We start from the raw sequence: 449,593 nt of genomic DNA on the forward strand, positions 1-449,593 counted from the left end.
GACACCAGGGGGCCGGCCGTTGCACCTTGCGGTTGTCGTCAGTCGCCGTTGGACACGTAGACCGAGTAGCTGGTGGTGTCGGTGTCCGTACCGTCCGCCTTGTGGCCGGTCACGGACAAGGTGTGCGTCTCGAAATCCTGCGCCGGGGTGTAGGTGATCGACGCCTTCCCGTTGCTGTCGGCCGGCACGTCCGTCGACGGGCCATCGTCGATCTGCCAGGAGAAGGACACGATTCCCGCAGTGCCGCCGCTGAACTCGAAGGTGCCGGGGACACCGCCGCCGCCCGACCAGGTGCCGTCCGGATATTGAGCGCTCACGACGTAGGGAGCGTTGCCGACCGTGAAGTCGTACTCCGTCACGGGAGACAGTTCGCCGCCCGCCGTCAGGCTCTGTACGTGCAGGGTATTCGTGCCGTTGCGTTCGAACGGCACCGCGACCAGCGTCGACGTGCCCTCAGTGCTGGCCGGCAGCACCTGCTCTGGGCCGTCGTTGACCCGGTAGTGGTACTCGGTCACCTCGCCGAACAGTTGGGTGTGGAAGTGGAAGTACCCGGTCCAGCCGATCCCCCTGCGGGACCAGTCGTAGGTGCTGTACACGTCGACCTTGTTGTCCCGGACATCGAAGGGCTGCGTCCGCAGGTCCGATTCGGTGCCGTCCGCACCAACGCTCGTGACCCGTACCTCGTTGTAGCCCCACGAGGCCGGCGTGTACGTGACCGTAGCCGTGCCGTCCGGACCGGCCGCGATCGTCTCCTCATCGGCGCCGCCCAACGAGTAGCGGTAGGAGGCGACCCCCGGTAGCCCCGGGTGGAAGGTGAACGTCGCGGGCCGGCCGACGGTGCCGCTGCCCTCCGGCGTGTGCGTGACCACGGGACCGGACCAGATACCGAAGGTGTAGGTGGTCACGGGCGACCGAGTCCCGTCCGACAACAGCGCCTGAAGGGTCAGGGCATTGTCGCCAGCGTGCTTCGGCGTGACCGTGACGAGAGCGTACGTGTTGCCCTCGTTGGACACGGTCTGCTCGGCACCGCCGTCGAACCGGTAGACGAACCCGGTCAGGTTGGGCAGCTGACTTTCCAGCTCGATGCCCAGCGGTACGCCGACCCCGTCCCGACGCGGCCAGCTGTTCAGCTCGTGGGCGTACGCGGTCGGACGCGTGTCGATGATGTTGAACTGGTGGGACGCCTCCATCGACGTGGAACCATCCGACCTCACCGACCGTACGGTCATCGAGTGCCAGCCCGGCGTCGCCGTCCACGGCAGTACGGCGGTGTCGTCGTCCCCCGCCGGGATGGTCTTCCACTCGTTGTCGAGGTTGTACTCGTAGGCAACGACATCGTTGCTGTGCGGGGTGAACCGGAACGAGCCGGTTTTGCCCGCCACCTGGTCGGTGTCCAGGTTGAACTCCGCCGACTCCACGCCGGGCGCGTCGGTGACCCAGACCTGGAGGGTGTCCTGCCCGATCAGCCTGTTCCTGGCGTAGCTCCGGACGGCCACCTCGACCGAGCCGGTGGCGGTGAACGTGATAGGACCGGTCGCCTTGCCGTCGACAGCCGGGAGGCGGACCTCCGCGCCGTCCTTGAGCTCATACCCGAACGCGGTGGTCTCGGGCTTTGACGCGATCAACGTGATCGTGCTCGGCAAGCCGACGCCGCTCACTGTGACATCGGCGTACGGCGCCGTCTCGGCGACCCGGAAGCGGTACTCCTTCTCGGGCCCGCGGTTGCCCGCCGCGTCGACCGACGAGACATAGAGCTCCGTGGAGAACCGCAGCTTCGGGGTGTACTTCAGGATTCCCTTGCCGCCCGGGCGCCTGGCCGGAATCTGCCCGGAATACCCCATCGAGTCACGCCAGGCGAACGCGACCACGTCACGGTCGCCAGCCCCGTCGAAGCGGAACGTCCCCTCGATGCCGCTGCCACCACCCGGGGTGTCGCCCTCGGGATAGGTCCGCGACGACACCTTCGGCGGATTCGCCGGGGCGGTCCGATCCATGACGAGATAGCAGGTCCTGCTCCACGGCCCCGGGTCGTAGTAGTCGCTGGCCTGTGCCTGCCAGGCGAGGACTGTGCCGTCGGCGTACTGACTCAGGTCGGTGCCGTAGTAGTCATGGAACTCGCGCCGCTGATCGGGGTGGTCCACCGGCCAGATCGCGTACAGCACCGTCGGGCGGTCGCCCTCATCCGCATCGCTGGCGGTGGCCGCGAACACCGTGTTCCGCGCCGCCGGCGACGGCTTGGCCAGCGTGCCGCACGGCCGGTCCGGGTACGCCAGATGGAGGTTCGTGACCGTGGGCGGATGGTTCACTGTGGCACTGAGCACCGGCTTGTCAAAGGTGCGCCCGGTCCGCGCGTCGGCTTCCTGATTGGCGGTCACCCGATACTCCAGGGTGATGCTCTTCTCCTGCCGGCTCAGCGCCGCGTTGAGCGTGCCCACCATGTCGAAACCCAGGTAGCCCGGGCAGTAGACCGCACCGGCGCCCCGGTTGGCGGTAACCAGCTTCTCGAGCTCGGCCGGCGGGCGCAGCCAGGTCGTGGTGCCCTTGACCGGGCTGGTTCGCCACACCTCGATGGTTGCCGGGGCGGAGCAGTCGTTGACCGTCTTCTCGTTCGTCCACAGGTACGAACTGTGGGCGACCGTACCCTTCAACTTGGTCAGGTCGTACGTGAAGTACGAGCGGTAGGTGTGCGTCCGGCCGGCGTCGTCGCGGGACGTGCCGACCGGCGGCGCCACCGGCGCATCGACGACCTTCGCGCGAGGATTCTGCGAGTCGAGATAGGCCCAGCTTGTCAGAGGCAATTCGGACGAGCTGGCCGCCGACGCCGGAGAGCTGGTAGTGGTCAGTACAGCGGCCGTGACGGCGACGACCGTCAACGGGACAGCCCATCTGAGACGTTTCATGTGGACGTGGTTCTCCCCCTGTGGCGGCACCCCGATCGACGCCGGCGGGCGTCATCGTAGCGACGCATCACCATCCGTTGGGGGCGACGAGGGAGTCGTGGCGCAGAACCTGTCGGCTCACCCCCGCAGCTGGAAACCCTCGATCGGGTGTCTATCCCCGCGTGGGCACCGGGCGGGAGAGCGAGGAACTGCTCGATGTCGGCGATGGCGTCCTCCACCGTGCCGCCGACCTCCGGGTCGCGCAGCCGGGCGTGCAGGGCGGGCAGGACTCTGTCGGTGTCGTCGCCGACGTGGTACGCCCGCGAACCCGGGGGGTCCTGGCGAGTTGCGTGACCGGCTTGACCAACGCCGACTTCACCTCGGGCGGCTGCCCGCGCCCGGACGACCACCCAGGAGCAGAGAGTCAGGGAAGGCTCTCTTCCTGTCCGGCCTCCAATCGGTCTGCCCGGCTGTGAAGCTCCACAGCTATGGCATCCCAGTCGGGACCGAAGGCATGTAGGTCGCTGGCCGCCACACGCAACAGTTCGACATCCTCCGGCCGCTGGAGGCAGGCTAGCCGGAACGCGAGGTTTCGCGCCCAGACCGGAAGACCTATCCAGTCCTCCTCCAGCAGCACCTCCAGCATCGCCACGATCTCGTCAGCCGATGCGAAGGTCACCACCTCAACATATGCACTGGCAACGCGCTCGCTGTACCGTCGACCAGCGAGCAGCCGGGCCAACTCGAGCAGCGACATGCACTCCGGTGCGTAGGGCTCGGCGTCAGAGGACTCCTCGGGACGACCCCTGGTACCCCTATCCAGCAACGCCCGCAGCCAACCCGTCCTATTCACGACTCAGAAGCTAACCGCTCCCCACCAGGCGAACCCAGCACGGCACAGACGCCCGGCGGCGGTTCGACGCAGGTGAGTTGAAGCGGCACTCAGAGCCGCGCCGCCGCTACCGGCGGCGCCACCGTCCGGCACCTGCTCACCCGGCGTTTCGGGCTCTCATGGTTGTTCGCTGGTTGACGACGTTTCACGATGTCTTGTGCCTGCGTGCCCCACAGACCCTCCGCGCTACGACTTCCGCCGCCATTCGACGCGCCCTCGATGCGCCACCGCCGGGACATCCCCTCGCTGGACGTACAGCACCTCGTCCTCAACCCACCAGACATCGCCGACACGAATGAGGACTGGATCCTCCAACGTCAGGGCGAGAAGACAGCCGCCGGAACTGCCGGGCAGCCCTTCCAGGTCATCCACCAACTCCATCCGACCTGCGGTGACGGGCTCGGTCATCACGCCACCATTCTGCCGGTCTGTGCGGCCCGACGACTCCTTGACCCCAGGCAACCAACACGCCCTTGCCACCTGCGGCTTCGCCCATTCCTAGCTGCCAGCACCGTCCCCTGCCGTGCAGGATTGTCCACCGGCCTCCGTCGTGATCGTCACTCAGTTAGTTACCCATCTCCTCGGCGCTCGGCCCATTCCGGTCTCCGACCAGGCGGCCGAGGAGATATCGCGCTCCACCATCTCCGGACCGTCCCCGCTGTCGTAGCTCCTCACTTCGGCCTTCCTCGTACAGCAGCCGGTTTAGTCGCCTGCGAGCGTGCACATCGCGTTGGCCGAGTGCCGCCAGCTCGATGTGACGCCCGGCGCGGGCGAGCAGATCCACGGACATCATCGTAGGCGGCCCGTACCCTCTGCTTGGGAATCGGATTGATCACGGTGGTAAGTGGTCGTCCCACCTGGTTGCCAAGCGCGGCAGGGGCCGACCGCCACTCCTTGTTGTCGGCTTGTTCAATGCTGTGATGACGGCGACATCGACCGGTCATGCGAGTGCTGGCTGTGCGACGGAGTTGGCGGCCCTGCGAGCCGATGTTGCTCGTCTGCTTCCGCCGCCTGGCGGGGTGGCAGCGCAGCGTCCGACCGCTGCCAGCCGATCGGCCGGTGCCCGACTAGCGAGGATGCTGCCAGCGCAGTTGCGTTTTTAGCGTTTGTGACGCAAGCTCTAACTATGGCAGCGCTGAGTGGTGACCTTCTGACCACGGGTCAGGTTGCCGAACTGCTGGGGTCGTCGCGCCAGCAGGTGGTCAACCTGTGCGAGCGTGGAGATCTGCCGTTCGTAAAAGTCGGTAAGCATCGGAGGATAGAGCGGGCTGCGGTTGAGGCGTTTCTACGTCCCAAGCCGGTGTTGACTCGTGAACAGCTCAAGTCGCTGTGGCTACATCAGGCGGTGGCTGGCAGCTTGGTGACTGACCCAGACGAAATACTGAGCAAGGCCAGAGAGAATCTCGATCGGCTCCTCCGGCAGCATCAGGGGACCATGACCGAGATCTGGCTGAAGCGCTGGCAGGAGAAGATCAACGAAGGAGTGGGGGCCGTCCTCAAGGTGCTGGCCTCGGAGGACCCGGAAGCTGTGGAGCTACGACAGAACTCACCCTTCGCGGGGGTCCTTTCAGAGTCGCAGCGTAAGAAGGTTCTTGAGTCCTTCACGCGCAGCGGTTGGAGGCGAGCAGCGTGAGGCGCGAGCAACTGGAGCATGTCCTGCGGTCGGCGTGCCAAATCGTCGGAGACCCGGACGTGCTCATCATTGGCAGTCAGTCGGTGCTGGGTCGATCCCGGAGAGCAGGCTTCCGCTAGAGGCCACTGCCTCGATGGAGGTCGACGTGGCCTTCTTCAACGACCCGGACGATAAGAAGGCTGATCAAGTCGATGGCGCTATTGGCGAGCTTTCGCCGTTTCATGAGATGAACGGTTACTACGCGCAAGGCGTGAGCATGTCGACCGCCGTGCTGCCCGATGGGTGGCGGGACCGGTTGGTTTTGGTGGAGTCTCAGAGCACCCAACCGGGGCGCGGCTACACGCTCGAACCGCACGACTGTGTGGTATCCAAGCTGGTAGCCGGCAGAGAGAAGGACCACGCCTTCGCCAACGCGCTGATCCGGGCCGGGCTCATCGATCCAGCAGTGGTTGCCGAGCGGATCGAGTTGGTCGACGTCCACACCGTGGTGCTGGCCCGACTCAAGGGCTGGATCGCCACGTACCTGCCGGCGACCTGATTCGCGGCTCCAGCCGAAGCAAGGCGCCTTCACTCTCTGCGCCACTTCTTCGCCACGGCCCTGATGGGCAACGGCGTCGATCCTCAGGAGTGCAAAGGCCCTGAGGCACGCCAACCAGTGGATGACGTTCAGGGGACCATCATCCACTGGTTGCCGAAGAAGAACCGCCCGCGCGGTCTGGTCGACGACCTTCTGCGCAAGGTAGACGGCAAGCGGTGGGCATCTGCCACTGGCGAGATCCGACCTGAGTTTCCGGAGCTCAGAGGGGGTCTGTGGTGGGCCGCCAGGGACTCGAACCCTGAACCTATGGATTAAAAGTCCACAGCTCTGCCATTGAGCTAGCGGCCCGCGCGCTCAGGTTACCCGACGGTGAGCGCCGGCGACTCTCGGCTTCCGGCCGGCCGTCGATGCCTGCCGTCAGCCGGCGCTCGCCGTGCCTGATCATCGCCGGGTCATCGACAGACCCGGCGCGGTGAGGTTGATCAGGCGATGGTGGGGAACCGGATGGGCATGAGGGCGAGCAGCATCCCGGCCGTGGCGGCGTCGGGCGAGGAGATCGGGCCGGACGGCGTACGCCAGCCGGGTGGCGAGGTGCATGCCTGGCGGCCCGGTCAGAACCAGACCTTGTGCGGCCTCGCTCTGAGCCGGACCCGGCTGCGTCGTTTCCCGCATGTGCGCTTCGACTACTCGGGCACCGACGTGCTCACGGAGGCTGACGCGGTGGGCTGGATCTGCCCGCGATGCCTGGCCGCTACCACTGGCCGGCGGGGGACGGAGAAGCACGGCTGGGTCCGGGACTCTCCTCGCCCTTGATCGACTCGGGTTTCCGGAAGTCGGGCTGTCGTGCCCGCCGGGATACCGCGACTTTCAGGAAGCCGAGTGGATCAAGCGCGCCGAGCGCGGGTGGGTGGTTGAGCTGCTGCTGGGCGGGTACCGGGTCGGGCATGCGGATCGTGGTGGTGGGGGCGAGCGGCAACGTGGGTACGGGGCTGCTGCGGCGGCTGCGCCGGGAGCGGGGCGTGGAGCTGGCCGGGGTTGCCCGGCGGTTGCCCGGCCCGGATGCCGGCGAGCCGTACGACCAGGTGGAGTGGCACTCCTGCGACATCGGCGCGCCGGGCGCGGCGGGGCAGCTCGCCGAGGTGTTCGCCGGTGCGGACGCGGTGGTGCACCTGGCCTGGCAGATCCAGCCCAGCCACGACCAGCGGGTGTTGCGGAGGACCAACGTCGACGGCAGTCGGGCGGTGATCGACGCGGTGGTCCGGGCCGGTGTGCCGGCTCTGGTGTACGCGTCGTCGGTCGGCGTCTACGCGTCCGGCCCGAAGGACCACCCGATCAGCGAGCGGTGGCCGGCCACCGGTGTGCCCGGCTCGTCGTACAGCGAGCACAAGGCCGAGGTGGAGGCGCTGCTGGACGGGGTGGAGCGCGAACACCCGGCGTTGCGGGTGGTGCGGATGCGACCCGGGTTGATCTTCCAGCGGGCCGCGGGCACGGAGATCACCCGCTACTTTCTCGGCCCGTTGGCGCCGGTGCGGCTGCTGCGCTTCGGCCGGATCCCGTTGGTGCCGACGAACCGCCGGTTGCGGATGCAGGCGGTGCACGCCGATGACGTGGCCGATGCGTACGCCCGGGCGGTGTTGGGTGATGCGCGCGGCGCCTTCAACCTCGCCGCGGACCCGGTGCTGACCCCGGAGCTGGTGGCCCGGCACTTCCACGGTTGGACGGTGCCGGTCGCCGCGCCGGTGCTCCGGGTGGCGGCGGCGCTGACCTGGCGAGCGCGGCTGCAGCCGGTCGACGCGGGCTGGGTGGAGCTGGGTCTGAACGCCCCGCTCATGTCCAGCGAGCGGGCGGAGACCGAGCTGGGCTGGCAGCCCACGATCAGCGCGCTCACGGCGCTCAAGGAACTCTTCGCCGGCATGGCCGACGGTGCCCACACGGGAAGCCCGCCGATGTCCGGCGCACGGGACCTGCCGGGCCGCCCCACAGCCCTGCTCGAAGCCCGCCCTCCAGGCCAGGGAAACCCCTACTGACCCCAACCCGCCGCTAGGCCCGGGTGATCAAGAGGTATCGGTCAGGAAACGCGCCTCCGGTGACCGAAACCTCTTGATCACCGGGGCAGGCGCACATGCGCCGGGCCCGCGCGGACGCGCAGGCGCCGGGCCGCGCCGGACCGCAGGCTGGGTCAGCTCAGTTTGGATGCGGTTACCGTCGGGTTCTGGGCACCCAGGAAGAAGATGCCGGGGAAGCCGCGGGTCTCGAACTTGCCGCTCGGGTTGCGGCGCAGGGTCGAGTTTTCGATCTTCATAGTGCCGGTGCGGTTGTTGCTCACGAAGAAGACCGCACCGCCGCCCTCGTTGGCCTTGTTGTTCTCGATGATCGTGCCGGCGATCCGTACGGTGAACTCGTTGCCGTCGCAGTAGATCGCGCCACCGCTGCCGCCGCCCGGCGTGCCGGACTTGGCCGGGTTGGCGCCGCTGCCGATCGCCTCGTTGTGGCTGAGCACGCTGTTGAGCACCACCCAGGAAACGCCGATGCTGCTCAGCGCGCCCCCGTTGGAGCAGGAGCCGCCGTCGAAGGTGCTGCCCACCACGTACACCGGCTTGTTCTCATGCTGGCTGAGCGCCCGGATGGCCGCGCCGCCCAGGTCGGGGCCGGTGCGGTCGCAGCGGTTGCGGACGAAGCGCGAGTTGACCACCTTGAACCGCCCACCGCGGACGAAGATCGCCCCACCGCCGCCGCCCTCGGCCTTGTCGCCGGTGGAGTTGCCGTCGGCGAACGTCAGGTTCTGCACGGTGAGCTGCGGGTGGTCCTGGTTCTGGCAGTGCGAGGTGGTGAAGCCCTGGGCCTCGTCGCAGGTGTTCATGTAGAGGATGCGGCGCTGGCCCTGGCCGCTCAGCGTGACAGTGCCGCCGCCGTCCAGCACGACCTTCGGCCCGTTGGCGTTGCGGACCTTCGCGGTGGCGGTCATCTTGATCGTCACCGGGGCCGGCCCGCAGTTGAACGTGATGACACCGCCGGCCGCGACGGCCTTCACGACCGCGGCGGAGGTGCAGCTCGCCGGGGTGCCGGTGCCGACGGTCCGGGTCGGCTTCGAGGTGTCCACCGCCCGGGCCTCCGCCGGCACGCTGGCCCTGCCGTTCGGGTTGCCGGCCGCGAGGACCTTCTCGGCGGGCTTCGGGCTCGCGCTGGCCCCTGGGCCACCGAGGCCGTCGCGGGCGACCGGCGCTTCGCCCGGGCCGCCGGTCGGCAGGGCTGTCGGCGAAGCGGACGAGCCGGCCTCGAAGGTGGGGGCCGGCTCGTTGGGTGCGCAGGCGGGCAGGGTCGCGGTGGCGACACCGAGGACGACCAGAGCGACAAGCGACGTCATGCGCACCCCGTGATGCTAGGAGCCGCGACGGCATCGCGACGAATCCGCCGGGCCGGTTTAATGCACCGCTAAGCCACGCCCGCCACCGTCGCCGCCCGCCACCGTCGCCGCCCGCCACCGTCGCCGCCCGCCTGCAGACCACCGCGCCGCCCGCCGCCGCGCCGCTCGTGGCGGTGTGTCCGGTGGTCAGCTGTGGGACAGGGCGAACGCGGTCAGGAAGCCGGCGACCGTGACCAGACCGACGAGCAGGTGCGCGTCCTCGAACGCCTCGGGGACCATGGTGTCGGTGATCATCGCGAGGATCGCGCCGGCGGCCAGTGCGGTGATCCCGGCCAGCACCTCCGGCGGGGCGCCACCCAGCAACGTGTTGCCGAGCAGCGCCGCGACCCCGCTGATCAGGGCGATCCCGGTCCAGAGCAGGAAGACGTACCGCCGGGTCCGGCCGGCCTGACGCATGCCGGCCGCGCTGGACAGGCCCTCCGGCACGTTGCTGAGGAAGACCGCGGCGACCGTGACCAGGCTGACCGTGCCACCACTGAGCAGGCTCGCGCCGATCACCACCGATTCCGGTATGCCGTCGAGCAGCGCGCCCACGGCTATCGCCGACCCGGAGCCGGGCTGCTCGTTCTCGGAGGGTTGCTGGTCGCCGGACCGCTTCCGGTGCCGGGCGCCCTGCCGGGCGAGAGCAACGTTGGCCAGTGTGTAGACGACCGCTCCGCCGGCAGCGCCGAGCGCGGTGGGCAGCAGGCCGCCCTGCTCGTGTGCCTCGGCGATCAACTCGAACGACACGGCGGAGAGCAGCACCCCCGCCCCGAACGCCATGATCGACGCGGTGACGCGCTGCGGCACCCGGGCGAACCAGCCGACCGCCGCCCCGACCAGCAGAGCCGACCCGGCCAGCAGCCCCCACCCACCCGCCTGTAACCACTCCGGCATTCGCGGGACCCTACCCACGCCCGCCGGGGCGACAAACCCGGTCGTGAGGAAGGCTCAGAAGTCGGCGAACAAATATGGCACCCGGCGGGGGAAGATGCCGCGCAGCTCCGCGGCGGCGTCCACCGGCACTTCACCCAGACCGCGCAACGGCAGCTCGGCCGGGTCCAGCACCCCGTACGCGAGGGCGGAGAGCCCGGCCGCGGTGAGGGTGGCGGTCGGCGTGCGGTCGGAGGTGTCGCCGACCAGCTCCAGCGCGCCGGTCGTGCCGTCCAGCAGGTGCGTGCCGGCGAGCCATCGGTCCCCGGTCAGCTCGACGCGTACCCGGCCGGGGCCGGCGGGCAGCCCACGCAACGCGTCCAGCGACAGCAGGCGGGCCATCGGAGCCGACGCACCCGGCACTGCCGTCCGCGCCTCGACGTGCACGTCCAGGTCGGTCAGCCACAGCTCCGGCAACTCGTCGGGCGGGACCTGGACGGTGATCCGGTCGATCTGGTCGACGTGCCGGGCGAAGAACTGCAACAGCAGCGCCCGTGCGAGCGGGTCGGTGAACAGCAGCTCGTTGCCGTGCAGCGTGCCGCCGTGTTCGTCGATCCGGTACGTCAACGCGCCGGTGACCTCGCCGGCCACCCGGGCGGTGACCAGCCAGTATTCGTCCCGGTCGCGCATCCCGACCGCCCGGTAGTCCGGGAAGATCGAGAAGCCGTGTCGTTCCTGGAGGTTGCGCTCGGTGAAGGCCCGCCACGCCGGATAGCCGGCGGCGATGCGTTCCCAACTCACCTCGCCGGGCAGGTCCACCCGGAGCAGTGACCCCAGGTTGGCCGGTGTGAAGGTGACCCGGCGCGGCTTGGGCAGCCCCGTGTAGCCGAACCGGGCGTAGAAGCTGGGACGGAACGGATAGAGCGCACTGAGCGAGTGCCCCTCGTCGCGCATCTCGTCGAGGAGTTGGTGCAGCAGCGTCCGGACGTGCCCCTGCCGGCGGGCCAGCGGGTGGGTCGCCACCCCGGCGACACCGGCCATCGGCAGCACGACCCCGCGCAGGTTCTGCCGCATCGGAATGGCCGACACGGCGGCCAGCGTTGCGCCGCTCTCCTCGGCGATCAGCGTCCGGTTGCCCTCCTGGTAGGGCAGGTAGTCGCGGAACTCGTCGATCCGGGCCGCACTGAGCGGCGAGGACTCGAAGGCGTACGCGGCCAGCGGGAAGCTGGTGGTGAGACGGTCGTCGGCGGTCACCCGGCGGATGGTCATTCGCCCATCTCAGCCTGCCGTACAGGTCGCAGCAACCCGATTGGCGGGATCCGTGCCACCGGCACGGCGCTCGACGCCGGCCGGCACACCGGTCATCCGACCGGCAGGTGCCGCAGGTGCCGGCGGCGGCGCAGGCGGACGCTGACCACGGCGGCCACACCGACGACCAGCAGGACGGTCACGGCGAGCCCGTGCAGCACGCCACGCGAGAGGTAGCCCTGGTCGGTGTGGTCCACCGCCCAGGTGGCGATCTCCCGGGTCGACCAGAACGGCGTCAACTTCGCCCCGGACCCGGCCGGGTCGATCAACATCTGCACCGTGACCACGGTGAGCAGCAGCAGCGTCCCCTCCATCTCGCGGGGCAGCAGCGCGCCGATCAGCATCCCGAACGGCGCCGCCACCGCGACGGAGCAGAGCAGCGCGGCGGCCAGGCCGCCGTACCGCAGGTCCGCGCCGTCGATCATGGGGAGCAGGAAGAACGGTACGGAGATGACCAGCCCCACCGTCCACAGGCCCAGCACCCGACCGAGGTAGAGGTGATGTGGACGGTAACCGGCCAGCCGCAGCCTCGGCTCCAACTCCCGAGCCGCTGTGGTGGCGAACAGCGCGGCGGTGCTCACCGCCCAACCCACGCCGAGGAGCAGCGACCGGACCGACTGCCCGAGGTAGGCGTCCCGCCGGATCAGGTAGAAGGTCAACGGCATCAACAACAACAGCAGGAGTACGCCCCGACGCCGCAGCAGCTCACGCAGTGTCATCTCGGCGACGGTCAGGAGCCGGTTCACGGGTGGCCTCCCTGGACGCCGGGCGCGTGCCACCCGGCGTCCTGTGCAGGTGTCAGGTCGAGCACGATGTCCACCCGGTCGAGCTGGTTGAGCAGGTGGGTCACCACGACGATCGCCGCGCCGCCGTCGCGCAGTCGGCTGAGCTGGTCCCAGAAGTTGACATACGTGCCCTGGTCGAAGCCCTGGTACGGCTCGTCGAGCAGCAGCACGTCCGGGGAGCTGAGCGTGGACATGGTCAGGTTGAGCTTCTGCCGGGTGCCGCCGGACAGGTGGCGGGCCTGCACGTCCCCGCCCGCCTCCCAACCGAGCTGGCGTGCTGCCGCCCGACCGGCCCGGCGGGCGGGACCCCGGGCCACGCCCTGACCGGCGCCGACCAGCACGAAGTGCTCGTCGGGGAGCAGGAAGTCGGCGGTGCCGCCGGACTGTGGGCAGTAGCCGAGCCGCCCGGAGACGGTCACCTCACCGGCGTCGGGTGAGATCAGTCCGGCGCAGATCCGCAGGAAGGTGCTCTTGCCACAGCCGTTCGCGCCGATGACGGCGGCGATCTGTCCGGCCCGGACGGTCAGCGTGGCGTCGTGCAGCACCGTTCGCCGCCCGTACCGCTTGGTGATGCCCGCCGCGTGCAGCCGCACCGGCCCGGGGCGCGGCCCGGGCGCGGTGCCGATGCTCTCCACGACGGCGCCCGCGTATTGCTGGGGTGGACCGAAGACGACCCAGGGGTCGCCACCACCCTCGCGCAGGTGCGTGGCCGCCTCGGCGACCACGTGCCGGGCGGCGTCCGCCGCGACCCGGCGCTGGTGCAGCTCGGCCGTGAGCGTTCGCAGCCAATCGTCGGCGTTCACCGGGTGACCCCCTTCGTGACGATGTCGTTCACCGGCTGGACGAAGGTGAGCCAGGCGCTGCCGCCCGCGCGGAGTGCCGCGTACCCGTCGTCGGTGAGCCGGTAGTACTTACGGGCCGGCCCGGCGCTGCCCTCCCGCCACTGGGCGGTCACCAGGCCGGTCTTCTGCAGGCGCAGCAGCACGGGATAGAGCGTGCCGCCCTGGATGGGCCCGACGCCCGCGGCGTCGAGCGCCTGGGCGAGCTGGTAGCCGTAGGACTCGCGGTCGGACAGCAGGGCCAGCACGCAGATGTCGAGCACCCCCCGCAGCCATTGCCCGCGCCGGTCGGAGTCCACGCGTCGGACAGTAGCGGCGCAACCTAGATGGCACAACTACCTACTGGGTCGACCGGATCCGGTCCGGCCGGTTCCGCGAAACCGTCGAACAGGTCCGGCGAGGTCAGCGGGCGACGACGTCGGAGACGACGACTGTCACGTTGTCCGGTGCGCCGGCGTGGTGCGCGAGCTTCACCAACTGCTCACCGCACTGCTGGCGGTCGGCGTACATGCCCAGCGCCGCCGCGATGGCCTCGTCCTCGACGTAGTCGGAGAGCCCGTCGCTGCACAGCAGCAGTCGGTCGCCGGGGACCACTGTGAGCACCCCGATCGCCGGTGGGGTGTCGGCACCCTGCACGGCCCGGGTCACCAGGGACCGCTGCGGGTGGTGGCGGGCCTGGTCGGGGGAGAGCGTGCCCTGGTCGACCAGCGCCTGCACGAACGTGTCGTCCCGGGTGAGCTGGGTCAGCTCCGCGTCGCGCAGCAGGTAGCAGCGGGAGTCGCCGACCTGGGCCAGCACCAGCGTCTCCCCGGCCAGCAGCGCCGCGGTGAGCGTCGTGCCCATCCCGTCACGGGTCGGGTCGACGGTGATGGCGGCGTGGATGCGCTGGTTGGCGGTGCTGACCACGGCACGCAGGGCGTCGGCGGCGGCGTCGGGCTCGGTGGGCGGTGCCAGCTCGTCCAGGATCCGGATCACGATCTCGCTCGCCACCTCGCCCGCGGGCAGCCCGCCCATGCCGTCGGCGACGGCGATCAGGCGGTCACCGGCGAGGGCGGAGTCCTCGTTGTTGGTGCGCACCAAGCCGATGTCGTTGAGGATGACCGAGCGGAGGATCAGCGTCATGGGGTCAAGCTTGCCAAGAAGACCCTGCCTTCGTCTCTACGCACTACTGCGTAGGGTTGAGAAATGATGCCGGTGTCCATGGTCGGACGCGCCGGCGAGCTTGCCGAGCTCGACCGCGCGTGGTCCGTCGTGTCGGCGGCCGGCCGCTCGGCGCCGACCGTCGCGGTGATCACCGGCGCGGCGGGAGTGGGCAAGAGTCTGCTGGTCGCCGCCGCTGTGGACGCCCTCACGCCTCGTCCCGCGATGATCCTCTCCGGGGCCGCCCGGGTGCACGGCCCGGCCCCGTACGACTGGTTGGCCGCCGTGCTCACCGGGCGCGACACCGGTCGACTCGCCCTGCCGTCGGACGCGCTGGCGTGGCTGGCACAGCAGCCCACCGCACCCCGGGAGCGGTACGCGCCCGGCACCCTGCTGCGACTCGCCGTGCGGACCGTCCAGTTGTTGGTCGGCGCCGGCCCGGCCGTTCTCGTGGTGGAGGACCTGCACGCGCTCGACCCGGCCAGCGTCAACCTGATCGGCGAGCTGGCCACAGTGGCCGAACTGCCCGCCCTGCTGGTGGTGGCCAGCCGGCCGGCCGCCGACGCGGTGGCGCCGGAGCTGACGCGTCGTGCGCTCGCCCGGCTCAGTGGGGTCCGGGGAGCCGTCCGCCAGCACCTCGGCCCGCTGCGCCAGGCCGAGGTCGCCGAGGTCCTCACCCAGGTGTACGAGGGCTGCGACCCGTCCGACCGGCTGGTCGCCTCGCTGTGGCGGTGCACCGGCGGCAATCCGTACGCGCTGACCGAGTTGCTGGCCGCGCACGCCGGAGACGGGCCGGAGGCGTTGCTCCGGCGACTGCCCGAGCCGCGCCCACCGGTCGACCCGATGGCGACGGTCGAACCGATGGCGGCGGTCGACCCGGAGTTGACCGCCCGGGAGGTCGAGGTGCTGGGCTGCCTGGTCGACGGGATGTCGAACAAGCAGGTCGCGAAGGCGCTCGGCATCTCGGTGCGCACGGTCACCGTGCACGTGTCGAACCTGCTGCGCAAGACCGGCTCGGCGTCGCGGACCGAGGTGGCGCTCTGGGCGGTACGCCGCCGGCCGCCGGTGCCTGCCCCGGTGGACTGAGGCGGTCAGCGGCGCGGATAGCGCAGCAGCAGGCTGGCGGCGACCTCCTCGTCACCCACCGCCGCGTACGTGTGTGGGACGTCCGACACCCAGCGGAGGTGACCGCCGGCCGAGGCGGTCAGCGGCGCGTCGGCCGGGCCTGCGCGCAGCACCCCGGCGAAGACGGTGACGTGTTCGGTGACGCCCGCCTGGTGGGCGGGGGAGAGCTGCCCGGGCCCGGGTGCGACCCGCATCCGGTACAGCTCGTAGGTCGCGTCGGTGTCGGTGAAGACCTCCAGCAGCGTGGCGCTGACCGCGGTGCCGTGCACTGTGGGCTCTTCGGATGGCTCGGCCAGCACACCGGTCAGCGGTACGCCGAGTTGCACGGTGACCGCCCAGAGCGTCTCCAGGGTCGGGTTGCGGGTGCCGTGCTCCAGGCCGGAGAGGGTGGCCTTCCCGACGCCGGCGAGTCGGGCGAGTGCGGACAGCGAGATCCCCCGCTCCTCGCGCAGCGCGCGGACCCGGCGACCGACGACGGCGGGGTCGACATCGAGGTTCGGGCGGCGGGCTGGTGGTGGGTGCGGCACCCGGCTATCGTCCTACACGCTGTCGTTCCGTAAACGGAACGGCCGGGGGAGGGTGGGGATGGCCGGACGTGTGCAACCGGTGCTGGCCGGCGTGGTCACCGCGCTGGTCGGCTTCGCCAGCTCGTTCACCGTCGTGCTGGCCGGGCTCCGTGCGGCTGGCGCGTCGGACGCGCAGGCCGCCTCCGGTCTGCTGGCCCTCTGCGTGGCGTGCGGGCTCGCCGCCGCCTGGCTGGGCTGGCGACACCGGATACCGATGAGCGTGGCCTGGTCCACGCCGGGTGCGGCGCTGCTGGTCGCGACCGGGCCGCCCCTGGGCGGATGGCCGGTCGCGGTGGGCGCCTTCCTCGTCTCCGGTGCGCTGATCGTCGCGGCCGGGCTGTTCCCACCACTCGGCCGCGCGGTGGCCGCCATTCCCAAGCCGGTGGCCGGCGCGATGCTCGCCGGGGTGCTGTTGCCGCTGTGCACCGCCCCGGTCCGCGCGCTGGTCGAGTTGCCCCTGGTGGCCGGGCCGGTGGTGGTCGGCTGGCTGCTCCTGCACCGGTTCGCCCGCCGCTGGGCGGTGCCCGGCGCGCTGGTCGTGGCGGTGGCGGCGATCGCGCTGACCACCCCGCCGGCCGGTCTGACCGGTGCCGCGCTGGTCCCGTCGGTCACGCTGACCGCGCCGGCCTGGAACGTGTCCGCGCTGGTCGGGCTGGCCCTCCCGCTGTTCCTGGTCACCATGGCCGCGCAGAACGTACCCGGCATGGCCGTGCTGGTCGGCTACGGCTACCGGCCGCCGTTCGGCGCCGCGCTGCGGGCCACCGGCCTGGCCAGCCTGCTCGCCGCCCCGGCCGGTGGGCACGCCGTGAACCTCGCGGCGATCACCGCCGCGCTCGCCGCCGGCCCCGACGCGCACCCCGACCCGGAGCGCCGGTGGGTCGCCTCGGTCACCGCCGGCGTCGGGTTGGCCCTGCTCGGGTTGGGTGCCGGCGCGGCCACCGCACTGGTCGCGGTCGCCCCACCGATCCTCATCGAGGCGGTCGCCGGGCTGGCCCTGCTGGGCGCCCTCGCGACCGCGCTCGCCTCGGCGGTGACCGACCCGGAGACCAGGGAGGCCGCAGTGGTCACCTTCGTGGTGACCGCCTCCGGGATGACGCTGATCGGTGTGGGCGGCGCGTTCTGGGGCCTGGTCGTGGGCTGCCTGATGCTGCTGCTCTTCCGCCGCCGCCGACCCGCCGAGGGGCCGGACGAGCCCGGCCCCGCTGCGCCGGGGCAACCCGCCTCCGCTGCGCCGGACCAGCCCGCGCTCGCAGCGCCGGAAAGATCCACTCGGGGTTCATGAAATCGGGGTGTCCTAAGGCTCCGGACGCCCCGATTTCCTTGAACCCGAGTCGATCACGCTGGTGGGGCTACTCCTCTGGCGGCAGGTCGGCCACACCCACGGCGAGGAGGACCCGGCCGTCGGCCACCGACCCGATCCGGTCGGCTGGCACGTACACCGCGCCCGTGCGGGTCAACTCGGTCGAGACCTTCAGATAGCCGCTGTGCAGCAGCCGCGCCGCCAGGTCGGCCGGGACGTCCGGCTCCTCGACGGCGGTCGCCTCGATCAGCTCGTCCAGGCTGCTGCCCGGGTCGGCGGTCGACGTCTGGACGGTCACCGCGTTGGGGTCGCCCCGCTGGACGAGGTCCACAGTCCCGACCTCGGTGCCGGCTGAGTCGATCACCGGCATCCCGGTGGTGATCCGCGAGATGGTCGCCTGCTGCTCGTCCTGCTGGTCCATCCCACCGCGGTTCCCAGGGCGATACGCCGCTAAACGCCGTCACCGCCCGACCCGCCGCCCGGGCAGCGGAGGTCGCGGGCGGCTGGGGCAGCCCACGAGTGGCAGTCGCGGGCGGCGCATGAGGGTGATGGGCATGATCGCCACCGAACTGCGGGTGCCGGGGTGGCGGGGGACGACGGACCGCGGCCGGTTGCTCAGCTGTTCGGGAGGGTCCAACTGCCCGGCGGGCGTGGAGACAGCTCCCGCCAGGTGTCCGGGCCGTCGAGAAGCGCCCGGACGGTGTCCTCGGCCTCGTCCGCACTGCCGTACTCGTAGAACCGGGAGATGCCCTCCGCGCCGCCGGCCCGCTGCTCGACGTGCCACCGGTCGGCGTCCACCCGCAGGAAGACGTCCCGCCGGGCCAGCCGCCCCCACTTCCCGTTCCACCAGTGCTTTCGCTGCTCCATGGCGGGACTCTATCGAACACACGTACGAGAAGATGCGGCCCCTGCGGGAATCCCGCAGGGGCCGATGTGCATCTCGTTCAGGTCAGCGCGGCGCCGGGGGTTCGGTCCGGCGGCCCAGCACGTCGTCGAGTGCCCCACGCTGCTGGCCCGGGGTGCTGTGACCGGCGGAGACCAGCGCGTCCCGGATCTCGGTGAGCAGCTTGACCTCCTCGCTCGGCGCCGCCGGCGGCGGCTCCTCGCCCCGCTGCCGACGCTCGGCCAGCTTGTTCATGGGGAACACCACGAAGAAGTAGAGCACCGCGGCGGTGAGCAGGAAGGTGATCAGGGCGTTGATGAACCCCGCCCAGTCCATGTAGTTGCCCTTGGTGATCTCCCACCTCCCGGCCGACAGGCCAGTGCCCCCGCCGAGTGCCTTGATCAGTGGTTCGAGGAACGACTTGGTGAGCTGGGTGACCACGCCCGTGAACGCGGCACCGATCACGATGCCGACCGCCAGGTCGACGACGTTGCCGCGCATGATGAAGTCTTTGAAGCCCTTGAGCATTCGTACTCCTGAAGTGTCCGCTTTTCTGTCCGGCACAACCTATGCCCGTTCGGCGGGTTCCAGAAAAGCGCCGGCTTCGAGCGCGGCCCGGCTGGGATCGCCGGCCCGGATCGCCTCGACCAGTCGGGTGTGGTCGACGTAGCGCTCGGGGGTGAGCGCGCCTCCCATCGCCTCGGCGACCGTGCTGCGCAGGGCGGTGCCGACCGAGGCGTACAGCTCGGCGAGCATGGCGTTGTGCGCGGCGGCGACCACCGCCGTGTGCAGCGCCGCGTCGGCCTCGACGAACGCGTCGACCCGGCCGCCGTGCCAGGCGGCCTCGCGCTCGGCGAGCGCGCCGTCGAGCGCCGCCAGGTCCTCCGGTGTACGCCTCAGCGCGGCGAGCCGGGCGGCCTCCACCTCGAAGGCCCGGCGCACCTCGATGACCTCGGTCATCCGGTCGTCGCCGAGGCGGCGGGCCACCACTGGTGCCAGCTCGTCGGTGGACACCACGTACGTGCCGGAGCCCTGCCGGCACTCCAGCACCCCGGCGTGCACCAGGGCTCGGACCGCCTCGCGGACCGTGTTGCGCCCCACGCCCAGCGCGGCGACGAGCTGTGGCTCGGTGGGGATGCGCCCGCCGACCGGCCACTCACCGCCCAGGATCCGGGCGCGGAGCTGCTCGGTCGTCTGCCGGACGCGGTGGCCGCGAGGTGGCACGGCGGGCTGGCCGTGGGGCGGCACCGGCGGGGCGGAGGGGAAATCAACCGACGGTGGCACTGGTTACATCACCGGTCCCAAATTCATCCCATGATTGTAGGTTAGAGGCCATGACCCCGCCACCAACCGCCGCTCCGGCGCCGCCCGCTCCCGTCACCGCCCGCCCGACGCGGGACCCCGACACGGGTCGACGGACGCACCCGGCGACCGGTGGCGCGCTCGTGCTGGTCGGGATGCTGCTGGTCGCGCTCAACCTGCGGGCCGTGGTGACGAGCCTCGGCGCGCTGCTCGATGAGGTCCGCGACGGGCTGGGCCTCTCCGGCGCCACCGCCGGTCTGGTCACCACCCTGCCGACCATCGCGTTCGCCGGCCTCGGCGCGCTCACCCCGTGGCTGGTCCGCCGGGTGGCGCCGGCCCGGGTGCTGGTGGTCGCCATGCTCGCCCTCGCCGTCGGTCAGGTGCTCCGGGTCATCACCGACTCGACCTTGGTGTTCGTGCTCACCAGCGCCCTCGCGCTGTCCGGCATCGCGGTCGCCAACATCCTGCTGCCGATGCTCGTCAAGCAGCACTTCCCGCACCGCACCGGCCTGGTCACCGGCGCGTACACGATGGCGTTGACAGTGGGCACGACGGTGGCCGCCGCCTCCGCGGTGCCGATCGCGCACGCCTTCGGATCGTGGCGGGCCGGGCTTGGCGTCTGGGCCGCGATGGCCGCGGTGGCCGTACTCCCGTGGGTGCCGCTGGCGCTGCGGACCCGGGCGGGCGCGCGGCGGGCGACCCCGACGGCGGTCGCCGCAGCGCCGGTACGGGTTCGGCCGGCGCGCACCCGGCTCGGCTGGGCGATGGCCGTCTACTTCGGGGCGCAGTCGCTCAGCGGGTACGCGATCATGGGCTGGCTGGCCCAGTTGTTCCGCGACGCGGGCTACCAGCCGGAGTCGGCCGGGCTGCTGCTCGCCGGGGTGACAGCGCTCGGCGTGCCGATCGCGCTGGTGATGCCCACCCTGGCCGGCCGACTGGGGAGCCTGCGCCCGCTGGTGCTCGGGCTGACCACCGCGTCGACGCTGGCCTACCTGGGTCTGGCCCTCGCGCCGAACCGCGCCGCGCTGCTCTGGGTCGCCCTCCTGGCGATCGGGCAGGGCGCGTTCCCGATGATCCTGACCGCCATCGGTCTACGTGCCCGCACCGCAGAGGGCACCGTCGCGCTCTCCGCGTTCGCGCAGAGCACCGGGTACGTGATCGCCGCTCTCGGCCCGCTGATGGTCGGCATCCTCTACGAGGTGACCGGGGGCTGGACCGCGCCGATCGGGTTCCTGCTGGGCGCACTCGCCGTGCAGACCATGGCGGGCCTGGCGATCGCTCGTCCCCGCTATGTCGAGGACGAGTGAAACCGCAACGCTCAGGAGGAAGCCGGCGTCGGTTCGCCGGCGACTGCCTCATCCACGGTGGGGTAGGTGTGCAGCACCTCGACCAGCCCGCTCACCTCGAGGATGCGCAGCACCCCGCGCTGTGGTGCGGCCAGCCGGACCACGCCGCCAGCCTCGTCGCAGCTGTTCTTGGCGCGGACGAAGACCGACAACCCGGTCGAGTCGCAGAACGAGACGTCCGCCAGGTCGAACACCAGCCGGCTACGGCCCTTGTCGAGCAGGTCGGTGATCTGGTCCTGAAGCTGCGGTGCGGTGGCCATGTCAAGCTCGCCCGCCACCGACACGACGACCACGTCGCCGCGCTGTTCCGTGTGCACCGTCAAGGACATTCGCCAGACCTCCTGTTATCGGGGGAACGGTATCCCACGACCGGGGTCGTACGCAGAACGGGAGGCAGGATCCGGTGGCCGTCGTCATTCCGTTGCTACGGGGCAACTAGTTGATCAGGCCCCGGTGATAGAGTCCGCCCGGTCCAGGTCAAGGGGGTTCGAAATGGCGTTGAGCACCGAAGAAAGTGGTCGGCTCGCTGCGCTACTCAGCGGGCAGGGCGAACGGGTCACGACTCGGTGGACCGAGATCGTCACCAGTTCGTTGCGGGGCCGGCTGAGCCAGGCCGAGTTGCGCCGTCAGGTCGAGGACCTGCACCGTGCCGTCGTCGCCACCGGTCAGCAGGGTGGAATCGATCTGGCCAGCGAAAACGCGGCCGAGTTGCGGGCCGCGCTCTCCGAGTTGTCCCGTGGTCGGGCCCGGCAGGGCTTCTCGGCCACCGAGACCACGATCAGCATCTTCGCGCTCAAGGACGTGCTGGCCGAGCTGGTGCAGGAGGCCGGCGGACCAACCGCGTTGCACGACTTCGTCGCCTTCTCCAAGCTGGTCGACGAGATGGGCCTGTTCACCTTCGAGAGCTTCGTCCGCACCCGGGAGAGCCTGATCGCCGACCAGGCCGAGCAGCTGCTCGAGCTCTCCACGCCGGTGGTCAAGCTCTGGGAAGGCGTGGTCGCCGTCCCGCTGGTCGGCACCCTGGACTCGGCCCGGGCCCAGGTGGTGATGGAGCGGCTGCTCCAGACCCTGGTCGACACCGGCTCCCCGTACGCGATCATCGACATCACCGGCGTCCCGGCGGTGGACACCCAGGTCGCCCAGCACATCCTGAAGACCGTGGTGGCCGCCCGGCTGATGGGTGCCGACTGCATCATCTCCGGCATCCGTCCGCAGATCGCGCAGACCATCGTCGCGCTCGGCATCGAGTTCGGCGACATCGCCACCAAGGCGAGCCTCGCCGATGCGCTGCGTCACGTGCTGCGGCTCAGCGGGGTGGAAACCGCCCGTCGCCAGCCGCGTCGGGGCGTCTGATGGAGCGCGTTCCGATCCTCAAGATCGGCGACATCCTGCTCGTCTCGATCCAACTGGACATGTCCGACCAGACGGCCGTACAGCTCCAGGAGGATCTCGCCGAGCGGATCGTGGACACCGGCTGCCACGGCGTCATCATCGACATCACCGCGCTGGACATCGTCGACTCCTTCGTCGGGCGCATGCTCTCCACCATCGCCTCGATCTCCAAGGTGCTCGACGCGGAGACGGTGGTGGTCGGGATGCGCCCAGCCGTCGCCATCACCCTTGTCGAACTGGGGTTGTCGCTGAACGGCATCCGTACCGCGCTGAACGTCGAGCGCGGCATGGAACTGATCGCGGCTGCCCACGCCGACGAGCTCGATGACCAGCTCGACGACGATCCGGACGCCGAGACGGCTACGACGTGACCGCGGACATCGACCTGGGCCACCCGCAGGCGCAGGTGATCCAGAGCGATGAGGACGTGGTGCGCGTCCGGCAGTTGGTTCGCGCCGTTGCGGTGGCCGTCAAGCTGTCCCTCGTCGACCAGACCAAGGTGGTCACCGCGGCGAGCGAGTTGGCCCGCAACACCCTTGTGTACGGCGGTGGCGGCTCGGTCGAGGTGACGACCGTGGACAACGGCCGACGCAAGGGCGTCCGGATCGTCTTCGCCGACTCCGGGCCGGGCATCGCCGACCTGAATCTGGCCATGACCGACGGCTACACCAGCGGCGGAGGGCTCGGCCTCGGGCTGAGCGGGTCCCGCCGGCTGGTCGACGAGTTCGAGATCGAGACGTCTCCGGAAACCGGCACGCGGATCACGGTCACCAAGTGGTCCCGGTGAACGCCGAGGCGGTTACCGACAGTGGCATCTGGTTCCGGGTGGAGGCCAGCAGTGCGGCGAGCGCCGTCCGGCGCGCCGCCGAACGCCTCGGTGCGCAGGTCGAAATGGGTGCGGCGCGCATCGCCGACCTGGCCATCGTCGCCGCCGAGCTGACCAGCAACCTGGTCAAGCACGCCGACGAGGGAGTGCTGCTGCTCCGGCCGGTGCGCCGTGCCGGGCAGGCCGGCGTGGAACTGATCGCCATCGACTCCGGGCCCGGCATGGCCGACCTGACCGTCTCGTCCCAGGACGGGCACTCCACCACCGGCACCCTCGGCATCGGTCTGGGCGCCATCGTGCGGCAGGCCAGCTGGTTCGACGGATATTCGCTGCCCGGCAAGGGCACCGTCCTCGCCGTGCAGGTCTGGCCGGCGGAGCCGGCCCGGCCGTCCTGGGCCGGCGCCCTCACCCGACCGCTGACCGGTGAGACGGTAAGCGGCGACGGGTACGCCGTCCGGATCGTCGACGGACGGCACCAGGTGCTGGTCAGCGACGGGTTGGGGCACGGCCCGCTCGCCGCTGCCGCCACCGAGGCGGCACTGGCCGCCTTCCGGGACGCCCCGGCCGGCCCACCGGCGGTGGTGGTCGGTCACCTGCACCGGAGCATGTCGCACACCCGTGGCGCGGCGCTCGCGGTCGCCGAGCTGGCACCGGCTGCCGGTGTGCTGCACTACGCAGGCCTCGGCAACATCGCCGGCGCCGTCGTCGAGGGCAACGGTCACCGGCGAGGGCTGGTGTCGCTGCCCGGCATCGCCGGTCACCAGCGGCCGACGATCCGGGAGTACGACTACCCACTCGCTCCGGGCGCCCGGCTGGTGATGCACAGCGACGGGGTGGTCGACCGTTGGCGGTTGGCCGACTACCCGGGCCTGGCGCAGCGGTCCCCGCTGGTCATGGCGGCGACTCTCCTGCGCGACGCGGGTGTGCGACGTGACGACGCCTGCGTACTGGTCGCGAGGTCCTGGACATGACCGGCGAGCCGGCTGCGCTGCCGCTGTTGCAGATGGCGCTGCGGGTCGAGCAGGACATCTTCGTGATCCGCCAGCGGGGCCGCGAGGTGGCGGCGGTGGTCGGTCTGGAACACCAGGACCAGGTTCGGATCGCCACCGCGCTCAGCGAGGTCGCCCGGGACCTGTTGCGGACGACCGGCGGTGCGGACATCTCCTTCCACATCGACGCGGGCATCGACGGCCGGTTCCACCTGCGGGCCGACCTGGCCCCGGTGGCTCCGCTCCCGGACGGCCGCTACCAGCCGCAGTCCGGCGCGGTGTCCCGACTGGTCGACACGTTGAGCGTGTCGACCGTCGGTGGGGTTACGGTCGTGAGGATGTCCCGACGAGTTCCGGCCAGCGCGCCGACGCCGACACCGGAGCGGCTCGCCGAGTTCCGCGCCGAACTCGGTCGTACCGCGCCGGGCAGCGCGCTGGACGAGTTGACAGTGCAGAACGGGCAGCTGATCGCCGCCCTCGACGAGGTGCGCAGCCAGCGCGACGAGCTGGCCGTGCTCAACGAGGAGCTGGCCGAGACCAACCGGGGTGTGCTGGCGCTCTACAACCAGCTCACCGAGGAGTTGGAGGAGACCAACCGCGGTGTCGTCGCCCTCTACGCCGAGCTGGACGAGAAGTCGGCCCAGCTCCGTGCGGCGAGCGAGTCGAAGAGCCGGTTCCTCGCCAACGTGAGCCACGAACTGCGCGCCCCGGTCACCGCGATCATCGGGTTGGGGCGGCTGCTCACCGACTCCGCCTCCGACCCGCTCACCGACGAGCAGGGCCGCCAGATCGACCTGATCCGCTCGTCGGCGGCGGATCTGCTCAATCTGGTCAACGAGCTGCTGGACCTGGCCAAGGCGGAGTCCGGCCGGATCGAACCGGACCTGACGGACGTCGACCTGCGGTCGGTTCTCGGTCAACTGCGCGGCACGATGCGCGCGCTGGCCACCCGCCCGGAGGTCGCGCTGGTGGTGGAGGAGCCGACCGCGCCGACTCTGCTGCGCACCGACGAGGTGCTGCTCGGCCAGGTGCTGCGCAACCTGCTGCACAACGGGTTGAAGTTCACCCAGCGCGGTGAGGTGCGGCTGCGGGCCCGCCAGCACGGCGACCGGTGGACCTTCGAGGTCACCGACACCGGGCCCGGCATCGCCGCCGAGCTGCACGACCGGATCTTCGAGGAGTTCTACCAGGTGCCGGGCGCCACCCGGGTCGGCGGCACCGGCCTCGGCCTGCCGTACGCCCGGCGGTTGGTGACACTGCTCGGCGGGTCGCTGGAGCTGACCAGCGAGCCGGGGCGAGGCAGCACATTCACCGTGTCCCTGCCCACCGGCGGGGCGTGACAGCATGGACGGCATGCCGGCAACCATCCTGGTCGTCGACGACAGTCGTACCAAGCGTTACCTGCTGGTCAGCTGGCTGACCCGGGCCGGGTTCACAGTGCTGGAGGCGGAGAACGGCGCCGAGGCGCTGGCTCGGGTCGAGGTGGACCGGATCGACCTGGTCGTCCTCGACGTCCGATTGCCGGACCTGAGCGGGTTCGAGGTCTGCGAACAGATCAAGATCCGGCATCCGGCGATGCCGGTGATCCACGTGTCGGCGCACGCCGTGGACGTGGCCGACCGTGCCCAGGGGCTGACCCGGGGTGCCGACGCGTACCTGACCGAGCCGATCGAGCCGGAAGAGCTGATCGCCACCACGCGGGCGGTCCTGCGCTACTACCAGGCCCGGCAGCGCGCCGAGCTGCTCGCCGAGCGGCTGCTCGGGCTCGCCGACACGACAGTTGCGGTGCACGCCGCACCAACCTTCGCGCGTCTGCTGGAGGCCGCCGCCGAGGGCGCCGCGCAGATCTTCAAGAGCCCGGCGGCGGTGATCGCCGAGACCTTCGACGGTGACTGCATCGCGGGAATCTGCGCCGGCCCCGGCGCGGTGGCCACTGTGGTGCCGTGGGTCGTCGACGACACCGGGGTGCCGACCGGCGCCACGGTCCGGGTGCAGACCCCGCAGAGCTGGGCGCTGGTCGAGTGGCCGACGGACGACACGGTGACAGTCGCCGCCGCCCGGCTGCGCGAGGACCGGGCCCCGCTGTACGTGGTGGTCCCGACCGCCACCCAGACCGCTCGGACCCCGGTGCTCAAGCAGCTCGCTCAGGCGGTGGCGGCGGCCGTGGAGGGGCAGCGCTCGTTCGACGAGGAGCACCGGATCGCGGTCACCCTCCAACGCAGCCTGCTCCCGCGCGGGCTGCCCACCGTCGCCGGACTGGACCTCGCGGTGCGCTATGAGCCGGCCAGCGCACGGACCGAGGTGGGCGGCGACTTCTACGAACTGGTGATGCTCGACGGGCACCTGCTGCTGGCGATCGGAGACGTGGCCGGCCACTCTTTGCACGCGGCGACCGTGATGGCCGAGCTGCGGCACGCGGTGCGGGCGTACGCGGTCGAGGGGCACCAGCCCGGAGAGATCCTGCACCGGGTCAACGAGCTGATGCGGACCCTGCTGCCCAACGAGATCGCCACACTCTGCGTGCTGCTGCTGCACCCACCGACCGGGCGGGTTCGGCTGGCCAGCGCCGGGCATCTTCCGCCGGTGCTCAGCATGGACGGCAAGGTCGAGTTCGTGCAGCACTCCGCGCCGCTGCTCGGCGTCCGCGCACCTCGCCCGGACGACCTGGAGTTCGTGGTGCCGGCCGGGGCCACGCTGGTGTTCTACACCGACGGGCTGATCGAGCGGCGGGACGCGACCATCGACGAGGGGCTGGCAGCGCTCGCCGGGGTCTGCGCCACCGTCGACGACGACCTGGACCGCTTCTGCGCCCGGCTGCTGGTGGAGTTGGCCCCACCGGAGATCCAGGACGACGTCGCCGTGGTCGTCCTGCGCCGCCGCTGAGCCGGCGCGGCCTCAGTGCACCGAGCGGGCGTACGCGGCGGGTGACACCCCGGCCACTGCGGTGAAGTCGCGAACCAGGTGGGCCTGGTCGCTGTAACCGAGGTCGGCGGCGAGGGCCGCCCATTTCAGTGGGCCACCGGCGGCCTGCTCGACGGCCTCCTGGAGCCGGTAGCGGCGGATCACCCACTTCGGGCCGACCCCCACGTACTCCAGGAAGAGTCGCTGCAACCGGCGGACCGGAAGGTCGTGCCGCGCCGCGAAGTCGTCGACCCGCAACACCGTCCGGTCGGTGCGGATCGCCTCGGCCAGCCGGACGGCCTCGTCCGCAGTCGGGTCCGGCGCTGGGTCCCAGGCGGTGAGCAGGGCGTCGATGGCGCGGCAACGCTCGTCGTCGGCGACCGCGCACACCGGGAAGTCGGGGCGTGCCAGCCGGCCCGTGGGCAGTGGCACCCGGCGGCCGGTCAGCTCGCTGATCGGCTGGCGCCAGAACGCGTGGAAGCCACCGGGGCGGAACTGCACCCCGCCCACCCGTCCGGTGCCGCTGAGCGTGATCCGGAACAGGTCGCGGCCCACCCCGGCCACCTCGCCGGACTCGGGCCCGTCGCCGTCCCGCCGGAACACCACGTTCACCGCCGGGTGCGGCACCACCCGCTGCTCGAACGGTGTGCTCAACTCCCAGTCGATCAACCAGTAGTGCTCGACCCACCGGCGTAGCGGCTCCGCCGGCAGGTGCCGACGGAAGCGCACCTCGCGCAGCATCCGCCCGGGGTCGAGAATCCCCCGGCTGTCGCCACGCGGTCGCTGTCGCATTTGTTCAAGACCACCCTCATACGCTGGCCCTATGACCACTCAGACTAGCGACCTGCTGGCGGCTGCCGCGCCGCGAACCGTCGACGTGGTGCGTGGCATCGCCGACGACCAGTTCGATCTGCCCACCCCGTGCCGCGACTACGTGGTCCGTGATCTGCTCAACCACCTCTTCGAGGTGGTGGTCAACTTTCAGGAGTTGGCAGTGAAGCGGCCGGTGGAGTGGGCCGAGAAGCCCGACCACCTGGGCGACGGCTGGCGGGACCGGTTCGAGGCGGAGACGGGTCGCCTGGTCGCCGCCTGGTCGGAACCGTCCACCCTGGAGGGTGTGTCACCGGGCATGGGCATGCCGCAGACCGTCATCGGCGGCATGGCCCTGCTGGACCTGACCGTGCACGGCTGGGACCTCGCCGTCGCCACCGGCCAGCCCTACCAGCCGGCCCCGGAGGCAGTCGCCGAGCTGCACGGGTTGGTCGAGCAGTTGGGCCCCACCGCCCGCAAGATGGGCGTGTTCGCCGACCCACTGCCCACCCCAACTCGCACCCCCGACCTGGCCCCGACGCCCGACCTGGCCCACCTCCTGACCCAGACCGGCCGCACCCCCACCTGGCCCCAAACCCCCTAACCAACCGCCCACCCCACCCCACCCCACCCACCCGCCCCGCCGCACCCCACCCCATCCCGCACCGCGTGCCCGCACCCTCCGCTCTCGGTGATCAAGAGGTTCGCGTCAGATTTCGAGGCTCTGGTGACGCAAACCTCTTGATCAACGAGGTGGGGTGGGGTGGGCCGGGTGGGAGGTGGGGGTCGGTGGGTGGGGGTGGGTTGTTGACTTGGGTATTCGCTCGGTGAATAGTTGCGGGCGTGTCCACGTCGCATGTTCTGCTCGGGTTGTTGGCTGCTGGCAGCCGGCACGGCTATGAGCTGAAGCGTGCGCACGACGAGCGGCTGCCCAGGGCTCGACCGCTGGCCTTCGGGCAGGTCTACGCCACCCTCGGCCGCCTGGAACGGGACGGCCTGGTGGTCACCGCCGGGCAGGACCGCGCGGCCGGGCCGGATCGCACGGCGTACGCGCTGACCGACCAGGGGCGGGCCGCGCTCGACCAGTGGCTGACCACTGTGGAACCACCCATGCCGTACGTGGCCAGCACACTCTTCGCCAAGGTCGTGGTGGCGCTCCTGGTCGCCGACGTCGACCGGGCCCAGTCCTACCTGATCGCCCAGCGCGCCGCGCACACCGCACGGCTGCGTGAGCTGACCGCGGTCAAGGCCGACCCGGCCGCCACCCTCAGCGACGTGGTCGCGGCCGACTTCGCGATCGCCCACCTCGACGCGGACCTGCGGTGGCTGCACGCCACTCTGGGCCGGGTCGCCGACTGGCACCGGGAGGTGCATCCGTGACGCAACTCCAGGCTCGCGGCGTGGTTCGGGCGTACGGCCCGACACCCGCGCTGCGCGGCGTGACACTCGACGTGGCCGAGGGTGAGATCGTCGCCGTCACCGGCCCGAGCGGCTGCGGCAAGTCGACCCTGCTGCACTGTCTGGCCGGGATCCTCCGGCCGGACGCCGGCGAGGTCACCTGGCGGGGGCAGCGCATCGACACCTGGTCGGAGGCGGCCCGATCCCGGTTGCGACGCACCGAGTTCGGGGTGCTGTTCCAGTTCGGCCAACTGGTCGCCGAGTTGACCGCGGCGGAGAACGTCGCACTGCCCCTGCTCCTCGCCGGCACGGGGCGGCGAGAGGCACGGACGGCGGCGCTCACCTGGCTGGACCGGTTCGGTGTGGGGGAGCTGGCCGACCTCCGACCGGGTGAGATGTCCGGTGGTCAGCAGCAGCGGTGCGCCACCGCGCGGGCGTTGGTGACCGAGCCGCGGGTGCTCTTCGCCGACGAGCCGACCGGTTCGCTGGACACGCTCGCGGGCGAGCAGGTGCTGACCCATCTGGTCCGGCTCGCCCGTGAGCAGCGCACCGCCGTCGTGCTGATCACCCACGAGCCGCGGATCGCCGCGTACGCCGATCGGGAGATCGTGTTGCGCGACGGCCTGGTGGACCACACGGGCCTGGGGCTCGACGTGCCGCTGGCCGGTGGCGCCCGGTGAGACCGGCGACGCTGGTCCGGCTCGCGCTCGCCGGCAGCCGCACCGACACCGCCCGGGTGGTGCTCACCGCGCTCAGTGCCCTGCTGGCGACCCTGGCGGGGCTCGCGGCGCTGACGGTGTTGGCCATCGAGAAACCCGCTGGCGACGCCTGGGTGGAGTCCGAGCAGTACCGGAACGCGTTGCTGCGTGAGCCCGGGTTGCGCGGCGGGACGGCGTTCGCGCTGCTCATGTTGATGATTCCGGTGCTGGCGCTGGCCGGTCAGTGCGCGCGGCTCGGCGCGCCCGCACGGGATCGCCGGCTGGCGGCGATCCGGCTCGCTGGCGCCACACCCGGCCAGGTCACCCGGTTGGCCGTGCTGGAGACCGGCATGGCCGCACTGCTCGGCACGTTGGTCGGGCTGGGTGCCTACCTGGTCGGCCGCGAGGTGCTGCACCGTCCGGACGCGCAAGGTCGACTGGCCCTGCCGACCGATGTGCTGCCGTCGCCCGCAGCGGTGGCCGCGGTGGTGCTCGGCCTGCCGGTCGTCGCGGCACTGGCCACCGCCCTGATGTTGCGTACGGCCACCATGAGCCCGCTCGGGGTGAGCCGCAAGGCCGCCCGCGAGCGCGGTCCGGGCCCGTGGGCCGGGCTCCTGATCGGGCTGGGTCTGGCCTCGTTCCTCGCGGTCCGTCCGGTCGCCTACCAGCTCAGGGGCAGGGATGAGCTGCTCGGCTGGCTGGTGCCGCTGCTGTTCGCGGTGGGTGCGCTCGCGGCGATGATCGGGGTGGTGATCGGCACCGGCTGGATCTCGTACCACTGTGGGCGGTTGTTGCGTCGGCACGCCCGCCGGCCCGCGGCGCTGCTCGCGGCGGGCCGGCTGATGGCGGACCCGTGGGCGGGCAGCCGCACGTTCGCGGCGCTGCTCGCCGCCCTGATCTTCGGCGGGGGTGCGGCCGCCCAGCGCGCCTACTTCGCCACCGAGGACCAACTCGACCGGGAGCAGAACCGGCTCGTCGGGGTGGACGCCGGCGCTGACCCCTTTTATCTGTCCACCATGGATCTGGTCGATGCCGCGGTCGCGGTGGCCGTCCTGATCGCGACGGGTGGCCTGATCGTCGCGCTGGTCGAGGGGATCGTCGCCCGCCGACGCGCCTACGCGGCGTTGGTCGCCACCGGGGTGCCCCGAGCGACACTGAGTCGTTCGGTGGCCTGGCAGGCGCTGGCCCCGGCGGTGCCGGCGATCCTGCTCGCGCTCACAGTGGGCACGTTGCTCAGCCGGGGGCTCTTCGGGGAGGTGTCGACGGGCGTCTCGTCGACGGAGATCTGCGAGGCCACGGCGGCGCTGTGTGACGACCCGGCCACCCGCGAGCAGTACACCCGGATCGTGTACACCCCCGAGATCCAGCGAGCCGTTGCCGTACCCCTGGAGCACCTGGCCTGGCTCGGTGCCGGGGCTCTGGCGGCGGTGCTGGTGACGGTCGGTGTCGGCCTGCTCTTCCTGCGCGCCAGCACGGCCCTGGACGAGCTGCGCATGACCTGAGCCACCGCGCGTGCAGCCCGGTCAGGCGGTGAGCAGCCCGGAGGAGAGTGCCACCAGCGTGCCGACCACCGCCGAGCAGCAGCAGACCAGGAGGCCGGCGACCACCGCGAGGATCAACCAGACCCGGCGATCCCGCGCCACCGCCGCGACGCTCGGCCGGCGCACGTCCTCGGCGGCCCCGCCGTCACCATCCGTGGTCCCGGTCACCCCGGAAGTCTAGGCCCCGACATCGGTCCGGGGCCGGGAACGCCGGACCGCGCGGCCCACTCATGATCGCGCCCGATCGTGGAAGTGGCGGCCTCCCCGAGCCGCCGAGGGGACCACTCCCACCATCGAGCGCGATCATGCCGACCCGACGGGTCAGGCGCGGCCGATCCGATCCAGGATCCAGGCGTTGATGAACGCCTCCTCGCGCCACGCGTCGTAGCGACCGCTCGGACCGCCGTGCCCGGCACCCATCTCGGTCTTGAGCAGGTAGTCGCCGCCGGGGGCGACCGCCCGCAGCCGGGCGATCCACTTCGCCGGTTCCGAGTAGAGCACCCGGGTGTCGTTGAGGCTGGTCACCGCGAGGATCGCCGGGTAGTCCACAGCGGTCACGTTCTCGTACGGCGTGTAGGACTTCATGTACGCGTACACCTCGGGGTCCTCCAGTGGGTTGCCCCACTCCTCCCACTCGGTGACGGTCAGCGGCAGCGACGGGTCGAGGATCGAGGTGAGCGCGTCCACGAACGGCACCTGCGCGACGATCCCGGTGAAGGCGTCCGGCGCGAGGTTGGCGACCGCGCCCATCAGCAGGCCACCGGCCGAGGCGCCCCGCGCGACCAGCCGGTCGCTGGCGGTCCAGCCGGCCTTGACCAGATGCCGGGCGCAGGCGACGAAGTCGGTGAAGGTGTTCTTCTTGGCCAGCATCTTGCCCTGGTCGTACCAGCGCCGACCCAGCTCACCGCCGCCCCGGGTGTGCGCAACGGCGAAGACCACGCCCCGGTCCAGCAGGGACAGTCGGGCCACCGAGAACCACGGGTCCATGCTGGCCTCGTACGAGCCGTAGCCGTACAGCTCGCACGGTGCCGAGCCGTCCCGGGGTGTGCCCACGCGGCAGACCAGCGAGATCGGCACCCGGGTGCCGTCGTCGGCGAGTGCCCAGTCACGGTGCTGTTCGTACTCGGCCGGGTCGTACGGCCGCCCGTCCGGCCCGGGCAGCACCGGCTTCTGCTTGCGCAGCACCATCTGCCGCGTGACCAGGTCGTAGTCGTACACCGAGTCGGGGGTGACCAGCGACGAGTACCGCAGGCGGACCTGCCCGGTGCGGTATTCCGGGTTGGCGTCCAGACCGACGCTGTACAGCGGCTCGGGGAAGTCGATGTCGTACGAGTCGTCGCTGCCCACCGGCAACACCCGTAGCCCGGTGAGCCCGTCGGTGCGCAGCGACACGACCAGGTGGTTGGCGAAGGCGTCCACGGCCTCCAGCCGGGTGCCGGGGGTGTGCTCGATGACCGGCACCCAGTCGCCCGGCGCGTCCGCGGAGGTGAACGCGAGCGCGAAGTCCTCCGCACCGTCGTTGTGCAGGATCAGGAAACGGTGGCCGTGGTGCTCCACCGCGTATTCGACGCCCTGGCGGCGGGGTGCGATCACGGCCGGGGCGCCGGTCGGGTTGCCGGCGGGGATGACCAGGACCTCGCTGGTCACCTTGCTGTGGATGTCGATCAGGATGAACTTTTCCGACCGGGTCAGCTCCACGCCGACCCAGAACCGCTCGTCGTCCTCCTGGTGGACCACCACGTCGTCGGCAGCGGCCGAGCCGACGGTGTGCCGCCAGACCCGGTTCGGCCGCCAGGCGTCGTCCACCGTCACGTAGAACAGCACCGAGGCGTCGGTCGACCAGGCGGTGCCGTAGAAGGTGTCGGGCACCTCGTCGGGCAGTAACTCGCCGGTGGTCAGGTCCTTCACGCGCAGGGTGAACCGCTCGTCGCCGGAGAAGTCGGTGGAGTAGGCCAGCCAGCGACCGTCCGGGCTGACGTCGAACGCGCCCAGCGAGAAGAAGTCGTGCCCCTCGGCCAGGAGGTTGCCGTCGAGCAGCACCTCCTCGCCGTCGAGCGGGGCGCCGTCGGCGCTGACCGGCGGCTCGACCTCCCCGTCGCGGACCGCGCGGCGGCAGTGCACCCCGTACTGCTGGCCCTCGACCGTCCGGGTGTAGTACCAGTGCGCGCCCTTGCGGGTCGGCACGGACAGGTCGGTCTCCCTGGTGCGCTGGCGGGTCTCCTCGAACAGCGTCGTGCGCAGCTCGGCCAGGTGCGCCGTACGCGTGTCGGTGTACGCGTTCTCGGCGGTCAGGTAGGCGATCGTCTCCGGGTCGTCCTTGGCGGCGAGCCAGGCGTACTCGTCGACGACGGTGTCGCCGTGGTGGGTGCGCTCGCTGGGCACCCGCTTCGCCGCGGGCGGGGCAGTCTCGGTGGTCACGGCGGCCACGTTACCGGCCGGCACCCGTTGTACGCCGGACCAGCGGCATCCCGATAGCCCCTACCACGGCTTTCGAACACATGTACGATGAGCGCCATGGCGGCAGCAGCGAGTTCCCTCGGCCGGTCCGGAGCCCTCGAAATCACCCGGCGGTTGGCGGCGATCTGTGGTCCACCGTTCTCCCGGCCGGGTGGGCCCGCCGACGAGGTGGCGGGGCGGCCGGCGCGGTGGGTGGCGGTGCCGGGCGGCCCGCACGCGGCTGCCGAGGTGCTGCGGCTGGCTGCCGCGCACGACCTGGCGGTGGTGCCCAGAGGCGCCGGCACGAAGATCGACTGGGGTGCCACGCCGGTGCAGGTCGACATCATGCTCGACACGGGCCGGCTGGCCGGCATCGGCCACGAGCCGGTCGGCGCGATGGTGGCCGAGGTGGGCGCCGGCACCCCGCTGCGGGCGGTGCAGGCCACGCTGGAGCGCACCGGGCAGCGACTGGCGATGGATGCCCCTTCACCCGGCGCGACTCTCGGTGGGGTGCTCGCCGCGGGCGAGGCTGGTCCGCTGCGCCACCGTCACGGCAGCCCGTGCGACCAACTGCTCGGTGTCCGCTACCTCGCCGCCGACGGTGAGCTGGTGAGCGCCGGGGGTGGTGCGCCCGGGCTCGACCTGGCCCGGCTGCTCTGTGGCTCCCAGGGCGCGCTCGGTGTGCTGGTCTCGGCGACCCTGCGGGTGCAGCCGTTGCCGGCCAGCCGACTCTGGGTGTCCCGCCCGGTGTGGACACCGCTGGAGGTGCACGACCTGGTCCGGACGATCCTCGCCGCCCGGCTGGAGCCGTCGGCCATCGAGCTGGACCTGCCCGGAGGCACGCCACGGCCGCGCAACCCGTACCCGCCCGGACACCCGGCGGCCACCGCCCGGGAGCGCCACCCGTCGATGTCCGGCCGGGCCGGTGCGCCGTCCCGGGCGGGCAGCCTGGTGGTGCTGTTGGAGGGCGGCCCCGCCGACGTCACCGAACGCGCCGAGCGCCTGGTCGGCCTGCTGCACGGGGAGGCGACGATCGCCCACTCCGCGCCGACGTGGTGGCGTCGCTACCCGTTCGCGCCCGGCGACACGGCGCTGCGCCTGGAGGTGCCGATCGGCGACCTGCACGCCGCCGTCTACGCGCTGCGTGACGCGGCCGGCGCACCGGTGCCGGTGCGTGGGTCCGCCGGGCTGGGCGTGGTGCACGCGGCACTGCCCGGCGCGATGGCCCCCGATCGGGTGGCGTCCATCCTGGCCGCCGTCCGAGGGGTGTTGTTGGCCCGGCAGGGTCGTTGCGTGGTGGTCTCCGCGCCGACGGCTGTCCGGAGGTCCGTCGATCTGTGGGGCGAGCTGGCCGGCCTGGCCCAACTGCGGGCTGCCAAGGAGCACCTCGATCCGGAACACCGCCTCGCCCCCGGGCGCCTCCCCGGCGGTCTGTGACACCGACGCAGACGGCGGTCAGGTCGCGTCGTTGCGGAGCACCAGGATGGCGATGTCGTCCCGGGGTGGCTCGACCGAGAAGTTGATCGCGGCGGAGCGCAGTCGGGCGGCCACCACGTCGGCTGAATATCCGGCCAGGGGCGCGGCCGCGTCCCGCAGTCGGTCGGTGCCGAACAGCTCCCGGCCCCGCCGGCGCTCGGTGACGCCATCGGTGTAGAAGATCAGCGAGTCGCCCGGCGCGAGCGCGATCTTCGCGGTCGGCGAGGTGATCGTGTCGAGCAGGCCGAGTGCGGTGCCGCCGGTGCCGACGAACCCCGCGCCACCCGTGCCGGCCAGCAGCACCGGCCGGTCATGTCCGGCCAGGTGCAGCGACACGTCCAGCTGGTCGCCCTCGCCCGGGCCGACCGCCGCCAGCGCCAACGTGCAGTACCGGCCGCCACCCCGCTCGACCAGGGTCTCGTTGAGCCGCGCCAACGCCTCCGGCAACGGTTTGCCGTCGCCGACGAGGACCCGGATCACGTCCCGGACCAGCCCGGTCACCGCAGCGGCCTGGACACCCTTGCCCGAGACGTCGCCGATCACCACCAGCCAACGCCCGTCGGGCAGCGGCACCACGTCGTAGAAGTCGCCGCCCACCTCGGCGTCGTCGCCGGTCGGGACGTACTCGGCCGCGAAGCCGATCCCGTCCACGAGCGGCAGCACCGGTGGCAGCAGGGACTGCTGGAGCGTCTGCGCCACGCGGCGGCGTTCGGCGTGGATCCGGGCGTTCTCGATCGCCAGCGCGGCCCGGCGGGCCACGTCCTCCAACACGGCGACCTCGTCCGGGTCGTGCCGGTGTCGCTGGTGCCGCCCCACCGCCAGGGTGCCGAGCCGCTGCCCACGGGCGATCAGCGGCACCGCGAAACCCTCCATCGGGCCGCCCAGGGGGATCTGCGCCGCGCTGCGGGACGCCTCGCGCAGGCGAGCCTGGATCGAGTCCGGCCCGGTCTCCGCCAGCACCTTGTGCAGTTGCGGAAGCATCGACTCGTCGGCGTGGCTGGCCGCTGCCAGCCGCAGCCGGCCCCACTCGTCGGTGGTGTGCACCGCGCACCACTGGCCGAGTCGCGGCACCACCAACTGCGGCACCAGCGCCATGGTCAGGTCGACGTCCAGCGACTGGGCGAGCAGCTCACTGGCCTCGGCCAGGAACGTCAGCCACACCTGCCGGCGGATGTCGGTCCTGCGCAGCCGGTCGTTCTCCAGGTGCAGCGACAGCCGCTCGGCGGTCAGCACCGCCAACGGCCGGGCGTACGCCGACGGCGCCGCGTCCAGCTCCAGCTCCCCGGCGTACGGGCGGTGCACCGTCAACGGCACCCGGAGCAGGTCGCTGCCGGGGCGGGGCGGCCGACCGAAGCGGGCCAACACCTGACGGCCCTGCCCGTCGCCCCGGTCGAGGCGGATCGAGCCCCCGGCCGCGCCCACCATCTCGGCGACGCGGCTGAGCAGGTTGGTGGCGAAGTCGGGCAGCGGGTCGTCCGCGTACAGGTCGGGGGCGGTCTGCATGAGCTCGCTCATCGCGCTGGCGCTCGGCGTGGACCCGTCCGCGCTGGTGGCAGGCCCCGCGCTGGCCGGGGTCGACCCGCCGGCCGCGGTGCCCTCGGCCAGCGGCTCGGTGCCGGGACGGTCCAGCCGGAACCAGACGCCCTTCCCGGTGGGTAGGTACGTCGTGCCCCAGCGGCTGGCGAAGTGGTCGACCAGCAGCAGGCCCCGGCCCCGCTCGGAGACCTCGTTGATCTCGGTGGAGTCGTTGCGGGCACCGACGGTCAGCTCGTCACCGGAGCCGGGCGCGAAGTCGGAGACGGTGACGGTCAGCCCGATCTCGTCGGCGACGACCTCGATGTCCAACTCGGTGCGCGCGTGCTCCACGGCGTTGGTGGTCAGCTCGGTGGTGAGCAGCAGGGCCTCGTTGGCCAGCTCGTCGAGGTGTGACTCGGTCAACACCGAGCGGACCACGGCGCGGGCGGCGGCTGGCGTACGACGGTCTGCGGGCAGGCGGACACGCCGGACCGCCCCGTCCCGGGCCCCGGCCGTCGCGGGCCCCGCCTCGGCTGACACCCCCGTATCCTCCACCGTCCCCCTGCCGGGTGCCAAGCTGATCACCTTGTCGCGCCTCCCCCCTGGCGGAGGAAGCGCACGCACCGTATCAACGCTTCCAGTAGAGCAGGGGCCCCTTCCGGCCAGCGCACCCTTCGCCGGTATGCGTCGGTCGGGCGGGTTCGGCATCGCTGCGAGGTCTGCGGCGGGCTGTGCCGGATCGGCCTCCGTCGAGCCGGTCCGGATGGCGATCCGGGCCACCTGGCGGGTCGCGCACCCTGGCACTACGGCTCGCGCGGGCACAATATGGGGTGCCGGTGTGTCCGCACGGACCGGCGCCCCCCGAGTTGAGCGAGGAATGATGACCACGGCGAAGCAGTCGGTGGCGGATCCGTCCGCGCCCGACCACGAGGCGCTCCTCGGTGAGTTGACCGAGGCACTGCGACGGATCGGTCGCGGCGACCTGAAGGTCCGGCTTCCCCGCCGCGCCGGCAAGGCGGGTGAGGTGGCGGACGCCTTCAACGAGGTGGTCTCGCTCCAGGAGCGTCATCACCTGGACCTGCGGCGGATCAGCCGGATCGTCGGTCGCGACGGCCGGCTCACCGAGCGGCTGGACGACGAGGGGCTGGACGGCTCCTGGGCGGAGGGGCAGCGGGCGATCAACTCGCTGATCGACGACCTGGGCCGACCGACCACCGAGATCGCCCGGGTCATCGTGGCGGTCGCGGACGGCGACCTGTCCCAGCACATGGCGTTGGAGATCGACGGCCGGCCGCTGCGCGGTGAGTACCTGCGCATCGGACGCACCGTGAACACGATGGTCGACCAGTTGTCCTCGTTCTCGAACGAGGTGACCCGGGTGGCCCGCGAGGTCGGCACCGAGGGCAAGTTGGGGGGCCAGGCCGACGTTCGGGGCGTCGCCGGCACCTGGAAGGACCTCACCGACTCGGTGAACACCATGGCGTCGAACCTCACCGGCCAGGTGCGGTCGATCTCGCAGGTGGCGACCGCGGTGGCCAAGGGCGACCTGTCGCAGAAGATCACGGTGGGCGCGCGCGGTGAGGTCGCCGAGTTGGCGGCCACGATGAACTACCTCACCGACACGCTGCGGCTCTTCGCCGAGCAGGTGACCCGGGTGGCCCGCGAGGTGGGCACCGAGGGCAAGCTGGGCGGCCAGGCCGAGGTGCCGAACGTGGCCGGCACGTGGAAGGACCTGACCGACAGCGTCAACTCGATGGCGTCGAACCTGACCGCCCAGGTCCGCAACATCGCCCAGGTGTCGACGGCGGTGGCGCGCGGTGACCTGTCGCAGAAGATCACGGTGGCGGCGCAGGGCGAGATCCTGGAGCTGAAGGACACCGTCAACACGATGGTGGACCAGCTGTCGTCGTTCGCCGACGAGGTGACCCGGGTGGCCCGTGAGGTGGGCATCGAGGGCAAGTTGGGCGGTCAGGCCCAGGTGCGGGGCGTCTCCGGCACCTGGCGGGACCTCACCGAGAACGTCAACCAGCTCGCCGGCAACCTGACCAGCCAGGTCCGCAACATCTCCCAGGTCTCCACCGCCGTGGCGAAGGGCGACCTGTCGCAGAAGATCACTGTCGACGCCCAGGGCGAGATCCTGGAGCTGAAGAACACCGTCAACACGATGGTCGACCAGTTGTCGTCGTTCGCCGACGAGGTGACCCGGGTTGCCCGCGAGGTGGGCACCGAGGGCAACCTGGGTGGTCAGGCGCAGGTGAAGGGCGTCAGTGGCACGTGGCGCGACCTCACGGACAACGTGAACTCGATGGCGTCGAACCTGACCAGCCAGGTCCGCAACATCGCCTCGGTGACCACCGCCGTGGCGAAGGGTGACCTGTCGCAGAAGATCACGGTGGACGCGCGGGGCGAGATCCTGGAGCTGAAGTCGACTGTCAACACGATGGTCGACCAGTTGTCGTCGTTCGCTGACGAGGTGACCCGGGTGGCCCGTGAGGTGGGCACCGAGGGCAAGCTCGGCGGTCAGGCCCAGGTGCGTGGCGTCGCCGGCACCTGGCGGGACCTGACCGACAACGTGAACTCGATGGCGTCGAACCTGACCGCCCAGGTCCGCAACATCGCCCAGGTCTCCACGGCGGTGGCGAAGGGTGACCTGTCGCAGAAGATCACGGTGGACGCGCGGGGCGAGATCCTGGAGCTGAAGTCGACCGTCAACACGATGGTCGACCAGTTGTCGTCGTTCGCTGACGAGGTGACCCGGGTCGCCCGTGAGGTGGGCACCGAGGGCAAGCTCGGCGGTCAGGCGCAGGTCAAGGGTGTCAGTGGCACCTGGCGGGACCTGACCGACAACGTGAACTCGATGGCGTCGAACCTGACCAGCCAGGTCCGCAACATCGCCTCGGTGACCACCGCCGTGGCAAAGGGCGACCTGTCGCAGAAGATCACCGTGGACGCCCAGGGCGAGATCCTGGAACTCAAGTCGACTGTCAACACGATGGTCGACCAGCTGTCGTCGTTCGCCGACGAGGTGACCCGGGTCGCCCGTGAGGTCGGCATCGAGGGCAAGCTGGGCGGTCAGGCGCAGGTAAAGGGTGTTTCCGGCACCTGGCGGGACCTCACCGAGAACGTCAACCAGCTCGCCTCGACGCTGACCACGCAGTTGCGGGCCATCGCCCAGGTGTCCACGTCGGTGACGCGGGGCGACCTGACCCAGCGGATCGCCGTGAAGGCGCAGGGCGAGGTCGCCGAGCTGAAGGACAACATCAACCAGATGATCGTCACCCTCCGGGAGACGACCAAGAAGAACGCCGAGCAGGGCTGGTTGGACTCCAACCTGGCCCGTATCGGCGGCCTGTTGCAGGGCCAGCGCGACCTCGGCGAGGTCTGCCGCATGATCATGACGGAGGTGACCCCGCTGGTCGAAGCCCAGCTCGGAGCCTTCTTCCTGGCCGACGACACCGACGGCAGCATGCGACTGCGGCTCACCTCCTCGTACGGGTACGTGGCGCGGGGCAACGACGTCACCTTCGGGCCGGGCGAGGGGCTGGTCGGGCAGACCGCGCTGTCCCGCCGCACGATCCGGGTCAGCGCCTCCCCGAACAGCCGGCTCACCCTGCGTTCGGGTCTGGCCGAGACGCCCCCGTCCGACCTGGTGGTGCTCCCCGTGCTCTTCGAGGGCGAGCTGCTCGGCGTGATCGAGTTCGCCAGCGTGTCGGCCTTCTCCGACCTGCACCTCGCGTTCCTGGAGCGGCTGGTGCTCACCATCGGCATCGCGGTGAACACCATCCAGGCCAACCGGCGTACGGAGGAGTTGCTGGCCCAGTCGCAGCGGCTGGCGCACGAGATGCAGGAACAGTCGGCGGAGTTGCAGCGCACCAACGCCGAGCTGGAGGAGAAGGCCACTCTGCTCTCCGAGCAGAAGGGCAACATCGAGACGAAGAACCGGGAGATCGAGCTGGCCCGGCTGGGCCTGGAGGAGAAGGCGCAGCAGTTGACCCGCGCCTCGGCCTACAAGTCCGAGTTCCTGGCCAACATGAGCCACGAGCTGCGTACGCCGCTGAACTCGTTGCTGCTGTTGGCTCGCCTGCTGGCGGAGAACTCGGAGCAGAACCTCAGCCCGAAGCAGATCGAGTTCGCCCGGACCATCCACGGGTCCGGCTCGGACCTGCTGCGCCTGATCGACGACATCCTCGACCTGTCCAAGATCGAGGCGGGCCGGATGGACGTCGAGCCGACCGAGATCCGCTTCGCCGAGCTGCGCGGCTACGTCGAGCAGGCGTTCGCGCCGCAGGCCGAGGAGAAGAACCTGGACTTCCAGGTACGCGTCAGCAAGGATCTGCCGCCGGCGTTGGTGACCGACGCGCAGCGGTTGCAGCAGATCCTGCGCAACCTGCTCTCCAACGCGGTGAAGTTCACCGACAACGGTGCGGTGACGCTGCGGATCGCCCCGGCGGCGGAGAACGCGGTCTTCGACGTGCCGGCGCTGACCAACGCCCAGCAGGTCATCGCGTTCACCGTGATCGACACCGGGATCGGCATCTCCGACGACAAGTTGTCGATCATCTTCGAGGCGTTCCAGCAGGCGGACGGCACGACCAGCCGCCGCTACGGCGGCACCGGCCTGGGCCTGTCGATCAGTCGCGACCTGGCCCGGTTGATCGGCGGCACCATCACCGTGTCGTCCGCGCCTGGTCAGGGTTCGACGTTCACCCTGTTCGTGCCGCAGGTGCTGGCTCCGGACGCGGTGGTCGCGCCCCAGGCTCCGTCTCCGCAGCGCGCCGGTCTGCCGTCGTCGCTGCTGATGCCGCCGCTGGAGCTGTTGTCGGAGCGGCCGGAGGCACCGGCCACCCGCCAACTGGACGGCGCCACTGTGCTGATCGTGGATGACGACGTCCGCAACGTCTTCGCCTTGACCAGCGCGTTGGAACTGCACGGGATGACCGTGCTGTACTCGGACAACGGAGCGGACGGTGTCCGTCTGCTGGCCGAGCATCCGGAGGTGGACATCGTGCTGATGGACGCCATGATGCCCGACCAGGACGGTTACGAGACGACCCGCCAGATCCGCCGCAACCATCGCTTCGCCGACCTGCCGGTGGTGTTCCTGACCGCTAAGGCGATGCCGGGTGACCGGGAGTCGGCGCTCGCTGCCGGGGGCAGCGACTACATCACCAAGCCGGTCGACCTGGACGACCTGATCGAGTTGATGTCGTCCTGGATCAACGGCAGCCGGACCGAGGAGACTTCGTGACCCAGATGGCCAAGGCGCTGCTCGTGGACGACCGGCGGCAGAATCTGACGGCCCTGGAGGCGATCCTCCAGGGCCTGCCGGTCCAGTCCGTGGCGGTGGAGAGCGGTGAGGCGGCCCTCAAGCAGCTGTTGGTGGACGACTTCGCGGTTATCCTGCTGGACGCGCAGATGCCGGACATGGACGGCTTCGAGACGGCGAGCCACATCAAGCGCCGTGAGCGGACGAGGCACGTGCCGATCATCTTCCTGACGGCCGCCGACCGGGACGCCCAGCTCGCTCTCCGGGGCTACCAGGTGGGCGCGGTGGACTACCTGACGAAGCCGTTCGACCCGTGGGTGCTGCGCGCCAAGGTGTCGGTCTTCGTCGAGCTGTGGGTGAAGACCCGGCAGTTGGCCGCCCAGTCCGACCTGGTCCGGGAGCGCGACACGCAGTGGCGCAGGCTCACCGACGCTGTCGACGAGGCGACCACCCTGCTGCGGTCCGACGACGGGGAGGCCCGTGACCGGGCGGTGAGCATGTTGGAGCAGGCCCGCTGGGGCAACACCGCCTGACGCGGCGGGGCGGGTCAGCCGGTGGGCTGGTCGTTGCGGATCATCAGGGCGCTGCGGAGGCCCGTGATGTCCAGGACGCGGATGAGGAAGTCACCCACGTGGGTCAGCATCAGCAGGCTCTGCGCGTGGCTGGCCTTGCGGCTGAGCACGACCAGGGTGCCCAGGCCCTGCGAGTCGCAGAAGGTGACGCCGCCGAGGTCGAGGACGATCTTCGGCGGCGGGTCGGCCAGCACCTCGTTGACCACTGTCGAGAGCTGCGCGGCCGTGAGCATGTCGATCTCACCGGCCAGGCGAAGCACAGCTTCGTCACCCGTCCGGTGTAGCGTGATGGACAGCTCGGCACGATCCACCCGGTCAGCCTAGCGCGATCCGACCGGTCCGGCCTGTTGAGGCCGCGAGCCGTCGCCGTCCAGGCCGAGCCCCCCGCATGTCGACGCTGCTGGCGGGTGCCGGCCACAGGTGAGCCTGGTAACCCCACCGCGGGGTGGCTGCTGGTGGGCCGTTCGTCGCTGACACAATGGCGGCATCGTGACCGACATATTTCCAGCCGGATCCGGCCGCTACCCGGCCGACGCGCCGGCCTCCGAGGCCCTGTTCGACCGCGCCCGCGCCATCGTGCCGGGCGGGGTGAACTCCCCCGTGCGCGCCTTCCAGGCGGTCGGCGGCACGCCGCGTTTCATGGTCCGTGGCGAGGGCCCGTGGCTGTACGACGCCGACGGCCGCCGCTACGTCGACCTGGTCTGCTCCTGGGGTCCGCTGATCCTCGGGCACGCCCACCCGGCGGTGGTGGAGGCCGTGCAGGCTGCCGCTGCCCGGGGCACCAGCTTCGGCACTCCCACCCCGGGTGAGGTGGAGCTGGCCGCCGAGCTGGTCGACCGCACCCCGATGGAGCAGGTTCGCCTGGTCAACTCGGGCACCGAGGCCACCATGTCGGCGATCCGGCTGGCTCGTGGCTTCACCGGTCGCTCCAAGATCATCAAGTTCGCTGGTTGCTACCACGGGCATGTCGACGCCCTGCTCGCCGCCGCCGGATCCGGCGTGGCCACCCTGGGCCTGCCCGACTCGCCCGGCGTGACCGGTGCGGCGGCCAGCGAGACCATCGTGCTGCCCTACAACGACATCCGGGCCGTCGAGGAGGCGTTCGCCGCCGAGGGCCCGCACATCGCAGCGGTGATCACCGAGGCGGCAGCCGGCAACATGGGTGTGGTGGCCCCCCGCGACGGCTTCAACCAGCAGCTCGCCCGGATCGCGCACGCGCACGGCGCCCTGCTCGTGGTGGACGAGGTGATGACCGGGTTCCGGGTGTCCCGCGCCGGGTGGCACGGCCTCGACGCCTCCGACGCCGACCTGTGGACGTACGGCAAGGTCATGGGTGGCGGCCTGCCCGCCGCTGCCTTCGGCGGGCGTGCGGACATCATGGCGCGACTCGCCCCGGCCGGCCCGGTCTACCAGGCCGGCACGCTCTCCGGTAACCCTCTCGCGTGCGCCGCCGGCCTGGCCACGCTGCGACTCGCCGACGAGTCGCTCTACCGCAAGCTCGACGACACGGCCGCCGTCGTGGGCAAGCTGGCGTCCGACGCGCTGGGCGCCGCCGGGGTTCCACACCGACTGTCGTACGCGGGCAGCATGTTCTCGATCTTCTTCACCGACGCCGACGTGGTCGACTACGACAGCGCGCGCACCCAGCAGGTGCCGGCGTTCAAGGCGTTCTTCCACGCGATGCTCGCCGCCGGCGTCTACCTGCCGCCGAGCGCGTTCGAGTCATGGTTCGTGTCGGCGGCGATCGACGACGTCGCTCTGGAGCACATCGCCGACGCGCTGCCTACGGCGGCGAACGCGGCGGCAGCGGCTGGCCACGGGGGTTGACGTGCGCGCGAGGAGTGAGCCGGGTTTGCGAGCCCCGCAGTCGCAAACAAAGGGGGCACAGCGGTGAGCAAGACGGTGGTCCACGTGCTCCGGCACGGCGAGGTATACAACCCCGACCAGATTCTCTACGGTCGGCTGCCCGGTTTCCGCCTCTCTGAGCTGGGCGTGCAGATGGCCAAGGCCGCCGCTGAGGGCCTGGCCGAGCGAGAGATCGTGCACGTGGTGGCCAGTCCGCTGGAACGCGCGCAGCAGACCGCCGAGCCGATCGCGGCCCAGTTCGGGCTCCCGGTCGGGGTGGACGAGCGGCTGATCGAGAGCGCCAACTGGTTCGAGGGCAAGAAGGTGTCGCCGGGCGACGGATCCTTCCGTGACCCGCGCAACTGGTGGGTGCTGCGCGACCCGATGACCCCGTCCTGGGGCGAGGCGTACCGGGTGATCGCCGAGCGGATGTTCGCCGCCGTGCAGGCCGCCCGGGTCGCCGCCGAGGGGCGCGAGGCGGTGCTGGTGTCGCACCAGCTCCCCATCTGGACGCTGCGCCGCTACGTCGAGCGCAAGCGGCTCTGGCACGACCCGCGCAAGCGGCAGTGCGGGCTGGCGAGCCTCACCTCGTTCCACTTCGACGACGCGAAGGTGGTGGGCATCGGCTACAGCGAGCCGGCCGCGCACCTGATCGCTCTCTCCGCGACCGCCCGGACGGCCAAGGGGGCCTGATGAACGCCCGGAGGTGGACCGCCGGTCTGCTCGCCGCCGTCGCCGCGGTGGCGCTGGTCGGCTGCACGTCGAAGGGGCAGGAGAAGACCTGCACGACCACCACCGACGGGATCTTCGAGTGCGCACCGGACCAGCGCTCCGCACCCCCGAAGGTCGCCGGTGAGCTGCTGCTCGGTGGCACCTACGACGTCAGCCAGGCTCGCGGGCAGGTGGTCGTGGTCAACTTCTGGGGTTCCTGGTGCGCGCCGTGCCGTGCCGAGGCGGACGACCTGGAAGCCGTCTACCAGGCCACCAAGGGTTCCGGGGTGAGCTTCCTCGGCATCAACGTCCAGGATTCGCGGGACAAGGCCAAGGCGTTCGAAAAGGGCCGGGTCACCTATCCGAGCCTGTTCGACCCGTCGAGCAAGACGGCACTCGCGCTGGACATCCCGCCGAACAGCGTGCCCGCGACGGTGGTGCTCGACCGGGACGGTCGGATCGCCGCGGTGATCCGGGCCGCCGTCAAGCAGGAGGGCCTGCAACCGATCGTCGAGCGGATCGCGGCTGAGAAACCGGCGCCCAACTGATGGGCGAGACCTTCCGGGAGCTGGCCCTGAGCGGGCCGCTGCTGCTCGCCATCGGCGCGGCGGCGCTCGCCGGCCTGGTCAGCTTCCTCTCCCCGTGCGTGCTCCCACTCGTTCCCGGCTACCTCTCGTACGTCACCGGCCTGGCCGGTTCCGACCTCGAAGGCCGTGCACGGCAGGGCACCTCGTCGACCCCTGCGGCAGCGGAAGCCGCCGAGGCCAGCGACCGCGGAGGCGTCGCGGTCCGGGAGCGGATCGCGCGGGCCGGTGCCGTCAAGGGCCGGGTGCTCGCGGGCACGCTGCTCTTCATCGCCGGCTTCACCGCCGTCTTCGTCGCCACGGCGATCCTGTTCGCCGGCATCGGCCAGGTCTTCTTCGAGTACGAGCGGCAGCTCGAAATCGTCGTCGGCGCGTTGATCATCGTGCTCGGGTTCGGCTACCTCGGGATGATCCCGGCCCTGCAACGGGAGTTCCGGATCTCCCGGCTGCCGTCGGCCGGGCTGCTCGGCGCACCGGTCTTCGGCGCGGTCTTCGCACTCAGCTGGGTGCCCTGCACGGGCCCCACCCTCGGTGCGGTGATGGGCATGGCCACCGCCTCCGGGCAGAGCGACCGTGCCGTGGTGCTCGCCGTGGCGTACTGCCTCGGGTTGGGGATACCGTTCATCGTCTTCGGGCTGGGCTTCCAACGCCTGCTCGGGGTCTTCCGCGCCGTTCGGCGCAACAGCCGCTGGGTCACCCGGGTCGGCGGCGCCCTGCTCATCCTGATCGGCCTCGCGCTGGTCACCGGCGGATGGCAGAGCTTCGTGATCTGGTTGCAGACCACCGTCGGGGTGGGCGAGGTGAGCATCTGATGACGGTCGTCGACGACCGGCCGGAAACCGTGGCGCCGGCGCCACGCCGTCGGCCGAACCGCCTCCTGGCGCTGCTGCGCAACTCGTGGCGGCAGTTGACCAGCATGCGTACGGCGCTGATCCTGCTCTTCCTGCTCGCGATCGCGGCCATCCCCGGCTCGGTGCTGCCGCAGCGCGGGATCAGCCCGGAGAAGGTCAACGAGTACTTCGTCGACCACCCGGAATGGGCCCCCCGACTGGACCGGATCGGCGCGTTCGAGGTCTTCGGCTCGGTCTGGTTCTCCGCGATCTACCTGCTGCTGTTCACGTCCCTGATCGGCTGCATCACGCCCCGACTGCGGGACCACATCCGGGCGTTGCGGTCCCGCCCGCCGGCCGCGCCGAAGCGGATGGCGCGGCTGCCGCAGCACACCGTGCTGCCCGCCCCGCCCGGCGGCGCGGCGGCGATCGCCGAGGTGCTGCGCAAGCGTCGCTGGCGGGTGGAGGTCCGTGGCGACGAGGTCTCCGCCGAGAAGGGCTACCTCAAGGAGACCGGCAACCTGCTGTTCCACACGTCGTTGATCGCGGTGCTGATCAGCGTCGCCCTCGGCTCGTGGTACGGCTGGAGCGGCAACCGACTGCTGGTGGCGGGAGCGGACAACTCGTTCTGCAACACCCGGCAGCAGTACGCCGAGGCGAAGCTCGGCCCCCAGGTGGACAGCGCCGACCTGCCCCGCTTCTGCCTGCGGCTGGACGACTTCGAGGCCCGCTTCCTGCCGTCCGGTCAGCCGGAGTTCTTCAATGCCACGGTCACCGTCGACGGCCCGGACGAGCCGACCCGCAGCGCCGACTTCTCGGTGAACTCGCCGCTGCGCCTCGCCGACGCGAGCGTCTACCTGCTCGGCCACGGGTACGCCCCGGTGATCCGCTACACCGACCGGTTCGGCAACAGCCAGGTCAGCGACGAACCGTTCCTGACCACCGGCGACATGGGGCTGACGAGTGAGGGCCTGGCCGCCTTCCCGGACGCCAACGTCGACCCGGCCACCGGCCAGCGCGCACCGGACGAGCAGATGGCGTTCACTGGCATCTACCTGCCCACCGCACCCCAGCAGGCGCCGTTCGTCCGCTCGGAATACCCGACCGAGCGCAACCCGGCGCTGAACCTCGTCGCCTACCGGGGCAACCTCGGCCTGGACGCCGGCATCCCCAGCTCGGTCTACCAACTCGACCAGCGGCAGGTGCGGACCGGCAAGGTCCAGGAGGTCGGCACCAAGCTGCTCCGCAAGGGCGAGACCTGGAAGCTGGACGACGGCACCACTGTCGAGTTCCTGGGCACCGAGCGGTACGTCACCCTCTCCATCCGACACGACCCCGGCGCGACGCCACTGCTGATCAGCTGCGGCTTCCTGCTGGCCGGCCTGATGGGCTCGCTGTTCGGGCGACGCCGCCGGGTGTTCTTCCGGGTGGTGCCGGCCGACCCGGCGGAAGGATCTCCGACGGGCGGTAGTAGCTTGATGGAGGCCGGTGGGTTGCCGCGCACCGACTATCCAGGGTTCGCCGACGAGTTCGCCCAGCTCATCGCCGAGGTCAACGGCGACGAACGGGCGGCTGAGCGGGCCAGCACGGGCGCTGACTCCAGTGACCGGGCCGGCGTGCGAGAAGGAGCCGAGTGATGTCCGCACTCTCCGACAATCTGGTGACCTTCGCGATCCTGGCGTACCTGGTCGCGATGATCGGTCACGCCGTGGAGTACGCGTTGGGCAACGCGCGTACCCGGGTCGCCGCTGCGGCTCCGGTGCGCGAGCTGGTGAGTGCCGGCGGCGGCATCGTGCCGACGCCGCCCGCGCCCGTACCGGCGCAGCCCGGGGCCGACCGCTCCGCGCGACGGGCCCGCCTCGCCGGCCTGATCGGGGTGGGCGCCACCGCGGTCGCCGCCGTGCTGCACCTGGCGGCGCTGGTCACCCGTGGCCTCGCGGCCGACCGGATGCCGTGGGGCAACATGTACGAGTTCGTGCTCACTGTGACGTTCATCGGGGTCGCGGCCTGGCTGGTGGTGCTCTGGAAGCGGCCGTCGCTGCGCAAGCTCGGGCTGTTCCTCACGCTGGTGATGGTGCTGCTGGTCGCTACCGCCGAGCTGGTGCTGTACGTGCCGATCGTGCCGCTGGTGCCGGCACTGAACTCGTACTGGTTCGTCATCCACGTCTCGACCATCGTGTTCGCGTCCGGCATCTTCCTGCTCGGTGCGGTGCCGGCGGTCGGCTTCCTGATGCGCAACGGGTACGAGAACGGCAAGCGGAGCTTCCCGTACACCCTGGCCAAGCGGCTGCCCGCCGCGGCCGGGCTGGAGCGGTTGACCTTCACGCTGCACGCCTTCGCCTTCCCGATCTTCACCTTCGCGGTGATCGCCGGTGCCATCTGGGCCGAGGCGGCCTGGGGTCGGCCGTGGGGCTGGGACCCGAAGGAGACCTGGGCGTTCATCTCCTGGGTGGTGTACGCCGGTTACCTGCACGCCCGGGCCACGCCCAGCGTCAAGCGCAACGTGGCCACCTGGCTCGCGGTGCTCGGCTTCCTCACCATGCTGATGAACCTGTTCGGCGTGAACATCTTCTTCACCGGCCTGCACTCGTACGGTGGGCTGGACTGACCCTGGCGACACGATGCGGGCCGGCCACTGATTCGTCAGTGACCGGCCCGCGTCGTTCAAACGGCTTCGGTCAGCTCACCGTGACCAGGGCGATGTCGTTGCCCGGGTTGTCGTCCACCCGCGGGTAGCGGCCGTGTGGCTCGACCTGTCCGGCAACGCCGGTGATGCGCTCGATCCGAAGGTCGAACGTGACCGTATGGCTGGTCCCGGCGAGGAACACGGCCTCCCGCCCGTTGCAGTACCAGGTTGCCGGGGCGTCCGCCGTGCCCTCGTCACCGCCAAACGGCCAGCAGTCTGACGGATGGTCCACGACGGTGACTCCGACGGGTGGGGTGAAGTAGAACGCGCCGACGGTGTCGCCGGAGTTGGTGCCGTCCGGCACGCCCGGGCCCTCGTTGTGGAGGCCCACGGTGACCTGGACGGTGTCGCCGACGGCTCCGGTGACGGCGGCGCCCTGGGCGACGATGTCGAAGGCTCCCTGGACCTCCAGGTAGGTCCCACCGCCGGCGCCGGTCACCGTGATGGGGACTACGTCGAGCGGTGGACCGGTCGGCCGTAGGCGCAGTGCCTGGTCGGCGTCGCGGTGCATGAACCTGACGCCGCTGGGGAGCGGCCCAGCGCTGGTCAGCGGCTCAACCATCTGGCCGATTCGCTTGCCGCCGAGGGTGGCTGGACCGACTGTGGTGAGAAATCCGCCCCGCAGCTCGTGCCGCTGGCCGGGCGCGAACGTGCCCCGCACGGTGCAGACGACAACGGTGGCGAGCACCTGGTCGGTGCCGTACCGGCAGTTGCGGTAGCTGACCGGCACGAGGCCCACCGGGAAGCGCATGGTGAGCCGCAGATCCACGGCCGGCTGGTCACCGGCATTGACCACGGCCACCGGGACCGGGCGTGTGTCGCCCACCTCGACGCCGGAGACGTACTCGTCGACCATGTCGAGCAGGTCGGGCCCGGACCGCACGGTGATCACGGCCTGTTGCGAATACGCCTCGGTCTGCTCGCCGAACGCCGTGTAGTCGAGGGTGCCCGTCGCGCCGTCCGCCGCGCCGGGATCGGCCCGGAACACCACCGGCACGGTGCCGGTGAGCGTGCCGAACTCGTCGACGGCCGTCGGCGGCATCGGGCAGGTCACCGAAGTGCCCTGGTTGACGCAGAAGTCGGGGAAGCTGGCGGTTGCCACGCCAGCGAGGCCGGTCAGGTCGATGGTCACCCGAGGCTGGGTGGCTCCGGTGCTGGTCAGGGTCAACGGCACCGTGCGGCCGGGAGCGCCGGCCGCGCCGAGCGTCACGTCGCCCAGCCAGCCATTGACCCAACCCGGGTCGTCCTCGGCCGAGGCGGGCGTTGCCGCCGCGCCGATCATCGCCGTCGCGAGGACCAGCGTGGTCAGCCCGTGCACAAGCCTGCCACGCGTAACGCGCACAGATCTCATCGATCTCCTTGGTGGGGGATGAGCCGACCGGAAGAAGCCAGGTTTGCGGCACCCCGACCCGATCGGCATCCATGATCTTAGAGATCACCTGTGACAGTTCTCGATCGGTCGACCAGGTCGCGATCTTCGTCGAAACCGGATTCGGTCGGTGCCCGCCACGCCGGTCGCCAGGCCCGCAACGTCCGCTCGACCTGGACGGTGACCTGGTAGGACACCTCCGGTAGGTCGGCCAGCTCGATCCGTTCACCACGCAGCGCCAGTTGGGCGTGCAGCTCCCGGGCGATGGTGTCGCGAAGCGCGACCAGCAGGGGCGACAACCCGTCCGGGTCGCCGACGACATAGGCGTCCGACATGCCCACCACCCTGCACCCGGCTCCCGCCGTTCCGCCACCACGCCACTCCGCCACTCCGTCACGGTGCTCCGCCACGTTGATCCACTCGGTTTCCGTGAAATCGGTCTATCCCCTGCCGCAGGAAACCCCGACTTCATGAAAGTCGAGTGGATCTAGGCCGCACGCGACGCATGGTGTGCCCTGGGACCGCCGTGAGCCTCACCGGTGCTCGCGTTACCCCGATATCCGCGTCGTGTGCTGACGCAGCGTCGCGATTTCGCTACCTTGCGGCAGACGGGTCGGCGCGGCTCTTCACCGACGGCGGAAGGCGGACGTGATGACCACAGTGGTGTCCACTGCGGCACTGATCCGGGATCAGCTCCGGCGGTCGCGGCTCGCGGCCGGGCTGACCCAGGAGGAGTACGGCAAAAGGGCGCACTACTCGCCGTCCATGGTGTCGGCGGTCGAGCTGGGGCAGGCGGCGCCCAACCTCGCCTACCTGACCCGGGCCGACGAGGTGCTCGACACCGGCGGCCTGCTGGTCTCGCTGCGCGAGCTGGGCCGGCGTGACGGCGAGCCGGTCTGGTTCCGCCCCTGGCTGGAGGTCGAGCGGGTCGCCACCCAGTTGCGCTGCTTCGGCGCGACGATGATTCCGGGGCTGTTGCAGACCGCCGACTACGCCCGTGCGGTGTTCCGGCTCGACCTGGGGTTGACCGCCGGCCGGGTCGAGGAGTTGGTGGCCGCCCGGCTGGAACGGCAGGCGATCCTCGACCGGGAGCACCCGCCGCAGCTCACCGCCGTGATCGACGAGGCCGCGCTACAGCGCTTCGCGGAGGGCTGCGCCGGTGTGCTGGCCGAGCAGCTCCGGCACCTGGTGGCGTGCGCCCGCCGTCCGCACATCAGGGTGCACGTGCTGCCGCAGAGGGTGGGGTTGCACGCCGGCCTCTTCGGGCCGTTCATCCTCGGCCGCACCGCCGACGGCAGTTGGCTCGGCTTCCTCGACAGCCAGACCGGTGGCACCGCTGTGGACGACATCAACGAGGTGGCGACCCTGCTCGGAAGGTGGGAGAGTCTGCGCAGTGACGCGCTGCCCCGGCAGCAGTCCATCGACCTGCTCGAGGAGATCGTGAAGCCATGGATCTGACCGGAGCCCGCTGGCGCAAGTCCACCCGAAGCGGCAATGACGCTGGCGCCTGTGTCGAGGTCGCCGACAATCTGCCCGGCCGGGTGCACGTCCGCGATTCCAAGGACCGCGACGGTGGCCTGCTGACCTTCACCCCGGCCGCGTGGAAGGCCTTCGTCGAGCTGGCCCGCACCCCCTGATCCTCCGCTGGCCCCTCGTCGCAGACGTCCATCAAGGTGACGGTCCGGCGTGCGTCACCTGGCGCGGTCAGCCGCCGAACCAGCCCGGCATGTCGAGGCGGAACCAGTTTGCCGAGGCCATCGTGCCGAGGTCGTCTTCCATCGCGGTGACCCGGTCCGGGCCGAGCGTGTCCGCCCACCGTGCACGCAGCCGGTCGAAGATCTCGGCCGAGCGGCGTAGCCCGTCGGCGCCATGCGGTGTCACCCGGACCAGTCGGCGTCGGGCGTCGGAGGGATCGTCGGCCCGCTCCAGGTAGCCGACGGCCACCAGCCGGTCGATCGTCTTGCCGGCGGCCTGTTTGGAGATGCCCAGTCGCTGGCCCAACTCCGTGGCGGTGGTGCCGTCCGCGCCGACGGCCTGGAGCACGAACCCGTGCAGCGGCCGCAGCTCCGGATGCCCCTCCCGGGCCAGTTCGGCGTGCAGGTCGTCGATCAGCGTCCGGAAGCCCGCCAGCAGCAGCAGTGGCAGGTGGAACCCGGGGCGCGCGGGATCAGCGGTTGCCATGTTCGACAACCACGTTTACTATTTCGTCAACCACGTTGACTATCTTACGGGATGCGGCACCGACCCTCCCGACCGACGCTGCCGAAAGCAGGTAACCATGCCCGTCTTCACCGCTCACACAGCCGAGACCGCACCCGCTGCCGCCCGCCGAGCCATCGAGGGCGTACGCGGCCGGTTCGGCTGGCTGCCCACCCCGGTGGCGCTGATGGCCGACTCGCCACAGTTGCTCACCGGCTTCCTCGCCACCAGCGCGGGCTTCGAGCAGACCGACCTCGCCCCGCTGGAGCGGGAGGTGGTCATCCTGGCGGTCTCCACCACCAACGAGTGCCACTTCTGCGTCGCCCTGCACACCGGCAAGCTCACCCAGCTCGGAGCGACCACCGAGCTGATCACCGCACTGCGTGCCGGCTCGGCGCTGCCCGAGCCGCGACTGGAGGCGCTGCGCCGGTTCACTCTGGCCGTGCTCGACCACCGGGGCGCGGTGCCCGACAACGAGTTGCACGAGTTCCTGACCGCTGGCTACCAGCCCCGGCACGCGCTGGACGTGGTGCTCGGCGTCGGCGCGTACACGATGTCCACCTTCGCCAACCGGCTCACCCAGGCACCGCTCGACCCACCGCTGGCCGCCCACGCCTGGACGCCCGCCGCCTGACCGGGGGCGCCTGCCAACCGCTGCTCAGGCCGCCCCGAGGAAGTCCCGCAGCAGGGCGAGCATCTCGTCCGGGCGCTCCTCGTAGAGCCAGTGCCCGCAGTCCTCGATCACCTCGCCGCGGACCGTGTCGGCGTACCGGCGAACCTGCTCGGCGACCTGCCCGCCCAGGCTGGCCGCCGCCCCGACGGCCAGCACCGGCATCGTCAGCTTCGTGTCCCGGTACGCCGTGTTGTCGGCGATGTCCTGATCGAACGCCCGGAAGTAGGCGAAGCTGGCCCGCAGATGCGCCGGGTCGCGCAGGTGGCTCGCGAACTCCTCGATGTCGGGGGCGGCGATGCTGCCCTTGCGCACCATCAGGGCGTCGGTGAACCGGTCCACCCAGAGCGACTCCCGCCCGCGGACCAGCTCCTCCGGAAGCCCGTTGCCGATCGAGAAGTAGCCGAAGTTCCACACTCCCGGGCCGGCCGAGGTGAGCGCGGGGAACGTGTAGATGCTCTCGTCGGGGATCGGTGCCTCGGTGAGCACCAGTCGGCTCACCCGCTGCGGATGGGCGGCGGCGTACGCGTACGCCACCATGGTCCCCAGGTCGTGCCCGACCAACCGGAGGTCACTGACCAGGCCGAGCTGGTCGAGCAGCCCGTGCAGGTCGGCGGCGACGGTCTTCTTGTCGTACCCGCCGGCCGGGGCGTCGCTGCTCCCGAAGCCGCGCAGGTCGGGTGCGACCACGTCGAAGGATCGGCTCAACTCGGGCAGCAGGTTCCGCCACATGTGCCAACACTGCGGATACCCGTGCAGCAGAACCAGCGGCGGGCCACTGCCGCCACGGACGTAGTTCATGGAGATCTGGCCGACCCGCGCCCGTTGCTCGGTGAACCCCGCCGGAACCCGCTCCGCGCCCATCGCCGCCTCCGTCCGCCAGCCGTCCGCCGCCGGCTGCCCGGCTACCCGCTCGACCGCCCACCATGCCTGCGAGTTCTGCGCCCTGACCGTTGATCCACTCGCGTTTCAGGAAGTCGGGCCCTCCCAGGCCAGTGGACACCCCGACTTCCGGAAATCCGAGTGGATCAAGGTGTGGGCCGAGCCTCCTGACCGGCAGCCGACCGGGTCATCGCGAGTGTCACAGCACCCGGCCTGGGCCGTTCGGCACCCCGTGCGGGAGACTGGCGACATGGCGGCTCGTGGCTTCCCGTACACCGATCTCAAGGACTTCCTCGCGGCGCTGGAGCGCGCGGGGGAGCTGCGCCGGGTCGACGTCCCGGTCGACCCCACCCTGGAGATCAGCGAGGTGGTCACCCGCACGGTGCGGGCCGGCGGCCCCGCGCTGCTCTTCGAGCGCCCGACCCGGGGCGACATGCCGGTGGCGATCAACCTGTTCGGCACCGAGAAGCGCATGGCGATGGCCCTCGGGGTGGAGAACCTCGACGAGATCGGCGCGCGCATCGGCGAGCTGCTCAAGCCGGAGCTGCCGCAGGGCTTCTCGGGCATGATGGGCGGGCTCGGCAAGGTCATGCAGCTCAAGTCGATGCCGCCGAAGAAGGTCAAGACGGCCCCCTGCCAGCAGGTGGTCTACCGCGGCGACGACGTCGACCTCAACCGGTTGCCGGGGCTGCAGATCTGGCCGGGTGACGGCGGGATCTTCCACAACTTCGGGCTGACCCACACCAAGCACCCGGAGACCGGTAAGCGCAACCTCGGGCTCTACCGGCTGCAACAGCACTCGCGCAACACCATCGGCATGCACTGGCAGATCCACAAGAACTCCACTGCACACCACGCGGTCGCTGAGCGGCTCGGGCAGCGCCTGCCGGTGGCGATCGCCATCGGCGCCGACCCCGCCGTCGCATACTCGGCCAGCGCGCCACTGCCGGCCGACATCGACGAATACCTGTTCGCCGGGTTCCTGAGCGGCGAGCGCGTCGAGATGGTCGACTGCCTGACCGTGCCGCTGCAGGTGCCGGCGCACGCACAGATCGTCCTCGAGGGCTACATCGAGCCGGGCGAGCGGCTGCCCGAGGGCCCGTTCGGCGACCACACCGGCTTCTACACCCCGGTGGAGCCGTTCCCGGTGATGCACATCGAGTGCATGACCATGCAGCGCGACCCGGTCTACCACTCGATCGTCACGTCGCAGCCGCCCCAGGAGGACCACGGTCTCGGCAAGGCCACCGAGCGGATCTTCGCGCCGCTGCTGCGCTTCCTGATCCCGGACATCGTCGACTACGACCTGCCCGCCGCCGGGGTGTTCCACAACTGCGCGATCGTGTCGATCCGCAAGCGGTACCCGAAGCACGCCCAGAAGGTGATGAACGCGATCTGGGGCGCGCACATGATGTCGCTGACCAAGCTCATCGTGATCGTCGACGAGGACTGCGACGTGCACGACTACAACGAGGTCGCGTTCCGGGCCTTCGGCAACGTCGACTACGCGCGCGACCTGCTGCTCACCGAAGGGCCCGTCGACCACCTCGACCACGCTTCGTACCAGCAGTTCTGGGGTGGCAAGGCCGGCGTCGACGCCACCCGCAAGCTGCCCACCGAGGGCTACACCCGCGGTTGGCCGGAGGAGATGCGCATGAGCCCGGAGGTCACCGCCCTGGTCGACAAGCGCTGGAAGGAGTACGGGCTCTGATGGCCGTCCTCGACGCACCGGCGGAGAAGCCGGGCCGGGTCAAGTCCTTCCTCAAGCTCGTCGCGATCGAGCACTCGGTGTTCGCCCTGCCCTTCGCGTATCTGTCGGCGTTGAGCGCCATGCAGGTCAACGGCGGACGGGTGCGCTGGTGGGACCTGCTGCTGATCACCGTGGCGATGGTCGGAGCGCGGACGTTCGCCATGGCCGCCAACCGGATCCTCGACCGGCGGATCGACGCGCGGAACCCGCGTACCGCCGGCCGGGAACTGGTCACCGGGGCCGTGAGCGTGCGGACGGCCTGGACCGGCGCGGCCGTCGCGCTGGTGGTCTTCCTCGCCGCCGCCGCCCTGCTCAACCCGCTCTGCCTGGTGCTCGCGCCGCTGGCCGTGGTGCCGCTGGTGGTCTATCCCTACGCCAAGCGGTTCACCAACTGGCCGCACGCCATCCTCGGGATCGCCCAGGCGGTCGGCCCGGTCGGCGCCTGGCTGGCCGTCACCGGCACCCTGGACGGCTCCTGGCCGGCCTGGCTGCTCGGCGTGGGTGTCGGGCTGTGGATCGGCGGCTTCGACCTGATCTACGCCTGCCAGGACTCCGAGATCGACCAGGAGATCGGCGTGCACAGCGTGCCGGCCCGTTACGGTCGGCGCTTCGCCCTGCACGCCTCCACTGTCGCGCACGTGGTGACCTTCGGGCTGTTCGTCTGGTTCGGGGTGCTGATCGGCTTCGGCTGGCTCTGGTGGATCGGGCTGGTGCTGACCGCTGTGGCGTTCGGCTACCAGCACCTGGTGGTCACGCCCACCGACCTGAGCAAGGTCAATCGGGCGTTCTTCACCGCCAACGGGTTCGTCGGCATCGCGCTGTTCGTGTTCGCCCTGCTCGATCTTGTGGTGCGGCTCGGCCTGCGCGCCTAGGGCCTGTGTCGTCATCGGCGGACCCGCTGACCCGGTAGCCCCCCGGGGTCAGCTCCGGGCTGCCGAATACCTAGCGCTCTCCATCGACCAGTCGATCGTCCCCCGCACCGAGCGGGCGACTCCCTCGACGTGCGCGGCCACCGCCCGGTCCAGCTCCGGGCCGAAGGACGGGATCGTGGCCCGCAGCTCCATGAATCGGCCCATCGTCGTGCGCCAGCGGGCCACCGCCGCCTCTACGGCCCGCTCGTCCGGCAGGCGCTGCTCCCGTGCGATGGCCAGCACCAGGTTGTGCCCGCCCGAGGTGACCCTGTCCTTCTCCAAAGACACCAGGTCGTTGAACCAGGAGAGCAGGTCGTTGCCGGTTGCCGCGAGCGCCCATAGCGCCGGGTGGTGGTAGACGGGGTCTGGCAGCGCGTGACCGGTGACGAACTCGATCATGGTGTACGACACGTACGCCGCCGAGGTCGCCCGGCGCAGCGCAACGTATTCGGAGACGGCGGGGACGTGGCCCCTGGTCTTGTTCTCCGCCTCCGTCCGGTCGCCTGCCAGGTGGTGGGCGACCGCGTCGGCGAAGCGCTGCTGCCAGGGCGGGGGCATCCGGGCACGCGGCGCTTGCCACGCGTCCGCGAGCATCTGGCGCAGCGGTCCCCGGAACCCTGCCGTGCGGGCGCCGGGGCCGTGGCGCAGCACGTGGAGCACGCCGTCCCGCAAGGCAGCGACGTCCGCGCCGCTCGCACCGTGCGGTCCGTCGCAGGCGTCGTCGAGCAGGAAGAACCAGGTCCAGAGGGCGGCGACCGTACGCAGGTCGGCGGCGCTGGCGTCAGGGTAGAGCCGACCCGCGTACCAGGCGATGTGACCGGCATCCAGCCGGCGCAGCTCGTCGTCGTCCAGCGGCAGATCGAAGCGGCGCACCCAGCCCGCCAGCCACTCCTGGGTCGCCTCGGCATGCGGCGAGCACCGCGAGAGAAGGGGACACTCGGCACGTAGTGCGCGGGCTGCCGCCACCGTCATCGCTCGTACCGTCCCTCCGGTTGCCGCACAGAGGTTTTCCCCCCATCCGAGCATGTCAGAAATCGGCTGTCGATGATGTCCGTCGCAGGCCGAGAGGACGGCGGACGGGCGAGGGCGGGGGGCCACGGCACGGTGCACGGCCGGACCAGGCAGGCTGGGGGCATGCGCGAACCATGGGTGGTCGGAGTCTCCGGCGCTTCCGGTACGCCGTACGCGGCGGCCGTCATCGGCGGACTGCTCGACGCGGGCGAGCCCGTGGACCTGATCGTGTCCCGCGCGGCACGACTCACCGTGCTCGACGAGACCGGCCGATCGTTCCGCGACGGGCACTGGGCCGAGGACCTCTCCGCCTGGCTCGACCGGGACCTGACCGGGGCGGATGTGCGGCACTGGCCGGCCGGCGACCTGGCCGCCGGGCCGAGCAGCGGCTCATACCGGGTACGCGGGATGGCCGTGGTCCCGGCCAGCACGGCAGCCTGCGCCGGGATCGCGATCGGGCTCTCCAAGGACCTGTTGCAGCGTGCCGCCGAGGTCAACCTCAAGGAACGCCGCCCGGTGGTGGTGGTCCCCAGGGAGACACCGGTGACCCGCAGCCATCTGGAGCACCTGATCGCGCTGCACGATGCGGGCGCGGTGGTGCTGCCGGCCAGCCCTGGCTTCTACGGGGCTGGCGCGGCCGCCACCGCCCAGCAGTTGGTCGACTTCGTGGCCGGCAAGGTGCTCGACGCGCTCGGCGTCCCACACACCCTGTTCCGTCGGTGGTCCGGGCAGCTCGGCGCGACCCGGACCTGAGCCGGCCTGATCCTCAGTCCGCCCCGCCGTGCCGCCCGGCGGTCGTAGGTCGTAGCGGGACGCGGACCGGACTGGTGTCCGGTCCGCGTAGCGTTGTCCGCACCAGTTCAGTACATGCCAGCGTTGGCCGGACCCGGCCCCGTGGATGCGGCCGGCCCCACATTGCGTGGCTTTCCGACCTCATCCACCTCGTCCAGCATGCCCTCCCCCTCAAGCAGGGCTCGCACCTCGGATTCCCGAAACCGGCGATGCCCGCCTGGAGTCCGGATGCTTCCTATCCGGCCGGCCGCCGCCCATCTAGTCACAGTTTTCGGGTCTACCCGAAACAGCGCGGCGACCTCACCCGGTGTCAGCAGGCGATCTCCAGTGTCCACAGCCCCCTCCTCGCGTCGACGAAGCCCCCGGCTGAACACACTGCCCCCGGCTGGTGCGTAGCCCAGAGCCGTCATGAGGGACGTATGGCAATTACAGCACCAGGGACATGGCCTGTCCGCCCAAACGCGAAAAATGCACTGAGTGGGGAGTTAGTAATGGTACTGGTGCTACCTCTGCCTTGACCGGCGGTTTGCGAACAGTGACTCACCGCTCAGTCCAACGGATGCCGAACGCCTCGCGTTATGCCTCAGCGGTTAGGGTCACTCTCTGTGGACGCCATCGACCTGAACCTCGTCGACCTGCTTCGCGGCAACGCTCGCCTCTCGTACGCCGAGTTGGCCCGACAGGTGGGCCTCTCGGCCCCGGCCGTGCACGAACGGGTCGGCAAGCTGGAGAGCAGCGGCGTGGTCCGGGGCTACCGGGCGGACGTGGCCCCGGAGTCGATCGGGCTGGGCGTCACCGCGCTGATCGGCATCGTCGAGGACTCCGGCGCCGACAGCGACGACATGCTCGAGTCTCTGCGGGTGCTGCCCGAGATCGAGTCCTGCTACTTCATGGCCGGCGTGGAGTCCTTCCTGCTCAAGGCGCGGGTCGGCACGATCGCCGAGTTGGAGCAGTTGATCGTGCGGCTGAACCGCACCCCCGGGGTCGCCTCCACCCGCACCGCCATCGCCCTCTCCACGAAGTGGGAGAACCGCCCGCAGCCGGTTGGCCCGCCCACGGCCTGACCGCCGCGTACCCCTGGTGTCGCCCGGCCTGCCGGCGGTAGCGTGCGCCGATGACCCCGCCGGTACGTCCTGTGGCCGTGGTGACCGGCGCTGCCGGGGGCCTCGGCCGGGCCATCGCCACCGCGCTGCACGCCGACGGCTGGTCGGTGCTGCTCACCGACCTGGACCCGGCGGCGGTCGCCGCCGCCGCGGCACCCCTCGGCGGCTGGTCGGCGGCCCTGGACGTCCGGGACGAGGACGCCTGCGCCGCCGTCGCCGCGACCGCGGCGGGCCGGGGCGAGTTCGCCCTCTGGGTCAACAACGCCGGAATCCTGGTCACCGGGCCGTCGTGGGAGCACGACGGCCCGACCCGTCAGCGGGTGTTCGACGTCAACGCCCTCGGTGCCATGAACGGCACCCTCGCCGCACTGGCCGTGATGCGCGGGCAAGGTCACGGCCACGTGCTCAACGTCGTCTCGCTGGCCGGGCTGATCGCCGCGCCCGGCGAGACGGTGTACGCGGCCAGCAAGCACGCCCTGCTGGCGTTCAGCCTCGGCACCCTGTCCGACCTGCGGATGGCCGGATACCGGCGGGTGCACGTCTCCTGCCTCTGCCCGGACGGCATCTGGACCCCGATGCTGCACGACCGGCTGGACGACCCGGGGGCGGTGGCCTCGTTCACCGGCTCGATGCTGACCGCGCAACAGGTGGCCGCCCGGGCGGTCCGGTTGGCCCGCCGACCCCGCCCGGTGGTCAGCCTGCCCCGCTGGCGGGGAGCGCAGGTGCGCCTGCTGGACGTCCTACCGGGGCTGGCCGTCGCACTGACCCCGATCGTCCAGGCCGCCGGCCGCGCAGGTCAGCGCCGCCAACACCGTCGGAGCACGCCGCCGGACCGGCGCTGACCACCGCTGGCCTGCTTGCTACGTTTCCGAGCGTGACTCATCTCGACCGCTGCGACGATGCCAGCCGGACCTGGGTGACGGAGGCGATCGCCGCCGTCGAGGCGGACGCGAACCGCTCGGCCGACACCCACCTGTTGCCGTTCCCGCTGCCCCGCGCCTGGGGGGTCGATCTCTACCTCAAGGACGAGTCGTCCCACCCCACCGGCTCGCTGAAGCACAGGTTGGCCCGCTCACTGTTCCTCTACGGCCTCTGCAACGGCTGGATCGGGCCGCAGACCACGATCGTCGAAGCGTCCTCGGGCTCCACGGCGGTCTCCGAGGCGTACTTCGCCCGGATGCTCGAGCTGCCGTTCATCGCGGTGATGCCGGCGTCCACCTCGCCCGAGAAGATCGCGCAGATCGAGTTCCAGGGCGGCCTGTGCCATCTGGTGGACGACCCCGCGAGCGTGGTGGTCGAGGCCCGGTGGCTGGCCGAGGACTCCGGCGGGCACTTCATGGACCAGTTCACCTACGCCGAGCGGGCGACCGACTGGCGGGGAAACAACAACATCGCCGAGTCGATCTACGCCCAGTTGGAGTTGGAGCGGCACCCGATCCCCACCTGGGTCGTGGTGGGCGCCGGCACCGGGGGCACCAGCGCGACCATCGGCCGGTACGCCCGGTACCGCCGGCTCGCCACCAAGCTCTGCGTGGTCGATCCGGAGAACTCTGCGTTCTACCCGGCCTGGCTGGCCGCCGACTGGTCGGTGCGCACCGGGAAGGGCTCCCGGATCGAGGGGATCGGCCGTCCCGCCGTGGAGGCGTCGTTCCTGCCCTCGGTGGTGGACCGGATGGTCCAGGTGCCGGACGCGGCGTCACTGGCAGCCATGCGTGCCGGCTCGGCGGTGCTCGGCCGCCGGGTTGGCGGCTCCACCGGCACCAACCTGTGGGGTGCCTTCGGCCTGATCGCCGCGATGCTCGCCGAGGGCCGGACCGGCTCGGTGGTCACCCTGATCTGCGACCCGGGCGACCGCTACGCCGACACGTACTACGCCGACGACTGGGTGGCCGCCCAGGGCCTCGACCTGACGCCGTACCTGGCCACGATCGAACGCTTCCTGACCAGCGGCACCTGGCCCGCCTGAGTCACGCGGGCGCGGTCAGCGCGGGTCGATCCGCTCGGCGAGCCCGGGGTAGCGCACCACGAAGCCGCTGTCGTCCAGATCGATGTCGGCGGTGAAGGTGCCGCTGGCGAAGCGCACCCGGCCCGGCCCGAGCCCGCTGTAGATCTGCTCCGCCGCCACCACCTCCAGACCGGGCAGCAGCACCCAGGCGACGGTGATCCGGTGTGCCAGGTCGGCCGGCTCGGCGGCCAACCCCAGCCGGTGGACCGGCAGGGAGTTGAACAGCGGTGAGCCGCTCAGGTCGACGTCGAGCGCGTCGGCCAGCCGGTCCGGGTCGTCGGTGCCCGGCAGGCCGGCCCGGGGGTGACCGGCCGCGACCAGTGCCGCGTCCAGGTCGCCCTGCTCGGCGGTGGTCACCCGCCACCGGTCCGCGGCTCGCTCCAGCTTCACCCTGCGCAGCCAGCCCAGCCCTTCGGCCTCGACCTCGACCCGGGTGGTGGTCCAGTCCGGCGCGGTCGTCAGCTGGTAACGGGCGGTCCAGGGGATCGGGTCCACGGCGAGCAGGGTGCCCCGAGCCGTCAACCCGCGACCGTCGTCGAGCAGCACCTGCTCGCTGCCGGCGGTGTCCGTCCGGGACCAGAAGATCGTCTTCGGCATGGTCGGCATGAGCCGGACGTTACGCGACCAGGAGGACATCGGCAGGGCATGCGCGAACGCCGCCGCGAAGCCTGGGCTCCGCGACGGCGTTTGGTGGATCAGTGAATCAGTGGGTACGCGCTGGCGGTCGCCCGCCGAACCCGCGCCGGTCGTCACGCGGACGGTCCTCACGGGGCCGGTCGTCGCGGGGACGGTCGTCCCGAACACGGCTCTCCGGGCGGAAACCGCCCCGAGTGTCGCGGTCGCCGAAGCGCCGGTCACCGGTCGGCCGGTCGCCCCGGCCGTCCCGGTCGCCGAACTGCGGCCGGTCCCCGAAGCGACGCTCACCGGTCGGGCGGTCGCCCTGGGGCCGGTCGCCGTAGCGACGCTCGCCGGTGGGCCGATCGCCGTAGCGGCGCTCGCCGCCCGTGCGGTCACCGAACCGACGCGGACCGCCGGAACGGTCGTCGAACCGACGCGAGCCGCCGGAGCGATCGCCGTAGCCCCGGGGCTCCGCCTCGAGGCGAACCGGGACGCCGCTGGGCTCCCGGGCGCCGACCAGCTCGGCCAACGCCTGGTCGCCGACCCGGACCCGGGTCTCGGCCGGCGCGACGCCGGCCTTCTCCATCATCGCCAGGGTGGTGCGGCGCTGCTTGGGCAGCACCAACGTGGCGACCGCGCCGGACTCGCCAGCCCGCGCGGTGCGCCCTGCGCGGTGCAGGTAGTCCTTGGGGTCCTTCGGCGGGTCGACGTGCAGCACCAGGGTGACACCGTCGACGTGGATGCCCCGAGCCGCCACGTCCGTGGCGACCAGCACGTTCATCCGGCCCTCACGGAACTCGGCCAGCGTCTTGGTGCGCATCCGCTGGGTCTTGCCGCCGTGCAGCCCACCGGCGCGTACGCCGACCGCCGCGAGCTGCTCGACCAGCCGGTCCACGCCGAGCTGGGTGCGGGCGAAGACCATGGTCCGACCGTCCCGAGCGGCGATCGAGGCCGCCACCGGGAACTTCTCGTGCGGCGGGATCAACAGCATGTGGTGGTCCATGGTGGACACCGAGGCGGTCGACGGCGCGGTGGAGTGGGTCACCGGGTCGGTCATGAACCGCCGGACCAACGCGTCGACGTCGCCGTCCAGGGTCGCCGAGAAGAGCAGCCGTTGACCGTTCGCGGGCGTCTTCGCCAGCAGCTGGGTCACCTCGGGCAGGAAGCCCATGTCGGCCATCTGGTCGGCCTCGTCGAGCACCGTGACCTCGACGTCGTCGAGCTGGCAGATGCCCCGCTCGATCAGGTCGCCGAGCCGGCCGGGGGTGGCCACGATGATCTCCACGCCGCGCCGCAGCGCGTCGATCTGACGGTCGTACGGAACACCGCCGACAGCGGTCTTGAGGAAGATGCCGACGGCCTTGCCCAGCGGCAACAGGGCGTCGTTGACCTGCATGGCCAACTCCCGGGTCGGAACCAGGATGAGCGCGCGGGGGCGCATCGGACGGGCCCGGTTGCGGGTGGCCAGCCGGGCGATCAGCGGCAGACCGAAGGCGAGCGTCTTGCCCGAACCGGTCTGCCCACGGCCCAGCACGTCACGGCCGGCGAGCGCGTCCGGCACGGTGGCCCGCTGGATCTCGAACGGGCTGGTGATGCCCTGCTGTGCCAGCGCGCGGACCAGCGGCTCGGGCAGGCCGAGGGAGGCGAAGTCGACCGGTGCGGCGGCCTCGGCCGGCGCGGACTCGGCCGGCTGGGCGGCGGTCGCCGCCGCGGTGCCGGCCTCGCTCAGAGCGGCGTCGAGCGGCTCCGAGGCGGTGTCGGTCGCCGGGGTTGAGTGGAAAACGGACGTAACGGTGCTGGGGTCAGCAGAGGTGGTCAACAAATGCCTTTCGAGCGGGGCGCATCTTCGCGATGGCCTGCCGCGGCTGTGCCGCCGGATCGCCCGCAAGACCGCCCATGGGCGCACACCACGCGCGCCGGGTCAGTGATCTATGCCAGTGTACGGCGGTCCGGCGAACCCGCCAGTCGGTTGTCCGGCGGTAGTGGGCGGACTCACCATCACGCCCGCCCGATGACTCACCCGTTGAGCGCGCCGCCGACCAGACCGTCCAGGGCGTCGCCGGCAAGCAGAACGATCATGACACTGATCGCGACCAACAGCCCCAGAGCGGCGGCCAGGACGATCATGACCTTGGCGTTGCTGCGCCGCTCGGACGGCGTGTCGGCCCAGCCCTGGGCCAGGATGTGCCCGGTCAGCGAGCCGGAATTCTCCACCGCGTTGGCGGGCATCGCGATCGTGGCGAAACCCGGCCCGTCGCCGCTGCCGTAGACGGTTCCGGCCAGGTCGGTGTCGCCGCTGTGTCGCCCACCACGAGCACCGGTCGTGCCCTGTCTGGAGCTGAACGAAGGGCCGGCGGTCCCTCCGGTGAACCGGGAGTTTCCGCTGGCGCTGCCCGTCGACGGGGGAGTGCCGACGCTGGACGGCGGCCAGCTCGGCAGCGCTGGCGCGGGCACCACCGGCGGTGCGGAGACGGGTGCCTCGGCCCAACCGCCGCCCGCTGCGGGGCGGGCCGCCTGGGCGGTGGACTGCCATCCGGCCGGCGGTGCGGAAACCGATGCGCTCGCTCGTACGCCGGGCGTGTCGGTCATCGCCGGCGGAGGCGGAAACGGCGGCGCCGGCATCGGGCCCGGCGGACCCGGCGGCGCGGGCACCGGCGGACCGGGCGGCGGCACGGGCGGGCCCGGGATGGGCGGCGAGGGCGGGCCCGGCATGGGCGGCACCGGCGAGGGCGGCGGTACGGGTGGACCCGGGACGGGCGGAACCGGACCGGGCGGCGGCGTGGGTCGGGGCCCTGGCGTCGGCATCGGGCCGGGCGGGTACGGCCCCGGATCCGGCGCGGGCTCCGGCTCGGGCGGTGACGGTTGGGTCGGCCCGGGGCCGGGTGGAGTGGGTGACGGCTCCGGTTCCGGAGTCGACGGCTCCGGTGGCTGGGCCGGCTCCGGTGGCTGCGCCGGCTCGGGCGGCTCGGGGTTCACCGGCCCGGCTCCGTAGACGGTGGGCGTGCTCCCCCGGGAGGCCGGGGTGCGGATGGCACCGGCCGTCACCCGGCTGCTGCCGGGAACCGTGGCACTGGCCCGGGCCGGTGCGGTCGAGTCGTTCCGCTGCCCGGGCAACGACACGTCAGCCGGACTGGCCGAGCCGGTCGCACGGTACGTCGTGGCGGTGACCGGGGCCCTGACCGGCAGGTCACTGCGGAGAGCCCCGGCGGTGGCGACGCTGGCTCTGGCCCGTACCGGCGCGGCGGGTTGGTCCGGGCGGGCGTCGGCGGTCGCCGCCTGCCCGGGGCCGACGGCGGGATCGTCCGTGTCGACGCCGCGGCCGACGGAAGCGGCGTCGGCCGCGTCGGCGTCGGCGGGCGCGGCATCGGCGTCGGCTGAGTCGTCACGGGGGGACGGGGTGTCGTCAGTGGCGGCCGAAGCTGTGCCGGTGGCGGCCGGGGCCGTGTCGCTGGCAGCCGGGTCAGCGGGAGGGCTGACCGGGGCGGCCTCGGTGGGAGACACCGGGTCGCCGGTGCCGAGCCCTGGCGGGTCGGCTTGGTCGACCACAGGGTCGACAGTCTCCGCCGGATCTTTCTGCTCGGCCATCTCCGCCCTCCGCGCCATGCTCGCACCCGGACTCGTGACGTCGAGTCGGATGTGCCTGGTTGTCACGGTGCCACAGATCGCCCCGACCGGACAGCCGGAGCCGGTCGTGGCGGATCAACCAACGGTGCTGGGGCTGCCCGACGGGCTGTCGCCGCCCGACGCGCTCGTGGTGGCCTTCGGGGTGGTCGCCGGTGATGAGCTGCTCGGGGCGTTGGTCGGTGGCGGGGGCAGGGTCGTCGGCGTGTTGCTCGGGGTGGCTGGCGAGCTCGGCGAGGTGGTCTCGGTGGGCGTCGGCTTCGGCGTGGGCGTCGCGCTGCCGGTCGGCTTCGGCGTGGCCGAACCCGTCGGCGTCGGGGTGGCCGACTTCGTCGGGGTGGGCGTCGGCTTCACGGTGGGCGTCGGCTTCACGGGCGGCTTGCTGGGCGTCGTGACCGGCGGGGTCGGGATCGACACGATCGGTCCCGGCACCGCGCCGATGACCCGGGTCGCCGCGTACAGGCGGGACCAGCTGACGACCGAGATCTTGACGACGTCGCCGGTGGTGGGCGCCTGCACCATCTTGCCGTTGCCGATGTACATGCCGACGTGGTGGATCGTCGTCCAACTGCTGCCGGAGGCGAAGAAGAGCAGGTCGCCGGGGAGCAGCGCGCTCTGCGGCACCGTCCGGGCCCGGGTGGCGGCGTACTGGTCGCGGGAGACCCGGGGCAGGTCGAAGTAGTCGGCTCCGGGAGACCGGTACGCCGCCCACATCAGACCCGAGCAGTCGAACTGGTTCGGCCCCTCCTCGGACCACTTGTACGGGTCGCCGAGCTGGGCGAGCGCGTACCGGACCGCGGCAAGTGCCCGCGGGTGGGCGGCCATGCCGCTGATGTTCTGGTTGGAGACGTAGCCGGCGCCGATCTGCTGCTCGGCGGCCTCCTGCTGACGCTCGATCTCGATCAGCTGGGTCGCGTTGTCGCGGCGCAACTTGAGCAGGCTCGCCTCGGCCGTGCGGAGCGACGCCTCGCCGGCGGTGAACTCCGCCTCGACGGAGTCGACGCGGATCTTGGCGGCGGCGTGCGCCTGGTAGGCGAGCTGCTCGTTGCTGCGGGCCCGGGACAGTTCCCCGGCCACGCCGGTGGTGCCGCCGTCGACCTTCTGGCCCCGGGTGATCTGCTGGAGGCGGTTCAGCTCGCGGATGTCCTGGGCGAGGTCGCTGTCCGGCAGCGCGGCAGCTGCCTTTACGGCGTCGGCGGCGGCCGCGTCGGCCGCCTGCTGGGCCCGGAGCAGGGCGTCCTGCGCGGTTGCCAGTGTCTTGCCGGCCGCGTCGAGCTGCGCCTTGGCGTCGACGCGTTTCTGCTTGGTCAGCAACAGCGTCTCGCCGAGCGCGCCGACCTGGGCCTCGCCGGCGGAGATGGCGGCGGCCAGCGGACCCGTGCCCACGTTGACCACCGGCGGGACCGGGACCCCGGCGACGGGAGCGCCACCGGGCAGTTGAAGCGCACCGGTCACCGCGGGGCGGGAACCGGTGTCCGGCACGGTGGTCGGCAATCCGGGCTCGGCGTACGCGGGGGTGGACAGCACGGCCGCGGCGATCGCGCCGAGCAGGGCGGCCCAAAGCTTCGGACGCAGCACCGGCGAGATCACCGGGTTCCGTCGTCGCTGCCGTCGCCCGCGCCCGCTGTCGACCATTCCGCTCCCCGTCCCGCAGTCCGTCACCGCGCTTGGTGGGCGCGGCGGTCGGGACGGTACCAGTGTGTGGCTCCGCCCCGTTCTGTCTTACCGCACGACGGCAGTGATGTCGATGCATCTCCGGGTTACAGGAGGCTGAGAGTCTGGTGAAGTGGATCGCTGCCGGCGACCGTGCCGCCGTGGCTGTCGGCGTCCCGACGTACGCTCGACGAGGACCGCAGGTGGAAGGGACGTGCCATGGACGCCGGACTCAAGCGTGAGCTCGAAGCGAAGGTGTACGCCGGTGAGCGGCTGACCCGGGAGGACGGGGTCGCCCTCTACGACAGCGACGACCTGACGTGGCTGGGCCGGTTGGCGCACCACAAGCGCACCGAGCTCAACGGTGACCGGGTGATGTTCAACGTCAACCGGCACCTCAACCTGACCAACGTCTGCTCGGCGTCCTGTGCGTACTGCTCGTTCCAGCGCAAGCCGGGCGAGAAGGACGCATACACGATGCGCATCGACGAGGCGGTCCGCAAGGCCAAGGAGATGGAGGATGAGCAGCTCACCGAGCTGCACATCGTCAACGGCCTGCACCCGACCCTGCCCTGGCGCTACTACCCCAAGGTGCTGCGCGAGCTGAAGGCGGCGCTGCCGAACGTCAAGCTCAAGTGCTTCACGGCGACCGAGGTGCAGTGGTTCGAGAAGATCAGCGGTCTGAGCGCCGACGAGATCCTCGACGAGCTGATGGACGCCGGTCTGGAGTCGCTGACCGGCGGTGGCGCGGAGATCTTCGACTGGGAGGTCCGGCAGCACATCGTCGACCACGCCTGCCACTGGGAAGACTGGTCGCGCATCCACGCCCTGGCGCACCGCAAGGGCATGAAGACCCCGGCGACGATGTTGTACGGCCACATCGAGGAGCCCCGGCACCGGGTCGACCACGTGCTGCGGCTGCGTGAGCTCCAGGACGAGACCGGGGGCTTCGCGGTCTTCATTCCGCTGCGCTACCAGCACGACTTCGTGGACTCGGCGGACGGCAAGATCCGTAACCGGATCCAGGCGCGCACCACGATGGCCTCGCCGGCCGAGTCGCTGAAGACGTTCGCCGTCTCCCGGCTGCTCTTCGACAACGTGCCGCACGTCAAGAACTTCTGGGTGATGCACGGGCTGTCGGTGGCCCAGCTCTCGCTGAACTTCGGCGTGGACGACCTGGACGGCTCCGTCGTCGAATACAAGATCACGCACGATGCCGACTCGTACGGCACCCCGAACACGATGCATCGCGAGGACCTGCTGCACCTGATCTGGGACGCCGGGTTCCAGCCGGTCGAGCGGGACACCCGCTACAACGTGGTCCGGGAGTACGACAAGGCCCCGTCGCTGGCCGAGCGGCGCGCCGAGCCGCAGCAGGTCTGGGCCTGAGCCACCACGTACCCTCGCAGTCGATGACCGAGCAACGCGAACCTGAGCAGCAGAGTGGGTTTCCCCGCCGGGACGCCGAGGGCCGCATCCGTACCCTCGGCGATCTGCTCGGGGTGTGCCTGGCCGGCCTGGTCATCGGTGTGCTGGCGTTGGTGTTGTTCGACTGGGCGTTCGCCTCGATCGGCGCCGGTGATTTCGGGCACACCAACGGCTGGCTGGCGGTGATCCTGCCGGCGTGGCTGTTCTGGGACGACTTCCGGGCCTGGGGGTTCGGCGCGGCCCGGGTGGTGGCTGCGCTGGTCGCCGCCGCAGTCGGGGTGTTCGTCGGGCTGCTGATCGCCGGTCTGGGCTCCGGGTTGCCACCGTTGCTCTCCGGCGCGTTGGCGGCGGCGGCGTTCACTGTGGCGTACGCGGCCCTCTGGTTCCCGGGCGTCCGCTGGCTGGCCCGCCGAACCGGCTGACCGCGACCGCCCGCCGGGCGGATCGACCCTCCCGCCGACATCGGCGGGCGACGGAGAGAACGGAGTGGTACGGGTGAGCGCCGCGCTCAAGTACACGCTGGGCCGGATCGGGCTGTTCGTCGCCGTGCTGGCGGGCCTCTGGCTGATCGACATGAACGTGTTCCTGAAGCTGATGTTGGCGCTGGCCTTCTCCGCCGCGCTCTCCTTCTTCCTGCTGCGCGGTTGGCGGGACGAGATGGCCGAGGAGATGGGCACCGCCGCCGAGCGCAGGCGCACCGAGAAGGAGCGCCTCCGCAGCGCCCTGGCCGGCGAAGACAACCCGAACCCCAACCCCACCCGCCCGGCCGAAGGCCCGGACGCTCCGCGTTGACCATGAAGTTATTGCCCGATCGCTCGGCGTGTCGGAGCAATAACTTCATGATCAACGGCGCGCCCCTGGCCCTGGCCCTGGGTGGGGTGGGTTGGTGGGTTACCAGTTGGTGGAGCCGGGGACCTTGGGCCAGGGCTTCGAGGTGGGCTTGATCAGGTACGCGATGCCGCCGGAGCCGCCGGAGACGCCGCCGCTGGCGTTGGTGCGCTTGGTCCGCAGCCAGATCTGCTCGAACTGCGCGCGCTTGTAGACGTTGCGCACCACGTCGTTGCTGGACGAGGCGGGGTCGTTGACGATCACGTCGCCGTCGGCGGTGAAGCCGACCACCACGAACAGGTGCCCGGAGGTGCCGTAGTTCGCCCCGTCCAGCTCACTGGCGAGGAAGGACTGGCTGGTCACGACGGGGATGCCGGCGGCGATGAAACGCTCCAGCTCGTCCAGCGAGTGCAGTCGGGTCACCCGGCCCTCCAGCCCCGGGAAGCTGGCCGCGTACGCGGTGTTGAACGGCCAGTTGCCGGCGCCGTCGTACGCGTAGTCGTAGGTCATCCGGGCCGCGTGGTTGACCGTCGGGTCGGGGTAGGTCGGGTCCACCCAGGAGGTGTCGGCCGCCGAGGGCTTACGACCCCAGTACTCGACCACCATCTCGGTGGAGGTGGGTGAGCACCAGGCCTCGCCTCCGCCGTCGTACTCGGGGTAGTGCCCGGAGTGCACGTTCTGCGAGTAGCGCGGCACCGGCAGCTCGACGCCCCAGGCGATGTGCCCGGCGCTCGGGGTCACGGTGAACCGGTCCGGCACTGTGGAACTCATCGCGCCGAGCATCCGCACCACAGGTGCGGCGGTCTGACCGGGTGCCCGGTAGAGGGTCAGCCGCAGCTGGTACGACCGCAGCAGCACCCCGGCGGTGGCGTCGTCGATGCTGAAGGTGTCGGTCCAGATCGTCGACCAGGGGTCACCCTGCCGGTTGACGCTGGTCCGCTTGATGTCGGTGTCGCCGGACGCCCAGCGACCCATGACGTACCACGGGGTCTGGTCGCCGCTGGTGTAGCTGCCCTGCATCTCCACCTGGATCCAGGTGCCGGCGGGGGTTTCCGCGTTCCAGGAGGCGATCAGCTCGCTGGCGTCGAACCCGACGCGGGTCACCGGTGAGGTCCAGGTGCCGTACTCCCAGGTGCGGGTGGTGCCGGTGTGCGGGTCGGCGTACTCGGTGGTGCCGGCCGGACGGGCCAGGGTGAGGCCCGCTCGGGCGCCGGGCACCACGCGGGTGCCGGACCGGCTGCCCCGGTGCCAGTCGGCGGGCCCGGACCAGTCCTGGAAGGTGATCTGCTCGTCGTGGGTGGCGGCGGGCGGGCGGGCCGCCGTCGCTGGCGCGCTGGTGGCGAGCAGGGTGAGCGCGGTGACGCCGGCGAGGGCGGCCGCGTGCAGGCGGGATCTGGCCATGGGTGCTCCGCGGTGTCGAGAGGGGCATCGTCGCTGGTCAGTTTCCCGCTTGGAGGGAAGTTTCGCCAGATGTTCCTGAGTGGAAAATCATTGCCGCCGGGATGATCGGCTCGGGATGGACAAGGCAGCGAAGGATATTGATATGACCATGTGACAGGTGGTGAAGTGTGCTTCACCGAGCGGGATCTCCCGCCCATCAAGGAGGTAGTTGATGGCCCTCCGCACGCCCATCCCTCTCCGCCGCGTCCTGGTGCTCGCCGTCGTCACCGGTCTGGGCATCGTCACCGTCGCCGCCGGTCCGGTCGCCGCCCGACCCGCACCGGACCGGTCCACCGAGCCGGCCGCCGCCAGCTACCGGGTGCTCGGCCCCCGGACCCTCGCCGACCGCAACGCGGTGGCCCGCACCGGAGCCGCCATCGACTACTCCGAACACGGAGTCCTGCACATCTCGGCGACGGCGGGTGAGGCCGCCGAGATCGGCAAGCTCGGCTTCCGGCTGGAACCGCTGGCCCCGCCGCCCAACGCCGAGCGCGGCGCCGGCGAGATCGGCACGATGGCCTTCCCGCCCGCCGACTCCAACTACCACGACTACGCGGAACTGACCGCCGTCGTGAACCAGGTCGTCGCCGACCATCCGGCGATCGCCCGCAAGATCAGCATCGGTTCGTCGTACGAGGGCCGCGACCTGATGGCGGTGAAGATCTCCGACAACGTCGGCACCGACGAGAACGAACCCGAGATCCTGTTCAACTCCCAACAGCACGCCCGTGAGCACCTGACCGTCGAGATGGCGATCTACCTGCTCAACCTCTTCACCGACAGCTACGGCTCCGACTCCCGGATCACCAACATCGTCAACGGCCGGGAGATCTGGATCGTGCCGACGGTCAACCCGGACGGCAGCGAGTACGACATCGCCACCGGGTCGTACCGGTCCTGGCGCAAGAACCGGCAGCCCAACAGTGGTTCGTCCAACGTCGGCACCGACCTGAACCGCAACTGGTCCTACAACTGGGGTTGCTGCGGCGGCTCGTCCGGCACCACCTCCTCGGAGACCTACCGGGGGCCGTCGGCGTTCTCCGCACCCGAGACGCAGGCGCTGCGCAACTTCGTCAACGGTCGGGTGGTCGGTGGCGTGCAGCAGATCAAGGCCAACATCGACTTCCACACGTACTCGCAGCTGGTGCTCTGGCCCTACGGCTACACGACGGCGAACACCGCGACGGGCATGAACGCGGACCAGTACAACACCTTCGCCACCATCGGCCAGCAGATGGCGGCCACCAACAACTACACCCCGGAACAGTCCAGCGACCTCTACATCACCGACGGGGACAGCCTCGACTGGATGTGGGCCACCCACAACATCTGGGCGTACACCTTCGAGATGTACCCGGGCTCCTCCGGCGGCGGCGGCTTCTACCCGCCCGACGAGGTCATCGGAGCGCAGACCTCGCGCAACCGGGAGGCGGTGCTGCTGCTCAGCGAGTACGCCGACTGCCCGTACCGGGCCATCGGCAAGCAGGCGCAGTACTGCGGCAGCGGCGGTGGCGGCACCACGGTCTGGTCGGACACGTTCGAAACGGCCACCGGCTGGACCATCAACCCGTCCGGCACCGACACCGCCACCCTCGGCGCGTTCGAGCGGGGCGCCGCCCAGGCGACCACGTCCTCCGGTGCCAAGCAGCTCACCCCGTACGCCGGATCCAACGACCTGGTCACCGGCCGGCTCGCCGGATCGGCGGCCGGTGACTACGACGTCGACGGCGGCGTGACCAGTGCCAGGTCCCCGGCGGTGACCCTGCCGTCGTCCGGCACGCTGAATCTCTCGCTGGCCTGGTATCTGGCGCACGGCTCGAACGCCTCGTCGGCGGACTACCTGCGGGTGAGCGTGGTGCACAACGGCGGCACCACCGCGCTGCTCACCCAGGCCGGCGCGGCGACCAACCGCAACGGGAGCTGGGCTGTGGCCAACCTCAACCTCACCCCGTACGCCGGGCAGTCGGTCCGCATCCTCGTTGAGGCGGCGGACGCCTCCGGCGCCAGCCTGGTAGAGGCGGCTGTGGACAACGTCACCATCACGTCCTCCTGATCGGGTGGGGCCCCGCTCCGCCCCGCGGGGCCCCACCACCCGTCTCCGAACACCACCAACTCGGACATACGCCCTCCGACGGTCACCGTGTGACGGTTCCGGGGGATCGACTCGCGGCGATCGGCGCGTGATCGATCCGGCACGTCCCGGCGGTGCGCTACCGTCTTACCGACCAGTCCGCAGCGAAGCCGGTGCGAAACCCGGCGCTGTCCCGCAACTGTGATGCCCCACCCGACGGTGGGGACGAGCCAGGTCGCCTGCGGATCGGTCGCGAAACGCGCTCTCGAGGAAGGGCGCCTCGTGGGCGGGCGTACGAAAGTCCTGTCGGCGAAGCACCACACTCCTCGACCGACAGGAGGCCCCATGTTCAGACGTACCCCTCGGCTCTTCGCCGCGACCCTCGCGGTCGCCGCGCTGGCCCTCGGCGCCTGCGCCGAGAAGGCCGACGACAAGCCGACCACCGGCACTGCGGCCGCCGCGTACCCGGTCACGGTCGGCGCGCTCACCCTCGACAAGCGCCCCGAGAAGATCGTCGCGCTGTCGCCGACCGCCACCGAGATGCTCTTCGCGATCGGTGCCGGCCCGCAGGTGACCGCCGTCGACGACCAGTCCAACTATCCGGCCGACGTGCCCAAGAGCGACATCTCCGCCTTCCAGCCGAACGCCGAGGCGATCGCCGGTAAGAACCCCGACCTGGTGGTGCTCTCCGACGACCGCAACAAGATCGTCGAGCAGCTCGGCAAGCTGAAGATCCCGGTGTACCAGACCCCGGCGGCCACCACCCTCGACGACACGTACCGGCAGATCACCGAGCTGGGCACGCTGACCGGGCACGCCGACCAGGCCACCGACGTCGCCAGCCGGATGAGGGACGACATCGCCAAGCTGGTCAAGGACGTGCCGCAGCGCGCAGAGAAGCTCACCTACTACCACGAGCTGGGCCCCGAGCTGTACAGCGCGACCAGCAAGACCTTCATCGGCACGCTCTACAGCCAGATCGGTCTGACCAACATCGCCGACCCCGCCGACGCGGACGGCAAGAGCGCCGGCTACCCGCAGCTGTCCCAGGAGTTCATCGTCAAGGCCAACCCGGACTTCGTCTTCCTGGCCGACTCCAAGTGCTGCCAGCAGAACGCCGACTCGGTCAAGGCGCGCAGCGGCTGGTCCGGGCTCACCGCGGTGAAGAACAACCAGGTGATCGCACTGGACGACGACGTCGCCTCCCGCTGGGGGCCGCGGGTCGTGGACCTGCTCCGGGTCATCATCGACGCGGTCGCCAAGGTGCCCGCGTGACCGTCGTCCGTCGGTGACCACAACTCCGCCTCCGTCCCGGCGGGCCGGGCTGCGATTCGGCAGCCGGCCCGCCGGGTCGGCGTCCGGGCCGTCGTCGTCCGCGCCCTCCGCCGCCCGGCTGCCGTCAAGGGCCCGGCCCGCCGGGCTGCGCAAGCGGTGGCTGGTCGCCGGGGTGTTCGCGGTGCTCGTCGCGCTCGTCGCCGGGGTGTCGCTCGGCCCGGTCAGCCTGCCCGCGGGCAGCGTCGCGGCCGAGCTGCTCAACCTGATCCCGGGGGTGCACCTCGACAGCGGTCTCTCCGAGCGGGAGATCGCGATCGTCACCGAGCTGCGGTTGCCCCGGGTGGTGCTGGGCCTGCTGGTCGGCGGGTTGCTCGCCCTCGCCGGCGGCTGCTACCAGGGCGTGTTCCGCAACCCCCTCGCCGACCCGTACCTCCTGGGCGTGGCCGCTGGCGCCGGCCTCGCGGTCACCGCGGCGATCGCCCTCGGCGGCGCCGGCCGGCAGGGCGCGATCTCCGGGCTGCCGATGACCATCCCGTTGGCAGCCTTCGCCGGGTCACTGCTCGCCGTCACGATGACCTACGTGCTCGGCGCGGCCGGCGGGCGCGGCGGTTCACCGGCGATGCTGATCCTGGCCGGAGTGGCGGTCTCCGCGTTCCTCTCCGCCGGGCAGACGTACCTGCTGCAGCGCCACTCCGACAGCATCCAACCGGTCTACTCCTGGCTGCTCGGCCGGCTGGCCACCGCGGGCTGGCACGACGTGCTGCTGGTGCTGCCGTACGCCGCTCTGACCACTGTGGTGGTGCTGCTGCACCGCCGCGAGCTGGACGTCCTCGCGGTCGGTGACGACGAGGCGAGGAGTCTGGGCCTGCACCCGCAGCGCACCCGCTACCTGTTGATCGCCGCAGCCTCCCTGGGCACGGCTGCGGCGGTCTCGGCGACCGGCCTGATCGGCTTCGTCGGCATCATCGTGCCGCACACCGTCCGGCTGCTCGCCGGGTCGAGCTACCGGGCGATCCTGCCGCTGTCGCTGCTGTTCGGCGGTGCGTTCCTGGCACTGACCGACGTGGTGGCCCGCACCGTCGCCGCTCCGTCCGAGGTGCCGATCGGAGTGGTGACCGCTCTGCTGGGTGGCCCGTTCTTCGTGATCGTGCTGCGGACAGCCCGACGGGTGCTCACGTGAGCCGCGAACCCACCGCCGGCCCGCCCGGCGGTCGCCCGCCTGGCGGTCTTCCGTCCGGCGGTCTTCCGTCCGGGGGTGGCGACGACGGTGTGCCGGCCGTCGAGGTGCGTGGGCTGCACGTCGACCTCGGCGGGACACCGATCCTGACCGGCGTCGACCTCACCGTCGCCGTCGGCGAGTGGGTCACGGTGATCGGCCCGAACGGCGCCGGCAAGTCCACCCTGTTGCGCGCCGTCGGCGGCCTGCTGCCCGCGCCGGGGGCGATCACCCTGTTCGGTACGGCGAGCACCGCGCTGCGCCGCCGGGACCGCGCCCGGGTGGTGGCCACCGTGGCACAGTCGCCGGTGGTGCCGCCCGGCATGTCGGTGCTGGACTACGTGCTGCTCGGCCGCACCCCGTACATCCCCACGCTGGGCCGGGAGTCGACCGCCGACCTCGACGCCGTGCACGAGGTGCTCGGCCGGTTGGACCTCACCGGCTTCCACCGCCGTGAGCTGGCCACCCTCTCCGGAGGCGAACGGCAGCGGGTGTTCCTCGCCCGGGCGCTCGCCCAGGGCGCGACGCTGCTGCTGCTCGACGAGCCGACCAGCGCACTCGACATCGGGCACCAGCAGGAGGTGCTGGAACTGGTCGACCAGTTGCGCCGCGAACACGGCCTGACCGTCCTCGCCACGATGCACGACCTCTCCCTGGCCGGCGAGTACGCCGACCGGATGGTGATGCTCGCCAGCGGTCAGGTGGTGGCCGCCGGAACCCCGTCCGAGGTGCTGACCGAGCACCTGCTGGCGACCCACTACCGGGCCAGCGTCCGGGTCGTCCCCGGCACCCACGGCCCACTGGTGGTCCCGGTCCGCCCCCGCGCCAGATCGTCCGGGTCAGGGGCCGAGGTCGATGACGGAGAAGAGGGCGCCCTGGGGGTCGCGTAGGGCTGCGAACCGGCCCGCCGGGATGTCCCGGGGCGGCACCAGGATCGTTCCGCCCAACTCGGCGGCGCGGGCCGCAGCGGCGTCCGCGTCGGTCACCGCGAAGTACACCGTCCAGTACGCGGGCAGGTCGGCCGGGAAGTCGTCGGCCAGCGGCGGCATCATCCCGGCGACGATCTGCGTCCCGAGCCGCCAGCCGGTGTACGTCATGGGGCCCACCGCCTGGTCGTCCGGCTGCCAGCCGAACACCAGCTCGTAGAAGACCTTCGCGCCCTCGGGGTCGGGGGTGACCAGTTCGTTCCAGCTCATCGCGCCCGGCACGTTGAACACTTCGGCCCCGGCCATGGCCAAGGGCTGCCAGACGCTGAACGTGGCGCCGGCCGGGTCGGCGAAGACCGCCATCCAGCCCCGGTCGAAGACCTCGAACGGCGGCACGACGACCTGCCCGCCGGCCCGCTCGACCCGGCCGGCGACCAGTTCCGCGTCGTCGGTGGCCAGGTACGTCGACCAGATCGGCACCTGGTCCGGGATCGCCGGTGGCCCGGCCCCGGCCACCGGCCTGCCGTCGAGCAGGAAGACCGTGTAGCCGCCCGCCTCGGGCTCCGGTGTCACCCGGCCGGTCCAGCCGAACAGCTCCGGGTAGAAGCGTCGCGCCTCGGTCAGGTCCGGGGTGGCCAGGTCGGCCCAGCAGGGCGTACCCGGCGGGACGGTGCTCACGTCAAGACCCCTCTCGGCCCGGGCGGTCACGGCGACCCCCTGCCGGAATCCTGGCACCGTCCCGCCGCGGCCCGGGGCGGAAACGGACGAATCGTCAGCTGAACCGGCGACCCTCGTCCCGTCGGTACGCCCAACCGGCGAGCGCCGCGAGCAGCACCACCCAGACGCCGAGCATGATCATTGCCAGCGGCTCGACGCGGTAGTCGCCGACCGCCGACCACATCAGCTCGGCCGCGCCCCGGGTGGGCAGGTACGGCGCGATCGTCTCGATGAACCCGGGTGCGTCACCCGGCGCGGAGAGCAGGCCGCCGCCGAACGCGAGTGGCAGGAAGACGACCTGCGCCACGACGATCGCCGCCTTGCTGGGCAGCGAGTAGCCGATCGCGAGGCCCATCAGAGTGAACGGCACCGAGATGACGGCCACGGTGCCGATGGTCAGCAGTAGGGCCGCGGGGGTGATCTGGGCCGCGGTCAGCGTCGCGCCGATCACCACGACCGGGATCAGCGAGAGGTACGTGAGCGCCAGGCCGGCCAGCACCCGGCCCGCGAACCTGGGCGCGGGCCCGGCCGGCAGGGTCCGGGTGTACGGGTTCCAGGGCTGGTCGCGGTCCTCGGCGACGCCGACGCCGTACTGGAAGATGTTGGCGCTCATCACCGAGAAGGTGACCATCGACGCGGTGGCGAAGGTGGCGCCGGCCGCGTCGTCACCAGCGAACGGCACCACGAAGAAGATCATGGCGGCGGCCGGAAAGAAGGCGCTGCCGACGACGGCCACCGGAATCCGGATGATCTCCAGGAGTTGGTAGCGGGCGTGAACCAGGGCGAGCTGCACGGCGGCCTCCTCAGACTGTTGTGGTTTGGCCGCCGGCAGCGGCGGTGGTGGCTCGGCCTTCGGTGGCCGGCTGGTCCCCGGCGGGCGCGTCCCCGCTGGTGATGGCGAGGAACGCCTCCTCCAGCGAGGTCGGTCGTACCTCCAGGTCGGTGAAGGCCGTTCCGGCCGTGACCAGCGCTCGGACCAGTTCGTCGGCGTCGGTGGTGAGCAGGTGCAGCCGGCCGTCGACCCGTTCGGTGCGGACGACGCCGGGCAGGTCGGGCAGTTGGTCGGCGACCAGGCTGACCCGGCGTACGCCGACGATGCCGCGCACGGCGTCCACCGTGTCGTCGGCGAGCACCCGGCCCTGCCCGATCACCACCACCCGGTGCGCCAGCGCCTCCACCTCCTCCAGGTAGTGGCTGCTCAACAGCACGGTGCCGCCGTCGGCGTGGAACGCGCGGATCGCCTCCCACAGGGTGTGCCGGGCGGCGACGTCCAGGCCGGTGGTCGGCTCGTCGAGCAGCACCAGCCGGGGTCGGCCGACGAATGCCAACGCCACCGCCAACCGGCGACGCTGCCCACCGGAGAGGCCTCCGGTCTGCCGTCGGGCGAGGTCGCCCAGGCCGAACTGGTCGAGCAACTCACCGCGGGGCACCGGGTCCGGGTAGTGCGCGGAGACGAAGTCGACGACCTCACCGACGCGCAGTGTGCCCGGCAGGCCGGTCTCCTGCGGGGTGACCCCGATCTGCCGCCGGTTCGCCGGGTCGCGGGGGTCGCCGCCGAACAGCTCGACCCGTCCGGAGCTGGGCCGGCGCAGGCCGACCAGCAGGTTCATCAGTGTGCTCTTGCCGGCGCCGTTCGGGCCGAGCAGGCCGACCAGCTCACCGGCCCGGACTTCCAGGTCGACACGGTCGAGGGCGAGGACGTCACCGTACCGGCGACTGGCCTGGTCGGCGCGGGCGAGGGTCATGACTGCTCCTTCGACGGGCTGGGGTCGAGCAGGGTGCGGATCGCTTCGGTGTACTCCTCGAACGCCAGCCGGCCCCGCCGGCTGAGCCGGACCAGGGTTGCCGGGGTGCGTCCACGGTGGGTCTTGCTGATCTCCACGTAGCCGGCCTCCTCGAGCTTGCGCAGGTGCACGGAGAGGTTGCCGGCGGTCATCGCGAGCAGTTCCTGCAACCGGGGGAAGGCGATCAGGTCGCCATCGCCGAGAGCGGAGAGGCTGGCGACCACCCGGAGCCGGGCCTGCGCGTGGATGACCGGGTCCAGTTCGCTCATCGGCGGTGTCACTGTCGCCGTCGGGCGATCGCGCCAGCGACCAGGATCCCGCCGCCGCCGGCCACCGCAATGACCAGCGCGTGCCAACCGGGCCCGGCGATCACACCGGCCAGGTTGATCAGGCTGATCCAGACGCCCAGCCGGAAAAGGTCCCGATCCAGCCAGATCGCTCCACCGGCCATGTGCAGCGCGCCGGTCAGCCCGACGGCGGTCGCCGACCAGACCAGGCCCGCCAGATCGTCCGGTAGGTGCTCGGAGATCCGGCCGAGCCCCGCGTAGATGCTCACGGAGCCGAGGGCCCACGTGCACCCATACCAACGCCCACGCTGGGCGGAGTCACCGATCACCTGGCCATAGGCCCGTGTGCTGACCACTGCCTGGATCACTCCGGCCGACACGAGCAGCGCGAAGAGAACGGTCAGCGGCAGCCAGCTCGGCAGCCGAAGCAGCTCCCGGTCGTCGGGGGAGAACCGCAGGAAGAACAGCCCGAAGCCGACCAGCCAGGCGACTCCCCAGGGCCAGTAGACCAGGCGGGCGTCGGGGTCGAGGCGTCGTGCCGTCGCGGACCGCTGGTCCTGGATCAGCCGGAGGGCCGCTGCCGGGTCGGCGGGTGGAAGGTCATCGTCTAGGTCCACGCAAACTACTTTACGGGACAAAGTCGAGGCCTGGTGACCCCGACGTCGCGGGCGGGCCACCGATTGCGGCGGGCAGTGCCTATGGTGGTGAGTCGTAGCGGCTGATCCGTCGCACAGGACACAGGGGAGGGTCCGTGTCGAGCCCGAGCAGTGAGCTGGAGGTCCAGCCGGAGGCGCTGACGGCATTCGCCAATGCGTCCACCGACCGGGCGGGGCGCTTTCGCGAGCTGCACCGCTCCTTCGGCGACGGGCACGTGCCCCGGCACGCGTTCGGGGTCATGCCGGCGTCGTTCGGTCTCGCCGCGGCGTACGCCGAGCAGTTCGAGGCATGCCTCCAGGGGCTGGCCGAAGGCGCCGAGGTGATGGCGGACATCGCCGAAGGGCTGGACGACACGGCCGCCGCCTACACCGGCACCGACGTGGCCAACACCGACATGTTCGTGCCCGGCCGCCCGCCCGCTCCCGACGTCATCGCACCCGGCCCCTGGTCTCCGGGCACCTCGTCCCCCGGTGGCCCGACCGGGCAGGTGCCGGCGTGAGCACCGAGGCGTTGCAGCGCAACAAGACCTACTTCGAGCAGATCGTCTCGGGCACCCCCGACCCGTTCAAGCCGCTGTCCAACGCGGTGCTCTGGCCGTTCGAGCAGCTTCTCGAACTGGTCGCGGGCGAGCCGGACGACCTGATGCGCGCCGCGCAACTCTGCCTGGACACCGGCGCCGCGGTGCGCGAGATCGCCGGGGAGCAGATCCAGGACCGGGCCCGGTTGCGGGGTGCCTGGTCGGGTGACGCCGCCGAGAGCTTCCACGCCTCCATGGAGTCGGTGGAGGAGGCGATCGAGGAGCTGGCCAAGGGGTTGGACGGCACCAAGGAGGTGCTTGTCGACGCGGCCAACGCGGCGGTCGACGCGTTCAACCTGCTGGTCGAGTTGATCCTTGAGTTCCTGCTCTGGTTCCTCACCGAGGTGATCATCGCGGCGGTGGCGGCGGCGCTCAGCGCCGGCATCTCGCTCGCGGCAACGGTCGTGCGGGTGTTGGCGCGGCTCGCCACCACCGTCGGGCGGATGGTCAAGATCGTCGCCCGGTTCGCCGAGATCCTGACGAAGCTCGCCGCCAAGATGCAGAAGGTCGCCGAGCTGCTGATGAAGTACCGTCGCGCGGTCCTCGAGATCCGCAAGGCGAAGAAGGCGTACAAGGTGTGGAACAAGTCCGGGTGGACCGCCGAGGGCAGAGCGTTCCAGATCGAGAAGTTCAAGACGCTCTTCCCCGGCAAGTTCCTGATCAACCAGACGTCCCCGGTCAACATCCCCGGCATCGGTGGGGCCCTGGTGGACACCGGCGTCGGGTTGCACGACGTCTCCGACGGCACGAAGGACCGCAACTATCTTGTGGACGGCACGTACCGCGAGGATCTGGGCCCGTACACCAAGGGCGTGCAGAATGTCTTCGACTCCATCCTGACCTGATAGGGACCGACATGACCTTTCCCGGTCTGGACCGCATCGAGGCGCTGGCCCGCAACCTGGACAGCTGGCAGCGCGAGCTGGCCGGCAAGATGACCGAGCTGGAAGACAGCAGCGCCGAGGGTGTCAGCGACTCCGGCCTGGTCCGGGTCACCGCCGCGGCGGACGGCACCATCGTCTCCACCGACGTCAACGCCCGGGCGATGCGCCTCGACTCGTACACGCTGGCCGAGGAGTTCACCACCGCGGCCAAACGCGCCCAGGAGGCAGCCGCCGCCCGGGTCCGCGAACTGGTCGGCGAGGTGATCGCCGACGCGCCGGGCGGCAGCCGACCGGCCGACGGCGGTCGAGTGGCTGACAGCAGTCGTGTGGCTGACGGCAGTCGCGCCGCTGACGACCGCCCGGACTGGTACTGAGCCCATGACGGACAACGGCTACCAGGAACGAGTCGGCCAGCTCGTCGAGCCAGGCGAACGGGTGCTTGCCGTCGCGAAGACGGAGGTCGCCCATGGCGCCCTGCCGGCAGATCCTCCGGCTGCCGACAACGCGGAGCCGTCCGGCAGCGGTCGCGGCGGCGGTGTCTCCGGGGTGTTGCTCAACCTGATCTCACCGGTGATCTCCTTCCCGGCGGGCGACCGGTTCGTCGACCGCATCACCCATGGGATCGCCGGTCGAGGAGCTCCGGGTTCGGCGGCGTCCACCCTGCAACACTCCCGGCGGCCGGTTCCCCCGGCGACCACGCTTGAGGACACCATCCTCGTCGTCACCGATCAGCGGTTCCTCGTCTGCGCCTCCGGCCCCGTCAAGCTCTGGTCGAACAAGGCCGACGACGAACGGGCGGCAGCCGGGACCCGCATCGTCTGGTCGGCACCCCGGGCCGCAGTGGCGGACGCTCGGGTGGGCTGGCACCGGCTCAACCCGAAGCGGCTCCGCATCGAGTTCACCGACGGCTCCTGGTTGGCCTTCACGGTGCCGATCGCCGAGCCCGGCAAGCCACTACGCGAGATCGCCGCAGCCCTCACCGGCCGCTAGCCTGCGCCGGCGGTTGGCGCACTGCGGTTGGCCTGCGGCGGCGGCCCGGTCTGTGCTGGCGGTCAGTCCACTGTGACAGCTGATCCGGCCAGCGCTGGCGCGGTGGACAGCGGCGCGGGCAGCGGCTCGTGGTGCAGCACCGCCAGCCGGGACACCGCTCGGGTGAGCACCACGTACAACCGGTGCAGCCCGCGCGGTTCGGCCGCGACGATCGCTGCCGGCTCGACCACCACCACATGGTCGTACTCCAGGCCTTTGACCAGCGTCGCGGGCACCAGGGTGACCCGCTCCGCGGCCGCCACGTCGTCGGCGGTCGCGGTCGCGACACCGGCGTCGGCCAGTGCGGCGCGCAACCCGTCGACCGCGTCGTCCGCGGCGATCACACCGACCGAGCCGTCGTGCGCGAGCGCCGAGCGCACCTCCGCCACCGTCGCCGACGTCAGGTCGGTCACCGTACGCACGTCCAGGCCGCCGTCGTGCCGCAGCGACTCGGCCGGCGGTACGTCCACCGCGAGCGCCGGAAGGAGCAGGTTCGCGAACGCGACCACCGCGGCTGGCACCCGGAAACCGATCGTCAGCGGGACCACCACGGCGTCCGGCTTGCCCAGGTGGGCGAGGGACTCCTTCCAGTCCGTGGCCGCCCATGGCGAGGTGCCCTGGGCCAGGTCACCGAGGAGGGTGATCGAGCCGTGCTCGCTGCGCCGGGCGATGGCCCGACACTGCATCGGGGAGAGGTCCTGCGCCTCGTCCACCACCACGTGCCCGAACCCGGAGGGTCGTTCCAGCAGCCCGGTCGCCTCGTCGATCAGCACCGCGTCGGCGGCGGTCCAGCGGGTCGCCTTGGGGGTGCGAGCCGGCTTCGCCCAGACGAGCAACGCCTGCTCCGCGTCGCTGAGCAGACCGTCCGCCGCCGCGGCCAGCCGATCCGGGTCGGAGAGCAGGCTGTGCACCAGCCCTTCCGGGGTGAGTGCCGGCCAGACCGCGTCCAGGAAGTCGACCACCGGGCGGCACCGGCTCATCCGACGCAGCCAGGCATCACCGGGCGACTCGGCCCGGCGGGCCTCGGCCTGCCGTTGCAGCAGGCTCACCACCCGCGCCCGGACGCGCTCCCGGCCGGTGCCGTATGGCAGACCTTCCCGACGGGTCTCCTCGACGATCCGGTGCAACGGCTCCAGCCCGATCCGCCACCGGAACGAACCGTCCGACACGGTGATCGACTCGGTGGGCGTGCCGATCTGTGCCTGCACCGCGCGTTGCAGCACACTCGCCATGCGTACGTCGTGCTTGAGCGTGGCGACCGTCGGCGCCTCGACCGCCCGAACCGGCACCCGGGAGATCAACTCCTCCACCGTGGCCTGCTCGACCTCGACCTCGCCGAGCGCCGGAAGCACCGCCGCGATGTACGACAGGAACGCCCGGTTGGGTCCGACGATCAGCACACCGGCCCGTCGCAGACGCTCCCGATGCAGATACAGCAGGTACGCGGCCCGGTGCAGGCCGACAGCCGTCTTGCCGGTCCCCGGTGCTCCCTGCACACAGATCGAGTCGGCCAGGTCGGCCCGGACCAGCTCGTCCTGCTCCGGCTGAATGGTCGCGACGATGTCCCGCATCGGCCCGACGCGCGGTCGTTCGATCTCGGAGGTGAGGATCCGGCTGGTCGTGCCGAGTTCCTCGCCCCGATCCAACCGTTCATCCTCGAAGCTGGTCAGCACGCCGTTGCTGAACCCGAACCGCCGCCGGACGGCCACCCCCTGCGGATCCCGCGCGCTGGCCCGGTAGAACGACCGGGAGACCGGTGCCCGCCAGTCCAGCACCAACGGCTCGCCAAGCTCGTCACTGACGTGCCGCCGCCCCACGTGGTACCGCCGGCCTTCATGATCACCGCTGCCGCTGCCGCTGCCGCTGCCGCTGCCGCTGCCGCTGCCGCTGCCGCTCTGCGTCGGGCGGCCGTCGGTAGATCCGCTGCTGGTGGCCTCGCTGTCCGCGGTCGCGTTGTCGATGGTTTCGCGGTCCGTGGTGCCGGTGAAGTCGAGGCGACCGAAGAAGAGCGGCGTGGTCGGGTCGTCCGCCAGCTCGGCCACCCGGCGAGCCAGGGTGCGACCCAGCGTCTCGGCCGCGTAGGCGTCGCCGGCAACCTGGTCACCTGTCGAGAAGAGGGCTTCGGCCCGATCCCGCATCCGGCGTAGCGCTGCCCGCGAGTTTGCGAGGTGCGTGCGGTCGGCGGCCAGATCCGTGTCGAGGTGGGTGTCGAGGTCAAGTGCGGGCATGCTGACGTCCCATCGTTCACATCTGCTGCGCGCTCGCGTGTCCGGGGGCGGATGGCCGGCCGCCCGGCGCGAAGACGTCCGTTCCGGTGCAGCTCACCTCGGCCGTCAAGCGGGCTGCAACCCTACGCTCCCCAGCCCGTCCGTTCCACCGAATTACCCACGCAACCATCCGTACGAGAGGGCGTGTCGCCGGGCGCGGCGCACGAAAGTGGGCGTGTCGTCGGGTGGCAACACGCTGCCCGACCTCAGCGGTCGGCCGGGGTGGTTGATCCCGTTCTCGGGTGGCGACGGCACGTCTGCCGGGTGTCAGCAGCGCCGGTGGTAGAGGTTGCTCGCGGAAGTCGGCTGCTGCGCAGTGCGGGGGTGATGGCGGGTCGGGGAACCGCCCGGGATCATGGGCTCATGACCGAGGCCAGCCCCGATTCGCGTCGGATGACGATCAGTGACCCGCAGGTGATGCGGGCGATGGCTCATCCGGCCCGGATCACGATCATGGAATACCTGAGTAGCCGCGAGAGCGGTGGGACCGCCACCGAGTGCGCGGAGATCGTCGGGCTGTCGCCGAGCGCGACCAGTTACCACCTGCGCGCGCTGGCGAAGTTCGGCCTGGTCGAGCAGGCGCCGAGTCGCGGGGACGCGCGCGAGCGGCTGTGGCGAGTGCCGGGTGTGAGTGTGTGGGTCGAGGCGGGTCGCGATGCCGGGCCCGAGGCGCGCGCGGCCGAGCAGGCGCTGGTGGAGGCGCATGCCGTTCGGGCGATGGAGCGGACGCGGGACTGGCTGCGGCGCGCCGGGGACGAGCCCGCCGAGTGGTACGACGCCGCGCTCTTCAACGACACGTTGTTGCTGCTCACCGCCGAGGAGTTGGCCGAGGTGAACCAGGCGGTCCTGACCATGCTGCAGCCGTACCGGGCTCGCCTGCGCCAGGCCGATCCTCCGGCGGGGGCCCGCACGGTCGCCGTGCAGTACCGGGCCGTGCCGCTGGCCTGACTGGATGGTCGCGGTGCGCCGAGCCGCACGCGGGTTGATCGTCGACCGGCCATTCGCCGTCGTGGCGGCGGCAGGGGGTTGTGCTGATCAGTTGTGAAGGATTATTTTCGAAGTATGTCCTTCACAACTGAGCCGTCGCGCTGGCCGGACGTCTGGCTCGCCGCCACCGCCCGTGGCACCACGATCTGCGGCGACTTCCTGGCCGCCACCGCGCTCGCGCTGGCGCTCCAGGGCTCCGGCGCCGGAGGGCTTGCCGTGTCGGGGTTGCTGCTCGCGGCCACCCTGCCCCTGGTGGTGTTCGCCCCGCTCACCGGACGGCTCGCCGACCGGGTGGACAGCCGCACCCTGCTGGTCACCGTCGGGCTGGCGCAGGCTGTCATCTGTACGCTGCTCGCCGTCGCCGAGCACCCGGTCCTGGTCGTGGGCCTCGTCGCCCTGCTCGCCTGCGGGCTCGCGGTGACCCAGCCCTGCCTGGCGGCGCTGCTGCCGGCGATGGTCCGCCCGGCCGACCTGCCCCGGGCCAGCGCGATCAGTCAGAACGCCGTCTCCCTCGGCGCGCTCGGCGGGCCGGTGCTGGCCGGCCTGCTGGTGGGGCAGTTCGGCACTCGCGTACCCCTGCTTCTCGATGCCGTGACCTACCTGGCGCTGGTGGTCGCGGGCCTGCTCCTACGGACCCGGCGGGGCGGCCGGCGGCCCGCCACCGCCGCGGCCGGGCCGGCGGGCGGGCGAAGCCCCGCGAACCAGGGCGACCCGAGCGGTACGGGGACGGGCTGGCGGCTGCGCCGTGACCCGCTGATGCTGGTCATGGTGGCCAGCACCGCGGTGGTGATCGCGGCGATCGGCGGCATCAACGTGATCGAGGTCTTCTTCATCCGGGAGACGCTGCACGGTTCGGCGACCACGTACGGCCTGGTGGGAGCGGCATGGATGGCAGGCATGCTGCCCGGCAGCTGGATTGCCGCCCGACTCGCCCGCCGATTCGACCACGACGGGGCGCTCATCCGTGGGGTGCTGGTCACGCTGGCCATGTGCAGCCTGCTGGTGCTGCTCGCCGCGACGGTGCCGACGGCCGGCCTGCTCGTGCCGCTCTGGCTGCTGGCCGGAGCGGCGAACGGCGGCGAGAACGTCTTCGCCAACCTGCTCACCAGCCGCCGGGTGCCGGAGGCGATGCGCGGCCGGGCGTACGCCAGCTACGGCGCTGCGGTGCAGGGTGGCTCGATGGCCGGCTATCTGATCGGCGGGGCGCTGCTCACTGTCGTCCCGCCCCGACCACTGATCGCCGCAGCGGGCGTGGCCGGGCTCGTGGTGGTGTTGGCGTTCGTGCCGGTCGTCGCCCGGGCGGTACGACGGCCGGTGCCGGACGAGGCCCACGGACATCCCCAGGCCGCTGGCACGGATGCGGGGTTGGCCACTTTGGGCCGGCCCGCCGAGCCGGAGCCGGAGGCCGGGGATACGGTCGGGTCATGGCTGAGCGCATCGCACGCCCGCGGGTCGGGCACATCCAGTTCCTGAACTGCCTGCCGATCTACTGGGGTCTGATGCGCTCCGGCGCCCTGCTCGACGTCGACCTGCACAAGGATTCACCGGACCGGTTGAGCGCTGCGCTGGTCGCCGGCGACCTCGACATCGGCCCGATCACCCTGTTGGAGTACCTGAAGCACGCCGACGAGCTTCTGCTCCTGCCGGACCTGGCGGTGGGCAGCGACGGGCCGGTGCTCTCGGTCAACATGGTCTCCACCCGACCCCTCGCCGAGCTGGACGGCGCCCGGGTGGCGCTCGGCTCGACGTCGCGGACCGGGGTCATGCTGGCTCAACTGCTGCTCACCGAGCAGTACAACGTGCGGCCCGACTACTTCCGTTGCCCGCCGGACCTGACCCAGATGCTGCTCGAGGCCGACGCCGCGGTGCTGATCGGTGACGTGGCGCTGCGGGCGTACTACGAGGCGCCCCAGAGGGGCCTGACCGTCACCGATCTCGGGCAGGCGTGGCGGGAGTGGACCGGCCTGCCGATGGTCTTCGCCGTCTGGGCGGTCCGCCGTGACTTCGCCGCCGCCCATCCGGGCATGGTCAAGGAGGTGCACGAGGCGTTCCTGCGCTCGCGGGACCTCTGCCTGGCCGAGTTGGACCAGGTCGCCGAGGCGGCGGCCCGGTGGGAGACGTTCGACGCGGAGACGCTGGCCACGTACTTCCGGACTCTGGACTTCTCCCTCGGCGACCGTCAGGTCGCCGGGCTGCGCGAGTGGGCCCGGCGGGCCACCGCCATCGGCGAGGCCCCGGCGCTGCCGGACGGCGGCCCGGAGTTCTTCGCGGGCTGAGCGGCGGGCGCGGCCCCTGCCAGCCAGCCTGTGCGGGCCAGCTGAGCAGCCGGCCGGGGCCGGCGCGGCTCAGGCACCGGGGCGGAGCAGCGCCTCGGTGATCTTCTCGCAGTTCTTCATGCCGTAGTCGTAGCCCATGTCGATCGGGTACTTCACCATCACGCCCATCGTCCAGGTGTCGCCGATGGCCAGGCAGTTGATGTGCATCTCCTGCTCCCTGGTCCGGTCGATCCACCCGTTCTTGATGGCGATCTGCTTCTGCTCGGCGGCCGGGAATGCCTTGCGGATGCCGAAGTCACCGGCGCCGCGCACGAGCTTCATCTCGTTGAGCAGCCACTTGGTCCACTTCGGCCCGGCAGCGGTGCCTGTGGCGATGCAGTTGCCCAGACGGGCGGTGTCCCGGGGGGAGAGAGCCGTGCGGCTCCAACCGCGGTCGGGAGCGACGCTGCTGTCGGTCAACTTGCACATGGAGATCAGCCGCTTGATCGAGGCGTCCCGGCCGACCTGGTTGTAGAACTGTTCGGCCCGGGTGTTGTCGCTGTCCCGGATGATCCGCGTCGCGTCGGCGAGCTTCGCGTCGCTCGGCGTCTGCCCGGCGTCGGCTGCGCGACGCAGGTAGTCGGCGACGATCCACGACTTGATCATCGAGGCGGTGGTGCTGGTCTCGCCCATGTTCCTGGAGCCGATGATCTGCCCGGTCCGACGGTCCAGCACGCTCCAGGAATACCAGCCCTCGATGTCCAGGTCGAGGTCCTTGGCCGCGAACGGCAGCGGTGCCAGCGAGGGGCTGGGGCTCGGCGACGGCGGGGCCGGCTGGCGGGCGCTGCGGTCGGTGGGTTTGCCGGTGGACCGGTCGCTGGTCGTCGTGCCGGCGTTGCCCCACTTGGCGGCGGCGGACGACTCGAACGGCGACCCGGGCAGCAGCCGCAGCGACACCAGCACCAGGCCGATCAGGATGACCGCGATCGCGACCAGCCGAAGGGGGGACGCGTCAGCGCCCTCGCGCCGGGCGGCCCGACGGTTGCCGGCCATCAGAGTTTCCCGACCGGTTGCTGCGGCACCTTGAGCGCGGCACCCGGCTGCGGGGTGACCAGCTGGGTGGCCACGCTGGCACAGACCTTCGCGCCGTAGTCCAGACCGCTCTTCTGCGGGTAGCGCAGCATCACCGCGAGACTCCACTTGTCGTTGACGGCGAGGCAGTTGACGTGCCAGTTGCCGTCGTAGTTGAGCGGGGTCCACCCGTTCTTGATGCTGACCGGACCCTGACTGGTGATCGACTTGGGTAGGCCGTCGATGATCCCCCAGCGGCCGCCGCCGGACTCGGCCTTCTGGTCCTTCAAGGCGGTGGTGCCCTGAACCTGGCTCATCTCGCTGAGCACCCACTTGGTCCATTTCTCGCCGGCGGCCTTGCCGTCGGCGATGCAGTCGCCGAGCCGGACCGCGTCCCGGGGGGACATCCGGGTGAAGCTCCACCAGCCCTCGAACTTCGGCACGTTGCCGCGCTTGGTGTCGGTCAGCCCGCAGATCTTGATCGCCCGCTGGATGACCGGCCCGGGCTGCCCGTTCGGCGGAACTCGATAGGAGCCACCCGCGGCGGCATAGACCTTGTTGGCCGCGACGTCGTTGCTGTCCCGGATGGCGAGGCTGGCGGCCTTCTTCAGCGCTGCTGGCGGCTCCTTGTCACCGAGCTGCCGCAGATAGTCGGAGACGATCCACGCCTTGATCATCGACTCGGTGGAGCTGGTCGCGGTCATGTTCGGCGATCCGGAGATCGTGCCCGTCTGCCGATCCAGCAGCGCCCACGAGAAGAACTCACCCTGGAAGCTCACCGACACCGGTCCGGCCGCCAGCGTGGGCGGCGGCGGCGGGGTGGGCGCGGGCGCGGCGACGGTCGAGGCGGCACCGCCGCCTCCGCCTCCGCTGCTGTCGCCGTCGGAGAGGCGGGCGTACGCGGCGGGGACCAGTAGGACGCCGCCGAGCAGGACCGCCGTGATGGCGAGCACCATGGTCACGCGAGATCGCATGAGTGGGTGAGCTCCAGGTGTCAGGGCCGGGGGGACCGGCTTGTTGTCCGGACAAACCGGCTGATCGCCAAGGCCGGGGGAGGTGGCCTCTGTCGTACGGCGATCGTTTGAAGCCGATCGGTGTGACGGCGGAAAGTCTACGTCCGGTTGCCGGACCCGCCAGAGTCCGACACCAGGCACGCCGCCATAAAGACGCGATATGGCACCGGTATGCGGTTCTTGTGGGGATTCACCTTTGTTTCGTGGCCCAAGTCACTGCGACGTCCGGCGATCCATGTGACGCAAAGCGCTCATTCCGTTACGGATGGGATCCTCGGATTCCTGTTACACCCCCTGGTGCAACGTGGCGCAAGCTGTAACACTTAGCGTCATGTATGGCAACGACTTCTCCGCCCCGAACGGCGCCCCGGACGACGCCCCCGGCAGCGGTCTGCTGGGTGAGGTCGAGGCCGCCGAGGCCGAGCTTCGCGCGGCGGCAGCGCGCGGACGGCGTGGCGGCCCCGCGCCGGACGAGGACCTGGCGGCATACTTCGCCGAGGTCGTCGACGCCGAGCAGAAGATCGAGCCACGCGACTGGATGCCCGACGCGTACCGCCGGACGTTGATCCGGCAGATCGCCCAGCACGCCCACTCCGAGATCATCGGTATGCAGCCGGAGGGCAACTGGATCAGCCGGGCGCCGTCACTCAAGCGCAAGGCGATCCTGCTGGCCAAGGTGCAGGACGAGGCGGGCCACGGCCTCTACCTCTACGCGGCCGCCGAGACCCTCGGCATCAGCCGCGACGAGCTGGTCCGGCTGCTGCTCGACGGGCGACAGAAATACAGCTCGATCTTCAACTACCCCACCCTGAGCTGGGCCGACGTGGGCGCGATCGGTTGGCTGGTGGACGGCGCGGCGATCGTCAACCAGGTGCCGCTGTGCCGCTGCTCCTACGGCCCGTACGCCCGGGCGATGATCCGGGTCTGCAAGGAGGAGTCGTTCCACCAGCGGCAGGGCTACGAGATCCTGCACACCCTGGCGCACGGCACGCCGGGGCAGCAGGCGATGGCTCAGGACGCGGTGGACCGCTGGTGGTACCCGTCGCTGGCCATGTTCGGCCCGCCGGACGGCGACTCCACGCACTCCGGTCAGTCGATGGCCTGGAAGATCAAGCGCTTCTCGAACGACGACCTGCGGCAGCGTTTCGTCGACATGTGCGTCCAGCAGGCCGAGATCCTCGGGCTGCGCATCCCCGATCCGGACCTGCGCTGGAACGAGGAACGGCAGGCTCACGACTACACCCAGCCGGACTACGACGAGCTGATGCGGGTCATCTCCGGCGACGGGCCGTGCAACCGGGAACGGATCGCCCACCGCCGGGCCGCGCACGCCGACGGCGCATGGGTGCGGGAGGCCGCCACGGCGTACGCCGCGAAGCGGGCAGAACAGCGGGAGAAGGTAGCGGCATGACGGATCACTCGCCTCTGTGGGAGGTCTTCGTGCGGGCGCGGCGCGGGCTGTCGCACACCCACGTCGGCAGCCTGCACGCCCCCGACGCCGAGCTGGCCCTGCGCAACGCCCGGGACCTCTACACCCGCCGCCAGGAGGGCGTGTCGATCTGGGTGGTGCCGGCCGGCGCGATCACCGCGTCCAGCCCGGACGAGAAGGACGCCTTCTTCGACCCGGCCGCCGACAAGGTCTACCGCCACCCCACCTTCTACGAGGTGCCGGACGGGGTGGCCCACCTGTGAGCGAGCGAACCAGCCAGCTCAGCAACACGGCGGCGCGCAGCGAGGTGGCGGCGTGAACGGGCCCTTCGACTTCACCCTCGGCCTCGGCGACGACGCGTTGATCGCCGCGCAGCGTCTGGCCGAGTGGACCACCCGCGCGCCGGAGATGGAAGAGGACGTGGCGCTGGCCAACATCGCCCTCGACCAGCTCGGCGCGGCCCGCCTGCTGCTGTCGTACGCGGGCGAGCTGGAGAGCGCGGGCCGGGACGAGGACGCGTTGGCGTACCTGCGCGACGACCGCGAGTTCCGTAACGCGCTCCTGGTCGAGCTGCCCAACGGCGACTTCGCGGTGACGATGGCGAAGCTGTTCTTCCTGGCGGCGTACCAGTTGCCGCTGTACACGGCACTGGCCGGCTGCGCGGACGAGCGGTTGGCCGCGATCGGCGCGAAGACGCGCAAGGAGTCGGCGTACCACCTCGACCACGGCGCGCTGTGGGTGAAGCGGCTCGGCGACGGCACCGAGGAGTCGCACCGTCGCATGCAGGCCGCCGTCGACCAGGTGTGGCCGTACACCCATGAGCTGTTCGCCGCGGACCCGGCGGCGCCGGTCGACCCGGCCACCCTGCGACCGGCGTTCGACGAGACCGTCGGCTCGGTACTGGCGGAGGCGACGCTCACCCTGCCGGGAAGCGGCTGGGCGCCGGCCGGTGGACGAACCGGCGTGCACACCGAGCACCTGGCCTACCTGCTCGCCGAAATGCAGGTGCTGCACCGCGCCCACCCCGGAGCGCAGTGGTGAACCCCAGGGAGGCGGCCGCGTCGGTGGTGGACCCGGAGATCCGGGTGATCACCATCGACGAGCTGGGCATCCTGCGGGCGGTCGAGGAGGATCCGGCCAGTGGCCGGGTCACCGTCACCATCACCCCGACCTACACCGGCTGCCCGGCGATGGACGTGATCCGGGCCGACATCCGCCGCGCGCTCGCGGTCGCGGGCCACGCCGACGCCGAGGTGCGCACGGTCTTCAGCCCACCGTGGAGCACCGACTGGATCTCCGACGGTGGGCGGGCCAAGCTCGCCGCCGCCGGGATCGCCCCGCCGGCCCCGGTGCCGGCCGCCGGCGTGGTGTCGTTGACCCTCGCGGTCCGCTGCCCGCAGTGCGGTTCGCCGGAGACCGAGCAGGTCAGCCGGTTCGGCTCCACCGCGTGCAAGGCGCTGTGGCGTTGCCGTTCCTGCTCCGAACCCTTCGACCACCTGAAGGCGCTGTGACTGTCACCATCACCCGCCCGGTCCGTCGCCGGCCGGCCTTCCACCCGTTGTCGGTCGCGGCCGTCGACCGGCTCACCGACGACTCCGTGGCGGTCACGTTCGCCGTACCGGAGGAGTTGCGGGACACGTTCGCGTTCCGGGCGGGCCAGCACCTCACGGTGCGGCGGGTGGCTGAGGACGGCTCGGACGTGCGCCGGTCGTATTCGATCTGCTCCACCCCCGACGACCTGACCCGGCACGGCCGGTTGCGGATCGGGGTGCGGGAGATCCCCGGCGGCGCGTTCTCGGCGTTCGCCTGCGGGGCGCTGCGCGGCGGCGACACGGTCGAGGTGCTGCCGCCGCTGGGCACCTTCACGACGGCCTTCGCGCCGGACCGGGTGCGCCACTACGGCGCGGTCGTCGCCGGCTCCGGCATCACACCGGTGCTCGGGCTGGTCGCGACCGCCCTGGCCGTCGAGCCCGCCAGCACGTTCACCCTGGTGTACGGCAACCGCACGGCGAACACTGTGATGTTCGCCGAGGAGTTGGCCGACCTGAAGGACCGCTATCCCACCCGGCTGCACCTGGTGCACGTCCTCTCCCGGGAGCAGGGCGAGTCACCACTGCTCTCCGGGCGCATCGACGCCGAGAGGCTGGGCCGGTTGCTGGGCAGCATCGTGCCGGGCGACCTGGTCGAGGAATGGTTCCTCTGCGGCCCGTACGGCATGGTGGTCGACGTCCGCGATGTGCTGACCGCGCGCGGGCTTCCCGAGTCGGCGGTGCGTACCGAGCTGTTCCACGTCGACGCGCCGCCGGAGCCGGTCCGCCGACCCACTGACCGGGTGGGCGCCGGGGCCGAGGTGACCATCGTGCTGGACGGCCGCTCGTCGAGCTTCACGATGGGTCGCGAGGAGCGGGTGCTGGACGCCGCGCTGAAGGTGCGCGGCGAGCTGCCGTACGCCTGCAAGGGTGGTGTCTGCTCCACCTGCAAGGCGAAGGTCGTGGACGGTGCCGTCACGATGGCCCGCAACTACGCCCTGGAGCCCGACGAGCTGGCCGCCGGCTACGTCCTTACCTGCCAGTCGAGCCCGACGACCGACAGGCTCACTGTCGACTACGACGCCTGAGTCTCGTCGCTTCGGCTGATACGCGGCTCTCGGCCGTGGCGAGGGTTGGCGACCGCCTGGTCGTCAACGCCGCCGTGTCGGTGTCCGGCGCGCTCTTTCGCCGGGCCCTGTGCCGTCCGCCGGATGGTATCCGGTTTCGAATCGGTTTTCATGGTCCGAGCGGGACAGTTCCGTGATCTCCGAGGATCTATATTCCCTCTGTCGCCGCAAGGTGAATGCGCCGTCCATAGGCCCACGACGCACATGCCATGGTCCTACATGGACGGTGTCGGGGCGCCGGGACACCGGGCCCCGTGATGGAGGAGACGGGAGTCCTGATGAGACAGCTGGCACGACGACGGCGAAGAGCCCTCGTCATCGGTTTCGCCGCCGCGTTGGCGGCGGGCGCGGTCGGGTCCGCGCCGACCCGGGCCGCAAGCGGGGGTGGCCCGGTCACCGACAGCGCGTACGCCTTCACCGCGAAGGTCGCCTACGGCGACGCCCTTGCCTGTTCCGGGGCGCTGGTCGCGCCGCAGTGGGTGTTGACGGCCCGTTCCTGCGTCCCCGTGGCGGAACCGCGCTCGACCGGGGGAGCCCTCTCGCTGCCGACCACCGTGACGGTGGGCCGGTTGGATCTGACCACGAACAACGGCCGGGTGCAGCGTGCCAACCGCATCGTGCCGCACCCGGACCGGGACCTCGCGCTGATCCGGCTCACGCTGCCGGTGTTCGACGTCGCTCCGGTGGCGATCGCCACGGCGGCGCCGGTGTCGGGTGAGACGTTGCAGGCGCTCGGCTTCGGCCGCACCGCCACGGAGTGGGTGCCTGACAAGCTGCACGGCGTGCCGGTCATGGTCGGGGCCGTCTCGGCCGCCTCGATGGCGATCAGCAACGAGCCGGGTGCCGTCACCACCTGCCGGGGTGACGCCGGTGGGCCGGCGGTGCGGGTGGTGAACGGCCGTCCCGAGCTGGTGGCCGTACACGCCACCTCCTGGCAGGGCGGCTGTCTCGCCGAGACGGAGACCCGGCGGGACGCCACCGAGACCCGCGTCGACGACCTGGCCGACTGGATCCGCCAGAACACGCCCCTGAACTGTAATGCCGGTGGAGCGAGCCACGATTCGGCAGGCCAGGCCGGGGTGGTGATTCTGGGCGACTTCACCGGCGACTGCCGCAGTGACGTGCTCGCCCAGCTGGCGGACGGTCGGCTGCGGGCGTACCCGTCGAGTGGGGACATCTCGGGGACCGCTCCGCTGTTCCCAGGGCCCTATCGCGATGTCGGCACGAACTGGGGCAAGAGCAACCGGCCTCGGGTGCTCACCGGGGACTTCACCGGCGACGGCCGGACGGACATCATCGCGCAGAGCAGCAACGGCACTCTGACCGCGTTTGAGTCGACCGGCGACCTGTCCGCCGACTTCCGGCTCTTCGGCGGAAGGTCCGCGATCGTCGGCACCGCCTTCACCAGCGGCTCGATCCCCCGGCTCATCCCGGGCGACTTCGACGGCGACGGCCGAACCGACCTGATCGGTCAACTGCTCGACGGCACCTTGCGAGTCTGGATCTCCACGGGTGACCTCTCCGCCGACGCCCGCCTGTTCGGCGGAGTCACGCTGGACGTCGGCACCGGCTTCACCACCACAGCCGTGCCGCGGATCCTGACCGGTGACTTCAACGGCGACGGGCGGACCGACCTGATCGCGCAGTACGCCGACGGTTCCATGAAGGGATACCCGTCCAACGGGAACATCTCCCTGGGCTCGCGGCTCTTCCCGACGACTCTCAACGCGAAGGTGGTCGGGACCGCGTGGACGGGTTCCTCGATGCCCCGGGTCCTGCCGACAGACATCGACGGTGACGGCACCACCGACCTGGTGGCCCAGCTCGCGGACGGCCGGCTGCGGGCGTACCGGTCGTCGGGTGCGATGACCGGGGACGGGCTGCTGTTCCCGGGCCCGTACCCGTACGTGGGCACCAACTGGGGTACGACGAACCAGCCCCGCATCCTCGTGGGGGATCTCACCGGGGACGGGCGCGCCGACCTGATCGGCCAGGGCGCCAGTGGGGCCCTGCGCGGCTTCCGGTCGACTGGAGACCTCAGCGCCGACTTCAAGCTCTACGTCACCAGCACCAGTGACGTCGGCGTCGGCTGGACGACCAGCAGTATTCCGCGCATCTTCTGACCGTGGCGTGCGGCGTCGTCCGAGGGGCGACGCCGCACCGCCGGGGCTCGGCCGGCAGCGTGAACGGTGTCACAGGCGATGGCTGCCGAGGACTCAGCTCGGCAGCCATCGGCCGACCGGCCGAGCGGGCGACGTAAGCTCGGGGCGTGACGGTGAGCCGGGAGATCGACGACATCCTGCAGCGTGGCGCGGACGGCGGGCGGATCACGCCCGAGGAGGCGCTGCTGCTCTACACCGAGGCGCCCTTCCACGCGTTGGGCGAGGCGGCGGACGCGGTGCGTCGGCGGCGCTACCCCGACAACGTCGTCACGTACCTGATCGACCGCAACATCAACTACACGAACGTCTGCGTGACGGCGTGCAAGTTCTGCGCGTTCTACCGCGCTCCCAAGCACAAGGAAGGGTGGACCCACCCGACCGAGGAGATCCTGCGCCGGTGCGGCGAGGCGGTCGAGCTGGGCGCGACCCAGGTGATGCTCCAGGGCGGGCATCACCCGGACTACGGCGTGGAGTACTACGAGGAGCTGTTCTCCTCGGTCAAGCAGGCGTACCCGCAGCTGGTCATCCACTCGATCGGCCCCAGCGAGATCCTGCACATGGCGAAGGTCTCCGGTGTGAGCCTGGACGAGGCGATCGCCCGGATCAAGACCGCCGGTCTGGACTCGATCGCCGGCGCCGGCGCCGAGATGCTGCCTGAGCGACCGCGGAAGGCCATCGCGCCGCTCAAGGAGTCGGGCGAGCGCTGGCTGGAGGTCATGGAGCTGGCCCACCGGCAGGGCATCGAGTCGACCGCCACCATGATGATGGGCACCGGTGAGACGCACGCCGAGCGGATCGAGCACCTGCGCATGATCCGTGACGTGCAGGACCGCACCGGCGGTTTCCGGTCCTTCATCCCGTGGACGTACCAGCCGGAGAACAACCACCTCAAGGGCCGCACCCAGGCGACCACGCTGGAATACCTGCGGCTGGTCGCGGTGGCCCGGCTCTTCTTCGAGACCGTGCCGCACCTCCAGGCGTCCTGGCTGACCACGGGCAAGGACGTCGGGCAGCTCTCGCTGCACATGGGCGTGGACGACCTCGGCTCGATCATGCTGGAGGAGAACGTCATCTCCTCCGCCGGTGCCCGGCACCGCTCCAACCTGCACGAGCTGATCGGCATGATCCGCTCGGCGGACCGGATCCCCGCGCAGCGGGACACCCTCTACAACCGGCTCGCCGTGCACCACACGCCGGCCGACGACCCGACCGACGAGCGGGTGGTCTCACACTTCTCCTCGATCGCGCTGCCCGGTGGCGGGGCGGGCAAATCCCTGCCGCTGGTCGAGGTCAACTGACGCGGGTCGGCGTCCGGCCGTTCGGCTGACCGAGGCTCATGCTCCTGCCGGGTCGTGCCGGCGGTACGGGTGGTCCCCGTCGCCGCAGCGTCAGGCTGCCCGGTCAAGGGCTGGTGGAGATGATCGTCGACGGCTAGCGTCGCGCCTCGTATCCGTTGCCACCGTCGGCCGCCGAGAACGGCGCGACCGTGCTGGTGGCGGATGGTCTGATGGCCGTGGGCTGTCCTCCATCGGCCCGCTTGAGGGTCGTTCATATAACGCAAGGCGGTACGGGCGGGATGGGTGACCATCCCGCCCGTACCGTCTGGCCAGCTCGGGCCGGAGGGATGAAAACGCCCTCCCCAGCTGGCGTAAGAGATCGACCTTCGATAGCGTCCGCTCCGTTCCGCAACCATTCTTCTTCCCTACCCCCGGGGGACTGATGACAGCGTTCCACCGCTCGACCCTGGCGCGCGCTGGCGTTGTGGCTCTGCTCGCGACCGGTGGCCTGGCCACCGTGGCCGCCCCGGCGCAGGCCGCCGACCAGGCCGACCTTGCACTGGTGCCGCTCAGCTACGAGCTGGCCAAGGGCGTCACGCAGGCCAAGGCCAAGCCCTTCAAGTTCCTGGTCGACAACACCCGGAGCACGGTCGCCGCCAAGGGCGTCAGCTACACCGTGGACACCAGCAACCTGCGCAAGGGCCGGGTCGGGGTCTTGGTGCCCGACGGTTGCCAGGTGAAGGGAAGGACCTTCACCTGCCAGCTCGGCGACGTGCCCGCCGGCACCAGCGAAGACTTCGGCATCCCGATCTTCTCCACCGGTGGCCGCGGTGAGGCCGGCACCTTGGTGGTCACCATCAAATCGGCCACCGCCGACCCCCACCGCGAGGACAACACGGTCGAGCACGACATCACCGTCGCGAAGCCCGGCTACGACCTGACCAGCTGGGTGCAGGACGTCAACGCGAACGTGGTGGTGAACGGCGTCCAGGGCGACGACCCCAACCTCAGGCCGGTCCGGCGCGGCGAGACGGTGCCACTTGACTGGGCGGTCTACAACGACGGCAGTCAAACCGCCACCGGCCTGTCCTACCTGCTCACGCTCCCGGCCGGAGTCACCTTCGCCACCCTGCCGGACACCTGCGTCGTGCAGACCTTCGGCGGCGTCGCCCAGGCGCTCTGCCAGGACGACGGCGCGGTGATCCTGCCCGGTGAGTACTACACGGCGGACATCAAGGTGACGGTCGGCACGAACGTCACCCAGCCGGTGCTGCGTGTTGGTGAGCTGGTCGCGCATGGTCTGGACGCGGCGACGGGTCAGCCCGAGGAGGAGCCCGAGCGGGCGACCAGCGCCCAGCGGAAGGCCTTCACCGAGGTCGACGAGGGTGACAACCAGGCGATCTTCGACGTCTTCGTCGACCTGACCACCGAGCCGTCCCCGACCCCCACCGCCACCCCGACGCCCACGGCCACCCCGACCCCGACGCCCACCGCCACGCCGACGCCGGACGGCACGCCGAGCCCGAGCGGCACGACGACCCCCGGCACGACCACCTCGCCGGCCGCCGGTGGCGGTGGCGGTGGCTCCGACGACGGTGGGTTGCCGGTGACCGGTGTGCAGGTCGGCCTGATCGGCGGCATCGGCGCGATCATCCTGCTCGTGGGCGGGGCGCTGCTGGTGCTCTCCCGTCGGCGCAAGGTCGTCCTGGTCGCTCCGGGCGACGAGAAGTCGACCGACTGATGACACCGCGCCGCTGACCCGAGGCGCTTCGACACGAGGCGCAACGGCGGCGGACCTGGCACGACGCGAGGGCGGGGTGGCGACCACCCCGCCCTTTCGCGTACCCGTGCGACGGCACCGTACCCAGCTGGCGGCGCTCGTCGGCCGGCTGGCAGAGTGGAGGGGTGAGCCGTACCCCGCAGGGCCAGCGAGCCAGTCTGGACAAGCAGCCGCACGAGGTCGCCGCGATGTTCGACGGCGTGGCGGAGCGTTACGACCTGACCAACACGGTGATCTCGCTGGGTCAGGATCGTTCGTGGCGTCGCTCCACCCGGGCGGCACTGGGGCTGCGGCCGGGTGAGCGGGTGCTGGACGTGGGCGCGGGCACCGGCGTCTCGACGCGGGAGCTGGCGCAGTCCGGGGCGTACGCGGTGGGCGCCGACCTGTCGTTGGGCATGCTGTACGCCGGCAAGCGGGCCCGCCCCGAGGTGCCGCTGCTGGCCGGCGACGCGCTGCGGTTGCCGTTCGCCGATGCCAGCTTCGACGCGGTGACCATCTCCTTCGCGCTGCGCAACGTCAACGACACCGATGCGGCCCTGCGTGAGCTGGCCCGGGTCACCCGACCGGGCGGGCGACTGGTGGTCTGCGAGTTCAGCACCCCGGTCAACCCGGCCTTCCGGACGGTCTACCTGTCGTACCTGATGCGGTCGCTGCCGGTGGTCGCCCGAGCGGTGTCGAGCAACCCCGAGGCGTACGTCTATCTCGCCGAGTCGGTCCGGGCCTGGCCGGCGCAGGCCGCGCTTGCCGGGCGGATCGCCGCGGCCGGGTGGGGACGAGTGGCGTGGCGCAACCTGACCGGTGGTGTGGTTGCCCTGCATCGGGGCATCCGCGAGTAGTCTGCGATCGACACGGGACGGCACGGACATTATTCAGGTTTCGTGAATATCGGTCTTTAGTCCACTTTGCCCCGTACGCTCGATCGCATGACCGGAGCAGACCCGGCGGACCCGGTGGCCGCCACCGACGACGACGCGGCCGAACTCATCGCGCAGTTGCGCGCGTTGGCCGGAGCCGACCCGGTGGAGGTCCGGCTGGTGGTCGCCGAGGTGTTGGCGGCACTGGACCGGGCGGCGGGTGGCGCGCTCCGTGAGCATCTGCCGGAGACAATCCGGGTCGATGCGGGGCTGGACGCCTCCAGCTCGGCCTGACACCTGACTGCTGTGGACGGTCGGGGACTGTCACATCGGCGAGTTAGGTACCCCTGATCCTGCGCTGGTATGACGCCGGTCATACACTCGTCCCGTCTGGCTTGTGAAGCATTTCACGAGCGTGCGGGAGGAGGCGCGAATGACCCCGGTGGAACACGACGCCGACGTCATTGTCGTGGGCGCCGGTCCCGGTGGATCAGCTACTGCGTACCACCTGGCCCGGCACGGCGTACGGGTGCTGTTGTTGGAGAAGACCGAGTTCCCGCGGGAGAAGGTCTGCGGCGACGGGTTGACCCCGCGCGCCGTCCGTCAGCTCATCCGGATGGGTGTGGACACCTCGCCCGAGGCGGGCTGGCTGCACAACCGCGGTCTGCGCGTCATCGGTGGCGGGGTGCGCCTGGAACTGGACTGGCCGGAGCTCGCGAGCTTCCCCAACTACGGCCTGGTGCGTACGAGACTGGACTTCGACGACCTGCTCGCACGGCAGGCGGTGGCCGCCGGTGCCAAGCTGCGGACCAACGTCAACGTGCTGGGCCCGGTGCTCGACGGCGACGGCCGGGTCACCGGCGTCGAGGCGGAGGTCGGGCCGGGTAAGGAGCCGACCACCTTCCACGCCCCGCTGGTCGTCGCGGCGGACGGGGTCTCCGGCCGCTTCCCGCTCGCGCTCGGGCTGGCCAAGCGGGAGGACCGGCCGATCGGCGTGGCCGTCCGCCGCTACTACCGCTCGCCGGCCAAGCACGACGACAACTACCTGGAGTCCTGGCTGGAGTTGCGCAGCAAGGACAGCGGCGACAACCTGCTGCCCGGGTACGGCTGGATCTTCGGCCTGGGTGACGGTCGGGTCAACGTCGGTCTCGGCGTGCTCAACTCGTCCTCGGCGTTCGGCAAGACCAACTACCGCCGGCTGCTCACCGACTGGCTCGCCAACACCCCCGAGGACTGGGGGATGACCGACGAGACCAACGCCGACGGCCCGATCCTCGGCGCCGCGCTGCCGATGGGCTTCAACCGGGTGCCGCACTACACCCGTGGCGTGCTGCTGGTCGGTGACTCGGGCGGCATGGTCAACCCGTTCAACGGCGAAGGCATCGCGTACGCGATGGAGTCCGGCGAACTGGCCGCGGAGGCCATCGTCCAGGCCCTCGCCCGGCCGGCCGGCCCGGAGCGGGAGCGGGCGCTGATGGCGTACCCGAACGAGCTGAAGGCCCGACTCGGCGGTTACTACCGGTTGGGCGGCATCTTCGTGAAACTGATCGGCCGCCCGGAGATCATGCGGATCGCCACCAAACACGGCATGCCGCACCCGACGCTGATGCGTTTCGTCCTCAAGCTGTTGGCCAACCTGACCGACCCGCGTGGCGGGGACGCGATGGACCGGGTCATCAACGCGATGACGAAGGCAGCTCCAGCCGTATAAGTAGGACGGCATCGGTGCTGGTCACAGCCCCGACGCCGACAAAGATCGACCCCCGCCGACTGCCACTGCGAGGGACGTGAATAGTGTGATTTTCGTCAAGCACCGAGGGCAGGGAAGGACGAGCAGGAGAAAACGATGTCGCTCTCGCCTTACGCACCGATCATCGGGCTGTTCGCCCTCGCCGCGGCGTTCTCGCTGTTTTCCGTCGGCGCCGCCCGCTTCGCGGGTCCCCGTCGCTACAACAAGGCCAAACTCGAGGCTTACGAGTGCGGCATCGAGCCCAGCCCGCAGCCGGTCGGCGGCGGCCGGTTCCCGATCAAGTTCTACCTGACGGCGATGCTCTTCATCGTCTTCGACATCGAGATCATCTTCCTCTACCCCTGGGCGGTCTCGTTCGACGCTCTGCCGATCTTCGGCTTCGTGGAGATGGTCCTGTTCATCGTCGCGGTCTTCGTTGCGTACGCCTACGTGTGGCGGCGCGGCGGCCTGGACTGGGACTGAGGAAGGAACGTCAGATGGGCATCGAGGAGAAGCTTCCCGCCGGCGTCCTGCTCACCTCGGTGGAGAAGCTGGTCAACTGGTCCCGGAAGTCGTCCGTGTGGGGCGCTACCTTCGGCCTGGCCTGCTGCGCCATCGAGATGATGGCAGCCGGTGGTCCGCACTACGACATGGGCCGCTGGGGCATGGAGGTCTTCCGGGCGTCGCCCCGGCAGGCCGACCTGATGATCGTGGCCGGCCGGGTGAGTCAGAAGATGGCCCCGGTTCTGCGCCAGATCTACGACCAGATGGCCGAGCCCCGCTGGGTGCTCTCGATGGGCGTCTGCGCCAGCAGCGGCGGCATGTTCAACAACTATGCGATCGTGCAGGGCGTCGACCACGTGGTGCCGGTCGACATGTACCTGCCGGGCTGCCCGCCCCGGCCGGAGATGCTCATCGACGCGATCCTCAAGCTCCGCGAGAAGATCATGTATGAGCCGCTGGGCCCGAACGGCCGCAAGATGCTGGCTGCCCGCCAGGAGCGCGGCGACGTTCCGGTCGTGCCCTACGGCTCGATGCCCTCCTCGTACCGCAGCGACAAGGCCCGGCGTGCCGAGTGGACCCGGGCGGTCCGCGAGGGCCGCGAGGAGCAGTTGCGGATCGAGAACTGGATGAACGCTCAGAACCACCTCCACCCGCAGGCAGGCCCCAAATGACGTCACCCACGGACAAGCCCAACGACGGCGGCGTACCGCTGCCGGTGGTGCCGGCCGGCGCCACCAGTGGTGCCCCCGCCGAGTTCCCGCCGGCCAGCCCGGCCGGGCGTGGGATGTTCGGCAACCAGGGCACCGGCGACGTGTCCGGCTACGGCGGCCTGGTCCGCCAGCGCCAGCCCATCGAGGAGGCGTCCCGTCCGTACGGGAGCTACTTCGACGAGGTCCGCGACGCGTTGGAGGAGGCGTACCCGGCCTTCGGCGACGCGATCGAGAAGGTCGTGGTCGACCGGGGTGAGCTGACGCTGCACATCCGCCCGGAACGGATCGCCGAGGTCTGCCAGGTGATGCGCGACGACCTGGCGCTGCGGTTCGAGCTGTGCTCGTCGGTGTCCGGCGCGGACTACCTGGGCGCCGACGAGCGGCGGCTGCACGTGGTCTACCTGCTCACCTCGATGACGTACCGCCGGCGGGTCCGGCTGGAGGCCGCGGTCTCCGTCGAGGCACCGCACCTGCCCAGCGTGACCGCCATCTACCCGACGGCGGACTGGCAGGAGCGCGAGGCGTACGACATGTTCGGCATCGTCTTCGACGGCCACCCCAACCTGACCAGGATCCTCATGCCGGACGACTGGGAGGGCCACCCGCAGCGCAAGGACTACCCGCTCGGCGGTGTGCCCGTCGAGTACAAGGGCGCGGAGATCCAGCCGCCGAACGAGCGGAGGTCGTACCAGTGACGACGTCGAACTACGCCAGCGAGCGCGAGACCGACGAGGGCCGGGTCTTCACCGTCACCGGTGGGGACTGGGACACCATCGTCTCGGGCACCGACCCGATCAACGACGAGCGGATCATCGTCAACATGGGTCCGCAGCACCCGTCCACGCACGGGGTGCTGCGGCTGATCCTGGAGCTGGAGGGCGAGACGGTCCGCGAGGCCCGTTCCGTCGTCGGCTACCTGCACACCGGCATCGAGAAGAACCTCGAATACCGCAACTGGGTTCAGGGCTCGACGTTCGTGACCCGGATGGACTACCTCGCCCCGATCTTCAACGAGACGGCCTACGCCCTCGCCGTCGAGAAGCTGCTCGGCATCACCGACGACATCACCGAGCGGGCCACCACCATCCGCGTGCTGATGATGGAGCTCAACCGGATCTCGTCGCACCTGGTCTGGCTGGCCACCACCGGCATGGAGCTGGGCGCGATCTCGATCATGCTGTACGGCTTCCGCGAGCGGGAGTACATCCTCGACATCTTCGAGACCATCACCGGTCTGCGGATGAACCACGCGTACGTCCGGCCGGGCGGTGTGGCGCAGGACGTGCCGGACGAGGCGATCGTCAAGATCCGCGAGTTCCTCAAGATGATGCCGAAGAAGCTCAAGGAGTACGAGGATCTGCTCTCCGGCCAGCCGATCTGGACCGAGCGGACGAAGAACGTCGCGGTGCTGGACGTGACCGGCTGCGTGGCCCTCGGCATCACCGGGCCGGTGCTGCGCTCCGCCGGTCTCGCCTGGGACCTGCGCAAGACCATGCCGTACTGCGGTTACGAGAACTACGAGTTCGACGTGCCGACCCACCCCGACGGTGACGTGTGGGGCCGCTACCAGGTCCGGCTCGCCGAGATCCGGGAGTCGATGAAGCTGGTCGAGCAGGCCCTGGACCGGCTCCGCCCGGGTCCGGTGATGGTCGCCGACCGCAAGATCGCCTGGCCGGCGCAGCTGGCCATCGGTGTGGACGGCATGGGCAACTCGCTGGAGCACGTCGCGAAGATCATGGGTCAGTCGATGGAGTCGCTGATCCACCACTTCAAGCTGGTGACCGAGGGCTTCCGGGTTCCGCCGGGCCAGGTGTACGTCGCGATCGAGGCTCCCCGGGGCGAGTTGGGCGTGCACGCGGTCTCCGACGGTGGCACCCGGCCGTACCGGGTGCACTACCGCGAGCCCAGCTTCGTCAACCTCCAGGCCCTCCCGGCGATGGCCGAGGGCGGTCTGATCGCCGACGTGATCGCCGGCGGCGCCTCGTTGGACCCGGTGATGGGTGGTTGTGACCGATGAGTGTTTTCACTGACGAGACCCGGGAGCGGGCGCGCGAGATCATCGCCCGCTACCCGGCGGACCGGTCCCGCTCGGCGTTGCTGCCGCTGCTGCACCTGGTGCAGGCCGAGGAGGGGTACGTCTCCCCGGCCGGGGTCACGTTCTGCGCCGAGGTCCTGGGGCTGAACAAGGCCCAGGTCGGCGCGGTGGCGACCTTCTACACGATGTACAAGCGCAAGCCGACCGGTGACTTCCTGGTCAGCGTCTGCACCAACACCATGTGCAACGTGCTCGGTGGCCAGGAGGTCTACGACACCCTGTCCGAGCACCTGGGCGTCGGGCACGACGAGACGACCGCCGACGGCACCATCACGCTGGAGCACGCCGAGTGCCTGGCGGCGTGCGACTACGGCCCGGTGATGACTGTCAACTACGACTTCTTCGACGGCGTGGACGCGTCCACAGCGGTCGGTGTCGTCGACGAGCTGCGGGCGGGCGGGCGGCCGATGCCGACCCGCGGTGCCCGGCTCTGCACCCTCAAGGAAATGGCGGTGCAGCTCGCCGGTTTCGCCGACGAGCGCGAGGGCGCGGTCGCCGACGGTGGGCCGGGTGAGCCCACCCTGCGCGGGCTGCGGTTGGCGCAGGAGCACGGCGTCTCGGTGCCGGGCTTCGACCCGAACACCCCGATCCGCAGCAAGGCCGAGGCCGACAAGGCCGCCGCTGAGGCGAAGGCGAAGGCGGAGGCCGCCAAGCCGGCGCCCGTCGAGGCCAGCGCGGCACCGGTCAAGGGCGGCGACGGGGCGTCCGCCCCGACGGGGGCGGCCGGGGTCGGCGAGCCGGCGAAGCCGGCAGAGGCCACCGGGCCGGCGAAGCCGGCAGACGCCAGTGGCAGCACCACGCGGGACGTGAAAGCACCGGACGACAAGTCGCCGCAGGTGCGTACCGCCGAGACCCGGCAGCCGGACGCGGGCACGGCGGTGCCGGACGCCCCTGGCACCAAGGTCCCGACGGACGGCACCGGCACCGCGCCCGAGGCTGGCGACGCACGGTCGGCCGAGGCCGCCGGTGTGGCGGCCAACGCGCCGGCCGGTGACGGCAAGCCCGCCGGCGACGAGGCCGGGGCGCAGGAGCGCAACCTCACCGAAGCGAAGGCTGGCACGGACGCCGACGGCGCCGGGCCGGCGGACGCGAACGAAACGGGGGCCCAGAAGTGACCACTCCCCGCCCGGAGACCGTGGCCAAGCTGACGCCGGTGCTGACCAAGCGCTGGCTGTCGCCGGACGCCTGGCGTATCGGCACGTACGAGCAACTGGACGGCTACGCCGCACTGCGCAAGGCGCTCAAGGCCCACCCGGACGACCTGATCCAGCTGATCAAGGACTCGGGGCTGCGCGGCCGGGGTGGTGCCGGCTTCCCCACCGGTCTCAAGTGGGGCTTCATCCCGCAGGGCGACGGCAAGCCGCACTACCTGGTGGTCAACGCCGACGAGGGCGAGCCGGGCACCTGCAAGGACCTGCCGCTGATGACCCACGACCCGCACGCGCTGGTCGAGGGCGTGATCATCGCGTCTTACGCGATCCGGGCCAACCGCGCCTACATCTACATCCGGGGCGAGGCGGTGCACGCCGCGCGTCGGCTGCGCAACGCGGTCCAGGAGGCGTACGACAAGGGCTACCTCGGCCGGAACATCCTGCGCAGCGGCTACGACCTGGAGCTGGTGGTGCACTCCGGCGCCGGGCGTACATCTGCGGCGAGGAGACGGCGCTGCTGGACTCGCTGGAAGGCTTCCGGGGGCAGCCCCGGCTGCGCCCGCCGTTCCCGGCCACCCACGGCCTGTACGCGAGCCCGACGGTGGTGAACAACGTCGGCACCATCGCCAGCGTGCCGCCGATCGTGCTCGGCGGGGCCGACTGGTGGAAGAGCATGGGCACCGAGAAGTCCTCCGGGCCGATGATCTATTCGCTGTCCGGTCGGATCGTCAACCCGGGCCAGTACGAGTGCTCGATGGGTGTCACGCTGCGCGAGCTGCTGGAGCTGGCCGGTGGCATGCAGCCTGGGCACAACCTGCGGTTCTGGACCCCGGGTGGCTCGTCCACCCCGCTGCTCGCCGCCGAGCACCTGGACGTGCCACTGGACTTCGAGGGGGTGGCGGCGGCCGGCTCGATCCTGGGCACCACGGCCACCCAGATCTTCTCCGACCAGGACTGCCCGGTCTACGCGACGTACCGGTGGCTGGAGTTCTACCACCACGAGTCGTGCGGCAAGTGCACCCCGTGCCGCGAGGGCAACTACTGGATGGTTCGGGTCTACCGGCGGATCCTCGCAGGTCAGGGCACTCACGAAGACCTGGACACCCTGCTGGACACCTGCGACAACATCCTCGGCCGCTCGTTCTGCGGCCTGGGTGACGGCGCGACCAGCTCGGTGACCTCGTCACTGAAGTACTTCAAGCAGGACTACCTCGACTACATCGAGGGACGTACCGCGCCGAAGCTGTCGGACAAGCAGCTAGTTGGAGCTCACTGATGCGAGCGCGAGGAGTGAGCGGAGCGAGCCCCGCAGTCGCGAGCGAAAGGCAAGCACTGTGACCGACGTAGCAAAGCAGACCGAGACCGTCACGCTCACCATCGACGGCGTCGAGGTCACCGCCCCCAAGGGGACGTTGCTGATCCGGGTCGCCGAGCAGATGGGCACCGAGATCCCCCGGTTCTGCGACCACCCGCTGCTGGCCCCGGCCGGCGCGTGCCGGCAGTGCCTGGTCGAGGTGGAGGGCCAGCGCAAGCCGGTGGCCTCCTGCACCCAGACCGTCGCCGACGGCATGGTCGTGCGTACGCAGATCACCTCCCCGGTGGCCAAGAAGGCGCAGGAGGGGGTGATGGAGCTGCTGCTGCTCAACCACCCGCTGGACTGCCCGATGTGTGACAAGGGCGGTGAGTGCCCGCTCCAGAACCAGGCGATGTCCACCGGCCGCACCGACTCGCGCTTCCACGAGCACAAGCGGGAGTACGAGAAGCCGATGGCGATCAGCAGCCAGGTGCTGCTGGACCGCGAGCGGTGCGTGCTCTGTCAGCGGTGCACCCGGTTCTCCGAGGAGATCGCCGGCGACAAGTTCATCGACCTGATGGGCCGGTCGTCCGCCGAGGAGATCAACATCTACCGGGACGACGCGTACGGCGAAGAGGGCGACGCCGGTGACGTCCCGTTCAACTCCTACTTCTCCGGCAACACCGTGCAGATCTGCCCGGTGGGGGCGCTGACCGGTGCGCAGTACCGCTTCCGGGCCCGCCCGTTCGACCTGGTGTCCAGCCCGAGCGTCTGCGAGCACTGCTCGGCCGGCTGCGGGCAGCGCACCGACTGGCGCCGCGGCAAGGTGCTGCGCCGGCTGGCCGGCGACGAGCCGCAGGTCAACGAGGAGTGGAACTGCGACAAGGGCCGGTGGGGTTTCCAGTACACCCGGGCCGCCGACCGGTTGACCACCCCGCTGGTCCGCGACGAGCACACCGGTGAGCTGCGCGAGGCGTCCTGGAGCGAGGCGCTCACCGTGGCCGCCGAGGGCCTGCACACTGCTCGGGAGAGCGGGCAGGGCACGGCGGTGCTCACCGGCGGCCGGCTGACCGTCGAGGACGCGTACGCGTACGCGAAGTTCGCCCGGGTCGCCCTTACCACCAACGACATCGACTTCCGGGCCCGGCCGGTCTCCCGCGAGGAGGCCGACTTCCTGGCCAGCTCCGTTGCCGGGGTCACCGATGTCACCTACACCGACGTGGAGAACGCGCCGGCGGTGGTGCTGGTCGGCCTGGAGCCGGAGGAGGAGTGCCCGATCCTCTTCCTGCGGCTGCGCAAGGCGTACCTGAAGAAGACCCTGACGGTGTACGCGTTGGCGCCGTTCGCCACCCGCGGCCTGGAGAAGCTCGGCGCCAAGCTGGCCCGGGTCGTGCCGGGCGAGGAGGCCAGCGTGCTCGCCGAGCACGCCACGGTCGCCGAGGCGCTGAGCGCACCGGGCGCGATCCTGATCGTCGGCGAGCGACTGGCCACTGTGCCGGGCGGGCTCTCCGCAGCGGCGGACGTGGCGCGGCGTACCGGCGCGAAGCTGGTGTGGGTGCCGCGGCGCGCGGGTGACCGCGGCGCTGTCGACGCGGGCTGCCTGCCCAACCTGCTCCCCGGTGGACGGCTGGTCACCGAGCCGGCCGCCCGCGCCGAGCTGGGTGAGGCGTGGGACATCCCGGCCGGGGTGATCCCGAGCCAGGCCGGGCGGGACACCGACGGCATCCTCACCGCGGCGGCCAACGGGCAACTCGGCGCGCTGGTCGTCGGCGGCGTCGACCCGGCCGACCTGGCCGACCCGCGACTGGCCGAGGCCGCCCTGGACGCGGTGCCGTTCCTGGTCAGCCTGGAGCTGCGCGCCAGCGCGGTGACCCGGCGGGCGAACGTGGTGCTGCCGGTCGCCCCGGTGGTCGAGAAGGCCGGCAGCTTCCTGGACTGGGAGGGTCGGCTGCGCCCGTTCGAGGCCGTGCTGAACACCGCCGCGATGACCGACGGTCGGGTGCTCGACGCGCTGGCCGCACTGCTCGACGTGCGGCTCGGCACGGCGGATGTGCCGAGCGTGCGTCGTGAGCTGGGCACGCTGCCGGCGACGCGTACGTCCCGGCCGTCCGCACCGTCGGTGGCGCCGGGCCGGGTGCCGCACCCGGCTGCCGGGGAGGCCGTGCTGGCCACCTGGCACCAACTGGTGGACCTCGGCAGCCTGACCGAAGGCGACGAGAACCTCGCGGGCACCGCCCGCCCGCCGGTGGTCCGGCTGGGTAAGGGCACCGCCGAGGCGCTCGGTGTAGCCGACGGCGACGCGGTCACGGTCGGCACCGACCGGGGGGCACTGACCCTGCCGGCGGAGCTCACCGAAATGCCGGACGGCGTGGTCTGGTTGCCGACCAACTCACCCGGCTCGACCGTGCGACGCAGCCTCGGGGCGACGTCCGGCACTGTCGTCCGGATCTCCGTTCCCGCACCGAGCACGGCCATCCCGGCCGGGCGGGTGGCGGCCGACGAGACCGGGCTCCCGGGTCCGCTCCTCAACTCCGGGGGTAACCAGTGACTTCGTCAATCCTGGCCCAGGATCCGACGCTTGCCGACTTCGGCCGGGATCCGTGGTGGCTGGTTCTCGGCAAGATCGTCTTCGCGTTCGCCTTCGGTCTGCTGGCCACCCTGCTCGGTGTCTGGTTCGAGCGGCGCGTGGTCGGTTACATGCAGGTGCGGCCCGGCCCCAACCAGGTCGGCCCGTTCGGCCTGCTGCAGACCCTCGCCGACGGCCTGAAGATGGCCTTCAAGGAGGACATCCTGCCGAAGGCGGCCGACAAGGTCGTCTACTTCTTCGCCCCGACCATCTCGGTGATCTGTGCGGTCACCGCGCTGTCGGTGGTGCCCTTCGGCCCGATGGTGAGCATCTTCGGTCACCACACGCCGTTGCAGGTCACCGACGTGCCGGTGGCGGTGCTGCTGCTGCTCGCCTGCTCGTCGATGGGCGTCTACGGCATCGTGCTGGGTGGTTGGGCCTCCGGCTCGACGTACCCGCTGCTCGGTGGTCTGCGGTCGAGCGCCCAGATGATCTCCTACGAGGTCGCCATGGGCCTGAGCATCGTGGCGGTCTTCATGACCGCCGGCACGATGAGCACCAGCGGGATCGTCGCCGCTCAGGGCGACGCCACGCGGCTGACCATCATGGGCACCGAGATCCCAGCGCCGGGCTGGTACGCGATCCTGCTGCTGCCCAGCTTCATCATCTTCTTCATCGCCACGGTGGGTGAGACCAACCGGGCGCCGTTCGACCTGCCCGAGGCCGAGTCCGAGCTGGTCGCCGGCTTCATGACGGAATACAGCTCGCTGAAGTTCGCGCTCTTCATGCTCAGCGAGTACGTCGCGATGGTGACCATGTCCGCGGTCACCACCACGCTGTTCCTGGGCGGTTGGCGGGCACCCTGGCCGATCACCATCTGGGAGGGCGCCAACTCCGGTTGGTGGCCGATGCTCTGGTTCTTCGGCAAGGTGATCGCGCTGGTCTTCGTCTTCGTCTGGCTGCGCGGCACGCTGCCCCGGCTGCGCTACGACCAGTTCATGCGCCTCGGTTGGAAGGTGCTGCTGCCGATCAACCTGGTCTGGATCCTGGTCCTGTCGGGCCTGCGTTCCATCGAGGACTGGGACACCCGCGGCAAGGTCATCGCGGTCGGCATCCCCGCCGGCCTGCTGCTGATCGCCACGCTGTTCTGGCCCAGCCGCCGGCCGCAGCCGAAGCCGACAACTCAGGAACAGGTCGACAACCGGCCGTACGGGAGCTTCCCGCTGCCACCGATGGATCTTCAGGTACCACCGAGCCCGCGCATCACGCGCGTGGTCGCCGAGCGGGAGCCGGCCAACATCGTTGCCGGCTCGGACTCCAGGGAGGTGTGACGTGGGCGCGATCACCGGAACGTTCAAGGGATTCGGTGTCACCTTCTCGCACATGTTCAGGAAGGTCGTCACGACCGACTACCCGTTCAAGCCGCCGGTGTCGGCGCCGCGCTACCACGGGCGGCACATCCTCAACCGGCACCCGGACGGCCTGGAGAAGTGCATCGGCTGCGAGCTGTGCGCCTGGGCCTGCCCGGCGGACGCGATCTACGTGGAGGGTGGCGACAACACCGACGAGCAGCGCTTCTCGCCGGGTGAGCGGTACGCCAGCATCTACCAGATCAACTACGCCCGCTGCATCTTCTGTGGGCTGTGCATCGAGGCCTGCCCGACCCGTTCGCTCACCATGAGCAACGAGTACGAGCTGGCCCGGGACAACCGGCAGGACCTCATCTTCACCAAGGAGCAGTTGCTCGCGCCGTTGCTGGAGGGCATGGAGCAGCCTCCGCACCCGATGCGGCTGGGTGACAGCGAGAAGGACTACTACGTCGGCGCGCTGGACAACCCGGGCACCTCCGCCGGTGCGGAGAGGTCCCCGATGGGTCCCGGCCGCTACCAGGTCGAGGAGCACCCGGGCGTGACGTTCCCGGGCGCCGAGCAGGCCGCCCAGCGCGCGGCTGCCGGCAAGGGAGAGGAAGCATGACCACGTCTACGGTGCTCGCCGCGGCGGGTTCGGTCTCCACCGGCGAGGCGGTCACCTTCTGGATCCTCGCCCCGCTCGCGCTGCTCGGCGGAATCGGGATGGTGGCCGCGCGCAACGCCGTGCACTCGGCGCTGTGGCTGGTGCTGACCATGCTCTGCCTGGGCGTGTTCTACGTCCTCCAGGCCGGTCCGTTCATCGGCATGGTGCAGATCATCGTCTACACCGGCGCGATCATGATGCTGTTCCTCTTCGTGCTGATGCTGGTCGGTCGGGACTCCACGGACTCCCTGATCGAGACGCTGCGCGGCCAGCGCGTCGCCGCGATCGTGCTCGGCCTGGGCTTCGCCGGCCTGGTCGGCACCGGCCTTTACCAGGCGCTGGACCGGACCAACCCGGTCGGCCTGGAGCAGGTCAACGCCGAGGGGAACGTGCAAGGCATCGCCCGGCTGTTGTTCACCAAGTACGTCTTCGCGTTCGAGCTGACCTCGGCGCTGCTGATCACTGCGGCGGTCGGTGCCATGGTGCTGGCCCACGTGGAGCGGCGTAAGCAGGACAAGGTCGACCAGGTGTCGACCATGAAGGCACGCTTCGCCCCGGGCAACTACCCCGGGCCGAAGCCGGGCCCCGGCGTCTTCGCGACCTCGTCCTCGGTGGCCACCCCGGCCCGGCTGCCCGACGGCCGCCTGACCGACCGCAGCACCCCGGCGATCCTTCCGCAGCGCGAGCTGACCGCCGAGGAGACCTCGCTGAAGGGGACGGACCGGTGAGCGCGAGGAGTGCAGCGGAGCGGAGCCCCGCAGTCGCGAACGGAAGGCAAACCAAGTAATGGGAACGTTCTTCTCGGTCGAGCCGACCTACTACCTCGTCCTCGCCGCGGTGCTCTTCACCATCGGCGCAGCCGGGGTGCTGATCCGGCGCAACGCGATCGTGCTGTTCATGTGCGTGGAGCTGATGCTCAACGCCGCCAACCTGACGCTGGTCACCTTCAGCCGGATCAACGGTGACCTCAACGGCCAGATCATGGCGTTCTTCGTGATGGTGGTGGCGGCGGCCGAGGTCGTGGTCGGGCTCGCGATCATCATGTCCATCTTCCGGACGCGACGCTCGGCGAGTGTCGACGACGCCAACCTGCTCAAGTACTAGAGGGGTCCACCGGTGGAAGAGACTGTGGAATACGCCCAGGCCACGGGGCTGCTCGGGGGCGTCTGGCTGCTGGTGGCGATCCCGCTGCTCAGCGCGGCCATCCTGCTGCTGCTCGGCCGGCGGGCCGACCGCTGGGGGCACTGGTTGGGTGTTGCCGCCATCGGCGCCGCCTTCGTGCTCGGCCTGTCCTTCTTCTTCCAGCTGCGTGGCCTGGAGAACAAGTCGGTCGAGCTGAGCCTCTGGGACTTCATCGCGGTCGGTGACCTGCGCGTCGACTTCGGCCTGCTGTTCGACCCGCTGGCCGCGGTCTTCGTGCTGCTGATCACCGGGGTGGGCTTCCTGATCCACCTGTACGCGGTCGAGTACATGGCGCACGACGCGGGTCGTCGGCGGTTCTTCGCGTACTTCAACCTGTTCGTCGCGGCGATGCTGCTGTTGGTGCTCGGCAACAACTACGTGATGCTCTACTTCGGCTGGGAGGGCGTCGGTCTGGCGTCGTACCTGCTGATCTCCTTCTGGACCGAGCGGCCGAGCGCGGCCACCGCCGGCAAGAAGGCGTTCCTGATGAACCGGGTCGGCGACGCCGGCCTGGCCATCGGCATCTTCATCATGTTCGCCACCCTGGGCACCACCCAGTACGACGAGGTGTTCAACGGCGTCGGCGCGCTGACCGGCACCACCGTGCTGGTCCTCGGCCTGTTGCTGTTGCTCGGTGCGGCCGGCAAGTCCGGTCAGTTCCCGCTGCAGGCGTGGTTGCCGGACGCGATGGAGGGCCCGACCCCGGTGTCGGCGCTCATCCACGCGGCCACCATGGTCACCGCGGGCGTCTACCTGATCGCCCGGTCCAACCCGATCTTCTCCGCCAACTCGACGCTCCAGCTCGTGGTGGTCAGCGTCGGCGCGCTCACGCTGCTGATCGGCTGCATCATCGGCGCGGCCAAGGACGACATCAAGCGGGTGCTCGCCTGGTCGACGGTGAGTCAGATCGGCTACATGTTCCTCGGCGTCGGCCTGGGCGGTGGGGCGTACGCGCTGGCCATCGTGCACCTGCTGGCGCACGGCTTCTTCAAGGCCAACATGTTCCTGGGCGCCGGCTCGGTGATGCACGGCATGAAGGACCAGGTCGACATCCGCCGCTTCGGTGGCCTCTCGAAGCACATGAAGATCACCTGGCTGACCTTCATGATGGGCTGGCTGGCGATCATCGGCATGTTCCCGTTCTCTGGCTTCTTCTCCAAGGAGCCGATCATCGTGGCCGCCTTCGAGCGGGAGGACTGGACCGCCTGGCTCTTCGGCGGTGCGGCGCTGCTCGGTGCCGGACTGACCGCGTTCTACATGACCCGACTGTTCGTGCTCACGTTCCATGGGCCGCAGCGGTGGACCGAGGACATCGAGCACCCGCACGAGTCGCCGAAGCTGATGACCATCCCGCTGATCCTGCTGGCGGTCGGCTCTGTTGGTGCCGGCTTCCTGCTCTCCACGTCCGTTCCGGACTGGCTGACGGCCACCGCCGGCCTGGGCGGCGAGCACGGGGAGCACGAGGCGGTCCTCTCGCACGCCGTCATCACCACCCTGTCGCTGCTGGTCACCGTGCTCGGTGCCGGGCTCGCCTGGTTCCTGTTCCGGGCCGGGACGGCCACCGCGCCGCAGCCGGCCGGGGTGCTGGTCACCGCCGCCCGGCGCAACCTCTACACCGACGCGGTCAACGAGGCCGTCTTCGAGAAGCCGGGCATCTTCCTCACCCGAGCGCTGGTGTACCTCGACAACCGGGGCATCGACGGGCTGGTCAACGGGCTTGCCGCCGCGGTCGGCGGTGGCTCGGGTCGGCTCCGGCGGATGCAGACCGGCTTCGTCCGCTCGTACGCCACCTCGATCCTGGCCGGTGCGCTGCTGGTGATGGCGGCGTTCCTGGCGGTGCAGGCCGGGTGGTTGGCGTGATCGACCTGTTCCCGGCCGCCCCCGCCGGCGGACCACGCAGTGACGACGGAGGTAAGGCCGCATAATGTCCAACTTCCCGTTCCTCTCGGTGCTCACCGTGGCGCCGCTGGTGGGCGCCCTGGTGGTGGCCTTCCTGCCGCGCCACCGGCCGGAGCTGGCCAAGCAGGTGGCGTTCGCCTGGTCGCTGCTCGTGCTGGTGCTCTCGGTGGTGATGTGGGTCAGCTTCAACGCAGGCGGTGACCGGTTCCAGTTCCGCGAGTCGTACTCGTGGATCCCGAACTGGGGCGTCAGCTTCACCTTCGCCGCCGACGGCATCGCGCTGGTGATGCTGATGCTGATCGCGGTGCTGGTGCCGTTGGTGATCCTGGCCTCCTGGCACGACGCGGAGTCGTCGAAGCGGTCGGTGCCCGTCTACTTCGCGCTGCTGCTGGTCCTCGAGTGCACGATGATCGGTGTCTTCGCGGCCGCCGACGTCTTCCTGTTCTACGTGTTCTTCGAGGTCATGCTGGTCCCGATGTACTTCCTGATCGGCAGCTACGGCGGCCACCAGCGGCAGTACGCGGCGGTGAAGTTCTTCCTCTACTCGCTGGTCGGCGGTCTGTTCATGCTGGCCGCCGTGATCGGCCTGTGGGTGGTCGGCGGCAAGACCTTCGACTGGCAGGCGCTGTCCCAGGTCGACATCAGCACCGGCACCGAGCGGTGGCTGTTCCTCGGCTTCTTCCTCGCGTTCGCCATCAAGGCGCCGTTCTTCCCGTTCCACACCTGGCTGCCCGACGCCGGTGGTGCGGCCCCGGCGGGAGCGGCGGCACTGCTGGTCGGTGTGCTGGACAAGGTCGGCACGTTCGGCATCCTGCGCTACTGCCTGCCGCTGTTCCCGGAGGCGTCGAAGTGGTTCGCGCCGTGGGCGCTGGCGCTGGGTGTGATCGGCATCGTCTACGCAGCGCTGCTGGCGGTCGGGCAGAACGACCTCAAGCGGCTGGTGTCGTACACCTCGATCGCGCACTTCGGCTTCATCGGGGTGGGCATCTTCGCCTTCACCACCCAGGCCGGCACCGGCGCGGTGCTCTACATGCTCAACCACGGGCTCGCCACCGGTCTGCTCTTCCTGGTGGTGGGCATGCTGATCAGCCGGCGCGGCTCGTCGTTGATCAGCGACTTCGGCGGCGCCGGCAAGTTGGTTCCGGTGCTCGCCGGTGTGCTCTTCTTCGCCGGTCTCGCCTCGCTCGCACTGCCCGGCACGGCGCCGTTCATCTCCGAGTTCCTGGTGCTGATCGGCACCTTCACGGTGAACAAGCCGGTCGCGATCATCGCCACGCTCGGCATCATCCTGGCCGCCGCGTACGTGCTGTGGATGGTGCAGCGCACCACCCAGGGCACGCTCAACCCGGCTCTCACCGAGGTCGACGGGATGCGCAAGGACCTCAACCTGCGCGAGAAGGTCGTGGTCGCCCCACTGATCGCGCTGATCGTGCTGCTCGGCTTCTTCCCCAAGCCGGTCACTGACGTGATCAACCCGGCCGTCCAGGCGACCATGGACGACATCGGCAGAACCGACCCGGCGCCGTCCGTGGGCGGCACCGTCCAGGAGGCGGCAAAGTGACCGAGCTGAAACTGCCGTCGATCGACTACGCGGCGATCTCCCCGATCCTGATCATGCTGGGCACGGCGTTGCTCGGCGTGCTCGTCGAGGCGCTGGTGCCTCGTCGTTGGCGGCACGTGGTGCAGCTGACGCTTGCGCTGCTCGCGGTGCTCGCCGCGCTGACCATGGTGGTCCTCAACTCCGATGAGCGGATCATCACCGCCGGCCAGGCGCTCGCGATCGACGGGCCGACGCTGTTCCTCCAGGGCGCGATCCTGGTGCTGGCCGCGATGGCGCTGCTGCTGATCGGCGACCGCTCGGTCGAGCGGGGCGGGGCGTTCGTCGCCCAGGCCGCGGTGACCGCCGAGTCGGCCGACGACCGGCGGCAGGCCGAGGGGCGCAACGGCCTCACCGAGGTCTACCCGCTCACCACGTTCGCGATCGGCGGCATGCTGATCTTCGTGGCGGCGAACGACCTGCTGACCATGTTCATCGCGCTGGAGGTCTTCTCCCTTCCGCTCTACCTGCTCTGCGCGCTGGCCCGTCGCCGGCGTCTGCTGAGCCAGGAGGCGGCGATGAAGTACTTCCTGCTCGGCGCGTACGCCTCCGCGTTCTTCCTGTTCGGCGTGGCCCTGATCTACGGCTTCACCTCGGGCATCCCGGGCCGGACGGCCGGCGTCGACTTCGCCACCATCCACGCTGCGGTGAGCGAGTCCCCGGCCAGCAAGGTGCTGCTCTTCGCCGGCATGGCACTGCTCTCGATCGGTCTGCTCTTCAAGGCCGCGGCGGCGCCGTTCCACGTCTGGACCCCGGACGTGTACCAGGGCGCGCCGACCCCGGTCACCGGCTTCATGGCGGCCTGCACCAAGGTCGCCGCGTTCGGTGCCCTGCTGCGCGTCTTCCACGTCGCGTTCACCGACGCCTCCTGGGACTTCACCCCGGTCCTCGGCGCGGTGGCGGTGCTGACCATGCTGATCGGTGCAGTGCTCGCGGTCACCCAGACCGACATCAAGCGGCTGCTCGCGTACTCCTCGATCGCCAACGCCGGCTACCTGCTGGTCGGCGTGCTGGCACCGAGCCGCGACGGGCTCTCCGGCACGATGTTCTACCTGGTCGCGTACGGCTTCTCGGTGCTGGCCGCGTTCGCGGTGGTGACCCTGGTGCGGGACGCCGACGGGGAGGCCACCCACCTGTCCCGCTGGGCCGGGCTGGGTCGGCGGTCGCCGTTCTTCGCCGGGCTGTTCACCTTCATCCTGCTGGCCTTCGCCGGTATTCCGCTGACCAGCGGCTTCACCAGCAAGTTCGCCATCTTCGGGCCGGCCCTGGAGGGTGGTCAGGCCTGGCTGGTGATCGCCGGTGTGCTGACCAGCATGGTGCTGGCGTTCCCGTACCTGCGGGTCGTGGTGATGATGTGGCTCTCCGAGCCGGGCGAGTCCACCCCGACCGTCATGGTGCCCGGCGGGCTCACCTCCGCCGCCCTGATGATCGGCGTGCTGGCCACTCTGGTGCTGGGCATCGCCCCGGCGCCGCTGCTCGATCTGGCCACCGGAGCTGCCGAATTCGTGCGATGACCGAAGGATCGACCACCGGGGGCCGGCTCGTGTTCACGTGCCGGCCCCCGGTGCGTATCCCCGACCCGGAGCAGGTCGAACGGGTGTGGCATGGTTGATGGTGTGGTGAATCCGGCGGGCGAGCGTTCAGGTGCCTCCGGCTCCGGCGGTCGGCGGGGTCGGGCGAGCACGAGTCAGTTCGGCGCGCTCGGCCTCAATCTCGCCGATCCCCGCGTCGAGGCGTCCGTGTTGGGTCTGCTGGAGACGGTCGAGGTCGAGCTGCGGGCCAGTGTCTCCAGCGCCGACCCGTTCGTCACCGAGGCCGCCCGGCACCTCCTGGAGGCCGGCGGCAAGCGTTTCCGGCCGCTGCTGGTGGCGCTCGGTGCCCAGTTCGGTGATCCCACCGGTGCGCAGGTCGTTCCGGCCGCCGTGGTGATGGAGCTCACTCACCTCGCCACCCTCTACCACGACGACGTGATGGACGAGGCCGCCGTCCGCCGGGGCGCGCCCAGCGCGAACTCCCGCTGGACTAACTCGGTCGCGATCCTGGTCGGCGACTATCTCTTCGCCCGTGCGGCGGACATCGCCGCCGACCTGGGCCCCGAGGCGGTCCGGTTGCAGGCGCGCACCTTCGCCCGGCTGGTGCACGGCCAGATCGCGGAGACGGTCGGGCCGCGCGCCGATGACGACCCGGTGACCCACTATCTCAACGTGATCGCCGACAAGACCGGCTCGCTGATCGCCACGTCGGCACGCTTCGGCGGCATGTTCGGTGGCGCACCGGCCGAGCACGTGGAGGCCCTCGCCGGATACGGCGAGACGATCGGCGTCGCCTTCCAACTCTCCGACGACCTGCTCGACATCGCCTCCGAGTCGGTGCAGTCGGGCAAGACGCCCGGCACGGACCTGCGCGAGGGCGTCCCGACCCTGCCGGTGCTCTACGCCCGCGCGGCGGACGACTCCGACGCGTCCTCGGTGCGACTGCGGGAGATCCTGGCGACCGGCCCGCTGACCGACGACGCGCTGCACGCCGAGGCATTGGGTCTGCTGCGCGAGAGCCCCGCGCTCAAGCGCGCCCGGGAGACCGTGCGCAGTTACGCCGAGGACGCCCGTGCGCGCCTCGCCCCGCTGCCCGAGGGCCCGTCCCGGCACGCCCTCGAATCGCTCTGCGACTACATCGCCGACCGCACCAGCTGATCGTCACCCCGGCTCGCCGCACTGGTGACGCGGGTCAACAGGCGGCCACCGCAGAGCATGAGGACGGCCGCGAGCAGCATGGACACCGCCGAGGCGGTCCACATGGCCGGATAGCCGAGGTGGGCGGCCAGTGGGCCGAGGGTCAACGGGCCGAGGCAGCCGCCCGCGTACACCCCGGTCTGGGTGATCGAGGTGGCGGCGGCCGGTGACTGCGGGTGGAGTCGGACCACCGCGAACGTCATCAGGCCGGGCCAGGCCCAACCCAGGCCGAAGCCGAGCACCACGCCGGCCACCAGCGGCACCGGGCCGGTCAACGCGAGCAGGCCCAGTCCGGCCGCACCGACGACCAGCATCGCGGCGATGACGGCGACGTGACCGGTGACGCGGCGGTCGGCGAGCCAGCCGGCACCCACCCGCGCGGTCATGCAGATCGCACTGCCCAGCGTCAGGGTGAGGCCGGCGAGGCCCGGCGACATGCCCCGGGCCGCCGCGGAGTCCACCAGGAAGGTGCCCAGCGCGTTCGCTGCGGCAGCGGCCAACGTCGCCGCCGCGCCGACCACCACCAACGCCGCAGTGGCCCGGCCAGCGCGCGTCGCGCCGGCCCGCCGCGCCCGCAGGGGCACCTGCCGGGGTACGGCGGCCAGCGTCATCGTCGCGACCACGGCCGCCGCCACGAACGCCCAGCGCCAGCCGACGGTCAGCGCGATGGTGGGCACCGCCGCCCCGGCCAGCAGTGTGGAGACCGGGATGGCGGCCTGCTTGACGCCGAACGACAGCCCCTGCCGTCGGGCCGGCACGTGCTGGGCCAGCGCGGCGTTGCTGGCCAACTGGCCGAGCGCGTTCGCGGCGGCGCTGAGCGCCAGCAACCCGACCAGCACCGGGTACGAGCGGGCGAAGGCCGCCACGGCCAGCATCGACCCGGCGGCCAGCACGATGCCGCAGCGGGCCACCGGGGCCGCTCCGTACCGCTCGACGAGGCGGCCGGAGGGCACCGAGGCCAGCGCGCTGACCCCGAAGTAGACGGACACGGCCAGGCCGAGGCCGGCCGGGGAGAAGTCGAGGTCCCTGCCCATCTGCACGGCGAGACCACCGAGCAGGAAGACGGGGAGTACGCAGGCCACGGTGGTGGCCACTGCGCCGGCGCTCGCCCTGATCGGGTGGGAGGGGGCGACGGTCGGGTCGGAGGTGATGGCGTTGTTGGTCATCGTCCGGCAAACCTACGTGAGACTCGCTCAGGCCACTCCTGGTGACGGTCGGGGCACAACGAGTGGATGGTGATCTGGCATCCTCGACCCGAACAGGCATTTCGCACCGGGCCTGTTTTTCATATGGTGTAAGTCCCCGGCGGCGGAGGTGGTTGTGCGCGACCCCTTGGCAGAACCTTCGGACCTGATCCGCAGCGTGTCCCGAGCGCTGCGGGTGCTGGAGTCGGTCGGTCGCGCCCCGAAAGGCCTGACCGTCAAGCAGATCGCTCGACGGTGCGAGCTGACCGTGGCCACGACCTACCACCTGGTCCGCACCCTGGCCTACGAGGGCTACGTGATCCGTCGCGAGGACGGCACGTACATCGTGGGGTTGGAGGTGGCCGACCGGTACCGGGAGCTGGTGACCGCGTTCCGGGGCCCGCCAGCGGTCGGTGAGACGCTGCGGCGGGCCGCACTGGACACCGGCTACAGCCACTACCTGGGTCGCTTCGTCGGCGGTCAGGTGGCCCTCACGGCGGTCGCCGAGGGGCACCGGTCGCCCTACCTGGAGGACCTGGTCCCTGGCTTCGACGAGGGGGCGCACGCGACGGCCCTGGGCAAGTCGCTGCTCGCCACCCTCACTGTCGACCAGCGCAACCGCTACCTGCGCGAATACGGCATGCGCCCGTTCACCACGGCCACGTTGACCACCACCGAGACGTTCGAGGCCGACCTGGCCGCCGGCGACCGGCGTGGCATGCAGTTGGAGATGGGCCAGTTCCGTCAGGGGGTGGCCTGCGCGGCGGTGCTCGTCGCGCCGGACAAGGACATGGAACGCCGCGTCGTGCTGGCCTGCGCGTTGCCGGCCAGCGAAATGATGACCTCCGCCCGGGTGGTGCGCGCCAAACTGCTCACCGTGGCCCGCAGCGTCGCCGACGGCATCGCCTCCGACAACTGACCCACCCACGCATGAGAGGCCCTCTCCCAGGCTGGGAGAGGGCCTCTCGCGGCGGCCCAGCGCCGGACCGCCTGAGCAACGTCAGCTGCCCACCGGGCCGCCGCCGAGACGCGGGTGCCATGGCGGGTGCCGGTTAACAGGGGGAGCATCCGGGGGCGGTCGCTCATGGGAGAAGCCTCCATGAACACCTTCGCGGGCGGCAACCGGCACGCAACCGGTCTGACCTCGGGCTGAACCGATCGGCGTGACGGCACGTATTCCCGAGCGAACGCACCGCCGGACGCGCGCCGGAAGCGAGGAGACCGCCATCAGCGACCACGACGCCCAACTGCTGCGCGCGCTGCACGACGAGCACGCGGAGGCGCTGTACGCCCATGCCCTCCGGCTGGTCAACGGGGACCGGCAGCGCGCCGAGGACCTGGTGCAGGAGACGCTGCTGCGAGCCTGGCGACATCCGGAATCCCTCGACCCGCAGCGCGGTTCGGTGCGGTCCTGGTTGTTCACCACCGCCCGCAACCTGGCCATCGACGCCTGGCGGCGGCGGTCCACCCGGGTCGGCGAGGTGTTCACCGACGATCTGCCCGAACCGCCGGACGTGATCGACGAGGCCGAACGGGCGGTGGAGGCGTGGACCGTCGCCGAGGCGCTGAACCGGCTCAGCCCGACCCACCGCGAGGTGCTGGTCGAGTGCTTCTACCAGGGGCGGTCGGTGGCCGAGGCGGCATCCCGGCTGGGCGTACCGCCGGGGACCGTGAAGTCCCGCACCCACTACGCGCTGCGGTCTCTACGGTTGGTGCTGGCCGAGATGGGGGTGACGGGATGACGCAGTGCGAGTTCGCGTACGACGATGGCGCGTACGTGCTGGGCGCCTTGGCCCCCGCCGAGCGGGCGGCCTACGAGCGGCACCTCTCCGGCTGCGCCTCCTGCCGGGAGGCGGTCGCCGAGATCGCCGTCCTGCCCGGGTTGCTGGGGCGTCTCGACCCGGCGGGGTTGGAGCAGATCCTGCCGCCGCCAGCCCCGCCCCGGGTGCCCGCGCTGATCGAGGAGGCCAGGCGTCGCCGCAGGAGGGACCGCTCCGCGGACCGCCGACGGTACGCGCTGACCACACTGGCCGCTGCCGGGCTGGCCCTGATGGTCGGTGTGGGCACTGCCGTGGTGCTGCCCCGACCCACCGGCCCGTCCGGACCTCCCGTGGCGCAGACCAGCGCCCCGGCCACGCAGGTGTCGATGGTCGCCATGCGACCGGTGGCCACCGCCGGGCCGGTGCACGCCGACATCGGGTTGTCCGGCACCAAGTGGGGCACGGCGGTGACCATGCGGTGCGGGTACGACGCGCGGACGAGCTATGGCAAGGCGTACCCGTTCCGGCTGGTGGCGCACGGCCCGAACGGCGCCAGTGAGCAGATCGGCTCCTGGCTGGCGGCCCCCGGCGACGCCCTCCAGTTCACCGGCGCCACCAGGTTCACCGACGCCGAGCTGGTCAGCGTGGAGCTGCAACGAGCCGACGGCACACCGCTGCTCACCTACGCGGTGCCCTGACCGGCCGTCTGGGCATGGGCGGTCAGGGGGTGGGAACGGGTTCCAGGATCCGGGCCTGGGCCCGGGTGCGGCGGGAGTTGCGGACCGCGTCGGCGGTGAAGACGATCAGGGCGAGCCAGACCAGCGCGAAGCCGGCGAGGCGGGCCGGTGGCATCGGTTCGTGGAAGATCAGCACGCCGCAGCCGAGCTGGAGGATCGGTGCCAGGTACTGGATCATGCCGAGGCTGCTCAGCGGCAGCCGGTTGGCCGCCCCGGCGAACATCAGCAGCGGGATCGCCGTGGCCGCACCGGCCAGCACCAGCAGCGCGGTGTGTCCGGCCGAGACGTGCCCGAACGTCGAGTCGGCTCTCGCCATCAGCCAGCCGAGATAACCCAGCGCCGGCAGCGCCAGCACCGCCGACTCGACGAAGAGCCCCTCCGCGGGCGGCAGCCCCAGCCGCTTCTTGACCAGGCCGTAGCCGGCGAAGCTGAACGCCAGGGTCAACGCCAGCCACGGCAACCGGCCGTAGTCCACGGCGAGCACCGCGACCGCCGACGCGCCGATCGCCAGCGCCACCCACTGCGCCGGGCGTAGCCGCTCCCGCAGCACCGTCACGCCGAGCAGCACCACGACCAGCGGGTTGATGAAGTAGCCGAGCGCCGTCTCCACCACCCGGTCGGAATTGACACCGTAGATGTAGGTGCCCCAGTTGACAGCGATCAGCGCGGCGGCGGCGACCATCCCGGCCATCGCCCAGGGTCGACGCAGCAGCGCCCGCAGGAAGCCGACGTTGCGCAGAGCGGCCAGCAGCAGGGCCACGAACACCACCGACCAGACGATCCGGTGGGCCAGGATCTCCAGCGGGCCGGCCGGCCGCAGCAGCTTGAGGTAGAGCGGGAAGAAACCCCAGAGCAGGTACGCGCCGAGGCCGTAGAGGTATCCCAGGCGGAGAGGCGTCACGCCTCCACCGTAAGGGGCGTACCGTCGCTTTGTTCCTTTCCGGTGACCGGGGTCACCGGGATCCGCCGGTCGAGGTTCATCCACCGCTCCGGCACGTCGAGCGGCGTGAAGCCCACCTGCGCGTACACCTGGTGTGCGTCGTTCGTGGCCAGCAGGATCCGGCGTACGCCCAGCTCGTCCAGGTGGTCGCGGGCCGCGCTGGCCAACCACCCGCCCAAACCGCGACCACGGGCGGCGCGGTCGACGTACACGTCGCAGAGCCAGGCGAAGGTGGCCCGGTCGGTGACCACCCGGGCCACCGCGACCTGGCGGCCGTCCTCAGGCCGGTAGACGCCGAACGGCAAGGAGCCGGCGAACGCCCGGTCGACGGTGGCCCGGTCACGTCCGAGTGCCCAGTACGCGTCGGTGGACAACCAGTGGTGCACCAGGCCCAGGTCGAGCAGAGCCGGGTCGGTGCTGAGCAGATAGCCGTCGGTGCGGGTCAGCGTGAACACGATGCGACGCTAACCGCCCAGGTGGGGACCCGTGCCGGCCAATTCCCGAACTCTGGTCACCGGCCTGCCCGGGCCCCGGCCGGAGCCCGGGGCGGGCCGGTGCGGTCGGCGGTCAGTCCCGGTCGAGGACGGCGCCCAGGATCCAGGTCACGATGCTCACGAAGAGGGCACCGAGCACGGCGGCCGGCCAGAAACCGTCCACGGTGAACGGCAGCCCGGCCTGGTCGGCGATCCAGCTGGTGAGCAGGAACAGCAGCCCGTTCACCACCAGCGCGATGAGACCGAGGGTCAGCAGATAGAAGCCGCAGCCGACCGTCTTGATGAGCGGCTGGAGAACCGCGTTGACCACGCCGAAGATCACCGCCACCAGGAGCAGCGTGGTCACCGTCTCGCCAGCGGAGTTCGACTCCAGGGAGATGCCCGGAATGAGGAGTGTGGCCAGCCAGAAAGCCAGCGCTGTGCTGGCCAGCCGAATCAGCAGACCTTTCAGAAAACCCATGGCGGGGATCGTGCCACGGACCACGCACCGACGTAACCCGCCAGTTGACCACCACGGTGGATCAGCCGCGAGCCGGACGCCCGATCAGTTGCGACTCGATCGGCGTGGGGGAGAGCAGTGCCCAGCGCAGCGCCCGCCGGTTGACCACGGCCACCATGTCGTCCCGGATCCGGGTCAACCACTCGGCCGACCCACCCAGCCCCAGCGCGGTGCCGGCCAGCGCCGCCTCGGTGACGCTCAGTGGTTGCAGCAGCGCCAGGTCGGCCCGGCTCAACGCGTCCACGTCCGCCGGGGTCAGCTCGTCGCGTACCACCAGAGTGGCGCGCCACGGCGGGCCCGGCTCGGCGTCGGCCGGCACCGGCCCGGCGTCGACGACCAGCAGCAACGGGCGCAGCGCGCTGCCCACCCCGTCGGCCACCGGTCGACCGGGTGGGATCAACGGGATCGTCCCGCCCGGTGCGCCCACTCCCCGGACGAACGGCTCCCAGACGCGCGGTCGGGAGGTCTGCACGACCACCAGCGCGCCGAGCGCCAGGGCGCGCAGGGCCACCAGCTGGGCGGCGCGCACCCCGCCGACCAGCAGCACCCGGGTGCTCTCCGGCCGGAACAGTCGGACGGTGACCGCCCCGCCGTGCCGATTCGTGCCGACCATCATTCCGGCATCGCCCAGAGTGAGATCCCAGTCGTCCAGTGCGGGGCGGGGCTGAGCTTCCCGGGTGGTCAGCGCCAACGGCAGCGTGGCGGCAAGCCCGCCCAGGTGTGCGCCGTCGAGCCGCCGCAGCTCCCCACCCAGGTCGCTCACCAGGCGCTCCAGGGCCTCGGTCGCCGCGGTCAGCTCGGTCGCCGTCTGAGCGGCCAGGCGCACGGTCAGCTCGGTCGGCACCCCGGCGGCGGCGGTGACCGGTGCCGGCCCTGCGGAGATCGACACCGTCGTCGCGGTTGCCGGGAGCGCGAGCAGCCGGGGCACCAGCCGCCGTGCACCCGTTCCGTCCGGCCACCGGATCAGCCGGAAGGTGGCCTGGACCAGGGTGCCGGACCGGAGCGCCGGCCAGGACTCCCGGACCCGGTCGCCGTCGTGATGGGCCAGCTCGCCCAGGACACGCAGCGCCGCCGGCACGCCGAGCGGCCGCGCGGTCAGCGACCCGAGCCGGCGGACGATCCGGCGTACGGTGCCGGCGAGCACCCGGCGAAGGTCCTCCTCGGACCAACCGTCGACGCGCAGCACTCGCACCGCCAGCACCGCTCGTTCCCGCCCGGCGAGCCGCCCGTCGGTGAGCTGCCGGTACGACGTCCCGACGGTGCCACCCGCGGCCGGCACCGGTGCCGGTGCTCCACTGAACAGCAGTTGCACCCGCAGCGGGGGCGCGTCCGGCCCGGTCTGGGGCAGCAACGCGGAGGGCGCCGGGATGGCCCGGGACGCGTCGCCGAGCAGATCGCCGGGGTCCCCGAGTTCCAGGAGCACCACCATGCCCTCGGTGTCCTCCAGCACTGCCGCAGGCCCGCCGGTCAGCTCGGTCGAGTGGACGACGGTGCCCGGAGCGACGAGGTCGAGCAGGTCGGCCGCTCCGGCCGGCGCGGTCAGCTCCCGACGACGGGTCAGATGCCCGGCGGCGGTGCCCAGCCACTCGAAGAGCCACCGGCCCCGGACCCGGAGCACGGCGACGGCCACCAGCAGCACGGCGACCAGTGCGGCGGCCGCGGTGACCGGTGCGGGTCGGCCCAGGGCGGTGAGGACGAGCGCCCCCGCGACCTGCGCGGCGACCAGTTGACCGGCCCGCACCCCTGTGCCGGTGCCCGGATTGGGCGACGCCCAGCGGCCGAACGGCGAGCGGCGACGCGGTGCGCGCTGATCGGCCGGGCCCGGGCTGCGGTCGGCGGGTTGGCCCGGCCCGATCGCCCGGGGAGCGGCGCCCGGCCCCGGCCCGACCGGTGTCGCCGGGTGCGGCCCTCCGGTGGTGATCGCCGGCACCGCGCCTCCTCGACCAGTCGGGACCGCGTCGGGCGGTCGGCCGCCCTCGGACGGCCCGTCACGCGCCGCGACGTGGCTGCAGCACATCGTAAGTGACCGATGGCTGCCGTGGTTGTCCACAGGGGAGAGGCGGGGGGTAGCAGAACTGCTACGGGATCGCTACCGTCAGCCACGAAGTTCGTCGCTGACCCGTGTCTCAGTGCTCGACGACCGGGCCAAGCGAACGACGCGCCCCCAGGGCGGGCGCGTTCGAGGGCCACGCGCGATCAGAGAGACGAGGTGACATCGGGGTGTCCCAGACGCAGGCAGAAGCCGCGGTGATGCAACAGACCGCCGCGAAGTTCGAGCAGGTGGACCAGTCGTTGCAGTCCATGCTGACCGGCCTGCTGGCCGAGCTGGAGGTGTTGCAGCAGGCCTGGCGTGGCGCAGGCGGCCGATCGTTCGAGCAGGTCAAGCAGCAGTGGTCACAGGACCAGGCGGCATTGCACCGGGCGCTGCGGGAGACCGCCGGCGCGATCCGTACCGCCGGCCGGCAGTACGACGCCTCCGACGACGAGGTGGCCAGCCGGGTAGCCGGCACCAACCGCGGCGGCATCCAGCTGCCGCTCTGATCCCGCCCGGGAAGGAAATCCGATGGACCATGGTGTGCTGGTCGTCAACTTCGCCGCGCTTCAGCAGGCCGGCGCCGACATCCACAAGGCCCTGAACAGGCTCGACTCGCAACTCGGTCAGCTTGAGCGGGATGCCGCTCCGCTGGTGGCGAGCTGGACGGGCGAGGCCCGCGAGGCCTACGAGCAGCGGCAGGCGCGGTGGCGCTCCGCCTCTCAGGACCTCCAGGCGATGCTGCGTGACATCAAGCTGGCGGTGGGCGACTCCGCCAACGACTATCTGGACACCGAGAAGAAGAACACCGGGCTGTTCCAGTGAGCGCGGTGGGCCGGGAGCGCTGACCATGTCCAGGTCGGTGCCCCGGCCGCCGCCGCGCTGCGGCCAGGGCGGTGGGCTGACCGGGTCAGGCCTGGCCGGCCGGGCGCCAGCGTCGACGGGCACCACGGGGCAGCACCAGGGCGAGCAGCACCACGGTGGCTGCCGTCGTGCCGACCACCGCGCCGACCAGCAGTGCTCGGTCCCGTGCCGTCGCCCGTCGGGCCCGGTGGGCCAGCATCGCCGGGTCGGGCCGGTCGTCGGCGAGCGCGGTGACCGGTCGAGGGTCGCCCGCACGGCTGCCGCTGGTCTCGGTGACCGCCCGGTACGGGTTCAGCACGCCGGCGCCGTACCCGCCGCCGTGGCCAGCGCCGGGAGCCGGATCGGCGGTGGCGATGATCCGCTCCGCCACCTGGGCCGCGGTCAGCTCCGGTCGATACTGGCGCAGCAACGCGGCGGTGGCGGCCACGAAGGGTGCCGCGTAGCTGGTGCCCTCGACCTGATGGTGGCCAGCGCCGGGGGCGGCGGTCAGCACCTCGCTGCCCGGTGCGACCAGGTCGACGTACGCGCCGGTCTGCGAGAACGTCGCCCGTCCACCGTCCGCCCCGATCGCCCCCACGCCGAGCACCCCGTCATAGCCAGCGGGAAACGGTTGGGGGTCACCGCTGTCGTGCAGGTTGCCGGCTGCGGCCACCAGCACCACGTCCCGGTCGACCGCGTACCGCACGGCCGAGCGGACCTCCGGGTCGTCCGCGTACAGCACCACGGACAGGTTCACCACGTCGGCGTCGTGGTCGACGGCCCAGCGGATGGCCTGCGCGAACTCGCCAGCGCTGACCGTTCGCCCCGATTCCCGCCCCTGCACCACCTGCTGCTCACTCACCCGCACCGGCAGGATCCGGGCATCCGGTGCGAGACCCTGGAAGGCGACCCCTGCGCGGGGTGTCGCCGCGATGATGCTCGCCACGCCGGTGCCGTGCCCGGCGCAGTCCCGACTGCCGTCCCCGCCGGGGTCGAGCAGGTCGGTGCCGGCCAGCACGCGGTCGGCCAGTTGGGGGTGCGCCCGGTCCACCCCGGAGTCGACCACCGCGACGGTCACCCCGGCGCCGGTGGCCAGGGGCGCGAGCCGGGCGGGGTCGTACCGTTGCTGTGGCCAGGGCGCGGCCGTGACCGGCCGGGCCGGGGCGAGCGGGGTCGCACAGGCCGGTGCCGCACGGAGCCCGGCGGCGGCGGCGACGGTCGGGAGGGCCGGTACGGTCAACAGGCTGGCGGCCAGACCTGCGAGGACCGGGCGCGCGATCGATCGGGACATCGACAGCCTCCGTATCGTGTCGGCTCCGGTACGGGATGTTATCGCCTCATCCGCGCCCCGGCAGGCCGCCGACGGCCAGCAATTGTGATCTTGATACCACCTTGTAGGTTGTACGCGATACCTGTGGCCTGTTCTCGGAAGGGGAGGTGGCCGTGACCGCATGGGAGCCGGCCACGGAGGCCGAGGTGGCGATGCGCGACGCGCTGCGCGCCAATGACCAGGAGCTTTACTTCCGACTCCTGTCCCGCACCGATCTGCTGTTGCCGGTCGCCGCCCCGACGCAACCCGGCCAGCCAGCCGCAGGCTGGGGCACCTGGACCACCGGCGGCCGGACCCACGTCCTGGCCTTCACCTCCGCGGCCGCACTGCGGGCCTGCCTCGGCGATCACCCCGGCAGCAACCGTCGTGTCCCCTTCACCGATCTCGCGGTCGGATGGCCAAACCACGAGTGGTGGCTCGCCGTCAACCCCGGTCTGCCGGTCGAGGGCTACCTGCCGGCCTGGTTCGTGGCTCAACTCTCCCGGGGCGACGTGCGACTGCCCGGCCGCGCCATGGGTGCCCGCGCCCGCCTGGAGCGGGTCGAAACCCTCGCCCGCACCCGGACGGGCCCGCCCGGCCGGGACACCGCGCCAGCCGCTGGTCGACCCTCCGGGGTGGGTACCTCGTCGCCCGGGTCCGAGCCGGTCCCGCCGGCTCCGGCTGCCCCAGGCCGGCCTGCCCCGGTTCAGCCTGCCCCGAGTCCGCTCGCCCCGAGTCCGCTCGCCGCCGTGCCGCCTGCTGCGGTCCCGTCTGCTCCGGTCTCCCCTCGGAGGCCCTCGCAGGGTGTGTCGCCTCGGGTCGCTGCCCCGGCGTCCGGGACGCCCGGCACCGCTGATCCGTCCCGCCGACCCGGCGAGGAGGACCTGCCGGCCGCCGGTCAGCGCCACCCGACCGAGCCGCCGCGACCCGGCCTGCCGGGCACCGGTGCCCTTCCCCGCTCCGCTCGGCCGTCCCGGTTCGCACCGTTGACGCCCGTCGAACGTCCCACCACCGACCAGTCGAGGTTCGGCGCGGGCTGGCCGGCGGCGGACCGGCCGGGCGACGACGGCCTGACCGGGGGCAACGGCAACGGCGGTCCCCAGGCCGCTCGACGTTCCTTCTTCGAACCGACCCCCGTCCGGGACCGGGCAGCCGACCCGAACGCGAGTGGGGGCCGCCCCGGGGACCGGGCGGCACCACCGACGCGCTTCGGGCCCGGCAGCCAGCCGTTCCCACGCCGCCGTCCGGCCGACGGGCCCGCCGACGAGACCGCGACCCGCGCCTTCCCGATGGCGGATCCGGACGCCACCCGGCCACTTCGGCAGCCGGTGGGCGACCTCGGCACGTCCCGAGGGGTACGCGCACCGGCGTCCGGTGAGGAAGTCACCCAGCCGCTGCCTCCCCGCCGGCCCGACCCGGCGGCGGAGGAGGTCACCCGCGCCTTCCGGACGACCGGTGAGTCCCCGCCGACCCGGTCGTCGGCGCGGCCGAGCCCGCCGGCGGACGAGACCCAGGCGATCCCACGCGACCTGCCGAACCGGTTCGCCCCGGTGGAGGAGGTGTCGGCCGCGGAACCGGTCTCCAGTCCGCCCGCACCACGCCGCGGCTTCACGCCCATCGTCATCGAGGGCACCATCATCGAGTCCCGCGACCTCACCGACCCGGTCGAGACCAGCGGCCCGGCCGGCCCTCCCCGAGGGCCCCGCCCCGCCGAGACCGCCCCGCCACCCTTCGGCACGACGCACTCCGGGCCGGGTCTGTTCGAGCCGTCGTCAGCCGGTCCCCGCCCGTCCGGTCCGGCGTCGTTCGTCCCCGCGCAGCCCGCCACGAGCCCGTCCACCCCGCGCCCCGCAGGTCCGGCGGAGGCCGGCGACGTGAGCGGTGTCCACGCCGACGCCCGCGCCGGCGATCCGGCCGGTGCCGAGCGCGCCGACACCGACAGCCCGTCGGTTGGCGTGGCCAGCGCGGACCCGACCAGCGAGAGCGCCACCACCGGCGATGGGCAGCGCCCGCCGGCCGACGAACCGGCGGTGGTCGAGTTCGACCCGGCCAACACGGTCGAGGAGGACCTGCTCGGCGCCGCCGGCTCCGGCAGCACCGACACGTTCCTTTCCACCCTGCTGCTGGCCCGGGTCCTGCTGCCGGCGGCACCCGAATCGCTGCGGGGAAGCCGCCCCGGCGATGCGGGCTTCGTCTGGCGTACGGCACAACTCGACGGCGAGACGTACGTGGTGGTCTACACGTCGCCGGAGCGCCTCGCCGACCACTTCGAGGGTGACGTCGACACGGTCCGGGTGAAGTTCGCCCAACTGATCCGGCGCTGGCCGGACGAAGACTGGTCGTTCGCCGTCAACCCGGGCACCCCGGTCGGTGCCAAGTTGCCCGGGGAGCAGATCATCGCGTTGGCCAACTGGGCTGCCGAGGTCGGGCTCGGTGACGACCTGGAGGTGGACCAGGAGGAAGCGCCGGCCGTGGCGGAGCCCGCCGCCCGCCCCCGGTACGCTCCAGCGGCCGTCGACCCGACCCGACCGACGGTCATGCAGAAGGCGATCGCGCCCAGCCAGCTCGCCTACTACCTGGATCGGGGCTACGACCGGGTCTCCGGCTTCGTGCACCGGGCAGGTGAGCTGGCGCACCTGACCACGCCGGCTCAGGTGCACGACGCGCTCGGCCTCAGCTACGCCGGATCCCCGTTCTCCCGCGACGCCAAGGAGATCTACGTGCTGCGCTGGCCGGCGCACCGGCCGAGCCTCTATCGGATCCCGTACGGCGGTCAGAACGAGGCGGCGATGCGGGCCATGGAGGGCTGGGTCATCGAGCGCCCGCCGTTCCGGGGCAACGGCTTCGCCCCGGGTGAGAGCAGCGACGTGGTGGCCGAGTTCAAGGTGGACAGCGCGCGCCTCCCGCACGGCGCGCAGCTGTGGCGGGTCGGTGCGGACGGCACCGAGCGGGTCATCGCGGAGCTCGACACCGACGCGGTGGTCTGGCGACGGGTCGGGGAGGCGTGATGCGCGACGGTTACGTGGCCCGTTGGCAGGGTCGGGAATACCAGGCCAGCCCGGACGGCGACAACATCCGCCTCTACCAGCCCGAGCCGGGCGAGGGCTTCGAGGAGGTCCGCGCGGGCCGGTACGTCCGGGTGCTGCCGGCGAGCGAGATCGAGGATCTGGCGTACGTGCGCACCACCTGCACGTGGCAGGGGCAGCCGTTCATCGTGCTCGGCGAGCACGACGCCTGGCTGCGGGTCGAATACACCGGTGGCCGCTGGCCGGTGGCGGAGGCCATGCGGCTGGAGGTCTTCGACTTCGGCGTCTACCAGGGCTGGGCGCCGGCCGCCGAGGTCACCGACCTGCGGGAGCAGCGGGTCTGACCGGTCAGGTCTTGGCCCAGCGCAGGATTTCGCCGAGCACCAGCTCCGGTGCCTCCAGGTGCGGGAAGTGCCCCACCCCGTCGAGCAGCCGCCACTCGTACGGGGCGACGACGTAGCGGCCGGAGCCCAGGGCGGTGCGCGGCAGGGAGGCGACGTCCAGCGCGCCGTGCAATTGCAGGGTCGGAGTGGACAGCGGCTTCTGCATGAGGCGGACGAACCGGTAGCCGTGCAACCGCAGCAGCGAGCGGAACGCCCAGCGGTACCCCTCCAGGGCACAGAACGCGGCCTGCGGGATGCACATCGCCTCCCGACACCGCTCGGCGTACGCCTCGAACTCCGACCCGGCCACCCAGCGCGGCCCGCCCCAGCGGTGCAGGATCTCCCCGATGGCCGCCGCGCCGTCCCGGGTCAGCACGTGCTCGTAGCGCGGTAGCTGGAACTTCAGCGCCAGCGTGGAGGCGGCGAACTGCCCGCGCGGGTCGGCGAAGGTGGCGGTGCGCAGCCGCAGCGGATGCGGCGCCCCCAGCACCACGAGCCGGCGGACCAGGGACGGGTGGAACGAGGCCACCGTCCAGGCCACCATGCCGCCGAGGCCGCTGCCGACGATCGTCGTCGACCGTTCACCGAGCGCGCGGATCAACCCGGCGATGTCGGCGGCGAGGGTGTATCCGTCGTACCCCCGGGGTGGTTTGTCGCTGGCGCCGTAACCGCGCAGGTCGACGGCGACCGCCCGGAAGCCGGCGTCGGCGATCGCCGGGAGCATCTGGTGCCACGCCCACCAGTGCTCCGGAAAGCCGTGCAGGAAGAGCACCATCGGGCCGGTGCCGGCCTCGACCACATGGAACCGGCTGCCGTTGGCGCCGACGAAGCGGTGCGTCCACGGCCCCTCGGTGAGGACACAGGACTCGTCGACGGCTCCGCCGCGCTGGTCGGTCATGGCAGACAGCCTAGGACCCGGTTGCCGCTGACGACCCCGGTGGTCGTATTGAACAGGGAGAAGCCCGGGTTGTCCCCTACCGACACGAGGGTCCGGGTCGACGGTCCGTGGACCGTCGACCCGGACGCCGCCGATCGGATCTAGCGCAGGTAGGTGTTGAAGACCCGGTTGGCCACCGCGTCACCGGTGCTCAGGCCCGCGTCTGCGTCCCACTGGTAGTGCACGCCCAGGTAGATGCGGCTGCGGGCGTTCTCGGTCGCTGCGGCGCTGAAACTGGTGAACGAACGGGTGACGCCCACCGCGTTCGGGTCCTCGGTGGTCGCGACGAATCCGATCGCATCGGTGCCGTAGTACCGCTTCATGACACCCGCCCAAGCGCCGGCGAAGCTGGCGTGGCCCGAGATGTACGCCGGGAACGGCGGGGAGAACCGGGTGCCGTTGCGGTCGACGGAGAGCGGGCGCCAGGCGGCGTTGGGAACGGTGGCCGCGTTGCCGTCGCTCTGCGGCTCGGCGATCGCCGTCTCCGGTCGCCACAGGTCGATGCTGGTGTTGTATTTGGCGTCCCAGGAGGCGATGGCGACGTCGGCCATGGCCATCGCGACGAGGGCGAAGAGTCGCGGGGTGTCGGTGGTCCGCTGGCTGGCGACGATCTGGGTGTGCTCGAAGAGTTGACCCGGCGGCTTGTAGGTGCCACTCACGTCGTTGGCCCAGAAGAAGGCCTGCTGCGTCTGGTCGGCGTTTCGGTCGGTCAGTGGCGCGGTGGCCGAGCCCAGCCTCTTCACCTCGTTGACCTGGGCGGCGTAGGCGCTGCTGGTCAGCATCGCGGACACCGTGCCGAAGCCCCCGGGCAGCGGTGGGCGGAACTGGGAGCCGGACGTCAGGGCGAAGGGTTTCACCAAACCCCAGTTGGGGCCGACGGCCGCGCCGGAACCGGTTGGCCGCCACTGCCCGGCGGTGTTGCTGGCGGTGTACCCGGCGTTGTTGGTCGAGCCGTCGTTCGCACGGGCGTTGATGATGTTGTGTGCGGCCGTCTCGCCGATGCTGCTGCTCCACCCCTCGGGTCCCGGCTCGCCGATCGGCGGGTCGGCCTGCCGGGCGTCGTTGAACCTGGCGGTGAAGTAGCTGGCCTGGGCGGGGAACAGCGTCCGGAGTACGTCGTACGCGGCGACGTCGAGGTTGGTGTCGCGGTCGTAACTGAAGTTGGGGATCGGGGACACCTTCGCGATGTAGGGCGCCCGGTTCCGCCCATGGAGATCGAGGTGTCGTACATGGCCAGGTGCATCATCGCGCCGGCGCGGGACAACGTGGTGGGTGGGCCGTTGCTGGTGCGGAAGGCGTCCAGTAGGACGTCGTTCCAGTAGACGACATGGTCGAAGTTGGGAGGAATGGCGCTGGCGGACGTGGGTGTGATGACGCCGCCCCCGACGACGACCGCGGCGAATACCGCGACCAGCCGTCCCAGCTTCACTCTTGTGTTCAAGGTGGTCCCTTCCCGGACGTGAGCCGTAGGGTCTCTATCGGCTTACGTCGATGATCTGGGACGGCTTGATCACGGAGAAGGGCGAAGCGGTCGCGTTCCGCAAGTTGCAAGGTCAGATCCAGCCGCGGCGGGCGGCGGCAATGCCGACGGTGAGCCTGTTGGACGCGCCGAGTCGCTCGGCCAGCAACTCGAAGTGCCGCCGGACCCATCGCGGGCTGCGCCCCAGGCTGCGGGCGATGGCCTCGTCCTTGGCGCCGTGCGCGGCGAGCCGGAGAATCTGCAGCTGCACCTCCGACGGCGCGTCCCTGCCTGCGGCCCTCGGGGTGGACAGGGGCTGTGACTGCCGCCAGAGGCTGTCGAAGTAGTGGCCCGCCAGATCGACCAGCGCCGGCGCGCGCAGCACCCAGCCGACGGACCGGTGGGTGCCGATTGGTGCGACCACGGCCATCTTCGCGGAGACCACCATCGAGATGGGGACCTCCCCGACTATCCGGACCTGACCTTCCGGTCGGGCGGCTCGGTCGGCGCGGTTGAGGCCACCGGGACGTTCGAGGAGTCGTCGGTCGAGGATCGTGCGGTGCCGCGGCTCCGGAGCCAGGTCGGGCTCCCCGGCGGCGGGGTCCGGAGGCATGCCGAGCAGGATTCGGCAGTCCTCCGGCGCGTCGGTGGCCAATCGACCGGAGAGCCGGGTGAACGCCGCCCAGTCGCGTACGACATCGTCCGGGCCGAGCGCGACCGAACTTCGGTGCTCCTCCAGTTGTTCCAACTGGGCGTACTCGGCGATCAGACGATGCTGGGCGCGGACCAGCTCCCGCTGTCGGGCGGCGAGCAGCAGTCGCAACTCCACCGCCGACACCATGGCGGCGTCGAGTGGCGTGGAATTCACCCTCCAGAGCGGATCTGCGCCGCTGCCGTCTGTGTCCGACCAGATTCCACCTGACAAGCCTGACCACCCCCGTGGACGATGCCGAGGTGGTGGTCGGCTGCGACGTGAGCGCAGGTGCCGGTCCACCATCGACATCGATGATCGTGCTTGGATGGCGACTCTGCGTCAAGTGCCGGACGACGTGAGGGGTCGTGGTGACTGTGTTCGATTCGTCACGCCGGTCAGGGTCTACCCGACGGGGTCAACGCATGACGATGCTCACGGGGACACCCACACCGCAGTCCACTCCGGCTGGCCTGGGGACGATCCGCAGGGTGACGAAACTGCCCTCGGTCAGGTTGCCGTAGCCCGGGCCGTGCAGGGCGTACGCGCGGCCGTCCTCGGCGACGAGCCCGTAGCAGGGGCCGGCGCCGCCCCGGGTGATGTGGCCCGTGATCAGGCCGTTGTCCCGTAGATCGGTCGGCGGTGTCGGCTTTGGTGGCTTTGGCGGAATGCCGATGGGCGGCCGGAGTGTGCGCGACGGCGGCGGTGTGAAGGCCGGTGAGGGCGTTGCTGCGGGCTGGGCGGGCCTGAATGCGCGCGAGGTGGGTGCGTCCGGCGTCGGGGTCTCGGAGGCCGAGGGAGCAGCCAGGGGGCCCGCACCCTTCGGGTCGGCGCACGCGGTCAGGGGCAGCAGGAGGAGCGCGGCGATGAGGGTGACGCGTGAGGCGAGGTGCACGGTGATGGGACGTTCCAGCAGGTCGCCGGGTTCCACCTGTCGGTGGGACAAAGGGCGGTGGGACAAAGGGCGGCGCCCGGGCAGATGATCCGCCCGGGCGCCGCTGGGTGTTGCTGAATCAGTGGTCAGCTGATCCGGATCTTCATCGAGGTGCCGTTCTGCTCCTTGACCTCGATCTTGACACCGGCTGCGGGGAGCTTGACGCCGTGGTTCGGCAGCTCCTCGTAGAAGTACTTCTTGGTGTCGTTGAACACGGGCTCAGCGGCCTGACCGCGGATGTACTGCGGCTGGCTGTTGAGGTGCAGCGTGAACGAGTCAGCCTTCTTGAGGCTGAACGGTGCGTCGTACACCTGGACGCGGGCGCGCCACGGAGCACCGGTCAGGTTGTAGATCGGGCGCGGGTGCGCGTCGATGTACAGGTTGCGACCCTCGCCCGGGTGACCACCCGGGTTGGTGGGCGAAACCGGAGCGGTGTTGTTGTCGGAGAACCGCGTGTTCCAGTACGAGATGAGCAGACCCTCCTGGTACGCGTAGTGGTCCACCCAGTCCGGGCGGGTGTTCGCGTAGCCGAAGAAGTACGGGCCCGTCTTCAGGTACTTGTCGTACGAGACGTACGACCGGTTGCCGGCGATGTAGTAGTTGTCGAACAGCCGGGTGTAGGTCGCCCCGACCACCTCGAACTTCTCCAGCGCCCAACCCGCGTCGGTCTCGGCACCGTCGCTGAGCACGGTCTGACCGTCGGCGGTCACGGTGATCGCGTCACCGAAGAAGCCGCCCTCGGAGACACCACCGTCGGTGACGTAGTGCAGGCGAACCTGAGCGACCTTCCCGGCGACCGAGGTCAGCGGGATGTTGATGTCAGCCCAGGCACCGTTGCTGCTGCCGGCGAGGGCCGGGCGACCCGCACCGTCGACGCCGATCGGCTTGCCGCCGACAGTGCCGTCCAGGTCGGTCCAGGTCTGACCGCCGTCGGTCGACGCCTCGAAGTAGAGGTAGTCGTAGCCGGCCTCGATGCTGTACTTGCCCTTGAGCGACATCGCCGCCGCGGACTTGCCGGTGAGGTCGAACGTCCTCGTCATCTTGCTGTCGAGGTCGTCCTCGTTACCGGAGAAGTACTGCTTGGCGCCCTCGAACGGCGCGCCGTAGTTGAACGTGTATTCCCGCTGAGGAAGCACCACGACGGCGGCCTGTGCCTTGTCCGAGTTGTACTCCTGCGGGCCGAGGTCCAGCGTGCGCTTCTGCCCCGCCACGACCACCTCGTAGTCGAGCCAGCCGAGCTGGAGCTTGTTCCACGCGCCGAGGTCGCCGCCACGGTCACCGATGGCCGGGTCGTTCTTCGCACCGAGCCGGCTCTGGGCCATCAGGGTCCAGTGCTCGTTGCTGTTGTCCGCCGGGCCGTAGTCGTCCGGCAGGCCCAGGTCGTGGCCGTACTCGTGGTAGAAGACGCTACGGCCGCCGTTTTCCGGCTGGATCGTGTAGTCGCGGATCCAGACGCCGGTGTTGCCGATCTGGGTGCCACCGATCGGGAAGTTCGGCGGGCCCACGGGCGAGCTGTTGAACGCCGACCAACGGTGGCTCCAGATGGCGTCCTCACCCTGCTGCGGGTCACCGTCGGCCTGGTCGCCGCCGGAGTGGACGATCTGGAAGTGGTCGATGTAGCCGTCCGACTCGTTGAAGTCGCCGTCACCGTCGAAGTCGAAGCGGTCCCACTGGTCGAAGGACTTCATCTCCTCGGCGATCTGCGCGTCCGTCCGGCCCTTGGCCTTCTGGTCGGCGACCCACTGGTTCGCGGCGTCGCGGATCAGGGCCCAGGTGTTCGAGCAGACGTTGTCGCCGCAGACGGCGGGGTCGCCGGTCGGGTCGTCGTCGGCCTTCGGGTCGTCGGAACGACCGTAGCGGGCCTCGTTGTACCGGACCTTGACCCAGTCGGTCACCTCACCCTCGACGGTGTAGCGACCCGAGGACTGAGCCTCGTAGTACTGCTTGAGCGACTCGTCGCCCGGGTTGGTGCCGAAGTAGACCTGGCGGAAGTGCTCCGGGCTGAAGTCCGGCTGCCAGATGGTGGAGTTGTCGACCGCCCGGTTCGGCTCCGGGATCTTGTTGTGCAGCGGACCCTCGAACGTCGCCGGTCCGGCGATGTTGGGGTCCATGTCCTTGTCCGGGTAGGACGGGTGCCGCTCGTCACCGAACTCGGCCAGGATCACGAAGATCTTGTCGGTCCGCTCCCGCTGGAGCTCGACGTACTGATCCTGGGTCGGCTGGGCGCCGGCTGCGGAGCGGGCGTTGGCGTTGGTGCCCGTCTTGCCGACCTGACCGACCTTGACGACAGTGCTTCCGTTGCGCTGAATCGGCTTGCTGCGACCGCTCAGCACATCGCTGAGACCCTGCTGACGCAATGCGCGGCGCTTGTCCTCGAGCTTGTCGGGGAGTTCGTCCTGCAACGCCTGCGGTTCGGCAGCGGCTGGTGCTGCTACCGGCAGTTTGGGCTGAGGCGCCGCCGAGGCGGACGGGCCGAAAGCCAGGCCTGTCGCCGTCAGTGAGAGCCCGAGCAGACCCACTGCGACTTTGCGCACGTGGTACCTCCGGTGTGAGGGAACCGGCCATACGGGGGTACGGGCCGGTGGGAGATCGATCCCACTAGTGGGACCAATGGTGAACATAGACACTGCTGCGACGGGTGGGAAGATGCACGCGTCGATTTGTTGCAAGATTTTGTTGGGAATGCTTTTCACCGTCACATACCCGGGCTTCATCAGCCACGCTGACCAGCGAGGACGGCGCGACCCCAAATATAGCGACTCATTTCGATCAACATGATCGATGTACGGCAGTGGGGCCGACGGCGTCTCCGCCACCGGCCCCACTGTCAGTTGTTGATCCGCGAAACCGTTACTTCCTCGCCGGGGTGACGAAGATCGTGGCGGACGAGTTGTCCCGTGCCGCCTTCTTGATGGTGAGCGAGACGCCGTAGTTCACGCCCTGGTCTCCGGGGTTACCGGTGCCCAGCACGATCGCGCCACCGCCGAGGGTCGTGCCGTAGAACTCCGGTGCCGGGCTGCCGTCCGGGTGGGTGACCCGGGTGGTGTACGGCGCGTTGTTCCGCGACGGCACCACCACCGAGGCGTCGTTGTCCCGCGCGTACGCAGCCCCGTCGCGCATCTCGATGCCCGGGTACCAGGTCTTGGCGTCCGTGAAGCCCTTCACCGGCGCCTGCGCCCTGAACTTCGTGCAGTACGCGCTGTACGGCTCGTCCGCCGCCTCCAGGCACTCCGTGAAGGGGTACGTCTTGTTCAGCGAGAAGGCCGCGTTGGCCGACTGCGGACGGCTGGGCAGGTTGTCCGTCACCGACGGGTCCTTCACCGCCGCCTCACCGGTACGCCGGTACGGGTCGAAGTGCGAGTCGACGATGAGCAACCCACCCTTCGCGCCGTAGCTGGGCAGCGCGGTCATCTGCCCGGTGACGTGGTTGACGTCGCCGAGAGCGCTGTCCCGGTACCAGACCAGCATGCCCGGCGCGTTGTAGGAGATCCGGTCGACCTTCCACGCGTCGTGCGAGTAGATGGTGTCGTAGGCGTACTTCAGGCCCTTGTCGAAGCCGTCGAAGTTGCGCCACTCCGCCAGGTAGAACTGGGCGTGGACCTCGGTGCCGCTGGAGACCTTCCAGCCCCCGCCGGTGGTGTCCACGAAGGTGCCGCCAGTGGCCGTCCAGCCGTTGGCGCCGCCCTCGACGTCGTCACTCCACGTCGTGGCGCCGCCGCCGGTGACCGAGAAGTCGTCGGCGAACCAGTTGCGCTCCTCGAACGCCTCGTCGGTGGCCTGACGCAACCGCAGCTGCACCGTCGTGCCCGCGTACGCCGACAGGTCGACGTAGTCGTGGCGCCAGCCGTTCGTGCTGCCGGTCAGGCCGTACTTCTTGCCGCCGAAGTCGTTCATCCGGCCGTTCGGGTCCGAGTAGCCGTCCGGCGTGGTGACCACCGTGCCGCCCTCGTCGTACACCTTCTGCTCGGTCCAGGTCGTACCGCCGTCGGTCGAGAGCTCGACGAAGCCGTAGTCCCAGTCCTCCTCGATGATGTAGTTGTTCCACATCCAGAACTTCGAGTCCGCTGCCGCCGGCACGTCGACCGAGCGGCTGAGCTTGACGTCGGCCCATTCCTGGTCGTTGTTGCTGTGCCACATCTTGGTGCCGCTGTGTGGCGTGGCCAGCGTCGTCACCTTGTCCGGCAGGTCGACCTTGATGCCGTCCTCGGAGTCGATCGGGGTACGCGACGTCTGGCCGAGCTTCACCTCACGCGGGTTCGACCCGGGGCGGATGGTCAGCGGGTCGGCCCAGCCGAGCACCCACTTGTCCCAGATGCCCATGTGGGTGGGCAGCGCCTGGAAGATCTCACCGGAGTGCGACCCCGACGCCATCAGGTCCCAGAAGTCCACGTCGGAGTCGGCGTTGCCGGACGTGTCGTAGAGGTCCGGCAGGCCCAGGTCGTGGCCGAACTCGTGGGCGAAGACGCCAACGCCGGCGTCCTCGGGCTGCACGATGTAGTTCGACGCCTTGAGGTTGGTGCCCGGGATGGTGTAACCACCGGCGACCGTGGAGGAGTGCGCCCACACGGCGTACACGCCCTCGGCGCCGCCGCCGCGCGACTTGCCCTGACCGGCGTGCACCAGCACGAGGTGGTCGATCACGCCGTCCGGCTCGTAGACGTTGCCGTCACCGTCGCGGTCGGCCTGGTCCTCGATGTCGTAGTCGGCCCACGGGAAGCTCGGGTCCTTCGCGACGAGCGCGTCGATCGCGTCGACCGCCAGGCGGTCCGCGCCGTCCGGGTTGTCCGGGTGACCGTTCATCGACTGCTCACGGCCGGGGACCCAGGCGCCGGTCTCGTCCTGTTCGCAGCGGTTGGCGGCGTACCAGCCCTCCGAGTGCGGCACGGTGATCCACGGGCTGGCCTGCCCGTCCACCGTGTACGCGTTCTTGGACATCTCCAGGTACATGTTGTGCATGGTGCGGCCGGACAGGTCGACACCCTTCCTGCCGTCCGGGCCGCGCAGGTCGGTGCGGACCCGCTCGGTGATGCCCTTCTTGCTGTAGAGCATCTTGTCGTAGTGCGACGGCGAGAAGTCCGGCACCCACATCGAGTTGTTGTCCTCGTGGGGCAGGGTCGCCGGGTTCGGGATGTTGTTGTGCTTCGGGCCGTTCTGCACCGTGCCGAGGACACAGGTCCGGTCCTCGAAAACCGTCTTCGGGACCATCACGTCGGTGAAGTCGTCGTTGGCCTTGTCGTTGAACTCCACCAGCAGCGTGAGCAGCTTCGCCGTCTGGGTGGTCGGCGACTTCTTGAACTGCCGGGGGTTCTTGCCCGTCTTGAGCGACCGGGCTTCGTCCTTGGCGAGCTGCCGCGCGGTCACCGGGTTGCCCCGGGCGTGCTTCTGGTCGAACTCGCGCGCGGACTCCACGGCCGGGGTGTAGACGCCACCCTTGCCCTTGACCTCACGGCCGGTGGTGTCCGGCTGCACCTCGGGCTCGGCGTAGTTGATGTAGTGCTCGTCGGCCCCGATCACCGCCCGGGGGGTGGGGGAGGACGACTGGGCCGCCGCACTGCCGGTCACGGTCAGTGACGTGGCCGCGAGGGCGATGGCGGGTAGCGCGACGAGTAGTCGTCGGCGCGCCCCGGACTGCGGTTTGTGGTTCATGCCGCTCCATTTCTCGGGCATGGGGAGGAGGACGCTGGCGTGGCCGACCATCGATGCGATGAGCGTCGAACTCTGCCAACCTGCGTGAACCTAAATCACAACCGGCCGAAAGGACAGGGGTGGTCCGCCTCGTGTGTCCGTTCAGCTTCCCCGGCTCCACCGACCGACCGATGTGACACTGGTCAGGCCGTGCGTGCCGTACCCGTAAGAAAATGACGGAGGGTGGCGGTCCGCACGGACCACCACCCTCCGGCGTGTACGCCTGCCGTCAGTCCTCGTCGGACTTGGTGCCGCTCATCCCCGAGGAGATCAGGTCCATCACCGACGAGTCCTGCAAGGTGGTGACGTCGCCCAGCGACCGGTTCTCCGCCACGTCCCGCAGCAACCGGCGCATGATCTTGCCAGAGCGGGTCTTCGGCAGCTCCGCCACCAGCATGATCTGCCGGGGCTTGGCGATCGGGCCGAGCGTCTTCGACACGTGGTTGCGCAGGTCGGCGATGAGCTGCTCACCCGCCTCGCCGGCGATGTCCGTGCTGCCGCGCGGGATGGCGAAGGCGACGATCGCCTGACCGGTCGTCGGGTCGGTCGCACCGACCACCGCCGCCTCGGCCACCGACGGGTGCGACACCAACGCCGACTCCACCTCGGTGGTCGAGATGTTGTGCCCGGACACCAGCATCACGTCGTCCACCCGGCCGAGCAGCCAGATGTGCCCGTCGTCGTCCTTCTTCGCCCCGTCACCGGCGAAGTACATGCCCTGGAACCGCGACCAGTACGTGTCGATGAACCGGTCGTCGTCACCCCAGATGGTGCGCAGCATCGACGGCCACGGCTCACGCAGCACCAGGTAGCCGCCACCACCGTTCGGCACCGACTGGCCCTGGTCGTCCACCACGTCGGCCACGATGCCCGGCAGCGGGGTCATCGCCGAACCCGGCTTGGCAGCTGTCACACCCGGCAGCGGGGAGATCATCATGGCGCCGGTCTCGGTCTGCCACCAGGTGTCCACCACGGGCAGCTCGCCCCGGCCGACGAACTGCCTGTACCACATCCAGGCCTCGGGGTTGATCGGCTCACCGACGCTGCCCAGCAGGCGTAGCGAGGACAGGTCGAAGCCGGCGGGGATGTCCTCGCCCCACTTCATCATCGTGCGGATCAGGGTGGGCGCGGTGTACAGGATGCTCACCCGGTACTTGTCGACGATCTCCCAGAACCGGCCCTTGTGCGGGGTGTCCGGGGTGCCCTCGTACATGACCTGGGTGGCGCCGTTGGAGAGCGGCCCGTACACGATGTAGGAGTGCCCGGTGACCCAGCCGATGTCCGCCGTGCACCAGTAGACGTCCGTCTCCGGCTTCAGGTCGAAGACCGCGTGCGTCGTGTACGACGCCTGGGTGAGGTAACCGCCGGTGGTGTGCAGGATGCCCTTCGGCCGGGCCGTGGTGCCGCTGGTGTAGAGGATGAACAGCGGGTGCTCGGAGTCGAACGGCTGAGCGGTGTGCTCGGGCGACGCGGTCTCCACCGTCTCGTGCCACCAGTGGTCCTTCTCCGTCCACGCGACGTCCTCGCCGGTGCGGCGGACCACCAGCACGTGCTCCACCGACGGGCTGTTGGCTACCGCCTCGTCCACTGTGGGCTTCAGCGCCGACGGCTTGCCCCGCCGGTAACCACCATCCGCGGTGATCACCACCTTGGCGCTGGCGTCCTGGATGCGGTTGCTCAGCGAGTCGGCCGAGAAGCCGCCGAAGACCACGCTGTGCGCCGCGCCGACCCGGGCGCACGCCAACATGGCCACCGCCGCCTCCGGGATCATCGGCAGGTAGATCGCCACCCGGTCGCCGGCGGTCACCCCCAGGTCGGTGAGCGCGTTCGCCGCCCGGCAGGTCAGCTCGTGCAGATCGGCGTACGTGAGGGTGCGGGTGTCGCCCGGCTCGCCCTCCCAGTGGATCGCGACCTTGTCGCCGAGCCCCGCCTCGACGTGCCGGTCGAGGCAGTTGTACGCCACGTTGAGCTGCCCGCCCACGAACCACTTCGCGAACGGCGGGTTCGACCAGTCGAGCACCTCGTCCCACTTCTTCGACCAGGCCAGACGGTCGGCCTGCTTCGCCCAGAAGGCGAGCCGGTCGGTCTCGGCCTCGGCGTACGCGTCGACGGTGACGTTGGCGTGCGCGGCGAGTTCGGCCGGCGGGGGGAACTGGCGCGTCTCGTTCAGCAGATTTGCCAATGCCTCGCTCATGCCGTGACTCCTCGTCCTCGGGGTGACCTGGTCCTCGGGGTGACCTGCGTTGGTCCTCGGGGTGACCTGCGTTGGCACGAGGGTAGTCGCGGGACCCTCGACGGGCGACCGCTGCCCGGCACGTCGCGCCGAGCGGCCGTCACCACGCGCCCGACGGCCCGCCCTGGTGTGCGGGCTCGGTGTGCGGGCTCGGTCGGCGCGGAGTCGGTAGGTCGGCCTTGATCAACACGGGTTCACTGGAATCGCGGTGTCGGGGCCGATGGGATGCCCCGAGTTCACCAAACCCGTGTTGATCAAGGCGAGGCATCGGCTCGGGTGGGGTGCTGGCTGAGTGTCGCGGCTGGGCGCCGGGTCGGGTGGGCGCCCGGGGTGGGTGGTCCGGGTCGCGTTGCGGCCGGGTGCGGCCCGACCGGCCGGGCCGGGTCGCTAGCGTGACGGGGGTGACCACCGATCCGCTCGCCCCGCTGCTCGCGCTCGCCGACATCGCCACTGCCGTCGAGCAGGCCCGCGAACGGTTCGACCAGGCGCTCGGGCACCGCGCGCTGCGCCGGCACGGTGGCCAGGTCGCGGCCGAGGTCAGCCTGCGCTCCGCGGTGGCCAGCGCCGCCCTCGAAGGGGCCGTGCACGAACGCGAGGCGGTCCGCGCCGGCACGGTCACCGATCCGCTGCTCCAGGGGGCGCTGCGGGTTGCCGGGGCGCTGCCCGGCCTGAGTGAACTCTGGCCGAAGGCCCCCCGGCAGGCTCTCGCGAAGCTGCACGTCCTCGCCGCCCGGGAGTTGGTGCCGGAATCCGAGCTGGGCCGCCCGGTGGCCGATCCCGTGGTCGCCACGCGGCTGGACGGGCTGGCCGGGCTGGTCGCCGGTGGCACGAAGGTGTCGCCGCTGGTGCTGGCTGCCGTCGTACACGGGGAGTTGTTGAACCTGCGTCCGTTCGCCGGGCCGTCCGGCGTGGTGGCCCGGGGGGCCGCCCGGCTGGTGCTGCTCGCCAGCGGCCTCGACCCGCGCGGCCTGCTCGCCGTCGACGTCGGGCACCGCGAGCGGGAGCCGGAGTACGTCGGCTCGGCCGGCGCCTTCGCCACCGGCACCCCGGATGGTCTGCGCTCCTGGTTGCGCCACTACATGGCGGCCGTCGAGGTCGGGGCCGACCAGCTCACCGTCATCGGCGACGAGATCCTCGCCGCCGCCTGAGCCGCGATCAGTCCCGTCGGGTCGCCCGGTTGACCTTGGCCTGGAGCGCCCGGCGGGCGATCGGCCCGAGGTCGTCGACGATCTCGATGAGGAGCGCGAGCTGGTCGAGCGCGGCCATCGCCTGGTCGGCGCCCGCCGGGTCCACCCCGTCGTAGAGTTCCAGCCCGATGAACGCGGCCGAGACCGCGCGGGCCAGGCCGGGCACGTCGGCGACCTCGGCGAACGGGGACCCGGCGAGCAGCCTCCGCAGCACCGCCTCGATCTCGTCCACCCACAGTTGCAGCGCCCCCGCGGTGGGGGCCGCCATCCGTTGGTCCGCCTGCGCCCCCGCCAACATCTGCGCCAGGAAGGTGACGTTGCCGAGCTGGCGTTCCTCCTCGTGCAACGCCCGCCCCACGGCGAGCAGTTCGCGCAGCGAACCGGCCGAGGCCAGCCGCGTCGACCAGTGCTCGACCCGCTCGGCCGTGCTGACGCGGCAGGCCGCCGAGAGCAGGTCGTCGACAGTGCCGAAGTGGTAGAAGACGAGCGCCTGGTTCACCCCGGCGGCGGCACCGATGGTGCGGGCCGAGACGCCGGCGATGCCGTGCTCGCGGATGGCGGCGATGGCGCCGTCGAGGAGACGCTGCTTGGTGTCGGACATGGCTCTCCTTCCGGACGGGCCGGGTGCGGCGCTGCGATCATCGCATCGGTGACCAGTTGGGCGAGCCAGGTGGCCCCGGGCAGTCGCAGGGTCCAGCCGACCAACGCCCAGCCGAGGTGGACATGTTCGAGCCCGCGGGCGACGGCGGCCACCCCCCGTTCCGTGTGACCGTCGCCGCCCACGTACTTCGCCCGCCACAGCACGTGCTCGTGTTGGCGGGCCGGTCGGATCCGCAGTCCCACCGGATGCCGCCGGGCCAACATCCGCCAGGTGGCCGCGCAGGGCCCGCAGTCGTCGTCCAGCCAGAGCACCGCTGTTGGCCCGGAGGAGTACGGCCGCCATCGAGGCCACCAGTCGCGCACCTGCCGCCGGTAGGACCGCCAGGAGACGCCGTAGCGCACCCGTAGGTCGTGCTGCTCGTGCGGCCCGGCCACGGCTGCTCCGAACGCACACGCCGACACCGCGGCGAGGACCAGGGCGACGCTGCGGGTGGCCGCCGCGGTGAACAGCAGCAACACCACGGCGGAGACCTGCATCGGGTTGGCCAGATAGGCGTACGGGCCGGTGGTGACCAGACGACGCGGCGGGTCCCACGGGTACGGGGTGCCGCCGCCCCGGACGGCGAACTCCACGACGGCAGCCAGCGCAGGCGTGGCCACCAGCAGGGCGAGCTGCGCGACGACCAGCATCCCGGTGCGGTCCAACTCGGTCAGTGCCGCCCACGACCCGTCGCCGAACTCGAAGGCCAGCGTGGGGATGAACCAGAGCAGCAGCGCGCTGAAGACGCCCACCTGCAGGAACGTACGCACGCCCAGGTGCCGACCGTCGGCGCAGAACCGACCGAGCAGTTGGGCGGGCAGGGCCACCGCGAGCAGCCCGACCACCTCCCCGACGAGCCAGTGTGGGCCGAGGCTGACCAGCGGGTGCAGCGCCGGCATGGCCACCGCGTCGACCCAGAGCAGCAGACCCAGCGCGACCGGCAGCGGCAGCACCCGGCGCAGCAGCACCGGCAGCGGACCCCAGAGGGCGGCCCAGCCGATCCACAGGTCCACCGGCATCCCCCGGTACGACCCGTCGACGGGCGCGAAGGCGTACCAGTCGGCCAGGCCGGCGACCTCGTGCAGCGCCGCGATGCCGATCCCGGCGGTCAGGAACGCCAGGAGCGCCGCAGCGCGGACGGCCCGGTCCCGCTCGCGGGCCCCGACGGCGAGCACGGCGAGAAGCGGCAGTGCCAGGCTCAACCAGCGGGCGACCGTCACCGCAGCGCCAACATGTCGAGCAGGTGCCGCATGCCGGCGCCGAGCAGCACCTGCTGCACCGGGCCGAAGTACCAGGAGGGGTCCAGACCGCGCGTGTAGTCGACCCGGACCTGGACCTCGGTGTGCGCTGGGTCGAGCGCCCGCCAGGTCAGCTCCGCGTGCTGCCAGGTGAACCAGCGTGCGGTGATGGAGCTGTCCTCGACGAAGCGGAAGCCCACCCGCCCCGGCGCGACGGTCTCCACCTCGGCGAGCAGATGGCCGCCCGGGCCGTGCGCGCTGCCGTGGTAGCCGAACATCCACCGGTCGCCGACCTCAAGCCCGTCGCCACTGACCTGCCCGGGCGTGGGCACTCCCAGGAGTCGCAGCGGCGCGGACCGGACGGCGGTCGGGCGGGGGCCGGTGGAGAGCCGCTCGGCGACCCGCTCGACGGGGAGCCCGACGACCCGGACCACCTCGACCGTCTGCTCCGGGTCGACCCGGGGAGCGATGCCGCTGCCCTCCAGGCCGGGCAGGAGCAGCAGCGGAACGGCGATGATCGCGTACGGCCGGTTGGCCTCCCGCAGGGCGCGGATCAGCGCTGTGGTGCCGTGTGCCACCCCGTAGACCAGTGGGGCGGCGAGGATGACGCAGACCGCGCCCTCGTGCAGTGCCACCGCCGCCAACAGCAGGGTCACCGTGGTGGCCGCGAAGACCTGGCCGTGGGCCGTCCGGCGGGGGGTGAGCGCGAGCCCGGCCGCCAGGAGCACCGGCAACGCCACGAAGAGCACAGCGCTGTCGGCGCGTCCCTGGCGCACCACCCCGACGAAGAGGACCAGCCCGAAGAGCGCGATCAGGCCGGCCAGGATCCAGTGCGCACTCGTCCGCTGCGGTGTCGACTCATCGTCGTTCTCCATCCGAAACCCCCCGTGTTGAGCAGTCGCTTAAACGGAGGGTACGGCTATTTGAGCGACCGCTCAATCCCGTACTCAGGCGGTAGCGAGGACGCTGGTGGCGATGTGGTTCTGGGCGGCCCTCACCGGCGCCCGGGCTTCGGGTGCTGGCTGGTGCGCCCTGCCGGCCTGGTCGGACTCAGGCGGTGGTGGCGGCGGCGCGGGTCCGACGGTGCCGGCCGTACCAGGCGATGCCGATGGCCACACCGACCCCGACGCCGAGCGCGGCCGCGGCCACCGGGACGGCGGGTCGCTCCCGCAGACGACGTCCCAGCGGGATCGGGTGCCGGAACTCCAGCACCGGCCACGCGTTCTCCGAGGCCAGCTTGCGCAGCTGCCGGTCCGGGTTGACCACGCTCGGGTGGCCGACGCACTCCAGCAGCGGGCGATCGCTGTACGAGTCGGAGTAGGCGTACGAGTCGGCCAGGTCGTAGTCGCGGGCGGCGGCCAACTCGTTGACCGCCTCGACCTTGCTCGGGCCAGCCGCGTAGAACTCGACCTCGCCGCTGTACCTACCGTCGCGCACCGTCATCCGGGTGGCGATCACATCGGTCACCCCGAGCAGCTCGCCGATCGGCCGGACCATCTCCTCGCCCGACGCCGACACCAGGACCACGTCCCGCCCCGCCGCCTGGTGCTCCGCGATCAGGACGGCGGCTTCGGCGTACACATAGGGGTTGATCAGCTCGTGCAGCGTCTCCGCGACGATCTGGCGGACCTGCTCCACCTGCCAGCCCTTGCAGAGCGCGGCCAGGTAGTCCCGTGTTCGGGCCATGGTCTGCTCGTCGGTGCCGCCCAGCCGGAACATCAGCTGCGCGTACGCCGACTTGACCACGTCACGTCGAGTGATCAGCCCGTCCCGGTAGAACGGCCGACCGAACGCCAGGGCGCTCGACTTGGCGATGACGGTCTTGTCCAGATCGAAGAAAGCGGCACTTCGGCCCACGGCGCGAAAGTCTAGCCGGATGGTCTATCGTCGGCGGGTGCCCGGGGTCAGGCCACCCCTCAGACCTGCGGGCAGGCACCACCACCTCCGCTCCGCGTGACCGTGCTCACACTCTGCGAGGAGATTTTCGCACTGAGTGGAGGCGGCACCACTCGACGTGACGGGCCCGCTCAGGCAGACTTGTCCGTACGACGAGTTTTCACATCTCCGAAAACAGACAAGACCCTCAGCGGTTGCACCCCCCGTGACCGCTGAGTGGTTCGGCTCGACCCCCCCGGAGCCGAACCTTTCGACGACCCCCGTCTCCCCCGACGGGGGTCGTCCCTTTCTGCTGGAAACGCTCCACCGCTGGTCGCAGGCCGTCCCCCGGCCGGTTCGGGCGTTTGCGGACGGCGTTTCTGCGGTTGGAAAGCAGCAGAGCCAGCGGGTGCCTACGGGGCGCGGCGGGGGTCGTCCAGGTGTCGCTCACCTGAGCACCGAGACGGTCGATGAGCAGACCCGAGACTGGATCTGCTCATCGACCGGTGCACCTGACCCGACTTCACCACGGATGCGCCCGGCTCCTGGACCGTTGTGACCACCGGTCCGCCAAGGGCCGGGTCCCGGCGCGGAATGGATCAGGGCCGCTGAAGCTGCAAGGTCGACCGGGACATGCGTGTCGGACAGCCGGTGTGACTACGCGCCACCTACGCCCGCGACCCGGGAGTGCGGCACGGGATCGCCGTTCTGGACCTGGCCGCCGGCAAGCTGCACCACCGCATTCGCGACCGTGGACGGCGGCGCGGTTTCCTCATTGCGAAGCGCTAGCAGGAACCGTGCCAGTTTACCTTGGTCACGATTACCTGAAGGTAGAAGATGTTGCCGCGCGGGGTGGCGCAGTGTGTGATAACCGTCGAGTCGTCCTGCCACGTGTGGTGGTATTCCAATTCGACGTTCGCGGTCGTGTAGTTGTAGAAGGTTTTCGTCGGGGCGCTGCCGGTCCACGGACCGGTGGTCACCAGGGACGGGGTCTCCGTGGGGCCGGAATTCACGGGAGCCCAGTTCGGCCAGGCGCAGAAAGTGCCCTGCTGACAGTTGCCGGGCGGCCACGGCTCCTCGTTCGGCCACGGGCCGTCGGCTGATGCCGGCGCGGCGGGGATGGCGGCCAGCAGGCCTGCGGTGGACAGGGCGATGGCGAGGGATTTCAGTCGCACGTTTCTCTCTTTCCCAGAGGAATCGGTCGATGAAAGTTACCACCGGGAAAGTTGAGAGCGCAAGTATCTGATTTATTGTCGTCAAAGCTTGGAAATTTCTGTGATCTCCCTGAAATTGCTGGCCAGTGGCGGTTTCCGTGATTGCCTTTCCGGCGTTGTGGCTGGTCAGGCAGTTCTGATGAGAGAGCCTGTTGGGTGCCTCAGTGGTCACCGAAGAAGCGGGACGAGGACTGGTTCACCAGCCTGTGAGCCGCCGAGTACGCGCACACTTGCGGGGTCGCTTCTTCCGGGAGCGGCCCCGCTGTTTCCCGGGCAGCGGCAGGAGCTGCGGAGTTGCCCGCGCCCGTAGCAGATCAACTGTCTCGACGGGCGTTGTCCACAGCCCACGAAGTTGTCCACAGGCGACGCGGTCAGGGCGGCTCGCGGAGCGGTTTCCGAGCAGGGTCGGCGGCATACCAGAGCCCGACCGCTGGAGGCCGCGATGCCACCCCGTACCTCCGTTCCGCCGATCCGTCGGCTTCCGCTGGTCGTCACCGGCGACGACGATCTGCTCGATGATGTGCTCCGGCTCGCCGCAGCAGGCGGGACGGAGGTGGACCTCGCCCGCGATCCGGCGGCCGCCCGTACCCGGTGGCTTCCTGCGCCGCTGGTGTTGCTCGGCGCCGATCAGGCGCAGTCGTGTCTGCGCGCCCGGTTGCCGCAGCGCTCCCGGCTGGTGCTGGTCGGCCGGGCCGGTCAGCTCGATCCGGGCTGGCAGATCGCCGAGCTGATCGGGGCCGAACACGTCGCCATGCTGCCCGACGCGGAGCCGTGGCTGGTGGACCGGTTCGCCGAGCAGGGACCCGGCCGTCCGGACGGCGTCGGGGCTCGAATCGTCGCGGTCTTCGGCGGTCGGGGCGGTGCTGGCGCGAGTGTGCTGGCCGGTGGTCTCGCCGTGACCGCAGCCCGGGCCCGGCTGCGCACTCTGCTGGTCGACGCTGATCCGCTCGGTGGTGGCCTCGACCTCGTGCTGGGCTGGGAGCAGTTGGAAGGGCTGCGGTGGCCGTCCCTCACCGGTGCCGACGGGCGGGTGGATGCCCCGGCGCTCGTGCAGGCTCTGCCCAGCCGAGGTGACCTGGTGGTGCTCTCCTGGGACCGCGGCGAAATGCTGCCGCTGCCGGTGGCAGCGATGGCGGCAACCGTGGATGCCGCCCGTCGGGGGCGGGACTTCGTGGTGGTCGACCTGCCCCGACAGTTGGACGACGCGGCCGTGGTGGCGTTGCAGGCGGCCGACCAGGCGTTCGTTGTCGTCCCGGCCGAGCTGCGCGCCACCGCCGCGGCCGCTCGGGTCGTTGCCGCCGCCGCCCCGCACTGCGCCGCGCTCTCGGTGGTGGTGCGCGGTCCCGCCCCGGGCCGGCTGCGCGCGACCGAGGTGGCACGGGCTCTTGGGCTCCCACTGGCTGGCACGCTGCGCCCCGAGCCGGGGCTCTGCCGCGGGCTGGAACGGGGCGAAGCACCAGCCGCCGCAGGCAAGGGCCCGTTGGCCGTGCTCTGCCAACGGATCGTCGCCGACCTCACCGGTGCGCCGGCGACGGGTGCGGCATGACCGGCCGGCCGGAGGACAGCGGCATCGCCGCCCGGGTGCGCCAGCGCATCGCCTCCGCCACCACCCCGGTCACACCGGCGGCGATCGTCTCGGCGGTACGGGCCGAACCGGCCGCTGCGGTGCTCGGCGACACCGCCGTGCTGCGGATCGCCGACCGGGTGCATGACGACCTCGTCGGCGCGGGGCCGCTGGCCCCGCTGCTCGCCGACCCCGAGGTGACCGACGTCCTGGTCAACGGGACCCGAGTGTGGGTCGACCGTGGGTCGGGGCTGCAACAGGTCGCGGTCCCGGTGGGCTCGGTGGAGGATGTCCGCCGGTTGGCGCAGCGAATGATCTCCAGCGCCGGCCGGCGGCTCGACGACGGGTCCCCGTACGCGGATGCCCGGCTCCCCGACGGCACTCGACTGCACGCCGTGCTGCCACCGGTGGCGACCGAGGGTCCCTACCTGTCCCTGCGGACCTTCCGGCACCGGCCGTTCACGCTCGACGAGCTGGTGCGCCAGGGCACCGTGCCGCGACCGGTGGCACCGCTGCTCGCCGCCGTCGTCGCGGCCAGGCTGGCGTACCTGGTGACCGGTGGAACCGGGTCAGGCAAGACCACCCTGCTCAACACGTTGCTGGGGATGGTGCCGGCCACCGAGCGGATCGTGCTCGTGGAGGACGCCGCCGAGTTGCGTCCGGGGCATCCGCACGTGGTGGGGCTTCAGGCGCGTACCGCCAATGTGGAGGGATCGGGGGTCGTCAGCCTCGGAGACCTGGTCCGACAGGCGCTGCGGATGCGCCCGGACCGGCTGGTGGTCGGGGAGTGCCGGGGCGGTGAGGTGGTCGACCTGCTGGCCGCGCTCAACACCGGCCACGACGGGGGCGCTGGCACGCTGCACGCCAACACCCCGTCCGATGTGCCGGCCCGGCTGGAGGCGCTGGGCATGCTGGGAGGGCTACCCCGCGCCGCGCTGCACGCCCAGGTCGCCGCCGCGTTGCAGGTGCTGTTCCAGGTGCGACGAGGCGGCCAGGGGCGCGTCCTGGAGTCGGTCTGCCTGCTGCTGCCCGAGGGGCCCGATCGGTTGGTGACAGTGGTGCCCGCCTGGGTGCGCGGCGGCGGGCTCGGGCTGGCCGCCCGTGCACTCGGAGCGCTGCTGCGAGCGCGCGGGGTGGCGGTGCCGCCGATTCTGAGCGAGCCGTGGCCCGGATCGGCAGGCCCGGCATGACCGGCGGGGCGCTGCTGGTGGCAGCGCTGCTCCTGGTCGCCGCCGCCCTGGTGGCGTGGCCCGTGCAGACCATCCGGTCCCGCCGGCGTCGCGTGTTGACGCCCGGACAGGGGAGCGCCGGTCCCGATCCGGACGACGCACTGGTGGAGTGGATCCGGGAACTCGGTCGTACGTTGGACGGGCCGGTCGACGAGACCGGCGAGTCGCTGGCCTCGGGTCGTCCGGTCGGCATGGCGTACCAGCCGCAACCCGGCGCGGATTCCGGCGCGAGACGAACGGCGCTCGGCTGGCCTGCCCGGGACATCACCGGGAGACCGAGCTGGCCCGGGGCGCCGGGCGGGTCGGTGGGGTCGAAAGGTCCGGCGGGGCCGACGCGTCCGCCGATCCGTCGGGATCCTCGGCGTCCGGCCGGCACCGCAGTGCCGGAGGTCACGACCACCGACGCGGGACGTGGGGGCGGCACGTCGGTGGCCGCGATCGCGATCGACGGCGTAGGAGTGGCAGCGGACCGGTGGGTCGACGCCCCAGGCGCGGCGCCGATCGGTGATCGCACCAACGGCGAGGCGGACAGTCGAGGCGACGTGTTCGGCGCCGAGGGGCGCGGCGACGTCGATCGCCGTGACCATGGCGACCCGGCGGAGGTGACGGCCGCCGACCTGGCCGACATGACGGCCGTTGGCCCGAGTGCCGTCGCGGCGGTGCCTGCCGTGCGATCGAGGGCACGGGTGTTACCGCTGGTCAGCCTCCTGGGAGGCGGCGTCGGTGCGGTGGTCGGCGGTCCGGTGGCCGCGGTCGCGTTGGCCAGCTACGGCACGCTGGCCGTACGGGGTGTGTTGCGCTGGCGGGCGAATCGGCGCACCGAGCGCATCCGACGACGTGGGCTGGACCAACTCTGTGGTCTCGCGGCGGATCTCCGGGCCGGCCTGCCCGTCCCGCACACGCTTGAGGCCGCCGCCGGTGGTCCCGGGCAGTCGGACCGGCTGCGCCAGCTGACCTCAGCGGCGGTGCGACTGGCGGACCGGACCGGCGCGCCGCTCGCCGAACTCGTCGAGCGGATCGAGGCGGACGCCCGGGCGACCGACCGAGGTCTGGCCGCCGCAGCGGCACAGGCGGCCGGTGCCCGGGCCACGGCCTGGTTGCTGGCGGCGCTGCCGATCGGCGGGATCGCCCTCGGGTACGGGATAGGTGTCGACCCGGTGGCAGTGCTCCTGCACAGCAGGGTCGGCGGAGCCTGTGCCGTTCTCGCGGTCGCCCTGCAGGTCGTGGGCCTCCTCTGGGCGGAACGGCTCGGCTCGGCACCGGGACGGGCCGGATGACCTCCCGGGCCCCGGCGACTCGACGCGGCCCGGCCAGCGGCCGACGGCCGGACGCCATCCGGCTCGCCGCGGCGCTGTCCGGGCTCGCCGTAGCCGTGGTCGTCGGGGGGTGGCTGGGGCTGCTCGGTGCAGTCCCGACCGCATTCCTGCTGGACGTCCTCCTACGCCGGATCGAGCCGCCGGCTGTGCGCAAGCGGCGGGTCCAGGAGGCCGCCGACCTGCCGCTCGCCGCTGATCTGCTGGCTGCGGCGATGCGGGCGGGGGCCCCTGTTGATCGCTCGGTGCTGGCCGTCGCCGAGGCCCTCGATGGCCCGCTCGCCGGCCGGTTGGCCCGGGTCGGCCGCACGCTGCTGCTCGGCGGTGGCCCGCCGGAGGCGTGGTCGGTGTTGGACGGGATCCCTGGCGCGGAGCGGCTGACCGCGGCGGCCCTGCGCTCAGCCAACAGTGGTGCCGCCCTGGCCGGTGCGCTGACCCGGCTCGCCGACGACCTGCGCGCCGACCGTGCCACCGCTGCCGAGGCGTCCGCACGCCGGGCCGGCGTGCTCATCGTCCTGCCGCTGGGGCTCTGCTTCCTGCCGGCGTTCATTCTCGCCGGCCTGGTGCCGGTGATCGTCGCCGTTCTCGGCGACGTGCTCTGACCACATCGAGAAAGGGAACAGTCATGCGCAAACTGATCGCCCGCCTGCGCGGCGACGCCGGGATGAACACGGCCGAGTACGCGGTCGGCACGCTTGCGGCGGTCGCCTTCGCCGGAATCCTGTTGAAGGTGCTGACCTCCGGCAACGTCCAGTCGGCGTTGACCGCCGTCATCGACCGGGCGCTGAAGTGACCGGGCGCCGGCAGGCCGGTCGCGGTCCAAGGTCGGGCATCCCTGGGCGGGCAGGTGACGGCGAGCAGAGCGCCCGCTTCGTCGAACGCGCCGCTGGTGGGGACCGTGGGTCGTTCACCGCCGAACTGGCGGCCGGCCTGCCGGCGCTGCTCCTGCTCCTGCTGGCCGGCCTGACCGCGGTCAACGCCGTCACCGCGCAGGCTGGCTGCCTGCACGCGGCCCGGGAGGCGGCGCTGGCCGCCGCCCGTGGCGGGGACGGCAGCGCGGCGGCCGGGCGTGCGGCACCGCCGGGGGCGTCGGTGACGGTGTCCGTCGACGGCAACCGGGTGCAGGCGACGGTACGCGCGCCCGTCCGCACGCTGGGCGGCCGGCTACCACGGGTCACCGTGGTCGCGACCGCCGTCGCAGCCGTGGAGCCGGGCGCCGCCGAGGGAGTTTGGTGATGGGTTGTCGAACCCGCCTCGGCCACGGACCGGACGCTGAGCGACTCGATAATGGGCTGCCGGACGCGCAGCGTGGTGGTGCAACAGTCCTGCTGCTGGCGATCGGGCTGGTCTTCGTGCTGTTCGGGATGTTCGGCGCTGCCATCGCCGCCGCTGGCATGGCCGGTCAACGGGCGGCGGTGGCGGCCGATCTGGGCGCGCTGGCCGGAGCTGCCCAGGCGCTCGACGGCGACGCGGTGGCCTGCGCATCCACCGCCGACATCGTCGGCCGCAACGCTGGTCGCCTGGTCGGCTGTCGCCTCGACGGACTCGACGTGCTGGTGACCGTCGAGGTGGCCTTCACGCCACTTCCCGGGCTGACCCGCGCCGTCACCTCGACGGCCCGCGCCGGCCCGGCGCGCGGCTGACGGGATGAGGCTGGGCGGTGCGTCGACAAGCGCGTGGAGCTGACCGTTTACGACATCTGCCGACGACCTGCTGGCCGGGATCGGGGCTGAGAGCCGCGTCCCGGCCAGCGGCCGAGGAACGGGTGGCCGGGCGGGCCGGGTGGGTCAGCGGGCCTGGAGCGCGTCGAGGGCGACGGCCATCGCGATGACCAGGCGACGGTCGATCTGCGGGTGCTGCACCTCGACGATGTACTTGTCGCGCAGGCCCCACTTCTTGACCACGGTGAAGACCGGCTGGCCGCCCGCGGTGAAGTCGAAGTGGTACGGCAACCAGGACAGCGAGTCGACGAACCGGCGCAGCAGCGCCACCGGCATGCTGCGCTCCTGGCCCGTCACCTGCGGCAGGCCGTTCTGCTCGACGTGCCAGGTGGAGCGCAGCAGCGACTGGGCGAAGTCCTTGCGGAACAGGCCGATCGGGTTCCCGGCCGCGTCGGTGACGTCGTACGTGGCGCCGAGGTCGATGCGCTGGCGGGCCTTGAAGCCGAGCAGGGGCTGCTGCTTCGAGTCGTCCGTGTAGATCGTCACCTGCTCCTTGAAGGCGAGCCGCTTCTGCTGCGCGAACGCCAGCAGTTCGCCTTCGGTGCCGTCCGGGGAGACTGCCCGGACCTCGTACTGGTTGACCATCATGCGCAGTCGCTGGCGGATGTGGAACTGGTGCTGACCTTGCAAGTTGTCAAGCTGCATCTGATCTCCTCAGGGGGTTCGTGCGCCGGAGTCTCGCACAGCCCGACAACCGTCGCGTTCCCCGCCATCGATGATCACAGGATGCGGGGCGGTCAGGCGACCGCCCCGCATCCCGGTGCCCGTGCCGACCGGGAATGGAGGATCAGCGGCCGTCGGCGGTGGTCGCGGCGCGCAGCGCCCACGTGTTGAGCACCTGGTGGATCACGCGCAGCCGTTCGTTGATCTGCTCCAGCCGTTCCGCCTGAGCCAGGGCGGCCAGCGCGGTTCCGAGCGCGATCTGCTGGTCGAGAGTGAGTTTGTCCTGGTCGATGGTGTAGAGCAGGTCGACGGTCTCAGCGATGGTGTCGGCCACGGCTTCTCCTCGGGCACGGGGGGCGATCAGCAACAAAGGCATCGATGGAAGCGCTCCCACACATTGTGCCCCGCGCCGAGTCGATTCATGCAACCTGCTCACCCGGGCAGGTTCGCCAACACCACGTCGAGCACCCGGATGGCGTCCGGCTTGGAGAGCGGGTTGTTGCCGTTGCCGCACTTCGGCGACTGCACGCAGGACGGGCAGCCGCTCTCGCAGCCGCACTCCGCGATCGCGTCCCGGGTGGCCCGCAGCCACGCCGACGCCGTCCCGTACGCCCGCTCGGCGAACCCGGCGCCACCCGGGTGCCCGTCGTAGACGAAGACGGTCGGCGCCTCGGTGTCCTGGTGCACGGCGGTGGAGAGCCCGCCGATGTCCCACCTGTCGCAGGTGGCCATCAGCGGCAGCAGGCCGATCGCGGCGTGTTCGGCGGCGTGCAGCGCACCGGGCACGTCGGCCGGCTGGACCCCGGCGAGAGTCAACGACTGCGGCGACAGGGTGAACCACACCGCCACCGTGCGCAGCTCCCGGGCGGGCAGGTCCAGTGGCCGGGTGTCGATCACCTCGCCGGTGGCGATCCGCCGCCGCTGGTACGACACGACCTGACTGGTCACGTCCACCTCGCCGAGGAACATGCCGACCGGCCCGGCGTCCACGTAGGAGCGCACCGACACCACGGACAGGTCGGTGACGTCGCGGGCGTGGGTGGACCAGTCCGGCTCCTCGGCGTGCACCAGCGCACAACCGTCGACGAGGTCGAGGTCGTCGACCACGTACGAGACGCCCTGGTGCAGATAGACCGCGCCGGAGTGCAGCAGGAAGTGCGAGGAACCACCGTCGACCGTGCCGAGCAGCCGGCCGGTCGACGACTCCACCACGCAGACCGGGGCGCCGCCCTCCCCGCGCAGGTCCACCTCGGGCCGCTCCCGATGCCGCCAGTACCAGCCGGTGGGCCGCTGCCGCAGCGCCCCGGCGGCCACCAGTTGGTCGACGGCCTCCTTCGCCCCGTCACCGAATAGCGCCAGGTCAGCCGGGGTGAGCGGGGCCTCGAACGCGGCGCAGGCTAGCTGCGGTGCCAGCACGTACGGGTTGGCCGGGTCGAGCACCGTCGCCTCCACCGGCGCGCCGAAGATCGCCTCCGGGTGGTGCACCAGGTAGGTGTCCAGTGGGTCGTCCCGGGCCACCAGCACGGCGAGGGCCTCCTGGCCGGAACGCCCGGCGCGGCCCGCCTGCTGCCACAGCGACGCCCGGGTGCCCGGGTAGCCGCAGATCAGCACCGCGTCGAGCCCGACCAGGTCCACGCCCAGCTCCAGCGCGTTGGTCGAGGCCAGGCCGAGCAGGTCGCCGTGCAGCAGCGCCCGTTCCAGCTCGCGCCGCTCCTCGCGCAGGTAACCGCCCCGGTAGGCGGCGACCCGGTCGCCGAGCCCCGGGACCGCGTCGTCCAGCGCCCGGCGCGCGTTGGCCGCCACCACCTCGGCGCCCTTGCGGGAACGGACGAACGCGAGCGTGCGTACCCCCTCGGCGACCGTGTCGGCGAGCAGGTCTGCGGTTTCGCGCAGCGCCGAGCGGCGGATCTGTTGAAGGTCGTCGTGGTCGCCGGTCGACTGCGGTGGCACCGGGGTGGAGGGGCCCGAGTCGGGTGGCAGCAGCGGCGGCTCCCAGAGCGCGAAGGTCACCCCGCCGCGTGGCGACGCGTCCTCGGTGACCGCCGTCACCGGCAGGCCGGTCAGCCGTCCGGCCGCGGTCGACGGGTCACCGGAGGTCGCCGAGGCGAGGACGAAGACCGGGGTGGACCCGAACCGGGCGCACTGCCGCCGCAGCCGACGCAGCACGTGCGCCACGTGCGAGCCGAACACCCCCCGGTAGGTGTGGCACTCGTCGATCACCACGTACGCGAGCCGGCGCAGGAATCCAGACCACTGGGCGTGCCCGGGCAGGACGCCGTGGTGCAGCATGTCGGGGTTGGTCAGCACGAACCGGGAGTGCCGGCGGATCCACTCCCGCTCGGCGCGCGGAGTGTCCCCGTCGTAGCAGGCGGGGCGTACCCCCTCCAGTTCCAGCGCGGCGACGGCCCGCAGCTGGTCGGCGGCGAGCGCCTTGGTCGGCGCGAGGTAGAGCACTGTGGCCCGGGGGTCGGCGAGCAGGGTGGCCAGCGCCGGGAGCTGGTACGCCAGTGACTTGCCGGACGCGGTGCCGGTGGCGACCACGACGTGTTCACCCTCGTACGCCAGTGTGGCCGCCTGGGCCTGGTGCTGCCAGGGCGCGACCACGCCGCGCCGGGCGAACGCGGCGCGCAGCTCCGGTGGGGCCCACGACGGCCACGGCGCGGGCACCCCGGGGCGGGCCGGCACCCGTTCGACGTGGGTGACCGGGTCGGCGGCACCCCGGGCCCGGAGCCGGCGCAGCAGGTCGGCCGGCGTTGGCCCCGGGCTGGGAACAGCGGATACGGTGGCCGCGGACGACGACTCCAGCTCAGGGCGCGACGCGGGATGCGCCGTGCTGAAGTCGTTGGAGGTCACGCCCTGCACTCTCGCACTGGTGTTCGGAGATGAAAAGTCGGACACCGGGGTAAGGGGAAGCCTCCACTGGCGTCCGCAGGCCGCGCAGGCGGTAGTGGTTAGATGCCCACGAGAGTTTACGGCTCTGGCGAGGAGGACCGATGGAGCTGTCGCTGGCGACGCACACCGTGGGCGAGCACACGGTGCTTGAGGTCGGTGGTGAGGTGGACGTCTACACCGCGCCCCGGCTCCGCGAACGACTCCTCGAACTGATCGACGGTGGCGCCCGTCACGTGGTGGTCGACCTCGGTCGGGTGGACTTCCTCGACTCCACCGGGTTGGGCGTGCTGGTCGGCGCGCTCAAGCGGCTGCGCTCGGCCGGCGGTTCGTTCGCCCTGGTCTGCGACAAGGAGCCACTGCTCAAGATCTTCCGCATCACCGCGCTGGACCAGGTCTTCCCGCTGCACCCGACGGTCGACGCGGCGATCAGCGCCGACTCGGCGGGCGCCGGCGCGTGATGGCGACAGTCAAGCTCTCGTTCTCGCCCGCCCCGGTGCACGTGCGCACCGCTCGCCTGGTCGGCGTCGCCGTCGCCCGCCGTGCCGGGGTCCGGGAGGACCTGCTCGACGAGGTGCGCCTGGCCATCGGCGAGGCGTGCACCCGGGCGGTGGCCCTGCACCGGCAGTACGGCCTGGCCGACCCGGTGCTGGTGGAGATGTCCGACGGCGGCTCGTACGCGGTGCGGGTGGTGGACCGGGCGCCGATCGAGGCTGGCATCGGTCTGACCGCGCTGCCGCCGGACGAGCTGGCCAACGAGTCGCTCACCGACGAGGCGCTGACCACCGGCGTGGGCTTCGCGCTGCTCGCCGGCTTCGTGGAGGACCTGCAGGTGCGCCCGGTCGACGAGGGCATCGGCACCGAGGTGCGGATGGTGTGGCCGGTCGGCCACTGACCCGTTCCCGTTCGTAGGCCGCATCCCCAGCAGGGGGTGCGGCCTTCTTGCATGGACCGGGCCCTATATCAGATTTCGTTTCATAACACAGCGACGAAGATCATCGCGACACGGTGGCACCTGCGTGTGACCTCCGACACTGTGGAGGGCTACAGTACCCGGGTTGTCAGCAAGTGACCTATCCCGCAGCCAGCGGGTATGGGTGTTCATCGCTGATCCGCTGGTGGGTTGGCGCGCGCTTGCGAGTCCGCAATCAGGCGTCGGTCAGTGCGTCTCCACTCACCGGCGCGAGTGTTCGGTAACAGGAGGACACAGATGTCCGAGACCTTGGCCGCCGACGGCGGCGGGCTTTCCCTTACCGGAAGCAATGTCACCTACGTCGTCATCGCCGCGGTAGTCGCGCTGGTGGCGCTCGGTTTCGCTGCCGCCCTGACAAAAACGGTGCTGGCCGCTGGTAAGGGCACCGAGAAAATGCAGGAGATCTCGGGGGCGGTCCAGGAGGGCGCCTCGGCCTACCTGCTCCGGCAATTCCGCACCCTGGCGATCTTCGTCGTCGTCGCCGTCGTGCTGCTCTTCCTGCTGCCGGTGCACGACACCGATGGCAGTGAGCTGGCGGTGAAGATCGGCCGTTCACTCTTCTTCGTGGTGGGCGCCCTGTTCAGCGCGTTCATCGGTGGCGCCGGCATGTGGCTGGCCACCCGCGCCAACCTGCGCGTGGCCGCCGCCGCGAGGGAGCGAGTAGGTGGCCGCGAGGCGGCCATGAAGATCGCTTTCCGGACCGGCGGCGTCGTCGGCTTCTTCACCGTCGGCCTCGGCCTCTTCGGTGCCGCGCTGGTCGTCCTCGTCTACCGGGGTGACGCGCCGACCGTGCTGGAGGGCTTCGGCTTCGGTGCCGCGCTGCTCGCGATGTTCATGCGGGTCGGCGGCGGCATCTTCACCAAGGCCGCCGACGTCGGCGCCGACCTGGTCGGCAAGGTAGAGCAGGGCATCCCCGAGGATGACCCACGCAACGCCGCCACCATCGCCGACAACGTGGGCGACAACGTCGGTGACTGCGCCGGCATGGCCGCCGACCTGTTCGAGTCGTACGCGGTGACGCTGGTCGCCGCACTGATCCTCGGCCGCGCCGCGTTCGGCGAGGAGGGCCTCGTCTTCCCGCTGATCATCTCCACCATCGGCGTGCTGATCGCGATCGTCGGCGTCTTCATCACCCGGCTGCGCGCGACCGACCGCAACGCCCTGACCGCGATCAACCGGGCCTTCTACCTGTCGGCGGTGCTCTCCGCGGTGCTGGTGGCGATCGCCGCCTTCGCGTACCTCCCGGCGACTTTCGGCGAGTTCGACAGCGGGCTCACCGACGCGCCCGGCAACCCCCGGTTGGTGGCCATCGGCGCGGTGGTGATCGGCATCGTGCTGGCTGCCGCGATCCAGGCGCTGACCGGCTACTTCACCGAGACCAACCGGCGACCGGTGCAGGACATCGGCAAGAGCTCGCAGACCGGTGCGGCCACCGTCATCCTGGCCGGCATCAGCATCGGCCTGGAGTCGGCCGTCTACTCGGCGCTGCTGATCGGCGCCGGCGTCTTCGGCGCCTTCCTGCTCGGCGGCAGCTCCATCACGCTGTCGCTGTTCGCGGTGGCACTGGCCGGCACCGGCCTGCTCACCACTGTCGGTGTGATCGTCGCGATGGACACCTTCGGGCCGATCTCCGACAACGCCCAGGGCATCGCCGAGATGTCCGGCGACATCGACGAGCACGGCGCCAAGACGCTCACCGAGTTGGACGCGGTCGGCAACACCACCAAGGCGATCACCAAGGGCATCGCGATCGCCACGGCGGTGCTCGCCGCGACCGCGCTGTTCGGCTCTTACACCGACTCGCTCACCAGCGCGTACGCGACGGCTGGCGTGAACGATGTCGGCAACGAGATCCTCAACGCGCTGAACGTGGCGAACCCGCGCAACCTGGTCGGCCTGATCATCGGGGCGGCGGTGGTCTTCCTCTTCTCCGGGCTGGCCATCAACGCGGTGTCCCGCTCGGCCGGCGCCGTGGTCATGGAGGTTCGCCGGCAGTTCCGTGAACTGCCCGGCATCATGGACGGCACCCAGCGCCCGGAGTACGGCAAGGTCGTCGACATCTGCACCCGGGACGCGCAGCGTGAGCTGCTCACCCCCGGCCTGCTCGCCATCCTGGCGCCGATCGCGGTCGGCTTCGGCCTCGGGCCCGGCGCGCTCGCGGCGTACCTGGCCGGTGCGATCGGTGCCGGCACCCTGATGGCGGTGTTCCTGTCCAACTCCGGTGGGGCCTGGGACAACGCCAAGAAGCTGGTCGAGGACGGCGCGTACGGCGGCAAGGGCTCTGAGTCGCACGCCGCGACGGTCATCGGCGACACCGTCGGTGACCCGTTCAAGGACACCGCCGGTCCGGCGATCAACCCGCTGATCAAGGTGATGAACCTGGTCTCGCTGCTGATCGCTCCCGCCGTGGTGGCGTGGAGCGTCGGCGATGAGCGCAACGTCGGCCTGCGGGTCGGCATCGCCCTGGTCGCGACGCTGATCATCGTGGCGTCGGTGGTGTTCAGCAAGCGCAAGGGCATCGCGATGTCCGACTCCGACGCCGACGGCAACACCGGCGCCGGCAGCACCGACCACCGCCCGGAGACGGTCAACGCCTGACCAGTCAACGGCCCAGGGTCCCCGGTCGACGTCCGCGTCGGCCGGGGACCCCGGCCGTCCGGACCGGTGCCACACCTGGCCAAAGGCCGTACGCTGCAACGCATGCGTACGTGCCGGGCGTCTGCCGCCGGAAAGCTCACGGTGGTCCTGGCCACGATCGTCGTCGTGCTCGCCGGTTGCGGCGGGGGTCCCAGCCCGCGGGCCTGGGCGGCCTCGGTCTGCGGCGCGCTCACCCCGTGGCGTTCCGAGATCAGCAAGTTGACCAGCAGCACCGACGAGCAGATGACCGCGCAGACCACGCCGGCGCAGGCCAAGGAGAACCTGGTGCGGCTCTTCGGTGGGGCCGAGAAGGCCAGCGAGACCGCCCGCCGCAAGGTGGAGCAGGCGGGCGTCCCGGAGACCGACAACGGCGAGGCGATCTCCGCCGGTTTCCGCAGCTCACTGGGGAAGATGCGGGACGCCTACGGCCGCGCCCGGGACACCATCGACGGGTTGGGCACCGGCGAGCCGACCGCCTTCTACGACGGAGTGCGGGCCGCGGTGGAGACCCTCAACAAGGAGTACGACGCCAGCGCGCTGGACACCAGCAAGCTCAACTCCGAGGAGTTGAAACAAGCCTTCGACGAGGTGCCGGAGTGTCGCTGAGCGGGCTTGGTGACACCGGGAAGGCAGAGCCGCCCCCGGCGCTGTTTCCCGCGCCCGAGTCGGACGCGCCCGCACCCGCGCGGCGGCGCGGCGGCCAGCCCCAGAATGATCCACCCCGCAACGGCTCAGCTCAGGGTGACGACGCGGGGCGGCAACTTGTCTTCTTCGGCGCGGAGGCGGCCGAGCCGACGGTCGCCGACCTGGCCGGGTTGCTCGCCGGGCCGGGCGAGGTGGTCCGGATGGGGGGCACCGCCCGTCTCTCGGTGCAGGTGGACGCCGCGTGGCGGGTGCACGTGCTCGTCGCCGAACTGGCGGCGCGCGGGCTCGCGGCGAGTTGGGAGCCGACCGAGGGCGAGCGACACGCCGTCCGTACGTCGTACACCCGGGTGTTGAAACCGCTCGCGGCTGCGTGGCTGCACAGTTCGGCGAAACGCCCGCCGGCCACCTTCCATCTGACCGGCCGGCGGCTGCGGCTGTGGCTCGCCGCCGCCGGGACGCCGGAGCCGCCGGATGCTTATCTGCTGCGGCTCGGCGCGAACGACCAGGAGTGCTGGGAGCCGATCGGGGTGGCGCTCGCCGCCGCTGGGCTCGCCGGCACGCTCCTGAGCCCGAACGAGGGTGGCCCCGCCTACCGGATCACCGGCCGCCGCCGGCTCGCCCGGCTGGCCGAGCTGGTCGGCGAGCCCCCCAAAGCGGCACCGCCAGAAGCCTGGCCGTCCTAACCCCGCCCTGCCTCGATCTTGATCCGCCCCGCACCGCCTCGTCGATCTTGGAGTTGTGGTGGTGGACGTACTTCTCGTCGGGGGTTAAAACGCCCACCATAAGTCCATGATCGACGGGGGCGGGGCGTGGCGGGGCGTGCGCTTCCGGTGTCCGGTCCCGGACAGCTGGCGGGTTGATCCAGGCGGAAAACGGGCGGGTCGGACCTCCGCCGTCAGTCCGCCATCGTCACAGTGACCCGCTTCGAGCCCTACCCACGGTGTACGGTGGCGCCGTCCGGCAGTGCCGAACGCGGCGAGGCGGCGTCCACCGCCGCGTTGAAGCGGATTGCGGCCCGCGAAACCCGAAACGCGGGCGGCGCGTTACGTTGGACATCCGGACCGCCGGTGCGACGGCGGGGGTCGAAAGCGGTCGCTGTCCGGGCGCCGGAAGGCCACGAGCAGGAGTGAGGTCGGGGAGAGACGTGCCAAGCGAAGCTGGAACCACCCGTCTGGTCATCGTCGAGTCACCGGCGAAGGCCAAGACGATCTCGGGCTACCTTGGCCCGGGGTACGTCGTGGAGGCCAGCTTCGGTCACGTCCGCGACCTGCCGCGCAACGCCGCCGATGTGCCGGCCAAATACAAGAAGGAGCCCTGGGCCCGTCTCGGGGTGGACGTGGACAACGGCTTCCAGGCGCTCTACGTCGTCTCCGCCGACCGCAGGCAGCAGATCAGCAAGCTGGTGAAGCTGGCCAAGGAAGTCGACGAGATCTTCCTGGCGACGGATGAGGACCGCGAGGGCGAGGCGATCGCCTGGCACCTGGTCGAGACGCTCAAGCCCAAGGTCCCGGTCAAGCGGATGGTCTTCCACGAGATCACCAAGCCGGCGATCCAGGCGGCCGTGGCCAACCCCCGGGAGATCGACCGCGACCTGGTCGACGCCCAGGAGGCCCGGCGGATCCTCGACCGGCTCTACGGCTACGAGGTCTCCCCGGTGCTGTGGAAGAAGGTCATGCCGAGGCTCTCGGCCGGCCGGGTGCAGTCCGTGGCGACCCGCATCGTGGTCGAGCGGGAGCGGCAGCGGATGGCTTTCCGCACCGCCGAGTACTGGGACATCCTGGCCACCCTCGCCGTGGCTAACGCCGGCGAGGGCCCGCGCGCCTTCAACGCCACGCTGATCGCGTTGAACGGCGACCGGATCGCCACCGGTAAGGACTTCGAGCCGACGACCGGTCGGGTCCGGCCCGGCGCCGGGGTGGTCCACCTCGACGAGAGTGGTGCCCGGGGTCTCGCGGCCCGACTCGACGGACGGCCGTTCACCGTCACCCGGGTCGAGGAGAAGCCCTACCGTCGCCGCCCGTACGCGCCGTTCATCACCTCGACCCTCCAGCAGGAGGCGGCCCGCAAGCTGCGCCTGTCCTCGCAGCAGACGATGCGCACCGCGCAGCGGCTGTACGAGAACGGCTACATCACCTATATGCGTACCGACTCGGTGAACCTGTCGGAGACCGCCATCTCGGCGGCCCGCCGGCAGATCGTCGAGCTGTACGGCGAGCGCAGTGTGCCGCCGGAGCCGCGTCGCTACACCGGCAAGGTGAAGAACGCGCAGGAGGCACACGAGGCGATCCGCCCGGCGGGGGACAACTTCCGCACCCCGGGTGAGGTGGCCAAGGAGCTGTCGACCGAGGAGTTCAAGCTCTACGAGCTGATCTGGCGGCGGACCATCGCCTCGCAGATGACCGACGCGGTCGGCTCCAGCGTCTCGGTGCGGATCCGGGCGGTCTCCACCTCCCAGGAGGAAGCCGACTTCGGCGCGACCGGCAAGACGATCACGGACCCGGGCTTTCTGCGCGCGTACGTCGAGTCCAGCGACGACGAGAACGCCGAGGCCGAGGACGCCGAGCGCCGGCTGCCGACCCTGGTCAAGGACCAGCCGCTGACCGCCGACGAGCTGGCCGCGCAGGGCCACCACACCCAGCCGCCGTCGCGCTACACCGAAGCGTCGCTGGTCAAGGCCCTGGAAGAGCTGGGCATCGGTCGCCCGTCGACCTACGCGTCGATCATGCAGACGATCCAGGACCGGGGGTACGTCACCAAGCGCGGCCAGGCGATGATCCCGACCTTCCTGGCCTTCGCGGTGATCGGGCTGATGGAGCGGCACTACCCCCGGCTCATCGACTACGACTTCACCGCCACTATGGAAAACGAGCTGGACGAGATCGCCGGCGGCGACCACGCCGCTGTCGACTTCCTCACCGCGTTCTACTTCGGCAGCTCCAACGGTGCCGGCGACCAGGACATCGCCCGCTCCGGTGGGCTCAAGAAGCTGGTCACCGAGAACCTCAGCGACATCGACGCCCGCAGCGTCAACTCCATCCCGCTCTTCACCGACGACGACGGCCGCGAGGTCGTGGTGCGCGTCGGCCGGTACGGGCCGTACCTGCAACGGGAACTGCCCGGCGGTGAGCAGCCGGCACCGGCTGCCGAGGGCGAGGAGGGCGGCTCCCAGGGTGACCGGGCGCCGATCCCCGAGGGCCTGGCCCCGGACGAGCTGACGCCGGAGAAGGTGCACGAGCTGTTCCTCGGCGGCAGCGGGGAGCGCAAGCTCGGCGACGACCCCGCGACCGGCGAGCCGATCGTGCTCAAGTCCGGCCGGTTCGGCCCGTACGTGTCCAGCGGTGAGCGGAAGTCGTCGCTCCTGCGGACGCAGACGCCGGACTCGCTGACCCTGGAGGAGGCGCTCAAGCTGCTCAGCCTTCCCCGGCTGATCGGTGTCGCGCCGGACGGCGTCGAGGTCTTCGCCAACAACGGCCGCTACGGCCCGTACGTCAAGCAGGGTGAGGAGTTCCGTTCGCTGGACTCCGAGGACAAGATGTTCACCGTCACGCTGGACGAGGCGCTGGCTCTGCTGGCCGCCCCGAAGGCGCGTGGACGGCGGGCGGCGGCGCCGCCGCTGCGCGAGATGGGCGTGGACCCGGCGACCGAGAAGCCGATGGTGATCAAGGACGGTCGGTTCGGCCCGTACGTCACCGACGGGGAGTTCAACGCGTCGCTGCGGCGCGGGCAGACTCCCGAGGCGCTGACCATCGAGGAAGCATCGGAGATGCTCGCCGAGAAGCGGGCGAAGGGCCCGGCGCCGAAGAAGAAGGCGGCGGCGAAGAAGGCCCCTGCCAAGAAGGCCACGGCGACGAAGAAGACGGCTGCTGCCAGCAAGTCCACGGCCGCGAAGAAGACCACGACGGCCAAGGCGACGACCACCAAGGCTGCGGCCAAGAAGGCCCCGGCGAAGAAGGCCGCCCCGCGCAAGGCGGCCACCAGCACGGAGTGACCCCGCGCCAAGTCCGCTCACACCCGACCGAAGATCCACTCGCTTCCCGGGAAATCGGGGTATCCGAAGCATGCTGATACCCCGACTTCCGGGAAGCCGAGTCGATCAAACGCACCCGGCTGGCCGTCAGACTCCGAGGACGTGGGTCAGGTGCGGGTTGGTGAAGACCCGGTGCGGGTCCAGCCGGTCGCGGACGGCCTGGAAGTCCGCGAAGCGGGGGTACGCGTCGGCCAGCGAGGCGGCGTCACGGTAGTGCAGCTTGCCCCAGTGTGGACGACCGCCCAGCTCGGCGGCCACCTTCTCGAAGGCCTGGAAGTACGGCTCGTAGGGCATGCCGACGTACTGGTGCACGGCGATGTAGGCGTTGTCCCGCCCGTAGCCGTGGGAGAGCCAGATGTCGTCGGCGGCGGTGAATCGCACCTCCACCGGGAAGAGCACCTTGAACGGCAGCCCCTCCACGATCCGCCGGAGGGCGGCGAGCGCCTCGGGCAGCGCCTCGCGGGGCAGGCCGTACTCCATCTCCACGAAGCGGACCCGGCGCGGGGTGCAGAACACCCGGTCGGAGCGGCCGGTGTAGTGGCGTTCGGTCAGGGCGCGGGCGGAGACCGCGCTGATCCCCGGTGCCAGCGCGGGCACGGCCCGGCCGAGTCGGCACGCACCCGCGAAGACGGTGTTGGACAGGAAGTCGTCGTCCAACCAGCCGCGCCAGCGGGGCAGTGGCCGGTCGTTGGCGGGGACCCGGTCGTTGGTCTTGACCTGCACCCGGGAGGTGTAGGGGAACCAGTAGAACTCGACGTGGTCGTGCCCGCCGATCAGGGTGGGCAGGTCGCCGAGCACGTCGGCCATCTCGGCCGGGCGTTCGTGGGCGTGCAGGACGAAGGCGTCCACGCAGCGCAGGGTGACCTCGACCAGGACGCCGAGCGCGCCGAGTGACACCCGTGCGGCGGCGAGGACGTCGGGGTTCTCGTCGGCGGAGCAGCGCAGCACCTCGCCGGTGCCGGTGACCAGGGTGATCGCCTCGACGAAGGTGGACAGGCACCCGTAGCCGACGCCGGTGCCGTGGGTGCCCGTGGAGATCGCCCCGGCGACTGTCTGGGCGTCGATGTCCCCGAGGTTGGGCAGCGCGAGGCCGTGTCGGGCGAGCAGGCCGTTGAGCGCGTGCAGAGTCATTCCGGCCGGTACGGTGACCAGTCGGTGGGCGACATCGACGCTGACGGTGCTGTCCAGCTCGGACAGTTCCATCCGGCGGTCGTCGGCGAGCGCGACCGCGGTGAAGGAGTGGCCGCTGCCGGTGACCCGGATCCGACCGCCGTCGGCCGCGACCGATCGGACAGCTTCCGCGACCTCGGTCGGCGAGCCGGGGCGCAGGATGGCGGTGGCGCTGCCACGCTGGTTGCCGGCCCAGTTGGACCATTTGGCGGTGAGCGATGCGGTGCCGGCCATGCGCGCTCCTCATTCATGAATATGAACTGACTTCATATCAGGAACGTTGTACCTGGTAAATACCGCAATTGCGATCCGCTCGTTGTACCGGTAGTCACGGACTCGTGACGTGGAGATATGTTCATCCGTCGAAGGGGGGTGGCGCCGAGTGTCCACACCAGCCGCCACGACCGGGCCGCTGCGCCGCGTACCGGTGCAGGGTCGAAGTGTCGCGCGGGTACAGCGCATGTTGGATGCCTGCGCCGAACTCGTCGACGAGGTGGGGTACGAGGGGCTGACCACGACCCTGCTCGCCGAACGAGCCGAAGTGGCGATCGGGTCGGTTTATCAGTTCTTTCCGGACAAACGGGCGATCGTGCAGGCGTTGACCCTGCGCACCATGGAGTCCTACCTCCAGCGCCTCGACGAGCGGTTCGCCTCGGACGAGATGACCCACTGGTGGGATGGCGTCGACGCGGGGATCGACGAGTACATCTCGATGCACCGCACCGTGCCCGGCTTCCGTACCCTGCACTTCGGCGACGTGGTCGACCTGCACCTGCTCGACGAGCAGCGGGACAACAACGGCGTGATCGCCGACCAGTTGGCCCGGGTGCTCACCGAACGTTTCGGGCTCACCGACGTACCGAAGCTGCGCTTCGTCCTGGAGATCGCGGTCGAGGCCGCGGACGCGCTGATCAAGCTCGCGTTCCGGCGCAGGTCCGACGGCGACGAGCGGGTGCTGCTCGAGGCGAAGGCCCTGATCCGGGAGTACCTGCATCGCCAGGTCGACGGCCCGGACAGCGGTCGGGTCGCCGCCGAGCAATCGGTCGAGGTGGCCCAGCCCGCCTGACCCGTGTCGGCCGGCCCGGGGCGGGCGGCAGGTCAGAGGAACGCCTGCCCCTCACCCCGGTAGGTCGGGACGGTCGCCACCACCGCGTCCCCCTCGACCAGGTGCAGCTCGTTGACCCGTTCACACAGCTCACCAGCCTTGGCGTGCCGGAACCACACCCGGTCGCCGACCTGGAGGGTGGCCGCGGCCGCGCCGGACAACGGGGTCTGCACCTCGCCGGCGCCCTCGCTGCCGACCAGCTTGAGCCCGGCCGGCAGCCACGGTCGGGGCAACCGGCTGTCGGCCGCCGGGCCGGAGGCGATCCAGCCGCCGCCGAGCACCGTCGCCAACTCCGGCGTCGGCCGGCGGACCACCGCGCAGGCGAAGAACGCCGCCGGGGTGGGCCGCCAGGCGCGGTACGCGTCGAACAGCGTCGGCCCGTACAGGCCCGATCCCGCGGTGACCTCGGTGACCGCGGGATCGGCGCTGGTCGCCGCCACGCTGCCGGTGCCGCCGCCGTTGACGAACTCCAGGTCGGCGTGCTCGCGTACCGCGGCCACCGCCGCACCCCGGCGGGCCAGCAACTCGCGGTACGACCCGCGCTGGGCCAGCCTGATCGCGCCCGCCAGCAGCGTCTGCCCCGGCGGCGCGTCACCCAGGCCGGCGATCTGCGCCTCGTACGACATGAGCCCGACCAGCCGGAAGCCCGGCCGCCCGGCGACGGTGGCGGCGAGCGCGGCGGCAGCCCGCGCACTGTGCACCGGTGAGCGGCGGACGCCGACGTGCACCCGCCCGCGCATCGGCCGCCAGGAGGCGTCCAGATCCAGGCAGAGCCGCAGCTCGGCGCGCTGCCCGGGGGCGCGCACGTCGTCGATCAGGTCGAGCTGCCCGGTGCCGTCGATCATCAGGGTGATCGAGGCGGCCAGAGCCGGGTCGGCGGCCAGCTCGGCGAGTGCCGCCCGGTCCACGCTCGGGTACGCGACCAGCACGTCGTCGCTGACACCGGCACGGACCAGCCAGATGGCCTCGGGCAGGGTGAACGCCATCACTCCCCGCCAGCCGGGCCGGGCGAGCGCCCGGTTGATCAGCTCCCGGGAGCGGACCGACTTGCTCGCCAGCCGGACCGGTTTGCCGGCGGCGCGGTCGGCCAGGGCGGCCGAGTTGGCGTCGAAGGCAGTGAGATCGACCACCGCGTACGGCGGGTCGAGGTGTGCGGTCGCCCGATCCAGGCGCTCGCGAAGTTTGTCGCTTTCGATGGCCACGTATGCACGCTAACTGTCCGACGGAGAATGCGAAATACCCTCGCGTACGTCCGGGCTGCGGCCGGTACCTCCGGCGGCCTAGGCTCAGCGAGCAGGAGAATGTCGCCCGTGGGGTGGCCCCCCACCGGGTCTAGAGTGTTCCACCGGAGGTGCCCAGCGATGGGCCGGCACGTGGAGGTACGGCCATCGAAAGCCAGAACAGCGGCGAGTCGCCCGGCGTGTCGCGCTCGGGTGAGCAGTCGGGCAACGCCGCCAAGCAGCCCAACGGCGGTCAGGTTGATCCGTCCGGTTATGCCGCGATCCGCTCGGTGCTGCGCATCCGGCCGTTCCGGCGGCTCTGGATCGTGCTCGGCGCGGCCTCCTTCGGTGACTGGCTCGGCCTGCTCGCCACCGCCCTCTTCGCCGCCTCGCAGGTGCAGGGCAGCACCGCCCAGGGCGCCGCGTTCGGCGGGGTCACCGCGATCCGGCTGCTGCCCGCGCTGGTGCTCGGCCCGGTGGCAGGCGTCTTCGCCGACCGGTTCGACCGACGCTGGACGATGGTCATCTGTGACCTGCTGCGCTTCGTGCTCTTCGCCTCCATTCCGCTCTACGCCCTCTCCGGCGCCCCGGGCGGCCTGGTGGTCGGCTGGGCGCTGATCGCCACCTTCCTGATCGAGTCGCTCACCCTGCTCTGGATTCCGGCCAAGGAGGCCGCGGTCCCCAACCTGATCCCGCGGTCCCGGCTGGAGGCGGCCAACCAGCTCACCCTGATCACCACGTACGGCCTTACCCCGATCGCCGCCGCCATCGGCCTGGCCGTGCTCGACCGTGGCGTCCGTGGTGCCGTCGGCGGCGACCTGCCCTCCTGGGCCGAGCCGGCCCAGCTCGCGCTCTGGATCAACTCCTTCTCCCGGCTCGCCACCGCACTGGTGGTGGCATTCGGGATCAAGGAGATCAGCGAGGCGCAGCGCGGTGAGGCCGAGCGTTCCGAGCAGAGCATGTTCCGGCAGTTCTCCGAGGGCTGGAAGTACATCGGCGAGACCCCGCTCGTCCGTGGCCTGGTGCTGGGCATCTTCGGCGCGTTCGCCGGTGGCGGCATCGTGGTTGGCACTGCCAAGTTCTTCGCCAACTCGCTGGGCGCCGGCGACGCCGCGTTCTCGCTGCTCTTCGGCGCTATCTTCTTCGGTTTGGCGCTCGGCATCGGGCTCGGCCCGATGGTCGTCAAGGAGATGTCCCGGCGCCGCTGGTTCGGCATGAGCATCGTGCTGGCCAGCGCCGCGGTGATGACCCTCGCCTTCGCCATCCACCTGTCCATGGCGATCGTCGGCGCGGTGCTGGTCGGCGCCGGCGCCGGCATGGCCTTCCTGGCCGGCACCACGCTGCTGGGCGGCGAGGTGGCCGACGAGGTGCGCGGCCGGGTCTTCGCGGTGGTGCAGATCGGCACCCGGCTGGTGCTGATCCTGGCCATCGGGCTGAGCAGCGTGCTGGTCGGCGTCGGAGGCTCCCGCAAGCTGACCATCGCCGACCTCGGCATCTCCGTGTCCTCCACCCGACTGCTGCTGCTCGCCGCCGGTGCCGCCGGCATCTTCGCCGGGATCAGCGCCTTCGGCCAGATGGACGACAAGAAGGGCGTGCCGGTCCTCGCCGACCTCTGGGGATCCATCCGGGGCCGTCCGCTGATGCCGGCCGAGCCGTTCGTCTCCGCCGGGCTCTTCGTGGTCTTCGAGGGTGGCGAGGGCGCGGGCAAGTCCACCCAGCTCACCGCGCTCGCCGAGCGGCTGCGCGGCCACGGACGCGAGGTCGTGGTCACCCGCGAGCCGGGTGCGACCGGCGTCGGCCGACGGATCCGGTCTCTCGTGCTGGACACCTCGGGCGACGACGCGCCGTCACCGCGCGCCGAGGCGCTGCTCTACGCCGCCGACCGGGCACACCACGTGGCCACCGTCGTCCGGCCCGCCCTGGTCCGGGGTGGCGTGGTGATCAGCGACCGGTACGTCGACTCGTCCCTGGCGTACCAGGGCGCGGGGCGGACACTCCCGGTCGACGAGGTGTCCTGGCTGTCCTCGTGGGCCACCGGCGGGCTCAAGCCCGACCTGGTGGTGCTGCTGGACGTCGAGCCGAAGACCGGCCTGTCCCGGGTGGCCTCACGCAACACCGGCACCGACCGGCTGGAGGCCGAGTCGGTCGCCTTCCACGAGCGGGTCCGGTACGCGTTCCTGGACCTCGCCGCCGCCGACCCGAAGCGCTACCTGGTGCTCGACGCGTCCCGGTCGGTCGAGGAGATCAACCGGCAGGTGGTCCGCCGGGTCGAGGAGATGCTCGGCAAGCCGGGCGGCATCGTGCACCCCCGGCCGGCGCAGGGCCCGGACACGTCGGTGCAGCCTGAGTTATCCGACGCGGAGCTGGTGACGATGGAGCACAAGACCTGATGCCGGACGTCTTCGCCGACCTGGTTGGTCAGGACGAGGCGGTCACCGAGCTGCGCCGGGCCGCCGCCGCGGCGGCCGCCGTGCTGCGCGCGGGTGCGGTCGACCGGGCACCGGCGCTGGTCGCCGCAGGCCCGGCCAGCGCTGCCGAGCCCGCGAGCGCGCCCGCCGAGGTGGACCCGTCCACCGGGATGACGCATGCCTGGATCTTCACCGGCCCGCCCGGCTCCGGTCGCTCGGTCGCCGCCCGGGCGTTCGCCGCCGCACTCCAGTGCGTGCACGGCACCGGCTGCGGCGAGTGCCCCGGCTGCCGCACCACGATGGGCGGCACGCACGCCGACGTCCGACTGGTGGTGCCGGAGGGGCTCTCCATCGGCGTCGGTGAGATGCGCGCGCTGGTGCTCCGCGCGGCCAGCACCCCGTCCGGCGGGCGCTGGCAGGTGGTGGTCATCGAGGACGCCGACCGGCTCACCGAGGCCGCCGGCAACGCGCTGCTCAAGGCGATCGAGGAGCCTCCGCCGCGTACGGTCTTCCTGCTCTGCGCCCCGTCCACCCACCCGGACGACATCTCGGTGACCATCCGGTCGCGCTGTCGGGTCGTACCCCTGCGGCAGCCGCCGGCCACCGCGGTGGCCGAGGTGCTGGTCCGTCGGGACGGCATCGCGCCCGACGTGGCGCAGTGGGCGGCGGCGGCAGCGCAGGGGCACGTGGGCCGGGCCCGCCGCCTGGCCCGCGACCCGGAGGCCCGCAAGCGGCGCGAGGCGGTGCTCGCGGTGCCGCGCCGGCTGACCGGTGTCGGCGCGGCGTTCGACGCGGCGTCCGCGCTGATCGAGGCGGCCGAGGCGGAGGCCGAGGCGTCGGTCACCGAATCCGACACGACCGAGCGGGCGGCGCTGGAGACCGCGCTCGGCGCGGGCGGCACCGGGCGGGGCGCGTCCGGTGCGATCCGGGGTGCCACCGGCCAGCTCAAGGAGCTGGAGAAGCGGCAGAAGTCGCGGGCCACCCGGGCCCAGCGGGACGCCCTGGACCGGGCGCTGGTCGACCTGGCGGGCTTCTATCGGGACGCGCTCACCATGGCGCTGCGCGCGCCCGTCGCCCCGGTGCACACCGACACCGCCGCGCTGGCCGGCGCTGGCGCGCAGAAGTGGGACGCCGAGGGGTCGCTGCGGCGGTTGGAGGCCGTGCTCGCCTGCCGAGCGGCGATCGAGGCGAACGTCAAACCGCGGATCGCGGTCGAGGCGATGATGCTCGCCCTCTGGAAGGGCTGACCCGCACCCTCGGAGGCCCTGGTCCCGCTCGCCGGACTGGTCATCCACAGGCATCGACACACGCAATTGCTGTGCGGTACGGTCCGGTGTGCCGTGGTGACGGTGGCAGCACGCTGAGTGAGGGATCACCGGGAGGAGTCGGCCGATGCCGCGGGGGGAGATCGACGAAGCCTGGATCGAGGAGGCGGTGCGGCGCTACCGCCGGATCGAGTCGCTCCAGGCCGAGTTCGACCAGGCGGTGTCCACCGTCGAGGTGACCGTCCGGTCGCCGGACGGTCTGGTCGAGGTGGTGGTCACCGCTGGTGGGCGGATCACCGACGTCCGCTTCCTCGGGCCGCTGCACACCCGCAGCCCTCGGGATGTGGCCGGCTCCGTGCAGGCCGCGGTCACCGCGGCGGCCGATGCCGCCGAGTGGGCCCGGGAAAAGCTGCACAACGAGACGTTCGCCGCCTACCGACCGCTCGCGGGAGCCTGAGATGGACACACTGCGCGCGCTCTCCGCCCGGCTGGACGAGGCGAGCGCCACGCTCACCGCTGTTTCGCACACCGTCACCGCCACCGACCCGGCCCAGGCCGCGTTCGGCACCGACGCCCCCGGTCGCCCCGGCGAGATCGGTCGCGCGCTGCACCGGCAGTGGACCACCGCCACCGACGACCGGGCCCGCGAGGCCCGCGCCGCCGCCGGTCGACTGTCCGCCGCCGCGGCGGCGGTCCGGGAGGCCGCCGACCGCTATGCCGAAGTCGACCGGGCGGCCCGCCGCCGGCTCGTCGGGGAGCCCTGATGGACGCGCTGGACCGGCTCGCCGAGCCCGGCCTCGACCTGCTGCGCCGGGTGGACGCGCTGATCGCCGCGGGTGTCCCCGAGGGGCACCGGGTCTGGCCGCTGCTGCGCCGGATGCAGGTGCTGCCGGGCGACGCCGCCCGCGGCTTCCTCGACCTTCATTCCGCGCCGCTCGCCGGCGCCGGGCACGCGGTGCGCCGGCTGGTCCGGGGGTACGACGACGTCTCCGCCGCGCTCACCGACGGGCTGCTCTGGTCCGGTCCGGCCGCCACCGCGTACGGGCAGCAGCGGGCGGCACTGTTGCGTCACCTCGACGAGGGGCCGGACAGCCTGGTCGGGCGACTCGAGTCCACGGCCGGCTACGCCGACGCGCTAGCCGACTGGGTGGAGGGGAGCCGTCTCGCGCTGGCCCGGACGCTGGCCGACGTGCTCCGCTCGGCCGAGGCGGTCGCCGTGGTCGCCGCCACCGCCGCCGGTGTGTCAACGCGCCCCGGGCCGATCGGGCCCGGTGTGGCCGACGCTGCCGAGATCGGCGCGCGGGTGCTGGCGGTGCTGTGCGTCGCGTACGACGGGGCGGAGACGCTGCTGCGTCAGTGGGCGCCGAGTCTCGCCGAGGCGGCGTGGCGACCGCCGGTGGACGGGCGACCCCGTTACGACCAGCCCACCCGGGTCGGCTGGTAGCCAGATCCCCCGGACGGGGCCACCGGGTCCCGGACAGGCCACGGCGTCGCTCGCGGGCGCCTGACCTCAGCCGGCCCCACGGCGACGCCGTGGTCTTCCCCCTGCACCCCCCGCAGGTATGCCTCCACTCAACGCCTCCGGAGTGCGTCTTGTCTCGTGCCGCGGCCCGGAATCAACCGTCCGGTCGAGGAGCAACGGCACGACGGGCCGCCCGGCAATAGGTCAAGTCGACGGACGTGAATGGCAGCGGGGCGTAGTCGTCCGGCGACGGCCGACGTGCCCCTCGGCCCGGGACCGTCGTAGGGTGGGGGGATGGGCATGCTCTGCGCGGTCAGCTTCAACCGGTACGGGCGCCTCTACTACCTCGACCCGGGCGAGTTGCGCCCACAGGTGGGCGACAAGGTGCTGGTGCCCACCGACGACGGGCCCGAGGTGGCGGAGTGCGTGTGGGCCGCCCAGTGGGTCACCGAGGAGACCGACGGCTTCCCCCGCCTGGTGGGCCTGGCCGTCGACGACGACCTGCGCCGGGACGAGGCGCTGCGTCGCCGCAAGGCCGAGGCCAAGGTCGCCGCGAAACGGCTGATCCGCTCGCACGGCCTGCCGATGAAGGTGGTGGCCGTCGACCACGTGCTCGGCTCCGCCGAGGGTGGCGGCGAGCGCAGCACCGTCTACTTCACCGCGCCGCACCGGGTGGACTTCCGCTCCCTGGTCCGTGACCTCGGCGCCACCCTGCACTGTCGGGTCGAGCTGCGTCAGCTCTCCGCCCGCGACTCGGCGCGGGTGCAGGGCGGCATCGGCTCCTGCGGTCGGGACCTGTGCTGCGCCACGTTCCTCACCGACTTCGAGCCGGTGACCATCCGGATGGCGAAGGACCAGGACCTGCCGCTGAACCCGCTGCGCATCTCCGGCGCGTGCGGCCGGTTGATGTGCTGCCTGAAGTACGAACATCCGCTGTACCAGCGCTTCCAGGAGACCGCCCCGGCGGTCGGCAGCCGGGTCTCCACACCCGAGGGCGACGGTCGGGTGGTCGGCCACAGCGTCCCCCGCGACGCGGTGACGGTGCGGCTCGACGCCGACGGCTCCCGCTCCATGTGCTCCCGCGCCTCCGTCTGCGGCTCTCGCCAGGCCCACGACCAGCACTACACCCCCTGACCCTGTCCCCACCCCCACCCCTGTCCCCGTTGATCATGAAGTTATTGCCAACCAGACCGGCGTGTCGGGGCAACAACTTCATGGTCAACGAACGGAGAGGGGTGGGGTGGGGTGGGGTTAGTGCAGGACTGTGGGGGGTTCGGGTAGGCGGGGGATCAGGCGGGTTTTCGGGGTCAGCCAGCTCTGGGTGGGGGACTGGTCGGGGTTCACCTGCCAGTCGCGGGAGACCCGGTCCACCGCGATCGGGTAGATCGTCAGCGTGCCGTCCGGGTCGATGCGCATCCGCAGGAACACCTTGGAGTCCTCGATGCCCTGCCCGGCGAAGAGTTCGTTGACGTTCACCCCGAACGACCCCGCCACCAACAGGTACGCCGCCACCAGCTGACTGGCCACCAGGCCGATCACCGGGCCGTAGAGAACTGCCGCGGCGACCGCCGGCAGCGGCCACGGCCAGTCGTAGAACGGCAGCGCCAACCACGCCCAGGTGCCGGCCGCCGCCAGGGCCACATGCGCCACGCCATGACTGACGCCGAGGATGCCGTGCCGTGCGTGGCGTTTGCCGCTCGCGCTGGGCGGCTTGGCGAACAGAATCGCCGCCAGCACCGTCACGAGCACCATCAACACCAGCGGAACGCTGAACAGCCGCTGATTGGTGCTGTCCGCCCAGTTCGCGGTGGCACCCGCCATGGCCAGCATGAGCAGGGTGTGCAGGGTCCCGAGCAGAGTCGTGAAGCCGGGATTGCGGAACGGCAGCCGGGTGAAGATGCCCCAGCCGTAGCGCCGGGAGCGGGCCGCGTCCGGGTAGCGGGCCACCAGGTCGTACGGCTGGGCAGAGCTGGCCCGGCGGGCCAGCGTGTCCCGCGGTGGGACCTCGATGCGCTCGGGCAGCTTGTGTGTGGGGTAGAGATACGCCCCGCCACCGCCGCACGTGATCAGTTGCCGGTCCGGCCCGGAATAGCGGGCGTAGTGGTGCAGGTCGCCGGAGAGCAGCAGCCGCACCCGTGCCCCGGTCGGGTCGATGATCGTCCGGATGAAGTAGTCGATCGAGTCGTACGCCGTGGGGTTGTCGGCCGCCTTGACCCAGGTCGGCGCCGGCGCCGCGATGATCACCTTCGACTCCGGGCCGAGCTGCCGGGCGACCTCGTCGAAGTAGGCCAACTGCGGGTCGTCGAGGTACGAGCCGGACTGGTCGTCCACGCCGAGAAGCCACCAGCCGGCGGGCAACTCCACCGCGAAGTACGACCGTGACTGCCCGGTGCGCCACCCGGCGAAGTTCCGGTCGCGGGAGCGGACGAACAGGCGCAGGAACGCGGTCAGTCCGTCGTACCAGTCGTGGTTGCCCGGCACCGCGAAGAGCGTGGGCTTCTCGGGCGGTGCCACCGGAAGCGCGGCCTGGTACGGGCCCTTGCACCGGTCCTCGTACGAGGCGTAGGCCGCCGACGGGTACACCTGGTCGCCACCCATCACCAGGGTCTGCGCCCGGGCGAGCCGGTGCCCGTCCACCGTCAGCTCCGGCTGCGCCAGCAGGTACGCCACCGAGTACGTGGCGTTGAAACCGTCGCCCAGGTCGGCCACGTAGTCCAGCCACAGCCCGCCGTCCGGCCCGACCTGGCGGAAGACGTCGTCGCCGAACGCGTTCTGCAACTCGCGTTTGTCCAGGTACGCCCCGAAGAGCACGGCCAGCAGCGTACGGATGCCGGTGCTGATCAGCAGGAACGGCGCCAGCCACGGCACCGGTTTGCGCGGTGTGAAGCCCAGCTCCAGCGGGTCGGTGCTACGCGGACGGTGGGCGGCGCGTTCGCCACCCGGGGGGCGGGCAGGACGCTCCTGGTGGGGGGAATCGTCGCGTTCGTCGCTCACCCGCCGCAGCGTAGTCCCGCATTCGATCACCCGCTGTCCGGTAAACGGCTAGATGGCGGCCGATGTCCGGTTGGCGACGACAGGGCTGCCAGGGGTATCCCGTTCGAGCGGAGGGCGGGTGGTGCCGTACACTTGCTGATCGTTGCCGCCTTAGCTCAGTCGGCTAGAGCGACGCACTCGTAATGCGTAGGTCGACGGTTCGATTCCGTCAGGCGGCTCGGTACAGAAGCCCAGGTCATTGGCCTGGGCTTCGCCGTTTTTTAAGGTCGGCTCCTCTGACGGTCAGCGGTCCTGATGAGGTCGTGAAGCTCATCCGCCGGTGATCGTTTGCCGTGGAATGAGGGCGTCAGCGTCACCGGCAGTGCCGTAGCGGCCGCCCCGGTTGGCGGTAATCCGCTCAGCCAGGGCGAGCGCCGCTACGACCTGACCTTGCGCGCCAGCTACACCGTCTACCGTCGAGATCCGTGCATGGAGCGCTTCGTCGCCGCGGACTATCCCGATAGAGCTGCCGTCACCGGAAATCGTGCCCGCCAAGACGGTCGGACCGATCATGGCGATCTGTGCGACCATGGTCACGATCGCGGCGTTCCGCTCGGCTGAGTTTCGCTCCACGTACGGTGCCGCGGTCACCAGGACCGCCCCATCTGAGGGGCCATCGAGCTGCTTGGGTGCGGCGAGGTATCCGGCGTTCGCGAAGGCAGGCATCACCGTTGGATGGTGGGCGCTGGCCGGTCCGAGCAGAGTCGTGGCCAGGAGGGCGCTGGCGGTTTCGACTCCGTTGCTGTTGCCCGGCAGAGTGATCGGCGGAGGGCTGCTACGGCGGGTCAGCCCAAGCAGGTCCAGACTGTTCTTCGGGTCGAAGAATGCTTCCTGGATGTGAATGGGCCCGGATACGGCGGCGCCGGCCAGTTCAAGCTTTTCGATCACGCCCTCGGCGCGGTCGCGTCCGGATGGTGTCGTCAGCACCACGATCCGACGGTTGGCCAGCGTCCCGCGCAGTACTGCGGGCGCCGTGTCGTTGATGTAGTCGTCCTTACGGCTCGCCTCCTCTTGGAGGTCATCGGTCGTCTGACGAAGCTGATCGTTAGTCTTGTGCGCTGCATCGATGGAGCCCCGGAGCACGTCGGTGGCGTAACCGTTCGCTGCGGCGGTACCGAATACCGCACCGACCGCCAGGGCGACAAACACCGCAGCAAGCGAGATGACGTGGTAGCGAAAATTGATCATCGGCACACCTTAATGACGAGGTCCGTACGAGTCACTGGGACAACCCGCGCGGTGCGAGCCCGCCCGCCGCCAGCAGGAGAGCGGCGGTTAACTGGGTGATCATTCGGCGGCTGACGACAGGCGATTGACTCTAAACGGCAAATTCACCGTGGTCAGCGGCATCCAGCGCCCATCATCCGCCACTGCGAGGCAGTCCCGGCGAGGCGGCAACGGTGGCTGTTGACAGCAACGATGACAGCAACCGCGCCGGACGCTGCCGGCCGCTGGTGGACAATGTGCACAGAGCTTGTAAGCGAGGCGTCAGCTCAGCCGGCGGGTCGGTCGGGGATCCTGATGGGGTGGATAACCAGGATCTTGATGAGCTGATTCGGGCAGGACGGAACATACAAGCTCTTGTCCTCATCCGTGAACAGCGCGGGTGCAGCTTGCGAGAAGCGGTTGACCTGCTCGATGGCCATCACAAGCGACTGAAAGCCGAGCAGCCAAACCAGCGGTCATCGGCGGACGATGACGGACCGGGATACCAGGTTGGTTAGGAGTGGCAGGCGGCGGACCAGCGCCGTGCAGCCGACTCGTGATGCGTAGGTCGACGGTTCGATTCCGTCAGGCAGCTCGGTACAGAAGCCCAGGTCAATTGCCGTTTCTCCAAGTCGACCACGCCGCCGCTAATGGTGCCGGTCCGCATCCCGCGCAGCGACCGCTTCGTCCAGCCGGTTGGCGACCGCGTCCAGGTCGTCACCGAACAGACCCGCGTTGGACGTGCGAACCAGCTTGGTGACGCAGGTCAAGCCAGGTCATTGCCGAGCAGCTTCCACCCGTGTCCACCCTTCCTGAGCCGTGTGGCACCGTGACGGACGGGCCACTGAACGGGGGACACATCAGCAAGAAGAACCGATACATCGGTCCCGGCGTGAGCAGGCCGTACAGGGGGGTGCCTGAGCAGGCGGACCGCTTGACGCTGATTACCGAGTGGCATCGTTTCGTGCCCGAGCGCCCTGTCCTGGTCCAAGCCGGAGAGACGGTCTGGATTGAGGACCACCGACTAGCTGAGCACCGCAGGCCGCAGTATCACCTCATGGTGAAGCGGAACAGCGGCCAGCTGGACTCATACCCCGGCAAGCTGTACCGCTGAGGTGCTGTGACCAGCGCCGAAGCCCACGATGCGGACGCCAATGGCTGTATAGCCAGCGGCGCAGCCAAGCCACCCGATCCGGCCGGCATCCCCAGACGGCAGCAGACCCTCGGAACAGGGGTAATGGCCTCCCAGCAGGCCGCCGCGATCTTCTTCTAATCCCCGGCTTAGGACCTTCCCTGTCGTAACCGCCTGTTACGGTGCGCCGCAGTTGGCCGGTCAGAGCAACCCCACGTGGGACAGCGCGGCTACGGGGGGCGGGCACTGGTAGGTCCCCGGAGTGATCCCGGGACTGAATATTGGACACCGCAACCCGCCCCCCGCACGCGCACCACGAGCCCGAGGTAAACGGTCCGCCTCCAGTCCACAAGAGGTCGACGGACGGCGGGGGAGTGGTGCGAGATGTCGAGAAGTATTTCCGCTGCTGGACACCCCATGTGCCCAGGTCGCCGGCTTGATCGCCGAACATGATCTGGGCCTTTCGCTTGCCTTCCCTGGGCCGAGCAGCCAACCTACTCACCGGACCACAGCGCCCCTTCCAGCCGTGCCGCAGCTTCCCGCGTGGCCTCGGGGGCCACGTGTGCGTAGATGTTGAGAGTGACGCTGATCTGAGAGTGACCGAGGATCTCCATCACCACACGGTCGCGTACGCCCTGGGTGAGAAGGACGCTGGCCGCCGTGTGCCGCAGGTCGTGAAGACGAACCTGCCGTAGGCCGGCACCACTGAGTGACGATCGGTACGCGCGCAGACGGACGGACTCGCGGCCGACCCGAGCATGATCACCTCGATCATCAGGACGTCATCGCGGTGCGACGCCGGGACGTGACCATTGCGCGGTGGGGCGGCCGTTGAGACGCCACGGGTGCCCGGTGACCCGCGGCCAGCCTTCAGGCGAGTTTTCCCAGTTTTCCTGCCGGCCGTACACCGTGAGGTCCAGGGCTTGGTAGGTGGTCATCAACGCCTCCACGCCCCGCCCGGTGGTCCAGTAGGTCTCGTAGACCTTGTCGCCGTCGCGCAGGTAGCACGCGATGAACCCGAAGTCACGACCGTCGGCCAGAGCTGGGTCGGAGTCTTTCGCCGAATACCAGGGGAACCTGTAGCCCATGAACTCCGCGAACGGGGCACTTTCGTCGTAGGGACCCTCGCAGAACACGGCGTAGGTGACGTCCCGAGCGTGCAGGTAATCCAGCATCTGCATGTGACAGGTCGAGAAGGTGCACCCCTCACACTGATGCTCGTACGGTTTGCCGTCGTGCCACATGTGGAAGTAGGCGATGAGCATCCGGCGGCCCTCGAACACCTCCACCAGCGGGGTGTCCCCGCCTGGGCCCCGCACCGTCACCGTCGGCATCAAGGTCATCGGCAGCTGACGACGAGCGGCTGCGATCGCGTCTCCTTCGCGGGTATGGGCCTTCTCCCGGACCAGCAGTTCGTCGCGCTCGCGCAGCCAGGTCTCCCGGTCGACGACCGGGGGCGCGGCGGCGCTGGACGCGGGGGTTGCCGTCATGGCTATCTCCTTCGCGGAGTGGGGATCGGTCACAGGTACAGACGACCGAGTCGGCGATCGTCATCGGTGACCGATGACGGATGGGTCCGCGGTCGTCAGTACGGTTGTGAGGACCAGTCAGCCCCGGGGAGATCACATGTCCGACCCGCCTGATGAGCAGGCGGTCTGGCTGCAGCGCGCCTTCGACGAGCACCGGCGTGAGCTACACGTCCACTGCTACCGCCTAGCCGGGAACGTCACCGACGCGGAGGACCTGGTGCAGGAGACCTTCCTGCGTGCCTGGCGGGCTCGCGACCGCTTCGAGGGTCGGGCGTCGACGCGCACCTGGTTCTACCGGATCGCCACGAACGTCTTCCTCGACAGCCGCAAGGCGGCCGGTCACCGGACGGTACCGTACGGTGATCCGCTGGAGTGGTCCACCGAGCTCGGTCCCTATCCCGACGCCCTGCTGGCCGACGATCCGCAGACCGGTCTCGCCGCCCGGGAGACCGTCGAGCTGGCCGTGATCGCAGCGCTCATGTACCTGCCGCCGCGGCAACGGGCGGCCTTCGTGCTGCGCGACGTCTACGGCTGGACGCCGCAGGAGATCGCCGCCGCTCTCGACACCGCCGTAGCGGCCGTCAACAGCCTCCTCCAGCGGGCCCGCCACACCCTCCGGCGGCACGCTCCGTCGGACCCGACGGACTGGCGCCGCCCGCAGCTCACCAGTGAGGACGAAGAGATCCTGCGCCGCTACGCCAACGCGAAGGACCCGGAGACTTTCCGGGCACTGCTCGCCGAGGACGTACGGATCACGATGCCGCCCGAGCCGCCGGTCGTCGGGATCGACGCGGCCGCGGAGTTCCTCGGCCGACCGCTCGACTGGCGTACGTTCCCCACCTCGGCTAACGGGCGTCCGGCACTGATCAACTATCTCCGCCGGCCCGGCAGCCCGCACTACGAGGCGTTGGTCGTCGACGTACTCCGGATCGAGAACGGGAAGATCGTAGAGAGCAACGCCTTCATCGGTGCCCGTCACGTCGCCGCCTTCAGCATGCCCGCCACGCTCGGCACCGGACGAGTAGAAGGCCAGTTCGCCGGTGGTGCGGTAGCGGCGGATGAGCAGCCACCGATGCTCACCGGGTCGGGTAGCGGTGGTGATCCAGGCCCACAGATACTCGCGGGTGGCGCGAAGACCCGCGTTCGGAATGTTGCGGAGCGGGCCGCCATTCGGGGCGGTGAACTTCAGCGCGTCCCGGCGCTACCCGGCGACGTGCGTGGCCAGCTCGTCGACGAGGAACCGGGGCAGCGCGGTTGTCAAGCGTTGCCACCAGACCCGAGTAGCAAGCTGACCTGAGCCAACGTGCCTGGCGACATAGCCGCAGGGCGGCGGAACGCGTGCCTGGTCTCGCTGATCCGCCCGTCCGGGGTCAGAGTCCAGTGCTGCGGACCCCAGCAGCCCTGCTCCTCAAGGAGTATGCGGGCCAGCGCCCCGGTCTCTCCAGTGGCGCCGCAGGCGGTCAACATCGCAGCGAGGACGTCGTTCGCGTCTGAGGGGAGTTCCGCGTCGCTCATGATCGGCAGCAACAGAAGGAAGATATGGGGGTCAAGGCGCGGAGCCGATCCGGCTTCGGCCACCGTATGCGCGACAGCGAGCAACTCCGGCCAGCACAGCCCAGGTCCCCTGAAGCAACCTTCGACAGTTGCCAAGGGCACCGTCGCCTTCCATACAGGATGGTGCAGCAGGTAGTCGAACCCGTGTTCTCCGGGAAGGTTGCGGTAGACGACATGGAGCAGGTGCCCTGCCGAGAGTGGGACTGTCAGCACTGGCCACTGGCGCTCATCGCTGACCCGTTCAAAAATTTGCAACAGGTCGGCCTCGCTGACCCCGAATCCCGCACACAACGGCTCTTCGACGCCGTTGGTGCATTGCAACAGGTGGCTCGCCCAGAACAGTGGCTCGTCTACCAGGTACGCCCCATTGACCAGGGGGTCGTCTTCATAGCCTGGGATCTTGGGCATCGGCGATTCTGACACAGATCTCTGACCCCAGCACGACACCAAAAAGCCGCCATCAGATGAGCGCCCGCCACGAGCTGGCAGGGAGGCGAGCCGGGTGTCGGCGGATGCGGGGCCCTCCTACGCCTTCGGGTCGGACGAACCTCGCCGGAACAGCGCGATCGCGCCCGGCCCGATGGAAGCATCGAGCCGGGCGCGATCGGGTGGTTATGCCACGAAGCTGGAACGGCGACGGCGTCCGATCAGGTAGCCCACGCCGCCGAGGAGCAGAAGCGCACCGCCAATGCCGGCCACGGTCGCGGTGTTGGCACCGGTCACGGGCAGCCCACCGCCCTCACCGTTCCCGCCGCCGGGAGCGCCCAGGCTGGCGGAGGAGGTGGGGGTCGGTGCAACGGTCGTCGTGGCGCTGGGCGTGGCGCTCGGCGTCGGCTGAGACGTCGGCGTCGGCGTGGGCTGAGACGCGCAGTCAAGCGCACGCGCGGCGTGCTGGCCGTCGTTCAGGTAAGCCAGGTAGGCGTCGACGGCTTCCTCGTCGAGCACCTTCTGCGCGGCCGCCTTCACGTTGGGGCCGGCGTCCGTCATCGTCCGGCCCACCGAGATCCGCAGGTCCGTCAACCAGGCCCTTTGCAGGTCGGTCTTGAGGTAGGCGCGGAGATCATCCGCGGTGCCTTCCAGTCGCTCCCGTAGGGCAGGAGCCAGGACGGGATATTTGTGGGCGTCTGCCTCGTTCAGGATCCGGTAGGCCAGCAACCGCAGTTCCGCGGTGGCGGCGGTATCCAGGTCGATGGTGACAAGCTTGCGGATGTCCTGGTACATCTTGCGCTCGACCGTCTGGCAGGCCGCGTTCGGCACGGGCAATTCGGTCTGAGCCATCGCCGGTGCCGCCGGAATCAAAAGGGCCAGCGCTATCAGGGCGCCGGCTGGATACTTCCATCGCATGTGGATCTTCCTCCCCCGTTGTAGATCAGAACACGGGGATATTACCGTCAGTCAGCGAGAAAGCAAGATCGGATAGACGTCCTGAACTCCGTAATGAGCAGGACCACAGCGGCTGCCCCTCGCGTTCATTTCGTCGAGCGACCCGGTAGAAAAGGTCCAGAGGCGATTTTTCACCCTTTGCGATCTACGGTGTTGATCTGGGTGTACTAAGCCGAAGGGCCGTCATCCTCAGCGGCATCGCGGCCTTCGTCGCCCATCAACAGCAGGCCCATCCGGTCCGTGGCCTCGCGAGAGCTGTGCAGTGCGCCGACGGCCGTTAGCCCCGTCCCGGCGAGCGGGATCATCGTCTCCACGGCCGACGACACCTGAAGGGAGTCTTCCGTCGCCGTGCTCACCGCCATTCCCAATTCCAGGAAGGCGTCCTGGTCAGGATTGGCCATCTCCCACCAGCCCGACCACATCGCGGCGAGATCCGAGTACGCGTTGGCTGCTCCGAGTGACAGTAGGAACAGCCCCACGGGCAGCAGCCAACGCCGGTCGGCCCGCCACCCGGAGAGCGCGAGTGCCCCCATGGCCACCAGGGCAGCGAGCAGCGTTGGCCACACCGTCCCGAGCAGGTCCGACAGCGGATAGCGGACGAATTCCCGGGTGGAGTCCAGCCCGAACCAGGCGAGCAGCAGCAGCGCGAGGGCTGTCGTCGCCGCACCCCGCCGCCTGCCGCGGGACGGTAGTGACAACACGCCCGCCACGAGACAGGCAACGCCGAGCGCCAGACCCAGCGCGGCGAGCCGTTGCCGGTCGATCGAGTCCCGCCATGGCCCCAATATGGACGCCTCCGCTGCTGGTCCGTACGACACCCAGCCCACTTCGAGGACCTGCTCCTGATACCAGAGCAGTCTCATTACCTCCACCACGGCGAGGAGCCCGATACCGCCGGCGACGGCCCACCGTACGCGGCGCGCACTGCGATCCAGCAGGACGTAGGCGAGCAGTGCGAGCAGCATGACCAGGCCGAACTGCATCGACGCGCCTGGCATGGCGAGCACCGCCGCCGCAGCCGAGAGTAGACCGCCCGCGACGGACGCGACGAGGAGGCCGATCGGAAGACGCATGGCGGAGATCGTGACACGTGAGTCGGAAGTGCGTAGCCCTAGCATCGGCACTTGACCCCGGGCCGGCCTACGAGGGGCTGGTCGTGGCAAGTGCGGCAGCCACCCGTGACGCCTCGCGCCGACCCTGCTCTCGGGCGGCGGCGACAAGCGCGGGCACGACGGACCTGTCCATCACGTTCGTTCCCTGCGCTCGTCTGGACGCTGGATCCCGCAGGAGCAGCTCCACCCGGCGGGTTTCGCCCAGTGCGGCCCGCTGCTTGGCGATGCGCGCCCACGGGCCGATGGCGGCGGTGCTGGGCGCGAGGGCGACCACCGGGCCGACCCCGGGAGCGAGGTCGAGGTTGAGAGTCGAGCGCATGCCCCCGTCCATGTACCGGCGGCCGTCGATCGATACCGGCGCGCTGGAGAGCGGCATGGCGCAGCTCGCGGCGACGGCGTCCACGAGGGAGACACCGTTGTGCCGGGTGATGGTGCGGCTGTTGCCCGACTCCGCGTCGACGACGACGATGCGCAGGTCCGCGGCCTTCCAGGTGTGATCCGGCAGGCGGGCTTCGGCTGTCCGGCGTTGTCGTGACGGGTCGGGGGTGGGCGTGGCGAGGGCGAGGCGACCGAGGCGGCGAGCGGCCTGCTCGGGGGTCCGGGCGAACAGTTGTGCTCGGGCGAGGCGCAGGAGGTCGAGGAGGCCCAGTGCGGGAGAGGTCTCGTGGGCCACGCCCTGGCGTTGACGTTCGTAGAGCTCGCCGAGCGGCGTTCCGCTGGCGATCTGTGCTCCCACGACGGCACCGGAACTCGTGCCGATGAGCACTGCCTCCGGGGTGACGGTCACCCCCTCGTCCGCGAGTCCAGCGAGGACGCCCACCTCCCAGGCGATGCCGGTCACTCCGCCGCCACCGAGCACCCAGACGGGCCGCGTGTCGTCCGTCATCAGTTCCTCATTCAGGTTGGGCAAACCGCTAACAGTGTTCGCAGTTTCAGGCTAACAGGGGTTCCGGGGGGCTGGCAACGATGATCAGGGCTCTCGTCGTCCGAAGATGATGCCGCCGAGCCTGCTCTCCGGTGAGGTGAGAGTCGTCTGCGACTCGACCCGGAATCCGCTGTCGTGCAGCCAGGCCGCCACCTGGGCCGGCTGGCGACGATGGACGTGCACCTTCATCGGGTGGCCGCCGTAGCCCTCCGTCTTGAGGGTTGTCTCGTCGCCCACGTGAAAGCCGAGCAGCAGCGGACCACCGGGACGCACCACCCGCCGGAAGTGCGCGAACACCGCGCCGAGCTGGTCGTCGGGGATGTGGATGAGTGAGTACCAGGCGATCAGGCCGGCGACCGACCCGTCGGCCAGGTTGAGATCCGTCATCGAGCCCACCTCGAACCTCAGGCCGGGATGATCGCGGCGGGCCACGGCGATCATCCCGGGTGAGAGGTCTATCCCGAAGGCGTCGACGCCGAGCGTGCGCAGGTGGGCGGTGATGCGCCCCGTCCCGCAGCCCACATCCGCGACCGGCCCGCCACCGACGCCGTCCACGAGCTCGGCGAACAGCCTCAGCGCCGCCCGTTCGTGCGGTGCCTCCGACAGCAGACCGTTCACCAGCTGTGCGTAGCTGACCGCAACGGTGTCGTAGGAGGTGCGGGTGTCTGCCAACCAGCCGTCAACGTCCACCCCGGAGACGCTAGATCAGAGGGGAAAGTCGCGACGCTTGAGCTTCGCCATCCGGCCGTCCGGGTGATGCCAGACCACACCCTCCCAGTCCGGGTGAGCCAGGAGCCATGCGCGCAGCCCGTCGTGGTCCAGCGGTGCCTTCTCCAACTCGTCGTCGTCGCCAGACGTGCAGAAGCCGTGGCGGATGAGCTGGTGGCCCGCGACCTGCTCCGGATTGCCGTTCACCTTTGGCCCGACCAGCTCGTAGGTCGCGCCGAGCTGTGGGCCGGCGAACTGATCCGCGTCGACGATCGCGTCCAGAGCCTCGGCGTGGAACGTGGCGAAGGACGACTGCTCGACCGGCTCCCAGCCGACGGTCTTGCCGGTCACCTCATCGGTCATGACCGGCTGGTACCCCGCTGGTGTGGCCCTGCCCGGCTTCACCTCGCGCCGGGCCCACCAGCGCTCGCCGTCGTACATCACGCAGGTGCCGTCGTACTTTCGGGTGGCGGTCCCCTCGCCGTCGAGCACCCACTGGCAGTCCGGGTGGACATCCGACATCACCCGGCGCATGTCGTCCGGGTCGCGGAGGAACAGGGTCGGGATCTTGCGCACGCTCGGCGTCCTCTCCTGTCCGGCAGTCGTTGCTCGCCGGCTCCGCACAGCATGAAGGAGCGGCGATATCGGCCGCCACGTCTTATCGTGGCTTCGCGAACCGGGTCCGGAGCGGTCATGCTGCGACGGTGCCCGTCCGACGATCTGGAGGCGTCCGCCCATGACCTTCGTACCGATGACCGTCAGCCTGCCCATCGCCGACCGCGCCACCTCGTACCACTTCTATCGCGACGGTCTCGGCCTCGACCCCGTCGGCGAGCTGGCCGACGACGGCCTCCCGGAGCCGTTGCAGTTCGTGGTCAACGACGGTCTGCGGCTGATGCTGGTCCCGACCGGAGGCTTCGGTTGGGTGATCGGCCGGCACGAGGTCGCCGCGCGGGGGCAGAGCGAGTGCGTGCTCAGCCTCGGCGTCGCCACGTCCGCCGACGCGGACGCGATCGTCGAGCGGGCGCGCTCCGCCGGCGGCGAGGTGGTCACCGAGCCGCAAGCCCAACCCTGGGGGTACGCGGCTGTGTTCGCCGATCCCGACGGTCACCTGTGGATGGTGTCGACCGCCTCGGAGTGAGCATGCCGCCAGGCGACCGGAAGTGTCGGTGGTGGTCGATACGGTCCGGCGGTGACCGTGACCACCGATGCCCCGCCGACCATGCCCACCTCCGCCGACGAGGCCCGACTGTGGGCGCTCATCGAGTCGGCGTGGGCCGAGCTGGGCCCCGAGCCCCTGGCGCTGCGGCGGGCCCTCGTCGAGCGCGACCCCGCCGACGATGACGACGACGGCCCGTCCTACGCGATCGGCGACTGGCTGGACCGTTTCCTGGACCGGCTCGGTCATCTGAGTGCCGAGCTGACCGGGCAGGAGTTGACGGACCTCGACCGGGTGGTGGAGCGCAAGCTGCACGACATCGATCGGGAGGACGTCCACGAGGTGACCGACGGGTCAGACGATGGCTTCCTCTACTGCCGAGGCTTCATCGTCGCGCTCGGCCGGGGGTTCTACGAGGCGGTTCGCGCCGATCCCGCCATGGCCCTGCCGGACGCCGAGTGCGAGAGCTTGTGTTACTTCTTCGCCCATCTGCACAACGACCGGTTCGGTTCATGGCCGGAGACCGGCTCCGGCATCTCCCGGGAGTCGTTCGGCAACCCCGCCGGTTGGTCGGCCTGACCGAGCGGCGTGTCGACCATCATCCGGCACGACCCGGGCCGAGGTTGATCAGCCGACGGTAGGGATTTCCCCACCACAAGATCATGGGTCGCCGTGTGTTTCGGAAAGGCCATCTCCATCAGGCTTTCCACCATGCGAAACAGTGGTACGACCTCCGCGGGCCGTAGGCCGGTCGTCGAGGTGATCGACGTGACGAAGACCTATCCCGGCGGCGGTGGTGTCCGGGCGTTGGATGGCGTGTCGGTCGCCTTCGAGGCCGGTTCGTTCTGCGCGGTGATGGGCCCGTCGGGCTCGGGCAAATCCACACTCCTGCACTGCGCGGCGGGCCTCGATCGGCCGGACAGCGGCCGGGTGCTCCTCGCCGGCCAGGACATCGGCGGTCTGCGTGAGCCACAGCTCACTCAGGCGCGGCGGCGGCGGGTCGGGTTCGTCTTCCAGTCGTACAACCTGATGGACTCGCTGTCGGTCTGGCACAACATCCTGCTGCCGCAGCGACTGGCCGGGGTACGACCGGACCGAGACTGGGCGCGGGAGGTGATGCGCCGCGTCGGGCTCACCGGACGGGAGAACGACCGGCCGGGTCAACTGTCCGGTGGTCAGCGGCAGCGGGTCGCGCTCGCCCGCGCCCTGGCCAGCCGGCCGGAGGTCATCTTCGCCGACGAGCCGACCGGTGCACTGGACCTGTCGACCGGCCGTGAGGTGCTCGGGCTGCTGCGCGAGGCGGTGGACACCACCGGCACGACGATCATCATGGTGACGCACGACCCGGCCGCCGCGGCGTGGTCCGACCGTGCGGTGTTCCTCGCCGACGGTCGGGTCGTCACGGAACTCGCCGACCCGACCGCCGAGAAGGTTGCGGCGCAGATGATGGCGGTGACCGTCCGATGATCCGGCTCGCTCTCGGCACCCTTCGTCAACACCGCGGCGCGTACGCTGGCACGTTCTTCGCCGCGCTGCTGGCCGTGGCCCTGCTCGCTGGCGGCGGTCTGCTGCTCGCCTCCGTGCTCACCGCAAAGCCGCCGGCAGATCGGTTCGCGGCGGCGGCGGTCGTCGTGTCAGGCGACCGCGACGTCACCCTTGAGAAGGTCACCACGAAGGAGAAGAAGGACAAGGTCAAGGTCAAGCGCAAGGTCAAGTCGGAGCGGCTCACCGGCGCCGGCTCGCTGCCAGCGGACCTCGCCGGCCGGTTGGACAGCCTTCCGGGCGTCGCGACCGCGATCGCGGACGTCGCCTTCCCGGCGCAGGTGCGTACGCCGGACGGCCGTCCGCTGCGCGGCGCCGACAACGCTCCGGTGATCGGACACGGGTGGGCCTCGGCACCGCTGACGCCGTATGCGCTGCGTACCGGTGAGGCACCCGGCCCGGGCCAGGTCGTCATCGACGCCGACCTCGCCAAGCGCTCGGGTGCCGCGGTGGGCGGACGTCTCGTCGTCACCACGAAGACCGGCGTCCACAGCATGACCGTGTCCGGCGTTGCCGCACCGGCTGGCCGGGACGGACTGCCCGCCCAGGGTGCGCTGTTCGTCGCCGACAGCGAGGTGGCGTCGGTGTCGGGGCTGCCCGGTCCGACCGCGGTGGCCGTCCTGGCCAGCCCCGGCACCGACCCGGTCGCACTGCGCAGCGCCGTCGAGGAGGTCGCCGGGAAGGCTCCCGTGCTGACCGGCGCGGATCGGGTCCAGGCCGACCTGCCCGGTGCCCTGCCGGACTACATCGGTCCGATCTCGATGTTCGGCTTCGTCATCGGCATCACGGCGTTCTCGGCCATCTTCGTCCTCACCGGCACGGTCACGCTCGGCGTACGTCAGCGTCTGCGCGAATTGGCCCTGCTGCGCACCTCCGGCGCGACCCCCGGTCAGCTGCGCCGCCTCCTCGGCGTGGAAAGCGTCCTGCTCGCCGGTGTCGCCGCGCTGCCGGGCGCGCCGTTGGGTGTGGTGTTCGCCCACCTGGTGGCCGCCCGGTTCCGGGACCTGGGCGCGGTGCCGGCCCAGTTCGTCGTACGGACCAACGTGATCGTGCTCATCGCCGCCGCGGCGGCCGGAATACTTGTGACCTTTCTCGGTGCCCGGATCGCCGGCCGCCGAGCGGTGCGGATCGCGCCGACGCAGGCACTCGCCGAGACCGCGAATAGCCCGACCGGCGGCTTCGTCCTGCGGACCGCCATCGCGGTGGTGACCACCGCCGGCGCGATCGCCCTGCTCGTCTTCGTCCCGCTCGACGGGCCGCTCGGCATGGGCATGAGCTTCGTGTCGTCCGCATTGTTGCTCTGCACTGTCGCGGCTCCCGGCCCGCTGCTGATCCGGGTGTTGACGGCGCCGCTGTCCCGCCTCGTCGGTGCCGGCGGCGCGACCGGCTGGCTGGCCGGCCTGGTCACCCGAGCCGAGCCGCGGCGGGTCGCGGCGGTCGCCGTCCCGCTCGTGCTCATGTTCGCGATCAACGCCACCATGCTGCTCAACAGCGCCCTGATCGACGAACTGACGGCGCAGGAGCAGGTGGACCGGACGGCGTCCGCGACGGCGCAGGTGACCGCGCCGGGCGGGCTCCCGCTCGGCACCGTCGAAAGGCTCGCCGCCCTCCAAGGTGTGACAGGCGCGGCGGCCACGCTGCCGACCCGGGCCATCGTCGAGCAGGGCGGCAAGCCCGAGGACTACGTCACGCAGGGTCTGCTGGTGGCCGGCACCGAGACGGCCCTCGATCTCGACCTGCGCGCCGGGACGCTGCCGGGCACGGGCACGTTCGCCGCCAGCGAGTACATCACCGGCCAGTACGGCTGGCGGGTGGGCGACGAGGTGCGGATCTGGCTCGCCGACGGTCACCAGGTCAACCTGCGCCTCGCCGGGGTGTACGCCCGAGCCCGTGGCTTCGGAGACCTGGCGCTGCCCGCGGCCCTGGTGGCGGCGCACGACCCGCGTGGACTGGTCAGCACGGTCGGGCTGCGCTACAGCGGTGACGTACCGGACCGGATCGCCGCCTCGTGGCCTGGTCTGCGGCTGACCCCCACGCTCGGTGCGGCACCCGCCGGGGACGCGCAGAACCAGCAGGGTGCCTGGGAACTCATGGTGGTCATCTCCCTCGGCTTCACGGCGATCGCCGTCGTCAACACCTTCGCCATCGCCACCGCGGCGCGCCGACGCGAGTTCGCTGGCCTGCGGTTGGCCGGGGCGACGACCGGGCAGTTGCACCGGCTCGTCGGACGCGAGGCGATGATCACGGTAAGCGCCGGGCTGGTGCTGGGCATCGCGGTCACCGCGATCGTGGTCGGCGCGTTCAGCACCGCGCAGGACGGCACGTTACGGGTGTTCGTCGACGCCGGCACGTACGCGGGAATGCTCGGTGCTGTCGCGGCACTCGGACTGGTCGCGGGTGCCGTACCGGCCCGGGTCCTGCTGCGGCGGCGCAGCCTGCCGGCCCTGAGCGATGGACGCTGACCGTCGTCCCGACCGGATCGCCGCTCGGACCCGCCTCCCGGATCGTCGGGGGTCGGGGCCGGTCGGCGGTCGTCGGCCCGGTCCGTGCCGGCACATCGCGGGTACGATCGCCGCGATGATCCGCACAACGGTGTCGGCGCTGGCGTACCTGGCCAGCAGCCTCGTCGCCGGTGTCGTCGGCCTCAGTTGGGCCGTGGTGTCCACCCTCGGCGTCAGTCTGCTGGCGATCACGCAGCTCGGTGGGCCGGCGTTCCTTGGTGCCGCCTGGGTGACACGGCACCTCGCGGACCTGGAGCGGCAGCGGGCTCGTTGGATACTCGGCGCCGCAATCGCCGTGCCGTACCTGTCGATCGAGGGTGGCACCGTCCGGCAGCGGGTCAGTCGGGTCGCGGTGCAGCCGGCCACCTGGCGTGACCTGGCGTGGCTGGTCGCATTGTTCCCGCTGGGCCTGGCCGGCGGAATCGCCGCCATCGTGGTCACCGTCGTCGACCTCGCCGCCGTCGTGGCGCCGCTGTGGGCGTGGGCGGTGCCGAACCCGCACGCGCCGTTCCCGATGCGTCCGCTCATGACGACAGTGCCGGGTCGGTTCGGCCTGACCGTCCTCGGCGTGCTGCTGCTCCCGGTCACCGCATGGTGCCTGCGAACCGCCGGACTGGCCCAGGCCCGGGTGGCCCGGGCTCTCCTGGCTCCCGGTGCGCACCGGCACCTGGTCGACGAAGCCGCCCGCCTCGCGCAGACGCGCCGCCGGGTCGTCGATGCGCAGGCCGCGGAGCTGCGCCGGATCGAGCGGGACCTGCACGACGGCGCCCAGGCCCGGATCGTGGCCGCCGGCATGACGCTGGCGCTGGCCGCCCGCAAGCTGCGGATCGGTGCGGCCGCCGAGTCCGATGTCGACCTGGCCCGCCGGCAGCTCGACGATGCCCTCACCGAGCTCCGCCGGCTGGTACGCGGCATCCACCCGCCGATCCTCACCGATCGAGGGCTGCACGCTGCTGTCGCCGCCCTGGCCGGCGACAGTCCGCTGGCCGTCGAGATCCGGGGCGATCCGAACGACCGTTACCCGGCGGCGGTCGAGTCGGCGGCCTACTTCGTCATCGCCGAGGGTCTTGCCAACGCGGGCAAGCACGCCGACGCCCGCACCTGCGTCGTCACCCTCTCCCGGACCACCGGCACGGTCACCGTCACGCTCACCGACGACGGGCAGGGCGGCGCCGACCCGTCCGGTTCCGGGCTCGACGGTCTGCGCCGTCGTGTCGAGGCGCTCGACGGCCAGCTCTTCATCACCAGTCCACCCGGCGGTCCCACCGTCCTGTCCGCGGAGCTGCCCCACTGATGCGCATCGTGATCGCCGAGGACCTGTTGCTGCTCCGGGACGGCATGGTGCGGCTGCTGACCGACACCGGCCACACCGTCGTCGCCGCCGTCGACACCGCACCCGCCCTGCTGGCGGCCGTTGCCGAGCACCGACCCGACCTGTCCATCATCGACGTTCGCCTGCCACCCGGCTTCCGCGATGAGGGACTCCGCGCCGCGCTGACGCTTCGGGCCACCGACCCCGACACCAAGGTGCTCATCGTCTCCCAGTACGTCGAGCGGGCCTACGCCGTGGAACTGCTCGCCGACGGTCGGGGTGGTGTCGGTTACCTCCTCAAGGACCGCGTGATCGCCCTCGATGATTTCCTCGACGCCGTGGAGCGGGTCGCCAAGGGTGGGACCGCCCTGGACCCGGAGGTGGTTCGGCAGCTCTTCACCCGCAACAGCCACAACCACGGGGTCGACGGGCTCACCGCCCGGGAAGGGGAGGTGCTCGGCCTCATGGCGCAGGGCCTGTCAAACGCGGCCATCTGCGCGGCGCTCGTCCTTGCGCCGGTGTCGGTGGAGAAGCACATCACCAACATCTTCGCCAAGCTCGACCTGCCACCCGCCGAGGACGCCAACCGGCGGGTGCGTGCGGTCCTCGCCTACCTCAACCACTGATCACAGCCTGCGGGAACGCCGGATCGATCCTCCGGCGTTAAGGTCACCTCGTGACGGTACGAGGGCTGCGGCGGATCATCGTGTCGGTGGCGGATCGGGAGCGCGCGCTGGCGCTCTACCGGGATGCGTTGGGGCTGACCGAGAAATACAGTGCCGGCGAGATGGTGGCCCTGGCCGTTCCGGATTCCGGGGTCGAGCTTCTGCTGCACGAACGCCCACCCACGCCCGGGTTGGCCGGCGTCGCGGTGAGCTTCCTCGTGTCGGATGTCGACGCGGCGACCGCTGCGGCGGTGAAGGCCGGTGCCCAGGTCGTCGACGCGCCAGCTGATCAGCCCTGGGGTGAACGACAGTCGGTGCTCACCGATCCGGACGGCCATGTCATCTGCTTGGTGACGCCAGCGGCCTGACCGCCCGCCGGCTGGGGTCAGGCGTAGATCTTCCTGGCGTACTCCGGGCCGTAGTGCCGTTCCAGGTCTTCGAGGCTCTCCACCGGCGCCTCGACCTCCTTGATCAGGCGCGCTCGGGACGGCAGCGCGTCGGGCTGCCAGGTCTCCGGCTGCCACAGCGCGGACCGCAGGAACGCCTTCGCGCAGTGGTAGAAGATCTGCTCGATCTCCACCACCACGGCGAGCACCGGCCGGTGCCCCTTGACCACCATGTCGTCGAACCAGGGAGCGTCGCTCACCAGGCGGGCGCGCCCGTTGATCCGCAGGGTGTCGGTCCGCCCCGGGATGAGGAAGAGCAACCCGACGTGCGGGTTGTCGAGTATGTTGCGGTAGCCGTCGGCCCGCTTGTTGCCCGGCCGCTCGGGCAGCGCGACGGTCGTGTCGTCCAGCACCAGGGCGAACCCGGCCGGGTCGCCCTTGGGGGAGACGTCGCAACTGCCGTCCGCGCCGGCCGTGGCCACCAGGCAGAACGGCGAGGCGGCAAGCCATTCGCGGTCCCGCTCGTGCAGGCGGTTGCGTTCCTTGTTGGCGGCCCGCGCGGTCGGCACACCGAGCAGCTCGCGTAACTCCTCGTGCGAAGTGATCTCCACCGTCACGTTGATCCTCCCTCAGGCGTTGACCCGTTGGCGGGCACCACCATTTGTCAGCCTAGGCCGCCGTGACCAGCGCGAGGTTTGTGCCCGGTTGCCGGGGGTACGGCCTCATCCGACGCGCCGCCGCAACGAGACCGTTCGCAGGACGCCGACCAGTGGAGGCCGGGAGATGGAGAGCCGACTCAAGGTGCTGGGGCACCCAGTCCACCCGATGCTGGTCATGTTCCCGGTCGCGCTGCTGGCCACGGCGGTGCTGTTCGACGTGGTGGATACCGTCGGCGGGCCGGACCTGCTCGGCGAGGTCGCGTACTGGAACATCACTGTCGGCCTGATCGGCGGCCTCTTGGCCGCGGTGGCCGGCTCGTTCGACCTGCTGGCGATCCCGACGGGCACCCGCGCCAAGCGGGTGGGCCTGCTGCACGCCGGGGCCAACCTCGCGGTGATCCTGCTCTTCGCCGCGATCTGGGTGGTCCGGCTCAACGCCGACTCCCGCGCCGCTGGCGGCGCGTTGCTCGTCGTCGAGATTGTCGCGTTGGCGATCCTCGGCATCAGCGCCTGGCTCGGCGGTGAGTTGGTCGACCGGCTCGGTGTGGGCGTCGATCGCGATGCCGGCCTCGACGCGCCCAGCTCCCTACGGCCGCCGGCGGCCGTTCAGCGGATCGGAGATGTGTGATGAGCGAGCAGCAGTCCGGGGGCTTCGGCCGGGGTTGGCGGGGTGGCCGGCAGCAGGGCTGGGACCCGATGGGTGAGCTTCAGTCGCTGCGCGCCGAGCTGAGTCGCCTGGTCGGCGGCCGGGCCGGCGCGTCCGACGTCGAGTTGACCGAGACCGCCGACGGCTGGGAGGTCGTCGTCCGGCTGCCCGGGGTGGCACCGGAGGAGGTGGCGGTCGAGTTGGACGACCTCGAGTTGTGCGTGCGCGCCCGTTCCGAGGCGGAGGTCAACGCCGACCAGGGCATCCCTGGCGGGTTCGAGACCCGGGGCTTCGAATACCGCATCAACCTGCCGTCGCGGGTCGACCCGGATGCCATCGACGCGGTCATGGACCATGGCCTGCTCCGGGTCCGCCTGCCCCGGGCGACCCGGCCCGCGCCGCGCACCATCACCGTCGGTCGCACCGGGCCGCGCTCCGGCGACTTTTCCACTGGTACGCCGATGCCGGCCGATCCCGCAGCGGACCGGGAGTTGCACCGCCCGGACACCGAGATCGACCGGCCGTAGCGGCCTGCGTGGTCACCCCGGCTCTGCTCGGCCCGACCGCCGAGCGCCTTCCCGACGTGCGGCGGATCGCCGTGCTGCGCGCCAACGCACTCGGCGACTTCGTGTTCGCGTTGCCGGCGCTGGAGGCGTTGCGTGCCGCGTACCCGTCGGCGGAGATCGTGCTGCTCGGCGCGCCGTGGCACGCGAAGCTCTGGCGCGACCGGCCCGGCCCGGTGGACCGGGTGCTGGTGGTCCCGCCGGCCCCCGGCATCCGTGCGCCCGACGCGGGCGAGGCGGAGTCGTCGATGGACGACTTCCTGGCCGCTGCGACGGGTGAGGGTTTCGACCTGGCGGTGCAGATCCACGGTGGTGGCGCGAACTCCAACCCGATGATGGGTCGCCTCGGCGCCCGGCTGACGGTCGGCCTGCGGGCGGACGACGCGCCGCCGCTGGACCGGTGGCTGCGTTACGTCTACTACCAGCACGAGGTGATCCGCTACCTGGAGGTGGTGGCGCTGGTGGGAGCACCGGCGACCACCATCGTGCCGACACTGGCGGTGACCGACGCCGACCGGGCCGAGGCGGCCCAGGTGCTCGGCCCGAAGAGCCGACCCCGGGTGGCGCTGCACCCGGGGGCCAGCGACACCCGCCGTCGCTGGCCCGCCGAACGCTTCGCCGAGGTGGCCCGTGAGCTGCACGGCGACGGCTACGAGGTGCTGGTCACCGGCACACCCTCCGAGCAGGAGGTGGTGGACCGCGTCGTCGCGGCGGCCGGGGTGCCGGTGCGGCCGCAGGTGGGCACGCTCAGCCTCGGCGGGCTGCTGGGTTGCTACGCCGACTGCGCGCTGGTCGTCTCCAACGACACCGGCCCGCTGCACGTGGCCGCCGCGGTGGGCGCGCCCACTGTGGGCATCTTCTGGGTCGGCAACCTGATCAACACGGCGAATCCGTTGCGCGGCCGGCACCGCCCGATCTGCTCCTGGATGGTGCACTGCCCGGTCTGCGGGGTGGACTGCACACCGGGCATCTACCCGCACCGGCCCGGCGACGGCGAGTGCCCACACCAGGATTCCTTCGTGGCGGACGTCCCGACGATCGAGGTGCTGGAAGCCGCCCGGGAGCTGCTCGACCCGTAGTTCAGGCCGGCTGCGGGCTGTCCTCGTCGGCCAGGACGACCTCCCACGCCTCCACGTCCCGGTCGGTGACAGTGGTGGGAGACTCCAGGTGGTACGCGCCGCTGGGCAGGATGCCCGCCCCGCCGTACCGGGCCAGCACCGAGAGCTGCGCGGCCACGTCCTCACCCTGGTGCTTCTCCTGCACCCGACGCCAGAAGTCGAAGCCACCGGCGTCGACGAGCTTGGCCCGGTCGTAGAGCACGCACCCGCCGATCCAGGAGACCTTGTACGCCCGCCACGCCCCCGGCGGCAGCGCCAGGTGCTGGGTGATGTGCAGCAGGTTGGCCGCCGAGTGGATCCGGGCGCGGTTCCACTCCGGGGTGTCCGGGCGGATCCGCTCCGGCCTCGGGGGGCCGATCCACTCCTCGTAGTGCCCGTGCGACTCGGGCCGCACGTCGTCGGCGTACGAGAGCCCGTGCACGCCGTTGCCCACGAACCCGCAGCCCAGCTCGCCGATCGCCGTCACCAGCCGGTGCACCGCCCCCGGTTCCAACCAGATGTCGTCGTCGAGGCTGAGGACGTAACGGGCGGCCGAAGCGGCGAGCAGGTACGCCCGGTGTTCGGCCAACCCCCGTCGGGGCAGCCGACGGGTCAGCAGCACCGGGTGACCCCGGTGACGCAGCGCCCGGACCATGGTGGCGGCGGCGGGATGCGCGTACGCCGGATCTCCGTCGGACTGGTCGCTGACCACCACCCCGAAACCGGGTACGCCGTCCTGGGCTGCGAGGCCGCCCAGGGTGACCGCCAGCTCGGCGGGCCGGTTCCGGGTCGGAATCAGCACGTCGAGCAGCCGGTCGGCGCGGAACTCCTCCGGCGTGCCGAGGACCAGGGGGCGGTTCACGACGCCTGGGTGCGGGTGCTCAGCGACGGGTCCGGTTCCCGGTCGACGGGGTGCGCCGACGCGTCCTGGCTGTGTGACCGGATCCGCTCGATGATCGCGGAGGTGGACCGGTCCGGCACGTACCCGAGGGTGCGCACCTGGCCGCCCAGCCGGCGCACCAGCGGCGCCTCCGGGACCAGCTCCGGTGGGTAGTCCCCGCCCTTGACGTACACGTCCGGCCGGACCGCCTCGATCAGCGTGGCGGGCGAGTCCTCCTCGAAGACCACGACGTGGTCCACGCAGGCGAGCGCGGCGAGCAGGGCAGCCCGGTCCTCGACCGGGTTGACCGGACGGTCGGCGCCCTTCAGCCGGCGTACGCTGCCGTCCGAGTTGACCGCCACGATGAGCAGGTCGCCCAGCGCGCGGGCCTGCTCCAGGTAGCGCACGTGCCCTCGGTGCAGCACGTCGAAGCAGCCGTTGGTGAACACCACCGACCGTCCCGCCTCGCGGTACTCGGCGACGATCGCGTCCAACTCGTCGGTGTCGACGAGCGCGGCATGGCCCGTGGTCTCGGTCGGCTGGTCGAGCGCGGTGAGCAGGTCCTCCCGCCGGCACACGCAGGTGCCGGTGTCGGAGACGGTGATGGTGGCCGCCAACTGGGCGAGCTGGGCGGCGGTGGGCAGCGGCGCGTCGGCGGCCAGGGCCAACGTCATCGCCGCCAGGTACGCGTCGCCGGCGCCCACGGCGTGGCTCGCCGGGACCGGCGTGCTGTGGCTGCGTCGTGGCGCCCGTCGGCGCCACCGACCACCGCGCCCTCGGTGTCCAGGGTCACCGCGACCACGTCGGCACCGGTGTGCGCGCGCAACTCGGCCAGCCGCGACTCGGCCAGGACGGCCCGGTCTACACCCTCCCCGGCCTGGGTGTTCACGGTGACGCCGGTGCCGGTGACGCTGAGCCCGTCGCCGGTGAGGGCCACCCGACCCTCACCCCGGACGGGTTCACCGACCGGCCCGGGGCGATCGGCCGGCGACGGCTCCGGGGTCGGGTCGGCGGTGCTGTCGTCGGCGCGTACCCCACCAGGTGCGGCGCCGACGCTCAGTTCGGACGGTCCGTCGGCCGGGTCGCCGTCGGGGTGTTCCAGGTGCAGTTCGGTCCCCGTGGTCGTCCGGCTGGTGCCGCCGGCCCGGGCCAGCAGCCGGGTCGCCTCGGCGAAGCTGGGGGTGACGACGGTCGGCGCGAGCCCTCGCCAGTCGGCGAGGTCGTGGGCGTCCAGCGCGACAGTGGCGTACCGCTCGCGTTGCTCGACCAGCCACGCGCGGACCTGCGCGGGCAGCGCACCCAGACCGTAGTCGCAGACCACCAGGGTCGGCGCCTCCCCACCGGCGGCGGCGCGCAGCTCCTCGGTGGCGCAGCTCAGGGCGGTGAGCAGCCGGGTCACGCCCTCCGGGTCGAGTGCGTCGTCCGGGTCGCCGGAGTCCTCGCGCAGCAGGATCTGGTTGCCGGCGAGCATTCGCCGCTTCACCGGGGTGGGCCGTCCCGGCTGGTTGACCGTCCGGTCCCAGACGCCCGCGCGGTCCAGACAGTCGTGCAGTTCGTCGCCGGCCACGTCGGCGCCGACCGGTGCCACCAGCACCGCCCGGCCACCCAGGGCGGCGACGTTGACCGCGGTGTTCGCGGCGCCACCGGCGGCGGAGATCCGCCTGCGCAGGGTGAGGACCGGAGCTGGTGCCTCTCGGCAGAGCCGGTCGGAGTCGGCGAAGCGCCACTCGTCCAACATGGCGTCACCGACGATCAGGACTGGGCGCCCGAGCCAGCTCTCCACGACGGTGGCGAGCCGGCGCTGTTCCGCTGCTGCTCCTGCCATGCCTCCCCGGGTCCCCACCGCCCTCCGGGCCAAACCTGACCCGCGCCTGACCTGCGGTCATGTCACCACCGCGCCGTTACCGCCCGGCTGGGCCGTTTCGGACATCCGGAGGCGGGAAGGGAATTGAGGTAACCCCGGAAAGGAGATGTACCGAGATGGCAGCGCAACTGCAGGGCAAGCGGATCGCCTTCCTGGCCGCCGACGGCGTCGAGGAGGTCGAGTACGTCCAGCCGCGCGAGGCGGTCGAGAACGCCGGTGCGACGGTCGAGCTGGTCTCGCTCAAGCCCGGCTCCATCCAGTCCTTCAACCATCTGGACCAGTCGAAGACGTACGACGTGGACGTGACCGCGGACAAGGCGGACGCCGCCGGCTACGACGCTCTGGTGCTGCCCGGTGGGGTGGCGAACCCGGACTTCCTGCGTGGCGATCCGGACGCGGTGCGGTTCGTGAAGGCGTTCTTCGACGCGGGCAAGCCCGTCGGGGTGATCTGCCACGGCCCGTGGACGCTGATCGAGGCGGACGTGGTGCGGGGCCGACGGATCACCTCCTGGCCCACCCTGCGTACCGACCTGACCAACGCGGGCGCGAACTGGGTCGACGAGGAGTGCGTAACCGACGGCAACCTGACCAGCAGCCGAAAGCCCGACGACCTCCCGGCCTTCTGCCAGAAGATCACCGAAGTCTTCGCCGCCTGACGACCCCACCCACCCACCCCAACCCCTGCCCAATCCCCGTTGATCATGAAGTCATTGCCCTCCGGCTCGGCGTGTCGTGGCGACAACTTCATGATCAACGCTCCGGATCGGCCCGGGTGGGGTGGGTTTTTTGTGGTTTGGCGCATGTTCCGCGCTGTCCGGGATAGAAGGCCACATGACCACCGAAGCCTCCGGCGCGCCGGTGCTGAATCGTCAGCAGATTCGGCTGCTCATGTTCGGTCTGATGACCGGCATGCTGTTGGCCGCGCTCGACCAGACCATCGTGGGTACGGCGCTGCCGACCATCGTCGGTGAGCTGGGCGGGATCAACCACTACTCGTGGGTGGTCACCGCGTACCTGCTCGCCTCGACCGCGTCCACACCGCTGTACGGCAAGATGGCCGACCTGTACGGGCGCAGACCGGTCTTCCTCTTCTCGATCGGCACGTTCCTGGTCGGGTCGCTGCTGGCCGGGCTGTCCCAGAACATGACCCAGCTGATCGTCACCCGGGGCATCCAGGGCCTCGGAGCCGGTGGTCTGCTGACCCTCGCGTTCACCATCATCTCGGACGTGGTGTCACCCCGGGAGCGTGGTCGCTACCAGGGTCTGTTCGGCGCCGTCTTCGGGATCTCGTCGGTGGCGGGGCCGCTGGTCGGTGGTTACTTCGCGGAGACCGACTGGCGGTGGATCTTCTACATCAACGTGCCGCTGGCGATCCTGGCCATCGTGGTCTGTTACCACGTGATGCGGTTGATCCCCTTCGAGCGCCGGGACCACTCGATCGACTGGCTCGGCGCCGGTCTGCTGGTCGCCGGGGTGAGTTCGCTGCTGCTCGCGCTGAGTTGGGGCGGCAACGAGTACGCCTGGGGCTCCGGCGTGATCATCGGGCTCTTCGTCGTCGGTGCGGTGCTGGGGGTGCTCTTCGTCCTCCAGGAGGCCCGGGTCGCCGAGCCGATCCTGCCGCTGCGGCTGTTCCGGAGCGCCACCTTCGCGCTGGCCAACTCGGCACTGCTCATCATCGGTCTGGTGATGTTCGGTTCGATCATCTTCATCCCGCTGTACCTGCAGATCGTCAAGGGCGCCTCGCCGACCCGCAGCGGTCTGCTGATGCTGCCGATGATGGCCGGCATCATCATCACCTCGATCCTGACCGGCCGGGCGATGACCCGGATCGGCCGGTACAAGTGGTTCCCGGTGGCCGGCTCGGTGACCCTGCTGGTCGGCATGTTCCTGTTCACCCAACTGGAGGTGGCCACCTCCCTCTGGGTCGCCTTCGGGTTCATGGTGGTGATCGGCGTCGGGCTGGGTCTGTGTATGCAGTCGCTGATCCTGGCGGTGCAGAACGCTGTCTCCGTGCGCGACCTGGGGGCCGGCACCTCCTCGGCGACCTTCTTCCGGTCACTGGGCGGTTCGTTCGGGGTGGCGATCCTCGGCACGGTGCTGTCGTCCCGGCTGGCCAGCGGGCTGTCCGACCGGCTGCCCGGTGCCATCGCACAGCTCCCGCCGCAGGAGCAGGCCGCAGTGGCGGCTAGTGGTGGCACCAACATCTCGATCAACGACCCGGCGACCATCCTGGCCCTGCCGGGGCCGGTCCGCGCGGCCATCCAGGGCGCCTTCGTCGACGCGCTGGACATGGTCTTCCTGACCGCCGGCCTGATCGCCATCGTGGCGGTGGTGGTCACCCTGACGCTGCCCAACACGCAACTGCGGGGCGCCGGCCCGCAGGGCGCGACCGGCGGCGCGGACCCGCTCGGCGGTGAGGCCCCGGCACCGGGCGGCAAGCCGCTGACCCGCGAGTCCAAGGAAGAGGCCGCCGCCGACATGGAGGCCAAGTCCCAGACGATGATCTGAGCGAGGCCGGTGTCGGTCCGGGTCGTCAGGCGGGGCGACGGTAGACGCCGTACCACCAGGTCGCGGCCAACTCTCTCGCTGCCGACGCGTCGGTGTCGGGGTCGGCCGAGGTGGCGCTGACGTGATCGGCGAGGAAGCGGTCGCCGCCGATCACGATGAGCCGGCTCGCGGTCACCGGGTCGATGCCCGCGGGGGTGCGCCCGGCCTCCTGTTCGGCGCGGAGCACCTGCACGGTGCGCGCCACGAACTGTTCCAGGCCTGCGGCCCAGTACTCCCGGACCACCTCGTCGTACGCGGCGACCTCACTGACCGCCGCCAGCACCGGGGCGTGCGTCCGGTATATCCGGATCACGTCGGCGAAGATCTCGGTCAGCGACGCGAGCGGATCGCCCGGCCGGGCGGGGTTCCACTCGCCGGTGCGGCCGAAGGAGCTCTCCCGCATGCTGCCGGCGAGACGCATGAGCAGTTCGCTCTTGTCCCGGAAGTGGGTGTAGAAGGTCGACCGCGCCACCCCGGCCTCGGCGGCGATGCGCTGCACGCCGAGGTCGGTGAAGCGGATCCCCTCCTGGAGGAGTCGCTCGGTGGCCGCCAGCACCCGCGCTTCGACGGCGGCCCGCCCATCGGGGTTGCGTGGGCGACGGCGGGTGATCGAAGGCATAGCCGGAATCCTAGGTGGGCGGGTGCGGGGTGGGCGACGTACGCTCGTTGCCGGACACACTGTCCGACACTCTGACCAGGGAGCGCCCGACCGTGGCCTCCGACCCCCGCACCGCGAGGAGCGACACGTGAAGTACCGACTGTTGGGCACCACCGGGGTGTACGTCTCGGAGATCTCGCTGGGCGCGATGACCTTCGGTGGCAGCGGGCACCCCCTCTGGGGCACCCTCGGCGGGCTGGCGCTGCCCGACGTCCAGCGGATGGTGGACACCGCGCTGGACGCCGGGGTCAACTTCATCGACACCGCAGACGGCTACAGCGACGGCGAGAGCGAGGAGCTGCTCGGCCAGGCGCTCGGCAAGCGGCGCCGCGACGTGGTGCTGGCCACCAAGGTGCACTCCCGGACCGGCCCCGGCCCGAACGACGTCGGCACCTCCCGGCTACACATCATGCAGAACCTGGAGGACAGCCTGCGCCGGCTGGGCACCGATCACATCGACCTGTACCAGATCCACAACTTCGACCAGGTCACCCCGATGGAGGAGATGCTGCGGGCGCTGGACGACGCGGTCCGGCAGGGCAAGGTCCGCTACATCGGCGCCGCCAACTTCGCCGCCTGGCAGATGTCCAAGGCGCTGGGCATCTCCGCCCGGGAGAAGCTGGCCGGGTTCGTCTCGGTGCAGGAGTACTACTCCCTGCTGGGCCGCGACGTGGAGCGCGACGTGGTGCCGATGGCGCTCGACGCGGGCGTCGGGCTGACCGTGTGGAGCCCGCTCGCCGGTGGTTTCCTCTCCGGCAAGGTCAGCCGGGACGGCGCCGTCGCCGACAGCGGCGCGCGCAGCGCCCAGCCCGGTTACGCCAGCTTCACCCCGTTCGACCCGGAGCACGCCTTCGCCGTGGTCGACGTGCTCAAGGGTGTCGCCGAGCGGCACGAGGTGAGCCCGGCCCGGGTGGCGGTCGCCTGGCTGTTGTCCCGACCGGCCGTGACCAGCGTGATCGTCGGTGCGCGCAAGCAGGAGCAGTTGGTGGACAACATCGCCGCCTCGGATCTCACTCTGACCGAGCAGGACCTCACCGAGTTGGACGAGGCCACCAAGCTGCCGGTCGCGTACCCGAACTGGATCCAGGAGGGGTTCTTCGCGGGGCTCCGCCACCCGCAGTGAGGCCACGGCCCCGGAGTCGGTGGCTCCGGGGCCGCCCTACTTGAGGATGAGCCGGTTGGTCTGCTCGAAGACGTCCAGATCTGCCAGCGTCTCGGTGACCGAGGCGGAGAGCGGGGCGGGGAACCGGTCCCGGGGGAAGAAGCCGGCGTCGGTGGTCTCGTCGGTGACCCGGGCGAGCTGCCCGTCCCACTCCTCCACCTTGAACGCCGTCGTGAAGACCTGGTACGTGTGCCCGTACATGTTGGTGCTCGTCCGGTCCGGGCCGGTGTAGAGGGCGAACGCGCAGACCCGCAGCGCGCGCAACCCGGTCTCCTCGCGGACCTCGCGGACCGCGCAGTCGGCGATCGACTCGCCCAATTCCATCGCACCGGCCGGCATGGCCCACTGCCGGTTGTCCGAGCGCTGGATCAGCAGGATCCGCCCGGCGTTGTCGCTGACCACGGCACGAGCGCCGACGAACATCAGCGTCCGGTCTCCGGCGATCGCGCGTAACTGCCCTACGTATGAGTCGGCCCAGGAGATGCTCACCTGCGACAACTTACGGGGGTTCCCAACGTGTGACCGCCGACACTAGCTTGTTACCCATGCGTAGCACGATGATGGACGCCCCCCTTCAGGTCTCCCGGATCCTCGACCACGGCGCAGGCGTACACGGCACGGCCGAGGTGGTGACCTGGACCGGCGCCGAGCCCCGCCGAATGACGTACGCCGAGGTGGGTCGCACCGCCGCCCGGCTGGCACACGCGCTGCGCGACGAGTGCGGGGTGACCGGCGACGAGCGGGTCGCCACCTTCATGTGGAACAACAACGAGCATCTGGTGGCGTACTTCGCGGTGCCGAGCATGGGTGCGGTGCTGCACACGCTCAACATCCGGCTCTTTCCCGACCAGGTCGTCTACATCGCCAACCACGCCGAGGACCGGGTGGTGCTGGTCGACAGCACGCTCATCCCGCTGCTGGCCCGGGTGATCGGCGAGCTGAGCACCGTGCGGCACGTGGTGGTGGTCGGCGGTGGCGACCCGTCGCCCCTGGTGGCGGCGGCCGGCGACCGGATCACCGTGCACCACTGGGACGCGCTGCTCGCCGACCGGCCCGAGGCGTACGACTGGCCCGAGGTGGACGAGCGTGACGCCGCGGCCCTCTGCTACACCTCGGGCACCACCGGCAACCCGAAGGGCGTGGCCTACTCGCACCGGTCCATCTACCTGCACTCGTTGCAGGTCTGCATGCCGGAAGGCTTCGGTCTCGCGCCGACCGACCGGGAGCTGGCCATCGTGCCGATGTTCCACGCGATGTCCTGGGGTCTGCCGTACGCGGCCTTCCTCTCCGGCGCGTCGCTGATCATGCCGGACCGGTTCCTCCAGGCCGCGCCGATCGCCGAGATGATCGCGGCCGAGCGGCCCACCCTGGCCGGGGCGGTGCCGACCATCTGGACCGATCTGCTCGCCTACCTGGACAGCCACGACGTCGACACGTCCTCGCTCACCGAGGTGATCGTCGGTGGCTCAGCCTGCCCGCCGGCGCTGATGCACGCCTTCGACGAGCGCTTCGGAATCGACGTGATCCACGCCTGGGGGATGACCGAGATGTCCCCGCTGGGGTCGGTCTCACGCCCGCCCGCCGGTGCGACCGGGGAGCAGGCGTGGCGTTACCGCTACACCCAGGGGCGGGTGCCGGCGGGTGTGCAGGCGCGGATCGTCGGCCCGTCGGCCGAGCCGTTGCCCGCCGACGGCAGGGCCGTGGGCGAGCTGGAGGTCCGTGGGCCGTGGGTGACCGCCCGGTACGTCGGTGACGACGCCCCGGACGAGGAGAAGTTCCGCGACGGCTGGCTGCGCACCGGCGACGTGGGCACCCTCTCGCCGGACGGCTACATCACGCTGACCGACCGCGCCAAGGACGTGATCAAGTCCGGCGGTGAGTGGATTTCCTCGGTCGAGCTGGAAAACGCGCTGATGGGCCACCCGGCGGTGCTGGAGGCATGCGTGGTGGGTGTGCCGGACGAGCGGTGGGACGAACGACCGCTGGCCACCGTGGTGGTCCGGGAGGGCGCCTCGGTGACCGCCGAGGAGCTGCGGGACTTCCTGGCCGGCTCGGTGGCGCGCTGGCAGCTGCCCGAGCGCTGGGCGTTCATCGACGCAGTGCCGAAGACCAGCGTGGGCAAGTTCGACAAGAAGGTCGTCCGTTCGCAGTACGCCGAGGGCGAGCTGACCGTCCGGGAGCTGACAGCCCCGTAACGTTTTCCCAGGCACTGTCGCCTGTTGGGGCAGGGGTAACTCCTGGAAGATCCCTCCCCAGGGGGCGGCCCCGGCGTTCGCACCGCGCCGGGGCCGCCCGTTCCACGCGGGGTTACCCCCGCACCGTCATTGTTGCGAAACTTGTTCGCCTCTGTCCTGATGACGGGGAAATCGGGTGCTCAGCGACCCGATCAGGCGTCGCTGGTGGTGATGAGCACCTTGCCCACCGCCGAGTCCTCCACCGCCTGGTGCGCCGCAGCCGCCTCGGCCAGGGCGTAGGAGTGCAGAGGTAGACCGGCGTCCGCACCGACCCGGATTCCACCCTGGCTGGCCGCCGCCGCCACGTCCTTCACGCCCTGCGCCTTGGCCGCCTTCGGCTCCGTGTAGACCAGCACGAACTGCCACCGGGCGTTCGGCACCATCATCGCCCGGATCGGGATGCTCACCTCGTCGCCGCCGTTGTCGGCGTACATGCAGACAGCGCCGCCGTGCCGCAGCACCTGCACGTCGACCGAGGCGTTGCGGGCGGGGGAGACCTCCACGATCGTGTGGACCCCGTCGGGGGCGATCTTGTGGACCTCCTCGACCACGTCCTGTTCCCGGTAGTTGATGACGTAGGAGGCGCCGGCCGCCGCCGCGAGCTGCGCCTTCTCCGCGCTGCTCACCGTGGCGATCACCGTGGCGTCGGCCCAACGGGCCAGCTGGATCGCGGCGTTGCCCACCGCGCCGGCCCCGCCCTGCACCAGCACGGTGTGGTCCGCCAGCGCACCGGCGCGCAGCGTGTCCGGCATGAACTCGCCGGCCGTCAGACAGCGGTGCGCGGTGAGGAACGGAATGCCCAGGGCAGCTCCCAGCTCGAACGGGGCGTCACCGAGGCGTACCGCCTGCCGGACCGGCACCAGCGTGTACTCCGCCGACGTGCCCCACGGCCGCTGCCAGGCGGCCTCCCAGATCCAGACGCGCTCACCGATCAGGTCCGGGTCGACCCCCTCGCCGACCGCCTCCACCACTCCCGCGCCGTCCTGCCCGGGAATCTGCCACCCGTTCGGCGGGGAGCTGCGGCGAGACTTCCAGTCCGTCGGGTTCACCCCCGCTACCGCCATCCGCACCAGAACCTCGCCCGCAGTCGGCTCCGGCACCGGCCGGTCGACCAGCTCCAGCACCGAAGGGTCGCCGGTGCGCTCGTACACGATGGCTTTCATCCGTGATCTCCTCACCATGCGCGGCATCCGCGCCGAGCACCGCCGGCTGCGGTACCCCGCTCAGCCTCGATCAACCCAGGTCGTCCACCAGCTCCGGGGTCAGCTCACCGATCGCTCCCAGTGTCACCACGGCCAGCCGGGCGGCGTCCGGGTCGAGCGGGTACGAACCGTGCGGCACCGCCACCACCCGCATACCCGCCGCGGCCGCTGAGCGCACCCCGTTGGACGAGTCCTCCACCGCGACGCAGCGGGATGGGTCGACGCCGAGGCGCTGCGCGACGCTCAGATACACGTCCGGTGCGGGCTTGCCCCGCTCGGTCTGCTCGGTGGAGAGGGTCGCGCCGAACGCGTCGGTCAGACCGGTGGCGGCCAGCGCCGCCTCGATCAGCCGGGTCGGCGACGAGCTGGCCAGCCCCAGCGGCCAGCGCGCGGCGAGCCGACGCACGACCTGATCGGCGCCGTCGATGAGGGGTACGTGGTCCCGGTAGCGCCGGGTCATCTCCTCGACGACCTCGCTGGCGACCTGCTCGGCCGTGCGGTCGACGCCCAACTCGCCGCTGAGGTAGTGGGCCCACTCCCCGGTGCTCATCCCCATCAGGCGACGTTGCGTGTCCGGTTGCCACGTCCCGCCGTGCGCCGCCACGTACGCCCGGCGGACCTCCTCCCACACCGGCTCGGAATCCACGATCACGCCGTCCAGGTCGAAGACCACCGCATCAGCCACGGCCCCATCCTGCCCGACGGGCGGGCGCCCGGTCAGCCGGGCAGTGCGGGCAGGCCGATCGGGCTGCCGGCCGGGATCAACGCATGGCAGGACCGTGCCGTCGGCTCCAGCAGCTCCCGGAGCCGATCCGTGTCGTCTCGGCCCAGCGCCTGCCACGGGTGCGCGGCGGCCCGGTCGGTGGCGTCCTCGACCGCCTGGAACTCGGCCCGGCCGTGGTCGGTGGCCGTGCCGTCCCCGGTCAGCCAGCCCCGCTGCGCCAACCGCTCGCGGGCGGCGTGCCACTGCTCCTCGGACCAGCCCCGGCCCAGGAGATTCAGTGGCGACGAGCCATCCATCGCGATCCGCCACGCCAGCGTCTCCACCGGGTCCAGCCCGGCGGCCACCAGCGCCGCCACGTGCCCGTCGCCGCGGTGCTCCCGCAGCGTGGTGGCGGCCTGCCAGAGCCGGGCCAGCGGGTACTCCCCGACGGGCAGCGCGGCGTTGACCGCGCCGAGCACCCGGCCGGCGGTCTGCGTCGCCGAGGCGGCCCGCTCCAGCAGGTCGGCGGCCTCCGCCAGGTGTGTCTCCGGCAGCTCGTACGTCAGCTCGGCGAGGGCCTGCACCGCACCGGTCAGGCGGGCACGCAGCGCCTCCTGCGGGGTGGCCAACCGCCACACCGCCGGCAGCGCCCGGGCAACCATCGGTGGTGCGAAGCTGAAGAACGCGGCGATCACCGGGGCCGCCTCGGTGGCGCCCAGCGGCGCGGCCCGGCCGGCGAAGTAACCCCGCCAGTAGCCGCGTAGCCCGACCGCCTCGTACGCGGCACGAGCCCGGGGGTGGAAGTAGGTGACCGCGTGCACCGGCTCGAAGTGCGTCCACATCAACCGAGCGGTCCGTCCAGGATCGTCCAGCGCTGTCACGTGCACCTCCGCGTCCCGGTCCCCGATGCTCACCCCGGGCGGCGAACCGCCCGGGGTGACGCCGAACCTACTGCCGTTGGGTAACGGGTCGGAAGCCCCATGTGAACAACTGCATCGCGACCGGGGGACAACCGGGGCGATTCAGGCAGGTCACTGGGCGGCGAGCACGTCCACCACGAAGCGCAGCGGGCCGGTCGGGCGTCCACCTGCGGCAGCCTCGTCGTTGCCGTACGCCAGCTCGCCCGGAATGTCGAGCTGCACCCGGCTGCCCACTGTCACGCCGACCAGGCCCTGGTCCCACCCGGGGATGACCTGGCCGACGCCGATCGGGAAGGTGGCCGGCTGCCCGGCCTTCCAGGAGGAGTCGAACTCCTTGCCGTCCTTGAAGAACACCCCCACGTAGTTGGTGGTGATCGTCTGACCCTTTTGCACGGCAGCGCCCTTGCCCTTGATCAGCGGGGTGACGGCGAGCTTCTTGAGGTCGCCAGTGCCCTTTGCCACCGTCGGCTTGCTGCCCAGCGCCGGGTCGGAGCCCTCGGGCAACTGCGGGGCGGGAGGTGCGGCGGCATCGGGGGCCGGGGCGGAGGCGGACGGGGTCGCGCCGGCCTGGTTGGCGGGCTTGTCGTCGCTCCGGTTCCGGTCGATCCACACGAACCCGCCGATCAGCAGCGCCATCACCGCGACGCCGGCGAGCCCGCCCGCCCACGCCTGGCGGCGGCGCTTCGCGTCGGCAGCCTTCTTCGCCGCCAGCTGGGCCGCCAGCCGGCGGCCCGACTTGGTCGCCGGGCTCTGGTCGCCCGCCGACCGGTTCTGCTGCGTCCGCTCGCTCACGTCGTCGACTCCCTGCTGCGAAGGTGTGGCCGGCACCCAGTGCCGGGGGGAAAGCCGACGCACACGGTACCCGCATCGCGGCCCACCGTGCCCGCCGCGGACGCCTCGGATCGCCCAGCGAGGCAGTTGCGGGGCCTTCGCGGGCGGTTATTCCGGGACGACCATGAAGTCGGTCACGAACGATGTCACGCGACCATCGGCGGCGCGACCGATCCAGGTGCCGTAGCAACCGTCTCCCCAACCGGTGGCCACGGTGACGACGTTGGCGCCGGTGGCCTCGTCCAGAACGGCGGTGATCAGCCCCGGGACCGGCGACGCGGGCAGCTCGGTCGGGATGAAGACCTCCTCGACCCGGTCCTCGTCCCACTCCTCCAGAACGGCCAGCGCCGTCGGGTCGGCGAGGGTGCCGGCGCCGGCGTCGACCCCGTACCCGAAGTAGTCGTCCGCGCCGAGCGTCGCGACGTCCTGGTCGCCCGCGACGGCCAGTTCCCAACGGGTGGTCGGCTCGTCCGAGACGACCAGCTCCAGGGCGGCCACCCGCCGGTCCACCTCGGCGTCCTCCCGCAGCACCACCGCCACCCAGGCGCGGGCGGGATGCCGACCGGGCGGCACGGTCACCGTGAACGGCTCGGCCTCCGGGCAGACCAGCGGGTCACACCCGACCACCTGACCCGTCGGCAACACGACGTCGCCCACCGGGTGGACCTCGATCAGGTATCCGCCGTGCTGGTCGGTGAAGCGGGCACCGGGCGTCAGCAACCGGTCCAGATCAGGGGTGTACGGCATGGGGGCTCCTCCGGTGGCCAGCGGCCGGCGGAGCGTACCCGGCCCGGCGGACACCGCCGTCGCTGCCGTACGGTCAGGCGCTCTTGCGGGGTGCGGCCTTCTTCGCGGTGGTCTTCTTCGCCGGCTCCGCCTTCTTCGCGGCTGTCTTCTTCGCCGGCTCGGCCGCCTTCTTCTCGGCGGTCTTCTTCGCGGTGGTCTTCTTCGCCGGTGCCTTGGCCGCCTTCTTCTCGGCCGCCTTCTGCGCCGACCGGGCCGACGAGATGGGCGTCGGCTCGCCGCCGCCACCACCGCCACGCGCGGGTTGCTCGCCGCGAGCGGCCTTGGCCCGTTCCACGGACGCCTTCAGTGCGGCCATCAGGTCCACAGCGGCGGCCGGCGCCTCCTCGACCTCCTCCGGCTGCACGACCTCCCGACCCTCCACCTTGGCGTCGATGACCTCCTGCAACGCCGCCCGGTAGTCGTCGGTGAAGACGTCCGGCTCGAACTCACCGGTCATCGAGTCGATCAGGGAACTGGCCATCGCCAGCTCCGGCGGGCGCACCTTGAGGTCCTCGTCGAGGAAACCGAAATCGGGGGTACGGATCTCGTCCGGCCAGAGCATGGTGTTGAGCAGCAGCACACCCTCACGGACCCGCAGCGTGGCGAGCTGCTCCCGCTGACGCAGCGCCACCTTGACGATGGCCACCCGTTCCGAGTCGATCAGCGCGTCGCGCAGCAGCACGTACGGCTTGGTCGCCGCGCCTTCCGGCTCCAGAAAGTACGCCTTGTTGTAGAGGATCGGGTCGACCTGCTCCGCCGGCACGAACTCCAGCACGTCGATGGCCCGTGAGCTGGTCAGCGGCAGGTCGGCGAAGTCCTCGTCGGTGAGGATCACCATCTCGCCACCGCCGATGTCGTAGCCCTTGGCGATGTCGTCGTAGGTGACTTCCTCGCCGCAGACCGAGCAGGTGCGCTTGTAGCGGATCCGACCGCCATCCTCGCGGTGCACCTGGTGGAACCGAATGTCCTTCTCCTCGGTCGCGGAGTAGAGCCTCACCCCGATCGAGACGAGCCCGAACGACACGGCTCCCTTCCAGATGGCACGCATCCTGCGCTCCCTTCCCCGGTATCGACCATGCTCGCATCCGAAAGAACCGGACGCGAGCTGTTCGGCCTGCTACTACAGTCGGGTCGTGCCTGGCGCGCCGCTCAAGCCGATGCTCGCGATGACCGGGCCGCTCCCGGCCGGTGACGGCTGGGCGTACGAGTTCAAGTGGGACGGGGTCCGCGCGCTCGCCGACATCTCCGGTGGTGGTCAGCACCTGTATGCCCGCTCCGGCGTGGAGATCACCGCCGCGTACCCGGAATTGGCCACCCTGCCCGAGCAGGTCGACGACGCGCTGCTCGACGGCGAGGTGGTGCTGCTCGGCGAGAGCGGACAACCGTCGTTCACCGCGCTGGCCGAGCGGATGCACGTGCGGGACCGGAACAAGGCGGCCCGGTTGGCGGCGGTCATGCCGGTGACGTACATGATCTTCGACCTGCTCCGGTGGAACGGCGACGACCTGACCGGCTGGCCGTACGAGCGCCGCCGGGAGGCCCTGGAGGCCCTCGCGCTCGGCGGTGCCCGGTGGGCGGTGCCCCCGACCTTCGCCGACGGGCCGGCCACCTATGAGGCGGCCGGTGAGCACGGCCTGGAGGGGGTGATGGCCAAGCGGATCGGTGCCGTCTACCGCCCGGGGGTGCGCTCACCGGACTGGGTGAAGGTCAAGCTTGAGGTGACCGGCGACTTCGTCATCGGTGGCTGGCGGCCGGGCGCGCGCCGGATCGGCGGACTGCTGGTCGGGGTGCCCGGCCCGGACGGTCGGCTGATCTACCGGGGTCGGGTCGGCGGTGGGATCGGCGCCGCCATCGAACGGCAGCTCCTCGCCGAGTTGGAGCCGCTGCGGTCCGGCGCGTCACCGTTCGCGCCAGGTGTGCCGCGCGAGGATGCCCGAGGGGCCATCTGGGTAGAACCCCGGGTGGTGGTGGAGGTGAAGTACGGCCAGCGCACCCCGGACGGTCGACTGCGCTTCCCCCGGGTGCTGCGGTTGCGCCCGGACAAACCCGCGGAGGAGGTCGACGATGCCGGCTGATCGGCTACGGGTGGACGTCGAGGGCCGCGCGCTGGAGTTGTCCAACCTGGACAAGGTGCTCTACCCGGCGGCCGGGTTCACCAAGGGCGAGGTGATCGACTACTACACCCGGATCTCCCCTGTGCTGCTGCCGCACCTGCGGGACCGGCCGGTCACCCGGATCCGCTATCCCAACGGCGTGGACGACAAGTCGTTCTTCGAGAAGAACACACCGGCCGCGACCCCGGACTGGGTGCGCGTGGAGAACCTGCCCGCGCCCGGGTCGACGAAGGGCCGGGAGACCATCGACTACGTGGTCGCCGACGACCTGCCCACCCTCGTGTGGCTGGCCAACCTGGCCGCATTGGAGCTGCACACGCCGCAGTGGAAGGTCGGCGAGCACCCGGACATGATGGTCGTCGACCTGGACCCGGGGCCGCCGGCCGGGCTCGCCGAGTGTTGTCCGGTGGCGGTGCTGATGCGCGACCGGCTCGCCGAGGACGGGATCGAGTCCTACCCGAAGACCTCCGGCAAGAAGGGCATGCAGCTCTGCTGCCCGATCGCGGGCACCCAGTCGTCGGATCTCGTCTCCGACTACGCCCGACGGATCGCCCAGGAGTTGGAGAAGGCCCACCCGAAGCTGATCGTGTCGAAGATGGCGAAGAACCTCCGCCCGGGCAAGGTCTTCATCGACTGGAGTCAGAACAACGCGGCGAAGACCACAGTCGCGCCGTACTCGCTGCGGGCCCAGTCGGTGCCGTCGGTGTCGACGCCGCTGACCTGGGACGAGGTCGAGGCCGGCGCCCGCGGCCGCAAGCCGGCCGTTCGCCAGTTCACCGCCGCCGAGGTCCTGGCCCGGGTCGAGGAGTACGACGACCTGCTCGCCCCCCTGCTCGACGGTGGCCCGGAGTTGCCGGGCTGACGCTGAGTGACGACGGATGCCCAGATGGCCAGGGGCGGCACCAGCAACAGAGTGTGACGAGCCGCAGTGTCCCCGCGCGGGTCACTCACCACCTTTGCTCTGCATACCTATAGGCGACACCGCGTTGAGCTGGGACTTCATGACGGCCGCGCGGTCGAGGGGTGGAAGCCCTCCTCGCGGAGCGTGCGCGTCGCATATGGGTATGCAGAGCAAAGGGCCTGGGGTGGGGGCGGTGGCTCGTGCCGGCGGGGTCACCTGATGTGATCGGCCGGCGCCCACCGAGGGTGGACGCCGGCCGCAGGGGAGCTGGCGATGGGTCAGTTGCGGCCGAAGACCTTCCGGCTGGACCCGAACCGCAGCAGCATCGTCAGGTCGTACCCGCACGGAGGCTGACACCTTTGCAGGAGCGTCAGCTCGCGCCGACACGAACACTGGGCGAAGCACGGCGCAGTCGCCACCAGGCGCCGCCGACCAGGGCGACCGTGATGACGGTGACCGCGACGTCGCCGGCCAGGGCCGCGGCCGGGCTCGCCGGCGAGTACGGCGGGACCAGGTACGCGAACGCGGCGGCGCTGACCAGGCCCGCCGTGCCGGCGACGAGCACGTGCCGCTGCCCCCAACCGTCGTGCGACGACCAGTGGGCGATCAGCGCTCCGACGGCTGTGGCGAGCGCCAGCGCTATGGCCACCCCCGCCCAGCCGGGCGTCAGGTCGGTGCCGAAGCGGACCAGGACGACCAGCAGGCCCACCCAGAGTGGGTGCGGCACCCGACGGACCCGACGTGGGCGAGGGCGGCGCCAGCGGGGCAGCAGTGCCGTTGCGACGAGTGCGAGGACCAGCATCGTGGCGAAGGTCAGCTGGAGCGGACTGGCCAGGAAGTCCTTGCGGCCGCTGCTGTCCGAGAAGATCAGCAGACTGCCGAGCAGGTAGATCACGCCGACCACGGCGAGACCGGGCCGGCCCAGCCACGGCCGCAGCCGGCGATCCGCCCGGAGGAACGACTCGATGAGCACGATCGGCGCGCAGATGGTCAGCACGATGTGGTTGCCCACGTAGTCGAAGGCTTGCCGGAGGCTGAACTCCAGCCCGGGCACCAGCGTCGCCTCGGCGGCGGCACGGGTGTCGGCGTACTGGGTGTCGTCCAGGTAAGCGGGGTTGAACAGCGACTGGTCGACCAGGCCCGCCTGGAGTACGCCGAACGCGGCGGCGAGCAGCACGATAGTCGGCCAACCCGCACCGAGACGCCGGGCGGTCTCCCGGACCAGGAGCGCCCCCCCGCCATACATCGGGCCCAGGAAGATCAGCACCGGAAGGAAGTCGTCGATGGCGAAGCCACCCCACGAGCACTCGGCCGCCCAGGGCGCGAGCAGCAGCAACGCGAGCACCGGCAGGAGCCGCCGGCGCAGCGGAAGCCGGGCAGTGGCGACAGGGCGCTCGGTGTTGGCGGGGCCGTCGGTGAGGTCGGGTCCGGGGGGCACGGGCGCTCCTCAGTGTTCCGGGGGTCATAGCACCGTGCGCCTGCCACCCGGGCACCCGATACGGCCGTCGGTAGACGACGGGCGCGACGAAAGTCGTTGAGTAGGGTGGTGCCGACGTCGACCCGGGGAGCGTGGAGATGCAGCCAACCGTCACGGCCGACCTGACGGCCCGACCCGCCGACGCCGAACACCCGCTGCTCAGCTACCGCGACGAGGCGACCGGCGAGCGCGTCGACCTGACCGCCCAGCAGGTCGGTGCCTGGGCGGCGCGCAGCGCGAGCCTCCTGCGCGACGGCTGCGGGCTCGGCCCCGGCAGCCGCGTAGCGGTCCTGCTGCCGCCGCACTGGCGTACCGCCGCGGTGTTGCTGGGCGCCTGGGCCTCCGGCCTGGCGGTGTCGTTCCGACCGCGCGCCACGGCGGGCCTGCCGGTCCTTGAGCCCGGCGGTGACCGGCCGTTCGACGCGGTCTTCGTGACGCCGGAGCGGCAGGACGACTGGCTGGAGGAGGTGCCGGACGCGCCGCACCGCTATCTCGTCGGCACCGGGCCGGGGCGGCTGGACGGCGTGCCGTTGGGCTGGTTGGACTGGTCCGCAGAGGTGCTTCGGTACGGCGACGGCGCGCCCGACCACACCGCCATCCACCCGTCGGATCCGGCCACAGCGGACGGCACCACCTACGGCCAGTGGGGTGCGCTCGCCCAGGAGTTCGCCACGATGCTGGACCTGCGCGCCGGCGACCGACTGCTGGTCGACGCCGCCGAGACCGAGCAGCCGCTGAAGTGGTTGCTCGCGCCGCTCTCGGCCGGCGCATCAGTGGTGATCAGCGCCAACCTCGACCCGGCGCGGCGGGACGCGATCGTCGCCGCCGAGCGGGTGACCCGGGTCCTCTGACCGGGCCGGACCGGCCCAAACAGCGCCGGCCGGCCCTGTTCCGTTACATCGGCATCTGCCCTGCTCAGAGGGTCTTTTGTCGATGCCGTCGGCATGTTCTTATACCGGAACAACGACGTCATCGACCACGCACCGCTCCCTCACTGAAAGGTGCACCGATGCACAGGAGATCGACCTTCCGACTGGCGGTCCTCACCGCGACCGCCGCCACGTTCCTTGCCTCCGGCGGCGCCTCCGGGGCGCTGGCCACGGCCGCCCCCGCGACCGCCTCCCCAGGTATCGTGGCTTGCGACCCGGGCACCGAGGCGCACAGCGCAGCCCGGGTCGCCAAGGGCGCCACCGCCCAGGAGCCGGAGCTGTACTCCAAGAACGAGGCGAACGCCTACGGCGTGATCAAGGACGCGCCGCGCCTGCCGAACGGCAGCGTCACCGTGCCAACGGTCTTCCACATGGTCTCCGACCATCCGCTCACCGCCGCCGAGACGACCAGGTGGAACACCCTGATCGCCGCGCAGATGACGGTGCTCAACGACTCGTTCGCGGGCCGTACGGCGGGAGACGCCTCCAACACCCCGTTCCGGTTCTCGCTCGTCGACACGACGTGGACGGTGAACAGCGCCTGGCACACGGTCGTGCCCGGCAAGAACGAGCGGGACATGAAGAAGGCGCTGCACACCGGCGACTCGGAGACCCTGAACGTGTACGCGGCCAACATCGGCGGCGGCCTGCTCGGCTGGGCGTACTTCCCGAAGGGCTACAACAACGGGCGCGACTACATCGACGGCGTGGTGATGCTCGACGAGTCGATGCCGGGCGGCACGGCCGGCAAGTACGCCCTGGGTGACACGCTGACGCACGAGGTCGGGCACTGGCTGATGCTGGAGCACACCTTCGCGCACGGCTGCTCCGCGTCCGGCGACTTCGTCGCGGACACCCCGCGCGAGGCGGCCCCGCAGTTCGACTGCCCGGTGGGCGCGGACACCTGCACCGCACCCGGGCTGGACCCGATCCACAACTTCATGGACTACACGCAGGACTCCTGCATGAACATGTTCACGCCGGGTCAGGCCGACCGGATGAGCGACGCCTGGGTGGCGTTCCGCGCCGGCGGCGCCGGGTAACCACGCGCTGGCAGGGGTTGGCGGGCCGCGCTGAGTGGCCCGCCAACCCCTCTCGACATCAGCTTCACAGGGAGCGAGACAGACACTCCGGTCCCGCACGTGCCAGGCCCAAAGCACTGATCGACTCGCCGTTCGGGAAACCGGGGTCGCAACCTGCACCGGACACCGCGACTTCCTGACAGCCGAGTCGATCAAGGCGCGCAAAGTCTGTCACATCGATGGACGGCAGAGGCTCCGATCCGGCAGAGGCTCGCACCGTTCAGCGGTCCTCGCGTGCGCCTCCGCCGGGGTACGCTGCCGCAGCCATCATTGTTGATCATCACGGGGCATTCATGAAGAGAGCTGTTCGTTCCCTGTTTGCACTGGTGCCACTGATCGGAGCAGCAGGCCTCGTCGGGCCGGGAAGTCCCGCTGCCGGCGCGGCGCCCGCGTCCTCTCCTGCCGCGGCGACGTCCACCGGTTCGGAGCTTTTCGTCAGCGAGACGAACTGCGTACCCACCGGCAACGGCAGCGCCCAGTCGCCGTTCTGCACGATCTCGGCGGCAGCGGCCGTCGCGCAGCCCGGTCAGACCGTGCTGGTGCAGCCGGGGCTCTACCCGGAGAGCGTCGTGTTGACCCGGTCGGGCACCGAGTCGGCTCCGATCACGTTCCGGGCGGTCAACACCGGAAACGGCGTGGTCCGGGTGGGACGGTACGGCGTGGACACCGCCACCGGATCGGTCTTCACCCTGCGCCAGGTGCACGACATCGTCGTCGAGGGCTTCGCCATCTACGGCCGAAGCGAGGTGCCGGTCGTGGTCGACAACTCGTCTCGGGTCACCATCGACGACACCTCCATCACCCAGGGCTCCATGCCCCTCATCAAGGTCACCGGTGGTTCGCAGGACGTGACCATCAGCCGGAACTTCCTGCACTCTCCCGGCACGACAGGGCTGGTCGTCGAGGCGGGCTCGACGGGCACCAGGGTGGTCGCCAACCAGATCCCGAACGGCGGCATGGAACTGACGGATGCCCCGGGCTCGATCGTCACCAACAACACCGTTCAGGCCGGGTGTGTACCGGGCATCTGGGTCGCCACCTCGTCGAATGCCTCCATCACCAACAACATCGTCAAGCCCTTGCCCGACCAGTCGCTCTGCGCCGGTAAACCGACGCTCAAGATCGCAATCGCTGGTGTCTCCGGCGCCGGACCCGGCGACGGTCGCCCACCACAACCTGATCGACCCCACCACCGGCTGGGCGCCCTACCGGTGGGGTGCGACCACGTACCCGACGGTGGGTGACTTTCAAGCGGCCACGGGGCAGGGCGCATCCGATATCGCCGCCAACCCTCTGCTCGACGTCAGGTTCGAGGACCGTGGCTACATCGCGCTGAAGCAGAGTTCCCCGGCCATCGACTCCGCGGACGCGTACGCGCGCGGGGTACCCGCCACCGACCTGATGGGCAACGCGCACTCCGACGATCCGACGTGGGCCAACACGGGCACGGGCAACGGCTACCACGACCGGGGGGCGGTCGAGCGGGTCGGGCCGACCAGCACGCGTCTCGAGCCCCTCCACCGAACGATCGGCGCGGGCCCGTTGGACACCACGCTCCGTGGCAGCATCTCGAGTCAGTGGACGACCGACGGACCGATCGGTGCCTACGTCTACAAGTTCGATGACTCACCGCTCTGGCGTGGCGTGTCGTCGCTCAATGTGAACCACCGGTTCCGTCGGGCCGGCACCGCCTGTGCGCAGTTGAACGCGAGCCTGACCGGCTTCCGGTCCAGCGCCGGCACCAGCTACCCGACCTGCGTGGTACTCGGGGCGCACTACACGGCGATGGCACCGACTCGCGTGCTGGACACCCGATCTGCCGTCGGCGTGACCACCAGCACGCCGGTGCCGCCGAAGTCCGAAGTGGTGGTGCCGGTCCAGAGCATCGGCGGGGTGCCGGCGGCGGACATCAGCGCGGTGGTACTGAACGTGACAGCGACCCAGCCGACGACTGCCGGGTTCCTCTCCGTCTACCCGGACGACACGAGCGCGCCCACCGCCTCGAGCGTCAACTTCGTGGCGAAGGAGACGGTGCCGAACCTGGTCACCGTGCCGATGAGCAACGGAAAAATCAGGATTCGGAACGGCAGCGGCGGCACCGTGCACGTGATCGCCGATCTCCAGGGCTGGTACGGGGAGGCCGGCGACGGCTTCGCCACCGAGACGTTGAAGCGGGTCCTGGACACCCGGACCGAGGATGGCGCGCTCGCCCCGAACGGCACGCGCACGCTCAACCTGGACCGGAAGGTCTCGCCGGGCGCGACGGCCGTCGTCCTCAACGTCACTGTCACCGCGCCGCAGACCAACGGCGTGTTGAAGGTCTTCCCGTACGGCTCGCCGGTGCCGAACGCGTCGAACCTGAACTTCGTACCGGGCCAGACCATCCCGAACCTGGTGATCGTCCCGGTCAAGGACCTCAAGGCGAACATCCACAACCAGAGCTCGGGCAGCGTCCATGTGATCGCTGACCTGGCCGGATACTTCGGGACGGACGGCCAGCTGAGCTACGTCCCGAACGGGCCGTTGCGGATCGCCGACACCCGGGACGCCACGGGCCTGCCCAACCGGGGAGGCGCGAAGCCGCTTCAGGCGTGGGAGACGGTCAACGTCAGCCCGGACGTCGACGACCTGGCCTGCTGCGTGACCGCGGCCGCCGTGGTGGCGAACCTCACCGTCACCGAGCCGACCACCTCCGGTTTCCTCATCGGGCATCCGGGCGCCGAGGCGCGTCCGCCGGTGTCCAACCTCAATTTCGTCGCGGGCGAGACGTCGTCGAATCTCGCCATCGTGGGGACCCGGGGCGGGTTGAGCCTCTACAACAGCAGCTCCGGCACCGCCCACGCGATCGTCGATCAGGCGGGCATCTTCATCAACCCGCAGTACTGAACCCCGCAGTACTGACCGTCCCGGCAGCGGCCGCGCCCCTCCACAAGGGCGCGGCCGCTGCTCGTCAGTCGACGGTCGGGAGTTTTGGGCCGAGGACGTCGTCGGCGTCGACGATCGTGTACGCGTACCCCTGTTCGGCGAGGAAGCGTTGCCGGTGTGCGGCGTATTCGGTGTCGATCGTGTCCCGGGACACGACTGTGTAGAAGTGGGCCTGCCGGCCGTCGGCCTTCGGCCGGAGTACCCGGCCCAGCCGCTGTGCTTCCTCCTGGCGCGATCCGAATGTGCCTGACACCTGGATCGCCACCGCTGCCTCGGGCAGGTCGATCGAGAAGTTGCCGACCTTGGAGATGACCAGCGTGCGGATCTCGCCGGTGCGGAACGCGTCGAACAGCCGCTCCCGCTCCTTGTTCGTGGTCGAACCCTGGATGATCGGCGCGTCGAGATATTCGCCGAGCTGGTGCAGTTGGTCGATGTACGCGCCGATGACCAGCACCTGGTCGTCCGGGTGCCGGTCCACCAGTGCCTTGACCACCGGCAGCTTCGTGCGAGCGGTCGCCGCCATCCGGTAGCGCTCCTCGGCTTCCGCTGTCGCGTATGACATGCGCTCGGCGTCGGTCAGGGTCACCCGGACCTCGGTGCACTCGGCCGGGGCGATCCAGCCCTGCGACTCGATGTCCTTCCACGGCGCGTCGTACCGCTTCGGGCCGATCAGGCTGAACACGTCACCCTCGCGGCCGTCCTCGCGTACCAGAGTCGCGGTGAGGCCCAGCCGACGGCGGGCCTGGAGGTCCGCGGTGAACCGGAAGATCGGCGCGGGCAGCAGGTGCACCTCGTCGTAGACGACCAGGCCCCAGTCGCGGGCCCCGAACAGGTCCAGGTGGGTGAACGCGCCGCCGCGCCGCGAGGTGAGCACCTGGTACGTGGCGATGGTGACCGGGCGGATCTCCTTGCGCTCGCCCGAGTATTCGCCGATCTCCTCCTCGGTCAGCGACGTGCGGGCGATCAGCTCCCGCTTCCACTGCCGACCGGCGACCGTGTTGGTGACCAGGATCAGCGTGGTCGCCTTCGCCTCGGCCATCGCCGCCGCGCCGACCAGGGTCTTGCCGGCGCCGCAGGGCAGCACCACCACACCCGACCCGCCGGCCCAGAACGCCTCGACGGCCTCCCGCTGGTACGACCGCAGCGTCCACGGCTTGCGCCCGTCCTTGCCGGCCTCGGCCAGCTCGATGGGGTGCGCCTCACCGTCGACGTACCCGGCCAGGTCCTCCGCGGGCCAGCCCAGCTTGAGCAGCGCCTGCTTGAGCCGGCCACGCTCGGACGGGTGCACCCGGATGGTGTCGTCGTCGATCTTGTCGCCGAGCATCCCGGCGAGCTTCTTGCTCTTGGCCACCTCGATCAGCACCAGGCGGTCCAGCGCGCGCAGCACCAGCCCGTACGCCGGGTCGTTGGCGAGCTGGAGTCGGCCGTAGCGGTCCATCGTGTCGGCCACGTCGACCAGCAGCGCGTGCGGCACCGGGTAGCGGGAGTACTTGAGCAGCGAGTCGACCACACCCTCGGCGTCGTGCCCGGCGGCCCGGGCGTTCCACAGGCCCAGCGGGGTCAGCCGGTAGGTGTGCACGTGCTCCGGCGAGCGCTCCAACTCGGCGAACGGTGCGATCGCCATCCGGCACGCCTGCGCGTCGGGGTGGTCGATCTCCAGCAGCAGGGTCTTGTCCGACTGCACGATCAGTGGTCCACCGCTCACGCGAGCGTCCTCTCCTCGGTTGGCCGTCCGGCCCGGGCGGGTCGCATACCCGCTGCTGGCCGACCATCCAGTGTTGCACGGTGCCGGCTGTCGGAAGAAAGATGCTCACCAGGTGCAACCGGGACGGCACTGACGAACGTCTAGGAAGGGGACGACTGTCAGGGGGAGCTGCCATGAAGCATGTTCGGAGCACCTCCCGGCTGGTCGCCCTGCTGATGGTCGTGCTGGTCGGTGCTGGTGCGTGCACGTTCGATCCGCAGTCCGGTGGGAGTGGCGGCGGGGGAGCCGCCCCAGCCGGTGCGGCGGACCAGGCAACGGGGGCGAGCGACACGCCCGGCCCGGACCAGCGCGGCCGGCCCACGCCGGCCGCGCCCAGCCCCACGCCGAAGGCAACCCGGTCCCCGACGCCGAAACCCACACGCAGCGCAACGCCGAAGCCGAAACCCAGCACCGGCGCGCCGACCGTCGCCGGCTGCCCGCAGGGCCAGCACCAGCGCGAGGTGGAGACCTACCTGGCCCGGTTGGGCGGGTTCGGGGCGGTGACCGTGGACGGTCGGCAGTCCGCCGCCGACTGCGCGGCGATCAAGAAGTTCCAGAAGAGGTACGGCATTCGCCCCGTCGAGGGTCGCGCCGGACCGACCACGTACGACGTGGCCCAACGCCTCGCCACCACCGACCCGGCCGCCTGCAAAGCCGGCACGGGCACCACGTTCTGCGTGGACCTGACCCGGCAGACCGTATGGGCGATGCGCGGCGGCAAGGTGATCATGGAGCCGACGGTGACCCGGACCGGCATGTCCGGCTACCGCACCCCGGCCGGCACGTTCACCGTCAACTTCCGCAATCCCAGGGAGTGGTCCGACCCGTACGAGGTGTGGCTGCCCTACTGGCAGCACTTCACCCAGGGCATGGGCTTCCACGAGACCACCACCTACCTGCACGACAAGCCGATCGGCTCGCACGGCTGCGTCAACCTCCTGCACGCCGACGCGGTGCGAATGTGGGAGCTGGGCAAGGTCGGCACCCGGGTGGTGCTGATCGGCCGCCGCCCCGGCACCTGAGCTACACGCGGCGAAACGCGGGGGATAACCCCCTGTCCGACCGGTCCAACGAGTGTCACGCTGGGAGTCCAGGGCCGGACCGGGCGGGGAGGCTTGGCATGACGGTCGACCGTGACGTGATCGTGGAGCATGAGCAGGCGGCACCGCCCGACGAGGTGTCGCGCGCGACCGTGATCGCGTACGCCGTCGCGGCGACGCTCCTCGTCGGGTGGTTCCTCTTCGGCTGGCTGGTGCTGCGACAGGGCTTCATCGACTCGGTCGGAGAGTCCGCTGGCGCCGGTTTCGCGCTGCTCCTGATCATCTCGGTGATCGGCACGGTTCGCCGCAGCCGCCGCTGACCTACAGCGCCGCGTCGGCGCCGTCGGCTGACCCGACCCGACCCGGTCAGTCCGCCAGCACCGCCGCGGTGACCCGGTGCAGCGCGAACGTGTGCAGCATCTCGGTCCGTTCGTCCTCGGCGCGCAGATAGCCAGCACCGATCGAGACCGGCTTGACCAGGCGGGACGCGGTCGCCCCGTGCGCGTCGACGTAACCGACCCAGACCAGCGCCTTGTCCCGTACCGCCTGCTGGAGCACCGCCAGGGCTTCGCTGTGCGTGTGCGCCGGCACCGGGCCACCGCCCAGCCCTGCCGCACCGCCACGCACCACCGCCGGTGCCCGTCGGGCCGCCCGCGCCGCCGCGTCACCGCGCCGGATGTGCTCCACCACCCCGAGCAGCCGGGGCATGGGCAGCTTCGGGGCGGCCAACGGGTCGAGTGTCCGGGTGGTCACCGAGACCCGAGGCGGGGCCCGTCGGATTCGTGGCCGGGTCAGCACGGTGCTGCCGGTGCCGTCCTCCTGCACCGGGGCGTACCCGGCGTCGCGCAGCGCACCCAGCAGGCGACCGACCTGGTACTGCGTGCACAGCACCGTCGGCGCGAGCCGGCGCAGCGCCAACGACTCCAGCCGCCGGTCCGCCAGCACCTCGCTGATCAGCGTCTCGTCGTCGCTGCGCAGGTACGCCCCGGCCAGGCCGACCCGCAGCCCACCGTGCTTACGGGCCACGTCGTCCACCAGGTAGGTGAGGCCCTGCGGAATCGGAGTACGCGATCGTCGCCGGAACACGTCGTGCAGGTCGTCGGCCGTGTAGCCGGAGTCGAGCGCTCGCCGGACGCTGGCCGTGGTGACCCGGTGGACGCTGGCCCCACCGGCCGACTCCAGCTCGGTCATCGCCTCCAACTCGACGCCGAGCGCCGGCTCGGGCGGGCCGGGCACCACCACGGTCAGGTCGGCCTGCACCAGGAAGTGGTCGACCGGGGCGGGCAGCAGTGCGTCCAACGCCCGGGCGGCAGCGGACGGGTCACCACTCTCGACGTCCGCGTGCACGCCCAGCGGGTCGCCTCCCCGCTCGTCGGTCGACGTCAGGTCACCCAGCAGCAGCCGACCGTACGAGGTGAGCGCCCCGAGCCCGGTGACGCCCAACTGCGCGGCCTCGGCCAGCACCTCCCGGTGGGCGGCGTCCCGGCCCCGGCTGCGGCGCGGAGCCCGCCAGTCCAGCAGGTCCTGCACCTCCTCGGGCGTGGGCGCGGTCGCCGGTTCCAGATCGGCGAGCACGCCGAGCACCGCCCGCCGGGTGGCCGGCACACCCGCCCGTTCGGCCTCCGCGGAGAGGGCGGTGATCGGGCGGTCCCGGTCGTCCCGGCGGCCGACCAACCCCACCTGCCGGGTCATGCTCAGCCAGGCTCGGGCCAACTGCTCCCACCGTTGGGCCAGCGAGGCGGCCCGCCACACCTCGTACCCGCCGGTCGGCAGCACCTGCTGATCCGCCCCGTACCGGCTGGTGGTCGCACCCGGCATCTCCAGCTCGCCGGCGAGCCCCGCCGCGTACGCCACCTCCAGCAGCAGCGCGGTCGTCGGCTCGTCCAGCCCGGCGGTACGCGCCAGCCGCCGCAGGTCCCGTACGCCGATGCCACCGGAGCGCAGCACCGGCGCGGGCTCGTCGGCGAGTTGCTCCAGCAGCCCTTCGGTGTGCCGGACCACTTCCATCGTCTGCCCGGCGCCGGCCGAGTCGACCGCCTTCGGCTCGCGGGGGGCGGCGGCCACCGGCGGTGGGCTGGTGCGTAGTGGCCCGAGGGGGCCGCTGTCCCGGCGCAGCAGCAGACCGACCTCGCGGGGCAGCTCCACAGTGCCGGCGGTCGTCGACGACCCGGTCGTCACGGGGACCAGCAGCCGGTTGTCGACGAGCCACCGCACGGGGGAGCCGGCCGGGGCACCACCGTTGGTCGGGTCGGAGAGCACCGGGTCCTCCGCGCCCAGCGGCGGTGCCTGCAACGCGCCCGGGGGCACGCTGCCCACCGGCGGGCCGGCCGCCAACCGGTCCAGGATCGCCCGGGCCGAGGGCGGGGCGGCGAGCAGCGTCCGCCGCAGCTTCGCCGGGTCCGCGCAGAGCGCGGCCGTGCGCGGGTCCAGCTCCGCGGCCGGTCGACCGAGCCCGGCAGGGTACGGGGCGACTTCGTCGACGGCTGGCAGCACCTGCAGTGCGTGCTCCGGGCCGTACAGCAGGAACAGCGCGCGTAGCCGGCCCACGGCGGCCCGGACAGCGGTCGGGGCCGGCGGTTGCGGCCCTGCGGTCGCCATGGCGAGCACGGTGTCGGTGGCCGTGGTGCCGTCGTCCGGGTTCCGGGTGAGGCGGGCGGCGTCGAGGATCTGGAGGGTGAACTGGTCCAGCCCGTCCAGCGCACGAGCCACCGAGACCCGGGACTGGGCCCGGATGGCCAGGGCGGAGACGTCGGCTGGCACGGGCACGACGAGGTCCGGCCGCAGCTGGAGGAGCGCGGCCAGTGACTCGTCGGGCAGCGACCGCAGGTGGTCGGCGAGTGAGGTGGTCATCGTCTTTCCACGCTAGCCCGGCACCGGGCTTCCGCGCCCCTCGGACGTTCGGCTGGGCAGGTGTCGACGGGTACGTTTCTCGGCATGCCCGCACTGACCGTCGGTTTCGATCTCGACATGACTCTGGTCGACTCCCGCCCCGGCATCGCCGCGACCTTCGAGGCGCTGACCGCGCGGACGGGCGTGCCGGTGGACGCCGACCTGGCGGTGTCCCGGCTCGGGCCGCCGCTGCGCACCGAGCTGGCGTATTGGTTCCCGCCGGGAGAGGTCGAGTCGGCCGTTCGCGCGTACCGCGAGCTGTACCCGGCGTATGCGATCACCCCGACGGTCCCGCTGCCGGGCGCGCGGGAGGCCATCGACGCCATCCGGGCCCGGGGCGGCCGTGTGCTGGTCGTCACAGCGAAGATGGGCCGGCTGGCCCGACTGCACCTGGACCACCTCGGTCTCACCGTCGACGAGTTGGCCGGTGACCTGTTCGCCGAACAGAAGGCGACAGCCCTGCGGGAGCACGACGCGACCCACTACGTCGGCGACCATGTGGCGGACATGGTGGCGGCGGGGGCGGCCGGGGTGCCGGGGATCGGCGTGGCGACCGGCCCGTGCTCCGCGGACGAGCTGCGCGCGGCAGGCGCGGAAGTCGTGTTGAACGACCTCACCCAATTCCCGGCGGCGCTCGACGACATGATCCAGCTAGCCTTGGAGCAGTAGCGGCTCAAGTGAAGCAGGGGTTTTCAGGTGCCTACGGGTCGAGTGAAGTGGTACGACACGGCCAAGGGATACGGCTTCGTCACGAGTGACGAGGGCGGCGACGTGTTCCTGTCCAAGGCGGCGCTGCCGGCGGGTGTCACCGACCTCAAGGGTGGCCAGCGGGTCGACTTCAGCGTGGTGGACAGCCGCCGGGGCGCACAGGCCATGGGCGTCAAACTGCTGGACGCGCCGCCGTCGATGGCCGAGTTGCGCCGTCGACCGGCCGAGGAACTGCACGGTCTCGTCGAGGACATGATCAAGCTGCTGGAGGCGAAGGTCCAGCCGGACCTGCGTCGGGGCCGGTACCCGGACAAGAAGACCGCGCAGAAGATCGCTCAGCTGGTCCACGCGGTGGCGAACGAGCTGGAGGTCTGAGGCACCAGCCCGGCGGTGGCGGCCCGGTCGAGCAGTGCCGCCACCGCGGCGAAACCGGCCTCGCCCAGGTCTGCGGTGAACTCGTTGACGTAGAGGCCGATGTGCCGGTCCACCACGTCGAGTTCCATCTCCTGGGCGTGCGCCAGCACGTACTCCCGGCTGGCCGCCGGGTCCGCCCAGGCCTGCCGGACGGACTCGCGGACCCAGCCGGCCGCGGCCTCCGGGTCCACCGCGCCGCGGCGGGCCAGAATCGCGCCGAGCGGAATGGGCAGGCCGGTGTCGGCCTCCCACCACTCACCGAGGTCGACCAGCGCGCTGAGGCCGTGCCGGTGGTAGGTGAACCGGGCCTCGTGGATGACCAGCCCAGCGTCGTAGCGGCCGGCCGCGACGCCCGGCATGATCTCGTGGAACGGAACCACCTCGATCCGGGCCGGGGGTCGTCCGGCCGACCAGAGCCGGAACAGCAGGTACGCGGTGGTCCGGTCACCCGGCACCGCCACCGTGGCGCCGGTCAGGTCGGTGCGGTCCGGCCCGCCGTCGCGGTCGCCCCGGGTGAGCACCAGCGGGCCGCAGCCACGACCGAGCGCGCCACCGCAGGGCAGCAGGTGGTAGTCGTCGAGCAGCCAGGGCAGCGCCGCGAAGCTCACCTTCACCAGGTCGAAGGCGCCCTGCTCGGCCGCCGTGTTGGTGACGTCCACGTCGGCGTACGTCACCTCGACCGGCGGCGCGCCGGGCACCCGCCCGTGCACGAGCGCGTGGAAGACGAACGTGTCGTTGGGGCAGGGCGAGATCGTCAGAGAGAGCGCCACGCCCTTCACGTTATCCCCGCCCCTGCCACACCGTCCGCGCCCACCCCGCCCACTGTGATCCGCACCGTCAGCGAGCAGCATTGAACTGCGGCGGGCGCTCGCAGGCACATGGGCGGTGGCGTGGGTGATGGCCATGTCTGGCGGACCGGACATCTACTTGTCACTCCCTTTGGAGCCGATGTCGCAAACGAGTCAGGCTCAGCCCCGGGCCGTGCTTTCGGAGGGCTGGGCTGGTTCAGACCGGAACGATGTCGCAAACGATTCAGCTCCAAAGGGCCTGCGGAGTGGGTCATCCACCGGCCGGAGTGGTTGTCCACAGGGCTATCCACAGCTTCGTGTGGGGGTGTTGATAGCTCGCTGACCGGCGGGGAGCATCGGCCTGTGACCGAGGCGACTGACCGCACCGACGCCACTGGTGCCGCTGCCGCCGCTGATCTTGGCGGCGTGCTCCGCGCTCTGCGTCGTCAGGCCGACCTGAGCCAGCGAGAGTTGGCCGAGAGAGCCGGAGTGCCGCAGTCCACGCTGGCCCGGATCGAGTCCGGGCGAGCGGCCGATCCCCGGTTCCGGACGGTGGAGCGGCTCGTCCGGGCTGCGGGCGGGGAGGTTGGCATCGGCGTGCCCGAGGCGGCTCCCACCAGCCCCACACCGGCGCCGGTTCCGCACGACGACATGCGGGACGAGGCAGGGCGGCGGTACCCGGCTCACCTGGACGTCTGGCCGGTCCATGAGCCTCGGGACTGGCCGGGCGCCTGGTGGGCGGAGTGGTACCGGTTGCCGCCCGAGCGTTATCCGCTTCCACTGCCACCAGCGGCGTACGAGCTGAATCGGCGGTACCGGGACAACCGGCGCTGGGCCGCGGAGGTGCGCCGGACGGCCCGGGTGCGACGGTTCACCGGGGGCGGCCTGCCGGACACCTGCTGGCGGTTCGTCGCCGAGCTCCCGGACGGTGAGCTGGTCGGTGAGCTGCGCGCGCATGAGCGGAGTCCGCACCTGGAGTATGGGGGGTGGTACGCGGGCATGCCGGAGCGGGAGATGGTGCTCGACGGAGTGCTCGTCGCTGCCCCGTATCGACGACTGGGGCTTGGTCGTCGGCTCGTGACCGCGTTGATCACCGAGATGCGGGCGGCGGGAATCGACGGCGCGGCTGCGCTCGCCGAAGGTTTCGGGATCGAGCTGCTGCTCGCCTGCGGCTTCGACATCGAGGCCAGCCGGCCCGCTGCGCTACGGCTGAATCCCCCGCGACGGCGCTACGGCTGAGCCACAGGGCTTGCGGCTGAGGCGGGGCCATGGTCAGCGCAGCGCTGGGGCCGCAGCGGTCAGGGCGGTGAGGGCCTCGCGCAGCCGCCAGGCGTCCCGGTCGCGGGGGCCGATCGGGTTCGAGATGGTGCGCAGCTCGGCGAAGGGCACCCCGGCCTGGGCGGCGGCGACCGCCACCCCGTACCCCTCCATGGCCTCGGCGACCGCCTCCGGATGCCTCCGGCGCAGCTCCTCGGTGCTGGCGGTGGTGCCGGTGACCGTGCTGACGGTGAGCACCGGCCCGGTCGTGGCCGCTGGGAGGGCGGCCCGCAGTGCCGCCAGCAGACCCGGGTCGGTCGGCACCACGCCGCCGACACCCAGCATCGCGGGCGGCATGCCCAACTCGTCGACGGGGATGAAACCGTCCGGTGATTCGGCACCCAGGTCGGCGGCGATGCTGGCGGTGCCGAGCACGGTGTCGCCGACCTCGACCCGCCCGATGAAGCCGCCAGCCACGCCGGCGCTGACCACGGCACGGTACGGGCGGCCGGCGGCCTCGGCCAGCGCCAGCAGCCGGGCGGTGGCGGCACCGGCGACGGCCGGGCCCACGCCAACCGGGGTGACGGTCACGGTGGGATCGGTCAGACCGGCGCGGACGGCTTCCGCCTCGGCTGGTACCGCGGTCACCACCAGCAGACCGCTCACGAGACTGAGCCGGGGGACTCCCGGCGGGTCTCGTCGTCCGCCCCGCCACCCGGGCCGCCAACCGCTGAGGACGGGCGGTAGATGTGGTAGCCGGGAGGGGCCAGGCTGGGATCGTCGTACTGCGGGGAGCTGGCCTGGGCCGGTGCCGGCGAGGTGGGCGCGGCGTCCCCGGGCTCGTCGGCCGGCTCGTCCTCGGTCAGCTCGTCGTCGCCGAGCGGCCGGCCGGCCAGCTTCTCGCCGCGCAGCCGGGCGGCGACCAGCACACCCCGGATCGCGGCCAGGACGCCCACCCCGGCGGCCACGGCGATGCCCATCCGACCGTCGAACGGGACCAGCCCCAACCCTCCACCGGCGACGAAGGCGAGCATCAGCACCGTCTCCGAATGGGCGAAGGAACTCGCGCGCAGCCGCTCCGGGATGCGCTCCTGGATCGAGGCGTCCACGGCCAGCTTCGATATCCCGCTGACCAGCGCGGCGACCAGGCAGAGCAGGGCGACCATCACCAGCGAGAACTGGATGACGGCGAGCACCGCCACCCCGGCCACGATGATCATGCTGCTGGACTGGATGGCGGTCGGCCGATGGATGCGCAGCCGGGTGCCGATGGCGGTGGCCAGGAAGGTGCCGACCGCGAGCGCCCCGCCGACCAGACCCAACGCCCACTCGGCGCCCAGATCCCGGCCGAACGCGACAGTGGTCAGGTCGCCCTTCTTGATCGCGAAGGCGAGGAAGAGCAGCAGGAAGCCGTACACCGCGCGGAGCGTCGCGGCGCCGATCAGCGACGCGATCACCAGGCGGCCGGCGGGTCGGCCTCGGCCCAGCGGCCGATCGCCACGGCGGCGGCCCAACGCGCGCAGCGGCCGGGGGACCCGCTCCGGTGGCTCCGAATCGGCCTTCGGTGGCAGACGCAGGGAGATCACCATGCCGACCAGGAAGATCACCGACGCGACGCGCAGCGGCCACTGCGGCCCGAACCAGAACGCGGCCAACCCGATCGGCGCGACCAGCGCACCCGCGACCGTGCCGTAGACGCTGGCCCGGGCGCCCACCTGGGACAGGCCGAGCCCTTCCGGCAACAACCGGGGCACGGCCGCGGACCGGGCCACGCCGTACGCCCGGGACAGCGCGAGCACCCCGAACGCGGCCGGATAGAGCCCGAAGCCGTGGATGTAGTCGGAGATCAACCAGGCCAGGAAGGCGCGGCCCAGCATCGTCGCGGCCAGCGCGTACCGCCGGCCGTGCCGGAAGTGGTCCAGCAGCGGACCCACCACGGGGGCGAGCATGGCGAACGGCACCATGGTCACCAGCAGGTAGAGGGCGACCTTGCTGCGGGCCTCGCCCAGCGGCACGTTGAAGAAGATCGTGCCGGCCAGGCCGATGGCGATCAGGGTGTCACCGGCGCAGGAGAGCGCGTGCAGGTCGAACAGGCGGACCATGCCGACCTCGCCACCAGCGCCCCGGGCCCGGGCGCTGCCGGCCCGACGGGTCACCCAGCGGCCGCTGCCCAGCGAACCACGCAGCAGCAGACGAACGGCGCGAATGCCGGTGCCGACGGTCCGCCCGAGGACGGATCGCCCGGAGCGGGAGTACGACGGCATGTCCACCATCCTCGCCCATCTGATCCGGGTACGCCGCACCACTGCGGGGAAAGGTTCCCCGGGAGTCCCTGTCACCCCTGCGAGGCGCATAGGGAACAATGGTTAGGTGACCAGGCCTGTCTCCACCCGTGCCGCCCGTCTCGACCAGGTCTGCGCCGCCGCCGTCGAGGTGGCCCGCGCTGGCATCACCGAGGTCGACGCCGACGATGTCGGCGATCATCTGCAGGTTGTGGCCGAGGGTGAACGGCTGGTCACCCACTACTTCGAATGCCTCCTCGCCGGCTACCGCGGTTGGCGGTGGGCGGTCACCGTCACCCGGGTGTCGCGCAGCAAGACCGTGACCATCTGCGAGACGGTGCTGCTGCCCGGGTCCGACGCGCTGCTCGCGCCCGGCTGGCTGCCCTGGCAGGAGCGGCTCAAGCCGGGCGACCTGGGTCCGGGCGATCTGCTGCCGACCTCACCGGATGACGACCGGCTGGTCCCCGGCTACCTGCTCTCCGACGACCCGGCGGTCGAGGAGACGGCATGGGAGCTGGGCCTCGGTCGGGCGCGCGTGCTCTCCCTCGAGGGCCGCATGGAGGCGGCGCAGCGCTGGTATGACGGCGACCACGGCCCCGCCGCGCCTATCTCCGCTGCCGCGCCGGCCGCCGCCCGCTGTGGCACCTGCGGTTTCTACCTGCCGCTGGCCGGTGCGATGCGGCAGGCGTTCGGGGCGTGCGGCAACTTCTACGCCCCCGACGACGGCCGGGTGGTGAGCGCCGACCACGGTTGCGGTGCCCACTCCGAGACGCTGATCGAGGCGGCCGAGACCGCGGTCGAAGAGCTACCCACGGTGTACGACGACAGCGCGGTGGAGGCCATGTCGGTCAGCCGTGCCCCGGGCTCGGTGGAAGCCGCCGAGCCGGCGGAGCCGTACGGGCACTCCTGATCGTTCGCACCGGGGGTGGCCCCGGTGCGTGGCCGGGTCAGCGCGCGCGGCGACGTCGTCGGTTGGCGTCGTGCCGCATCATCACGGCGAGGCCCGGGAAGCCCCACAGGAATCCGGCGAGGCAGGTCCAGAGCCAGTTCTGGTGACCGTGGTCGGTCAGCCAACCCCGAAAGAAGATCAGCAGGACCAGCCCGGCAATCGCCCAGGCGGCCAGCCCGGCGAGGGCGAACGGCACCATCGGCGGGTCCAGTGGTGCGGGCCGCGGTGGCTGCTCGTTCGGCATTCGGCAAGCGTACGCGACCTACTTCCCCTGCCCGTCGGTGATCTGGGACGATGCGCGCGACAACCGGAAGATCACCTGCGAGGACCTGATGGCAGTAGCGCCGCCCGAGAACGGCACCCCTCCCAACCCCGCTCACCCGCGTAACGGATTCGACCGGTTCTTCGAGATTTCCGCCCGGGGCTCGACGATGAGCCGCGAGGTACGCGGTGGCCTGGCGACCTTCTTCACGATGGCGTACATCGTGGTGCTCAACCCGCTGATCCTGGGTGGTGCCGTCGACGGTGACGGCAAGACTCTCCCCATTCCCGCGCTGGCTGCCGGGACCGCGCTGGTCGCCGGCCTGATGACCATCCTGATGGGCGTGGTGGGCCGGTTCCCGCTGGCGCTCGCCGCCGGTCTGGGCGTCAACGCGCTGGTGGCGTACGAGATTGCCCCCGAGATGACCTGGGCCGACGCGATGGGCCTGGTGGTGATCGAGGGTGTGATCATCGCTGTGCTGGTGTTGACCGGTCTGCGGACCGCTGTGTTCCGCGCGGTGCCGACCCAGATGAAGACCGCGATCGGGGTCGGGATCGGTCTGTTCCTGACCATCATCGGTCTGGTGGACGCCGGTTTCGTCCGACGGATCCCGGACGACGCCAACACCACAGTCCCGGTCGGTCTGGGCATCGGCGGCAAGCTGGTGAGCTGGCCGATGCTGGTCTTCGTGGTGGGCCTCCTGATCACCCTCGTGCTGGTGGTCCGCCGGGTACGGGGTGCGATCCTGATCGGCATCCTCGCCTCGACCGTGCTGGCGGTGATCGTGGAGGCGATCGGCAACATCGGCCCGTCGTTCGTCAACGGTCAGCCCAACCCCAAGGGTTGGTCGCTGAACGTGCCGGAGCTGCCGAAGACGGTGGTGGACCTGCCGGACCTGTCGTTGCTCGGCAAGTTCAACGTGCTCGACTCGTGGGGTCGGGCCGGTTGGCTGGTCGTGCTGATGTTCGTCTTCACGCTGCTGATCACGGACTTCTTCGACACCATGGGCACGATGGTGGCGGTCGGCCAGGAGGGCGGCCTGCTCGACGAGCAGGGCACCCCGCCACGGGCCAAGGAGATCCTGCTGGTCGACTCGATCGCCGCGGCGGCCGGTGGTGCGGCCAGCACCTCCAGCAACACGTCGTACATCGAGAGTGCCGCCGGTGTCGGGGAGGGTGCCCGGACCGGCGTGGCCAGCCTGGTCACCGGCGTGCTCTTCCTGCTGGCGATGTTCCTGGCGCCGCTGGTGGTGATCGTGCCGTTCGAGGCGGCCTCGACGGCCCTGGTGGTGGTCGGTTTCCTGATGATGACAGCGGTGCGGACGATCGACTGGTCCGACTACGAGATCGCCATCCCGGCGTTCCTCACCATCGTGCTGATGCCGTTCACCTATTCGATCTCGAACGGGATCGGCGCTGGCCTGATCACCTTCGTGGTGGTGAAGCTGGCCCGGGGTAAGGCCCGGGAGGTCCACCCGTTGCTGTACGGGGTGGCCGTGCTGTTCGTGCTGTACTTCCTGCGCGGGCCGATCGAGTCCCTGGTGCTCTGACGTACGTTCCGGGCGGAGAATCGAACGGGATTCCCCGCCCGGAACAGCACCAACGTCCTCGTGAGCCTGGTCATAACGGATGTCGTTAGCCAGGCTCATTAGTTAAGCTAACTAACGTGATGGAGCGGACGGTGACGGCGGAACGCGTGCCACCGGCGCAACTGGCTCCCCAGTTGCGTGATGCGATCACCCGACTCAACCGGCGGGTCCGCCAGGCCCGACCGGTCGGCGACCTCACGGTCACCCAGGTTTCCGCGCTCACCAGCCTGCGGCTGGCCGGCGCACTGACGCCCAGGGAACTGGCCGACGTGGAGCGGGTGCAGCCGCCGACGATGACCAAGATCGTCGGGAAGTTGGAGGACCGCGGCCTCGTGCGGCGGACACCCCACCCGACCGACGGCCGGCAGGTCATCCTCGCGGCGACCGAAGGAGGGCAGGCCGTGCTCGACCAGTTCGAGCGGGCCCGCGACGAGTGGCTGGCCCACCGGCTGGCCGCACTCGACGAGGACGAACGGGAGACCCTGCAGAGGGCTGCCCAGATTCTTCAGCAGCTCGCTCGCGCCTGAGCCGCGCCCGCGCCACCGGGTCCGTGCCGTCACCTGTCGATGACGCGTACGTTCTTAAGGAGGCGCACGAAGAGTGCAGGCCAAGTTGAGCACGATGTTCCAGTCCCTGCAGGTCCGTAACTACCGCCTCTTCGCATCCGGGCAGCTGATCAAGTTGATCGGCGTCTGGATGATGTTCATCGCCCAGGACTGGCTCGTCCTTGAGCTCTCCAACAACTCGGCCACCGCGCTCGGCGTGGTCACCGCCTGTCAGTTCACCCCGGTGCTCCTGCTCACCCTGCTCTCCGGCCGACTTGCCGACCGGTACGACAAGCGGGTGCTGCTCTTCGTCGCCAACGCCTTCTGGACCGTGCTGGCGCTCGGCATGTCCGTGCTGGTCCTCACCGACCTGGTGCAGCTCTGGCACGTCTTCGCCTTCGCCGCGCTGCTCGGCACGGCCAACGCAGTGGAGACCCCGGTCCGTCAGGCGTTCGTTTCCGAACTCGTCGGCACTCCGCTGCTGCCCAACGCCTTGTCGCTGAACGCCGCCGTGTTCAACTCGGCGCGGATCGTCGGCCCGGCCGTCGCCGGCCTGGCGATCGCCGCCTTCGACGTGGGCCCGGTCTTCCTCTTCACCGCCCTCAGCTCCGTCGCGCCCCTGGTCAACGTGGTCCGGATGCGTACGGCCGACCTGCACCGCGACGCCCTGCTGCCGCGTGACGAGCGGGCGTCCGCACGGGTCATCGACGGGCTGCGGTACGTGTCGCGCCGCCCCGACCTGCTGCTGCCGATGGCGGTCATGTCGGTGATCGGCATGTCGCTGTTCAACTTCCAGCTGACCCTGGCCGCGCTGGCGAAGACGGTCTTCCACACCGGTGCCGCCTCCTTCGGCCTGTTCAGCACGGCGCTGGCCGTGGGCGCGCTCGGCGGCGCTCTCAGCGGCACCGGTCGGCGGAGTCGGCCGTCGGTCTGGCTGGTGCTCGGCGCGGCGATCGCCTGCGCCAGCTTCGGCACCCTGGTCGGTCTCGCTTCGACGTACTGGCTGGTCGTGGCACTGCTGGTGCCGACCGGCTTCTTCATGGTCTTCTTCGCCCAGGCTGCCAACCAGCGGGTCCAGTTGGGCGTGGACGCGGCCTTCCGGGGCCGGGTGATGGCGCTGTGGGTGCTGGTCTTCCTGGGCACCAACCCGGTCGGCGCGCCGCTGATCGGCTGGGTCGCGGAGCGCTTCGGTGCCGGTGCCAGCATCTGGATGGGCGGGCTGATCTCGCTGGCCGCCGCGTTGATCGCCCTCACCTGGCAGCTGCGCCGCTCCGGTGCCCGACTGCGCTTCCGGGTGCTGCCGATGCCCCGCTTCTACGTCACGTCCGCCGACTGCTGAGCTCTCTGAAAGGGCCCCTCGTCATCGGACTTCGCATGACAAGGGGCCCTTCCGGGAACCGCCGGGACGGGGGTCCGAGCCGCACGCGCCGTCTTGAGCGGATGACGCGGATGCGGGGAAACCGCTGGCGGGGCAGCACGATGGGGCTTAGCGTCGATACGTGGGAGTCGGACGCGCGCTGATGCTGGCCCTGGCGTTCCTCGCCGTGGCCAGTCTTCCGGCGGCACTCGCCCTGCTCTTCTGCTATGACGAGATCCTCGACCGGGTGGTCTGCGGCTGGTCCGAGTGGCGTGATCGCCGACGGGAGAAACGGACGATCGCGCGTCTCGACCGCGCCATCGAGGCCGACGCGCTGACCCGGGACATCGACCTCAGCGAGTTCGACCGCACCGACCGTCGGCCCCTGGAGCAACTCGCCGCCGACCTGCGCCGCCTCGGCGGTCAGCGGCTCGGAGGCACCGGCCGCTCGATGGTCTGGCACGGCGCGCTGCTCCAGGCGTACGACGACCGGCTTCGCCTCGCCTGCCGCGCCCTCGGCATCACCGAGCACCTTGGTGAGTTGGAGGGTGTCGACCAGGAGATCGAGCGGGTCCGGGTGGAGGGTGTGCTGCACGCCGCCGGGCTGACCCTGCCAGCGGCTCGGGCCGGCCACCGGCAACGGCACCGCTGAGCGACGGTTGCGGCTCTTCGTCGCGGTCTACCCGCCCCCCGAGTCGGTCGGCCACCTCGGCGCGCAGGTCGCGCGACTACGGGTTGGCGCGGCGGCTGCCGCCGGCACCAACGTCCGGCTCGCCGATCCGGCTCATCTGCACGTCACCCTGGCCTTCCTCGGCGATGTCGAGGTGGCCCGGCTGGTGGAGGTGGAGAGCGCGCTCGGGCTGGCCGCCGAGGGGTTCCGCGACGGCCGGAACGCCCTGCCCCGGTTCAGCCTCGGCGGCGGTGGTCGGTTCGGTCAGGGCCGGTCCACTGTGCTCTGGGTGGGCCTGCGAGGCGAGGTCGAGGCACTGCACGTGCTCGCCGGGCTGGTCCGGTCCCGGTTGCGGCAGGCCCGGCTGCCGTGCGACGACGCCAGGCCGTTCCGCCCGCACCTGACCGTGGCCCGGCCGGGCGAACGGATGGACCTGGTTGACATCGAGGCGGACCAGGCCGACCTGGACGACTACCAGGGACCGGAGTGGCAGGCGACCGAGCTGCTGCTGATCCGCAGCCACCTTGACCCGCGACCATCGCGCTACGACCGGCTCGCTGCCTGGCCGCTCTGACCGACACTCTCGTCACGGCGACCCCCGACTGATCCTGGTCCGGATTCGGCTGGGCAGTGACCGCCTCCGGTCTGCTGTGGAGGACCTCGCGGGCCTGTTCGGCGAAGACCGTCGATGAGGCTCACGTGTTTCGCGTTGACGGGTGGCGAACCACCACCCGTCAACGCGAAGCGTCAGGAGGACTCGCGTGCGGCCGGGCCACTGCCGAAGAGGACGTCGTCCCAGCTCGGCAGCCGCTTACGCGGCTTGCCGTTCGCATCGGTGGACTCGCCGCCAGCGGCCGCCGCAGCGCCCGTCCGGCGGGGCCGGAGCACCGCCAGCGAGGGCACGGCCGGCACCTCCTTGGGCGCGTCCGAGTCGTCGTCGAAGGCCGACCCCTGGCCGCCGCCGAGCAACGCGGCGGCACCCCCGCCGACCGGCCGCTGCCGGGGCGCGTCCGAGCCGGTGAGAGCAGCCGGGGTACGCGGTTCCAGACCACGGCCCGACGAGGCGCCGAGTGGGCGGTCCAGTGAGGCGAGCAACGCATCGCGGCCAGCGCGGATCGGATCCCGACCGGGACGCGGGTGCTCGGACGCCGCCGGCAACCCGTGCCCACCTCGGCTCGGCTCACCGCGCGACGGACCGGGCAGGGCATGCCCGCCCCGCTCCGGTGCGGGCTCCTGACCGAGGATCGGCGTGGGCCGCTCGGCGCACAGATACTGCGCCATGTCGTCGTGCGGGGCGACCGACTGCCGGGTCTTGTCGAGATCCCAGATGGCCTGCGCGGTGGCCTTGCCGGACGGCCAGGTGGCGATGATCCGCCAGGTGCCGTCATCACGCCGGTATGCGTCCCAGGAGATCTTCTCGGTGTCGATGCCGTGCTGGCTCAGCCGACCGTTGACCACCTCGGCGAGCGGGGTGGGCTTCTCCGCTCCCTTGAGGCGGGTGCGGCGGGCATGCTGCGCGAGCATCGCCCGCTCCTGGAGGACCGGGCCGGCATAGCGCAGCACCCGGTCGACCGGCACACCGGCGATCCGGGCGACATCCTCGGCGGACTCACCGGAGCGGATGCGGGCCTGGATGTCCCGCGGGGACAGTGAGGGAATCGGATCGGCTGCGGTCGGCGCCGCCGCGAGCGGCGGCGAACCGGGCTCCGCGTGCAGCGCACCGGAGATCCGTTCGTCGATCGGCAGGGCGAGCAACCGCCCGACCTCGTCGGCGAGAACCAGAGCATGGCCGTCCTCGGAGAGGGCGACGAAGCGTACTGGGCGCATAGCGTTGCCTCCGTCCCGCTTCGCTGGCCGCACGCCACGAGTCGGCCACCCAGGCGTCTCGGACCACCGTACGCGCATCTGTCTCGGGGTGGGGGAAGCGACACCCCGCATGTCGTGACTGAGCTGCGGCAATGATCACGGTCGGTGTCGGTGGAGGCCTCCACCGACACCGACCGTGACGAACGTCAGAGTCGCTCGACCACGTAGTCGATGGACGCGGTCAGCGCCTCGACATCGGCCGGCTCGATGGCCGGGAACAGCGCCATCCGGAGCTGGTTGCGGCCGAGCTTGCGGTACGGCTCGGTGTCCACGATGCCGTTGGCGCGCAGCGCCTTCGCGATCGCGGTGGCGTCCACCTCGTCGGCAAAGTCGATCGTGGCGACCACGTTGGAGCGCAGTGCCGGGTCGCCGACGAACGGGGAGGCCACGCTGGAACGCTCCGCCCAGCCGTACACCGTGGCGGCGCTCTCGGCGGTGCGCTTGGCCGCCCAGGCCAGGCCACCCTGCGCGTTCATCCAGTCGGTCTGCTCGGCGGCCAGGAAGATGGTGGCCAGCGCGGGAGTGTTGTAGGTCTGCTCCAGCCGCGAGTTGTCGATCGCGGTGACCAGGTCGAGGAACGCGGGGATGTAGCGCCCGGACGCCTTGATCTCGGCGGCCCGGTCCAGCGCGGCCGGTGACATCAGGGCCAGCCAGAGGCCGCCGTCGGAGCCGAAGCACTTCTGCGGGGCGAAGTAGTAGACGTCGGTCTCGCCGACGTTGACCTCCAGGCCACCCGCGCCGGAGGTCGCGTCGACCAGCAGCAACGCCCCCTCGTCCGCGCCGGCCACCCGGCTGATCGGGACCGCCACACCGGTCGAGGTCTCGTTCTGCGGCGTCGCGTACGCGTCCACGCCGGACTCGGCGACCAGCGTCGGCGCGCTGCCCGCGTCGGCCTTGCGGACGGTCGGCTCGCCCAGGAACGGCGCGTCCTTGACCGAATTGGCGAACTTGGCGCCGAACTCGCCGAAGCTGGCGAACTGGGCGCGGTCGCGGATCAGGCCGAAGGTGGCGACCTCCCAGAACGCGGTGGTGCCACCGTTGCCGATCACGACCTCGTAGCCCTCGGGCAGCGAGAAGAACTCGGCGATGCCGGAGCGCAGCCGCGCCACCTGGTCGCGGACCGTCTTCTGCCGGTGCGAGGTGCCCAGGTAGCTCGTCGCGACCTCGGCAAGGGCGGACACCGCCGCTGGCCGGACCTTGGACGGGCCGCAGCCGAAACGTCCGTCGGCGGGCTTGATGTCATCGGGAATCCGGATGGTCGGTGCGTCAGCCACGGTCTTGAAGATCCTTCCGCAAGGGCGAGGGCGGGCCCGGCGACACTGCCGGCCCTCATCCTCGCACCCGGAACCATCGGTGGAAGCCGGGCCCCCGAGGGCAGGTCTGAGGCCTTCGCCACACCCGGCGTCCTCAGCGCGCCCAGAGGTACGAAAGAGGGCCCCTCCTCGACGGCAGGCGTCGAGAAGGGGCCCCTCGTGTCAAATCAGACGCCGTGCGGGATGGCGGCCCAGCCCTCGACGTCGGACGGCTTGCGGGTCTCCGGGCCGACGTAGCGGGCGGACGGGCGCACCAGCCGCTGAAGGCGCTTCTGCTCCAGGATGTGCGCGCTCCAGCCACCCATCCGTGCGCAGGTGAACATCGAGGTGAACATGTGCGCCGGCACCTCGGCGAAGTCCAGCACCACGGCCGACCAGAACTCGACGTTGGTGGCCAGCACCCGGTCCGGGCGGCGGGCCTGCAACTCGGCGAGGGCGGCCTTCTCCAGTGCCTCGGCGATCTCGAAGCGCGGCGCGCCCAGCTCCTTGGCCGTGCGCCGCAGCACGCGGGCGCGCGGGTCCTCGGCCCGGTAGACGCGGTGGCCGAAGCCCATCAACCGCTCACCGCGATCGAGGACGCCCTTGACGTAACCCTCGGCGTCGCCGCTGCGCTCGACCGCCTCCAGCATGCTGAGCACGCGGGACGGCGCGCCGCCGTGCAGCGGGCCGGAGAGGGCGCCGATGCCCGACGAGATGCAGGCCGCCGCGTCCGCCCCGGTGGAGGCGACGATGCGGGCGGTGAAGGTGGACGCGTTCAGGCCGTGCTCGGCGGCCGAGATGAAGTACGCGTCGACGGCCTTGACGTGCCGCGGGTCGGGTTCGCCGCGCCAACGCTTCATGAACCGCTCGACGATGGTCTGCGCCTTGTCGATCTCCTTCTGCGGCACCGCCGGGAGGCCGAGGCCCCTGGCGGACTGGGCGACGAAGGAGAGCGCGGTCACCGACACCCGGGCGAGATCTTCGCGGGCCTGCTCGTCGGAGATGTCCAGCAGTTGGTCGAGCCCCCAGTACGGGGCCAGCATGGCGACCGCGGACTGCACGTCGACGCGGATGTCGCCGGAGTGCACCGGCACCGGGAACGGCTCCGCCGGCGGCAGACCCGGCCCGAAGCGGCCGTCCACCAGCAGCGCCCAGACGTTTCCGAACGACACCTGCCCGATCAGATCCTCGATGTCGACCCCGCGATAGCGCAGCGCGCCGCCCTCACGGTCAGGTTCGGCGATCTCGGTCTCGAAGGCGACGACGCCCTCCAGCCCGGGTTTGAAATCAGCCATGTCGCTCTCCTGGATCTGGTCGGTGCGCCCGAACAGCTCATCCGGCCCGGTCGGCCGGGCGCCTTAGGCGACCCTCAGGGATGTGTTCGCAACATCTTGCCTGCTGAGTAAGGGATACGCGACCCGCTGCGACTGTGCTGCACGCGACATCCCCGGGCGCGCAATCTCCGCTGGACTCGGTGAGACTGGGCAGTGCGTGCTGGCCAGCGCGGGAGGGCGTTGGCGGGGCCGCCGAGAAGGAGTGGGCACGTGACGGGTGACACACCCGCCCCGGCTGCGATGCGTAACGAGTACGCCGCGGACCTGGGCCTGACCGAGGCTGACCTGGCCGCCGACTGGCACACCCAGTTCGCCAGCTGGTTCGCCGACGCGGTGGCCTTCGGGCTACCCGAACCGAACGCGATGGTGGTGGGCACCGCGGACCCGGCCGGTCGGCCGAGCGGTCGGACGGTGCTGCTGAAGGGGTACGACCCCGAGGGGTTCGTCTTCTTCACCAACCACCTGTCGCGCAAGGGCGTCGAGGTGACCGCCAACCCGTACGCCAGCCTGGTCTTTCCGTGGTTTCCCATGCAGCGTCAGGTGGTGGTCGCCGGGCGGGTCGCGCCGGTCGACCGCGCGACGAGCGAGGCGTACTTCACCAGCCGGCCGCGCGGCTCCCAGTTGGGCGCCTGGGCCAGCCCGCAGTCGCAGGTGGTGTCGGGCCGGGCCGAGCTGGAGGAGAGCTACCGGGAGGTGGCCGAGCGGTTCGCCGACGCGGACGTGATCCCGACGCCGTCGCACTGGGGCGGGTTGCGGGTCCACCCCGACTCGGTGGAGTTCTGGCATGGCCGGGCCAGCCGGTTGCACGATCGGCTCCGCTTCCGTCGCCTCGACGAGGGCGGTTGGATCGTCGAGCGGTTGGCGCCGTGACAAATGTGCAGGAGGCTCGGCCGCGCGGAGCGCGCCGCTGGGCCCTCGACGTACGCCCGCTGCGCGTGCCCGCGTACCGGCGGCTCTGGCTCGGCAACACCGTGGCGATGTTCGGCTTCCAGTTCACGGCCGTCGCGGTGCCGGTGGAGATGTACGCCCTGACCAGGGACTCCCTCTGGGTCGGCTTGCTGGGCGTGGCGGCCTTCGTACCGTTGCTGGTCTTCGGGCTCTGGGGCGGCGCGGTCGCCGACGCCCGCGACCGCCGCGCGGTGCTGCTCGGCGGCTCATTGTTGCTCTGGGCATCCACCCTCGGGCTGCTGGTCCAGGCACTGCTGAACGTGGGCAGCCCGGTGCTCCTGTTGGCGCTGATGGCGTTGCAGTCGGTGGCGTTCGCGATCAGCTCGCCGGCCCGCAGTGCCATGCTGCCCCGACTGGTCCCGGACGACCTCGTCCCAGCCGCCGCCACCCTGAACTACACGACCTTCACCGCCGCCTCGGTGGCCGGCCCGCTGGCCGCAGGCCTGATCCTCGCCGCGTCGCCGGACACCGCTGTGGTCCTGCCGATCGCGTACGGGGTGGACGCGCTGCTCTTCACAGCGATGCTCTGGGCGGCGCTGCGCCTGCCCTCGCTGCCGCCCGAGCCGAGCGCCGACGGTCAGGTCCGACGAGCCGGCCTGGCCAGTGTGATCGACGGATTCCGCTACCTGGCCACCACACCCGTACTCCTGCTGTCCTTCGGGGTGGATCTGATCGCGATGATCCTCGCCATGCCGCGGGCGCTCTTCCCGGAGATCGCCCACGAACGGTTCGGCGGTGGTGGGTCGGTCGGCCTGCTCTACAGCGCCATCGCGATCGGCTCGATGATCGGTGGGCTGACCTCCGGCTGGATCGGCCGGCTCCGCCGGCAGGGGCTCGGTCTGGTGCTCGCGGTGGTGGGCTGGGGCCTGGCGATCGCCGCGGCCGGGCTGGCCCAGCAGCTCTGGCTGATGGTCGCGCTGCTCGCCGTTGCCGGGGCCGCCGACCTGATCAGCGCGGTGCTGCGCCAGTCGATGCTGCTGGTCTACGCACCGGACCGGATGCGCGGCCGGCTCCAGGGCGTCAACACGGTCGTGGTGGCGGGTGGCCCACGCCTGGGCGACCTCCGGGCCGGCACCATGGCCGCCGGGTTCGGTGGCGGGGTGGCCTGGGTGGCCGGCGGGCTCGCCTCGGCGGTGCTCGTCGTCGTGCTCGCGGTGGCGTTCCCGGCACTGCTGCGCTACCGGGCCACTACCGCGTCGAGCAACGACCGGGCCTGACCGGTTAGGGTCGCCGGCATGGAAAGCCCCGATCAGCGCCCCTTCTCCGGCGCCCAGTGGACCATCTCCGCCGCCGGTCACGAGGCCGTCATCGTGGAGGTGGGCGGTGGGCTCCGGACGTACCGGCACGACGGTGTCGACCTGGTCGACGGGTACCAGACCGACGAGGTGTGCCCCGGCTGCGCCGGGCAGGTGCTGGCACCCTGGCCGAACCGGATCCGCGATGGCCGCTACGCGTTCGGGGAGCGGGCGCTCCAGCTCCCGCTGACCGAGCCGGAGCGGCACGTGGCCATCCACGGTCTGGTCAACTGGGTGCCGTGGCGTCTGCTGGAGCAGTCGGAGGCCGCGGTGACCCTCGGCTACGACCTGCCGCCGCAGCCCGGCTACCCGTGGCCGTTGCGGCTGCTCAGCCGGTGGAGCGTCGGCGCGGACGGGCTGCGCGCCGAGCACGAGGTGACCAACATCGGCGGGGAGGCCGCGCCGTTCGGCTTCTCCGTGCACCCGTACCTGCAGTTGCCGGGCGTCGCGGTCGACGACCTGGTCATGCGGCTTCCGACCCGTACCCGGTTGTTGGTGGACGGTCGGCTGCTGCCGGTCGGCGCGACCCCGGTGGCCGGGACCGAGTACGACTGGACCAGCCCGCGCCGGATCGGCGCCGCCGAGCTGGACCTCTGCTTCGGCGAGGTGATCCGAGACGCTGACGGCGGCTCGTCGGTGAGCCTGTCCGCACCGGACGGTTCGGCGGGGGTGAGCATCTGGGCGGACGCGGAGTTCGGCTGGTGGCAGGTGTTCACCGGGGACGCGCTCACCGGTGACCGGCACCGCCGCTCGGTGGCGATCGAGCCGATGACCTGCCCGCCGGACGCTTTCCGCTCGGGCCGGGACGTGCTCACGCTCAAGCCTGCTACAACCTGGCGGGGTGCCTGGGGCATCCGGCCCGGGGCCTGATGGAGTTCGCCGAGGTCGTCCGGCGTCGTCGGATGGTGCGCAACTACGACCCGGACCGCCCCGTCCCGCCCGACGTGGTGGACCGGCTGCTCGACCACGCGGTCCGCGCACCGTCGGCCGGGTTCGCTCAGGGCTGGGGTTTCCTGGTCCTGGAGGAGCCGGCCGACCGGGAGCGGTTCTGGGCGGCCACCACACCGGACGGCGGTGGGCGGGAGCGCTGGCTGGCCGGGATGCGCCGGGCACCACTGATCGTGGTGCCGCACGCCAACGAGTCGGCCTACCTGCGGCGGTACGCGGAGCCGGACAAGGGGTGGACGGACCGGTCCACCGACCGCTGGCCGGTGCCGTACTGGCACGTGGACACCGGCTTCGCGGCCCTGCTGATGTTGCTCACCGCCGTGGACGAAGGACTGGGGGCCTGTTTCTTCGGCATTCAGCCGCAGCAACTCGCCCCCTACCGCGACGCGTTCGGCGTGCCGGAGGAATACCAGCCCGTCGGTGCCGTCACAATCGGTTACCGGGCAGCGGACCATCGGTCACCGTCGCTGCGCCGGGGGCGTCGTCCGATGGACGAGGTGGTGCGGCGCGGCCGGTGGAGTTGAGCACCCTGTCCCGTTTGTCCGCTTGAGGATCGGACGACCGGTAGCGAAACTGACATCAGGGAGCGAAACGCGTCGTGCGCTGGGCGGCTAGGCTGGCACGGTCATCGGTGCCGCGCCGCGCGGTGCCCGCCGCGGCCCGGCTCGGCGCCGTCGGTCGGCCCGGCCACGGGGAGGGGAGCGTGCCGTCGTGATCTTCAGAGCGGTCCGGGACGGGCGTCCCTATCCGGAACACAATCTGACGCTCAAGCAGTGGGCGGAGATTCCGCCCCGGCCACTGCGCCTGGACCAGATGATCACCACCAAGCGTGAGCTGGCGCTCGACAAGCTGCTCGCCGAGGACTCCACCTTCTACGGTGACCTCTTCCCGCACGTCGTGCAGTGGAACGGTGGGCTCTATCTTGAGGACGGGCTGCACCGCGCGTTGCGGGCCGCCCTGCAGCAGCGCAACCAGATCCACGCCCGGGTGCTGGTGCTCTCCGAGCCGATCGAGTGACGAGCCCTTCTGTCGCTCGCTGAACCTTCGTTAGGGTGGCGTCCATGACCGCTGCGCTGGACCTGCTCGATCTGGACCCGTCGCTCACCGACGAAGAGCGACAGATCCGCGACGTCGTCCGCCAACTCGTCGACGACCGGGTGCGCCCGCACGTCGCCGACTGGTACGAACAGGGCCAGGTGCCCGCCCGCGAGCTGGCCCGGGAGTTCGGCAAGCTCGGCCTGCTCGGCATGCACCTCACCGGCTACGGCTGCGCTGGCGCCTCCGCCGTCGCGTACGGCCTGGCCTGCCAGGAGCTGGAGGCAGGCGACTCCGGCCTCCGATCCCTGGTCTCGGTGCAGGGCTCGCTCGCCATGTACGCCATCTGGCGCTACGGCAGCGAGGAGCAGAAGCAACGCTGGCTGCCGTCGATGGCCACCGGCGAGGCGATCGGCTGCTTCGGCCTGACCGAGCCGGACCACGGCTCCGACCCCGCCTCGATGACCACCCGCGCCCGCCGCGACGGCGACGACTGGGTGCTCACCGGCGCCAAGATGTGGATCACCAACGCGCCGATCGCCGACGCCGCGGTGATCTGGGCGCGCACCGACGAGGGCGTGCGGGGTTTCCTCGTACCCATGGACACGCCCGGTGTCACGGCCCGGGAGATCCGCCGCAAGATGTCGCTGCGCGCGTCGGTGACCGGCGAGATCGCGCTCGACGACGTCCGGCTCCCGGCGGACGCCCAACTGCCCGAGGCGATCGGGCTCAAGGCGCCGCTGAGCTGTCTCACCGAAGCCCGGTACGGCATCGTCTGGGGCGCGGTCGGCGCCGCCCGTGACTGCCTGGAAACCACCCTGGCGTACGCCACCACCCGCACCCAGTTCGGTCGCCCGCTGGCCGGCTTCCAGCTCACCCAGGCGAAACTCGCCGACATGGCCGTCGAGCTGGTGAAGGGGCAACTGCTCGCGCTGCACCTGGGCCGGCTCGCCGACGCCCACCGGCTGCGACCCGAGCAGGTCAGCGTGGGCAAGCTGAACAACGTGCGGGAGGCCCTGGCCATCGCCCGGCAGTGCCGCACCATCCTCGGCGCCAACGGGGTCTCCGGCGAATACCCGATCATGCGGCACGCCAACAACCTGGAGAGCGTGCTGACGTACGAGGGCACCTCCGAAATCCACCAGCTGGTCGTCGGGCAGCGACTCACCGGGATCTCCGCGTTCGCGTGACCTACGCGCGCGTGACCTGCCCGCGTGCTGACCTGCCCGCGTGCTGACCTGCCCGTTTGTGCTTTTCGGCCGCTCGACGCGCGGCTGTCGTACGGGGGCCGTACCGTCATTGACAGACGACGTGTCTGACGAGGACGGTGAGCGTGATGGCCCGCGATGCTGGCATCAACGAGCCCACGAGGGAGTTTCCCGGTTACCCGACCGGTGACGATCTCAAGGAGCGGTCGGCCGCGACACCCGAGCCGACCATGGACACACCGGGCGGCCGCGGTGGCCCGACGGGTGGCCCGATGGGCGGCAGCGGTGGCCCGACGGGTGGTGGTGGCGGGGCCCGTGGCCTGCTCCTGCTGCTCGGCGCCGCCGCGCTGGCCGTGGTCGTGCTGCTCGGCATCCAGGCGACCGGCATCCTGCCGGATTTCCGCAACCCGTTCGCCAAGGAGCAGACCGACCGCAGCCAGCCACCACTGCTGAAGTCGATCCAGGACCTCAGCCGCTACGTGGCGGCCGAAGGCAACTTCCAGGTCGTGGTCGACACCCAGAACGACCGGCGCAACGTTCCCGACTTCCTGCTCAACGAGCGCACCCTGTTCGTCGGGGCCGGCAGCGTCGAGGCGTACGTCGACTTCACCAAGATCGGTGAGGGTGCCGTCGTCCAGTCCGCCGACGGCAAGTCCGTCGAGATCAAACTGCCCGCCCCGCAGCTCGGCGAGACCAACCTCGACATGGAGAAGAGCTACGTCTTCGCTGAGCAGCGCGGTCTGCTCAACCGGCTCGGTGACCTGGTCGGCAACGATCCCAACCGGCAGCAGCAGGTCTACCAGCTCGCCGAGGAGCGGATCACCGCCGCCGCCCGCGACAGCGGTCTCTCCGCCCGAGCCGAGGAAAACACCCGCAAGATGCTGGAGGGGCTGCTGCGCTCCCTCGGCTACCAACAGATCACGGTCACCTACACGGCTCCCTGACCGGCGACAACCCGTACGCGGATGCGCCCGCCCCGACGTCCGTCGGAGCGGGCGCTTCTCCATCGGGACGTCGGCGGTCGCCGCTGGCATTCGTGGCTGGTAGCCCTCGCTGGCATTCGCAGCTGGCATTCGCCGTCGACGGTCGCAGCTGGCGGTCGCCGTTGGCAGCCCCTGCTGTCAGCCCGCTGTGTGAGTCGCTGTCGGCAGCCGCTGTTGGTCGCCGCTGGGCATTCGCTGTCGGTGGTCGCCGTCGGGCATTCGCTGCCAGTAGTCGCTGTCGTGCATTCGGCGTCGGCATTCGCTGTCGGTGGTCGCGTCGTTCACGCGGTCGGCATTCGCCTGCCGTTTTGCCGGCGGTCTGCAGCGCGTCTGAGTGCTGAATCCTGTGGACGCCGCGGAATCAGCAAACCCGAGTGGATCAACGGCGAGGTGGGCAGCAACTTCGGGGAAATTGGTGCCTCGGGCGCTCCTGAGGCAGCAACTTCCCCGAAGTTGCTGCCCGGGCTGAGGCGGGGAGGGGGCGGGCGGGGTGGGGTGGGGCAGGGCGGGGCGGGGGGTGGATGGGGGGCTTGGTTGGAGCGGCGGTTCCGGATGGAGTTGGCGAGCGCTTCTGCCCGCAAGTTCCTGGAAATGAGGGCCCTGGACGTGCGGGAGGCCACTACAACAGGGTTGTAGTGGCCTCCCGGAAGCGCGGCGCGCTTGAGGGGTGGGGGTCAGTGCTGGGTGGAGGCCAGGTAGCGATCCTCGTTCGGCATGAGAACCCAGAGGACCAGGTAGACGATCACCTGGGTGCCGGGCAGCAGCAGGGACAGCAGGAACAGCAGCCGGACCATCCCGGCGGACATGCCGAACCGCCGACCGAGGCCGGCGCAGACACCGGCGAGCATGCGCCCCTCGCGGGGCCGGACCAGTTTGCGACTCATCGTCGTACTCCCACTCTGCGGCAGTGCGCCGCGTCTGCAATCCACGGTAGAAGGGGCTGGCCACCTCGCCCTCGGTCCCGAGGATGAGCGGTGACCCGTGGACCCGTAGGTGCTTTACCCGGGCAGCCCCTCGCTGACGCCTCCCTGCGACCCGCCCGCGCCGCGCCCGAGCGCCGCGCACGGCGGGATCGGTGAAGATCGCGCTCGTTCACGGGGTGGCCTCGGGGAAGGGCCCAGACCACTGCACCATGGATCGAGCGTGATCTTGCAATGGCCGCGAGACGGCGGTCAGGTGCTCGCCTCCCGGTGGCCGGGTGGGCGTTGAGCTGGGCGGGTAGGCTGGCAGATCGGCCACCCACACCCCGGGTGACCGGCACCCATACCCCGGGCGGTCACGAGCGGGGCCGTCAGACCGGCGGTCACGACCCGGCCGGGTCCCGTACGCCGGGACGACGGCGAGGAAGCGCGGCCATGATCAGTGTTTTCGACCTCTTCAGCGTTGGTATCGGGCCGTCCAGCTCGCACACGGTGGGGCCGATGCGGGCCGCGCGTACGTTCGTTGGCGGGCTGAAGGCCGACGGGCTGCTCAGCGAGGTCGCGCGGGTGCAGGCCGAGCTGTTCGGCTCGCTGGGTGCCACGGGGCACGGGCACGGCAGTGGCCCGGCGGTGCTGCTGGGGTTGTCCGGTGAGTCGCCGGAGACTGTCGACACGGACACCGTCGGTCCTCGGGTGGAGCGGATCCGGGCCGAGCGGCGGATCAACATCCTGTCCGCGCACGAGATCGACTTCGACCCGGACCGGGATCTGACGCTGCACCGTCGCCGGTCGCTTCCGTACCACCCGAACGGGATGACCTTCGCGGCGTACGACGGGGCCGGTGCCGAGCTGCGCAGTCGCACCTACTACTCCGTCGGTGGCGGGTTCGTGGTGGACGAGGCCGCGGCCGGCGCGGACCGGATCAAGCCGGACAGCACAGTGGTGCGGTACCCCTTCCTGACCGGGGCGCAACTGTTGGAGGTCACCACCCGCACCGGTCTGTCGATCAGCGAGGTGATGCTGGCCAACGAGCGTTCCTGGCGCAGCGAGGCGGACATCCGGGCGGGCCTGCTGGAGATCTGGCGGGTGATGCGGGAGTGCGTGGAGCGCGGCTGTGAGCGCGACGGCGTACTCCCTGGGGGGTTGAAGGTCCGGCGGCGCGCGGCGGAGCTGCGGCGCGGCCTGGAGGCGGACGCCGGGACGCCCGACCCGCTGCACGCGATGGACTGGGTGACGCTGTTCGCCCTGGCGGTCAACGAGGAGAACGCCGCCGGTGGCCGGGTGGTCACCGCGCCGACCAACGGGGCGGCCGGGATCATTCCGGCGGTGCTGCACTACTACGCCCGGTTCGTGCCGGGGGCGTCCGACGACGGTGTGGTGCGGTTCCTGCTGACGGCCGGCGCGATCGGGGTGTTGTTCAAGGAAAATGCCTCGATCTCCGGTGCGGAGGTGGGCTGCCAGGGTGAGGTCGGTTCGGCGTGCTCGATGGCGGCGGCGGGGCTGGCCGAGGTGCTCGGTGGCACCCCGGAGCAGGTGGAGAACGCGGCCGAGATCGGGATGGAGCACAACCTCGGGTTGACCTGCGACCCGGTGGGTGGCCTGGTGCAGATCCCCTGCATCGAGCGGAACGCGGTGGCTAGCATCAAAGCGATCACGGCCGCCCGGCTTGCGCTGCGCGGCGACGGTGTGCACAAGGTGTCGCTGGACAAGGTCATCAAGACCATGCGGGAGACGGGCGCCGACATGAAGGTCAAGTACAAGGAGACGGCGCGTGGCGGTCTGGCCGTCAATGTGATCGAGTGCTGAGTCCGGTCGATTCGGGGCATTCGTTCACCGACTGCTAACCTGTCGTCCGTTTCAGGAGGCGGGAGGCTCGCGGTGACCTCTGGCGTCGCGGCGTTGTGGTCGCACCGCAACTCGCTGCGCATCCTGGTCAGGCGGGACCTGGCGGTCAAGTACCAGCAGTCGGTGCTGGGCTACTTCTGGTCGTTGATCGAGCCGCTCGGCATGGGCGCCATCTACTGGTTCGTGTTCGGGGTGCTCTACTCCCGCGACACCGGCCGGCATCTCGGCGAGGCGGCGGGGTCGTACCCGTTGTTCCTGATCACCGGCATCTTCGCCTGGATGTGGACCAGCTCGGCCCTGAGCGAGGCCACGAACGCGCTGACCGGCCAGTCCCGGTTGATCACCACGATGAACGTGCCGCGTCAGGTCTTCCCGATCGGCCGGGTCACCGGCCGGTTCGCCGAGTACGCGGCCGGCCTGCCGATCCTGATCGCCATCGCGGTGATCTACGCGGTGCACGGTCGGATCCACCCTGGCTGGTCGCTGCTCTCGCTGCCGCTCGCGGTGGCCGTCCAGGCCGTCCTGTTGACCGGGCTCGCCCTGCTGCTGTCCGCCTGGAACGTGCTGATGCGCGACGTGGAACGGTTGATGCGGCTGATCATCCGGGTGCTCTTCTACGCCACGCCGATCATCTATCCGCTCAGCCTGGTCCGGGAGTCCGGCCTGCCCGGCTGGCTGAAGGTGGTGTACGAGCTGAACCCCCTGGTCGGGATCTTCCAGTTGCATCACGCGATCTGGTACCCGGACGAGTTCCCGGACGCCCGGCTGCTCGCCACCACCGTCGTCGGCAGCCTGCTGGTGCTGGCCGCCGGCTGGTGGTCGTTCCGCCGGTTGGAACCTGCAGTGCTCAAGGAACTCTGACGTGGCCACCCCGATCATCGAGGCCGACGGCCTGGGCATCCGGTTCGTCCGGAACCGTCGCCGTCAACTGCGCCTGCGGGAGCTGTTCATCCACCGGGGTGCACGCGGTGCCCTGCCCGGCCAGTTCTGGCCGTTGCGGGACGTGTCGTTCACCATCGAACCCGGCGAGACGGTCGGCGTGATCGGCCGCAACGGCACCGGCAAGAGCACCCTGCTGCGGCTGATCGCCGGGGTGCTCATCCCCGACGAGGGCGACATCCGGGTGCACGGCGCGGTGGCACCGCTGCTGGAGTTGTCCGCCGGTTTCTCCAACGACCTGACCGGGCGGGAGAACCTGCACCTGGTCGGTGGCCTGCACGGGCTGTCGACGGGCTACCTGAAGCGGCACTTCGACGAGATCGTCGAGTTCGCCGGTGAGCAGGTGGAGCGGGCCATCGACACGTCGGTCCGGCACTACTCGTCGGGCATGAAGGTGCGACTCGGCTTCGCGATCATCTCGCACCTGCCGCACCCGATCCTGCTGATGGACGAGGTGACCGCGGTCGGGGACGCGGAGTTCCGCAAGAAGTGTTACGCGACGATTGATCGTCTGCTCGGGGAGGGGCGCACGCTGGTGTTGGTGTCACACAACGAAAAGGACCTGACCCGGTTCTGCCGTCGGGGGTTGTACCTCGACGCGGGCCGGTTGACGCTCGACGGCACCATCGCCGAGGCGCTCGACGCGTACCACGCCGCGGTCCCGCGGTGACGCTCGCGATCGTGCTCGCCGCCGGGTCGCCGGCAGCGGGCCTGACCACCGCGACCGGTGAGCCGCTGGCCGACCGCCTGGCCGCCCAGTTGCGCCGGGCCGGTGCCGACGAGGTGCGCTTCGCCGCCACCCTCGACGAGTTGACCGCGCTGGTCGCCACCGCCACCGCCCCCGTGCTGGTCACCGGCACCGACCTGGTGGCGCACACCGCCGTGCTGCGGCACCTGGCCACCAGCCCGGTGGGGCCCACGGTGGCGCTGGTGCTGGGCGACCCGCCGGTGCCCGGGCGCACTGCCGTGCGGGAGGAACGCGGCCAGGTGGTCGACGCCGGCGCCCTGGACGCCCTCGACGGGGCCGCCACCGGCGTGTTCGGCGGCGCGCTGCGGGTCGGCGTGGACGACCTGCCGACCCTCGCCGCAGCCGCCCGCGCCGCGGCGGGTGGCCCCGGGTCCGCCGTGGACCGGCTCTTCGCGGGTCTCGCGGCGCTCGGCACGCTGATCTTCGCCCAGCGGGTACGCCTGCTCGTCGCCCGCCGGGTCGAGGACGAGGACGAGCTGACCGCTGCCGAGGCGGCGGTGACCGCTGTCGACGAGGACCGGGCCGAATTGCGGCTGTCGGTGAAGGAGAAGGACGACTTCTTCTCCACCTACTTCGTCAGCACCTGGTCCCCGTACGTGGTCCGGTGGGCGGCCCGGCTGCGGCTCACCCCGACCGGGGTGACGGCGATCTCGGTGCTGTTCGCGCTGGCCGCGGCGGTGCTGTTCGGGGTCGGTGGGCGACCCGCGCTGGTCGGCGGCGCGGTGCTGCTCTACCTCGGCTTCGTGCTGGACTGCGTGGACGGCCAGTTGGCCCGCTACACCCGGCACTTCAGCGCCTGGGGTGGCTGGCTGGACACGATGGCGGACCGGGCCAAGGAATACCTGGTCTACGCCGGGCTGGGCTTCGGGGTGAGCCACGCCGGGCTGGGCAACGGCTGGGCGCTCGCGATCGCCGCGATGACGTTGCAGACCGTCCGGCACATGACCGACACCTGGTACGGGGTGCTGCACGACGAGGCGGCCCGTCGACCGAAGGCTGCGGCGGGTGCCAGCGGCGGGATCGGTGACCGGCTCAACGCGGCGTCGACCCGTGTGCAGGCGGACACCGGGTCGCTGTCGTACTGGCTGAAGCGGACCGTCGTCTTTCCCATCGGCGAGCGGTGGGCGCTGATCGCGCTGACCGTTGCGCTGTTCAACCCGCTGGTCAGCCTCATCGCCGTCCTGGTCTGGGGTGTGCTGGCGTTCGCGTACACCGGGGCGCTGCGGACGTTGCGGGCCCGCTGGATGTGGGTGCCGGTGCTGGACACGGTCGACGCCACCCTGCACCGCGACGACGGCCCGTTGGCCCGCTGGCTGCCGGTGGTCCGCCCGATGGGGCCGTTGACCCTGGCGGTGGTCGCCGCGCTCGGCCCGGCGGTGCTGCTGGTCGCGGCGCTGTGGGGCGACTCGCCGGACGGGCTGCGCTGGGCGGTGCCGGTGGCGCTGCTGGTGCTGCTGGTCGGCGGCCTGGGCGCGGGGGCCGCGCACAACGGTCCGCTGGACTGGCTGGTGCCTGCGGCGTTGCGCGCCGCCGAGTACCTGTTCGCCATCGCGGTCGGGGTGGTCGGTGAGGCACCGGGTTGGCTGATCTTCGGGTACGTCTTCGTGCTCACCGTGCACCACTACGACCTGACGGCCCGGCTGGAGAAGCGGCAGGCGGCACCGCCGCTGCACGCGTTCACGCTGGGCTGGGAGGTGCGCTCGGCGCTGCTGGCCCTCGCGGCGATTGCCGGCATGGTGGGTATCGGGCTGGCTACACTCGGTGCGTACCTTCTCGTGGTTTTCGTGGTGAGCGTCGTCCTGGCCTGGTTCGTGCGACCGGCCCGTAGCGCGCGGGCGTCGGTGGCGCCGGTGGGCGCTGGAGGTGCCGCGCCGCACTGACGGAGGGACGGCCGGATGACCCTGATCAGCTTCGTGGTGCCGGCCTTCCGTGTGCAGGGATACCTGCGTGAATGTCTGGACTCCGTCCTCGGTCAGCCGGAGACCGATATCGAGGTGATCGCCGTCGACGACTGCTCGCCTGACGCCAGCGGCGAGATCATCGACGAGTACGCGGCCCGCGACCAGCGGGTCCGCTCGGTTCGGCTGTCGGAGAACGTCGGCCTCGGTCCAGCCCGCAACATCGGGTTGGACCGGGCCGTCGGCGAGTACGTGTGGTTCCTCGACGGCGACGACTGGCTGGCGCCGGAGTGCCTGACCGAGGTCGCCGAGCGGTTGCGGGCGACCCGCCCCGACGTGCTGCTGGTCGACCACGTCCGCACCCACTGGAACGACACAGCGACCCGCAGCGCGATGGCCGAGGTGTTCCCGGAGTCGCCCGGCGCGGACACCTTCCGGTTGCGGGACCGGCCGGAGGCGATGCACCTGCTGCACACCGCGTGGAACCGGCTGGTCCGGCGGGAGTTCCTGGCCGACCTGGGGCTGCGCTTCGCGCCGGGCTGGTACGAGGACGTCTCGTTCAGCTATCCGGTGCTGATGGCGGCGCAGCGGATCGGCGTACTCGATCGGGTGTGCGTCAACTACCGGCAACGCCGCGCCGGCGCGATCACCCGGACCCGGGGTGACCGGCACTTCGAGGTCTTCCCACAGTGGCACCGGGTCTTCCACCTGATGGACGCGTGGGGCTCGGCGACGGACGCCCTGCGGCCGGCGGTCTTCGAGCGGATGATCTGGCACTACCTGACGGTGCTGGGCAACGGCCAGCGGATCGCCCCGGAGCTGCGACCGGCGTTCTTCGCGCAGATCACCGCCGACTACGAGCGCTGGCTGCCGGCCGGCGGTTATCCGGTGCCGGACGGGGTGGAGGGGATCAAACACCGGCTCGTCGCGTCCGGACGCTGGCGCACCTTCAGCGCGTTGCGGGCCGCCAGCCGGGCCCGCGACGCCGCCCGTCGGCAGACCCGCACCGCCCGGCGTCGGGTCGGCCCGGTTGCGCGCCGCGGTGCCCGGCTGACCCGCGACGGGTTGCTGCGCGAGTACTACCGGGCCGAGTTGCGTCGGCCTGTCGACCCGACGCTCGCGGTGTACGCCGCCTACTGGTTCCGGGGTTACTCCTGCAACCCGGCGGCGATCTACGAGGCTGCCCGGACGTTGGCGCCGGGGGTGCGCGGCGTGTGGATCGTGCGCCGGGACCGGGTGGACAGCGTGCCGGCCGGGGTGGAGTACGTGGTCGCCGGCACGCCGGCGTACTACCGGGTCCTCGCCCGCGCTCGGTGGCTGGTCAACAACGTCAACTTTCCGGACTTCGTCCGCAAGCGGCCGGAGCAGGTGCACCTGCAGACCCACCACGGCACTCCGGTCAAGGTGATGGGGCTGGACCAGCAGCGCTACCCGATCGGCGCGGGTCGGATGGACTTCGCCGGGCTGCTGCGCCGGGTGGACCGTTGGGACTACAGCGTCAGCGCGAACAGCTTCTCCACCCAGATGTGGGACCGGGCGTACCCGGCCACGTACACGACTCTGGAGGTGGGTTACCCGCGCAACGACCGCCTGGTGACGGCCGGTCCGGACGAGGTGCGTCGGCTGCGCGCGGAGTTCGGCGTCGGCCCCGACGAGCAGGTCGTGCTGTACGCCCCGACACACCGGGAGCACCTTCCCGGCTACCGGCCGCCGTTCGACCCGGACCGGTTCGTGCGGACGCTGGGTGACTCGGGCCGGCTGCTGATGCGCAGCCATTATTTCCACGACCGTGACCGTCGCCCCGGTCGGCCGGTGGACTGGGAACGGGTTCGCGATGTGAGCGGCCACCAACGGGTGGAGGATCTCTACCTGATAGCCGACGTGTTGATCACCGACTATTCGTCGGCGATGTTCGACTATGCGGTGCTGGACCGGCCGATCGTGCTCTATACCCCGGACTGGGAGGCGTACCGGCTGGCCCGAGGGGTCTACTTCGACGTGACGGCCGAACCGCCGGGCGCGGTGGCCACCACCTTCGCCGACCTGGTCGACCTGTTCCGCACCGACGCGGTGCGCTCCGACGCGGCGACCAAGGCCCGTGAGCATTTCCGGGGCCGGTTCTGCACATTGGACGACGGGCACGCGGCGGAACGGGTGGTGCGCGAGGTTTTCCTGGGGGAGCCCAGCGGGCGATCTTCGCGCTGCTGACCGCGCTGTCCGTCTCCTTTGTCGTGTAATTGCGGCGTCATCCGTCGAACATGAGACGTTTACCCGATGTGCGGATCCAATGATCCTGGTCACAGTCTTGTGGGGTTCGGCAGACGAGCTGGGGGGGACGACGGTGAGCACCGTCACGCTCAAGGACGTGAGCAAGGTCTTCAGGGACGGCACGCTGGCAGTCGACAGCATCAATCTTGATGTGAACGACGGCGAGTTCATGGTGCTTCTGGGGCCGTCCGGCTGCGGCAAGTCGACGGTGCTGCGGATGATCGCCGGGTTGGAGGATCCGACCCAGGGCGCGGTGCTGCTCGACGGGGAGTTGGCGAACGACCTGCCTCCGCGCGACCGGAAGATCGCAATGGTCTTCCAGGACTTCGCGCTCTACCCGCACATGAGCGTCGGCGACAACATCGCCTTTCCACTGCGCCTCGCGGGAATCGAGCAGGAGCCGCGGGACGAGCGGGTCAGCGACGTGGCCAGCGCGCTGGGCATCGGCGACGTGCTGGCCCGTAAGCCGGGCCAGCTCTCCGGCGGCCAGCGGCAGCGGGTGGCGATGGGTCGGGCGATCGTCCGGCGGCCCGGCCTGTTCCTGATGGACGAGCCGCTCTCGAATCTGGACAGCGGCCTGCGCGCCGAGCTGCGCGCGGAGATCTCCGGCCTGACCCGGGAGCTGGGGGTCACCACCGTCTACGTCACCCACGACCAGGCCGAGGCGCTCACCATGGCCGACCGGGTCGCCATCATGCGCCGCGGCGTGCTCCAGGACGTCGGCACACCCACCCAGGTGTACGGCCGGCCGGCGACGCTCTATGTGGCCGCCTTCCTGGGCAGCCCACGGATGAACCTGCTGGAGGCGTCGGTCTACGTCCACCTCGACCGGTACGTCACGCTGAACCTCGGTGACCAGTCGCTCTACCTGCCCTGGAACGACATTCGCAGTCGGGCGGTGGCGCACTACCACGGTGAGCGGATCGTGGTCGGTATGCGGGCCGAGGCACTCACCCCGGTCGCCCCGGACAGCCCCGGCGACGTGCTGCGGGGGCGGATCCGCTACCTGGAGCACCACGGGCACGAGTCGCTGGCGTTCCTCGACATCGGTGCGACAGCGGTCGTGGTCGACGAGATGGGTGCGCCGGTCGAATCGCCGCCGGTCGGTCAGCGCGGCCTGCGTCGGTTCGGCTCGGTGATGCAGCGCCTCACCGGCAAGCCGGTGGAGCCGCAGGAGGCCTCGAATGGCGGCGGCACCCAGACCAGCGTGCTTCCCGACCCGGGCCGGCACCACCGCCGCCCGGCGGAGCTGGCGGTGCGGCTGGCGCCGTACCCGGCGGTCAGCGCCGGTCATCCGCTCGCCGTCTCGGTCCGGATGGACGCGCTGCACTTCTTCGACGAGCGTGGCGCCCGGATCGACGTGGGTTGGCGCTGACGACTCGCCGGAGCGGGGTGGCGGGCCCACCGTCCGGTGTCCTACCGTCTGCGCACCCAGTCCACAGTGATAGACCTCCGAGAGGGGTGCACCCGTGTCGGGTGACCGTCCCAGCCCGCTCGTCATCGAGCGCATCCTGCGCGATCGCGGGAGCATCTGGCAGCAGATCGTGGCCGAGCGTGACCTCAACGCGCTGACCGTTCGCATGCTCAGCAGTTCCGCCATCGCGTTGGCCTGTTACGGAGCGGTGCTGGGCGCCTTCCACAGCCCGCTGATGGCGCTGACCTCCGCGCTGAAGCTGCCGCTGCTGTTCCTGGTCACGCTGGCCATCTGCCTGCCCACGCTCTACCTGTTCAACCTGGTCTTCGGCGCCCGGCTGTCGGTGCGTCAGTCGTTGGCGCTGGTGATGGTGGCCATCACGGTCACCTCGATGCTCGCCGTGGCGTTCGCGCCGATCAGCCTCTTCTTTCTGATCACCGCGCCCGACTACGGGTTCTTCAAGCTGCTCAACGTGGCGATCCTGACCCTGTCGGCAGTGGTCGGGTTGCGCTTCCTGACCGGCGGGATGCAGGTGCTCAACGACCACGGCCTGCTCGCGCCGGAGGCCGCCAACGCCCAGGCGAACGCGCCGGTCGCGGTCCAGGCCGCCCCGGCCCCGGTCCAGGCTGTGCCGGCCGCCGTGCCCGCCGGAGCGACCCCGGCCGCCGGTCAGGGTGCCGAGCCGGTGGCCGTGCCGGTCGGGGCCGCGGCTGCCGAGTCGACGCCGAACGGCGCCGCGACCGCCGCGCCGGTTCCGGCGCACGTGCCGGCTCAGTGGGCCGGCCAGCCGGCGGGCGCCTCGTTCCCTCCGGGCGCCCCGGTGGCGCAACGCCCGTGGGGCAGCCCACCCGTTCGGCGCGGCGACCCGTCGCAGCGGCCGGCCAGCATGACCCTGCTCTACATCTGGATCCTGCTCTTCGGTTTCGTCGGCACCCAGTTGGCGTGGACGCTGCGCCCGTTCTTCGGTGACCCGGGCCAGGATTTCGCCTTCTTCCGCAGCATCGACGGCAACTTCTACGCGGAGATCCTGCGGACGATCGCCAACCTCTGAGCACCGGTCGAGCGGGGAAAGACCCTGGTTGCCGGCCTGGTTACCGGCGAGTAACGTCAGGACATGACCATCGACTCCCGCCAGGTGGCGGCCGGCATCCTGGAAGCGGTGCCCTTCGCTCGTACGCTCGGCATCGAATTCGTCGAGGTGGCACCCGAGGCAAAGGGCGGGGTGCGGGCGGTCGTCCGGCTGCCCGACTCGCCGGCCACCCACAACCACATCGGCGGCCCGCACGCCGGTGCCATGTTCACCCTCGGCGAGACGGCCTCCGGCGCGGTCGTGCTGGCCGCCTTCGGGCAGCTGTTCGACCGGGCCGTGCCGCTCGCCGTCCGGGCCGACATCGCCTACCGCAAGCTCGCCATGGGCCCGGTGCTGGCCACCGCGCGGCTCGGGCGGCCGGCGCTCGAGGTGATCGAGGAGCTGGAGTCCGGTCAGCGGCCGGAGTTCCCGGTCGAGGTGGAGATCGCGACCGAGGAGGGCAAGCCGACCTCGGCGATGACCGTGATCTGGACGCTGCGGCCGAACTGAGGCGCGCCGGGGCGGCGGAAACGGGTTTGCGGGCCCAGTGGGGTGGATAGATTCGTACCGTGCTGGGCCTACCTGCTCACGTGACCGCCTGTCTCTTCGATCTGGACGGTGTGCTGACGCAGACCGCCCGCGTGCACAACGCCGCCTGGAAGCAGACCTTCGACGAGTTTCTCCGGCAGCGAGCCACCGTCTCCGGCGAGCCCTTCCAACCGTTCGACCCGGGCCCGGACTACAACCGCTACGTCGACGGGCGACCCCGCGCCGACGGCGTCCGCTCGTTCCTCGCCTCCCGCGGCATAGTCCTCCCCGAGGGCAGCCCGGACGACCCGCCGGACGCCGACACCGTCAACGGCGTGGGCAACCGCAAGAACGTCCTGCTGCTGGAACGCCTCCGCACCGCCGGCGTCGAGGTCTACCCGGGCTCGGTGCACTACCTGGAGGCGGCGAGGGCCGCCGGGCTGCGCCGGGCCGTGGTGACGGCCAGCGCCAACGGTGGCGAGGTGGTCGCCGCCGCCGGGCTGGAACCGCTGCTGGAGGCCCGGGTCGACGGCCTGGTCGCCCGCGCCCAGGGGCTGCGTGGCAAACCGCACCCCGACACCTTCCTCGCCGGGGCCACACTGCTCGGCGTCGACCCGACACGGGCCGCCGTCTTCGAGGACGCGCTCTCCGGGGTGGCCGCCGGCCGTGCCGGTGGCTTCGGCTACGTGGTCGGCGTCGACCGGGTCGGGCAGGCCGACGAGTTGCTCGCGCACGGCGCCGACATCGTGGTGCAGGACCTCGCCGAGCTGCTCGCCGTCGCCGACACGTCGGCGCCGGGCCGTGCCGCCACCGCCCACCCCGCCGATGAACGAGGCTCCGCGTGATCCGGGAGCGGGCCTATCCGGTCGAGCCGTGGCACGTCCGGGAGACCCGGCTCGACATGGACGTGCTGGCCCAGTCGGAGTCGGTCTTCGCGCTCTCCAACGGGCACGTCGGCCTGCGCGGCAACCTCGACGAGGGTGAGCCGCACGGCCTGCCCGGCACCTACCTCAACTCGTTCTACGAGCTGCGACCACTGCCGTACGCGGAGGCGGGCTACGGCTTCCCCGAGTCCGGGCAGACCATCGTCAACGTCACCAACGGCAAACTGATCCGACTGCTCGTCGACGACGAGCCGCTCGACGTGCGCTACGGGGAACTGCTGGCCCACGAGCGGATCCTCGACCTGCGAGCCGGCACCCTGCACCGGGAGCTGCACTGGCGCTCGCCGGCCGGCCGGGAGGTCAAGGTCCGCAGCACCCGGCTGGTCTCCTTCACCCAGCGGTCGGTCGCCGCCATCAGCTACGAGGTGGAGGCCGTCGACGGTCCGCTGCGGCTGATCGTGCAGTCCGAGTTGGTGGCCAACGAGTCGCTGCCCGCGCAGAGCAAGGACCCCCGGGTGGCGGCGGTGCTGGAGTCACCCCTGCAGGCCGAGGAGGAGCTGACCACCCCGGACGGTGGGCAGCTGATCCACCGCACCAAGGTCTCCGGGCTGCGGGTCGCCGCTGCCATGGAGCACGAGGTCCACGGCCCGGACCACACCACCATCGAGTCCGAGGGCTACCAGGACTGGGTCCGCACCACCATCGCCTGCGTGCTCAAGCCCGGCGAGAAGCTGCGGGTGGTCAAGTACCTGACGTACAGCTGGTCGAGCCGGCGGTCGCTGCCCGCACTGCGCGACCAGGTCGGCGCGGCGCTGGCCGGGGCCAGACTGGACGGCTGGGATGGCCTGCATCGCGAGCAGCGCAACTACCTCGACGCGTTCTGGGACGCGTCCGACGTGCTGGTCGAGGGCGACCCGGAGGTGCAGCAGGCGGTCCGGTTCGGTCTCTTCCACGTGCTCCAGGCCGGCGCCCGCGCCGAGCAGCGGCCGATCTCGGCGAAGGGGCTGACCGGCCCCGGTTACGACGGGCACGCGTTCTGGGACACCGAGATGTTCGTCCTGCCGGTGCTCACGTACACCCAGCCCAGCGCGGTACGCAGCGCTCTCCAGTGGCGGCACAGCACGTTGGATTCGGCGAGGGAGCGTGCCGAGACGCTCAACCTCAAGGGTGCCGCCTTCCCCTGGCGGACCATCGAGGGGCCGGAATCGTCGGGGTACTGGCCGGCCGGCACGGCGGCCTTCCACATCGCCGCCGACATCGCCGATGCCATGCGCCGCTACGTGATGGTCACCGGGGACACCCAGATGGAACGGGAGATCGGGCTGGAACTCCTGGTCGAGACCGCCCGGCTGTGGCGTTCGATCGGCCACCACGACCGGCACGGGCAGTTCCACATCGACGGCGTCACCGGCCCGGACGAATACACGGCAGTGAAGAACGACAACGTCTACACCAACCTGATGGCTCAGCGGAACCTGCTCGCCGCCGCCGAGGTGGTGATGCGCTACCGGGATGACGCGTTCCACCTCGGAGTCACCGACGAGGAGGCCGCGAGCTGGCGGGACGCGGCCACCTCGATGCACGTCCCGTACGACGAGGAGCTTGGGGTCCACCAGCAGGTGGAGGGCTTCACCCGGCTCCAGGAATGGGACTTCACCCACACGCCGGCGGAGAAATATCCGCTGCTGTTGCACTACCCGTACTTCGAGCTGTACCGAAAGCAGGTGGTCAAGCAGGCCGACCTGGTCCTCGCGATGCACTGGCGGGGGGACGCGTTCACCCCCGAGCAGAAGGTGCGCAACTTCCTCTACTACGAGCGCCGCACCGTACGCGACTCGTCGTTGTCGGCCTGCACCCAGGCGGTGCTCGCCGCCGAGGTGGGCCACCCGGAGCTGGCGCACACCTACCTGCGCGAAGCCGCGCTGATGGACCTGCACGACCTCAACGAGAACACCCGCGACGGCGTACACATGGCGTCGTTGGCCGGCGCGTGGCTCGCCCTGGTCAGCGGGTTCGGCGGCCTGCGCGACCACCACGGCGAGCTGTCCTTCGCCCCTCGGCTCTCCAGCCGACTCAGCCGGTTGGAGTTCTCCCTGCAGTGGCGAGGGCTGTCGCTGCGGGTGGATGTCCGACCACACCAGACGACCTACTCGCTCCGCCACGGCGGCCCGGACGACGTTGTGGAACTGCGCCACCACGACCAGGTGCTCCGGGTCACCTGCGACGAGCCGGTGACGGTGCCGGTGCCCCCGGCGGAGCCGTCCGGCCCCGCGCCCGAGCAGCCACCGGGCCGGTCACCGCTGCTGCGGCTGCCCGAGCGCGAGCAGTGACGGTCGGGGCGGGAGTCGCTCCCGCCCCGACCGCCTCGCACCAGTTGTCAGACCGGCTCGCCGGTTGACGGGCGTCCGATCGCGTCCCGAGGCGCAGCCGCCTTGGGATCGTCGGGCAGCCGGGCCGAAGCGGCCTGGTCCCCGAAGTCCTGGTTGCGCTCGGCGTCCTGTTCGCGCTGGGCCCGCTCGGTCATCTGCTGCTGCTCGGAAATCTGCTGCTTGGCCATGGCGATCCTCGCGATCCGTCGGGGCGCGGCTGCGCCGACACGGTCTGCGGTCACTCGTCGCGTACCCGGCGCCCCTTTGGGCAAACGCGGCCCGCCGGCGCGGCCGTCGGCGTGCGTGCGGCGCGGCCGGCGGGGTAATCCGGCCCGTAGGCGAACTCACGGAGGTGGGGCATGGACGAGCAACGCAGCACGGTGGCCATTCCGGTCGGCGACGCCCAACTTCCCGCTGACCTGGTGCTGCCCGCTCAACCCGTCGGTGTCGTGCTGTTCGCACACGGCAGCGGCAGTTCCCGGCACAGCCCGCGCAACGTGGCGGTGGCCGGTGCGCTGAACGATCGGGGGCTCGGCACGGTGCTGGTGGACCTGCTCACGCCGACCGAGGACGAGGTGGACGCGCGCACCGCGGAACTCCGGTTCGACATCGGGCTGCTGGCCAGTCGACTGGCCGGGATCGTCGACTGGTTGGCGGTGCAACGCCCCGCCGGTGACGTGCCCATCGGGCTGTTCGGCGCAAGCACCGGGGCCGCCGCCGCACTCGTCGCGGCGTCGTCCCGGGCGGATCGGGTGGGTGCCGTGGTCAGCCGGGGCGGCCGACCGGACCTGGCCGAGGAAGCACTGGCGCAGGTGCGTACGCCCACGTTGCTCCTGGTCGGCGGCCTGGACGAGGAAGTGATCACGCTCAACGAGCGGGCGCTGGCCGAGATGGGGGAGATCGGCGAGCTGCGGGTGATCCCCGGCGCCACCCACCTCTTCGAGGAGCCCGGCACCCTGGAACAGGTCGCCGACCAGGCTGGCACCTGGTTCACCACACATCTCAGCCGGTGATCACTCCGCCGGCACGAGAGCCGAGGTCGCGCGGCGCTGTTGGACGGTGTCGATGACGCGCCAGAGGACGGCGGTGATCGGGACACTGACGAAGGCGCCCGCGATCCCGGCGATCAGCGTGCCGGCCGTGACCGCCACCAGGATCACCGCCGGGTGCAGCCGTACCTGCCGTTTCATCACCAGCGGCTCCAGCAGGTTGCCCTCGATCTGCTGCACCGCGATCACCGCGGCGAGGGTGAGCAGAGCGGTGGTGGGGCCGTTCGCGGCCAGCGCCACCAGCACCGCCACCGCACCGGCCACCGTCGCACCGATGATCGGCACGAACCCGCCGAGGAAGGTGATCAGCGCCAGCGGCAGGGCCAACGGCACCCGCAGCACCACCAGAGCCAGCCCGATGCCGAGCGCGTCGATCGCGGCGATCAACATGGTGCCCCGGCTGTACGCACCAAGGGTCTGCCACCCGGCCCGGCCGGCCTCGGCCATCACGGGCTGGGTCGCGCCGGACATCCGGGACACCAGCCAGTGCCACATCGACCGGCCATCCTTGAGCAGGAAGAAGAGCAGCACCAGGGCGAGCAGTGCGGAACCGAACACCTCGGTGGCCGTCCGGGCGCCCGCCACCGGGTCCGGCGAGCTGCCGCTGAGCCCCTGCCGCGCCTGGTCCACCAGCCGGTCCAGCTGCGCCTCGGTCACCGGCAGCGTCGACGTCACGAAGTCCCGACTGCGCTCGACGCCCTGCGTCAACTCCTGACTGAGCTGGTCGAACTGACTGGCGGTCAGGTTCCACACCAACGCGCCGACGCCGACCAGGATGCCGAGCAGCAGAAGTACGGTGCACAGCGCGGCCAGTGCCGACGGCAGACGCAGCCGACGCAGCAGGAGCAGCACCGGGTCGAGCAACGCGGTGAGGAAGATGGTGGCGGCCAGCGCGATGGCCAGCGGCGCCAGCAGGACGGCGATCTTGCCCAGCAGGTAGAGCCCGGCGACGATCACCACCAGGCAGGCGCTCCACAACACCGCGGTTCGGACCAGCCAGGGCAGCGCCGCCCACGACTGGCGCGGCCCGGCGCCGCTCGTTGTCGCTCCGGGATCCGTTGTCGCTCCGGGATCCTCTGCCGCCATGTCGGCCTCCTCGATCTCGGCGAGTCGGTACCCAGCCGGTCCTGCGCCGACACCCGTATCGCTCCAACTGCGCGCTGGCCGCTGCCCGCGCGGATCGTACGCCGCTCGGTGTGCCCCGGGTGGATGTTCGCCAACCGCGTCCGGGACGACGGCGTTTGCGCTGTCCGCCCAAGGGAACGCAATCAGGAGCAACCGGACCGGAGGAGGAGCACCGTGGGTGATTTCATGGACAAGGCCAAGGACTTCGCGGACAAGCACGACAAGCAGGTCGACCAGGGTGCGGAGAAGGCCGGCGACATGGCCGACAAGCGCACCGGCGGTAAGTACGACGACAAGATCGACAAGGGTGTCGACCAGGCCCAGGCGCGCACCGGTGAGGGCGACCAGGTCCGTTGATTCGCCAGACGCCTCCCGGGTCGCCGCGCCGTCGGCGACCCGGGAGCGTTCTGTGTGGATGCACCGGTCAGCGCTGCTGCTCCTCGCGCAACTCGTCCGTCGAGGTGGGCCGGCCGCTCAACGCGTCGCGCAGCCGGTCCACCAGACCGATGCCCGGTGCGAGCAGCTTGTTCGCCGGCGGGTGGTGCGGTTTTCCCGGGTGCGGGCGGGTCGGGCCGATCTCCTTGACCGCGGTCACCTTGTCGGCGACCTCGATCAGCTCCTCCCGGGCGGTCGCCGCGCGCAGCCGGGGAAAGAGTTCGTTCTCCTCCTCGCGTACGTGGTCGCGGATCGTGCTCATCAGGTGGGCGAGCAACTCGTCGAAGCGCGGGTCGGACGGGTCGACGGACTCCAGTTCCTTCATGGTCCGTTCGGCGTCGGTGTGCTCCGCTGTCTCGCGGTCGGCGATCTCATTGCCGTCGGGCAGCGCCTTACGGGCGATCGGATAGACGTACGCCTCCTCGGCGACCGAGTGGCGGACGAGCTCGGCGATCACGACGTCGACGAGTTGGCGGCGGTGTTCGAGGCTGCCCTGTCCGGTCTCCAACTCGACGAAGAGGGCCTCGACCTCACGATGGTCGGCGACCAGGATGTCGACGACGTCGTGGTCGTCGTCGTTCTGCGGGTTGCTCATGTCACGGCCCCTTACCGGTTGCGGATCGGTGGGAGGTGTGAGGCCCAGGTACCCCCACGGGGCTGCACAAACCCATGGCCGACGATGCGTTGCATGGTCCAGGTGGTGCCAGCGGTGGCGGTGATGCCGGATCGGCACGACTGCCCCGCCGTGACCGGGGTAAGCGCCGCCATGGCCGACGACCGCGCACCCGCCGACCGCGAGCGGTCGCGGTTCGACGAGGCTGCCGAGCGGAGCGGTCAGGCCGTCCAGCGGGCACGACACCGGGGCGGGCAGGCCGGCCGAATCCGGGCTCGCCAGTGGGAGGTCACCCTGGTGATCTCCATCCAGGCGGGGCTGGCCGCAGCGATCGCTGCCCTGCTCGCCCAGAAGCTGCTCGGGCAGGGATCGCACGTCTTCGCACCCGCAGCCGCCGTCGGTACGATCGCCACCGCCATCGGGCAGCGGGCCCGACGCACGTTCGAGCTGCTGGGTGGCGTGGCCCTGGGCATCATCATCGGCGACACCCTGCGTTTCCTGCTCGGCAACGGTCCGTGGCAGACCGGTGTGGTGGTCGCCCTGGCCATCGCCGTCGCCTTGCTGGTGGCCGGGAGGGGCGGTCCGCTGGTGGGTCAGGCCGGCGGTACCGCCGTGCTGATCGCCACGCTGGCCCCGATGGAACGTGGCCTGGAGCTACCCCGGATCTTCGACGCGCTCGTCGGCGGGGCGGTCGGTCTGGTGGTGGTCGCGCTGTTGTTGCCGGTGAACCCGATGCGGGTCCTGGACCGCGCCGCAGCGCCGATCTTCGCGGTTCTCTGCGAGCAGCTCGCCGAGCTGGCGCAGGGGTTGCGGGACCGCGACGGGGACCGGACGCTCCGCGTCCTCGATCGGCTGCGGGGCACCGAGGACGACGTCAGCAGGCTGCACGACGCGTTGAGCGGGGCGGAGGAGGTGGTGACGCTCGCCCCGGTCCGCTGGCACCGCCGCGAGCAGTACCACCGGTACGCCCGCAGCGCGGATCACCTCGAACGGCTGCTGCTGGACACCCGCGCCCTGGCCCGCTGGTCGTCGACCGCCCTCCAGTACGACGAGCCGATCCCGCCGCAGCTGCCGGACGCGATGAACCGGTTGGGTCAGGCGGTGGCGGAGATGCGTACGGAGTGCCGGGTCGGCGACGACCCACGACGTACTCTCCGGTTGATCGAGGAGTGTGCCGAGTTGGCCGGGCACGCTGCTGCGAGTGGGGTCAAATCGTTCGGCGAGTCCCTGGTCACCGGGCTGCGTACCGCGGCCAGCGACCTGCTCCGGGCGTGCGGTTGTGCACCCGACGACGCCAACCGGATCGTGCGGAGGGCCGCCGGCGCCGGTGAAGCGGCAGTGCACCCGCTGGTCCGGCGACAACTGCACCGAGTCCGGCCGACGCGGGCCCTGCGAGCTCGTCGGCGCGCGCACCTGGCCGCCCGGATTCGGATGGCGAACGGGCCGGCCTCCCCGCTGGGGAGACCGGCCCGGTGACACCGTCAGATCAGGAGGAGTAACCGCGCTCGGCGATCCAGTTGGCGACCTTCGGCAGGCTCATCCAGTACTCGCCCAGCGTCGGGTCGGCCGGGTCGGCGACCCGGATGCTGTCCCCACCGTCGCGGTAGCCGACGAGCGTCAGGTAGTGGCCACCCTCGTACGAGTGCGGGTTGCCGTCGGTGTCGACGGTCGTGCCCTTGATGTTGGCCACCACCGGCCGGCCGGCGTCCACCGCGGCCAGTACGTCCCGACGCAACTGCTCGACCTGGTCGGGCCGGGCCACGGAGTCACGAATCTCGGTGGTCCGGTACTTGCCACCGGTCAGTTCGTTCAGCACCCGGGTGGTGTCCAGGGCCGAGGCGGTGCCGGCCTCGGTGGTGCCGAGCAGCTTGGCCACCTCGTCCTGGGAGAGCGCCTTGCCCTGGGCGGACAAGGCGATCCGGGTCGCGGCCGGGCCGCAGTAGTAGAAGTTGGGCTGGGCCTGGTAGTCGATGCCGAGGACCCGCTCGGCGGAGCGCTGCGTCTGGCTCGACGAGGTCGACGCCGTAGGCGCCGGGGCGGCCTGGGCGGCCACCGCGGGGCCGAGGGCGCAACCGCCGGCGACGAGCAGGCCGACGACGGACAGACCGCTCTTCTGGACGATCGGGTTCATGGTCGAGTCTCCGTTCGGGGGTTGACGCCTCCGACAGGCGGAGGGCGCAGCACCGGGAATGGCGCTCGGCTCATCACGGGGGCGACGACCAGCGGCGGTCTGGGCCACTGGCGTACCGGGGACGTAACAGCCCTGCTCCGGCCGGCATTCCGCCGCCCGCGGGCGCGGGCGTCGCGATCAGGTGCAACGGCTGCCGGCCGGGAGGGATTCCGGCGAGTCGGGCTGCGCTGACCGTGACCCGTCCGGACGACCCGTTACACGGTCGGGGTCAGAGGCTCCCCAGGAGTCGGGTCACGGTGATCTCGATGACGACCCGCTCGGGATTCGGACGGGGGGTCCGATACCGCTCCGCATAGCGACGCTCGGCCTCCGCCACGGAGGCGGGATCCGACCGCAGGACCGCGCGGCCCTCGATCGTCAGCCAGCGGCGGCCATCCACGTGGCACACGGCCACCGCCGCGCCCGCCGGGCCCGCAGCGGCCACCTGACGGGCCTTGCGGGACGCGCCGGAGGTGATCACCCGGGCCAGCCCGGCCGCCGGGTCGAGGGTGACCCCTACCGGTACGACGTGCGGGGTGCCGTCGGCGCGCAGGGTGGTCAGCGTCGCGAGGTGCCGCTCCGCGCAGAAGGCGACAACGCGCTCATCGCGCACATCCAGTCGATGATCGCCCGCCATGCCCGTCCCCTGTCCGCCGAACCGACCCCGATCATGGCACGCGACGGTGGGCGTGGTCCCGATCCGGCAGGGCGTCCGGCTGACCGGGCAGCTGTCGACCGGCCGCCCGGCGTTGGTGCACCAGCCGGGTGAGGTAGATCAGCGCGGCGGCCAGGACACCCATGTCATCCAGGTAGATCGGGTCCGGGAGCACGTCGACCGGGAAGATTGTGTAGATCAGCGCCCCGTAGAAGGCGAACTTGCCGCCCGCGCCGAGCCCGGTCAACATTCGTCGCGTACGCACCAGCCGCACCGCGAGCACCACGGCACCGACCAGTGTGGCGATCGCCAGGATGCCGGCGACCACCACGAGCACCCACGCCTGTCGGGACATGCCGTCACGCTAACCCACCCGACGCCGTACGGCTCAGAACGCGGCCACCGTTGCCCGACCGCGAGCGATCACCTTGTTCTCCCGGGTCTGGTCGACTGCCGGCCGGGCAACCTCGCTGAGCGGCAACACCGACGCCGACTCCGCGACCCGCCGTCCGGTGGCAGCGTGGGCCTCCTCGCGCAGACTGCGGGCCGCCGCCACTGCCAACTCCGCCGCCCGCCAGGCAACCTGCTCCTGCTCACGGGCGGCGGCGTGCCGGGCCGCCAGGTTGTCGCGGATCGCCCGTTGCAGCACCAGCTCCTGCTCGACCGGGTGCAACCGCGGGTCCCAGCCGTCCCGGTGCGCGAAGACCTCACTGAGCTGCTCCACCGACAACTCCCGCCGCCAGTACGCATCGAGGGCGGCACGGTGCAGGTAGCGCTCACGATCCACGTACTCCGCTGGGGTCCGGGCGGTGTGCGGCAGCGGCATCGCGGCCGCGGCGGCGAGCCGTCGTACGGCCGCTTCGGCCACCTCGTACGTCTGCCAGGCTGCCTCCACCGCCTCCTGCGCTGCCACCCACTCCGCCCGACGGCGCTGCGCGGTGGTGGTGGCCCGCTCCGCGGCCACCGCGACCTCCTGCGCGTAGCGGCTCTGCTCCCGTTCCTCCTGCGCGTGTTCGAGTTGGCTCGGCATGGCCGCGCGACGGATCCGGGCGACCGGGTCGAGGCGAAGTCGACCGGGCCGCAGCAGGAGAGCGGCGACAGCGACAGCGACCACCCCGAGCAGGCTCAGCCAGATGACGGCGGCTCGGGACAGGTCGGGCAGGACGGCGGAGAGGACGGTTTGCATGATCAGCACCTCGCGCTCGAAGGCGGGTATCGACGGGTGTCAGGAGGAGCCCGACGGCGCCGGTCGGCCGGGAGGTGGGATCGTGCCGTAGGCGGCGACTCAGGTGCCGCGACGGATCACCCGCAACCGGGCCCCGGGGATAGCCGGGCCTGGATCAGCGGGTGGGCGGGCCGCGCCGCGCCGGGGTGCCACGGCCGGGATCGATGGCCGGCGCGTGCCCCGGGACCGCAGTGACCGGACCGGGTGCGGCGATGGTGTCGACCGCGCCGGTAGGCGGGGCGGCGGGCTGGCCCGCGCGCTCGGCGGCCGGCACGGCATCGGGGCGGACGGTGGCCACCCGGCTGCTCACGGCGCTCGGTCGCGCAGACGACGGGGCGGGCGGTGAGGTCGCGGCGAGAGCGCCACCGAGGCCGACCGCGAGCACCAGCGCGGTGATCGCCAGTCGGGTCATCTCGCGCAGTGACCGCAGCACAGCCCACCGGGCTGGGCGGACACAGGCTGCGGACGACACCCGACCAACCTATCGCCCGACCCGGCGCATCGCAGCACGGCGACCGCCGGTTCTGCCGTGACCGCCACCACCATGCGCACTGTGGACGTCGCATATCGAGGCCCGGGAAAAGCGGCGCCCCCGGCCGGAGCTGGTCCGGTCGGGGGAACCCCGTGTCGTTCGTCCGGCAGCACCGGGGGCGACTGCCCGCCAGTGGCGGATCGCGGTCAGTCGCTGGCGCCGAGCACAGGCGGGGCGGCGTTGTCGCCGTCGCGCCACACCATCTCGTCCTCGGTCAACCAGGTCAGCCGCTCATCGGAGTCGTCCTCCTGAGGCCGACCCCGCCCTCCGAGCACGCCGGAACCGCTGCCGCCTGCCCCGCGGCCGCTGCCGGTCGCGCCTGCACGACCGCCACGCTGGCCGTCGATGCTGCGCCCGATCCCGCTGGCGGAGCGACTGTCTGCCGGGGTGGCCGCACCCGTCGGGCGAGCCGACGTGGTGGGCGTGCTGCCCGAACTGGCGAGCGCGGCGGTGCGGAGGACCCCACCGGCCGGTGCCCCACCCTGCGCGCCGTAGAGCAGACCGGGGCCGGTGCCGGCGCCAGCGGTCACGGTGGTCGGCCCGGACAGACCAGCCAGCCCGGCGGCACCACCAGCGACCAACGCGCCGCCGACCAGCGGGTCTGCCCCGGCGAGTGAGGTGCCGCGGACATCGACATCGCTGCCGACGCCGATCGTGCCGCTGCCGACGGTCGGCGCCCCACCGGTGCCGGGGACGCCCTGCTCGGGGTACGAGCCGCCGCCGGTGACCGGCGGCGCGGCGGCGCGGTCGGGCCGCACGATGGTCGCGCTGCCGGTGTGCGCGGTGACGCCGGTGCTGCTGGGACCGGCGGTCGCCGCGGCGATGCTCGGAACGCTGCGAGGGGACGTCGGGTCCTTGCTGACCGTGTCGGGAGTGTCTGGGTCCGGCAGGGGAGGGTCGACCACGCGGTCGTAGGCGGAGATCTCGTAACCGTCGGCCAGTTTGGCCACCAGGTTCACCATCCGCTGGTGGGCCTTCTCCTGCTCTTCCTTGTCCTGCTGGTGACCCGCGAGGCCCATGACCACGGCGCCCGGCAGACCGAAGGTGATGGCACCCTTGGCCGCACCGGACAACGCCTTGTCGTTGTCGTCGGTCTCCTCCGGGCTCTCGGCCTGCTTGCGGGCCGTGCGCAGATGGTCGGCCATCATGGTCAGCCCCTGCTTGACGCCGGACATCCCGTCGCTCAGCGCGTCGGAGTGGGCGACGATCAGGCTGAGTCGCCGGTGGAACTCACGACCGGCCGAGCCCGTCCAGGTGTTGCCGAGCTTCTCCAGGTCGCCGCTCAGCTCCCGGCTGAGACCGTCCAGGATCCCCTTGAGCTCGGCCCACTGGGCGGCCACACCCTCGATCTGCTCCGGCTGGCCGGCCATCACACCGTCATAGAGCTGCTGGTGGCTGCTGCCCTGGTAGCGGTGGGTGTAGTCAGACACGCCCGTCCTCCTTCGGCTGCAACGCCCGGTCGACCCCGGTCAGCGCGGCGGTGACATCGGTGGCGTTGGCCGCGTTTCGCGCCTCGGCGGTGCGGTAGTTGCTCAGGATCGTGCTGGTCGCCTGCTGTGCCGCCAGCACCGCCTGCCGCACGCGCTCAGCCTGGTCGACATAGGACTGGTGGACCTCGCTGTAGCGGCGTGCCTTGTCGGTGGCGTCGAAGAACGAACCCAACGCTGGTGGGCGGCACTGCATCTCGGTGTTGAGCTTGCGCAGCACCGACTCCACCTGGCTCAACCGCGATGCCAGATGCAGGTGGAAGTCCTCAAGGGACAGCAGGTCGACTTCCGTACGCCCGGTCATGGCAAACATCCCCGTCGTTCTGGTTGACAACCGTCAGCGACACTCAGGTTAGTCCACCACTGCGACACGGGGCGACCCGTCACGGCTGCTCAGCCGTCGGCCCCCGTCGATCCCGACGCCGTCGGCGTCCCGCCGCCCGCCCCACCGGTCGGCGGCGCCGCGCCGTTCGTCGGAGGAGACGGCGCCGGTCCGGCCGGAGATGCGTCCGCCGCCGACCCGTCGGGCGAGAAGACCGAGAGCGCGTCCTCACGCTTCAGGGTGGGCCCGGTCGGGATCAGTGCGAGCAGCGAACCGGGCACCGCGAGCGGAGTGACCCCGCCGTAACCGAGCACCCCCAGCGTCGCCTCCGAGCCGAGCGGGTATCGGATGCCCTGTGGGCTGATCAGGTAGATCGTCGAACCGGCGGCACCGGAACCGCTGGTCCCGGCACCCGGCGAGGCCTGCGCGATGACGCCCTTGCCGCCGGGCAGCAGCACCGCCTCGGCGGTGCGTACGGCGTCCCGCCTGGTCTGTGGCACCGGCACCGCGCCCGGATCGGTCGCGGTCAGCTCGTTCGGCACCCGGTCGAAGACCTCCAGGGTCGTGGTGGGAGGGCCGCCGGAACTGCTCGCCCGGTAGGTCGCGCAGAGGGCGGTCCGACCCGACGTGGCCGGGTGGAAGGCGGGCATCGTCTTCGGCAGCCCCTCCTCCTCGACCCGCTGCTCGACATACAGCTCGCCCGCCTGGTTGGGTGTGATGTCGGTGATCTGACCGCCGCCGCCGACCATCAGCAGGGCGGTGATCTCACTGATCGACGCGAGGCCCTCCCGGGTGAGCACGTAGTGCCGCCCGGCCGCGCTGAACACCTGACCGATGGTGGCCGGTCGGCCGGCCACCATCCGGGTGCTGGACTCGCCCTCGCCGGCCAGCGACGGCTTGCGCAGCGGTGGCCCGGCCGGTACGGCGTTGAGCAGTTGCTGCCCGACCCGCAACTGTGCGGCGCCGGGCAACTTCAACGCCGTGATCGTCTGGTCACCGCCGAGCACCTGGAGTCGGATGTTGTTGGTGACCAGGTACTTCTGATCGTCCACCACGACCAGCACCGCCCGGTCGCCCAGCGGCACACCGCCGGGCAGCGCCCGGTCGATCACCACCCGGGTGCGGGAGCGCTGCGGGTCGACCGGATCGGGCACGTCGCAGACCGACCAGGGCAGGCCGGTCAGCGACTTGCGGTCCGGCAGAGCGTCCGGCGCCCCGACGATGCCGAGGGTCAACCCGCGTGGACGGTCCCGCAGTGCCGCCTGGGACATCGTCCGCACCTCGGCGTCGGGCTTGTCGAGGATCAGGCGGGCCGACGCGTAGTTGAGCGTCGGATGCAGCTGCCCGCTCATGAAGACGTACGTCGCGCCGGTCTCCCGTTCGATGACCAGGGTCTGGTCGTTCAGCGGCGCGGTGTTCCCGGTCAGCTGGCCGTAGGCGCCGACGCCACCGAGCACGACGGCCGCGGTGATGACACTGCCGAAGACGGCCATGCCGAGCCGCCGCATCGGCAGGTTGGTGGTCTCCGGATCGCCCGACAGCAACGCGGAGACGATCCGGCGGGTGACGAAGCGGTACGCCTGCACCTGATCGCGGCGGGTCCGCATGACTTACCTCCGGCGGGGTGGATCCGCGACGATCAGGTCGGGGTGCCGTCGCGGGCTTCCCTACGATAAGGGGCCGACCGGGGTTCCTCGGGACCACCGTTCGTGGCCGGCACCGGACCGACCCGGCGCAGAGTCGTACGTGCAGGAGGGACAGTCAGCGATGACGCAGGTTCAGGCACGACCCGCTCGAGCGGCCACGGACCCGTCCACCGTTGCGACGCGGTCGACGCCGCCGACCGATCGGCCCGGCCGTGGACGGGTCGGCCCGGTGCTGGTCGGGCAGCTCGTGTTGTTGGAGTTGTGCGCGGTCGGCGTCTGGGCCGCGTCGGCCGGGCCCGGTTGGGTGCTCGCCGTGGCGGGCGGCGCGGCAGTGCTGGTCGTCCTGGCGGCCTTCGCCCGCAGGGGTGGCCGCTGGTGGTTCGAGGACCTGCTGCTGCGCCGGCGGATGCGACGTCGTGGTGAGCGCGCGTCGGCGGCGCTGGCCGGCGGCACGGCCACCGACCCGCGGTTGGTCGCACTCGCCCCCGAGTTGAGCTTCATCGAGTTGACCGACCGGGGCACCCGGCTCGGCATCGGGCAGGACGCTCAGGGGTGGTTCGCCGCTGTCGCGTTGCAGTCCGCCAGCGGTACGACGGTCGGCTCGGCACACGCTTCAACCGTGGATCGGGTTTTGGGAGTGCTCACGGACTTCAGCGCCCCCGTGTCCCGGGCCCAGGTCGTCGCACACACCCTGGTCTGGTACCCGGCGCCCGGTGCGCCGCCAGCGGCTCACCGGACCGTCTGGGTGGCGCTGCGGCTCACCGTCAGCGACGCGCGGGTCGAGGCGGTGAGCCGGGGTGGCGGGCTGCCCGGCGTACACCGGACCGTGGCCGCCGGGATCGGTCGGCTCGGCAAGGCGCTGACCAGCGCGGGTCTGGCGCATCGGCCGCTGGGTCGCGAGGAGCTGCGCGCGGCCGTCGTCTCGGCCGCCGGTCTGGATCTGGGCCCGGAGGCGCCGACGGAGACCTGGCGAGGGCTGCGCGGCGGCGGTTGGACCCACCGGTGCATGACCCTGCGGGGTCGTTCGGACGCGCCACTCGGTCCGCTCGTCGACGCGATCACCGCGACCTCGGCGCCGTCGCACACGGTTGCCGCGACCGTGTCGGTGGACGGCCGGGTGGCGGCGCCGCTGCTGCGGGTCGCCGCGATGGACAACCACGTCGAGGCGCTGGTCAAGGTGGTACGTGACGTCGCCCATCGGACGGGCATGTCCGCCCGACCCCTGGACGGTCAGCATGGTCCGGGCGTCTACGCCACCGCGCCGGTCGCATCCGCGCTGGGGGTCTCCACCCGCCCGCAACCGTAGGGACCGGCGCGGGCGGTCAGGGCCGGAGGTTGACGATCCAGCCGTAGAGGCCGCACACCCAGAAGGCGAGCGGGACCAGCGCGATGATCAGCAGGATCTCGGCGATGTCGAGGAGGCGGCCCCAGACCGGCGAGATGCGCTTGCCGGCGACGCTCAGACCGTAGATCAGGCTGACCACGGCGGCCAGCACCAGCCCGCCGAGGATCAGACCGAGCCGGACCGACAGCGACCCGTCGGCGAAGGTGGCCGCAGCGGCCAGACCCAGCCCGACGGTGCCCGCCAGCAGCACCGGGGTGCGCTGCGCGCGGCCCAGGAGCGGTCGGGCCCGCAGAAGCGACAGCAGGGCCAGCACCAGGCACAGCAGCACCGCCGGCAGGCGTCCGTCGAGGGCCAGCACGAACTGCGCGCCCAGCACCAGCAGCGACACCGTCCACAGCAGACCGGTCATGAACTGGTCGGCGCGTTCGCTGCGCTGGAGCACCTGCCGGCCGTCCACCGACTCGGTGTCGGTCTTCAGATCCTCCGGGCCGGTCGGGATCGACGGCACCGGCAGTCTCGCCAGCCGGTAGGCCATCATCGGCAGCGCCGGCACGACGCCGAACGCCACAGCGGCCACCACCGCCGCGGCCGCCGGCGCGTCCAGGCCGAAGACCAGGCAGAGCAGTGCGCCCAGGCCGGTCGCGGCCCCCACCCCGATCGCGGCGAAGAAGAGGGGGTACCGGTCACCGACCGCCATCACGGCCACCGCCCCGGCGACCACCGCGGCGGTCGCCGCCAGCAGCACGTGCGGGCTGGCCAGCTCGGTGAGCGGCCGATCACCGGCGAGCAGCAGCAGACCGCCGGTGGCGGCGTGCACCAGGCCGACGATGGCCAGCACCGCGCCGGTCTGACTGTCGCCGGCGGCCCTGGACAGCACCGCCGCACCCACCAGCAACGCCACCGCGACCAGTAGGGCGGCGACCGCACCGGGCAGGTGCGGCGGGCCAGCGAAGAGCGCGGCCAGCGCACCGGCGCCGAGCGCCGCCGCCGCGAAGACCACCGCGAAGGATCGGGTCGCACCGACCTGCCAGGCACCGGGGCGCTGGTTGGTCGCGGTGGCGACCGCATCCACCACGTCGTCGAAGACGATCTCCGGAGCGGCCGCGGACCGGGGATTGAAGTAGAGCACCTCACCGTCACGGACACTGAGCTGCGCAGCCGTACGCCCACCGTCCAGCGGCGCGCCGCCCAGTCTGGACAGTGCCCAGCCACCGTGCCGCGCGCCCTCGTCGGCCATGTCCTCACCCGCGTAGCGCAGCAGGGTGGGAAGCAGGTCCGCCATCGGGACGTCTGACGGCAGGGCCAGGTCCATCCGGGTACGCGGAGCCACGATGGTGATCCGGCTCAGACCACCGGTCGCCGTGTTCGTCGCCACAGTGGCCTCCAGGTGTGCGTCTGTGATCGGCTGGCCGCGATGCTGCGTCCGGGTCCACCGCGCCCACGGCAGATTACCTACGATGGCGGGCACGTACGATGCCCACCCGCGGGCTCCGGTCCGCGGCGGCACGTCATCAGGGCCGCTTCTGGGGAGGAGACAGCCGTGAGCACTGTCGTGTTCCGCCGGCTCCCGCGTCAACCGGGGCCCGCCTTACCGCGCGGCGAGGTGCTGCTGGAGTCGCCTCCCGAGCTGCCGGAGCCGACGCCCCGCGGCATGGGACAGCTGCTCATGATCCTGCCGATGTTCTGCGGGGTCGGTGCGATGGCCTTCCTCTACGCCGGCAAGGGCGGCGGCATGATGACGTACGTCGCCGGTGGTCTCTTCGGCGTCTCGATGCTCGGCATGGCGATCGGTTCACTCGCCAACAGCGGTGGCAAGGACAAGGCCGAGCTGAACGCCGACCGCCGCGACTACATGCGCTACCTGGCCCAGATGCGCAAGCGCACCCGGCGGGCCGCCGAGCAGCAGCGGGCCGCGATGGCCTGGCGGCACCCGGAGCCCGACGCGCTCTGGTCGATCGCGGCGTCCCGCCGCCTCTGGGAGCGGCGGATCACCGAGGACGACTTCGGCGAGACCCGCATCGCCCTCGGCCCGCAGCGGCTGGCCGTGGAAATCGTCCCGCCGGAGACGAAGCCGGTGGAGGACCTGGAGCCGATGAGCGCCATCGCGCTCCGCCGGTTCGTGCGCGCGCACTCCACAGTGCCCGAGCTGCCGACCGCTCTGTCGGTGCGCGCGTTCAGTCGGGTGGCGCTGCGTGGCGACCGCGAGCCCGTGCTCAACCTGACCCGGGCGGCGCTCGGGCAGCTGGCCACCTTCCACGCACCGGACGACCTGGTGGTCGCGGTGGTCGCCGCTCCGGACCGACAGTCGTCCTGGGGCTGGGTCAAGTGGCTGCCACACGCCCACCACAGCGCCCGTACGGACGCCGCCGGCGCGCGCCGGTTGGTCTTCGCCAGCCTGGCCGAGGCCGAGGCCGCGCTCGCCGGTGAGCTGGCGGGGCGACCCCGGTTCGCCCCCGAGGCCAAGCCGCTGACCACCGCCGCGCACCTGGTCGTGGTCATCGACGGTGGGGAGGTCTCACCGACCTGCCAACTGGTGGGGCCAGGGTTGCTCGGCACCACAGTGATCGACCTTTCCGGGACGGTGCCGCGCGACGCGGGCCGCTGGCTGCTCTGCCTCGACGTGGCTGACGGAAGCTCGCTCGACCTGGTCCGGGGCAGCTCGTCGTCGCCGCTGGGTCGACCTGACCAGCTCAGCGCCGAGGCCGCCGAGGGGCTGGCCCGGCAGATCGCCCCGTACCGGCTCTCCCAGCAGCAGACCAGCAGCGACGAGCCGCTGGCCCGCAGCATGGAGCTGCCGGACCTGCTCGGTGTGGGTGACGCCGCGACGGTCGACATCCAGAACACCTGGCGACCGCGGGGCCACCGGGACCGGCTGCGCATCCCGCTCGGTGTCGGCCCGGACGGCAACGTGGTCGAGCTGGACTTCAAGGAGTCGGCGCACGAGGGCATGGGCCCGCACGGTCTGGTGATCGGTGCGACCGGGTCGGGCAAGAGCGAGCTGCTCCGGACGGTGGTGGCCGCGTTGGCGGTGACCCACTCGTCGGAGGAGCTGAACTTCGTCCTGGTGGACTTCAAGGGCGGTGCGACGTTCGCCTCGTTGGAGGCGCTGCCGCACACCAGCGCGGTCATCACCAACCTGGCCGACGAGCTGCCGCTGGTCGACCGGATGCGCGACGCGCTCGCCGGGGAGATGGTGCGCCGGCAGGAGTTGCTGCGGGCGGCCGGCAACTACGTCTCCCGCTTCGAGTACGAGAAGGCCCGCGCGGCCGGCGAGCCGCTCGCCCCGATGCCCAGCCTGTTGATCATCTGTGACGAGTTCAGCGAGCTGCTCGCCGCCAAGCCCGACTTCATCGACCTGTTCGTGATGATCGGCCGACTGGGCCGGTCCCTCGGCGTGCATCTGCTGCTGGCCAGCCAGCGACTCGAAGAGGGCAAGCTCCGCGGTCTGGACACGCACCTGTCGTACCGGATCGGTCTGCGTACCTTCTCCGCTGTGGAGAGCCGGATCGTGCTCGGTGTCCCGGACGCGTACGAGCTGCCGAACGCGCCCGGTCACGGTTACCTGAAGACCGACACGAGCACGATGCTGCGCTTCCGGGCCGCGTACGTGTCGGGGGCGTACCGGGCGCCGGGGCAGCAGGCCTCCGCGTCGCAGGCGTTGGTGCAGCGGCGGATCGTGCCGTACGGCCTCGACTTCGTTCCGGCCCAGGTCCCGCAGGTGCCGGTGGCCACCACGCCCGAGCCGGAGCAACCGGCCGACGGCAAGGCCGTGGCGATGCTCGACGTGCTGATCGACCAGCTCAAGGGTCGAGGGCGTCCCGCCCACCAGGTGTGGCTGCCGCCGCTGGCCGATCCGCCGGGCCTCGGCGAGTTGCTCGGCGCGCTGGCGGTCGACCCGACCTACGGGCTGTGCACGGCGTCCTGGCCCGGGCGGGGGCGGCTGACCGTACCGGTCGGGGTGGTGGACCGCCCGTACGAGCAGCGCCGTGACCCGATGATGGTCGAGCTGGCCGGCGCCGGCGGCAACGTGGTCATCGTCGGCCGCTCACTGAGTGGCAAGAGCACCATGCTGCGTACGCTGCTCGCCTCGCTGGCACTCACCCACACGCCGCGTGAGGTGCAGTTCTTCTGCCTGGACTTCGGTGGTGGCGCACTGCGCAGTCTCGACCGGTTGCCGCACATGGCGGGGGTCGCCGGTCGTCGGGACGTCGAGGCGGTCCGCCGGACGGTGGCCGAGGTGGTCGCCGTCCTGGACGACCGGGAGACGCGTTTCGCCCAGCACGGCATCGACTCGGTGGCCAGCTACCGTCGTCGCCGGGCCGCCGGTGAGTTCGCGGACGACCCGTTCGGCGACGTGTTCCTGGTGGTGGACGGCTGGAACACGCTGCGCCAGGAGTACGAGGAGCTGGAGCAGACGATCACCACACTGGCCAACCGGGGTCTCGGTTTCGGCGTGCACGTGGTGCTCACGGCGGTGCGCTGGGCCGAGATCCGGATCAACATGCGGGATCTGCTCGGCACCAAGTTGGAGCTGCGCCTCGGTGACGCGTCGGAGTCCGAGATCGATCGTCGGGCGGCGACGAACGTGCCGGAGAAGTCGCCCGGTCGCGGTCTGACGCGCGACAAGCTGCACTTCCTCACGGCCATCTCGCGCATCGACGGTCGTCGGGACATCGACGACCTGAGTGAGGCGTCGCTGTCCCTGGCGGGGCACGTGGCGGCCAACTGGCCGGGGCGTCCGGCGCCGAAGGTGCGGCTGCTGCCGCGCAGGCTTCCGGTGGCCGAGCTGGCCCGGCTCATCGACCGGTCGGCGCCCGGCCTGCCGATCGGTGTCAACGAGTCGGCACTCGCGCCGGTCTACCTGGACCTGGTCAACGAGCCGCACCTGACGGTCTTCGGCGACGCGGAGTGCGGCAAGACCAACCTGCTGCGGTTGATCGCCCGGGGCATCACCGAGCGGTACACGCCGGCGCAGGCCCGCCTGGTGATCGCCGACTACCGGCGTGGTCTCCTGGGTGCGGTCGAGGGTGATCACCTGCTGGACTACGCCCCGTCGAACCAGGCGTTCGCGCAGGGTCTCGGCTCGATCCGCAGCGCGTTGTCCAACCGGCTGCCCGGCCCGGACGTGACCACCGCCCAGCTGCGCGACCGCAGTTGGTGGAAGGGCCCCGACCTCTACATCCTGGTGGACGACTACGACCTGGTCGCCTCCGGTGGCAGCAATCCGCTCAGCGCCCTGCAGGAGCTGCTGCCGCAGGCACGCGACATCGGTCTGCACCTGGTCATCACGCGTCGGGTCGGCGGGGTGTCCCGGGCGCTCTACGAGCCGGTGCTGCAACGGTTGCGCGAACTGGACTCACCGGGCCTGCTGATGTCCGGCAACCGGGAGGAGGGCGCGGTCTTCGGGACGTTGCGGCCGAGCCCGCAGCCGCCTGGTCGCGGCACCCTCGTCCGACGGCGTGATGGTCAGCAACTGATCCAGACCGCCTGGGCGGAGCCGTCCTGACCGCTGTCCGCCGTCCGGTGCGAGGTGATCGGCCGCTCAGGTCCGATTCACCACCATCCATCGGACGTCGCCGGTCAGGGCTGCGAGGGCTGGCCCGCTTCCGCTACGGTCTTCACTGGAGTGTCCGTCGGTGGGGTGTTGCTGCCTTGCCGCGGGGGAGGGGTGCGGCGAATCCGCCACCACAACATGACGGAAGGGTGTGAGGCATGGCGTTCGAGGTCGAAGCAGCGACTCTGCATACCGCCGCGAGTGACGTGCGGTCCACGCGCAGCGAGGTTGACGGCGAGCTGAAGAAGCTCTGGAACGTGGTCGACGACCTGGCGATGGCATGGAAGGGCCAGGCGTCCACGGGCTTCCAGTCGCTGATGACGCGCTGGAGCGAAGACACGAGCAAGCTGCTGACGGCGATGGACAACATCGCCGATCTGCTCGACAAGTCGGGTACGACGCACCAGGTCAACGACGAAGAGCAGCAGCAGATGCTGGACAAGTTCCACTCTGCTCTCAACCCGTGATCCGCAGCCAGCAGAGGAGGAAATCGTGACGATCAAAGTTGACTATGCGGTCCTCGAGAGCAGCAACCAGCAGATGCAGGCCATCTCGAAGACCCTCGAGGAGAAGCTCGACACGCTGCGGTCGATGCTGACCAAGCTCCACTGGGACGGCGAGGACCGGGTTGCCTACGAGCAGCACCAGGCCAAGTGGGACGCGGCGGTCCAGGACATCAACCGCATCCTGAACGAGATCGGCGGCGCCGTCGGCATCGCCCGGGAAAACTACCTCACCACCGAGATGAGCAACTCGAAGGTGTGGGGCTGAGGCATTCGGCGGGGCGGCTCCGGTCCGGTTGATCCGGGCCGGAGCCGCACTGTGTCTGGCCTCGGTGCGGCGGCGCCCGGTCAGCCGGCAGCCGCTGAGTCGGTGCGCCGGCCCGGGCGCCAGCCCCGTCGGCGACCACGGGTGACGATCGGTCGCGCGATCAGCAGCAGCACGGTGAGCAGGCCTCCGACCGCCGCCGCCCAGATCGCGGCGGGGCGTTGCCAACCCAGCGGGTCGTCCTGCGCCGGGGGCATCGGGAGGGCACCGGCGGGCGGGTTCGTCCGGGTGCCCAGCAGGCTCGACACCGCCCGGTATGGATTCACCATGCCGTAGCCGATATCGGCGTTGTGGCCTTCCGGTGGGTTGTCGGCCGTGCGTTCCAGCCGCTCGGCGATCTGTTGTGGACTGAGGTCCGGGTATGCGGCCCGGACCAGCGCGGCCGCCCCCGAGACGTACGCGGCGGCGTAGCTGGTGCCGCCGTTCGGCTCGCCGCGGTAGCCGGCTCCCTGTGGTGCCGGCCCGATGATGTTCAACCCCGGTGCGGCGATGTCGACGTAGTCGCCGCTGATCGAGCTGCCCACGTGACCGCCCTGCTCGTCGACCCCACCGACGGCGATCACCCCGGGGTACGCGGCCGGGTAACCCGGTCTGTCCTGCTGGCCCTCCTGCCGGTTGCCGGCGGCGGCGACCAGCACCACCCGCTTGGCCAGGGCACGCTCGACGGCGGCTGTCAGCTCGGGTCCGGGAACGGTGGTCAGGGACAGGTTGATGACGTCGGCGCCCTGCTCGACCGCCCAGTCGATGGCCGCGGCGATCTGCCCGGGGAGGTCGGGGTCGTTGGTGTCCTTGAGGTCCGGCAGGACCCGGACGGGGAGGATGCGGGCACCTGGGGCGATGCCGCTGAACGGGACGCCCGTGCCCTCCCGGCCGGCGATGATGCCGGCGATCATCGTGCCGTGCCCGACCAGGTCGCACTGGCCCTGGTTGGCCGGCAGATCGTTGAAGTCGCGGCCTTCGAGCACCTGACCGTTGAGCAGCGGATGGGCCGCGGAGACCCCGGAGTCGATCACCGCCACCGTGACGCCGGCACCCCGGGACAGTGGCCACGCCGAGGACGGCTCAAGTCGGCGCAACGCCCATGGCGTCTCCGTCAGGCTCTCCTCGCTGGCGGGGCCGCAGGAGGGCGCTGCCGCGGCTGCCGGGGTGGGTGCCACCAGGCCGGCGCCGAGCAGAGCCGCCAGCGCTCCACTGAGGACCGCTGTGACGGGACGACGGGACAGGGTGGTCGCGCTCAACGGCGGGCATTCGCGCACCCGCAGAGATTACCGCTGTGCCCGGTCGGGCAGCGGCCCGGCGACCGAGGGTCAGGCCTGGGGGCCGACCTCCGCGGTGGACGGATCGGCGAACAGCGCGAGCAGGGCACCGACCTGGCGGTCGGCCTCGGCGGGATGACGGAACCGGCCGGACGGGTTGAGGGTGTACTCGTTGCGCCGCCCGACGCGGGTGCGGTGCAGGTATCCGCCCGCCTCCAGGTCGGCGACGATCGCCTGCGCGGCACGTTCGGTCACGCCGACCTCGGCGGCGACATCCCGCAACCGGGCGGTGGGGTCGCGGGCGATGGCCAGCAGAACGTGCCCGTGGTTGGTGAGGAATGTCCAGTTCCGCCCACCACCGGTGTCGCCCGCCGCCGTCTTCGTCATCGTGTGACCGCCTCTCCGGATGCCGACCCTGCCCTCGGGGAGTCTGGTCGGCCCTGCCCGGGGTGCGTTACCCAGGGGCGGGCTGAAGTCAACGTATGAAATCCATATCACGTATACCTTGACGCATCTTACGGTGCGTGTGACCGTAAAAGCCGAGCCAGCGCCCGCCGCCGGCCCGGCTCAAGAGCCGGTTGACCAGGTCAAATGCGTCGAGACGAGGTGCGGGGATGAGTCATTCCGGAACGCCCGGCGGACAGCCGGGCCCGCAGCGGACCACCGACCGCGCCCCGGCGCTGAGCGAGCCGGCCCGCGCGTACGCCGAGTTGATCGCCGGCAACCGGCGCTTCGTCGGCGGCGCCCCCGCCACCCCAACCAGGACGCCGGGCACCGGGCCGCGGTGGCCGACGGGCAGCACCCGTTCGCGGTGATCGTCGGCTGCTCCGACTCCCGCCTGGCCGCTGAGATCATCTTCGACCGCGGGCTGGGCGACCTGTTCGTGGTCCGCACCGCCGGCCACACCGCCGGCCCCGAGGTGCTCGGCAGCGTGGAGTACGCGGTGACCGTGCTGGGCACCCCGCTGGTGGTGGTGCTCGGGCACGACTCGTGCGGTGCGGTGCAGGCGGCCCGGGAGGTCGCCACGACCGGCACCCAACCTCAGGGGCACCTGCGGGCGGTGGTCGACGCGGTGCTGCCCAGCCTGCGCCGGGCCGAGACCGAGGGTGTGCAGGACATCGACGGCATCGTCGACATCCACATCGCACAGACGGTCGAGACGCTGCTCGGGCAGTCGCCGGTGCTGGCCGACGAGGTGGCGCAGGGGCGGTGCGCGGTGGTGGGTGTGTCGTACCGGCTCGCCGCCGGAGCGGTCAGCCCGGTGGCCGCCGTGCCGGCCTGCTTCGCGACGCTCGGCGAGGAGGCCGGGCCCCTCGACCCGGCCGCGCCCGCCGCCGCCTGACGCGACGAGGGCCGCCCCGCGCGACGCGGAACGGCCCTCGGCGAGGGTTCAGCGGGTCAGAGCAGCGACATGTGGACGTGGTCGGTGTGGTTCGACGGCCCGCTGTACGAACTCCAGCCGGTCGCCGGGAACCAGATCTGCCGGTTCCAGATCACGTAGTAGATGCCCAGCCGGTCGGCGTTACGGATGAGGAAGGCGGCGACGTTGTTGCCGTACCTCCGGGTGTCATCGTTGTGCCACGGGGCGAAGCCGCTCTTCTGCAGCGACCAGTCGCAGGCGCGGCCCTTCGGATGCTCCCACGGCCCACCGGATCGGTAGCAGCCGACAAACCGGTTGTAGCCGGCCGCCTTGACCTCTTTGTACGCGTGCAGGGTGCGGGGCGTGACGCAACCGGACGTGGTCGGGTCATTCTCGCTGCACGACTGCGGCTTCCAGTCACCGTCGGCGGTGCGACCCGGGCCGATCTTGGCCACCTTCGAGGTGGCGTCCACCAGGCCGCCGGTGAAGCCCTTGCCGCCGACGAGGGAGAGCGCCTTGTCCGCCTCGCTCTTCCGCTTCGCCATCAGGGCGGTCTGCTTCTGCTGCTCGCGGACCTCCGCGTCGAGGGCCAGCTTGGCCTGCTCGGCGCGGGCCTTCGCCGTGTTGACCTCGGCGAGCTTCTTCTCGTTGACCATGTTCATCTCGTCGAGCACCGCGGCACGCTGGACGAAGGCGTCGGGAGCCTTGCTCTCCAGCAGCATCGCGAGCGCGCCGATCCGACCGGTCCGGTACGACTGGGCGGCGATCAGCCCGACCTGTGGGGTCAGCGCGTCCAGGTCGGCCTTGGCCCGGTCGACCTCCAGCGCAAGTTCCAACTGCCGCTTCTTGGATTTGTCCAGTTGGGACTTGGCGGCGGAGTAGTCGCGGTTGGCCTGCTCGATGACGTCGGTGAGCAGTTGCGGCTCGCCGTCCTCCTCGTGCCCGGACGGCGTGGGGGTCGTCGGGGCGGCGTGGGCCGGGAGGGGCCCGGCGAGCACGGTCAATGCGGCGATCACGGCCACCACGGGTGTCAACCAGCGGCGTAGGGGTGCCGTCACAATGTTCCCTTCCGTCGACCGCCGACCGGGTTAGCTGACGGGTTCGGGGCGGAAGTGGCCCCTACCGCTGACGCGGATTCACCCCACGTACCTGGGTCCCCGATTCGCCGGTTGGCGATTGGGCGGTGGCACCGCAGGCGCCGCTTCGCGCCTTCATCGGTAACCGGCAGCGAGGTTACCCGAGAGTCGGCCGGGTGAGCTACGCCTGGATGCCGACCAAAAGCGTCAATTCGCCATAGCGTTGAGTGACCAGTGACGTGGTTCTCAGGGTGGAGGCCCGATCTGGTCACGCTGAGGAGTGTCACCATGCCGTATCCGTGCTCCTGTTCGACTCCGGCCACCCGGCGGTGGCGGTGGATGGGGGTGGGGTCCGCGTCGGTTCCGGCTCGTCGGGGCGACCCGCTCGCGGTGAGATGAGTGCGGCCAGTGCCTCCGCCCGGTCCGGCTGAGGTCGCGGGGCGGAAGCATCGGTGGACGGTGTGGCGTCCGCACGCCCGGCCGCGGTCACCACTGCGGCCAGCCCGGTGGTCAGTGGCACGGCGGCGATCAGGCCGAGGGTGGCGACCGCGCTGCGGACGATCTCCTGCGCGAGGAACTCGCTGGTGAGGATCTGCCCGATCGGCCGCGCGTCGGCGGTGAGCAGGAGCAGCAGGGGCAGCGACGCGCCCGCGTACGCCAGCACGATGGTGTTGACAGTGGAGGCGATGTGCGCGCGGCCGACCCGGGTCGCGGCCCGATAGAGCTGCAACCGGGTCAGGCCGGGGTTGGCGTGCGCCAACTCGGTGACGGTGGCCGCCTGGGTGACCGTCACGTCGTCGAGCACCCCGAGCGAGCCGATGATGATCCCGGCGAGCAGCAGACCGTGCAGGTCCACGTCGCCCTGGAACATCGACAGCGTGGTGGCGTCCTCGCTGCCGAAGCCGGTGAGGTGGGTCGCCGCCGTCGCGATGGTGGCGAGCACGCCGGTCAGCACCAGGCTCCCCAGGGTGCCGAGCACCGCGACCGAGGTCTGTGCGGTGACCCCGTGCGTCAGGTAGAGCACCACGAACATGATCAGGGCGGCACCCACCACCGCCACCAGCAGGGGTGACTTGCCGGCGCCGATGCCCGGCAGCACGAAGGTGAGCAGGATGGCGAAGCTGGCCGCCAACCCGGCGAGCGCGGCCAGACCCCGCCACCGACCGAACGCGACGATCGCCGCGGCGAAGACCACCGCCAACCACAGCATCGGGGTGCCGCGCTGGTGCTCGGCGATGTTCCAGTTGCTGGTGCTGGGATCGGTGGGATCGGTCAGCTCGACCAGGATGACCTCGTCGCCGACCGCGACCCGGGGTGCGCCCGGCCCGTCGGGCACGGGTGTCTGCACCTGCTGGCCGGCGGACGGCCCGTCGTCCACCCGGACGTCGACAGTGCCGCACGGCCCGCCGCCGACGCGTGGTGTGCCCTCCGGGCTCGACGGCGTCGGCGGGCATGGTTCGGTCACCACCCGGGTCACCGTGCCGGGGAAGCGCGGCACGTCCGCCCCGCCGTCGGTCTCCGGTGACCCACCGCGCGGCCAGAGCAGCAGTGCTGCGAGCACGGTGGCGACGAAGAGGGGCACCACCGTCATGATGAGGATCCGCCGGACCCGGGGCGGGGCGGACGGAGCGGGGCGGGTGTGGTCGGAACCCAAGGCGAGACTCCCAACGATCCGGTGCGGGGTACGTGTCAGTGGGCCGGTCGGTTCATCCGCACTGCGGAATCGCGGCGGGAGACGCGGCGGATCGCTGACCGGCGACCACCCGATCACGGATGGTCAGTGCCCGGCCCGGGCGGCCAGGAGCGACGCCACCGGGTGGCGGCGCCGGTGCCCGTTCGTGCAGCGGCATGCGGGGGGTCATCGTGGGGAATGCTAACCAGCCCGGCCCGGGGACGCAGGTCGTGACGGAGTGTCGCCGCCGAACCGCTCGCGTGCCGATCCCCGGCCAGGCATGTTGGAGACATGCCCGCTCAATCACCGCCCGATCCCGGCCATGAGCGGCACGCCACCCCGGCCACGCCGCCGGAGAGAGCGGGGCACGACAAGCACGCCGGGCACGATCCGGCGATGTTCCGTCGTCGCTTCTGGGTCTGCCTGGCGCTCACCATCCCGGTGGTCCTGGCCAGCCACCTGGTCTGGGACCAGCTGGGTCTGAGCTGGGACGTTCCCGGCCGCTCCTGGGTGGGTCCGGTGCTCGGCTCGGCGGTGTTCTGGTGGGGCGGCTGGCCGTTCCTGGTCGGTGCGGTCCGGGAGGTGCGGGACCGGGCGCCCGGGATGATGCTGCTGGTCGCGATGGCGATCACCGTGGCGTACACCGCGTCCCTGGCGACCAGCGTGGGCGTCTTCGACCTGGACTTCTGGTGGGAGTTGGCCGCGTTGGTCACCATCATGCTGCTCGGGCACTGGCAGGAGATGAAGGCCATCGGGCAGGCCCGGGGGGCGCTCGTGGCGCTGGCCGCGCTGCTACCGGACGAGGCCGAGCGGGTGGCGGCGGATGGCCGGGTCGAGGCGGTGCCGGTGACCGGTCTGCGGGTCGGTGACGTGGTGCTGGTCCGCCCGGGCGGGCGGGTGCCGGCCGACGGGCGGATCATCGATGGCGGCGCCGAGCTGGATGAATCGATGATCACCGGGGAGTCGCGGCCGGTCGCCCGGTCGACGGGTGATCGGGTGGTGGCCGGCACCGTCGCCACCGACTCGGCGATCCGGGTCGGTGTGGAGGCGCTGGGTGAGCAGACCGCACTCGCCGGCATCCAGCGCATGGTCGCGCAGGCCCAGGCTTCCGGTGGGCGGACCCAACTGCTGGCCGACCGGTTCGCCGCGGCGCTGTTCTACGTGGCCACCGGCACCGCCGTGCTGACCGTGCTGGTCTGGACCGCGCTCGGTCGGCCCGACGAGGCGGTGGTCCGTGCGGTCACCGTCCTGGTGATCGCCTGCCCGCACGCGCTGGGTCTGGCCATCCCCCTGGTCGTCGCGCTCTCCACCGCGTTGGCCGCGCGGTCCGGAATCCTGGTCAAGGACCGGTTGGCGTTGGAGCGGATGCGGACGGTCGGCGCGGTTCTCTTCGACAAGACCGGCACGCTGACCCGGGGCGAGCACGTGGTCACCGACGTGGTGACGGTGCCGGGCATCGGGCGGGACGAGGTGCTGCGGATCGCGGCGGGTGTCGAGTCGGACAGTGAACATCCGTTGGCCCGGGCGATCGTGGCGGCGGCCGGACACGCAGGCCCGGCCCCGGCCGCCGGGTTCCGGTCGCTGCCGGGCCGCGGTGTGCAGGCGACGATCGACGGTACGGAGTACGCGGTGGGCGGGCCGGCGCTGCTGCGGGAACTGGGCCAGTCGCTCCCGACGGAACTGGTGACGCCGAACGAGCGGTGGTCGGCGCGGGGTGCGGCGGTGCTGCATCTGGTGCGGCTGCCGGACGCCGTGCTCGGCGCGTTCGCGTTGACCGACGGGGTGCGTCCGGAGGCCCGGCGGGCCGTCGACGAGCTGCGTGCCGAGGGCGTCCGCACCATCGCCATGATCACGGGTGACGCCCGCCCGGTCGCCGAGGCGGTCGCGGCCGAGGTCGGTTTCCGGCCCGGTGTCGACGAGGTCTTCGCCGAGGTCCTGCCGGGGGAGAAGGACGACCGGGTGGCGGAGCTCCAGCGGCGAGGGTTGGTCGTGGCGATGGTCGGTGACGGGGTGAACGACGCTCCGGCGTTGGCCCGAGCGGACGTCGGTATCGCGATCGGCGCGGGCACCGATGTGGCGATCGAGTCCGCCGGGGTGGTGCTGGCGTCCTCGGACCCGCGCGGGGTGGGTGCCGTGGTCCGGTTGTCCCGGGGCTCGTACCGGAAGATGCGACAGAACCTGGCCTGGGCGGCGGGCTACAACGTGGTGGCGCTGCCGCTGGCGGCGGGTGTGCTGGCCTGGGCCGGCGTGGCGTTGAGCCCGGCGGTGGCAGCGGTGCTGATGTCCGCGTCCACCATCGTGGTGGCGCTCAACGCGCAGTTGCTGCGCCGCGTCCGTCTCGACCCGGCGCCGGACTGAGGGGCATCAGCCGCGCTTCATCAGCCGGCCGACTGCCGCCATCATCTCGGTGGCCATCTCGTCGGCCCGGCCCTCGGCCGCCCCCTCGTGCATGCAGTGCCGGGCATGCCCGTCGAGCAGCCCCAGCGCCACCTTGTCGAGTGCGGCCTGGATGGCGGAGATCTGGGTGAGCACGTCGATGCAGTAGCGGTCGTCGTCGACCATCTTCTCGATGCCGCGGACCTGCCCCTCGACGCGGCGGAGCCGCGTGAGCAGCTGGTCCTTGCTGGCGGTGTACCCGCGGATCGGGGTGGGTGCGGTCATGCGAACCAGGATAGCGTACCCCTGGGGGGTATGGTACGGTCGTCTTCGGGTGGGATACCCCCACCGGGTACGGGTAATCCGTTCAGGGAGGCGTTCCAATGGTCAACACGACGTACCAGGTGCAGGGCATGACCTGTGGGCACTGCGTCAGCGCGGTGAGCGCCGAGGTCGGCGCGATCCCGGGCGTGCAGGACGTCCAGGTCGACCTCGCGGCCGGCCGGGTCACCGTCAGCAGCGACCAGCCCCTCGACCCGGCAGTTGTCCGGGCTGCCGTCGACGAGGCCGGCTACGACCTCGTCGACGCGTGATCGGAGGGCGGGCATGCGCACCGTGACGAGACTGGCCGGGTTCGCCGTGGGCCTCGCGGCGGTCTTCGGCACGACGTACGGGATCGGCCGGGTCGTCGACCGCGCCCCGGTGGTCGAGGGCCGGCACGGCGGCGACGGCGCCCATGCGACGGGCGAGCACGACGAGGCGACCGACCGGCTCCCCGGCGGCCTGCTCGTCTCCGACCGGGGCTACACCCTCGAACCGGTCGACGCCCCGGCGGACGAGTTCGCCTTCCGGATCGCCGGGCCGGACGGTCAACCGGTGACCCGGTACGACGTGGCGCACGACAAGCAGATGCACCTGATCGTCGCCCGGCGGGACCTCTCCGGCTTCCGTCACGTGCACCCCGAGCTGGCAGCGGACGGCACCTGGCGGGTCGACACCCCGCTGGCCGGTCCCGGGCTGTGGCGGGCGTTCGCCGACTTCACCCCGACCGGAGGCGAGGCGCTGACCCTCGGGGTGGACGTGACCGTCCCCGGTGAGCTGACCGAACGGCCGCTGCCCGCCCCCTCGACCAGCACCACCGTCGACGGCTACACCGTCACCCTGACCGGCTCGCCGCAGCCTGGCCGCACCTCACCGCTGACCCTGACGGTGAGTCGGGGCGGGCAGCCGGTCACCGACCTGGAGCCCTACCTGGGCGCGTACGGGCACCTGGTGGCCCTGCGCCGGGGCGACATGGCGTACCTGCACGTGCACCCGGACGGGACTCCCGGCGACGGGCGGACCCGGCCCGGCCCCGCGGTCACCTTCCTCGCCGAGGTGCCGTCGGCTGGCAGCTACCGGCTCTACCTCGACTTCCGGCACGGCGGGGCGGTGCACACCGCCGAGTTCACCGTCGTCGCCGGCACCCCAGCGGCCGGCACTCCAGCGGCCGGCACTCCAGCGGCCGACGCCCCACCCACCGGGGGCGACCCGAGCGGACCCGCACCGACCGGGGGCGCCGACCACGGCACCCCCGGGCACGGGCACAACTGACGGGACCAGACGATGACCACCACCAGCAGCAGACCACTGCCCGAGGCGCCGAACCGGATCGAGTTGGCGATCGGCGGGATGACGTGCGCAGCCTGCGCCGCCCGGATCGAGAAGAAGCTCAACCGGATGGACGGCGTGGGTGCCACAGTCAACTACGCCACCGAGAAGGCGACCGTCCGGTACGCCGACGCCGTCACGCCGGACGACCTGATCGAGACCGTGCAGAAGACCGGCTACACGGCCGCACTGCCCAGCGCGCCGACCGAAGAGCAGTCGGTGGACCCGCTGAAGGGCCCGCGTACCCGCCTCTGGGTGTCGGTGGCACTGAGCGTGCCGGTGGTCCTGCTGGCGATGGTCCCGGCCTGGCAGTTCGACTACTGGCAGTGGCTGTCGTTGACCCTGGCCGCCCCGGTGGTGGTCTGGGGTGGGCTGCCGTTCCACCGGGCCGCCTGGACCAATCTGCGGCACGGCGCGGCGACCATGGACACGCTGGTGTCGCTCGGCACCCTGGCGGCGTTCGGCTGGTCGCTCTGGGCGCTCTTCCTCGGCGACGCCGGGATGCCGGGGATGACGCACCCGTTCCGCTTCGACATCACCCGCACCGACGGTGCCGGCAACATCTACCTGGAGGCGGCCGCCGGGGTGACGGTGTTCATCCTGGCCGGTCGCTATTTCGAGGCCCGTTCCAAGCGGACCGCCGGTGCCGCCCTGCGCGCCCTGCTCGAACTCGGGGCCAGGGAGGTGGCGGTGCTGCGGGACGGGGTGGAGACCCTGATTCCGGTGGACCGGCTCGTCGTCGGTGACCGGTTCGTGGTCCGTCCCGGGGAGAAGATCGCCACCGACGGGGTGGTCGACGAGGGCACCTCCGCCGTGGACGCCAGCATGCTCACCGGTGAGTCGGTGCCGGTCGAGGTCGGCCCCGGCGACGGTGTGGTCGGCGCCACCATCAACGCGGGCGGCCGACTGGTGGTCACCGCGACCCGGGTCGGCGCGGACACCCAGCTCGCCCGGATGGCCGATCTGGTCGAGCAGGCGCAGAGCGGCAAGGCGGCCGTGCAGCGGCTGGCGGACCGGATCTCCGGCGTCTTCGTGCCGATCGTCATCACGCTGACCGTCGGCACCCTCGGCTGGTGGCTCGGCACCGGAGCCGGCCCGACCGCAGCGTTCACCGCCGCCGTGGCCGTCCTGATCATCGCCTGCCCGTGCGCGCTGGGCCTGGCCACGCCGACCGCGCTGCTGGTCGGCACCGGCCGGGGCGCGCAGCTCGGTGTGCTCATCAAGGGGCCGGAGGTCCTGGAGTCGACCCGCCGGGTGGACACCGTGGTGCTGGACAAGACGGGCACCGTCACGACCGGCCGGATGACGCTGGTGGACGTGGTGCCGGCGAGCGGGGAGGACCGGGCCGAGCTGCTCCGGCTCGCCGGCGCGGTGGAGGCCGCCTCCGAGCACCCGATCGCCCGTGCCGTCGCCGCCGGTGCCGCCGAGGCCGGCGCACTGCCCCCGGTGACCGGCTTCCGCAACCTCGAAGGGCTGGGCGTGACCGGCACCGTCGACGGAACTGTCGTGCTGGTCGGTCGGGCCCGCCTGCTGCGGGAACGCGACATCGACGTACCGCCGGAGGTCGAGTGGGCCGTGCGCGACGCGGAGGCCGCCGGTCGTACGGCGATCGTCGCCGGCTGGGACGGGCGGGCCCGGGGCGTGCTCGCGGTCGCCGACGTGGTGCGGCCGACCAGTCGGGCGGCGGTGGCCCGGTTGCGCGCGCTGGGGCTCACTCCGGTCCTGCTGACCGGGGACAACACCACAGTGGCCCGGGCGGTCGCCGCCGAGGTGGGCATCGACGAGGTGATCGCCGAGGTGCTGCCGGCCGGGAAGGTCGACGTGGTCAAGCGGCTCCAGGCCGAGGGGCGGTCGGTGGCGATGGTCGGCGACGGGGTCAACGACGCCCCGGCGCTGGCCCAGGCCGACCTCGGGCTGGCCATGGGCACCGGCACCGACGTGGCGATCGAGGCGTCCGACCTCACTCTCGTCCGGGGTGACCTGGACGCCGCTGTGGACGCCATCCGGTTGTCCCGACGCACGCTCGGGATCATCCGGGGCAACCTGTTCTGGGCCTTCGGCTACAACGTGGCGGCCCTGCCGTTGGCCGCCGCCGGGCTGCTCAACCCGATGATCGCCGGTGCCACGATGGCGCTGTCCTCGGTCTTCGTAGTGGCCAACAGTCTGCGGCTGCGACGGTTCCGTTCGGCCACCGCCGATCGCGGACTGTGACGAGGGGAATGGTTGGACCGGTGATGGCCGGGGTATTGCTGGTGTTGTAGCGACGCTTGCAATGGAGGTTGGCAATGGGTATCGACGATAAGATCAACAACGCCACCGAGGACGCGACCGGCAAGCTGAAGGAAGGCGCCGGTCGGGCCACCGACGACGAGCAGCTCGAGGCCGAGGGTCGCACTGACCAGTCCAAGGCCAAGCTCAAGCAGGCCGGCGAGAAGATCAAGGACGCCTTCAAGAGCTGACGTACGACGCACATTGCACGCCGGGCCGGTGATCATCACCGGCCCGGCGTTCTGTCTGTCCGGCGCTTTTCCGTGACCCTGAGATCCCCCTGATTCCGCTTCCGGCACCCACAGCCGCACGCCTCTACCTGCTAACTTCCATTGGCACGTGCGAGGGAAGGTTATGAGCAGCTGGCGGCGGCCGGTTTGGTCACCGCCAACCTGGAGTTGTCGAGGGACGGGAAGGCCATGAACTACTACGAGGTGAAGCCGTTCGCGCTCACACTCACCCCCGAGGTCATCGCGGCGGCGGTCGAGTCGCTGACCGTGCCCCGCTCGGCCGAGCAGCCGGGAGTGGGCCGATGAGCGAGCACGACTGGACCGAGGTGGTCGGCGCGATCGGCATCTTCGCCCTGATCATCAGCGTGTTCACGGTGACCGTCGTCCAGTTGGCCAAGACCCGCCGGGCCCGGCTCGAACTGGCCCGCGCGGACGACTACCGCCGGCTGGCCGAGACGGCAGCCCAGGCCCAGGCCGAGAACGCCCGACTGCTCGCGGCGATGGACGGGCGGCTGGGCGGGATGGAAACCCGGATGACCACGCTCGAGCGCGTCCTGCTCGAAGTCGAGTGACCCGCTGAGAGCAGGAGGCCCCGGGCCGTCGAGCGGCTACTCGACGGCCCGGGTGGAAGCAGCATCACCTCGCCCAGTGGGCGAGCTTCACCGGTAACGCTCCTTCGAGGAGAGGACAGCACCTCATGCTGCGCGTACGCAAATCCGCAGTGGGCTGGGCGGTGGCCCTGGCCCTCACGGCCACCGGCCTGACCCCGGCGAGCCCCGCCGCCGCCCGACCACAGCCCGGCCCGACGATCGACTGGCGGCCCTGCGCCGCAGACTCGGATGCCGATTGCGGCACCCTGTCGCTGCCGGTGGACTGGAACCAGCCCCGAGGTGAGCGCTTCGACCTGGCGTTGGCTCGCCGGGCCGCCGACAAGGCCACCCGCAAGGGTGCGCTGGTCTTCGGGCCCGGAGGGCCGGGCGACAGCGGGGTCGACCGGGTGGTGAACGGCAGCTCCCGGTTCAGTGCCGACCTGCGCCGCCGGTTCGACATCGTCAGCTTCGACCCGCGCGGCACCGGCGGCAGCCACCCGGTGATCTGCGCACGGGACCTGCTCGCCCGGCAGCCGCAGCTGATCGCCGACCAGGCCCAGTTCGACGCGACAGTTGCCAACAACGCGCTGCTGCGCGCCGACTGCCGGGCCCGCACCGGGGCGCTCTACGACCACGTCGACACGACCAGCGCCGCCCGGGACCTGGACGCGGTCCGCGCCGCGCTCGGCGAGCGACAGCTGACCTTCCATGGCAGCTCGTACGGCACGCTGCTCGGGCAGCGGTACGCGGAGCTGTACCCGAAGCGGGTCCGGGCCGTCGTCCTGGAGGCCGCGATGGACCACAGCCTTCGTACCCGCGCCTTCCTCGACAGCCAGGCGGTCACCGCGGAGAACGCGTTCGACGAGTTCGTCGGCTGGTGTGACCGGTCCACCGCCTGCGGGCTCAACGGACGGGACGTCCGGGCGATCTGGGCGGGGCTGCGCGCCCGGGCCGAGAGCGGCACGCTGACCGACCCGGACCGGGCCGGCGTGGTGCTGACCCCGTTCGAGTTGGCCCGGCTCACCCACAAGAAGTTCTACGACACGTGGCGGTGGCCGGGGCTGGCCGACTGGCTCGGCAGGATGGACGCGGCCGCCTCGCCGACCGCCGCGCCCCCGGCCGACGCCACGACGATGGTCGACGCCGTCGCGCCGTACCCCTTCGCGGTCTTCTGCCAGGACTGGAGCCTGCCCGTCCGCGACTACCGGGAGTACGCCGCACACGTGCGCCGGGCGGCCCTGCTCGCACCGGACCTGCGGTATCCGCCGGCCCTGTTCGCGCTCGTCACCTGCCTGGGCACTCCGTCGCCGGTCGCCAACCCGCAACACCGACTGCGGGTCCGCACCGACGTGCCACTGCTGATCGCCGCCACGGTGCACGACCCGGCGAGCGGGTACGACTGGGCCCGCACGGTGGCGCGGCAGTTGGGCAGGCATGGCGCTTTGCTCACCTACCAGGGGTGGGGGCACGGCAGTTACAGCAGCAGCCCCTGCGTGCAACGAGCCGTCGACGCCTACCTGATCGATCAGGTGGTGCCCACCCGTGGTGCCAGCTGCCCGGCCGTCGACCCCGACGTGTGAGCGTGCCGCCGGCCGTCGGGTGGTCAGGTTCACCCGACGGCTGGCAGCGGCGGCTCAGCGGCGTCGGGTGGCGCGGACGACCACGTCGTGCAGCGGGACTTCCCGGCCGGGCACAGAGCGGCGGTGCTCCTCGGCGGTGACCAACTCCCAGGTGGCGCTGTCCAGGCCGGCGGTGATGTCCGCGAGGGTGACCGATGCCTCCTCGGGTGGGTGGTGGCCGTGCCCGGTGGCTTCCGAGGTGTGCAGGTGCCCGACGATCAGCAGGCTGCCACCCGGCGCCACCCACCCGGCGATGCGGTCGTAGAAGGCCAGGTGCGGCATCGCCGGGTGTGCGTAGTGCGTCGTCACCAGATCGAACTGCGTCCCCGGCTCCCAGGTCGTCAGGTCCGCCTCCACCCACCGCACGCGCTCGGGCACCCCGGCGTCCGCCGCGCGTCCGGCTGCGAGAGCGAGGGCGGCGGATGCGATGTCGACAGCGGTGACCTGCCAGCCGTGCGAAGCGAGCCAGATCGCCTCCGTGCCGGCGCCGCAGCCGGCGTCCAACACCGTGCCGGGCGTCAGGCCGGCGGTCTCACGGGCCAGGTACGGGTGCGGGGGAGCCGCGCCGACGGCACCCGGATGATCATGGTGCACCTGGTGCCAGTGCCGATCCCAGTAGCCCTTGTCGAACTCGTGCTGCTCGGTCATCTACCTGCTCCTTCGCATCTCGGTAGCGACTGTGACCGGCTCACCCACCGATCCGCAAAACTTCTTGCCGAATGGCAATATTGGCGACATGGACGAGCCGGACCGCACCCTGAACGCCGTCGGAGCAAGACTGAAGCACCTTCGGCTCCGCCGCGACATCACGCTCACCGACCTCGCCGCGGAGACCGGCATCTCCGCCAGCACCCTGTCCAGGCTCGAAGCCGGCCTGCGTCGCCCCACGCTGGAGCAACTCCTCCCGCTCGCCCGCGTCCACGGCGTGACGCTCGACGAGCTCGTCGGCGCGCCGCCGACCGGCGATCCCCGCATCAACCTGCGCCCCATCGCGTGCAGCGACGGATCGGTCATCCTGCCGCTGACCCGGCGACCCGGGGGCATCCAGGCCTACAAGTACGTGCTCCCGGCCAGCGCCGACGACCGCGAACCCGACCTGCGCACCCACGAGGGACACGACTGGGTCTACGTCCTCAACGGCACGCTGCGACTGGTCCTCGGCGAGCACAATCTCGTCCTCACGCCCGGGGAGGCCGCCGAGTTCGACACCCGCACCCCGCACTGGTTCGGGGCCACCAGCTCCGGCCCCGTCGAGTTTCTCAGCCTGATCGGGAAACAGGGCGAACGCGCGCACGTACGCGCCGCCCCGAAGGCCGATTGACCCAGGTCATCGCTGCCCAGTCAGTCGGCTGGCCTTCAGTTCCAGATACCGCTGCTCGGGCAGGCTCGTGGTGCCGCGTGCCGCGGCCAGGTACGCCTCCCGCGCCGCATCGGCGTCCCCGGCCATCTCCAACAGGTGCGCCCGGACGGCGGCGAGCCGGTGGTGCCCGGCCGTTCGCTCGTCGGCGATCAGCGGTGTGAGGAGCGCGAGCCCGGCCCCTGGCCCGTCCACCATCGCCACCGCCACAGCCTGGTTGAGGGTGATCATCGGGTTCGGCGCGATCCGGGCCAGCAGTCGGTAGAGCGCCACGATCTGCCGCCAGTCCGTCTCCGCAGCTGTCGACGCCTCGGCGTGCACGGCGGCGATCGCCGCCTGGAGCTGGTACGGGCCCGGCGGCGACCAGGTCAACGCCTCGGTGATCAGCGCGATGCCCTCCGCGATGGCGGCCGAGTCCCACCGGGTGCGGTCCTGCTCGGCGAGGGGCACCAGTTCCCCGTCCGGGCCGAGCCTGGCCGCCCGGTGCGCGTCGGTGAGCAGCATGAGCGCCAGCAGCCCGGCCACCTCGCCGTCGTCGGGCAGCAGCCCGCGCAGGATGCGGGCCAGCCGGATCGCCTCGCCGGTCAGCTCGGCCCGGTGCAGGTCCGGGCCACTCGACGCGGTGTACCCCTCGTTGAAGATCAGATAGAGCACCCGGAGCACCGACCGCAGCCGCTCGTCCCGCTCGGCCGGCTCGGGCATGGTGAACCGGGCCCCGGCGGCCTCGATCCGCTGCTTGGCCCGGCGGATCCGTTGACTCATCGTCGCCTCCGGCACCAGGTGCGCCCGGGCGATCTGGGCGGTGCTGAGACCGCCGACCGCGCGCAGGGTGAGCGTCACCTGCGCCGATCCGGTCAGCGCCGGGTGGCAGCAGAGGAACAGCAGCGTCAGGGTGTCGTCCGCGGCCGGGGCCGCCGGCTCCGCGTCGGCCGCCGGCGCCACCTGGGCGTACGCCGGCTCGCGCAGCGCCACCGCCACCTCGCGGTCCCGGCGAGCGCTCTCGCTGCGCCACTCGTCGGTGAGCCGGCGGGTGGCCACGGTGAGCAGCCAGGCGCGGGGACTGTCCGGTACGCCCTGCCGGGGCCACTGTGTCGCGGCGGCCAGCAGCGCCTCCTGGACCGCGTCCTCGCACCGGTCGAACTGGCCGTGCCGGCGGACCAGCAGGCCGAGGACCTGCGGCGCGAGGGTGCGCAGCAGATCCTCGACCGTCCGGTCCTCGGTCACATCTCCGTCCCGGCCTGCTCCATCACCGGGCGGACCTCCATCGCGCCGCCGTAACGGACGTCCGGCCAGCGGGCCGCGATCTCGGCGGCCCGCTGCGGGCTGTCGCACTCGACGGTCAGGTAGCCGGCGAACTGCTCCTTGCTCTCCATGAACGGCCCGTCGACGATCTCGGTGCTGCCGTCGATCTGCCGGACCGTCAACGTCTGCGACGGGTTGGCGAGCGCCTGGCCGTCGACCAGCTCGCCGGTCTCGGTCAGCTCCTTCATGATCTCGTCGACCTCGCCGAAGAGAGTGGTGCGGTCCTGCTCGGTCAGCTCCTCGGTGAAGCCGGGCCGGTTCCAGATCAGCAGCATGTACTTCACGGCGGTGCTCCTCAGGTCTGGTCGCACCCCCGGTCGGGGCGCGGCTCACCGGAGGGTCGGAGCCGACAACCCGTTCCCTACGGCGTACCGAAGAAAATCGCAGATAACTTCCCCGGTGGTGGTCCCACGCCGGTCGGGTCAGCGGCGATCGGGCCGGCCGGGCACCTGTCGGGGCTGCTTGCGCCCGCCACCCACGTCCAGGGAGGCGCGGTCGGCGGCCGACGTGCCGGAGGACCAGCCCTCGGCGTCCCGGACGCTGAGCCGGTGCCGGGTCACGCCGGGGAAGAGGGTGTCCAGTCGTTCCCGGACGGCCTCGCCCCGGGCGGCGAGCACCGGCAACAGTCGCTCCGCCCCGGCCGTCTCGGCCGACGCCTGGTCCGCCGCTTCGGTCGCCGCCTCGGTGGCCGTACGCAGCCGCTCGCCGATCCGCAGCGCGAACGCGTTGAGGAAGGACTCGTCCCACACCTTCGTGCGCCGCCCCGACCCCGACCGGCGCGCAGCGCGCCCGCGCAGCATCGCGGCCGTGGCCTGGACCAGCAGCGACGTGTAGAGCAGCTCCACCGCCACCAGGTCGGCCGGCCAGCCCAGCACGGTGGCGAAGCCGAGATCGTCGGACCAGACCGCCTCGCACCTGTTCGCCGCCGCCACCTCCTGCACCAGCAGCGCCTTCGCGCCCGCGTACGGAGTGTCGGTGCTCAGGCGCACCCCGCCGGGCACGTCGCCGCGCTCCGACCCGGCCGCCAGCAGCGCCTCGTCGATGCTGTGCCGGGCGATCAGCTCCTGCGCCTTACCGGTCAACGCCTCCGCCTCGGCCGGGAAGGTGGTCGACTCGGCCTTCGCCAGCAGCGCCCGGACCCGGTCCAGCATCGGCGACCCGCTGCGCGTCGTGCCCGCCGACCGGGCGGTGAGCGCGCCGGTCGTGCCCGGCGGTGGGCGCAGCACCGCGATCGGCGGCAGGCTCTCCACCAGCGCGAGAGTGTCCACGGCCGCGCGGAGCGCGTCCGCCCGGTCCAGCCCCTCCGCGGCGGTCCAGGCAGCCAGCACGTCATGGCCGTCGTCCCGGACGTCGGCGGTCAACTCGCGTAGCTGGTCGTCCCACCAGGCCGGGATCGGTTCGGCCTGCTCACGCCGTTGGGCGGCCATCGCCTCGCGGACCAGCCGCGCCGAACGGGGGTCGAGCCGCCGGCTGGTGAGCCGGTCCACGTCGACCGGCTGCCAGCCACGCGGCCAGAGCCGGCCCAGCGCGCGGACCAGGCGACGCAGCAGGGCCGCGTCCACCGCCGTGGTGCCGTCCGCCGCGCCGGTGCCGACCATCAGTTGGTCCAGCTGCCGTTCGGCCTGCCGTACGTCGGTGCCGCGCACCGCCGCGAGTGCGTTGGCGACGAGTTCGTCCGCGTCCGGCACGGGCACCTCTTCTCGGGCTCTGGTTGCTCGGCTCGGTGTTCGCTGCCCCTTCAGGCTGCATGATCATGCCGCTAGTGGTGTGCGAGTCGTGAAACGGGGATGGCCCGCGGCGGCGCTGGCTGGGCATGTTTCGACATGTTCGGGGTAGTTTCCGACCTGACCCCCGAGGTGGATGCGAGGTGTGTGGTGGCCGATTCGAGCCTGCCGAGTGCACGCACCGCCGACGTACGTTCCTCAACGCTCGTCGGCGTCCTGATCGGCATCGCCATCATGGCTGCGGTGGACGAGATCGTCTTCCACCAGTTGCTGGCGTGGCACCACTTCTACGACCGGTCCACCCCGTCGGTGGCGCTGCTCTCCGACGGGCTGCTGCACGCCGCCGAGGTGATCATCCTGGTCGGTGGGTTCTTCTGGTTCGCCGACCTGCGTCGACGACGTGCCCTGTCGACCCGGCTGGCCTGGGGCGGATTCCTGCTCGGCGCCGGAGGGTTCCAGGTCTTCGACGGGGTGGTCGACCACAAGGTGCTCCGGCTGCACCAGATCCGCTACGGCGTGCACCTGCTGCCGTACGACGTGGTGTGGATCGCGTCCGGCGCTGTGCTGCTGCTGGCCGGTGCCGCCGTGGTGTGGTGGGCCCGGTCCCGGCGGCCGGGCGACGGCCGTCGGGGACGGTGACCGTGCCGCCCGCGTTCGCCCACGGCGGGCACGTGGCGGAGGGCCCGAGCTGGTTCCCGCTGCTCCCGGTCGTGCTGCTGGCCGTCGGCTACCTGCTGGCGGCCGTACGCGACCCGCGGGGTTGGGACCACCGGCGTACCGCCGCCTGGCTGGTCGGCTGCGCCCTGCTGGCGGTCGCCGTCGGGCCGCTTGCCCCGCTCCCCGACGATCCGCGCGGGCACATGGCGCAGCACCTGTTGCTCGGCATGCTGGCCCCGCTCGGGCTGGTGCTCGGCGCCCCGGTGACGTTGCTGCTGCGGGTCGCCCCGCCGCCCGTACGCCGGGTGGTGGGCCGGCTGCTGCGCGCCCGCCCGCTGCACCTGATCGCGCACCCGGTCACCGCCGCGCTGCTCAGCACGGGTGGGCTGGCGCTGGTGCTGCTCACCCCGCTGTACGCGGCGGCCGAACGTCACTCTGCGCTGCACCACGCCCTGCACCTGCACTATGTCGCCGCCGGCTATCTCTTCGCCTGGTCCCTGGCCGGCCCGGACCCGGCGCCGCGTCGACCCGGCCTGGCGGTACGGGTGGGCGCGCTGCTGGGGGCGGCGGCCGGTCACGCCGTGCTGGCCAAATACCTGTACGCGAACGCCGACACCCTGCCACCCGGCCTCACCGACCGGGACCCGGCGGCGTTCCAGTCGGCCGCCCAACTCATGTACTACGGCGGCGACCTGGCGGAACTGCTCCTGGCGGTGGCCCTCTTCGCCACCTGGTACAACCGCCCCGACCGTCTGCGCCCACCCCGCCCAACCCGGTTGATCAAGAAGTTTGCGTCACCAAAGGACGGTTCTCTGACGCAAACCTCTTGATCAACATGGAGATGGGGTGGTCAGGGCTGCCGAGAGCTGGCTGAGGAAAGTGCGAATGCTCTCCTCGCTGTGGTGGGTTTCGATCTGGTCGTTCAGCGGGCCTGGATGGCGCAGCGCATGGGCGAGCGCCTCCAGCATCTCGGCTCGGTCACCTGGGTAGAGGCCGCCGGTCACCCCGTTGGCGACCCGGGTCACCACTGTGTCGTCGAGCGCCCGGTCGAACTGGATACCGTAGAGGATCCCGTTGACGTGGCCCTTCCAACTGTTCGTACCCATACTCATTCACTCCCGTGGAAGATCCGATCGCGGCACCGGCCCAGCAAGGGCGGCGGTCAGGAGCCTCGCCAGTTTCGCGGATCGGGTGGGGTGGGCGTGGCTCAGCCAGGCGACGCGGCCGATCAGGTGCTCTGCGAACGCCGGATGACCGGCGTGGTTCTGCGCGGCCAGGCCAGTGCGGGCTGCGTTGTGCAGGATCGCGCGCAGTAGGTCGTACTCGGTGCGCGGCACCGCGGGCCGTTCGTTGACCACCAGCCCGGCGAGGAGCTGCCGGTCGGCCCGGCCACGCACCCGGGTCTTGCCCGAGTGCACTCGGAACCCCTCGTCCCGGGTTACCTCCGTCACCGCGGCGAGCAGGTCGGCGACCCGCCGGGGTGGCAGTTCGCCGGAGAAGGCGAGATCGTCGGCGTAGCGCTGATAGGCGAGGTCGAACGCTACGGCCAGCCCGGTCAGCCGACGGTCGAGCCGGAACGCACACAGGTTCGCCAGCGCGGGCGACGTCGGCGCGCCCTGCGGCAGGTGCCCACCGCGCAGCACGGCCAGCCGCCAAGCCCGATCAGGCAGGTCGGCCGGCGCGGTACGCAGCACGGGGGCCGGGGTCCGGGTGGTGCAGATCGCGGTGAGCGCGTGCGCGACGGGCTCCGGGTATCCGGCGGTGCGCAACAGCCCGTACACCCGGCGGGCCGGAACGCTGCCGAAAAACGCGGCCAGGTCGACGCGTACCACCACGGCCTGCCCGGCATGCGCTGCGGCGAACGTGTATGCCGAACGGCCCGGCACGAACCCGTGCGCTGCCGGATGCACCGGTAGCGGACCCAGCACCTCGGCGAGCAACCGCCGGTGCAGCACGCGCAGCCGCGGCTTCGGGGCCTCGATCAACCGGCCACCGGCCGCCCAGCGGTACCGGTAGTGGTGCAACCGATGATCGTCGGTGCGGCGGTTCATTCCTCGCCGGTCGGCGTACCAGTCGAGCTGTTCCGGGGTCAGGTCGAGCAGCCGGGCCAGGTCACCCAGGTCGTCCAGCACCGGAGTCGACCAGGGCCGACGGAGCGTCCGGGTCGGAGTGACCAGGCGGGCGCGGACCACGATCGGTTGGCCGCGCTGCCGCGCCCCGTCGACCACTTCGGTCAGCAGGGCAAGGTCCGCGAGGAAGGCGGCCAGCTCCCGGGGCCGGTCGCGCGGGGCACGGGGGTAACCGGCGAGCACCGCGTCCGCGAGCGGCCACAGCCACCGTCGGCGTACGCCCAGCACCCGCCCACCTGATTCGACCAGGCCGCCGCGCTGCCACCGCTCGGCGGTGAGAAACGCGTCGCCGAGCGCGACGGCCAGGGAGGCGACCGTCGTCACGGCCGCACCGGGAAGGGTGGCAGCGTGCCCCGACGATGCCCGGTCGTACGGGTGCACAGGCTCGCGAAGCGTGCCGACGCACCTGTGGTGTGCTGCCCAGGTGGATGTGACGCCCCCGGGGTTACCCCGGAGGAACCTCGACCGCGCCCCCAAAGGGCTCGCGGCCAGGTCAGCTCGGGGCACGCTGCCATCCGGGCAGCGTAGCCCTGGTCGGCGGTACGGGGTGTGCCCCCGCCAGTCACTGCCACCCGGTGAGGATCTCCTCGACCGGCAGGACGTCCCGTTCCGGGTCCGGCGCGGGGGCCGGTCGGTCAGCCGGCGTCCGGTCGAAGCGTGGCGCTGGCGCCGGCTGGATCTCGCCGCCAACCTCGACGAACGTGCCCCGGGCGGCGTTGTGCGGATGCTGGTGCGCCTCACCGGGGGCGAGCACGGGCGCGACGCAGGCATCCAGGTCGGCGAAGACCGCCGTCCACTCGTCCCGGGTCCGCTCGGCGAACCGCTCGGTGAACCGACGCCGCAGCTCGTCCCAGCCGCTCGGGTCGTACTGCGCGGGCAGGTCCGGGTCGTCGGCGAGGTCGAGGCCCGCGAGCAGTACGGCGTAGAAGGCCGGTTCCATCGCGCCGACGGCCATGAAGCCGCCGTCCGAGGTGGCGTACGTGTCGTAGAACGGCGCACCGCCGTCGAACATGTTGCGCCCGCGCGGCGCCGCCCACAGTCCGGTGCCGAGCAGCCCGTGCAGGAACGACGTGAGCAGAGCCGAACCGTCCACCATCGCCGCGTCGACCACCTGACCGACACCGGAACGTTCCCGTTCCAGCAGCGCGGCCAGCACGCCGACGGCGAGCAGCATGCCACCGCCGCCGAAGTCGCCGAGCAGGTTCATCGGCGCGTACGGGCGCTCGCCGGCACGGCCCAGCGGCTCCAACGCCCCGGCGACAGCGATGTAGTCGATGTCGTGCCCGGCGCGGGCCGCCAGCGGGCCGTCCTGACCCCAGCCGGTCATCCGCGCGTACACCAGTCTGGGGTTGTGGGCCTGGCACACCTCCGGGCCGAAGCCGAGCCGCTCGGCGACCCCCGGCCGGTACGCCTCGACCAGCACGTCCGCCCGCTCGGTCAGGCGCAGCAGGTCCGCCACGCCGGCCGGGGACTTCAGGTCCAGCGTGGTGACCCGCCGGCCACGCTGCAACGGGCCGCCGGTCGGCGCGGCCAGGCGCCCCGCACCCGGAGCGCCCGGCCGGTCCACCCGCACCACGTCCGCGCCGAGGTCCGCGAGCACCATGCACCCGAACGGCGCCGGGGCGAGGCTCGCGAGTTCGACCACCCGCACCCCGGCGAGCGGCCCACCCCGCGCCGCCGTCACGCGACGCCGGCCGTTTCGGCGGGACGGGCGGTCAGCCGGTCGACCAGGTCGGCGGGGGGTGTGAACCGGTCGCCGTAGCGGTCGGCCAGTTCGGTGGCGCGGGCTGCGAAGCCGGCCGGGCCGCCCGCGTACTGCCGGACGTAGCGGATCACCCCGCCGGTCCAGGCAGGGAAGCCGATGCCGAAGATCGAGCCGATGTTGGCGTCGGTCTCGGTACGCAGCACGCCCTCGTCGAGGCAGCGCAGCGCGTCCAGCGCCTCGGCGAAGAGCATCCGCTCCTGGAGGTCGGTGAACGGCACCGCCCGACCAGCGTCGGTGGCCAGGTCGGCAAGGCCGGGCCAGAGCCGGCCGCGGGTGCCCTCGTCGTAGGAGTAGAAGCCGCGCCCGGCGGCACGCCCCGGCCGGTCGTACGCGTCCACCAGCTCGTCGACGAGCCGGTGCGCCGGCAGCGGCAGGAACTCCTCGCTGGCCGCCTCGAACTGGCGGCGGATCCGCTGGATCAGGGTGAGGCTGACCTCGTCGGCCAGCGCGAGCGGCCCGGTCGGATAGCCGGCCTGAAGGGCGGCCTGCTCCACCGAGGCGGCGGGAACACCCTCGGCGACCATGCCGACCGCCTCGTCGATGAACCGGCCGATCACCCGGCTGGTGAAGAAACCCCGGCCGTCGTTGACCACGATCGGGGTCTTGCCGATCCGCCGACCCAGGTCGAACGCCCGCGCCAGCGCGGCGTCACCGGTCCGTTCGCCGACCACGATCTCCAGCAGGGGCATCCGGTCCACCGGGGAGAAGAAGTGCATGCCGATGAAGTCGGCCGGGCGGTCCACCCCGGCGGCGAGCCCGGTGATCGGCAGGGTGGAGGTGTTGGAGGCGATCAGCGCGTCGGGCGCCAGCACCGGCAGCACCTCGGCGAACACGGCCTGCTTCAGCGCCGGGTCCTCGAAGACCGCCTCGATGACCGCGTCGCATCCAGCGAGGGCGTCCACCTGGTCGGTGGTGGTGATCCGGTCCAGCACCGCGCGGGCCTCCGCCTCCGTGGCGCGGCCCTTACGGACCTTGCGGGCCAGCAGCCGTTCGGCGTGCTCCCGGGCCCGCCCGGCGGCCTCGGGCGAGACGTCCCTGACCACGACGTCCAGGCCGGCGCTGGCGCAGACGTACGCGATGCCCGCGCCCATCATGCCGGCGCCGAGCACCGCCACCCGCCGCACCGGCGGAACGTCGACGGACGGTCGGGCGGCACCACCGTTGACGGCCTTCAGATCGAAGAAGAAGGCCCCGATCATGTTCTTGGCGACCTGCCCGGTGAGCAGGCCGATCAGGTGCCGGGTCTCCACGGTCAGGGCGGTCTCCAGGTCGACCTGTGCGCCTTCGACGGCGGTGGCCAGGATCGCCTCGGGTGCGGGCAGCCGGGCACCCTTGAGCTGCTTGCGCAGGGTGGCCGGGAAGGCGGGCAGCTGGGCGGCCAGAGAACGGCTGGCCGGGGTGCCACCGGGCATCCGGTAGTCCGGTCGGTCCCACGGCTGTTTGGGATGCGGGTTCGCGGCGATCCAGGCCCGCGCGCGATCCAGCAGCTCCGCCTCGGTGGCGACCACCTCGTCCACGATGCCGGCGGCCAGGGCATCGGTCGGGCGCATCCGCCGGCCGGTGAGCAGCACAGTGGTCAGCGCACCCGCCAGGCCGAGCATCCGTACCGTCCGGGTGACACCGCCGGCCCCGGGCAGCAGGCCCAGGGTCACCTCGGGCAGCCCGAGCCGGCTGTCCGGCGTGTCCAGCGCGATCCGGTGGTGACAGGCGAGCGCGATCTCCAGCCCGCCGCCGAGCGCGGAGCCGTTGACGGCCGCGACCACCGGCCGGCCCAGTGTCTCCAGGCGGCGCAGGTCCCGTTTGATGGTGCCGAGCAGCTCCGCCAGCGCGGGCGCGTCCTCGCGGGTGGCCCGGATCATCTCGGGCAGGTCACCGCCGGCGAAGAACGTCGACTTCGCGCTGGTCACGATGACTCCGGCCACATCGTCGCGTTCGGCCTCCAGCCGGTCGAGGATCGCGCTCATCGAGGCGGCGTACGCGCGGTTCATGGTGTTGGCGGACTGCTCGGGGTCGTCCAGGGTGAGCGTGACGATGCCGTCGGCGCCGCGGTCGTACCGGATGGTGGTGGTCATTTGTCTTTTCCCCCGGTCAGCAGCGCTCGAGAACGGTGGCGACGCCCATGCCGCCACCGATGCAGAGGGTCACCACGGCGCGGCGCAGGTCGCGGCGCTCCAACTCGTCCAACGCGGTGCCGAGCAGCATCGCTCCGGTCGCGCCGAGCGGATGGCCGAGAGCGATCGCGCCGCCGTTGACGTTCACCCGGTCCGGGTCGAGGCCCAGGTCGCGGACGTACTTGAGCACCACAGCGGCGAACGCCTCGTTGATCTCGAACAGGTCGATGTCGTCGAGGGTGAGCCCGGCGACGGCGAGCGCCTTGTGGGTGGCTGGGATCGGGCCGGTCAACATCAGCGTCGGGTCCGCGCCGGTGACCGCCGCGCCGGCGATCCGGGCGCGCGGGGTGAGGCCGAGATCCCGACCGAGCTGCTCCGAACCGATCAGCACCAGCGCCGCGCCGTCCACGATGCCGGACGAGTTGCCGGCGTGGTGGACGTGCTCGATGGCCTCCAGCCAGTGGAACTTCTGCAACGCGACCGCGTCGAAGCCCGCCGCCTCACCCATCGTGGCGAAGGACGGGGTGAGCCGGGCCAGCGCCTCCCGGGTGGTCTCCGGGCGCGGGTGCTCGTCGACGGTGAGGATGTCCAGCCCGTTGCCGTCACGGACCGGCACCACCGAGCGGGCGAAGTACCCGCCGGCCATCGCCTTGGCGGCCCGCTCCTGCGACCGCAGCGCGTAGCCGTCCACGTCGTCGCGGGTGAAGCCCTCCAGCGTGGCGATCAGGTCGGCGCTGACCCCCTGCGGCACGAACGACGTGGCCAGGGCGGTCTGCGGGTCGGTGGCCCAGGCCGCGCCGTCGGAGCCCATCGGCACCCGGGACATCGACTCCACCCCGCCGGCGAGCAGCAGGTGCTCCCAGCCGGAGCGGATCCGCGCGGCGGCGGAGTTGACCGCCTCCAGCCCGGAGGCGCAGAACCGGTTGAGCTGCACCCCACCCACCTCGTCGGGCAGCCCGGCCAGCAGCGCGGCGGCCCGTGCCAGGTCGCCGCCCTGCTCGCCGACCGGAGTCACGATGCCCAGCAGCAGATCCTCCAGCCGGCCGACGTCCAGGCCGGGATTGCGCTCACGCAGCGCGTCGATCAGGCCGACCACCAGGGAGATCGGCTTGACCCCGTGCAGCGCGCCGGTGTCCCGGCCGCGTCCGCGCGGGGTGCGGACCGCGTCATAGACGTACGCCTCAGAGGGCACGGGCGATCAGCTCCTTCATGATCTCGTTGGTGCCGCCGTAGATCTTCTGGACGCGGGCGTCGGCGTACATCCGGGCGATCGGGTATTCCGTCGTGTAGCCGTAGCCGCCGAACAGTTGCAGGCACCGGTCGATGACCTCGCACTGCCCGTCGGTGAGCCACGACTTCGCCATCGCCGCGGTCGCCACGTCCAGGTCGCCACGGCTGTGCCGGACGATGCAGTCATCCAGGAAGACCCGGCTGACCCGGGTACGCGTCGCGCACTCGGCGAGCACCATCCGGGTGTTCTGGTGGCCCATCAGGGTCTTGCCGAAGGCGGTGCGCTCCTTGGCGTACGCGACGGTCAGCGCGACGGCCCGTTCCATGGCCGCGACCGCGCCGACGCCGATCACCAGCCGTTCCTGCGGGAGTTGCTGCATGAGCTGGATGAAGCCCAGCCCTTCGGCGCCGCCGAGCAGGTTGGCCGCCGGTACCCGGAACTCGTCGAAGAACAGCTCTGCGGTGTCGTTGGCGTGCAGCCCGATCTTGGACAACAGTCGGCCGCGGCGGAAGCCCTCCGGGTCGCCGCCCACCTCGCAGATCAGCAGCGAGACGCCGGCTGCCCGCTGCTCGGGGTCGGTCTTCACGGCCACGATGATCAGATCGGCCAGACCGCCGTTGGTGATGAACGTCTTCGCGCCGGTGACCAGGTAGTCGTCGCCGTCACGGACCGCCCTGGTCCGCATCGCCTGAAGATCGGAACCGCCGTCCGGCTCGGTCATCGCGATCGCGCCGACCAGCTCGCCGGTGCACAGGCCGGGCAGCCAGCGTCGCTTCTGCTCCTCGCTGCCGTACGCGACCAGGTAACCGGTGACGATGCCACTGTGGACGGCCAGCCCGAGGCTGCTCTCCCCGGTGTACGCCTGCTCGTGCAGCATCACGGCCTCGTGGGTGAACCCACCGCCCCCGCCGCCGTACTCCTCCGGGACGGACAGGCCGAGCAACCCCAGCTCGCCGGCGCGCCGGTAGTGCTCACGGTCCGGGTGGCCCTGCTCCTGAAGGCGGTCGGCGTGCGGCAGGACCTCCTTGGTGAAGAACGTGCGGGCCAGGTCGGCCAGGTCGTCGTGCTCCGGCTCGCGCCAGGGCGAGAGGGGACCGTCGAGTGGGGGCGTCGGCATGTGCACCACCCTCGCGCGCTGTTGGCGGCATGTCAATAAGTAGAGATCCACGGGCGGGGGCCGGTTCTGGGTCGTCCGCGAAGGGCAGATGTCCGCAGCCCGTCAGCGCCACGTGCCGGGCGTACGCCTCGCGACTGCCCGCTACGACGGCGACTCACGTCGTCCGGATGTCGCCAACCGCTCAGCGAGTGCGACGACACGGTCGCGGAGTTCGTCCGGGCGTTCGATGACGAACGGCAGGTCGAGCGCGGCGAGCACACCGGGTAACCAGTCGAGACTCTCCGCTCGGATCTCCACGTCCTGCCAGCCTTCGTCCGCACCCTCTCGCACCTCGGCGACGCTGGCCGGTAGCTGCCTGCGGATCTGCTCCTGTGTTCCTTGTATCCGTAGCGACACCGCATGCTGGTACGGCGCCTGTGCCATCGAGGCGAGGAGATGCCCTGCCGGATCGTTCCCGGCGGGCGGCTCGAACGAGCCGGGCAGCGTTCTCGCGTCCGCGATGCGGTCGAGCCGAAGGGTCCGATCCTCACCGATATCCGGATCGGCCCCGATGACATACCACCGGCCCGCATGGTTGACCAGCCCGAACGGATGCAGGGCGCGGACGCTACGCCTGCCGTTGCGCGAGGTGTACTGGAGTGAAATCGGCCGGTGCTGGCGGACCGCCTCGGCGACGGTGAGTAGCACATCTGCCTGCGGCGCAGGGAAGTCGTCGGGTTCGGTGGTGAAGGCTAGGGACTGGAGTACGGCGTCCAGCCGGTCCGCGATCCGCGACGGCAGGACGCGCCGGATTTTCGCGGCGGCAGTCTCACCCGCCGTACCTGTAGCCGTCGCCAGCCCGGCACGGCGGCCGGCAACCAGGCCGAGCAGGACGGCCAAGGCTTCGTCGTCGCTGAACATCAGCGGCGGCAGACGATAGCCGGCGGCGAGCCGATACCCGCCGTAGCGACCGCGTACCGACTCCACTGGCACGTCGAGGTCGACCAGGTGAGTCACGTAGCGCCGCACCGTGCGCGGTTCGACACCGAGGCGCTCGGCAAGCTCGGCCATTGTCCGGACGCCGCCGGACTGCAAGAGCCCCAGCAGTGCGAGCACCTGGGCTGTCGGTCGTGCCATGGTCTGAACCTAATCCGAATACTGGACCAGATCTGTCCGGTATTCAGGTTAGCGTCCTGACGACAGACCGGTCCCGACCGTACTGAGCAGGGAGAAGACAGTGGATTTTGTCTCGATCCGCATCATCACTGGCGACATCAACCGCCTGGTCGGCTTCTACGAGAAGATCACCGGCGTGCAGGCGGCCTGGGGCAACGAGGACTTCGCCGAGTTGCGCACTGCCCACGGCACGCTGGCGATTGGCAGTACCCGCACGGTCCCGCTATTCGCGCCAGGGTCGGCCCGCCCGGCCGACAACCACACTGTGATCATCGAGTTCCTCGTGGCAGACGTGGACGCGCTTTACAAGAAGCTGAAGAACGTGGTGGAGGACTTCGTGAACGAGCCCACGACCATGCCCTGGGGTAACCGAGCCCTGCTCTTCCGCGACCCCGACGGCAACCTGGTCAACTTCTTCACCCCGGTCGTCGACCGGGTGCAGCGAGCGCGAACGGCGGCCGATCGGTGAGCTGCCGATAGGGTCGGGCAGATGAGTGTCGAGACGGCTCCGCGTCGCCGCCGTTTGGAGCCGGACGCCCGGCGGGGGCAGATCCTGGCGTGTGCGGTCCGGCTGTTCGGCGAACGCCCGTACGCGGACGTGTCGACCACCGACATCGCCCGGGAGGCCGGTGTCGCTCGCGGCCTGGTCAACCACTACTTCGGTGCCAAGAAGGGCCTCTACCTGGAGGTCGTCCGGGTCATGGTGACCATCCCGGAGGTCGCCGTGGAGCGCCTGCCCAAGGGGGACCTGCGGACCCGGGTCGACGCCAGCGTCACCTGGTTCCTCGACGTGGTGTCCCGGCACAGCACCTCCTGGCTCGCCGCCGTCACCGCCCGGGGGATGGGCGGCGACGCCGACGTCGAGCGGGTGCTCGCCGAGGCCGAGGAGGTCGCCGCGGACCGGATGCTCGTCGCCGTCGGTCTGGCTGGTCAGGCCGCGCACCACGAGGAGCTTCGCGGCATGGTGCGGGCGTACTGCGGGTTGGCGACGTCGACCGCCCGGGAGTGGCTGCAGCGTGGCGCGTTGACCCGCGCACAGGTGCACCTGCTGCTCACCACCACCCTGTTGACCATCGTCGAACAGGTCATCCCGCAGGTCATCGCCGATGACGGTCCGACCCGGTCGGCGGTGCCTTCCGCCTAGTACCTGACCAGGGTGGGTGACGCAGGCCAGGGAAGCGATGGCGCGGGTGAAATAGGCATACGAGCTATGGTTATTTCACTGACCCAGGGGTACGCCAGTGCTTGCGGCACCTGGTTCGTCACATCACCGAGGGGGACGCATGAATCCATCCGCCCTGTCCTACGAGGTTTTCGTCTCGGATGGTCCGGTTCGAGCGGGTGACCAGCGCATGCCGGACGGCTCGCGGATCCACTGGAACCCGATCTCGTCCACGCTGATCTTCGGGACCGAGGAGGCGCTCCTCGTGGATCCCCCGTTCACTCACGAGCAGATCGCGACGGTGGGTGACTGGATCGCACAGTCGGGCAGACGGCTGACCCACATCTACGCCACACACGGGCACGGCGACCACTGGTTCGGCGCCGGTGAGCTGGTCAAGCGCTTCCCCGGGGCCGTCACCTACGCGACGCCCGGCACCATCGACGTCATGCGCCAGCAGGCCACCGTCGGGCGGAGCCAGCTGTTCGACCAGGTCTTCCCCGGCCTGATTCCGGAAACACCGGTCGACGCCGTGCCCGTGCCTGCCGAAGGATTCCTGCTCGAGGGCAACCTCATCCAGCCGGTCGAGACCGGGCACACCGACACCGACCAGACGACAGTCCTGCACGTCCCGTCGATCGGCCTCGTGGTTGCCGGTGACGTCGTCTACAACGGTGTTCACCAGTACATCGTGGAAACAGTCGACGGTGGCCTGCGGGAATGGCTCAAGGCTCTGGACCGCGTCGAGGCGCTCGCGCCCCGCGCAGTCGTCGCCGGCCACAAGAACCGGGACCGCCCGGACGGCCCGGCCAGCATCGATCAGACCCGGAACTACCTGCTGAACGTGGAGCGGCTGCTGGCCGAGAAGCCGACCGCCCGAGAGTTCTTCGACGAGATGGTGCGGCTCTACCCAGACTGGGTGAATCCGGGACCGGCGTGGTACGGGGCGCTCGCCCTGCTCGGTGAGTGAGCTGATGGTGCCCTCGGTTCCCGAACGCGCGGCAGGTGTGGTGGTCGCGCCGTGGATCGCCACCGCCAGATACGACCTGGACCAGGCCCCAGGCGGCCTCGGGCTCGTCCAGGATCTGCTCAACACGATCTCGGCCGGCATGCCACGGCAGGCCGATCTCCTTGACGACCTGACCAGTGCTACCGAGTGGGCACAGCAGGCCGTCGCCCAGTGGTCGACGGCCACCGGGCGGCCGGCACCCGACGTCACGCTTGACGCTGCGGGCCTCCGGACGCTGCGGATCTTCCGCGAGGAACTGCGGGACGAGATCGACGCCAGACTCCACTTCCCGGCGGAACCTGGGCAACCCGGCGCCGGGGCGCCGGACCGTGCACCGACCGGGTCTCGGACCAGCGGCGCCATCCTTCGGCTCGATCGGAACGGATCCGTCCACCTCGACCCCGCCGGGGTCGGAGCCGATCTGCTGATCTCGCTCGTTCTCACCGCGCTGTTCGAGGCGCAACTCGCCGACGCCGGGCGACGAGTCAAGACCTGCCGCAACCCCCGCTGCCGGGTGGCGTTCTACGACCGCTCGCGCAACAACAGCGGGGTGTGGCACTCCGTGCGTGTCTGCGGGCACCCGACCAACCTGCGCGCCCACCGCGCACGCCAGCGGCAAGCGGATTGACCTGGCCGGTCAGGCGGCGCGGCGTTCGTCGGCCTGGCCGCTGCGCGCGGGTCGGCCGGTACGCGCTGCCGGGGCGGCGTAACGGTCGGCGGCCTGCGCCGGGTACGACTCGGCGCGGACCACCCGCAGCGGCCGGTCCACCTCGTCGGCGCCGAACCGCCAGCGCGACGGCGTCGGTTGCCGCTGCGGCGCGGGCCCACCGGGGCGCAGACCGGGCCGGGACAGCAGCACGGTGATCAGGTAGCCGACCACCAGGAAGCCGTGGCTGACCAACCGTTCACCGCCCACCGAGCCGGTGGCCAGGTCGTTGACCGAGAGCAGCAGCAAGGTGCCGACGAACGCGCTGAGCATCGGCAGCAGCCCGGCCGGCGGGCTTCGACGCACCGCCACGAAGAGGAAGCCGGCGCCCACCGCGACGTTCCAGGCGGCTGACTCGTGCCACAGGTGCTGACCGGTGGGGTGCAGGTGATCGGCGGCGGCGCCCCGGCCCACCTGGGCCAGCCCGAGCACCAACTGCACCGCGCCGAGCAGCCCGAGCGCCGCGCGCAGCCCGGCGACCAGTTTGCCGCGCCCGAGCGCCGCGCGCAGCCCGCCGGCCGGCCGACCGCCCGCGACCAACCCGCCTCGCCGCCACCACGGCCGGCGGGCCGGTGCCGCCGCGACGGCGGCCAGAATCGCCTCGGTCCGGTCGGGCACGTCGGTGACCAGACGGGTACGAACCCGACGGGTCACCGCAGCCGCCGCCGTGAACCAGGCCCGACAATCGGCACACCCGTCGAGGTGCCCCTGCACCGCCGTCAGTTCGGCGGCGGTCTCCTCCCCGTCCAACTGCGCGGACAGGACCTCCCGCCACTGCTCACACCCCATGTACCGGTAGTCGCTCCGGGGGCCGCTCCGGTTCCCGGTGACCGGGGCCTGTTGTGGAATACTCGCCCGATCATGACGCGTTACGGCCTGCTGATCCTGCCCGCCACCAACCGGGTGTACGCCCGCTCCGCCATCGACCTCACCCGGGCCGAGCTGGAGATCTTCGGTCTCTCGGCCCTCGACGGCCAGATCGGCGAGTTGGACACCGAGGTGGTCGGTGGGGCCTCCTACGTCACCTTCACCGGTGACGGGTTGACCGAGCGGGACCTGACCGTCCTGGGCAATCTCTCCGCCGGGTACGCGCTGTTCGAGATCGTCGGTGAGCTGCTGCGCCCGATCGAGTGGAGCCGGCTCGACCGCTACGACGACGACCTGCTCACCATCCAGAAGTACCCGGGCAAGACCAACGAGCAGTTCACCAAGCTGCTGCTCAACGTCACCCTGCTCGCCTCGGACTGGGCCACCGAGATGACCAGCCGGCGGTTCCGGGTGCTCGACCCGCTCTGCGGCCGGGGCACCACACTCAACCAGGCGCTGATGTATGGCTTCGACGCCGCCGGAATCGAGCGCGACCAGAAGGACGTCGAGGCGTACCGGGCGTTCATCACCACCTGGCTGAAGCAGAAGCGGGTCAAGCACCGGGTGCTGGAGTCCGGTCCGGTGCGGCGGGAGCGCAAGGTGGTCGGCCGGCGGGTGCGGATCGAGCTGGCTCCGACCCGTGAGGAGCACAAGGCCGGTCAGACCCAACTGTTGGACGTGGTCAACGCCGACACCGCCCGCTCGGCGGAGTTCTTCCGCCCGGAGACCGTCGACCTGGTCGTCGCCGACGCGCCATACGGCGTGCAGCACGGCAGCCGTACGGCCGAGAAGGGCCTGACCCGTGATCCGCTGGCGTTGCTCGCGGACGCCGCGCCGGTCTGGGCGCGGTTGCTGCGTCCCGGCGGTGCGCTCGGAATCTCCTGGAACACCCACGTGGCCAGCCGTGAGGACGCGGCGGCGGCGTTGGCCGACGCCGGCCTGACCGTGGTCGACGCCGAGCCCTACCGCGCGCTGCGGCACCGGGTCGACCAGTCGATCATGCGCGACGTGCTGGTGGCCCGCCGCCCGGCCTGACCCGGCCCACTGCCCGCGCCACCCATCCGGGTCGCGCGTGGTCTCTCTCGTCCGTCCTTTGCTCTGCACCCGCGGAGGCGACACCCACGCTCTGTTGCTGGTGCCTCCGCGGGTGCAGAGCAAAGGGGGCGGACAGCAGGTCTTGGCCTCGCCGATCGTCCACGGCCTGTGCCGCATTTCACCTGTTCAGTGCGCAGGTGTGAAAACCACGTCAAGAAAAGGTTCGGCTCCGTCATGGTCGCGTTATGACCCCTGCCGACCGGTGGGTGGTGGGGCTTTGATTGCCCGGCGCGACCGGAAGGCGGTCGCGACGAACCTTTCCGGTATGAGGAGTCAGCGTGTCTGACGTGGTGTTCGTGGTCCTGACGGTGGTGCTGTTCGCAGTGCTCGCCCTGGTGGTCCGGGCGGTGGAGAAGCTGTGAACGCGGTCAACGCCGTCGGTCTGGTGCTCGCGATCGTCCTGGGCGCGTTCCTGGTGTTCGCCCTGCTGTTTCCGGAGCGCTTCTGATGACCATGACAACAGCGGGCGTCATCTTCATCGTGACGCTGGTGGCGGCCCTCGTCGCCGTCTACAAGCCGTTCGGTGACTACATGTTCCGGGCGGTCGCCGGGACGAAGCAGTCGCGGGTCGAGCGGGGCATCTTCCGGCTGGTCGGGGTCAACCCCGCCGCCGAGCAGACCTGGGGGGTGTACGCCCGCAGCGTGCTGGCGTTCTCCGCGGTCTCGATCCTGTTCCTGTACCTGTTCCAGCGGGTGCAGAACCACCTGTGGCTGTCCCTGGGTTTCGACCCGGTGGTGCCGCACGGCGCGTGGAACACGGCCGTGTCGTTCGTGACCAACACGAACTGGCAGTCGTACTCGGGTGAGTCGACCATGGGTCACCTGGTGCAGATGGCCGGCCTGGCCGTCCAGAACTTCACCTCCGCGGCGGTCGGCGTCGCGGTGGCGGTCGCCCTGGTACGCGGCTTCGCCCGTAGCCGGACCGGGCAGCTCGGCAACTTCTGGGTCGACCTGACCCGGATCGTGCTGCGGATCCTGCTGCCGATCGCCGTGCTCGGCGCCATCGCGCTGATGATCGGCGGCGTGGTGCAGAACCTCTCCGGCGGCACCGACGTGAGCACGCTGACCGGCGGCACCCAGACGATCACCGGTGGTCCGGTCGCCAGCCAGGAAGTGATCAAGGAGCTGGGCACCAATGGTGGCGGCTTCTACAACGTCAACAGCGCCCACCCGTTCGAGAACCCCACCAGCTGGACGAACTGGCTGGAGATCTTCCTGATCTTCCTGATCCCGTTCAGCCTGCCCCGGGTCTTCGGCCGGATGGTCGGGCAGAACCGGCAGGGCTACGCCATCGCCGCGGTGATGGGCATCCTGGCGGTTGCCAGCGTCGCCATCACCAACATCTTCGAGCTGACCGGCCACGGCACGGTGCCGCAGGCGGTCGGCGCGGCCCTGGAGGGCAAGGAGGTGCGGTTCGACGTCTCGAACTCGGCCACCTTCGCCGCCGCCACGACGCTGACCTCGACCGGTGCGGTGAACTCGTTCCACGACTCGTTCACCTCGCTCGGCGGCATGATGACGATGGTCAACATGATGCTCGGCGAGGTCGCGCCGGGCGGCACCGGCTCCGGGCTGTACGGCCTGCTCATCCTCGCGGTGATCACGGTCTTCGTGGCGGGCCTGATGGTGGGCCGGACCCCGGAGTACCTGGGCAAGAAGATCAGCTCGCGGGAGATCAAGTTCGCCTCGCTCTACTTCCTGATCACGCCGATCCTGGTGTTGACCGGTACGGCGGCCGCGTTCGCCACCGGAAACAACTCCACGGCGCTCAACGTCGGCCCGCACGGCCTGTCCGAGGTGTTGTACGCGTTCACCTCGGCCAGCAACAACAACGGCTCAGCCTTCGGCGGCATCACTGTCAACACCACCTGGTGGGACACCGCGCTCGGGTTGTGCATGCTGCTGGGCCGGTTCCTGCCGATCATCTTCGTGCTCGCGTTGGCCGGCTCGCTGGCCCGCCAGGCACCCACCCCCGCGTCCGAGGGCACCCTGCCGACCCACCGACCGCTGTTCATCGGCATGGTCGTCGGCGTCACCGTGGTCCTCGTCGCGCTGACCTTCCTGCCCGCGCTGGCGCTCGGCCCGCTGGCAGAGGGGCTCTGACCATCATGAGGAACGAGGACATGTCCATCACGTCCGCCCCGACAGAGCAACTCCCCGGCACGCCCGCCACCCAGGGCAACCGGATCGGCGGGGGCCTGCTCGACCCCAAGCAGCTCATCCGGTCCCTCCCGGACGCCGTACGCAAGCTCAACCCGACCACGCTGTGGCGCAACCCGGTGATGCTGATCGTCGAGGTCGGCGCGGCCTTCACCACGGTCCTGGCGGTGATCGACCCGTCGGTGTTCGCCTGGGCGATCACCATCTGGCTGTGGCTGACCGTGGTCTTCGCCAACCTCGCCGAGGCGGTCGCCGAGGGCCGGGGCAAGGCCCAGGCCGCCGCGCTGCGGCAGGCCAAGCAGGACACCATCGCCACGAGGTTGATCGACTGGAAGCCCGGCGCACGGGCCAACACCTACCGCGACGAGGCGGTGCCCGCGCCCGCGCTGCGTCTGGGCGACATCGTGCTCATCGAGGCGGGCGGCATCATCCCTGGTGACGGCGACATCGTCGAGGGCATCGCCAGCGTCGACGAGTCGGCAATCACCGGCGAGTCGGCCCCGGTCATCCGGGAGTCCGGTGGTGACCGCAGCGCGGTCACCGGTGGCACCAAGGTGCTCTCCGACCAGATCATCGTGAAGATCACCCAGAAGCCGGGGGAGAGCTTCATCGACCGGATGATCGCCCTGGTCGAGGGCGCCAACCGGCAGAAGACGCCGAACGAGATCGCGCTGAACATCCTGCTCGCCGCGCTCACGGTCATCTTCCTGCTGGCCGTTGTCACCCTCCAGCCGCTGGCGATCTTCTCCAAGGCGTACCAGGCCGCCGCGCCGGACAGCGGGGCGATCACCGGTTCCGGTGTCACCGGGGTCGTGCTGGTCTCGCTGCTGGTCTGCCTGATCCCGACCACCATCGGCGCGCTGCTCTCCGCCATCGGCATCGCCGGCATGGACCGGCTGGTGCAGCGCAACGTCCTCGCCATGAGTGGCCGGGCCGTCGAGGCGGCCGGTGACGTCAACACACTGCTGCTGGACAAGACCGGCACCATCACGCTGGGCAACCGGCAGGCCGCCGAGTTCGTACCCGTCGAGGGCGTCACGGCCGCGACCGTGGCCGACGCCGCGCAGTTGTCCAGCCTGGCCGACGAGACCCCGGAAGGGCGCTCCGTCGTCGTACTGGCAAAGAACGAGTTCGGGCTGCGCGAGCGGGAGCCCGGCGTGATGCCGCACGCCACGTTCGTACCGTTCACGGCGCAGACGCGGATGAGCGGCGTCGACCTGACCCCGGACGCCAGCGTGGACGCAGGCGCGGTGGGCACGGCCCGCCGGGTCCGCAAGGGTGCCGCCGCCGCGGTGATGAAGTGGGTACGGGAGAACGGCGGTCACCCGACCGAACAGGTCGGCGAGATCGTGGACGCGATCAGCGGCACCGGCGGCACCCCGCTGGTGGTCGCCGAGCACATCGACGGTGAACCCGCCCGAGCCCTGGGTGTCATCCACCTCAAGGACGTCGTCAAGTCCGGCATGCGCGAGCGGTTCGACGAGATGCGCCGGATGGGCATCCGGACCGTGATGATCACCGGTGACAACCCGCGCACCGCGAAGGCCATCGCCGACGAGGCCGGGGTGGACGACTTCCTGGCCGAGGCCACGCCGGAGGACAAGCTCGCGCTGATCAAGCGGGAGCAGGAGGGCGGCCGGCTGGTCGCGATGACCGGTGACGGCACCAACGACGCGCCGGCGCTCGCCCAGGCCGACGTCGGGGTGGCGATGAACACCGGTACGTCGGCCGCAAAGGAGGCCGGCAACATGGTCGACCTCGACTCCGACCCGACCAAACTGATCGAGATCGTGGAGATCGGCAAGCAGTTGCTGATCACCCGTGGCGCGCTGACCACGTTCAGCATCGCCAACGACATCGCGAAGTACTTCGCGATCATCCCGGCCATGTTCGCCGGCCTCTACCCGAGCCTGGACGCGCTGAACATCATGCGGCTGTCCAGCCCGGAGTCGGCGATCCTGTCCGCGGTCATCTTCAACGCCCTGGTGATCATCGCGCTGATCCCACTCGCCCTGCGGGGCGTGCGGTACCGGCCGGCGGCCGCGTCGAAGCTGCTCAGCCGCAACCTGCTGGTCTACGGGCTGGGCGGCATCATCGTGCCGTTCATCGGGATCAAACTCATCGACCTGCTCATCCAGTTCATCCCGGGGATTTCGTGATGCGCCTACCGACCTGGATCGCCCAACACCTCGCCGCGCTGCGCGCCGTACTCGTCTTCACGGTGCTGCTCGGCCTGGTCTACCCGCTGGCCCTGGTGGCGCTCGGTCAGCTGCCCGGCCTCAACCACAAGGCCGACGGCTCGCTGATCACCGTGGGCGGGGACACCGTCGGCAGCGCGCTGATCGGCCAGTCCTTCACCGACGCGGACGGCAACCCCGTCGCCCGCTACTTCCAGTCCCGCCCGTCCGCCGCTGGTGACGGCTACGACCCGACGTCCACCTCGGCCAGCAACCTGGGGCCGGAGAGCGTGGTCGACACCATCGCCACCGACCCGGAGGAGTCCAGCGAGAGCCTGCTCACCCAGGTGTGCGGGCGCAGCAAGTCCGTCGGTGAACTCAACGGCGTCGACGGCCGGCGCCCCTACTGCACCGACGACGGGGTGGGCGCCGTGCTCGCGGTCTTCCGCGCCGACGGTCTGACCGGCCCGGTCACCCGGGTGGTCAGCGTCAACCAGGCGGCCCCGGCCACTCCGTTCGTCACCGATTACGAGGGTGTCGCTGTGGAGCCGGCCCAGCCCGGCGAGGACTACGTGGCCGCCGGCGGGGTGGTCACCCCGATCCGCGGCGACGCGCCCGCCGATCCGGCAGTGCCCGCCGACGCGGTCACCGCCAGCGGCAGCGGTCTCGACCCGCAGATCAGCCCGGCGTACGCCGAGTTGCAGGTGAACCGGGTCGCGCGCGAGCGTGGCGCGGACCCGGCGGCGGTCCGCAAGCTGGTCAAGGAGCAAACCGGCGGGCGCGGGCTCGGCTTCATGGGCGAGCCCGGGGTCAACGTGTTGGAGCTCAACATCGCCCTCGACAAGCAGTTCGCCGCACGCTGAGCACACTCTGGGCGGGGCCGTGCCAACCGGGCACGGCCCCGCCCGCCGATCTGACCAGGGAGGATGGTCCCCGTGCCACGCGGAGAACTGCGCATCTATCTCGGGGCCGCCCCCGGCGTCGGTAAGACGTACGCCATGTTGGAGGAGGCCCAGCGGCGGGCCGCACGCGGCACCGACGTGGTGATCGGCTTCGTGGAGACCCACGGTCGCCAGCACACCGCCGCGATGCTCGCCGACCTGGAGCAGGTGCCCCGCCGCACGATGGAGTACCGGGGCGTCGAGTTCACCGAGATGGACCTCGACGCGGTGCTGGCCCGCCGGCCGGAGATCGCTGTGGTCGACGAGTTGGCGCACACCAACGTGCCCGGTTCCCGGCACGACAAGCGCTGGCAGGACATCCAGGAGCTGCTCGACGCGGGGATCGACGTGCTGTCCACGGTCAACGTGCAGCACCTGGAGTCGGTCAACGACGTCGTCGCCCAGATCACCGGCACCACCCAGCGGGAGACCGTGCCGGACGAGATCGTCCGCGCCGCCGAACAGGTCGAGCTGGTCGACATGACCCCCGAGGCGCTGCGCCGGCGGATGGCGCACGGCAACATCTACCGACCCGACAAGATCGACGCCGCGCTGGGCAACTACTTCCGGGTCGGCAACCTCACCGCGCTGCGCGAACTGGCGCTGATCTGGCTGGCCGACAAGGTCGACGAGCAGCTCGACCGCTACCGCAGCCAGCAGGGCATTGCCGCCACCTGGGAGGCCCGGGAACGGGTCGTGGTGGCACTGACCGGTGGCCCGGAGGGCGAGACGCTGATCCGGCGCGCGGCCCGGGTCGCGGCCCGCAGCAAGGGCGCCGACCTGCTCGCCGTGCACGTGGCCCGCAGTGACGGCCTGGCCGGCGCCGACCCGGCCCAACTGGCCCGTCAGCGGGTGCTCGTGGAGAGTCTGGGCGGCACGTACCACCAGGTGCTCGGCACCGACGTGCCGGCCGCGCTGCTGGACTTCGCCCAGGGCGTGAACGCCACCCAGCTGGTGCTCGGCGCCAGCCGCCGGGGTCGCCTCGCGCAGATCTTCGCCCGGGGCGTCGGGGTGACCACCACAGCGCTGTCCGGGTCGATCGACGTGCACCTGGTCACCCACAAGCAGGCCGGCAAGGGCCGTCGAGCCATGGCCGTGCCGGCGGCGCTGTCCCGGCGTCGCCGGCTGCTGGGCTTCGGTCTGGCCGCGCTGGGGATGCCGCTGCTCACCCTGCTGCTGAGGACACTGCCCGACCTGACGCTGACCAACGACATCCTGCTGTTCCTCGCCGGAGTCGTCGGTGTCGCGCTGGTCGGTGGGGTGTGGCCGGCCCTGGTCGCCGCGCTCGGCGGCTCGCTGCTGCTCAACTGGTTCTTCACACCGCCCTACCGCACGTTGACCATCGCCGAGGCCGACAACCTGCTCGCCCTGGCCGTCTTCGTCGCCGTGGCGCTGGCGGTGAGCTGGGTCGTCGACGTGGCCGCCCGACGCACCCGGGAGGCCGCCCGCGCCGCCGCCGACGCGCAGACCCTCGCCGCCCTCGCCGGTGGCGTGCTGCGCGGCGAACGCCCACTTCCCGCCCTGCTGGAACAGCTCCGGGAGACCTTCGGGCTGCGCGCCGTGAGCGTCCTGGAGCTGGCCGAGGACGCCAGTGGGCGCCCCGAACGGGCCCGCGAGGAGCACGCCTGGTGTGTCGTGGCCAGCGTCGGCGAGAGCCCGCCCTGCACACCCGAAGGCGGTGAGACGACGGTACCGGTCGACGACCGGATCACCGTCGTGCTCTGTGGCCGACGGTTGGAGGCCGCCGACCGGCGCATCGTCGAGGCGTTCGCCGCCCAGGCCGCCGTCGCGCTGCGGCAGGAGCGGCTCGCCGAGGAGGCCGCCACCGCCCGGCCGCTGGCCGCCGCGGACCGGATGCGCACCGCGCTGCTCGCCGCGGTCAGCCACGACCTGCGTACGCCGCTGGCGTCGGCGAAGGCGGCGGTGACCAGCCTGCGCAGCCACGACATCGAGTTCGACGAGTCCGACCGTGAGGAGTTGCTGGAGACCGCCGAGGAGTCGCTGGACCGGCTCGCCCGGCTGGTCGGCAACCTGCTGGACATGAGCCGGCTCCAGGCCGGTGTCCTCGGCATCACGGCCACGGCGATCGGCCTGGAGGACGCCGTACCCCTGGCGTTGGACGAACTTGGCCCGGCGGCCGCGACTGTCGGCACGGACATCCCGGCCGACCTGCCGGCCGCCACCGCCGACCCGGGCCTGCTGGAACGCGTGCTCGTCAATATCGTCGCCAACGCGCTGCGCTACAGCCCGCCGGACCAGCCGCCCACGATCACCGCCAGCGCGCACGCCGGGCAGGTGGAGCTGCGGGTGATCGACCGGGGCCCGGGCATCCCGGAGGACCAGTGGGAGCACGTCTTCCTGCCGTTCCAACGCCTCGGCGACCGGGACAACCAGACCGGTGTCGGTCTCGGGCTTGCCCTGTCCCGGGGGTTGGCCGAGGCGATGGGTGGCAGCATCACCCCGGAGACCACGCCCGGCGGTGGGCTCACCATGGTGCTGCGGTTGCCCGCCGCGCCGACCAGCTCGGAGGGGTTGCAGGAATGACGCGCATCCTGGTCGTCGACGACGAACCGCAGATCCTGCGCGCCCTGCGGATCAACCTGCGGGCCCGCCGGTACGACGTGGACGTCGCCGCGACCGGCGCCGCCGCGTTGAAGGCCGCCGCCAGCCACCCGCCCGACCTGGTGGTGCTGGATCTCGGTCTGCCCGACATCGACGGGGTGGAGGTGATCCGCGGCCTGCGCGGATGGACCGCTGTGCCGATCATCGTGCTCTCCGGCCGGGCCGGCAGCGAGGACAAGGTGGCAGCGCTCGACGCGGGCGCCGACGACTACGTCACGAAGCCGTTCGGGGTGGAGGAGTTGCTGGCCCGTATCCGTGCCGTCACCCGTCGCCTCGGCGGGCCCAGCGAGGCGGTGCCGGCGTTGCGGATCGGCCAGCACACCGTCGACCTGGCCGACCACAGCGTGCGGCGCGACGACGGCACCGAGGTCAAGTTGACCCCGATCCAGTGGAGCGTGCTGGAGAAGCTGCTGCGTCACCCCGGCAAGCTGGTCAGTCAGCGTCAGCTCCTCCAGGACGTGTGGGGGCCGGAATACCAGAACGAGACCAACTACCTGCGGCAGTACCTGGCCCAGCTGCGGCGCAAGCTGGAGGACGACCCGGCCCGCCCCCGCCACCTCATCACCGAGCCGGGAATGGGCTACCGCTACCGCCCCTGACTCCTTGACACCCGCCTGTGGACATCGCGTACGCCGGCGGGGTGACCACCCGGACACCGATCGGACGGGCGACGGTCTTCGGATCCAGCGGCGGCGCCACCAGCAGCGGGTCGACCTGGATCACCTCGATGCCGAGCGGGCGCAGCATGCCGCGCAGCGCGGACTCGCACAGCTCCTCCCACTGCTGGTCGACGCCCATCGCGGTAGCCAGCAGCTCGGGTCGGGTGAAGGCGATGCCCACCCGTTGCCCCTGTGGCGAACGGCCGGTCCGCACCGTCCGCACCAGCCGCCCCGGCAGATCGCGCACCGGAACGGCGTAAATTATCGGGGCCTCGTCCATGGTCGGGTTGGTCCTTTCCGAAGGGAAGCGGTCGTCGGCGGGGCGGCTCATGCGGCGGACACCGACCACGCCGGGGCGTCCTTCCCGGTACGCGGGTCGGCGGGCGTGGTCAGGTCGAGCGCGCGGAGGATGTAGTTGGCCACGGCGACCTCCACCCCGGCGCGGCGGCGCAGGTCGGCCACGGCGCGGTGCAGCACCGTCATGCTGTCGGCGGAGAGCCGCACCACGGCGTCGACGTCGGCGGCGATCCACCACGCGTCGACGGCGCAGGGCTCGTGCCGCAGGTACTCCACCAGGTGACTGCCGGGCGCGGACGGGCCGAGCCGGACGCTGACCAGCGCCTCGTGCCGCCGTACCGGCTCTTCCGTGCTGGTCGTCATGGACCCATCGTCACCACCGGACGGCGGTGGAGCGCCCGTCGATACGCGCTTTCGACGGGTCACCGCCAATTCTTGACGCCGCGTTCACGCGGCTGCCAGGCCGCCTCACAGACACGGGGAGTAGCGTTCCGGACGGACCAAGATCGGCGTACGAGGAGGCTCCTGTGCAGACGACGGTGGACATCCCGACCAGTGACGGAGTGGCGGACGCGTCCCTCATCCGGCCCGACGGGGACGGCCCGTTCCCGGCGGTACTGCTCTTCATGGATGCCTTCGGGCCGCGTCCGCGCCTGGTGGAGATGGCGGAGCGGATCGCCGAGCGCGGCTACCTGGTGCTGACGCCCCACCTGTTCTACCGGGGCGGCCGGGCACCGATGTTCGACCTTTCCGGCTCGGTGAGGCCGACCAGCGCGGTGCGCTCTTCGCGAAGATCGCGCCGCTGGCCCAGGCGCTGACCCCCGAGGCGATCAGCCGGGACACCGCCGCGTACCTCGACTTCCTGGCCGCCCGCGACGACGTCCGGCCGGGCCCGGTCGCGATCACCGGCTACTGCCTGGGCGGCACCAACGCGCTGCGGGCCGTCGAGGCGCACCCCGACCGCATCGCGGCCGTCGCCAGCTTCCACGGCGGGCACCTCGTCACCGACGCGCCGGACAGCCCGCACCGGGGCGTCGGCTCGATCACCGGCGAGGTGTACTTCGGGCACGCCGACGCCGACCAGTCGATGACGCCCGAGCAGATCGCCACGCTGGAGCAGGCGCTCGACGCCGCCGGCGTGCGCTACCGCTCCGAGGTGTACGAGGGCGCCCACCACGGCTTCACCATGGCCGACACCCCGATGTACGACGAGAAGGCCACCGAGCGTCACTGGGCCGCCCTGTTCGACCTCCTGGACCGCACCCTGCCTGCGAGCTGACGAGCCCGCCGGCCCGGATCAGCGGCGCAGCAGCACCGGGCCGGCGTCGATGCGGGTGCGAAACAGCGCGTACGGCTTGCGCCGGAGGTCCTGGCCCCGCTGGTACTGCGGCTGGCGGTGCAGTTGGTTGGCGGTGACGTAGAGGTACCCGTCGGTGGCCACCGACATGGTGTCCGGCCAGAGCAGCCGCGGATCGTGGACCAGCGTCTCGTACTCGCCGTCGGGCAGTCGACGCAGCACCGCGTTGTGCTCGTACGAGGTCAGGTAGAGCCGCCCCGCGTCGTCGCTCTCCAACCCGTCCGAGGCGGTGCCCCGGTCGCCCTCGTCGACGACTGTCTCCGCGACCGCCTCCTGGGTGACGCCCGGGTCGGCCAGCGCCTCGGTGGACACGCTGTGCAGGCGCCGGGATGCCAACGGGCAGTAGTAGAGCCGGGTGCCGTCGGCGGAGATGGCGATGCCGTCGGAGCCCATGCTCACCGGCTTCGGTGGGCCGTCCGCCGGGCGTTCGAGGAACGGTCGGCCCTCGACCACCGGGCGAAACGACGTCAGCGGCTCCGCCTTGGTGGACGGGTGGTCGTGCAGCCGCCGCCAGGACGCACCGCTGGCCAGGTCCACCACGATGATCCCGTTCGGGCCGGAGTCCGCCGAGTCGGTGATGTACGCGATCCCAGCCTCGCCCCGCCGCAGGTCGAAGCGGACGTCGTTGAGGTACGTCGTCGGCAGCGCCACGTCCGCCGGAAAGGTGATCACCTGGGCCACCGTGTCGGTGTCCAGGTCGACGCGGACCAGCTTCGGGCCGCCCGGTTTCGTGGGCTGGAACATCGGGCTGCCGGTGTCCAGCACCCAGAGCCGGTCGGCCGGGTCGACCACGATGCTCTGCACCGACACGAACGCGCCCGCGTCGTCGTCGCCGGACGGGTCGTTCCGCTGCTGGTCGGGGTAGGGCATCTCCTGGCCGTCGCGCAGCTCGACGACGGTGGCCGGCACCTCGTCGCCCCACTTGGGGAAGTTGACGAAGATCCGGCCCTGGTGCGAGACGCTCACGCCGGTCGGCATGGGGCCGGTGAAGGTGTGCACCAGCTCCAACTCGCCGACCGGCTCGTCGCCGACCGGCCCGTTCATGACTCCCGCCCCATGGTGCTCATCGTCCCGCCCTCTGCCAGTCGGCCCGTTGTCCCGCTTCGGCGGGACTATTCCCGCCCCGGCGTCCGATATGCCTGCGGCCAGCTGTGCCTGCGGTCAGCTCGGGGGCGCGGTGGCGCCCGCGGCGGGCAGGCCGGGGACCTCGACGTCCACCGCGAGCAGCGCGCCGTCCGCCGGGCCGGCGGTGTCCAGCCCCACACGGGCGGTGCCGACGAAGAGTCGGCGCAGGTCGGGGCCGCCCAGGCAGATGCCGGCCGGCTGCTTCGCTGGTAGCCGGATCTCCCGGTCGAGGGTGCCGTCGGGACGGTAGCGGCGTACCGCGGAACCGCCCCACAGCGCGATCCAGAGATGGCCGGCCGCGTCCACCGTCATGCCGTCCGGGCCACCGTCGGCGGAGGAGATCCGCAGGAACGGCTCCCGCCCGTGCAGGGCCCCGGACTCCGGGTCGACAGTGAACCGGTCGATGGCGCCAAGCGGCGTGTCGGCCAGGTACATGGTGGTGCCGGCGGCGTCGAAGGCCGGCCCGTTCGGGATGGTCAGTCCGGTCACCGCGGGCACCGGCTCGGCGCCCGGGGTGAGGCGGAACAGCGTGCCTCCACCGGGCACCGCGGCGTACGTCATGCTGCCGGCCCAGAAGCGGCCGTGCGGGTCGGCGACCGCGTCGTTCATCCGGGTCGGCTCGGGTGCGTCACCGACCAGGTCGGCGACCGGTCGGGGGTCGCCGGCGGTGGTGAGCACTGTGATGCCGGTCCCGGCGGCGGCCAGCCAGTCGCCGGATCGGCCGGTCACCGGGGCGACCGCGCCGAGCGGGACATCCAGGCGGCGCAGCTCCCGCAGCGGGGTCGGGCCGTCGCCGTCGGTCTCCAGCAGTCGCCCGGCCAGCAGGTCGACCAGGACCAGCCGGTCGTCGACCCAGCGCAGCCCCTCGCCAAGCTCCAACCGGTCGGTGCTCCAGATGGTCGGCTCGGTCAGCTCCATGGTGCTCCTCCAAAGGATCGTCAGCGGACGGTACCGCCGGGGCCATGGTCGAGCAGCGCCAGCTCGGCCCGGTCGGGCAGGCCCTCCCAGTCGCCCCGGGTGGCCACTGCAAACGCCCCGGTGGTGACGGCCCGGTCCAGCCGGCCCGGGACGTCGGCTCCATCGAGCCAGCCGGAGAGCAAGCCGGCCACGAAGGCGTCGCCCGCGCCGACGGTATCCACCACCGGCACCGTCCGGGCTGGACGGTGCACCACGTCGGTCGCGCTGTGGCTGGTCGCTCCGCCGGCGCCGTGCTTGACCACGACCTCGGTGACGCCGGCCGAGAGCAGCGCCGGGACCGGGTCGGAGGCGCCGGTCAGCACGGCCAGCTCGTCGTCGGAGGCGACCACCAGATCGATCGAGGGCAGCAGCGGGCGCAGCGCGGCGGCGGCCTCCGCGACCGACCAGAGCCGGTTGCGGTGGTTGACGTCCAGGCAGATCGTGCTGCCGGCGACGCGGGCGCGCCGGACGGCCTCCACCACGGCCTGGTACGGCTCGACGCCGAGCGCGCAGGTGATGCCGGTGACGTGCAGCAGCCGGGGTGGAGGCCCGGGCGCGTCGAAGGCGCGGGTCACGTCGACCGGGCCCAGCCGAGAGCCGGCGGAGCCAGCGCGGTGGTAGGTGACCCGGTTGATGTCGGCGACCCGGTTCTCGAAGAGGATCAGGCCGGTCGGAGCGGTCGGGTCGACCCGGGACCAGCGCAGGTCGACACCCTCGGCGCGCAGCGTACGGCGGACCAGTTCGCCGGGCTCGTCGGCGCCGGTGACCCCGATCCAGGCGGCCTGGTGGCCGAGCCGTGCCAACCCGATCGCCACCGTCGACTCGGAACCGGCGACGGAGATCCCGGCGGTGCCGCCCAGGCGCAGCGGCCCGGTGGTGCGGAAGGCCGCCATCGTCTCGCCGAGCGTGAGCAGGTCGGTCATCGCCGGACCGCCGCGAGGAAGGTCGCGGCGCGCTCGTGCAGCGCCGCCGGGTCGCCACCGCGAACGGCGTCACCGAGCAGCGGGGAGCCGACGCCGACCGCGACCGCGCCCCGGTCCAGGTACTGTCGCGCGCCGTCCGCGTCGACCCCACCGACCGGTACGAACGCGGTGCCGGGGAACGGGTCACGCAGCGCGCCGAGGTAGTCGGGCCCACCCAGGGAGGCCGGGAAGAGCTTGATCGCGGCGGCCCCACCGCTGCTGGCCTGCACCACCTCGGTGGGGGTGAGCGCGCCGGCGAGCACCGGCAACCCGAGCCGGCCACCTTCGGCGAGGCTGGTGGAGATCGCCGGGGTGACCAGGAAGGCGGCGCCCGCGTCGGCCGCCGCGCGGGCGTCCTCGGCGCTGAGCACGGTGCCCGCGCCCAGGGCGTAGTCAGGCCCGAGGGCGGCCCGGGCGCGTCGGATGACGTCGAGCGCGTCGGCGCTGGTGAGCGAGACCTCGACCAGGGCGACGCCGGTCTCGGCCAGCGTGAGCACGGCGGTCAGCGCCGCCGCCGGGTCGGGGCCGCGCACGATCGCCAGCAGCCGGTGGGTACGCAACTCGTCGAGCAGGTTCATCGCAGTGTCCTCAGGGGGTGCGGTGGGCGGAGATGGTGAGTCGCCAGGCGACCTCACCGGCGGCGGGAACCACCGCCGCGTCGGACGGACCGGCGTCGGCCAGGTCGAAGGCGGCGCCGAGCATCGGTTCGACCCCGACGCTGCGGTAGGGGCCGTTGGCCGGCCAGCCGCCCAGGTTGCGCCAGAGCGCGGTGCTGCGGGGCTGGTCAGCGCACTGCAGCTCCAGGGTCAGCCGGTCGGGGCCGTCGATCACCTGGACCCGGGGGCAGTCGAGCAGCACCGCGCCGAGCGCTGTCCCGTCATCCGGGCCGAAGGTGTCCAGCGTCAGCCCAGCGGGGGCCGGCCACGCCCCGGTGAGCCACGGGGCGTTCGTGGGCCAGGTGCCCGACGGCAGGAACGCGGCGGCCTCCGGATGCAGCCGGGTCGGCGTGCCGGCGGGTGCGTCGAGGCGGGCCGCGGGGGACAGGTCGAGCAGGGCGTGCGCCGCCCAGACGAACCGGTGACCGGGGTCGGCGGACAGTCGGTAGTCGGCCACCACCACGCCGCCTTCGTCGGTGATCCGGCGGCTCACCGTGAACGTCGGCCGCTGGATCACCAGCGTGTCGGGGCCGGCGCTGCGCCACGGCCGCGACCACACCTCGCCGTGGTCGGGTCGACCGCGCACTGTGGGCAGGCACTCCTCCAGGCCGCCGGCGTCGACGAACGCGTCGTCGGGGCGTACCTCGTGGCGGCCGGGCTCCGGGCCGCGCCACAGCCACTCCCGACCGCCGCCGTGCAGGCTGGTCCACCTGCCGCCGTGCGCCGCGTCGTACGCCACCCGCAGCGGTACCGGCGTCGCGCCGGTCACCATTCCGCGAACGACCCGTCGGCGTGCTGCCAGACCGGGTTACGCCAGGTGTGCGGGGTCTGCGCGGCCTTGCGGACCGCCGCCTCGTCCACAGTGATGCCCAGGCCGGGCCGGTCGAAGCGGGCGATGTGCCCGTCCACGAACCGGAACGGCTCCGGGTCGATCAGGTAGTCCAGCAACTCCGAGCCGGCGTTGTAGTGGATGCCGATGCTCTGCTCCTGGATCAGGAAGTTCGGCGTCGCGAAGGCCACCTGGAGGCTCGCCGCCAGGGAGATCGGGCCGAGCGGGCAGTGTGGGGCGAGTAGCGCGCCGTACGTCTCGGCCAGCGCGGCGATCCGGCGGACCTCGGAGATCCCACCCGCGTGCGACAGGTCCGGCTGGACCACGGCGACTCCGGCCTGCAACGGGCCGAGGAACTCGGACCGGCCGTAGAGCCGCTCACCGGTGGCCACCGGGATCGGTGTGCTGGTGACGATGTCGCGCAGGTGGTGGGCCTGGTCGGGCAGGACCGGCTCCTCCACGAAGAACGGGCGCAGGGAGACCAGCTCGGGCAGGATCCGGCGTACGGCGGCCATCCCGGCCCGGCCGTGGAAGTCCAGCGCGATGTCCCGGTCGGGGCCGAGCACCTCGCGGGCTGCGGCGACCCGACCGACGATCGCGTCCACCTCGGCGGAGGTGGGGATGGGGGAGAGTCGCCCGCAGGCGTTCATCTTGACGCCGGTGAGACCGGCGGCGACCTGCGCGGCGGCGGCGTCGGCCACCTCGTCCGGCTCGTCCCCGCCGATCCACGAGTAGATCCGCACCCGGTCGCGCACGGGCCCGCCGAGCAGCGCGTGCACCGGCGCGCCGTACGCCTGCCCGGCGATGTCCCAGAGTGCCTGGTCGAGGCCGGCGACGGCGCTGGAGAGGATCGGGCCGCCCCGGTAGAAGCCGCCCTTGGTGAGCACCTGCCAGTGCTGTTCGATGCGCAGTGGATCGGCGCCGATCAGGTGTTCGGCGAGCACCTCGACGGCGCTGCGCACCACTTCGGCGCGCCCCTCCACCACCGGTTCGCCCCACCCGACCAACCCGTCGTCGGTCTCCACCCGGCAGAACAGCCACCGTGGCGCGACCAGGAAGGTCTCGATCCGCTCGATCTTCACTGACTGCCCCTTCGTCCCCGTGCCTTCTCGACGTCGCGGACGGCCTTGTCCAGCAACTCACGCATGGCGGTCTCGGCCGCCGTCTCGTCCCGCTCGCGCAGCCCGTCGACGACCGCACGGTGGCTGGGCACCGGGTCGTCGTGCGCGTCACCGCCGTGCACCAGCCGGTCCCGTTCGGCGAGCCCGGTCTCCATCACCACCTCCATCCGCTCCAACAGCTCGTTGTGGGTGGCGGCGAGCAGTGCGCGGTGGAAGGCGAGGTCGGCGGCGATGGCGGCGGCGGGATCACCGATGGCGTCGGTCATCTCGGCGAGTGCCTGGTCGAGGGCGGCCAGGTCGTCCTCGGTCGCACGGGTGGCGGCCAGTCGCGCGGCGGCGGGCTCGATGATGGCGCGTACCTCGTGCAGCTTTTCGAGCAGGCGCTCGTCGGGGCCCTCGGCGAACTGCCAGCGGATCACGTCACCGTCGAGCAGGTTCCAGTCCGCGCGGGGCCGCACGAAGGTGCCGCGCTTCTGCCGGGCGTCGACGATGCCCTTCGCGGAGAGGACCTTGAGCGCCTCGCGTAGCGCGGTCAGGCTGACGCCGAACTCCTCCTGCAACGCGACGATGTTCAGGGTCGCGCCGACGGCGATCTCGCCGGTGAGGATGCGACGGGCGATCGCTTCGACGGTCTGCCCGTGGACGCCGCGGCGTGCGTACTGTGCCAATGCTCCTGGCCTTTTCGCTGGTCGGTATCGATCTCTCAGGCCGAGGCTTTCACCGCTGTCCAGCCACCGTCCACCACGAGGCTCGCGCCGGTGACGTAGGCGGCGTCCGGTGAGGCGAGGAAGGCGACTGTCGAGGCCACCTCGTCGGGCGTGCCGAAGCGCTTCGCCACGGTTTCGGCGACGCTACGCTGCCGGTCCTCTTCGGACACGTCGGCCCAGGCGCCGGTGAGGATGGGCCCGGGCAGCACGGTGTTGACCCGCACCTGTGGGCCGTACTCCACGGCGAGTTGGCGGCCGAGCGCGACCAAGCCGCCCTTGGCCGCGGCGTACGCGGGTCGGCCGGGCAGCCCGACCAACGCGTGCACCGAGGAGATAAGCACCACCGCGCCCGAGCGGGCCCGCAGGTCGTCCAGGCAGGCGCGGACGCCGAGGAACGAGCCGGTGAGGCTGACGCCGAGCTGGTCGTCCCAGGACTGCCGGCTGGTCTCGTGCGCCGGAGCGACCTGCACGGTGTACGCGGTGCTGACGAGGATGTCGATCGGGCCGAGGCTCGCTCGTGCCGCCGACACCGCAGCCGTCCAGTCGCTCTCCTCGCTGACACTGCCCATTACGGACAGTGCTCGGTGACCGGCGGCGGTCAGCTCGTCGGCCAGCGGGGTCGGATCCTGGACGTCGAGCAGCGCGAGGGCCGCACCTTCGGCGGCGAGCCGCCGGGCGATGGCCGCACCGATCCCGCCCATAGCGCCAGTGACCAGCGCGTTCTTGCCTTCGAGCCGACGCATAGGCTGATCCACCTGACCCTCACCTTGATCTCATCTAATCATTAATTACGAAGATATCTTGACAGCCGGCGACGGCCGATGCAACCTTCTCGTCACAGCATTCACATGGACGACACACTGCGCAGTGACGCTGCGTGTCGTAGAGGAAGGGATACCTCCGTGAGCGACTTCGACCCCGGTCGCCGGCGATTCCTTGGTCACCTTGGGCTCGCCGGCATGGGCGCGCTCGGCGCCAGCTCGTTCCTCAGCGCGTGCGCCAGCTCCGCCAGCGGGCCGACGACGAGCAACGGCTCGGGCGCGGTCACCATCCAGTCCAACCTCTCCTCGCCGCAGGCCAAGGCCGCGATGGAGAAGCTGATCGAGAATTTCAACGCGCAGGGCAAGGGCACGGCGAGCCTCAACACGATCGCCTCGGAGACCTTCCGGACCCAGCTGCCGACGTATCTGACCTCGGCGAACCCGCCGGACCTCTACACCTGGTACGCGGGCTCGGTCGCCAACGACTACGCCAGCAAGAACCTGCTGCTGGACGTCTCCGACGTCTGGAAGTCGCTGGGCGACTACCCCCAGTCGCTGCGCACCCTCTCCACCGATGCCAGCGGCAAGCAGATCTTCGTGCCGATGAACAACTACTGGTGGGGCTTCTTCTACCGCAAGTCCAACTTCGCCAAGTGGGGCGTGCAGGAGCCGAAGACCTGGACCGACTTCCTGGCGCTGTGCGAGACGCTGAAGAGCAAGGGCATCCCGCCGATCGGCATCGGCCTCGGCGACACCCCGTGGGTGGCCTCGGCCTGGTTCGACTACCTCAACATCCGGATCAACGGCGCGCCGTTCCACCGCGAGTTGCTCGCCGGCAAGCAGCGCTTCGACGACCCCAAGGTCAAGGCGGTCTTCACCCGCTGGCGCGAGGCCCTGCCCTACTTCGACCCCAAGGGCAAGGCGTACCCGTTCCAGGAGGCGACCACCGCGCTGCTGGCCGGCAAGACCGGCATGTTCCTGATCGGCACGTTCTTCGCCGACGCGGCACCGAAGGACGCCCTCGGTGACCTGGACTTCTTCCGGTTCCCGATCATCGACCCGGCGGTGCCGCTGGCCGAGGAGGCCCCGACGGACGGCTTCTTCGCCAGCGCGAAGACCGCCAACCCGACCGGCACCAGAGCCCTGCTCAGCTACCTCTCCGGGGTCGAGGCCCAGGAGGCGTACGTCAAGGCCAGCTCCGGCATCGTCCTGCCGGCCAACCCCAGGGCCAAGGCGTCCGACTCGCCGCTGGTGGTCAAGGGCAAGGCGATGCTCGACGAGGCCAAGGAGCTGACCCAGTTCTTCAACCGCGACTCCAGTGACGCACTACAGCCGACTGCGGACACCGCGCTGACCAAGTTCATCGACAAGCCGGACCAGATCGACGCGATCCTGCGGGATTGGCAGGCCGGCGCCGAGAAGGTCTTCAAGGGCTGACGTGACAGCAACGATCTCCACGACCTCGGTCACCCCCACCCGGCGGCGACGACGGTCGGCTCGACTGTCGCCGCTGCTGGTGGCGTTCGTCCTCGTGCCGTTCGCGGTCGAGAGCATCTGGGTCTTCTGGCCGGCGCTGCAGGGCTTCTGGTTCTCCCTCACCCGCTGGGACGGTATGTCGTCGCCGACCTTCGTCGGCACGGACAACTACGTCGAGCTGGCCGGTGACGCCACCTTCCGAGGCGCGCTGGTCAACACGGTGATCTGGCTGGTGCTCTTCGGCGGTCTCTCCGTGCTGGGTGGCTTCGGCATGGCGCTGGTCCTGCAGAAGGAGCGGCGCTGGGTCGGCTTCTACCGGGCCGCGCTGTTCACCCCTGTGGTGTTCTCACTGGTGGTGACCGCGCTGGTCTGGCGGGTCTTCTACCAGCCCGACGGCATCGCCGACACGTTGCTGCGGGCCGTCGGCCTGGAGCACCTGATCCGGCCCTGGCTCGCCGACCCGCAGACCGCCCTGTACGCGGTGATCCTGCCCGCCCTGTGGCGGCAGATCGGCTACGTGATGGTGCTGTTTCTGGCCGGGCTGAAGGCGATCGACCCGGCGCTGCACGAGGCCGCCCGGATGGACGGCGCCAACGCCTGGCAGCGGCTGCGGCACGTCACGATCCCCCAGCTCAAGGGGGTCAACGCCGTCGTGCTGTCGGTCATCGTGATCGACTCGCTGCGCTCGTTCGACATCGTCTGGTCGCTGACCAAGGGTGGGCCGTACCACTCGTCGGAGCTGCTCAGCACCTACATGTACTCGACCGCGTTCCAGAGCCTGCGGCTGGGTTACGCCTCCGCGATCGCCGTCGTGATCTTCGTGCTCGCGCTGGCCGTCATCCTCGGCTACCTGGTCCGCGCGTTCCGGGAGGAAGCGTGATGAACAAGCTCCGTACCGGGGCCTTCCACACCGGCATGATCCTGCTCTCGCTGCTCTGGCTGGGCCCGGTGCTCTGGGTCGTGGTGATGTCCACCCGGTCGTTCGACGACATCGCCGCACACGGCGTGGGCAGCCTGCCCCGGTCGTTCACGCTGGACACCTACCGACAGGCGTGGACCGACGGCGGCGAGCTGCGCGCCCTGATCAACAGCATGCTGGTCGCCGTCCCGTCGGTGGCGTTGAGTCTCGCCCTCGCGGCGATGGCCGCGTTCGCGCTGAGCCGCTTCCGGATCCCCGGCCGACGCACCATCCTGCTGCTGATGCTCGCCGGCAACCTGCTGCCACCGCAGATCCTGCTCATCCCGGTGGCGAAGTTCAGCGAGCTGACCGGCCTGTACGACACGCTCTGGGCGCTGATCGCGGTGCAGGTCGGCTTCGGGCTCGGCTTCTACACCTTCGTCCTGCACGGCTTCATGCGGGATCTGCCGGGCGAGATCCAGGAGGCGGCCACCATCGACGGCGCCGGCACGGCGCAGATCTTCACCAGGGTGATGCTGCCACTGACCCGGCCGGCGCTCGCCGCTCTCGGGGCGCTGTCCTTCACCTGGATCTTCAACGACCTGCTCTGGGCGATCACCGTGCTGCGTACCGACGACAACATGCCGGTCACCCCGGCGCTGCTGGCCCTCCAGGGGCAGTTCGTCTCGTCCTGGAACGTGATCGCCGCCGGCACCGTCATCGCGGCCGTCCCCACCGTCGCGGTCTTCCTGCGCTTCCAGCGGCACTTCGTCTCCGGCCTGGCGCTCGGAGCGGTCAAGTGACCGCCGCGCCCGGGCAGCGTTGGACGCTGCGCGGCACGCACACCGAGTACACAGTGACCGTGCCGGCGCACGGCCGCTGGGTGGAACTGGTCGCGTGGGGGCCGCACGGCGTCTCCGACGGGCCGTCGCCGGTCGCCTACGACGGCCCGGTGCCGTTCCTCACCGCCGGGGACGCCGCCCCCATCGAGTACGCCACCGACGCCGACCGGCCGTTCACCGGCGCGGACCTGGTGGTGGAGACCGTGACCGGGCAGCGCCGGGTGGGCTTCACGCACACCGGTGCCCGGGTCGGCGCCGACCAGCGGGAGCTGGACGTCGACTTCGCCGACGCGGTGACCGGGCTGCGCGCAACGATGCACTACCGGGTGCCCGCCGGCACCGATGTGGTGCAGCGATGGGTCGAGCTGACCAACGACGGCTCCGCCCCGCTGCGGGTGGTCCGGGCCGGGTCGGGCGGTTTCTGCGTACCGACGCCGCACGGCGCGCTGCTCAGCCACCAGTGGGGGCAGTGGGCGCAGGAGTTCCAGCTCTCCCACGTCGAGCTGGGCCACGGCACCTTCAGCATCGGCAGCTCCCAGGGCGTACCCGGGCATCTGCACGTGCCCTGGCTGGCCGTGCGGGACACCGCCGAGCCGGCCGGTCCGGCGTGGGGGATGGCATTGGCCTGGACCGGTTCGTGGGAGATCAGCGCCGAGCGGGACACCGGCGGGCTGACCCGGGTCCGGGCCGGCCGACAGCTGGTCGACGGCCCGCTGGCGCTGGCCCCCGGCGAGGTGCTGGCCCTGCCGGTGGTCACCGGGGCGTACAGCCCGGACGGCCTGGACGGGCTGGCCCGGGTCTGGCACACCCACCAGCGGTTGCTCGCCGCCGACCGGCTCACCCCACGTCCGGTGCTCTACAACTCGTGGGAGGCCACCTACTTCGCCGTCGAGGCGGAGAGCCAGCTCGCGCTCGCCCGGATCGCCGCCGACCTGGGCGTCGAGACGTTCGTGGTGGACGACGGCTGGTTCGTCGGCCGCGACGACGACACCGCCGGACTGGGTGACTGGACGCCCGACCCGGCGAAGTTCCCCGCCGGGTTCGACGCGTTCATCGCCGACGTCCGCGCGCTCGGGCTGAACTTCGGGCTCTGGGTCGAGCCGGAGTGCGTCAACCCGAGGTCGACCCTCTACGCCGAGCACCCGGAATGGGTCTACTCCGTCGACGGTCGGCCGCTCACCCCCGTACGCAACCAGTACCTGCTCGACCTGGGCCGGCCGGAGGTCGCCGAGTTCGTCCACTCCACTGCGGACGATCTGCTGCGCCGGTACGACATCGACTACCTGAAGTGGGACTTCAACCGGCCGCGTACCGAGCCGGGCCGGCCGGGCGGTGTCGGTCCGCTCGACCTGGACGGCGCGCACGTCGCCAACCTGCACCGGATCTACGAGCGGCTGCGCCGGGACCACCCCGGTGTGCTGATCGAGGCCTGTGCCGGCGGCGGGGCGCGGACCGACCTGGCGATGGCCGCCCGCGCCGACGTGTTCTGGCCCAGCGACAACACCGGCCCACTCGACCGGCTGGCCATCCAGTACGGCTTCCTGCACGCCAGCGCCCCGCACCTGCTCAGCTCCTGGGTCACCGACGCGCCCGGCCTGTTCGACACCCGACCGCGAACGCTTGCGTTCCGGTTCGTCCTGGCGATGGCCGGTGTGCTCGGCATCGGCGCGGACATCCGGGCCTGGACTCCCGAGGAACGGGCCGAGGCGGCCGGCTGGATCGCCCGGTACAAGCAGATCCGGGACGTCGTCACGCACGGCGAGGTGCACCTGATCGGCGGGCCCGACCAGGCCCGCTGCGCGGTGCAGTACACGGCACCCGACGAGCGCCGGGTGGTCGTCCTGGCCTGGCACACCGGCCGGCTCGACGGCGCCGGCCTGCTGCCGTCGCGCCCGGTACGGCTGCCGCTGCGCGGCCTCGACCCGGCGGCCCGCTACCGACACGGTGACCGCCACTACTCCGGCAGTCACCTCGCCGCGGTCGGCCTGCCCGTGCAGTGGAGCCCGACCCACGACGCCGACCTCATCGTGCTGACCCGCGACTGAGATCGGAGCACCACCACCCCCACCCCCGAGGGACAGGAGTACCTCCATGCGCCTGAACCGACAGCTGACCGCTGCCCTGGCCGTGCTCGGCCTGGGCCTGGTCAGCCCGACGCCGGCACTGGCCGGCCCACCGCACACCGACCCACCCCAGGTCGGTCACGGGCCCGGTCGGCCCGGCCACGCCCCGGCCGCCACCGGCGCGGAGGACCAGGGGGCCCCGACGTTCTTCAACAGCGGCCTCGCCCCGACGCCCTACCAGGGCTGGAACACCTACTTCGGCCTCGGTGGCGATCCCACCGAGGCCGAGGTCAGGTCCGTCACCGACCACATGGTCCACAGTGGCCTGCGCGACGCCGGCTACACCTACGTCTGGATCGACGGCAACTGGGCCGCGCCCACCCCGCGCAACGAGGCCGGTCAGCTCGTCGCTGACCCCGCCCGCTTCCCCGGCGGAATGGCAGCGCTGGCCGCGTACATCCACAGCAAGGGGATGAAGGCCGGCATCTACACCGACGCCGGCCCGTACCTGCCGGGGCAGTGCGGGCTCGGCAGCAACGGCCACTACCAGGCCGACGTAGCCCAGTTCGCCGGCTGGGGCTTCGACGCGCTCAAGGCCGACTGGCTCTGCGGCCGGGCCGCCGGCCTCGACCCGGAGGCCACCTTCCGTGAGCTGGCCGAGGCGGTACGCCAGTCGCCGCGGCCGATGCTGCTCAACATCTGCAACCCGGTCAGCTCCGACTGGGGTGGCGGCCCGTACACCCCGGAACAGCTCTCCACCTGGAGCTACACGTACGCGCCCACCATCGCCGACTCCTGGCGGACGTACACCGACGTGGGCCTGACCGACCCGAGCCCGCAGTGGGCGTACCCGTGGGTGCTGCGCAACATGGACGTCAACGCGTACCACCCTGCGGCCACCGGGCCGGGGCACTACAACGACCCGGACTACCTGCTGCCGATGCGCCCGCTGCCCGACGGCGGGTACGAGTTGAGCCTGGACGAGTCCAAGACGCAGCTCGGCATGTGGGCCATCATGGCCGCACCGCTGGTGATCGGCTCCGACCCGCGTGGCCTGCCGGCGGAGATGATCTCGGCGTTGACCAACCCGGAGATCATCGCGGTGGACCAGGACCCGCTGGTCCGACAGGGCGTCAAGGTCGCCGACACCGGCACCGACGCGCAGGTCTGGAGCAAGGTGCTCACCGGTTCCGGCAAGCGGGCCGTCGCGCTGCTCAACCGGCATGACACCGCCCAGCAGATCACTGTGAATTTCGCCGACGTCGCGCTCGGCGGGCCGGTGCGCGTCCGTGACCTGTGGTCCCGCGCTGACGTGGACGCCCAGCCCGGCTCCGCCGGAGTCCAGCCGTTCACCGGCTCGTACACCGTCGAGGTGCCGGCGCACGGCGTGGCCATGCTCGGTCTGACCGGCACCGACCAGGTCGCCGGCGCCAACCTCGGCGGCACCGCCAGCGCCAGCCCGGCGCTGGTCCGGGTGGACGACACGCACGCCGCCGCCTTCGTCCGCGACACCTCCGGTGCGCTGGCCGTCAACACCCGCACCGGTACGACGTGGGGCACGCGCTGGACTTCGCTCGGCGGCCCGGTCGGCGGCCGGATCCTCGGCCAGCCAGCCGCGTACGGCTCCGCCGACGGGCGGATCGACGTCTTCGTCCGGGGCACCGACAACGCGGCCTGGCAGCGCAGTTACGTGGCCGGCAGCTGGGGCCCGTGGCGCAGCCTCGGCGGCACGTTGACCGACGCGCCCACTGTGGCGTGGACCAGCCCGACCCAGTGGACGCTGGTCGCCCGCGGTGCCGACGGCAAGCTCTGGTCGCGTACGCCGAACGCCGGCTGGACCGGTGTCGGGGCTCCGGAGAACCGGCCGTTCCACGGTCGGCCGAGCGCTGTCGTCGACGACGCTGGTGTGCTGCACGTGGCGGTCCGCAGCCGTACCGACGAGGTGTGGTGGAGCAGCCGGACCGGCACCACCTGGTCCGCCTGGACCAACCTGGGCGGCACCACCAGTGGCAGCCCGACGTTGCTCGCCACGTCCGGGCGGGTCTACCTGTTCTCGTTGGCCGCCGACAACCGGCTCTGGCAGCGCAACCTGGCCGGCGGCGCCTGGGGTGGCTGGTTCCGGCGCGGTGAGTTCGCGACCGACGCGTTCCGGGGCGCGCCCGGTGCCACAGCCGGTGCCAACGGCAGCGCCTGGCTGGCCGTACGTGGCGTGGACAACCGGGTGCACCAGGTCGTCCTCTGATCCACGGTGGCGGGCCGTCGTTGGGCGGCCCGCCACCCTGCACCATCCCGGTCGGCTCAGGCGGCAAGACGGCCATCACGGCCGAGGGCAGAGCTTCCCTCGACCGGGCCTGCGCGGTGCACGCCGCAGTCCACCACCCGGCGATCGTCCGTCCAGTGCGGACAGTTCACGGACCGGCCGGGCCAACGCTCGTCTACCCCTGGTACGACGGCGACCTGTTGAACCACGCGACAGTGCACGGCGCCGACCGCAGCGGGCTCACCCGGTTCCAGCAACTGCCGCCGCCGCAGGTCGAGGAGGCCCTCGACGCGATCCTCGACGCCCATCTCGCCGTCAGCGCCGCCGGCCTGGTCGCGGTCGACCTCTACGACGGCTGCTTCCTGTACGACTTCTCCGCCGGGCGGATGCGGCTGATCGACCTGGACGAGTACCGACCCGGGCCCTTCCTGCTCGATGCCCTTGTCGTCGGTCCGCGACACCCTGACCCTCACGCTGGTGGCCTGGTGGCCTGGTGGCCTGGTGGCCTGGTGGCCTGGTGGCCTGGTGGCCTGGTGGCCTGGTGGCCTGGTGGCCTGGTGGCCGAGTTCTCCGTGTGCGGGAATGTGGACCGCAGCGGGTCGGGCTCACGCCCTGCGCCGGCCTGCGCCGTCGCGCTGCTGTCGACAGCGCGGGGTCAACCAGGGTCCCGGCCGTGGTGGGCGGGAGCATTCGCTTGGGACTGCCTGGATCCGGCTGCACGGCGACAGTGCGCTCAGCGCCGGCCGGTCGTGTCTATGTCCGCCGGTGGTAGTGGTTGCGGCGGGGGAGTTGGTCGGGGTCGAGCCAGGCCGGCGGTATGAACTCCGGTTGGCCGTCGTCGCCGAGTCGGACTGTCCAGTCGTTGTGGTGGAGGTGTCGGTGGTGGTGGCCGCAGAGTAGGACGGCGTTGTTGAGGTTGGTGGGGCCGCCGTCGGCCCAGTGGTGGATGTGGTGGGCGTCGCACCAGCGGGGTGGTCGGTCGCAGCCGGGGAAGGCGCAGCCGCGGTCGCGGAGCACGAGGGCGCGGCGTAGTGGGCCGGTGATGAGGCGGCGTTGTCGGCCGAGGTCGAGTGGTTGGCCGGTGCTGTTGAGGACGGCCGGGAGGATCGCGGCGTCGCAGGCGAGTCGGCGCACTGTTTCCGGGGTGAGGTGCAGGCCGGTGTCGAGGGTGCCGGCGCCGAGTTGCCCCGCGAGGGCGTCGTAGCTGGTGGTGACGACGATCTGGGCGGGGTCGCCGCCGTGTTCGGGTAGCTCCCTTGTGCGCAGGCTGAGCCGGCAGAGGTCAGCGAGGGCGTCATGGCGGCGTTGCCCGGCGCAGCGCTGGTCGTCGGGGCCGGACGGGGCGGTCAGTGGATCGATCGCGGCGCGCAGCAGGCCGGCGGTTTCGCTGTCGAGGATGCCGGTGAGTCGGAGTCGGCCGTCGGTCAGCGTCGACATCGTGACGTGGCGATCGCGGCTCGTTCGGCGGGCGTCGGCGTCGAGTGCGGCGCGGGCGGCGGCGTCGGCGATGTCGGGGGCGACGTGGTCGAGGATGCGGGTGCTGAGCTTGCGCAGCAGGGTGGGGTCGAACTGCCCGGCCCAGTCGACCAGCACAGCGACGGCCTTGTCGGCCACCTCTGGCCCAGCGGCCGACTGCACAGTGCTCACGGTGTCGGCGATGACCCGCACCTGCTCCATGCTGACCGCGCCGGCCGCCAGCGCGCCCCGCACGGCCGTCGGGGCCGCGTCGACGCACGCCGCGAGATCGACCAACCGACGGGCCGCGGGAACGGTCAACCGCAGTCGCTCGCGCAACCAGACCGCGGTGCTGGACGCGCCCTGCGCGACCGCAGTGCCCCGACCGTCCACCTCGCGCACCAACGCCAGCTTCACGGCGGCGAGACGCTGCTCCAGGCGGTGTGCGGCATCGAGCGCCGCGACCAGCTCGTCGTCGGTGAGGGCCCAGGCGGCGTCGTCAACGCAGGCAGCGACCGCGTCGTCTGCCTGCGCCAACTCCTCGACCATGACCAGAGACTAGAACAGGTGTACGACAACCTTCAGTGACCAAGATCGATTGGGTGGTGGCACGCCGCTGGCCCGGCAGGGCCTCGGTCGTCGGCGCCCCAGCCGTCAGCTGCGCCGGATCAGGCCCGGGCCTGATCCGGCGTCGGTCGTCAGCTGCGCCGGATCAGGCCCGGGCCGGCGGCGATGTCGATGTCGCCGTCCTCCACCTCGTGGCCCGCTGCGCAGCGGAGCACCGCGCGGACCGGCTCGCCGCAGTCGTGGTGGGTGGCGACGACGGACGGGCCGGCGTCGTCGGCGGCCCAGGTGTCGCCCCAGTTGCGCAGCGCGGTGATCACTGGCAGCAGTTCGTGGCCCTTGCGGGTGAGCTGGTATTCGTGGCGGGTGCGCTGACCCGGCTCGCGGTAGGGGATGCGTTCGAGCAGGTTGGCGGCGACCATTTCCTTGAGTCGGGCGGCCATGGCGGGCTCGCCGACGCCGACCCGGCGGACGAAGTCGTCGAAGCGGCGCGTGCCGAGCAGCGCCTCACGCATGATCAGGACCGTCGACCTGCTGCCGACGATGTCCATCGCCCGGGCAACCGAGCAGTTCTCGCTCGACCAGGAGTCGCGATCTTCTCGGAGGTCCTCCATGCCGTCCAGCGTACCTGACTTGCGTAAAAGCTAGCCAGGTGGTTCACTTGGCCGTCGCTGGCTTATGCGAACGCAAGTCAGCCCGACGAGCATCGAGGACGCCAGTGACCACCAACACCACGGCCCCGACCGCAGCCGCACCCGGACCGGCCACCGCCAGGTCCGTTCGCGGTTCCCGCCCGGTGACCCTGATCGCCATGTGCCTGGGCGCGATGATCACGTTCCTCCAGATCACCGCGACGGTCTCCGCCCTGACGACCATCCAGCGCGATCTTCGGGTCGACCCGACCACCGTGATCTGGATTCCCAGCGCCTACACCCTGGTCGTGGCCAGCGCGGTGCTGTCCGCCGCCACCCTCGGCAACCGGTACGGACGCAGGCGCATGTTCGGTGCCGGCATCCTCGCCATGATCGTTGGCGGTGCCGTGGTGGCCGGTGCCCCCACCGTGGCCTGGGTGATCGTCGGGCAGTTGGTCGCCGGCCTCGGCGGGGCCCTGATCCTGCCCAACAGCCTGGCGATCCTCGGCGCGACCTTCACCGACCCGCACCGCCGCACCGAGGTAATCACCGCGTGGGCGGCCGCCTCCGGCATCGGGCTCGCGATCGGCCCGCTCATCGCCGGCACCCTGCTGAAGCACTACGCGTGGCACAGCGTCTACCTGTCGACGATCGTGCTGGGCGTGGTAACCCTCGTCGTCGCCGCCATCGGAGTGGCCGAGTCCCGGCCGAGCGCAGGCCGACTCGACGTACCCGGCCTGCTGCTCGGCACCGTTGCCATCGCCGCGGCCGTCTACGCCCTGATCCAGGGCGGCAAGGACGGCTACACCAGCCCGGTGGTGACGGTGGCCTGGATCGCCGCGGCTGTCGCGCTTGTCGCGTTCGTCCTGGTCGAGCTGCGTTCCGATGCGCCGATGCTCGACATACGGCTGTTCCGGTCCGCGTCGTTCAGCGCCGTCATGGTCGTCGCCGCGGTGTCGCTGTTCGGCTTCACCGGCGTGGCGATCCTGCTGGTCCTCTTCCACGAACGTGTCCAGGCACTCAGCCCGCTGGACACCGGCTGGCGGATGCTGGTGCTCTTCGGCGCCTACGTGGTCGTCGCCTTCGGCGCCGGGCGGGCGATCCGTCGTACCGGCTTCAAAGCGCCGCTCACCCTCGGCCTGGTCCTCGGTGCGGTGGCGAGCTTCGGCCTGGCGGCCCAGGGTCCCACCGCGTCGTTCGGTCACCGGTGGGCGCTGTTCGCCTTGTTCGGTGCCGCAGGCGGCCTGGTGGTGGCTCCGGCGACCGCCGCCGCGTTGGCCAGCGTCGCGCCCGCGCAGGCCGGGATGGCCTCCGGCGCGGTCAACGCCGCCCGACAGGTCGGCTCCGTGCTCGGCACGTCCCTGTTGGGCACGCTGCTCACCACCACGACGCTGGCCGACCTGCCGGACCGGTTGGCCGCGCACCAGGTCGCCGAACCCACCCGTGGCGCCGTGCAGGCGGCGGTGGCCGCCGGTGTCACCGGCGACCAGCCGCTGCCCGACCCGGTCCGGGCGGCGATCGCCGAAGCCATGACCTCCGGTGTCCAGGCGGGGTTGCGGATCAACGGCATCGTCTTCCTCGTCACCGCCGTGCTCACCCTCGCCCTCGTCCGCAACCGGCCGCACCAGCACTCAGACCGGCCGCACCAGCGCTGAGGCCAGTGCGCCGACCGCGCCGATCGCCACGAAGATCAGCCGATGCCGGTCAACCCGTGGTCACGGCCGCGGTGACCTCGACCTCCAGCACCGCGCCGTCGAGAAAGAGCCGGCTCACCTCGACGGTGGTGCTGGCGGGCCTGGTCTGCCCGAAGTAGCGGTTGCGGACGTCCGCATAGCCGGCCAGGTCGCCGAGGTCGGTCAGGAACGTCCGGACGTGCAGCACGTCGGCGAAGGTGGCGCCGTGCGCCGCGAGCAGCGCGCCGATCAACGCGAAGATCCGTTCGGACTGCGTCCGCACGTCGCCGGGTGCGACCACCGCGCCGGCGTCGTCCACACCGACCTGACCGGAGAGCATCAGCAGCGCGCCCCCTGGCAGGTCGAGGCGGGCGACGTGCGCGAACCGGTCGCCGAACGGCGCGGCGACGGTCGTCGGGTTGTCCAGGGTCAGGTTCACTGATTCTCCTCGGAAGCGGCGGCGTCGGTGAGACGGGCGATGTCGTCCTGCGGATGGCGCGCGGCCGCCAGCGCCGACGCGGCGGCGCGCAGCAGGGGCACCGGCGCGTCGCCGAGCACGTCGAGGGCGAGTCGGGCGTCCTTGGCGGCCAGGGCGGCGGCGAACGCGGCGTCCGTGGCGGTCGCCCGGGCGACCGCGCCGCCGAGCGGTCCGGTGCCAAGTGCATCGATCGCGGTACGTCGGTCGACGCCGACGGCGTCCGCGACGGTGAGCGTGTCCGCGACCGCGGTGACAGCGGTGATCAGCGCGGTGTTGAGCACCAGCTTCAACGCGGCGCCCCGGCCGGAGCCGCCGCAGCGACGGACGGTGCCCAACGTCCCCAGCAGCGGGGCGATCCGCTCGACGACCGCCTCTTCCCCGCCGGCCAGGACCACGAGTTGGCCCGTCTCGGCAGCCCTGGCACTGCCGGCGACCGGAGCGTCGACCAGCGGTACTCCCGCCGGCAGCAGGGTGGCCAGTTCGGCCACGGCCCGGGGACCGATGGTGGACATCTCGATCACGGGGGTGCCCGACCGCAGCGCCAGTGCCGCACCGGAGTCGACCAACGTGTGCCGGACGGCGACCGCATCGGTGAGCATGGTGATCACCACGTCGGCGTCGCGGACTGCCTCGGCTGGGCTGCCGGCGGCTCGCGCCCCGGCGTCGATGAGCGGCGCCGTGCGGGCGGACGTGCGATTCCAGACGGTGAGCCGGTGGCCGGTGGCCAGCAGCCGACGGCCGATCGCGGTGCCCATCGTGCCCGTACCCAAGAGGGCGATCTCGAACATGTCGCCAACGCTAGGGGGCGGGAAGTCATGCCACCAGCGACTGTTACGCATCGCTGCCATGCTGCGGGAGCATGGCACGATGCAGCTGAACGCGCTCCAGGTCTTCCGTGCCGTCGCCGAGCACGGCTCCATCACGGCTGCGGCCCGCAGCCTGCGCTACACCCAGTCGGCGGTGTCCCGACAGATCGCCGCGCTGGAAGCCGAGACCGGGTCGCCGTTGCTGGACCGGTTGCCGCGCGGTGTCGTCCTGACCGAGCAGGGCCGTTGCCTGCTCGGCCACGCCGAGGCGGTGCTCGATCGGCTGGACACCGCCCGGCGGGACCTGGCGGCGCTGCGCGACCTGTCCGCCGGCCGGTTGCGGGTCGGCGCGTTCCCCACGGCGGTCGCCGCGCTTGTGCCACGTGCTCTGGCCAGCTTCAGGTCCGAGCATCCCGAGGTGGCCCTGTCGCTGGTCGAAGGGCTCACGCCGGGGCTGTTGGAGCGCCTGGTCGACGGCGACGCCGACGTCGCCGTGGTGAGCGCCGCGTCGGACAAGCCGCTCGACGGCGACCAGTTCGACCTGCACCACCTCGTCGACGAGACGCTTCTGGTGGCCGTTCCCCGGACGCATCGGCTCGCCCACCGGCGGACCATCCGCCTGCGCGACCTGGCCGACGAGTCGTTCATCGCCGGCTCGGCGACCGCCGAGGAGACCCTGCTGCGGGCGACCCTACCGGCGGGTTTTCGCCCGCGGATCGACATCGTCGCGGCCGAGTGGACCGGCAAGCTGGGCTGTGTCGCGGCCGGTCTGGGCGTCGCGCTGGTGCCGGCCCTGGCCGTACGCGCCGCTCCATCCGACCTGACCCTGCTCCGCCTGCACCCCGACGACGTCTCCGTCCGGCGGATCTTCGCCGCGACCGTCGCCGGGCGGAGCCGACCACCGGCGGTGCGGCGGTTCCTCACCCATCTGGACCGTTCGGCGGGCCTGAGTGAAGCGGGCGGGTGACGCGGACCGCCGCACGGCGGTCCGCGTCCCGGCGTCAACCGCCGATGGTGTCGAGCTCTTCGATCGCGTCGGCCGGCAGCTTCAGGTGGGCAGCGGCGATGTTCTCCCGCAGGTGCGCCAGCGTCGAGGTGCCCGGGATCAGCACCGTGGTGGGGGAGCGCTGGAGCAGCCACGCCAGGGCGACCTGCTGCGGCGACGACCCCACCCGGGCGGCCACGTCGTTGAGCGTGTCGGACTGCAACGGCGTGAAACCGCCGAGCGGGAAGAACGCGGCGAACGCGATGTTCTCCGCCGCGCACCGGTCCACCAGGGCGTCGTCCTGCCGGTTGGCGAGGTTGTAAAGGTTCTGGACAGTGACCACCGGGGCGATGGCCTGGGCCTCGGTGAGCTGGTCGAGCGTGACGTTGCTGAGCCCGAGGTGCCGGATCAGCCCCTCCTGCCGCAGTTCGGCGAGGGCGCCGAACTGCTCGGAGAGGGGATCGTCGCCGGTGCCCTCCGCCACACCGACCCGCAGGTTGACCACGTCGAGGACGTCCAGGCCGAGATGCTGGAGGTTGTCCCGGACCTGGGCCTTCAGTTCGTCCGGCTCCAGCGCCGGGATCCAGGAGCGGTCGGCGCCGCGGCGCGCGCCGACCTTGGTGACCAGGTGCAGATCCTCGGGGTACGGGTGCAGCGCCTCGCGGATCAGCTCGTTTACCACCACCGGGCCGTAGAAGTCGCTGGTGTCGATGTGCCGGACACCGAGGTCGACGGCCTCGCGGAGCACGGCGATCGCCTGCTCGCGGTCGCGGGGCGGGCCGAAGACACCCGGGCCGGCCAACTGCATAGCTCCGTAGCCCATCCGGCTGAGGGTGAGGCCGTCAGCCAGGGTCAGGGACCCGCCGGGAAGGTTCTCGCTCATGTCGTCCTCTATCCGTGATCGGGGTGGATATGCGTCGACTGTGCGTCGGGGGTCAGCCGGCCGGCAGGGCGAGCTGTTCCTGGTAGTGACACAGCCAGTCACCGGGCGGCCCGGCGATCTACCGTCGGTCTCATGGACGCAACGAACCCGCTCGGCGACTTTCTGCGTGCCCGCCGGGAGCAGACCCGGCCCGAGGACGTCGGGCTCGGCCCGGGAGTGGGCCTGCGCCGGGTGCCGGGGCTGCGGCGCGAGGAGGTGGCGATGCTGGCCGGGATCAGCGCCGACTACTACCTGCGGTTGGAGCAGGGCCGCGAACGGCATCCGTCGGTGCAGGTCCTCGATGCCCTGGCCGGGGTGCTGGGGTTGGACCCGGAGGCGACCGCCTACATGATCGGGCTGAGCCGTGCGCGGTCGCGCCGGGCCGCCCGGCCGGCCGTCGACCGGGTGCCGGCCAGCATCCTGCACCTGCTGCGGCAGCTCGACATGCCGGCCTTCGTGCAGAACCGCTACCTCGACATCCTGGCCTCGAACCCGATGGCGAGGGCACTGTCGCCGAATCTCGCCCCGGGCGCCAACCGACTACGCGCGGTGTTTCTGGACCCGGCGGAGCGGGAGCTGTTCCGCGACTGGCGGCAGGCGATGCAGAGCGTGGTGGGGCAGATGCGCGCCGACTCGGGCGGGGCCACCGACGACCCCCGGTTGACGGCGTTGGTGGGGGAGCTGTCACTCAAGAGCGACTGCTTCCGCCGGTTGTGGGCGCGTCACGAGGTGCGTCGGCGGGAGGGCGTGGTCAGCCGGCTGCGTCATCCCGAGGTGGGTGACCTCGACCTGTACTGCGACAAGCTCGCGGTCGCGGGCGCCGACGGGCAACTGCTGGTGATCTACCACGCCGAGCCGGGTACGGAGTCCGCACGCTCGTTGGCGCTGCTCGGCTCGATCGCCGCCAGCACCCGGGACGACACCCCGGACAGTCTCCGACCCGGTGACCCGGCCCGGCTCTACCCGTCGGAGTGAACTCCCGCCGGCACGATCGTGACCGCGACGATCACCGGCGACTTTCCCGGCAGTCCCTTCGCCGGGCTCCGTTACCGCTTGGGTGACTACGACGAGAACGCGCTCCGGGCGCTGCGCATCGCGCCCTGACCATCACACACGTGTCCGGCAGGCCTCGCCACCGGTGCGTATGCAGTCGAGGGCTCCGAGGGCGTACGGTGGACACGTCGCCCGGGATCCCGGTGGCCGCCAGACGCCGTCGCCACCAGCCCATCAGGGGCGTTACCGATCGTCATCCCCGTCGCCGCGACTCTTTGGCCGTGTCGGCCGATCGCCGAGTACGTGCCGGCTGTCGGGTTCCGCCGTCATCGCGGTCGGAACAGTTGGTGGTCCGGATCCGACGCACGCATGCACACCACTGTCCGTGCGAATGATCGTTTTGAACACCCAACCAGGGGGAGCACCAGATGAGGATCGCCAGGGACAGGATCGTCACCGCACTTCGCGACCGGGGCCAGCAGGCCCGGGCCGACTGGGTCGAGCGCGAGCTGCCGGAGCGCGTGGACCCGGCGAAGCACTCCGGGCTGCTCGCCACCCTGCACCTCAACCCAGCTGATCTCGTCGACGCGTCCTCCCCTTGAGGGTTGCGCTGCTCGGACCGGTCGCCTGGCGTACGCCCCCGCACCACTACGGGCCGTGGGAGCAGGTGACCGGCCTGCTCGCCGAGGGGCTGGTCAGCCGCGGCGTGGACGTGACGCTCTTCGCGACACTGGACTCCGTCACCTCCGCCCAGCTCGACGGAGTCTGCCCACGGGGGTACGCGGACGACCCCGACCTGGACGGTCGGGTGTGGGAGGCGATGCACGTCTCCCACGCGCTGGCCCGCTCGGCGCAGTTCGACGTGGTGCACAGCCACCTGGACTGGCTGCCGCTGGCCTTCGCGGAACACTGCCGGGCACCGCTGCTGACCACGGTGCACGGCTTCTCCGGCGCGGGGATCCTGCCCGCCTACGGCCGAGCCCGCTCGTCGTACGTGTCGATCTCCGACGCCGACCGGGCACCGGAGCTCGACTACGTTGCCACGGTGTACCACGGCGTCGACGTCGGCGGTCTGCCGTTCACCGACAAGGCCGGCCCCGGGCTGGCCGCCTTCGGCCGGATCCACCCGGACAAGGGCACCCACACCGCTATCGAGATCGCCCGCCGCGCCGGCCGGCCGCTGACCATCTGCGGGATCGTGCAGGACGAGCGGTACTTCGCCGAAGAGGTAGCCCCGCACATCGACGGTGACCAGGTGGTCTTCCTCGGCTCGGTGGGCCCGCAACGGCGTGCCGAGGTGCTGGGCGAGAGCACCGCGCTGCTGCACCCGATCGCCTTCGACGAGCCGTTCGGGCTGTCGGTCGTGGAATCGATGGTCTGCGGCACCCCGGTCGTCGCCTATCGACGGGGGTCCATGCCCGAGGTGGTCGACGAAGGGGTGTCGGGCCTCCTCGTCCACACCGTCGACCAGGCCGTCGAGGCGATCACCCGGGCCGCCGACCTCGATCGGGCGGAATGTCGGGCGCAGGCTTTGAAGCGCTTCAGCGCCGACCGGATGGTCACCGACTATCTCGCGGTCTACGACCAGCTCGTTCGTAACTGACTGAGCCGCACACCTCTTCGTTTCGCCGGTCACACACGCTGACCGGCGTGCGCCATTCCCGCGTGAGGCTCACCGCGTACTCCTGTGGTGGGCCGACAACCGGAAGGCACGACGTTCATGCCCAGCTACGGCTTCCTCAGCACCCACCCACCGACCCGGTGCGGCCTGGCCACGTTCAACGCCGCCCTCGCCGCCCAGCTCACCGCCGACGGCACCCACGGCGGCATCGTCCGGGTCACCGATCACGGCGACGACCAACGGCCCACCCCAGGGGTCGTGCACACCTGGTCGGCGCGGGACCCGGCCGGCTGGCGGGACGCGGCGGCCGCCCTCAACGCGTACGACGTGGCGATCGTCCAGCACGAGTACGGCATCTACCCCGGCACCGACGGCGAGGAGGTCCTGCCGTTGCTGCGGCGCCTCAGCGTGCCGAGCATCGTGGTCCTGCACACCGTGCTCAGCCAGCCCTCCGCCCGGCAGAAATCCCTGCTGGAGCAGATCGTGGCCACCGCCGGGGCGGTCGTCACGATGACCGACACCGCCCGGGACCGGCTGCTCGTCGGGTACGCAGTGCCAGCGGGCAAGGTGACGGTCATCCCGCACGGCGCCGCCGAGCTTGCCGGTGTGCCCGTCGACCGGCGTGCCCGCCCGCACCTGCTGACCTGGGGACTGATCGGCCCGGGCAAGGGCATCGAGTGGTCGTTGCGGGCCCTCGCGCGGTTGCAGGATCTGGAACCGACTCCGACCTACACGGTCGCCGGACGGACCCACCCGAAGGTGATCGAGCACCACGGTGAGGCGTACCGGGCCGGGCTGCACCAGCTCGGTGCCCAGTTGGGTGTCGCGCACGCCGTCGACTATCAGGACATCTACCACGACCAGGAGGCACTGGGTCGGCTGATCCGCTCCGCCGACGTGGTCGTCCTGCCCTACGACTCCCGCGAACAGGTCACCTCCGGCGTCCTCATCGAAGCGGTGGCCGCCGGGGTGCCCGTCGTGGCGACGGCGTTCCCGCACGCCGTCGAGCTGCTGACCGGTGGGCCCGGTCTGGTCGTACCCCATCAGAACCCGGCGGCGCTGGCCAAGGCGATCCGGCGGGTCCTGACCGAGCCGGGCCTGGCCGCCCGGTTGGCCGGGCGGGTCCGCCCGCTGGCCGCGGACCTGCGCTGGCCGGCGGTGGCGGCCCGCTACGGCACCCTCGCCGAAGAGCTCCTGGCCGCCCGCTCGCCCACCGCCAGCCCCGTGCCGGCGTGACGGCGACCACCGGACACCCCCGGACCGCGACGGGTGAGCGCTGGGTGACGGCGCCCCGCCGAGCTTCGCGCACCTGGCACGGCTGAGTGACGACACCGGTCTGTTCGAGCATGCCCGGCACGCCATCGTCCGCCGCGAGCACGGCTACTGCACCGACGACGTGGCTCGCGGCCTGGTGGTCGTCAGCCGCGAGCCGGAGCCGAGCGACGAGCTGCTCCGGCTCGCGGAGCGCTACCTGGCGTTCCTGACCCACGCGCAGGACACCGACGGCGCGTTCCACAACCGACTCGGGCACGACCGGCGCTGGGCCGACGAACCAGGGCTCGGCGACTGGTGGGGTCGGGCGCTGTGGGGCCTGGGCACTGCCGTCGCCCGCAGCTCCGCACCCTGGGTACGGGAGGAGGCGCTGGTGGCGTTCAGCCGGGGTGCCACCCGGCGCGCCAAGGCACCGCACGCGATGGCGTTCGCCGGTCTGGGCGCGGCCGAGGTGCTGCGCCGTCACCCAGGTCACGTCGCCGCGGCATCCCTGCTCGCGGACGCGGCCAGCACTGTCGGCCCGGCCGGGTCCGACCCGCGGTGGCCGTGGCCACGGCAGGAGCTGACCTACGCGAACGCGGCCCTCGCCGAGGTGGTCATCGCCGCCAGCCAGCTTCGCGAGGGTGGTCCACCTCTCTACGACGGCCTGCGGATGCTGACCTGGCTGCACCAGGCCCAGCTCCGCGACGGGCGGTTGTCGGTCGTACCCGCAGGGGGGTGGCGGCGCGGCGCCGTACGACTGCACCACGACCAGCAGCCGATCGAGGTCGCCGCCTTCGCGGACGCCTGCGCCACCGCTGCCACTGTCACCGGGGACCCCGGGTGGGACGCCGGCGTGCGGCAGTCGGTCGGGTGGTTCCTCGGTGACAACGACCTCGGCACCCCGATGTGGGATCCGGCGACCGGCGGTGGCTACGACGGGCTGACCGCGCACGGGCCCAACCTCAACCAGGGCGCCGAGTCCACCCTCGCGCTCATCTCCACCCTGCAGCACGCCCGGCGGTGGTCGTGACCCGGAGCCTGGCCGTCCGTCAGGACGTCACCCTCACCCCGGACCCACGCCGGGTCATCATCAAGCTCTTCGTCCCGGGTGAGGACGCCGCGGTGGTACGCACCCGCGCGCGGGCACTCATCGACCGGGTCGCGCGCCTCGGCGACGAGGAGACCGGCCAGCTGCTGCGGGACACCTTCGACCGCTTCGGCGCCCGGCACCGCGACCTGGCCGGCACGTTCCACCACCACTACGACCTGGTCCGGCACCGGGCCGCGCGGGCCCGGGACCTCTCGCCGACCAGCCGGCTGCTGGTCGGCGCCTACTTCAGCCACGAGTACGCCGTCGAGGCCGCCGCCCTCTGCAACCCGTCGATGGTGGCCCACCCGGACCAGACCGAACTCGGCAGCGGGCAACTTCGCGTCGCCGTCAGCCTGCGCCAGGTCGGGGAGGGGCACGTGTCCTCCATCGGGTTCGCCACCGCGGTCATCGGACCAGGGCGGCAGCTCACGGTCGCCGACCGGTCCGGCCCGTTGGCCGTCGGGCAGCGGGTGGGCGTACGGCACCGTCGGGACCTGCTCGTCGCCGGCCTAGCCGAGGAGGACTGCGACAACGAGGTCGCCGCCACGGTGCTCGACGCCCTGCCCGAGTGGTACGACGAGGCCACCTTCGAGCGGGTGCTCGCCAACCTGCCACCCGATCTGCTCTCTCGCAGCACCGGGTTGGGCACCCTCGAACAACTGCGTCGCACCAACGCCGGCAGCTACGCCACGGCCTTTCCCACCGACACGGCCCTGCACCAACGGGTGCTCTGGCCGGCCACCCCGGCAGAGAGCAACGGCATGGAGGATGCGCGGTTCGTCCGGTTCGTCGACGAGTCCGGGCCGGTGTACCGGGCCACCTACACCGCCTACGACGGCCGGAGCATCGCCACCCGTGCGCTGGTCAGCAGTGACCTGCGTCGCTTCGAGATGACCCCGATGCGTGGGCCGGGTGCCCGGAACAAGGGGATCGCGCTGTTTCCGCGTACCGTCGGCGGCCGGCACCTGGCGTTGTGCCGTGCCGACGGCGAGACCATCGGTCTGACCACTCTGGACAGCGACAACCGCTGGCAGGCTCCGGCTCCGTTGCACGCCCCCGCCGAGAGTTGGGAGCTGATCCAGGTCGGCAACTGCGGGTCTCCCATCGAGACCGACGCGGGTTGGCTCGTCCTCACCCACGGGGTCGGGCCGATGCGCCGGTACGCGATCGGCGCGCTCCTGCTCGACCTGCACAGGCCGGAGCGGGTCGTCGCGCACCTGCCCGGCGTGCTCCTGGCACCCGACGAGAACGACCGGGACGGGTACGTTCCCAACGTCGTCTACTCCTGTGGGGCACTCGTGCACGACGGTGAGCTGTGGGTGCCGTACGGGGCGAGTGACGCCCGGGTTGGTTTCGCCACCGTGTCGGTGCCCGCGCTGCTCAGCGCCATGGTGCAGGCCCCACCGCCGGTGACCGCGACTGATGAACTGGGTGGGGCAGGGTAGCCTCACGCTGGCACTACGTGCTCCCGCGGTGGGGGGAGGACTCGGGGGAGGTGGAGCGTGGGCGACGTCGGCGAGATGGTGCGCTGGCTTCAGCTCAACGCGCCCCGTGGTGGGCCGGACGAGCTGTCTCAGCTGATCGCCGAGGCGGCTCCCGCCCTCGACGCCAGCGAGATGGTGCTCTATCTGGCCGACTACACGCAGTCCCTGCTCGTGCCCCTGCTCGGCGCGGGCCTCGACCGGGACGAACTGCCGATCGAGACGACCCTCGCCGGCCGGGCCTTCACCAACCTCACCATCCAGCGCGCGCCCGACAATCCGGACCGGGTCTGGGTGCCGCTGCTGCTCGGGTGCGAGCGGATGGGCGTGCTGGAGATCGTGGCGCCGACGGCCGCCGACGAGGCGATGGACGGGCCAGCCTGGGAGGTGGCGGTCACCATCGCCCAGATCCTGGTCAACCGCAGGCTCTACGGCGACGTGGTCGAGCGGATGCGTCGCCGGCTCCCGATGCAGGTCGCGGCCGAGATCGTGTGGGGTCTGCTGCCACCGTTGACCTTCGCCACCGACGATCTGGTGATCACCGCCATCCTCGAACCGTGCTACGACGTCGGCGGCGACATCTTCGACTACGCGCTCAACGACGACGTGCTCAGCGTCGGGCTCTTCGACACCTGCGGGCACGGCATCAAGGCGAGCACCCTGGCCTCGCTGGTCGTCAGCGCGTACCGCAACGCCCGCCGGTGTGGCCTCGACCTGGTCGACACGGCGATCAGCATCGACCGGTGGGTGCGATCCGAGCACCCGAACTTCTTCGCGACCGGCCTGCTCCTCGAACTCGATCGCCGGACCGGCCGGCTGAGCGCGATCAACGCGGGTCATCCCGGTGCGATGTTGCTGCGCGACGGCAAGGCCATCCGTGAGCTGCCAGGGCCGACCGCGTTGCCGCTCGGCCTGGGTCATCTGACGCCACGCCGCCCGGAGGTGCACGTCGAGGATCTGCACCCGGGCGACCGGATCCTCGCCTACACCGACGGCATCACCGATGCGCGCAGCGCCGACGGTGAGCACTTCGGGCTGGACCGGCTGGTCGACTTCGTCAACCGGGCCCTCAACGACGGGTTGCCCAGCCCGGAGACGATGCGTCGCCTGGTACGCGCCGTCGTCGGCTACCAGGACGACCAGCTTCAGGACGACGCGACGGCGCTCTTCGTGGAGTGGCGGCCGCCGCACCTGCCGCTCGCGCACCTCCGTGACCTCGCGGCGAACCGCCACTGACCGCAGCAGTGGGATTTTGCACTCGCAGTGCACTTGTCTCCGGTTGTGGCGCTGTCTAGCGTCACCTCATGGCTGACTCATGGACCTTCGCCGTGGCACGTGACGACCTCGGGCGGAGCACGCTCGTCGATGGCGCCACGCCCGAGGTGGCCGATGGTGAGGCGCTGCTGCGGGTGGACCGCGTCGGCCTCACCGCCAACAACGTGACCTACGCGGTGCTCGGCGACGCGATGCGCTACTGGGAGTTCTTTCCGCCGGCGGCCCGTGGGCTCGGGCCGCAGTGGGGCCTCCCGCCGCTCTGGGGTTTCGCCGAGGTGGTCGCCTCGACGGTTGCCGGTGTCGAGGTGGGGCAACGGGTCTACGGTTACCTGCCTCCCGCGGGGCACCTCGTGGTGCGGCCGGACCGGGTGGACGCGTCCGGGTTCCGCGACGCTAGCCCGCACCGGGCCGAGTTGCCGTCGCCGTACAACGCGTACCGGTCGACCACCGGCGACCCGGCGTACCAGGCCGACCAGGAGGACCTGCTGATCCTGTTCCGGCCCCTGTTCTTCACCTCGTTCATGCTGGCCGACCAGGTCGTCGACAACGGCTTCTACGGTGCCGAGGCGTTGCTGGTGTCATCGGCGTCGAGCAAGACCGCGTACGCCGCAGCGTTCGAGCTGCGCGGTCGCGGGCCGCGCCTGGTCGGGCTCACCTCACCCGGCAACCTGGCCTTCACCCGGTCACTCGGCTGCTATGACGAGGTCGTCCCGTACGACGACATCAGCGCCCTCGACGCGGTCCCGACCGTCTACCTCGACCTGTCCGGCGCGCCCTCGACCCGTGCCGCCCTGCGCCAGCACCTCGGCGACCGGCTCGTCCGGGACATCGCGGTCGGGCTCACCAACCAGACACCGAACGCCGCCGCCGCGGAGGAGGTGTTCTTCGCGCCGGTCCAGATGCGCAAGCGCGGCCAGGACTGGGGCCGCGAAGGGCTCGACCAACGGTTCACCGAGGCCTGGCAGCGCTTCACCGCAGTGGTCAGCGGATGGCTCGACGTCCAGGTGGGTGTCGGGCCGGAGGCCCTGCAACGGGCCTGGGCCGACGTCCTCGCGGGTCGTACGCCGCCACGGGTGGGTCACGTCGTCCAACTCTGAGCGGTCGACGACGCCGACGGTCAGAACGAGTTGTCGCCGGAGAGGTGGCGACGCAGCGTGGCCAACGAACGGTTGATCAGCCGGGAGACGTGCATCTGCGAGACACCGACCCGGTCGGCGATCTGGGACTGGGTCAGGTTGCCGTGGAAGCGCAGGCTCAGGATTTCGCGCTCGCGCTCCGGCAGCGTGGCGAGGGCCGGACCGAGGGCGACCCTGATCTCCACGACGTCGAACTCGTGGTCGTCGCCGCCGAGGGTGTCGCCGAGCTCCCGGCTGCCCTCGCCACCGATCGGCGTGGACAGCGACGTGGCCCGGTAGGCGCGTGCGCCCTCCAGCCCTTCCAGCACCGTCTCCTCGGTCACGGCCAGGTAGGACGCGATGTCGGCCACGGTCGGCGACCGACCGAGGGTCTGGGTCAGGACGCTGTTGGCCGCGCTGATCGACAGGCGTAGCTCCTGGAGGCGGCGGGGCACCCGGATCGCCCAGGTGCGGTCCCGGAAGTAGCGCTTGATCTCACCGATGATGGTGGGGATGGCGTACCCGGCGAAGTCGACGCCTCGACTGTGGTCGAAGTTGTCCACGGCCTTGATCAGACCGACCGAGGCGATCTGGACCAGGTCGTCGTCCGGCGCGCCGCGACCGCCGTAGCGGCGGGCCAGGTGCCGGGCGAGCGGCAGCCACGCCTCGATGGTGCGGTCGCGCAGGGCTGGGCGGCGAGGGGCGTCGGCCGGCGTCGCCGCCAGGGCGGCCAGGAGGTCTTCCGGGCTCTGCTCAGTGAGCCGCTGGTCGATGCTGGTGCTGGTCGCGGTGTCGACGATGATGGCCATGGGAGTGGTCCTTCCCGCACTGCCCGTCGATCGAGTCGACCGGAAGGGGTCTCCGAACCGGCTGACGCCGGGGCGCACGTACGGGCGAAGGTGCGCTGTCGCAAGGCCACGAGCACGGGCCTCGCCGCCGCGTCATGTCGTTCACTTGATGACCCGGACACTACCCGAAATACTGAATGTTTACTAGCCGAAAGTACGAGCCGGCGCAGGTGGATGGTGCTCGAAACGGGTGAGAACGGCCCCGATCAGCCCTGCGGGTCCGGCTCGTCGCCGGCGATCGGGGCCTGCTGGGCCGGCTTCACCGCGAACGGATGGCGCAGCCGCAGCATGGCCTCCTCGCTGCCGTCGAAGGTCGCCATCGACCCGTCGAGCACGTCGGAGTTCGACGTGGCGAGGAACAGGGCCGGTCGAGGGTTGTCGTTCGATGTCATGCAGGATTCCTGTCTTCCACGAAGGAGTGTGTCCGGGCCTCGGCTCTCGCCGTGCGACCTCGTGACATGCGGCGCTCACACTGGCGCCCGATCAGGTGCCTCGTGCACGGGCGGACGCCCGGCGACACCGACACCCCGCACCATACCCGCCCTCGGCACCCCTCATGCGCCGCCGAGGCCCCGGGATCGCATCCGCCCCGCCAGCAGCCGAGAATTCTGTAATCCGACCCGGTGCTGCCAGTCTCCGATCCTGAGGGCGGTCAACGCGCAGCGCGGGTGCCGCGCGGACGAGCACACAAGGAGTGACACCCATGTCGTCAGCCGGTCGAGCACTACCCTATGCCGGGTTGGTCGTCGCGGCCCGACAGGGCGACCAGCGCGCCCTCGATGACGTCGTCGCGGCCTCGCTCCCGCTGGTCTACAACATCGTCGGGCGTGCGCTGCGCGGTCACGCCGACGTCGACGACGTGGTCCAGGAGACGTTGGTACGGGTGATCCGGTACCTGCCCGCGCTCAACGACCCGGCGGCGTACCGATCGTGGCTGGTGGCGATCGCCATCCGTCAGGTGCGTGACTGGGAACAGCGCCGACGGCTCGCGCTCAACCGCGACGCGGGGCTCGACGCGATCCACAACGTGCCGGACCCGGCCTCCGACTTCGCGGGGATGACCATCCTCCGGCTCGGCCTCACCGACCAGCGACGCGAGGTTGCCGAGGCGACCCGCTGGCTCGACCCGGACGACCAGGAGCTGCTGTCGCTGTGGTGGCTTGAGGAGACCGGCGAGATCACCCGCGCCGAGGTCGCCGACGCGCTGGGGCTGTCACCCGGGCACGTCGCCGTGCGGATCCACCGGATGAAGGAGCAGATCCAGAGCGCTCGGGGCGTCGTACGCGCGCTCGGCGCCCGCCCCGGTTGCCCGGACCTGCGCGCCGTGAGCGGCGAGTGGGACGGCACTCCCAGCCCGCTGTGGCGCAAGAGGCTGGCCCGACACGTCCGCGACTGCGCGTTCTGTGGGCGACTGGGCTCCACGCTCCTACCGATCGACCGGCTGCTCGCCGGTCTGCCGATGCTGCCGTTGCCGGCGGGTCTGAGCGCCCAATTTCCGAGCGCGGCCGCACCCCCGGCTGCCGCGCAGGCCGTCGGGCACCACCCCCCGGGCCCGACGGCCGGGCACACCGCCGGGACGACCCCGCCCGGCGGTGTGCCCTCCGACGGCGGCGGTGGCCCGAGCATCGTCGACCTCGCGGTGAACCGTCCCCGTGGCCTGGTCCCGTCCCTCGCCGTCGGGGTCGCAGCGGCAGTTCTCGCCATCACCATGGCGGTGGTGATCCTGCCGGAGGACCCACCAGCGCCCTCGTGGGCTGCACCGCCGCCCGCCGCGCCCACCGCCGTGGCCAGCCCGAGCGTCGCACCGTCACCGAGCGCACGCCCCTCGTTGAAGGCTCCGGTCGTCCCGGCGGTCAGCTCCGCCCGCAAGGGCGTCGGAGTGTGGAACTTCGCCGGAGCCAGTCAGGCGTTGGCGAACTCGAAGGCCGGCTGGTATTACACCTGGGGCACCCAGCACCCGGGAATCAGCACGCCGCGCGGTGTGACGTTCGTGCCCATGATCCGCAGTGCGGAGAACGTCACCGCCACGGAGCTGGCCCGGGCCAGGGCGGCGGGGCCCGATCTGCTCACCTTCAACGAGCCGGACATGCCCGAGCAGGCGAACATGACCGTCGAGCAGGCGCTGGACCTGTGGCCGCAACTGATGGCGACGGGCAGCAGACTGGGCAGCCCGGCGGTCGCCTGGGGCGGGCCGGATCCGCAGGGTTGGCTGGACAGGTTCATGACCGGCGCCCAGGCCCGCGGCCACCGCGTCGACTTCATCACCCTGCACTGGTTCGGCGCCGACTTCACGACCAGCACCGCGGTCGACCAGCTCCGGCGGTATCTCCAGGCCGTCCACCAGCGGTACCGCAAACCGATCTGGCTGACCGAGTTCGCACTGATCCGCTTCGACAGCGGCGGCGCACAGTTCCCGGGTCAGGAGCAGCAGGCGGCGTTCCTCACCGCGGCCACCACCATGCTCGGCCAACTGTCCTATGTGCAGCGGTACGCGTGGTTCGGCCTGCCCGCCACGGACAAGGACCGGTCCGGGTTGTTCAGCAACGGCACCGAGGCGACAGTGGTCGGTCGCGCGTTCCAGGCCGCCCGTTGAGCGGCGACGCGCCGGTGGACCAGCAGCCGACCACGACCAGACGCCCGGCGTTCGGTGGCCGCGCCGGGCGGATCGTCGGCGTCGTCGCGACACTGGTCGTGACGACGGTGGCGGTCGGGCTCAGCCAGAGTTGGGGCCGCGCCGACCAGACCGCATCCCCGTCGGCCGCAGCCCCGTCGGCCGGTCCCGCGCCGACCGCGTCGGTGGTGCTCAACAGCACCGATGACGCGTTCATCCAACTGCTCATCCCGATGAACGAGGGTGCGCTCGCGCTGATCGACCACGTCGACAGCCGGTCGACAGGGGCGGACCCGTCGCTGCGGGCACTGCTCAACGACCTCCGGGCTGCTCACCAGGCCGAGTTGCGGGACCTGCGCGGGCTGCTGGCCGCGGGCAACGTCCCGGAGCAGAACATCCACGAGGGGCACCAGATGCCCGGCATGGTCACCGACGGCAGCCTCGCCGAGCTGCGCGCCGCAACCGACACCGAGGTGCCGTCCCGGGCCGCCGCGTTGGTGCGGGCGCACCTCGCGCAGACCGTGGTTCTGTGCCGGGGCGAGCAGACCGCCGGGGGCAGCCCGGAGCTGAGGGCGCTCGCCGGCCGGATCCAGCAGGCCCGGGCCGCCGAGTTGAGCGCACTGGACGGTCGGCCCGGCGCGACCGGAACCCCGCACGCCGACTGAGCATGCCGCGCAGAAGACCTACCGACGTCGCGGCGCCGCTGCTCAGGCCGGCGTCGGGTGGTCTGCGTCGAACCGGTCGCGCGTCAGGAACGCCAGCTGGGCCCGCTTGTCCGGCATGTCGATCTCCGAATCGAAGGTGAACCCCTCGATCTCCAGTCGGCGCAGCGCGAGGTGGTTGCGGATGTCCGGCTCGACCACGATCCGCTGGGCGGCCGGGTCGCGGAACAGGAAGCGGGCGAGGGCCGGGCCGACGACGTTGGTGAGGCCGCGGGCGAGGCGCCGGTCGGGGCTGAGCAGCAGGTGCATCCCGATGTCACCGGGCTGCACGCGGTAGCGCTCGCCGACCGGGTCCGCCTCGGGCTGGTAGGTCTGGAAGAGGCCGACCGGCTCCGCGTCGACCATGATCAGGTACGCGTGGTGCGTCGGCAGACTGTCCACGAAGGCGTAGATCTCGCGTACCTGTTCCAGGGTGTGCGAACCCATGCCCCAGAACGAGTTTCGGGGTTGGGTGACCCAGCCGTGCAGGAGGGCGGCGTGCCGGTCGGGGTCGACGGTCACCAATGACAACTCACCGAGACCGGCGATCTTCTCCAGGTACGTCATCGGGCGCTGTCCTCTGTTCCATCCGGGGCGCGACTCAGGTTAACCTCCCCTAACCAAGGATGACCTTACCTGGAGGGGTGCGTGAAACGGAACTGGGAGGCCCTGGTCCTCAAGGCCATGGGAGGCCGGGACTTTCGGTTGACAGTGCTGGGCACCGAGTCGATCGACGGCCACTATCAGCGGCTCCTCCTGGACGGCGGCGGCCTGCTGGAGGCGTGCGGGGTGCACCCCACGATGTGGATCCGGCTGTGGTTCGACAACGACGGCCGGGCACACCAGCGCGCGTACACCCTGGTGGACCCCGACCCTTCCACCGGCCGGTTCACCCTCGAATTCGCCGTCCACGACGGCTGCGCCGCCCGCTGGGCCACAACCGCCCAGGTCGGCGACACCATCAGCGCGACCGTCCAGGGCAGCGCCTTCGACCTGCCCGACCCGGCGCCCGAGCACCTCTACCTCGTCGGCGACGCGGCCTCGCTGCCCGCGGTGAACAGCCTGCTCGACGCCAGCGCCGACATCCCGGCGACGGTGTGGCTGGAGTACGCCCACGAGGGCGAGAAGGCTCTCGCGTTGCGTGCCCGGGCACACCACGACGTCACCTGGGTGCCTCGGCGCGACGACGGTCAACACCTCGTCGACACGGTCTGCGCGGCCCTGCCGACCAGCGGCGCGGGGCACTACTGGGTGGCCTGCGAGGCGGCCACCACCCGTGGCATCACCCGACACATCCGACGAACGCTGGGCGTCGACAAGGACCGGGTGACCTCCCTCGGCTACTGGAAAGCCGCATGAAGGGTCGGCTCGGCACCCTGACCGCGCTGTACGTCACGCAGTACCTCGGCGTCGGCTTCATCACCGTCGGGCTGACCGCCATCCTGCGCGACGGCGGCACCTCGCTGGACACGCTGGCCCTGTTGCAGATCGTCGGCCTGATCTGGCCCATCAAGTTCCTCTGGGCGCCGATCCTCGACCGGTACGGCTCGCGGCATCGCGGCCACTACCGATCCTGGTTGCTCGTGCTCCAGACCGCCCTGGTGCTCGCTCTGCTGGCGCTGCTGCCGTTCACCGACCCGGCCGACGCGCTCGGCCCGATCGTCGCGATCTGCGCCGCGTACGTCTTCTTCTCCGCCACGCAGGACATCGCCGTGGACGCCGTGGCGGTCCGGATGCTGGCCGAGTCGAGCCGGGGGACCGGTAACGGGATCCAGGTCGCCGCGAGTTACCTCGGCAACCTGCTCGGCGGCGGGGCGTGCGTCCTGGTCTACGACCAGTTCGGCTGGGCGGCGGCGATCGGTCTGCTGGCCGCGATGACGGCGGTCGGGCTGGTGGTCGTGTGGCGGTTCCGGGAACCTCCGCGTACCGACCGGGTGGCCAAGGTCGGCACGGCCTACCGGGCGCTGCTGTCGGTGTTCGGCCAGCCGGGCTGCCGGTGGTGGACGTTCGGCGTGGTGCCGCTGGTCTACGTCGGGGCGGGGATGGCGTACGCCCTGGTGACGCCGGCCCTGGTCGACGCGGGGTGGTCGTTGGGCCGCATCGGCGTCGTCACCGGAGTGGTGACCAGCGTCCCGGCCATCGTGGCGGGCCTGGTCGCCGGGCTCGGCATCGGCCGGTTCGGGCGCGGCGGCGTGCTCGTGGTCGGCGGCGTGGCACTCACGGTGTCGACGTTGCTGCTGCTGCCGTTGATGAACGGTCGCGCCCCACTGGGCGGGACGGTCGCCGCGCTCTGCTGCTTCATGGTGGCCTACACCATCGCCAACGTGGTGCTCTACACCGTCAACATGGACTATTCGCGCCCCGACACCGGTGGCACCGACTTCACCGTCCTGTCGTCGTTCGGCCTGGTCTGCTCGTTCGTGGCCTCGTCCATCGGTCTCGCGGCCGCCGACGGGGTCGGCTACCCGCCGGTCGCGATCGCGGCCATCGTGCTGGTGGCCGCGGGTGTCGTCCTCGGCCTCGCCCACCAGCGGCGATTCCCCCGCAGGCCCGGTCCCGTCAGCTCGACGGCGGAGCACCCGACGGTGGATGGCGTGAAGGCCGTGGCGTGACCACGGTTCAGCCGGCCAGCGACACCACTCAGCCGGCCGGCGGTGCCACGGCCTCGGCGCGACTGCCGCAGCGGTGGCTGATCCTGGCCGTGCTCTGCGTCGCGCAGCTCGTGGTGGTGCTGGACAACACAGTGCTGACCGTGGCGGTGCCGGTGCTCACCACCGAGCTGGGCGCCAGCACCGCCGACGTGCAATGGATGATCAACGCGTACGCGTTGGTGCTGTCCGGGTTGCTGCTGACCGCCGGCAGCGCCGCCGACCGGTACGGGCGTCGTCGGATGCTGCTCACCGGGCTCGTCCTGTTCGGTCTCGGCTCGCTGGCCGCCGGGCTGTCCAGCAGCAGCGGGCAGCTGATCGCGGCCCGGGCCGGCATGGGTGTCGGTGGCGCGTTGCTGATCACCTCGACGCTCGCGGTCGCGATGCAGGTCTTCGACGCCACCGAGCGGTCCCGAGCGATCGGCATCTGGGCGGCGACCAGCGCGCTGGGCTTCGCCGTCGGGCCACCGATCGGCGGCACGATCCTCGCGCATCTGCCGTGGGGCGCGATCTTCCTGGTGAACGTGCCCATCGTGCTGGTCTGCCTGTTCGTCGCTCGCGCGCTGATACCCGAGTCCCGTGACCCGGCCGGTGGCCGCCTGGACGTGGTGGGCGCGGCGCTCTCCACCGCCGGCCTGACCGCTGTCGTCTGGGCGATCATCTCCGGGCCGGAGCACGGGTGGACCTCGGCTGAGGTGCTCGGGGCGGCGACTGTCGGCGTACTCCTGCTCGGGTTCTTCGTCCGCTGGGAGCGGCGGATCCCGCACCCCATGCTGGACATGCACTTCTTCCAGGACCGGCGGTTCGTGGGCGCGATCTCCGGGGTCGTGCTGATCACGTTCGGTGCCACCGGCGCGTTGTTCCTGCTCACCCAGCATCTGCAGTTCGTCCGCGGCTATCCCGCCTGGGAAGCCGGTCTGCGGATGGCGCCCTTCGCGCTGTCCATTGTGCTGCTCAACGTCAGCGGCGCGGTCGCGGTCGTGATCCGTCGGCTCGGCCTGGCCGCCGCCATCGCCATCGGTATGACGCTGCTCGCGGGCGGTCTCGCGCTGATCACCCTCTTCCCGTCCGACGGGTACGGGGTGCTGCTGGCCGGGCTGCTCGTGATGGGTGTCGGGTGCGCGTTGGCCAACCCGGCCATCGTCGAGGCCGTGATGAGCGCCATCCCGGCGCAGAAGGCCGGCGCGGGCGCGGGTGTCGACGGCACCATGACCGAGGTCGGCAGCAGTCTCGGCATCGCGGTGCTGGGTGCGGTGCTGAACGCCCGGTTCGCCGCCCTGCTGCCGGCGGCCCTGGCCGGCGCCGGATCGTTTCCCGCCGCCCTGACCGTCGCCCGCGACGGAGCCGAGCGGGAGGCCGTCACTGTCGCCTTCGCCTCGGCGCTGGAGACGGGACAGTTGGCGGGCGCTGCCGCGGTGCTGATCGGTGGGCTGGTCGCCGCCGGGCTGCTCTACCGGGCAGACCGCCCCAAAACCGCCCAATAAGGGTAGGCTACCCTAATCACGACATCGTCGTAGTCGACGGAGGCGGTATGCGGCTGTACCTGACCGCGCTCAACCCCACCGACGCCGTGCTGGAGGGGTTCCTTCCCGCGGCGACGTCGCTCGGGCTGTCGGTCACCGTGTTGACCGACCGGCCGGCGGAGTGGCCGGCGGGCGTGCCGGTGGCGCGCTGCGCGGTCCGGGACGCGGCCGCTGTGGTCGCGGCGACGGCACCGACCCGACCGGTGGCGCTACTGTCCAACAGCGACCACCTTCAGGAGGCCACCGCGATCGCCGCACGGAAGCTCGGTCTGCCCGGCAAGGATCCCGACGCCGCCCGTCTCTGCAAGGACAAGGCCGCGGCCCGCCGGGTGATCGCGGCTGCGGGCCTCGATCTGGTACGCACCGCCACCGTCGATCCCGGTGCCGCACCGCAGGTGCCGGACGGGATGTTCCCAGCCGTGGTCAAACCCCGCGAGGGGGTGGCCAGCGAGGACGCGTACCTGGTGACCGACCATGCCGAGCTGGTCGCCCGGATCGCCGAGATCCGTGGCCGTCGGCCGGACGTGGCCCTGGTGGTGGAGGAGTACCTCCCCGGCGAGCTGCGGACCTTCGAGACCCTCGGCGACGGCACGGCGTTGGCCTCCCTCGGCGGCTGGCGCACCGGCCTCGGGCCGCCACCGACCTTCACCGAGGAGAGCCTCGCCTGGTCGCCTCCGGCGGAGCCGGAGACCACCCAGCTTCGGGCGCGGCTCGACGCGCTCGGGGTCGGCTTCGGCGCCTGCCACACCGAGTACGTCATCGCCGACGGCAGGGTCCGACTGATCGAGGTGAACTACCGGCTCATCGGCGACCGGATGGACCTGATCCTCTCCGACCTGCTCGGTGTGCCGCTGTTCGAGCACGTCATCCGACTGCACCTCGGCGAGCCCCTGGCCGCCCTCGACCTGCCCGCCACGGTCGACCGATACGCCCAGGTCGAGTACGTCTGCGCGGATCGTTCCGGCCGCCTGGTCGCCGCGCCGGGCCGAGTGGACACCGTCCACGATGATGTCCGGCTGGGCTGCCATCCGCTGCGCGAGGTGGGGCGCACCGCCGAGCACACCGGCACGAACCGCGACTACCTCGCCGTGCTGCACGGGATCGGCCCCGACGAGGGCGCGGTCCGCCAGTCGCTGGCCGCCTTCCGCGGCGACCTCCAGTGGACCATCGTCGAGTGAGCGACGACTGCGAGCGGGAGGTGTTCACCCGGGTCCTCGACGCCCTGCTGCGCGAGGATCACCTCGGTCTGCTCAGCACCGGCCGACCGGACGGGACCGACTGGTGGCAGGCACCGCACCCCGCCGGCCTGCTGCGGATCCCGGTCCGGGCGGACGGGTTCCAGCAGGCCCTGCGCAGCGCCGCACCGATGGTGCTGCTGCTCGACAGCAGCGGCGACACCGACTGCACGGACACGGTGGAAGGCCTGCTCAGTTTGCTCACGCCTCAGGGCAACGCCGAGGCCGAGGCCGGCTGGCGGGACTTCGGCGTCGAGTGCCGCGCCGACCTGCGCGCCCGGCGGCTCGCGGCCCGACACCGCTCGCGGGTGCTCGCCGAGGTCGCCGCCGAACGCGCCAGCACCCCCACGGGACTGCCGACGGCGCTCCTGGACGACGTACTCGCCGCCCACCACGGCCACCCGGTCTACCCCACCGACCGGTGCCGGCACGGTCTCGGAGACGACGACCTCCTCCGGTACGCCCCGGAGCACGCCCCGCGTTTCGCGCTGCGCTGGTACACCGTCCCTGCCGGGGACGTCCAGCTCACCGGCGAACTCCCGTCCTGGTGGCCACGCGCACGACGACCGGGCCAACTGTTGCTGCCGGCGCACCCGATCACCGCCAACCGCGACGGGTTACCGGTGACGGACCTGCCGGCGATCACCGTACGGCCCACCCTCTCCATGCGGACGGTGGCGCTCGACGATCACCCGTACCTGCACCTCAAGCTGCCGCTGCCGACCGCGAGCCTCGGCGCCCGCAACCGGCGCACGCTGCACCCCGGCTCGCTCGCCGACGGCGCGGCCGTGGCCGCGCTGCTCGACCGGATCGCCAACGCCGAACCAACCTTCGCCGGGCGGATCCGGCACGTCGACGAGAGCACCTGGGCGCACGTCGGCGGCGACGAGCGGCGCAGCTTCCTGCTGCGCCGATTCCCGGGTGATCTGGCCGGCGTCCACGTGGTGCCGGTCGCGGCCCTGGCCGCACCGGACCCGGTCGCGGCAACGGTCCTCGAACGGATCAGCCCCGAGCGGCCCGGGGCGCTGCTGGAGTCCTATCTGGACCTGCTGCTCGACTGGCACGTCTTCCTCTGGCTCCGCCACGGGATCGCGCTGGAGGCGCACCCGCAGAACATCCACCTGCTGGTGCACCCCGACGGCACTGTCGGCCTGCTCTACAAGGACAACGACGGGGCCCGCCTCGACCCGCGGCACGGCGGCCCGGGTGGGCTCACCCTCGACGACGACCGGATGTGGGCGCGCGACCCGCAGGAGCTGGCCGACGTGTTCATCACCATCACCCTGCACCTGGCCGCCGCCGCACCCCTGGTCGCGCTGGCCGCCCGAGGGCTGCCCGTGCCGTCACCCGCCGAGGCGCTGGCACCCCGGCTCGCCGCCGCCCGCGACCGGTGGGGTGACGGGCCAGCAGCACGGACCTTCACCGACCGGGTTCTGCGGGCCGGCCACCTGCCCATCAAGGCGATGCTCACCGCCGGCACCCTGCTGCCCAAACAGCGGCTGGGCTGCACCGACATCAACAAGTACTACCTGCGTACCGGCCCGAACTACCTCCGGGAGACACGATGACGAGCGCCCAGTTGCGCTCCCGCCCGGCCACCGAGACCGGTCAGCTCGCCGACCTGGCCACCGCCCACGCCGTCTTCGGTTGCCTGGTCCGCGAACTCACCCCTCCGGACAGCGGCCCGAGCGTGGTCGACGGTGCCGCGCATCTGCTGCTGCGGCACCTCGGCGTCACGGTGCGCTGCGGGGTCGCGCGACACTCGCCGCTCGGGGCGCACCGCTACACCGGCCCGGTGCAGCGGCGTACCGACAACGGACGGTGGGTCGACCTGGACGCGGACGGGCTCGCCAGCCTGGTCGCGGCCGAACTCACCACCCGCACCGGCCTGGCCAACGACGAGTTCGTCGAGCAGGTCCAGGCCAGCCGGGACACCGTGGCCCGGCTGCTGGCCGACCGGCCGACCGAGGACCCGGAGCCCACCGGCGAACCGGCCATCGACGCGTACGTCGACTCCGAACAGTCACTGGTCTTCGGCCACCCGCACCACCCCACCCCGAAGTGGCGCAGCGGTGACCCGGAGAGCTGGCGGGCGTACGCCCCGGAGCTGCGCACGTCGTTCCGGATGCACTGGCTCGCCGTACCCGATGACCTGGTCGCCGGCGCCGGGCCGTTCGACGCGCTCGTGGCCGCCCTCGACCCGCCCCGGCCCCCGCACGGGCACCGCGTCCTGCCGGTGCATCCCTGGCAGCTGTCACTGATCCCGCCGACGCACCCCCGGTTGCGGGACCTGGGGGAGGCCGGCGTGCCGGTGCGGCCCACGGCGAGCGTCCGCACCCTCTACGCCCCGGCGGCCGACCTGTTCGTCAAGACCAGCCTGCACGTACGGATCACCAACTGCCTGCGCAAGAACGCCCGCTACGAGCTCACCGGCGCGGTGGCCCTGACCGACCTGCTGGCGCGGGTGCCGATGCCGGACGGGGTCGGGCTGCTCACCGAACCCGCCTACCGCACTGTCGACGCCGCCGGCCCGGACGAGGCGTACGGGACGATCCTGCGCAGCGGCCTGCGCCCGCACCTGCGCCCGGGCGACACCCCGATGCTCGCGGCGGCGCTGGCCGCCACGCCACTGGTGACACCCGACCCGGTGGCCTGGTGGCGGGCGTACGTCGGGCTGCTGGTGCCGGCGGTGCTGCGCTGCTGGCTCAGCCACGGCGTCGTGCACGAGGCGCACCTGCAGAACGTTGTCGTCGTGCTCGACCGCGACCGTCGCCCGGTACGCATGCTGCTGCGCGACCTGGAGGGGGTGAAACTCGACGCCGAGCGTTGGGCGACCTGGCCGGAGGGGGTCCCCGCGCAGGTCCGCTACGGCCCCCTGGACGCCCGGCGCCGGATCGTCTACTGCCTGTTCGTCAATCACCTCGGCGGCATCTGCGGGGCGCTCGCCGACGCGCGACCGGGAATCGAACGGCGGCTGTGGCAGGAGCTGCGGGCCGTCGTCGAGGCGGTCGCCGCCGACCTGGACGACCCACCCGAACTGCGCGCGCTGCTGAACGGTGAGCCGCTGCTGGCCAAGGCGAACCTGCTGGTCCGGTGGCGGCGCGACGCGGACCGGGCCGCACCGTTCGTGCCGGTGCCCAACCCGCTGGGCGGGTCACTGTGACGCGACCCGTCTACGTCCACGACCTCGACGCGCTGGCCACGCAGGCCCGGGCCATCCGGGCGGCGCTGCCCCAGCCGGTGGAGCTGCTCTACGCGGTCAAGGCCAACCCGGACCCTGGTGTGCTGCGCACCCTTGCCCCGGCCGTCGACGGGTTCGAGGCCGCGAGCCGTGGTGAGCTGCGCAGACTGGCCGAGGTGCTGCCGGGGCGGCCCCCCGCCGCGTACGCCGGGCCGGGCAAGACCGACGCGGACCTCGCCGCCGCCCTCGCCGCCGGGGTGCACCGCATCCACGTCGAATCGCCCGCCGAGCTTCGGCGACTCGGCGCGCTGGCCACCGCCTCGGGCACCTCGGCCCAGGTGCTGCTGCGGGTGAACCTGCCGGTCGAGGCGCCCGGCGCGAGCCTGGTCATGGGCGGCGGGCCCAGCCCGTTCGGCATGGACCCGGCGGACGCGGTCGAGTGCGCCCGCAGACCACCCGCCGGCATCCACGTACGCGGAATCCACGCCCACCTGGCCAGCGGGCTGGACGCCCCTCTCGCCGGTGCGGTCGCCGCTGCCGTGGTCGAGTGGGCGGTCACCGAGGTCGGTGCCGCCGAGGTCGACGTCGGCGGAGGCATGGCCGTCGACTACACCGACCCTGCGGCGCGATTCGACTGGGTCGACTACGGCCGGGCACTCGCGGACGTCCTCGACGCGTACCCGGGGGTGCGGCTGCGCATCGAGCCGGGCCGGTCGGTCACCGCCTACTGCGGGGCGTACCTCACCGAGGTCATCGACGTGAAGCGCTCCTATGGCGAGTGGTTCGTGGTGGTGGCCGGGGGCACCCACCACCTGCGTACACCGGCGGCGAAGGGGCACGCGCAGCCGTTCCGTGTACACCGGCGGCGCGGCGTCGAGGGCGTGCGTACCGACGGGGGACCGGTCACCGTGGTCGGGCAGCTCTGCACCCCCAAGGACGTGCTGTCCCGGTCGGCCACCGCCGGGCCGATCGGCGTGGGTGACGTGCTGGCCTTCGCCATGGCCGGGGCGTACGCCTGGAACATCAGCCACCGCGACTTCCTGCTGCACGAGCCCCCGCTGTTCATGAACGGTGACCCGCAGGAGGTGGCCGCCGAATGGGCGGCCCGACCATCCAGGACGTGATCCAGGCCCAGGCGAACGAGCGATCGGCAGGGTTTTCTGGCACGGTGGGTCCAGTGCGGCGCAGTGTCGCCGAGCCACCAGCTGCACCAATCGAGAGGGCGTTACGTGGACTTCACGCTGTCGACGCGGCAGGGGCGGATCGGCACAGTGGTCGAGGTCGCCGGTGACGTGGACATGAGCACCGCACCGGAGTTGCGTGACCGGTTGAGTCAGGCGGTGGAGGACGACGCCCGGGTGGTGGTGGACCTGACCGACGTCGGGTTCATGGACTCCAGTGGCCTGGGGGTGCTGGTGGTCGCCCACAAGGACCTGCGTGCGCGGAACGGCTGGCTCGCCCTGGCGGGGGTCGGCCGCTCGGTGCGTACGGTGTTGTCGATCACCTCGGTGGACCGGGTCATCGGAATCTTCGACACAGTGCAGGATGCCGAGGAGGCGTCACCGGCGGCGTCATGACCGCCTCACTGCGGGTGAGGGCTGGCACGGGCGGTGTCAGCGCCAGCGGTGCTTGATCGCAGCCCGTGGCCGCCGTACCAGTCGATGATGAGCAGTGTGGCGTCGTCAGCCAGAACCGGCCCGGCGGCCGCCAGCACAGCGTCGGACAGCGCCCGGACCGCCTCGCGCGGATGCAGATGCGCGATGCCGAGCAGAGCGGTGGGCAGATCCAACGTGGCGGCGTTGCGTTCGCGCACTCCGTCGGTGACGACGACCAGCCGGTCACCGGGCAGCAGGGTGATCGTCTCGCTGCGGTAGCCCTCGTCGGCGAACATGCCCAGTGGGAAGTTGGCGGGCAGTTCGAGCGTCTCAGCCCGGCCCTCGCGGACCAGTGTCGGTGGGACGTGCCCGGCGTTGAGCAGCTCACAGCGCCCGGTCGCCAGGTCGATGCGGCCGAGCACGGCGGTCACGTAGGCGCCGCGTACGTTGGCGTGCTCCGCGAGGGCCCGGTTGGCTTCCTCGGCCTGGGCGACGAGGTTGTCGCCGCGCCGGCGAGTGTTGCGCAGGCTGCCCACCCCGAGCGTGGCGGTCAGCGCGCTGGCCACGCCGTGGCCCATCGCGTCGGTGACGCCGACGTGCAGCACGTCGCGGGCCACGCTGTAGTCGAAGGTGTCCCCGCCGACGCTCGCAGCGGGTTCCAGCCAGCCGGAGAGGGCGAACGCTCCGGCCTCGCAGGTGAACGAGGCCGGCAGCAGGCGGCGTTGGATCTCGGCGGAGAGGGTGAACGGGGTGCTGCGCTGGCCCCATTCGAACAGGTCGGTGTGCCGGCGATTGGCGATGACCACGAATCCCAGCGCGTGCGCAGTGCGGGCGATCCGCGCGAGCACGGCCACGTCCGGCTCGTCCAGCAGGTCGATCTCCAGCAGGCCGATGGTCTCGCCGCGTTCGGTGACGGGTGCGAGCACCCTGCACCTTCCGTCGCCGTGGAGCAGCTGGACGGTCTGCTGGCGCAGCGCCTGCTCGTAGGGCCCGCCGTCGAAGGGGAGGACCTCGGCGGCCTCCTCGCCCTGATGACGGCCGGGGTGGCCGGTGGCTGTCTGGTGGGTCAGCCGGACCAGCGCCCGGCCGCTGAGATCGGCGATGAGCAGCGAGACGCTGAGCGCGTTCAACGCCCTGGCGATGGTGCCGGTAACCGCTTCGACCGCCTCGACCGGTGCTGCTTCCTCGGCCGCCTGCAACATCCCGGTCAGCACGCCCTCCTCGTTGTCCTCCACGGGTTGAGCATAGGCACCTACCGTCCCGGTGTTTCGGCGTGGACGGCTGGGCCTTCCCCCGGTGAGCAGGTAGTCGTAGCGCTGCGGAGCGGGCGGCCCGACCGCCTGGGTCGTGCCCCGGAGAGGCGGGAACGCTTCAGGATGTTATCGATAACATGCTATCTTTCACCCGGGAGTGAAGGGCACGCTCCCGGTCACCGCAGCCAGTCGCGAAGACGCGCCGCCGCACGCCCTCGCCCGCTGGCCCCAGGTCGGTGACCCGTCCGGGCACCCCAGTCGATGCCAGGCGACCGCATTCCGTCGCCGGCCGACACGGCCCTACGGCAAGGAGCCCACGCAATGCTGAAACGTAGGTATCTCCTCCCATCCATCATGGCCGCGGCACTTCTCCTCGCGGCCACCGCCGGCGGCGCACTGAGCGGCGGCTTCGGTGCGACAGCGGTCGCCGCCACCAACGGCACCCTCGCGGCCACCGCCGGCTGCGGCAAGGCCCCCACGCTGACCAACGGAACGCGCACGATCCAGAGCAGCGGACAGAGCCGCACCTACAACCTGCGGATCCCGGACGGGTACGACCGGAACCACCCCTACCGACTGATCTTCGGGTTCCACTGGTTGAACGGCTCGGCCAACAACGTCACCTCGGCCGGTTACTACGGGCTTCAGCCGCTGTCGAACAACAGCACGATCTTCGTCGCGCCGCAGGGCCTCGACGCCGGCTGGGCCAACACCAACGGTCGGGACCTGACCCTCTTCGACGACATCTCCCGACAGATCGAGAACGACCTCTGCGTCGACACGACCCAGCGCTTCGCGCTGGGCTGGAGCTACGGCGGGGCCATGAGCTACGCGGTGGCCTGCGCCCGGCCCACCGTCATCCGCGCGGTCACCGTCCTGTCCGGCGCCAACCTCAGCGGATGCAACGGCGGCACCCAACCCGTCGCCTACTTCGGCATCCACGGCACCTTCGACAGCGTGCTGAACATCTCGCAGGGTCGGCAACTGCGCGACACGTTCGTCCGCAACAACGGCTGCACCGCGCAGAGCCCGCGCGAGCCGAGCCGAGGCAGCCTCACCCACATCACCACCGCGTACGCCGGATGTCGAGCGGGCTACCCGGTGCAGTGGGCGGCGTTCGACGGTGACCACACCCCCAGCCCCGTCGACGGGTCCGGCAGCCCGAACGACTCCCGGACGTGGACCTCGGGTGAGATCTGGCGGTTCTTCAGTCAGTTCGAGTCGACCACGCCACCCACGACTCCGCCACCCACCACTCCGCCGACGACCCCGCCCCCGACCACTCCGCCGCCGACCGGCGAGCCGGGCACCTGCGCCGCCACCTACCGGGCGGTCAACAGTTGGCCCGGTGGCTTCCAGGGCGAGGTGACGGTGGCCAACCCCACGGCCACGACACTCAACGGCTGGACCGTGGGCCTGACCCTGGCCGGCGGCCAGGCCATCAGCAGCCTGTGGAGCGGCACCAACACGGGCACCACCGGTAGCGTCACCGTGCGGAACGCCGCCTACAACGGCACGTTGGGCGCGAACGCCTCGACCACGTTCGGGTTCACCGCCACCGGCGACGGCGCCACCCCACCGGGCAACGTCACCTGCACCAGTCCCTGAGCACGCAGAAGAGGGCCCGGAGCCAGCTGGCTCCGGGCCCTCGTGACGTCGGTCGTCAGCCGTTGTCGATCAGACTGGCGATCTCGTTGTAGATCAGGTGCGCCTTCGCGCCCTGGTTCGACGGGCAACCGCCGAGGTGGTGCAGGGCGATCACCCGGTGGCTGGCGTTCAGCACCGGCGACCCCGAGTTGCCGCCGGAGGTGTCACAGCTGTAGCTGATGTTGTAGGTGTTGTAGTTCGCGTTCTTCACCGTGCACGTCGCGCCGTTCTGGGTGTCCTCGTAGATGGACAGTCGCTTCGGGTTGCCGTCGCCGTGGCCCGGGACGTACATCCGGGTGCCGGTGGTGGTGGCGGTCGTCGCCAGGTACAGGGTGCCGAACGACTGGATGTTGGCGAAGTTGTTCACCGAGTACAGGCTGTAGTCCAGCTGGCTGGAACCGCCGCTGCTCACCTTGTAGAGGGTGGCGCCGCTGACCTTGGTGCCGGCGCCCGGGTTCGAGCCGCCACAGGTGGCGCACTGGTAGTTGAACTGCATCTCGCTGCCGCTGACGGCGGACTGCGTCGAGAAGCAGTGCTTGTTCGTCAGCATGCGGTTGGTGTTGCCGACCCGCCAGGTGGTGCACATCCCGCCACCGCTGATCAGCAGCCGCGCCACCGCCCTGCCCTTGGCGTACTCGTTGGGGTGGCTGGTCTGGTAGCAGACCACGTCGCGGCGGGCGTCGGTGCTGCAGACGGACTGCGTGGTGAAGTTGTGCTGCTTGATCTCGGTGGCGTCGTAGCCGCGCCAGAACCGGTCGATGGTCGCGGCGCTGGTGCGGGAGGAGCGGCTGCTGTGCACCGTCACCACAGCGGTGTCGCCGTCCACCGACATCGCCCAGAAGCCCGGTTGTCCGTCTGTGGTGTAGTCCGCGCCGGTGGCCCGGTTCAGGTGGCGGTCGTACCGGTAGCTCTCCCGACCGTCGGGGCTCGACACGGTCACGTACTCGCCGTCGGCCAGGCGCAGTGAGCTGAAGTGCACCTTGACGTACGACGCGCCGGGGTGCCGGATGATCTGCTTCCCGCCCTCCTGTGCGTGTGACAGCGAGCCGTCGATGGTCCGGAGTTCGCCGACCGTGGTGACGCCCTCAGCCGAGAACTGGTCTGCTTCGGGTGCCCGCTGGGATTGCGGCGCGAGTGGTTGAACCGAGTACGCCTCGGCGGCTGGTACTGACAGCAAGCTCAGCCCGAGTGTGCCGGCGCCGAGCGCGACGGCCACCGTTCGTAGGCGGCGCAGGGCATGTTTCATCGTCGCTCCTCCCGAAGAACCAGCACCCAGACGTGCTTGCAGCCTTCATACCGGAAGCTAAAGACACATGCAAATCTATCTATCTCTTGTGGGTCTGTTGTCACCCGACCCCACGGCCTTGTTCCGGTCGACGTGGCTGCGGCGCAGGACCCGGGCCCCGATCAGCCGCTGGTCAGGGGATCTCCCCGCAGGGGTGTCGCCAGCTCCGCGGTCGCCGATCGCGGGCGGGGACGGTGCCCGTCGCCCCGGTTCAGCCGGAACTCCCCCAGGGCACCGGACGTGGCGAGGAGGTAGGTGACGCACGGCGCGGGGTCGCGCAGGATGAACGCGGCTCCGGCGGTCACCGCGATGTGCTGAGCCTGCAGCAGCGCGCTCACTCCGTGCGCGCTGAAGAACCGCACCGCGGAGAGGTCCACCGCGACCACCGGCGCCGACGAGTCGCAGGCGCACGCCACCAACTCGGTGAGCAGGTGTGCGTTGCTCATGTCGATCTCACCGGAGACGGTGATCAGCTTCGTCGAGCCCGCACAGGTCAGGGCCAGCGACATGATCGGGTCACCGAGCCGGTCCGGTCGACGGTCCGCGCGCTCACCAGATGTGCCGGTCTCCCACATGACGCCTCCGCTCCGCAACGGCCACGCCACCCGCAGCGGCACGAGACGCCACCCGGGAGGCTGGAGGGCGCATGTCTTGACCCGTGCGTGTTCCTACCCCGAGGAAGCCCGCTCAAGCCTGCCGGCAGTGTGAGGAGAACGGCTCCGGTCGAGCCGGGTGCGGGTCAGTCGGCGACGACGAGCGCCTGGGGCGCCGCGGCCTTCATCCGGGTACGCAGCCACTTGAGCTGGATGGCGGTCTGCCCCTCGCAGCGCCGCACCACCGCGAGCAGATCCTGGTCGCGAACCCCGTACGCCGCCTGGCCGACGACGGTCCAGGCGATGTCGCACTCGGCGGCCATCAGGTACAGGTCCTGTAGGTCACGCAGCAGGCCGATGCCGCCGGTGCGGGTGCCCGAGAAGAGTTGCGAGTGCAGTCGGTCGGGTTCGTCGGGCGCGTCCTCGGCGTAGCGGGCGGCGAACGGTTGGAGCTGTTCGGCGTACTCGTCGCAGCGCTTCGCCTGCCGCTGACACAGGTGGCGGATGTCGGGTTCCTCCGCGTGCGCGTCGCCGACCTGCCGGAAAGCGTCTGCCAGATTGACCTGCGCGCGGTGCAGCAGGCCGAGGTAGTGGGCGAGGTGCACGGCTCACTCCTTTCCGCTGGTGGCCTCGGCGGCCGGCCCGCCGACGGTCGACGGCACGTGGGCGTCCGGGGGCGGCGCGCTGCCGCCGACCGTGGGCGCCGGCGAGGGTACGCCCCGGCCATCGGCGAGCTTCGCCACCGCCACGGCAGCGACCTTGAACAGAGGCTGCTTGGAGACCGGGTCCCACGCGGTGATGGTCAGCTCGTTCGCCGCGCGCGGTGTGCGGTCGTCCGGATCCTGGTCGAAGTAGCCGTAGTGGAACGGCACGAAGACGACACCCGGACGGATGCCGCAGAGCCGGGCGCGGGCCTGGATGGCGCCGCGCGGGGATGAGATGCCGACCAGGTCGCCCTCGGCGATGTCGAGTCGGGCGGCGTCGTCCGCGTTGAGTTCCACCCACACGTCCGGGGCTGCCTGGTTGAGCTGCGGGGCGCGGCCGGTCTTCGTCCGGGTGTGGAACTGGTAGACGGTACGACCAGTGGTGAGCAGCATCGGGTGGTCGTCGTCGGGCACCTCGGGTGAGGGCTGGTAGTCGACGGTGAGCAGGAACGCCCGGCCACGCGGCTCCTTGGCGCGGTACTCCGGCTCGGTGAACTCGGCGCCGGTGGCCAGGTCGTTGCCGTACGTCTCGCAGTAGTCGGGGTCGGTGTTGAAGGTCCCGTCGGTGTAGAGGCGCTCGGTGCCGTCGGGATGCTCCTCGGTGCAGGGCCACTGGATGCCGGAGCCGCCGCGAAGCTTCTCGTACGTGATGCCGGTGTAGTCGCAGGGCCGTCCGCGGCTGCACTCCTTCCACGCCTCGAACGCCTCCTCCGGCCCGGTCCACGGGATCAGCGGCTGGCCGTCACGGTCGCGGAAGTCCATCCGGCGGGCGTAGTCGAGGAAGATGTCGAGGTCCGTGCGCGCCTCGCCGGGCGGGTCGACCGCCTTGTCAGAGATGTGCACCGTCCGGTCGACGCTGGTGAACGTGCCGGTCTTCTCCGCCCAGGTGGCGGCGGGCAGCACCACGTCCGCCAGTTCGGCGGTCTCGGTCAGGAAGAGATCCTGCACCACCACGAACAGGTCGGGCTTGGCCAGCATCCGCCGGATCCGGGCCAGGTCCGGCAACGAGACGGCCGGGTTGGTGGCGGTGATCCAGAGCAGCTTGATCGAGCCCTGCTCGGCGTACCGGAAGATCTGCATGGCGTGCGTCGGCGGCGCCCAGTGCGGGATCATGTCGACGTCGACGTTCCACAGCCGGGCCAGTTCCTCGATGTGCGCGGTGTTGTCCCAGTTGCGCAGGCCGGGCAGGTCGCCGTCGGCGCCGGTCTCCCGGGTGTTCTGCGCGGTGGGCTGACCGTTCATCTGGTAGATGCCCGTCCCCGGCCGGCCGATCATGCAGCGGATCAGGTGCAGGTTGTTGACCGCGCAGGCGGCGGCGGTGGCCTGGTTCGACTGGTAGAAGCCCTGCAACACCGTCGACAGCAGCCGCTGCGACGAGCCGAGCAGCTCGGCGGCGCGCTCCACGTCGGCCGCGGGCACGTCGCAGATGTCGGCGACCCGGCGCGGGGGGTAACCGTCGATGATTCGGCACAGCTCGTCGAAGCCCACTGTGTGCGCGTCGACGTAGTCACGGTCGTACCAGCCCCGCCGAACGATCTCCCGTAGCAGGCCGTTCATCAGGGCCATGTTGGTGCCGTTGCGGACCGCGAGGTGCAGGTCGGCCTCCCGGGCGACCGGGGTGGCGCGCGGGTCCACCGCCAGCATCGCCGGTGGATTCGGCCCACGTCGACGGTCCAGCATCCGCATCCACAGCACCGTCTGCGTCTCCGCCACGTTGTGCCCCCACAGCGCGATCGCGTCGCAGTGGTCCACATCCGTGTACGAACCGGGCTGGCCGTCGGTGCCGAAGCTCGCCTTCATCGCCGCCGCGGCGGTGGCCGTGCAGAGCCGGGTGTTGCCGTCCATGTGCGGCGTGCCGAGGCCGGCCTTGCCGATCACGCCGAGGGTGTAGTACTCCTCAAGGAAGAGTTGGCCGCTGGTGTAGAAGCCGAAGTGCCCCCATCCCCCCGGCCCGTCGAGGAGTTCCTTCGACCGGGCCACGATCCGGCCCATCGCGGTGTCCCAGTCCGCCTCGACCAGGCTGTCACCGTCACGGACCAGCGGCCGGGTCAACCGGTCCGGGCTGTGGTTGGCCTGCCAGCCGTAGAGGTCCTTGGGGTCGAGCCGGCCCCGGTTGATCCGGTCCACGGCGCGGCCACGCACGCCCACGATCCGCCCGTCGGTGACCCCGATGTCCATGGCGTCGCCGTTGGAGTGCAGCACCGACGCGGACTGCACCCACCGGTCCACGTCGGCATCGCCCCGACCGTCGGCCAGATACCGGTCCACCCGTACCGGCCACTCCTGCCCCGGCCCGTACGGGGTTCGCTCACCCCACGGCTCGGCGATCCGGTCAACCACGACGCACTCCTCTCGGCTACCGCTCCGATGCCGCCCACGGCGGCGGGCCGGGTCAGCCCAGATTCACGATCAGTCTCGTCGCACCCACCGGGGAATGCGACGGGTTCAGCAGCACCTATACCGATCTCCCAGAGTCGGGTCCTTACACCTGCCGTCGCCAACCCGGCGGCCGTGCCTCAATCGGTGGCCGTCAGCGTGGCGCGCGTCGCGGGTGCCGCCGCTCCAGGAAGTTCGTCGGGCCGTCGGCTGTGACCCTCCCGTGGAGAGGCCCGTCCTGGTCTGGGACGGTACGTCCGCACCCTCGGGTCGCCGGCGCCCTCCGCCAGCGAGCCAGTGTTCTGCCCCACGGGCTGGTGCGCCTTGACCAGGAACTCAGGAAAATCTTCATTTCACCGGTTTCGTCGGGCCAGGCTGGAAGGGTGACAAGGAGGTCCTGTCCGTAGCCGGGGCTGGTCTCCGGCCGAAGAATCAGGAAATTCGTCATGAAGGCTGTCGTGTACCGCGGTCCGCATGAGGTCGCCGTCGAGGACCGGCCCGACCCCACCATCCAGGCCCCGACCGATGCGGTCGTGCGCATCACCACCACGAACATCTGCGGCTCAGACCTGCACATGTACGAGGGACGCACCTCCGTCGAGGAGGGCAAGATTCTCGGCCACGAGAACATGGGGATCGTCGAGGCCGTCGGTGACACAGTCAACCGGATCAAGGTCGGTGACCGGGTCTCGGTGCCGTTCAACATCGCCTGTGGCAGCTGCCGAAACTGCCTACATGGCTGGACCAGTTTCTGCCTGCGCACCAACCCGATGGAGGGGATGGACGGCGCCGCGTACGGGTACGCCAACATGGGCCCGTACGACGGTGGTCAGGCTGAGTACCTGCGGGTGCCCTACGCCGACTTCAACCTGCTGCGGCTGCCACCGGGCAGCGAGCACGAGAACGACTTCACCATGCTGTCGGACATCTTCCCCACCGGCTGGCACGGCACCGAACTCGCCCGCCAGGGTCCGGGGGACACCGTCGCCGTGTACGGTGCCGGCCCGGTCGGCCTGATGGCCACCCACAGCGCGTTGATCAGGGGTGCCGCCCGTGTCTTTGTGGTCGACAACAAAGCCGACCGCCTCGCCATGGCCGAAAAGATCGGCGGCATCCCGGTGAACTTCGCCCAAGGCGACCCGGTGCAGCAGATCATGGACGCCACCCACGGCGTCGGCGCCGACTGCGGCGTGGAGGCCGTCGGGTTCCAGGCCCACGACCCGGCCGGCAACGAGCATCCCGAGCTGGTGCTGGACAACCTTGTCAGCGTCGTCCGCTCCACCGGCGGGATCGGCGTGGTGGGCGTCTACGTGCCGCAGGACCCCAACGCCCCCGACCAGCAGGCACAGCAGGGCCGGATCGGCTGGCAGTACGGCACGTTCTTCAGCAAGGGCCAGCACATGGGTACGGGACAGTGCCCCGTCATGCGCTACAACCGCCAGTTGCGCGACCTCATCATCGCCGGCAGGGCGCGACCGTCGTTCCTCGTCTCCCATGAACTGCCCCTGACACAGGCACCCGAGGCGTACGAGCACTTCGACCGACGCGATCACGGCTGGACCAAGGTTCTGCTGCACCCCGGGCAAGAATCCTGACCGCGGCCCCTGAAGCCCCATCGGGCATCACATCGGTCTCGCTGGTCTGCCAGCCCGCTCACCGCCGTCGTCCTGCATTCCGCCGATGACGGCGACGGCACCTCGGTCGGGCCGTGCACCCCGACCGGCCGTCCGTGCAGATCCTGACGGGGTCGGTTCGACGTTGCTGAACCGACCCCGCGCGGAAATTGACAGATCAGAAGAGCCGGATGGAGTCCGAGATCCACTTGGCGGTGGCTGGCACGGTCAGGCTGGTGGTGAATGGGCCGAATCCGCCGTCAGTGTTGGCCAGTGAGGTGCTCATGCTGAACCGGCCGTCGCCGTGGGCGTACATCACTGCCGCGTCTGAGCGTCCGTCACCGTTGTAGTCGCCGGTGATCGTGCGGATCGAGTCCCAGCCCCAGGAGTTCGCCGGCACGGTGTAGCTACCGAGGAACGGGCCGAATCCGCCGGTGGCGTCGCTCAACGATGTGTAGAACTGGATTGAGGTGTCCTTGTGTCGGTACACCATCAGCGCGTCATCGCGGCCATCACCGTTGAAGTCACCGCTGGTGAGCCGGATGGAGTCCGAGATCCACTTGGCGGTGGCTGGCACGGTCAGGCTGGTGGTGAATGGGCCGAATCCGCCGTCAGTGTTGGCCAGTGAGGTGCTCATGCTGAACCGGCCGTCGCCGTGGGCGTACATCACTGCCGCGTCTGAGCGTCCGTCACCGTTGTAGTCGCCGGTGATCGTGCGGAACGAGTCCCAGCCCCAGGAGTTCGCCGGCACGGTGTAGCTACCCAGGAACGGGCCGAATCCGCCGGTGGCGTCGCTCAACGACGTGAAGAACTGGATTGAGGTGTCCTTGTGTCGGTACACCATCAGCGCGTCATCGCGGCCATCACCGTTGAAGTCACCGCTGGTGAGCCGGATGGAGTCCGAGATCCACTTGGCGGTGGCTGGCACGGTCAGGCTGGTGGTGAATGGGCCGAACCCGCCGTCAGCGTTGGCCAGTGAGGTGCTCATGCTGAACCGGCCGTCGCCGTGGGCGTACATCACTGCCGCGTCTGAGCGTCCGTCACCGTTGTAGTCGCCGGTGATCGTGCGGAACGAGTCCCAGCCCCAGGAGTTCGCCGGCACGGTGTAGCTACCCAGGAACGGGCCGAATCCGCCGGTGGCGTCGCTCAACGACGTGAAGAACTGGATTGAGGTGTCCTTGTGTCGGTACACCATCAGCGCGTCATCGCGGCCATCACCGTTGAAGTCGGTGTTCCGGTCGGTCGCCCCGGCGGGCGAATTGGCGGTGATCCAGGAAGCCAGGTCGTCGACCCGGGTCTCCACCGCGTCGCGGCGGGCCTCCGTCTCGCCGAGGCAACCGCCCTGCCAGGACGTGCGGTGCAGGGCCACCAGCTGAGGCTGCCCACCGACCAACCGAACAGTGGGACCACCCAGGTCGCCGCGGCAGATGACGGACTGCCCCGCGCCGACCATGCCCACGCTGTTCGCGCTCACGTCCTGCACGGTGAAGGGACCGGCATGCAACTGATCCGGAACCCACTCCGTGGCGGTGCGCCCGAAGCCGGCGACGGTCAACTGTTCGCCGACGGCGGGCGCGCTCGATGCCAGGGCGATCGGGGTCACCGCCACTCGGCGGGAGAGCCGGACCAGAACCACGTCACGATCGGCATGCGGGACCAACCGGAGGGCCGACACGACCGCTCCGGTCGACGTGGTCAGATCGGGGCGTCCCACCGTTACCGTGGTCGGCTTCGCTGGTGCCCCGGCCGCGACCGGTCGGCCATCAACGCTGAAGCAACTCTTGGCGGTCAGCACCCAGTACGGGTTGACCAAGGCACCACTGCAACCCCTCAGGCCCGGCCCCACGTCAATCTTGGCTGCGAACGCGAACGAGCCGTCCGTGACGGGCGTGCCCGCCCCGACGGCCTGGGAGGAGCCCGCGTTGAGCAGGCTCGCGGCGATGGCGGTGACGAGCAGAACGGCGCTTCGGGTTAGTCGATGGTGTGTGGATGACACCGGCGGTCCTTTCCGGATGAACGGCAGGCTCGGAATTGAGAGCGTTGGGCAGAATGCATCCCGCGGCGTGCCCATCCGAGAAGGGACGGGTTGATCCGCTTTTGGTGAGCAATGGGGTGTGCCAGCGGCACGGTCAATCGCCGAGCGGCTCGGCGAATGCTCAGCCGGGATGCCGCAGCCTTGCGCTGACAACAGGTGTGAGGCCGGCAGAAAGCCGGCGAAGCCAGGGCGGACTCAGACCCCTGGCCTGGAATTGAGCAAGGCGAACCGAGCCTGCGGTCAAGGCAACCCCCGTGGAAGCAGAGACGAGACAGGTGAACGTTATAGACGCACATCAGAGCGCACAAGGGTCCGAGCGTTCACCCCGCATCCTCCGACACCGACGCGGAAGACCCGGCAGGCACAGCTGCTGAGCCGCAAGAACTACACCACCGGTGAGCTGGCCATCTACCGCCGCTGAGATCCGCAACCAGGCGGTCTCGCCGCAAGCCTGCGTCGCCGGCGCTGCGGGCGCGATCGTGACTTCGTTGGGGTCCAGGAGCCGGGGGCGACGTCAGTCGACGGGGCGCAGCGCGTTGGACATCGCCGCCAGCATCACCTGGTCGGCAGGTCCTTCAACGATGTGCTCTTAAGCGGATGCCACCCGGGGTGAACCGATGCCAATGCGGGCCACTGCGGCCGACCGCCGGTCGCAAACCGGGGTTCGTGTGCTCGGGCTGTGGTCCTGGGCTGGGACAACGGCGGTCCGGGGAACGTGGGTGAACGCGGGCCACTCCCTGCCACCCCAGGTGAACCCCCAGGTCGCTAGACTGGGCCCTCGCGCCCCCGTAGCTCAGGGGATAGAGCATCGGTTTCCTAAACCGTGTGTCGCAGGTTCGAATCCTGCCGGGGGCACCTCAATACGCAGCCGAAACGCCATCTGAGCTGCCCATATGCGGGACCTGGGTGACACGTCCGGCTAGATCGCCGCCCGAAGGATGGCAACGAGGTCGTCGATGCTCCGTTGCGCGTCGAGCCTGTCCGCTTCGGTGGTCCACCCCTGGTGCCATGGCCCTTCAAGGCCGGCGACAAAGAGCAACGCCTCCAGTGCGGGGGCGGCGAGGTCCAGCGCGGACGTGGGAAGCAGGGCTAAGTCTGTCCCGTCCGACAGTTCCGTCAGGCGGTGTTGTAGGTGCAACCCGCCGGGAAGCGCGGCGGCCACGAGTGCTGCCGCAGCGACGACCTGGTCAGGGAAGAACCCCCGCCACAGGAGGCCGCGGTTGGCCAGGACGTAGGTGAACATGTGCCGGAGCGCGTCGACGTGCTGCTCTGGCGGCCGTTCGGCGAGTTCTTCGAGGAAGTCGAGGGCGCCGTCGCTGCTGAACGGCCCGGTTCCGAACGTGCCCACGTCACCCTCTCGTCAGGGGACAGCCACCGGCGAAGTCGATGAGCGCACTACGCAAGATCCTGCGCAGCGTAGAGCCCTGTCACGCACGTCCTGATACCGATGTGTCACGCAGGTCCCGAGACCGGACACCGGGCTGCCGGCGATGTTGTGCAAAGCTTCTGTGCGTCTTCAAGACGGCCCTGAACGGGCCGCGCGCCGCCGCTTGGGCGCGCGTCCGTCGCTCCGCCCGCTCCCCATGAGGGCGGGTCGGCGGCATACGGGATGGCTGATGATGTCGTGGGGCGGGGGCATACTCGCGCTGTGGATCAAGGACGTCAGATCGCAGAGCGTATGTACGAAGCCTTTAACCGTCGAGACGCAGTGGCCGCCAAGGACATTTTCGCCAGCAACTTCTACAGCCATCCATTGAAGGCCAGCGGCTGGGAGTGCGTGCAGCGCGCCTGGCAGCGTATGTGGGACCAGCATCCCGCCCTGAAGGTAAGCCTCAAGGATCTAGTCGGGGACGACCAACGCGTGGCAACTCGGACCGAGATGGCCGGGTTCGCCGATGGCTCGACGGCGACGATGCTGGAGATGTTCACCTACGAAGATGATCGCATCGTTGAGCTGTGGGGCCTTTCGGCCAAGGCGCAGGCGAAGCCTTAGTTCCGCTCCCCGCGCCTGCCGGTAGGCCGTGTCCTGGAAGTCGGAGACCGCACCCCGGGCGTCCCGCTCCGCCTGTGCCCGCTCCTCCACGGACATCGGCTTGCGTGACTTGCGCAGGCCCTTGTTACTCCGCGCAACCATGCAGCCGACCTGCTCGCCAGGGCTTGCCGTCACAGTGTGTGGATCACCAGTGGTGGGCCAGATTCAGGACCAGCGCCGCCACCGAGGTGAAGAAGAACACCGCCCATCCCACGAGCTGGCGGGAACGTACCCGCAGGTGCGCGATGAGCGCGCCGACGAAGTACAACACCAGGCCGGCGGCGGCGAGTGTCCCCAGTAGTGGCACGGCGAACCCGGCCAGGAGCCCCAACGCACCGGCTGCCAACGCCGTGCCCAACCTCGGCATCCAGGCCCGTGGCAGGCGCTTCATGTCCATCTGGGCCTTCGGGTAGTCGTGGCCGATCAGGTAGGTGACGGCGGCGACTCCGGTGAAGACCGAGGCGAGGATGGTGACCGTGACATAAGCGGCGTACATGTGCCCTCCCTTGTGGTTTGTGCTGCCTCAAGGACGGGCTGGTCCAACGGATTGTTACCGATGGCGTTGTGAGCTGACGCACAGACAATGGCGGGTGGGCTACGGGAAACCGCAGCCCACCAGCCGACCGGTCAGAGGAACTTGTACATCTCCTCGGACGCCGCCTCGGTGTCGCTGGCGGGCGGCGCGTCCACCGTGACGGGCTTGCCGAAGTCGCTCATGCGCATCTCGGTGACGAGGTCACCCAGCTTCTTGGTGGCGATCGTGTAGGAGAGCGCGGTGAGGCGCCCGTCGGCGTCGAGAGTCGCCTCGAACGGGACCGCCTTCGGGTCCTTCGCCAGCTTGGCGGTCGACTCGAGGCCCTCCCGCATCCCGGCTTCGCTGCTGGCCGCCTCGGCGGCCTTCTCCAGGTCGGCGACGCCGGTGTACCGACCGCTGCCCACCTCCTGGGCGGACACGACGCCGCCGATGAGGCCGGTTTGCGACTTCAGGTCGAAGGACTGGCGCAAGGAGCTGTTCGGCCTGAGCTTGGTGAGGTCGATCTTCATCCACGGCTTCTCGCCGTCGAGCGAGTCCGACTTGAGGTAGGCAGCATCGCCGATCAGCCGCGCCTCGATCGGTTCCGGGGCCTTGCCGGTCAAGTGCAGCGTGCGGGCGGCAGGGTCCATCTTTCCGCTCATGGTGATCGACTGGTTGCCGGCCTTGACCGAGGCATCCATGGTGAGCGGGCCGGCGAGGCTGCGGTCCATGCCCTGCTTGACGGCGGCGGTCGGCTCGACCTTGGACGCTGCGGGCGCGGCGGAGGACGATGACGCCGCCGGGTCGCCGGAATTGGTGCCGCAGCCGCTGACGAGGGTCACGGCGAGGGCAATCGAGAGGGCTGGGATCAGTCGACGCATAGACGTGACCCTAACGGGCGAGCGCTACCGATATTGCCCGAGTGCCGCCGCCGAGACCAGGCCAGCGGGTGGCTCAGGCCGCCGGTAGCTGCTCGGCTCGGGTGATCACCTGGTCGATGAGGCCGTACTCCCGGGCCTGCTCGGCGGTGAACCAGCGGTCCCGGTCCCAGTCGCGCTGGATCTCGTCCAGCGTCCGTCCGCTGTGCTGGGCGGTCAGCTCCTGCATCGTCCGCTTCACGTGCAGCATGTTCTCCGCCTGGATGGTGATGTCCGAGGCGGTCCCGCCCATTCCACCGGAGGGCTGGTGCATCATGATCCGCGAGTGCGGCAGCGCGTACCGCTTGCCGGCCGCCCCCGCGCACAGCAGGAACTGCCCCATCGAGCCGGCGAAGCCGAGCGCCAGGGTGGCCACGTCGTTGCGGACGTAGCGCATCGTGTCGTAGACCGCCATTCCCGCGCTGACCGACCCGCCCGGCGAGTTGATGTAGAGGTAGATGTCCGATTTGGCATCCTCGGCGGCGAGCAGCAGGATCTGCGCGCAGATCTGGTTGGCCGACTCCTCCGTCACCTCGGTGCCGAGGAAGACGATGCGTTCGCGCAGCAGCCGCTCGAACACCTGGTCACCGAAGGACGCCTGCGGGCCGTCCAGCATCCGTACGCCGTACTCGATCATGTGCCGCCGCCTCACGGTGCCGGCGGGCGATGGGACCGCCCGGGGGACCGGCGCCTTCAGCGTGCGCGCGGCGGCGGTGGCCAGCCCAGTGATTCTGCCGCCGGCAGATCCGCCGTCGGCAGAACCCACGCGGCCTACGCGGCGGTCAGCCGCCGCAGGCCCAGCCGGGTCGGTGCGCTGTCAGCCAGGGCGGCGGTACGCGGACCGGGGCGCGAGCCACCAGCGGAGGCTTTTCCGGCGACGGTGAGGGCCGGCTCGCTCGCCACCGGCCCCTGGTGCAGGACGAACCCGCCGATACGTGGACCCACCAGCAGGGTGGCGTTGCCGATCTCGCGCCGGGTCGCATCGACCCGCTCCAGGTGGGTGAGCGCGGCGCGCGGCGCGGCCGGGAGGCGGGGCTCGACCCGACGCATATCGTCGCGGGCCTCGCCGAGCAGGTCGGTGAGGCTGATGCCGAGCGCTCGGCAGATCGCCGCCAGCACCTCCGACGAGGCCTCCTTCCGGCCCCGCTCGACCTCCGAGAGGTAGGGCACCGAGACGTCGGCCGATGCAGCCACCTCGCGCAGCGTGCGGCCCTGACGCTGCCGGTGTCGGCGTAGCACTCCGCCGATGACTCGTCGCAGCAACGACATGCCGGCCTCACTTTCGCGGTCGTCGTCGGGAACACCCTCATCATGCCCGTCCCGGGCCGTCCAGGTTGTCCGCGAGCGACCCGGACGTGCGAAGCGGGACGTAACCGCTATGTTGTGGGCGTGCAGGCGACGGTGGCGGGGCAGGTTCGACGGTGATCCATTTCCCCGCGCAGCGCCGGGGCCCGCTGAGCGCGCTGAGCCTACGGCTCGCCGCCGCACTGGGCCTGGTCTTCGCCGTGGTCGCCGCCGTCTATATCGGCCGGGACGGCTACCGCGACGTCAACGAGGACGGCCTCACCCTGCTCGACTGCTTCTACTACGCGGTCGTGTCGCTCTCCACCACCGGCTACGGCGACATCACACCGGCCGCGCCGTCGGCCCGGCTGGTCAACGTCCTCTTCATCACTCCCGCCCGGGTGATCTTCCTTATCATCCTGGTCGGCACCACCCTGGAAGTTCTGACCGAGCAGTACCGGACCGGCCGTCGCCTGTCGCGGTGGAGGAGAAGCGTGAAGGACCACGTCATCATCTGCGGCTACGGCACCAAGGGGCGCAGCGCGGTCTCCGCCCTGATGGAGAACGGTCTGGACCGGTCGCGGATCGTGGTGGTGGAGCGCAGCGCCGCCGCCCTGCGGCAGGCCACCTCCGCCGGGCTGGTGGCGATCGAGGGCTCGGCGACCCGGTCGTCGGTGCTGAACGAGGCGCACGTCAAGAACGCGAAGGCCGTGATCATCGCGACCGACAGCGACGACGCCTCGGTGCTGGTCGCGCTGACGGTGCGGCAGCTCACCGCCGGGCAGGTCCGGATCATCGCGGCGGCGCGGGAGGCGGAGAACGCCCCGCTGCTCAAGCAGAGCGGTGCGCACCACGTGATCGTCTCCTCGGCCACCGCGGGCCGGCTTCTCGGTTTGTCCACCTCGGCCCCGCCGTTGATCGACGTGGTGGAGGATCTGCTCACTCCCGGTCAGGGCATGGCGTTGGCGATGCGCTCGGCCGAGCGGAGCGAGGTGGGTCGCTCGCCGCGCGAGCTGGAGTCACTGGTGATCGCCCTGGTGCGGCGGGGCAAGGTGGTCAGCCTGGCCGACCGGGCCGGTGCCGTGATCGAGACCGGCGACATGCTGGTGCACGTACGCGACGACCGCCCGCAGTCGGCGACGACCGCCTGACCCTGCGGCCGCCGCCGTCAGCAGTTGTCGACGTCGGCGCGGAGCGCCTCGGTGCAGATCACCGGTGTCGCGGAGACGGCCCGCCGGAGCAGTTCGTAGAGCGTCTCCCGTTCGGCGGGTCCCAGTGCGGTCAGCACCTCGTCCTCGGCGCCAGCCAGGGCGCATTCGGCCTCTTTGAGGTGTTTCGCACCGTCTTCGGTCAACTCGACGACGTGCCGTCGGCGGTCCTCCGGTGAGCGTCGACGCTCGACCAGGTGCTTCGCTTCCAGGTCGTTGAGCAGCCCGACGATGTTCGTGCTGTCCATTTCCAGGGTGCTGGCGAGCGCCTGCTGACTGCTGCCGCCGCCGTCCCGCAACACGGTGAGCGCGACCAGGTGCCGTGGCCGCAGGCCCAGTGGCGCCAGCACCGACTCCGACCGCAGTCGCATCCGCCGGGCCAGGTGGTCCAGGAGCGCGCCCGAACGGTGCTCCGAGGGATCTGGGGCCAGGGCCGACATGTGACCCAGTCTACCGAGTGATTGGAACATCTGCCTGCTATAAATAGTTGGCGCTACACAGACGATCCCTGGAGGGGGAACCATGCATCTTCTGCATATTGACTCGAGCATCCGCGGTGAGTGGTCGATCAGCCGGCGGCTCACCGCCCGCGCGGTCGCCGCATGGCGTGCGGCCCACCCGGACGGCACGGTGGACTACCGGGACCTCGGCGCCGAGCCGCTGCCGCACCTGGACGCGGACGGCGGGCTGGCTCGGATGACGCCGCCGGACCAGCACACCCCGGCCCAGCGCGAGTCCTGGGAGCTCAGCGAGCGGCTGGTCGACGAGGTGAAGCGGGCCGACGTGGTGCTGCTCGGCCTGCCGCTCTACAACTACGGCGCGCCCAGCAGCGTCAAGTCCTGGGTCGATCACCTGATCGTCGCCGGCCTCACCTACGACCCGACGACGCAGGAGGGCCTGCTCGGTGGACGCGAGTTCGTGGTGCTGGCCAGCCGGGGTGGCGGCTACGGCGAGGGCACCCCGCGCCACGGCTGGGACCACGCGGAGCAGTGGCTCCCGCACGGCCTGTCGATGACCGGCCTGGAGCCGCGCTTCATTCATGCCGAGCTGACCCTGGCGCCCTCGGTGCCGGCGATGGCCGAGCTGATCCCGCTGCACGAGGCCAGCCTCGCGGCGGCCGAGAAGGAGATCGACAACCTCTGGGTGCCGGCCTCCGCCCAGCGCTGAACAACCTGCGCCGAGCATGACGAACGGCCGCCCCCGAAACGGGGACGGCCGTTCGTCATGCCGTACGGGTCAGAGGATGGTCCATGTGTCGCCACTGCCCAGCAGGCCGGCGAGCTGCTGCTCGGGGGTCTCGGTGACAGTCGCCTTGGCGGCCGCGAGCTGACTCTGCACCACGCTGTCGTAGGACGGCCGGTCCACCGAGCGGAACACACCGATCGGGGTGTTGCGTAGGTCGAGACCGGGCAGCCGGGACAGCGCGAACGCGTACGCCGGGTCGGTCACCGTCGCGTCGTGCACGACGATCTCCTCCGGGCGGACCGAGCTGGTCTCCCGGACCTCCAGGCCGAAGCCACCCGGAGGGTGCACCACGCAGAACTGCCCGTCGGCGCCGAAGGTGATCGGCTGCCCGTGCTCCAGGCGGATCAGGTAGTCGTCCCGCGTGGACGGGTCCTTGAGCTGCTCGAACGCCCCATCGTTGAAGATGTTGCAGTTCTGGTAGATCTCCACGAACGCCGAACCCTCGTGCTCGGCGGCGGCCCGCAGCACCGACTGGAGGTGCTTTCGGTCCGAGTCGATGGTCCGGCCGACGAAGCTGGCCTCCGCGCCGAGCGCGAGCGAGAGCGGGTTGAACGGGGCGTCCGCCGAGCCTGCCGGGGTCGACTTGGTGACCTTGCCGACCTCGGAGGTGGGCGAATACTGGCCCTTGGTCAGACCGTAGATCCGGTTGTTGAACAGCAGGATCTTGAGGTTGACGTTGCGCCGCAACGCGTGGATCAGGTGGTTGCCGCCGATGGAGAGCGCGTCGCCGTCGCCGGTGACCACCCAGACCGACAGGTCCGGCCGGGACACCGACAGGCCGGTCGCGATCGCCGGGGCGCGGCCGTGGATCGAGTGCATCCCGTACGTGTTCATGTAGTACGGGAAGCGCGACGAGCAGCCGATCCCGGAGACGAAGACCGTGCGCTCCCGGGGGATGTTCAGCTCCGGCATGAACTGCTGGATGGCCGCCAGGATCGCGTAGTCACCGCAGCCGGGGCACCAGCGCACCTCCTGGTCGGACTTGAAGTCCTTCGCGGTGAGCTTGAGGGCGACGGGCTCAGACATTCTTCAGGACCTCTTCCAGCGTCGTCTCCAGCTCGGCGGCCGTGAACGGCAGGCCGCGGACCTGGTTGTAGCTGATCGCGTCGACCAGGTAGCGCGCCCGGATGACGTGGGCGAGCTGACCCAGGTTCATCTCCGGGATGACCACCTTGTCGTACGAGCGCAGCACCTCACCGAGGTTGGCCGGCATCGGGGCGAGGTGCCGCAGGTGTGCCTGGGCGATGGACAGCCCACGCTGGCGCACCCCGCGGCAGGCCGCGCCGATCGGCCCGTACGTCGAGCCCCAGCCGAGGACCAGCACCCGGGCGTCGCCGTCCGGGTCCTCCACCTCGATGTCGGGCACCGGAATCGTCTCGATCCGGGCCGCCCGGGTCCGCACCATGAAGTCGTGGTTGGCCGGGTCGTACGAGATGTCGCCGGTCTTGTCGGCCTTCTCCAGGCCGCCGATCCGGTGCTCCAGCCCGGCGGTGCCGGGGATCGCCCACGGGCGGGCCAGGGTCTCCGGGTCGCGCAGGTAGGGCAGGAAGGTGGTGCCGTCGTCGCCGTTGGGCTTGGTGGCGAACTCGACCCGCAGGTCTGGCAGCGACTCCACGTCGGGCAGCAGCCACGGCTCCGAACCGTTGGCGACGTAGTTGTCGGACAGCAGGATCACCGGAGTGCGGTAGGTCAGCGCGATCCGGGCCGCCTCCAGCGCCGCGAAGAAGCAGTCCGACGGTGACCGGGGCGCGATCACCGCGACGGGCGCCTCGCCGTGCCGGCCGTAGAGCGCCATGTTGAGGTCGGCCTGCTCGGTCTTGGTCGGCATGCCGGTCGACGGGCCGGCGCGCTGCACGTCCACGATCACCAGCGGCAGCTCCAGCGCCACCGCGAGCGAGATCGTCTCGCTCTTGAGCGCCACACCGGGGCCGCTGGTGGTGGTCACGCCGAGCGAGCCGCCGTACGACGCACCCAGCGCGGCGCCGACAGCGGCGATCTCGTCCTCGGCCTGCACTGTGAGAACGCCGAAGCGCTTGTGCTTGCTCAGCTCGTGCAGGATGTCGGAGGCGGGCGTGATCGGGTATGCGCCGAGGAAGACCGGCAGCCCGGACCGGACCCCGGCGGCGACCAGCCCCAGCGAGAGCGCCGCGTTGCCGGTGATGTTGCGGTAGGTGCCCGGCTTCATCTTCGCCGGCTTGACCTCGTAGCGGACCGCGAAGTCCTCGGTCGTCTCGCCGAAGTTCCAGCCGGCCTTGAAGGCGGCGACGTTCGCCGCGACCAGCTCCGGACGGGCCGCGAACTTGCGCTCCAGGAAGCGCAGCGTCGACTTGAAGGGCCGGGAGTACATCCAGGAGAGCAGGCCGAGGGCGAACATGTTCTTCGACCGCTCGGCGTCCTTCTTGGACACCTGGTACGCGGCGAGCGCACCGACCGTCATCGAGGTCAGCGCCACCGGGTGCACGACGTAGCCGGCCAGCGAGTCGTCGTCCAGAGGGCTGGCCTGGTAGCCGACCTTGGCGAGGTTGCGCTTGGTGAACTCGTCGGTGTTGACGATGATGTCCGCGCCGCGCGGCAGATCGGCCAGGTTGGCCTTGAGGGCCGCCGGGTTCATCGCCACCAGCACGTTCGGCGCGTCGCCCGGTGTGAGGATGTCGTAGTCGGCGAAGTGCACCTGGAAGCTCGACACACCGGGCAGGGTGCCGGCGGGAGCCCGGATCTCGGCGGGGAAGTTTGGCAGCGTGGAGATGTCGTTGCCGAGCTGCGCCGTCTCCGAGGTGAACCGGTCGCCGGTCAGCTGCATGCCGTCGCCGGAGTCACCGGCGAATCGGATGACCACCCGGTCGAGCTGACGGATCTGCTTGGTCACTGTGCCACCTTCGTTCGCGACTGCGGGGCTCGCAGAAACTCGCCATGCCCGGCCACGGAACCTCCTTGACGCAACGTGTCACCGCACCGCCCCAGGCTGGTCCGGCCGCTGTCGTACCTCACCTGAGAGCCTACGTCTAAGGGAGCCCTAACCATCCCCGGAGGTCCGCCGACTGGGACCCCTAACCGCTGCGGATTGCCCCGGTTTGCGGTGTTACGCCCCGCCCGCCGTAATTCAGATCACCACTGGATCACCACGGCGACCCCGACGGGGTGCGGCGGGGTCGCCGTGGTGATCACTCGACCGGGTTGGGCGCGGGCCCGGGCGCCGGGCCGTTGAGGCGGCGGCGCAGCGAGACAGTGGCCAGGGTGAGGGCGAGCACCACCAGCAGCGTGGAGACCACGATCAGGATGATCGCGGTGCGCTGCACCGAGGTCATCCCGCCGTCGCCGTTGGCAGCACCCCCGGGGAGTACGCCCTGGGAACCGGTCGGTGCGGGCGGTGAGACCACCGGTGTGGCCAGCGCGGCCGCAGCGGTGATCCGGAAGCTCATCTGGAGTTGCCGGGTCGCGCCGCTGCGTGGGTCGAGTTGACCGATCAGGGCACCGGACAGCGGTGCACCCCGCTGGGCCTCCGGCGTCGCCTCCACCGGCAGCCGCAACTCGGCGGTCTTACCCGCCGCCACCAGGCCCGCGTCGCAGCGGGTCCGGGTCGGGTCGACTGTCACGCAGCCGGGCGGCGGAGTCGGAACGGTCACCCCGGGTGGCAGCACGACCTCGACCCGGCCGGTGGCGTCCACCGCGCCGGTGTTGCCCAGTCGGAGCGCGAGGGTGCTGGCGGTGCCGCTGATGTCGAAGGCCACCTCGTCGGCGGCGAGAGCGATCCCGGCCGCCGGCGGGCCGGGCGGGAAGAGCACCGCGAAGCCCTGGTCGTCCTTTGCTTCCCCGGGCACTCCCGGCGCGTCCGCGACGACCTGGACGGAGCCGGCGAGCGGCATCTGCTTCCACGCGCTGCCGTCGACCCGCAGGCGGAGCAGGGCGCTGAAGCGTACGCCCGCCTCGGCTGTCCAGGCCCCACAGCGGTACGTGCCGTCACCGGCGGCGGTGCAGCCCTTCGTGCCGACGTCGGTCAGCCCGGCCGGCAGCGTGTACGAGAGCCGGATCCGCTGCGCGGTCGTGCCCGTGTTGTTGACGGTGACCTGCAACGTGGTGGCCGTGCTGGCGGCGTTCCAGTAGGCCTCGGTGAGGGTGACGTCCTGGGTGGTGACCTGGACGCCCAACGGGCTCGGCGGCGGCGCCGCCGAGCCTGGGGGAGGCGGGCGGACCGGCGGGACCGGGGGTGGCGGCGCGATCGGGGGCACCGCCGTCGGTGGTCCGCCGGGCGCGGGCGCGGTGGTGGTCGGTGCCGGAGGCACCTCCGGGGCGGTGGTCACCGGTGGCGGTGGCGTCGTCTCCGGCGCGGGTGCGGTGGTCTCCGGTGCCGGGTCGGTGGGCACCGGATCCGTCGGCTCCTCGGTCGGGGTCGGATCCTGCGACGCGGTGGTCTCCGGTTCGCTGACCGGGTCGGTCACCATCACGACCGGCTCGGGCTCCGGCGTCGCCGCGTTGGCTCCGGTCGGTCCCACGGCGAGCGCCGTGAGCAGGCCGAGCGCGAGCGCGGCCGCCAGCGAGGGCGCGGTACGTCGCACCTCCGCCCGGAGACCGGGCAATGCCTTCACGCGGGCCATCTGTCCTCCGTGCCGTGGGTGGGGGTCCAGTATTCGGTAACAGTTGCCCTGGTGCACTAGTCCCGTCCGGAAACAAATTCGTAACGTGTTTGGGACGACGCCTCCGGCCGGACGGTAGGCTCCCGAACTGTGACCGGATACCTGGGCTCGTACGCGACGCTCGGGCTCTTACTGCTCGCCAGCGTCCTGTTCTTCGTTACGGCGTTCTCGGCCAACCGGGTGTTACGTCCCGCGCGTCCGGCCGACCCGCCCGGCAAGCGGACCAGCTACGAGTGCGGTCTCGACCCGGTCGGCGCGGACTGGGCGCAGATGCAGATCCGCTACTACGTGTACGCGTACCTGTACGTGCTGTTCGCGGTCGAGGCGGTGTTCCTCTTCCCCTGGGCGGTGGTCTTCGACCGGCCGGGCTTCGGCCTGGTGACGGTGGTGGAGATGGCGGTGTTCGTGGCGGTGCTCGCGCTCGGCATCCTCTATGCCTGGCGCAGGAACATCCTCGGCTGGACCTGAGCGTCACGACCTCCGGCGATCGTGTCGGCCCGCCCGGCCGTTAGCGGTCGGTTACGGCGACGACCGGTCAGGCCAGCCCTCGGCGGGTCGCTGCCGGCGGGCGGTCACCCCGGATCGAGGCCACCATGTCCAGCACCCGGCGGGTGGGGCCGACCTGGTGGGCCCGGAAGACCCGGGCGCCCAGCCAGGCCGACACCGCCGTCGCGGCCAGCGTCCCCTCCAGCCGTTCGGCCACCGGCAGGTCCAGCGTCTCGCCGACGAAGTCCTTGTTGGAGAGCGCCACCAGCACCGGCCAGCCGGTCGAGGTCAGCTCGTCCAGTCGGCGGGTGATCTCCAGGGAATGCCGGGTGTTCTTGCCGAAGTCGTGTGCCGGGTCGATGAGGATGCCGTCGGGGCGTACCCCTGCCGCCACCGCGCGCTCGGCGAGACCGGTCACCGTCGCCACCACGTCGGCGACCACGTCGTCGAAGGCGGCCCGGTGTGGCCTGGTCCGGGGGACCAGGCCGCCGGCGTGCGAACAGACCAGGCCCGCGCCGGTCTGCGCGGCCACCCGGGCCAGCGCCGGGTCGGCACCCGACCAGGTGTCGTTGAGCAGGTCGGCGCCGGCCGCCACGGCCTCCGTGGCCACCTCGGCGCGCCAGGTGTCGATGGAGATGACCACCTCCGGGAACGCGGCCCGGACGGCGGCGATGGTGTCCACCGTGCGCCGGATCTCCTCGGCGGCGCCCACGTCCGCGCCGGGGCCGGCCTTGACCCCGCCGATGTCGATGATGGCCGCGCCCTCGGCCACCGCCCGCTCCACCGCGCGCAGGGCGCCGTCGGCGGCGAAGGTGGCCCCCCGGTCGAAGAACGAGTCCGGCGTGCGGTTGATGATCGCCATCACCACCAGCTCGCCGGGGGCGAACGTGCGCCCACCCAGCCGAAGCGCCCCCGCCATGCCGCCTCCTGAGAGTCCGCGCCGTCGCCGCCGCGTCGGCCGGTCCCGACGCTAGTCGGTCGACGGAGGAGAACCGTGGGCGGGAGTCCGCACCGATCATGATCGGAACGGGTGGCGGGGTCGCTCCTGGCCGGCTGCCATGCCACGATCAGTACATGGGTCAGCTTCTGCTCCTTCTGGTCGTGGCATTGACCGTCGCGGCGGTGATATTCGGCGTTACGGTGCTGGTCAGCGGCCGCGATCCCGGCCTGGTGCCCACCGAACCGGACTCCCAGGCCGTGGCGTTGCCGGGCACCCGTCCGCTGCGCGAATCCGACGTGGGGGCGGTCCGTTTCGACACCGGGTTGCGCGGGTACCGGATGGCCCAGGTCGATCAGGCGATGCGCCGCGCCGCCTACGACATCGGCTACAAGTCCGAGCTGATCGGCGTTCTGGAGGCGGAGGTCACCGCGTTGCGTGAAGGCCGCACCGACGACGCGGAGGCGCTGCGCCAGGCCCGTGAGCAGTCCGCCAGCAAGGCGACGAACGCGGACGTGGCCAACCCGGACGACAACACGTCATCGACCGATGTCGTGGGTTCCGACGCCGACCCGCTGCCCGCCGCCACGTCGTCTCCGGCGGATTCCGACGGTGTGGCCCCGCTCGACGGCGAGCCGCCGGTCGACAGCGAGCCGGCCGATCGTGAGCAGACCGACGGCGCGTCCGCCGACGGCACCGGGCAGCGCGACGTGGTGGTCCGGTCGGAGTCGGCGTGACCGACCCGGGAGGCGCTGACGACCTTCGGGAGGCAGCCCAACCCGGCGCCGGCGAGGTGACCGCCACGGTGATCGTCGACGCCCCGGCGGAGCAGGTCTTCGCCGCGCTGCTCGCCTGGGAGCGCCAGTCCGACTGGATCCCGTTCACCCGTGTCCGGGTGGTCGAGGGTGACGGGCGCGAGGGCAGCCGGATCGAGGCGGTGACCGCGGTCGGCCGGGCCACACTGCGCGACGAGATGCGGGTGGTGCGGGTCGACGAACCGTACGAGATCGGCGTCGTGCACCACGGTCAGTTGCTGCGCGGCCCGGGCGTGCTGCGCTGCACCCAGCTGGGCCGGGCCCGCACCCAGGTCGTCTGGCACGAGTGGTTCCACCTGCCGGGCGGCCGGGCCGGTCGACTGGCCTGGCCGCTGCTCTGGCCCGGCTCCAAGCTCGGCCTCACCCAGGCGCTGAAGAGGTTCGCCCGTCTGGTCGAGCAGGGCCAACTGCCCTGACCGCGCCCGGTGCCGGCTGCCAGCCCGGCGCTCGGAAGAGGTGCCCGACCCGATGCCGCCAGGTCGCTGCGGCGCGGAGGTCCCGGGCGATCGACGCGTACTCGTGGAAGGCCACCCGGACAGGGTTGTAGCTGCCGACGTTCTTGGTGAGGCCGTACACGCAGCGCTCCCGCTCGGCGGCGAACGAGCCGAAGAGCCGGTCCCAGACGATCAGGATGCCGCCGAAGTTGCGGTCCAGGTAGCCGCCCTGGGAGGCGTGGTGCACCCGGTGGTGCGACGGGGTGTTGAACACCGCCTCGTACCAGCGTGGCATGCGGTCGATGCGTTCGGTGTGGATCCAGAACTGGTAGAGCAGGTTGACCGAGCCGCAGAACGCGACCACCGCCGGGTGTACGCCGATGAGGATCAGCGGGATGTAGAAGACCCAACTGGTCAGCCCGGTCCACGGTTGGCGCAGCGCCGTGGAGAGGTTGAACCGCTGCGATGAGTGGTGCACCACGTGCGAGGCCCAGAGGATCCGGATCACGTGGTGGCCGCGATGGGACCAGTAGTAGAAGAAGTCCTGCGCGAGCAGGATCAGTGGCCAGGTCCACCAGACCTCGGCCACCCGCAGCGGGGTGAGCGCGTAGAGCAGCGCGTACGCGGCGGCGATCGGCACCTTCCAGAGCAGGTCGGTGAAGATGCTGCCCAGGCCCATCGCCAGGCTGGTCGCGGTGTCGGCGCCGCCGTAGCCGACCTCGTCGTCGTCTCGGTGCAGCAGGTAGGAGACCCGCTCCAGCACGATGAGCAGCACGAAGGCCGGGATCGACCAGGCGATGACGTCCGGGAATTCTTTCATCGCGCGGCCTCCGCTCGCCGTCGCCGGTCGGGGCGCACCGCTGGGTGACCCCGAGCTACCGGTCGGTAACCAGCACCTTAGGCAGCCCAACGCCCGGTGGCAATGGGGTGTCGGTGCGATGCCCTAGCGTGTACGAGGTGACAGACCTGGTGATCGGCGCCGACGGCCTGGCGCGCTGCGCGTGGGGGTCGAGCACCCCCGACTACGCCGTCTACCACGACACCGAGTGGGGGCGGCCGGTGCGCGGCGACGACGCGCTCTACGAGCGGATGACGCTGGAGGCGTTCCAGTCAGGCCTGTCCTGGTTGACCATCCTGCGCAAGCGCCCGGCGTTCCGGCTGGCCTTCGACGAGTTCCACCTCCCGACCGTCGCCGCATACGGCGATGCCGACGTGACCCGGCTGCTGGCCGACGCGGGCATCGTCCGTAACCGGGCCAAGATCGAGGCGGCGATCGCCAACGCCCGCGCCGCACTGGAGCTGCCGGAGGGGCTGTCCGCGCTGCTCTGGTCCTTCGCTCCGGAGCGCCGGCCGGCCCGTCCCGCCTCGTTCGCCGAGCTGGCGCCGATCACTGGAGAGTCGACGGCGATGGCCAAGGCGCTCAAGAAGCGCGGCTTCCGGTTCGTGGGCCCGACCACCGCGTACGCGCTGATGCAGGCCACCGGCATGGTCGACGATCACATCGTCGGCTGTCACGTCACCCTCCCATCGGCGACATGATGAGATGACAGGCATGACGACCGAGACCGCGTACCGGGCCGGTGGCCCCGGCCGTGCCGACGGGGTGGGCACCTGGGCCGTGCTGCTGCCAGCCGAACGGTACGAAGCCGAGCGGCTCGTGCACCACGACACGCTGGAGCTGACCGGTCTGACCGGCGTCGTCCGACCGGGCCCGGGAGACCAGGTGGCGGTGCTGGTCGACGCGCCGCCACGGCTGGTGGCGCTCGGCCGGGTCGCCGCGACGGGTCAGCGCCACCGGGAAGACCCGGATGACCCGCAGTCCGACGTCGAGCCGGGGACGCTCGTCGTGGCGTACACCCGTAGGGCCTTCGACGAGCCGGCGCCGGCCGACCTGCTGACGCTCGACGGGCCGGTCACCGCGCTGGAGCCGGCGGCCTTCCGGGCGCTGGCCGACCAGCTCGGCCCGCCCCCGGCGCGGCGCACCTGGCTGGTCAGCCTCGACCTGCCCATCGAGGCGGCCACGCCGGCCGAGGCGGTCCGGCTGTTCTGGTCCTACGTGCAGGAGCTGGGCCCCCGCGAGCTGCCCGCCTTCGTGTCGCCGGCCGGTGACGAGCTGGCCATGCAGGCGTTCGTGCTGGGCGCAGAGGCCAATCAGGACCCGGAAGAGGACGACTAGGGCGTGTTTCGGGAGTGTCGGCCGGCCAGCACTTCCGAAACACGCCCTAAAACAGTTTGTCCACTCGGCCCCGCCAGTCGGCGAGGATCGGGCCCGGGTCGGTGTCCAGCACCCGTTCCAGCAGGGTGGCGTAGACGTCCCGGAAGTCGGTGGTGAACTTCAGGTCGCCGTCGTCGAGGTCGGTGAGGCTCGGCGCCGCTCCGTGCCAACCGCCGCGTACGCCCGCGCCGAGCAGCAGCACGTCCGAGGCTGTGCCGTGGTCGGTGCCGTCCGAGGCGTTCGCCCGTACGCGCCGGCCGAACTCGGAGTAGACCGCCACCACCACCTTCCGACCCGCCTCGGTGCGGCTCATCCGGTCGGCGAACCCGGTCAACGCGCGGTCCAGTTGGCCCAGCAGGACGGCCTGCAACTGCTTCTCGTCCGCGTGCGTGTCGAAGCCACCGAGCGACACCGAGAACGCCCGCGTGGACACTCCCGCCTCGACGCACTGCGCGACCAGGTCCAGCTGCGCATCCAGCGGGGTCCGTGCCCCGCCCGTCGCCGTGGCGGGTGCCTGCTCGCCGTCCGGGTCCGCCGTGTCCGGGTCGGCGGCGTCGCGTACCTGGCGGATCATCTCGTCCACCGACCGCAGGTCGGCGAAGCAGGCGGCGGCCCGGCTCCGGGCCGCCGACTCACCGGCCTGGGCGGCGGCGAGGGCGGCCAGCGTCTCCGCGGACAGGCCCTTGGCGGTCTTCCGTTCGGTCACCGGCACGGCGGCGCCGGCACTCTGCGCCCCGGCCAGCAGCGGCGGCAGCGCCGGCTCGAAGGAGACCGCCAGCCGGGGGTCGCCGCCGGCGGAGTCCAGCCAACGGCCCAGCCACCCGGTGTTGCCCGGCCGGTCCGGCTGCGCGGTGTGCCAGATGTCCATCGACCGGAAGTGGCTGCGATCCGGCTTCGGGTAGCCGACCCCGCGCACGATCGCCAGCCCGCCGCCGGACCAGCGCCGGTGCAGGCCGGCCAGCGCCGGGTTGAGACCGAAGTCGTCGTCCAGCCGCAGCACCTCCCCGTCCGGGTACGCCAGCTCGGGGCGGGCCGCCCGGTAGGCCGGGTCGCCGTACGGGATGACCGTGTTGAGCCCGTCGTTGCCGCCGTAGAGGGTCACCAGCACCAGCGTGCGGGTCTGCGGATCGCGGTCCCCGCTGGTGTCCAACAGGTCCCGCAGGCTGTACGCGCCGGCTCCGGCGGCCAGCGCGCCCGCGCCGACCACCCCGCTGGTCAGCAGGAACCTGCGTCGGGTCAGGGTGTCCATGTCGACTCCTCCGCTCAGCTGACTGTGTATTCGGGGCTGACCAGGCCGGCGGCCAGCAACTTGCGGGGCTCGTCGGCCAGCGGCGTGAGGGCGGCACGGGTGCGCGCGCTCCAGCCGTCGACCACCAGCAGTCGGGCCAGTGCGTCCGGTCGGCCGGCGGTGGGTGCGGAGGTGAGCCGGGCCAGCACCGCTGGTGCCGTTGCGGCGGCGAGCATCCCGGCAGTGCGCAGACGGGCCTGCAACGACGACGTGGTCAGCCAGGCCGCCCCGGCGGGCCAGCCGCCCACGCTGGGCGGTCGCAGCGGCACCTGGTCCAGGGCGTTCAGACCGGCCAGCAGTTGTTTGCGTTGCTGCTCGGGCAGGGCGGAGGGCCGGATGCCGAGCTGGCGTAGCGCACCGACCAGCCACTCCACCGGCTGCTTGACCAGCGTGCCCCGGGACTGGGCGAAGGCCGGCGTGGAGAAGAGCGCGCGCAGGGTCGCGGCGGTGTCCGCGCCGGCCAGGCTGTCCGGTGCCGGCACCTCGGTGCCCGCGTAGCGGAACCAGAGCCGCCCGGCCACGAAGGTCGCCGCCGCGGGTTGGGCGGCCAGCAGCCCGGCGTACGCCTCGGCGTCGAACCGGCCGCTCTGCCCGAGGATGGTCTTCTCGCCGGGGTCGTGCCGCCTGGCCTCGAACCGGGCGACACCGGTACGCCGGTCGACCACCCAGCCCGTCAGGGCGCGCGCGCCGGCCTTCACGTCCGCCTCGGTGTAGTTGCCGATGCCGAGGGTGAACAGCTCCATCAGCTCGCGGGCCAGGTTCTCGTTCGGTGCCTTGCGGGTGTTCTTCTGCCCGTCCAGCCAGATGATCAGGGCGGGGTCGCGCACCATCGCCGCGACCAGCGGGCCCAGCGGACCCCGTCCGTGGCGGCGCAGCGTCTCCAACTGACCCAGCATCGTCCGCGCGGACTTGACCTTCTGAGCGCTGGTCGCCCAGTGCCCGTGCCAGAAGAAGAGCAGCTTCTCGGTCAGCCCGTCCTCGGCGGCCACCATCCGGTCCAGCCACCACCCGGTGACCTGCTGGAGCTGCTCACGGCGCTCCGTGTTGGCCTGCTGCCGCTGCTCCCGGGTGGATTCGCCGGTCAGCCGGGCGTACGGGTCCCCGGCCAGCGCCGGCGGTGGGGTGGCCGCCGCACCACGGTCGGCCCGACCGGGGGCGAGCAGCCTGTCCAGCGTCGCCGCCGGGCCGGCCCGCTCGGCCGCGTCCACCTCGTCCGCGGTCGGCCCGAAGGTGGCCCGGCGCAGCAGGTGCGCCACCGCTTCACGATCGCTCATACCGGCCGACGCTAGGTGGCCCGTGTTCGAGGACGGTAAGGGCGGCGTCCGAATCGCGTTCAGCGTCCCTCGAAGACCGGTTTCTGCTTGGCGACGAAGGCGAGCGTGGCCTCCCTGTGGTCGGCGGTGGCACCGCAGATCGACTGGGCCTGCGCCTCGGCCGCGAGGGCGTCGGCGAGGGTGCCGGCGTCGGCGATGGAGAGTTGCCGCTTGATCGCCCCGTACGCGACGGTGGGGCCGGCGGCGAGGCGGGCGGCCAACTCCTGTGCTGCCGGCAGCACCTGCTCGTCGTCGTCGGTCAGCCGGTTGAGCAGCCCCAGCCGGCAGGCCTCCTCGGCGCGGACCGGCTCGGCCAGCATCAGCAGCTCCACCGCCTTGGCGTGGCCGACCAGTCGGGGCAGCGTCCAGGAGGCGCCGGTGTCGGCGGCGAGGCCGACCTTGGCGAAGGCCATCAGGAAACTGGTCGTCGGCCCGCCGATGCGGATGTCGGCGAGAAACGCCAACGACGCGCCTGCCCCGGCGGCCATCCCACGGACCGCGGCGACCACCGGCTTGGGCAGGTTGGCCAGTCGGGCGGCGATCGGGTTGTAGTGCGCCCGCACGGTGCCCAGCGGGTCACTGGCGGAGTTCTCCAGCGTCGACACGTGCTCGCGCAGGTCCTGGCCGGCGCTGAACGATCCGCCCGCCCCGGCCAGCACGACCGCGCGGCAGGACCGGTCGGTCTCCAACTCCGCCAGGGCGTCCCGCAGCGCCTCCTTGAGCGCCACGTCGAGCGCGTTCATCGCGTTCGGCCGGTTCAGCGTGAGGGTGACGACGGCGTCGGTCCGGTCGACCAGCAGCGGCTCGGTCACGTGTCTAACGACCCTTCTGTCGGACGAGGCGGTTGCCGGCGTCGAGGCACTGTTCGACGTACCGGTCGGCGGCCGGACGCAGACGTGCCGCGTGCCGGTCGAAGAAACTGGCCGCGGCGGTGCCGGGCCAGCGCTCGGGCAGCAGCGCCGGGGGCAGCTGCGGGTCCTGGAAGAGGAACGTACGCCACGCGTGCACGAGCCGGAACCGGGTCGCGTACGCCTCCTCGTCGCTGCTGCGCACGGTGACCGCCGCGAGCAGCGGGCGCTGGTCCGCGACGAACCGCTCGTAGGCGTGGCCGATCTCGGTGAGGTTCCACGCCCGCCGGACCACACCCATCGCGCCGGGGGTGCCGGCGAAGTGCGAGGCGGTGAACCGCTCGAACCGGATGCCGGCCTCGGCGAGGAGGAGGTCCACGTCCTCGGCGGGGCGGGTGGCGACCCAGGTCTGCTCGTCGAGGGTGCCGTAGCCGAGGAAGCTCAGGTTGGAGGCGAGCCGCTGCCGGTCCCGTCGGGAGCCGGGGGCCTCCAGCACCAGCAGATCGAACCGGCCGTCCCAGGTGACCCGGCCGGTCCGGTAGATCCGGGCCGCTGCCTCGTCGAGTCGTCGGGCTGCTTTCGGTGTGATCGAATATCCCGGTCCGGAGACCAGTCGGAGTGGCTCCAGCCAGCCCTGGCGCACCATCCGAGACACTGCGGTGCGAACGGCTGGCGGTGCGATTCCCAGCGGCGCCAGCAGCTTGACCAGGGCAGCAACGGGTGCACGGCCACCCCTCGGACGGAGGTGGTCGCCGTACAGGTCGAAGAGTGCCGACCGTGCCTGCATGACCGCACATTGTGACAGGCCTTCTCAAGATAAGCTAGATGCTGTTACATCAATGCTGCTCCGGTTTGGGTCCGGCGGTGTTCATCAGGGAAAATCGTTGGGCGACACCCCCGTGACCGTTGCGGGTGGTCGAGACGAAGTGGCTGTGGGGCAACCCACCGACCCTGGTGTAGGTCTGAGGGGAGACAACATGGCGGCGATGAAGCCGCGGACGGGCGACGGTCCGCTGGAAGTCACCAAGGAGGGGCGGGGCATCGTCATGCGGGTCCCGCTGGAGGGCGGTGGCCGGCTCGTCGTCGAGATGACTCCCGACGAGGCCAACGCGCTCGGTGACGCGTTGAAGGCGGCGGCCGGCTGAGTAAGGAGTGGTCCGGGCGGCTCACGCCGCCCGGAGCGTTCTTGCGACCCTGAGCCACCGGTAACGCCGGTGGCTCAGGGTCTTCATCGGCGCGGGCAGGCGGGCTCGGTTCCGCTCCGCGACACTTTCCTGGAGGTACGGTCCCGCGTGCTCGCCATCCGTCTGATCGCCGAGCCCGACCGGCTCGACGTGCTCGTCCTGCCTGTTCGCACCGCCGATGCGGCAGCGGGAGGTGACACCTCGGCCGAGCCCGTCTCGACCGCCGTGGCACCCCCGGACGGCACGGCCGACGAGGCCGCCGCGCTGGTGCCGGCGGCCCGACTGAGCGGCCGGGCTGGTGAGATCCACACCCAGCTCCGCCCCGGGCGTACTCCCGGCCGGCTGCTGCTGCTCGGCATCGGTGACGGCGACGAGGCGGCCTGGCGGACGGCTGGCGCGGCCCTGGCCCGCTCCGCCGCAGATGAGATCCATATCACCATCGCGTTGCCGGAGGGCGTGACTCCGGCCGCCGTCCGCGGGTTCACCGAGGGGCTGCTGCTCGCCCCGTACCGGTTCCGCATGACCGAGGCCGGCCCCACACCGGCGCTCAGCAGCGTCGATCTGCTGCTGGCCGACCCGGGCGCGTTCGAGGCCATCGTCACCACGGCCCAGACCACCGCGGCGATGACCCACCTCGCCCGCGACCTGACCAACACCCCCAGCTCGCTGAAGAACCCGCAGTGGTTCGCCGAGCAGGTGGCCTCCGCCGCAGCCGACCTGCCGGACCTGCGGCTGCGGGTCCGTGGCCCGGACGAGCTGGCCGCCGAGGGCTTCGGCGGCATCCTCGCCGTGGGCGGCGGCTCGGCCAGCGGCCCCCGACTCGTCGAACTGGACTGGCACCCCGCCGACGCGCGTACGCACGTGGTGCTGATCGGCAAGGGCATCACCTTCGACACCGGCGGCATCTCGATCAAGCCGGTGCCGGCGATGAAGCTGATGCGCAAGGACATGGCCGGCGCCGCCGCCGTCGTGGCCGCCACAGTGGGCGCCGCCATGCTGCGGCTGCCGGTCCGGATCACCACGCTGGCCCCGCTCGCCGAGAACATGGTCAGCGGCTCCGCGTTCCGCCCCGGCGACGTCGTCCGGCACTACGGCGGCACGACCAGCGAGACGACCAACTCCGACGCCGAGGGCCGGCTGGTCCTCGCCGACGCCCTCGCGTACGCGGTGCAGCAGCTCAAGCCGGACCTGCTGCTCGACCTGGCCACCCTCACCGGCGCCAACGCCGTAGCCCTGGGCAAGCGCACCGCCGCCCTGTACAGCGAGAACGACCAGCTGGCCGCCGACGTGCGGGCCGCGGCCGAGGCAGCCGGCGAGTCGGTGTGGCGGATGCCGCTGCACGGCGACTACGTCGAATACCTGGGCAGCGAGATCGCCGACCTCTACAGCGCGCCGGCACAGGGTGCCGGCTCGGTGCTGGCCGCCCTCTATCTGCGTGAGTTCACCGGCGACCTACGCGACCGCTGGCTGCACCTGGACATGTCGGCCCCGTCCTGGGCGGACGGCGACCACGCCGAGGTCAGCAAAGGTGCCACCGGCTGGGGCGTCCGGTGGTTGCTGCGCTGGCTGGCCAGCGTCGACTGACCAGGTCAGCACTTCACCGCGGCGAGCACCCCGTGGCCGACCGGAAGCAGAGCGGGGATCCAGTGCTCCGACTCCCGGACCGCCTTGATCGTCTCGCGGACGGTCACCGTCTCCGCGTCCCGAGCGGCAGGGTCACCGATCCGGCCGCCGGCCAGCACACCGTTGAGCGCGAGCACGCCCCCCGGGCGCAACAACCGCAGCGCCGCCTCCACGCAGGCGTGGAAACCGGTCGCCTCCGCGTCCACGAAGACCAGGTCGTACGCGCCGTCGGCGAGCCGGGGCAGCACGTCCAACGCGCGACCGGTGATGATCCGCGTACGGCCGGCGGCGAAGCCCGCCTCGGCGAAGATCCGTCGCGCGATCCGCTGGTGCTCCACCTCCACGTCGATGGTGGTGAGCACGCCGTCGGCGCGCATGCCGCGGAGCAGCCAGACGCCGCTCACCCCGGTGCCGGTGCCGATCTCCACCACGGCGCGGGCGTTGCCGGCAGCGGCCAGCAGCCGCAGCGCCGCTCCCGCGCCGGGGGTGACCGCGTCGAGGCCCACCTCCCGGGCCAGGCTGCGGGCGGTGCGCAGAACGAGGTCCTCGGTGACGTACGACTCGGCGAACTGTTGAGCCTGTGCCGTCGAACTGCCGGAACCGGCGACCGTGGCGATGGGGCACCTCCGGGGGCGGTGCGTGGTGCGGGGGCGGGTTGGCACTGTGAGCGTAGAGGCGACCGTCATGAGGCGCAGCCGCGCCTCCGCCTGTTGCGATCACCGGGGCAAGCGGTGACTCCATCGGGGGCATCCGTGCAATCCTGGAGGCGGTATCCCGTCAGCCGCGACCGAACCGGCCCGTGGCCGGGCGACGCGGCGCGGGATCCGGGGACGGACTGGGAGGCACCGACGTGACCGACGGCTGGGACTGGCGCCGGGGCGGTGAGACCCCGGCGGGACCGCCCGGGGCAGGGACCCCTCCGGCGGGATCGCCGACCACGCCGGGGGCTGGCAACGTGCCCATCGTGCCGTCAGCCGGCGGCCCGGCACCAGGGCACCCGCCGACGACGCCCGGGGCCGCTGCGCCGCCCGTGGGGCCCTCGTCGAGCTGGCCCGCACCCGGCACGTACGGCCCGGCTGGGGCGCCGCCCTGGCCCGCAGCTGGCGCGTACGGCTCAGCCGGGGCGTCGCCCTGGCCGGCACCTGGCACCTACGGCCCGGCCGGGGCTTCGCCGAGCTGGCCGGCACCCGGCACGTCCGGCACGGCCGGGGCGTCGCCCTGGTGGTCGGACGCGCTTGCCGATCCGTGGCGGGACCCGGCTGCGCCGACCGCGGTGGTGGTGCCCAGCGTGGTGGCGACCGGCACCGAGCCCGAGGCGGTCACCGACCCGGACGCGCCGGGCCGACCGACGCTGCGTCACCTGCTGCTCATCCCCGTACTCACCGCACTGCTGGCCGGCACCCTCGGCGGCGCGCTCGGCTACGCGTTCGCGGTCCGCGGCGGGGCCGGTGAGGTGGTGCTCGGCGGTGCGCCGGCGGAGGCCCCGGCGCTGGCCCAGCGCAAGCCGGAGTCACTGGCCGGTGTCGCCGAGCGGGTCCTGCCCAGCGTGGTCACCGTGCGGGTGAGCAGTCTCGGCGGCACCAGTGAGGGCTCCGGCTTCATCGCCACCGCCGACGGTCATGTGATCACCAACGACCATGTGGTGGCCGGCGGCACCGGCAAGGCCTCGGTGGTCTTCAACGACGGCAGCACCGCGCCGGCGACCATCGTCGGTCAGGACCCGGAATCGGACATCGCCGTGATCAAGGTGAGCCGGCCCGGCCTGCGGGCGGTGGAGTTCGGGGACTCCGACGCGCTGGCCGTCGGCGACCCGGTGCTCGCCATGGGCTCACCGCTCTCGCTGGCCAACACGGTCACCGCCGGCATCGTAAGTGCCCTGGACCGGACGATGCAGGCCGGTGAGCCGGGCGGGCCGGTGCGCTACTACGCGGCGATCCAGACCGACGCCGCGGTCAACCACGGCAACTCCGGCGGGCCGTTGGTCGACGGCGCCGGGCGGGTGGTCGGGGTCAACTCCACCATCAAGTCACTGGTCGCCGAGGGGCAGGAGGCCGGCAACATCGGCCTCGCCTTCGCCATCCCGATCAACCAGGCCAAGCGGGTGACCCAGGACATCATCGGCACCGGCAAGGCCCGGCGTACGGTGATCGGCGCCGGCGTGGACGGCCCGACCGGAGCACTCGGGGGTGGCCTGCGGCTGGGGAAGGTGGAGCCGTCCGGCCCGGCGGACAGCGCCGGGTTGAAGGTCGGCGACGTGATCCTCAAGATCAACGGCCGGCCGATGACCGAGCCGACGGACCTGACCGCGCTGGTACGCAAGTACGCGCCCGGATCGGTGGTGACCGTCGAGTTCCGGCGGGGCTCCGACCGGCAGAACACCTCGGTAACTCTCGCCGCGGACGCGAAGTGAACAGCGGCTCACCCCTTGCCCGAACGCCTCCCGGCGTGCGTAGTCTTGCTGCTGACGCCGAGAGGAGGCCAGCGGGATGCTCGACAACCTGAACTGGTGGGAAATCGGAGCGCTGCTGCTCCTGGCGCTGCTGATCTTCGGTGACCGGCTGCCCGCAGTCATCACCGACGGCCTGCGGCTGGTGCGCAACCTGCGCAACATGGCCCGCAACGCCACCGGTGACCTGAGTCGCGAGCTGGGCACCGACATCCAGCTGGAGGACCTGCACCCGAAGGCGTTCATTCGCAAGCACCTCCTCAGCGAGGAGGACGAGGCGGCGATCCGTAAGCCGTTGCAGGGCGTCTACGACAACCTGCGCGCCGACGTCAGCAGCGTGCACGACGACCTCAAGGACGTGGCCAGCGCCGCCGACCTGAGGTCGGACGGCGCCCGGCCCGGCACGGCCACCACCAGCCCCTCGGCGCCGGCCCCCCGCGTCAGCTACGACGACGCCACCTGACCGACCCGTGCCCGGCTCGGCCCGGCCTCCGCGGTCTTCCCTCATGCTCGCGCGGCCAGCGCCCGCCTTGATCAGCTCGGGTTTCTGAAAGTCGGCCTTAAATCGGCGCGGAATGCCCCGACTTCAGCGTCACCGCCGGACCCAGCGGGATGCGTTCGATGGCCTGATAGAAGAGCGAGTTCTTTCAGAAACCCGAGTTGACCATGCGCCGCGGGGCTGGACTGCCCACCCGCAGACACGACTCAGCCCGCCGGCCAACAGTGGCCGACGGGCTGGCGGTGTTCGTGGTGGTCAGCGACCGGCGGGCTTGAGGCCGAGCGGCTTGCCGAGCAGCGACTCACGGCGCAGCGCGAGCCGGTCGGCAACGGCGTTGAGTGCCTGCGCGGCCGGGGACTCCGGCTCGGCCAGCACGATCGGGTTGCCCGCGTCGCCGGCCTCGCGGACCCGCGTGTCCAGCGGGATCTGCCCGAGTAGCGGCACCTGCGCGCCGATGGTCCGGCTCAGCGACTCGGCGACGGCCGTGCCACCCCCGGCACCGAAGATCTCCATCCGTGAGCCGTCCGGAAGCTCCAGCCAGGACATGTTCTCGATGACGCCAACCACCCGCTGGTGGGTCTGCAGGGCGATCGCACCGGCCCGCTCGGCCACCTCGGCGGCGGCGGTCTGTGGGGTGGTGACGATCAGGATCTCCGAGTTGGGGAGCAGTTGGGCCAGCGAGATGGCCACGTCACCGGTGCCCGGGGGCAGGTCGAGCAGGAGCACGTCCAGGTCGCCCCAGTAGACGTCGGCCAGGAACTGCTGCAACGCCCGGTGCAGCATCGGGCCGCGCCACACCACTGCGGCGTTGCCGGAGGTGAACATGCCGATGGAGATCACCTTCACGCCGTGCGACTGCGGCGGCATGATCATGTCTTCGACGCGGGTGGGCCGGGCCTCCGTGCCGAGCATCCGGGGCACCGAGTGGCCGTAGATGTCCGCGTCGACCACGCCGACGGCGAGCCCGCGGGCGGCGAGGGCCGCTGCCAGGTTGACAGTCACGCTGGACTTGCCGACGCCACCCTTGCCGCTGGCAACCGCGTACACACGGGTGCGCGAGCCGGGCTGGGCGAACGGGATGACGGGCTCCTCGGTGGCGCCGCCGCCGCGCAGCTGCGACTGCAACCCCTGCCGCTGCTCGGGGGTCATCACACCGAAGTCGATCTCCACGCCGGTGACGCCGGGCACCGCTGCAACGGCGGCGGTGATGTCGTTACGCAGCTTGTCCTTGAGCGGGCAGCCGGCGACGGTGAGTAGGAGCTCGACGCGTACGACACCGCTGGCAGCGATCGTGGCGGAGCGGACCATGCCCAGCTCGGTGATGGGCCGGCGGATCTCCGGGTCGTTGACGGTGGCCAGGGCGGCCTGGATCGCGTCCTCGACGGTGCTCACGGGTGCTGACATGCCCGCAATGCTACGTCGCGGGGCATCCGCTGCCGCCGCTGGCCGGGGTGGTGTGAGCCAATCGATGACCTGTTGATCAGCCGTCCGCTGGGCGGGGCTCGGTGCCGTCCGGCCGGGCGTCCCGGGCGAAGTCGCCGTCCAGGTCGTCGCGTGGTTCGTCCAGGCCGACACCGTCGGTCGGTCGCCTGCCGCGCTTCTCCTGCCGGATGTCCTTGTCCTGCTGGCGGCGTTCCAGCCGTTGCCGGCGCTGCCCCGCCTCGTCCAGTTCCTCGGCCAGCCGGGCCAGCTCGGAGCGGAGGAAGTCGCGAGTGGCCACCTCACCCATCGCGATCCGCAGTGCGGCGATCTCCCTCGCCAGGTACTCGGTGTCCGCCTTCTGCGCGGTGGCTCGCCGCCGGTCCTCCTCCAGGGCCACGCGGTCCCGGTCGGCCTGCCGGTTCTGCGCCAGCAGGATCAGCGGCGCCGCGTAGCTGGCCTGCAACGACAGCACCAGGGTCAGGAACGTGAAGGTGTACGGGTCGAAGCGCAGGTCCGTCGGGGCCAGCGTGTTCCAGACGAACCAGATCGCGATCACCACCGTCATGACGACGATGAAGTTCGCGGTGCCCATGCCCCGGGCGATGCCCTCGGACCACCGGCCGAAGGCCTCCGCGTCGAATCGGGGCAGCTTGATGCCCCGGGGCTCGCGTGGCTGGTCTAGCCGCTCGCTCCGCCGCTGCTCAGCCATCCGCGCCATCCAGCCCCGCGTCGGTGGTGCCCGGGCCGGTCAGGGCGTCGCGGTCCCGCCAGTCCCGGGGCAGCGAGTGGTCCAGCACGTCGTCCACTGTCACGGCGCCGACCAGCCGGTTGCTCCGGTCGATCACCGGCATGGCGACCAGGTCGTAGGTGGCCATCCGCCGGGTGATCTCCGGTAACGGGGTGGTGGGGCGCAGCGGGTCGATGTCGTTGACCACCACCTTGCCCAGCAGGTCGGCCGGCGGCTCACGCAGCAGCGCCTGGAAGTGCACCATGCCCAGGTAGCGGCCGGTCGGGGTGATCTGCGGCGCCCGGGTCACGAAGACCTGCGCGGCGACGGCGGGGGAGAGCTGTGGCTCCCGGATCCGGGCCAGCGCCTCGGCGACGGTGGCGTCCGGCGGCAGGATGACCGGCTCCGAGGTCATCACACTGCCCGCCGTGCCGGGCGTGTATTTCAGAAGCTGACGCACCGGGTCGGCCTCGTCCGGCTCCATGAGGTCCAGCAGCACGTCCTGCTCCGGTGGGGGCAGCTCGTTGAGCAGGTCCGCGGCGTCGTCCGGGTCCATCTCCTCCAGTACGTCGGCGGCCCGCTCCCGGTCGAGGGCGGCAAGGATCTCCACCTGATCGTGCTCGGGCAGCTCACTGAGCACGTCGGCCAGCCGCTCGTCGTCCAGCGCGGCAGCGACCTCGTTGCGTCGGGCGTCGGGCAGGTCCTGCAGCGCGTTGGCCAGGTCGGCCGGGCGCATGTCCTCCAGGACGGCGAGCAGGTTGGCCGTACCCCGGTTGTCGGCGATGCCGCTGAGCCCGCGCACCCGATCCCACTCGACCTGGTGCAGGTGGCCGCGGCGGCTGAGCCGACCGGTCTGCTCCCGTACGGCGACGCGGGTCAGCGACCACTCGCCGCCCCGGCTGCACTCCATCGCGACGTCCACGACGGCACCGGGTTGGCCGCCCGGGTCGAGCTGTACCCGTCGGTCCAGCAGTTCCTGGAGCACCAGCAGCTCGTTCGGGCGCTTCTCGAACCGGCGCAGGTTGAGGGTGCCGGAGCCCAGCACGACGGCGTCCACGTCGATGGACGTGATCCGGTTGATGGACAGGAAGATCCGGCGGCGCATCGGCATCTCGGCGACGAGGCCCACCACCTCCGGGGGCCGTTTGGTCGCCCGCAGCCGTGCCACGGCGTCACGAACCCGCCCCACCTGGTCACCGTTCGGGTCGAAGACGGCGACTCCGGCGAGACGGGCGATGTAGACCCGGGTCGGCGTGCTCACGGGCACCAGCCTAAGCGCCTAGTGTTTATCAACATGTCGACCTTGGCCTACGAGATCGTGGACGTCTTCACCGACCGCCCTTTCGCCGGCAACCCGCTGGCCGTGGTGTTCGGCGCGGAAGTGCTGGCCACCGAGCAGATGCAGGCGCTCGCGCTGGAGTTCAACCTGTCCGAGACGGTGTTCGTGCTGCCACCGACCCAGGTCGGCGCCACCTACCGGGCACGGATCTTCACCCCGGTGGAGGAGTTGCCGTTCGCCGGGCACCCGAGCGTCGGCGCCGCGGTCACCGCCAGCCGGCGGGGCATGTTCGGTGTGGGGCAGGTCACCCAGGAGTGCAAGGCCGGGGTGCTGCCGATCGAGGTGACCGCGTCGGGGGCGACGCTGACCGGGGGCACGCCGACTCTCGGGCCGGAGTTGGACCCGGAGCCGTTGCTGGAGATCGCCGGGCTGCTCGCGGACGACCACATCGGGCCCGCTCCCCGCGTCGCCGGCTGCGGTTTGGAGTTCCCGTACCTCCCGGTGCGTCCGGAGTCGGTGGCCCGCGCGCGGGTGAACGCGACGGCGGCGCAGCGTTATGGGGTGTCGCACGTCAGCGTCTTCTCCTGGGACGCCGCCACGCAAACCGCGCACGCCCGGGTCTTCGTGCCGGGGATGGGTGTCCCGGAGGACCCGGCGACCGGCTCGGCGGCCCTCGGCCTCGGTGTCTGGTTGGTGGCGAGCGGTCTGCTGCCGGCCGAGGGGCTGTCCCGTTACGCGGTCCGTCAGGGTGTGGAGATCAACCGCCCGTCCTCGCTGGTCTGCACGGTCACCGCGGCGAACGGTGTGGCGGTCGGCGCGACCGTCGCCGGTCAGGTGATGCCGGTGGCGCGCGGTGAGATCGCGGTGCCGCCGTTCGTGGGCTGATCGCACCAAAGCGCCGGCGGCCTACGCGTCAGCGGCCGAGGTGCGGCAGGATGCGAGGGTGACTGACGACGCGCGTGGGTCGACGCCGCTGGTCGACGAGGCGATGAAGAAGGCCGCAGTGGCCTGGGTCAGCGTTTCCGGTGGGCCGGCGCTCGCGCTCTGGTGCGCCCCACTGGAGGGCGCTCTCCTGGTGGTCAGCGGGCCGGGCGAGCAGGCAGCGCCGGGTCTGGCCGACGCCACCGAGGCGCAGGTCTCCCTGCGCGGCGACCACGGTGGTCGGATCGTCACCTGGTCGGCGCAGGTGAGCCGGGTGCAGCCGGGCACGGAGGCCTGGGACACCACCGCGCCGCTGGTGGCGGCGAAGCGTCTCAACGCACCCGGTCCGACCGCTGACCTGGTGGCCCGCTGGGCCGCCGACGGATGCGCGGTCAACCGGCTCACCCCGGCCGGAACGCCGCTGGCCGGCGCGGACCTGCCGGCCGACGCGCAGGCCGAGCCCCCTCGGCCCACCCCGGCCGTCCGGGCCACCCGCAAGCCGTTCCGCCTGCACCGGGTTCGTCGCCGCTGAACGGTGCGTCAACCCGTCCGGCCGCCGGCGCCCACCACCTCGGCGTTGACGTCGACCAGGGCGAGCACCTCGCGCAGGGTGCCGATTGTGGGGCCGCGCCAGTCCAGGTCGGCGTTGAACACCATGTGTGTGGCCAGGTCCGCCGCGGCGAGCCGGACCGCGGTCATCCCGGCCCGCTCGGCGCCGGTCAACTCCTGGCTGCCGCCGTCCCCGACGTACAGGCAGTTGCCCGGGGCGAGCCCGAGCCGCTGGCAGGCGGTCAGGTAGAGCGCCGGGTCCGGCTTGCACCGTCCAACCTGTACCGAGAAGACCCGCACGTCGAGCAGCCGGGCGACCGCGAGCTGTGGCAGGAAGGCCGGCAGTTCGTGCGTACAGTCGCTGATCACCCCGGTACGCAGGCCGCGCTGGCGTAGGGCCGCCAGCACCGGCACGGCGTCGGCCCGCAGCCAGGTGTCCGCGCGGACCGCCCGGTGCCGGGATGCCACGGCCGCCCGCACCGCGGTGTCGCTCGGGTGTACGCCAGCCTGGGCGCACACCCACCGAAGGGTCGCCTCCGCGTTGCCGAGTCGACCGGTGGCCCGCTCGTAGTACGTGCGGTCCAGCACCTCGGTCAACGTGTCGGTGTCACATCCGAGCAGCTCGGCGGTGTCGGTGTGCGCGACACCGCGCTGCACCGAACGCGTGAGGGTGCCGAAGAAATCGAACAGCACCGCCTGGTAGGTGGGCATGGGGGAGCGCCTCCGGGCGGTCGGGGGTTGGCGGCGCGGACCCGCGTGATCGTAACGGAGTGATGACCCTGCGTGTTGTCCGTCATACGTGTGAGGATTACGTCCCGTGTCCCCACCTTCACCCCGGCCGTCCCTGGATCCGCTGACCACCGGCGCGGTCGGTCTGGCCGTGGTCGCCGTGTCGTCGTCCGCGCCACTGATCGCGTACGCCGCCGCACCCGCGCTCGCCATCGCGTTCTGGCGCAACCTGCTCGCGGTGGCAGTGCTGAGCCCTTTCGCGCTGGCCCGGCGTCGCGCCGAGTTCCGCAGGCTGACCACCGGCGTGGGCCGGCGGGAGGGACTGTTCTGCATCCTGTCCGGGGTCGCGCTGGCCGGTCACTTCGCGACCTGGGTGCCGAGCGCCCAGCTCACCTCGGTCGCCACGTCCACCGCCCTGGTCGCCACCCAGCCGGTCTGGCAGGGGCTGATCGCGCGCGCCCAGGGGCGCGGGCTGCCCCGGATCGTGTGGATCGGCATCGCGGTGGCGGTCGGCGGAGCCGCGATCGCCACCGGGGTGGACGTGGGGGTCTCCGGCAGGGCAGTCCTCGGCGACGTGCTGGCGTTGACCGGCGGCATGTTCGCCGCCGTCTACACCGCATTCGGTGAGCGGGCGCGGACCAGCATCAGCACCACCACCTACACCACCATCTGCTACGGGATCTGCGCACTGCTCCTGCTGGTCATGTGCCTGATCGGTGGCGTACGGCTGACCGGGTTCGACGGGCGGACCTGGCTGGCCATCCTCGCCCTCGTGGTCGGTGCCCAACTGCTCGGGCACTCGATGTTCAACTATGCGCTGAAGAAGATCCCGGCGACCACGGTGAGCGTGCTGATCCTGCTGGAGGCGCCCGGCGCGGCCCTGCTCGGTTGGGCCTGGCTGGGTCAGGTTCCCCGCCCGTACGCGCTGCTCGGGATGGCGCTGCTGCTGGCCGGGGTGGCGGTGGTGGTGCTCGGCGGCGCCCGGGCCGCTCGCCGGCCGGCACCCACCGCGCTGCCGGCCGACCCGACCCCGCTGGACGACTGACGGCCTTCACAGGTACGCGGCGAAGTGGTCCGCGACCAGGTCGGTCAGCTGATCACCGTCGAGGCTGCCATCCACCTGGACCACCCGGACGCCCAGCCGCGCGGCCTGCGCCACTGCGTCCGCCGCCACCAGTTCGTCCCTTGCCCACCTGTTGCGGAGGGCCCGCTCGGGGTCACTGACCCCCGCTGCGGCGATGCTGGCACGCGGCAGCCGGGCGATCTGCTGGGCGCGGAACTCGGCAGTGGGCACCAGCACCACCAGCTGCCGTACCGATCCGACGACCGGTGCCACCAACTCCGGTCGCAGCCCCCAGCCTTCGGCCACCAACCGGCGGCCGGGCACCAGTGCGCTGAGGTCGTCGAGCACCCACGCGAAGCGACGGGGAAAACCTGCCAGTGTCTCGGCAGCCATTCGGGCTGGCTCGGTGCGGACCCAGGTCGTCTCCGGATCGGGGCCGGCTGGCGGTTCGCCGTGCCGGACCCGGTCTGCGATGCGCCGGTCGTCGTGCCCTCGGGCGTCGTGCCGGTCGTAGAGGTATGCCGTCAGACCGAACCGCATGGCCAGGTTGACGGCGACTGTCGACTTGCCGGCCCATTGCCCGCCGCCGATCCAGAGGGCCCGGCGCGCGGTGGCGGTCGCATCGAAATCCATGCCTCGATGTTGGTTGCCGACCACTCCAAGATCAAGTCTTGTTCTCGCCCGCCACCCTGTGATGAAGTGGGGGAAGACGCAGGTCCGCCCGGTCAGACCTCGTGCACCTCGATGACCCGGGTCGTCGGTGCGGCTTCGCCGAGCGCGGCGCGCAGCGCGGCCCGTTCCGGATCGACGAGGAACGACTCGTAGCCGGCGCGGGCGTCGAACCGGATCACGTGCACCTCGGTCTGCCCGTCGGTGCCACGTAGCCGCCGTTCCAGCTGGCCGCCGTGCCGCCCGAGAAAGGCCAGCACGGCGTCCTCGTAGCGTCCCCCGGCGGCCTCGGCCCCGGATGCGTACTCGACCAGCGCGACGAGAGTGAGCATGGCGGCCACGCTACCCAGCGATGCCGACTGCCTTCGCGCTCGCCTCCCAGAGTCGGGCGGCGAGCCGCGGGTCGCTGGCCTTGCGGTACGGCCGACGCGGGCGACGGTCGGCGTAGAAGCCGCCGTTGGTCAGCCGGGATCCGTCCTGGTTGGCCAGCCACACCAGGGTCTCGGCGCCCTTCTCCGGGCTGCGGAACGGCATGAACCGCATGCCGAACGCGACCAGTCTGCTGTCGTTGCCGAACCGGGTGCGCACCACCCCCGGGTGGAAGCAGTAGGCGGACATCTCCGGCCAGCGTCGGGCCGCCTCGGCGGTGAACAGGATGTTCGCCTGCTTGCTGGTGCCGTACGCGCCGATCGGCCGATAGCCGCGCAGCGGCGCGTTCAGGTCGTCCGGGTCGAGCGCGCCGAAGCGGTGCGCACCGGAGGCGGTCACCACGATCCGTCCCACCCGGTCGGCGAGCAGATTGGTCAGCAGGAACGGGGCCAGGTGGTTGGCCTGGATCGACATCTCGAAGCCGTCGACGGTGGTGAGTGGTTGCAGCGCGATGGCACCGGCGTTGTTGGCGAGCACGTCGATCCGGTCGTACGCGGCCCGTAGCTGCTCGGCGAGCCGGCGCACGTCGTCCAGGACCGCGAAGTCGGCTCGGAACAACTCCGGACGCTCGCCCGAGTTCTCCCGTACCCGCTCCGCTGCGGCCTGGAGGCGCGCCGGGTCCCGCCCGACCAGCACAACCTGGTCACCGCGGCAGGCCAGCTGCACGGCGGCGGCCAACCCGATGCCGGAGCTTGCCCCGGTCACCACCACCAGCCGACGCCCAGTGAGATCTTCCACAGGTCCATTCACCCCGGTCATGGCGCGAGGTTACCGTGGCGTCACAACGCCCTTTGGGATCGTTAAGTTCTCAACTCTGTCGTCAGGTGGCGTCGGCATGCCCGCCGGACGCTGGAAGGAGCGCATCCATGGCCGCAGTCGGTCGCCCCCGCAGGTCCTGCCTCGCCGTACCGGGTTCCAGCGTCAAGATGCTCGGCAAGGCGCAGGGCCTTCCGGCCGACCAGGTCTTCCTCGACCTGGAGGACGCCGTCGCCCCGCTGGCCAAGCCGGACGCGCGCAAGAACATCGTGGCCGCGCTCAACGAGGGGGACTGGGCCGGGAAGACCCGCGTGGTCCGCGTCAACGACCTGACCACCCCGTGGACCTACCGGGACGTCATCGACGTCGTCGAGGGCGCCGGCGCGAACCTGGACTGCATCATGCTGCCGAAGGTGCAGACGGCCGCCCAGGTGCAGTGGCTGGACCTGACGCTCACCCAGATCGAGAAGACGCTCGGCCTGGAGGTCGGCCGGATCGGCATCGAGGCGCAGATCGAGAACGCCGCCGGGCTGGTCAACGTGGACGCGATCGCCGCCGCCTCGCCGCGCGTGGAGACCATCATCTTCGGCCCGGCCGACTTCATGGCGTCGATCAACATGAAGTCCCTGGTGGTCGGCGCGCTGATCCCGGACTACCCGGGCGACCCGTACCACTACATCCTCATGCGGATCCTGATGGCCGCCCGGATGCACGACAAGCAGGCCATCGACGGCCCCTTCCTGCAGATCCGGGACGTCGACGGGTTCCGCGAGGTGGCCAAGCGCTCGGCAGCGCTGGGCTTCGACGGCAAGTGGGTGCTGCACCCGGGTCAGATCGACGCCGCCAACGAGGTCTACCAGCCGGCGCAGGCCGACTACGACCACGCCGAGCTGATCCTCGACGCGTACGAGCACTACACCTCGGAGGCCGGCGGCAAGCTGGGCGCCGTGATGCTCGGCGACGAGATGATCGATGAGGCGTCCCGCAAGATGGCGCTCGTGGTCGCCGCGAAGGGCCGGGCCGCCGGAATGAGCCGTACCTCGTCGTTCACCCCACCGGCCGAGTGAACCGCCGAGCCGCCCCCGGGTCGCACCCGGGGGCGGCTCGCCGAACTCAGTAGTTGCCGCTCTCGTAGCTGGACGTGTCCTGGTTCGCGGCCCAGACGATGAAGATCACGATGACGATGGTGGCCAGCACCGCCAGCGCGGTGGCGACCCAGCCGACGATGATGCCGGCGGTGGCGAAGCCCTCGCCGCCCTCGCCGCGCTCCCTGATCTGCTTACGGGACACGTGGCCGAGGATCGCGCCGATCGCGCCGATGTAGCCACCGAGGCCGTACGCGCAGAGGCCGAGGGCGCCGATGATCGAGACGACCATCGCGGCGATGGCCAGGCCGTTCTGCTTCGGTGCGGGCGGGTACCCGTAACCCGGGTAGCCAGGCGGCGGGTAACCGGGCGTGGCCGCGTACGGGCCGGGCTGGGTCGGTATCTGCGGCGCGCCGCCCGCGTACGGACTGGTCGGCGCGTACGGGTCGGTCGGCGCGTATGGGTTGACTTCGATCGGCTGGGTGGGTGCCGGTTGACTGCTCACCGGGAGGGTGGGGTCACCGGACTGCTGTCCCGACCACGCCGGGTCGGGCCAGCCGCCAGAGGGCGGGGGGTTGGTCATGCGATCTCTCCGTCAGGTCGGGTGCGCCGTCAGGGTAGCCAGGGGTGACCAAAACCGTTGACCCCGCTCCCGGGTGCCGCGTTGCTTCGGGCCGGTCGTAACGGGCAGGATCTCGACATGGCATTCGACGCGCGCGCCGCGGACCGCTCCGGCAGCCGACCCAGACGGGACGTCAGCCGCCCGGGCGGGGCCCGACGTGCCCGCGCGGCCGCGCCGGCAGGCGGCCCCGGCCCCGACGAGCCGGTCGCGCTGGCCGACCCGGTGACCATGCGGCTCGACGGGCGGGTCGCCCTGGTGACCGGCGCGGGCAGCCCGGACGGCATCGGGTACGCGACCGCGCGCCGACTCGCCGACCTGGGCGCCCGGGTGGCCATCGTCTCCACCACCCGGCGCATCCACGAACGCGCTGGTGAGCTGGGGGTGACCGGCTTCGTCGCGGACCTGACCGACGAGTCGGAGGTCGGCGCGCTGGCCGACGCGGTCGCCGAGCAGTTGGGCGACGTCGAGGTGCTGGTCAACAACGCCGGCCTGGCCAGCCGGGCCAGCCAGGGAGTGCTGCGGCCGGTCGCGCAGCTGACCTACGACGAGTGGCGCGGCGAGATCGACCGCAACCTGTCCACGGCGTTCCTGTGCAGTCGGGCGTTCATCGGGGGGATGGCCGAGCGGGGCTGGGGTCGGATCGTCAACCTGTCGGCTACCGCCGGCCCCGTCAACGCGCTGCCCACCGAGGCCGCGTACGCCGCGGCGAAGGCCGGCGTCGTCGGGCTGACCCGGGCGTTGGCGATGGAGATGATCGCCGACGGCGTGACAGTGAACGCGGTGGCACCGGGCACCATCTACACCGCAGCGTCCACGATGGCCGAGATCAAGCAGGGGCTTGGCACGCCGGTAGGTCGACCGGGCACTCCGGACGAGGTTGCGGCGGCGATCAGCTTCCTCTGCTCGCCGGCCGCCTCGTACATCACCGGCCAGATGCTGGTGGTGGACGGCGGCAACAGCGTCCGCGAGGCCCGGTTCCGCTGACCGCGGCCTGAGTGTGGCGGCGGTCAGTAGCCGCCGTTGTCGCCGGTGTTGCCCAGGGCCACGAGGGCCAGCCAGCCGCAGCACGCCAGCAGGGTGAGCCCGGTGAAGACGTAGCCGAGGATCAGCCCCCAGGTGGCGAGCTGGTCACCCTCCTCGCCGCTGGTGCGGATCTGCCGCTTGGCCACGTGGCCGAGGACGGCACCGGCCGGCGGAAAGGCGAAGGCGAACACCAGCGACAGGATCGCGAGCACGTTGGTGCCCCGACCCGGCCCGGAGGGCGGCGGGCCGTACTGACCGTAGGGGCCCTGCGGGGGGTACGGCGGCTGCTGACTCCAGTGCCCCGACTGGTGCGGCCCCTGCTGCCCGTACGGCGACGGATCGTCCGCAGGTGGCCCGTACGGTGAGCGTTCCGCCGGCAGCTCGAACGCCGGCTGGTCCGGTTGTGGCGCGTACGGCGGCTGGCCGGCCGGCGGCGGCGCGTACGGCGACTGGTCCCGGGGCGGCTCGTAGGGTGACGGTGGCTGCTCGTCTGACGGTGGTCCCGACGGCGGTGGGTAGCTCACAGCTGTCCTCCTCCTGCCGGTGCCGGAAAAGTCCCTCTTGCCGGACGCTACCCGCAGCGGTGAACCTTTTCACAGCGGTTGTGTGGACTGGTCACCTTGGCCTCGTCGGCTCCGGAGACCGATACTGACCCAGCGTTCAGTTACCCATGAGTAGTGCGCGGATCCCCGGAGGCTGTGATGGCTCGACTCGCCCAGACGCCCGGCCTGACCGATGTGCAACAGTCGATCCTGGAGACCGTTCGGGACTTCGCCGACAAGGAGATCATTCCGCACGCCCAGCGGCTGGAGCACGCCGACGAGTACCCCACCGACATCCTCGACGGCATGCGTGAGATGGGCCTGTTCGGCCTCACCATCGACGAGGAGTTCGGCGGCCTGGGCGAGTCGCTGCTGACCTACGCGCTGGTGGTGGAGCAGCTGTCCCGGGGATGGATGTCGATCTCCGGCATCGTCAACACCCACTTCATCGTGGCGTACCTGATCTCCCAGCACGGCTCGGCCGAGCAGAAGGCCCGCCTCCTGCCGAAGATGGCCACCGGCGAGGTGCGCGGAGCGTTCTCCATGTCCGAGCCGGAGACCGGCTCCGACGTCTCGGCGATCAAGTCCCGGGCTGTCCGAGACGGCGACAACTACGTGCTCAACGGCCAGAAGATGTGGCTGACCAACGGGGCGTACTCCTCGGTGGTGGCCACCCTGGTCAAGACCGACACCGGCGCCGAGTCGGTCTACGGCAACATGAGCACCTTCCTGCTGGAGAAGGAGCCGGGCTTCGGCGAGACCGCCCCCGGCCTCACCATCCCCGGCAAGATCGAAAAGATGGGCTACAAGGGCGTCGAGACCACCGAGATGGTCCTCGACGGGGTGACAGTGCCCGACTCCGCGATCCTCGGTGGCGCCGACAAGGTGGGCCGAGGCTTCTACCAGATGATGGACGGCATTGAGGTGGGCCGGGTCAACGTGGCCGCCCGCGCCTGCGGCATCTCCATCCGCGCCTTCGAGCTGGCGGTCAGCTACGCCCAGCAGCGCAAGACGTTCGGCCAGCCGCTCGCCAAGCACCAGGCCATCGCATTCAAGCTCGCCGAGATGGGTACGAAGATCGAGGCCGCGCACGCCCTCATGGTCAACGCCGCACGGCTCAAGGACGCCGGTCAGCGCAACGACGTCGAGGCCGGAATGGCCAAGCTGCTCGCCTCCGAATACTGCGCCGAGGTCGTCCAGGAGGCGTTCCGCATCCACGGCGGCTACGGCTACTCCAAGGAGTACGAGATCGAGCGGCTGATGCGGGAGGCCCCGTTCCTGCTCATCGGCGAGGGCACCTCGGAGATCCAGAAGACCATCATCTCCCGCGGCCTGCTCAAGGAGTACAAGCTCTGATCCGCGCCTGCTGATCGGTTGCCCGTCGCTCGGTCGGTCTGTCCGTGCCTTCGGTCACGAGCGTGATGACTGTGAGGCATCAATATGACTCAGAGGCATCACGCTCTCCGCCGAGGCCGTCCGCGCCGACGGACGCCTCGCCCTGCTGCTCGCCAGCTCTCTGGCCAGGCCCTGCGGACCGCCAGGACCAACCCACGAAGCTGGCACCACAACTCCATGATCGCGGGAGCGGGGTGGGTCAGGTGAGGCGGGTGAGGCCGGCGGCGGCACGTTCGACGATGAGACAGCGGTCTTCCACGTAGTCCATGCCGGCCTCCTCGGCGATCCGCCGCGCCTCGGCCGAGACGATGCCCAGTTGCAGCCAGACCGCGGGGGCACCAATGGCCGCCGCGTCCCGGACCACCTGCACGGCGTCGGCCGCCGGCCGGAACACGTCCACCAGGTCGACCGGGTGCGGGATGTCGGCCAGCGACTTGTACGCCCGTTCCCCGAACAGTTCGTCGACGGTCGGGTTGACCGGGATGATGCGCCAGCCGTGCTGCTGCATCTGCAACGGCACGCCGTGCGCGGCCTTCAACGGGTCGCGGGACGCACCCACGACGGCGATCACGGCGGAGTCGGCGAGGATCTGCGAAGCGGTACGCACCCGCCGACTGTAGCTCTGAGCCGACTAGAGCAGAGTCAACTGCTCCGCAGCCGGCGGTGGCGGCGGCTCGGGCAGGCTGCGGTTGTCGCCCCGCTCGCCGCGGTGCAGCCCGTGCCGGCGTGCCGCGATCCGCACCCGGGCGGTCAACTCCCGCTGGTACGCCTGAGGGGCGTACGCACCGGCACGGTAGAGCTCGCGATAGCGGGGCACGAGGTGCGGGTGCTCTCGGGCGAGCCAGTGCGCGTACCACTCCCGGGCGCCGGAACGCAGGTGCAGGGGCAGGGCGGTCAGGCTGGTAGCGCCGGCTGCGGCGATCGCCGACACGGTGGCGTCGATCGACTCGTCGCTGTCGCTGAGGCCAGGCAGGATCGGGGCCATCAGCACCCCGACGGAGAAGCCGGCGTCGGCGAGCGCCCGGACCGCGTCCAGCCGGCGGCGAGGATGCGGCGTGCCCGGCTCGACGGAACGCCAGAGCTGCTCGTCGACGAACCCCACCGAGAAGGAGATGCCCACTGTGGTGACCTCGGCGGCCTGACGCAGCAGGGGCAGGTCGCGAAGGATCAGCGTGCCCTTGGTGAGGATCGAGAACGGGTTGGCGAAGTCCCGCAGGGCCGTGATGATCTGCGGCATCAGCCGGTAGCGGCCCTCGGCCCGCTGGTAGCAGTCGACGTTGGTGCCCATCGCCACGTGCGCGCCCCGCCATTTCGGCGCGGCCAACTCGCGCCGGACCAGCTCACCGGCGTTGACCTTGACGATCACCTTCCGGTCGAAGTCCGCACCGGCATCGAGGTCGAGATAAGTGTGAGTATTTCTCGCGAAACAGTAAGTGCAAGCATGGGAACAGCCACGGTACGGGTTGATGGTCCACTCGAATGGGACGCGGGACTGCCCGGGCACGCGGTTGAGGATGGACTTGGCCTGCACCTCGTAGAAGGTCATCCCGGCGAACTCGGGGGTGTCGAAGGTGCGGGCAATGGCGCCGGGCAGCGCCAGCGGCAGGGGTGGCGTCGCTGGCGCTGCCCGCTCGGGGTCTCCCTCGACCGGGGGAGCGGTGAGGTTGTCCCAGCGCATGGCCACTATTCGAACACGCGTACGAGTGGAGTGCAAGTGACCCGCCGTACACCGGTGGTCGTTCGGGTGGTCGGAGAGGGGAGGATGGACAGCATGGAGACGTCGACCTTCGTCTACGACGGGGACTGCGCGTTCTGCACGCAGTGCGCCGAGTTCATTGCGCGCCGGATCCCCACTGGTGCGCGGGTGGTGCCCTGGCAGTTCACGGACCTGGACGCGCTCGGCCTGACCGTGGTCGAGTGCGAGGAGGCCGTGCAGTGGGTCGGGGCGGACGGCGCACGTGCCGCCGGTCCGGATGCCATCGCGAAGCTGCTCGCCGACAGTGGCCCGGTCTGGCGGATCGCCGGGGCGGGCCTGCGGTTCCCGCCGGTGCGCGCCGGGGCCTGGCCGGTGTACCGCTGGGTGGCGCGCAACCGGCACCGCCTGCCGGGCGGCACGGCGGCCTGCGCACTGCCGCAGGAAGCCCGTGAACGGCTCTACGGCCCGGCAGGACGCCCGACGACCGGGGCCTGATCGCCGAGCGGCGCTGTGTTCGCGCTGGCGCCGACGGGATCCTGGTCCGGCAGTGTGTCGACGTCCGTCGAGGTCGATGCGGGGCTGCCACGGCCGATGAGCCGGCGGGCCCAGACCAGCGGGCGGACCCGCTCCAGCGGCAGGAAGCTGGTCATCGCGGCCAGGTGCGGCGCGAACGAGATCGTGATGGTCGCGATGGTGACCACGTGGAACGAGTAGAAGAAGCCGACCATGGCGTGTCGCCAGCGGGGTGGCAGGAAGAAGACCACCGGGCTGAGCAGCTCGAACGCCACGATGCCGAACTGGGCGACGATCAGCAGGTACGGCACTTGGGCGATCAGGTCCGCCAGGTCCGTGCCGCGCCGGATGATCGCGCGGGCGAGGACCGAGCCGGTCAGCCAGTCCAGGCCGCCGAAGCGCAGCTTGGCGAAGGCGGCCAGGAAGTACGTGCAGATCACCGCGATCTGGGTGACGCGTAGGGCCCAGCCGCCAGCCTCGGTGCGGGTGGTGTCGCCGTGCCGGGCCCGGCCGGCGGTGGGCAGCACGGCCAGCGCGATGAGCAGCCCGAACCGGTCGTGGTCGACCTTCCCGTAGCTCATCGCAATGATCATCCACTCCAGGTACAGCGCGCAGACCGCCCAGCCGAGCAGGCGGGGTGCCCGGCCGGTCGCGGCGAGGAGTGCGAGCGCCAGCAACGACCAGAAGATCACCGTCACCAACGTCTCGGTTGGCGTCGGCAGGGGGAGCAGGCGGCCGATCAGGAGCGGCCGGTACAGGTCGCCGGGCACGCTGACGCGGGTGCGAACCCAGGGGGTGAAGATCACCAGGTCGGCGGCGACGAAGAGGTAGATCACGGTCCGGAAGGCGGCCACCCGGCCCCGGGGCACGGCCTCGGTCAACCAGCGGGTCATCGGGTTGCCTGCCAGCGGACGACGGTCTGGTCGGTGTGCTGCCCGGTCGGTCGACCGGCGCGGATGCCGTGCCAGCGGATGACGATGCGGACCTCGACCAGCGCGGGGGCGTCGGGGTGGCGTTCGGCGTACGCGTCGGCGACCTCGGTGAGCAGCGTCGGGTCGGCGGCGTAACGGGCCTGTTGGCCCTCGATCTCGGCGCGACGGATGCCGGTCGCGTCCTGGTTGAGGTCGATCACGGCTCCGGAGCTGTTCACCCCCTCGACGCGGGTGTCCGGTGCGGGTGCGTTCGGCGGATTCGAGGTGGAGTACATCCGGAACGGGCCGAACGGGAAGTCGTCGTCGCTGCCCCAGAAGGTGCCGACGATCAGCAGGGCGAGGCCGAGTGCGGTCGCGCCGAGCCGGGTCACGCGCCCGCGGGTGGTCAGGGTCTCCATCGGGTCGTGACGATACGGGATGTACCGGCTGCCTTGCGTCCCGCCGACGGTCACTCCGGCCTGCCCAGGAAGGTGATCATGCGCGCGCCTCCGGGTACGACGGAGGCCGGGCCCGAACCGGGCCCGGCCTCGCGTGTCGCCGTGGGCGACTCAGTGGTTGTGCTCGGCCAGCTGCTTACGGACGTCGTCCATGTCCAGCGCCTCGACCTGCTCGATCAGGTTCTCGAGTGCGGACTCGGGAAGGGCGCCCGGCTGGGCGAAGACGATGACGCCGTCGCGGATCGCCATGATCGTCGGGATCGACCGGATGTCGAACTTGGCGCCCAGCTCCTGCTGGGCCTCCGTGTCGACCTTGCCGAACACGATGTTCTGGTGCTTTTCCGAGGAGCGCTCGTAGACCGGGGCGAACCGCTTGCACGGACCACACCAGTCGGCCCAGAAGTCGACCAGGACGATGCCGTCGTTGCCGGTCACCTCGTCGAAGTTCGCCGAGGTCAGCTCAACGGTTGCCATTGCACTCTCCGATCACCGCGGTTTGTCTACGTCCCGTAGAACCAGGGCTGACCGTATCGAATTCCCGGGCGGTCGGGCACGAAACGTCCTCCGTGCTGGCAGGGGGCCCGAGGGTCATCGACCCACGTCTGTCTTTCCCGGCCTGCGGAACGCAAATGCATGACGCACTTGCGTGACCAGCGGTGATGGGAGCGTTTCCAGGGAGATCCACCCGATTGAGCAGTACGAATCGGTAACTTGAGCCTTGACAAGCAGGTATCCGGCCTGCGGAGATCGCTGATCAACCTCCGAACCGTCACCGAGAGTAGTGTTACAAAAAGATAAATGTGACGCCGATCTCTGTCGAACCTACGCTGTCGTAGGGCACACTTCTCGGCATCAGAGCGTGGGCGGCGGGTGCCGGGGAGGGCCCCGCCGCTCATTGCGTCTCCCCCCGTTTTGAGTGACCGGTGTGACTTTTCCGCCGCCGTCGCGCCCCGCCGGTCGCCTTAACCTTCGGTAAGGCATGCTGTGCCGAACTCCATCGCCACCCGTCGAAGGGGACCAGCATGCAGTTCGGCCGCTACTACGAGGAGTTCGAGGTCGGCGCGGTCTACCGGCACTGGCCGGGCAAGACCGTCACCGAGTACGACGATCACCTCTTCTGCCTGCTCACCATGAACCACCATCCGCTGCACATGGACGCGCACTACGCCGAGACGGCCAGCCAGTTCAAGCGCAACGTGGTGGTCGGCAACTACATCTACTCCCTGCTGCTCGGCATGTCGGTGCCCGACGTCAGTGGGAAGGCGATCGCCAACCTGGAGGTCGAGTCGCTGCGGCACGTCGCGCCGACCTTCCACGGCGACACGATCTACGGCGAGACCACCGTGCTGGACAAGCGTGAGTCGGGTTCCAAGCCCGACCGGGGCGTGGTGTCGGTGGAGACCCGCGGCTACAACCAGGACGGCACGATGGTCTGCGTCTTCCGGCGCAAGGTCATGGTCCCCAAACGGGAGTACGCGGCCAGCGCCGTGCCCGAGGGAGTGGATCCGGAGCGGCCCAGCTTCCCCGAGCCGCGCTGAGCGTCGCCGCGAGTCGGTCGCAGCCAGCCCCCGGGCTCCTTCCCCGCAGCGGGTTCTGCCGGGGAAGGGGCCCTGTTCCCATTACGGGGCATATGCTGGCGATGGAGGTTTCGATGAGCCACTCCGTCGCCGGAGAGCCGCCCTCTGCCGGCCGCCGAGCCGCACCCTTGACCACCGCTGTCTATTCCGCCGCCGAGTGGGACCTGCTCACCGGTCTGCCCGGCCGGGTTCTCGTGGCCGCGGTGGCCCCGGGGCCGGGCCGCACGGAACGCGGTGTCCTGGCAGGACTGGCCGGCCTGGATGCCGTTGCCGCGGGCCGAGCCTCCGACAGCGATCTGGTCCGCGCGGTGGTCGCCGCGATCTACGCCCGTCACGACGGCGCCCCGCAGCCCGTCGAGCGGCTCACCGATCTGGTGGACCTGCTGGCGGCCTGCCGGGCGGCGAGCCGGGTGCTGGGGCGGCGCGCCGACCCCGCCGACTCGGCCGCGTACCGCCAGTGGGTGCAGTCGGTCGCGGCCCGCGTCTGCGGCGCGGTGCCCAGCCCCGGCGAACGCCGGGCGGAGCACCCGATCAGCCCTGCGGACCGGCGCTTCCTGGACCGGCTCGGCGCCGCGCTCGGACTGGGTTGACCGGCAGGTCGTCGCGCCGAGCGCAGACGTGGCCCGTACCCTCTGATGACCGTGACCGACGACCAGCTTGAGGTGGGTGTGGGCCCCTGGCCGGGAACCCCACCGGACGACCCCCGTTATGACCCGCAGTTGCTGGCGGAGGGGGACCGGCGCAACGTCGTCGACCGCTACCGCTACTGGCGCCACGAGGCGATCGTCGCCGACCTGGACGGGCACCGGCACGGCTTCCACGTCGCGATCGAGAACTGGCAGCACGACTTCAACATCGGCACGGTGGTCCGCAACGCCAACGCGTTCAACGCCGCCGAGGTGCACATCGTCGGGCGGCGACGGTGGAACCGGCGCGGTGCGATGGTGACCGATCGCTACCAGCACGTGCGCCATCACGAGACGATCGAGGAGTTCGTGGCCTGGGCGGGCGAGCGCCGGCTGCCGGTGTTCGGCATCGACAACCTGCCGGGGTCGCGCCCGTTGGAGACCGGCACCCTGCCCCGGGACTGCGTGCTGCTGTTCGGCCAGGAGGGCCCGGGGCTCTCCGCGCCGGCCCGCGCCGCGTGCGACCAGCTCTACTCCATCGCCCAGTACGGCTCGACCAGGTCGATCAACGCGGGCGTGGCCAGCGGTATCGCGATGCACGCCTGGATTCGTGCCCACGCCGGCCCGCCGCCGGACTGACCCGCGCCCGGGTGCCGAATCGGACGTTCCCGCTTGACGGACCGGCGGCACCGGAGAACGGTGGGGATGTGAGTGTCGCGGTGAGTTGTCCGAGATGCGGGGGCCCGGTAAGGGCGCCGGATCTGATGCACACCGACTCGAGGTGTCTGCGCTGCGGCCCGGTGCCGCCCCTGCACGTGCCCGAGCACATCGGAGCGGAGATCGTGGCGAGCGTGGTGGAACGCATCACCGCGACCGCGGCTCCGCCGGGCACGCCGCTGTGGTGCCCGTGGCCGCTGCCACCCGGCTGGACCCTCACCGGGGTGGCGTACGCCGGGGACGACCGGACGGGAGTGCGGGCGACAGCGGTGGCCTGCGCGGGCCCGGCGCCCCTCGGCGGTGGTCCGGCCGACCTGGTCTTCGTGGCCGAGGAGCCGGGTGTCGGCCTGGGCACACGACTCGCCGGACTGGCCGGGCCGGACCCGGGACCGGAACTGGTGGACGCGTTGACCGACCCGGGGCCGGGTCACCCCGACCACGTTGGGCAGGCCAGGATCAGGGTCGCCGGGCATCCGACTCCACTGTGGTTGGTGAATTCTCCAACGGATCGAAGCGCGTACGCCGGCGAAGCTCGGGGAATGTGGCTCCATGCGATAGCCTGGCCGGCGAGTGCGGGTCACCTGCTCGCGGAAGACGTCGTCCTACACGACCTGACCGAGTGGACTCCCCCCGAGCTCGTGTACGGCGCACCGTCCCCGCACTTACCTGGGAGAGCCTGACAAGTCTCCCGGTTTGACGGAGAACGGACGCAGATATTCACTGTACGACGCCACACTGATACTCTGGGTGCCGCTGCGGTAATGGGACCCGGCGCCGCGCGAGAGGATGGCCCGCCATGGTCAAGAAGGTCCTCACCTGGGCCGGAATCGCATTCTTGATCTTCTTCGTCGCCTACCGGCCAAACTCTGCGGCGGATGTGTTCAAGTCACTCGGCGGCGGCGTCATGGACATCGCCCAGGGGTTCGGCGACTTCTTCACCAGTCTCGTCGCCTAGCCGCCGATGGGCAGCCCCTCCGGTCCACCCTTCGACCCGGACGACCCCGACCGGGAACGCCGCGAGCGTGACACCGAGCCGATCCCGAGGATCGGGCCCGATGACGGCCCGGGCTACGGGGCCGGTCCCGGCCTGTCCGACGGTCCGTCCCTTTCGGACGACGTCGGCTATGGCGACGGGCCCGGCTATGCCGGCCAGGGCCGCTCCGGTCGAGGGTGGATCCGTGATCCGGAGGCGAGCTACCAGCCGCCGCAGATCTCCGAGGACGAGCTGGCCGGGTTGCGCGCCGACGCGACCGGTTCGACTCCCCGGCGGGTGCTGCCACTGGAAGACGAGCCCAGTTCGCTGGTGGCCCGCTACCTCTTCCCCACCGAGCGCTACCGGGGTGAGTGGAAGCGGCACTGGATCCACCTCACCAACCCGCTGTTGATCGGCGTCGCGGCGACCTTCGTGCTCGGCTACCTCTCCGGCTTCCTCGCCGGGCAGGACGTCGGTGCGCTGACCACCATCGCCGTGCTGCTCTGGTTCGCGGTGATGGGCTGGGTGGCGTGGAAGGTCGCCGACTGGTGGTATGACCGTTTCATCCTGACCAACAAGCGGGTCATGGTGGTCAACGGCATCGTCACCCGCAAGGTGGCCATGATGCCGCTGGTCCGGGTCACCGACATGAAGTACGAGCAGACCCCCACCGGCCGAGCGCTCAACTACGGCACCTTCGTGCTGGAGTCCGCCGGCCAGGAGCAGGCGCTCCGCGAGATCAAGAATCTGCCCAACCCGAACGAGCTCTACCTACGCGTCGTCGAGGAGATGTACGAGCCGCAGGCAGTCGAGGCGCGGCTCGGCAAGGAAGCCGACGAGGCCAAGGCCGACGACGGGGCGTGAAGGTTTTCGACCGAACATCGGAGTAAGTGCGCACCTTTCGTCATGGACCGGAACGCCTCTGACGTGGCACTCTGCCAGGACGACTGGGGTGTGGAGGTGGGCGGTGGCGAGCAAGGACTCGTTGGAGGAGCAGTTCCGCGAGTTCGTCGCGGCCCGCTCCGCCGCGCTCCTGCGCACCGCTTATCTGCTCACCGGAGACTGGGCCACTGCTGAGGACCTGCTCCAGACGGCACTGACCAAGACCTACCTCGCGTGGAAGCGGCTCGGTGGGATCGAGGCGGTCGAGCCGTACGCCCGCCGTGTGATGGTCAATACGTCGACGAGCTGGTGGCGGCGCCGCTGGCACGGCGAACGCCCGACCGAGGTGCTGCCCGAACGCGCCGGTGTCGACGAGATCGAGCAGCAGCTCGACCGTGACCTGCTGTGGCGGCACCTCAGGGAGTTGCCCAACCGGCAGCGGGCGGTGTTGGTGCTGCGCTACTACGAGGACATGTCGGAGGCGCAGACCGCCGCGATGCTGGACATCTCACCGGGCACGGTGAAGAGCCAGGCGTCGCGAGCCCTGGCCACGCTGCGCCGACGGTTGGGAGCCGACGCAGCGGAGCTTGCCGCCGCTGCCGGCATCGCCGGCCGGCAAGCACCACCGGCTGCCGACGGTCGTCCGGCCGCTGCCGGCGCCCCGACGTGGCGCCCCGGCCGGGCAGCACCCGACCACCGGTGCCGCCGCGACGCGCCGACCCGGGCAGGCGGAAGGCCGAGCCGTTCCCCGCCCTGCCGCGCCCCGCCCTGCCGCGCCCCGACCTGTCGCTCCGCGTCCGATCGGCCCGCCGGTCGTGCTGCCCACCGCCCCGGCGGCCGTGCCCGTCGGCACGGGCTCCGGGGAGCAGCAGTGAGCGGATTCCCGGGCCGGTCCGACAACCTGACGGACGGCCCTCGGCGTTCTAACCACGTGCGGCCTGACGAGCTGGAAGGTGCGGTGCGGGAGACCCTCTCGCACCAGGTCGCCCTTGCCCGCCCCCTGGCAGCCGACCCGGCGGGTCAGGCGATCCGCCGCGCGAACCGGATCCGTCGTCGGCGCACCGCAACCGGCCTCGCCCTCGCGGCGGCCGTCACCGTGCTGCTGAGCGCCGGGATGGCCCAGCTCGGTGCCGAGACCAGGCGGGACGGCGCGCCCATCGTGGTGATCGGTGACCCGGACCCGTCCAGCCGGCCGATCCCGACGGCCAGCGCCCCGGGCCCCGGCCCCTCGCCGGGAACCTCCGCGTCCCTGCTGGTGAGCGAGACGCTGGTCAGCGCCGACGGGAAGCGGCTGGTGCTACCCGACGTCGGGCCGGCCGAACACGCCCAGCTCCTGCCCGGCGGTACCGGCTGGTTGGTGGTCGGCACGGCGAGCACCGCCGGCCGATCCCTCTGGGTGGTGCAGAACGACGGCCTGGTGCAGGTCCTGCTGGCCGGGGCAGGCCCCATCGTCCTGGCACCGGACAGCCGCCAGGTCGCCTGGCGTGACGGCAGCGACCTGCTGGTGGCGGGGGTGGTCGGCACCCAGCTCATCGGCGCGGTACGCACGCCCGCGCCCGCGGACGCCCAGCCCGTCCGGTTCGTCGGTGACAACGTGCTGGTCCGACTCGACCCCGCCAGCGCCGGCCACACCCTCTGGCGGCCCGGCGCCGGGCCGCTGCCCGCGGCCGTCGACCGACAGACCCTCCACGTCTACGGAGCGCTGCCCGACGGGCGGCTGGTCGGCCAGATCGCCGCAACCCACCCGGGCGGGACCTGCCTGGCCGTGCTCGACCCGACGCGCCACCTGACCCCGGTGGACTCCGGCTGCGGGCCGGACCTCAGCCAGGACGGCGTCGGCGAAATCTCCGCCGACGGACGGTGGCTGCTGGTGAACGGACGGGTGGGCAAGGCCGACCGTGCCCTCCTGGTCGACCTGCGGCAACTCGGGCCGGTCACGACCGCCGTTCCGGCCGGACCGCCGATGACCGGAACGATCGTCTGGAACAACGACTCCCACGCCTCATACCTCGACGAGGCCGGTGCACTGGTCCGGGTCGACCCCGCCCGGGTACGGGCAGGAGAGCCCGCCAACCCCGAGCCGGTCCCCGGCCTGCCCGCCGGGGAGCGGCCGGTCCTGGTGAGCAGCTTCTGACGCCGTCGGGATGACCTTCGCGAGGCGGGCTCGGTTATCCCTGGGTAGCGTCGTGCGGTGACCTCGCGTACCGGCGCCGCCCCGCGGATCGACCTGCACACCCACTCGACGGCCAGCGACGGCACGCTGACCCCGGCGGAGCTGGTCCGCGCGGCCGCCCAGGCCGGGCTGGACGTGCTGGCGATCACCGACCACGACACCACCGCCGGCTGGGCGCCGGCCGTCGGCGCGCTGCCGCCGGGACTACGCCTGGTCCGGGGGGCGGAGTTGTCCTGCCGCTGGTCCGGCACCGAGCCGGCGGTGCCGCTGCACCTGCTGGCGTACCTGTTCGACCCGGACCACCCGGAACTGGTCGCCGAGCTGGCCCGGGTGCGGGCCGCCCGGGAAGATCGCGGAGAACGGATCGTCGCGCTGTTGCGCGCCGACGGCATCGACGTGAGCTGGCCGGACATCCTGGCCGGAGCGGGCGGCGGCACTGTGGGCCGGCCGCACATCGCCCAGGCACTGATCCGGGTCGGCCTGGTCGGCAGCACCCGGGAGGCGTTCGGCCCGGACTGGCTGGGCGAGCGGTACCGGTTGCCCAAGGACGACATCGACGTGTTCCGGGCGATCCGGCTGGTGCGGTCGGCCGGCGGTGTGCCGGTCTTCGCCCATCCCCGGGCCACCCGACGCGGCCGGGTGGTGCCCGACGAGTTGATCGCCGAGCTGGCCGCCGCCGGGTTGGCCGGGCTCGAGGCCGACCACGAGGACCACAGCCCGGCCGAGCGTGCGCACGTGCGGGCGCTCGCCGCCGACCTGGGCCTCTTCGTCACCGGCTCCTCGGATTTCCACGGCACGCACAAGACCGTCCAGCTCGGCGAGTTCAGCACCAGCGTCGAGGCGTACGAGCGGATCGTCGCCGAAGGCGTGACCGAGGTCGCTTCCGGCTGATCCCCATTTTGGGGAATCTCGGCGCGGCTAGGTTGATCACGTGGATCTGAAGCTGTTTGGCGAGGTTTTCGTGACCCTGCTGGTGATCACCGACCCGCCGGGCATGATGCCGATCTTCCTGGCGTTGACCGGCCCGCTGCCCGCCCGCGACCGTAACCGGGCGGCCTGGCAGGCCGTCACGCTGGCGTTGGGCGTGATCGTGGTCTTCGCGGTGGCGGGGCAGACCCTGCTGGACTACCTGCACGTGGACCTGCCGGCGTTGCAGGCGGCCGGTGGGCTGCTGCTCGTGCTCGTCGCCCTGGAGTTGCTGACCGGCAAGACCGACGGCCCGAGCTCGGAAGCCACCTCCAACATCGCCCTGGTGCCGCTGGGCACTCCGCTGCTGGCCGGCCCCGGTGCCATCGTGGCCACCATGCTCTTCGTCCAGCAGGCCGACGGGCTGGCCGACTTCACCGCGATCGCCGTGGCGATCCTCGCCGTGATGCTCGCGGTCTGGATCGTCCTCCGCTTCTCCGGGGGCATCGTGAAGATCCTGCGTCCAGGCGGGATCGAGGTGCTGACCAGGATCGCCGGTCTGCTGCTGGCCGCGATCGCCGTGCAGCTCATCGCCGACGCGGTGTTCGCCTTCGTCACGCAGTACGTCAACATGACCTGACCGGCACACCAGCGGTGTCGGGGGTGGGTGGCAGGATCGCAGGCGTGCGACGATCCTCCTCAGCGGGACGGCCGGCGGCCGGTGGCCGGGCTCCCCAACAACGCGCCGGCGGTGCCGAGCAGCTCGGCTTCGAGGGCATGCCGGAGCGCCTCTTCGTCTGCACACCGAGCAAACTCGGCGCTTTCGCGGACTGTCCACGCCGCTACCGCTACTCCTACGTCGACCGGCCGACGCCACCCAAGGGCGCGCCGTGGGCGCACAACTCGCTGGGCGCCAGCGTGCACACCGCCCTGAAGAACTGGTATGCGTTGCCCGCCGATCGGCGTCGCCCCGAGGCGTTGGCCACCCTGCTCAAGGGCACCTGGGTCCGCGAGGGCTACCGCGACGACGAGCAGGAGCGGGCCGCCTACCGGCGGGCGTTGGGCTGGTTGGAGGCGTACGTCGAGACGCTGGAGGCCGACTCCGACCCGCTCGGCGTGGAGCGGGTGGTGGCGGTCAAGACCGCCGTGCTGGCGTTCAACGGTCGCGCCGACCGGATCGACTCCCGGCCCGGGCCAGAGGGGCCGGAGCTGGTCATCGTCGACTACAAGACCGGTCGCAGCGGGCTGGACACCGACGACGCGCGCGGTTCGCAGGCGTTGGCGCTCTACGCGTACGCGGCCGAGCGGGTGTTCCGGCGGCCGTGCCGTCGGGTGGAGCTGCACCACCTGCCGACCGGCACGGTCGCCGGCCACGACCACACCGTCGAGTCGCTGGCCCGGCAGTTGACCCGCGCGGAGGAGACGGCCCGCGACATCATGACCGCCGAACGGGCGGTCGCGGACGGCGCCGACGCGGACGAGGCGTTCCCGGTGGCACCCGGCCCGCGCTGCGGCTGGTGTGACTTCCGGCGGCACTGCCCGACCGGCGCGCAGGTGCCCGGCAAGGAACCATGGGCGGCCGTGGACCGGCACACCGACAGCTGAATCCCGGCGGCGGACGCCGGGTCAGCCGGCCAACGTGGTGGCAGCGTGACGCGCGGCCCGCTCCTTGGCGGCCAGAATCAACGGCCCCTCCAGATAGCGACGGGGCACGGCAGCGAACGCGAGCCGCAGGGCGCGCACGGACAGGTCCGCCGACAGGGCGGTGGTGGGCAGGCCCAGCCCGCCGTACATCCGACGCGCCCACCCCGGCAGCAGTCCGAACGCGGTGCCGGCGATCCCCAGATACGCCCACCGCGGCGGGCCGAGGTTGAGCCCCAACCGGGCTGGCAGGCTGAGCTTCCACGGAAACGGCGGGGCGGTCAGGAAGATCGCCGTCTCGGCGGCCTCCCGGGTCATCCGCAGCTCCGGCCGTACGGCGCTGTAGTACTCCGCGACCTCGGCTGCGGTGCCCGGGACGGTGGCCGGGTCCAGGCCGACCAGAGCGGCGGACCGGCGCTGCTCGGTGTAATAGCCGTCCACCTCCTCGTCGGTGAGCGGCAGCCCGGCCCGCCGGGCCGTGCTGAGGAACGACTCGACCTCGGTGACGTGCACCCAGCGCAGCAGGTCCGGCTCGTCGATCCGGAACTCCTCGCCGGTGAGCGGATCGGTGGCCCGCAGCCGGTCGTGCAGCCGGCGCAGCCGGGCCCCGGCCGTCTCCGCCTCGGCGGTGGTCCCGTAGACGGTGGTCTCGACGTAGGTGGCGGTGCGGGCCAGGCGACCCCAGGCGTCGGCGCGGTAGTTGCTGTTCTGCGCCACCCCGGCCATCGCCCGGGGATGCAACGCCTGGAGGTAGAGCGAGCGCAGGCCCGCGACGATCAGGATCGGCTCCTCGTGCACCTTCCACGTGACCGAACCCGGACCGAAGAGGCCGAGGTCATCGGAGTCCACCGTCCAAGAGTGCCACGGTCACCCCGACCTCGTCGGGCACGTCCCGTCGGTGCCGGCGGATCAGACGTCGGCGGGTCGGACGTCGGCGGGTCGGACGTCGGGTGGTCGGACGTCGGGTGGTCGGACATCGGCGGAGCGACGAGCCCGGCAGCCCGGGCAGAGACCCCAGAAGGTCACCTCCGCCTCGTCCACCACGAACCCGTGCGACACGCTCGGCTCCAGACACGGCGCGCTGCCCACCGCGCAGTCGATGTCGGCGATCTCGCCGCAGCCCCGGCAGACCACGTGGTGGTGGTTGTCGCCGACGCGCGCCTCGTAACGCGCGGGACTGCCGGCCGGCTCGATCCGGCGGGACAACCCGGCCCGGGACAGGGCACCCAGCACGTCGTAGACCGCCTGGGTGGACACCGAGTCGAGGCGTTCACGGACCCGCCGGGTGATCTCGTCGACCTCCAGGTGACCGCCGCCGTCGAGCACGTCGAGCACCGCGAGGCGTGGACGCGTGACACGCAGGCCCTTCGATCGCAGCAGCTCCTCGGCACCGGACATTGGCCAATGACAGCACGCGCGACCAGCATCGACAACCGTCGCCGGGCCCGGGTGGCCACCGACACAGCACGGCAAGATCGTGCTCACGACCCGGGACGGTGAACCCGATGGTCGCGTCGCACGTGTCTCCGGTCGAGAGCCTCGGGACGATCGGCGGACCGTACGCTGACCAACCCCTGACCGTGATCCACCTGGAGGATTCGATGTTCGAGGAGATCCTGGGTCTACCGGCACACGTCCTGGTGGTCCACGCGGTCGTCGTGTTCGTGCCGCTGCTGGCGGTGCTGGCCATCGCGTACGTCGGTCTGCCACGGTGGCGGCACCGGCTGGACTGGGCCCTGGGTCTCCTTGCCGTGGTCGCACCGGTGACCGCCTTCGTGGCCGTCAAGTCGGGAGAGGTGTTCACCGACGCGCTGGTCGCCCGGGGTTTCCAGGGGCAGATCCTCGACCAGATCTTCGAGCACTCCCGCTACGGCGACATCCTGTTCCGCATCGTCGTGCCGTTGGGAATCGGGGCCATCCTGCTGCTGGTCGTCACCAGCGGGCACCCCCGGGTGCCGCAGCTGCCGGCGCTGGTCACTCCGGTGCTGGCGGTGGCGGTCGTGGCGCTGTCCATCGCCGCCGTGGTCTACGTCTACCTGACCGGGCACAGCGGCGCCGAGGCCGTCTGGGGCACCACCCTGTGACCTGCTCTGCCCGCCGCTCTAGAAGATGACCCGCGAGCAGAGCAGGCAGAACAGGACCACCAGCACCACAGCGGCCGCCGCGCCGAAACCGTAGGTGACCCGCTGCGAGCGCTGCTCGGCCGCGTCCAGGTCGGCCATGTCCTGCGGTGGCAGCCGCCGCGGCGGTGCCGGCTGAAGGTGTACGGGTGGACGCCAACCACTCGGCGGCGGCACGCTCGGCGGCGGGCCGGCGTACCCGCTCGGGGGTGGGCCGGTGGGCACGCTCGGGGCTGGATCGGCGTGTCCGCTCTGCGGTGGGTTGGTGGGGCCGCTCGGCGGTGTGGCGGGGGGATGGTTCGGCACCGCGTCGGCACCGGTGCCGGGCCGTCGCCAGTAGTCGTCCGGGGTGCTGCCACCGCTGGGGGTCGTCACGCCGTCCGACGCTACCAACGTGGGGAGCGGGCGGGTCGTTTCTCACCGGCGTGCCACCGGCGGCGACTCTGCCCAGGAGCAGAGGGTCAACGACGTGGGGGAGACACCCGGTTGCGCTAGTCTTGCCGCTCGTGAGCACCGAGGACCCCGGCAAGCAGGGCGTACGCGACGACGACGACCGCACCGTCGACCTGAGCGAAGACTTCGTGGTGCTGCCCGAGCAGACCTCCGACGACACCGACCGTGGCTGGGGCGAGCGGTCGGGTGGCAACGACGACTGGCTGCTCGCCGAACGCCCTCCGCACTGGGAGTGACCCCGCTGGTGCGGTGAGCGCTCAACCGCGTACGACGATGGCGAATCGAGTGCCCTCGGGGAGCCCGACGGCGCGTTTCGCCTGGTCGGGGCGTAGCGCCAGGTAGAGCGCCGAGGACCCGTCGGTCGCGTCGGCGCCCAGCACGTCCAGCACCAGCACCGCGGACGCGAGCAACGTCGCCTCGGTGCCCGCCCCACCCGGTGCCGCGGCGAGCAGGTCGACCCGGGTCCCCGGGCGGGCCACCGCCAGCGCGGCCGGCTCGGCCAATCGGACCGGCACTCCGACAGCGCCACTGGGCAGCGGCAGCGGGCTGGTCCTCCCGCTCCCGGTGGTCGTGCCGTCCCGGCCAGTGCTGCCGTCTCCGGCGGTGCCGCCTCCGGTGGTCGAGCTGTCTCCGGCGGCTGCTCCGGTTGGCGGTGGCCCGGCCGTGTCGCTGTCGCCGGTGGACCCTGCCCCACCGGGGGCGGTCGGCCCGCCCTCGTCGGACCGCCCGGCCGTGCCGTCGGCCCCCGTCGGCGCACGGGATGGCTCGGCCGTCGGCGGGCAACTGGTCGGGGTGTGCAGAATGGCAGCGGCCAGGCCGAGCAGTACGGCGACCAGACCGGCCCGGAGCAGGGTGCGCCCGCCGGGCAGGGTGAGCCGGCGCAGCGGACGCAATGCCCGTGCGGAATCTGGATCGCCCATCGTTGCTGCCGCCTCCCGTCCGAGGACGTCGCAGCGACACCCTCGGCGGCAGGTTAGGCCGTTCCAACCGCGGTTGGTCGGCCCTCGGCCGGCGCCTGTGGATAACCGGCCGGCCTGTGGGCAACGCCCACCGGCCGGCCCGATTTGCTATGGCAGCGGCCTTGATCGACTCGACTTCAAGGAAGTCGGGGTGTCAGGGCAGCCGGGACAGGCCGGTTTCCGTAAACCCGAGTGGATCAGGTCGGGCCGCCGGCTCAGGGCGACGAGGTCAGGCCGGCGGGGTCAGGCCGGCGGGGTCAGGCCGGCGGGGTCAGGCCGCCGGACTCAGGCCGCCAGGGTCAGGACGCGGAGCTGGCCGCCGGGGACTTGCCGCCGCTCGACCCACCCGACGACGAGCCGCCAGAGGACCCACCGGACGACGAACCCGAACCCGAAGACGACCCGGAACCCGAGGACGACCCCGAACCGGAAGACGACCCCGACGAGGAGGAACCGGACGACCCCGAGCCCTCGCCGGAGGACGACTCGGACTTGCCGGGCTTGGTGGCCGTGCCGCCGGCCGTCGTCTCGGAGCCGGACGCCCGCGAGTCGGTGCGGTAGAAGCCCGAGCCCTTGAAGACGATGCCGACCGAGTTGAAGACCTTGCGCAGCCGCCCCTGACACGCCGGGCACTCGGTCAGCGGCTCGTCAGAGAAGGACTGCACCGCCTCGAGCTGCTCACCGCACGTGGTGCAGGCGTACTGGTACGTGGGCACGTTCTCCTCCGGATCTGGGCTCAGCCAGTTGGCACTCGACCTATTCGAGTGCCAATGGTGCGTCATCCGGCCCGGGTTCGTCCAGCGGACGTGTGGGGCGCGACACCATGCGCCGCACCCGGGCCGCCGTCAAGCGTACGCACTCCGTCGGCGGGTGTGACGACCGCGCGGACGAGCCGGTCGTGTGCCTCCGCCGGCAGCGCCTCGACCAGTTCCCCGTCGTGCAGGGGCACCACGGTCAGCGTCGACCCGGGCACCCGGGCGAGCGCGCGGTCGTACGAGCCGCCGCCGCGTCCGAGTCGCCGGCCCTGGTGGTCGACGGCGAGAGCCGGTACGACCACCAGCTCCGCGTCCGCCACGGCGGTCACCCCGAGGCGGGGGCCGGTCGGCTCCCGCATACCCCGACCGGCGGCGACCAGGTCCTCGGGCCCGGTATATGCCGCCCAGTCCAGATCGAGGTCGTCGAGGAGCACGGGCAGCAGCAGTTGGGCGTCGGTGGGCAACGCCGCCCGCAGTGCGTCCGGCAGGCCTGCGCCGCCCGGTTCGGAGCCGACCGGCACGTACGCCGTCATCCTGCGCGGGCGCAGTCTGCGTACCAGGGCGACCAGCTCGGCCTGCACGCGCCCGGCGGCGGCGGCCCGGGCGGGGCCGGCCAGCGAGCGGCGGCGGGCGAGCAGGTTGGCGCGGGCTTCCCGCTTCGCGGTACGGGTCACTTCCGCTTCATAAGAAAATTCCGGCACGCAACACTCCTGACGCAACGCCTCTCCCACGGTTGCACTGTGTCAGCATCGCAAGCAACGGAGGCGGAACTTCCGGGGGGACCGAGTGACGCTACGCGGGCGGTTGACAGCAGCCTTCCTCGTGGTGGTGCTCGGGCCGGTCCTGCTCGGCGCGCTGTTCGTCGCCTCCACGCTCGCGGCCGTGGACCGCAGCCGCTCCACCGAGCGCCTGGCGGTGGCGGCGTCCACAGTGCGTACCTCGGTCGACGCGCTCTGCCAGCAGCTGCGCGCCACCGCCGACGCGGTGGCGCTCACCGCCGAGCCCGCCGTCGGCGCCGCCCAACTGGTCGGCCGGGGTCTGGCCGCCGCGGTGCTGATCACCGACCTGACCGGCGAGGTCAGCTACGTCTCGCCGGGCGCGCCGCCGACCCCGTGGCGGGACTGCTCCGGCTCGACCACCGGTTCGGCCAGCCCCGTCCGGGCGCTGGCCGCCCACGTCGACCTGCGCGACCGCGCCGGCACGCTGCGGGGCACTGTGACCGCCGCGCAACTGGTCGACCCGGCCTTCGTGGCCCGGCTGGCGGCGGTGACCGGGGTGGCGGTCACTCTGCTCGACAGCGGAGCGAGCGCCGCGCGGGTCACCCACACCACAGAGTCCCGGGAGGTACGCGACGCGGTGCTGGCCGCCGCCAGCACCGTCGAGGGCGAGCGGGTCACCGAAACCACCGAGGGCCGGTACGTGCGGAGGATCGGGCCGTCCGACGCGCAGCCGCTGCCACTGGTGCTCTCCGTGCCCAGTGAACGGCCGCCGGGGCTGCACGCCACGCTGGTGGGGGTGGTCGTGCTGGCCGGGCTGCTCGCCGTGCTGACCGCCTGGCGGCTGGCCCGGGTGACCACCCGGCCGCTGGTGGAGCTGGCCGGTGCGGTGGATCGGGTGGCCCAGGGCGACCTGACCGCCCGCGTGCCGGTCCGCAGCCGCGACGAGCTGGGTCGGCTGGCCGCCGCGTTCAACCGGATGACCCGGGAGACCGGCTCCTACGTCGCGGCGTTGACCAGCAACCGCGACCAGCTTCGTGGGCACCTCGCCGTGCTCGGCGACACCCTGGCCAGCACGCACGACCTGCAACGCATCCTGCGGGTGATCCTGCACAGCGCCATCGGTGCGACCGGGGCGCGCGCCGGCGCGGTGCTGCTGGTGGAGGCGGGCGGGGTGCTTGTCGCCCAGTGCACCGAGGGGCTGGACGGGCGGTGGCCGGAGGGCGACACGGACGGGTCGTCGACGCTTCGGGTGCCGGTGGGGGTCGGTGTGGTCGGCGCGGTCGCCGCCACCGGGGAACCACAGCGGGGCAGGGTGGAGCCGAGCGAGGTTCCGTCGGGTGAGCCGCGCTGCCGCACGTACGTCGCGGTGCCGTTCGCGGCGCCGGGCGGAGGCGCCGCGCCCACCCTCAGCGGGTCCGGCGACGAGGCCGGAGCGGCGGCGGCACTCGGCGTGCTGGCCCTGTACGACCGGTTGGGCGCCGACGAGTTCGACGACGACGACCTGGTCACCCTGCGCACCTTCGCCGGTCACGCGGCCGTGGCGGTGGACAACGTGCGGGTGCACGAGGAAGCGCAGCGGCTCTCGCTCACCGACCCGCTCACCGGGCTGTGGAACTACCGCTACCTGCGCGAGTCGATCCGGCGGGAGGTGGAACGGGCCAGCCGGTTCGGGCGGATGCTCAGCATCCTCGCGATGGACCTCGACCGCTTCAAGGACGTCAACGACACGTACGGGCACGCTGCGGGGGACACCGTGCTGGCCGAGTTCGCCCGGCGGGTGCGCGGCGAGATCCGCGAGGTCGACCTGGCCTTCCGGCAGGGCGGTGAGGAGTTCGTGCTGCTGCTGCCGGAGACCGACGCGCGGGGCGCGGCGATCGTGGCCGAGCGACTCGGCGCGGCGGTTCGCGAGACGCCGATCGCCGTCGAGGCGTACGCCGGGCCGGTCCTGGTGACCGTGTCGGTGGGCATCGCCGTCTACCCGGACAACGGCAGCACCGGGCGGGAGGTGCTGGAGGCCGCCGACGACGCGCTCTACGCGGCCAAGGCGGCCGGCCGCGACACGTACCGGGTCGCCGAGGTGCACCCGGACGTGCCGACGCGGGAGATACCGGTGCTCGCCTGCGCGGTCAGTCCACCCGACGGGCTGCCGCGCGCCGGTCAACCCGCGCAGGTCATCCGGGAGCCGGGCGGGCCCGCCCGGTCGGAGCCGGCTGTGGGCGTACCGGAATCATCTGCGGCGCACGCGCGGCCGGAACCGGCCGGCGACGGCCCGGACAGCGCGACCGGCGGGGCGCGGGCCGGCCCGGACGCCGCGCGGCCGGGGCCGGGTGGCGGCGCGTCTTCTGGGCCACACCCGCCGCGACAGAGCCGTGGCCGATAGTCTCGCGGCATGTCGGAGCACTCAGCGAACCCCTCATCGACGGTCGCCGCAACTGGCCGTCCCCTGGCGGTCAAGGCCGTCATCCCGGCCGCCGGACTGGCCACCCGGTTCCTGCCAGCCACCAAGGCGGTGCCCAAGGAGCTGCTTCCGGTGGTGGATCGGCCGGTTCTGCAGTACATCGTCGAGGAGGCCACCCAGGCCGGCATCGGTGACGTGTTGCTGATCACCGGCCGGGGTAAGACGTCGATGGTGGACCACTTCGACCGTCGCCCAGACCTGGAGACCAGGCTGGAGGAGAAGGGTGACACCGAGCGGCTGGCCGCGGTGCGTCGCCCCAGTGAGCTGGCCGAGATCTACACCGTCCGGCAGCCCGAGCAGCTCGGGCTCGGCCACGCCGTCGGGTACGCCGAGTCGCACGTCGGCGACCAGCCCTTCGCGGTGCTGCTCGGCGACGAGTTCGTCAAGCCGTCGGAGCCGCTGCTGCCGGCGATGCTGGAGCTTCAGGCCCGCACCGGCGGTGTGGTGCTCGCCTTCTTCGAGGTCGACCCGGCCGAGACCAAGCGGTACGGCATCGCCTCCGTCGAACCCGCCGAGTCGGAGCTGACCGACATCGGTGAGGTCGTCAAGGTGACCGGGATGGTGGAGAAGCCGCAGCCGGAGGACGCGCCCAGCAACCTCGCGGTGCTCGGCCGCTACGTGTTGCCGGGCAAGATCTTCGACGCGATCCGGCGGACCAAGCCGGGCAGCGGCGGCGAAATCCAGCTGACCGACGCGATGGAGTTGCTGCGCACCGAGGGCACCCCCGTGCACGCGATCGTCTACCGGGGCACCCGCTACGACACCGGCATGCCGCTGGGCTACCTGCAGACGGTGGTGCAGATCGCCGCCGAACGCGAGGACCTGGGCAGCGAGTTCCGCTCCTGGCTGGCCGACTTCGTCAAGGCCGACGCGGCGGGCGGATCTGGTACATGACCGCGACGGCCGACGCCGAGGCGGCCGCGAACGAGTTGACGCCGCTCGCCGACTACCTGGGCAGCGTGCTGCGCAGGTTACGCGCGCTGCCGCCACTCGACCTCGAACTCACCCAGGCGCACGGCAACGTCCTCGCCGAGGACGTCGTCGCGCCGCACGCCTTCCCGGCCTTCGACCAGGCTGCCGTGGACGGCTACGCGGCCCGCTGGGAGGACATTTCCGGAGGGGGTCGGGGCCCGAGCTATGTCCCGGCCCCCTCCGGCACGCCCGGCGGCCGGACCATCCGGCTCAACGTGGTGGGCGATCTGGGTGCCGCGAGCTGGCGGCCGGTCCGGCTCACCCCGGGTTCGTGCTTCTCGGTGGCCGCCGGAGCGCCGCTGCCGGTCGCCGCGGACGTGGTGGTTCCGGTGGAGTGGACCGACCAGGGCATGGCCGCTGTGGAGATCTTCCGCACCCCCAAACGGGGGTACGGGGTACGCCGAGCCGGTGAGGAACTGCCCGTCGGCACTCTGCTCGCCCGCGCCGGCACGTACGTCTCGCCGGCCCTGGTCGCGGTCTTCGCCGCCACCGGCATCGGGCACGTGGTGGTCCGGCCCAGCCCACGGGTGGTCATCGTGGCCACCGGCGACGAACTGGTCGACGTGGGTCGGGGCAGTCAGCCCGGGCAGGTGGTGGACGCGAACTCGCACGCGTTGACCGCCGCCGCGGCCGAGGTGGGCGCACTGGCGTACCGGGTGGGGATCTGCGACGACGACCCGGAGGGGCTGCGCGGGCTGCTGGAGGACCAGACCCTGCGCGCCGACCTGATCATCACCACCGGGGGCACCGGCACCGGCCCCGGAGACATGGTGCGCCGGATCCTGTCCCGCCGCGAGGGCGGCCGGGCCGGGCCGGTCACGTTCACCGACGTGGCGCTCTATCCCGGCACCGCGCTCGGGTTCGGCACCGTCGGCGCCGAGGAGGTCCCGGTGGTCTGCCTGCCCGGCGACCCGGGCGCCGCGCTGATCGGTTTCGAGGTGCTGGCCCGCCCCGCCATCCAACTGCTCGCCGGCGCCGAGCCGGTGTTCCGACCCAGCGTGCGGGCGCACCTGCTGGAGACCGTGTCGTCGCCGACGGGGCTGCGCGAGTTCCGGCCGGCGCACGTCGCCGAGCGACGCGGCGGTGGATACACGGTCCAGCCTCTCAGCGGTGGGCCGTTCACGCTCTCCGGGCTGGCCGAGGCGAACGGCCTGCTGGTGCTCGGCGAGCGGGTCACCACGGCCGCCGCCGGTTCCACGGTGGACGTCCTGCTGTTGGACCGCCGCCGGTGACGGTGACCCGGTCGATCCGCCGGCTGGCCACTCGGGCGCCGCGCGGTCATCGGGTCCACGCGGTGGGTCCACTTGCGCGCGACACGGTCCCGCGCGGGAGACTGTGCGGGTGAGTCTCTTCGGACCCCCGCGGGCACCGGGCTGGCCGGTGGAGTTGGCGGACGGCCCGGTGCTGCTGCGGCCCTACCGGCGCTCCGACGCGGCGGCATGGTCGGAGATACGGCGGGCCAACCGGGCCTGGTTGGCACCCTGGGAATCATCGCTGCCCGGCGCCTGGGACGACCTCAACTCGCCGGCCGCGTTCCGCTGGGTGCACCGTGACCAGCGTCGTTCCGCCCGTGAGGGTGAGGGAATGCCGTTCGCGGTCTGTCTGCGCGAGGCCGACCGGGACCGTCTGGTCGGGCACATCAACGTGGGCAGCATCGTGCGGCGGGCGCTCTGCTCCGGCTACGTCGGTTACTGGGTGGACGCCCGGGTCGCTGGCCGAGGTGTGATCCCGACGGCGCTCGCGCTCGCCGTGGACCACGCGTTCGGCCCGGGAGGGCTGCACCGGGTGGAGGTCAACATTCGTCCGGAGAACCGGCCGTCCCGGCGGGTGGTGGAAAAACTGGGTTTCCGCGAGGAGTCGTACCACGTGCGCTACATGCACATCGACGGCGCTTGGCGTGACCACATCGGATACGCGATGACGAGCGAGGAGATCGCCGCCGAGGGCGGCCTGTTGGCCCGCTGGCACCGGGTACGCGCCGACGCCCGGTGAGTCGTCCCACGGGCGGGATCGGCGCGGCGCGGTGGCATCCCGGTCGGCGCGCCGTAACCTCAAGTAACTGCAAGCTGCGGCAAGCGCTCCCCGGCCGGATGATCCACGCACCAAGGCGCGATCGGTGGAAGATCCTGCGGTCCGGTGGCGGTTGCGACGAATTCGGTGACGGGAGGGGTGAGGGTGCCGACCTCGGTGCTCCTCGCCGTCCTCGCCGCCGCCGGCCTGCTCGCCCTGGCCCCGGCGCTGGTCCGCCGGTACGACGCCACCGAGCGGCTGGTGGCGGAGCGGGCGCAGTCGACGGCGCGGGTGCTCCAGCGCCGCCGACGGCGCCGCACTGTGCCCGGACGGCAACCCGTCCACCCACCGCGCTCGCTGGTCGTCACCCTCAGCGAGAACGCGACTACGGGGGTGTTGGGTGCACCGGTCTCCGCGCCCCCGGCCGCCCGCCGCTCCGGTCGGCTGCGCGCCGTGCCACCCGCACCCAAGCGGTCCCGCCGCCGCCCGCCGCCGCGCCGACAGCACACCCCCGCCGTGTACCGGCGCAGGCGGGTGCTCGCCGCGCTGCTGCTCCTCAACGTCGTCGAGCTCGTCGGCGTGCTGTTCGTCAGCCCCGGCTTCTGGATCGGCTTCTCGGTCACCTTCCTGCTCCTGGCCACGTACGTCGTCCACCTGCGCGGTCAGGCCCTCGCTGGGCGTCGTCGCCGCCGCGCCCGGGCCCGCGAGGCGGCCTGGCTGGCCGCCCGGCAGGCCGAGGTGCGCCGGGAACAGGCCCGCCGGGCGGCGGCCCGCCGGGAGGCGCAACGCCGCCTGGCCGCCCAGCGCGAGGGGGTACGCCGAGCCGCGATGGGCCTGGACCGCCCGGGAGACCTGCCGGCGGCAGTCAACGGCGGGTCGGTCTCGTACCGGCGCTCGGGTGGCCTACGCGGACGCCCCTACGAGGCCGGCCGCGGAGCCTGACGCGGCGACGGCCGGGCGTGGCGTCGTCGGGCGTGGTGTGGTCGGGCCTGGCGTGGT

Annotated in this window: 425 protein-coding genes, 3 tRNA genes, 7 pseudogenes and 2 riboswitches; of the genes and pseudogenes, 248 read left to right on the plus strand and 187 right to left on the minus strand. The window is 71.3% G+C overall.

All coding sequences use genetic code 11. The features are described from left to right. Window positions 1-38 precede the first annotated feature (38 nt). From AC3CF1_RS20845 to AC3CF1_RS20855, 3 genes are all read right to left on the minus strand, one after another. On the minus strand, window positions 39-2,798 hold the full coding sequence (locus tag AC3CF1_RS20845) for a hypothetical protein (protein WP_488451082.1): 2,760 nt from the start codon (window positions 2,796-2,798) through the stop codon (window positions 39-41). A gap of 505 nt (window positions 2,799-3,303) precedes the next feature. Then, entirely contained in the window at window positions 3,304-3,636 is a 333-nt protein-coding gene (locus AC3CF1_RS20850; protein ID WP_488451083.1) for a hypothetical protein, read from the minus strand. Window positions 3,637-3,957: 321 nt separating this feature from the next. Then, on the minus strand, window positions 3,958-4,179 hold the full coding sequence (locus tag AC3CF1_RS20855) for a hypothetical protein (protein ID WP_488451084.1): 222 nt from the start codon (window positions 4,177-4,179) through the stop codon (window positions 3,958-3,960). A 718-nt stretch (window positions 4,180-4,897) separates the two neighbouring features. Between AC3CF1_RS20855 and AC3CF1_RS20860 the strand changes: the two genes are divergently transcribed. Both AC3CF1_RS20860 and AC3CF1_RS20865 read left to right on the plus strand, forming a co-directional pair. Beyond that, window positions 4,898-5,404, plus strand: coding sequence for a helix-turn-helix domain-containing protein (locus AC3CF1_RS20860; protein ID WP_354982069.1), 507 nt, complete (start codon window positions 4,898-4,900; stop codon window positions 5,402-5,404). Window positions 5,405-5,537: 133 nt separating this feature from the next. Further along, window positions 5,538-5,942: a DUF6036 family nucleotidyltransferase gene (locus tag AC3CF1_RS20865; RefSeq protein ID WP_488451085.1), complete on the plus strand. Its 405-nt coding sequence runs from the start codon at window positions 5,538-5,540 to the stop codon at window positions 5,940-5,942. Between the two features lie 273 nt (window positions 5,943-6,215). On the opposite strand, the gene AC3CF1_RS20870 is transcribed toward AC3CF1_RS20865, so the two are convergent. Next, window positions 6,216-6,290: transfer RNA gene (locus tag AC3CF1_RS20870), tRNA-Lys, on the minus strand. 162 nt (window positions 6,291-6,452) lie between these two features. Here AC3CF1_RS20870 and AC3CF1_RS20875 point away from each other — a divergent pair. Then, window positions 6,453-6,755, plus strand: coding sequence for a hypothetical protein (locus AC3CF1_RS20875; protein WP_354982067.1), 303 nt, complete (start codon window positions 6,453-6,455; stop codon window positions 6,753-6,755). A gap of 131 nt (window positions 6,756-6,886) precedes the next feature. Beyond that, window positions 6,887-7,969 (plus strand): NAD-dependent epimerase/dehydratase family protein, encoded by a 1,083-nt coding sequence (locus AC3CF1_RS20880; protein ID WP_488451086.1) that lies wholly within the window; start codon window positions 6,887-6,889, stop codon window positions 7,967-7,969. A 152-nt stretch (window positions 7,970-8,121) separates the two neighbouring features. Here AC3CF1_RS20880 and AC3CF1_RS20885 read toward each other — a convergent pair whose 3' ends face one another. The 7 genes from AC3CF1_RS20885 to AC3CF1_RS20915 form a co-directional block, all read right to left on the minus strand. Further along, window positions 8,122-9,306 (minus strand): hypothetical protein, encoded by a 1,185-nt coding sequence (locus tag AC3CF1_RS20885; RefSeq protein ID WP_488452113.1) that lies wholly within the window; start codon window positions 9,304-9,306, stop codon window positions 8,122-8,124. 186 nt (window positions 9,307-9,492) lie between these two features. Continuing rightward, window positions 9,493-10,242 carry a ZIP family metal transporter gene (locus tag AC3CF1_RS20890; RefSeq protein WP_488451087.1) on the minus strand — a complete coding sequence of 250 codons (750 nt, stop codon included), beginning with the start codon at window positions 10,240-10,242 and terminating at the stop codon, window positions 9,493-9,495. Window positions 10,243-10,296: 54 nt separating this feature from the next. Then, window positions 10,297-11,487, minus strand: coding sequence for a GNAT family N-acetyltransferase (locus tag AC3CF1_RS20895; RefSeq protein ID WP_488451088.1), 1,191 nt, complete (start codon window positions 11,485-11,487; stop codon window positions 10,297-10,299). Between the two features lie 92 nt (window positions 11,488-11,579). Beyond that, entirely contained in the window at window positions 11,580-12,272 is a 693-nt protein-coding gene (locus AC3CF1_RS20900; RefSeq protein WP_179781707.1) for an ABC transporter permease, read from the minus strand. Beyond that, window positions 12,269-13,114 carry an ATP-binding cassette domain-containing protein gene (locus AC3CF1_RS20905; protein ID WP_488451089.1) on the minus strand — a complete coding sequence of 282 codons (846 nt, stop codon included), beginning with the start codon at window positions 13,112-13,114 and terminating at the stop codon, window positions 12,269-12,271. Before AC3CF1_RS20905 ends, AC3CF1_RS20900 begins: the two co-directional genes overlap by 4 nt. After that, on the minus strand, window positions 13,111-13,449 hold the full coding sequence (locus AC3CF1_RS20910) for a PadR family transcriptional regulator (protein ID WP_179781709.1): 339 nt from the start codon (window positions 13,447-13,449) through the stop codon (window positions 13,111-13,113). Before AC3CF1_RS20910 ends, AC3CF1_RS20905 begins: the two co-directional genes overlap by 4 nt. 103 nt (window positions 13,450-13,552) lie before the next feature. Then, window positions 13,553-14,272: a PP2C family protein-serine/threonine phosphatase gene (locus AC3CF1_RS20915; RefSeq protein WP_099849794.1), complete on the minus strand. Its 720-nt coding sequence runs from the start codon at window positions 14,270-14,272 to the stop codon at window positions 13,553-13,555. Between the two features lie 63 nt (window positions 14,273-14,335). On the opposite strand from AC3CF1_RS20915, the gene AC3CF1_RS20920 reads away from it, so the two are divergent. Continuing rightward, a complete protein-coding gene (locus AC3CF1_RS20920; RefSeq protein WP_488451090.1) occupies window positions 14,336-15,376 on the plus strand; it encodes a helix-turn-helix domain-containing protein in 1,041 nt (346 codons plus the stop codon). 5 nt (window positions 15,377-15,381) lie between these two features. Here the strand turns inward: AC3CF1_RS20920 and AC3CF1_RS20925 are convergent, their stop codons facing one another. Beyond that, complete coding sequence (locus AC3CF1_RS20925) at window positions 15,382-15,942, minus strand: XRE family transcriptional regulator (RefSeq protein ID WP_328368278.1); 561 nt, start codon at window positions 15,940-15,942, stop codon at window positions 15,382-15,384. Between the two features lie 58 nt (window positions 15,943-16,000). On the opposite strand from AC3CF1_RS20925, the gene AC3CF1_RS20930 reads away from it, so the two are divergent. Continuing rightward, entirely contained in the window at window positions 16,001-17,263 is a 1,263-nt protein-coding gene (locus tag AC3CF1_RS20930) for a benzoate/H(+) symporter BenE family transporter (protein ID WP_488451091.1), read from the plus strand. A gap of 67 nt (window positions 17,264-17,330) precedes the next feature. On the opposite strand, the gene AC3CF1_RS20935 is transcribed toward AC3CF1_RS20930, so the two are convergent. The 4 genes from AC3CF1_RS20935 to AC3CF1_RS20950 all read right to left on the minus strand — a co-directional run bounded on the left by AC3CF1_RS20935 (window position 17,331) and on the right by AC3CF1_RS20950 (window position 19,412). Next, window positions 17,331-17,702: a hypothetical protein gene (locus AC3CF1_RS20935; protein WP_088951050.1), complete on the minus strand. Its 372-nt coding sequence runs from the start codon at window positions 17,700-17,702 to the stop codon at window positions 17,331-17,333. A 194-nt stretch (window positions 17,703-17,896) separates the two neighbouring features. After that, the gene (locus AC3CF1_RS20940) at window positions 17,897-18,148 is read right to left on the minus strand and encodes a hypothetical protein (protein WP_088951051.1); all 252 of its coding nucleotides are present in this window, start codon (window positions 18,146-18,148) and stop codon (window positions 17,897-17,899) included. Window positions 18,149-18,230: 82 nt separating this feature from the next. Continuing rightward, window positions 18,231-18,692 (minus strand): large conductance mechanosensitive channel protein MscL, encoded by a 462-nt coding sequence (gene mscL / locus AC3CF1_RS20945; RefSeq protein WP_488451092.1) that lies wholly within the window; start codon window positions 18,690-18,692, stop codon window positions 18,231-18,233. Between the two features lie 39 nt (window positions 18,693-18,731). Beyond that, entirely contained in the window at window positions 18,732-19,412 is a 681-nt protein-coding gene (locus tag AC3CF1_RS20950; RefSeq protein WP_210928266.1) for a FadR/GntR family transcriptional regulator, read from the minus strand. 86 nt (window positions 19,413-19,498) lie between these two features. On the opposite strand from AC3CF1_RS20950, the gene AC3CF1_RS20955 reads away from it, so the two are divergent. After that, window positions 19,499-20,773 (plus strand): MFS transporter, encoded by a 1,275-nt coding sequence (locus tag AC3CF1_RS20955; protein WP_210792021.1) that lies wholly within the window; start codon window positions 19,499-19,501, stop codon window positions 20,771-20,773. A gap of 11 nt (window positions 20,774-20,784) precedes the next feature. Here the strand turns inward: AC3CF1_RS20955 and AC3CF1_RS20960 are convergent, their stop codons facing one another. Next, entirely contained in the window at window positions 20,785-21,141 is a 357-nt protein-coding gene (locus AC3CF1_RS20960) for an STAS domain-containing protein (RefSeq protein WP_088951054.1), read from the minus strand. 163 nt (window positions 21,142-21,304) lie between these two features. Between AC3CF1_RS20960 and AC3CF1_RS20965 the strand changes: the two genes are divergently transcribed. From AC3CF1_RS20965 to AC3CF1_RS20990, 6 genes are read left to right on the plus strand one after another with little or no spacing between them, the layout of a single operon-like run. Next, on the plus strand, window positions 21,305-22,165 hold the full coding sequence (locus AC3CF1_RS20965) for an STAS domain-containing protein (protein ID WP_141907554.1): 861 nt from the start codon (window positions 21,305-21,307) through the stop codon (window positions 22,163-22,165). After that, the gene (locus tag AC3CF1_RS20970) at window positions 22,165-22,575 is read left to right on the plus strand and encodes an STAS domain-containing protein (RefSeq protein ID WP_088951056.1); all 411 of its coding nucleotides are present in this window, start codon (window positions 22,165-22,167) and stop codon (window positions 22,573-22,575) included. The genes AC3CF1_RS20965 and AC3CF1_RS20970 overlap by 1 nt, the downstream gene beginning before the upstream one ends. Continuing rightward, window positions 22,572-22,991 (plus strand): anti-sigma regulatory factor, encoded by a 420-nt coding sequence (locus AC3CF1_RS20975; protein WP_099849810.1) that lies wholly within the window; start codon window positions 22,572-22,574, stop codon window positions 22,989-22,991. Before AC3CF1_RS20970 ends, AC3CF1_RS20975 begins: the two co-directional genes overlap by 4 nt. Then, on the plus strand, window positions 22,979-24,001 hold the full coding sequence (locus tag AC3CF1_RS20980; RefSeq protein WP_488451093.1) for a SpoIIE family protein phosphatase: 1,023 nt from the start codon (window positions 22,979-22,981) through the stop codon (window positions 23,999-24,001). Before AC3CF1_RS20975 ends, AC3CF1_RS20980 begins: the two co-directional genes overlap by 13 nt. Continuing rightward, window positions 23,998-25,359 (plus strand): sensor histidine kinase, encoded by a 1,362-nt coding sequence (locus AC3CF1_RS20985; protein ID WP_488451094.1) that lies wholly within the window; start codon window positions 23,998-24,000, stop codon window positions 25,357-25,359. Before AC3CF1_RS20980 ends, AC3CF1_RS20985 begins: the two co-directional genes overlap by 4 nt. A 4-nt stretch (window positions 25,360-25,363) precedes the next feature. Further along, a complete protein-coding gene (locus AC3CF1_RS20990; protein ID WP_328849221.1) occupies window positions 25,364-26,902 on the plus strand; it encodes a SpoIIE family protein phosphatase in 1,539 nt (512 codons plus the stop codon). Between the two features lie 12 nt (window positions 26,903-26,914). On the opposite strand, the gene AC3CF1_RS20995 is transcribed toward AC3CF1_RS20990, so the two are convergent. Continuing rightward, window positions 26,915-27,712: a DUF6597 domain-containing transcriptional factor gene (locus AC3CF1_RS20995; protein ID WP_488451095.1), complete on the minus strand. Its 798-nt coding sequence runs from the start codon at window positions 27,710-27,712 to the stop codon at window positions 26,915-26,917. Window positions 27,713-27,743: 31 nt separating this feature from the next. Between AC3CF1_RS20995 and AC3CF1_RS21000 the strand changes: the two genes are divergently transcribed. From AC3CF1_RS21000 to AC3CF1_RS21015, 4 genes are all read left to right on the plus strand, one after another. Then, window positions 27,744-28,334 (plus strand): TIGR03086 family metal-binding protein, encoded by a 591-nt coding sequence (locus tag AC3CF1_RS21000; protein ID WP_488451096.1) that lies wholly within the window; start codon window positions 27,744-27,746, stop codon window positions 28,332-28,334. A 239-nt stretch (window positions 28,335-28,573) separates the two neighbouring features. Continuing rightward, window positions 28,574-29,110, plus strand: coding sequence for a PadR family transcriptional regulator (locus tag AC3CF1_RS21005; RefSeq protein ID WP_354982927.1), 537 nt, complete (start codon window positions 28,574-28,576; stop codon window positions 29,108-29,110). Continuing rightward, a complete protein-coding gene (locus tag AC3CF1_RS21010) occupies window positions 29,107-29,808 on the plus strand; it encodes an ABC transporter ATP-binding protein (RefSeq protein ID WP_088951063.1) in 702 nt (233 codons plus the stop codon). The genes AC3CF1_RS21005 and AC3CF1_RS21010 overlap by 4 nt, the downstream gene beginning before the upstream one ends. Then, entirely contained in the window at window positions 29,805-31,328 is a 1,524-nt protein-coding gene (locus AC3CF1_RS21015; protein WP_488451097.1) for an FtsX-like permease family protein, read from the plus strand. The genes AC3CF1_RS21010 and AC3CF1_RS21015 overlap by 4 nt, the downstream gene beginning before the upstream one ends. Before the next feature lie 21 nt (window positions 31,329-31,349). Here AC3CF1_RS21015 and AC3CF1_RS21020 read toward each other — a convergent pair whose 3' ends face one another. Together AC3CF1_RS21020 and AC3CF1_RS21025 are read right to left on the minus strand one after the other, a co-directional pair. Continuing rightward, window positions 31,350-31,535, minus strand: a complete 186-nt coding sequence (locus AC3CF1_RS21020) for a hypothetical protein (protein ID WP_088951065.1) — start codon at window positions 31,533-31,535, stop codon at window positions 31,350-31,352. A gap of 153 nt (window positions 31,536-31,688) precedes the next feature. Continuing rightward, window positions 31,689-33,785, minus strand: coding sequence for a S9 family peptidase (locus tag AC3CF1_RS21025; protein ID WP_488451098.1), 2,097 nt, complete (start codon window positions 33,783-33,785; stop codon window positions 31,689-31,691). Window positions 33,786-33,881: 96 nt separating this feature from the next. Between AC3CF1_RS21025 and AC3CF1_RS21030 the strand changes: the two genes are divergently transcribed. After that, window positions 33,882-35,240, plus strand: coding sequence for an FAD-binding oxidoreductase (locus tag AC3CF1_RS21030; RefSeq protein ID WP_488451099.1), 1,359 nt, complete (start codon window positions 33,882-33,884; stop codon window positions 35,238-35,240). An 18-nt stretch (window positions 35,241-35,258) separates the two neighbouring features. Here the strand turns inward: AC3CF1_RS21030 and AC3CF1_RS21035 are convergent, their stop codons facing one another. Continuing rightward, entirely contained in the window at window positions 35,259-37,334 is a 2,076-nt protein-coding gene (locus tag AC3CF1_RS21035) for a SpoIIE family protein phosphatase (RefSeq protein ID WP_354982929.1), read from the minus strand. 340 nt (window positions 37,335-37,674) lie between these two features. Between AC3CF1_RS21035 and AC3CF1_RS21040 the strand changes: the two genes are divergently transcribed. Together AC3CF1_RS21040 and AC3CF1_RS21045 are read left to right on the plus strand one after the other, a co-directional pair. Further along, on the plus strand, window positions 37,675-42,042 hold the full coding sequence (locus AC3CF1_RS21040; RefSeq protein ID WP_088952140.1) for a HAMP domain-containing protein: 4,368 nt from the start codon (window positions 37,675-37,677) through the stop codon (window positions 42,040-42,042). Continuing rightward, on the plus strand, window positions 42,039-42,593 hold the full coding sequence (locus AC3CF1_RS21045) for a response regulator (protein WP_099849829.1): 555 nt from the start codon (window positions 42,039-42,041) through the stop codon (window positions 42,591-42,593). The genes AC3CF1_RS21040 and AC3CF1_RS21045 overlap by 4 nt, the downstream gene beginning before the upstream one ends. A gap of 14 nt (window positions 42,594-42,607) precedes the next feature. On the opposite strand, the gene AC3CF1_RS21050 is transcribed toward AC3CF1_RS21045, so the two are convergent. Next, window positions 42,608-42,943: an STAS domain-containing protein gene (locus AC3CF1_RS21050; RefSeq protein WP_088951070.1), complete on the minus strand. Its 336-nt coding sequence runs from the start codon at window positions 42,941-42,943 to the stop codon at window positions 42,608-42,610. Window positions 42,944-43,121: 178 nt separating this feature from the next. On the opposite strand from AC3CF1_RS21050, the gene hemL reads away from it, so the two are divergent. From hemL to ccsB, 6 genes are all read left to right on the plus strand, one after another. Beyond that, the gene (hemL, locus tag AC3CF1_RS21055; RefSeq protein WP_488451100.1) at window positions 43,122-44,459 is read left to right on the plus strand and encodes a glutamate-1-semialdehyde 2,1-aminomutase; all 1,338 of its coding nucleotides are present in this window, start codon (window positions 43,122-43,124) and stop codon (window positions 44,457-44,459) included. A gap of 63 nt (window positions 44,460-44,522) precedes the next feature. Beyond that, window positions 44,523-45,170, plus strand: a complete 648-nt coding sequence (locus AC3CF1_RS21060) for a histidine phosphatase family protein (RefSeq protein ID WP_099849835.1) — start codon at window positions 44,523-44,525, stop codon at window positions 45,168-45,170. Continuing rightward, entirely contained in the window at window positions 45,170-45,736 is a 567-nt protein-coding gene (locus AC3CF1_RS21065) for a TlpA family protein disulfide reductase (RefSeq protein ID WP_088951073.1), read from the plus strand. The genes AC3CF1_RS21060 and AC3CF1_RS21065 overlap by 1 nt, the downstream gene beginning before the upstream one ends. Then, window positions 45,736-46,584: a cytochrome c biogenesis CcdA family protein gene (locus AC3CF1_RS21070; RefSeq protein ID WP_088951074.1), complete on the plus strand. Its 849-nt coding sequence runs from the start codon at window positions 45,736-45,738 to the stop codon at window positions 46,582-46,584. Before AC3CF1_RS21065 ends, AC3CF1_RS21070 begins: the two co-directional genes overlap by 1 nt. Then, window positions 46,584-48,239: a cytochrome c biogenesis protein ResB gene (gene resB, locus AC3CF1_RS21075; RefSeq protein WP_488451101.1), complete on the plus strand. Its 1,656-nt coding sequence runs from the start codon at window positions 46,584-46,586 to the stop codon at window positions 48,237-48,239. The genes AC3CF1_RS21070 and resB overlap by 1 nt, the downstream gene beginning before the upstream one ends. After that, entirely contained in the window at window positions 48,239-49,210 is a 972-nt protein-coding gene (ccsB, locus tag AC3CF1_RS21080; RefSeq protein WP_488451102.1) for a c-type cytochrome biogenesis protein CcsB, read from the plus strand. Before resB ends, ccsB begins: the two co-directional genes overlap by 1 nt. A 70-nt stretch (window positions 49,211-49,280) precedes the next feature. Here the strand turns inward: ccsB and AC3CF1_RS21085 are convergent, their stop codons facing one another. Together AC3CF1_RS21085 and AC3CF1_RS21090 are read right to left on the minus strand one after the other, a co-directional pair. Next, window positions 49,281-50,639 carry a COG1361 family protein gene (locus tag AC3CF1_RS21085; RefSeq protein WP_488451103.1) on the minus strand — a complete coding sequence of 453 codons (1,359 nt, stop codon included), beginning with the start codon at window positions 50,637-50,639 and terminating at the stop codon, window positions 49,281-49,283. A 77-nt stretch (window positions 50,640-50,716) separates the two neighbouring features. Next, window positions 50,717-50,992 carry a hypothetical protein gene (locus AC3CF1_RS21090; protein ID WP_488451104.1) on the minus strand — a complete coding sequence of 92 codons (276 nt, stop codon included), beginning with the start codon at window positions 50,990-50,992 and terminating at the stop codon, window positions 50,717-50,719. 316 nt (window positions 50,993-51,308) lie between these two features. On the opposite strand from AC3CF1_RS21090, the gene AC3CF1_RS21095 reads away from it, so the two are divergent. After that, a complete protein-coding gene (locus tag AC3CF1_RS21095) occupies window positions 51,309-52,115 on the plus strand; it encodes a helix-turn-helix domain-containing protein (RefSeq protein WP_488451105.1) in 807 nt (268 codons plus the stop codon). Then, on the plus strand, window positions 52,106-52,294 hold the full coding sequence (locus AC3CF1_RS21100; protein WP_488451106.1) for a DUF397 domain-containing protein: 189 nt from the start codon (window positions 52,106-52,108) through the stop codon (window positions 52,292-52,294). The genes AC3CF1_RS21095 and AC3CF1_RS21100 overlap by 10 nt, the downstream gene beginning before the upstream one ends. Before the next feature lie 67 nt (window positions 52,295-52,361). On the opposite strand, the gene AC3CF1_RS21105 is transcribed toward AC3CF1_RS21100, so the two are convergent. Continuing rightward, window positions 52,362-52,838, minus strand: coding sequence for a MarR family winged helix-turn-helix transcriptional regulator (locus AC3CF1_RS21105; RefSeq protein WP_488451107.1), 477 nt, complete (start codon window positions 52,836-52,838; stop codon window positions 52,362-52,364). A gap of 97 nt (window positions 52,839-52,935) precedes the next feature. On the opposite strand from AC3CF1_RS21105, the gene AC3CF1_RS21110 reads away from it, so the two are divergent. After that, window positions 52,936-53,490: a carboxymuconolactone decarboxylase family protein gene (locus AC3CF1_RS21110; RefSeq protein WP_488451108.1), complete on the plus strand. Its 555-nt coding sequence runs from the start codon at window positions 52,936-52,938 to the stop codon at window positions 53,488-53,490. 24 nt (window positions 53,491-53,514) lie between these two features. Here AC3CF1_RS21110 and AC3CF1_RS21115 read toward each other — a convergent pair whose 3' ends face one another. Further along, on the minus strand, window positions 53,515-54,390 hold the full coding sequence (locus tag AC3CF1_RS21115; protein ID WP_488451109.1) for an alpha/beta fold hydrolase: 876 nt from the start codon (window positions 54,388-54,390) through the stop codon (window positions 53,515-53,517). A 268-nt stretch (window positions 54,391-54,658) separates the two neighbouring features. Here AC3CF1_RS21115 and AC3CF1_RS21120 point away from each other — a divergent pair, with 268 nt between their 5' ends. Next, on the plus strand, window positions 54,659-56,119 hold the full coding sequence (locus AC3CF1_RS21120) for a menaquinone biosynthesis decarboxylase (RefSeq protein ID WP_088952141.1): 1,461 nt from the start codon (window positions 54,659-54,661) through the stop codon (window positions 56,117-56,119). Next, entirely contained in the window at window positions 56,119-57,030 is a 912-nt protein-coding gene (mqnP, locus tag AC3CF1_RS21125; RefSeq protein ID WP_355161665.1) for a menaquinone biosynthesis prenyltransferase MqnP, read from the plus strand. Before AC3CF1_RS21120 ends, mqnP begins: the two co-directional genes overlap by 1 nt. A gap of 48 nt (window positions 57,031-57,078) precedes the next feature. Here the strand turns inward: mqnP and AC3CF1_RS21130 are convergent, their stop codons facing one another. Then, a complete protein-coding gene (locus tag AC3CF1_RS21130) occupies window positions 57,079-58,041 on the minus strand; it encodes a terpene synthase family protein (RefSeq protein ID WP_488451110.1) in 963 nt (320 codons plus the stop codon). A 162-nt stretch (window positions 58,042-58,203) separates the two neighbouring features. On the opposite strand from AC3CF1_RS21130, the gene AC3CF1_RS21135 reads away from it, so the two are divergent. Beyond that, window positions 58,204-58,833 (plus strand): UbiX family flavin prenyltransferase, encoded by a 630-nt coding sequence (locus tag AC3CF1_RS21135; RefSeq protein WP_088951086.1) that lies wholly within the window; start codon window positions 58,204-58,206, stop codon window positions 58,831-58,833. A 107-nt stretch (window positions 58,834-58,940) separates the two neighbouring features. Here the strand turns inward: AC3CF1_RS21135 and AC3CF1_RS21140 are convergent, their stop codons facing one another. Next, window positions 58,941-59,207, minus strand: a complete 267-nt coding sequence (locus AC3CF1_RS21140) for a BldC family transcriptional regulator (RefSeq protein ID WP_007454516.1) — start codon at window positions 59,205-59,207, stop codon at window positions 58,941-58,943. 270 nt (window positions 59,208-59,477) lie between these two features. On the opposite strand from AC3CF1_RS21140, the gene AC3CF1_RS21145 reads away from it, so the two are divergent. The 3 genes from AC3CF1_RS21145 to cds1 are packed head-to-tail and all read left to right on the plus strand — an operon-like array spanning window position 59,478 to window position 61,941. Further along, window positions 59,478-59,936 (plus strand): Lrp/AsnC family transcriptional regulator, encoded by a 459-nt coding sequence (locus AC3CF1_RS21145; RefSeq protein WP_088951087.1) that lies wholly within the window; start codon window positions 59,478-59,480, stop codon window positions 59,934-59,936. Window positions 59,937-59,986: 50 nt separating this feature from the next. Next, window positions 59,987-60,817, plus strand: coding sequence for an SDR family NAD(P)-dependent oxidoreductase (locus AC3CF1_RS21150; protein WP_488451111.1), 831 nt, complete (start codon window positions 59,987-59,989; stop codon window positions 60,815-60,817). 32 nt (window positions 60,818-60,849) lie between these two features. Continuing rightward, window positions 60,850-61,941, plus strand: coding sequence for an L-cysteine desulfhydrase Cds1 (gene cds1 / locus AC3CF1_RS21155; protein WP_488451112.1), 1,092 nt, complete (start codon window positions 60,850-60,852; stop codon window positions 61,939-61,941). Between the two features lie 15 nt (window positions 61,942-61,956). Here the strand turns inward: cds1 and AC3CF1_RS21160 are convergent, their stop codons facing one another. The 4 genes from AC3CF1_RS21160 to AC3CF1_RS21175 form a co-directional block, all read right to left on the minus strand. After that, a complete protein-coding gene (locus AC3CF1_RS21160) occupies window positions 61,957-62,577 on the minus strand; it encodes a putative glycolipid-binding domain-containing protein (protein WP_387381033.1) in 621 nt (206 codons plus the stop codon). A 106-nt stretch (window positions 62,578-62,683) separates the two neighbouring features. Beyond that, window positions 62,684-64,417: a DEAD/DEAH box helicase gene (locus AC3CF1_RS21165; RefSeq protein WP_488451113.1), complete on the minus strand. Its 1,734-nt coding sequence runs from the start codon at window positions 64,415-64,417 to the stop codon at window positions 62,684-62,686. A 197-nt stretch (window positions 64,418-64,614) separates the two neighbouring features. Further along, window positions 64,615-66,183, minus strand: coding sequence for a hypothetical protein (locus AC3CF1_RS21170; RefSeq protein ID WP_488451114.1), 1,569 nt, complete (start codon window positions 66,181-66,183; stop codon window positions 64,615-64,617). Between the two features lie 114 nt (window positions 66,184-66,297). Next, entirely contained in the window at window positions 66,298-67,854 is a 1,557-nt protein-coding gene (locus AC3CF1_RS21175; protein WP_488451115.1) for a C40 family peptidase, read from the minus strand. A gap of 237 nt (window positions 67,855-68,091) precedes the next feature. Here AC3CF1_RS21175 and mqnE point away from each other — a divergent pair, with 237 nt between their 5' ends. From mqnE to AC3CF1_RS21190, 3 genes are all read left to right on the plus strand, one after another. Next, window positions 68,092-69,261 carry an aminofutalosine synthase MqnE gene (mqnE, locus tag AC3CF1_RS21180; protein ID WP_088951092.1) on the plus strand — a complete coding sequence of 390 codons (1,170 nt, stop codon included), beginning with the start codon at window positions 68,092-68,094 and terminating at the stop codon, window positions 69,259-69,261. A gap of 23 nt (window positions 69,262-69,284) precedes the next feature. Next, window positions 69,285-69,722, plus strand: a complete 438-nt coding sequence (locus tag AC3CF1_RS21185; RefSeq protein ID WP_088951093.1) for a hypothetical protein — start codon at window positions 69,285-69,287, stop codon at window positions 69,720-69,722. A gap of 73 nt (window positions 69,723-69,795) precedes the next feature. Continuing rightward, on the plus strand, window positions 69,796-70,092 hold the full coding sequence (locus AC3CF1_RS21190) for a DUF4229 domain-containing protein (protein WP_141907581.1): 297 nt from the start codon (window positions 69,796-69,798) through the stop codon (window positions 70,090-70,092). Between the two features lie 99 nt (window positions 70,093-70,191). On the opposite strand, the gene AC3CF1_RS21195 is transcribed toward AC3CF1_RS21190, so the two are convergent. Beyond that, window positions 70,192-71,529 (minus strand): C39 family peptidase, encoded by a 1,338-nt coding sequence (locus tag AC3CF1_RS21195; RefSeq protein ID WP_328533087.1) that lies wholly within the window; start codon window positions 71,527-71,529, stop codon window positions 70,192-70,194. 211 nt (window positions 71,530-71,740) lie between these two features. Here AC3CF1_RS21195 and AC3CF1_RS21200 point away from each other — a divergent pair, with 211 nt between their 5' ends. The 4 genes from AC3CF1_RS21200 to AC3CF1_RS21215 all read left to right on the plus strand — a co-directional run bounded on the left by AC3CF1_RS21200 (window position 71,741) and on the right by AC3CF1_RS21215 (window position 77,020). Next, window positions 71,741-73,621: a M14 family metallopeptidase gene (locus AC3CF1_RS21200; RefSeq protein WP_488451116.1), complete on the plus strand. Its 1,881-nt coding sequence runs from the start codon at window positions 71,741-71,743 to the stop codon at window positions 73,619-73,621. Window positions 73,622-73,777: 156 nt separating this feature from the next. After that, window positions 73,778-73,900: riboswitch (cobalamin riboswitch) on the plus strand. Window positions 73,901-73,984: 84 nt separating this feature from the next. After that, window positions 73,985-74,914 carry an ABC transporter substrate-binding protein gene (locus AC3CF1_RS21205; RefSeq protein WP_488451117.1) on the plus strand — a complete coding sequence of 310 codons (930 nt, stop codon included), beginning with the start codon at window positions 73,985-73,987 and terminating at the stop codon, window positions 74,912-74,914. A gap of 118 nt (window positions 74,915-75,032) precedes the next feature. Then, entirely contained in the window at window positions 75,033-76,094 is a 1,062-nt protein-coding gene (locus AC3CF1_RS21210) for a FecCD family ABC transporter permease (RefSeq protein ID WP_172862255.1), read from the plus strand. Between the two features lie 89 nt (window positions 76,095-76,183). Further along, a complete protein-coding gene (locus tag AC3CF1_RS21215) occupies window positions 76,184-77,020 on the plus strand; it encodes an ABC transporter ATP-binding protein (protein ID WP_354983027.1) in 837 nt (278 codons plus the stop codon). On the opposite strand, the gene AC3CF1_RS21220 is transcribed toward AC3CF1_RS21215, so the two are convergent. From AC3CF1_RS21220 to AC3CF1_RS21240, 5 genes are all read right to left on the minus strand, one after another. After that, the gene (locus AC3CF1_RS21220; protein ID WP_088951099.1) at window positions 76,970-77,734 is read right to left on the minus strand and encodes a VOC family protein; all 765 of its coding nucleotides are present in this window, start codon (window positions 77,732-77,734) and stop codon (window positions 76,970-76,972) included. The two genes, AC3CF1_RS21215 and AC3CF1_RS21220, sit on opposite strands and share 51 nt — an antisense overlap. 94 nt (window positions 77,735-77,828) lie before the next feature. Next, the gene (locus AC3CF1_RS21225) at window positions 77,829-78,566 is read right to left on the minus strand and encodes an ABC transporter permease (RefSeq protein WP_488451118.1); all 738 of its coding nucleotides are present in this window, start codon (window positions 78,564-78,566) and stop codon (window positions 77,829-77,831) included. A 10-nt stretch (window positions 78,567-78,576) separates the two neighbouring features. Then, window positions 78,577-79,518, minus strand: a complete 942-nt coding sequence (locus AC3CF1_RS21230) for an ABC transporter ATP-binding protein (protein WP_354982946.1) — start codon at window positions 79,516-79,518, stop codon at window positions 78,577-78,579. Beyond that, entirely contained in the window at window positions 79,515-79,826 is a 312-nt protein-coding gene (locus tag AC3CF1_RS21235) for a transcriptional regulator (protein ID WP_354982947.1), read from the minus strand. Before AC3CF1_RS21235 ends, AC3CF1_RS21230 begins: the two co-directional genes overlap by 4 nt. A gap of 8 nt (window positions 79,827-79,834) precedes the next feature. Then, window positions 79,835-80,461 (minus strand): transporter, encoded by a 627-nt coding sequence (locus tag AC3CF1_RS21240; RefSeq protein WP_488451119.1) that lies wholly within the window; start codon window positions 80,459-80,461, stop codon window positions 79,835-79,837. Window positions 80,462-80,595: 134 nt separating this feature from the next. Here AC3CF1_RS21240 and AC3CF1_RS21245 point away from each other — a divergent pair, with 134 nt between their 5' ends. Genes AC3CF1_RS21245 through AC3CF1_RS21260 form a run of 4 tightly spaced genes read left to right on the plus strand, consistent with a single transcriptional unit; the run spans window position 80,596 to window position 82,952 of the window. Further along, the gene (locus tag AC3CF1_RS21245; protein ID WP_488451120.1) at window positions 80,596-81,000 is read left to right on the plus strand and encodes a WXG100 family type VII secretion target; all 405 of its coding nucleotides are present in this window, start codon (window positions 80,596-80,598) and stop codon (window positions 80,998-81,000) included. Further along, entirely contained in the window at window positions 80,997-81,923 is a 927-nt protein-coding gene (locus tag AC3CF1_RS21250; RefSeq protein ID WP_354982950.1) for a WXG100 family type VII secretion target, read from the plus strand. The genes AC3CF1_RS21245 and AC3CF1_RS21250 overlap by 4 nt, the downstream gene beginning before the upstream one ends. Before the next feature lie 11 nt (window positions 81,924-81,934). Next, window positions 81,935-82,336, plus strand: coding sequence for a YbaB/EbfC family nucleoid-associated protein (locus tag AC3CF1_RS21255; protein WP_354982951.1), 402 nt, complete (start codon window positions 81,935-81,937; stop codon window positions 82,334-82,336). A gap of 4 nt (window positions 82,337-82,340) precedes the next feature. Next, the gene (locus AC3CF1_RS21260; RefSeq protein ID WP_354982952.1) at window positions 82,341-82,952 is read left to right on the plus strand and encodes a hypothetical protein; all 612 of its coding nucleotides are present in this window, start codon (window positions 82,341-82,343) and stop codon (window positions 82,950-82,952) included. 62 nt (window positions 82,953-83,014) lie between these two features. Here the strand turns inward: AC3CF1_RS21260 and AC3CF1_RS21265 are convergent, their stop codons facing one another. Further along, a complete protein-coding gene (locus AC3CF1_RS21265; RefSeq protein WP_488451121.1) occupies window positions 83,015-85,219 on the minus strand; it encodes a HelD family protein in 2,205 nt (734 codons plus the stop codon). A gap of 402 nt (window positions 85,220-85,621) precedes the next feature. Here AC3CF1_RS21265 and AC3CF1_RS21270 point away from each other — a divergent pair, with 402 nt between their 5' ends. The 3 genes from AC3CF1_RS21270 to AC3CF1_RS21280 all read left to right on the plus strand — a co-directional run bounded on the left by AC3CF1_RS21270 (window position 85,622) and on the right by AC3CF1_RS21280 (window position 88,521). Further along, window positions 85,622-86,206 (plus strand): ArsR/SmtB family transcription factor, encoded by a 585-nt coding sequence (locus AC3CF1_RS21270; RefSeq protein ID WP_354982954.1) that lies wholly within the window; start codon window positions 85,622-85,624, stop codon window positions 86,204-86,206. Window positions 86,207-86,320: 114 nt separating this feature from the next. Then, window positions 86,321-87,718, plus strand: a complete 1,398-nt coding sequence (locus AC3CF1_RS21275; RefSeq protein ID WP_488451122.1) for an MFS transporter — start codon at window positions 86,321-86,323, stop codon at window positions 87,716-87,718. Continuing rightward, window positions 87,670-88,521 (plus strand): menaquinone biosynthetic enzyme MqnA/MqnD family protein, encoded by an 852-nt coding sequence (locus AC3CF1_RS21280; protein ID WP_088951111.1) that lies wholly within the window; start codon window positions 87,670-87,672, stop codon window positions 88,519-88,521. The genes AC3CF1_RS21275 and AC3CF1_RS21280 overlap by 49 nt, the downstream gene beginning before the upstream one ends. 69 nt (window positions 88,522-88,590) lie before the next feature. Here AC3CF1_RS21280 and AC3CF1_RS21285 read toward each other — a convergent pair whose 3' ends face one another. Next, on the minus strand, window positions 88,591-89,553 hold the full coding sequence (locus tag AC3CF1_RS21285; protein WP_488451123.1) for a serine hydrolase: 963 nt from the start codon (window positions 89,551-89,553) through the stop codon (window positions 88,591-88,593). Next, the gene (locus AC3CF1_RS21290; RefSeq protein ID WP_354982956.1) at window positions 89,553-90,545 is read right to left on the minus strand and encodes a hypothetical protein; all 993 of its coding nucleotides are present in this window, start codon (window positions 90,543-90,545) and stop codon (window positions 89,553-89,555) included. The genes AC3CF1_RS21285 and AC3CF1_RS21290 overlap by 1 nt, the downstream gene beginning before the upstream one ends. A 370-nt stretch (window positions 90,546-90,915) precedes the next feature. Between AC3CF1_RS21290 and paaA the strand changes: the two genes are divergently transcribed. The 26 genes and pseudogenes from paaA (at window position 90,916) to AC3CF1_RS21420 (ending at window position 120,172) form a co-directional block, all read left to right on the plus strand. Next, window positions 90,916-91,995 carry a 1,2-phenylacetyl-CoA epoxidase subunit PaaA gene (paaA, locus tag AC3CF1_RS21295; RefSeq protein WP_099849894.1) on the plus strand — a complete coding sequence of 360 codons (1,080 nt, stop codon included), beginning with the start codon at window positions 90,916-90,918 and terminating at the stop codon, window positions 91,993-91,995. Next, window positions 91,992-92,276 carry a 1,2-phenylacetyl-CoA epoxidase subunit PaaB gene (gene paaB, locus AC3CF1_RS21300; RefSeq protein ID WP_088951115.1) on the plus strand — a complete coding sequence of 95 codons (285 nt, stop codon included), beginning with the start codon at window positions 91,992-91,994 and terminating at the stop codon, window positions 92,274-92,276. Before paaA ends, paaB begins: the two co-directional genes overlap by 4 nt. 52 nt (window positions 92,277-92,328) lie before the next feature. After that, on the plus strand, window positions 92,329-93,054 hold the full coding sequence (gene paaC, locus AC3CF1_RS21305; protein WP_488451124.1) for a 1,2-phenylacetyl-CoA epoxidase subunit PaaC: 726 nt from the start codon (window positions 92,329-92,331) through the stop codon (window positions 93,052-93,054). Continuing rightward, the gene (gene paaD, locus AC3CF1_RS21310) at window positions 93,048-93,524 is read left to right on the plus strand and encodes a 1,2-phenylacetyl-CoA epoxidase subunit PaaD (protein WP_088951117.1); all 477 of its coding nucleotides are present in this window, start codon (window positions 93,048-93,050) and stop codon (window positions 93,522-93,524) included. The genes paaC and paaD overlap by 7 nt, the downstream gene beginning before the upstream one ends. Further along, window positions 93,521-94,630: a 1,2-phenylacetyl-CoA epoxidase subunit PaaE gene (gene paaE, locus AC3CF1_RS21315; protein ID WP_355160831.1), complete on the plus strand. Its 1,110-nt coding sequence runs from the start codon at window positions 93,521-93,523 to the stop codon at window positions 94,628-94,630. The genes paaD and paaE overlap by 4 nt, the downstream gene beginning before the upstream one ends. A 317-nt stretch (window positions 94,631-94,947) precedes the next feature. Continuing rightward, window positions 94,948-96,792, plus strand: a complete 1,845-nt coding sequence (locus AC3CF1_RS21320) for an FG-GAP-like repeat-containing protein (protein ID WP_328849243.1) — start codon at window positions 94,948-94,950, stop codon at window positions 96,790-96,792. 146 nt (window positions 96,793-96,938) lie between these two features. Then, entirely contained in the window at window positions 96,939-98,129 is a 1,191-nt protein-coding gene (gene mqnC, locus AC3CF1_RS21325) for a cyclic dehypoxanthinyl futalosine synthase (protein ID WP_088951121.1), read from the plus strand. 421 nt (window positions 98,130-98,550) lie between these two features. Next, entirely contained in the window at window positions 98,551-99,849 is a 1,299-nt protein-coding gene (locus AC3CF1_RS21330; protein ID WP_488451125.1) for a cell wall anchor protein, read from the plus strand. A 164-nt stretch (window positions 99,850-100,013) separates the two neighbouring features. Next, complete coding sequence (locus AC3CF1_RS21335) at window positions 100,014-100,724, plus strand: demethylmenaquinone methyltransferase (protein ID WP_088951123.1); 711 nt, start codon at window positions 100,014-100,016, stop codon at window positions 100,722-100,724. Between the two features lie 87 nt (window positions 100,725-100,811). Next, window positions 100,812-101,036, plus strand: a complete 225-nt coding sequence (locus AC3CF1_RS21340) for a hypothetical protein (protein ID WP_088951124.1) — start codon at window positions 100,812-100,814, stop codon at window positions 101,034-101,036. 139 nt (window positions 101,037-101,175) lie between these two features. Beyond that, complete coding sequence (locus AC3CF1_RS21345; protein WP_088951125.1) at window positions 101,176-102,453, plus strand: geranylgeranyl reductase family protein; 1,278 nt, start codon at window positions 101,176-101,178, stop codon at window positions 102,451-102,453. A gap of 135 nt (window positions 102,454-102,588) precedes the next feature. Further along, window positions 102,589-102,954: an NADH-quinone oxidoreductase subunit A gene (locus tag AC3CF1_RS21350; RefSeq protein ID WP_007454588.1), complete on the plus strand. Its 366-nt coding sequence runs from the start codon at window positions 102,589-102,591 to the stop codon at window positions 102,952-102,954. A gap of 14 nt (window positions 102,955-102,968) precedes the next feature. Then, a complete protein-coding gene (locus AC3CF1_RS21355; RefSeq protein WP_030486262.1) occupies window positions 102,969-103,646 on the plus strand; it encodes a NuoB/complex I 20 kDa subunit family protein in 678 nt (225 codons plus the stop codon). Then, on the plus strand, window positions 103,643-104,380 hold the full coding sequence (locus tag AC3CF1_RS21360) for an NADH-quinone oxidoreductase subunit C (protein WP_099849906.1): 738 nt from the start codon (window positions 103,643-103,645) through the stop codon (window positions 104,378-104,380). Before AC3CF1_RS21355 ends, AC3CF1_RS21360 begins: the two co-directional genes overlap by 4 nt. Further along, window positions 104,377-105,702, plus strand: a complete 1,326-nt coding sequence (locus AC3CF1_RS21365; protein ID WP_328368125.1) for an NADH-quinone oxidoreductase subunit D — start codon at window positions 104,377-104,379, stop codon at window positions 105,700-105,702. Before AC3CF1_RS21360 ends, AC3CF1_RS21365 begins: the two co-directional genes overlap by 4 nt. Beyond that, window positions 105,699-106,895: an NADH-quinone oxidoreductase subunit NuoE gene (gene nuoE, locus AC3CF1_RS21370; protein ID WP_393391882.1), complete on the plus strand. Its 1,197-nt coding sequence runs from the start codon at window positions 105,699-105,701 to the stop codon at window positions 106,893-106,895. Before AC3CF1_RS21365 ends, nuoE begins: the two co-directional genes overlap by 4 nt. Next, window positions 106,892-108,207: pseudogene (nuoF, locus tag AC3CF1_RS21375) on the plus strand (NADH-quinone oxidoreductase subunit NuoF). The gene nuoE and the pseudogene nuoF overlap by 4 nt, the downstream one beginning before the upstream one ends. 58 nt (window positions 108,208-108,265) lie before the next feature. Continuing rightward, window positions 108,266-110,773 carry an NADH-quinone oxidoreductase subunit G gene (locus AC3CF1_RS21380; RefSeq protein ID WP_488451126.1) on the plus strand — a complete coding sequence of 836 codons (2,508 nt, stop codon included), beginning with the start codon at window positions 108,266-108,268 and terminating at the stop codon, window positions 110,771-110,773. Beyond that, entirely contained in the window at window positions 110,770-112,122 is a 1,353-nt protein-coding gene (nuoH, locus tag AC3CF1_RS21385; protein ID WP_088951132.1) for an NADH-quinone oxidoreductase subunit NuoH, read from the plus strand. Before AC3CF1_RS21380 ends, nuoH begins: the two co-directional genes overlap by 4 nt. 1 nt (window position 112,123) lies before the next feature. Beyond that, window positions 112,124-112,765, plus strand: a complete 642-nt coding sequence (gene nuoI / locus AC3CF1_RS21390) for an NADH-quinone oxidoreductase subunit NuoI (protein WP_354982962.1) — start codon at window positions 112,124-112,126, stop codon at window positions 112,763-112,765. Next, window positions 112,762-113,532, plus strand: coding sequence for an NADH-quinone oxidoreductase subunit J (locus tag AC3CF1_RS21395; protein WP_354982963.1), 771 nt, complete (start codon window positions 112,762-112,764; stop codon window positions 113,530-113,532). The genes nuoI and AC3CF1_RS21395 overlap by 4 nt, the downstream gene beginning before the upstream one ends. 58 nt (window positions 113,533-113,590) lie before the next feature. After that, a complete protein-coding gene (gene nuoK, locus AC3CF1_RS21400; protein ID WP_088951135.1) occupies window positions 113,591-113,908 on the plus strand; it encodes an NADH-quinone oxidoreductase subunit NuoK in 318 nt (105 codons plus the stop codon). A 12-nt stretch (window positions 113,909-113,920) separates the two neighbouring features. Then, complete coding sequence (nuoL, locus tag AC3CF1_RS21405; protein ID WP_088951136.1) at window positions 113,921-115,846, plus strand: NADH-quinone oxidoreductase subunit L; 1,926 nt, start codon at window positions 113,921-113,923, stop codon at window positions 115,844-115,846. 64 nt (window positions 115,847-115,910) lie between these two features. After that, a complete protein-coding gene (locus tag AC3CF1_RS21410) occupies window positions 115,911-117,446 on the plus strand; it encodes an NADH-quinone oxidoreductase subunit M (RefSeq protein WP_179781779.1) in 1,536 nt (511 codons plus the stop codon). Beyond that, window positions 117,443-118,996 (plus strand): NADH-quinone oxidoreductase subunit NuoN, encoded by a 1,554-nt coding sequence (gene nuoN / locus AC3CF1_RS21415; protein ID WP_355161184.1) that lies wholly within the window; start codon window positions 117,443-117,445, stop codon window positions 118,994-118,996. Before AC3CF1_RS21410 ends, nuoN begins: the two co-directional genes overlap by 4 nt. Window positions 118,997-119,086: 90 nt before the next feature. Next, window positions 119,087-120,172: a polyprenyl synthetase family protein gene (locus AC3CF1_RS21420; RefSeq protein ID WP_141907608.1), complete on the plus strand. Its 1,086-nt coding sequence runs from the start codon at window positions 119,087-119,089 to the stop codon at window positions 120,170-120,172. Here the strand turns inward: AC3CF1_RS21420 and AC3CF1_RS21425 are convergent. Further along, the gene (locus AC3CF1_RS21425) at window positions 120,148-121,377 is read right to left on the minus strand and encodes an MFS transporter (RefSeq protein ID WP_488451127.1); all 1,230 of its coding nucleotides are present in this window, start codon (window positions 121,375-121,377) and stop codon (window positions 120,148-120,150) included. The genes AC3CF1_RS21420 and AC3CF1_RS21425 overlap by 25 nt on opposite strands. Before the next feature lie 154 nt (window positions 121,378-121,531). Between AC3CF1_RS21425 and AC3CF1_RS21430 the strand changes: the two genes are divergently transcribed. The 3 genes from AC3CF1_RS21430 (at window position 121,532) to AC3CF1_RS21440 (ending at window position 123,853) form a co-directional block, all read left to right on the plus strand. Beyond that, window positions 121,532-122,314: an IclR family transcriptional regulator gene (locus AC3CF1_RS21430; RefSeq protein ID WP_088951141.1), complete on the plus strand. Its 783-nt coding sequence runs from the start codon at window positions 121,532-121,534 to the stop codon at window positions 122,312-122,314. 307 nt (window positions 122,315-122,621) lie between these two features. After that, a complete protein-coding gene (locus tag AC3CF1_RS21435; protein ID WP_088952145.1) occupies window positions 122,622-123,137 on the plus strand; it encodes a sigma-70 family RNA polymerase sigma factor in 516 nt (171 codons plus the stop codon). Beyond that, on the plus strand, window positions 123,134-123,853 hold the full coding sequence (locus AC3CF1_RS21440) for an anti-sigma factor family protein (RefSeq protein ID WP_099849925.1): 720 nt from the start codon (window positions 123,134-123,136) through the stop codon (window positions 123,851-123,853). The genes AC3CF1_RS21435 and AC3CF1_RS21440 overlap by 4 nt, the downstream gene beginning before the upstream one ends. Before the next feature lie 22 nt (window positions 123,854-123,875). On the opposite strand, the gene rarD is transcribed toward AC3CF1_RS21440, so the two are convergent. The 4 genes from rarD to eccE form a co-directional block, all read right to left on the minus strand. Further along, window positions 123,876-124,793 (minus strand): EamA family transporter RarD, encoded by a 918-nt coding sequence (rarD, locus tag AC3CF1_RS21445; RefSeq protein ID WP_355161188.1) that lies wholly within the window; start codon window positions 124,791-124,793, stop codon window positions 123,876-123,878. Then, window positions 124,790-125,287, minus strand: a complete 498-nt coding sequence (locus AC3CF1_RS21450) for a GNAT family N-acetyltransferase (protein ID WP_354982967.1) — start codon at window positions 125,285-125,287, stop codon at window positions 124,790-124,792. Before AC3CF1_RS21450 ends, rarD begins: the two co-directional genes overlap by 4 nt. 112 nt (window positions 125,288-125,399) lie before the next feature. Then, window positions 125,400-125,786, minus strand: a complete 387-nt coding sequence (locus AC3CF1_RS21455) for a phage holin family protein (protein ID WP_088951145.1) — start codon at window positions 125,784-125,786, stop codon at window positions 125,400-125,402. Window positions 125,787-125,847: 61 nt separating this feature from the next. Then, window positions 125,848-127,842 carry a type VII secretion protein EccE gene (gene eccE / locus AC3CF1_RS21460; protein ID WP_488451128.1) on the minus strand — a complete coding sequence of 665 codons (1,995 nt, stop codon included), beginning with the start codon at window positions 127,840-127,842 and terminating at the stop codon, window positions 125,848-125,850. Window positions 127,843-128,045: 203 nt separating this feature from the next. Between eccE and AC3CF1_RS21465 the strand changes: the two genes are divergently transcribed. Together AC3CF1_RS21465 and AC3CF1_RS21470 are read left to right on the plus strand one after the other, a co-directional pair. After that, window positions 128,046-128,366 (plus strand): WXG100 family type VII secretion target, encoded by a 321-nt coding sequence (locus AC3CF1_RS21465; protein WP_088951147.1) that lies wholly within the window; start codon window positions 128,046-128,048, stop codon window positions 128,364-128,366. Between the two features lie 22 nt (window positions 128,367-128,388). Then, window positions 128,389-128,682, plus strand: a complete 294-nt coding sequence (locus AC3CF1_RS21470; RefSeq protein WP_088951148.1) for a WXG100 family type VII secretion target — start codon at window positions 128,389-128,391, stop codon at window positions 128,680-128,682. 85 nt (window positions 128,683-128,767) lie between these two features. Here the strand turns inward: AC3CF1_RS21470 and mycP (AC3CF1_RS21475) are convergent, their stop codons facing one another. Then, window positions 128,768-129,991, minus strand: a complete 1,224-nt coding sequence (gene mycP / locus AC3CF1_RS21475; RefSeq protein WP_488451129.1) for a type VII secretion-associated serine protease mycosin — start codon at window positions 129,989-129,991, stop codon at window positions 128,768-128,770. A gap of 152 nt (window positions 129,992-130,143) precedes the next feature. Here mycP (AC3CF1_RS21475) and AC3CF1_RS21480 point away from each other — a divergent pair, with 152 nt between their 5' ends. Together AC3CF1_RS21480 and AC3CF1_RS21485 are read left to right on the plus strand one after the other, a co-directional pair. Continuing rightward, on the plus strand, window positions 130,144-133,017 hold the full coding sequence (locus AC3CF1_RS21480; protein WP_488451130.1) for an SseB family protein: 2,874 nt from the start codon (window positions 130,144-130,146) through the stop codon (window positions 133,015-133,017). Then, window positions 133,014-133,379, plus strand: a complete 366-nt coding sequence (locus AC3CF1_RS21485) for a hypothetical protein (RefSeq protein WP_088951150.1) — start codon at window positions 133,014-133,016, stop codon at window positions 133,377-133,379. The genes AC3CF1_RS21480 and AC3CF1_RS21485 overlap by 4 nt, the downstream gene beginning before the upstream one ends. A gap of 4 nt (window positions 133,380-133,383) precedes the next feature. Here AC3CF1_RS21485 and AC3CF1_RS21490 read toward each other — a convergent pair whose 3' ends face one another. The 7 genes from AC3CF1_RS21490 to acs form a co-directional block, all read right to left on the minus strand. Further along, window positions 133,384-134,316, minus strand: a complete 933-nt coding sequence (locus AC3CF1_RS21490; RefSeq protein ID WP_088951151.1) for an alpha/beta fold hydrolase — start codon at window positions 134,314-134,316, stop codon at window positions 133,384-133,386. A 140-nt stretch (window positions 134,317-134,456) separates the two neighbouring features. Next, window positions 134,457-135,533, minus strand: a complete 1,077-nt coding sequence (locus AC3CF1_RS21495; protein ID WP_488451131.1) for a vanadium-dependent haloperoxidase — start codon at window positions 135,531-135,533, stop codon at window positions 134,457-134,459. Window positions 135,534-135,908: 375 nt separating this feature from the next. After that, window positions 135,909-136,682: a helix-turn-helix domain-containing protein gene (locus AC3CF1_RS21500; RefSeq protein ID WP_488451132.1), complete on the minus strand. Its 774-nt coding sequence runs from the start codon at window positions 136,680-136,682 to the stop codon at window positions 135,909-135,911. Window positions 136,683-136,923: 241 nt separating this feature from the next. After that, window positions 136,924-137,436, minus strand: coding sequence for a hypothetical protein (locus AC3CF1_RS21505; protein WP_488451133.1), 513 nt, complete (start codon window positions 137,434-137,436; stop codon window positions 136,924-136,926). An 89-nt stretch (window positions 137,437-137,525) separates the two neighbouring features. Further along, on the minus strand, window positions 137,526-139,958 hold the full coding sequence (locus tag AC3CF1_RS21510; RefSeq protein ID WP_488452114.1) for an immune inhibitor A domain-containing protein: 2,433 nt from the start codon (window positions 139,956-139,958) through the stop codon (window positions 137,526-137,528). Between the two features lie 331 nt (window positions 139,959-140,289). Next, window positions 140,290-143,085, minus strand: a complete 2,796-nt coding sequence (locus tag AC3CF1_RS21515; RefSeq protein ID WP_488451134.1) for an immune inhibitor A domain-containing protein — start codon at window positions 143,083-143,085, stop codon at window positions 140,290-140,292. A gap of 268 nt (window positions 143,086-143,353) precedes the next feature. Then, a complete protein-coding gene (acs, locus tag AC3CF1_RS21520; RefSeq protein ID WP_099849942.1) occupies window positions 143,354-145,318 on the minus strand; it encodes an acetate--CoA ligase in 1,965 nt (654 codons plus the stop codon). Between the two features lie 440 nt (window positions 145,319-145,758). Here acs and AC3CF1_RS21525 point away from each other — a divergent pair, with 440 nt between their 5' ends. Then, the gene (locus tag AC3CF1_RS21525; protein ID WP_088951157.1) at window positions 145,759-146,505 is read left to right on the plus strand and encodes a Fic family protein; all 747 of its coding nucleotides are present in this window, start codon (window positions 145,759-145,761) and stop codon (window positions 146,503-146,505) included. Between the two features lie 7 nt (window positions 146,506-146,512). On the opposite strand, the gene AC3CF1_RS21530 is transcribed toward AC3CF1_RS21525, so the two are convergent. From AC3CF1_RS21530 to AC3CF1_RS21550, 5 genes are all read right to left on the minus strand, one after another. Continuing rightward, window positions 146,513-147,145 carry a TetR/AcrR family transcriptional regulator gene (locus AC3CF1_RS21530; RefSeq protein ID WP_210925182.1) on the minus strand — a complete coding sequence of 211 codons (633 nt, stop codon included), beginning with the start codon at window positions 147,143-147,145 and terminating at the stop codon, window positions 146,513-146,515. Beyond that, entirely contained in the window at window positions 147,040-148,404 is a 1,365-nt protein-coding gene (locus AC3CF1_RS21535) for a methyltransferase (RefSeq protein WP_488451135.1), read from the minus strand. Before AC3CF1_RS21535 ends, AC3CF1_RS21530 begins: the two co-directional genes overlap by 106 nt. Continuing rightward, complete coding sequence (locus tag AC3CF1_RS21540; RefSeq protein ID WP_488451136.1) at window positions 148,401-149,297, minus strand: hypothetical protein; 897 nt, start codon at window positions 149,295-149,297, stop codon at window positions 148,401-148,403. The genes AC3CF1_RS21535 and AC3CF1_RS21540 overlap by 4 nt, the downstream gene beginning before the upstream one ends. A gap of 175 nt (window positions 149,298-149,472) precedes the next feature. Next, entirely contained in the window at window positions 149,473-150,279 is an 807-nt protein-coding gene (locus tag AC3CF1_RS21545) for an HAD family hydrolase (protein WP_088951161.1), read from the minus strand. Between the two features lie 803 nt (window positions 150,280-151,082). Next, window positions 151,083-151,472 carry a hypothetical protein gene (locus tag AC3CF1_RS21550; RefSeq protein WP_099849950.1) on the minus strand — a complete coding sequence of 130 codons (390 nt, stop codon included), beginning with the start codon at window positions 151,470-151,472 and terminating at the stop codon, window positions 151,083-151,085. Window positions 151,473-151,953: 481 nt separating this feature from the next. Between AC3CF1_RS21550 and ssd the strand changes: the two genes are divergently transcribed. From ssd to AC3CF1_RS21585, 7 genes and pseudogenes are all read left to right on the plus strand, one after another. Beyond that, window positions 151,954-153,057: a septum site-determining protein Ssd gene (ssd, locus tag AC3CF1_RS21555; RefSeq protein ID WP_099849952.1), complete on the plus strand. Its 1,104-nt coding sequence runs from the start codon at window positions 151,954-151,956 to the stop codon at window positions 153,055-153,057. Continuing rightward, a complete protein-coding gene (locus AC3CF1_RS21560) occupies window positions 153,054-154,265 on the plus strand; it encodes a TadA family conjugal transfer-associated ATPase (protein ID WP_328381010.1) in 1,212 nt (403 codons plus the stop codon). Before ssd ends, AC3CF1_RS21560 begins: the two co-directional genes overlap by 4 nt. Window positions 154,266-154,879: 614 nt before the next feature. Beyond that, a pseudogene (locus tag AC3CF1_RS21565) lies at window positions 154,880-155,581 on the plus strand (type II secretion system F family protein); the annotation flags it as partial. Next, window positions 155,578-156,219, plus strand: coding sequence for a type II secretion system F family protein (locus tag AC3CF1_RS21570; protein ID WP_488451137.1), 642 nt, complete (start codon window positions 155,578-155,580; stop codon window positions 156,217-156,219). The pseudogene AC3CF1_RS21565 and the gene AC3CF1_RS21570, both read left to right, overlap by 4 nt. Before the next feature lie 23 nt (window positions 156,220-156,242). Further along, the gene (locus AC3CF1_RS21575) at window positions 156,243-156,410 is read left to right on the plus strand and encodes a DUF4244 domain-containing protein (RefSeq protein WP_081883916.1); all 168 of its coding nucleotides are present in this window, start codon (window positions 156,243-156,245) and stop codon (window positions 156,408-156,410) included. Window positions 156,411-156,448: 38 nt separating this feature from the next. Then, window positions 156,449-156,853 (plus strand): TadE family type IV pilus minor pilin, encoded by a 405-nt coding sequence (locus tag AC3CF1_RS21580; protein ID WP_488452115.1) that lies wholly within the window; start codon window positions 156,449-156,451, stop codon window positions 156,851-156,853. Continuing rightward, on the plus strand, window positions 156,853-157,260 hold the full coding sequence (locus tag AC3CF1_RS21585) for an Rv3654c family TadE-like protein (protein WP_488451138.1): 408 nt from the start codon (window positions 156,853-156,855) through the stop codon (window positions 157,258-157,260). Before AC3CF1_RS21580 ends, AC3CF1_RS21585 begins: the two co-directional genes overlap by 1 nt. A gap of 144 nt (window positions 157,261-157,404) precedes the next feature. Here AC3CF1_RS21585 and AC3CF1_RS21590 read toward each other — a convergent pair whose 3' ends face one another. The 3 genes from AC3CF1_RS21590 to AC3CF1_RS21600 all read right to left on the minus strand — a co-directional run bounded on the left by AC3CF1_RS21590 (window position 157,405) and on the right by AC3CF1_RS21600 (window position 160,806). Continuing rightward, window positions 157,405-157,983: an LURP-one-related family protein gene (locus tag AC3CF1_RS21590; protein WP_088951167.1), complete on the minus strand. Its 579-nt coding sequence runs from the start codon at window positions 157,981-157,983 to the stop codon at window positions 157,405-157,407. A gap of 142 nt (window positions 157,984-158,125) precedes the next feature. Next, window positions 158,126-158,335 (minus strand): hypothetical protein, encoded by a 210-nt coding sequence (locus AC3CF1_RS21595; RefSeq protein WP_088951168.1) that lies wholly within the window; start codon window positions 158,333-158,335, stop codon window positions 158,126-158,128. A 98-nt stretch (window positions 158,336-158,433) separates the two neighbouring features. Continuing rightward, the gene (locus AC3CF1_RS21600) at window positions 158,434-160,806 is read right to left on the minus strand and encodes a DEAD/DEAH box helicase (protein WP_488452117.1); all 2,373 of its coding nucleotides are present in this window, start codon (window positions 160,804-160,806) and stop codon (window positions 158,434-158,436) included. Window positions 160,807-160,994: 188 nt separating this feature from the next. Between AC3CF1_RS21600 and AC3CF1_RS21605 the strand changes: the two genes are divergently transcribed. The 6 genes from AC3CF1_RS21605 to topA all read left to right on the plus strand — a co-directional run bounded on the left by AC3CF1_RS21605 (window position 160,995) and on the right by topA (window position 169,133). Further along, window positions 160,995-161,351 (plus strand): STAS domain-containing protein, encoded by a 357-nt coding sequence (locus AC3CF1_RS21605; RefSeq protein WP_088951170.1) that lies wholly within the window; start codon window positions 160,995-160,997, stop codon window positions 161,349-161,351. Then, the gene (locus tag AC3CF1_RS21610; protein ID WP_172862142.1) at window positions 161,351-161,785 is read left to right on the plus strand and encodes an ATP-binding protein; all 435 of its coding nucleotides are present in this window, start codon (window positions 161,351-161,353) and stop codon (window positions 161,783-161,785) included. Before AC3CF1_RS21605 ends, AC3CF1_RS21610 begins: the two co-directional genes overlap by 1 nt. Window positions 161,786-162,100: 315 nt before the next feature. Then, window positions 162,101-164,461, plus strand: coding sequence for a sodium-translocating pyrophosphatase (locus AC3CF1_RS21615; RefSeq protein ID WP_354982986.1), 2,361 nt, complete (start codon window positions 162,101-162,103; stop codon window positions 164,459-164,461). Window positions 164,462-164,563: 102 nt separating this feature from the next. Next, a complete protein-coding gene (locus tag AC3CF1_RS21620; RefSeq protein ID WP_088951173.1) occupies window positions 164,564-165,106 on the plus strand; it encodes a hypothetical protein in 543 nt (180 codons plus the stop codon). Next, on the plus strand, window positions 165,097-165,828 hold the full coding sequence (locus AC3CF1_RS21625) for a hypothetical protein (RefSeq protein WP_355161160.1): 732 nt from the start codon (window positions 165,097-165,099) through the stop codon (window positions 165,826-165,828). Before AC3CF1_RS21620 ends, AC3CF1_RS21625 begins: the two co-directional genes overlap by 10 nt. Window positions 165,829-166,289: 461 nt before the next feature. Continuing rightward, on the plus strand, window positions 166,290-169,133 hold the full coding sequence (topA, locus tag AC3CF1_RS21630; RefSeq protein WP_355161162.1) for a type I DNA topoisomerase: 2,844 nt from the start codon (window positions 166,290-166,292) through the stop codon (window positions 169,131-169,133). Window positions 169,134-169,259: 126 nt separating this feature from the next. Here the strand turns inward: topA and AC3CF1_RS21635 are convergent, their stop codons facing one another. Continuing rightward, window positions 169,260-170,576, minus strand: coding sequence for a D-arabinono-1,4-lactone oxidase (locus AC3CF1_RS21635; protein ID WP_354982989.1), 1,317 nt, complete (start codon window positions 170,574-170,576; stop codon window positions 169,260-169,262). Window positions 170,577-170,802: 226 nt separating this feature from the next. Between AC3CF1_RS21635 and AC3CF1_RS21640 the strand changes: the two genes are divergently transcribed. Beyond that, window positions 170,803-171,408, plus strand: coding sequence for a TetR/AcrR family transcriptional regulator (locus tag AC3CF1_RS21640; protein WP_354982990.1), 606 nt, complete (start codon window positions 170,803-170,805; stop codon window positions 171,406-171,408). A gap of 32 nt (window positions 171,409-171,440) precedes the next feature. Here the strand turns inward: AC3CF1_RS21640 and AC3CF1_RS21645 are convergent, their stop codons facing one another. Beyond that, window positions 171,441-172,649 carry an amino acid deaminase/aldolase gene (locus AC3CF1_RS21645; RefSeq protein ID WP_354982991.1) on the minus strand — a complete coding sequence of 403 codons (1,209 nt, stop codon included), beginning with the start codon at window positions 172,647-172,649 and terminating at the stop codon, window positions 171,441-171,443. Between the two features lie 308 nt (window positions 172,650-172,957). Here AC3CF1_RS21645 and tmk point away from each other — a divergent pair, with 308 nt between their 5' ends. From tmk to AC3CF1_RS21675, 6 genes are all read left to right on the plus strand, one after another. Further along, on the plus strand, window positions 172,958-175,057 hold the full coding sequence (gene tmk, locus AC3CF1_RS21650; RefSeq protein WP_088952150.1) for a dTMP kinase: 2,100 nt from the start codon (window positions 172,958-172,960) through the stop codon (window positions 175,055-175,057). Next, complete coding sequence (locus AC3CF1_RS21655; RefSeq protein WP_354982992.1) at window positions 175,057-176,322, plus strand: DNA polymerase III subunit delta'; 1,266 nt, start codon at window positions 175,057-175,059, stop codon at window positions 176,320-176,322. The genes tmk and AC3CF1_RS21655 overlap by 1 nt, the downstream gene beginning before the upstream one ends. Window positions 176,323-176,467: 145 nt before the next feature. Then, window positions 176,468-176,797 (plus strand): YbaB/EbfC family nucleoid-associated protein, encoded by a 330-nt coding sequence (locus AC3CF1_RS21660; protein WP_007454690.1) that lies wholly within the window; start codon window positions 176,468-176,470, stop codon window positions 176,795-176,797. A gap of 1 nt (window position 176,798) precedes the next feature. Continuing rightward, window positions 176,799-177,104: a type VII secretion target gene (locus AC3CF1_RS21665; protein ID WP_088951180.1), complete on the plus strand. Its 306-nt coding sequence runs from the start codon at window positions 176,799-176,801 to the stop codon at window positions 177,102-177,104. Next, window positions 177,104-177,784 (plus strand): hypothetical protein, encoded by a 681-nt coding sequence (locus AC3CF1_RS21670; protein ID WP_488451139.1) that lies wholly within the window; start codon window positions 177,104-177,106, stop codon window positions 177,782-177,784. Before AC3CF1_RS21665 ends, AC3CF1_RS21670 begins: the two co-directional genes overlap by 1 nt. A 312-nt stretch (window positions 177,785-178,096) precedes the next feature. Further along, complete coding sequence (locus AC3CF1_RS21675; RefSeq protein ID WP_088951182.1) at window positions 178,097-178,936, plus strand: PSP1 domain-containing protein; 840 nt, start codon at window positions 178,097-178,099, stop codon at window positions 178,934-178,936. Window positions 178,937-179,053: 117 nt separating this feature from the next. On the opposite strand, the gene AC3CF1_RS21680 is transcribed toward AC3CF1_RS21675, so the two are convergent. After that, complete coding sequence (locus tag AC3CF1_RS21680; protein ID WP_099849989.1) at window positions 179,054-180,796, minus strand: metallophosphoesterase family protein; 1,743 nt, start codon at window positions 180,794-180,796, stop codon at window positions 179,054-179,056. 144 nt (window positions 180,797-180,940) lie between these two features. Here AC3CF1_RS21680 and AC3CF1_RS21685 point away from each other — a divergent pair. Further along, window positions 180,941-181,014 (plus strand) — tRNA-Thr (locus tag AC3CF1_RS21685). A gap of 91 nt (window positions 181,015-181,105) precedes the next feature. Here the strand turns inward: AC3CF1_RS21685 and AC3CF1_RS21690 are convergent. From AC3CF1_RS21690 to AC3CF1_RS21705, 4 genes are all read right to left on the minus strand, one after another. Continuing rightward, window positions 181,106-182,023: a copper transporter gene (locus tag AC3CF1_RS21690; protein ID WP_210916411.1), complete on the minus strand. Its 918-nt coding sequence runs from the start codon at window positions 182,021-182,023 to the stop codon at window positions 181,106-181,108. A gap of 305 nt (window positions 182,024-182,328) precedes the next feature. Further along, entirely contained in the window at window positions 182,329-182,481 is a 153-nt protein-coding gene (locus AC3CF1_RS21695) for a hypothetical protein (protein WP_354982558.1), read from the minus strand. Between the two features lie 1,186 nt (window positions 182,482-183,667). Then, the gene (locus AC3CF1_RS21700) at window positions 183,668-183,904 is read right to left on the minus strand and encodes a tyrosine-type recombinase/integrase (protein WP_354982671.1); all 237 of its coding nucleotides are present in this window, start codon (window positions 183,902-183,904) and stop codon (window positions 183,668-183,670) included. Window positions 183,905-183,955: 51 nt separating this feature from the next. Continuing rightward, on the minus strand, window positions 183,956-184,663 hold the full coding sequence (locus AC3CF1_RS21705; RefSeq protein ID WP_354982559.1) for a DUF899 family protein: 708 nt from the start codon (window positions 184,661-184,663) through the stop codon (window positions 183,956-183,958). Between the two features lie 136 nt (window positions 184,664-184,799). On the opposite strand from AC3CF1_RS21705, the pseudogene AC3CF1_RS21710 reads away from it, so the two are divergent. Then, window positions 184,800-185,699 (plus strand): annotated as a pseudogene (locus tag AC3CF1_RS21710) (RNA polymerase subunit sigma-70); the annotation flags it as partial. 260 nt (window positions 185,700-185,959) lie between these two features. Here the strand turns inward: AC3CF1_RS21710 and AC3CF1_RS21715 are convergent. The 6 genes from AC3CF1_RS21715 to AC3CF1_RS21740 form a co-directional block, all read right to left on the minus strand. After that, window positions 185,960-186,664 carry a hypothetical protein gene (locus AC3CF1_RS21715; RefSeq protein ID WP_488451140.1) on the minus strand — a complete coding sequence of 235 codons (705 nt, stop codon included), beginning with the start codon at window positions 186,662-186,664 and terminating at the stop codon, window positions 185,960-185,962. Between the two features lie 204 nt (window positions 186,665-186,868). Continuing rightward, window positions 186,869-187,600: an LPXTG cell wall anchor domain-containing protein gene (locus AC3CF1_RS21720; RefSeq protein WP_488451141.1), complete on the minus strand. Its 732-nt coding sequence runs from the start codon at window positions 187,598-187,600 to the stop codon at window positions 186,869-186,871. A 206-nt stretch (window positions 187,601-187,806) separates the two neighbouring features. Beyond that, the gene (locus AC3CF1_RS21725) at window positions 187,807-188,712 is read right to left on the minus strand and encodes an aminopeptidase (protein WP_328368004.1); all 906 of its coding nucleotides are present in this window, start codon (window positions 188,710-188,712) and stop codon (window positions 187,807-187,809) included. A gap of 67 nt (window positions 188,713-188,779) precedes the next feature. After that, a complete protein-coding gene (locus AC3CF1_RS21730; protein ID WP_354982564.1) occupies window positions 188,780-189,637 on the minus strand; it encodes a patatin-like phospholipase family protein in 858 nt (285 codons plus the stop codon). A gap of 84 nt (window positions 189,638-189,721) precedes the next feature. Beyond that, window positions 189,722-190,366 carry a class I SAM-dependent DNA methyltransferase gene (locus AC3CF1_RS21735; protein WP_354982565.1) on the minus strand — a complete coding sequence of 215 codons (645 nt, stop codon included), beginning with the start codon at window positions 190,364-190,366 and terminating at the stop codon, window positions 189,722-189,724. Between the two features lie 15 nt (window positions 190,367-190,381). Then, on the minus strand, window positions 190,382-190,960 hold the full coding sequence (locus AC3CF1_RS21740) for an RNA ligase 1 family protein (protein WP_355159475.1): 579 nt from the start codon (window positions 190,958-190,960) through the stop codon (window positions 190,382-190,384). A 160-nt stretch (window positions 190,961-191,120) separates the two neighbouring features. On the opposite strand from AC3CF1_RS21740, the gene AC3CF1_RS21745 reads away from it, so the two are divergent. The 7 genes from AC3CF1_RS21745 (at window position 191,121) to AC3CF1_RS21775 (ending at window position 197,931) form a co-directional block, all read left to right on the plus strand. After that, window positions 191,121-191,525 (plus strand): VOC family protein, encoded by a 405-nt coding sequence (locus AC3CF1_RS21745; protein ID WP_354982567.1) that lies wholly within the window; start codon window positions 191,121-191,123, stop codon window positions 191,523-191,525. Between the two features lie 51 nt (window positions 191,526-191,576). Beyond that, window positions 191,577-192,122 carry a DUF4240 domain-containing protein gene (locus tag AC3CF1_RS21750; RefSeq protein ID WP_354982568.1) on the plus strand — a complete coding sequence of 182 codons (546 nt, stop codon included), beginning with the start codon at window positions 191,577-191,579 and terminating at the stop codon, window positions 192,120-192,122. Between the two features lie 132 nt (window positions 192,123-192,254). Continuing rightward, window positions 192,255-193,010: an ABC transporter ATP-binding protein gene (locus tag AC3CF1_RS21755; protein ID WP_354982569.1), complete on the plus strand. Its 756-nt coding sequence runs from the start codon at window positions 192,255-192,257 to the stop codon at window positions 193,008-193,010. Continuing rightward, window positions 193,007-195,547 (plus strand): ABC transporter permease, encoded by a 2,541-nt coding sequence (locus AC3CF1_RS21760; RefSeq protein ID WP_488451142.1) that lies wholly within the window; start codon window positions 193,007-193,009, stop codon window positions 195,545-195,547. Before AC3CF1_RS21755 ends, AC3CF1_RS21760 begins: the two co-directional genes overlap by 4 nt. A gap of 115 nt (window positions 195,548-195,662) precedes the next feature. After that, entirely contained in the window at window positions 195,663-196,880 is a 1,218-nt protein-coding gene (locus AC3CF1_RS21765) for a sensor histidine kinase (protein WP_488451143.1), read from the plus strand. After that, the gene (locus AC3CF1_RS21770; protein WP_210925235.1) at window positions 196,880-197,524 is read left to right on the plus strand and encodes a response regulator transcription factor; all 645 of its coding nucleotides are present in this window, start codon (window positions 196,880-196,882) and stop codon (window positions 197,522-197,524) included. The genes AC3CF1_RS21765 and AC3CF1_RS21770 overlap by 1 nt, the downstream gene beginning before the upstream one ends. Before the next feature lie 50 nt (window positions 197,525-197,574). After that, window positions 197,575-197,931 (plus strand): VOC family protein, encoded by a 357-nt coding sequence (locus AC3CF1_RS21775; protein ID WP_088951194.1) that lies wholly within the window; start codon window positions 197,575-197,577, stop codon window positions 197,929-197,931. A 17-nt stretch (window positions 197,932-197,948) separates the two neighbouring features. Here AC3CF1_RS21775 and AC3CF1_RS21780 read toward each other — a convergent pair whose 3' ends face one another. Further along, window positions 197,949-198,566 carry a pyridoxamine 5'-phosphate oxidase family protein gene (locus AC3CF1_RS21780; protein ID WP_088951195.1) on the minus strand — a complete coding sequence of 206 codons (618 nt, stop codon included), beginning with the start codon at window positions 198,564-198,566 and terminating at the stop codon, window positions 197,949-197,951. Window positions 198,567-198,732: 166 nt separating this feature from the next. Between AC3CF1_RS21780 and AC3CF1_RS21785 the strand changes: the two genes are divergently transcribed. Genes AC3CF1_RS21785 through AC3CF1_RS21795 form a run of 3 tightly spaced genes read left to right on the plus strand, consistent with a single transcriptional unit; the run spans window position 198,733 to window position 200,896 of the window. Continuing rightward, complete coding sequence (locus AC3CF1_RS21785; RefSeq protein WP_354982573.1) at window positions 198,733-199,236, plus strand: DUF2231 domain-containing protein; 504 nt, start codon at window positions 198,733-198,735, stop codon at window positions 199,234-199,236. After that, window positions 199,236-199,781: an Hsp20/alpha crystallin family protein gene (locus AC3CF1_RS21790; protein ID WP_141907652.1), complete on the plus strand. Its 546-nt coding sequence runs from the start codon at window positions 199,236-199,238 to the stop codon at window positions 199,779-199,781. Before AC3CF1_RS21785 ends, AC3CF1_RS21790 begins: the two co-directional genes overlap by 1 nt. 8 nt (window positions 199,782-199,789) lie before the next feature. Beyond that, entirely contained in the window at window positions 199,790-200,896 is a 1,107-nt protein-coding gene (locus AC3CF1_RS21795; protein ID WP_488451144.1) for a glycosyltransferase family 9 protein, read from the plus strand. A 1-nt stretch (window position 200,897) separates the two neighbouring features. On the opposite strand, the gene AC3CF1_RS21800 is transcribed toward AC3CF1_RS21795, so the two are convergent. Further along, window positions 200,898-201,776: a glycosyltransferase family 2 protein gene (locus tag AC3CF1_RS21800; protein WP_488451145.1), complete on the minus strand. Its 879-nt coding sequence runs from the start codon at window positions 201,774-201,776 to the stop codon at window positions 200,898-200,900. Further along, window positions 201,773-203,619 (minus strand): annotated as a pseudogene (rfaE2, locus tag AC3CF1_RS21805) (D-glycero-beta-D-manno-heptose 1-phosphate adenylyltransferase). Before rfaE2 ends, AC3CF1_RS21800 begins: the two are co-directional and overlap by 4 nt. Window positions 203,620-203,774: 155 nt before the next feature. Here rfaE2 and AC3CF1_RS21810 point away from each other — a divergent pair. Both AC3CF1_RS21810 and AC3CF1_RS21815 read left to right on the plus strand, forming a co-directional pair. Continuing rightward, entirely contained in the window at window positions 203,775-204,314 is a 540-nt protein-coding gene (locus AC3CF1_RS21810; RefSeq protein ID WP_488451146.1) for a type 1 glutamine amidotransferase domain-containing protein, read from the plus strand. Between the two features lie 175 nt (window positions 204,315-204,489). Next, window positions 204,490-206,166, plus strand: a complete 1,677-nt coding sequence (locus AC3CF1_RS21815) for an MDR family MFS transporter (protein ID WP_088951202.1) — start codon at window positions 204,490-204,492, stop codon at window positions 206,164-206,166. Between the two features lie 25 nt (window positions 206,167-206,191). On the opposite strand, the gene AC3CF1_RS21820 is transcribed toward AC3CF1_RS21815, so the two are convergent. Then, on the minus strand, window positions 206,192-206,824 hold the full coding sequence (locus AC3CF1_RS21820; RefSeq protein ID WP_488451147.1) for a TetR/AcrR family transcriptional regulator: 633 nt from the start codon (window positions 206,822-206,824) through the stop codon (window positions 206,192-206,194). 127 nt (window positions 206,825-206,951) lie between these two features. On the opposite strand from AC3CF1_RS21820, the gene AC3CF1_RS21825 reads away from it, so the two are divergent. Then, window positions 206,952-207,986, plus strand: coding sequence for an aldo/keto reductase (locus AC3CF1_RS21825; protein WP_088951204.1), 1,035 nt, complete (start codon window positions 206,952-206,954; stop codon window positions 207,984-207,986). A gap of 36 nt (window positions 207,987-208,022) precedes the next feature. On the opposite strand, the gene AC3CF1_RS21830 is transcribed toward AC3CF1_RS21825, so the two are convergent. Next, window positions 208,023-208,514, minus strand: a complete 492-nt coding sequence (locus AC3CF1_RS21830) for an NUDIX domain-containing protein (RefSeq protein WP_488451148.1) — start codon at window positions 208,512-208,514, stop codon at window positions 208,023-208,025. Window positions 208,515-208,570: 56 nt separating this feature from the next. On the opposite strand from AC3CF1_RS21830, the gene AC3CF1_RS21835 reads away from it, so the two are divergent. Further along, entirely contained in the window at window positions 208,571-210,220 is a 1,650-nt protein-coding gene (locus tag AC3CF1_RS21835) for a fatty acid--CoA ligase (protein ID WP_355159493.1), read from the plus strand. A 191-nt stretch (window positions 210,221-210,411) separates the two neighbouring features. On the opposite strand, the gene AC3CF1_RS21840 is transcribed toward AC3CF1_RS21835, so the two are convergent. The 6 genes from AC3CF1_RS21840 to ku form a co-directional block, all read right to left on the minus strand. Further along, window positions 210,412-211,422 (minus strand): NADPH:quinone reductase, encoded by a 1,011-nt coding sequence (locus AC3CF1_RS21840; protein ID WP_354982580.1) that lies wholly within the window; start codon window positions 211,420-211,422, stop codon window positions 210,412-210,414. 70 nt (window positions 211,423-211,492) lie between these two features. Continuing rightward, window positions 211,493-212,146 (minus strand): HAD family hydrolase, encoded by a 654-nt coding sequence (locus AC3CF1_RS21845; protein WP_488451149.1) that lies wholly within the window; start codon window positions 212,144-212,146, stop codon window positions 211,493-211,495. A gap of 32 nt (window positions 212,147-212,178) precedes the next feature. Next, a complete protein-coding gene (locus AC3CF1_RS21850; protein ID WP_141912320.1) occupies window positions 212,179-213,006 on the minus strand; it encodes an SCO6745 family protein in 828 nt (275 codons plus the stop codon). 189 nt (window positions 213,007-213,195) lie between these two features. Beyond that, window positions 213,196-213,912, minus strand: coding sequence for an FKBP-type peptidyl-prolyl cis-trans isomerase (locus tag AC3CF1_RS21855; RefSeq protein ID WP_088951209.1), 717 nt, complete (start codon window positions 213,910-213,912; stop codon window positions 213,196-213,198). A 111-nt stretch (window positions 213,913-214,023) separates the two neighbouring features. Next, window positions 214,024-214,662, minus strand: a complete 639-nt coding sequence (locus AC3CF1_RS21860; protein ID WP_141907664.1) for a DUF4241 domain-containing protein — start codon at window positions 214,660-214,662, stop codon at window positions 214,024-214,026. A 73-nt stretch (window positions 214,663-214,735) separates the two neighbouring features. Next, window positions 214,736-215,749, minus strand: a complete 1,014-nt coding sequence (gene ku, locus AC3CF1_RS21865) for a non-homologous end joining protein Ku (RefSeq protein ID WP_488451150.1) — start codon at window positions 215,747-215,749, stop codon at window positions 214,736-214,738. An 85-nt stretch (window positions 215,750-215,834) separates the two neighbouring features. Here ku and ligD (AC3CF1_RS21870) point away from each other — a divergent pair, with 85 nt between their 5' ends. Further along, on the plus strand, window positions 215,835-216,776 hold the full coding sequence (ligD, locus tag AC3CF1_RS21870) for a non-homologous end-joining DNA ligase (RefSeq protein WP_088951212.1): 942 nt from the start codon (window positions 215,835-215,837) through the stop codon (window positions 216,774-216,776). Further along, window positions 216,766-217,677: a non-homologous end-joining DNA ligase gene (ligD, locus tag AC3CF1_RS21875; protein ID WP_488451151.1), complete on the plus strand. Its 912-nt coding sequence runs from the start codon at window positions 216,766-216,768 to the stop codon at window positions 217,675-217,677. Before ligD (AC3CF1_RS21870) ends, ligD (AC3CF1_RS21875) begins: the two co-directional genes overlap by 11 nt. Window positions 217,678-218,086: 409 nt before the next feature. On the opposite strand, the gene AC3CF1_RS21880 is transcribed toward ligD (AC3CF1_RS21875), so the two are convergent. Next, window positions 218,087-219,154 (minus strand): hypothetical protein, encoded by a 1,068-nt coding sequence (locus AC3CF1_RS21880; RefSeq protein WP_488451152.1) that lies wholly within the window; start codon window positions 219,152-219,154, stop codon window positions 218,087-218,089. A 137-nt stretch (window positions 219,155-219,291) separates the two neighbouring features. Here AC3CF1_RS21880 and AC3CF1_RS21885 point away from each other — a divergent pair, with 137 nt between their 5' ends. The 4 genes from AC3CF1_RS21885 to AC3CF1_RS21900 all read left to right on the plus strand — a co-directional run bounded on the left by AC3CF1_RS21885 (window position 219,292) and on the right by AC3CF1_RS21900 (window position 224,090). Then, window positions 219,292-220,044: a TIGR03089 family protein gene (locus AC3CF1_RS21885; protein ID WP_488451153.1), complete on the plus strand. Its 753-nt coding sequence runs from the start codon at window positions 219,292-219,294 to the stop codon at window positions 220,042-220,044. A gap of 158 nt (window positions 220,045-220,202) precedes the next feature. Beyond that, entirely contained in the window at window positions 220,203-221,165 is a 963-nt protein-coding gene (locus AC3CF1_RS21890) for a zinc metalloprotease (RefSeq protein ID WP_488451154.1), read from the plus strand. A 332-nt stretch (window positions 221,166-221,497) separates the two neighbouring features. Next, window positions 221,498-222,448, plus strand: coding sequence for a right-handed parallel beta-helix repeat-containing protein (locus tag AC3CF1_RS21895; RefSeq protein WP_488451155.1), 951 nt, complete (start codon window positions 221,498-221,500; stop codon window positions 222,446-222,448). Then, window positions 222,339-224,090 carry a hypothetical protein gene (locus AC3CF1_RS21900; protein WP_488451156.1) on the plus strand — a complete coding sequence of 584 codons (1,752 nt, stop codon included), beginning with the start codon at window positions 222,339-222,341 and terminating at the stop codon, window positions 224,088-224,090. Before AC3CF1_RS21895 ends, AC3CF1_RS21900 begins: the two co-directional genes overlap by 110 nt. 64 nt (window positions 224,091-224,154) lie before the next feature. Here AC3CF1_RS21900 and AC3CF1_RS21905 read toward each other — a convergent pair whose 3' ends face one another. Continuing rightward, a complete protein-coding gene (locus AC3CF1_RS21905) occupies window positions 224,155-225,834 on the minus strand; it encodes a DNA repair helicase XPB (RefSeq protein ID WP_088951217.1) in 1,680 nt (559 codons plus the stop codon). A gap of 173 nt (window positions 225,835-226,007) precedes the next feature. Here AC3CF1_RS21905 and AC3CF1_RS21910 point away from each other — a divergent pair, with 173 nt between their 5' ends. Together AC3CF1_RS21910 and AC3CF1_RS21915 are read left to right on the plus strand one after the other, a co-directional pair. Then, window positions 226,008-226,895 (plus strand): L,D-transpeptidase family protein, encoded by an 888-nt coding sequence (locus AC3CF1_RS21910; protein WP_355159509.1) that lies wholly within the window; start codon window positions 226,008-226,010, stop codon window positions 226,893-226,895. Between the two features lie 98 nt (window positions 226,896-226,993). Further along, window positions 226,994-227,233, plus strand: a complete 240-nt coding sequence (locus AC3CF1_RS21915) for a hypothetical protein (RefSeq protein WP_393394283.1) — start codon at window positions 226,994-226,996, stop codon at window positions 227,231-227,233. A gap of 46 nt (window positions 227,234-227,279) precedes the next feature. Here the strand turns inward: AC3CF1_RS21915 and AC3CF1_RS21920 are convergent, their stop codons facing one another. Further along, complete coding sequence (locus AC3CF1_RS21920) at window positions 227,280-229,763, minus strand: helicase-associated domain-containing protein (protein WP_488451157.1); 2,484 nt, start codon at window positions 229,761-229,763, stop codon at window positions 227,280-227,282. 84 nt (window positions 229,764-229,847) lie between these two features. Here AC3CF1_RS21920 and AC3CF1_RS21925 point away from each other — a divergent pair, with 84 nt between their 5' ends. Both AC3CF1_RS21925 and AC3CF1_RS21930 read left to right on the plus strand, forming a co-directional pair. After that, complete coding sequence (locus AC3CF1_RS21925) at window positions 229,848-230,471, plus strand: HAD family hydrolase (protein ID WP_354982589.1); 624 nt, start codon at window positions 229,848-229,850, stop codon at window positions 230,469-230,471. Between the two features lie 27 nt (window positions 230,472-230,498). Further along, window positions 230,499-230,885: a cold-shock protein gene (locus AC3CF1_RS21930; protein WP_088951221.1), complete on the plus strand. Its 387-nt coding sequence runs from the start codon at window positions 230,499-230,501 to the stop codon at window positions 230,883-230,885. Here AC3CF1_RS21930 and AC3CF1_RS21935 read toward each other — a convergent pair. After that, the gene (locus AC3CF1_RS21935; protein WP_488451158.1) at window positions 230,846-231,694 is read right to left on the minus strand and encodes a 1,4-dihydroxy-6-naphtoate synthase; all 849 of its coding nucleotides are present in this window, start codon (window positions 231,692-231,694) and stop codon (window positions 230,846-230,848) included. The genes AC3CF1_RS21930 and AC3CF1_RS21935 overlap by 40 nt on opposite strands. A gap of 381 nt (window positions 231,695-232,075) precedes the next feature. On the opposite strand from AC3CF1_RS21935, the gene AC3CF1_RS21940 reads away from it, so the two are divergent. Next, a complete protein-coding gene (locus AC3CF1_RS21940; RefSeq protein ID WP_488451159.1) occupies window positions 232,076-232,951 on the plus strand; it encodes a GNAT family N-acetyltransferase in 876 nt (291 codons plus the stop codon). A gap of 33 nt (window positions 232,952-232,984) precedes the next feature. Here the strand turns inward: AC3CF1_RS21940 and AC3CF1_RS21945 are convergent, their stop codons facing one another. Next, window positions 232,985-233,635 (minus strand): futalosine hydrolase, encoded by a 651-nt coding sequence (locus AC3CF1_RS21945; protein ID WP_141907675.1) that lies wholly within the window; start codon window positions 233,633-233,635, stop codon window positions 232,985-232,987. Then, a complete protein-coding gene (locus AC3CF1_RS21950; RefSeq protein WP_141907676.1) occupies window positions 233,632-235,233 on the minus strand; it encodes an MFS transporter in 1,602 nt (533 codons plus the stop codon). The genes AC3CF1_RS21945 and AC3CF1_RS21950 overlap by 4 nt, the downstream gene beginning before the upstream one ends. Window positions 235,234-235,339: 106 nt before the next feature. Here AC3CF1_RS21950 and AC3CF1_RS21955 point away from each other — a divergent pair, with 106 nt between their 5' ends. After that, window positions 235,340-236,161, plus strand: a complete 822-nt coding sequence (locus AC3CF1_RS21955) for a DUF3027 domain-containing protein (protein WP_088951223.1) — start codon at window positions 235,340-235,342, stop codon at window positions 236,159-236,161. Window positions 236,162-236,198: 37 nt separating this feature from the next. Here the strand turns inward: AC3CF1_RS21955 and AC3CF1_RS21960 are convergent, their stop codons facing one another. Then, window positions 236,199-236,444: a DUF2530 domain-containing protein gene (locus tag AC3CF1_RS21960; RefSeq protein ID WP_088951224.1), complete on the minus strand. Its 246-nt coding sequence runs from the start codon at window positions 236,442-236,444 to the stop codon at window positions 236,199-236,201. Window positions 236,445-236,532: 88 nt separating this feature from the next. On the opposite strand from AC3CF1_RS21960, the gene AC3CF1_RS21965 reads away from it, so the two are divergent. The 5 genes from AC3CF1_RS21965 (at window position 236,533) to thpR (ending at window position 241,196) form a co-directional block, all read left to right on the plus strand. Next, window positions 236,533-238,011 (plus strand): NCS2 family permease, encoded by a 1,479-nt coding sequence (locus AC3CF1_RS21965; RefSeq protein ID WP_328376514.1) that lies wholly within the window; start codon window positions 236,533-236,535, stop codon window positions 238,009-238,011. A 116-nt stretch (window positions 238,012-238,127) separates the two neighbouring features. Then, a complete protein-coding gene (locus AC3CF1_RS21970; protein ID WP_172862146.1) occupies window positions 238,128-238,577 on the plus strand; it encodes a MarR family winged helix-turn-helix transcriptional regulator in 450 nt (149 codons plus the stop codon). Window positions 238,578-238,650: 73 nt separating this feature from the next. Beyond that, on the plus strand, window positions 238,651-239,934 hold the full coding sequence (locus AC3CF1_RS21975) for an MFS transporter (RefSeq protein ID WP_354982591.1): 1,284 nt from the start codon (window positions 238,651-238,653) through the stop codon (window positions 239,932-239,934). 160 nt (window positions 239,935-240,094) lie between these two features. Then, entirely contained in the window at window positions 240,095-240,604 is a 510-nt protein-coding gene (locus tag AC3CF1_RS21980) for a hypothetical protein (RefSeq protein WP_088951226.1), read from the plus strand. Window positions 240,605-240,611: 7 nt separating this feature from the next. Next, the gene (gene thpR, locus AC3CF1_RS21985) at window positions 240,612-241,196 is read left to right on the plus strand and encodes an RNA 2',3'-cyclic phosphodiesterase (RefSeq protein WP_355159520.1); all 585 of its coding nucleotides are present in this window, start codon (window positions 240,612-240,614) and stop codon (window positions 241,194-241,196) included. Window positions 241,197-241,369: 173 nt separating this feature from the next. On the opposite strand, the gene sepH is transcribed toward thpR, so the two are convergent. From sepH to AC3CF1_RS22000, 3 genes are all read right to left on the minus strand, one after another. Beyond that, entirely contained in the window at window positions 241,370-242,449 is a 1,080-nt protein-coding gene (sepH, locus tag AC3CF1_RS21990; RefSeq protein ID WP_355159521.1) for a septation protein SepH, read from the minus strand. Window positions 242,450-242,634: 185 nt separating this feature from the next. Beyond that, complete coding sequence (serC, locus tag AC3CF1_RS21995) at window positions 242,635-243,762, minus strand: phosphoserine transaminase (protein WP_488451160.1); 1,128 nt, start codon at window positions 243,760-243,762, stop codon at window positions 242,635-242,637. A 206-nt stretch (window positions 243,763-243,968) separates the two neighbouring features. Continuing rightward, window positions 243,969-245,075: a citrate synthase 2 gene (locus AC3CF1_RS22000; RefSeq protein ID WP_210792504.1), complete on the minus strand. Its 1,107-nt coding sequence runs from the start codon at window positions 245,073-245,075 to the stop codon at window positions 243,969-243,971. Between the two features lie 279 nt (window positions 245,076-245,354). Here AC3CF1_RS22000 and pdxH point away from each other — a divergent pair, with 279 nt between their 5' ends. The 7 genes from pdxH to AC3CF1_RS22035 all read left to right on the plus strand — a co-directional run bounded on the left by pdxH (window position 245,355) and on the right by AC3CF1_RS22035 (window position 251,492). After that, window positions 245,355-245,984: a pyridoxamine 5'-phosphate oxidase gene (gene pdxH / locus AC3CF1_RS22005; protein ID WP_488452118.1), complete on the plus strand. Its 630-nt coding sequence runs from the start codon at window positions 245,355-245,357 to the stop codon at window positions 245,982-245,984. Beyond that, complete coding sequence (locus AC3CF1_RS22010; protein ID WP_354982594.1) at window positions 245,981-247,279, plus strand: MFS transporter; 1,299 nt, start codon at window positions 245,981-245,983, stop codon at window positions 247,277-247,279. The genes pdxH and AC3CF1_RS22010 overlap by 4 nt, the downstream gene beginning before the upstream one ends. Before the next feature lie 18 nt (window positions 247,280-247,297). Continuing rightward, window positions 247,298-248,227: an aldose 1-epimerase family protein gene (locus tag AC3CF1_RS22015; protein WP_141907684.1), complete on the plus strand. Its 930-nt coding sequence runs from the start codon at window positions 247,298-247,300 to the stop codon at window positions 248,225-248,227. Then, the gene (locus tag AC3CF1_RS22020; protein ID WP_488451161.1) at window positions 248,227-248,829 is read left to right on the plus strand and encodes a nitroreductase family protein; all 603 of its coding nucleotides are present in this window, start codon (window positions 248,227-248,229) and stop codon (window positions 248,827-248,829) included. The genes AC3CF1_RS22015 and AC3CF1_RS22020 overlap by 1 nt, the downstream gene beginning before the upstream one ends. Window positions 248,830-249,016: 187 nt before the next feature. Continuing rightward, window positions 249,017-249,322: a type II toxin-antitoxin system VapB family antitoxin gene (locus AC3CF1_RS22025; RefSeq protein ID WP_030329612.1), complete on the plus strand. Its 306-nt coding sequence runs from the start codon at window positions 249,017-249,019 to the stop codon at window positions 249,320-249,322. Between the two features lie 44 nt (window positions 249,323-249,366). Beyond that, complete coding sequence (locus AC3CF1_RS22030) at window positions 249,367-250,530, plus strand: acyl-CoA dehydrogenase family protein (RefSeq protein ID WP_099856949.1); 1,164 nt, start codon at window positions 249,367-249,369, stop codon at window positions 250,528-250,530. Between the two features lie 146 nt (window positions 250,531-250,676). Further along, on the plus strand, window positions 250,677-251,492 hold the full coding sequence (locus AC3CF1_RS22035) for a DUF4230 domain-containing protein (RefSeq protein ID WP_488451162.1): 816 nt from the start codon (window positions 250,677-250,679) through the stop codon (window positions 251,490-251,492). A gap of 713 nt (window positions 251,493-252,205) precedes the next feature. Here AC3CF1_RS22035 and AC3CF1_RS22040 read toward each other — a convergent pair. Further along, window positions 252,206-252,415 carry a PspC domain-containing protein gene (locus tag AC3CF1_RS22040; RefSeq protein ID WP_088951236.1) on the minus strand — a complete coding sequence of 70 codons (210 nt, stop codon included), beginning with the start codon at window positions 252,413-252,415 and terminating at the stop codon, window positions 252,206-252,208. A gap of 471 nt (window positions 252,416-252,886) precedes the next feature. On the opposite strand from AC3CF1_RS22040, the gene AC3CF1_RS22045 reads away from it, so the two are divergent. The 10 genes and pseudogenes from AC3CF1_RS22045 to AC3CF1_RS22090 all read left to right on the plus strand — a co-directional run bounded on the left by AC3CF1_RS22045 (window position 252,887) and on the right by AC3CF1_RS22090 (window position 266,374). Then, window positions 252,887-254,257: an L-serine ammonia-lyase gene (locus AC3CF1_RS22045; RefSeq protein ID WP_355160314.1), complete on the plus strand. Its 1,371-nt coding sequence runs from the start codon at window positions 252,887-252,889 to the stop codon at window positions 254,255-254,257. Window positions 254,258-254,329: 72 nt separating this feature from the next. Then, the gene (locus tag AC3CF1_RS22050) at window positions 254,330-255,157 is read left to right on the plus strand and encodes an ABC transporter permease (protein WP_354976141.1); all 828 of its coding nucleotides are present in this window, start codon (window positions 254,330-254,332) and stop codon (window positions 255,155-255,157) included. 142 nt (window positions 255,158-255,299) lie between these two features. After that, window positions 255,300-255,905 (plus strand): annotated as a pseudogene (locus tag AC3CF1_RS22055) (ABC transporter ATP-binding protein); the annotation flags it as partial. Then, complete coding sequence (locus AC3CF1_RS22060; RefSeq protein WP_435794501.1) at window positions 255,902-257,863, plus strand: DUF5941 domain-containing protein; 1,962 nt, start codon at window positions 255,902-255,904, stop codon at window positions 257,861-257,863. The pseudogene AC3CF1_RS22055 and the gene AC3CF1_RS22060, both read left to right, overlap by 4 nt. A gap of 15 nt (window positions 257,864-257,878) precedes the next feature. Beyond that, on the plus strand, window positions 257,879-260,089 hold the full coding sequence (locus AC3CF1_RS22065) for a bifunctional glycosyltransferase/CDP-glycerol:glycerophosphate glycerophosphotransferase (RefSeq protein ID WP_354982597.1): 2,211 nt from the start codon (window positions 257,879-257,881) through the stop codon (window positions 260,087-260,089). A 133-nt stretch (window positions 260,090-260,222) separates the two neighbouring features. Then, window positions 260,223-261,524, plus strand: a complete 1,302-nt coding sequence (locus tag AC3CF1_RS22070; protein WP_355160315.1) for an ABC transporter ATP-binding protein — start codon at window positions 260,223-260,225, stop codon at window positions 261,522-261,524. Between the two features lie 94 nt (window positions 261,525-261,618). Beyond that, the gene (locus AC3CF1_RS22075; protein ID WP_354982598.1) at window positions 261,619-262,614 is read left to right on the plus strand and encodes a hypothetical protein; all 996 of its coding nucleotides are present in this window, start codon (window positions 261,619-261,621) and stop codon (window positions 262,612-262,614) included. A 63-nt stretch (window positions 262,615-262,677) separates the two neighbouring features. Next, the gene (locus AC3CF1_RS22080) at window positions 262,678-263,142 is read left to right on the plus strand and encodes a DUF4442 domain-containing protein (protein ID WP_088951242.1); all 465 of its coding nucleotides are present in this window, start codon (window positions 262,678-262,680) and stop codon (window positions 263,140-263,142) included. Window positions 263,143-263,201: 59 nt separating this feature from the next. After that, a complete protein-coding gene (locus AC3CF1_RS22085) occupies window positions 263,202-264,005 on the plus strand; it encodes a beta-phosphoglucomutase family hydrolase (protein WP_355160316.1) in 804 nt (267 codons plus the stop codon). Next, window positions 264,002-266,374 carry a glycoside hydrolase family 65 protein gene (locus tag AC3CF1_RS22090; protein ID WP_210925437.1) on the plus strand — a complete coding sequence of 791 codons (2,373 nt, stop codon included), beginning with the start codon at window positions 264,002-264,004 and terminating at the stop codon, window positions 266,372-266,374. Before AC3CF1_RS22085 ends, AC3CF1_RS22090 begins: the two co-directional genes overlap by 4 nt. 47 nt (window positions 266,375-266,421) lie before the next feature. Here AC3CF1_RS22090 and AC3CF1_RS22095 read toward each other — a convergent pair whose 3' ends face one another. Beyond that, on the minus strand, window positions 266,422-266,601 hold the full coding sequence (locus tag AC3CF1_RS22095) for a hypothetical protein (protein ID WP_088951245.1): 180 nt from the start codon (window positions 266,599-266,601) through the stop codon (window positions 266,422-266,424). A gap of 171 nt (window positions 266,602-266,772) precedes the next feature. On the opposite strand from AC3CF1_RS22095, the gene AC3CF1_RS22100 reads away from it, so the two are divergent. Then, window positions 266,773-267,426: a dienelactone hydrolase family protein gene (locus AC3CF1_RS22100; protein WP_355160317.1), complete on the plus strand. Its 654-nt coding sequence runs from the start codon at window positions 266,773-266,775 to the stop codon at window positions 267,424-267,426. Here AC3CF1_RS22100 and AC3CF1_RS22105 read toward each other — a convergent pair whose 3' ends face one another. Further along, complete coding sequence (locus AC3CF1_RS22105; protein WP_088951247.1) at window positions 267,427-268,548, minus strand: AI-2E family transporter; 1,122 nt, start codon at window positions 268,546-268,548, stop codon at window positions 267,427-267,429. A gap of 225 nt (window positions 268,549-268,773) precedes the next feature. Here AC3CF1_RS22105 and AC3CF1_RS22110 point away from each other — a divergent pair, with 225 nt between their 5' ends. Beyond that, window positions 268,774-268,944, plus strand: coding sequence for an antitoxin (locus AC3CF1_RS22110; protein ID WP_370453066.1), 171 nt, complete (start codon window positions 268,774-268,776; stop codon window positions 268,942-268,944). Window positions 268,945-269,011: 67 nt separating this feature from the next. Here the strand turns inward: AC3CF1_RS22110 and AC3CF1_RS22115 are convergent, their stop codons facing one another. After that, entirely contained in the window at window positions 269,012-269,617 is a 606-nt protein-coding gene (locus AC3CF1_RS22115; RefSeq protein ID WP_488451163.1) for a hemerythrin domain-containing protein, read from the minus strand. A gap of 93 nt (window positions 269,618-269,710) precedes the next feature. Here AC3CF1_RS22115 and AC3CF1_RS22120 point away from each other — a divergent pair, with 93 nt between their 5' ends. Beyond that, a complete protein-coding gene (locus AC3CF1_RS22120; RefSeq protein ID WP_355160319.1) occupies window positions 269,711-271,111 on the plus strand; it encodes an FUSC family protein in 1,401 nt (466 codons plus the stop codon). Between the two features lie 10 nt (window positions 271,112-271,121). Here the strand turns inward: AC3CF1_RS22120 and AC3CF1_RS22125 are convergent, their stop codons facing one another. From AC3CF1_RS22125 to eccB, 8 genes are all read right to left on the minus strand, one after another. Continuing rightward, the gene (locus AC3CF1_RS22125) at window positions 271,122-271,766 is read right to left on the minus strand and encodes a C39 family peptidase (protein WP_354982603.1); all 645 of its coding nucleotides are present in this window, start codon (window positions 271,764-271,766) and stop codon (window positions 271,122-271,124) included. A 268-nt stretch (window positions 271,767-272,034) separates the two neighbouring features. Further along, the gene (locus tag AC3CF1_RS22130) at window positions 272,035-272,442 is read right to left on the minus strand and encodes a pyridoxamine 5'-phosphate oxidase family protein (protein WP_088951251.1); all 408 of its coding nucleotides are present in this window, start codon (window positions 272,440-272,442) and stop codon (window positions 272,035-272,037) included. Window positions 272,443-272,473: 31 nt separating this feature from the next. Beyond that, window positions 272,474-272,815, minus strand: a complete 342-nt coding sequence (locus tag AC3CF1_RS22135; protein WP_488451164.1) for a YkvA family protein — start codon at window positions 272,813-272,815, stop codon at window positions 272,474-272,476. 33 nt (window positions 272,816-272,848) lie between these two features. After that, window positions 272,849-273,646, minus strand: coding sequence for a hypothetical protein (locus AC3CF1_RS22140; RefSeq protein WP_488451165.1), 798 nt, complete (start codon window positions 273,644-273,646; stop codon window positions 272,849-272,851). 154 nt (window positions 273,647-273,800) lie between these two features. Continuing rightward, window positions 273,801-274,157: a hypothetical protein gene (locus AC3CF1_RS22145; RefSeq protein ID WP_354982605.1), complete on the minus strand. Its 357-nt coding sequence runs from the start codon at window positions 274,155-274,157 to the stop codon at window positions 273,801-273,803. A gap of 206 nt (window positions 274,158-274,363) precedes the next feature. Next, the gene (locus tag AC3CF1_RS22150; RefSeq protein WP_354982606.1) at window positions 274,364-275,647 is read right to left on the minus strand and encodes a WXG100 family type VII secretion target; all 1,284 of its coding nucleotides are present in this window, start codon (window positions 275,645-275,647) and stop codon (window positions 274,364-274,366) included. Beyond that, window positions 275,640-276,008 carry a hypothetical protein gene (locus tag AC3CF1_RS22155; protein WP_179781888.1) on the minus strand — a complete coding sequence of 123 codons (369 nt, stop codon included), beginning with the start codon at window positions 276,006-276,008 and terminating at the stop codon, window positions 275,640-275,642. Before AC3CF1_RS22155 ends, AC3CF1_RS22150 begins: the two co-directional genes overlap by 8 nt. A gap of 89 nt (window positions 276,009-276,097) precedes the next feature. Next, the gene (gene eccB, locus AC3CF1_RS22160) at window positions 276,098-277,633 is read right to left on the minus strand and encodes a type VII secretion protein EccB (protein WP_488451166.1); all 1,536 of its coding nucleotides are present in this window, start codon (window positions 277,631-277,633) and stop codon (window positions 276,098-276,100) included. Window positions 277,634-277,793: 160 nt separating this feature from the next. Here eccB and AC3CF1_RS22165 point away from each other — a divergent pair, with 160 nt between their 5' ends. Next, complete coding sequence (locus AC3CF1_RS22165; RefSeq protein WP_488451167.1) at window positions 277,794-278,978, plus strand: type VII secretion protein EccE; 1,185 nt, start codon at window positions 277,794-277,796, stop codon at window positions 278,976-278,978. Between the two features lie 16 nt (window positions 278,979-278,994). Here the strand turns inward: AC3CF1_RS22165 and eccD are convergent, their stop codons facing one another. Further along, entirely contained in the window at window positions 278,995-280,392 is a 1,398-nt protein-coding gene (gene eccD / locus AC3CF1_RS22170; protein WP_488451168.1) for a type VII secretion integral membrane protein EccD, read from the minus strand. Between the two features lie 165 nt (window positions 280,393-280,557). Between eccD and eccCa the strand changes: the two genes are divergently transcribed. The 3 genes from eccCa (at window position 280,558) to AC3CF1_RS22185 (ending at window position 285,342) form a co-directional block, all read left to right on the plus strand. Further along, window positions 280,558-284,523 carry a type VII secretion protein EccCa gene (eccCa, locus tag AC3CF1_RS22175; RefSeq protein ID WP_354982610.1) on the plus strand — a complete coding sequence of 1,322 codons (3,966 nt, stop codon included), beginning with the start codon at window positions 280,558-280,560 and terminating at the stop codon, window positions 284,521-284,523. 206 nt (window positions 284,524-284,729) lie between these two features. After that, on the plus strand, window positions 284,730-285,038 hold the full coding sequence (locus tag AC3CF1_RS22180) for a WXG100 family type VII secretion target (protein ID WP_088951260.1): 309 nt from the start codon (window positions 284,730-284,732) through the stop codon (window positions 285,036-285,038). A gap of 25 nt (window positions 285,039-285,063) precedes the next feature. Then, a complete protein-coding gene (locus AC3CF1_RS22185) occupies window positions 285,064-285,342 on the plus strand; it encodes a WXG100 family type VII secretion target (protein WP_088951261.1) in 279 nt (92 codons plus the stop codon). Window positions 285,343-285,422: 80 nt separating this feature from the next. On the opposite strand, the gene mycP (AC3CF1_RS22190) is transcribed toward AC3CF1_RS22185, so the two are convergent. Together mycP (AC3CF1_RS22190) and AC3CF1_RS22195 are read right to left on the minus strand one after the other, a co-directional pair. Next, window positions 285,423-286,655: a type VII secretion-associated serine protease mycosin gene (mycP, locus tag AC3CF1_RS22190; RefSeq protein ID WP_488451169.1), complete on the minus strand. Its 1,233-nt coding sequence runs from the start codon at window positions 286,653-286,655 to the stop codon at window positions 285,423-285,425. Between the two features lie 51 nt (window positions 286,656-286,706). Then, a complete protein-coding gene (locus AC3CF1_RS22195; RefSeq protein WP_088951263.1) occupies window positions 286,707-287,042 on the minus strand; it encodes a helix-turn-helix transcriptional regulator in 336 nt (111 codons plus the stop codon). Between the two features lie 227 nt (window positions 287,043-287,269). On the opposite strand from AC3CF1_RS22195, the pseudogene AC3CF1_RS22200 reads away from it, so the two are divergent. Then, window positions 287,270-287,997: pseudogene (locus tag AC3CF1_RS22200) on the plus strand (carbonic anhydrase). 56 nt (window positions 287,998-288,053) lie between these two features. Here the strand turns inward: AC3CF1_RS22200 and AC3CF1_RS22205 are convergent. Then, window positions 288,054-289,073: a coiled-coil domain-containing protein gene (locus tag AC3CF1_RS22205; RefSeq protein ID WP_088951265.1), complete on the minus strand. Its 1,020-nt coding sequence runs from the start codon at window positions 289,071-289,073 to the stop codon at window positions 288,054-288,056. A gap of 4 nt (window positions 289,074-289,077) precedes the next feature. Then, a riboswitch (cyclic di-AMP (ydaO/yuaA leader) is annotated at window positions 289,078-289,208 on the minus strand. Window positions 289,209-289,374: 166 nt separating this feature from the next. Continuing rightward, window positions 289,375-290,745, minus strand: a complete 1,371-nt coding sequence (locus AC3CF1_RS22210; RefSeq protein ID WP_355159777.1) for a YibE/F family protein — start codon at window positions 290,743-290,745, stop codon at window positions 289,375-289,377. A 309-nt stretch (window positions 290,746-291,054) separates the two neighbouring features. Here AC3CF1_RS22210 and AC3CF1_RS22215 point away from each other — a divergent pair, with 309 nt between their 5' ends. Further along, entirely contained in the window at window positions 291,055-293,121 is a 2,067-nt protein-coding gene (locus tag AC3CF1_RS22215; RefSeq protein ID WP_435794799.1) for a heavy metal translocating P-type ATPase, read from the plus strand. Window positions 293,122-293,127: 6 nt separating this feature from the next. Here the strand turns inward: AC3CF1_RS22215 and AC3CF1_RS22220 are convergent, their stop codons facing one another. Further along, on the minus strand, window positions 293,128-293,424 hold the full coding sequence (locus AC3CF1_RS22220; RefSeq protein ID WP_088951268.1) for a metal-sensitive transcriptional regulator: 297 nt from the start codon (window positions 293,422-293,424) through the stop codon (window positions 293,128-293,130). A 98-nt stretch (window positions 293,425-293,522) separates the two neighbouring features. Between AC3CF1_RS22220 and AC3CF1_RS22225 the strand changes: the two genes are divergently transcribed. The 6 genes from AC3CF1_RS22225 to AC3CF1_RS22250 all read left to right on the plus strand — a co-directional run bounded on the left by AC3CF1_RS22225 (window position 293,523) and on the right by AC3CF1_RS22250 (window position 299,457). Beyond that, window positions 293,523-293,732: a heavy-metal-associated domain-containing protein gene (locus tag AC3CF1_RS22225; RefSeq protein ID WP_088951269.1), complete on the plus strand. Its 210-nt coding sequence runs from the start codon at window positions 293,523-293,525 to the stop codon at window positions 293,730-293,732. Between the two features lie 13 nt (window positions 293,733-293,745). After that, entirely contained in the window at window positions 293,746-294,732 is a 987-nt protein-coding gene (locus AC3CF1_RS22230) for a hypothetical protein (RefSeq protein WP_488451170.1), read from the plus strand. A 12-nt stretch (window positions 294,733-294,744) separates the two neighbouring features. Beyond that, window positions 294,745-297,000: a heavy metal translocating P-type ATPase gene (locus AC3CF1_RS22235; RefSeq protein WP_488451171.1), complete on the plus strand. Its 2,256-nt coding sequence runs from the start codon at window positions 294,745-294,747 to the stop codon at window positions 296,998-297,000. Between the two features lie 74 nt (window positions 297,001-297,074). After that, window positions 297,075-297,248: a CsbD family protein gene (locus AC3CF1_RS22240; RefSeq protein WP_088951272.1), complete on the plus strand. Its 174-nt coding sequence runs from the start codon at window positions 297,075-297,077 to the stop codon at window positions 297,246-297,248. Window positions 297,249-297,589: 341 nt separating this feature from the next. Beyond that, entirely contained in the window at window positions 297,590-297,859 is a 270-nt protein-coding gene (locus AC3CF1_RS22245) for a hypothetical protein (RefSeq protein ID WP_088951273.1), read from the plus strand. 125 nt (window positions 297,860-297,984) lie between these two features. Continuing rightward, window positions 297,985-299,457 carry an alpha/beta hydrolase gene (locus AC3CF1_RS22250; RefSeq protein ID WP_488451172.1) on the plus strand — a complete coding sequence of 491 codons (1,473 nt, stop codon included), beginning with the start codon at window positions 297,985-297,987 and terminating at the stop codon, window positions 299,455-299,457. Between the two features lie 54 nt (window positions 299,458-299,511). Here the strand turns inward: AC3CF1_RS22250 and AC3CF1_RS22255 are convergent, their stop codons facing one another. After that, a complete protein-coding gene (locus AC3CF1_RS22255) occupies window positions 299,512-300,144 on the minus strand; it encodes a class I SAM-dependent methyltransferase (protein WP_488451173.1) in 633 nt (210 codons plus the stop codon). An 88-nt stretch (window positions 300,145-300,232) separates the two neighbouring features. Between AC3CF1_RS22255 and AC3CF1_RS22260 the strand changes: the two genes are divergently transcribed. After that, window positions 300,233-300,817: a helix-turn-helix domain-containing protein gene (locus AC3CF1_RS22260; RefSeq protein WP_488451174.1), complete on the plus strand. Its 585-nt coding sequence runs from the start codon at window positions 300,233-300,235 to the stop codon at window positions 300,815-300,817. A 6-nt stretch (window positions 300,818-300,823) separates the two neighbouring features. Here the strand turns inward: AC3CF1_RS22260 and AC3CF1_RS22265 are convergent, their stop codons facing one another. The 3 genes from AC3CF1_RS22265 to AC3CF1_RS22275 form a co-directional block, all read right to left on the minus strand. After that, complete coding sequence (locus tag AC3CF1_RS22265; protein ID WP_488451175.1) at window positions 300,824-302,077, minus strand: RNA polymerase sigma factor; 1,254 nt, start codon at window positions 302,075-302,077, stop codon at window positions 300,824-300,826. Beyond that, window positions 302,074-302,430 carry a YciI family protein gene (locus AC3CF1_RS22270; protein WP_231927527.1) on the minus strand — a complete coding sequence of 119 codons (357 nt, stop codon included), beginning with the start codon at window positions 302,428-302,430 and terminating at the stop codon, window positions 302,074-302,076. The genes AC3CF1_RS22265 and AC3CF1_RS22270 overlap by 4 nt, the downstream gene beginning before the upstream one ends. 147 nt (window positions 302,431-302,577) lie before the next feature. Next, window positions 302,578-303,843 carry a DUF2786 domain-containing protein gene (locus AC3CF1_RS22275; protein WP_354982618.1) on the minus strand — a complete coding sequence of 422 codons (1,266 nt, stop codon included), beginning with the start codon at window positions 303,841-303,843 and terminating at the stop codon, window positions 302,578-302,580. Window positions 303,844-304,029: 186 nt separating this feature from the next. On the opposite strand from AC3CF1_RS22275, the gene AC3CF1_RS22280 reads away from it, so the two are divergent. Further along, window positions 304,030-304,518: a DUF2243 domain-containing protein gene (locus AC3CF1_RS22280; protein WP_354982619.1), complete on the plus strand. Its 489-nt coding sequence runs from the start codon at window positions 304,030-304,032 to the stop codon at window positions 304,516-304,518. Continuing rightward, window positions 304,515-305,366 carry a cytochrome c oxidase assembly protein gene (locus AC3CF1_RS22285; protein ID WP_488451176.1) on the plus strand — a complete coding sequence of 284 codons (852 nt, stop codon included), beginning with the start codon at window positions 304,515-304,517 and terminating at the stop codon, window positions 305,364-305,366. Before AC3CF1_RS22280 ends, AC3CF1_RS22285 begins: the two co-directional genes overlap by 4 nt. On the opposite strand, the gene AC3CF1_RS22290 is transcribed toward AC3CF1_RS22285, so the two are convergent. The 7 genes from AC3CF1_RS22290 to AC3CF1_RS22320 form a co-directional block, all read right to left on the minus strand. Continuing rightward, window positions 305,367-305,642 carry a hypothetical protein gene (locus AC3CF1_RS22290; RefSeq protein WP_488451177.1) on the minus strand — a complete coding sequence of 92 codons (276 nt, stop codon included), beginning with the start codon at window positions 305,640-305,642 and terminating at the stop codon, window positions 305,367-305,369. It lies immediately after the preceding gene. 6 nt (window positions 305,643-305,648) lie between these two features. Beyond that, on the minus strand, window positions 305,649-306,989 hold the full coding sequence (locus tag AC3CF1_RS22295) for a reverse transcriptase family protein (protein WP_488451178.1): 1,341 nt from the start codon (window positions 306,987-306,989) through the stop codon (window positions 305,649-305,651). A gap of 238 nt (window positions 306,990-307,227) precedes the next feature. Next, complete coding sequence (locus AC3CF1_RS22300) at window positions 307,228-308,349, minus strand: CaiB/BaiF CoA transferase family protein (RefSeq protein WP_488451179.1); 1,122 nt, start codon at window positions 308,347-308,349, stop codon at window positions 307,228-307,230. Next, the gene (locus AC3CF1_RS22305; protein WP_488451180.1) at window positions 308,346-310,502 is read right to left on the minus strand and encodes a 3-hydroxyacyl-CoA dehydrogenase NAD-binding domain-containing protein; all 2,157 of its coding nucleotides are present in this window, start codon (window positions 310,500-310,502) and stop codon (window positions 308,346-308,348) included. The genes AC3CF1_RS22300 and AC3CF1_RS22305 overlap by 4 nt, the downstream gene beginning before the upstream one ends. A gap of 16 nt (window positions 310,503-310,518) precedes the next feature. Beyond that, window positions 310,519-311,733: an acetyl-CoA C-acetyltransferase gene (locus tag AC3CF1_RS22310; RefSeq protein WP_141907727.1), complete on the minus strand. Its 1,215-nt coding sequence runs from the start codon at window positions 311,731-311,733 to the stop codon at window positions 310,519-310,521. Next, entirely contained in the window at window positions 311,723-312,889 is a 1,167-nt protein-coding gene (locus tag AC3CF1_RS22315; RefSeq protein ID WP_355159758.1) for an acyl-CoA dehydrogenase family protein, read from the minus strand. Before AC3CF1_RS22315 ends, AC3CF1_RS22310 begins: the two co-directional genes overlap by 11 nt. A 141-nt stretch (window positions 312,890-313,030) precedes the next feature. Next, complete coding sequence (locus AC3CF1_RS22320; RefSeq protein WP_488451181.1) at window positions 313,031-313,984, minus strand: helix-turn-helix transcriptional regulator; 954 nt, start codon at window positions 313,982-313,984, stop codon at window positions 313,031-313,033. Between the two features lie 121 nt (window positions 313,985-314,105). Between AC3CF1_RS22320 and AC3CF1_RS22325 the strand changes: the two genes are divergently transcribed. The 4 genes from AC3CF1_RS22325 (at window position 314,106) to AC3CF1_RS22340 (ending at window position 316,843) form a co-directional block, all read left to right on the plus strand. After that, a complete protein-coding gene (locus AC3CF1_RS22325; RefSeq protein WP_355159753.1) occupies window positions 314,106-314,513 on the plus strand; it encodes a VOC family protein in 408 nt (135 codons plus the stop codon). 21 nt (window positions 314,514-314,534) lie between these two features. Then, window positions 314,535-315,188: a TetR/AcrR family transcriptional regulator gene (locus AC3CF1_RS22330; protein WP_210792464.1), complete on the plus strand. Its 654-nt coding sequence runs from the start codon at window positions 314,535-314,537 to the stop codon at window positions 315,186-315,188. A gap of 139 nt (window positions 315,189-315,327) precedes the next feature. Next, complete coding sequence (locus tag AC3CF1_RS22335) at window positions 315,328-316,176, plus strand: MBL fold metallo-hydrolase (protein WP_355159751.1); 849 nt, start codon at window positions 315,328-315,330, stop codon at window positions 316,174-316,176. Next, window positions 316,169-316,843, plus strand: coding sequence for a CGNR zinc finger domain-containing protein (locus tag AC3CF1_RS22340; RefSeq protein ID WP_355159748.1), 675 nt, complete (start codon window positions 316,169-316,171; stop codon window positions 316,841-316,843). The genes AC3CF1_RS22335 and AC3CF1_RS22340 overlap by 8 nt, the downstream gene beginning before the upstream one ends. Window positions 316,844-316,852: 9 nt before the next feature. Here the strand turns inward: AC3CF1_RS22340 and AC3CF1_RS22345 are convergent, their stop codons facing one another. Beyond that, window positions 316,853-317,710, minus strand: a complete 858-nt coding sequence (locus AC3CF1_RS22345) for a zf-HC2 domain-containing protein (protein WP_355159740.1) — start codon at window positions 317,708-317,710, stop codon at window positions 316,853-316,855. A gap of 72 nt (window positions 317,711-317,782) precedes the next feature. Between AC3CF1_RS22345 and AC3CF1_RS22350 the strand changes: the two genes are divergently transcribed. From AC3CF1_RS22350 to AC3CF1_RS22380, 7 genes are all read left to right on the plus strand, one after another. Further along, on the plus strand, window positions 317,783-318,823 hold the full coding sequence (locus AC3CF1_RS22350) for a TRM11 family SAM-dependent methyltransferase (protein WP_088951294.1): 1,041 nt from the start codon (window positions 317,783-317,785) through the stop codon (window positions 318,821-318,823). A gap of 418 nt (window positions 318,824-319,241) precedes the next feature. Further along, entirely contained in the window at window positions 319,242-319,331 is a 90-nt protein-coding gene (kdpF, locus tag AC3CF1_RS22355) for a K(+)-transporting ATPase subunit F (RefSeq protein WP_036390805.1), read from the plus strand. Continuing rightward, complete coding sequence (kdpA, locus tag AC3CF1_RS22360; protein WP_354982630.1) at window positions 319,331-320,986, plus strand: potassium-transporting ATPase subunit KdpA; 1,656 nt, start codon at window positions 319,331-319,333, stop codon at window positions 320,984-320,986. The genes kdpF and kdpA overlap by 1 nt, the downstream gene beginning before the upstream one ends. Before the next feature lie 20 nt (window positions 320,987-321,006). Then, window positions 321,007-323,202, plus strand: coding sequence for a potassium-transporting ATPase subunit KdpB (kdpB, locus tag AC3CF1_RS22365; protein WP_488451182.1), 2,196 nt, complete (start codon window positions 321,007-321,009; stop codon window positions 323,200-323,202). Next, complete coding sequence (locus AC3CF1_RS22370) at window positions 323,202-324,083, plus strand: potassium-transporting ATPase subunit C (protein WP_488451183.1); 882 nt, start codon at window positions 323,202-323,204, stop codon at window positions 324,081-324,083. The genes kdpB and AC3CF1_RS22370 overlap by 1 nt, the downstream gene beginning before the upstream one ends. Window positions 324,084-324,155: 72 nt before the next feature. Then, on the plus strand, window positions 324,156-326,705 hold the full coding sequence (locus AC3CF1_RS22375) for a sensor histidine kinase (RefSeq protein ID WP_488451184.1): 2,550 nt from the start codon (window positions 324,156-324,158) through the stop codon (window positions 326,703-326,705). Next, the gene (locus AC3CF1_RS22380) at window positions 326,702-327,382 is read left to right on the plus strand and encodes a response regulator (RefSeq protein WP_088951300.1); all 681 of its coding nucleotides are present in this window, start codon (window positions 326,702-326,704) and stop codon (window positions 327,380-327,382) included. Before AC3CF1_RS22375 ends, AC3CF1_RS22380 begins: the two co-directional genes overlap by 4 nt. Here AC3CF1_RS22380 and AC3CF1_RS22385 read toward each other — a convergent pair. After that, window positions 327,345-327,722: an SAV_915 family protein gene (locus AC3CF1_RS22385; protein ID WP_488451185.1), complete on the minus strand. Its 378-nt coding sequence runs from the start codon at window positions 327,720-327,722 to the stop codon at window positions 327,345-327,347. The genes AC3CF1_RS22380 and AC3CF1_RS22385 overlap by 38 nt on opposite strands. 47 nt (window positions 327,723-327,769) lie before the next feature. Continuing rightward, window positions 327,770-328,102 (minus strand): hypothetical protein, encoded by a 333-nt coding sequence (locus AC3CF1_RS22390; protein ID WP_354982634.1) that lies wholly within the window; start codon window positions 328,100-328,102, stop codon window positions 327,770-327,772. 164 nt (window positions 328,103-328,266) lie between these two features. Here AC3CF1_RS22390 and AC3CF1_RS22395 point away from each other — a divergent pair, with 164 nt between their 5' ends. Both AC3CF1_RS22395 and AC3CF1_RS22400 read left to right on the plus strand, forming a co-directional pair. Continuing rightward, on the plus strand, window positions 328,267-328,557 hold the full coding sequence (locus AC3CF1_RS22395) for a dienelactone hydrolase family protein (RefSeq protein WP_488451186.1): 291 nt from the start codon (window positions 328,267-328,269) through the stop codon (window positions 328,555-328,557). 44 nt (window positions 328,558-328,601) lie between these two features. Next, complete coding sequence (locus AC3CF1_RS22400; protein ID WP_488452119.1) at window positions 328,602-329,018, plus strand: dienelactone hydrolase family protein; 417 nt, start codon at window positions 328,602-328,604, stop codon at window positions 329,016-329,018. An 18-nt stretch (window positions 329,019-329,036) separates the two neighbouring features. Here AC3CF1_RS22400 and AC3CF1_RS22405 read toward each other — a convergent pair whose 3' ends face one another. The 8 genes from AC3CF1_RS22405 to AC3CF1_RS22440 form a co-directional block, all read right to left on the minus strand. Next, window positions 329,037-330,140, minus strand: coding sequence for an L-dopachrome tautomerase-related protein (locus tag AC3CF1_RS22405; protein ID WP_355160999.1), 1,104 nt, complete (start codon window positions 330,138-330,140; stop codon window positions 329,037-329,039). A 117-nt stretch (window positions 330,141-330,257) separates the two neighbouring features. Next, the gene (locus AC3CF1_RS22410; protein ID WP_355161000.1) at window positions 330,258-331,139 is read right to left on the minus strand and encodes an SMP-30/gluconolactonase/LRE family protein; all 882 of its coding nucleotides are present in this window, start codon (window positions 331,137-331,139) and stop codon (window positions 330,258-330,260) included. 20 nt (window positions 331,140-331,159) lie between these two features. Beyond that, window positions 331,160-332,101 carry a sugar kinase gene (locus tag AC3CF1_RS22415; protein WP_355161002.1) on the minus strand — a complete coding sequence of 314 codons (942 nt, stop codon included), beginning with the start codon at window positions 332,099-332,101 and terminating at the stop codon, window positions 331,160-331,162. Further along, on the minus strand, window positions 332,098-332,718 hold the full coding sequence (locus AC3CF1_RS22420) for a bifunctional 4-hydroxy-2-oxoglutarate aldolase/2-dehydro-3-deoxy-phosphogluconate aldolase (protein ID WP_355161004.1): 621 nt from the start codon (window positions 332,716-332,718) through the stop codon (window positions 332,098-332,100). The genes AC3CF1_RS22415 and AC3CF1_RS22420 overlap by 4 nt, the downstream gene beginning before the upstream one ends. A 10-nt stretch (window positions 332,719-332,728) precedes the next feature. After that, window positions 332,729-333,568: a hypothetical protein gene (locus AC3CF1_RS22425; protein ID WP_355161006.1), complete on the minus strand. Its 840-nt coding sequence runs from the start codon at window positions 333,566-333,568 to the stop codon at window positions 332,729-332,731. After that, on the minus strand, window positions 333,562-334,707 hold the full coding sequence (gene dgoD / locus AC3CF1_RS22430) for a galactonate dehydratase (RefSeq protein WP_488451187.1): 1,146 nt from the start codon (window positions 334,705-334,707) through the stop codon (window positions 333,562-333,564). The genes AC3CF1_RS22425 and dgoD overlap by 7 nt, the downstream gene beginning before the upstream one ends. Continuing rightward, window positions 334,704-335,414 carry a FadR/GntR family transcriptional regulator gene (locus AC3CF1_RS22435; protein WP_088951310.1) on the minus strand — a complete coding sequence of 237 codons (711 nt, stop codon included), beginning with the start codon at window positions 335,412-335,414 and terminating at the stop codon, window positions 334,704-334,706. Before AC3CF1_RS22435 ends, dgoD begins: the two co-directional genes overlap by 4 nt. A 35-nt stretch (window positions 335,415-335,449) precedes the next feature. Next, window positions 335,450-336,196, minus strand: a complete 747-nt coding sequence (locus tag AC3CF1_RS22440) for an SDR family NAD(P)-dependent oxidoreductase (RefSeq protein ID WP_488451188.1) — start codon at window positions 336,194-336,196, stop codon at window positions 335,450-335,452. A gap of 159 nt (window positions 336,197-336,355) precedes the next feature. On the opposite strand from AC3CF1_RS22440, the gene AC3CF1_RS22445 reads away from it, so the two are divergent. From AC3CF1_RS22445 to AC3CF1_RS22465, 5 genes are read left to right on the plus strand one after another with little or no spacing between them, the layout of a single operon-like run. Then, window positions 336,356-337,651 carry an ABC transporter substrate-binding protein gene (locus AC3CF1_RS22445; protein WP_488451189.1) on the plus strand — a complete coding sequence of 432 codons (1,296 nt, stop codon included), beginning with the start codon at window positions 336,356-336,358 and terminating at the stop codon, window positions 337,649-337,651. Between the two features lies 1 nt (window position 337,652). Then, the gene (locus tag AC3CF1_RS22450; protein ID WP_088951313.1) at window positions 337,653-338,570 is read left to right on the plus strand and encodes a carbohydrate ABC transporter permease; all 918 of its coding nucleotides are present in this window, start codon (window positions 337,653-337,655) and stop codon (window positions 338,568-338,570) included. Next, window positions 338,570-339,391, plus strand: a complete 822-nt coding sequence (locus tag AC3CF1_RS22455) for a carbohydrate ABC transporter permease (RefSeq protein WP_210792445.1) — start codon at window positions 338,570-338,572, stop codon at window positions 339,389-339,391. Before AC3CF1_RS22450 ends, AC3CF1_RS22455 begins: the two co-directional genes overlap by 1 nt. Then, window positions 339,388-341,475 carry an alpha-galactosidase gene (locus AC3CF1_RS22460; RefSeq protein WP_488451190.1) on the plus strand — a complete coding sequence of 696 codons (2,088 nt, stop codon included), beginning with the start codon at window positions 339,388-339,390 and terminating at the stop codon, window positions 341,473-341,475. Before AC3CF1_RS22455 ends, AC3CF1_RS22460 begins: the two co-directional genes overlap by 4 nt. Before the next feature lie 46 nt (window positions 341,476-341,521). Then, entirely contained in the window at window positions 341,522-343,735 is a 2,214-nt protein-coding gene (locus AC3CF1_RS22465; protein WP_488451191.1) for a DUF8189 domain-containing protein, read from the plus strand. Window positions 343,736-343,791: 56 nt separating this feature from the next. Here the strand turns inward: AC3CF1_RS22465 and AC3CF1_RS22470 are convergent, their stop codons facing one another. The 3 genes from AC3CF1_RS22470 to AC3CF1_RS22480 all read right to left on the minus strand — a co-directional run bounded on the left by AC3CF1_RS22470 (window position 343,792) and on the right by AC3CF1_RS22480 (window position 346,386). After that, window positions 343,792-344,214: a hypothetical protein gene (locus tag AC3CF1_RS22470; protein ID WP_488451192.1), complete on the minus strand. Its 423-nt coding sequence runs from the start codon at window positions 344,212-344,214 to the stop codon at window positions 343,792-343,794. Window positions 344,215-344,506: 292 nt separating this feature from the next. Further along, complete coding sequence (locus AC3CF1_RS22475; protein WP_488451193.1) at window positions 344,507-345,757, minus strand: HNH endonuclease signature motif containing protein; 1,251 nt, start codon at window positions 345,755-345,757, stop codon at window positions 344,507-344,509. 149 nt (window positions 345,758-345,906) lie between these two features. Next, a complete protein-coding gene (locus AC3CF1_RS22480; protein ID WP_088951318.1) occupies window positions 345,907-346,386 on the minus strand; it encodes a winged helix-turn-helix transcriptional regulator in 480 nt (159 codons plus the stop codon). A gap of 104 nt (window positions 346,387-346,490) precedes the next feature. Here AC3CF1_RS22480 and AC3CF1_RS22485 point away from each other — a divergent pair, with 104 nt between their 5' ends. Further along, window positions 346,491-348,059: an MFS transporter gene (locus tag AC3CF1_RS22485; protein ID WP_488451194.1), complete on the plus strand. Its 1,569-nt coding sequence runs from the start codon at window positions 346,491-346,493 to the stop codon at window positions 348,057-348,059. Window positions 348,060-348,108: 49 nt separating this feature from the next. On the opposite strand, the gene AC3CF1_RS22490 is transcribed toward AC3CF1_RS22485, so the two are convergent. After that, window positions 348,109-348,516, minus strand: coding sequence for a RidA family protein (locus tag AC3CF1_RS22490; protein WP_488451195.1), 408 nt, complete (start codon window positions 348,514-348,516; stop codon window positions 348,109-348,111). Then, the gene (locus AC3CF1_RS22495; protein ID WP_488451196.1) at window positions 348,513-349,475 is read right to left on the minus strand and encodes an NAD(P)-dependent oxidoreductase; all 963 of its coding nucleotides are present in this window, start codon (window positions 349,473-349,475) and stop codon (window positions 348,513-348,515) included. Before AC3CF1_RS22495 ends, AC3CF1_RS22490 begins: the two co-directional genes overlap by 4 nt. Between AC3CF1_RS22495 and AC3CF1_RS22500 the strand changes: the two genes are divergently transcribed. Next, window positions 349,423-350,328: a LysR family transcriptional regulator gene (locus AC3CF1_RS22500; RefSeq protein WP_488451197.1), complete on the plus strand. Its 906-nt coding sequence runs from the start codon at window positions 349,423-349,425 to the stop codon at window positions 350,326-350,328. The two genes, AC3CF1_RS22495 and AC3CF1_RS22500, sit on opposite strands and share 53 nt — an antisense overlap. Window positions 350,329-350,362: 34 nt before the next feature. Here the strand turns inward: AC3CF1_RS22500 and AC3CF1_RS22505 are convergent, their stop codons facing one another. After that, on the minus strand, window positions 350,363-351,229 hold the full coding sequence (locus tag AC3CF1_RS22505) for an oxidoreductase (RefSeq protein ID WP_355159946.1): 867 nt from the start codon (window positions 351,227-351,229) through the stop codon (window positions 350,363-350,365). A gap of 132 nt (window positions 351,230-351,361) precedes the next feature. Between AC3CF1_RS22505 and AC3CF1_RS22510 the strand changes: the two genes are divergently transcribed. From AC3CF1_RS22510 to AC3CF1_RS22545, 8 genes are all read left to right on the plus strand, one after another. After that, complete coding sequence (locus tag AC3CF1_RS22510) at window positions 351,362-352,243, plus strand: helix-turn-helix domain-containing protein (protein WP_387380573.1); 882 nt, start codon at window positions 351,362-351,364, stop codon at window positions 352,241-352,243. Between the two features lie 446 nt (window positions 352,244-352,689). Continuing rightward, a complete protein-coding gene (locus tag AC3CF1_RS22515) occupies window positions 352,690-352,863 on the plus strand; it encodes a hypothetical protein (RefSeq protein ID WP_172862148.1) in 174 nt (57 codons plus the stop codon). Next, window positions 352,860-353,864: a glycosyltransferase family 4 protein gene (locus AC3CF1_RS22520; RefSeq protein ID WP_488451198.1), complete on the plus strand. Its 1,005-nt coding sequence runs from the start codon at window positions 352,860-352,862 to the stop codon at window positions 353,862-353,864. The genes AC3CF1_RS22515 and AC3CF1_RS22520 overlap by 4 nt, the downstream gene beginning before the upstream one ends. Before the next feature lie 117 nt (window positions 353,865-353,981). Next, window positions 353,982-355,118 carry a glycosyltransferase gene (locus tag AC3CF1_RS22525; RefSeq protein WP_328367720.1) on the plus strand — a complete coding sequence of 379 codons (1,137 nt, stop codon included), beginning with the start codon at window positions 353,982-353,984 and terminating at the stop codon, window positions 355,116-355,118. 160 nt (window positions 355,119-355,278) lie between these two features. Then, window positions 355,279-356,166, plus strand: a complete 888-nt coding sequence (locus tag AC3CF1_RS22530; RefSeq protein ID WP_488451199.1) for a glycosyltransferase — start codon at window positions 355,279-355,281, stop codon at window positions 356,164-356,166. Next, window positions 356,163-357,671 (plus strand): glycoside hydrolase family 130 protein, encoded by a 1,509-nt coding sequence (locus tag AC3CF1_RS22535; RefSeq protein WP_488451200.1) that lies wholly within the window; start codon window positions 356,163-356,165, stop codon window positions 357,669-357,671. Before AC3CF1_RS22530 ends, AC3CF1_RS22535 begins: the two co-directional genes overlap by 4 nt. 57 nt (window positions 357,672-357,728) lie before the next feature. Beyond that, window positions 357,729-358,943, plus strand: a complete 1,215-nt coding sequence (locus AC3CF1_RS22540; protein WP_488451201.1) for a PP2C family protein-serine/threonine phosphatase — start codon at window positions 357,729-357,731, stop codon at window positions 358,941-358,943. A gap of 68 nt (window positions 358,944-359,011) precedes the next feature. Beyond that, window positions 359,012-360,079 (plus strand): DUF2855 family protein, encoded by a 1,068-nt coding sequence (locus AC3CF1_RS22545; protein ID WP_328367711.1) that lies wholly within the window; start codon window positions 359,012-359,014, stop codon window positions 360,077-360,079. A gap of 20 nt (window positions 360,080-360,099) precedes the next feature. Here the strand turns inward: AC3CF1_RS22545 and AC3CF1_RS22550 are convergent, their stop codons facing one another. Together AC3CF1_RS22550 and AC3CF1_RS22555 are read right to left on the minus strand one after the other, a co-directional pair. After that, window positions 360,100-360,906: an RNA polymerase sigma factor SigF gene (locus AC3CF1_RS22550; RefSeq protein ID WP_488451202.1), complete on the minus strand. Its 807-nt coding sequence runs from the start codon at window positions 360,904-360,906 to the stop codon at window positions 360,100-360,102. 245 nt (window positions 360,907-361,151) lie between these two features. Beyond that, window positions 361,152-361,337 (minus strand): hypothetical protein, encoded by a 186-nt coding sequence (locus AC3CF1_RS22555; RefSeq protein ID WP_328367705.1) that lies wholly within the window; start codon window positions 361,335-361,337, stop codon window positions 361,152-361,154. 311 nt (window positions 361,338-361,648) lie between these two features. Here AC3CF1_RS22555 and AC3CF1_RS22560 point away from each other — a divergent pair, with 311 nt between their 5' ends. Both AC3CF1_RS22560 and AC3CF1_RS22565 read left to right on the plus strand, forming a co-directional pair. Beyond that, window positions 361,649-363,538, plus strand: a complete 1,890-nt coding sequence (locus tag AC3CF1_RS22560) for a sigma-70 family RNA polymerase sigma factor (RefSeq protein ID WP_488451203.1) — start codon at window positions 361,649-361,651, stop codon at window positions 363,536-363,538. Further along, complete coding sequence (locus AC3CF1_RS22565) at window positions 363,535-364,221, plus strand: DUF305 domain-containing protein (RefSeq protein ID WP_488451204.1); 687 nt, start codon at window positions 363,535-363,537, stop codon at window positions 364,219-364,221. Before AC3CF1_RS22560 ends, AC3CF1_RS22565 begins: the two co-directional genes overlap by 4 nt. 42 nt (window positions 364,222-364,263) lie before the next feature. Here the strand turns inward: AC3CF1_RS22565 and AC3CF1_RS22570 are convergent, their stop codons facing one another. After that, window positions 364,264-364,824, minus strand: coding sequence for a GNAT family N-acetyltransferase (locus AC3CF1_RS22570; RefSeq protein ID WP_488451205.1), 561 nt, complete (start codon window positions 364,822-364,824; stop codon window positions 364,264-364,266). Between the two features lie 81 nt (window positions 364,825-364,905). On the opposite strand from AC3CF1_RS22570, the gene AC3CF1_RS22575 reads away from it, so the two are divergent. The 8 genes from AC3CF1_RS22575 (at window position 364,906) to AC3CF1_RS22610 (ending at window position 374,421) form a co-directional block, all read left to right on the plus strand. Then, window positions 364,906-365,616 (plus strand): siderophore-interacting protein, encoded by a 711-nt coding sequence (locus tag AC3CF1_RS22575; RefSeq protein WP_354982656.1) that lies wholly within the window; start codon window positions 364,906-364,908, stop codon window positions 365,614-365,616. After that, complete coding sequence (locus AC3CF1_RS22580; RefSeq protein ID WP_488451206.1) at window positions 365,613-366,869, plus strand: MFS transporter; 1,257 nt, start codon at window positions 365,613-365,615, stop codon at window positions 366,867-366,869. Before AC3CF1_RS22575 ends, AC3CF1_RS22580 begins: the two co-directional genes overlap by 4 nt. Next, entirely contained in the window at window positions 366,866-368,389 is a 1,524-nt protein-coding gene (locus AC3CF1_RS22585) for an MFS transporter (protein WP_488451207.1), read from the plus strand. The genes AC3CF1_RS22580 and AC3CF1_RS22585 overlap by 4 nt, the downstream gene beginning before the upstream one ends. Before the next feature lie 47 nt (window positions 368,390-368,436). Then, entirely contained in the window at window positions 368,437-369,606 is a 1,170-nt protein-coding gene (locus tag AC3CF1_RS22590; RefSeq protein ID WP_488451208.1) for an ATP-grasp domain-containing protein, read from the plus strand. Continuing rightward, window positions 369,603-371,231, plus strand: a complete 1,629-nt coding sequence (locus AC3CF1_RS22595; protein WP_488451209.1) for an IucA/IucC family protein — start codon at window positions 369,603-369,605, stop codon at window positions 371,229-371,231. Before AC3CF1_RS22590 ends, AC3CF1_RS22595 begins: the two co-directional genes overlap by 4 nt. After that, window positions 371,228-372,826, plus strand: a complete 1,599-nt coding sequence (locus AC3CF1_RS22600; protein ID WP_488451210.1) for an IucA/IucC family protein — start codon at window positions 371,228-371,230, stop codon at window positions 372,824-372,826. Before AC3CF1_RS22595 ends, AC3CF1_RS22600 begins: the two co-directional genes overlap by 4 nt. Then, complete coding sequence (locus AC3CF1_RS22605) at window positions 372,823-373,968, plus strand: alanine racemase (protein ID WP_488451211.1); 1,146 nt, start codon at window positions 372,823-372,825, stop codon at window positions 373,966-373,968. Before AC3CF1_RS22600 ends, AC3CF1_RS22605 begins: the two co-directional genes overlap by 4 nt. 105 nt (window positions 373,969-374,073) lie before the next feature. Beyond that, entirely contained in the window at window positions 374,074-374,421 is a 348-nt protein-coding gene (locus AC3CF1_RS22610) for an STAS domain-containing protein (RefSeq protein ID WP_088951341.1), read from the plus strand. A gap of 5 nt (window positions 374,422-374,426) precedes the next feature. On the opposite strand, the gene AC3CF1_RS22615 is transcribed toward AC3CF1_RS22610, so the two are convergent. Continuing rightward, complete coding sequence (locus AC3CF1_RS22615; protein ID WP_488451212.1) at window positions 374,427-375,674, minus strand: PP2C family protein-serine/threonine phosphatase; 1,248 nt, start codon at window positions 375,672-375,674, stop codon at window positions 374,427-374,429. A gap of 339 nt (window positions 375,675-376,013) precedes the next feature. Here AC3CF1_RS22615 and AC3CF1_RS22620 point away from each other — a divergent pair, with 339 nt between their 5' ends. Continuing rightward, window positions 376,014-377,300, plus strand: a complete 1,287-nt coding sequence (locus tag AC3CF1_RS22620; protein ID WP_488451213.1) for a cellulose binding domain-containing protein — start codon at window positions 376,014-376,016, stop codon at window positions 377,298-377,300. A gap of 55 nt (window positions 377,301-377,355) precedes the next feature. Here AC3CF1_RS22620 and AC3CF1_RS22625 read toward each other — a convergent pair whose 3' ends face one another. The 4 genes from AC3CF1_RS22625 to AC3CF1_RS22640 all read right to left on the minus strand — a co-directional run bounded on the left by AC3CF1_RS22625 (window position 377,356) and on the right by AC3CF1_RS22640 (window position 382,261). Then, on the minus strand, window positions 377,356-378,585 hold the full coding sequence (locus tag AC3CF1_RS22625) for a trypsin-like serine peptidase (protein WP_355159966.1): 1,230 nt from the start codon (window positions 378,583-378,585) through the stop codon (window positions 377,356-377,358). Window positions 378,586-378,746: 161 nt separating this feature from the next. Continuing rightward, window positions 378,747-379,199 (minus strand): STAS domain-containing protein, encoded by a 453-nt coding sequence (locus AC3CF1_RS22630; protein ID WP_488451214.1) that lies wholly within the window; start codon window positions 379,197-379,199, stop codon window positions 378,747-378,749. 164 nt (window positions 379,200-379,363) lie between these two features. After that, entirely contained in the window at window positions 379,364-379,822 is a 459-nt protein-coding gene (locus tag AC3CF1_RS22635; protein ID WP_355159968.1) for a ferritin family protein, read from the minus strand. 3 nt (window positions 379,823-379,825) lie between these two features. Beyond that, window positions 379,826-382,261 carry a molybdopterin oxidoreductase family protein gene (locus tag AC3CF1_RS22640; protein WP_488451215.1) on the minus strand — a complete coding sequence of 812 codons (2,436 nt, stop codon included), beginning with the start codon at window positions 382,259-382,261 and terminating at the stop codon, window positions 379,826-379,828. 482 nt (window positions 382,262-382,743) lie between these two features. On the opposite strand from AC3CF1_RS22640, the gene AC3CF1_RS22645 reads away from it, so the two are divergent. Next, the gene (locus AC3CF1_RS22645) at window positions 382,744-383,892 is read left to right on the plus strand and encodes a glutathione-independent formaldehyde dehydrogenase (RefSeq protein ID WP_488451216.1); all 1,149 of its coding nucleotides are present in this window, start codon (window positions 382,744-382,746) and stop codon (window positions 383,890-383,892) included. 196 nt (window positions 383,893-384,088) lie between these two features. Here AC3CF1_RS22645 and AC3CF1_RS22650 read toward each other — a convergent pair whose 3' ends face one another. Further along, on the minus strand, window positions 384,089-385,906 hold the full coding sequence (locus AC3CF1_RS22650) for an FG-GAP-like repeat-containing protein (protein ID WP_488451217.1): 1,818 nt from the start codon (window positions 385,904-385,906) through the stop codon (window positions 384,089-384,091). A gap of 821 nt (window positions 385,907-386,727) precedes the next feature. Between AC3CF1_RS22650 and AC3CF1_RS22655 the strand changes: the two genes are divergently transcribed. After that, window positions 386,728-386,800: transfer RNA gene (locus AC3CF1_RS22655), tRNA-Arg, on the plus strand. 64 nt (window positions 386,801-386,864) lie between these two features. Here the strand turns inward: AC3CF1_RS22655 and AC3CF1_RS22660 are convergent. Further along, window positions 386,865-387,293, minus strand: coding sequence for a DUF4259 domain-containing protein (locus tag AC3CF1_RS22660; RefSeq protein WP_354983565.1), 429 nt, complete (start codon window positions 387,291-387,293; stop codon window positions 386,865-386,867). 300 nt (window positions 387,294-387,593) lie between these two features. Between AC3CF1_RS22660 and AC3CF1_RS22665 the strand changes: the two genes are divergently transcribed. Beyond that, the gene (locus AC3CF1_RS22665; protein ID WP_488451218.1) at window positions 387,594-387,938 is read left to right on the plus strand and encodes a nuclear transport factor 2 family protein; all 345 of its coding nucleotides are present in this window, start codon (window positions 387,594-387,596) and stop codon (window positions 387,936-387,938) included. A 184-nt stretch (window positions 387,939-388,122) separates the two neighbouring features. Here the strand turns inward: AC3CF1_RS22665 and AC3CF1_RS22670 are convergent, their stop codons facing one another. The 4 genes from AC3CF1_RS22670 to AC3CF1_RS22685 all read right to left on the minus strand — a co-directional run bounded on the left by AC3CF1_RS22670 (window position 388,123) and on the right by AC3CF1_RS22685 (window position 390,677). Continuing rightward, window positions 388,123-388,473 carry a DoxX family protein gene (locus AC3CF1_RS22670; RefSeq protein WP_488451219.1) on the minus strand — a complete coding sequence of 117 codons (351 nt, stop codon included), beginning with the start codon at window positions 388,471-388,473 and terminating at the stop codon, window positions 388,123-388,125. A gap of 131 nt (window positions 388,474-388,604) precedes the next feature. Continuing rightward, a complete protein-coding gene (locus AC3CF1_RS22675; RefSeq protein WP_488451220.1) occupies window positions 388,605-389,372 on the minus strand; it encodes a hypothetical protein in 768 nt (255 codons plus the stop codon). Window positions 389,373-389,445: 73 nt separating this feature from the next. Further along, a complete protein-coding gene (locus AC3CF1_RS22680) occupies window positions 389,446-390,045 on the minus strand; it encodes a ClpP family protease (protein ID WP_354983569.1) in 600 nt (199 codons plus the stop codon). Window positions 390,046-390,179: 134 nt separating this feature from the next. Beyond that, entirely contained in the window at window positions 390,180-390,677 is a 498-nt protein-coding gene (locus AC3CF1_RS22685) for a helix-turn-helix domain-containing protein (protein ID WP_488451221.1), read from the minus strand. A gap of 152 nt (window positions 390,678-390,829) precedes the next feature. On the opposite strand from AC3CF1_RS22685, the gene AC3CF1_RS22690 reads away from it, so the two are divergent. Next, entirely contained in the window at window positions 390,830-391,843 is a 1,014-nt protein-coding gene (locus AC3CF1_RS22690; protein WP_088951350.1) for a potassium channel family protein, read from the plus strand. A 17-nt stretch (window positions 391,844-391,860) separates the two neighbouring features. On the opposite strand, the gene AC3CF1_RS22695 is transcribed toward AC3CF1_RS22690, so the two are convergent. Further along, a complete protein-coding gene (locus AC3CF1_RS22695; protein ID WP_185755183.1) occupies window positions 391,861-392,340 on the minus strand; it encodes a MarR family winged helix-turn-helix transcriptional regulator in 480 nt (159 codons plus the stop codon). An 82-nt stretch (window positions 392,341-392,422) separates the two neighbouring features. On the opposite strand from AC3CF1_RS22695, the gene AC3CF1_RS22700 reads away from it, so the two are divergent. Continuing rightward, window positions 392,423-393,067, plus strand: coding sequence for an FMN-dependent NADH-azoreductase (locus AC3CF1_RS22700; RefSeq protein WP_327648540.1), 645 nt, complete (start codon window positions 392,423-392,425; stop codon window positions 393,065-393,067). Between the two features lie 69 nt (window positions 393,068-393,136). Here AC3CF1_RS22700 and AC3CF1_RS22705 read toward each other — a convergent pair whose 3' ends face one another. The 3 genes from AC3CF1_RS22705 to AC3CF1_RS22715 form a co-directional block, all read right to left on the minus strand. Beyond that, entirely contained in the window at window positions 393,137-394,171 is a 1,035-nt protein-coding gene (locus AC3CF1_RS22705) for a 2-oxoacid:ferredoxin oxidoreductase subunit beta (protein WP_425737821.1), read from the minus strand. Then, window positions 394,164-396,011: a 2-oxoacid:acceptor oxidoreductase subunit alpha gene (locus AC3CF1_RS22710; RefSeq protein ID WP_488451222.1), complete on the minus strand. Its 1,848-nt coding sequence runs from the start codon at window positions 396,009-396,011 to the stop codon at window positions 394,164-394,166. The genes AC3CF1_RS22705 and AC3CF1_RS22710 overlap by 8 nt, the downstream gene beginning before the upstream one ends. 295 nt (window positions 396,012-396,306) lie before the next feature. Further along, a complete protein-coding gene (locus AC3CF1_RS22715; protein WP_355161245.1) occupies window positions 396,307-397,737 on the minus strand; it encodes a hypothetical protein in 1,431 nt (476 codons plus the stop codon). 129 nt (window positions 397,738-397,866) lie between these two features. Between AC3CF1_RS22715 and ndhC the strand changes: the two genes are divergently transcribed. Further along, window positions 397,867-398,244: an NADH-quinone oxidoreductase subunit A gene (gene ndhC, locus AC3CF1_RS22720; RefSeq protein WP_488451223.1), complete on the plus strand. Its 378-nt coding sequence runs from the start codon at window positions 397,867-397,869 to the stop codon at window positions 398,242-398,244. A gap of 67 nt (window positions 398,245-398,311) precedes the next feature. On the opposite strand, the gene folP is transcribed toward ndhC, so the two are convergent. Next, the gene (folP, locus tag AC3CF1_RS22725) at window positions 398,312-399,181 is read right to left on the minus strand and encodes a dihydropteroate synthase (protein ID WP_488451224.1); all 870 of its coding nucleotides are present in this window, start codon (window positions 399,179-399,181) and stop codon (window positions 398,312-398,314) included. Window positions 399,182-399,336: 155 nt separating this feature from the next. Here folP and AC3CF1_RS22730 point away from each other — a divergent pair, with 155 nt between their 5' ends. Further along, window positions 399,337-399,936: a DivIVA domain-containing protein gene (locus AC3CF1_RS22730; RefSeq protein ID WP_488451225.1), complete on the plus strand. Its 600-nt coding sequence runs from the start codon at window positions 399,337-399,339 to the stop codon at window positions 399,934-399,936. Further along, window positions 399,933-400,430 carry an SRPBCC family protein gene (locus AC3CF1_RS22735; protein ID WP_099850281.1) on the plus strand — a complete coding sequence of 166 codons (498 nt, stop codon included), beginning with the start codon at window positions 399,933-399,935 and terminating at the stop codon, window positions 400,428-400,430. Before AC3CF1_RS22730 ends, AC3CF1_RS22735 begins: the two co-directional genes overlap by 4 nt. On the opposite strand, the gene AC3CF1_RS22740 is transcribed toward AC3CF1_RS22735, so the two are convergent. Then, complete coding sequence (locus tag AC3CF1_RS22740; protein WP_099850283.1) at window positions 400,375-401,268, minus strand: sterol desaturase family protein; 894 nt, start codon at window positions 401,266-401,268, stop codon at window positions 400,375-400,377. The two genes, AC3CF1_RS22735 and AC3CF1_RS22740, sit on opposite strands and share 56 nt — an antisense overlap. 137 nt (window positions 401,269-401,405) lie before the next feature. Between AC3CF1_RS22740 and AC3CF1_RS22745 the strand changes: the two genes are divergently transcribed. Together AC3CF1_RS22745 and AC3CF1_RS22750 are read left to right on the plus strand one after the other, a co-directional pair. After that, the gene (locus AC3CF1_RS22745) at window positions 401,406-401,987 is read left to right on the plus strand and encodes a DNA-3-methyladenine glycosylase I (protein WP_488451226.1); all 582 of its coding nucleotides are present in this window, start codon (window positions 401,406-401,408) and stop codon (window positions 401,985-401,987) included. 13 nt (window positions 401,988-402,000) lie between these two features. Beyond that, the gene (locus tag AC3CF1_RS22750; RefSeq protein ID WP_210795098.1) at window positions 402,001-402,624 is read left to right on the plus strand and encodes a hypothetical protein; all 624 of its coding nucleotides are present in this window, start codon (window positions 402,001-402,003) and stop codon (window positions 402,622-402,624) included. Window positions 402,625-402,670: 46 nt separating this feature from the next. Here AC3CF1_RS22750 and AC3CF1_RS22755 read toward each other — a convergent pair whose 3' ends face one another. From AC3CF1_RS22755 to AC3CF1_RS22770, 4 genes are read right to left on the minus strand one after another with little or no spacing between them, the layout of a single operon-like run. Then, window positions 402,671-403,912, minus strand: a complete 1,242-nt coding sequence (locus AC3CF1_RS22755) for a DUF1501 domain-containing protein (protein ID WP_355161255.1) — start codon at window positions 403,910-403,912, stop codon at window positions 402,671-402,673. A gap of 14 nt (window positions 403,913-403,926) precedes the next feature. Continuing rightward, the gene (locus AC3CF1_RS22760; RefSeq protein WP_488451227.1) at window positions 403,927-405,225 is read right to left on the minus strand and encodes a DUF1800 domain-containing protein; all 1,299 of its coding nucleotides are present in this window, start codon (window positions 405,223-405,225) and stop codon (window positions 403,927-403,929) included. Window positions 405,226-405,284: 59 nt separating this feature from the next. Next, window positions 405,285-406,076, minus strand: coding sequence for an enoyl-CoA hydratase-related protein (locus tag AC3CF1_RS22765; RefSeq protein ID WP_488451228.1), 792 nt, complete (start codon window positions 406,074-406,076; stop codon window positions 405,285-405,287). Window positions 406,077-406,080: 4 nt separating this feature from the next. Further along, window positions 406,081-406,899: a PaaX family transcriptional regulator gene (locus AC3CF1_RS22770; protein ID WP_088951363.1), complete on the minus strand. Its 819-nt coding sequence runs from the start codon at window positions 406,897-406,899 to the stop codon at window positions 406,081-406,083. A gap of 190 nt (window positions 406,900-407,089) precedes the next feature. Here AC3CF1_RS22770 and AC3CF1_RS22775 point away from each other — a divergent pair, with 190 nt between their 5' ends. Together AC3CF1_RS22775 and AC3CF1_RS22780 are read left to right on the plus strand one after the other, a co-directional pair. Then, window positions 407,090-407,257 carry a DUF3117 domain-containing protein gene (locus AC3CF1_RS22775; protein WP_007455245.1) on the plus strand — a complete coding sequence of 56 codons (168 nt, stop codon included), beginning with the start codon at window positions 407,090-407,092 and terminating at the stop codon, window positions 407,255-407,257. Window positions 407,258-407,404: 147 nt separating this feature from the next. Next, on the plus strand, window positions 407,405-408,880 hold the full coding sequence (locus AC3CF1_RS22780; protein WP_488451229.1) for a leucyl aminopeptidase family protein: 1,476 nt from the start codon (window positions 407,405-407,407) through the stop codon (window positions 408,878-408,880). 5 nt (window positions 408,881-408,885) lie between these two features. Here AC3CF1_RS22780 and AC3CF1_RS22785 read toward each other — a convergent pair whose 3' ends face one another. Next, window positions 408,886-409,455 (minus strand): O-methyltransferase, encoded by a 570-nt coding sequence (locus AC3CF1_RS22785; RefSeq protein ID WP_088952177.1) that lies wholly within the window; start codon window positions 409,453-409,455, stop codon window positions 408,886-408,888. A 428-nt stretch (window positions 409,456-409,883) separates the two neighbouring features. Here AC3CF1_RS22785 and AC3CF1_RS22790 point away from each other — a divergent pair, with 428 nt between their 5' ends. After that, on the plus strand, window positions 409,884-411,329 hold the full coding sequence (locus AC3CF1_RS22790; RefSeq protein WP_488451230.1) for a S1C family serine protease: 1,446 nt from the start codon (window positions 409,884-409,886) through the stop codon (window positions 411,327-411,329). A 76-nt stretch (window positions 411,330-411,405) separates the two neighbouring features. Then, complete coding sequence (locus tag AC3CF1_RS22795) at window positions 411,406-411,828, plus strand: twin-arginine translocase TatA/TatE family subunit (RefSeq protein WP_210795086.1); 423 nt, start codon at window positions 411,406-411,408, stop codon at window positions 411,826-411,828. Between the two features lie 291 nt (window positions 411,829-412,119). On the opposite strand, the gene AC3CF1_RS22800 is transcribed toward AC3CF1_RS22795, so the two are convergent. The 3 genes from AC3CF1_RS22800 to AC3CF1_RS22810 all read right to left on the minus strand — a co-directional run bounded on the left by AC3CF1_RS22800 (window position 412,120) and on the right by AC3CF1_RS22810 (window position 415,274). After that, a complete protein-coding gene (locus AC3CF1_RS22800; protein ID WP_488451231.1) occupies window positions 412,120-413,268 on the minus strand; it encodes an Mrp/NBP35 family ATP-binding protein in 1,149 nt (382 codons plus the stop codon). 76 nt (window positions 413,269-413,344) lie between these two features. Next, the gene (locus AC3CF1_RS22805; protein WP_488451232.1) at window positions 413,345-413,995 is read right to left on the minus strand and encodes a DUF1003 domain-containing protein; all 651 of its coding nucleotides are present in this window, start codon (window positions 413,993-413,995) and stop codon (window positions 413,345-413,347) included. Then, window positions 413,988-415,274: a magnesium transporter MgtE N-terminal domain-containing protein gene (locus tag AC3CF1_RS22810; RefSeq protein WP_328367612.1), complete on the minus strand. Its 1,287-nt coding sequence runs from the start codon at window positions 415,272-415,274 to the stop codon at window positions 413,988-413,990. The genes AC3CF1_RS22805 and AC3CF1_RS22810 overlap by 8 nt, the downstream gene beginning before the upstream one ends. Before the next feature lie 33 nt (window positions 415,275-415,307). Here AC3CF1_RS22810 and AC3CF1_RS22815 point away from each other — a divergent pair, with 33 nt between their 5' ends. After that, on the plus strand, window positions 415,308-416,177 hold the full coding sequence (locus tag AC3CF1_RS22815; protein WP_354983580.1) for a PhzF family phenazine biosynthesis protein: 870 nt from the start codon (window positions 415,308-415,310) through the stop codon (window positions 416,175-416,177). A gap of 58 nt (window positions 416,178-416,235) precedes the next feature. After that, a complete protein-coding gene (locus AC3CF1_RS22820) occupies window positions 416,236-416,745 on the plus strand; it encodes a hypothetical protein (protein ID WP_088951370.1) in 510 nt (169 codons plus the stop codon). Between the two features lie 8 nt (window positions 416,746-416,753). Here AC3CF1_RS22820 and AC3CF1_RS22825 read toward each other — a convergent pair whose 3' ends face one another. After that, window positions 416,754-417,473: an HAD family hydrolase gene (locus AC3CF1_RS22825; RefSeq protein ID WP_488451233.1), complete on the minus strand. Its 720-nt coding sequence runs from the start codon at window positions 417,471-417,473 to the stop codon at window positions 416,754-416,756. Window positions 417,474-417,579: 106 nt separating this feature from the next. Here AC3CF1_RS22825 and AC3CF1_RS22830 point away from each other — a divergent pair, with 106 nt between their 5' ends. Then, the gene (locus AC3CF1_RS22830) at window positions 417,580-418,536 is read left to right on the plus strand and encodes a DMT family transporter (RefSeq protein WP_488451234.1); all 957 of its coding nucleotides are present in this window, start codon (window positions 417,580-417,582) and stop codon (window positions 418,534-418,536) included. A gap of 6 nt (window positions 418,537-418,542) precedes the next feature. Here AC3CF1_RS22830 and AC3CF1_RS22835 read toward each other — a convergent pair whose 3' ends face one another. The 3 genes from AC3CF1_RS22835 to AC3CF1_RS22845 all read right to left on the minus strand — a co-directional run bounded on the left by AC3CF1_RS22835 (window position 418,543) and on the right by AC3CF1_RS22845 (window position 420,390). Beyond that, window positions 418,543-419,187, minus strand: coding sequence for a hypothetical protein (locus AC3CF1_RS22835; protein WP_488451235.1), 645 nt, complete (start codon window positions 419,185-419,187; stop codon window positions 418,543-418,545). 92 nt (window positions 419,188-419,279) lie between these two features. Continuing rightward, window positions 419,280-419,555, minus strand: a complete 276-nt coding sequence (locus AC3CF1_RS22840; protein ID WP_488451236.1) for a hypothetical protein — start codon at window positions 419,553-419,555, stop codon at window positions 419,280-419,282. A 10-nt stretch (window positions 419,556-419,565) separates the two neighbouring features. Beyond that, complete coding sequence (locus tag AC3CF1_RS22845; RefSeq protein WP_210925850.1) at window positions 419,566-420,390, minus strand: SDR family NAD(P)-dependent oxidoreductase; 825 nt, start codon at window positions 420,388-420,390, stop codon at window positions 419,566-419,568. 128 nt (window positions 420,391-420,518) lie between these two features. Between AC3CF1_RS22845 and AC3CF1_RS22850 the strand changes: the two genes are divergently transcribed. Beyond that, on the plus strand, window positions 420,519-421,475 hold the full coding sequence (locus AC3CF1_RS22850) for an HpcH/HpaI aldolase/citrate lyase family protein (protein ID WP_088951376.1): 957 nt from the start codon (window positions 420,519-420,521) through the stop codon (window positions 421,473-421,475). A gap of 46 nt (window positions 421,476-421,521) precedes the next feature. On the opposite strand, the gene AC3CF1_RS22855 is transcribed toward AC3CF1_RS22850, so the two are convergent. Further along, entirely contained in the window at window positions 421,522-422,076 is a 555-nt protein-coding gene (locus AC3CF1_RS22855) for a DUF4190 domain-containing protein (RefSeq protein ID WP_488451237.1), read from the minus strand. A gap of 117 nt (window positions 422,077-422,193) precedes the next feature. Between AC3CF1_RS22855 and AC3CF1_RS22860 the strand changes: the two genes are divergently transcribed. Continuing rightward, complete coding sequence (locus tag AC3CF1_RS22860; protein WP_088951378.1) at window positions 422,194-423,099, plus strand: SDR family NAD(P)-dependent oxidoreductase; 906 nt, start codon at window positions 422,194-422,196, stop codon at window positions 423,097-423,099. Window positions 423,100-423,122: 23 nt separating this feature from the next. Here AC3CF1_RS22860 and AC3CF1_RS22865 read toward each other — a convergent pair whose 3' ends face one another. Then, window positions 423,123-423,662, minus strand: coding sequence for a DUF4190 domain-containing protein (locus AC3CF1_RS22865; RefSeq protein WP_210925848.1), 540 nt, complete (start codon window positions 423,660-423,662; stop codon window positions 423,123-423,125). A gap of 177 nt (window positions 423,663-423,839) precedes the next feature. Between AC3CF1_RS22865 and AC3CF1_RS22870 the strand changes: the two genes are divergently transcribed. Beyond that, window positions 423,840-425,036: an acyl-CoA dehydrogenase family protein gene (locus AC3CF1_RS22870; protein WP_099850308.1), complete on the plus strand. Its 1,197-nt coding sequence runs from the start codon at window positions 423,840-423,842 to the stop codon at window positions 425,034-425,036. 238 nt (window positions 425,037-425,274) lie between these two features. Here the strand turns inward: AC3CF1_RS22870 and AC3CF1_RS22875 are convergent, their stop codons facing one another. Beyond that, entirely contained in the window at window positions 425,275-425,682 is a 408-nt protein-coding gene (locus AC3CF1_RS22875) for a CoA-binding protein (RefSeq protein ID WP_354983585.1), read from the minus strand. Between the two features lie 24 nt (window positions 425,683-425,706). Next, window positions 425,707-426,753: an Rv2578c family radical SAM protein gene (locus AC3CF1_RS22880; protein WP_354983586.1), complete on the minus strand. Its 1,047-nt coding sequence runs from the start codon at window positions 426,751-426,753 to the stop codon at window positions 425,707-425,709. A gap of 93 nt (window positions 426,754-426,846) precedes the next feature. On the opposite strand from AC3CF1_RS22880, the gene AC3CF1_RS22885 reads away from it, so the two are divergent. After that, on the plus strand, window positions 426,847-427,266 hold the full coding sequence (locus AC3CF1_RS22885) for a thiol-disulfide oxidoreductase DCC family protein (protein ID WP_355160576.1): 420 nt from the start codon (window positions 426,847-426,849) through the stop codon (window positions 427,264-427,266). Here AC3CF1_RS22885 and AC3CF1_RS22890 read toward each other — a convergent pair. From AC3CF1_RS22890 to trxA, 3 genes are all read right to left on the minus strand, one after another. Beyond that, window positions 427,230-428,177 carry an HTTM domain-containing protein gene (locus AC3CF1_RS22890; RefSeq protein WP_354983588.1) on the minus strand — a complete coding sequence of 316 codons (948 nt, stop codon included), beginning with the start codon at window positions 428,175-428,177 and terminating at the stop codon, window positions 427,230-427,232. The two genes, AC3CF1_RS22885 and AC3CF1_RS22890, sit on opposite strands and share 37 nt — an antisense overlap. Then, the gene (locus AC3CF1_RS22895; RefSeq protein ID WP_099856984.1) at window positions 428,174-428,614 is read right to left on the minus strand and encodes a hypothetical protein; all 441 of its coding nucleotides are present in this window, start codon (window positions 428,612-428,614) and stop codon (window positions 428,174-428,176) included. Before AC3CF1_RS22895 ends, AC3CF1_RS22890 begins: the two co-directional genes overlap by 4 nt. Before the next feature lie 150 nt (window positions 428,615-428,764). Beyond that, window positions 428,765-429,127, minus strand: a complete 363-nt coding sequence (gene trxA, locus AC3CF1_RS22900; RefSeq protein WP_030329190.1) for a thioredoxin — start codon at window positions 429,125-429,127, stop codon at window positions 428,765-428,767. A 548-nt stretch (window positions 429,128-429,675) separates the two neighbouring features. Here trxA and AC3CF1_RS22905 point away from each other — a divergent pair. The 10 genes from AC3CF1_RS22905 (at window position 429,676) to AC3CF1_RS22950 (ending at window position 438,112) form a co-directional block, all read left to right on the plus strand. After that, a complete protein-coding gene (locus AC3CF1_RS22905) occupies window positions 429,676-430,191 on the plus strand; it encodes a MaoC family dehydratase (protein ID WP_088951384.1) in 516 nt (171 codons plus the stop codon). Between the two features lie 92 nt (window positions 430,192-430,283). Then, complete coding sequence (locus tag AC3CF1_RS22910) at window positions 430,284-430,820, plus strand: hypothetical protein (RefSeq protein WP_172862152.1); 537 nt, start codon at window positions 430,284-430,286, stop codon at window positions 430,818-430,820. Between the two features lie 51 nt (window positions 430,821-430,871). Beyond that, entirely contained in the window at window positions 430,872-431,495 is a 624-nt protein-coding gene (locus tag AC3CF1_RS22915; RefSeq protein WP_141912352.1) for a TrmH family RNA methyltransferase, read from the plus strand. Between the two features lie 80 nt (window positions 431,496-431,575). After that, window positions 431,576-432,253, plus strand: a complete 678-nt coding sequence (locus tag AC3CF1_RS22920) for a DUF6758 family protein (protein WP_327650505.1) — start codon at window positions 431,576-431,578, stop codon at window positions 432,251-432,253. 116 nt (window positions 432,254-432,369) lie between these two features. Beyond that, the gene (locus AC3CF1_RS22925; RefSeq protein WP_172862153.1) at window positions 432,370-432,528 is read left to right on the plus strand and encodes a hypothetical protein; all 159 of its coding nucleotides are present in this window, start codon (window positions 432,370-432,372) and stop codon (window positions 432,526-432,528) included. 6 nt (window positions 432,529-432,534) lie between these two features. Next, entirely contained in the window at window positions 432,535-433,410 is an 876-nt protein-coding gene (locus AC3CF1_RS22930; RefSeq protein WP_088951386.1) for a PH domain-containing protein, read from the plus strand. A gap of 103 nt (window positions 433,411-433,513) precedes the next feature. After that, complete coding sequence (locus AC3CF1_RS22935) at window positions 433,514-435,562, plus strand: SigE family RNA polymerase sigma factor (RefSeq protein ID WP_488451238.1); 2,049 nt, start codon at window positions 433,514-433,516, stop codon at window positions 435,560-435,562. Between the two features lie 57 nt (window positions 435,563-435,619). Beyond that, window positions 435,620-436,492, plus strand: coding sequence for a PHP domain-containing protein (locus AC3CF1_RS22940; protein ID WP_088951389.1), 873 nt, complete (start codon window positions 435,620-435,622; stop codon window positions 436,490-436,492). A 40-nt stretch (window positions 436,493-436,532) separates the two neighbouring features. Further along, window positions 436,533-437,147, plus strand: coding sequence for a MarC family protein (locus AC3CF1_RS22945; RefSeq protein WP_088951390.1), 615 nt, complete (start codon window positions 436,533-436,535; stop codon window positions 437,145-437,147). Window positions 437,148-437,191: 44 nt separating this feature from the next. After that, window positions 437,192-438,112, plus strand: coding sequence for a RecB family exonuclease (locus AC3CF1_RS22950; protein WP_210925837.1), 921 nt, complete (start codon window positions 437,192-437,194; stop codon window positions 438,110-438,112). 21 nt (window positions 438,113-438,133) lie between these two features. Here AC3CF1_RS22950 and AC3CF1_RS22955 read toward each other — a convergent pair whose 3' ends face one another. Together AC3CF1_RS22955 and AC3CF1_RS22960 are read right to left on the minus strand one after the other, a co-directional pair. Beyond that, the gene (locus AC3CF1_RS22955) at window positions 438,134-438,997 is read right to left on the minus strand and encodes an oxygenase MpaB family protein (RefSeq protein WP_088951392.1); all 864 of its coding nucleotides are present in this window, start codon (window positions 438,995-438,997) and stop codon (window positions 438,134-438,136) included. 126 nt (window positions 438,998-439,123) lie between these two features. Continuing rightward, window positions 439,124-439,546: pseudogene (locus AC3CF1_RS22960) on the minus strand (Fur family transcriptional regulator); the annotation flags it as partial. 203 nt (window positions 439,547-439,749) lie between these two features. Here AC3CF1_RS22960 and AC3CF1_RS22965 point away from each other — a divergent pair. Then, entirely contained in the window at window positions 439,750-440,232 is a 483-nt protein-coding gene (locus AC3CF1_RS22965; protein WP_488452120.1) for a DUF2231 domain-containing protein, read from the plus strand. A gap of 18 nt (window positions 440,233-440,250) precedes the next feature. Here AC3CF1_RS22965 and AC3CF1_RS22970 read toward each other — a convergent pair whose 3' ends face one another. After that, entirely contained in the window at window positions 440,251-440,643 is a 393-nt protein-coding gene (locus AC3CF1_RS22970; RefSeq protein ID WP_488451239.1) for a hypothetical protein, read from the minus strand. A gap of 131 nt (window positions 440,644-440,774) precedes the next feature. Here AC3CF1_RS22970 and AC3CF1_RS22975 point away from each other — a divergent pair, with 131 nt between their 5' ends. After that, window positions 440,775-440,957 carry a hypothetical protein gene (locus AC3CF1_RS22975; protein WP_088952184.1) on the plus strand — a complete coding sequence of 61 codons (183 nt, stop codon included), beginning with the start codon at window positions 440,775-440,777 and terminating at the stop codon, window positions 440,955-440,957. A 21-nt stretch (window positions 440,958-440,978) separates the two neighbouring features. Here the strand turns inward: AC3CF1_RS22975 and AC3CF1_RS22980 are convergent, their stop codons facing one another. The 3 genes from AC3CF1_RS22980 to AC3CF1_RS22990 form a co-directional block, all read right to left on the minus strand. Beyond that, window positions 440,979-441,641 (minus strand): flagellar biosynthesis protein FlgA, encoded by a 663-nt coding sequence (locus tag AC3CF1_RS22980; protein ID WP_488451240.1) that lies wholly within the window; start codon window positions 441,639-441,641, stop codon window positions 440,979-440,981. A 338-nt stretch (window positions 441,642-441,979) separates the two neighbouring features. Further along, entirely contained in the window at window positions 441,980-442,396 is a 417-nt protein-coding gene (locus AC3CF1_RS22985; RefSeq protein WP_099850327.1) for an FmdB family zinc ribbon protein, read from the minus strand. 62 nt (window positions 442,397-442,458) lie between these two features. Beyond that, window positions 442,459-443,109: a 5-formyltetrahydrofolate cyclo-ligase gene (locus AC3CF1_RS22990; RefSeq protein WP_488451241.1), complete on the minus strand. Its 651-nt coding sequence runs from the start codon at window positions 443,107-443,109 to the stop codon at window positions 442,459-442,461. A gap of 112 nt (window positions 443,110-443,221) precedes the next feature. Here AC3CF1_RS22990 and AC3CF1_RS22995 point away from each other — a divergent pair, with 112 nt between their 5' ends. The 5 genes from AC3CF1_RS22995 (at window position 443,222) to sepX (ending at window position 449,536) form a co-directional block, all read left to right on the plus strand. Next, window positions 443,222-445,534 carry a GGDEF domain-containing protein gene (locus tag AC3CF1_RS22995; RefSeq protein WP_488451242.1) on the plus strand — a complete coding sequence of 771 codons (2,313 nt, stop codon included), beginning with the start codon at window positions 443,222-443,224 and terminating at the stop codon, window positions 445,532-445,534. A gap of 9 nt (window positions 445,535-445,543) precedes the next feature. Then, a complete protein-coding gene (locus tag AC3CF1_RS23000; RefSeq protein ID WP_088951398.1) occupies window positions 445,544-446,506 on the plus strand; it encodes a UTP--glucose-1-phosphate uridylyltransferase in 963 nt (320 codons plus the stop codon). Next, a complete protein-coding gene (locus AC3CF1_RS23005; RefSeq protein ID WP_210795046.1) occupies window positions 446,503-447,816 on the plus strand; it encodes a molybdopterin molybdotransferase MoeA in 1,314 nt (437 codons plus the stop codon). The genes AC3CF1_RS23000 and AC3CF1_RS23005 overlap by 4 nt, the downstream gene beginning before the upstream one ends. A gap of 109 nt (window positions 447,817-447,925) precedes the next feature. Then, complete coding sequence (locus tag AC3CF1_RS23010) at window positions 447,926-448,576, plus strand: GNAT family N-acetyltransferase (protein ID WP_099850333.1); 651 nt, start codon at window positions 447,926-447,928, stop codon at window positions 448,574-448,576. A 177-nt stretch (window positions 448,577-448,753) separates the two neighbouring features. Continuing rightward, entirely contained in the window at window positions 448,754-449,536 is a 783-nt protein-coding gene (gene sepX / locus AC3CF1_RS23015) for a divisome protein SepX/GlpR (RefSeq protein WP_185755188.1), read from the plus strand. The last annotated feature ends 57 nt before the right edge of the window (window positions 449,537-449,593 follow it).

The organism is Micromonospora sp. MGP-C2, assembly GCF_057766525.1.

Excerpts from the sequence above, each read along its gene's own strand:
- AC3CF1_RS21160 (WP_387381033.1), bottom strand. The coding sequence starts at position 62,577 with ATGCCGAAGACGATCTTCTGGTCCCGGACGGACACCGCCGGCAGCGAG.
- AC3CF1_RS20985 (WP_488451094.1), top strand. The coding sequence starts at position 23,998 with ATGACCGGCGAGCCGGCTGCGCTGCCGCTGTTGCAGATGGCGCTGCGG.
- AC3CF1_RS21105 (WP_488451107.1), bottom strand. The coding sequence starts at position 52,838 with ATGGCAACCGCTGATCCCGCGCGCCCCGGGTTCCACCTGCCACTGCTG.
- AC3CF1_RS21330 (WP_488451125.1), top strand. The coding sequence starts at position 98,551 with ATGACAGCGTTCCACCGCTCGACCCTGGCGCGCGCTGGCGTTGTGGCT.
- AC3CF1_RS20860 (WP_354982069.1), top strand. The coding sequence starts at position 4,898 with ATGGCAGCGCTGAGTGGTGACCTTCTGACCACGGGTCAGGTTGCCGAA.
- AC3CF1_RS21820 (WP_488451147.1), bottom strand. The coding sequence starts at position 206,824 with ATGCCTTCGATCACCCGCCGTCGCCCACGCAACCCCGATGGGCGGGCC.
- AC3CF1_RS22260 (WP_488451174.1), top strand. The coding sequence starts at position 300,233 with ATGGACGAGCCGGACCGCACCCTGAACGCCGTCGGAGCAAGACTGAAG.
- AC3CF1_RS20960 (WP_088951054.1), bottom strand. The coding sequence starts at position 21,141 with ATGTCCTTGACGGTGCACACGGAACAGCGCGGCGACGTGGTCGTCGTG.
- AC3CF1_RS21115 (WP_488451109.1), bottom strand. The coding sequence starts at position 54,390 with ATGGGCGCGGAGCGGGTTCCGGCGGGGTTCACCGAGCAACGGGCGCGG.
- AC3CF1_RS22680 (WP_354983569.1), bottom strand. The coding sequence starts at position 390,045 with ATGATCGAGTACGGCGTACGGATGCTGGACGGCCCGCAGGCGTCCTTC.
- AC3CF1_RS22425 (WP_355161006.1), bottom strand. The coding sequence starts at position 333,568 with ATGGTGACCGGCGCGACGCCGGTACCGCTGCGGGTGGCGTACGACGCG.
- AC3CF1_RS21515 (WP_488451134.1), bottom strand. The coding sequence starts at position 143,085 with ATGAACCACAAACCGCAGTCCGGGGCGCGCCGACGACTACTCGTCGCG.
- AC3CF1_RS22750 (WP_210795098.1), top strand. The coding sequence starts at position 402,001 with ATGACGACCGAGACCGCGTACCGGGCCGGTGGCCCCGGCCGTGCCGAC.
- AC3CF1_RS21720 (WP_488451141.1), bottom strand. The coding sequence starts at position 187,600 with ATGCGATGGAAGTATCCAGCCGGCGCCCTGATAGCGCTGGCCCTTTTG.
- AC3CF1_RS22630 (WP_488451214.1), bottom strand. The coding sequence starts at position 379,199 with ATGTGGGAGACCGGCACATCTGGTGAGCGCGCGGACCGTCGACCGGAC.
- AC3CF1_RS21540 (WP_488451136.1), bottom strand. The coding sequence starts at position 149,297 with ATGGAGAACGACGATGAGTCGACACCGCAGCGGACGAGTGCGCACTGG.
- AC3CF1_RS21270 (WP_354982954.1), top strand. The coding sequence starts at position 85,622 with ATGACCGAGGCCAGCCCCGATTCGCGTCGGATGACGATCAGTGACCCG.
- AC3CF1_RS20970 (WP_088951056.1), top strand. The coding sequence starts at position 22,165 with ATGGAGCGCGTTCCGATCCTCAAGATCGGCGACATCCTGCTCGTCTCG.
- AC3CF1_RS21590 (WP_088951167.1), bottom strand. The coding sequence starts at position 157,983 with ATGCAGCTTGACAACTTGCAAGGTCAGCACCAGTTCCACATCCGCCAG.
- AC3CF1_RS21030 (WP_488451099.1), top strand. The coding sequence starts at position 33,882 with ATGGCGGCAGCAGCGAGTTCCCTCGGCCGGTCCGGAGCCCTCGAAATC.
- AC3CF1_RS21110 (WP_488451108.1), top strand. The coding sequence starts at position 52,936 with ATGCCCGTCTTCACCGCTCACACAGCCGAGACCGCACCCGCTGCCGCC.
- AC3CF1_RS22215 (WP_435794799.1), top strand. The coding sequence starts at position 291,055 with ATGCCCGCTCAATCACCGCCCGATCCCGGCCATGAGCGGCACGCCACC.
- AC3CF1_RS22080 (WP_088951242.1), top strand. The coding sequence starts at position 262,678 with ATGACCATCGACTCCCGCCAGGTGGCGGCCGGCATCCTGGAAGCGGTG.
- mscL (WP_488451092.1), bottom strand. The coding sequence starts at position 18,692 with ATGCTCAAGGGCTTCAAAGACTTCATCATGCGCGGCAACGTCGTCGAC.
- AC3CF1_RS22670 (WP_488451219.1), bottom strand. The coding sequence starts at position 388,473 with ATGTACGCCGCTTATGTCACGGTCACCATCCTCGCCTCGGTCTTCACC.
- AC3CF1_RS21260 (WP_354982952.1), top strand. The coding sequence starts at position 82,341 with ATGACGGACAACGGCTACCAGGAACGAGTCGGCCAGCTCGTCGAGCCA.
- AC3CF1_RS22270 (WP_231927527.1), bottom strand. The coding sequence starts at position 302,430 with ATGCTGCTGATCTGGAACCGGCCCGGCTTCACCGAGGAGCTGACCGAG.
- AC3CF1_RS21920 (WP_488451157.1), bottom strand. The coding sequence starts at position 229,763 with ATGACCACCTCACTCGCCGACCACCTGCGGTCGCTGCCCGACGAGTCA.
- AC3CF1_RS22730 (WP_488451225.1), top strand. The coding sequence starts at position 399,337 with ATGGGTCAGCTTCTGCTCCTTCTGGTCGTGGCATTGACCGTCGCGGCG.
- AC3CF1_RS22330 (WP_210792464.1), top strand. The coding sequence starts at position 314,535 with ATGAGTGTCGAGACGGCTCCGCGTCGCCGCCGTTTGGAGCCGGACGCC.
- AC3CF1_RS21185 (WP_088951093.1), top strand. The coding sequence starts at position 69,285 with ATGACCGAGCAACGCGAACCTGAGCAGCAGAGTGGGTTTCCCCGCCGG.
- paaA (WP_099849894.1), top strand. The coding sequence starts at position 90,916 with ATGTATGGCAACGACTTCTCCGCCCCGAACGGCGCCCCGGACGACGCC.
- AC3CF1_RS22000 (WP_210792504.1), bottom strand. The coding sequence starts at position 245,075 with ATGGCTGATTTCAAACCCGGGCTGGAGGGCGTCGTCGCCTTCGAGACC.
- pdxH (WP_488452118.1), top strand. The coding sequence starts at position 245,355 with ATGCGTAACGAGTACGCCGCGGACCTGGGCCTGACCGAGGCTGACCTG.
- AC3CF1_RS22545 (WP_328367711.1), top strand. The coding sequence starts at position 359,012 with ATGGCTGACTCATGGACCTTCGCCGTGGCACGTGACGACCTCGGGCGG.
- AC3CF1_RS21200 (WP_488451116.1), top strand. The coding sequence starts at position 71,741 with ATGGCCCTCCGCACGCCCATCCCTCTCCGCCGCGTCCTGGTGCTCGCC.
- mqnP (WP_355161665.1), top strand. The coding sequence starts at position 56,119 with ATGGCCGTCCTCGACGCACCGGCGGAGAAGCCGGGCCGGGTCAAGTCC.
- AC3CF1_RS22095 (WP_088951245.1), bottom strand. The coding sequence starts at position 266,601 with ATGGCCAAGCAGCAGATTTCCGAGCAGCAGCAGATGACCGAGCGGGCC.
- AC3CF1_RS21490 (WP_088951151.1), bottom strand. The coding sequence starts at position 134,316 with ATGACCGACCAGCGCGGCGGAGCCGTCGACGAGTCCTGTGTCCTCACC.
- AC3CF1_RS22405 (WP_355160999.1), bottom strand. The coding sequence starts at position 330,140 with ATGAACGGGCCGGTCGGCGACGAGCCGGTCGGCGAGTTGGAGCTGGTG.
- AC3CF1_RS21265 (WP_488451121.1), bottom strand. The coding sequence starts at position 85,219 with ATGCCCGCACTTGACCTCGACACCCACCTCGACACGGATCTGGCCGCC.
- AC3CF1_RS20955 (WP_210792021.1), top strand. The coding sequence starts at position 19,499 with ATGACCCCGCCACCAACCGCCGCTCCGGCGCCGCCCGCTCCCGTCACC.
- kdpA (WP_354982630.1), top strand. The coding sequence starts at position 319,331 with ATGACCATGACAACAGCGGGCGTCATCTTCATCGTGACGCTGGTGGCG.
- AC3CF1_RS21950 (WP_141907676.1), bottom strand. The coding sequence starts at position 235,233 with ATGCCGTCGTACTCCCGCTCCGGGCGATCCGTCCTCGGGCGGACCGTC.
- AC3CF1_RS20850 (WP_488451083.1), bottom strand. The coding sequence starts at position 3,636 with ATGTCGCTGCTCGAGTTGGCCCGGCTGCTCGCTGGTCGACGGTACAGC.
- AC3CF1_RS21130 (WP_488451110.1), bottom strand. The coding sequence starts at position 58,041 with ATGACGGTGGCGGCAGCCCGCGCACTACGTGCCGAGTGTCCCCTTCTC.
- AC3CF1_RS22105 (WP_088951247.1), bottom strand. The coding sequence starts at position 268,548 with ATGGCGGCAGAGGATCCCGGAGCGACAACGGATCCCGGAGCGACAACG.
- AC3CF1_RS22550 (WP_488451202.1), bottom strand. The coding sequence starts at position 360,906 with ATGGCCATCATCGTCGACACCGCGACCAGCACCAGCATCGACCAGCGG.
- AC3CF1_RS22045 (WP_355160314.1), top strand. The coding sequence starts at position 252,887 with ATGATCAGTGTTTTCGACCTCTTCAGCGTTGGTATCGGGCCGTCCAGC.
- AC3CF1_RS21770 (WP_210925235.1), top strand. The coding sequence starts at position 196,880 with ATGCGCATCGTGATCGCCGAGGACCTGTTGCTGCTCCGGGACGGCATG.
- AC3CF1_RS21715 (WP_488451140.1), bottom strand. The coding sequence starts at position 186,664 with ATGCCCAAGATCCCAGGCTATGAAGACGACCCCCTGGTCAATGGGGCG.
- AC3CF1_RS21440 (WP_099849925.1), top strand. The coding sequence starts at position 123,134 with ATGACGCAGTGCGAGTTCGCGTACGACGATGGCGCGTACGTGCTGGGC.
- AC3CF1_RS22290 (WP_488451177.1), bottom strand. The coding sequence starts at position 305,642 with ATGGGTACGAACAGTTGGAAGGGCCACGTCAACGGGATCCTCTACGGT.
- mqnE (WP_088951092.1), top strand. The coding sequence starts at position 68,092 with ATGGACGCCGGACTCAAGCGTGAGCTCGAAGCGAAGGTGTACGCCGGT.
- AC3CF1_RS20890 (WP_488451087.1), bottom strand. The coding sequence starts at position 10,242 with ATGCCGGAGTGGTTACAGGCGGGTGGGTGGGGGCTGCTGGCCGGGTCG.
- AC3CF1_RS22770 (WP_088951363.1), bottom strand. The coding sequence starts at position 406,899 with ATGCAGGCACGGTCGGCACTCTTCGACCTGTACGGCGACCACCTCCGT.
- AC3CF1_RS22480 (WP_088951318.1), bottom strand. The coding sequence starts at position 346,386 with ATGGAGGACCTCCGAGAAGATCGCGACTCCTGGTCGAGCGAGAACTGC.
- nuoE (WP_393391882.1), top strand. The coding sequence starts at position 105,699 with ATGAGTGTTTTCACTGACGAGACCCGGGAGCGGGCGCGCGAGATCATC.
- AC3CF1_RS22030 (WP_099856949.1), top strand. The coding sequence starts at position 249,367 with ATGACCGCTGCGCTGGACCTGCTCGATCTGGACCCGTCGCTCACCGAC.
- AC3CF1_RS22740 (WP_099850283.1), bottom strand. The coding sequence starts at position 401,268 with ATGAAAGAATTCCCGGACGTCATCGCCTGGTCGATCCCGGCCTTCGTG.
- AC3CF1_RS22555 (WP_328367705.1), bottom strand. The coding sequence starts at position 361,337 with ATGACATCGAACGACAACCCTCGACCGGCCCTGTTCCTCGCCACGTCG.
- AC3CF1_RS20965 (WP_141907554.1), top strand. The coding sequence starts at position 21,305 with ATGGCGTTGAGCACCGAAGAAAGTGGTCGGCTCGCTGCGCTACTCAGC.
- nuoK (WP_088951135.1), top strand. The coding sequence starts at position 113,591 with ATGGGAACGTTCTTCTCGGTCGAGCCGACCTACTACCTCGTCCTCGCC.
- AC3CF1_RS21690 (WP_210916411.1), bottom strand. The coding sequence starts at position 182,023 with ATGATCAATTTTCGCTACCACGTCATCTCGCTTGCTGCGGTGTTTGTC.
- AC3CF1_RS22890 (WP_354983588.1), bottom strand. The coding sequence starts at position 428,177 with ATGACCCGCTGGTTGACCGAGGCCGTGCCCCGGGGCCGGGTGGCCGCC.
- trxA (WP_030329190.1), bottom strand. The coding sequence starts at position 429,127 with ATGGCAACCGTTGAGCTGACCTCGGCGAACTTCGACGAGGTGACCGGC.
- ssd (WP_099849952.1), top strand. The coding sequence starts at position 151,954 with ATGCCACCCCGTACCTCCGTTCCGCCGATCCGTCGGCTTCCGCTGGTC.
- AC3CF1_RS20995 (WP_488451095.1), bottom strand. The coding sequence starts at position 27,712 with ATGCGACAGCGACCGCGTGGCGACAGCCGGGGGATTCTCGACCCCGGG.
- AC3CF1_RS22715 (WP_355161245.1), bottom strand. The coding sequence starts at position 397,737 with ATGGCCCGCGTGAAGGCATTGCCCGGTCTCCGGGCGGAGGTGCGACGT.
- AC3CF1_RS22850 (WP_088951376.1), top strand. The coding sequence starts at position 420,519 with ATGGCCGCAGTCGGTCGCCCCCGCAGGTCCTGCCTCGCCGTACCGGGT.
- AC3CF1_RS21910 (WP_355159509.1), top strand. The coding sequence starts at position 226,008 with ATGAAGCATGTTCGGAGCACCTCCCGGCTGGTCGCCCTGCTGATGGTC.
- AC3CF1_RS21470 (WP_088951148.1), top strand. The coding sequence starts at position 128,389 with ATGGACCATGGTGTGCTGGTCGTCAACTTCGCCGCGCTTCAGCAGGCC.
- AC3CF1_RS21895 (WP_488451155.1), top strand. The coding sequence starts at position 221,498 with ATGAAGAGAGCTGTTCGTTCCCTGTTTGCACTGGTGCCACTGATCGGA.
- AC3CF1_RS21660 (WP_007454690.1), top strand. The coding sequence starts at position 176,468 with ATGCCGCGGGGGGAGATCGACGAAGCCTGGATCGAGGAGGCGGTGCGG.
- AC3CF1_RS21395 (WP_354982963.1), top strand. The coding sequence starts at position 112,762 with ATGACCACGTCTACGGTGCTCGCCGCGGCGGGTTCGGTCTCCACCGGC.
- AC3CF1_RS21085 (WP_488451103.1), bottom strand. The coding sequence starts at position 50,639 with ATGAGATCTGTGCGCGTTACGCGTGGCAGGCTTGTGCACGGGCTGACC.
- AC3CF1_RS22255 (WP_488451173.1), bottom strand. The coding sequence starts at position 300,144 with ATGACCGAGCAGCACGAGTTCGACAAGGGCTACTGGGATCGGCACTGG.
- AC3CF1_RS22240 (WP_088951272.1), top strand. The coding sequence starts at position 297,075 with ATGGGTATCGACGATAAGATCAACAACGCCACCGAGGACGCGACCGGC.
- AC3CF1_RS21070 (WP_088951074.1), top strand. The coding sequence starts at position 45,736 with ATGGGCGAGACCTTCCGGGAGCTGGCCCTGAGCGGGCCGCTGCTGCTC.
- AC3CF1_RS20855 (WP_488451084.1), bottom strand. The coding sequence starts at position 4,179 with ATGACCGAGCCCGTCACCGCAGGTCGGATGGAGTTGGTGGATGACCTG.
- AC3CF1_RS21065 (WP_088951073.1), top strand. The coding sequence starts at position 45,170 with ATGAACGCCCGGAGGTGGACCGCCGGTCTGCTCGCCGCCGTCGCCGCG.
- AC3CF1_RS22335 (WP_355159751.1), top strand. The coding sequence starts at position 315,328 with ATGAATCCATCCGCCCTGTCCTACGAGGTTTTCGTCTCGGATGGTCCG.
- AC3CF1_RS21275 (WP_488451122.1), top strand. The coding sequence starts at position 86,321 with ATGTCCTTCACAACTGAGCCGTCGCGCTGGCCGGACGTCTGGCTCGCC.
- AC3CF1_RS22980 (WP_488451240.1), bottom strand. The coding sequence starts at position 441,641 with ATGGGCGATCCAGATTCCGCACGGGCATTGCGTCCGCTGCGCCGGCTC.
- AC3CF1_RS22880 (WP_354983586.1), bottom strand. The coding sequence starts at position 426,753 with ATGCGCTGGGACAACCTCACCGCTCCCCCGGTCGAGGGAGACCCCGAG.
- AC3CF1_RS21850 (WP_141912320.1), bottom strand. The coding sequence starts at position 213,006 with ATGTGGACGCACTTCGAGCCGGTGCACGCGGTCACCTACTTCCACCCC.
- AC3CF1_RS21760 (WP_488451142.1), top strand. The coding sequence starts at position 193,007 with ATGATCCGGCTCGCTCTCGGCACCCTTCGTCAACACCGCGGCGCGTAC.
- AC3CF1_RS22015 (WP_141907684.1), top strand. The coding sequence starts at position 247,298 with ATGGAAAGCCCCGATCAGCGCCCCTTCTCCGGCGCCCAGTGGACCATC.
- AC3CF1_RS20880 (WP_488451086.1), top strand. The coding sequence starts at position 6,887 with ATGCGGATCGTGGTGGTGGGGGCGAGCGGCAACGTGGGTACGGGGCTG.
- AC3CF1_RS21410 (WP_179781779.1), top strand. The coding sequence starts at position 115,911 with ATGTCCAACTTCCCGTTCCTCTCGGTGCTCACCGTGGCGCCGCTGGTG.
- AC3CF1_RS22825 (WP_488451233.1), bottom strand. The coding sequence starts at position 417,473 with ATGCCCACCTACCAGGCGGTGCTGTTCGATTTCTTCGGCACCCTCACG.
- ligD (WP_488451151.1), top strand. The coding sequence starts at position 216,766 with ATGCCGGCTGATCGGCTACGGGTGGACGTCGAGGGCCGCGCGCTGGAG.
- AC3CF1_RS22155 (WP_179781888.1), bottom strand. The coding sequence starts at position 276,008 with ATGACCGGGCGTACGGAAGTCGACCTGCTGTCCCTTGAGGACTTCCAC.
- AC3CF1_RS22455 (WP_210792445.1), top strand. The coding sequence starts at position 338,570 with ATGAACAAGCTCCGTACCGGGGCCTTCCACACCGGCATGATCCTGCTC.
- AC3CF1_RS21965 (WP_328376514.1), top strand. The coding sequence starts at position 236,533 with ATGGCAGTAGCGCCGCCCGAGAACGGCACCCCTCCCAACCCCGCTCAC.
- AC3CF1_RS21135 (WP_088951086.1), top strand. The coding sequence starts at position 58,204 with ATGCGCGAACCATGGGTGGTCGGAGTCTCCGGCGCTTCCGGTACGCCG.
- AC3CF1_RS21665 (WP_088951180.1), top strand. The coding sequence starts at position 176,799 with ATGGACACACTGCGCGCGCTCTCCGCCCGGCTGGACGAGGCGAGCGCC.
- AC3CF1_RS20885 (WP_488452113.1), bottom strand. The coding sequence starts at position 9,306 with ATGACGTCGCTTGTCGCTCTGGTCGTCCTCGGTGTCGCCACCGCGACC.
- AC3CF1_RS23005 (WP_210795046.1), top strand. The coding sequence starts at position 446,503 with ATGACCGCGACGGCCGACGCCGAGGCGGCCGCGAACGAGTTGACGCCG.
- AC3CF1_RS21120 (WP_088952141.1), top strand. The coding sequence starts at position 54,659 with ATGGCGGCTCGTGGCTTCCCGTACACCGATCTCAAGGACTTCCTCGCG.
- AC3CF1_RS21170 (WP_488451114.1), bottom strand. The coding sequence starts at position 66,183 with ATGGCCGAGCAGAAAGATCCGGCGGAGACTGTCGACCCTGTGGTCGAC.
- AC3CF1_RS22135 (WP_488451164.1), bottom strand. The coding sequence starts at position 272,815 with ATGTCCCGACAGGCGTGGGTGCTCGTGGTGGTCGCCGGCATCCTGGCG.
- AC3CF1_RS21320 (WP_328849243.1), top strand. The coding sequence starts at position 94,948 with ATGAGACAGCTGGCACGACGACGGCGAAGAGCCCTCGTCATCGGTTTC.
- AC3CF1_RS22130 (WP_088951251.1), bottom strand. The coding sequence starts at position 272,442 with ATGGCGGGCGATCATCGACTGGATGTGCGCGATGAGCGCGTTGTCGCC.
- AC3CF1_RS22410 (WP_355161000.1), bottom strand. The coding sequence starts at position 331,139 with ATGGAGCTGACCGAGCCGACCATCTGGAGCACCGACCGGTTGGAGCTT.
- AC3CF1_RS21670 (WP_488451139.1), top strand. The coding sequence starts at position 177,104 with ATGGACGCGCTGGACCGGCTCGCCGAGCCCGGCCTCGACCTGCTGCGC.
- AC3CF1_RS22795 (WP_210795086.1), top strand. The coding sequence starts at position 411,406 with ATGCTCGACAACCTGAACTGGTGGGAAATCGGAGCGCTGCTGCTCCTG.
- AC3CF1_RS21915 (WP_393394283.1), top strand. The coding sequence starts at position 226,994 with ATGACGGTCGACCGTGACGTGATCGTGGAGCATGAGCAGGCGGCACCG.
- AC3CF1_RS21235 (WP_354982947.1), bottom strand. The coding sequence starts at position 79,826 with ATGAGCGAACTGGACCCGGTCATCCACGCGCAGGCCCGGCTCCGGGTG.
- AC3CF1_RS22590 (WP_488451208.1), top strand. The coding sequence starts at position 368,437 with ATGCGGCTGTACCTGACCGCGCTCAACCCCACCGACGCCGTGCTGGAG.
- AC3CF1_RS21725 (WP_328368004.1), bottom strand. The coding sequence starts at position 188,712 with ATGCGTCTTCCGATCGGCCTCCTCGTCGCGTCCGTCGCGGGCGGTCTA.
- AC3CF1_RS21620 (WP_088951173.1), top strand. The coding sequence starts at position 164,564 with ATGCGTACGTGCCGGGCGTCTGCCGCCGGAAAGCTCACGGTGGTCCTG.
- AC3CF1_RS21745 (WP_354982567.1), top strand. The coding sequence starts at position 191,121 with ATGACCTTCGTACCGATGACCGTCAGCCTGCCCATCGCCGACCGCGCC.
- AC3CF1_RS22800 (WP_488451231.1), bottom strand. The coding sequence starts at position 413,268 with ATGTCAGCACCCGTGAGCACCGTCGAGGACGCGATCCAGGCCGCCCTG.
- AC3CF1_RS22230 (WP_488451170.1), top strand. The coding sequence starts at position 293,746 with ATGCGCACCGTGACGAGACTGGCCGGGTTCGCCGTGGGCCTCGCGGCG.
- AC3CF1_RS21455 (WP_088951145.1), bottom strand. The coding sequence starts at position 125,786 with ATGGGTTTTCTGAAAGGTCTGCTGATTCGGCTGGCCAGCACAGCGCTG.
- AC3CF1_RS22420 (WP_355161004.1), bottom strand. The coding sequence starts at position 332,718 with ATGAACCTGCTCGACGAGTTGCGTACCCACCGGCTGCTGGCGATCGTG.
- AC3CF1_RS21885 (WP_488451153.1), top strand. The coding sequence starts at position 219,292 with ATGCAGCCAACCGTCACGGCCGACCTGACGGCCCGACCCGCCGACGCC.
- AC3CF1_RS20915 (WP_099849794.1), bottom strand. The coding sequence starts at position 14,272 with ATGACGCTGATCCTCCGCTCGGTCATCCTCAACGACATCGGCTTGGTG.
- AC3CF1_RS21705 (WP_354982559.1), bottom strand. The coding sequence starts at position 184,663 with ATGACGGCAACCCCCGCGTCCAGCGCCGCCGCGCCCCCGGTCGTCGAC.
- AC3CF1_RS22315 (WP_355159758.1), bottom strand. The coding sequence starts at position 312,889 with ATGCCGACGCCCCCACTCGACGGTCCCCTCTCGCCCTGGCGCGAGCCG.
- AC3CF1_RS22625 (WP_355159966.1), bottom strand. The coding sequence starts at position 378,585 with ATGAAACATGCCCTGCGCCGCCTACGAACGGTGGCCGTCGCGCTCGGC.
- AC3CF1_RS20940 (WP_088951051.1), bottom strand. The coding sequence starts at position 18,148 with ATGGAGCAGCGAAAGCACTGGTGGAACGGGAAGTGGGGGCGGCTGGCC.
- AC3CF1_RS22580 (WP_488451206.1), top strand. The coding sequence starts at position 365,613 with ATGAAGGGTCGGCTCGGCACCCTGACCGCGCTGTACGTCACGCAGTAC.
- AC3CF1_RS22390 (WP_354982634.1), bottom strand. The coding sequence starts at position 328,102 with ATGACGACCAGCACGGAAGAGCCGGTACGGCGGCACGAGGCGCTGGTC.
- AC3CF1_RS21610 (WP_172862142.1), top strand. The coding sequence starts at position 161,351 with ATGGCGACAGTCAAGCTCTCGTTCTCGCCCGCCCCGGTGCACGTGCGC.
- AC3CF1_RS22415 (WP_355161002.1), bottom strand. The coding sequence starts at position 332,101 with ATGACCGACCTGCTCACGCTCGGCGAGACGATGGCGGCCTTCCGCACC.
- AC3CF1_RS22815 (WP_354983580.1), top strand. The coding sequence starts at position 415,308 with ATGTCGACCTTGGCCTACGAGATCGTGGACGTCTTCACCGACCGCCCT.
- AC3CF1_RS21695 (WP_354982558.1), bottom strand. The coding sequence starts at position 182,481 with ATGGCCATCGAGCAGGTCAACCGCTTCTCGCAAGCTGCACCCGCGCTG.
- AC3CF1_RS21350 (WP_007454588.1), top strand. The coding sequence starts at position 102,589 with ATGTCGCTCTCGCCTTACGCACCGATCATCGGGCTGTTCGCCCTCGCC.
- AC3CF1_RS21530 (WP_210925182.1), bottom strand. The coding sequence starts at position 147,145 with ATGTCCGACACCAAGCAGCGTCTCCTCGACGGCGCCATCGCCGCCATC.
- AC3CF1_RS21100 (WP_488451106.1), top strand. The coding sequence starts at position 52,106 with ATGGATCTGACCGGAGCCCGCTGGCGCAAGTCCACCCGAAGCGGCAAT.
- AC3CF1_RS22380 (WP_088951300.1), top strand. The coding sequence starts at position 326,702 with ATGACGCGCATCCTGGTCGTCGACGACGAACCGCAGATCCTGCGCGCC.
- AC3CF1_RS20875 (WP_354982067.1), top strand. The coding sequence starts at position 6,453 with ATGAGGGCGAGCAGCATCCCGGCCGTGGCGGCGTCGGGCGAGGAGATC.
- AC3CF1_RS21890 (WP_488451154.1), top strand. The coding sequence starts at position 220,203 with ATGCACAGGAGATCGACCTTCCGACTGGCGGTCCTCACCGCGACCGCC.
- kdpB (WP_488451182.1), top strand. The coding sequence starts at position 321,007 with ATGTCCATCACGTCCGCCCCGACAGAGCAACTCCCCGGCACGCCCGCC.
- AC3CF1_RS21285 (WP_488451123.1), bottom strand. The coding sequence starts at position 89,553 with ATGGCCGGCAACCGTCGGGCCGCCCGGCGCGAGGGCGCTGACGCGTCC.
- AC3CF1_RS22195 (WP_088951263.1), bottom strand. The coding sequence starts at position 287,042 with ATGACGAAGACGGCGGCGGGCGACACCGGTGGTGGGCGGAACTGGACA.
- ccsB (WP_488451102.1), top strand. The coding sequence starts at position 48,239 with ATGTCCGCACTCTCCGACAATCTGGTGACCTTCGCGATCCTGGCGTAC.
- AC3CF1_RS22475 (WP_488451193.1), bottom strand. The coding sequence starts at position 345,757 with ATGGTCGAGGAGTTGGCGCAGGCAGACGACGCGGTCGCTGCCTGCGTT.
- AC3CF1_RS21360 (WP_099849906.1), top strand. The coding sequence starts at position 103,643 with ATGACGTCACCCACGGACAAGCCCAACGACGGCGGCGTACCGCTGCCG.
- AC3CF1_RS22775 (WP_007455245.1), top strand. The coding sequence starts at position 407,090 with ATGGCGGCGATGAAGCCGCGGACGGGCGACGGTCCGCTGGAAGTCACC.
- AC3CF1_RS21640 (WP_354982990.1), top strand. The coding sequence starts at position 170,803 with ATGTTGGATGCCTGCGCCGAACTCGTCGACGAGGTGGGGTACGAGGGG.
- AC3CF1_RS23000 (WP_088951398.1), top strand. The coding sequence starts at position 445,544 with ATGTCGGAGCACTCAGCGAACCCCTCATCGACGGTCGCCGCAACTGGC.
- AC3CF1_RS22020 (WP_488451161.1), top strand. The coding sequence starts at position 248,227 with ATGGAGTTCGCCGAGGTCGTCCGGCGTCGTCGGATGGTGCGCAACTAC.
- AC3CF1_RS22140 (WP_488451165.1), bottom strand. The coding sequence starts at position 273,646 with ATGCAAACCGTCCTCTCCGCCGTCCTGCCCGACCTGTCCCGAGCCGCC.
- AC3CF1_RS22110 (WP_370453066.1), top strand. The coding sequence starts at position 268,774 with ATGGACAAGGCCAAGGACTTCGCGGACAAGCACGACAAGCAGGTCGAC.
- AC3CF1_RS21615 (WP_354982986.1), top strand. The coding sequence starts at position 162,101 with ATGTCCGAGACCTTGGCCGCCGACGGCGGCGGGCTTTCCCTTACCGGA.
- AC3CF1_RS21425 (WP_488451127.1), bottom strand. The coding sequence starts at position 121,377 with ATGACCAACAACGCCATCACCTCCGACCCGACCGTCGCCCCCTCCCAC.
- AC3CF1_RS22385 (WP_488451185.1), bottom strand. The coding sequence starts at position 327,722 with ATGGACGAGGCCCCGATAATTTACGCCGTTCCGGTGCGCGATCTGCCG.
- AC3CF1_RS21860 (WP_141907664.1), bottom strand. The coding sequence starts at position 214,662 with ATGCCGTACACCCCTGATCTGGACCGGTTGCTGACGCCCGGTGCCCGC.
- folP (WP_488451224.1), bottom strand. The coding sequence starts at position 399,181 with ATGGCGGGGGCGCTTCGGCTGGGTGGGCGCACGTTCGCCCCCGGCGAG.
- AC3CF1_RS21290 (WP_354982956.1), bottom strand. The coding sequence starts at position 90,545 with ATGCGATCTCGCGTGACCATGGTGCTCGCCATCACGGCGGTCCTGCTC.
- paaB (WP_088951115.1), top strand. The coding sequence starts at position 91,992 with ATGACGGATCACTCGCCTCTGTGGGAGGTCTTCGTGCGGGCGCGGCGC.
- AC3CF1_RS21195 (WP_328533087.1), bottom strand. The coding sequence starts at position 71,529 with ATGGCCAGATCCCGCCTGCACGCGGCCGCCCTCGCCGGCGTCACCGCG.
- AC3CF1_RS22180 (WP_088951260.1), top strand. The coding sequence starts at position 284,730 with ATGGCGTTCGAGGTCGAAGCAGCGACTCTGCATACCGCCGCGAGTGAC.
- AC3CF1_RS22570 (WP_488451205.1), bottom strand. The coding sequence starts at position 364,824 with ATGACGTACCTGGAGAAGATCGCCGGTCTCGGTGAGTTGTCATTGGTG.
- AC3CF1_RS21040 (WP_088952140.1), top strand. The coding sequence starts at position 37,675 with ATGACCACGGCGAAGCAGTCGGTGGCGGATCCGTCCGCGCCCGACCAC.
- AC3CF1_RS22705 (WP_425737821.1), bottom strand. The coding sequence starts at position 394,171 with ATGTCTGAGCCCGTCGCCCTCAAGCTCACCGCGAAGGACTTCAAGTCC.
- AC3CF1_RS22515 (WP_172862148.1), top strand. The coding sequence starts at position 352,690 with ATGAGGATCGCCAGGGACAGGATCGTCACCGCACTTCGCGACCGGGGC.
- AC3CF1_RS22040 (WP_088951236.1), bottom strand. The coding sequence starts at position 252,415 with ATGAGTCGCAAACTGGTCCGGCCCCGCGAGGGGCGCATGCTCGCCGGT.
- AC3CF1_RS22125 (WP_354982603.1), bottom strand. The coding sequence starts at position 271,766 with ATGAACCCGATCGTCCAGAAGAGCGGTCTGTCCGTCGTCGGCCTGCTC.
- AC3CF1_RS22305 (WP_488451180.1), bottom strand. The coding sequence starts at position 310,502 with ATGACCACCACCATCCGGTACGACCGCGGCGCCGACGGCATCGTCACG.
- AC3CF1_RS22860 (WP_088951378.1), top strand. The coding sequence starts at position 422,194 with ATGGCATTCGACGCGCGCGCCGCGGACCGCTCCGGCAGCCGACCCAGA.
- AC3CF1_RS21175 (WP_488451115.1), bottom strand. The coding sequence starts at position 67,854 with ATGGTCGACAGCGGGCGCGGGCGACGGCAGCGACGACGGAACCCGGTG.
- AC3CF1_RS21255 (WP_354982951.1), top strand. The coding sequence starts at position 81,935 with ATGACCTTTCCCGGTCTGGACCGCATCGAGGCGCTGGCCCGCAACCTG.
- AC3CF1_RS21810 (WP_488451146.1), top strand. The coding sequence starts at position 203,775 with ATGGCAGCGCAACTGCAGGGCAAGCGGATCGCCTTCCTGGCCGCCGAC.
- AC3CF1_RS22895 (WP_099856984.1), bottom strand. The coding sequence starts at position 428,614 with ATGGAGACCCTGACCACCCGCGGGCGCGTGACCCGGCTCGGCGCGACC.
- AC3CF1_RS20895 (WP_488451088.1), bottom strand. The coding sequence starts at position 11,487 with ATGACCATCCGCCGGGTGACCGCCGACGACCGTCTCACCACCAGCTTC.
- AC3CF1_RS21730 (WP_354982564.1), bottom strand. The coding sequence starts at position 189,637 with ATGACGGACGACACGCGGCCCGTCTGGGTGCTCGGTGGCGGCGGAGTG.
- AC3CF1_RS21230 (WP_354982946.1), bottom strand. The coding sequence starts at position 79,518 with ATGACCCTCGCCCGCGCCGACCAGGCCAGTCGCCGGTACGGTGACGTC.
- AC3CF1_RS21815 (WP_088951202.1), top strand. The coding sequence starts at position 204,490 with ATGACCACCGAAGCCTCCGGCGCGCCGGTGCTGAATCGTCAGCAGATT.
- AC3CF1_RS22245 (WP_088951273.1), top strand. The coding sequence starts at position 297,590 with ATGAGCGAGCACGACTGGACCGAGGTGGTCGGCGCGATCGGCATCTTC.
- AC3CF1_RS22675 (WP_488451220.1), bottom strand. The coding sequence starts at position 389,372 with ATGCGTCGACTGATCCCAGCCCTCTCGATTGCCCTCGCCGTGACCCTC.
- AC3CF1_RS22840 (WP_488451236.1), bottom strand. The coding sequence starts at position 419,555 with ATGCTCACTCTCGTCGCGCTGGTCGAGTACGCATCCGGGGCCGAGGCC.
- AC3CF1_RS22165 (WP_488451167.1), top strand. The coding sequence starts at position 277,794 with ATGACGCAGGTTCAGGCACGACCCGCTCGAGCGGCCACGGACCCGTCC.
- AC3CF1_RS22645 (WP_488451216.1), top strand. The coding sequence starts at position 382,744 with ATGAAGGCTGTCGTGTACCGCGGTCCGCATGAGGTCGCCGTCGAGGAC.
- AC3CF1_RS22440 (WP_488451188.1), bottom strand. The coding sequence starts at position 336,196 with ATGCGTCGGCTCGAAGGCAAGAACGCGCTGGTCACTGGCGCTATGGGC.
- AC3CF1_RS22910 (WP_172862152.1), top strand. The coding sequence starts at position 430,284 with ATGCTGGCGATGGAGGTTTCGATGAGCCACTCCGTCGCCGGAGAGCCG.
- AC3CF1_RS20865 (WP_488451085.1), top strand. The coding sequence starts at position 5,538 with ATGGAGGTCGACGTGGCCTTCTTCAACGACCCGGACGATAAGAAGGCT.
- sepH (WP_355159521.1), bottom strand. The coding sequence starts at position 242,449 with ATGCGCCCAGTACGCTTCGTCGCCCTCTCCGAGGACGGCCATGCTCTG.
- resB (WP_488451101.1), top strand. The coding sequence starts at position 46,584 with ATGACGGTCGTCGACGACCGGCCGGAAACCGTGGCGCCGGCGCCACGC.
- AC3CF1_RS22685 (WP_488451221.1), bottom strand. The coding sequence starts at position 390,677 with ATGTCGTTGCTGCGACGAGTCATCGGCGGAGTGCTACGCCGACACCGG.
- AC3CF1_RS22345 (WP_355159740.1), bottom strand. The coding sequence starts at position 317,710 with ATGGGGTGTGAGCAGTGGCGGGAGGTCCTGTCCGCGCAGTTGGACGGG.
- AC3CF1_RS22250 (WP_488451172.1), top strand. The coding sequence starts at position 297,985 with ATGCTGCGCGTACGCAAATCCGCAGTGGGCTGGGCGGTGGCCCTGGCC.
- AC3CF1_RS22600 (WP_488451210.1), top strand. The coding sequence starts at position 371,228 with ATGACGAGCGCCCAGTTGCGCTCCCGCCCGGCCACCGAGACCGGTCAG.
- ku (WP_488451150.1), bottom strand. The coding sequence starts at position 215,749 with ATGCGTGCCATCTGGAAGGGAGCCGTGTCGTTCGGGCTCGTCTCGATC.
- AC3CF1_RS21790 (WP_141907652.1), top strand. The coding sequence starts at position 199,236 with ATGAGCGAGCAGCAGTCCGGGGGCTTCGGCCGGGGTTGGCGGGGTGGC.
- AC3CF1_RS22620 (WP_488451213.1), top strand. The coding sequence starts at position 376,014 with ATGCTGAAACGTAGGTATCTCCTCCCATCCATCATGGCCGCGGCACTT.
- AC3CF1_RS22500 (WP_488451197.1), top strand. The coding sequence starts at position 349,423 with ATGCAGCTGAACGCGCTCCAGGTCTTCCGTGCCGTCGCCGAGCACGGC.
- AC3CF1_RS21150 (WP_488451111.1), top strand. The coding sequence starts at position 59,987 with ATGACCCCGCCGGTACGTCCTGTGGCCGTGGTGACCGGCGCTGCCGGG.
- AC3CF1_RS22855 (WP_488451237.1), bottom strand. The coding sequence starts at position 422,076 with ATGACCAACCCCCCGCCCTCTGGCGGCTGGCCCGACCCGGCGTGGTCG.
- AC3CF1_RS22100 (WP_355160317.1), top strand. The coding sequence starts at position 266,773 with ATGGACGAGCAACGCAGCACGGTGGCCATTCCGGTCGGCGACGCCCAA.
- AC3CF1_RS22905 (WP_088951384.1), top strand. The coding sequence starts at position 429,676 with ATGCAGTTCGGCCGCTACTACGAGGAGTTCGAGGTCGGCGCGGTCTAC.
- AC3CF1_RS21840 (WP_354982580.1), bottom strand. The coding sequence starts at position 211,422 with ATGAAAGCCATCGTGTACGAGCGCACCGGCGACCCTTCGGTGCTGGAG.
- AC3CF1_RS21355 (WP_030486262.1), top strand. The coding sequence starts at position 102,969 with ATGGGCATCGAGGAGAAGCTTCCCGCCGGCGTCCTGCTCACCTCGGTG.
- AC3CF1_RS22495 (WP_488451196.1), bottom strand. The coding sequence starts at position 349,475 with ATGGAGCCGTGCTCGGCGACGGCACGGAAGACCTGGAGCGCGTTCAGC.
- AC3CF1_RS21280 (WP_088951111.1), top strand. The coding sequence starts at position 87,670 with ATGGCTGAGCGCATCGCACGCCCGCGGGTCGGGCACATCCAGTTCCTG.
- AC3CF1_RS21755 (WP_354982569.1), top strand. The coding sequence starts at position 192,255 with ATGCGAAACAGTGGTACGACCTCCGCGGGCCGTAGGCCGGTCGTCGAG.
- AC3CF1_RS22965 (WP_488452120.1), top strand. The coding sequence starts at position 439,750 with ATGTTCGAGGAGATCCTGGGTCTACCGGCACACGTCCTGGTGGTCCAC.
- AC3CF1_RS22560 (WP_488451203.1), top strand. The coding sequence starts at position 361,649 with ATGTCGTCAGCCGGTCGAGCACTACCCTATGCCGGGTTGGTCGTCGCG.
- AC3CF1_RS21605 (WP_088951170.1), top strand. The coding sequence starts at position 160,995 with ATGGAGCTGTCGCTGGCGACGCACACCGTGGGCGAGCACACGGTGCTT.
- AC3CF1_RS22510 (WP_387380573.1), top strand. The coding sequence starts at position 351,362 with ATGGACGCAACGAACCCGCTCGGCGACTTTCTGCGTGCCCGCCGGGAG.
- AC3CF1_RS20935 (WP_088951050.1), bottom strand. The coding sequence starts at position 17,702 with ATGGACCAGCAGGACGAGCAGCAGGCGACCATCTCGCGGATCACCACC.
- AC3CF1_RS21000 (WP_488451096.1), top strand. The coding sequence starts at position 27,744 with ATGACCACTCAGACTAGCGACCTGCTGGCGGCTGCCGCGCCGCGAACC.
- AC3CF1_RS22930 (WP_088951386.1), top strand. The coding sequence starts at position 432,535 with ATGGGCAGCCCCTCCGGTCCACCCTTCGACCCGGACGACCCCGACCGG.
- eccB (WP_488451166.1), bottom strand. The coding sequence starts at position 277,633 with ATGCGGACCCGCCGCGATCAGGTGCAGGCGTACCGCTTCGTCACCCGC.
- AC3CF1_RS22235 (WP_488451171.1), top strand. The coding sequence starts at position 294,745 with ATGACCACCACCAGCAGCAGACCACTGCCCGAGGCGCCGAACCGGATC.
- AC3CF1_RS22120 (WP_355160319.1), top strand. The coding sequence starts at position 269,711 with ATGGTCCAGGTGGTGCCAGCGGTGGCGGTGATGCCGGATCGGCACGAC.
- AC3CF1_RS22700 (WP_327648540.1), top strand. The coding sequence starts at position 392,423 with ATGCATCTTCTGCATATTGACTCGAGCATCCGCGGTGAGTGGTCGATC.
- AC3CF1_RS22035 (WP_488451162.1), top strand. The coding sequence starts at position 250,677 with ATGGCCCGCGATGCTGGCATCAACGAGCCCACGAGGGAGTTTCCCGGT.
- AC3CF1_RS20930 (WP_488451091.1), top strand. The coding sequence starts at position 16,001 with ATGGCCGGACGTGTGCAACCGGTGCTGGCCGGCGTGGTCACCGCGCTG.
- AC3CF1_RS22115 (WP_488451163.1), bottom strand. The coding sequence starts at position 269,617 with ATGAGCAACCCGCAGAACGACGACGACCACGACGTCGTCGACATCCTG.
- AC3CF1_RS21340 (WP_088951124.1), top strand. The coding sequence starts at position 100,812 with ATGACCGGAGCAGACCCGGCGGACCCGGTGGCCGCCACCGACGACGAC.
- eccE (WP_488451128.1), bottom strand. The coding sequence starts at position 127,842 with ATGTGCTGCAGCCACGTCGCGGCGCGTGACGGGCCGTCCGAGGGCGGC.
- AC3CF1_RS21095 (WP_488451105.1), top strand. The coding sequence starts at position 51,309 with ATGACCACAGTGGTGTCCACTGCGGCACTGATCCGGGATCAGCTCCGG.
- AC3CF1_RS20990 (WP_328849221.1), top strand. The coding sequence starts at position 25,364 with ATGGACGGCATGCCGGCAACCATCCTGGTCGTCGACGACAGTCGTACC.
- AC3CF1_RS22760 (WP_488451227.1), bottom strand. The coding sequence starts at position 405,225 with ATGAGCGATCGTGAAGCGGTGGCGCACCTGCTGCGCCGGGCCACCTTC.
- AC3CF1_RS21960 (WP_088951224.1), bottom strand. The coding sequence starts at position 236,444 with ATGCCGAACGAGCAGCCACCGCGGCCCGCACCACTGGACCCGCCGATG.
- AC3CF1_RS22225 (WP_088951269.1), top strand. The coding sequence starts at position 293,523 with ATGGTCAACACGACGTACCAGGTGCAGGGCATGACCTGTGGGCACTGC.
- AC3CF1_RS21925 (WP_354982589.1), top strand. The coding sequence starts at position 229,848 with ATGCCCGCACTGACCGTCGGTTTCGATCTCGACATGACTCTGGTCGAC.
- AC3CF1_RS22505 (WP_355159946.1), bottom strand. The coding sequence starts at position 351,229 with ATGAGCGAGAACCTTCCCGGCGGGTCCCTGACCCTGGCTGACGGCCTC.
- AC3CF1_RS22885 (WP_355160576.1), top strand. The coding sequence starts at position 426,847 with ATGGAGACGTCGACCTTCGTCTACGACGGGGACTGCGCGTTCTGCACG.
- AC3CF1_RS22805 (WP_488451232.1), bottom strand. The coding sequence starts at position 413,995 with ATGGCTGAGCAGCGGCGGAGCGAGCGGCTAGACCAGCCACGCGAGCCC.
- AC3CF1_RS21560 (WP_328381010.1), top strand. The coding sequence starts at position 153,054 with ATGACCGGCCGGCCGGAGGACAGCGGCATCGCCGCCCGGGTGCGCCAG.
- AC3CF1_RS22870 (WP_099850308.1), top strand. The coding sequence starts at position 423,840 with ATGGCTCGACTCGCCCAGACGCCCGGCCTGACCGATGTGCAACAGTCG.
- AC3CF1_RS21575 (WP_081883916.1), top strand. The coding sequence starts at position 156,243 with ATGCGCAAACTGATCGCCCGCCTGCGCGGCGACGCCGGGATGAACACG.
- AC3CF1_RS22695 (WP_185755183.1), bottom strand. The coding sequence starts at position 392,340 with ATGTCGGCCCTGGCCCCAGATCCCTCGGAGCACCGTTCGGGCGCGCTC.
- AC3CF1_RS22350 (WP_088951294.1), top strand. The coding sequence starts at position 317,783 with ATGACGCGTTACGGCCTGCTGATCCTGCCCGCCACCAACCGGGTGTAC.
- AC3CF1_RS21655 (WP_354982992.1), top strand. The coding sequence starts at position 175,057 with ATGCCGGACGTCTTCGCCGACCTGGTTGGTCAGGACGAGGCGGTCACC.
- AC3CF1_RS21765 (WP_488451143.1), top strand. The coding sequence starts at position 195,663 with ATGATCCGCACAACGGTGTCGGCGCTGGCGTACCTGGCCAGCAGCCTC.
- AC3CF1_RS21635 (WP_354982989.1), bottom strand. The coding sequence starts at position 170,576 with ATGGCCGGCACCGCATCGCTCACCGCCAAATGGTCCAACTGGGCCGGC.
- AC3CF1_RS21675 (WP_088951182.1), top strand. The coding sequence starts at position 178,097 with ATGGGCATGCTCTGCGCGGTCAGCTTCAACCGGTACGGGCGCCTCTAC.
- AC3CF1_RS21345 (WP_088951125.1), top strand. The coding sequence starts at position 101,176 with ATGACCCCGGTGGAACACGACGCCGACGTCATTGTCGTGGGCGCCGGT.
- AC3CF1_RS22370 (WP_488451183.1), top strand. The coding sequence starts at position 323,202 with ATGCGCCTACCGACCTGGATCGCCCAACACCTCGCCGCGCTGCGCGCC.
- AC3CF1_RS22835 (WP_488451235.1), bottom strand. The coding sequence starts at position 419,187 with ATGGATTTCGATGCGACCGCCACCGCGCGCCGGGCCCTCTGGATCGGC.
- AC3CF1_RS21570 (WP_488451137.1), top strand. The coding sequence starts at position 155,578 with ATGACCTCCCGGGCCCCGGCGACTCGACGCGGCCCGGCCAGCGGCCGA.
- AC3CF1_RS21785 (WP_354982573.1), top strand. The coding sequence starts at position 198,733 with ATGGAGAGCCGACTCAAGGTGCTGGGGCACCCAGTCCACCCGATGCTG.
- AC3CF1_RS22925 (WP_172862153.1), top strand. The coding sequence starts at position 432,370 with ATGGTCAAGAAGGTCCTCACCTGGGCCGGAATCGCATTCTTGATCTTC.
- AC3CF1_RS20920 (WP_488451090.1), top strand. The coding sequence starts at position 14,336 with ATGATGCCGGTGTCCATGGTCGGACGCGCCGGCGAGCTTGCCGAGCTC.
- AC3CF1_RS21090 (WP_488451104.1), bottom strand. The coding sequence starts at position 50,992 with ATGTCGGACGCCTATGTCGTCGGCGACCCGGACGGGTTGTCGCCCCTG.
- AC3CF1_RS22220 (WP_088951268.1), bottom strand. The coding sequence starts at position 293,424 with ATGACCGCACCCACCCCGATCCGCGGGTACACCGCCAGCAAGGACCAG.
- AC3CF1_RS22755 (WP_355161255.1), bottom strand. The coding sequence starts at position 403,912 with ATGGACACCCTGACCCGACGCAGGTTCCTGCTGACCAGCGGGGTGGTC.
- acs (WP_099849942.1), bottom strand. The coding sequence starts at position 145,318 with ATGAGCGAGGCATTGGCAAATCTGCTGAACGAGACGCGCCAGTTCCCC.
- AC3CF1_RS22065 (WP_354982597.1), top strand. The coding sequence starts at position 257,879 with ATGACCCTGATCAGCTTCGTGGTGCCGGCCTTCCGTGTGCAGGGATAC.
- AC3CF1_RS21420 (WP_141907608.1), top strand. The coding sequence starts at position 119,087 with ATGGTTGATGGTGTGGTGAATCCGGCGGGCGAGCGTTCAGGTGCCTCC.
- AC3CF1_RS21835 (WP_355159493.1), top strand. The coding sequence starts at position 208,571 with ATGCGTAGCACGATGATGGACGCCCCCCTTCAGGTCTCCCGGATCCTC.
- AC3CF1_RS21205 (WP_488451117.1), top strand. The coding sequence starts at position 73,985 with ATGTTCAGACGTACCCCTCGGCTCTTCGCCGCGACCCTCGCGGTCGCC.
- AC3CF1_RS21585 (WP_488451138.1), top strand. The coding sequence starts at position 156,853 with ATGGGTTGTCGAACCCGCCTCGGCCACGGACCGGACGCTGAGCGACTC.
- AC3CF1_RS22525 (WP_328367720.1), top strand. The coding sequence starts at position 353,982 with ATGCCCAGCTACGGCTTCCTCAGCACCCACCCACCGACCCGGTGCGGC.
- AC3CF1_RS22465 (WP_488451191.1), top strand. The coding sequence starts at position 341,522 with ATGCGCCTGAACCGACAGCTGACCGCTGCCCTGGCCGTGCTCGGCCTG.
- mycP (WP_488451129.1), bottom strand. The coding sequence starts at position 129,991 with ATGTCCCGATCGATCGCGCGCCCGGTCCTCGCAGGTCTGGCCGCCAGC.